Source organism: Filimonas lacunae (assembly GCF_002355595.1).
Classification (GTDB): domain Bacteria; phylum Bacteroidota; class Bacteroidia; order Chitinophagales; family Chitinophagaceae; genus Filimonas; species Filimonas lacunae.
In genome coordinates this window covers 4,383,029-4,844,401 of record NZ_AP017422.1, presented here as the reverse complement: position 1 = coordinate 4,844,401, position 461,373 = coordinate 4,383,029, and the positions used below count along the sequence as shown (strand labels likewise).

323 protein-coding genes, 2 tRNA genes and 3 rRNA genes (2 of these 328 only partly in view) are annotated in these 461,373 nt (G+C 44.0%); 204 read left to right on the top strand and 124 right to left on the bottom strand.

What is annotated here, in order from left to right:
• The 6 genes from FLA_RS19050 to FLA_RS19025 form a co-directional block, all read left to right on the top strand.
• Positions 1-16,297 carry the 3' portion of a discoidin domain-containing protein gene (locus FLA_RS19050; RefSeq protein ID WP_096511172.1) on the top strand. The gene continues 4,373 nt to the left of window position 1, outside the view, so 16,297 of the gene's 20,670 nt are visible here — the last part of the coding sequence; the start codon falls outside the window, past its left edge; its stop codon occupies positions 16,295-16,297.
• Between the two features lie 20 nt (positions 16,298-16,317).
• Positions 16,318-17,325 (top strand): PorP/SprF family type IX secretion system membrane protein, encoded by a 1,008-nt coding sequence (locus FLA_RS19045; protein ID WP_076379027.1) that lies wholly within the window; start codon positions 16,318-16,320, stop codon positions 17,323-17,325.
• A gap of 64 nt (positions 17,326-17,389) precedes the next feature.
• Positions 17,390-18,091, top strand: a complete 702-nt coding sequence (gene pepE, locus FLA_RS19040; protein WP_076379025.1) for a dipeptidase PepE — start codon at positions 17,390-17,392, stop codon at positions 18,089-18,091.
• A 63-nt stretch (positions 18,092-18,154) separates the two neighbouring features.
• A complete protein-coding gene (gene fabV, locus FLA_RS19035) occupies positions 18,155-19,345 on the top strand; it encodes an enoyl-ACP reductase FabV (protein WP_076379023.1) in 1,191 nt (396 codons plus the stop codon).
• Positions 19,346-19,575: 230 nt separating this feature from the next.
• Positions 19,576-21,213: a sensor histidine kinase gene (locus FLA_RS19030; protein ID WP_159445098.1), complete on the top strand. Its 1,638-nt coding sequence runs from the start codon at positions 19,576-19,578 to the stop codon at positions 21,211-21,213.
• Positions 21,214-21,221: 8 nt separating this feature from the next.
• Positions 21,222-21,629: a response regulator gene (locus FLA_RS19025; RefSeq protein ID WP_076379019.1), complete on the top strand. Its 408-nt coding sequence runs from the start codon at positions 21,222-21,224 to the stop codon at positions 21,627-21,629.
• Here the strand turns inward: FLA_RS19025 and FLA_RS19020 are convergent.
• Positions 21,626-21,898 carry a histidine kinase dimerization/phospho-acceptor domain-containing protein gene (locus FLA_RS19020; RefSeq protein WP_076379017.1) on the bottom strand — a complete coding sequence of 91 codons (273 nt, stop codon included), beginning with the start codon at positions 21,896-21,898 and terminating at the stop codon, positions 21,626-21,628. The two genes, FLA_RS19025 and FLA_RS19020, sit on opposite strands and share 4 nt — an antisense overlap.
• A gap of 170 nt (positions 21,899-22,068) precedes the next feature.
• Here FLA_RS19020 and FLA_RS19015 point away from each other — a divergent pair, with 170 nt between their 5' ends.
• Genes FLA_RS19015 through FLA_RS18995 form a run of 5 tightly spaced genes read left to right on the top strand, consistent with a single transcriptional unit; the run spans position 22,069 to position 29,454 of the window.
• Positions 22,069-22,446: a response regulator transcription factor gene (locus tag FLA_RS19015; protein ID WP_076379015.1), complete on the top strand. Its 378-nt coding sequence runs from the start codon at positions 22,069-22,071 to the stop codon at positions 22,444-22,446.
• Between the two features lie 6 nt (positions 22,447-22,452).
• Positions 22,453-23,565 carry a HEAT repeat domain-containing protein gene (locus FLA_RS19010; RefSeq protein WP_076379013.1) on the top strand — a complete coding sequence of 371 codons (1,113 nt, stop codon included), beginning with the start codon at positions 22,453-22,455 and terminating at the stop codon, positions 23,563-23,565.
• The gene (locus tag FLA_RS19005; RefSeq protein WP_084206207.1) at positions 23,565-25,013 is read left to right on the top strand and encodes a glycosyltransferase family 2 protein; all 1,449 of its coding nucleotides are present in this window, start codon (positions 23,565-23,567) and stop codon (positions 25,011-25,013) included. Before FLA_RS19010 ends, FLA_RS19005 begins: the two co-directional genes overlap by 1 nt.
• 20 nt (positions 25,014-25,033) lie before the next feature.
• Positions 25,034-27,199, top strand: a complete 2,166-nt coding sequence (locus FLA_RS19000; protein WP_084206206.1) for a YaiO family outer membrane beta-barrel protein — start codon at positions 25,034-25,036, stop codon at positions 27,197-27,199.
• 8 nt (positions 27,200-27,207) lie between these two features.
• The gene (locus tag FLA_RS18995; protein WP_076379009.1) at positions 27,208-29,454 is read left to right on the top strand and encodes a DUF4838 domain-containing protein; all 2,247 of its coding nucleotides are present in this window, start codon (positions 27,208-27,210) and stop codon (positions 29,452-29,454) included.
• A 10-nt stretch (positions 29,455-29,464) separates the two neighbouring features.
• Here the strand turns inward: FLA_RS18995 and FLA_RS18990 are convergent, their stop codons facing one another.
• Positions 29,465-30,094 carry a response regulator transcription factor gene (locus tag FLA_RS18990; RefSeq protein WP_076379007.1) on the bottom strand — a complete coding sequence of 210 codons (630 nt, stop codon included), beginning with the start codon at positions 30,092-30,094 and terminating at the stop codon, positions 29,465-29,467.
• Positions 30,095-30,480: 386 nt separating this feature from the next.
• On the opposite strand from FLA_RS18990, the gene FLA_RS18985 reads away from it, so the two are divergent.
• On the top strand, positions 30,481-31,731 hold the full coding sequence (locus tag FLA_RS18985) for a chloride channel protein (RefSeq protein ID WP_076379005.1): 1,251 nt from the start codon (positions 30,481-30,483) through the stop codon (positions 31,729-31,731).
• 20 nt (positions 31,732-31,751) lie between these two features.
• On the opposite strand, the gene FLA_RS18980 is transcribed toward FLA_RS18985, so the two are convergent.
• The 5 genes from FLA_RS18980 to FLA_RS31225 are packed head-to-tail and all read right to left on the bottom strand — an operon-like array spanning position 31,752 to position 36,162.
• Positions 31,752-32,210, bottom strand: coding sequence for a hypothetical protein (locus FLA_RS18980; protein WP_076379003.1), 459 nt, complete (start codon positions 32,208-32,210; stop codon positions 31,752-31,754).
• On the bottom strand, positions 32,198-32,362 hold the full coding sequence (locus FLA_RS31525) for a hypothetical protein (protein WP_170022681.1): 165 nt from the start codon (positions 32,360-32,362) through the stop codon (positions 32,198-32,200). The genes FLA_RS18980 and FLA_RS31525 overlap by 13 nt, the downstream gene beginning before the upstream one ends.
• A 12-nt stretch (positions 32,363-32,374) precedes the next feature.
• Positions 32,375-34,732, bottom strand: coding sequence for a phosphoketolase family protein (locus FLA_RS18975; protein ID WP_076379001.1), 2,358 nt, complete (start codon positions 34,730-34,732; stop codon positions 32,375-32,377).
• Positions 34,733-34,762: 30 nt separating this feature from the next.
• On the bottom strand, positions 34,763-35,926 hold the full coding sequence (locus FLA_RS18970; protein ID WP_076378999.1) for an acetate/propionate family kinase: 1,164 nt from the start codon (positions 35,924-35,926) through the stop codon (positions 34,763-34,765).
• 17 nt (positions 35,927-35,943) lie between these two features.
• Complete coding sequence (locus FLA_RS31225; RefSeq protein ID WP_076378997.1) at positions 35,944-36,162, bottom strand: hypothetical protein; 219 nt, start codon at positions 36,160-36,162, stop codon at positions 35,944-35,946.
• Positions 36,163-36,449: 287 nt separating this feature from the next.
• Here FLA_RS31225 and FLA_RS18960 point away from each other — a divergent pair, with 287 nt between their 5' ends.
• From FLA_RS18960 to FLA_RS18945, 4 genes are all read left to right on the top strand, one after another.
• Positions 36,450-37,421 carry an acetyl-CoA carboxylase carboxyltransferase subunit alpha gene (locus FLA_RS18960; protein WP_076378995.1) on the top strand — a complete coding sequence of 324 codons (972 nt, stop codon included), beginning with the start codon at positions 36,450-36,452 and terminating at the stop codon, positions 37,419-37,421.
• A gap of 47 nt (positions 37,422-37,468) precedes the next feature.
• Positions 37,469-38,353: a 4-hydroxy-tetrahydrodipicolinate synthase gene (dapA, locus tag FLA_RS18955; protein ID WP_076378993.1), complete on the top strand. Its 885-nt coding sequence runs from the start codon at positions 37,469-37,471 to the stop codon at positions 38,351-38,353.
• Between the two features lie 84 nt (positions 38,354-38,437).
• Positions 38,438-39,571 carry an alpha/beta hydrolase-fold protein gene (locus FLA_RS18950; RefSeq protein WP_076378991.1) on the top strand — a complete coding sequence of 378 codons (1,134 nt, stop codon included), beginning with the start codon at positions 38,438-38,440 and terminating at the stop codon, positions 39,569-39,571.
• A 24-nt stretch (positions 39,572-39,595) separates the two neighbouring features.
• A complete protein-coding gene (locus tag FLA_RS18945) occupies positions 39,596-40,756 on the top strand; it encodes a M28 family metallopeptidase (RefSeq protein ID WP_076378989.1) in 1,161 nt (386 codons plus the stop codon).
• 24 nt (positions 40,757-40,780) lie between these two features.
• On the opposite strand, the gene FLA_RS18940 is transcribed toward FLA_RS18945, so the two are convergent.
• A complete protein-coding gene (locus FLA_RS18940) occupies positions 40,781-41,686 on the bottom strand; it encodes a ribonuclease Z (protein WP_076378987.1) in 906 nt (301 codons plus the stop codon).
• A gap of 129 nt (positions 41,687-41,815) precedes the next feature.
• Here FLA_RS18940 and FLA_RS18935 point away from each other — a divergent pair, with 129 nt between their 5' ends.
• From FLA_RS18935 to cmk, 3 genes are all read left to right on the top strand, one after another.
• A complete protein-coding gene (locus FLA_RS18935) occupies positions 41,816-44,488 on the top strand; it encodes an FtsK/SpoIIIE family DNA translocase (protein WP_076378985.1) in 2,673 nt (890 codons plus the stop codon).
• A 92-nt stretch (positions 44,489-44,580) separates the two neighbouring features.
• Entirely contained in the window at positions 44,581-45,210 is a 630-nt protein-coding gene (locus FLA_RS18930) for a LolA family protein (protein ID WP_084206205.1), read from the top strand.
• 98 nt (positions 45,211-45,308) lie between these two features.
• On the top strand, positions 45,309-45,992 hold the full coding sequence (gene cmk / locus FLA_RS18925) for a (d)CMP kinase (protein WP_076379343.1): 684 nt from the start codon (positions 45,309-45,311) through the stop codon (positions 45,990-45,992).
• Between the two features lie 4 nt (positions 45,993-45,996).
• Here the strand turns inward: cmk and FLA_RS18920 are convergent, their stop codons facing one another.
• The 4 genes from FLA_RS18920 to FLA_RS18905 all read right to left on the bottom strand — a co-directional run bounded on the left by FLA_RS18920 (position 45,997) and on the right by FLA_RS18905 (position 49,957).
• The gene (locus FLA_RS18920; protein ID WP_076378981.1) at positions 45,997-47,223 is read right to left on the bottom strand and encodes a 4-hydroxy-3-methylbut-2-enyl diphosphate reductase; all 1,227 of its coding nucleotides are present in this window, start codon (positions 47,221-47,223) and stop codon (positions 45,997-45,999) included.
• 19 nt (positions 47,224-47,242) lie between these two features.
• A complete protein-coding gene (locus tag FLA_RS18915; protein WP_076378979.1) occupies positions 47,243-48,736 on the bottom strand; it encodes a hypothetical protein in 1,494 nt (497 codons plus the stop codon).
• Positions 48,737-48,785: 49 nt separating this feature from the next.
• Positions 48,786-49,436, bottom strand: coding sequence for an NAD(P)-dependent oxidoreductase (locus tag FLA_RS18910; protein WP_076378977.1), 651 nt, complete (start codon positions 49,434-49,436; stop codon positions 48,786-48,788).
• A gap of 164 nt (positions 49,437-49,600) precedes the next feature.
• Positions 49,601-49,957 (bottom strand): Rrf2 family transcriptional regulator, encoded by a 357-nt coding sequence (locus FLA_RS18905; protein ID WP_231940283.1) that lies wholly within the window; start codon positions 49,955-49,957, stop codon positions 49,601-49,603.
• Between the two features lie 154 nt (positions 49,958-50,111).
• Here FLA_RS18905 and FLA_RS18900 point away from each other — a divergent pair, with 154 nt between their 5' ends.
• Positions 50,112-52,007 carry an ABC-F family ATP-binding cassette domain-containing protein gene (locus tag FLA_RS18900; protein WP_076378973.1) on the top strand — a complete coding sequence of 632 codons (1,896 nt, stop codon included), beginning with the start codon at positions 50,112-50,114 and terminating at the stop codon, positions 52,005-52,007.
• Between the two features lie 18 nt (positions 52,008-52,025).
• Positions 52,026-53,978 (top strand): 1,4-alpha-glucan branching protein GlgB, encoded by a 1,953-nt coding sequence (gene glgB / locus FLA_RS18895; protein ID WP_076378971.1) that lies wholly within the window; start codon positions 52,026-52,028, stop codon positions 53,976-53,978.
• Between the two features lie 83 nt (positions 53,979-54,061).
• On the opposite strand, the gene FLA_RS18890 is transcribed toward glgB, so the two are convergent.
• The 10 genes from FLA_RS18890 to FLA_RS18845 form a co-directional block, all read right to left on the bottom strand.
• Entirely contained in the window at positions 54,062-55,435 is a 1,374-nt protein-coding gene (locus tag FLA_RS18890; protein WP_076378969.1) for a DUF4302 domain-containing protein, read from the bottom strand.
• A gap of 25 nt (positions 55,436-55,460) precedes the next feature.
• Positions 55,461-56,342, bottom strand: a complete 882-nt coding sequence (locus FLA_RS18885; protein ID WP_076378967.1) for a putative zinc-binding metallopeptidase — start codon at positions 56,340-56,342, stop codon at positions 55,461-55,463.
• Positions 56,343-56,360: 18 nt separating this feature from the next.
• Positions 56,361-57,926, bottom strand: coding sequence for a RagB/SusD family nutrient uptake outer membrane protein (locus FLA_RS18880; protein WP_076378965.1), 1,566 nt, complete (start codon positions 57,924-57,926; stop codon positions 56,361-56,363).
• A gap of 17 nt (positions 57,927-57,943) precedes the next feature.
• Positions 57,944-61,621 (bottom strand): SusC/RagA family TonB-linked outer membrane protein, encoded by a 3,678-nt coding sequence (locus FLA_RS18875; protein WP_076378963.1) that lies wholly within the window; start codon positions 61,619-61,621, stop codon positions 57,944-57,946.
• A 189-nt stretch (positions 61,622-61,810) separates the two neighbouring features.
• A complete protein-coding gene (locus FLA_RS18870; protein WP_076378961.1) occupies positions 61,811-63,010 on the bottom strand; it encodes a FecR family protein in 1,200 nt (399 codons plus the stop codon).
• A 70-nt stretch (positions 63,011-63,080) separates the two neighbouring features.
• Positions 63,081-63,671: an RNA polymerase sigma factor gene (locus FLA_RS18865; RefSeq protein WP_076378959.1), complete on the bottom strand. Its 591-nt coding sequence runs from the start codon at positions 63,669-63,671 to the stop codon at positions 63,081-63,083.
• A gap of 93 nt (positions 63,672-63,764) precedes the next feature.
• Entirely contained in the window at positions 63,765-65,051 is a 1,287-nt protein-coding gene (locus FLA_RS18860; RefSeq protein ID WP_076378957.1) for a bifunctional folylpolyglutamate synthase/dihydrofolate synthase, read from the bottom strand.
• On the bottom strand, positions 65,052-65,933 hold the full coding sequence (locus FLA_RS18855; RefSeq protein ID WP_076378955.1) for a hypothetical protein: 882 nt from the start codon (positions 65,931-65,933) through the stop codon (positions 65,052-65,054).
• Between the two features lie 110 nt (positions 65,934-66,043).
• Complete coding sequence (locus FLA_RS18850; protein ID WP_076378953.1) at positions 66,044-66,826, bottom strand: sulfite exporter TauE/SafE family protein; 783 nt, start codon at positions 66,824-66,826, stop codon at positions 66,044-66,046.
• A gap of 75 nt (positions 66,827-66,901) precedes the next feature.
• Entirely contained in the window at positions 66,902-68,197 is a 1,296-nt protein-coding gene (locus tag FLA_RS18845) for a radical SAM protein (protein ID WP_076378951.1), read from the bottom strand.
• A gap of 187 nt (positions 68,198-68,384) precedes the next feature.
• Here FLA_RS18845 and FLA_RS18840 point away from each other — a divergent pair, with 187 nt between their 5' ends.
• The 8 genes from FLA_RS18840 to FLA_RS18805 all read left to right on the top strand — a co-directional run bounded on the left by FLA_RS18840 (position 68,385) and on the right by FLA_RS18805 (position 79,097).
• Positions 68,385-68,585, top strand: coding sequence for a hypothetical protein (locus tag FLA_RS18840; RefSeq protein WP_144264026.1), 201 nt, complete (start codon positions 68,385-68,387; stop codon positions 68,583-68,585).
• Positions 68,586-68,621: 36 nt separating this feature from the next.
• Positions 68,622-69,050 carry a DUF433 domain-containing protein gene (locus FLA_RS18835; RefSeq protein ID WP_076378947.1) on the top strand — a complete coding sequence of 143 codons (429 nt, stop codon included), beginning with the start codon at positions 68,622-68,624 and terminating at the stop codon, positions 69,048-69,050.
• A gap of 171 nt (positions 69,051-69,221) precedes the next feature.
• Entirely contained in the window at positions 69,222-69,842 is a 621-nt protein-coding gene (locus FLA_RS18830) for an RNA polymerase sigma factor (protein WP_076378945.1), read from the top strand.
• Between the two features lie 81 nt (positions 69,843-69,923).
• The gene (locus FLA_RS18825; protein WP_076378943.1) at positions 69,924-70,919 is read left to right on the top strand and encodes a FecR family protein; all 996 of its coding nucleotides are present in this window, start codon (positions 69,924-69,926) and stop codon (positions 70,917-70,919) included.
• Positions 70,920-70,954: 35 nt separating this feature from the next.
• Positions 70,955-74,431 carry a SusC/RagA family TonB-linked outer membrane protein gene (locus tag FLA_RS18820; protein WP_096511162.1) on the top strand — a complete coding sequence of 1,159 codons (3,477 nt, stop codon included), beginning with the start codon at positions 70,955-70,957 and terminating at the stop codon, positions 74,429-74,431.
• A gap of 19 nt (positions 74,432-74,450) precedes the next feature.
• Entirely contained in the window at positions 74,451-75,920 is a 1,470-nt protein-coding gene (locus FLA_RS18815; protein WP_076378941.1) for a SusD/RagB family nutrient-binding outer membrane lipoprotein, read from the top strand.
• 5 nt (positions 75,921-75,925) lie between these two features.
• Positions 75,926-77,512 (top strand): glycerophosphodiester phosphodiesterase family protein, encoded by a 1,587-nt coding sequence (locus FLA_RS18810; RefSeq protein ID WP_084206204.1) that lies wholly within the window; start codon positions 75,926-75,928, stop codon positions 77,510-77,512.
• 19 nt (positions 77,513-77,531) lie between these two features.
• The gene (locus FLA_RS18805) at positions 77,532-79,097 is read left to right on the top strand and encodes a purple acid phosphatase family protein (protein WP_076378937.1); all 1,566 of its coding nucleotides are present in this window, start codon (positions 77,532-77,534) and stop codon (positions 79,095-79,097) included.
• A gap of 119 nt (positions 79,098-79,216) precedes the next feature.
• Here FLA_RS18805 and FLA_RS18800 read toward each other — a convergent pair whose 3' ends face one another.
• Together FLA_RS18800 and FLA_RS18795 are read right to left on the bottom strand one after the other, a co-directional pair.
• Positions 79,217-80,023, bottom strand: coding sequence for an SDR family oxidoreductase (locus FLA_RS18800; protein WP_076378935.1), 807 nt, complete (start codon positions 80,021-80,023; stop codon positions 79,217-79,219).
• A gap of 9 nt (positions 80,024-80,032) precedes the next feature.
• On the bottom strand, positions 80,033-80,569 hold the full coding sequence (locus FLA_RS18795; protein WP_076379341.1) for a carboxymuconolactone decarboxylase family protein: 537 nt from the start codon (positions 80,567-80,569) through the stop codon (positions 80,033-80,035).
• A gap of 196 nt (positions 80,570-80,765) precedes the next feature.
• Here FLA_RS18795 and FLA_RS18790 point away from each other — a divergent pair, with 196 nt between their 5' ends.
• Together FLA_RS18790 and FLA_RS18785 are read left to right on the top strand one after the other, a co-directional pair.
• A complete protein-coding gene (locus FLA_RS18790) occupies positions 80,766-81,233 on the top strand; it encodes a DUF1572 domain-containing protein (protein WP_076378933.1) in 468 nt (155 codons plus the stop codon).
• The gene (locus FLA_RS18785; protein ID WP_076378931.1) at positions 81,230-81,505 is read left to right on the top strand and encodes a hypothetical protein; all 276 of its coding nucleotides are present in this window, start codon (positions 81,230-81,232) and stop codon (positions 81,503-81,505) included. The genes FLA_RS18790 and FLA_RS18785 overlap by 4 nt, the downstream gene beginning before the upstream one ends.
• Positions 81,506-81,512: 7 nt before the next feature.
• Here the strand turns inward: FLA_RS18785 and FLA_RS18780 are convergent, their stop codons facing one another.
• Both FLA_RS18780 and FLA_RS18775 read right to left on the bottom strand, forming a co-directional pair.
• Positions 81,513-82,064 (bottom strand): hypothetical protein, encoded by a 552-nt coding sequence (locus tag FLA_RS18780; protein ID WP_076378929.1) that lies wholly within the window; start codon positions 82,062-82,064, stop codon positions 81,513-81,515.
• Positions 82,064-83,110: an arginase family protein gene (locus FLA_RS18775; RefSeq protein ID WP_076378927.1), complete on the bottom strand. Its 1,047-nt coding sequence runs from the start codon at positions 83,108-83,110 to the stop codon at positions 82,064-82,066. The genes FLA_RS18780 and FLA_RS18775 overlap by 1 nt, the downstream gene beginning before the upstream one ends.
• A 193-nt stretch (positions 83,111-83,303) precedes the next feature.
• Here FLA_RS18775 and FLA_RS18770 point away from each other — a divergent pair, with 193 nt between their 5' ends.
• The 14 genes from FLA_RS18770 to FLA_RS18705 all read left to right on the top strand — a co-directional run bounded on the left by FLA_RS18770 (position 83,304) and on the right by FLA_RS18705 (position 98,743).
• On the top strand, positions 83,304-83,768 hold the full coding sequence (locus tag FLA_RS18770) for a cytochrome c maturation protein CcmE domain-containing protein (RefSeq protein ID WP_076378925.1): 465 nt from the start codon (positions 83,304-83,306) through the stop codon (positions 83,766-83,768).
• Between the two features lie 36 nt (positions 83,769-83,804).
• Complete coding sequence (gene ccsA / locus FLA_RS18765) at positions 83,805-86,231, top strand: cytochrome c biogenesis protein CcsA (RefSeq protein WP_076378922.1); 2,427 nt, start codon at positions 83,805-83,807, stop codon at positions 86,229-86,231.
• Between the two features lie 123 nt (positions 86,232-86,354).
• The gene (locus FLA_RS18760; protein ID WP_076378920.1) at positions 86,355-86,972 is read left to right on the top strand and encodes a DUF4294 domain-containing protein; all 618 of its coding nucleotides are present in this window, start codon (positions 86,355-86,357) and stop codon (positions 86,970-86,972) included.
• A gap of 31 nt (positions 86,973-87,003) precedes the next feature.
• Positions 87,004-87,741, top strand: coding sequence for a bacillithiol biosynthesis deacetylase BshB1 (gene bshB1, locus FLA_RS18755; protein ID WP_076378918.1), 738 nt, complete (start codon positions 87,004-87,006; stop codon positions 87,739-87,741).
• Positions 87,742-87,832: 91 nt separating this feature from the next.
• Positions 87,833-88,897, top strand: coding sequence for a fatty acid desaturase family protein (locus FLA_RS18750; RefSeq protein ID WP_076378916.1), 1,065 nt, complete (start codon positions 87,833-87,835; stop codon positions 88,895-88,897).
• A 105-nt stretch (positions 88,898-89,002) separates the two neighbouring features.
• On the top strand, positions 89,003-89,878 hold the full coding sequence (locus FLA_RS18745; protein ID WP_076378914.1) for a carbon-nitrogen hydrolase: 876 nt from the start codon (positions 89,003-89,005) through the stop codon (positions 89,876-89,878).
• Positions 89,868-90,923: an agmatine deiminase family protein gene (locus FLA_RS18740; protein WP_076378912.1), complete on the top strand. Its 1,056-nt coding sequence runs from the start codon at positions 89,868-89,870 to the stop codon at positions 90,921-90,923. The genes FLA_RS18745 and FLA_RS18740 overlap by 11 nt, the downstream gene beginning before the upstream one ends.
• 200 nt (positions 90,924-91,123) lie before the next feature.
• Complete coding sequence (locus FLA_RS18735) at positions 91,124-91,618, top strand: hypothetical protein (RefSeq protein ID WP_076378910.1); 495 nt, start codon at positions 91,124-91,126, stop codon at positions 91,616-91,618.
• Positions 91,619-91,816: 198 nt separating this feature from the next.
• Positions 91,817-92,329 carry a hypothetical protein gene (locus tag FLA_RS18730; RefSeq protein ID WP_076378908.1) on the top strand — a complete coding sequence of 171 codons (513 nt, stop codon included), beginning with the start codon at positions 91,817-91,819 and terminating at the stop codon, positions 92,327-92,329.
• 451 nt (positions 92,330-92,780) lie between these two features.
• Positions 92,781-93,935 (top strand): acyl-CoA dehydrogenase family protein, encoded by a 1,155-nt coding sequence (locus FLA_RS18725; protein ID WP_076379340.1) that lies wholly within the window; start codon positions 92,781-92,783, stop codon positions 93,933-93,935.
• Positions 93,936-93,970: 35 nt separating this feature from the next.
• A complete protein-coding gene (locus FLA_RS18720; protein WP_144264025.1) occupies positions 93,971-95,131 on the top strand; it encodes a hypothetical protein in 1,161 nt (386 codons plus the stop codon).
• 43 nt (positions 95,132-95,174) lie between these two features.
• Positions 95,175-95,858, top strand: a complete 684-nt coding sequence (locus tag FLA_RS18715; RefSeq protein WP_076378904.1) for a YggS family pyridoxal phosphate-dependent enzyme — start codon at positions 95,175-95,177, stop codon at positions 95,856-95,858.
• Between the two features lie 919 nt (positions 95,859-96,777).
• A complete protein-coding gene (locus FLA_RS18710; protein WP_096511160.1) occupies positions 96,778-97,773 on the top strand; it encodes a hypothetical protein in 996 nt (331 codons plus the stop codon).
• 34 nt (positions 97,774-97,807) lie between these two features.
• Positions 97,808-98,743: a hypothetical protein gene (locus FLA_RS18705; RefSeq protein WP_076378900.1), complete on the top strand. Its 936-nt coding sequence runs from the start codon at positions 97,808-97,810 to the stop codon at positions 98,741-98,743.
• A 79-nt stretch (positions 98,744-98,822) separates the two neighbouring features.
• Here FLA_RS18705 and FLA_RS18700 read toward each other — a convergent pair whose 3' ends face one another.
• Positions 98,823-100,733: a S9 family peptidase gene (locus FLA_RS18700; RefSeq protein WP_076378898.1), complete on the bottom strand. Its 1,911-nt coding sequence runs from the start codon at positions 100,731-100,733 to the stop codon at positions 98,823-98,825.
• Positions 100,734-100,901: 168 nt separating this feature from the next.
• Between FLA_RS18700 and FLA_RS18695 the strand changes: the two genes are divergently transcribed.
• The 4 genes from FLA_RS18695 (at position 100,902) to FLA_RS18680 (ending at position 107,759) form a co-directional block, all read left to right on the top strand.
• Entirely contained in the window at positions 100,902-101,531 is a 630-nt protein-coding gene (locus tag FLA_RS18695) for a TetR/AcrR family transcriptional regulator (RefSeq protein WP_076378896.1), read from the top strand.
• 355 nt (positions 101,532-101,886) lie between these two features.
• The gene (locus tag FLA_RS18690) at positions 101,887-103,065 is read left to right on the top strand and encodes an efflux RND transporter periplasmic adaptor subunit (protein WP_076378894.1); all 1,179 of its coding nucleotides are present in this window, start codon (positions 101,887-101,889) and stop codon (positions 103,063-103,065) included.
• A 63-nt stretch (positions 103,066-103,128) separates the two neighbouring features.
• The gene (locus FLA_RS18685) at positions 103,129-106,305 is read left to right on the top strand and encodes an efflux RND transporter permease subunit (RefSeq protein ID WP_076378892.1); all 3,177 of its coding nucleotides are present in this window, start codon (positions 103,129-103,131) and stop codon (positions 106,303-106,305) included.
• A gap of 20 nt (positions 106,306-106,325) precedes the next feature.
• Complete coding sequence (locus tag FLA_RS18680) at positions 106,326-107,759, top strand: efflux transporter outer membrane subunit (protein WP_076378890.1); 1,434 nt, start codon at positions 106,326-106,328, stop codon at positions 107,757-107,759.
• Between the two features lie 412 nt (positions 107,760-108,171).
• Here the strand turns inward: FLA_RS18680 and cysM are convergent, their stop codons facing one another.
• Together cysM and FLA_RS18670 are read right to left on the bottom strand one after the other, a co-directional pair.
• Positions 108,172-109,053: a cysteine synthase CysM gene (gene cysM / locus FLA_RS18675; RefSeq protein ID WP_076378888.1), complete on the bottom strand. Its 882-nt coding sequence runs from the start codon at positions 109,051-109,053 to the stop codon at positions 108,172-108,174.
• Between the two features lie 78 nt (positions 109,054-109,131).
• Positions 109,132-109,515 (bottom strand): diacylglycerol kinase, encoded by a 384-nt coding sequence (locus FLA_RS18670; RefSeq protein WP_076378886.1) that lies wholly within the window; start codon positions 109,513-109,515, stop codon positions 109,132-109,134.
• 181 nt (positions 109,516-109,696) lie between these two features.
• Here FLA_RS18670 and FLA_RS18665 point away from each other — a divergent pair, with 181 nt between their 5' ends.
• From FLA_RS18665 to FLA_RS18655, 3 genes are all read left to right on the top strand, one after another.
• Positions 109,697-111,070 (top strand): jacalin-like lectin, encoded by a 1,374-nt coding sequence (locus FLA_RS18665; RefSeq protein ID WP_084206203.1) that lies wholly within the window; start codon positions 109,697-109,699, stop codon positions 111,068-111,070.
• Between the two features lie 113 nt (positions 111,071-111,183).
• The gene (locus FLA_RS18660; protein ID WP_197705807.1) at positions 111,184-111,858 is read left to right on the top strand and encodes an MgtC/SapB family protein; all 675 of its coding nucleotides are present in this window, start codon (positions 111,184-111,186) and stop codon (positions 111,856-111,858) included.
• Positions 111,858-112,580 (top strand): DUF92 domain-containing protein, encoded by a 723-nt coding sequence (locus tag FLA_RS18655; RefSeq protein ID WP_076378880.1) that lies wholly within the window; start codon positions 111,858-111,860, stop codon positions 112,578-112,580. The genes FLA_RS18660 and FLA_RS18655 overlap by 1 nt, the downstream gene beginning before the upstream one ends.
• A 27-nt stretch (positions 112,581-112,607) precedes the next feature.
• On the opposite strand, the gene FLA_RS18650 is transcribed toward FLA_RS18655, so the two are convergent.
• The 15 genes from FLA_RS18650 to FLA_RS18580 form a co-directional block, all read right to left on the bottom strand.
• Entirely contained in the window at positions 112,608-113,612 is a 1,005-nt protein-coding gene (locus FLA_RS18650) for a purple acid phosphatase family protein (protein ID WP_076378878.1), read from the bottom strand.
• An 80-nt stretch (positions 113,613-113,692) separates the two neighbouring features.
• The gene (locus tag FLA_RS18645; RefSeq protein WP_076378876.1) at positions 113,693-115,204 is read right to left on the bottom strand and encodes a RagB/SusD family nutrient uptake outer membrane protein; all 1,512 of its coding nucleotides are present in this window, start codon (positions 115,202-115,204) and stop codon (positions 113,693-113,695) included.
• A 33-nt stretch (positions 115,205-115,237) separates the two neighbouring features.
• Positions 115,238-118,246 carry a SusC/RagA family TonB-linked outer membrane protein gene (locus FLA_RS18640; RefSeq protein ID WP_076378874.1) on the bottom strand — a complete coding sequence of 1,003 codons (3,009 nt, stop codon included), beginning with the start codon at positions 118,244-118,246 and terminating at the stop codon, positions 115,238-115,240.
• Between the two features lie 96 nt (positions 118,247-118,342).
• Entirely contained in the window at positions 118,343-119,377 is a 1,035-nt protein-coding gene (locus FLA_RS18635) for a FecR family protein (RefSeq protein ID WP_076378872.1), read from the bottom strand.
• Positions 119,378-119,453: 76 nt separating this feature from the next.
• A complete protein-coding gene (locus FLA_RS18630) occupies positions 119,454-119,993 on the bottom strand; it encodes a sigma-70 family RNA polymerase sigma factor (RefSeq protein ID WP_159445096.1) in 540 nt (179 codons plus the stop codon).
• A gap of 107 nt (positions 119,994-120,100) precedes the next feature.
• Positions 120,101-120,787 (bottom strand): SGNH/GDSL hydrolase family protein, encoded by a 687-nt coding sequence (locus FLA_RS18625; protein WP_084206233.1) that lies wholly within the window; start codon positions 120,785-120,787, stop codon positions 120,101-120,103.
• A gap of 151 nt (positions 120,788-120,938) precedes the next feature.
• The gene (locus tag FLA_RS18620; protein ID WP_076378868.1) at positions 120,939-122,114 is read right to left on the bottom strand and encodes an MFS transporter; all 1,176 of its coding nucleotides are present in this window, start codon (positions 122,112-122,114) and stop codon (positions 120,939-120,941) included.
• Between the two features lie 21 nt (positions 122,115-122,135).
• Complete coding sequence (locus FLA_RS18615; RefSeq protein ID WP_076378866.1) at positions 122,136-123,185, bottom strand: NAD(P)-dependent alcohol dehydrogenase; 1,050 nt, start codon at positions 123,183-123,185, stop codon at positions 122,136-122,138.
• A gap of 13 nt (positions 123,186-123,198) precedes the next feature.
• Positions 123,199-124,155, bottom strand: a complete 957-nt coding sequence (locus FLA_RS18610) for an aldo/keto reductase (RefSeq protein WP_076378864.1) — start codon at positions 124,153-124,155, stop codon at positions 123,199-123,201.
• A 1-nt stretch (position 124,156) separates the two neighbouring features.
• Positions 124,157-125,293, bottom strand: coding sequence for an efflux RND transporter periplasmic adaptor subunit (locus FLA_RS18605; protein ID WP_076378862.1), 1,137 nt, complete (start codon positions 125,291-125,293; stop codon positions 124,157-124,159).
• Positions 125,280-128,561, bottom strand: coding sequence for an efflux RND transporter permease subunit (locus FLA_RS18600; RefSeq protein WP_076378859.1), 3,282 nt, complete (start codon positions 128,559-128,561; stop codon positions 125,280-125,282). The genes FLA_RS18605 and FLA_RS18600 overlap by 14 nt, the downstream gene beginning before the upstream one ends.
• A 17-nt stretch (positions 128,562-128,578) precedes the next feature.
• The gene (locus FLA_RS18595) at positions 128,579-129,979 is read right to left on the bottom strand and encodes a TolC family protein (protein ID WP_084206201.1); all 1,401 of its coding nucleotides are present in this window, start codon (positions 129,977-129,979) and stop codon (positions 128,579-128,581) included.
• Between the two features lie 157 nt (positions 129,980-130,136).
• Positions 130,137-131,054 (bottom strand): helix-turn-helix domain-containing protein, encoded by a 918-nt coding sequence (locus tag FLA_RS18590; RefSeq protein ID WP_076378857.1) that lies wholly within the window; start codon positions 131,052-131,054, stop codon positions 130,137-130,139.
• Positions 131,055-131,072: 18 nt separating this feature from the next.
• Positions 131,073-132,437, bottom strand: coding sequence for an acyl-CoA dehydrogenase family protein (locus FLA_RS18585; protein ID WP_076378855.1), 1,365 nt, complete (start codon positions 132,435-132,437; stop codon positions 131,073-131,075).
• 35 nt (positions 132,438-132,472) lie between these two features.
• On the bottom strand, positions 132,473-133,255 hold the full coding sequence (locus FLA_RS18580) for a hypothetical protein (RefSeq protein ID WP_076378853.1): 783 nt from the start codon (positions 133,253-133,255) through the stop codon (positions 132,473-132,475).
• Between the two features lie 355 nt (positions 133,256-133,610).
• On the opposite strand from FLA_RS18580, the gene FLA_RS18575 reads away from it, so the two are divergent.
• The 6 genes from FLA_RS18575 (at position 133,611) to FLA_RS18550 (ending at position 144,941) form a co-directional block, all read left to right on the top strand.
• Entirely contained in the window at positions 133,611-134,183 is a 573-nt protein-coding gene (locus FLA_RS18575; protein WP_159445095.1) for a sigma-70 family RNA polymerase sigma factor, read from the top strand.
• 75 nt (positions 134,184-134,258) lie between these two features.
• The gene (locus FLA_RS18570) at positions 134,259-135,341 is read left to right on the top strand and encodes a FecR family protein (protein ID WP_076378849.1); all 1,083 of its coding nucleotides are present in this window, start codon (positions 134,259-134,261) and stop codon (positions 135,339-135,341) included.
• Between the two features lie 126 nt (positions 135,342-135,467).
• Entirely contained in the window at positions 135,468-138,881 is a 3,414-nt protein-coding gene (locus FLA_RS18565; RefSeq protein WP_084206200.1) for a TonB-dependent receptor, read from the top strand.
• Positions 138,882-138,899: 18 nt separating this feature from the next.
• Entirely contained in the window at positions 138,900-140,561 is a 1,662-nt protein-coding gene (locus FLA_RS18560; protein WP_084206199.1) for a RagB/SusD family nutrient uptake outer membrane protein, read from the top strand.
• 33 nt (positions 140,562-140,594) lie between these two features.
• On the top strand, positions 140,595-142,787 hold the full coding sequence (locus FLA_RS18555) for a redoxin domain-containing protein (protein WP_076378847.1): 2,193 nt from the start codon (positions 140,595-140,597) through the stop codon (positions 142,785-142,787).
• 6 nt (positions 142,788-142,793) lie between these two features.
• On the top strand, positions 142,794-144,941 hold the full coding sequence (locus FLA_RS18550; RefSeq protein ID WP_076378845.1) for a S9 family peptidase: 2,148 nt from the start codon (positions 142,794-142,796) through the stop codon (positions 144,939-144,941).
• 77 nt (positions 144,942-145,018) lie between these two features.
• Here the strand turns inward: FLA_RS18550 and FLA_RS18545 are convergent, their stop codons facing one another.
• The 3 genes from FLA_RS18545 to FLA_RS18535 all read right to left on the bottom strand — a co-directional run bounded on the left by FLA_RS18545 (position 145,019) and on the right by FLA_RS18535 (position 147,130).
• Complete coding sequence (locus FLA_RS18545; protein ID WP_076378843.1) at positions 145,019-146,065, bottom strand: sensor histidine kinase; 1,047 nt, start codon at positions 146,063-146,065, stop codon at positions 145,019-145,021.
• A gap of 147 nt (positions 146,066-146,212) precedes the next feature.
• Complete coding sequence (locus FLA_RS18540; RefSeq protein WP_076378841.1) at positions 146,213-146,545, bottom strand: methylmalonyl-CoA mutase family protein; 333 nt, start codon at positions 146,543-146,545, stop codon at positions 146,213-146,215.
• Between the two features lie 84 nt (positions 146,546-146,629).
• A complete protein-coding gene (locus FLA_RS18535) occupies positions 146,630-147,130 on the bottom strand; it encodes a DUF7935 family protein (RefSeq protein WP_076378839.1) in 501 nt (166 codons plus the stop codon).
• A gap of 116 nt (positions 147,131-147,246) precedes the next feature.
• Here FLA_RS18535 and FLA_RS18530 point away from each other — a divergent pair, with 116 nt between their 5' ends.
• Entirely contained in the window at positions 147,247-147,591 is a 345-nt protein-coding gene (locus FLA_RS18530; protein ID WP_076378837.1) for a HesB/IscA family protein, read from the top strand.
• Positions 147,592-147,798: 207 nt separating this feature from the next.
• Here FLA_RS18530 and FLA_RS18525 read toward each other — a convergent pair whose 3' ends face one another.
• On the bottom strand, positions 147,799-149,484 hold the full coding sequence (locus tag FLA_RS18525) for a DUF6600 domain-containing protein (protein ID WP_076378835.1): 1,686 nt from the start codon (positions 149,482-149,484) through the stop codon (positions 147,799-147,801).
• Between the two features lie 401 nt (positions 149,485-149,885).
• Here FLA_RS18525 and FLA_RS18520 point away from each other — a divergent pair, with 401 nt between their 5' ends.
• The gene (locus FLA_RS18520) at positions 149,886-150,767 is read left to right on the top strand and encodes an ROK family protein (RefSeq protein WP_076378833.1); all 882 of its coding nucleotides are present in this window, start codon (positions 149,886-149,888) and stop codon (positions 150,765-150,767) included.
• A gap of 169 nt (positions 150,768-150,936) precedes the next feature.
• On the opposite strand, the gene FLA_RS18515 is transcribed toward FLA_RS18520, so the two are convergent.
• From FLA_RS18515 to FLA_RS18490, 6 genes are read right to left on the bottom strand one after another with little or no spacing between them, the layout of a single operon-like run.
• Entirely contained in the window at positions 150,937-153,489 is a 2,553-nt protein-coding gene (locus FLA_RS18515; RefSeq protein ID WP_231940282.1) for a BamA/TamA family outer membrane protein, read from the bottom strand.
• 47 nt (positions 153,490-153,536) lie between these two features.
• Positions 153,537-155,915, bottom strand: a complete 2,379-nt coding sequence (locus FLA_RS18510) for a GAF domain-containing protein (protein ID WP_076378829.1) — start codon at positions 155,913-155,915, stop codon at positions 153,537-153,539.
• A gap of 37 nt (positions 155,916-155,952) precedes the next feature.
• Entirely contained in the window at positions 155,953-159,564 is a 3,612-nt protein-coding gene (locus FLA_RS18505; RefSeq protein WP_076378827.1) for a BamA/TamA family outer membrane protein, read from the bottom strand.
• A gap of 11 nt (positions 159,565-159,575) precedes the next feature.
• Positions 159,576-160,442, bottom strand: a complete 867-nt coding sequence (locus FLA_RS18500) for an SdiA-regulated family protein (protein ID WP_076378825.1) — start codon at positions 160,440-160,442, stop codon at positions 159,576-159,578.
• Positions 160,439-162,463, bottom strand: a complete 2,025-nt coding sequence (gene ppk1 / locus FLA_RS18495; protein WP_076378823.1) for a polyphosphate kinase 1 — start codon at positions 162,461-162,463, stop codon at positions 160,439-160,441. Before ppk1 ends, FLA_RS18500 begins: the two co-directional genes overlap by 4 nt.
• Positions 162,464-162,478: 15 nt before the next feature.
• Entirely contained in the window at positions 162,479-163,684 is a 1,206-nt protein-coding gene (locus FLA_RS18490; protein WP_076378821.1) for a Pycsar system effector family protein, read from the bottom strand.
• A 219-nt stretch (positions 163,685-163,903) separates the two neighbouring features.
• Between FLA_RS18490 and FLA_RS18485 the strand changes: the two genes are divergently transcribed.
• The 5 genes from FLA_RS18485 (at position 163,904) to FLA_RS18465 (ending at position 177,990) form a co-directional block, all read left to right on the top strand.
• On the top strand, positions 163,904-170,131 hold the full coding sequence (locus FLA_RS18485; protein ID WP_076378819.1) for an alpha-2-macroglobulin family protein: 6,228 nt from the start codon (positions 163,904-163,906) through the stop codon (positions 170,129-170,131).
• 151 nt (positions 170,132-170,282) lie between these two features.
• A complete protein-coding gene (locus FLA_RS18480) occupies positions 170,283-172,808 on the top strand; it encodes an XrtN system VIT domain-containing protein (protein ID WP_076378817.1) in 2,526 nt (841 codons plus the stop codon).
• A complete protein-coding gene (gene xrtN / locus FLA_RS18475) occupies positions 172,809-174,131 on the top strand; it encodes an exosortase N (RefSeq protein ID WP_076378814.1) in 1,323 nt (440 codons plus the stop codon).
• Positions 174,132-174,205: 74 nt separating this feature from the next.
• The gene (locus FLA_RS18470) at positions 174,206-175,531 is read left to right on the top strand and encodes a sensor histidine kinase (protein WP_159445094.1); all 1,326 of its coding nucleotides are present in this window, start codon (positions 174,206-174,208) and stop codon (positions 175,529-175,531) included.
• 89 nt (positions 175,532-175,620) lie between these two features.
• Complete coding sequence (locus tag FLA_RS18465) at positions 175,621-177,990, top strand: phosphocholine-specific phospholipase C (protein WP_076378810.1); 2,370 nt, start codon at positions 175,621-175,623, stop codon at positions 177,988-177,990.
• On the opposite strand, the gene FLA_RS18460 is transcribed toward FLA_RS18465, so the two are convergent.
• Positions 177,983-179,224, bottom strand: coding sequence for an OmpA family protein (locus tag FLA_RS18460; RefSeq protein WP_076378808.1), 1,242 nt, complete (start codon positions 179,222-179,224; stop codon positions 177,983-177,985). The genes FLA_RS18465 and FLA_RS18460 overlap by 8 nt on opposite strands.
• A gap of 265 nt (positions 179,225-179,489) precedes the next feature.
• Here FLA_RS18460 and FLA_RS18455 point away from each other — a divergent pair, with 265 nt between their 5' ends.
• On the top strand, positions 179,490-180,476 hold the full coding sequence (locus tag FLA_RS18455; protein ID WP_076378806.1) for a zinc metalloprotease: 987 nt from the start codon (positions 179,490-179,492) through the stop codon (positions 180,474-180,476).
• Positions 180,477-180,501: 25 nt separating this feature from the next.
• On the opposite strand, the gene FLA_RS18450 is transcribed toward FLA_RS18455, so the two are convergent.
• The gene (locus FLA_RS18450; RefSeq protein ID WP_159445093.1) at positions 180,502-181,059 is read right to left on the bottom strand and encodes an RNA polymerase sigma factor; all 558 of its coding nucleotides are present in this window, start codon (positions 181,057-181,059) and stop codon (positions 180,502-180,504) included.
• Between the two features lie 102 nt (positions 181,060-181,161).
• Between FLA_RS18450 and FLA_RS18445 the strand changes: the two genes are divergently transcribed.
• From FLA_RS18445 to FLA_RS18425, 5 genes are all read left to right on the top strand, one after another.
• On the top strand, positions 181,162-181,704 hold the full coding sequence (locus tag FLA_RS18445) for an RNA polymerase sigma factor (RefSeq protein ID WP_076378802.1): 543 nt from the start codon (positions 181,162-181,164) through the stop codon (positions 181,702-181,704).
• A 46-nt stretch (positions 181,705-181,750) separates the two neighbouring features.
• Entirely contained in the window at positions 181,751-182,692 is a 942-nt protein-coding gene (locus FLA_RS18440) for a FecR family protein (RefSeq protein WP_076378801.1), read from the top strand.
• Between the two features lie 22 nt (positions 182,693-182,714).
• Positions 182,715-186,143, top strand: a complete 3,429-nt coding sequence (locus FLA_RS18435; protein WP_144264023.1) for a TonB-dependent receptor — start codon at positions 182,715-182,717, stop codon at positions 186,141-186,143.
• 11 nt (positions 186,144-186,154) lie between these two features.
• Positions 186,155-187,702: a RagB/SusD family nutrient uptake outer membrane protein gene (locus FLA_RS18430; protein WP_076378799.1), complete on the top strand. Its 1,548-nt coding sequence runs from the start codon at positions 186,155-186,157 to the stop codon at positions 187,700-187,702.
• 86 nt (positions 187,703-187,788) lie between these two features.
• On the top strand, positions 187,789-189,573 hold the full coding sequence (locus FLA_RS18425) for an alkaline phosphatase (protein WP_076378797.1): 1,785 nt from the start codon (positions 187,789-187,791) through the stop codon (positions 189,571-189,573).
• A gap of 127 nt (positions 189,574-189,700) precedes the next feature.
• Here FLA_RS18425 and FLA_RS18420 read toward each other — a convergent pair whose 3' ends face one another.
• Positions 189,701-190,615, bottom strand: coding sequence for a bestrophin family protein (locus tag FLA_RS18420; protein WP_076378795.1), 915 nt, complete (start codon positions 190,613-190,615; stop codon positions 189,701-189,703).
• Between the two features lie 121 nt (positions 190,616-190,736).
• On the opposite strand from FLA_RS18420, the gene FLA_RS18415 reads away from it, so the two are divergent.
• The 18 genes from FLA_RS18415 (at position 190,737) to FLA_RS18325 (ending at position 216,639) form a co-directional block, all read left to right on the top strand.
• Positions 190,737-192,212 (top strand): SWIM zinc finger family protein, encoded by a 1,476-nt coding sequence (locus tag FLA_RS18415; RefSeq protein ID WP_231940281.1) that lies wholly within the window; start codon positions 190,737-190,739, stop codon positions 192,210-192,212.
• Positions 192,213-192,221: 9 nt separating this feature from the next.
• On the top strand, positions 192,222-193,703 hold the full coding sequence (locus FLA_RS18410; RefSeq protein ID WP_076378793.1) for a DUF5691 domain-containing protein: 1,482 nt from the start codon (positions 192,222-192,224) through the stop codon (positions 193,701-193,703).
• A 26-nt stretch (positions 193,704-193,729) separates the two neighbouring features.
• A complete protein-coding gene (locus FLA_RS18405; protein WP_076378791.1) occupies positions 193,730-194,803 on the top strand; it encodes an ATP-binding protein in 1,074 nt (357 codons plus the stop codon).
• Positions 194,804-194,846: 43 nt separating this feature from the next.
• Positions 194,847-197,219: a DUF5682 family protein gene (locus FLA_RS18400; protein ID WP_076378789.1), complete on the top strand. Its 2,373-nt coding sequence runs from the start codon at positions 194,847-194,849 to the stop codon at positions 197,217-197,219.
• A 19-nt stretch (positions 197,220-197,238) separates the two neighbouring features.
• A complete protein-coding gene (locus tag FLA_RS18395; RefSeq protein ID WP_076378787.1) occupies positions 197,239-198,381 on the top strand; it encodes a vWA domain-containing protein in 1,143 nt (380 codons plus the stop codon).
• A gap of 124 nt (positions 198,382-198,505) precedes the next feature.
• Positions 198,506-199,141, top strand: a complete 636-nt coding sequence (locus FLA_RS18390) for a FadR/GntR family transcriptional regulator (protein ID WP_076378785.1) — start codon at positions 198,506-198,508, stop codon at positions 199,139-199,141.
• A gap of 84 nt (positions 199,142-199,225) precedes the next feature.
• Complete coding sequence (locus tag FLA_RS18385; protein WP_076378783.1) at positions 199,226-200,407, top strand: MFS transporter; 1,182 nt, start codon at positions 199,226-199,228, stop codon at positions 200,405-200,407.
• Positions 200,408-200,517: 110 nt separating this feature from the next.
• Complete coding sequence (locus FLA_RS18380) at positions 200,518-201,294, top strand: RMD1 family protein (RefSeq protein ID WP_076379333.1); 777 nt, start codon at positions 200,518-200,520, stop codon at positions 201,292-201,294.
• Between the two features lie 69 nt (positions 201,295-201,363).
• Positions 201,364-201,759 carry a hypothetical protein gene (locus FLA_RS18375; RefSeq protein ID WP_076378781.1) on the top strand — a complete coding sequence of 132 codons (396 nt, stop codon included), beginning with the start codon at positions 201,364-201,366 and terminating at the stop codon, positions 201,757-201,759.
• 16 nt (positions 201,760-201,775) lie between these two features.
• Positions 201,776-202,312 carry a hypothetical protein gene (locus FLA_RS18370; protein WP_076378779.1) on the top strand — a complete coding sequence of 179 codons (537 nt, stop codon included), beginning with the start codon at positions 201,776-201,778 and terminating at the stop codon, positions 202,310-202,312.
• 53 nt (positions 202,313-202,365) lie between these two features.
• Complete coding sequence (locus FLA_RS18365) at positions 202,366-203,418, top strand: hypothetical protein (protein ID WP_076378777.1); 1,053 nt, start codon at positions 202,366-202,368, stop codon at positions 203,416-203,418.
• 212 nt (positions 203,419-203,630) lie between these two features.
• Positions 203,631-208,154 carry a DUF6443 domain-containing protein gene (locus tag FLA_RS18360; RefSeq protein WP_144264022.1) on the top strand — a complete coding sequence of 1,508 codons (4,524 nt, stop codon included), beginning with the start codon at positions 203,631-203,633 and terminating at the stop codon, positions 208,152-208,154.
• Between the two features lie 9 nt (positions 208,155-208,163).
• Complete coding sequence (locus FLA_RS18355; RefSeq protein WP_076378773.1) at positions 208,164-208,838, top strand: hypothetical protein; 675 nt, start codon at positions 208,164-208,166, stop codon at positions 208,836-208,838.
• 366 nt (positions 208,839-209,204) lie between these two features.
• Positions 209,205-212,942, top strand: a complete 3,738-nt coding sequence (locus tag FLA_RS18345; RefSeq protein ID WP_076378769.1) for a hypothetical protein — start codon at positions 209,205-209,207, stop codon at positions 212,940-212,942.
• Between the two features lie 13 nt (positions 212,943-212,955).
• Positions 212,956-213,318 (top strand): hypothetical protein, encoded by a 363-nt coding sequence (locus tag FLA_RS18340; RefSeq protein WP_076378767.1) that lies wholly within the window; start codon positions 212,956-212,958, stop codon positions 213,316-213,318.
• Positions 213,319-213,503: 185 nt separating this feature from the next.
• Entirely contained in the window at positions 213,504-214,961 is a 1,458-nt protein-coding gene (locus FLA_RS18335; RefSeq protein WP_096511148.1) for an AAA family ATPase, read from the top strand.
• Between the two features lie 322 nt (positions 214,962-215,283).
• On the top strand, positions 215,284-215,955 hold the full coding sequence (locus FLA_RS31220; protein ID WP_076378763.1) for a hypothetical protein: 672 nt from the start codon (positions 215,284-215,286) through the stop codon (positions 215,953-215,955).
• A gap of 42 nt (positions 215,956-215,997) precedes the next feature.
• Complete coding sequence (locus FLA_RS18325; protein ID WP_076378761.1) at positions 215,998-216,639, top strand: hypothetical protein; 642 nt, start codon at positions 215,998-216,000, stop codon at positions 216,637-216,639.
• Between the two features lie 35 nt (positions 216,640-216,674).
• On the opposite strand, the gene FLA_RS18320 is transcribed toward FLA_RS18325, so the two are convergent.
• On the bottom strand, positions 216,675-216,965 hold the full coding sequence (locus tag FLA_RS18320) for a hypothetical protein (RefSeq protein WP_076378759.1): 291 nt from the start codon (positions 216,963-216,965) through the stop codon (positions 216,675-216,677).
• Positions 216,966-216,967: 2 nt separating this feature from the next.
• Positions 216,968-218,407 (bottom strand): M6 family metalloprotease domain-containing protein, encoded by a 1,440-nt coding sequence (locus tag FLA_RS18315; protein WP_076378757.1) that lies wholly within the window; start codon positions 218,405-218,407, stop codon positions 216,968-216,970.
• Between the two features lie 100 nt (positions 218,408-218,507).
• Here FLA_RS18315 and FLA_RS18310 point away from each other — a divergent pair, with 100 nt between their 5' ends.
• On the top strand, positions 218,508-219,035 hold the full coding sequence (locus tag FLA_RS18310) for a hypothetical protein (protein WP_076378755.1): 528 nt from the start codon (positions 218,508-218,510) through the stop codon (positions 219,033-219,035).
• A 47-nt stretch (positions 219,036-219,082) separates the two neighbouring features.
• On the opposite strand, the gene FLA_RS18305 is transcribed toward FLA_RS18310, so the two are convergent.
• Positions 219,083-219,424 (bottom strand): hypothetical protein, encoded by a 342-nt coding sequence (locus tag FLA_RS18305; RefSeq protein WP_076378753.1) that lies wholly within the window; start codon positions 219,422-219,424, stop codon positions 219,083-219,085.
• Positions 219,425-219,702: 278 nt separating this feature from the next.
• Here FLA_RS18305 and FLA_RS18300 point away from each other — a divergent pair, with 278 nt between their 5' ends.
• From FLA_RS18300 to FLA_RS18280, 5 genes are all read left to right on the top strand, one after another.
• Entirely contained in the window at positions 219,703-220,170 is a 468-nt protein-coding gene (locus tag FLA_RS18300; RefSeq protein WP_144264021.1) for a hypothetical protein, read from the top strand.
• A gap of 304 nt (positions 220,171-220,474) precedes the next feature.
• Complete coding sequence (locus tag FLA_RS18295) at positions 220,475-221,032, top strand: RNA polymerase sigma factor (protein ID WP_076378749.1); 558 nt, start codon at positions 220,475-220,477, stop codon at positions 221,030-221,032.
• A gap of 32 nt (positions 221,033-221,064) precedes the next feature.
• Positions 221,065-222,051 (top strand): FecR family protein, encoded by a 987-nt coding sequence (locus FLA_RS18290; protein ID WP_076378747.1) that lies wholly within the window; start codon positions 221,065-221,067, stop codon positions 222,049-222,051.
• A 384-nt stretch (positions 222,052-222,435) separates the two neighbouring features.
• Positions 222,436-225,846, top strand: a complete 3,411-nt coding sequence (locus FLA_RS18285) for a TonB-dependent receptor plug domain-containing protein (RefSeq protein WP_159445092.1) — start codon at positions 222,436-222,438, stop codon at positions 225,844-225,846.
• A gap of 2 nt (positions 225,847-225,848) precedes the next feature.
• Positions 225,849-227,213 carry a RagB/SusD family nutrient uptake outer membrane protein gene (locus tag FLA_RS18280; protein ID WP_076378743.1) on the top strand — a complete coding sequence of 455 codons (1,365 nt, stop codon included), beginning with the start codon at positions 225,849-225,851 and terminating at the stop codon, positions 227,211-227,213.
• Here the strand turns inward: FLA_RS18280 and FLA_RS18275 are convergent.
• From FLA_RS18275 to FLA_RS18245, 5 genes are all read right to left on the bottom strand, one after another.
• The gene (locus FLA_RS18275; protein WP_076378741.1) at positions 227,210-227,521 is read right to left on the bottom strand and encodes a hypothetical protein; all 312 of its coding nucleotides are present in this window, start codon (positions 227,519-227,521) and stop codon (positions 227,210-227,212) included. The genes FLA_RS18280 and FLA_RS18275 overlap by 4 nt on opposite strands.
• 117 nt (positions 227,522-227,638) lie before the next feature.
• The gene (locus FLA_RS18270; RefSeq protein ID WP_076378739.1) at positions 227,639-227,890 is read right to left on the bottom strand and encodes a hypothetical protein; all 252 of its coding nucleotides are present in this window, start codon (positions 227,888-227,890) and stop codon (positions 227,639-227,641) included.
• A gap of 45 nt (positions 227,891-227,935) precedes the next feature.
• Positions 227,936-228,337, bottom strand: coding sequence for a DUF5675 family protein (locus tag FLA_RS18265; protein WP_076378737.1), 402 nt, complete (start codon positions 228,335-228,337; stop codon positions 227,936-227,938).
• 4 nt (positions 228,338-228,341) lie between these two features.
• Positions 228,342-228,974 carry a hypothetical protein gene (locus tag FLA_RS18260; protein ID WP_076378735.1) on the bottom strand — a complete coding sequence of 211 codons (633 nt, stop codon included), beginning with the start codon at positions 228,972-228,974 and terminating at the stop codon, positions 228,342-228,344.
• 930 nt (positions 228,975-229,904) lie between these two features.
• On the bottom strand, positions 229,905-231,023 hold the full coding sequence (locus FLA_RS18245) for a hypothetical protein (RefSeq protein ID WP_144264020.1): 1,119 nt from the start codon (positions 231,021-231,023) through the stop codon (positions 229,905-229,907).
• A 400-nt stretch (positions 231,024-231,423) separates the two neighbouring features.
• Between FLA_RS18245 and FLA_RS18240 the strand changes: the two genes are divergently transcribed.
• A complete protein-coding gene (locus FLA_RS18240) occupies positions 231,424-233,067 on the top strand; it encodes an NAD(P)/FAD-dependent oxidoreductase (RefSeq protein ID WP_076378727.1) in 1,644 nt (547 codons plus the stop codon).
• A gap of 62 nt (positions 233,068-233,129) precedes the next feature.
• Here the strand turns inward: FLA_RS18240 and FLA_RS18235 are convergent, their stop codons facing one another.
• Positions 233,130-233,399 carry a hypothetical protein gene (locus FLA_RS18235; protein ID WP_076378725.1) on the bottom strand — a complete coding sequence of 90 codons (270 nt, stop codon included), beginning with the start codon at positions 233,397-233,399 and terminating at the stop codon, positions 233,130-233,132.
• 575 nt (positions 233,400-233,974) lie between these two features.
• Between FLA_RS18235 and FLA_RS18230 the strand changes: the two genes are divergently transcribed.
• A complete protein-coding gene (locus tag FLA_RS18230; RefSeq protein WP_076378723.1) occupies positions 233,975-234,607 on the top strand; it encodes an RNA polymerase sigma factor in 633 nt (210 codons plus the stop codon).
• Here FLA_RS18230 and FLA_RS18225 read toward each other — a convergent pair.
• Both FLA_RS18225 and FLA_RS18220 read right to left on the bottom strand, forming a co-directional pair.
• Entirely contained in the window at positions 234,601-234,987 is a 387-nt protein-coding gene (locus FLA_RS18225) for a hypothetical protein (protein ID WP_076378721.1), read from the bottom strand. The genes FLA_RS18230 and FLA_RS18225 overlap by 7 nt on opposite strands.
• A 9-nt stretch (positions 234,988-234,996) precedes the next feature.
• Complete coding sequence (locus tag FLA_RS18220) at positions 234,997-235,200, bottom strand: hypothetical protein (protein WP_076378719.1); 204 nt, start codon at positions 235,198-235,200, stop codon at positions 234,997-234,999.
• Between the two features lie 96 nt (positions 235,201-235,296).
• On the opposite strand from FLA_RS18220, the gene FLA_RS18215 reads away from it, so the two are divergent.
• From FLA_RS18215 to FLA_RS18175, 9 genes are all read left to right on the top strand, one after another.
• Complete coding sequence (locus FLA_RS18215) at positions 235,297-236,466, top strand: FecR family protein (RefSeq protein WP_084206195.1); 1,170 nt, start codon at positions 235,297-235,299, stop codon at positions 236,464-236,466.
• Positions 236,467-236,517: 51 nt separating this feature from the next.
• Positions 236,518-237,090 carry an RNA polymerase sigma factor gene (locus FLA_RS18210; protein WP_084206194.1) on the top strand — a complete coding sequence of 191 codons (573 nt, stop codon included), beginning with the start codon at positions 236,518-236,520 and terminating at the stop codon, positions 237,088-237,090.
• A 98-nt stretch (positions 237,091-237,188) separates the two neighbouring features.
• The gene (locus FLA_RS18205; protein WP_076378713.1) at positions 237,189-237,428 is read left to right on the top strand and encodes a hypothetical protein; all 240 of its coding nucleotides are present in this window, start codon (positions 237,189-237,191) and stop codon (positions 237,426-237,428) included.
• Between the two features lie 92 nt (positions 237,429-237,520).
• Positions 237,521-239,017, top strand: coding sequence for a hypothetical protein (locus FLA_RS18200; RefSeq protein ID WP_076378711.1), 1,497 nt, complete (start codon positions 237,521-237,523; stop codon positions 239,015-239,017).
• A complete protein-coding gene (locus tag FLA_RS18195; protein WP_076378709.1) occupies positions 238,986-240,503 on the top strand; it encodes a hypothetical protein in 1,518 nt (505 codons plus the stop codon). Before FLA_RS18200 ends, FLA_RS18195 begins: the two co-directional genes overlap by 32 nt.
• A gap of 35 nt (positions 240,504-240,538) precedes the next feature.
• Complete coding sequence (locus FLA_RS18190; RefSeq protein WP_076378707.1) at positions 240,539-242,149, top strand: NAD(P)/FAD-dependent oxidoreductase; 1,611 nt, start codon at positions 240,539-240,541, stop codon at positions 242,147-242,149.
• A gap of 13 nt (positions 242,150-242,162) precedes the next feature.
• Complete coding sequence (locus FLA_RS18185) at positions 242,163-243,677, top strand: hypothetical protein (RefSeq protein WP_144264019.1); 1,515 nt, start codon at positions 242,163-242,165, stop codon at positions 243,675-243,677.
• Positions 243,674-246,202 carry a lanthionine synthetase LanC family protein gene (locus tag FLA_RS18180; RefSeq protein WP_084206193.1) on the top strand — a complete coding sequence of 843 codons (2,529 nt, stop codon included), beginning with the start codon at positions 243,674-243,676 and terminating at the stop codon, positions 246,200-246,202. Before FLA_RS18185 ends, FLA_RS18180 begins: the two co-directional genes overlap by 4 nt.
• 63 nt (positions 246,203-246,265) lie before the next feature.
• On the top strand, positions 246,266-248,914 hold the full coding sequence (locus FLA_RS18175; protein WP_076378701.1) for an alpha/beta hydrolase family protein: 2,649 nt from the start codon (positions 246,266-246,268) through the stop codon (positions 248,912-248,914).
• 50 nt (positions 248,915-248,964) lie between these two features.
• Here FLA_RS18175 and FLA_RS18170 read toward each other — a convergent pair whose 3' ends face one another.
• Together FLA_RS18170 and FLA_RS18165 are read right to left on the bottom strand one after the other, a co-directional pair.
• Entirely contained in the window at positions 248,965-249,234 is a 270-nt protein-coding gene (locus FLA_RS18170; protein WP_076378699.1) for a hypothetical protein, read from the bottom strand.
• Positions 249,235-249,338: 104 nt separating this feature from the next.
• The gene (locus tag FLA_RS18165; protein WP_144264018.1) at positions 249,339-249,686 is read right to left on the bottom strand and encodes a DUF6520 family protein; all 348 of its coding nucleotides are present in this window, start codon (positions 249,684-249,686) and stop codon (positions 249,339-249,341) included.
• A 650-nt stretch (positions 249,687-250,336) separates the two neighbouring features.
• Between FLA_RS18165 and FLA_RS18155 the strand changes: the two genes are divergently transcribed.
• From FLA_RS18155 to FLA_RS18125, 7 genes are all read left to right on the top strand, one after another.
• Complete coding sequence (locus FLA_RS18155; protein WP_076378695.1) at positions 250,337-253,663, top strand: SusC/RagA family TonB-linked outer membrane protein; 3,327 nt, start codon at positions 250,337-250,339, stop codon at positions 253,661-253,663.
• A 20-nt stretch (positions 253,664-253,683) separates the two neighbouring features.
• Positions 253,684-255,177 carry a RagB/SusD family nutrient uptake outer membrane protein gene (locus tag FLA_RS18150; protein WP_076378693.1) on the top strand — a complete coding sequence of 498 codons (1,494 nt, stop codon included), beginning with the start codon at positions 253,684-253,686 and terminating at the stop codon, positions 255,175-255,177.
• Between the two features lie 537 nt (positions 255,178-255,714).
• The gene (ltrA, locus tag FLA_RS18145; protein ID WP_076378691.1) at positions 255,715-256,791 is read left to right on the top strand and encodes a group II intron reverse transcriptase/maturase; all 1,077 of its coding nucleotides are present in this window, start codon (positions 255,715-255,717) and stop codon (positions 256,789-256,791) included.
• A gap of 410 nt (positions 256,792-257,201) precedes the next feature.
• Positions 257,202-258,671, top strand: a complete 1,470-nt coding sequence (locus tag FLA_RS18140) for a hypothetical protein (RefSeq protein WP_144264017.1) — start codon at positions 257,202-257,204, stop codon at positions 258,669-258,671.
• Between the two features lie 73 nt (positions 258,672-258,744).
• Complete coding sequence (locus FLA_RS18135; protein WP_076378687.1) at positions 258,745-260,304, top strand: hypothetical protein; 1,560 nt, start codon at positions 258,745-258,747, stop codon at positions 260,302-260,304.
• A gap of 456 nt (positions 260,305-260,760) precedes the next feature.
• Positions 260,761-261,870 (top strand): hypothetical protein, encoded by a 1,110-nt coding sequence (locus tag FLA_RS18130; RefSeq protein WP_144264016.1) that lies wholly within the window; start codon positions 260,761-260,763, stop codon positions 261,868-261,870.
• 22 nt (positions 261,871-261,892) lie between these two features.
• The gene (locus FLA_RS18125; RefSeq protein ID WP_084206192.1) at positions 261,893-262,729 is read left to right on the top strand and encodes a glycosyltransferase family 2 protein; all 837 of its coding nucleotides are present in this window, start codon (positions 261,893-261,895) and stop codon (positions 262,727-262,729) included.
• A gap of 60 nt (positions 262,730-262,789) precedes the next feature.
• On the opposite strand, the gene FLA_RS18120 is transcribed toward FLA_RS18125, so the two are convergent.
• The 3 genes from FLA_RS18120 to FLA_RS18110 form a co-directional block, all read right to left on the bottom strand.
• On the bottom strand, positions 262,790-264,571 hold the full coding sequence (locus FLA_RS18120) for a lanthionine synthetase LanC family protein (RefSeq protein WP_076378683.1): 1,782 nt from the start codon (positions 264,569-264,571) through the stop codon (positions 262,790-262,792).
• 735 nt (positions 264,572-265,306) lie between these two features.
• A complete protein-coding gene (locus FLA_RS18115; RefSeq protein WP_076378681.1) occupies positions 265,307-265,987 on the bottom strand; it encodes a DUF4397 domain-containing protein in 681 nt (226 codons plus the stop codon).
• A gap of 13 nt (positions 265,988-266,000) precedes the next feature.
• Positions 266,001-267,314, bottom strand: coding sequence for a thioredoxin family protein (locus tag FLA_RS18110; protein WP_076378678.1), 1,314 nt, complete (start codon positions 267,312-267,314; stop codon positions 266,001-266,003).
• Positions 267,315-268,295: 981 nt separating this feature from the next.
• Between FLA_RS18110 and FLA_RS18105 the strand changes: the two genes are divergently transcribed.
• The 23 genes from FLA_RS18105 to FLA_RS17990 all read left to right on the top strand — a co-directional run bounded on the left by FLA_RS18105 (position 268,296) and on the right by FLA_RS17990 (position 299,648).
• A complete protein-coding gene (locus tag FLA_RS18105) occupies positions 268,296-268,496 on the top strand; it encodes a helix-turn-helix transcriptional regulator (protein ID WP_076378676.1) in 201 nt (66 codons plus the stop codon).
• Positions 268,497-268,529: 33 nt separating this feature from the next.
• Positions 268,530-269,414, top strand: a complete 885-nt coding sequence (locus FLA_RS18100; protein WP_076378674.1) for a DUF4007 family protein — start codon at positions 268,530-268,532, stop codon at positions 269,412-269,414.
• Entirely contained in the window at positions 269,404-272,625 is a 3,222-nt protein-coding gene (locus tag FLA_RS18095; protein ID WP_076378672.1) for a hypothetical protein, read from the top strand. The genes FLA_RS18100 and FLA_RS18095 overlap by 11 nt, the downstream gene beginning before the upstream one ends.
• The gene (locus FLA_RS18090) at positions 272,622-273,728 is read left to right on the top strand and encodes a phosphoadenosine phosphosulfate reductase family protein (protein WP_076378670.1); all 1,107 of its coding nucleotides are present in this window, start codon (positions 272,622-272,624) and stop codon (positions 273,726-273,728) included. Before FLA_RS18095 ends, FLA_RS18090 begins: the two co-directional genes overlap by 4 nt.
• The gene (locus tag FLA_RS18085) at positions 273,729-275,354 is read left to right on the top strand and encodes a hypothetical protein (protein WP_076378668.1); all 1,626 of its coding nucleotides are present in this window, start codon (positions 273,729-273,731) and stop codon (positions 275,352-275,354) included.
• A 2-nt stretch (positions 275,355-275,356) separates the two neighbouring features.
• On the top strand, positions 275,357-276,472 hold the full coding sequence (locus FLA_RS18080) for a hypothetical protein (RefSeq protein WP_076378666.1): 1,116 nt from the start codon (positions 275,357-275,359) through the stop codon (positions 276,470-276,472).
• A gap of 171 nt (positions 276,473-276,643) precedes the next feature.
• Positions 276,644-277,390 (top strand): hypothetical protein, encoded by a 747-nt coding sequence (locus tag FLA_RS18075; RefSeq protein WP_231940280.1) that lies wholly within the window; start codon positions 276,644-276,646, stop codon positions 277,388-277,390.
• A gap of 91 nt (positions 277,391-277,481) precedes the next feature.
• Positions 277,482-279,716, top strand: a complete 2,235-nt coding sequence (locus FLA_RS18070) for a DEAD/DEAH box helicase family protein (RefSeq protein WP_076378662.1) — start codon at positions 277,482-277,484, stop codon at positions 279,714-279,716.
• Positions 279,713-279,937 carry a hypothetical protein gene (locus tag FLA_RS18065; RefSeq protein WP_076378660.1) on the top strand — a complete coding sequence of 75 codons (225 nt, stop codon included), beginning with the start codon at positions 279,713-279,715 and terminating at the stop codon, positions 279,935-279,937. The genes FLA_RS18070 and FLA_RS18065 overlap by 4 nt, the downstream gene beginning before the upstream one ends.
• Complete coding sequence (locus FLA_RS18060; RefSeq protein ID WP_076378658.1) at positions 279,934-282,117, top strand: coiled-coil domain-containing protein; 2,184 nt, start codon at positions 279,934-279,936, stop codon at positions 282,115-282,117. Before FLA_RS18065 ends, FLA_RS18060 begins: the two co-directional genes overlap by 4 nt.
• 1 nt (position 282,118) lies before the next feature.
• Positions 282,119-282,616, top strand: coding sequence for a hypothetical protein (locus tag FLA_RS18055; protein ID WP_076378656.1), 498 nt, complete (start codon positions 282,119-282,121; stop codon positions 282,614-282,616).
• Between the two features lie 202 nt (positions 282,617-282,818).
• A complete protein-coding gene (locus FLA_RS18050; protein WP_076378654.1) occupies positions 282,819-283,223 on the top strand; it encodes a hypothetical protein in 405 nt (134 codons plus the stop codon).
• Positions 283,210-284,037, top strand: coding sequence for a hypothetical protein (locus FLA_RS18045; protein ID WP_076378652.1), 828 nt, complete (start codon positions 283,210-283,212; stop codon positions 284,035-284,037). Before FLA_RS18050 ends, FLA_RS18045 begins: the two co-directional genes overlap by 14 nt.
• Before the next feature lie 407 nt (positions 284,038-284,444).
• Positions 284,445-284,828 (top strand): hypothetical protein, encoded by a 384-nt coding sequence (locus FLA_RS18035; RefSeq protein WP_076378648.1) that lies wholly within the window; start codon positions 284,445-284,447, stop codon positions 284,826-284,828.
• Positions 284,829-284,831: 3 nt separating this feature from the next.
• Positions 284,832-285,398: a hypothetical protein gene (locus FLA_RS18030; RefSeq protein ID WP_144264015.1), complete on the top strand. Its 567-nt coding sequence runs from the start codon at positions 284,832-284,834 to the stop codon at positions 285,396-285,398.
• Positions 285,399-285,439: 41 nt separating this feature from the next.
• Positions 285,440-286,555, top strand: a complete 1,116-nt coding sequence (locus FLA_RS18025) for a glycoside hydrolase family 25 protein (protein ID WP_076378644.1) — start codon at positions 285,440-285,442, stop codon at positions 286,553-286,555.
• Positions 286,537-288,438, top strand: coding sequence for a caspase family protein (locus tag FLA_RS18020; protein WP_159445091.1), 1,902 nt, complete (start codon positions 286,537-286,539; stop codon positions 288,436-288,438). The genes FLA_RS18025 and FLA_RS18020 overlap by 19 nt, the downstream gene beginning before the upstream one ends.
• A gap of 25 nt (positions 288,439-288,463) precedes the next feature.
• On the top strand, positions 288,464-292,297 hold the full coding sequence (locus FLA_RS18015) for a caspase family protein (protein ID WP_076378640.1): 3,834 nt from the start codon (positions 288,464-288,466) through the stop codon (positions 292,295-292,297).
• A gap of 272 nt (positions 292,298-292,569) precedes the next feature.
• A complete protein-coding gene (locus tag FLA_RS18010; RefSeq protein ID WP_076378638.1) occupies positions 292,570-293,841 on the top strand; it encodes a hypothetical protein in 1,272 nt (423 codons plus the stop codon).
• Positions 293,842-294,025: 184 nt separating this feature from the next.
• Positions 294,026-294,337 (top strand): hypothetical protein, encoded by a 312-nt coding sequence (locus tag FLA_RS18005; protein WP_076378636.1) that lies wholly within the window; start codon positions 294,026-294,028, stop codon positions 294,335-294,337.
• A gap of 68 nt (positions 294,338-294,405) precedes the next feature.
• Entirely contained in the window at positions 294,406-295,287 is an 882-nt protein-coding gene (locus tag FLA_RS18000) for a hypothetical protein (RefSeq protein WP_076378634.1), read from the top strand.
• A 291-nt stretch (positions 295,288-295,578) separates the two neighbouring features.
• Positions 295,579-297,279: a DUF262 domain-containing protein gene (locus tag FLA_RS17995; RefSeq protein ID WP_076378632.1), complete on the top strand. Its 1,701-nt coding sequence runs from the start codon at positions 295,579-295,581 to the stop codon at positions 297,277-297,279.
• A gap of 86 nt (positions 297,280-297,365) precedes the next feature.
• Positions 297,366-299,648, top strand: a complete 2,283-nt coding sequence (locus FLA_RS17990; protein ID WP_076378630.1) for a glycoside hydrolase family 78 protein — start codon at positions 297,366-297,368, stop codon at positions 299,646-299,648.
• Here FLA_RS17990 and FLA_RS31520 read toward each other — a convergent pair.
• Complete coding sequence (locus tag FLA_RS31520) at positions 299,645-300,601, bottom strand: MauE/DoxX family redox-associated membrane protein (protein ID WP_076378628.1); 957 nt, start codon at positions 300,599-300,601, stop codon at positions 299,645-299,647. The two genes, FLA_RS17990 and FLA_RS31520, sit on opposite strands and share 4 nt — an antisense overlap.
• 132 nt (positions 300,602-300,733) lie before the next feature.
• Between FLA_RS31520 and FLA_RS17980 the strand changes: the two genes are divergently transcribed.
• The 11 genes from FLA_RS17980 (at position 300,734) to FLA_RS17930 (ending at position 316,060) form a co-directional block, all read left to right on the top strand.
• Positions 300,734-300,967, top strand: a complete 234-nt coding sequence (locus FLA_RS17980) for a hypothetical protein (protein WP_144264014.1) — start codon at positions 300,734-300,736, stop codon at positions 300,965-300,967.
• 10 nt (positions 300,968-300,977) lie between these two features.
• On the top strand, positions 300,978-302,201 hold the full coding sequence (locus FLA_RS17975; RefSeq protein ID WP_076378624.1) for a FecR family protein: 1,224 nt from the start codon (positions 300,978-300,980) through the stop codon (positions 302,199-302,201).
• A 136-nt stretch (positions 302,202-302,337) separates the two neighbouring features.
• Entirely contained in the window at positions 302,338-302,892 is a 555-nt protein-coding gene (locus FLA_RS17970; protein WP_076378622.1) for an RNA polymerase sigma factor, read from the top strand.
• 48 nt (positions 302,893-302,940) lie between these two features.
• Positions 302,941-303,492, top strand: coding sequence for an RNA polymerase sigma factor (locus tag FLA_RS17965; protein WP_084206190.1), 552 nt, complete (start codon positions 302,941-302,943; stop codon positions 303,490-303,492).
• Between the two features lie 54 nt (positions 303,493-303,546).
• Positions 303,547-304,677, top strand: coding sequence for a FecR family protein (locus tag FLA_RS17960; protein ID WP_076378618.1), 1,131 nt, complete (start codon positions 303,547-303,549; stop codon positions 304,675-304,677).
• Positions 304,678-304,869: 192 nt separating this feature from the next.
• The gene (locus FLA_RS17955; protein ID WP_159445090.1) at positions 304,870-308,121 is read left to right on the top strand and encodes a SusC/RagA family TonB-linked outer membrane protein; all 3,252 of its coding nucleotides are present in this window, start codon (positions 304,870-304,872) and stop codon (positions 308,119-308,121) included.
• 32 nt (positions 308,122-308,153) lie between these two features.
• Positions 308,154-309,572 carry a RagB/SusD family nutrient uptake outer membrane protein gene (locus tag FLA_RS17950; protein WP_076378616.1) on the top strand — a complete coding sequence of 473 codons (1,419 nt, stop codon included), beginning with the start codon at positions 308,154-308,156 and terminating at the stop codon, positions 309,570-309,572.
• Positions 309,573-309,583: 11 nt separating this feature from the next.
• Complete coding sequence (locus FLA_RS17945; protein ID WP_076378614.1) at positions 309,584-310,888, top strand: hypothetical protein; 1,305 nt, start codon at positions 309,584-309,586, stop codon at positions 310,886-310,888.
• A gap of 40 nt (positions 310,889-310,928) precedes the next feature.
• Positions 310,929-312,716: a glycoside hydrolase family 2 protein gene (locus FLA_RS17940; protein ID WP_076378611.1), complete on the top strand. Its 1,788-nt coding sequence runs from the start codon at positions 310,929-310,931 to the stop codon at positions 312,714-312,716.
• On the top strand, positions 312,713-313,423 hold the full coding sequence (locus FLA_RS17935) for a DUF4397 domain-containing protein (RefSeq protein ID WP_076378609.1): 711 nt from the start codon (positions 312,713-312,715) through the stop codon (positions 313,421-313,423). Before FLA_RS17940 ends, FLA_RS17935 begins: the two co-directional genes overlap by 4 nt.
• Positions 313,424-313,462: 39 nt before the next feature.
• Complete coding sequence (locus FLA_RS17930) at positions 313,463-316,060, top strand: alpha/beta hydrolase family protein (RefSeq protein ID WP_076378607.1); 2,598 nt, start codon at positions 313,463-313,465, stop codon at positions 316,058-316,060.
• 72 nt (positions 316,061-316,132) lie between these two features.
• Here the strand turns inward: FLA_RS17930 and FLA_RS17925 are convergent, their stop codons facing one another.
• The 4 genes from FLA_RS17925 to FLA_RS17910 form a co-directional block, all read right to left on the bottom strand.
• Positions 316,133-316,381 (bottom strand): hypothetical protein, encoded by a 249-nt coding sequence (locus FLA_RS17925; protein WP_076378605.1) that lies wholly within the window; start codon positions 316,379-316,381, stop codon positions 316,133-316,135.
• Positions 316,382-316,541: 160 nt separating this feature from the next.
• A complete protein-coding gene (locus tag FLA_RS17920; protein WP_076378603.1) occupies positions 316,542-319,709 on the bottom strand; it encodes an NAD(P)/FAD-dependent oxidoreductase in 3,168 nt (1,055 codons plus the stop codon).
• A gap of 322 nt (positions 319,710-320,031) precedes the next feature.
• Positions 320,032-321,003 (bottom strand): helix-turn-helix domain-containing protein, encoded by a 972-nt coding sequence (locus tag FLA_RS17915; RefSeq protein WP_076378601.1) that lies wholly within the window; start codon positions 321,001-321,003, stop codon positions 320,032-320,034.
• A 280-nt stretch (positions 321,004-321,283) separates the two neighbouring features.
• Positions 321,284-321,925 (bottom strand): response regulator transcription factor, encoded by a 642-nt coding sequence (locus tag FLA_RS17910; protein ID WP_076378599.1) that lies wholly within the window; start codon positions 321,923-321,925, stop codon positions 321,284-321,286.
• 396 nt (positions 321,926-322,321) lie between these two features.
• On the opposite strand from FLA_RS17910, the gene FLA_RS17905 reads away from it, so the two are divergent.
• Genes FLA_RS17905 through FLA_RS17895 form a run of 3 tightly spaced genes read left to right on the top strand, consistent with a single transcriptional unit; the run spans position 322,322 to position 323,817 of the window.
• Positions 322,322-322,525, top strand: a complete 204-nt coding sequence (locus tag FLA_RS17905) for a hypothetical protein (RefSeq protein WP_096511125.1) — start codon at positions 322,322-322,324, stop codon at positions 322,523-322,525.
• A 57-nt stretch (positions 322,526-322,582) separates the two neighbouring features.
• On the top strand, positions 322,583-323,377 hold the full coding sequence (locus FLA_RS17900; RefSeq protein ID WP_076378597.1) for a hypothetical protein: 795 nt from the start codon (positions 322,583-322,585) through the stop codon (positions 323,375-323,377).
• A 47-nt stretch (positions 323,378-323,424) separates the two neighbouring features.
• Positions 323,425-323,817: an acyl-CoA thioesterase gene (locus FLA_RS17895; protein WP_076378595.1), complete on the top strand. Its 393-nt coding sequence runs from the start codon at positions 323,425-323,427 to the stop codon at positions 323,815-323,817.
• A 206-nt stretch (positions 323,818-324,023) separates the two neighbouring features.
• Here FLA_RS17895 and FLA_RS17890 read toward each other — a convergent pair whose 3' ends face one another.
• From FLA_RS17890 to FLA_RS17870, 5 genes are all read right to left on the bottom strand, one after another.
• Entirely contained in the window at positions 324,024-327,161 is a 3,138-nt protein-coding gene (locus FLA_RS17890) for an efflux RND transporter permease subunit (protein WP_076378593.1), read from the bottom strand.
• A 12-nt stretch (positions 327,162-327,173) separates the two neighbouring features.
• Positions 327,174-328,283: an efflux RND transporter periplasmic adaptor subunit gene (locus tag FLA_RS17885; protein WP_076378591.1), complete on the bottom strand. Its 1,110-nt coding sequence runs from the start codon at positions 328,281-328,283 to the stop codon at positions 327,174-327,176.
• Positions 328,284-328,333: 50 nt separating this feature from the next.
• Positions 328,334-329,650, bottom strand: a complete 1,317-nt coding sequence (locus FLA_RS17880) for a TolC family protein (RefSeq protein WP_076378589.1) — start codon at positions 329,648-329,650, stop codon at positions 328,334-328,336.
• Between the two features lie 361 nt (positions 329,651-330,011).
• Positions 330,012-330,350, bottom strand: coding sequence for a hypothetical protein (locus tag FLA_RS17875; RefSeq protein ID WP_144264013.1), 339 nt, complete (start codon positions 330,348-330,350; stop codon positions 330,012-330,014).
• A 176-nt stretch (positions 330,351-330,526) separates the two neighbouring features.
• The gene (locus FLA_RS17870; RefSeq protein WP_144264012.1) at positions 330,527-331,522 is read right to left on the bottom strand and encodes a helix-turn-helix domain-containing protein; all 996 of its coding nucleotides are present in this window, start codon (positions 331,520-331,522) and stop codon (positions 330,527-330,529) included.
• A gap of 952 nt (positions 331,523-332,474) precedes the next feature.
• On the opposite strand from FLA_RS17870, the gene FLA_RS17865 reads away from it, so the two are divergent.
• From FLA_RS17865 to FLA_RS31515, 4 genes are all read left to right on the top strand, one after another.
• Entirely contained in the window at positions 332,475-333,542 is a 1,068-nt protein-coding gene (locus FLA_RS17865) for an Omp28-related outer membrane protein (protein ID WP_159445089.1), read from the top strand.
• 141 nt (positions 333,543-333,683) lie between these two features.
• Positions 333,684-334,169 (top strand): TlpA family protein disulfide reductase, encoded by a 486-nt coding sequence (locus tag FLA_RS17860; RefSeq protein ID WP_076378581.1) that lies wholly within the window; start codon positions 333,684-333,686, stop codon positions 334,167-334,169.
• 10 nt (positions 334,170-334,179) lie between these two features.
• The gene (locus FLA_RS17855; protein WP_076378579.1) at positions 334,180-335,751 is read left to right on the top strand and encodes a DUF6029 family protein; all 1,572 of its coding nucleotides are present in this window, start codon (positions 334,180-334,182) and stop codon (positions 335,749-335,751) included.
• Between the two features lie 153 nt (positions 335,752-335,904).
• The gene (locus FLA_RS31515) at positions 335,905-336,048 is read left to right on the top strand and encodes a hypothetical protein (protein ID WP_159445088.1); all 144 of its coding nucleotides are present in this window, start codon (positions 335,905-335,907) and stop codon (positions 336,046-336,048) included.
• A 122-nt stretch (positions 336,049-336,170) separates the two neighbouring features.
• On the opposite strand, the gene secDF is transcribed toward FLA_RS31515, so the two are convergent.
• From secDF to FLA_RS17840, 3 genes are read right to left on the bottom strand one after another with little or no spacing between them, the layout of a single operon-like run.
• Entirely contained in the window at positions 336,171-339,245 is a 3,075-nt protein-coding gene (secDF, locus tag FLA_RS17850; protein ID WP_076378577.1) for a protein translocase subunit SecDF, read from the bottom strand.
• A 56-nt stretch (positions 339,246-339,301) separates the two neighbouring features.
• Complete coding sequence (locus tag FLA_RS17845) at positions 339,302-339,772, bottom strand: FKBP-type peptidyl-prolyl cis-trans isomerase (protein ID WP_076378575.1); 471 nt, start codon at positions 339,770-339,772, stop codon at positions 339,302-339,304.
• A gap of 28 nt (positions 339,773-339,800) precedes the next feature.
• Positions 339,801-340,148 (bottom strand): hypothetical protein, encoded by a 348-nt coding sequence (locus tag FLA_RS17840; protein ID WP_076378573.1) that lies wholly within the window; start codon positions 340,146-340,148, stop codon positions 339,801-339,803.
• An 80-nt stretch (positions 340,149-340,228) separates the two neighbouring features.
• Here FLA_RS17840 and FLA_RS17835 point away from each other — a divergent pair, with 80 nt between their 5' ends.
• On the top strand, positions 340,229-341,152 hold the full coding sequence (locus FLA_RS17835; RefSeq protein ID WP_096511123.1) for a hypothetical protein: 924 nt from the start codon (positions 340,229-340,231) through the stop codon (positions 341,150-341,152).
• A gap of 226 nt (positions 341,153-341,378) precedes the next feature.
• On the opposite strand, the gene groL is transcribed toward FLA_RS17835, so the two are convergent.
• A complete protein-coding gene (gene groL, locus FLA_RS17830) occupies positions 341,379-343,013 on the bottom strand; it encodes a chaperonin GroEL (RefSeq protein WP_076378569.1) in 1,635 nt (544 codons plus the stop codon).
• Positions 343,014-343,074: 61 nt separating this feature from the next.
• Complete coding sequence (locus FLA_RS17825; protein WP_076378567.1) at positions 343,075-343,359, bottom strand: co-chaperone GroES; 285 nt, start codon at positions 343,357-343,359, stop codon at positions 343,075-343,077.
• Positions 343,360-344,066: 707 nt separating this feature from the next.
• Here FLA_RS17825 and nusB point away from each other — a divergent pair.
• The 6 genes from nusB (at position 344,067) to coaE (ending at position 349,976) form a co-directional block, all read left to right on the top strand.
• The gene (gene nusB / locus FLA_RS17820; RefSeq protein WP_076378565.1) at positions 344,067-344,993 is read left to right on the top strand and encodes a transcription antitermination factor NusB; all 927 of its coding nucleotides are present in this window, start codon (positions 344,067-344,069) and stop codon (positions 344,991-344,993) included.
• A gap of 20 nt (positions 344,994-345,013) precedes the next feature.
• Entirely contained in the window at positions 345,014-345,454 is a 441-nt protein-coding gene (locus FLA_RS17815) for a DUF1573 domain-containing protein (protein WP_076378563.1), read from the top strand.
• 69 nt (positions 345,455-345,523) lie between these two features.
• Positions 345,524-345,874 carry a preprotein translocase subunit YajC gene (gene yajC, locus FLA_RS17810; RefSeq protein ID WP_076378561.1) on the top strand — a complete coding sequence of 117 codons (351 nt, stop codon included), beginning with the start codon at positions 345,524-345,526 and terminating at the stop codon, positions 345,872-345,874.
• 159 nt (positions 345,875-346,033) lie between these two features.
• A complete protein-coding gene (locus tag FLA_RS17805; RefSeq protein ID WP_076378559.1) occupies positions 346,034-347,632 on the top strand; it encodes a hypothetical protein in 1,599 nt (532 codons plus the stop codon).
• 55 nt (positions 347,633-347,687) lie between these two features.
• On the top strand, positions 347,688-349,277 hold the full coding sequence (locus FLA_RS17800) for a hypothetical protein (protein ID WP_076378557.1): 1,590 nt from the start codon (positions 347,688-347,690) through the stop codon (positions 349,275-349,277).
• Between the two features lie 87 nt (positions 349,278-349,364).
• Positions 349,365-349,976 carry a dephospho-CoA kinase gene (gene coaE, locus FLA_RS17795; protein ID WP_076379331.1) on the top strand — a complete coding sequence of 204 codons (612 nt, stop codon included), beginning with the start codon at positions 349,365-349,367 and terminating at the stop codon, positions 349,974-349,976.
• Here coaE and FLA_RS17790 read toward each other — a convergent pair whose 3' ends face one another.
• On the bottom strand, positions 349,977-350,939 hold the full coding sequence (locus tag FLA_RS17790) for a class I SAM-dependent methyltransferase (protein WP_076378555.1): 963 nt from the start codon (positions 350,937-350,939) through the stop codon (positions 349,977-349,979).
• Between the two features lie 237 nt (positions 350,940-351,176).
• Between FLA_RS17790 and FLA_RS17785 the strand changes: the two genes are divergently transcribed.
• The 8 genes from FLA_RS17785 (at position 351,177) to rrf (ending at position 361,327) form a co-directional block, all read left to right on the top strand.
• Positions 351,177-351,383, top strand: coding sequence for a hypothetical protein (locus tag FLA_RS17785; protein WP_076378550.1), 207 nt, complete (start codon positions 351,177-351,179; stop codon positions 351,381-351,383).
• Positions 351,384-351,479: 96 nt separating this feature from the next.
• Positions 351,480-353,093 carry an alpha-amylase family glycosyl hydrolase gene (locus FLA_RS17780; protein WP_076379330.1) on the top strand — a complete coding sequence of 538 codons (1,614 nt, stop codon included), beginning with the start codon at positions 351,480-351,482 and terminating at the stop codon, positions 353,091-353,093.
• 18 nt (positions 353,094-353,111) lie between these two features.
• The gene (gene treZ, locus FLA_RS17775) at positions 353,112-354,944 is read left to right on the top strand and encodes a malto-oligosyltrehalose trehalohydrolase (RefSeq protein ID WP_076378548.1); all 1,833 of its coding nucleotides are present in this window, start codon (positions 353,112-353,114) and stop codon (positions 354,942-354,944) included.
• 1,247 nt (positions 354,945-356,191) lie between these two features.
• A 16S ribosomal RNA gene (locus FLA_RS17770) occupies positions 356,192-357,720 on the top strand.
• Between the two features lie 128 nt (positions 357,721-357,848).
• Positions 357,849-357,922, top strand: a tRNA-Ile gene (locus FLA_RS17765).
• A gap of 14 nt (positions 357,923-357,936) precedes the next feature.
• Positions 357,937-358,010 (top strand) — tRNA-Ala (locus tag FLA_RS17760).
• Positions 358,011-358,257: 247 nt separating this feature from the next.
• Positions 358,258-361,058 (top strand): 23S ribosomal RNA (locus tag FLA_RS17755).
• Between the two features lie 157 nt (positions 361,059-361,215).
• Positions 361,216-361,327, top strand: a 5S ribosomal RNA gene (rrf, locus tag FLA_RS17750).
• Together the 16S, 23S and 5S rRNA genes with 2 tRNA genes alongside form the textbook arrangement of a ribosomal RNA operon.
• A gap of 226 nt (positions 361,328-361,553) precedes the next feature.
• Here the strand turns inward: rrf and FLA_RS17745 are convergent.
• Together FLA_RS17745 and FLA_RS17740 are read right to left on the bottom strand one after the other, a co-directional pair.
• Positions 361,554-362,744: a pyridoxal phosphate-dependent aminotransferase gene (locus tag FLA_RS17745; RefSeq protein ID WP_076381339.1), complete on the bottom strand. Its 1,191-nt coding sequence runs from the start codon at positions 362,742-362,744 to the stop codon at positions 361,554-361,556.
• A 134-nt stretch (positions 362,745-362,878) separates the two neighbouring features.
• Positions 362,879-363,829: a fasciclin domain-containing protein gene (locus FLA_RS17740; RefSeq protein ID WP_076381340.1), complete on the bottom strand. Its 951-nt coding sequence runs from the start codon at positions 363,827-363,829 to the stop codon at positions 362,879-362,881.
• A 699-nt stretch (positions 363,830-364,528) separates the two neighbouring features.
• Here FLA_RS17740 and FLA_RS17735 point away from each other — a divergent pair.
• A complete protein-coding gene (locus tag FLA_RS17735) occupies positions 364,529-365,956 on the top strand; it encodes an L-serine ammonia-lyase (protein ID WP_076381341.1) in 1,428 nt (475 codons plus the stop codon).
• Positions 365,957-365,974: 18 nt separating this feature from the next.
• On the opposite strand, the gene FLA_RS17730 is transcribed toward FLA_RS17735, so the two are convergent.
• From FLA_RS17730 to mqnE, 4 genes are all read right to left on the bottom strand, one after another.
• Positions 365,975-367,273: a hypothetical protein gene (locus FLA_RS17730; RefSeq protein ID WP_076381342.1), complete on the bottom strand. Its 1,299-nt coding sequence runs from the start codon at positions 367,271-367,273 to the stop codon at positions 365,975-365,977.
• The gene (locus FLA_RS17725; RefSeq protein ID WP_096511118.1) at positions 367,266-367,772 is read right to left on the bottom strand and encodes an RNA polymerase sigma factor; all 507 of its coding nucleotides are present in this window, start codon (positions 367,770-367,772) and stop codon (positions 367,266-367,268) included. Before FLA_RS17725 ends, FLA_RS17730 begins: the two co-directional genes overlap by 8 nt.
• 82 nt (positions 367,773-367,854) lie before the next feature.
• Positions 367,855-368,361, bottom strand: a complete 507-nt coding sequence (locus FLA_RS17720) for a hypothetical protein (RefSeq protein ID WP_076381344.1) — start codon at positions 368,359-368,361, stop codon at positions 367,855-367,857.
• Positions 368,362-368,495: 134 nt separating this feature from the next.
• On the bottom strand, positions 368,496-369,674 hold the full coding sequence (gene mqnE / locus FLA_RS17715; RefSeq protein ID WP_076381345.1) for an aminofutalosine synthase MqnE: 1,179 nt from the start codon (positions 369,672-369,674) through the stop codon (positions 368,496-368,498).
• 119 nt (positions 369,675-369,793) lie between these two features.
• On the opposite strand from mqnE, the gene FLA_RS17710 reads away from it, so the two are divergent.
• Positions 369,794-370,996: a carboxypeptidase-like regulatory domain-containing protein gene (locus FLA_RS17710; RefSeq protein WP_084206429.1), complete on the top strand. Its 1,203-nt coding sequence runs from the start codon at positions 369,794-369,796 to the stop codon at positions 370,994-370,996.
• Positions 370,997-371,171: 175 nt separating this feature from the next.
• Here the strand turns inward: FLA_RS17710 and FLA_RS17705 are convergent, their stop codons facing one another.
• Positions 371,172-374,285: a M43 family zinc metalloprotease gene (locus FLA_RS17705; protein ID WP_076381347.1), complete on the bottom strand. Its 3,114-nt coding sequence runs from the start codon at positions 374,283-374,285 to the stop codon at positions 371,172-371,174.
• Positions 374,286-374,412: 127 nt separating this feature from the next.
• Entirely contained in the window at positions 374,413-375,675 is a 1,263-nt protein-coding gene (locus tag FLA_RS17700; protein WP_076381348.1) for a NupC/NupG family nucleoside CNT transporter, read from the bottom strand.
• A 101-nt stretch (positions 375,676-375,776) separates the two neighbouring features.
• Here FLA_RS17700 and FLA_RS17695 point away from each other — a divergent pair, with 101 nt between their 5' ends.
• The 10 genes from FLA_RS17695 (at position 375,777) to FLA_RS17650 (ending at position 406,066) form a co-directional block, all read left to right on the top strand.
• Positions 375,777-377,405 (top strand): DUF6377 domain-containing protein, encoded by a 1,629-nt coding sequence (locus FLA_RS17695; protein WP_076381349.1) that lies wholly within the window; start codon positions 375,777-375,779, stop codon positions 377,403-377,405.
• 195 nt (positions 377,406-377,600) lie between these two features.
• The gene (locus FLA_RS17690) at positions 377,601-380,747 is read left to right on the top strand and encodes a SusC/RagA family TonB-linked outer membrane protein (protein WP_084206430.1); all 3,147 of its coding nucleotides are present in this window, start codon (positions 377,601-377,603) and stop codon (positions 380,745-380,747) included.
• Positions 380,748-380,770: 23 nt separating this feature from the next.
• Positions 380,771-382,582, top strand: a complete 1,812-nt coding sequence (locus FLA_RS17685; RefSeq protein ID WP_076381573.1) for a RagB/SusD family nutrient uptake outer membrane protein — start codon at positions 380,771-380,773, stop codon at positions 382,580-382,582.
• An 18-nt stretch (positions 382,583-382,600) separates the two neighbouring features.
• Complete coding sequence (locus FLA_RS17680; RefSeq protein ID WP_076381351.1) at positions 382,601-384,718, top strand: glycoside hydrolase family 97 protein; 2,118 nt, start codon at positions 382,601-382,603, stop codon at positions 384,716-384,718.
• A gap of 508 nt (positions 384,719-385,226) precedes the next feature.
• Positions 385,227-387,569 (top strand): hypothetical protein, encoded by a 2,343-nt coding sequence (locus FLA_RS17675; protein WP_076381352.1) that lies wholly within the window; start codon positions 385,227-385,229, stop codon positions 387,567-387,569.
• Between the two features lie 9 nt (positions 387,570-387,578).
• On the top strand, positions 387,579-388,691 hold the full coding sequence (locus FLA_RS17670; protein WP_144264117.1) for a hypothetical protein: 1,113 nt from the start codon (positions 387,579-387,581) through the stop codon (positions 388,689-388,691).
• A 44-nt stretch (positions 388,692-388,735) separates the two neighbouring features.
• Complete coding sequence (locus tag FLA_RS17665; RefSeq protein WP_076381354.1) at positions 388,736-396,196, top strand: PA14 domain-containing protein; 7,461 nt, start codon at positions 388,736-388,738, stop codon at positions 396,194-396,196.
• A 10-nt stretch (positions 396,197-396,206) separates the two neighbouring features.
• Positions 396,207-396,968 carry a hypothetical protein gene (locus tag FLA_RS17660; RefSeq protein WP_144264118.1) on the top strand — a complete coding sequence of 254 codons (762 nt, stop codon included), beginning with the start codon at positions 396,207-396,209 and terminating at the stop codon, positions 396,966-396,968.
• 10 nt (positions 396,969-396,978) lie between these two features.
• The gene (locus FLA_RS17655; protein ID WP_076381356.1) at positions 396,979-405,561 is read left to right on the top strand and encodes an RHS repeat-associated core domain-containing protein; all 8,583 of its coding nucleotides are present in this window, start codon (positions 396,979-396,981) and stop codon (positions 405,559-405,561) included.
• On the top strand, positions 405,497-406,066 hold the full coding sequence (locus tag FLA_RS17650) for a hypothetical protein (protein WP_144264119.1): 570 nt from the start codon (positions 405,497-405,499) through the stop codon (positions 406,064-406,066). Before FLA_RS17655 ends, FLA_RS17650 begins: the two co-directional genes overlap by 65 nt.
• 47 nt (positions 406,067-406,113) lie before the next feature.
• Here the strand turns inward: FLA_RS17650 and FLA_RS17645 are convergent, their stop codons facing one another.
• Both FLA_RS17645 and FLA_RS17640 read right to left on the bottom strand, forming a co-directional pair.
• Entirely contained in the window at positions 406,114-407,742 is a 1,629-nt protein-coding gene (locus tag FLA_RS17645; protein ID WP_076381358.1) for a SusD/RagB family nutrient-binding outer membrane lipoprotein, read from the bottom strand.
• Between the two features lie 36 nt (positions 407,743-407,778).
• On the bottom strand, positions 407,779-410,871 hold the full coding sequence (locus FLA_RS17640) for a SusC/RagA family TonB-linked outer membrane protein (protein ID WP_084206431.1): 3,093 nt from the start codon (positions 410,869-410,871) through the stop codon (positions 407,779-407,781).
• Between the two features lie 332 nt (positions 410,872-411,203).
• On the opposite strand from FLA_RS17640, the gene FLA_RS17635 reads away from it, so the two are divergent.
• From FLA_RS17635 to FLA_RS17625, 3 genes are read left to right on the top strand one after another with little or no spacing between them, the layout of a single operon-like run.
• Positions 411,204-411,656, top strand: a complete 453-nt coding sequence (locus FLA_RS17635; RefSeq protein ID WP_076381360.1) for an SRPBCC family protein — start codon at positions 411,204-411,206, stop codon at positions 411,654-411,656.
• Between the two features lie 10 nt (positions 411,657-411,666).
• Positions 411,667-412,473 carry a lysozyme inhibitor LprI family protein gene (locus tag FLA_RS17630; protein WP_076381361.1) on the top strand — a complete coding sequence of 269 codons (807 nt, stop codon included), beginning with the start codon at positions 411,667-411,669 and terminating at the stop codon, positions 412,471-412,473.
• A 13-nt stretch (positions 412,474-412,486) separates the two neighbouring features.
• The gene (locus tag FLA_RS17625) at positions 412,487-412,990 is read left to right on the top strand and encodes a cupin domain-containing protein (protein WP_076381362.1); all 504 of its coding nucleotides are present in this window, start codon (positions 412,487-412,489) and stop codon (positions 412,988-412,990) included.
• Positions 412,991-412,994: 4 nt separating this feature from the next.
• Here the strand turns inward: FLA_RS17625 and FLA_RS17620 are convergent, their stop codons facing one another.
• Together FLA_RS17620 and FLA_RS31210 are read right to left on the bottom strand one after the other, a co-directional pair.
• Entirely contained in the window at positions 412,995-413,636 is a 642-nt protein-coding gene (locus FLA_RS17620; RefSeq protein ID WP_076381363.1) for a hypothetical protein, read from the bottom strand.
• Positions 413,637-413,744: 108 nt separating this feature from the next.
• Positions 413,745-414,098: a hypothetical protein gene (locus tag FLA_RS31210; RefSeq protein WP_148666373.1), complete on the bottom strand. Its 354-nt coding sequence runs from the start codon at positions 414,096-414,098 to the stop codon at positions 413,745-413,747.
• 106 nt (positions 414,099-414,204) lie between these two features.
• Between FLA_RS31210 and FLA_RS31510 the strand changes: the two genes are divergently transcribed.
• The 3 genes from FLA_RS31510 (at position 414,205) to FLA_RS17605 (ending at position 416,338) form a co-directional block, all read left to right on the top strand.
• The gene (locus FLA_RS31510) at positions 414,205-414,537 is read left to right on the top strand and encodes a hypothetical protein (RefSeq protein ID WP_144264122.1); all 333 of its coding nucleotides are present in this window, start codon (positions 414,205-414,207) and stop codon (positions 414,535-414,537) included.
• Between the two features lie 119 nt (positions 414,538-414,656).
• Positions 414,657-415,262: a methyltransferase domain-containing protein gene (locus FLA_RS17610; protein ID WP_159445162.1), complete on the top strand. Its 606-nt coding sequence runs from the start codon at positions 414,657-414,659 to the stop codon at positions 415,260-415,262.
• 167 nt (positions 415,263-415,429) lie between these two features.
• Positions 415,430-416,338: a DJ-1/PfpI family protein gene (locus tag FLA_RS17605; protein ID WP_159445163.1), complete on the top strand. Its 909-nt coding sequence runs from the start codon at positions 415,430-415,432 to the stop codon at positions 416,336-416,338.
• A gap of 90 nt (positions 416,339-416,428) precedes the next feature.
• Here the strand turns inward: FLA_RS17605 and FLA_RS17600 are convergent, their stop codons facing one another.
• The 10 genes from FLA_RS17600 to cobA all read right to left on the bottom strand — a co-directional run bounded on the left by FLA_RS17600 (position 416,429) and on the right by cobA (position 429,003).
• Positions 416,429-416,899 (bottom strand): hypothetical protein, encoded by a 471-nt coding sequence (locus FLA_RS17600; protein ID WP_076381367.1) that lies wholly within the window; start codon positions 416,897-416,899, stop codon positions 416,429-416,431.
• 105 nt (positions 416,900-417,004) lie between these two features.
• A complete protein-coding gene (locus tag FLA_RS17595) occupies positions 417,005-419,572 on the bottom strand; it encodes a zinc-dependent metalloprotease (protein WP_076381368.1) in 2,568 nt (855 codons plus the stop codon).
• Between the two features lie 109 nt (positions 419,573-419,681).
• Positions 419,682-420,077, bottom strand: coding sequence for an ATP-binding cassette domain-containing protein (locus FLA_RS17590; protein WP_197705805.1), 396 nt, complete (start codon positions 420,075-420,077; stop codon positions 419,682-419,684).
• 83 nt (positions 420,078-420,160) lie between these two features.
• Positions 420,161-421,534 (bottom strand): RagB/SusD family nutrient uptake outer membrane protein, encoded by a 1,374-nt coding sequence (locus FLA_RS17585; protein WP_076381369.1) that lies wholly within the window; start codon positions 421,532-421,534, stop codon positions 420,161-420,163.
• 10 nt (positions 421,535-421,544) lie between these two features.
• Positions 421,545-425,267 (bottom strand): SusC/RagA family TonB-linked outer membrane protein, encoded by a 3,723-nt coding sequence (locus FLA_RS17580; RefSeq protein WP_084206434.1) that lies wholly within the window; start codon positions 425,265-425,267, stop codon positions 421,545-421,547.
• A 193-nt stretch (positions 425,268-425,460) separates the two neighbouring features.
• Positions 425,461-426,636: a FecR family protein gene (locus FLA_RS17575; protein WP_076381370.1), complete on the bottom strand. Its 1,176-nt coding sequence runs from the start codon at positions 426,634-426,636 to the stop codon at positions 425,461-425,463.
• Between the two features lie 59 nt (positions 426,637-426,695).
• Positions 426,696-427,292, bottom strand: a complete 597-nt coding sequence (locus tag FLA_RS17570) for an RNA polymerase sigma factor (protein WP_076381371.1) — start codon at positions 427,290-427,292, stop codon at positions 426,696-426,698.
• Between the two features lie 64 nt (positions 427,293-427,356).
• Positions 427,357-427,491, bottom strand: coding sequence for a hypothetical protein (locus FLA_RS31960; RefSeq protein WP_262495998.1), 135 nt, complete (start codon positions 427,489-427,491; stop codon positions 427,357-427,359).
• The gene (locus FLA_RS17565; protein WP_076381372.1) at positions 427,481-428,170 is read right to left on the bottom strand and encodes a Crp/Fnr family transcriptional regulator; all 690 of its coding nucleotides are present in this window, start codon (positions 428,168-428,170) and stop codon (positions 427,481-427,483) included. Before FLA_RS17565 ends, FLA_RS31960 begins: the two co-directional genes overlap by 11 nt.
• Positions 428,171-428,211: 41 nt before the next feature.
• On the bottom strand, positions 428,212-429,003 hold the full coding sequence (cobA, locus tag FLA_RS17560) for a uroporphyrinogen-III C-methyltransferase (RefSeq protein WP_076381373.1): 792 nt from the start codon (positions 429,001-429,003) through the stop codon (positions 428,212-428,214).
• Positions 429,004-429,202: 199 nt separating this feature from the next.
• Here cobA and nirB point away from each other — a divergent pair, with 199 nt between their 5' ends.
• From nirB to FLA_RS17540, 4 genes are all read left to right on the top strand, one after another.
• A complete protein-coding gene (nirB, locus tag FLA_RS17555) occupies positions 429,203-431,701 on the top strand; it encodes a nitrite reductase large subunit NirB (protein WP_076381374.1) in 2,499 nt (832 codons plus the stop codon).
• 33 nt (positions 431,702-431,734) lie between these two features.
• Positions 431,735-432,118, top strand: coding sequence for a nitrite reductase small subunit NirD (gene nirD / locus FLA_RS17550; protein ID WP_076381375.1), 384 nt, complete (start codon positions 431,735-431,737; stop codon positions 432,116-432,118).
• A 78-nt stretch (positions 432,119-432,196) separates the two neighbouring features.
• Complete coding sequence (locus FLA_RS17545) at positions 432,197-433,558, top strand: alginate export family protein (RefSeq protein ID WP_076381376.1); 1,362 nt, start codon at positions 432,197-432,199, stop codon at positions 433,556-433,558.
• Between the two features lie 8 nt (positions 433,559-433,566).
• Positions 433,567-434,382: a formate/nitrite transporter family protein gene (locus tag FLA_RS17540; RefSeq protein WP_076381377.1), complete on the top strand. Its 816-nt coding sequence runs from the start codon at positions 433,567-433,569 to the stop codon at positions 434,380-434,382.
• Positions 434,383-434,462: 80 nt separating this feature from the next.
• On the opposite strand, the gene trxA is transcribed toward FLA_RS17540, so the two are convergent.
• Positions 434,463-434,780, bottom strand: coding sequence for a thioredoxin (gene trxA, locus FLA_RS17535; protein WP_076381378.1), 318 nt, complete (start codon positions 434,778-434,780; stop codon positions 434,463-434,465).
• Between the two features lie 216 nt (positions 434,781-434,996).
• The gene (locus FLA_RS17530) at positions 434,997-435,395 is read right to left on the bottom strand and encodes a DoxX family protein (RefSeq protein ID WP_076381379.1); all 399 of its coding nucleotides are present in this window, start codon (positions 435,393-435,395) and stop codon (positions 434,997-434,999) included.
• Between the two features lie 53 nt (positions 435,396-435,448).
• Between FLA_RS17530 and FLA_RS17525 the strand changes: the two genes are divergently transcribed.
• Complete coding sequence (locus FLA_RS17525) at positions 435,449-436,054, top strand: TrmH family RNA methyltransferase (RefSeq protein WP_076381380.1); 606 nt, start codon at positions 435,449-435,451, stop codon at positions 436,052-436,054.
• Positions 436,055-436,276: 222 nt separating this feature from the next.
• On the opposite strand, the gene FLA_RS17520 is transcribed toward FLA_RS17525, so the two are convergent.
• Positions 436,277-437,464: an MFS transporter gene (locus FLA_RS17520; protein ID WP_076381381.1), complete on the bottom strand. Its 1,188-nt coding sequence runs from the start codon at positions 437,462-437,464 to the stop codon at positions 436,277-436,279.
• Positions 437,465-437,754: 290 nt separating this feature from the next.
• Between FLA_RS17520 and FLA_RS17515 the strand changes: the two genes are divergently transcribed.
• Positions 437,755-438,240, top strand: a complete 486-nt coding sequence (locus FLA_RS17515; RefSeq protein WP_076381382.1) for a TlpA disulfide reductase family protein — start codon at positions 437,755-437,757, stop codon at positions 438,238-438,240.
• A gap of 87 nt (positions 438,241-438,327) precedes the next feature.
• Here FLA_RS17515 and FLA_RS17510 read toward each other — a convergent pair whose 3' ends face one another.
• From FLA_RS17510 to miaB, 8 genes are all read right to left on the bottom strand, one after another.
• On the bottom strand, positions 438,328-438,936 hold the full coding sequence (locus FLA_RS17510) for a thioredoxin family protein (protein WP_076381383.1): 609 nt from the start codon (positions 438,934-438,936) through the stop codon (positions 438,328-438,330).
• 19 nt (positions 438,937-438,955) lie between these two features.
• Positions 438,956-439,909, bottom strand: a complete 954-nt coding sequence (locus tag FLA_RS17505) for a YihY/virulence factor BrkB family protein (RefSeq protein WP_076381384.1) — start codon at positions 439,907-439,909, stop codon at positions 438,956-438,958.
• A complete protein-coding gene (gene mltG / locus FLA_RS17500; protein WP_076381385.1) occupies positions 439,906-440,925 on the bottom strand; it encodes an endolytic transglycosylase MltG in 1,020 nt (339 codons plus the stop codon). The genes FLA_RS17505 and mltG overlap by 4 nt, the downstream gene beginning before the upstream one ends.
• A gap of 103 nt (positions 440,926-441,028) precedes the next feature.
• Positions 441,029-441,382, bottom strand: coding sequence for a preprotein translocase subunit SecG (secG, locus tag FLA_RS17495; protein WP_076381386.1), 354 nt, complete (start codon positions 441,380-441,382; stop codon positions 441,029-441,031).
• Between the two features lie 15 nt (positions 441,383-441,397).
• Complete coding sequence (locus tag FLA_RS17490) at positions 441,398-443,773, bottom strand: hypothetical protein (RefSeq protein ID WP_076381387.1); 2,376 nt, start codon at positions 443,771-443,773, stop codon at positions 441,398-441,400.
• 61 nt (positions 443,774-443,834) lie between these two features.
• Positions 443,835-444,377 carry an LPS assembly lipoprotein LptE gene (gene lptE, locus FLA_RS17485; RefSeq protein ID WP_084206435.1) on the bottom strand — a complete coding sequence of 181 codons (543 nt, stop codon included), beginning with the start codon at positions 444,375-444,377 and terminating at the stop codon, positions 443,835-443,837.
• A gap of 113 nt (positions 444,378-444,490) precedes the next feature.
• Entirely contained in the window at positions 444,491-445,792 is a 1,302-nt protein-coding gene (locus FLA_RS17480) for a sigma-54 interaction domain-containing protein (RefSeq protein ID WP_076381388.1), read from the bottom strand.
• A gap of 45 nt (positions 445,793-445,837) precedes the next feature.
• Positions 445,838-447,280 carry a tRNA (N6-isopentenyl adenosine(37)-C2)-methylthiotransferase MiaB gene (miaB, locus tag FLA_RS17475; RefSeq protein ID WP_076381576.1) on the bottom strand — a complete coding sequence of 481 codons (1,443 nt, stop codon included), beginning with the start codon at positions 447,278-447,280 and terminating at the stop codon, positions 445,838-445,840.
• 130 nt (positions 447,281-447,410) lie between these two features.
• On the opposite strand from miaB, the gene FLA_RS17470 reads away from it, so the two are divergent.
• Both FLA_RS17470 and FLA_RS17465 read left to right on the top strand, forming a co-directional pair.
• The gene (locus FLA_RS17470; RefSeq protein ID WP_096511108.1) at positions 447,411-448,367 is read left to right on the top strand and encodes a DUF3078 domain-containing protein; all 957 of its coding nucleotides are present in this window, start codon (positions 447,411-447,413) and stop codon (positions 448,365-448,367) included.
• A 50-nt stretch (positions 448,368-448,417) separates the two neighbouring features.
• Positions 448,418-450,877, top strand: coding sequence for a TonB-dependent receptor domain-containing protein (locus tag FLA_RS17465; protein ID WP_084206436.1), 2,460 nt, complete (start codon positions 448,418-448,420; stop codon positions 450,875-450,877).
• On the opposite strand, the gene FLA_RS17460 is transcribed toward FLA_RS17465, so the two are convergent.
• Complete coding sequence (locus FLA_RS17460; RefSeq protein WP_076381390.1) at positions 450,874-452,520, bottom strand: M23 family metallopeptidase; 1,647 nt, start codon at positions 452,518-452,520, stop codon at positions 450,874-450,876. The genes FLA_RS17465 and FLA_RS17460 overlap by 4 nt on opposite strands.
• 127 nt (positions 452,521-452,647) lie before the next feature.
• On the opposite strand from FLA_RS17460, the gene FLA_RS17455 reads away from it, so the two are divergent.
• The 7 genes from FLA_RS17455 to FLA_RS17425 all read left to right on the top strand — a co-directional run bounded on the left by FLA_RS17455 (position 452,648) and on the right by FLA_RS17425 (position 458,970).
• A complete protein-coding gene (locus FLA_RS17455) occupies positions 452,648-453,658 on the top strand; it encodes a sensor histidine kinase (protein ID WP_076381391.1) in 1,011 nt (336 codons plus the stop codon).
• The gene (locus tag FLA_RS17450) at positions 453,651-454,352 is read left to right on the top strand and encodes a LytR/AlgR family response regulator transcription factor (RefSeq protein ID WP_076381392.1); all 702 of its coding nucleotides are present in this window, start codon (positions 453,651-453,653) and stop codon (positions 454,350-454,352) included. The genes FLA_RS17455 and FLA_RS17450 overlap by 8 nt, the downstream gene beginning before the upstream one ends.
• A 121-nt stretch (positions 454,353-454,473) precedes the next feature.
• Positions 454,474-455,088 carry an RNA polymerase sigma factor gene (locus tag FLA_RS17445; RefSeq protein WP_076381393.1) on the top strand — a complete coding sequence of 205 codons (615 nt, stop codon included), beginning with the start codon at positions 454,474-454,476 and terminating at the stop codon, positions 455,086-455,088.
• Complete coding sequence (locus tag FLA_RS17440; RefSeq protein ID WP_076381394.1) at positions 455,085-455,555, top strand: hypothetical protein; 471 nt, start codon at positions 455,085-455,087, stop codon at positions 455,553-455,555. Before FLA_RS17445 ends, FLA_RS17440 begins: the two co-directional genes overlap by 4 nt.
• Before the next feature lie 65 nt (positions 455,556-455,620).
• Positions 455,621-456,049: a hypothetical protein gene (locus FLA_RS17435; RefSeq protein ID WP_144264123.1), complete on the top strand. Its 429-nt coding sequence runs from the start codon at positions 455,621-455,623 to the stop codon at positions 456,047-456,049.
• A 41-nt stretch (positions 456,050-456,090) separates the two neighbouring features.
• Positions 456,091-456,483 (top strand): hypothetical protein, encoded by a 393-nt coding sequence (locus FLA_RS17430; protein ID WP_076381396.1) that lies wholly within the window; start codon positions 456,091-456,093, stop codon positions 456,481-456,483.
• Between the two features lie 33 nt (positions 456,484-456,516).
• Positions 456,517-458,970: a TonB-dependent receptor gene (locus FLA_RS17425; RefSeq protein ID WP_076381397.1), complete on the top strand. Its 2,454-nt coding sequence runs from the start codon at positions 456,517-456,519 to the stop codon at positions 458,968-458,970.
• Here the strand turns inward: FLA_RS17425 and FLA_RS17420 are convergent, their stop codons facing one another.
• Positions 458,971-459,369, bottom strand: coding sequence for a VOC family protein (locus FLA_RS17420; protein WP_076381578.1), 399 nt, complete (start codon positions 459,367-459,369; stop codon positions 458,971-458,973).
• A 224-nt stretch (positions 459,370-459,593) separates the two neighbouring features.
• On the opposite strand from FLA_RS17420, the gene FLA_RS17415 reads away from it, so the two are divergent.
• Positions 459,594-460,376, top strand: coding sequence for an alpha/beta hydrolase (locus FLA_RS17415; RefSeq protein ID WP_076381398.1), 783 nt, complete (start codon positions 459,594-459,596; stop codon positions 460,374-460,376).
• 109 nt (positions 460,377-460,485) lie between these two features.
• Positions 460,486-461,373 carry the 5' portion of an alpha/beta fold hydrolase gene (locus FLA_RS17410; RefSeq protein ID WP_231940279.1) on the top strand. 48 nt of this gene lie beyond the right edge of the window, so the window shows 888 of its 936 coding nt (coding positions 1-888); the start codon lies at positions 460,486-460,488; its stop codon lies beyond the right edge, outside the window.

The following is a 461,373-nucleotide window of genomic DNA, read 5'->3' as shown; positions in this document are numbered from 1 at the left end:
TTATACAAATGGAGCAGGCTGTAGCGATACTACCGGTTTTACGGTGATCGTAAAAGAGATTCCTGCTGTAAGCATTACCAAAGGAGCAGATGCATCTGAGCCTTCTACCAATGGATCGTTTATTATCAGCCTGCCTTCCGGTAAAACTTTTGATCAGGACATTACTGTTACCTACACAGTTAGTGGCCGGGCTACCAATGGAACGGACTATACTACTTTAAGTGGTACAGCGGTAATTCCTGCCGGGCAAAACAGTGTTACGGTGAGTGTGGTGGTGATTGATGATAAAATTATCGAGGGTACTGAAACGGTGGTTGCCACTATCAGTGGCGCATCTTCGTCCAGTGTGTCGTCGTTGCCTGTAAATAGTGCTGCTGCCAGTGCTACTGTTAATATCGGGGATGATGAAAGCAGAAACATCAGTATTACTAAAACGGCGGATGCTTCGGAAGATGGCACCTGGGGTAGCTTTTTAGTTAGTCTGCCTACCGGTTTAACCGCTGGTTCGGCTGTTACTGTTACTTATTCTATAGGTGGCACTGCTACTAATGGCACAGATTATTCTACCCTGTCGGGCTCTGTGGTTATTCCTGCAGGCAGCAACAATGTTACAATCAATGTGGTGCCACTGCCGGATGCGCTTACAGAAGGTACAGAAACTGTGATTGCTACTATCACAGCAGGGGCTGCCAGTTCACTTACTTATACTATTGGTACCAGCAACAGTGCTACAGTGAATATTGCAGATGTAGTACCTAAGGGGTATGTGTATGTGCATTTACGTGCATTGAATGAAGAATCTTGTCCTGATGTTGCCTTAACGCTTACAGGCGGACCTACTACAGTTACCGGATTTACGTTAAACGATCAGCCCGCTACAATCAGCGCAATGTATGATGTGGGCGTAGGACATGGTGTAACTACTGATGGTACAGGAGATGGTGAGCTATGGGCTTCGCTTTCCAACGGTGCTATTTATAAACGTTTAGCCAGCGGCAGCACCTGGGTGCGTGTAACGGGGCAAACAGGTACGTCTATTGACGGTGCTGGTCCCGGACAATGTGTGTATGTAAACTCAACAGGTAATGCTTATTTCTATAATAATGGAACGGCAACACAGATCTTTTTCCCTGCTGCCCATAGCGCTGTAAAAGCGGTGGATATTACTTATGGTAATGGTCGTATAGCTATTGCCTGTTCGGATGGCAGCATTTTAGTAAATAATACTACCAGCGGTACTACTTATACCGATTCGTGGACTACCCTGGTGGCCAGTGGGGCAGGTGTAACCAGACTGGATATGTTGCCTTCTACCGGTACCATCCTGTACCTGAGTGGTACTACTGCCTATACCATCCCATTCGCCGGCGGTACTGCCACCAGCGTAGGTGCACCCAATGGAACCGATGTGGCGTATGATGATTATGGCAACATGTATTCCAGCGGATATAGAAGAACCGGTACTACCACCTGGACTGCTGATGCTACCAGGGGGTCTTCGTTTTCAAAAACCACTGCCGGTGCGGGTAGTCAGGTGTGGTGTATATCTGCAGCAAGCGATACGCCCAATACGCTGTTTACACGTACCACCAGTAACGGATCGTGGCTGGATGACGAAAGGGTGAGGATTACTTATAATGATAACTCTATCCTGATACCGGTAATGGCCGGTACTTATACGCTTGGTATTACCAATCCTGCCTCATGGGATCTGGGTGCTATTGATATATATGACCCTACTTCCAATTCAACAGGTAATATACCGGTAAACCAGGCCAGCATTAACGTGGCGGCAGGAGAGGTGGTGCATGTAGTGATGCATGAAAAATTGCTGATGCCACTGAATATCTCACAAACCTGTAGCGTGTCGCCGGTAGAAGATTTTGGTACCGGGACCACTGCGCCAAGTGTGGTAACTTCTTATCACTATACCAGTATTAATAAACCGAATGATGGCTATTACTCTATTCAGAAAGGTTCAACCGGATGGACGAACAATGCAAATCTGAAGGATCATACCACAGGTGATGGCACTGGTAATTATATGATTATAAATGCCAGTTACCAGGCAGATGAGTTTTATAGAAAACGTATTACCAACCTGGTGGTTGGTTTGCAATACCAGATGAGCTTCTGGGTAGCCAACCTGAGCCCTACCAATACCATCAAACCCAATATTACTGCAGGAGTTGCCAGTACAGATGGGGTAGTGTTATCTTCTGTAAGTACTGGAACTTTTACCAATACGGCCTGGGTTCAATATACATTTACTTTTACCGCCCAGGGAACTACGGCGGATGTGTATCTGAAAAACAATGCTAATGGTGGCAGCGGTAATGATGTGGCGCTAGATGATATAGCCATTAACCCATTGTCGGGAACGCTGGCCAATAATACCGTAAGTGGTGGCAGTACTACACTTTGCCTGGGATCGAATTATACTTTTTCGAATACGGCACCAGGTGGTGTATGGACAGTGTATGATGCATCGAAGGCGCAGATTAATTCCGGCACAGGTATACTGAATACGTTGGCTGTGGGTATAGATACGGTTATTTATACTGTGTCGAATGCAGTAGGTTGTGTGGCTACTAAAAAAACAGCGGTAGAGATAGTGAGTATTCCTGTGGTTACAGCAACACCGGGAAGTGGTGCTATTTGTATTGGTAGTACTGTGGCTTTAAATGCTGCTGCTACTTCCGGCAAAACACCTTACGCTTCTTATGCATGGTCGGCCAGTCCTGCGGCCAGTGCGGGTATTGTAAATGCAGCCATTCAAAATACTTCAGCCAAACCTACTGTGGCGGATACTTATGTATTTACTGCTGCTGTAAAAGATGCCAACGGTTGTGTGGGAGCGGGAAATGCTACAGTAGTGGTGAATGCCTTGCCTACAGCCACTATTGCTTATGGCACAGGTAAATATTGCTATAGCAGGGTTGTGACAGATTCGGCAAAAGTGACTGTAACGGGTACTGCCGGTGGTACTTTTGCGGCTTTGACTACAGGGTTGTCAATGAATGCCGGCACCGGAAGCATTAGCCTGAAAAACAGTACGCCAGGTACTTACCATATCAGGTATACATTTACCAATTCTACTACTGGTTGTGGTGACACTACCGGTACCAATATTACCATCAATGCCCTGCCGGTGGCGGGTATTTCTTATAGTCCATTAAGTTATTGCCGTGCGTTGAATGCAGATAGCGCGCGGGTTACCCGTACGGGTGTTGCAGGCGGTGTTTATTCTGCTGCTACTGGTTTGGCGCTGAACGCTACAACCGGTGCGGTGGATGTAAAAAGCAGTACTGCCGGCACCTATCGTGTGTTGTATACATTTAATGATGCTACAACCGGTTGTAGTGATACTACCGGAGCGGGTATTGTTATTAAGGCATTGCCAGTAGCCCATATTGCTTACAGTGCACTTAACTTCTGCCGCAAAACTGATGCAGATAGTGCCAGGATCACTGTAACGGGTACTACGGGCGGTGTTTATTCTACTGTGAGCGGTTTGTCATTGAATACAGTTACCGGCGCGGTGGATGTAAAAAGCAGTACCCTGGGTACTTATCGTGTGCTGTATACTTTCAGTGATGGAAGTTGCAGTGATACTACCAGTACTTATATTATCATTAAGCCGCTGCCTGTTGCTCAGGTCTCTTATAGTGCTTTAAGTTTCTGCCGTAAGCTGGATGCGGATAGTGCGAAGATTACCCAAACTGGTGTAGCTGGTGGCGTATATTCTTCAACTACCGGATTAACATTAAATACTGTATCGGGTTCTGTGGATATAAAAAGTAGCACAGCCGGCACTTATCGTGTGCTGTATACTTTCAGTGATGGAAGTTGCAGTGATACCACCAGCACCTATATTGTTATTAAGCCGCTTCCTGTGGCTCATATTGCCTATAGTTCGTTGAATTTCTGCCGTACGCTGAATGCGGATAGTGCCAGGGTTACAGCAACGGGTACTACCGGTGGTGTTTATTCTTCTGTGAGCGGTTTATCGTTGAATACGGTTACCGGTGCGGTGGATGTAAAAAGCAGTACCGTTGGCACTTATCGTGTGCTGTATACTTTCAGTGATGGAAGTTGCAGTGATACCACCAGCACCTATATCGTGATTAAGCCGCTTCCTGTGGCACATATTACTTATAGTGCGCTGAACTTCTGCCGTAAGCTGGATGCGGATAGTGCGAAGGTGACACAAACAGGTGTAGCTGGTGGCGTATATGCTTCTGCTGCCGGATTGACATTGAATACAGCTTCGGGTTCTGTGGATGTGAGAAGCAGTACAGCCGGTACTTACCAGGTGCTGTATACTTTCAGTGACGGAAGCTGTAGCGATACCACCAGTACTTATATTGTAATTAAGCCATTGCCTGTGGCTGGCTTCTCTTATAGTGCATTGAACTTCTGCCGTACTTTGAACGCGGATAGTGCAAAAATTACTTTAACCGGTACAGCGGGCGGAACGTTTACCTCTACTGCCGGATTAACATTGAATGGAGTTTCGGGTTCTGTGGATGTAAAAAGCAGTACAGCCGGTACTTACCGTGTGCTGTATACTTTCAGTGATGGCAGCTGTAGCGATACCACCAGCACTTATATTATCATTAAGCCGCTTCCTGTAGCTCATATTGCTTATAGTGCCTTGAACTTCTGCCGTACGTTGAATGCAGATAGTGCGAAAATTACGCAAACCGGTGTGGCTGGCGGTGTATATACTTCTACTGCCGGCCTGGCGTTGAATGCAGCTTCAGGCGCTGTAGATGTGAAGAGCAGTGCGGTTGGTACCTACCGTGTGCTGTATACTTTCAGCGATGGAAGCTGTAGTGATACCACCAGTACTTATATTGTAATTAAGCCATTGCCTGTGGCTGGCTTTTCTTATAGTGCATTAAATTTCTGCCGTGCACTAAGTGCGGATAGCGCCAAAGTAACTTTAACCGGTACTACGGGCGGAACGTTTACGTCAGATGCGGGCTTGTCGTTGAATGCTGCTTCGGGTTCTGTGGATGTAAAAAGCAGCACAGCCGGTACTTACCGTGTGCTGTATACTTTCAGTGATGGCAGCTGTAGCGATACTACCAGCAGCTATATTGTAATTAAGCCGCTACCAGTGGCTCATATTACTTATAGTGTGTTGAATTTCTGCCATACGCTGAACGCGGATAGTGCAAAAATAACTTTAACCGGTACTACAGGCGGAACATTTACATCTGCTGCCGGACTAGCATTGAATGCTGCTTCGGGTTCAGTGGATGTAAAAAGCAGTACCGTGGGTACTTACCGTGTGCTGTATACTTTTAGTGATGGCAGCTGTAGCGATACCATCAGCACTTACATTGTGATTAAGCCACTGCCTGTGGCGGGTATTGCTTATAATACATTGAATTTCTGCCGTACGCTGAATGCGGATAGCGCGAAGATTACACAAACCGGTGTTGCGGGTGGGGTTTATGCTTCTGCCGCAGGATTGTCGTTGAACGTTGTTTCTGGTTCTGTGGATGTGAAGAGTAGTACAGCTGGTACTTACCAGGTGATGTATACTTTTAGTGATGGAAGCTGTAGTGATACCACCAGTACTTATATTGTAATTAAACCATTGCCTGTAGCCGGCTTCTCTTATAGTGCGTTAAACTTCTGCCGTACGCTAAATGCGGATAGTGCCAAAGTAACTTTAACTGGCACTACAGGTGGAACATTTACTTCCGCTGCCGGATTAACATTGAATGCCGCTTCGGGGTCTGTGGATGTGAAAAGCAGCACAGCCGGTACTTATCGTGTGCTGTATACTTTCAGCGATGGCAGCTGTAGCGATACTACCAGTACTTATATTGTAATTAGGCTATTGCCTGTGGCCAGCTTCTCTTATAGTGCTCTTGATTTTTGCCGTAAACTGGATGCAGATAGTGCGAAAGCTATATTAACCGGCACTACAGGCGGAACATTTACGTCTTCGGCCGGATTGGTATTAAATGCTGCTTCGGGTTCTGTGGATGTGAAGAACAGCGCAGCTGGTACTTACCGTGTGTTGTATACTTTCAGTGATGGAAATTGTAGTGATACTACCAGCACTTATATTGTAATTCAACCATTGCCTGTTGCTGGTATTTCTTATAGCGGACTGAATTTCTGCCGTGAACTGAATGCAGATAGCGCTAAGATTACTCAGACTGGTGTGGCTGGTGGCGTGTACACTTCTGCATCCGGCTTGTCGTTGAATGCAGCGAGTGGTTCTGTGGATGTGAAGAGCAGCGCTGCAGGTACTTATCGTGTGTTGTATACTTTCAGTGATGGCAGCTGTAGCGATACCACCAGCACCTATATTGTAATTAAACCATTGCCTGTTGCGAGTATCTCTTACAGTTCGTTAGATTTCTGCCGCAAACTGGATGCGGATAGCGCGAAGATTACTCAGACTGGTGTAGCTGGTGGCGTGTACACTTCTACTGCCGGCCTTTCGTTGAATGCGGCCAGTGGTTCAATAGATGTGAAGAGCAGTACAGCTGGCACTTACCAGGTGCTGTATTCTTTCAGTGATGGCAGCTGCAGCGATACTACCAGCACGTATATCGTAATTAAACCGTTGCCTGTGGCTCATATAGCTTACAGTGCGTTAGATTTCTGCCGTAAGCTGGATGCGGATAGTGCGAAGCTTACTCAAACCGGTGTGACTGGTGGTGTGTACGCTTCTGCTGCTAGCCTGTCGTTGAATGCAGCAAGCGGTTCAGTAGATGTGAAGAGCAGTACTGCGGGCACTTATCGTGTGTTGTATACTTTCAGTGATGGTAGCTGTAGCGATACCACCAGCACTTACATTGTAATTAAACCATTGCCTGTTGCGAGTATCTCTTACAGTGCATTAGATTTCTGCCGTAAGCTGGATGCGGATAGTGCGAAGATTACACAAACCGGTGTTTCTGGTGGCTTGTACACTTCTGCTGCCGGATTATCATTGAATACCGTGAGTGGTTCTGTGGATGTGAAGAGCAGCACTTCCGGAACTTATCGTGTGTTGTATACCTTCAGTGATGGCAGCTGTAGCGATACTATCAGCACTTATATAGTAATTAAGCCATTGCCTGTGGCTGGTATTTCTTATAGTGCGTTGAATTTTTGTCGTAAGCTGGATGCGGATAGTGCACATGTTACGGTGACGGGTACCACTGGAGGGACGTTTAGTTCATTAGCTGGTCTTTCGTTGAATGCGGCGAGTGGTTCAATAGATGTGAAGAGTAGCACAGCAGGTACTTATCGTGTGCTGTATACTTTCAGTGATGGAAGTTGTAGTGATACTACCAGTACTTATATAGTAATTAAGCCATTGCCTGTTGCAGGTATTTATTATAGCGCGTTGAATTTTTGCCGTACCCTGGATGCTGATAGCGCGAGGATTACTCAAACCGGTGTAGCTGGTGGGGTATATTCTTCTGCTACTGGCCTGTCGTTGAATGCGGCAAGTGGTTCAATAGATGTGAAGAGCAGCACAGCCGGTACTTACCGTGTGCTGTATGCTTTCAGCGATGGAAGTTGTAGCGATACTACCAGCACTTATATTGTAATTCAACCATTACCTGTTGCAGGTATTTCTTATAGTGCGTTGAATTTTTGTCGTAAGCTGGATGCGGATAGTGCACACGTTACGGTGACGGGCATCACTGGAGGAACGTTTAGTTCAGTAGCTGGCCTGTCGTTGAATGCGGCGAGTGGTTCAGTAGATGTGAAGGGTAGTACTGCTGGCACTTATCGTGTGTTGTATACTTTCAGTGATGGCAGCTGCAGCGATACCACCAGCACCTATATTGTAATTAAGCCATTGCCTGTGGCTCATATAGCTTACAGTGCATTAGATTTCTGCCGTAAGCTGGATGCAGATAGTGCGAAGCTTACTCAAACCGGTGTGACTGGGGGCGTGTATACTTCTGCTGCTGGCTTGTCGTTGAATGCAGCAAGCGGTTCAGTAGACGTGAAAAGTAGTTCCGTTGGTACTTACCGTGTGTTGTATACATTTAGTGATGGAGATTGTAGTGATACTATCAGTACTTATATTGTGATTAAGCCATTGCCTGTGGCTGGTATTTCTTATAGTGCATTGAATTTCTGCCGTACGCTGAATGCAGATAGCGCGAAGATTACTCAGACTGGTGTAGCTGGTGGCGTGTACACTTCTACTGCCGGCCTTTCGTTGAATGCGGCCAGTGGTTCAATAGATGTGAAGAGCAGTGCAGCTGGCACTTACCAGGTGCTGTATACTTTCAGTGATGGAAGTTGTAGCGATACTGCCAGTACTTATATTGTAATTAAGCCATTGCCCGTAGCTGGTATCTCTTATAGTACGTTGAATTTCTGTCGTACACTGGATGCGGATAGTGCGAAGCTTACTCAAACCGGTGTGACTGGTGGCGTGTACGCTTCTGCTACCGGCCTGTCGTTGAATGCGGCAAGCGGTTCAGTAGATGTGAAGAGCAGTACTGCGGGCACTTATCGTGTGTTGTATACTTTCAGTGATGGTAGCTGTAGCGATACCACCAGCACCTACATTGTAATTAAATCATTGCCTGTTGCGAGTATCTCTTACAGTGCATTAGATTTCTGCCGTAAGCTGGATGCGGATAGTGCGAAGATTACACAAACCGGTGTTTCTGGTGGCTTGTACACTTCTGCTGCCGGATTATCATTGAATACGGTGAGTGGTTCTGTGGATGTGAAGAGCAGCACTTCCGGAACTTATCGTGTGTTGTATACCTTTAGTGATGGCAGCTGTAGCGATACTATCAGCACTTATATAGTAATTAAGCCATTGCCTGTGGCTGGTATTTCTTATAGTGCGTTGAATTTTTGTCGTAAGCTGGATGCGGATAGTGCACAGGTTACGGTGACGGGTACCACTGGAGGGACGTTTAGTTCATTAGCTGGTCTTTCGTTGAATGCGGCGAGTGGTTCAATAGATGTGAAGAGTAGCACAGCAGGTACTTATCGTGTGCTGTATACTTTCAGTGATGGAAGTTGTAGTGATACTACCAGTACTTATATAGTAATTAAGCCATTGCCTGTTGCAGGTATTTCTTATAGCGCGTTGAATTTTTGCCGTACCCTGGATGCTGATAGCGCGAAGATTACTCAAACCGGTGTAGCTGGTGGGGTATATTCTTCTGCTACTGGCCTGTCGTTGAATGCGGCAAGTGGTTCAATAGATGTGAAGAGCAGCACAGCAGGCGCTTATCGTGTGCTGTATACTTTCAGTGATGGAAGTTGTAGTGATACCACCAGCACTTATATTGTAATTCAACCATTACCTGTTGCAGGTATTTCTTATAGCGCGTTGAATTTCTGCCGTACACTGGATGCAGATAGTTCGAAAATTACCCAAACCGGTGTAGCTGGTGGGGTATATTCTTCTACTACTGGCCTGTCGTTGAATGCGGCGAGTGGTTCAGTAGATGTGAAGGGTAGTACTGCCGGTACTTACCGTGTGTTGTATACTTTCAGTGATGGCAGCTGCAGCGATACTACCAGCACTTATATAGTAATTAAGCCATTGCCTGTGGCGCATATAGCTTACAGTGCGTTAGATTTCTGCCGTAAGCTGGATGCAGATAGTGCGAAGCTTACTCAAACCGGTGTGACTGGGGGCGTGTATACTTCTGCTGCTGGCTTGTCGTTAAATGCAGCAAGCGGTTCAGTAGACGTGAAAAGTAGTTCCGTTGGTACTTACCGTGTGTTGTATACATTTAGTGATGGAGATTGTAGTGATACTATCAGTACTTATATTGTGATTAAGCCATTGCCTGTGGCTGGTATTTCTTATAGTGCATTGAATTTCTGCCGTACGCTGAATGCAGATAGCGCGAAGATTACTCAGACTGGTGTAGCTGGTGGCGTGTACACTTCTACTGCCGGCCTTTCGTTGAATGCGGCCAGTGGTTCAATAGATGTGAAGAGCAGCACAGCTGGCACTTACCAGGTGCTGTATACTTTCAGTGATGGAAGTTGTAGCGATACTACCAGCACTTATATTGTAATTAAGCCATTGCCCGTAGCTGGTATCTCTTATAGCACGTTGAATTTCTGTCGTACACTGGATGCGGATAGTGCGAAGCTTACTCAAACCGGTGTGACTGGTGGCGTGTACGCTTCTGCTACCGGCCTGTCGTTGAATGCAGCAAGCGGTTCAGTAGATGTGAAGAGCAGTACTGCGGGCACTTATCGTGTGTTGTATACTTTCAGTGATGGCAGCTGTAGTGATACTACCAGTACCTATATTGTAATTAAGCCATTGCCTGTGGCTGGCGTTTCTTATAGCGCATTGAATTTCTGCCGTACGCTTGATGCGGATAGTGCGAAGATTACTCAAACCGGTGTAACTGGTGGCGTGTACGCTTCTGTAGCTGGTCTGTCGTTGAATGCGGCGAGTGGTTCAATAGATGTGAAGAGCAGCACAGCTGGCACTTACCAGGTGCTGTATACTTTCAACGATGGAAGTTGTAGTGATACTACCAGTACTTATATAGTGATTAAGTCGCTACCTGTTGCAGGTATCTCTTACAGTGCACCGAACTTCTGCCGTACACTGGATGCTGATAGTGCGAAGATCACTCAAACGGGTGTTGCTGGCGGGGTATATACTTCCACTGCCGGGTTGTCGTTGAATGGAGCCAGTGGTTCAGTAGACGTGAAAAGTAGCACCGCTGGTACTTACCGTGTGTTGTATACATTCAGTGATGGAGATTGTAGTGACACTATCAGTACTTATATTGTAATTAAGCCATTACCTGTGGCAGGTATTTCTTATAGCGCGTTGAATTTCTGCCGTACGCTGGATGCTGATAGCGCGAAGATTACTCAAACCGGTGTAGCTGGTGGGGTATATTCTTCTGCTACTGGCCTGTCGTTGAATGCGGCAAGTGGTTCAATAGATGTGAAGAGTAGTACAGCCGGTACTTACCGTGTGCTGTATACTTTCAGTGATGGAAGTTGTAGCGATACCACCAGCACTTATATAGTAATTAAGCCATTACCTGTAGCTGGTATTTCTTATAGTGCGTTGAATTTCTGTCGTAAGCTTGATGCGGATAGTGCACATGTTACGGTGACGGGCATCACTGGAGGAACGTTTAGTTCAGTAGCTGGCCTGTCGTTGAATGCAGCGAGTGGTTCAGTAGATGTGAAGGGCAGTACCGCCGGTACTTACCGTGTGTTGTATACTTTCAACGATGGAAGTTGTAGCGATACTACCAGCACTTATATAGTAATTAAGCCATTACCTGTAGCTAGTATTTCTTATAGTGCGTTGAATTTCTGTCGTAAGCTTGATGCGGATAGTGCGAAGCTTACTCAAACCGGTGTGACTGGGGGCGTGTATACTTCTGCTGCTGGCTTGTCGTTGAATGCAGCAAGCGGTTCAGTAGACGTGAAAAGTAGTTCCGTTGGTACTTACCGTGTGTTGTATACATTTAGTGATGGAGATTGTAGTGATACTATCAGTACTTATATTGTGATTAAGCCATTGCCTGTGGCTGGTATTTCTTATAGTGCATTGAATTTCTGCCGTACGCTGAATGCAGATAGCGCGAAGATTACTCAGACTGGTGTAGCTGGTGGCGTGTACACTTCTACTGCCGGCCTTTCGTTGAATGCGGCCAGTGGTTCAATAGATGTGAAGAGCAGTACAGCTGGCACTTACCAGGTGCTGTATACTTTCAGTGATGGAAGTTGTAGCGATACTACCAGCACTTATATTGTAATTAAGCCATTGCCCGTAGCTGGTATCTCTTATAGCACGTTGAATTTCTGTCGTACACTGGATGCGGATAGTGCGAAGCTTACTCAAACCGGTGTGACTGGTGGCGTGTACGCTTCTGCTACCGGCCTATCGTTGAATGCAGCAAGCGGTTCAGTAGATGTGAAGAGCAGTATTGCGGGCACTTATCGTGTGTTGTATACTTTCAGTGATGGCAGCTGTAGCGATACCACCAGCACCTACATTGTAATTAAATCATTGCCTGTTGCGAGTATCTCTTACAGTGCGTTAGATTTCTGCCGTAAGCTGGATGCGGATAGTGCGAGGATCACCCAAGTTGGTGTTGCTGGTGGAGTATATTCTTCAGCTACCGGCCTGTTGTTGAATGCCGCGAGTGGTTCTGTAGATGTGAAAAGTAGTACTGCTGGTACTTACCGTGTGTTATATACCTTCAGTGATGGAAGTTGTAGTGATACTACCAGTACTTATATAGTAATTAAGCCATTGCCTGTGGCTGGTATTTCTTATAGTGCGTTGAATTTTTGTCGTAAGCTGGATGCGGATAGTGCACAGGTTACGGTGACGGGTACCACTGGAGGGACGTTTAGTTCATTAGCTGGTCTTTCGTTGAATGCGGCGAGTGGTTCAATAGATGTGAAGAGTAGCACAGCAGGTACTTATCGTGTGCTGTATACTTTCAGTGATGGAAGTTGTAGCGATACTACCAGTACTTATATAGTAATTAAGCCATTGCCTGTTGCAGGTATTTCTTATAGCGCGTTGAATTTCTGCCGTACCCTGGATGCTGATAGCGCGAAGATTACTCAAACCGGTGTAGCTGGTGGGGTATATTCTTCTGCTACTGGCCTGTCGTTGAATGCGGCAAGTGGTTCAATAGATGTGAAGAGTAGTACAGCCGGTACTTACCGTGTGCTGTATACTTTCAGTGATGGAAGTTGTAGCGATACCACCAGCACTTATATAGTAATTAAGCCATTACCTGTAGCTGGTATTTCTTATAGTGCGTTGAATTTCTGTCGTAAGCTTGATGCGGATAGTGCACATGTTACGGTGACGGGCATCACTGGAGGAACGTTTAGTTCAGTAGCTGGCCTGTCGTTGAATGCAGCGAGTGGTTCAGTAGATGTGAAGGGCAGTACCGCCGGTACTTACCGTGTGTTGTATACTTTCAACGATGGAAGTTGTAGCGATACTACCAGCACTTATATAGTAATTAAGCCATTACCTGTAGCTAGTATTTCTTATAGTGCGTTGAATTTCTGTCGTAAGCTTGATGCGGATAGTGCGAAGCTTACTCAAACCGGTGTGACTGGGGGCGTGTATACTTCTGCTGCTGGCTTGTCGTTGAATGCAGCAAGCGGTTCAGTAGACGTGAAAAGTAGTTCCGTTGGTACTTACCGTGTGTTGTATACATTTAGTGATGGAGATTGTAGTGATACTATCAGTACTTATATTGTGATTAAGCCATTGCCTGTGGCTGGTATTTCTTATAGTGCATTGAATTTCTGCCGTACGCTGAATGCAGATAGCGCGAAGATTACTCAGACTGGTGTAGCTGGTGGCGTGTACACTTCTACTGCCGGCCTTTCGTTGAATGCGGCCAGTGGTTCAATAGATGTGAAGAGCAGCACAGCTGGCACTTACCAGGTGCTGTATACTTTCAGTGATGGAAGTTGTAGCGATACTACCAGCACTTATATTGTAATTAAGCCATTGCCCGTAGCTGGTATCTCTTATAGTACGTTGAATTTCTGTCGTACACTGGATGCGGATAGTGCGAAGCTTACTCAAACCGGTGTGACTGGTGGCGTGTACGCTTCTGCTACCGGCCTGTCGTTGAATGCAGCAAGCGGTTCAGTAGATGTGAAGAGCAGTACTGCGGGCACTTATCGTGTGTTGTATACTTTCAGTGATGGTAGCTGTAGCGATACCACCAGCACTTACATTGTAATTAAACCATTGCCTGTTGCGAGTATCTCTTACAGTGCATTAGATTTCTGCCGTAAGCTGGATGCGGATAGTGCGAGGATCACCCAAGTTGGTGTTGCTGGTGGAGTATATTCTTCAGCTACCGGCCTGTTGTTGAATGCCGCGAGTGGTTCTGTAGATGTGAAAAGTAGTACTGCTGGTACTTACCGTGTGTTATATACCTTCAGTGATGGAAGTTGTAGTGATACTACCAGTACTTATATAGTAATTAAGCCATTGCCTGTGGCTGGTATTTCTTATAGTGCGTTGAATTTTTGTCGTAAGCTGGATGCGGATAGTGCGAAGATTACCCAAACCGGTGTTGCCGGTGGGATATATACTTCTACTACCGGATTATCATTGAATGCAGCGAGTGGTGCTGTGGATATAAAAAGCAGCACCGCTGGAACTTACGGTGTGTTGTATACATTCAGTGACGGAAGCTGTAGCGATACCACCAGCACTTATATAGTAATTAAGCCATTACCTGTGGCCAGTTTCTCTTATAGCAACCTGAGCTACTGCCACAAGCTCGATGCAGATAGTGCGAAGGTGATATTAACGGGGGCTACCGGCGGAACATTTACTTCCTCTACCGGTTTAGCACTGAATGCGAACAGCGGTTCAGTAGATGTGAAGAGTAGCGTAGCAGGTACTTACCAGGTGTTATATACCTTTAATGATGCCAATGGCGGTTGCAGCGACACCACCAGTTCTTATATTATCATTAAATCGTTGCCGGTAGCACACATTGCTTACACTTCTGCCGGATATTGCGGCAGTAAATATGCTGATTCGGCCAGGGTAACACAAACGGGTACTACAGGCGGAACGTACGCATCTGCTACCGGTTTAAGCCTTCATGCTGTTAGCGGTGCGGTGGATGTAAAAAGCAGTACGCCGGGTACTTACCGTGTGATATATACTTTCAGTGATGCAAATACGTGCGGCGATACTACCAGCACTTATGTTACCATCTATGCTTTACCGGTTGTGCCAGCTATAAGCGGTGCAGCTGATATATGTAAAAACAGTTCCACTGTATTCACCAACAGCATGCCTGGTGGTGTGTGGAGCAGCAGAAACCCTGGAATTGCTGCCATACTGGCCAGTGGAACCGTGAACGGCGTAAGTGAAGGAACAGCTATTATTGATTATGCTGTTACCAATACCGCCGGATGTACAGATAGCGCACAATTCACCATCCGTATAGCCGTTGCCCCTGTGTTTACTTTGTCTGATACGTCGCTTACCTGTAATGGCAGCAATAATGGCAAAATAGCTGTTGTTACTGCAGAAACAGGGTTGAGCTACTCGCTCAATGCCGGAACGTATCAGCAAAGTAATGTGTTTAGCGGGCTGGCAGCCGGTACTTACACGGTTACTGCTAAAAATGCAGGAGGTTGTACTACCGCCATGCAGGTAACTGTGAAGCAGCCGGATGTATTAAGCGTTAGTGAAACGCATACAAACGTAGTATGTCATTCAGAGTCTACCGGTGCTGTTGATGTAACAGTTACGGGTGGTACTGCCCCTTATACTTATAGCTGGACTTCGGGTGCTGTAAGCCAGGATATTTCCGGTTTACCGGCAGGCACCTATAAGGTTACGGTAAAAGATGCCAATGGTTGTAGCAGCGGCGTATCTGCCACTATTACCGAGGTGATTGGTGTGTTTACGGTAAACGCACCTGTTAAACAGAAGTATGGAATAGTGGTGATTACCGGTACTACGGTAGGTAAAGCTACTGTAACGGTTACTTACCCGGATGGCACTACCAGCTCAGCAGTGGCTGCCAATAACGGAAACTTCAGCACTACTTCACCTGGAGATGTGAACACCGGTGATATTATAGTGAAGGTTACGGATGTGGCTACGGGAGCCGTTTGTACAAAAGTGATTCACTATATCAAAGTGCCATCGGCCGACCTGGAAATAACCAAAACACTGGTAACGGAAGGCACGATATATATGAACGCTTATGCTACCTTCCAGATAACGGTAACTAATAATGGTCCGGACAATGCTACACAGGTAATTGTGAATGATGCGTTGGCTTCTAATATAGACAGAGCCGATTCTATAGTGGCATCGAAGGGTACGGTAACGTATAATGCAGTAACCGGCCAGCTGGTGTGGACAATAGATGCAGTGAACACCGATGAAACAGTGCTGCTTACTTTCAGGGTGCATGTTTCGGGCAAAGGAAAGCTTACCAACACCGCTACTGTAACGGCGAAAGAAAGTGATCCGGATATGAGTAATAACATAGCATCAAGCACACCGGCCACTATTGTAACGCAATTCCTCATTCCAAACGTAATTACTCCCAACGGAGATGGTAAAAACGATACGTTCTATATCGGCGGTTCCGAGCTGTATACCGGCACAGATCTGATCATCTTTAACCGTTGGGGTAATGAAGTGTATCATTCCCGTAACTACGATAACTCGTGGGCGGGTATAGGTTTGAGTGGTGGTGTATACTACTATGTGATGAAGATTAACATGCCGCAAGGGCAGCAGGTGTTTAAAGGATATATACAATTATTAAAATAAAAAAAAGACATTCAATACCGATGAAAAGAGCAGTGTGGTTAGGTATAGGTATGTTGCTGGCGGTTACCGGAAAGGTAGCCGCGCAGCAGGATGTACAGTTTAGTCAGTACATATTTAACGGGTTGAGTGTAAACCCTGCCTATGCCGGCTACCAGGAAAATTTGCATTTGCATGCGGCTTACCGCCAGCAGTGGGCAGGTTTTCCGGGAGCGCCTAAAACAGGACTTGTATCGCTGGATGGTTTAACCAATGCCCGTGAAGACAGGGTGGGGATAGGCGGGCAAATAACCTGGGATAAACTGGGGCCACAGGAATCTACTTCGTTGTACGGTTCATATGCCTATCGTATTCCTATGAACGAGGAGGGCGATCGCAGGCTTTCGCTGGGTATTGGTTTTGGCTTTACACAATACTCTTTAAATGGCAGTGAGTATGAATATCGGGATGCCAATGATCCTTTTGTGCCGTTGGGTAAAGTATCCACTTTTGTTCCTGATGCGCGGTTTGGGGTGTTTTATACAACGCCTTTATCTTTTATAGGGGTGAGTGTGCTGGATTTGTTTTCGGTGGCGCGTGACCGCAAACTGTATTACGGCAATGGGGTAACCTATACTACGCTGAATAAAACAAGGCACTTATATGTGAGTGCCGGCACCGTGCTGGAACTGTCGGAAAATGTGAAGCTGAAACCTTCCTTTATGTTGAAAGAAGACTTTAATGGACCCGCCAATTTAGATATCAACACCTTTGTTTTACTGGCCGACAGGTTGTGGCTGGGCGGATCGTACCGTACAGGTATAAAGGCATTGGGTAAAAGCAACCTGCAAACAAACCTGAGCAGCAATGATGCTGTGAGCGTGATGCTGGAAGTGTTTGCCAATGATAATGTACGGATAGGGTATTCGTACGATTTTATGACCAATGGCTTATCCGGCTACCAGAAAGGATCGCATGAATTGTCTATCGGTATCCTGTTTACCAAAGAGAATCCCGAATTGTCGAAGGTGCGATGCTATAAATACTTTTAGGGAGAATTTACTACCTTTCGCGCCATACATGTAACAGCGGCCTTATGCCGTATAAAGCAAGGATATGAAAAATGTAGTACTTGCCAGCACTTCCACCTTATATGGTGGAACTTACCTGGATTACCTGCTGCCGGTGGTAACTGAATTGTTTGCAGGAGCAGACGAAATTATATTTATTCCTTATGCGCGTCCTGGCGGTATCTCGCACGACGATTATACTGCCAATGCGGCTGCCTTTTTTGCCAATGCCGGCATTTATGTTCGGGGGCTGCACACGTTTGATAACCCCGCCGAAGCCATAGCGCAAGGTAAAGGCTTTTTTACCGGTGGGGGCAATACCTTTTTGCTGGTGAAGCAACTACACGAGCTGCAGTTGATGCATGTGCTGGAACAGGCGGTAAAAAAAGGTGCCCCTTATTTAGGCACCAGTGCGGGCAGTAATATTGGTGGGGTGAATATGCAAACTACTAACGATATGCCTATTGTGTACCCGCCTTCTTTTGCAACTATGGGGCTGGTACCGTTTAATCTGAATCCGCATTACCTGGACCCGATTCCAGGGCTGCCACATATGGGCGAAACGCGGGAAACCCGCATCAAAGAGTTTCATACTCAAAACGATATACCTGTGGTAGGCCTGCGGGAAGGAGGCTGGATAAGGGTGAAGGGGGAGCATATTACCCTGGAAGGCACGCCGGATGCCCGCATTTTTTTGCCGGGTAAAGCGGCTTATGAGACGAAAACAGGTGCCGATTTGGTTTTTTAGCTATTTTGCGGCCCCGTTGTAATGTATATGAACAGAAGTTAGAGCGGTAAAAAGACATTCAATATGATTATTGTACCTAAAGTACGCGGATTTATCTGCTTAACATCCCACCCCGTTGGATGTGCGCAAAATGTAGTAAACCAGATTAACTACGTAAAATCAAAAGGAGCTATCAACGGTCCTAAAAAAGTATTGGTAATAGGTGCTTCTACCGGTTTTGGTTTGGCATCGCGCATTACCAGCGCCTTTGGAGCCAATGCTTCTACTATAGGTGTTTATTTTGAAAAACCGGCAGCAGAAGGCAAGCCTGGCAGTCCGGGTTGGTATAACACCGCTGCTTTTGAAGCGGAAGCGCAAAGTGCGGGATTATATGCCAAAAGCATTAACGGTGATGCGTTTTCTAAAGAGATCAAGCAAAAGACCATAGAGCTGATCAAGGCCGATCTGGGCCAGATAGACCTGGTTATTTACAGCCTGGCTTCTCCACGCAGAACACATCCTGTTACCGGTGTTGTACATAACAGTGTATTAAAACCTATTGGCGAAACTTTCCGTAACAAAACGGTAGATTTTCATACCGGTGTTGTTTCTGAAGTGTCAATTGAACCTTGCACAGAAGAAGATATTGCCAATACCATTGCCGTAATGGGTGGGGAAGATTGGGAAATGTGGATGGATGAGTTAAAAGCGGCTGGTGTGCTGGCTAATGGTGCTACTACCGTTGCTTACTCTTATATCGGGCCAAAATTAACCGAGCCGGTATACCGTAAGGGCACCATCGGTATGGCTAAAGATCACCTGGAAAAGACTGCATTTGTTATTGATGAAAAGCTGAAAGACCTTAACGGTCATGCTTACGTATCGGTAAACAAGGCATTGGTTACCCAGGCAAGCTCTGCTATTCCTGTTATTCCTTTGTATATTTCTTTGCTGTATAAAGTAATGAAGGCAAAAGGTCTGCATGAAGGTTGTATTGAGCAGATGCAGCGTTTATTTGCAACCCGTTTATTCAACGGCAGCAAAGTGCCTGTAGATGAGAAAGGCCGTATTCGTGTAGACGACTGGGAAATGCGCGAAGATGTGCAGGCAGAAGTGGCTGCACTGTGGGCAGAAGCTACTACCGAAAGCCTGCCAAACATTGGCGACCTGGCTGGTTATAGAAATGACTTCTTTAACCTGTTTGGTTTTGAATTTCCTGGCATCAACTACGAAGCGGATGTAAATGAAATGGTAGCAGTTCCTGGTTTAGTATAACGCTATACCCGGTAATACATAACAGGCGGTTATCTGAAAAGATGGCCGCCTTTTTTATTGTTTTTATCGTTAAAACTGCAGCGAAAAGCTATTCCTGTTCATATATAGATTTTAAAGTTTTTTAAAGGTGATTTTAAACAGGGCTTAATTGCCTGGCCTGTTATGCCAGAGAGGTTATGTGTATCTTTAAAGGCAATCCATTTATCCGTTCAACTGCTAAATATCTAGGTATGGGAATGAATGGCCAAAACTCCTTACAAAAGGCCAGCTTGTTTAAGCTGATAGTGCCCGGAAATGATGCTGATGATACCATTAAACTTAATAAGCTGGAAGAATGCTCTATGGAGGCTGATAATAACGATTTGCAAAGATTGCAGGACTATAAGGAAGAACTGGAAGCTAGTAAGCGGTTGCTGGCTGAAACCTGCGCCATAGCAAAAGTAGGCGGGTGGCATTATCAGTTACTGAACCGTAAGTTAACCTGGACACCTGCCGCTTACGAAATTTACGAAAAAGATACCTCTTATATTCCTCATCCCGATACCGTTGCTGAACTGTTTCGGCCTGATTATAGTAAACAGGCGATCGCTAAAATTAAAGAAGCTGTTGCAGCAGGGCTTTCTTGGGAACATGATGGGTTATTGCTGTTTGAGGGGGGAAGAAGTAAATGGGTGAAGGTAAAAGGAGAGCCTATACGGGATGAGCATGATCAGTTGGTAGCCTATAAGGGCTTTGTGATGGATATTAATGATACTATGCTGGAAAGGATAGAAAACGATAAATACCGCGAAGCGCTGGAGGTACGTGATCATTTGCTGAATGAAGTGGGGGCTATGGCCAGGGTAGGTGGCTGGAAAGTGAATTTGCAGCAAAGAGTGATGTACTGGACCAGGGAAGTATATCGCATTCACGAACTACCCGAGGGTACGCCACTTTCGCTGGAAGAAGCTTTTTCGTATTATACCCCTAAATCGCAACTGCTGCTGCGGGATGCTGTTAAACGGGCCACGGATTACCTGATACCTTACGATATGGAGTTAGAGTTGACAACTGTTACCGGTAAGAAGATATGGGTACGCTCCATTGGTAAGGCCATACTGGATGAGAACGGAAAGGCTAAAGCTTTAATAGGTACTTTACAGAATATACAGGATCATAAGGTGCGGGAAGCGCAGTTACAGCAACAGCATAATATTATTAAAGAACAGAAAGAACGGCTGGAAAACTTTGCGCATATTGTATCGCATAACCTGCGTTCGCATGCCGCTTCCATCACTGTTTCGCTGGAAGTATTGCCACTGGCCACGGAGGAAGAAAAGCAGGAAATTATACAGAATATAGAACGCATCAGCACCAATTTACACGAAACGTTGTACCACCTGAACGAGGTGATTAAAATAAAAAATGATTCCCGGGATGCTATACAAACGTTGTATTTCAAAGATGTGTTTGAGCAGGTGATGCATGTGCTGGATTTGCAGATGAAAAAGAACAAAGCCCGCATTACAGCTGACTTTTCGGGCTGTGACCAGGTGCAGCATATTCCCGCTTATATGGAAAGTATTTTACTGAACCTGGTGTCGAATGCTATTAAATACCGTAGTCCCGACCGGTTGCCGGAAATAAAAATCTGCACTACTCGCCATAATGGTAAAGTGCGGCTGACAATTACGGATAATGGTTTGGGAATTGATTTACACAAGAACGGGCACAAGATCTTTGGCATGTATAAAACCTTTCATGAACATCCCGATGCAAAAGGGATAGGCCTGTTTATTACCAAAAACCAGATTGAAACACTAGGGGGGACTATAGAGGTAGAAAGCCAGGTGGACGAAGGAACCACATTTGTCATTACAATGTTATAATATAAATTATGAATACCGCCACACTAACCTTTTTAGTAGACGATGATGCTGCCTATTTATATGGAATAAGGAAGCTGATTGAATATCACCATTTGTGCGATAAGGTGGTGCCATTTGAAAACGGACAACAGGCAATGGACTATATCAGAACGCATATGGATGATGCTTCGATGTTACCGGACTATATATTGCTGGATCTGGAAATGCCTGTAATGGACGGGTGGCAGTTTATGGAAGAGTTTATGCTTATTGAGCCGTTGATGGCGAGGAAAGTAACTGTGTATATTGTAAGCTCGTCTATTGATGAAAGGGATAAGCAGAAAGCGAAATCGATAAGTGCCATCACTGATTATTTAGTAAAACCCATGAACACGCAAAGTTTGAGAGAAGTGTTTCAATTTGTAGAGGAAGGCTAAAGTGCTATATCATGCATAGGCGAATGTTCCAGCTGTGTGTTGATTTGCTGGCAGCATTCAATAATGATAGCCAGCTTTTCTTTGTGATCGTTAATGTCATCTGAAGAATTATTGATAATAAATTCTGCTATCAGTTGAATACTTGTGACAGGTGTTCTTAAATCGTGCTTTAGTTGTGTAATTTCTTTTTCCCTGCTGTGCAATAGTTGCTGCAAAGCAATGAAGTTTTTTTTGGAGGTATAGTCGCTTTTGTTGGATAAGGCACACATGGCATGGTATTAATGGGGTACAAAATGTGTTTTAGTAAATTTAACTACTAATATAATACCATACAATACCCCTAATATGGGGGAGGAGATAAGGTGAAAAGTGGGGGTGTTAGTGAAGTGTTAAATGAAGGTACTTTGTGTTAGAAAACTTACCATTAATTTATTTCCCTATGGCAACAATTCTAACGATTGACGACGATGCAACCATGCAACATGTTATAGCCATGGTGCTGAAACGGGAGGGGTACGATGTGTATGCTGCTTCCAATGCCAAAGAGGCTTTTGAATGCCTTGACAAAGTTAAATGCGATATGGTGCTGGTAGATATGATGCTTCCAAATACCAGTGGCCTGGAAATTATCAGCCAGATTAAACAACAATGGCCCTTTGATACGCCCGCCATTATAGTGGTGTCGGCCCTGGGGCATGAAAAGAATGTTCAGGACAGCTTTGACCTGGGCGCTGATGATTTCCTGCGCAAACCTTTCTCCACCAGCGAGCTGGTATGCCGTGTAGCACGTCTGTTGCAACGCGTAGCTCATAAATAGTATTTTATGTTTACAATAGCGGGTTATCCCACTTTTATAAAAGTGGCTTTGATAATTATTGCCATAGCTTTTGCAGGCGTGCTATGTTGCTTTATTACTATAGTGGTTTTGCGCCTGCGCACGCGTATTACTGACAGGCGCACTAAATGGCATTTGCATTTAATTGACCACCTGCTTACCCAGGAGATTGTAATGAACGAGCAGCTGCACAAAGGCTTTGCACCGGATGAAATTGAACTGGCACTGGAACCTTTTAATGTGTTGCCTTTGCATAAACAATGGTGCCGTAACCTGCTGGTACAGCGTATTATTTATTATCGACGGGGGCTATCAGGCAATACTACCAGGCTGTTGCGAAAATTGTATATGAGCCTGCATCTGTATCGTAAGCCTGAGTATCAGATTACATCATTCACTCCGAAGGAGATAGTGCAGGGGCTAAGTGAATTATGCAGCATGGATGTTGCTATAGATAAGGATTACCTGATGTCTTTAGCCCGGCATCATAACCGCAATGTAATGGAAATGGCCCGGTGTGCCAGTGTGCGTTTGTTGCGGAAACCTTTCTGCTTTTTTAAAGAAGTGAAGCAGCCCATTTTACCCTGGGAGAGACTGGAGTTGCTGCGTTTGTTATCCCTGCGAACAGATATTACCATTCCCTCTTTTGCTCATTGGATAAGCCGACGCTATCATCCCAGTGTGGTATCGTTTTGCATCAGGGCAGCTGCCTGTTATCAACAGTTTGAAGCTATACCCCTATTGGTGGCTTTGCTGGATTCGGAAGATTTGCAGCTTAGGGCAGATGCGGTGAATGCATTGGGAAAACTAATGGCAGAGAATGCAGAAGAGCACCTGGTGAACATGTATGCCCAACAACCGGAAGCTATAAAATTGGAAATATTAAAAGCACTGGGCAGAATAGGTAGCGGACATTGCCTGTACTTTCTGGAACGGGAGTTTTTGCAGTCGGAAGATTTTGATGTGCGTAAAAACTCGGCACGTTCTATCGTTAACCACAAAGCGTTTGCTATGAACCTGGTGAAACGCCTTACCATCAATACCCTGGGTCTGCCGCATCAGATAATGCTGCATAGTCTTAACCCATTAAACCGTAACTAATGCTACACAAAATACTGGATTATATTACGCTCTTCTACGAAAGCGTAATCTTCTTCTATTGCATGGTTATATTCAGTTGTTATTCCATGCTGGCGATATTGTCGTTTGTTTCTATACGCCGCCACCTGTGGCGCAACAGTTTACGAAACAGCGCTACACTGGTTGAGTCGCCCTTAATGCCGGGTATTTCAGTGATTGCACCGGCTTATAATGAAGAAGCTACGATAGCCTGTAATGCCCGTTCACTGCTGTCATTGAATTATTCCCGGTTTGAAGTGATTATTGTAAATGATGGAAGCACTGATAATACTTTGCAATTGTTGATTGATCAGTTTAGTCTGGTAGAAGTATCGTTTGCCTATCATGCGCAATTGCCTTCGATGCCGGTAAAAGGCTTTTACAAGTCGGTGAATGCTGCCTATGCACGCCTGCTGGTGCTGGATAAAGAGAATGGTAAATGCAAGGCCGATGCGGTGAACGCGGGCATTAATGTTGCCTCCTACACCCATTTTCTGAACACAGATGTGGATTGCATTTTACATGATGATACTTTGTTAAAGCTGGCTCAGCCCTTTGTAGATGAAGATAAACGGGTCATTGCCACAGGGGCTACTTTACGCATGGCCAACTCGTGCCGGGTAAACCAGGGGCAAATGGTGGAAATGCGTGCGCCAACAGAAGTGTTGCCCCGGTTCCAGGAAATTGAATACACCCGTTCCTACCTGTTAGGTAAGATGGGGTGGTCGTTAATGAATGCAGTGAATAATGTGTCGGGAGGGCTGGGGTTGTTTGATAAGGAAATTGCGATTAAGGCAGGTGGGTACGACAGCCACTCTTTTGCGGAGGATATGGATATTGTGGTGCGCATGTCGAAATATATGCATGAGCATAAGCTGCCTTTTGCCATCAGGTACATCCCGGAAACCCTTTGTTGGACAGAAGGCCCTGCTACATTGAAGGTATTTGGCAGGCAGCGTACCCGTTGGGGCAGGGGTATTTTGCAGATATTTACCACGCACAGAGGGGTACTGTTTAACCCGCGTTTTGGCAAGATGGGGTTGTTTACTTTTCCTTATGTTTTCTTTTTTGAAATGCTGGCGCCGGTCATTGAGTTCAGTGGCATTGTATACTTCCTGTACCATGTGTTTTTTAGTACGGTGAACTGGGAGTTTGCTGCGATATTGCTGGTGTTTGTGTATATCTTCTCTGTGTTCATCACCAATGTTGCCCTGCTGTGGGATCAGCTTACTTTCCGGCATTACCGGGGCTGGCGAAGTATTATAGGGCTTTGCATTACAGCGTTTGCCGAGCCTTTTATATATCATCCGCTTTCCTTGTTCTTTACTTTAAAAGGATACTTATCTCATATTACCGGTCGCAAGCACACCTGGGGCAATATGCAACGGCGTGGGTTTCAGCAACAGGCGCCTGTAACATTCAGCCATTAAAACATTACGGAGGATTTTGTATGAACAGCTATATGAAACTATTCCGGCTAATGATAAGCCGGATGCTGGTAATGCTATGTGTGATGGCTGCTACTTCGCTGGCAGCACAGAACGTACAAACCACCCTTTCGTCGGATGAGTTGCTGAAACTGGCATTGCAGGAAACCCGGCAACAGCATTATAGTAAGGCCATAGATTATTGCCGTGAGGGAATGCGCAAAGCCCCCGCTGATAATGATATACATACCTTACTCGGGCGGCTGTATTTTATTACGCATAAGGTAGATGATGCGCGGCAGGAATGGACAGGCGTACTGCGCAGGCAGCCTAAAAATAAAGAGGTACTGCAATACCTGGTAAATATGGAAGCCAGTGCCGGTAATTACGAACAGGCATTACAGTATGCTAACACGGCGCTGGGGTATTATGCAGGTGATACAGTGCTGCTGCTGAAAAAGCTAGGCTTGTTGGAGCAGCAGGGACATTACAATGGCGCTGCAACTATGGCAGATGAATTGCTGAGCCGCAAAAGAGACCAGGCTTTTGCCAACGAGTATGCTGCTATTTATATAGCAGCAGTGAATGGTTATTTACGAAATAATAATACCACAGCTGCCGAGCAGTTGCTGAACCGGGCGCTGGGAAAATTGCCCGGCAATGAGATGCTATTGAATGGGCTACAGAACATACAGTTTAAAAAAGCTGCTTTGCTGGAACAAGGTGGGGATTATAAAGCAGCTGCGGACATTACAGAAAACTTATTACAGGCGCATCCCGCTGGAACGGGATACAGGCAGGCATATATAGATCAGGCTTTGGCAGCAGCGCGCACTGCACTGAAGCAGAACAGCTTGTCTGAAGCCAGGTTATATGTGAGCAAGGTGCTCACTGCTTATCCCGGCCAGCACGATGCGCTTTTATATGCTATTACTATAGCTTATTTGAAGGATGGTTACGCTGCTGCCATAGCAGGTTGCGACAGTTTGCTGCATTACTACCCGGCCGATTCGCTGGTGCTGGCTAAGAAGGCCGGCATGCTGGCAGAAGATAAAAGGTATGCTGCTGCTGTGGCGGTAAGCGGGCCTTTACAGCAGCGTTATCCGGCCGATGGCAGGCTGGCTGCTATGTGTGCAGAGCAATGGTTGGCACTGGGCAGGCAATGGCAGGAAAAAGGCGCAACAGATAGCGCTACCATGGCTTTTAAACAAGTATTGATATATGCGCCGGACGATACCATCGCATTCACCAGGCTGGTAAGCAGTTTTGCTATGCAGTACAAGCCTGACTCCGTGCTGGTGTATGCCGGCAGGGGCTTACAGTTGCAACCGGGTAATATTGCACTGTTGCGTGAGAAGGCTGTGGCGCTGGAAGCCAAAGGCAGATACACAGAAGCGGTAGCTGCCATTGAAGCCTGGAAGCTGCAGGAGCCGGGTAATAAAAGACTGGATGACTACTTATTGTATATGAAAAACCGTACGTACCGCAACCAGCTGGGTGTGCTGCACCTTCAATCGTTTTACGATAATGGAACCCGCACAGCGCTGATAAGCTCGTTACAATACCTGCGCCGATTTAACAAGGGTATTGTACTTGGGCGTGTCAATTATGGCGACAGGCAATCGGGCAATGGCGTTCAGCTGGAAGCGGAAATGTACTATAATCACACGAAACAAGACTACTCCTGGTTATGGCTGGGATGGAGCAATAGCCTGGTGTTTCCAAAGTACCGGGCCAGCTACTCGTTCTTTCATAATTTTCCTAAAGGCTGGGAAGGGGAACTGGGGTTTCGTTACCTGCGGGCAGATACTATCAATACGTATACACCCTTATTGTCAGTGGCTAAATATATAGGTAGCTACTGGGTAAATGCAAGGGGATATTTTACAAAAGATACAGACAAGTGGTACCAGGCTTATACGCTTACCAACCGCTGGTATGTAAATGAACAAAGAGACTTTCTGGCTCTTATATTATCTACGGGGGTAAGCCCGGATGACAGAAGCCGCAGCTTTCAGTTGAATAACCTGCTGGGGGTAACCACTAATTCTGTAGCCGTAGGTTACCAGAAATACTTTCGCTACAATACCATACTGTCGTTATATGCCGCATGGTTGCACCAGTCGTTGAGTGGTCGTGCTGATATTAATCAGTATGATATTTATTTATCTTTTTATAAAAACTTTTAACCAGGCGCATGAAGTGGACATACCTGTTAGTGCTATGTTTTTGTGCGCCTGTGGTAGTACCCGTGCATGGGCAGGACGTGCTGCTGGCCGCTAATGGAACTTCGGTCTGGAAAATACTGCTACCCTTATGCTTTAGTGAAGAAGAGCAGCAGGCGGCAGCTATTGTGCAACGATATTTTACAGCAGTAACCGGAGTGCAGTTGCCTGTGTTAGTAGAGGAGCCAGGCATTGCGCCGCAGCAGGTAATTAGTGTGGGGGCTACCCGCTATGCCGCCACCTATGCTGCTGCGTTAACACCGGAAGCTTTTGTTGTTGCGGGTGGAAAGGAGGTGATAGTGCTTGGGGGTAAGGATAAAGGAATAGTATACGCTGCCTATACTTTTGTGGAACAGGTGCTGGGTTGCCGTAAGTGGAATGCGGGGCCTGCTTATACACCTTATACGCCTGTGCTTGCCATGCCGCTGAAAATGCTGATAAAGGAAGCGCCGGCATTTAATTACAGGGAAGCGTATTTTCCGGCTTCTGCAGATGATGAATATCTGAACTGGCACCACTTACACCGCTTTGAAGACAAATGGGGGCTGTGGGGGCATAGCTTTTTTAAGCTGCTGCCACCGGATGTATATTTTAAAAAACATCCGAAGTATTATTCGTTGATAGATGGAGAACGAAAAGCGGTGCAGCTGTGTTTAAGCAATAAAAAAGTATTGAAGATAGTAGTAGCTACTTTGCAGCAAAGGATGGCTGCGCATCCGGAAGCCACTTACTGGTCTATAAGCCCCAACGATGATGGGGGTTATTGTGAGTGTAGCAGATGCAGGCGGGTAGATGAGCGGGAAGGTGGGCCACAGGGGGCTTTACTGCGTTTTGTAAATGCGGTAGCTGCCCGTTTTCCGGATAAAAAGTTTACCATGCTGGCATATGGTTACAGTGTCAGGCCAACACTGGTTACCCGGCCTGCTACGAATGTGTATATACAACTTAGCAATATAGATGCGGGTAGGTCACAGGCGCTGGAGCAGGATAAGGCGGCAGCGGCTTTCAGAAAGAATTTAAAGGGCTGGCGGGATAAAACGGATCGTATTTTATTGTGGGATTATTGCACGCAGTTTACAGCCTATGTAGCCCCTTTTCCTTCCACGGCTACATTTGAAGCGAATGCCCGCTGGTGTAAGCAGCAAGGCATAACCGGCATATTTGAACAGGGGAGTGGTGACACCTATAGTGATATGGCTGATTATAAAGCTTATATGCTGGCTGCTGTGTTATGGAATCCTTTTGTTAATACAGATTCGTTAACGCAGGTGTTTATGAATGGTTATTATGGCAAGGCGGCCCCGTATATGCTGCAATACCTGCAACTGTTGCAGCAACAGGTAGCGCAACAGCATGTGCCATTGGATATTTATGGCAATCCTGTAAATGCGCATAGTGGCTATTTATCGGCAATGGCTTTAGATGCTTATAGTAGTTGTATGGATAAAGCGGTGGCGGTTACGGAAGGTAATACATTGTACCAACAACGTGTTACCCAGGTGCGGCTGGCCCATGAATACACGGTATTGCAGCAGGCGCGTTTTTATGGTTTAGAGCCTAACGGCGTTTTTGTACAGGATGCGCATGGCGGATGGAGTATGAAAAAAGGTATGATGCAACGGGTACAAGCGTTTGTAAACAATTGTAAGATGGCGGGCGTGAAGGAACTAAGTGAAGGTGGTTTGAGTCCGGATGCTTATTACAGTGAATGGAAACAGATAGAAGCCAATGGGGTAACGTCTACTATAGCGTTGCATGCTCCTGTAAAGGTGCAATATGCTTTTATGCCCGAATATCCTGCCAAGGGTAGCGTAACGTTAACGGATGGCACGCCTGGTTATAGTGATTACAGCTACAACTGGCTGTGTTTTTATAACACACCCATGGTGGCTACAGTAGATTTAGGCGCTTTAAAAGCAGTGCACGTAGTGACCGTACACTTTTTACAGGATGCCCGTCATTGGTTTTTTGCGCCAGGGAGTGTAATGTGTGGCTTTTCGGAAGATGGCCTGCACACAACGCAACAGATGGAAAAAGTATTGACCGCACCACAGGAAGATTATACAGTACAACCTTATGCAATAACATTCAGGTATGCACAGCCGGTAGTAACCCGCTACATTACTATTACTGCCGCGCAATTGCCCGGGCTGCCGTTGTGGAGAAAGAGTAAATACAAACATCCTGCTATTGCCTGCGATGAAATATGGGTGCAGTAAACATTGCTGATTAAGAAGTGGTTGGGCTGTATAATCCCTTTTGCATGGCAAACACAATAAGGTCGGCTGTACGGTTTACTTTAAACTTCTTCATAATGCTTTTATGATAGCTGTGTACAGTGTGGGCGCTGAGGTTGAGCTTATAAGCTGCTTCTTTTACGGTATGCCCCGAACAGATTAATTCCAGCACATCCTTCTCGCGCGGAGATAAATGAAACACCACCTGTTCTTCTGTAAACACGGTGTTTAATAAACTGTTCCTGAGCTTGTTGGATATGTATTGCTCGCAATTGTGAATGGCTGCAATGGCGGCTGTTAATTCTTCCAGGCTGGTGTTTTTAGACAGGTAGCCTGCAGCGCCTGAACGAATGGCTTGCTTAATAGTTTGCACATCGGTGATGCCAGATAAAATTAACACCTTACTGGTATAATTTTTTTCTTTCACTATTTCCAGCAATTCCATGCCCGACAGTCCGGGCATTAATATATCGGTAACTATAATATCCGGTTGCCAGCCGGTATGTAAAAAATCTTCTGCTTTATTAAAGGTGCGCATCTCTGTGATAGAAGCATCCGAAGTAAGAATGCTTTGTAACAGATCTGTTAGCATTCTATGGTCATCGATTAAAGCTATTTTCATTTGTAAGCACGCTTAATATCAACAATTTAATGTATTTGAAGCGCAACTCAAAAAATAACTAACTAACTGCTGTTCATTTTGTTCAGGTGGGTAATAGTGTTGTTTATAAAGAAATTGGCTATTATATTTGCATTTCCAATCCAATCTCCTTCATATATCCGTACCGGGTTATTGTTCTGCAAAGGATTTAACATTTTCCTTATCAGTATTATTTTATCCTGTGTATGTTGATGTGTATCAATGCTATAAAGTACATTGTTATTGAGTATCTGGGGGGATGCTCAAACTATTATAACAATAGACAGTCACGTTTTTACGTGGCTGTTTTTTATTACATGCAGTACCTTTGCACTCCCGTAAGGCAAGAACTTAACAAAATCGTTAGCATGCGTAAAAGAATAGTAAGGTTAAGTTTTCTGAAGCTGGTACTGATTTCTGCATTAGTGGGTTTGTTATCGGCAACGTTAGCTGTTACCCTAAAGCGCATTACCGCTCATTATGAAGACAAGATGTTAGAGGCCATTCTACCACATCGTTTATTACTGGTTATATTTCCCGCTATTGGTTTATTACTGATTTTCTTATTGCGTACCTGGTTATTTAAAAAGAAAAAGAACCTCGGTATTAAGGAAATTTATAAAACGTTAGATACCCGGCATGATCAGTTGCCGGCGTATAAAATTCCTTCTCATTACATCAATGGATTTTTAACGGTGATATTTGGCGGCTCTACCGGGGTGGAAGTGTCTACGGTGGTGGCCACCGCTACAGTGGGGGCTGTTACCGGACAAAAAGTGAACATGCCCCGTAAGTATAAAGCTGAATTGATTTGTGCAGGCGTGGCCGCAGGGGTAACTGCTTTATTCGGCAGTCCTTTAACGGGTTTGCTGTTTGCATTGGAAGTGATAGCACGCAAGGTAACACGTACCGTGGCATTGAGTGTTGTTACGGCCATCACTGCTGCGCAGGTATTACTTTCTGTATTACACGAAAAGCCGTTGTTTGTGTTTCATACCACTGGCTGGCAATGGCGTGCATTGCCTTACATATTATTGCTGAGTGTGCTGGCAGGTTTAATTGCTGTGTTGTTTACCCGTAGTGTTATTTATATTAAATATCGTTTTGCCAGTGTGAGTAATGATTATGTACGCATTGGAATTGGTGCAGCTATCATTGGTGTGCTGGTTTGCCTGCTGCCGCAATTGTTTGGTGATGGCTATTTTGCTATTACAGATATGTTGAACAAAGCAATGGTTCAGCCTTTTACTTTACCCTTTGCATTTACTTTGCTGGCAGTGGTGCTGATTAAGCCTTTTATTAGTTCGGTTACCCTGGGTGCAGGTGGTGATGGAGGCGTGTTTGCTCCCAGCATTGTAATTGGTTCGTTGCTGGGTTTATTAATAGCAGTATTGTTTAATCAATACCTGGGCACAGAATTGATCATTGTCAACTTTATGGTAATAGGTATTGCAGCAGTATTAAGTGCCAGCATACATGCGCCTTTAACGGCAACGGCTTTAGGCTGCTGCTTTACGGGCGGGTATGTAATTGCTATACCGGTATTTTTAGCCTGCGTAATAAGCAGGTATGTGGCATCTTCCCTGTATAAGGATACAGTGTATACCTACAAAGCTTAGTTTCTTTTTATAATAGCAGTTTACCTGTTTGCCCAAAAGGCCCAGCAGGCTAAAGCCAATGATACCAGCGCTATGCCCAGGCATACGCGGGCAAAGGTTTTAGCCTGTTTTAGTTGATTGTTAGGCGCAACGCCTTCATCAGGCGTAATCACTACTGTGAAACGGCTGCGTGGTGTAACGGCGGGAATTTTTTTGATGGCGGCTTCCAGCTCCAGGAATACTTTGATACCGCCTTTATCCAATACTTCTATACCTTTTTCGCTTACTATGTAAGTACTCAGCGCTTTATCGTGATGCTTATGTATATAAGTGATCAGATGATGCTTTTCGAGTAGTTCAACAGCAGCGGGACCGCTGCCTTTGATGTCATGAACATAAAAAGGAAATCCTGCACCGGAGGTTTCAAGGGCTTTATCTACCAGGGCATATACCTCTTCCAGGTTAATATGTTTTTTGTTGTAATTCTTTAGCGCTTGCATGACAAAGCTTTTTTAAGGTTCAGGCCAATAACTATTACTTCCATGTTGGTAATAAAATACTTCAATGGCTGTTCATGCGGATGTTGGATGGGCGGATATTCGTAAGATATTGGATGTGATAAAGCCTGTAAGGCTGATACAAATCTAGTCATTTTTATTATACGTTAGGCTTTCCAGTTCCAGTTTTCAATTTCGGGCATGTCGCGTAAATGCGTTCTTATATAGGCATGGTGTTGTGTGAGTTTACTTTCGAAATGCTCAATGGCCTTTTGCGCATCTTCTTGTGCAGGAATGCTGCGTTTTAAAGCTTCAATTGCCAGGTGATAACGGCTTACATTATTTAATACTACCATGTCAAATGGGGTAGTGGTGGTTCCCTCTTCCATAAAACCGCGTACATGAAAACGCGCAGGATGGGGGCGGCCGTGGATAAGATCGTGAATAACACGTACATATCCATGAAAAGCAAATATTACAGGTGTGCCAGTGGTGAACATATCATTGAAATCATTATCGGGCAAACCATGCGGATGGTAGGGGCGGGGCGACAAAGCCATCAGATCTACTACATTAATGAAGCGCACTTTTAAGTGCGGTACTTCTTTGGCCAGCAACCATGCGGCGGCAACGGCTTCCATAGTGGGTACATCGCCTGCACAGGCCAGTATAATATCCGGTTGTCCGTCGTCGTTATGGCCAGCCCAATGCCAGATGCCTGCTCCCTTTTTGCAGTGAGGTATAGCTTCTTCCATAGTAAGGTATTGCAGTTCAGACTGTTTGCCGGCTACAATTACGTTTACATAATTTTTACTGCGAAGGCAGTGATCAGTAACCGAAAGCAGGGTGTTGGCATCGGGAGGAAAGTATAACCGGATAACCGTACTTTTTTTATTAACAACAGTATCAATAAATCCAGGGCCCTGATGGCTGTAACCATTATGATCCTGCCGCCAGGCATGGCTGGTGAGTAAATAGTTTAAAGAAGCTATGGGCTTGCGCCAGGGTAGCTCGTTGCAGGTTTTCAACCATTTAGCGTGCTGGTTAAACATAGAGTCTATAATAGTGATAAAAGCTTCGTAGCAAGGAAAAAAGCCATGACGGCCTGTGAGCAGGTAACCTTCCAGCCATCCCTGGCAAAGATGTTCGCTTAACACTTCCATTACCCGCCCATCGGGAGATAAATGATCGTCGGTATTGATAATGGTGCTACTGCTGCATCTGTTGGTGGCTTCAAAAACAGCGTCCAGTTTATTGCTGGCGGTTTCATCGGGACAAAAAAGCCGGAAGTTTTTGTGTTGCTGGTTAAGAGCAAATACATCGCGCAAGTACTGGCCCAGTTGCCTGGTAGCCATGCCTACGCTCACTGCGGGGGAAGATATTGGCAGGGCATATTGGGTAAAGTCAGGCAATTGGAGGTCCTGCAACAACCGGCCTCCATTGGCATGGGCTACCGCACTCATGCGTTTATCTCCTGGCGGAGCCAGGGCCGCCAGTTCAGGTAGCAAGGCGCCTTTTTCATCAAATAAGTTTTCGGGATGGTAGCTCCGCATCCATTCTTCCAGCAATGCCAGCTGATCTGCATTTTCGGTAACCTTGTCTAATGGAACCTGGTGTGAGCGAAAGGAGCCTTCAAGCGGTTTATCATTCCATTGTTTAGGACACGTCCAGCCTTTGGGCGTGCGCAGCACAATCATAGGCCAGCGTGGTGGTTGCTGAATCTCCTGTTGCCGGGCCTGTTGCTGTATTTTATGTATGCGTGTATATATGGTTTCCAGTGTTTGCGCGAATTGTTCGTGTACCAGCAGCGGATCATCTCCTTCTACAAAAAACACTTCATAGCCGTGTCCTTCCATCAATGCCTTTATGGTATCATCTGATTGGCGGGCTAGTACGGTAGGGCCTGCTATTTTATAGCCGTTAAGGTGTAATATGGGAAGTACGGCGCCATCGCGTACAGGATTTAAAAAGTGAATGCTTTTCCAGCTGCCTTCCAATGGTCCTGTTTCGGCTTCCCCATCGCCTACCACACAGGCTACCAGCAAATCGGGATTGTCGAATGCGGCGCCGAATGCGTGTGCCAGAGAATAGCCAAGCTCGCCACCTTCGTGTATAGAACCAGGAGTGTGGGGGCTTACATGGCTGGGTATACCGCCAGGCGTGGAAAACTGGCGGAAAAAGGCTTCCAGACCCGAAAGATCTTTAGTGACAGAAGGGTATACTTCAGAGTAAGTGCCTTCGAGATAGGTGTTGGCTAATATGGCAGGTGCCCCATGGCCAGGCCCACATATATATAGTATAGTAGTATTGTGCCGGCGGATAAGCCGGTTAAGGTGTACATATATAAGATTCAATCCCGGAGAAGTGCCCCAATGGCCCAATAGCCTGGGTTTAATATGCTGTTTTTGCAAAGGCTGGCGCAGTAGTACATTGTCTAATAAATAGATCTGTCCTACAGCAAGGTAGTTGGCTGCCTGCCAGTAACGGTGCAGCAGCTGCAATTCAGCGGGAGATAGTGTGGCCATACGTTAGACTTTAAAAGCAAAAAAAAAGGATTACCCTTTCAGCAGGTGTGCAGTGTACGTCGCAATCATATATTCTTCATCGGTAGGTATCACCCTTACTGTTACAGAAGAAGCCAGGTGCGAAATAACAGGGGCGTTTTCGGTATTGCGGTTTTTATCCAGCACAAGGCCCAGGTAGGCCATGTTTTGGCAAATGCGTTCACGAATGGCCGGGTGGTGTTCACCAATGCCACCTGTGAAAATAAGCGTTTGCAAACCGCCTAATGCTGCTGCCAATGCGCCCAGGTTTTTTTTAGCCTGGTAGCAGAACAAGGTAATAGCTGCATCAGCTTGTTTGTTATCTGCAGCGTCTTCCAGCAATTGTTCCATATCGGAACTCAGGCCCGAAACGCCTTTTAAACCAGACTCTTTATTAATAAGTGTGCTTAGTTGCTCGGCTGTATAATGTTTTTCCTGCAACAGGTATAATAACACGCCAGGATCGATATCGCCACAACGGGTTCCCATCATCAATCCGCCGGCAGGTGTAAAGCCCATGGTAGTATCTATATTTTTTCCTTCATCCATTGCTGCCATACTGGCGCCGTTACCCAAATGAGCTATAATGGTTTTGCCGGCAGGGTGCAGGTGCTGCATAATATAATCGTACGAAAGGCCGTGAAAGCCGTAGCGTTTAATGCCATCGGCCGTAACTGCTTCCGGTAATGCATATTGTTGTGCATACCACGGCATTGCCTGGTGAAAAGCCGTATCAAAACAACACACCTGTATCAGGCGTGGATACCGTTTTTCAAAAAAATGAATGGCAAGCAATTCAAGTGGTAAATGAAGCGGCGCTAAAGGAATCAACTGCTCCAGGTCGGTTTTTAGTTGTTGTGTATATCGTTGCGGAGCGGTATGATGTAATCCTCCCTGCACAATCCGGTGGCCTACGGCCAGCAACTGGTGTTCGTAACCCACTTGTTGCAACCAGCCTACCAGGTGCAATAGCGCCGCCTCATGATTTTGTAAAGTGATATGTTCATCGGCTATCGCCTTATCGTGCTGCCCGGTAACTGAAAAATGGCTTTTGTGTCCAATGCCTTTGATAACGCCTTTTACACGAAGTGTTATCTGTTTATAATCATATAATCCGAATTTGATACTGGACGATCCGCAATTGATTACCAGTATCCATTTAAGGGTGTTGGACATAAAACAATTTATAAGTTTTAGTGGTGAGCAGAATCGGAGAATGGCCTTGGCGTGGTATCTCTGTGAAATGAATCGAGATTTTGTCCGCCTATGGTGTCCGGAGCCTGCGAATTATTTTCGGGCATAGGAGCATTAATAGATGTATCTGTACCATTTTTCTTCTCCTCATTATTGCCACAGCTGGTAACACTGATAAAGGCAGCAGCTACTACACATAGTACAAAAAAGCGTTTCATAGATGTTGGTTTAAATGAAATAATAATATGTTCTCTGTGCGTGTTCAATTATCCTGCCGGTTTTAAGAATGAGGGAATAGTGGCGGTGAAAGGAGCAGGCAGGGGATATTTGTAGAAGTGAATACCCGCATTATTGTGCAGAATGGCTCTTTTTGGGGCCTTAAACTAACGGTTATAAGCGTAAAATGCCACGGAAAGACCGAAAAAATAGCAGAAAAACAGAATTAAGCATTGAAAATCTGTTTCAAACTGTAATTTTACCGCCCAACAGTTAGATAGTAAAGCGTATGCCTCAATACCCCAATAGACAGTTTTTAGATTTTGAGCAGCCAATCAAAACTTTATATGAAGAGATTGACAAGCTAAAACAAACGGCAGAGAAGAGTAAGATTGATATGTCTGACAGTGTTCAAAAGCTGGAAGATGCTATCGAGGATAAAAGGAAAGATATTACCGCACATCTTACTCCATGGCAGCGTGTACAACTGAGTCGTCATCCCGACCGTCCATATACTTTAAAATATATTGACAAAATGACCACCGATTTCCTGGAGCTGCATGGCGACAGGAACATCAAAGATGATAAAGCGATGGTGGGCGGTTTTGGTCAGCTGGATGGAGAAACGGTGATGTTTATTGGTCAGCAAAAAGGTATTAATACCAAACTGCGTCAACTGCGCAATTTTGGTATGGCCAACCCTGAAGGCTACCGTAAAGCTTTGCGTTTAATGCGTCTGGCTGAAAAATTCAACAAGCCTGTTGTTACTTTAATTGATACTCCCGGTGCTTTTCCTGGTTTAGAAGCCGAAGAGCGCGGACAAGGGGAGGCCATTGCCCGTAATATTTACGAGATGATGCGTCTGAAAGTGCCTGTAATTTGTGTAATTATTGGTGAAGGTGCCAGTGGTGGCGCATTAGGCATTGGTGTGGGCGACAAAATTCTGATGATGGAAAACGCCTGGTACACTGTTATTTCTCCCGAAAACTGTAGCGCTATCTTATGGCGTAGCTGGGAGAAGAAAGAAGTAGCAGCCGAACAATTGAAATTAACCGCAATAGATATGCATGGTTTTGGCCTGGTAGATGAAATTGTACCAGAACCGGCAGGTGGCGCCCATTGGGATTATGATGAGGCTGCCAACATATTGAAGACACATATTCTGAAGGCTCTCAGGGAAATAAAACAGGTGGCGCCCGAAAAGCGCATCAACGACCGTATCGAGAAATTCAATAAAATGGGCTTTTTCGATATCAGATAAACCTGAGTAGCCATTAGTTATAGTTCAATTTAACATCTAAAATAGATATGTCTCTTCGTCAGCAATTAAAAGGCACGGGTGTGGCGTTAATCACCCCGTTTACTGACACCCTTACCGTTGATTTTGAAGCGCTGGGCCGCGTAATTGACAGTGTAATAGCAGGTGGTGTAGAATATGTAGTAACGCTGGGTACCACCGGTGAAACGCCTACCCTGAGCAAGAAGGAAAAGCTGGACATTGTACAATATACTTTTGATAAGGTAGCCGATCGTGTTCCTGTAGTAGTGGGTATTGGTGGTAACAACACCCAGGAGTTGATAGAAGAATTAAAGAGCTTTCCGCTGGATAAGGCTGTTGCTGTGTTAAGCGCTGCTCCTTATTATAGCAAACCTTCACAGGAAGGTATTTTTCAACATTATAAAGCATTGGCAGAAGCATCGCCTAAGCCTATATTATTATATAATGTTCCCGGCCGTACCGGTAGGAACATGAGTGCCGAAACCACCATTCGCCTGGCGAAGGAGGTAAAGAACATTGGCGGTATTAAAGAAGCCAGTGGGGATATGATGCAGTGCATGCAGATTTTGAAAGAGGTGCCGGAAGACTTTTTGGTAGTGAGTGGTGATGATGGCCTGGCTATGTCGCAGATTGCCTGTGGTATGGATGGTGTAATCAGTGTAATTGGTAACACTTTCCCAGGTCAGTTCTCTGAGCTGGTGCGCCTGAGTTTGAAAAACGATTTTGTGGCAGCCCGTGCTATCAACAATAGTTTGCTCACGGCTTACGACCTGTTGTTTGCAGAAAACAACCCGGCTGGTGTAAAAGCGTTTATGACCCAGCAAGGTTCTATTGGTAACCATCTGCGTTTGCCGGTTACCCCGGTGAGCGATGGCTTATACCAGAAAATAGCCAGCTATCTGAAAACGATATAAGGAACTAAGTTAAAATAGACTAAGCGGCTATCGAAAGATGGCCGCTTTTTTTATGTATGCCCTGTTTTTTCCTATTTTCAACCCATGAAAAGAATTCTTTTACTTGTTTGTTTTTGCTGTGCATTCACCCTGGCACAGGCCCAGTATAGTTTGCGGTTAGTGGTAACAGAAGTGGGCGCAAAAAAGCTGGATGACATTTATGTAACCGGCAGTTTTAATAACTGGAATCCCGGTGAAGACAAGTATAAGCTGAAACCTTTTGGCCCAACACGCCGGGCTATTGTGTTGAAAGACCTGCCTGCCGGTAAATATGAATTTAAGTTTACCCGCGGTAGCCTGGATAAGGTAGAAACCACTGCTAAAGGGGAAGATATTTCTAATCGTACCATTGAACTGAATAACGACGAATCGGTAAACGTTACCATTCCCGGCTGGAAAGATGATTATCCCGATAAGCCACGTCCGTTTACTGCTACTCCGCAGGTGCATTTGCTGGACTCGGCCTTTAACATGCCACAGTTAAACCGCACCCGCCGTATCTGGATTTACCTGCCTAAAAGTTATGAAGGATTAAAAGGCAAATCGTACCCGGTATTATATATGCACGATGGGCAGAAGCTGTTTAACGAAAACACGGGCAACAGTGATGAGTGGGGGATTGATGAATACCTGGATTCTGTGCAAAAAGCAGGCGGCAAGGAATGTATAGTAGTGGGTATTGATAATGGGGGCGATAAAAGGAATGTGGAATACAACCCTTACAATAACCAGAAGTATGGTGCAGGAGAAGGTAAGCAGTATGTTGATTTTATAGCACAAACGCTGAAACCTTATATTGACAGCAAGTACAGAACCCAGAAAGATGCTGCACATACCTGGATAGCGGGTAGCAGCCTGGGTGGTTTAATAAGTTTGTATGCTGTGATGCAGTATCCTACGGTGTTTGGTGCAGTAGGTGTGTTTTCTCCTGCTTTTTGGATAGCTCCGGATTTGACTACCGATCTTACCAATACCAAATGGCAGGTGCAACCCCGTTTTTATTTTTATGCAGGTGGTAAAGAGAGTGATGAAATGGTGCCGGATATGGACAAGGTCATTGGTGTTATTGAAAAGAAGAGCCAGTATGATTTGCGCAGAAGCTATTTTCCGCTGGGGCAACATAATGAAAAATACTGGCGCAAAGAGTTTGGTGATTTTTACAAGTGGCTGGCTAAATAACAACGCAACCCCGCACTATTCTATATGAAAAACAAAATCGTTGCACTACTGCTGGCCATGAGCCTGGGCGGTTGTGCCTTTGCACAGCAAGACAGCATTTTTATACGCCAGGTGGTGGACACGCTTACCAGCAAATGGTTTTTAGGGCGTGGCTACCTGGATAATGGCATGGGCAAAGCAGCTGACTACCTGCAACAACAGTTTAAAAGCTTTGGTCTGCAGCCTTTGAAAGGAGATTCATATGCACAGCCATTCAGCTACCCGGTGAATACATTTCCCGGCAATGTATCGCTTACCATTAATGGTCGCCAGCTAAAGCCGGGTATAGATTATATTCCGGCACCCGAAAGCCGGGGTATAAAAGGGAAAGGCGAGCTGCAGCAGAAAGATGGTAAAACTTTTATTGATGCCGCCAACCGTGTAATAGTGGTATTAGAGAAAAAACTTACCTGGAGCGTAGCGCCCGAAGCGGCTGATTATACCGTTATGCAGGTAGACAGCAGTTTATTTGTTAACGAAGTGCCTGCCAGCATTGCTATAGATCTTGACAATAAACTCGTTTCTAAATTTAAAACGGCCAACATTGCTGGTATGGTAAAGGGGACGCAGTATCCTGATTCCATTTTGTTTATCACTGCTCACTACGATCACCTGGGTGGCCTGGGACGTGACACTTATTTTCCCGGGGCCAACGATAATGCCAGTGGTGTAGGCCTGTTACTAAACCTGGCGCGTTATTATGCTACGCATCCACAGCCTTACAGTATCGGTTTCATTTGCTTTGCCGGCGAAGAAATTGGCCTGATGGGTAGCAAATACTATACAGAACACCCGCTGCTACCTTTAAACAGGATTAGCTTTTTACTGAACCTGGACCTTACCGGAACAGGGGAGGAAGGAGTTACTATAGTGAATGCCACGGAATACAAAGAAGCTTTTGCCAAACTCAAAAGTATTAATGCCGAAAAGCATTACCTGGCGGCGGTGAATGAAAGAGGGAAGGCTGCGAATAGCGATCATTATTTCTTTTCTGAAAAAGGAGTGCCTGCATTTTTCCTGTATACGATGGGAGGCATCAAAGCTTATCACGATGTGTTTGACAAAGCAGCTACATTACCATTGAATGAGGTAAATGATTTGAGTAGCCTTATTAAAGACTTCTTTGAACAATTACAAAAGAAGTAAGCAATGGAAGTAGACGAGTGTTACCTACGGAACCAGGTAGGTAACACCTTCCAATGCCAGATCGGTATTGGGAAATACGGCGCTGGCTTCTGCCAGAAACTCGTCAAGTACTTCGTATTTGCTGCTGAAGTGTCCTATCAGTAATTTTTGCGTTTGTGCCAGGGTAGCTATTTCGGCTGCCTGCTCGGTAGTGCTGTGGAAACGTTCAAAAGCCCGCTCGGGCAGGTTTTTAAGATAAGTGGTTTCGTGATAAAGCATACTTACTCCTTTTACTCTTGCTGCTATAGAAGCGTCAAACTTGGTATCGGCGCAGTAGGCATAGCTTTTTCCGGGGGTGTTAGGGGTGGTTACCCATTCATTCTTCACTACTTCACCACTACGGGTTTCGTAATCGTCGCCGTTTTTAAGGCGTTCGTAATAAGCCAGCGGCACCTCGTGGGCAATGGCTTTGTCTTTATCTATACGTCTGGGCTTCTTCTTTTCTTTTATAAGAAAGCCCCAGCAGTCTATCCGGTGAAAAACCCGGAAGCTTTCAATGGTATATTTAGTGTTGTCTACCAGTATGGCATCATCTCCCAGTATGTGAAAATGTAAACGAAAAGGCAGGGCAGTTCCTGATACGTCCAGCTGTAGCTGAATAATCTCTTCCAGCTTGGCTGGGGCATATATATGCAGCTCATTATCCCGGCCCATTAATCCCATACTGGTAATTAAACCGGGCAGGCCAAAGTAATGATCGCCGTGCAAATGCGAAATGAATATATGATTAATGCGGCCCCGGCGTACTTTAAACCTGCTTAATTGCATTTGTGTACCCTCTCCACAATCAATCAAAAATATCTGCTCGTTCAACGTTATTACCTGGGCGGTGGGGTGCCGGTCGTAAGCAGGAAGAGCAGAGTTGTTACCTAAAATCGTTACACCAAACATTCGGGTACAGTATTATGTGTTTTTCTGTTGATTGAATAAACAATATTAAATGAAAAAATGATCCGCTGCTTATTCACACTATACGAAATTCATCATATTCACCGTTATATTTGCCTGTTAACGTTATACATGGCCAACAGACTTAAAAAGAAAACACCGCCACCACCTCCTCCGCCCGATCCGGATGAGTTAAAGCCTGAAAAAGAGGTTGAGGTGACGGTTAAAGAAGTAGTGAAAGATGAGCGAACCTCTAAAATTGCAGGTGCTGTTAGCTTGTTGTTCTCCATTTTCCTGTTCATCGCTTTAACTTCCTATCTCTTTACCTGGCAGGAAGACCAGGATAAGGTGATGCAGTTTGGCGCCAAAATATTCAGCACCGACGATATTAAAGTAAGCAACCTGCTGGGCGCCCTGGGGGCTTATACTGCCCATTGCTTTATATATAAGGGCTTTGGTCTTTCGGCTTACCTGTTTTGTACTTTCTTTTTTGTATTAGGCGTAAACCTGTTGTTTGGCAAAAAGGTGTTTAGCCTGATGCGCAATCTGAAATATATGATTGTGGGCCTGCTGGTGATAAGCGTAACGTTTAGCTTTTTTACCAGTGGCAGCGAGTTTTCGTGGGGTGGAGCTATGGGCGAACTGATAGAAGCCTGGCTGGTAAAATGGATTGGCAAAGTGGGTACCGGTTTTTTGCTGGCCACTGCTGCATTTGCTTATGTGATCTGGCGTTTTAATCCGAAGTTTACCTGGCCCGAAAGCAAGCCTAAGCCTGCGGTTGCCAAAACGGAGGATAGTATGGCTGCTGCCATGGCCGCCGTAGCAGCAGAAGAAAATCTGAAAGAAGAGCCTGGTAACGACGATACCAGTGCTTTACCAAATACGATTCCTAACAAAAACAAGCTGAAGAATAATAAGGGGATTGTAACTCCTACACCCGAGCTGGAGGTAACTGCTAACCCTATGACCGAACTACAGATAATAGAAAAGGAAATGCCGGAAGTGGAAGCTATTGAAGGCGGAACCCTTTTTATTGATGAGTCGGTGATGTATGAAGAGGAAGAAGTGGGAGATGAGGAACCTGTAGAAGAAGCATACGTAGAAGAGCCTTTTGCGGAAGAAGAAGAGGTGATAGAAGAAGAAGTGGAAGAAGAGTCGGAGCCAGAACCGGAATTGCCTGTGAAAGGCCGCAATAAGCAGCCGGTGTTGGAAGACATGGAGCTGGAAATTAAAAACCTGCCCGAAGAAGGAGAAGAGGAAGACCTGGAAGAAAACCCGATCATGATTCGCCATACGGTGGCAGAGGTGTACGAGCCAACGCTGGACCTGCGCGATTATAAACACCCGAGCCTGGATTTGCTGGAAGCACATGGCACGGATAAAATTGTACACGACCCCAACGAGCTGGAAGCGAATAAAAACCAGATCATTGCCACACTGAAAAACTACGATATTGCTATTCAGCGTATCAGTGCAACGGTGGGGCCTACGGTAACTTTATATGAAATAGTACCTGCACCGGGGGTACGTATCAGCCGTATTAAAAACCTGGAAGATGATATTGCATTAAGTCTGGCGGCCCTGGGTATTCGTATTATTGCGCCTATTCCGGGTAAAGGCACAATTGGTATTGAGGTGCCGAATGTGCGCAAAAGCATAGTTAGCATGCGCACCCTGCTGGCTTCCGACAAATTCCAGAACACGCAGTTTTCACTACCGGTGGCTATTGGTAAAAGCATTGACAATGAAAACTTTATTGTAGATCTGGCGGCTATGCCGCACTTGCTGATGGCGGGTGCCACCGGCCAGGGTAAATCGGTAGGTATTAACACCCTGCTGGTATCGCTGTTATATAAAAAGCACCCATCACAATTGAAGTTTGTGTTGGTTGATCCTAAAAAGGTGGAGTTGAGCCTGTACCGTGTTATTGAAAAACACTTTCTGGCCAAACTGCCTGGTGAAGAGGAGAGTATCATCACCGATACTAAAAAGGTAGTGTACACGCTAAATGCGTTGTGTATTGAAATGGACAACCGGTACGATCTGTTAAAAGAAGCAGGCTGCCGTAACATCAGAGAATATAATGAGAAGTTTATCAAACGCAAGCTGAACCCGCAAAAAGGGCATCAATACCTGCCGTTTATCGTGCTGGTAGTGGATGAGTTTGCCGATTTAATTATGACGGCGGGTAAAGAGGTGGAAATGCCGATAGCCCGTTTGGCCCAGCTGGCCCGTGCCATTGGTATTCACCTGATCATTGCCACCCAGCGCCCGTCGGTAAACATCATTACCGGTACTATCAAGGCTAACTTCCCGGCACGTATTGCCTTTAAAGTATCTTCCAAAATAGATAGCCGCACGATCTTGGATGCCGGCGGTGCAGAGCAATTGATTGGTAAAGGGGACATGCTGATTAGCTATAATGGCGAAATCACACGTTTACAGTGTGCCTTTGTTGACACTCCGGAGGTAGAAAGCGTGTGTGAGTTTATTGGCGACCAGCGTGGTTACCCGCAGGCATTTTTACTGCCTGAATATGTGGATGAAAAGGACATGAGCGACAAAGAGCTGGATTTAAGCGACCGCGACCCGCTGTTTGAAGATGCGGCCCGATTGGTGGTACAAAACCAGATGGGGAGTACTTCTTTAATTCAGCGCCGGATGAAACTGGGCTACAACCGTGCAGGCAGGCTGATGGATCAGCTTGAAGCAGCTGGCATTGTAGGACCTAATCAGGGTAGTAAGGCCAGGGAAGTGAATGTTAAAACAGACAGTGACCTGGAAGAAATTTTGTCGATGTTGTAACGTGTTGGCATGATTTTAACTTTAACCTTTTAACTTTTGCCATCCAATTGGCATGTCCTTTGGACTTATCTTTGCGACCGAAAATTTTAAGAATGAAAAAGTTTTACGTTTTATTGATGATGTTGGCGGGTGTAACAACCCTGGTAAATGCTCAGAACGACCCCAATGCAAAAAAAATACTGGACAACGTTAGCACCAAGCTGAAAACATATAAAGGAGTAACAGCCAACTTTACTTATACTACTACTGATAAAAAGAATGTAAAGAGAGGTTCTGTTGCCGGCGCCATCAGCATTAAAGGTGATCAGTATTATATTAAGCAGGGCAGCACCGAAATCTTCTGCAACGGTAAACAAACCTGGAACTTCAATGGCGACAGCGAAGTGACCGTAGCACCTGTAGATAATGATGCTAAAACCTTATCTCCTCAGAAATTCCTGAGCGATTTCTACGACAAAGATTTCTCTTATAAATTAATTTCCTCTGCTGGCCAGTTTCACCAGATTCAGTTGCAGCCTAACGACAAACGCAAGAACTTTAAGCAAGTGACTGTGTTTATCGACAAAGCTAAAAACATGGTTACAAAAGCGCAGGTGATTGATAAAAGTGACAACACTGTTGAGTTTAAGTTATCTAACGTAAACACCAGTGCAGCACTGGCCGACAGCAAGTTTGTTTTCGATGCCAAACAGCACCCGGGCGTAGAAGTTATTAATAACTAGTAGCAAAAAAGTCATTTAAAAAAGTCGTCCTTACAGGGGCGACTTTTTTATTGCCGCAATTTGACGAAGCCAGTAAATTGGTGCAATTTTACGGTGGCATGAAAAAGATAATCATTACCATCGACGGTTTCTCTTCCTGTGGCAAAAGCACATTGGCCAAGCAAATGGCTAATGAGTTAAACTACGTGTTTGTTGACAGTGGAGCCATGTACAGAGCTATTACGCTTTACTTTTTGCGCAATCACATCAACTGGGAAAAAACAGAAGATGTAGTGGACGCACTAAAAGAAATTAACCTGGAGTTTCAATATAACGATCATTCAGGAAAGAGTGATATGGTGTTGAACGATGAGAATGTAGAAGTGCTGATACGTGATATGCTGGTGAGTGAACACGTGAGCGAAGTTGCCGCTATTAAAGAGGTACGTGAGTTCGCTGTAGACCAGCAACAGAGAATGGGGAAAAGAAAAGGGCTGGTGATGGATGGCCGTGATATAGGCACCACGGTGTTTCCGCGCGCGGAGTTAAAGATATTTGTTACAGCTGACCCCGCCGTAAGAGTGGAGCGTCGCTTTAAAGAGATGTACGAGAAAAACCCTTCTATCACTATTGAAGAAGTAAAGAATAACCTGGAAATGCGCGATTACATTGATAGTAACCGCGAATTCAGCCCACTGCGCCAGGCTGATGACGCCATTGTGTTAGACAATAGCAATCTTACCCGCGATGAGCAGCTGGAACTGGCTTTGGAATGGGCGCAGTCGAAAATTTCCTGTAGCTAAATAATTATGTGAAAGAAGCAGCAAGGCTTTCTACTGTTTGTTCTGCACTATACAATCCTGCCAGTTTTCTGATTACCTGCTCTACTAATGCATCGGGGCAACTGGCTCCACTGGTGATCAGAATACGCGCAGGATTTCCTTTTGGTAAGAAATCAGTGACTACGGTTTCTTCTTTTGTTTTCCAGTTGCATTGAATAATCTCATACTGGCTAATGATTTTGTCAGCACTATCAATGAAATAAGTGGGGAGTTTTTGCTCGCATAGTTCTACCAGGTGCGAGGTGTTAGAAGAGTTGTAACCGCCAACCACTATAGCAATATCGGCTTCTGTGCTTAACATACCTGCTACCGCAGTCTGGTTATCGTTGGTAGCATAACATAATGTATCACGTGTATCGGCAAAACGTTCACCAATAGTGGTATCATTCAGGTTGTAATGTTGTGTCATCACCTTTTTCAGGTAATCGGCAATGCTTTGCGTGTCGGTAGCCAGTTGAGTGGTTTGGTTTACCACACCAATCTTTTGCAGATCCTGTTCTACGTTAAATCCTTCACTGTACCTGCCTTTGAATGCTGTATAAAAGGCATCGGCCGGTTTTTCACCGGTTATGTATTTAGCCAGTTCAATGGTTTCCTCCATATCATTTACCACTATGGTAGGGGTGTGGTAAGAAGCATGGGAGAAAGTGGCTCTTGTTTCTTCGTGTTTAGGCTTGCCGTGTACTACAATGCTATAGCCTTTCTGGGCAATTTGCTCGCTGCGGTTCCATACCTTTTCAACAAACGGGCAGGTGGTATCGTATTTAGTAGCCGGAATGCCTTTCGATTCCAGTAAAGATTCAATTTCCAATGTAGTGCCAAATGCAGGGATAATTACCACATCTTCCGGTGTGATATCCGAAAAGGGAATCAGCTGTTTGCCATAGGTATCCTGTAAAAACTCCACCCCTTTGGCTTTCAAATCAGCATTCACCTGTGGGTTATGAATCATTTCACTTAACAGGAAAATGCGTTTGCCCTGGTTTTCGTCAATGGTTTTAAAAGCAATGTCAATAGCGTTTTCTACACCGTAACAAAAGCCGAAATGACGGGCCAGGTAAATATGCACCGGGCCAAAGTCGAGCAGGGTAGGCGTAAAATCTTTCTTCATTTTATCCTTCTGCCTGCGGTTTTGTTTAATAGCACTGATTAAATCGCTACGGTATATATTCGGAACATTGAATTGCTTCATAACACAAAGATAAACAAACTCATTTTTTATTGGTGCACCAGTAGACTGCGCCATCGGCAGTGGTAAACACGGGCTGCATTTGTTTGCGGGCCTTTATATATTCCTGGCTTACCAGGTCGGTATCGTTTACATTTTCAAACCAGATAAGGTAATGAGCGCCGGTGCTGTCGAAGGTTTCCACATCTTCTTTGTCCACTACATGGGGCAGCGATTCCGATGCAATACCGGTGTTGAAATAAGCGGCTTCATGTGCGTTGGAATAAACAGGTTGTCCGGGCGTAAAGCTATTGCGGTGCTGTTGCAGGTATTGTACAATGGGGGAGGTTTTCCAGCCATCATCCGTATAGCCGGGTATTCCCCAGTTATTGTATTCGCGGTACATAGCATAGCTTTCCATGGCCTGGCTGCAAATAAATATCAGGAACAGGGAAGAGAGTAATACGATGGTAAATGTTTTACGCACAAACATCAACTTAAAGCTTAAACGGCCTGTTAAGTATACCACTACCAGCAGCCAGGGGGCGTAGGCAGGTGAAAGCAGGCGGTTGTTGATAGGTTCGTAGCGCGAAATAGAGGCGGATAGTACAATAAACAGGATGTAAACCGTACCAAACACCATGGCAATGTTCTGGTAACTATCGTGGTTGTAATTGGTGCGTATACGCCATACCAGCACAAAAATGGTGAGTACCAGTGAAGCAAACGCCAGGAAGGTGGCAGGTGTTTCGTGGCCTTTTAAAAAAGGTAGCCAGTAACACAGCACCTCGCCATACAAATGCATATTGGCCCAGAACGAGGTAAGGCTTTTTTCGCGGTTACCGGTTAGTGTGCCGGTAATAAGCGCATTGCGTACCAGGTTGGCTATTAAAAAGCTGGTGCTAACCAGCCCGAAGATGATACTGTGGGGAAGTTTCTTTTTCATCCGGTACACCGGGTGAAAAAATATCAATAAGCAGCCGGTGCCGATTAAAGTAACCCCGGCATAACGGGTAATACAGCTAAGGCCGGCACAAATAGCCATACATAATAAAGGAAACAAGGCCGGACGCTTAAAATACCAGGCGGTTAACAGGAAAAATACAAACGTAAGTACTATAAACAGCGTTTCGCTCCATAACATGGTGTAAATATCCAGTAAAGCCGGGCTGATGAGCAGGCCGCAAAATAGCGCCCATTTTACCATGCGGGAGCGCATGATCTGCTTCATAATGTGACCGCACATGTAAATAAGCAGGCCAAACAGAATACCGTTGATAACGCCACCGGAAACCACGGGGTCAAGGTGCGAAAGGAACATCGTAAAAGACAGGAAAATGGGGTAGAACACCGGAAAATCAACCAGGGGCATATGGTTATAGGCCTCCAGCACGTGGTGGTAGTAAATGTTGCGCGCTACACTGGTGTAAACTACAGAATCCGGAGAAACCCCAATACTGCTGTGGTGTGTAAACAGGTAAACAACAAAAAAGCCGATAATAGCGGCAATAAAAGAATCCAGATCAATTTTCTTCATAAAGAGAATGGGGCTACATCCGGCGAATATAGCCCCATTCTTTAAAAACTTAATAAGCTGCTGTAAAACGCTGCTTAATAAATTGTTTTTTTTCAACTTCGTCTAATATTACTACTGCCAGGTCCTGTACAGATAAAACACTGCGGCCACTTTCGGCAAAAACGGGGCTTTCGGTACCTAAGCGGTACTGGCCGGTACGACCGTTGCTAATGCCCGGGTGCATTTCAATAGCAGGGCTAAAAAAGGTCCAGTCCAGCACTTTATTCTCTTTAATAATGTTCAGGTAGTCGCGGGCTGCGGTGGCACCAGCTTTGTACTCAGCAGGAAACTGCGGAGAATCTACCAGCTGATGACCATCAATGAACAGGCTGCCTGCACCACCAATGGTAATCAATCTTTTAACTCCTGATTTCTCTACTGCTGCTTCAATATCCTTGCTGCCGGCTAAAAAATCGTCGTAAATATTGGGGTTGTCCCAACCCGGATTAAACGCACTCACCACCACATCAGCACCGCTTACCAGTTTAGCCAGTTCGGCTACATTCTTAATATTGCCCTGCACCACCGTCAGTTTATCGTTAGGCTGGGTTAATTTAGCCGGGTCACGTACAATAGCGGTTACTTCATGTCCACGTTGTAAAGCTTCTTCCAGTAAATGTGCGCCTACAAAACCTGTAGCGCCAATCAATGCTATTTTCATAATTGTTGATTTTTTATGTGTAAACCTATAAGCGGAATGCAAAAAATATTCCTGGCCAGTAAACAGATTTTGTTCTTCGCGGTGATTTACTTTTTATTATTGTAATAAATATTGTTACAGTTTTTGTGCTTAAAAAAGGAAAATTTCTTTTCCCGGTTAACTGCCTAATCAAACTTTTTGCAAAAATCTGCCAGGCTTACCTGTTGTAACTTTTCCAGCAAGGCCTGGTCAACCTCTTCGTATAATCCGTTCAAATGATCGTTAATCTGGCGGCCCACCGGGCATTCGGGGTTAGGTGTGTTTTTAGCAACACCTAAAACAGGACTTTGTTTAACAGCCATATATACTTCTGACAGTAAAATGCTGTTAGCCGGTTTTGCGAGTTGTGCACCCCCATTTTTTCCTTCTTTGCTGTTCACCAGCCCATGTTCGCGCAAATTGCTCAGTTCTTTCCTCACCAGCACCGGATTAATATTAATGCTACCTGCCAGCCATTCCGAAGAAACGAGTTCTTCTTTCATGGTTGCCAGAAGGGTTAATATGTGTACTGATATGGAGAATCTGCCGTTGTTCATTCTGTAATGAAAAATATTACAGTACAAAAGTACGGCACGGGAACATACAATGCTACGTTTTTAAAATATTTTTTGAATTTGTTAACCCTATTTTTGCGCCATGCATTATGTTTCAGCCGAAGGCTTAACCAAGAGTTTTGGTATTACTCCGTTGTTCAGCAACATTACATTTCACATTAACGAAGGGGATAAAATAGGGTTAATTGCACGCAATGGTGTGGGAAAAAGTACCATGCTGCGTATTTTAACCGGGAAGGAAACGGCCGATAAGGGCAAGTTGTGGATTAATAAAGATGTAACTGTTGCTTTATTTGAGCAGGAGCCTGGTTTTAAAGAAGATAAGAACGTACTGGAAAATATATTCGATGCCGGTAACCCGGTAATGAACGTGATTCGCCAATACGAAGCTGCTACCGAAAGCGGCGATGCGGATGCTTTGGGCGAGGTGTTTGTTAAAATGGACGAGCTGGGCGCCTGGGATTTTGAAGCCAAGGTGCAGCAGATATTGGCCAAGTTGAACATTACCTACCTGCAAAGCAAAGTGGGCGATTTAAGCGGTGGACAACGTAAAAGGGTGGCATTGGCCAAAACCCTGATTGATATAGGCTTTGACCACAAGCACACCCTGTTGTTGATGGATGAACCTACCAACCACCTGGATGTGGAAATGATTGAGTGGCTGGAGCATTACCTGAACGGCGAAAACGTAACCTTATTATTAGTAACGCACGACCGTTATTTTCTCGATGCGGTGTGTGATGAAATATGGGAGCTGGAGCGCGAGAACATGTACACCTACAAAGGTGATTACGAAAACTACATGGAGAAGAAGGCAGCCCGCCTGGAAAGTGAGAATGCCAGTATTGACAAAGCTAAAAATACGTACAGGAAGGAACTGGAATGGATGCGTAAGCAGCCTAAAGCCCGTACTACCAAAAGTAAAAGCAGGCAGGATAATTTTTATGAAGTAGAAAGCAAAGCCAAACAAAAAATTGAAGATGCCCAGGTGCAGCTGCAAATGAAAATGAGCAGGCTGGGGGGGAAAATTATTGAAGCCAAAAAGGTGTACAAAAGTTATGGCGAGAAACCTATTCTCAAAGGCTTTGATTACACATTCAGCAAAGGGGAGCGCATTGGTGTTATTGGTAAAAACGGGGTTGGTAAATCTACCTTTCTGAATATATTACAAGGTCTTGAACCGGCAGACAGTGGTAAAATCAATGTAGGTGATACTATTGTGTTTGGTAACTTTTCGCAGCAGGGCCTGGTGATAAAGGATAACCTGCGTGTGATTGAGTATGTAAAAACTTTTGCGGAGAGCTTTCCACTGGCCAAAGGCGGATCGTTAAGTGCTGCGCAGTTTTTAGAATTGTTCCTTTTTCCACCCGAAAAGCAATATACCTATCTCACTGCTTTGAGTGGTGGGGAAAAAAAGCGACTGCAACTGTTAACCATCTTATTCAGAAACCCCAACTTTCTGATATTGGATGAACCTACCAACGACCTGGATTTGCCTACCCTGGCAGTACTGGAAAGTTTCTTAACTGATTTTCAAGGATGTGTGATGATAGTATCGCACGACCGTTATTTTATGGACAGACTGGTAGATCACCTGTTTGTGTTTGAGGGAGATGGTGAGGTGCGTGATTTCCCGGGTAACTATACCCAGTATCGTTTGTGGCAGAAAGAGCAGGAGAAAAAGGGCTTAAGTACCTTACTGGCTGCGCCGGCTAAAGCTGCTGAACCTGTAGTGTCTGCTGCACAGCCGGAAACTGTTGCTAAAAAGAAACCTTCGTTTAAAGAGAAGCGGGAATTTGATGAATTGCAGGCAGATATAGCGAAGCTGGAAGCAGAAAGAGAAAAAATAGGAGAGCAAATGAGTGAAGCTGGCCTTGCTTTTGAACAGATGAGCAAACTCAGCGCACGTGCTTCTGAAATAACCACTTTATTAGAAGAAAAAGAAATGCGCTGGTTGGAATTAAGTGAGTTAATATAATGTAACTTAACAACCATCATGACAGCCCAACAACAATATGAAGAACGTCACTTTGTAGATAGTACGCGTACGGTATGGAACTACTCGTTGTTTACGGATGAAGACATCCGCAATTTTCAGCAGGGTACACACTATACTTTGTATAAAGTGTTTGGCAACAAACAGTTGACTGTACTAAATGTACCCGGAACCTATTTTGCAGTGTGGGCGCCCAATGCCACAAGGGTTACGGTAATGGGCAATTTCAATCATTGGAATAAAGAAGAACATCCGCTGTTTGTGCGGCTGGATAATTCGGGTATATGGGAAGGGTTTATCCCGCATATAACAGCAGGCGAATCCTATAAATATCATATTCACGGTTATGAGGGTGTGCAGATAGATAAAGGTGATCCCTTTGCACATTTCTGGGAAAAGCGTCCGTTAACAGCTTCTATAGCCTGGGGACTGGATTATGAGTGGGAAGATAATGAGTGGATGCAAAACCGTAAAAAGAACAATGCTTTAGATGCGCCCTGGTCGGTATATGAAATGCACCTGGCCAGCTGGATGCGTCCGGATAAACACAATGAAGAAAGCTATAACAGCTACGCACAAATAACCGAACGGTTGGTGCCTTACCTGAAAGAAATGGGCTTTACGCATGTGGAGCTAATGCCGGTAATGGAACATCCTTTCGACGGAAGCTGGGGCTACCAGGGTACCGGGTTTTATGCCGCCACTTCACGCTTTGGCAACCCGCAGGATTTTATGGCCATGGTAGACGCCCTGCATCAGGCAGGCATTGGCGTAATTCTCGATTGGGTGCCTTCGCATTTTCCATATGATAGTCATGGACTGTTTAAGTTTGATGGTACCCATACCTACGAGTATGCCGATATGCGCAAGGGGTATCATCCAGACTGGAACTCTTATATATTCAACTATGCACGGGGTGAAGTAAAAAGCTTTTTAATCAGCAACGCCCGTTTCTGGTGCGAACATTTTCATGCAGATGGCTTGCGGGTAGATGCGGTGTCGTCTATGCTGCGTCTCGATTACAGTCGTAAGGAAGGAGAGTGGGAGCCGAATGTGTATGGTGGCAATGGCAATATAGAAGCCATTCATTTTATTAAAAATCTCAACGAAACATTATACCGCGATTTCCCGGATGTGCAAACCATTGCGGAAGAAGCCAGCGATTGGCCGGGCATTAGCAAGCCTACTTTTATGGATGGCCTGGGCTTTGGCATGAAGTGGATGATGGGCTGGATGCACGATACCCTGAACTACTTTAAAACCGACCCTTACGGCCGGCAGTTTAAACAGGATCAGTTATCGTTTAGCATGATGTATTTCTTTGACGAAAACTTTATGCTGCCCCTGAGCCACGATGAAGTGGTGCATGGTAAAAGTCCTATGCTGTACAAAATGCCGGGAGATGACTGGCAGAAATTCGCCAACCTGCGGTTGTTATATACCTATATGTTTACCCATCCTGGCGCCAAGCTGTTGTTTATGGGCAACGAGTTTGGAGCTACCAGCGAATGGAACTACAAGTCGGAACTGCAATGGGAATTACTACAACACCCAAGCCACTCAGGCCTGAAATATTGCATTCAAAAGCTGAATGAGCTATATCGCAATACACCTGCTTTATATACGAAGCAGTTTGAAGAGGGCGGTTTTGAATGGGTAGATCTTAATCACCGTGCAGAATCGGTTGTTGTATATAAACGCAAAGGCAACAAGGCCGATGAAGATGTGCTGGTGCTGTTGAATATGACGCCTGTAGTGAGACAAGACTGGCAGGTGTATGTGAAAGGTAAGAAGCACCAATGGAAAGAGATATTCAATAGCAACGAAATCTCCTTCTGGGGTACGGGGGATGTATATAACCCGCAAGTAAAGTCTGAACTGGTAGATGAAGCTACGGATACGTACCGCTTAACGGTACATTTGCCTGCGTTAGGCGGGGTAGTGCTTGCATAATCGTTTATAAAATAATTGATATAAAGTAAAAGGCTGTACCTGGTAAAGGATACAGCCTTTGATATTTAAAGGAAAAGGGGGCACTATGGGTGCCAGCGTATCCAGGCCTTGGCATCCGGATAGCGTACCATATCATAAATATTTTTTTCTACATCTATTGGAACCAGGTACCATTCCCGGAAGCTGCTGTTGTTGGTAGTGCCCCCATAAAGCATGGTAGCGCCCGCCACTATAGCTGCATTGGTGCCGCTTATAGATTTGCGCATAAAACGGATACGTCCTGTATTGGCCGGGAAAGTGGTGGTAGAAAAACTATAAGTGCCTACCAGAGCATTATTAGCCAATACACAGGTGCCTTCTGAGCCGGTACCAAACACGCCTGCACCTGCATACCAGTAGGCCTGGTAGCTGGCAATAGCAGTGATTTTGCACGAATCGTCAATGCCGGTAGCATGATATGCTTTATCGGATGCCCATTTACCATTGAAATTAATATTCATCTGGTTGTACCATGCTTTGGGTGCTGCACTGTCCAGTTTTATTGCCGAAGTGGCAGGAGTAATGGCGGTGGCCTGGTTAATGCCCCCGATTGTTACATTGGCATTGGTGCCATCGTAGCTTACATTGTTGAAGCCGGTGATAGTAGTGCTGCCATTGGTAAATGCCTGCACTAAAGATGCGCTGCCATCCAGGTTATACAGGTAAGGTATTGCCTGTGTATGCAGGGTATCGTCAAACCATTTAAAAGTAAAAGTACGGCCTGCTTCGTCCAGTATTACTTCATAAGTGATACCATTTACGGTTAGCCTTTTCCAATAGGTAAGGATTTTGTTAATAGAAGCAAAATTACTTTTAGAACGTGCCCAGGCGCCCGCAAATGCAGAATCGTGCTGGGCTTTGGTGGCTTTGATTAACACTGCCGGACTTTTGTTAAAGATGCCCTTGAGATTTATGGTATCTCCCAGTTTATCAGCATCTATGTTGTCGGCAAATGCAAATTCAAAATCCGACCCCCATGCGTAACCACCACCTTCAGAAGCGTATACAGGACCGTTGGCATCGCCTGGATCGCTGGCTTTGGCTACATAACTGTAGTTATCAAACGAAAGGGTGGGACGTTGATATAAACGAATACTATAGGTAGATTGCTGAGGTGTTTTTACAGAGGTAGTGTCCCAGTCGGCCAGTTGAGTGCAGGCAGAGGAATCTGTAAAAAGCACATAATAAGAGAAGGGGGAGATGGAAAGGCCGAACTGGTCTTTTAAGCCGGCAGGCGTAACCTGTAAAACCCAGCCATCTGTGCCACTGAGTAATTTAGCCTTGTATTTTGCCAGTGCAGCAGACAGCCGCTGATCGGTAGGGATACCGTTGATATTGTCATCTTTCGATTTTTTACAACCGGATGCTATCGCCACCGTCAGTAGAAATAGCGTATATATGTTAATGAGTTTCTTCATACGTAACGTTTTAGAGTGAATGATGCTATTGCAGGAATCCTACAAATGCTGCCCTGGTTTTGGTTTGCAGCGCATAGAAATCAATGCCCCAGATAGTTTTAAAGTAATTAACCACTTTAGCTTCTTTGGCTTTTATCGCTAAGTAGCCTACACTGGTTGCAGCACCTGCATCTTTTAACATAGTGGCATAACCACCAGGGCCTTCTGTTAACAGTACTGCTATCATTTCTACAAAGTCTTCATCCGGACCAGCCATAGAGTAAGCGGTAATAAAGCCGAGCTTACGGGCGGCCGCATCAGTGGTGTTAAACCAGGTGGCAGTGTAACCGCCGGTAATGCTTTTGTAATCGGCAGGGTACATTACATTCTGATGAAGAATGTGAGCAAACTCGTGGTGTATGGTATGTACGCCCTGCTTTACAATGGCAGAATCTTTTTTCAGTCTGCTAAAAAAGTTTAGACCGAATAAAGAAATTTTACTGCCACCTTCTGCTTGGCCTAATGTAATGGTTCCGTTGTAATCGTACTGCCAGCTGCCTACCAGCACAAAGTTCTTAGGCGAGTACTTTGCTACAAAGGTTTTGCTACCGGTTTGGTCGGTGTAAGGTTGCCAGCAGATGTTGTTGATAGCAGACAGTTGCGGGATAATTTTGCTGGTGTCTGGCGGTATCAGTGTACGGTCAATGGCTACTTCCCAGGGTTCAAACTTATACTTTACAGATATGTTGTAAGGCACGGTAAGGCTATCGTAAATCCATTTGTCAATAGGATTGTTTACAATATCTACCGGATCGCCACCCAAGCCCGGAGGGGGAGTGGTTAAGTTCAATGGCTTTTCTTTTTTGCACGATACCATGGCTACAGTAGCAAAAAGAACGCTGAGTATGATTGAATTCAATGCTTTCATTTGTAATTGTTTTATCAGTTAACGTGGGTTTAAAGCCAGGCCTGCTTGCTGTACTTCCTGTGGTAGCTGCAATAATCTTCTTTTATCATCCGGTACCAGCACTGTAGTAAAGCCATCATTGGTTTTATGGGTAACAGGAATATTCAGGCGTTTAATATCAAACCAGCGTAAGCCTTCAAACAAGTAAGAAGCACGTTTAAAATACAGGCAGGTGTTCAACATAAGATTGAGCGAATCGGTAACAGGTACAGCTGCACTGCCATCGGCCGGAACTAAGTTGCATTGTGCATTAGCCATATTAGCAGCCGTTAACCGGTTGGTAGTGGCGCTGTAGCTTATTACATTTTTACTGGTCCAGGTTTGTAAATCGTTTAATGCCGGTACCAGCTGGCCCAGCCTGGTTAAAGCTTCTGCCCTGTTAAGCAATACTTCTTCCATGCTTAACAGCGGAATTACATTGTAGTAAGTACCTACAGAAGAGTTAAGTCCATTGGGTATAAAGTTGTCCCAGAACTTAGGCTGATTATATACCTGCGGATCAGAACCATACATCCAGTAACCTACGCTTAAAGGCGAAGAGGTAGAAGTGTTGGCTGGCGTGGGTAGTGTTCCGCTGAATAAGGCATATACAGTAATGCCCAGTCCAAAACGGTAGGCAGGGAATTTGGTGCCCCAGTTGCTTTCGGTTTCCTGCAACAGTAAGTTGGAAGGTTCGGATGCCTGGGTATACAATGCCTGCAACCCGTAATAGCCTAATGTGCTGGCGCTGTAGCCGGGAGGTATTGTAGTGGTGGAAGTGCCGTTCCAGTTACGCAGCATGTTTGCTACGGTAGTGTTTACGGTATTGGCTGTAATGGTAACAGGACCCAGTATGGCTGTAGTATAATCCACCACCTTTGCGTAATCCCGTTTAAACAGATAAAACCGTGCAGCAAAAGCATTGGCCGCTACCTGTGTAAAATGAAACTTAGGAGCATCGCCATATATTTTGTCTTGCAGCAATGGTATGCCAGCCACCAGGTCCCGTTCAATCATATCATAATCTTTCTGGACAGTGCCACGGCTATAATTGACCCATACATTTTTTTCTACTGTAGTAACATAGGGTACACCAGGATCGCCGGAGGCAGTGGAAGGATCGTAGTTTTTAGCAAACAGTAGCGTAAGCATAAAGTGTGCATAAGCCCTGCATACCAGTGCTTCTCCTTTTTGTGCGCGGTAGCTGAGCGAATCGGGTCCATTACAATATTCCAGTGCCTGGTTAGCAGCAGCGATAGCTGTGTAGCAGGCATGGAAATAAAACTCCGGCGAATCGGTAAAAGTAGACTGTACGTCCTGGTACTTATACGGCTGCATGTTCTGCAGGTCGGAAGTGGGACTTTTTTTGTCTTCTGCATTATCCGTCATCGCTTCACAAAAAGTAATATAATTGGCACGCGGATAAGCGGTAGTGAGTAATTGTGTTACCTGTTCGGGGGTGGCAATCACGGTTCTGTTATCCGGTAGTTTATCTAAATACCGGTTACATCCCGTAGTTGCTGCAACCAGTAAACCCATAGTTATATAAAAGGATATTTTTTTCATTGATACATCATTTAACGTTAGAGTCCTACTTTTAAAGAAAATGTTACCTGCTTGTTGATAGGCATAGCCACACCACCTGAATTGAAAAACTCCGGGTCCTGACCGCGGAGGTCTTTATCGGAATAAATCAACCACAGGTTATTGCCTACTGCTGACAGCGACATTGTTTTTAAGCCCATGCGTGTTACCAATCTGGCGGGCAGTGCATACGACAGCGATATTGCTTTCATGCGTATAAAACCTCCGTCTACCACTCTTGCCGAAGAGTAGTTGTAATTATTATAAGGATAAGCACTGGCATTACTGAGGGCTGATGCCGTATACGGATCGGCAATAGAAGGCACGTTGGTAAGCAGGTCGTCGCCTGGTAATGACCATCTTCCTTTAAACTGGTTGCTCATAGCATCTAGGTCGCTGTATTTGGTTTTGAAAGCAGGCGTTAAACGTATTTTATTACCGGCCTGATAGGTAAGCAGCACGTTCAGCGAAAGTTGTTTGTAACGAAAGGTGTTGCTGAAACCGCCTGTTATAGTAGGATCTATAGAGCCTTCGTATTTCAGGTATTGGGTATTCTGGCTTTGTAAATACACGCCGTTGCTTACAGTACCGGAATCGTTAAAGAATAAAGGCGTACCGTTATAAGGATCTAAGCCGGCGTTTTTAATAGAAAACAGGCCGCGGGCCGCATAACCTTCTTTGGCGCCGCCTTCCGGCACTACCAGGTCAAAGATCATAGGGGTGTTTTTGGCGTTGGTAATGCGGGTGGTGTTATATCCGAAAATGAATGTACTGTTCCAGCTAACGGTTTTGCCGGTAAGTATTTTACCGCTGACAGAGAATTCAAAACCGTGCGATTTCATATCGGCGTAATTGGCTGCTTTAAAGGTTTCACCACCAATACCTGCTGTTTTTACCAGGGCTATCAGATCAAAGCTGCGCCTGTTATAAAAATCAAACACAACGCCCAGCCTTTCTTTAAACAATCCAATGTCTGTACCTATATTAAACTCATATTTCTTTTCCCAGGTAAGATCACTGTTTTGCAGGTTTTTGATGGCGATAGCAGTTTGCTGATCGCTGAGGTAATTACGTTTGGTAATTTCAGTGGTAAGAATAGCGGTAGTGTTAGTGGCCTCACCGATGTTGGCGTTAAGACCATAACTACTTTTCAGCATCAGGTGACTGATGGTGATTTTATTCCTGATGAAATCTTCCTGGTCCACATTCCATACGCCTGAAACAGTCCAGGTGGGCAGCCAGCGTGCTTGTGGCGAATTACCCAATCTGTTCGATCCGTCTTCCCGTACGGTACCAGCCACTGTATACCTGTTTTTGAAAGTGTATGTGGCATTGGCAAAGAAGGCAGCAAAGCGGTCGTAGCTATTGCTCATACCATAATACGACTGATTGCCTTCCAGCATCTTTTTCAGAAACTGATACTGGATATAAGGCACGCCACCATTTTGCCATTGGTAACCTACACCTACGTTGTTGCTGGTTTGCCTGTCGGCCGATTTAATTTCCTGTCCTGCCAGCGCTACCAGCTGGTGCTCTTTATTGGCGGTAGACATGTTATAGGTAATCATATTGCGGATAGTATAGTTTAGCAACTGACGTTCTGTTCTGTTGTAAAAACCACCATAAGGCAATACAGAAATAGGATATGCAGTAGGGTTATTAGGGTCTGTATATAAAAAACGGTTGGCCTGTTGAATAATAGAGTTAGGTATGGGTGACACGCCGGCACGATAGGCCTGGGCCTGGTTGGATGATTCCAGTACATTATGCTCTTCAGATGTTTTGGCATAGCGTACGGCGCCTACAAAATCATACTTAAAGTTCTTGCTGATTTTAACACTGAAATCGCCTTGCAGTTTGGCTTCGTACACCCCCAGCTTAATGTTGTTGGTACGTGTTTCATTAATGATATTAAAAGGAGCGTAGTCACGTGTGAAATAATCCAGGTTGCCCTTGTCGTCAAAGGCAGTTAACACCCGGCTGGTATTTAATGCGTAGCTGAACGGGTTAATATCAAAGTTACGGTCGTACGAGCCTTCTACCGGGTTGGCTACCCGGCTTTCTGTACCCGGTGCCGTTTGCTGGCGGGCAGAACCAGAGGCAATAAAGCCGAAGGTTATTCTGTCTGATGCCACATAAGTATTACGTGAGTTAAAGGTGTAACGCTTTACATTATCTGCCAGTGTCCAGCCATTGTCTTTATAAAAGCTGGCCGAGAAATAGCTCTGTGCTTTATCGGTACCGCTGGATACAGTTAAGGTGTGTTCCTGCGTTAACGAATTGCGAAAAAGAATATCAAACCAGTTAGTATTAGCATTGGCATACTTCATCAGAAAGGCTTGTCTTTGTGGCTGATAGTTAATGGCTTTAAAACCTGTGGTGGTATCGTAAGTAGCCATCCATTGTGCCAGCCTGCCAAATACACCGGTGTTGGCTGCATTTTTAAGCTCAGAATAATTCATGCTGCCTTTACGTTCCATTTCTGCATATACCGACATCTGGTCGGCAGAGTTCATGATATCGTAGTTAGCATAAGAGGGTTTCAGCTGCACGCCAAAGTTGCCTGTGTAGGCGATTGCGGGCTTACCTGCCTTACCACGTTTAGTGGTAATTACAATTACCCCATTCATGGCCCTTGCACCATATAAGGCAGCGGCAGCGGCATCTTTCAATATGTCAAAGGTTTCAATATCATTGGCGTTGAGGCCTGCCACTGCCGAACCTAGCATGGTGCTGGGGTCGCCGGTGGATAGCTGATCGTTAGAGATATTTACGATATCTTCCAGTACCACTCCATCCACTACCCATAGTGGTTTGTTATCACCGGTAATAGAAGTAGCGCCTCTTACACGCACTTTGGGCGCGGCTCCAAATGTTCCCGAAACGTTTTGTACAGATACGCCGGCAGCGCGGCCTTCCAGCATACGGCTTACATCTATAACTCCATCTATTTTTACATCTTCTGCTTTAATAGTTACGGCTGCACCGGTAAACTTTTTACGGTCAATTTTCTGAAAACCGGTTACTACTACATCGGTGAGATTGGCCTGATCTTCCAACAGCATTATTTCCAGGTAGGTTTTAGCAGGCGATAGCTTTATTTCCTGCTGCTTAAAGCCTGCCATAGAAAACTCCAGTGTGGCATCACTCTCTATTTCTGTAAGCACAAATTCGCCTTTTTCATTAGTAACGAGGGTGCGTTTGGTGCCTTTTACCACGATAGTAACGCCCTGTATAGGTGATTGCTTATCATTGGTTACCCGCCCTTTCACTGTTATGGGAGGCGCTACTGTGGTGCCTGCCTCCGGCTTTAAAAAAGAAGCGGCCCGGGTAATAACTACCACGTTGCTTTTAATAGTATAGGTAAGGCCCTGCGTTGCAAGACAGGTTTGCAACACTTCTGTTACCTCGGCATTTTTTACATTCACAGAAATGTTTTTTGTGCTTTCTGCAATAGCATTGTCAAATACAAACGCCAGTCCTGTTTGCGCTTTTACCTTTTCTACAAATTGCTTCAATGTCAGGGCATTGCCCGAAATGGTTACTTTTTGTGAAAAGGTTTCAGCATGTACCTGCAGGCAGGCTACAAAAAGAAGAATGGCTGTTAACCTCATAATGTTAAGCAGTTTAGTAAGCAACGGTTTGGGCAAACCATTGCCTGGTACGCGTAAAATCATACTTTTGTTTAGTTTTTTGTTTTGCGACTTAGTTTCGATACCTGACCAGCAAGACATAAACGCAGACAATCAGCGGATTTCGACGGCCATCGAAATCCGTTTTGCCTTTGTTAGTCATTGGCACTTCTCATGTTGTTTACATACTTAGTTTAGTTTTGGTGTTGCGGAATTATAGTTAAGCAGTTTTGATTATGAATGATTCTTTCCCGGCTGTACTGTAATCGTATTCCCTTCCATAGTAAGCTGTATATTGCTAATGAGTACCAACGCTTCCAGTACTTCTTTTACACTGTTTTTGCGGGGGAACACACCATATAATTTATTGTTGGGTAAGTTGCCTTTGTATACTACTTCTACATTGTACCAACGGGCTACCTGCCGCATTACACCCTTAATATCCAGCCCGTCAAACCTGAATTCCCCGCTTTTCCATGCCAGTACCGCATCCAGGTCGGCTGTAGACACTGCAAAGTGATGCTTTCCGTTTTGCAGCACTGCCTGTTGCCCCGGTTTGATAATAACAGCATCTGCGGCGCTTACTTTTACCGAACCGTTTACCAGGGTGGTTACTACTTTTTGTTCATCTTTATAGGCCATCATATTAAAGGCAGTTCCTAACACGTCTACATGTACCTCGTTTGCATTTACAGAAAAAGGAGCAGTAGGATTGTTTTTGATTTCAAAATAGGCTTCGCCGGATAAGGTTACCTGGCGGCGGTTGTTTGTAAAGGCCGACTGATAACGCAAAGAAGATTGGGCATTCAACCATACACCTGAACCATCGGGCAGCACTACATGGTATTGTTTGCCACGGGGAACTGTTATCTGGTGGAAATGAGCAGCAGAGGTGCTTTTGCTATCAGGTGAATAGGTTAAGCTGCCATGATGAACAGATATCATTTCGCCAGTAGCTTCGTCCCGAATCAGCCCTTCCATCATACTGTCCAGTACTACAATTTGTCCATAAGATAAGGTGAGTTCTATTTTAGAGCCGGTAGATAGGGGAGTACTATGTGCTACCGGTTTTGCAGGTATTATTTCCTTATTATTATTACGCAACAATAACCAGGCGCTTGCAGCCATTACAGCTATCATAGCTGCCGCTGCTGAATAACGCCGGATGCGTTTATATATAGAAATGGTTGTAACAGCAGGCGCTTCCAGGCTATTACGTTGCAGTAGTATTTTCTGATACAAATGGTCCCAGTCAACACCAAAGGCTTCCGGCGTAGCGGCAGCTTCATCCAGTAACAGTCTGATATGATCCAGTACAAGCTCGTGATTATCAGTATTGTTGAGCCAGTCCAGCAATTCTTTTTCTTCTGCTATGGAAGCGGTTTGGGAAGAAAAAGCTTTGAGCAGGAAGGTAATTCTCTCAGAATTTGCCATGCAGATAGTTAGTTATATCAAGGCAGAGAAGAAAATAGTGGAAATGTACTAGTGAAAACCCCGGTTTTTTTTAACTTTTTTGGCGACACAGTAAAAAGATCAATAAAGGCATGGCTCTTTCCAGGTAGGAGCGGAGAAATTTAACTGCTTCCTGTAAATGGTTTTTTACGGTATTAGGCGAAATCTGCAACCTGGCTGCTACCTCTTCCCGACTCAGTTTTTCCTGTCTGATGAGTTTGTATACCAGTTTTTGCTGTGGGGGTAATTGTTCTATGGCACGTAAAAGCAGGTGTTCGTTCTCTTTGTTTTGCAACAGCACTTCCAGGGGGCTTTCCAAGTCTGTAGCCTGCTCGGTCAGTGCCTGTTCTATTTTCTTTTCCTGGGCCAGTTTCTTAAAATGCGCGTATACGCTATTATATACAATAGTAAAAAGATAGGTAGCAGGCTTTTCTATAGCGGGTAATTGGTCACGCTTCACCCAAAGTGTTACAAATACTTCCTGTACAATTTCCTCGGCTACGTATTCCGAGCGGGTCATTTTTAAAGCAACAGCATAAAAACGGCTTTTATAGCTATCGAATAACATGCGGAAAGCAGTTTCATCGCCACTGGCCAGCCGTGTAAATAATTGTTTCTGTTCGTATAATGAAGGGTCCTGCAAACGATAGCTTTGTATTATAAATTTAAGTACTATTTAGTGTTACTCACCTTCCTTTTAGGTAAAAGTACCGGTTTTATAAGCTATCATTTAGTGTTAAGCCACCTCGCCCACTAAAAACACACTACCGCAAACTATTATTAAATCTTTTTCGTGTGCTTTTTGCTTCGCCTGGGCCAATGCAGTGTTTACATCAGGATACGTGTGCCCTTGTAAACCATGTATGGCAGCTTTGGCTGCCAGTTCGTTTTCAGGTAAGGCACGTTCTATCTGTGCGCGGGTGAAATAGTAATGGGCGGTAGTAGGTAGCAAGGCCAGCACTTTTTCAATATCCTTATCTTTTACCATGCCCATAACAATATGTAGTTCGTTATAGGTGGTTAATTCCAGTTGCTGCACCAGTTGCTGAATGCCATCTTCGTTGTGGCATACATCCAGTATTACAGTAGGGTGTTGTTGTATCAGTTCCCAGCGGCCATGCAGGCCTGTTTGTTTTTTTACATGCTGTAAGCCATGCGCCAGCTGCTCTTCGCTGATATTCCAGTTTTTTCTTCGCAATTCTTCCACGGCAGTGATTACACTCAGCACGTTTTTTCTTTGATACAAACCGGGAAGGTCCAGCGCGTAGGTTTTACGTTCGCCGGAATGTACATGTTCTATGGTAACCTGTAAATGATGGTGCTGGTATTGCCAGTCGGTAACAGTGTGCAGTTGTTGTGCCCACAGTATAGGGGCTTTTATAGCAGCAGCTGTTTGCTCAAATACGGGCGTGGTTTCTGTATGTGTTTCGCCAATCACTACGGATACCCCTTGTTTAATAATACCCGCTTTTTCACCGGCAATTAAAGGAAGGGTATCGCCCAACATATTCATGTGATCGTAACCAATGTTGGTAATAATGCTGAGGGTAGGGGTGATAATGTTGGTGCTATCCAAACGCCCCCCCAGGCCGGTTTCAATAATGGCTATGTCCACCTTTTGCTGTGCAAACCAGTCGAAAGCCATGGCCACGGTTATTTCAAAGAAAGAAGGTTCTAAGGCTTCTATCTGAGGTTGTATCTTTTGGGTAAAGTCAATGACAAACTGCTCGGTGCACAGTTCGCCGTTTACTTTAATGCGCTCCCGGAAATCTTTCAGATGGGGCGAGGTGTATAAGCCGGTTTTGTAGCCAGCACTTTGCAGCACTGATGCCAGCATATGACTTACAGAGCCCTTTCCGTTAGTGCCTGCTATATGAATGGAAATGAAATGCTGCTGCGGATTATCCAGCGCATCACATAAGGCTATAGTATTAGTAAGGTCTTTTTTAAATGCGGCTGCTCCTATTCTGCTAAACATGGGCAGTTTATGGAACAGGTAATCGAGTGTTTCCTGGTAGTTCACTTAACCTTTCAATTTAAAATCAAATACAATAGTGCCTGTCTGATCTTCTGTGCCTGTGTTGAATTTAAGCTGTTTAGCCTTGTTGATGGCAATAGCTTTAATACCGCTGTTGGTGGTGGTAGTGCCTTTAGGGTTAATGCTGGCTGCTATTACAGCGCCGGCTGCATTAACGGTAATGTCTACAGCTACTTTAGCGTTTTCGTTAAAATCATCTTCGTAAGTAGGAAAGCGTACGGCTTTTCTGCCAGATAAACCACTTCTTACTGTAAAGCCACTTTTACCGCTGCCACCATTGCCGCTATAGCTATCGGAGTTAGGGGTACCATTGGCTTTGCCCTGATCGCCATGACCACCGGCTATGCCCTGGTTAGTAACGCCATTATAGCTGTCTGCTCCGTTACCGCCTGTGCCGCCTGGCTTACCGCCACCATATAGGGCTTTTGCCACAGGTGGTTTAGGGGTAGGAGGTACGGTTGGTTTAGGAGTAGTTCTTTTAGGCGTTTTTACGGTTTGGGTTTGTGTTGGCTTCGGCTTTACACTCGTTTTCTCCGGAGAGTTAACAGGTGTTGCATCTGCATCATTATTATCCTCGGCTACTTTGGTATCAGTTACTGCTTCGGCAGGTGCTGCTGTTTGTGGCGGAGGAGGAGTAGCTTCCGGAACTGCTTCCTCGGCAGGATCGCCGGGTACGGCAGGCGGAATATCTCCCAAACCTTCATCGCTGTTGCCCAGGTTCACTTCAATGCCCTGATCTACCTGGGGTGGTTGCACCTGTGGCAACGTCCAGCTTACCAGGAATAACAATAAAGCCAATAAAGCGCTTACACCCAGTGTAATGCCTAATGCTTTCATGTTCTTTTGCGATTCGAAGTTTGCATCCATACAACGACAATATTAATAATAACAAATATAGTGTTTATTGCACTATCCTGTTCCGGCGCATTATTGTTGATAACGAGCAATTTAACGTATCCTTTATGGCTGGTAACCGGCTAGTGGTTTAACAGATTATATACATCCCATCCAAAGCGGATAATAGTGCCGGTAACCACCAGCAAAAAGAAGATACGTATAAACCGGTTTCCTTTTAACAGGGCCAGCCTTGTGCCAAAGAAAGAACCTGCAAGGTTGCATATGGCCATGGGAATAGCATATTGATACAGTATGTGGCCGGTACTGCTGAAATATAAAATAGAAGCGAGGTTGGTGGCCAGGTTCACCATTTTGGCATGAGCGCTGGCATGGAGGAAATCCTGTCCTATTACACTAATGAAAATCAGTATCAGGAAGCTGCCTGTACCGGGCCCGATAAATCCATCATAAAAGCCTATTACCAGTCCAAACAAAGCGCCATAGGCAATGGCATTGGCGGGCATCTTTTCGTTATGCTCCTGCAAACCAAACTTTTTGTTGCTATAGGTGTAAATGCCCACTATTACCAGTAGCACCAGCATCACTGGTTTTAACACCTGGTTGCTTAACAGGCTGGCCATTTTAGAACCGCCTAATGCTGCCACAAAGGCCACACTGGCTACAGCAGCCAGTAAACGGGTATTCAATTGCACCCTGCGCGAATATTGCCAGGCTGCTAAACTGGTGCCTGCAAAAGAGGGTATTTTGGTAGTGCCCAGCAACGTGGCTACGGGGTATTGGGGCAGAATAATCAGGGTGGCAGGTGTTTGCACCAGGCCGCCACCGCCTACAATGGCATCAATAAAGCCTGCTATAAAAGCAGCAGTACAAAGCAACAGAAGGGTTGACACAATAGGTTCCATATCTATTGAAAAAGCCACCGGTAAAAATACAGATGTGTTTTACCGGTGGCTTTGATTTATTACTATAAACAAAAATTAGTGTGCAAAATCCAGTTCGTAATCGCCTTTGATACGCTCGATAGGAGGATTAAAGTAACCAAACCTTACTTTCGGAAACTCCTCATGAATCAGGTCCATCATTTGTTTCACGCCCATACATTCACCGGTATCTACCACGTTAATCTGGCCCAGGTACCAATCAGGATCGATGTTAAAATTACGCCACTGTATCATGGTTAAATCCGTGTCTATGATCAGCTTGCGTAATGCTTCATATTCTTCAATACTATCCGTCATACCAGGAAACACAAAGTAGTTGATGCTGGCCCAGCCACCATAGCTGCGTACCACTTTCAGGCTTTCTACAATATCTTCAAACTGGTAGTTGTTAGGGCGGTAGTACGGTGTGTAAATATGTTTACGGGCCGAGTTGGTACTTACACGAATACTGTTTAAGCCTACTTCGCACAGTGCTTTTACTGCCTGCGGGTTACTGCCGTTGGTATTAATGTTAATGCTGCCCTTGCTGGTATGCTTGCGCATTTCAATAATAGACTCGCGAATGGTTTGCCACATCAATAATGGTTCGCCTTCGCAACCTTGTCCAAAACTTACAATCGGGAAAGGAGCAGTTTCCAGGTGTGGTACGGTAAACTCTACAATTTCTTCGGGACTAGGCTTGAAAGTAAGCCTGTCCTGCGTAGATACAATAGATTCCTCTTCCGGCTGGAACGAAATACAACCAATACAGTTGGCATTACAGGCCGGTGAAGCAGGTACCGGACACTCCCAGCGTCCCAGCGCAAAGTTGCGGGCGGCAGGACAATGGTAGGTTTGGCAGCAGGTTTCCATCAGGTGCTTGATCAACCGGTTGTGCGGATAGGCTTCCAGCAGGCTTTTAGTACCTTCCTGTATCAGGCCATCATCGTAACCGGCGCATTCCTGGCGGATATCGCGCTCAATTCTTACTGCGGTAACGTAAAATTTATCATCGTGCCATCCGGAAGCGGTATAGCAGAATAAAGGTAAAGTAGGTGCATCGGGCATGGTTTCGTAAGCCGACATATACAATCCGGTGTGCGCAGGTGGAATAAACGCAGCCACAGCCCATCCTTTTTCGCAAAGACGCATTTCCCCGGTTTTTACATCAATACCCACGCCCCGGCGGCCAGGCAACTCGTATAAATTACCTCCCTCGGGCAATTCAATCCACTCTTCAGCAGGTATAGGATACACATCCCAACCGCTGCGGCCAGTGGCATACAAGCTGGTATCTTCAAAAATATTACCCAATCCGTCGGAGTACAAAATGTACGGAGATTCAGTCATCATCTGCAATTGAAACGGCAAAGGTCGTAAAATAATACGCAAAAAGGGCAAAAAACTGATTCTGGCTCCGTTAAAAGCCCTGAAAGGCTTGCCTGATGGGATGGAATGCCTTTATTGCCATGTCTGGCTTTTTGAAGGAATGGAAATAGATTTGCGCGATGGGAATGTACTTAAATGGCTGATAGTGACTATGAAGGAAGTAACAAAGAAATGGATACAGGCGGGGAAAGTATTAGGGGAAGACGCCGATGCAAAGGTAAATTGCCCTGATTGTGAGAAAGGTATTTTGACGGTAACGGATGTTGTTATCGGGTTTGCAGGTAAGACGGACAGGATATTATGTTGCCCTTGTTGCTCAAAGGAGAATGTAATTACTATGGGGCAGGCATAATAGATCAGTATTGTTAATACAGTTAATAAGGATATAATGATTGAATATAACACCGGTCGTTGCGGTGGAGCTCCTGTGTTACAGGGTCGAAGATTGACGATATATGACATTGTAACGAAAATAGAGGTGGAGGGAAACCTGGAAGTGGCAGTGTGTGATTATGAAATAACCATGGAGGAAGCAAGAGAGTCCGTGCATTATTGTGTCAACAGAATTTGTGAGCAAGAGCCGGAGTTAATGAACTTTTGCCATGGATGTGTTTTACGTACGCAGGCAGATGGTGAGGAGTTTTGTGCAGAGGATTATGAAGAGGTGACTGTAACAGGCGGCGCTTATTGGAAGTCGAAAAAGGATGACAGTGTTTTTATGGGAACATGGAGTGAGCTGGAAGTAAAAATCAAGGGAGAAGAAACCTGGCTGATAGCTGGCAGAATGATGATGCAGTATATAGAGCTGCATCCCTGAAACAGTGATAATGCCGGATAGATAAATATAGCTGTAGTGTAATAACATAAAGATAATACAGGCAGCAGGGGGAAGCGGCTTTTAACCAATAGTTTTGGGGCGTGTAATACTGTTTTCAGTATTGCAAATGATGATGGTTAGTAATACAGTAGATTTAGTTTCCCCATTTTTATGAATACCAGATCCTTACACCCTGAAGATGAAAACCGGCTATGGAGCAGGTTTTGTAAAGGGGAGCGGGATGCCTTCGACACGCTTTACGCCACCTACTTTCCGGTGCTGTTTCAATATTGTATCCGGTTTACTTCTGACAGAAGTCTGATTAAAGATGTGCTGCAGGATTTCTTTATTACCCTCTTTTTAAAACCTCCGAAGTCTTCTGCGGTAAAGCAGGTAAAAAGTTATTTATTAGTGTCTGTTCGCAGGCAGTTGTTAAAAGCGTTGCAAAAAGAAGCTGCTGGTTTTCAAACACTGGATGATGAAGCAGGCTACGATTTTGAACTGGAGCTGGCAGCCGATAACAGCTTTATTGAAAAACAGGAAGCCGGCGGGGTAACACAGGCCTTACAGCAAATGATCCGCCAGCTTACCCCACGCCAGCGCGAAGCTGTTTACCTCTACTTTTTTGAAAACATCGGCTACGAGCAAATTGCCGATATGCTGGACATGAAAGAAATAAAATACGCCCGTACATTGATTTACCGCGCGCTGGAAGATATGCGTGACCTGCTTGCTCAAAACCAGGTAATGACGGACATTTTGCGTAATGCCGCCTTTGCAAAACAGCCCTGAAAAAATATTTTTAAAAAAATGTGAAAACCGTGAGGGTTTTTCTTCCCTCTGTTTCCTCTTATTAATAGCGCACAAATAGTAATGGATTACAGTAAACATACCGCCACCGACCTGATGATGACAGATTCTTTCCGTGCCTGGGTAAACCAGTCAGATAAAGAATCCTGTGCATTTTGGGACACGCTGTTGCAACAGCAGCCACAATTGCTGCCTGTAGCAAAGGAGGCCAGTTTTGTACTGTTGCAGTTACAGCATATAAAAACAGTGGATAGTGCACCGGAAATGGAAACAGTGAAAGCAAATATTGATCTGTTACTGGATAGCCGAAGCAGGGTAATGCGCCGAACAGGTAGAGTGCGATTATTGCGGATGACAGCGGCGGCGGCTATACTGGTATTAATGGCTGGGTTTGCATTGTTCTATTATACGCAGGAAGAAACCATTACCGCCGGCTTTGCACGTACCAGTGAAGTGGTGTTACCGGACGGGTCGAAAGTGATATTAAATGCCAACTCTGCGGTATCTTTTAAAAAGCACTGGTTAGGGTGGAAGCATCGGGAAGTGTGGTTACAAGGGGAAGCTTTTTTTAAAGTAACCAGCAAACCACAAGGCTATCATCCCAAGTTTGTAGTGCACGCCAGTGCGTTGGATGTGGCGGTAGTGGGTACACAGTTTAACGTATACAACCGCCGCAATAACGTAAATGTGGTGCTGAAAGAAGGAAAGGTAATAGCAAGCGGAACAGGCGCAGCAGCCAATGCAGGCCAGCTGAAAATGCACCCGGGACAAATGGTTGCTTTACAAAACAATAGCATGCAGTTAACAGAGGTGGATGCAGCCGCTTATATCTCGTGGATGAGCAACCGGCTGGTGTTTGCCAATATGCCTTTGCATAAAGTAGCACAGGTGCTGGAAGATAACTACGGTTACACCGTAATATGGAAGAATAAAAGCATGATGGATAGCACCTTCACAGGTTCATGCCCATCAGACAACATACAAATATTGACTGCTGCCATCAGCGCAGTGTATAACAGAAAAGTATCTATAACAGGTAACTCAGTCACATTTGAATAGAGCGCTCACTATACAATAAAAGCAACAACATTTTTATGGACATCCGATTTAACAGGTATTTATTCCTGGCTGCCTTTTTATTGCCTCAACTGAAGGCGATAACAGCCGATGCCCGCGCCCCTAAACATTTTGCCCCTCCATCGCAAAAGATGGTAGCATTGGCCGAGGCCTTGCATCAGATACAGGGAACTTTTCATGTAAATTTTAACTACAGCAGTGCTACCATAGCCAACAAGTTTGTGCCTGCTGAAAAAATACCGGTAAAAGGTGGCTTTACCGAAGACAAGCTGAGTGCTTTGCTGCAGCCGTTAGGCCTTGTGGCAGAAAAGCTGGATGCTACCGATTATGCTATCAAACCGGCAGTAACTACACAAAAACAAAGCTATACGTTTAACGTAGCGGCCAGCCGTGCCAGTCATGTGGTAAAAGGAGTTGTTACCAACGATAAAGAAGAATTGCTGGCAGGTGTGGCTGTTACAGCGCGTCCGGGTGGTAAAACTGTGCTTACCAACGCAACCGGGGCATTTAGTATAGAAGTGGAAGGGGATGATGTGGTGCTGGTATTCAGTTCGGCCGGATATCTTACCCAGGAACTGAAAGCAGGTAATAATGCTACTTTGAATGTGCAGCTGCAAGCAGATATTAAAAACCTGGACAATGTGGTAGTAACTGCACTGGGTATCAAGCGTCAGGAAAAAGCATTGGGTTATTCTATTGCAACGATAGATGGCTCTAAAGTGAACACGGTAAAAGAAGTGAATGTTGTAAATGCGTTAAGTGGTAAAGTGGCGGGCGTGGATATCAGGGCAGTTAGTTCTGATCCGGGATCCTCTGTATTAATTACCATACGTGGCTCTTCTTCCATCTCCAGTGGCAGTCAGCCGCTATTTGTAGTAGATGGTGTGCCTATTTCTTCCGGTAACAGAACACCTGCTACTCCGGTAGGTCAGGTAACCGTAGATTATGGTAGCCCTATATCGGATATTAACCCCGATGATATTGCTTCTATCAGCGTATTAAAAGGCGCCAGTGCGGCGGCTTTATATGGTAGCAGGGCCGGTAATGGCGTAGTGCTTATTACTACTAAAAGCGGTAGCGGAAAAAGCAAAAAAGGACTGAATGTGCAGGCCAATTTTAATGCGATGTACGATAAGGCCTGGCAGTTTCCGGAGTTTCAGAATGAGTTTGGCGCCGGCGACGTAACGTCGTCTACTGATCCTACCAATACATTGTCTACAGCTTCGTGGGGCCCGCGCTTAGATCAGGGTACCAAATATGTACAATGGAACAGTCCTACCGATGTAAACGGTAACCTGGTGCCTACTGATTGGGTCTCTTATCCTAACCGTGTCAAAGATTTCTTTGAAACCGGCAGCACGTATACTACCAATGTGGCTGTTTCGGGTAACAACTTCCGTTTGTCTTATACCAACCTGCAAAACAAGGGTATTTCTCCCAATACCGATTTGCAGCGTAATACTGTTAACCTGGCGGCAGGTTACGAGTTAAGCCCTAAAATAAAAGTAACTACCAATGTGGCGTATGCCAACAATCACAGTAAAAACCGTCCTACTTTTAACAGAGGCAGTGCCAGCTATATTATATACACCATGCCAGGCAATATCAACCCGGCGTTGTTGAAAAACTACTGGCAGAAAGACAAAGAAGGACTGGCGCAGTTTTCGCAGGACCAGGGTAGTACTGATAACCCTTATTTTGTGGCTTATGAGCTTACTAATGGCTATAACCGCAATAGGCTTACAGGTAACATCCAGTTAAATATAGACCTGTTGAAAAACCTGAGCCTGATGGTGCGTTCGGGTGTTGATTTCTACTCCGAAACAGACGAAAGCAAAAGAGCATTCAGTGCAGTGCAAAACCCCAATGGTGGTTATTCCATAGGCAGCCTGTTTCAGATGGAGCGTAACACAGACTTCCTGTTAACATATAAGAAGAACCTGAAAAAAGACTGGTCTTTCTTTGTATCAGCTGGTGGCAACCGTATGGACGCTAATAACAATAGCCAGTCGCAAGCTGCCGGAACATTGGTAATGCCAGGCGTATATAATATTGCCAATGCAGCTGCAGGTGTCGTTACCAACAATTCTTCCCGGTCAACCAGGCGTATTAATAGCATATATGGTATGGGCGAATTGTCGTACAGTAACTATGCTTTCCTGAACCTTACTGCCCGTAATGACTGGTCCAGTACTTTGCCTTCTAACCACAATTCCTATTTCTATCCTTCTGCATCCTTAAGCTTTATTGTCTCAGATATGTTGCATTTGAACAGCAAGACAGTGTCTTTTGCTAAAGTGCGGATGAACTGGTCAAAAGTAGGTAAGGATACAGATCCTTATAATCTGTATAACAACTTTACTTTTGCTTCGCCTGATTGGGGAAGTGTGAAGATGGCTACTTTTAGCGCCACTTTAAAGAACAATAACCTGAAACCCGAAATAGCTACTTCTTACGAAGCGGGCACCGATTTGAAGTTTTTTAACAATCGCCTGGGTATTGAAGCTACTTACTACAGCACTTCCAGCCGTAACCAGATTGTACCAATTCCTACTTCTATGAGCTCGGGTTACAGTACTAAAATTATCAATACGGGAGAAATACGTAACAGTGGCTGGGAAATAGGTGTAAATGGTACGCCTGTAACCGGTGCTTTTACCTGGAACATCAGCGCCAACTTTACACGCAACCGCAATAAGGTAGTGAGTTTATCAAAAGACCTTTCCAGCTATTCCATGGGTAGTGCCGAAGGGGTACAGTACCAGATAATGGAAGGTACACAAATGGGTGATATGTATGGCAATACCTGGAAAACGGTACCTGATGGTCCACATAAAGGCGAAGAGCTGTTAGATAATACCGGCCATTCGCAAGCAGCTACCGGCCTGGTAAAAATAGGCAACTACAACCCGGACTTCATGGCGGGCTTTACCAACGCCTTTACTTATAAGCAGTTTTCTTTAAACACCCTGCTGGACTGGCGCCAGGGCGGTCAGTTCTTTTCTTACGTGTTCATGAACCTTTTAAGTGATGGACGTACTGTAAATACCTTATATGGCAGAGATGCAGCGCATGGTGGTGTGAGCTGGAACGATAACGGCGTTGAACGTAATGATGGAATGATAGAGAATGGATATATATCAGATGGTAATGGTGGTTATGTAAAGAATACCAATGTTACTGATCCGGAAAGCTACTATGGCGATTACTATTGGAAAATGCACCAGCGTAACACGTTCAGCGCTACTTATGTAAAACTGCGTGAAGCAAGCCTTACCTATACATTTACTAAAAAGCAACTGAGCCGTTTACCATTTACCAACCTGTCGGTAGCATTGATTGGCCGCAACCTGTTCAGCTACACAGCAGCAGGCAAAGGTTACGATCCGGAAACTGCTATGACTATTAAAAGTGGCAGTATAGTGCCTGGCACTGCCAGCTGGTCGTTGCCCTATACCCGTTCTTATGGCGTAAAACTGAGTGTAAACTTTTAATCACCACCTGCACATTATTATGAAACCGATATTCAAGTATATTCCTGTGGCAATGATGGCGCTGTTATCCGGTGCCTGCACCAAGGATTTCACGGCCATTAATACCGATCCTAATACCTCCGGTACCATCAGCTCGCAGTACCTGTTGTCAACCGTACTGGTAAGAACGGCTTATCAATACCAGAAAGATAATTTTACGGGTAAGCCGGCAGAAGCTGCACGTTATATTACCAAGATTAAGAATGAAAACGATGATTTATTTAGTTGGTCGGCAGTAAGCTGGGATGGCTATTACCAATATCTTTCTTATAACCATGAGTTATATAATCTGGCCAAAAGTGCAGGTCAGAAACAGTATATGGCGGTGTCGCAGGTAATGAGGGTATTTAACTTTTCTTATATTACCGATTGCTATGGCGATTGTCCTTATAGCCAGGCGCTGCTTTCTAAAGACAGCAGTGTAGCGCATCCAAAGTATGACAAGCAGGAAGATATTTATCCCAACCTGTTAAATATGCTGGCTGCTACTAATGACGATCTGGCTGCTGTAACGCAGGAGTTAAGCAGTAGCTACGATGTGTTGTACAAAGGCGATCTGAAGAAGTGGCGTAAATTTAACAATGCCTTGCGGTTACGGTTGTTAATGCGTATCTCCTCTAAAGATGCTTCTGCCTATACTGCTATGCAAACAATGTTGAGCAACCCGGACAAATATCCTTTGTTCGAGAGCAACGACGACAATGCGGAGATACCCTTTTTAGGAAAAACTGCGGGCGACAGCTGGCAGGGAGGTAATTTAAACTATACCAGCACGGAGATAGATAAGTATAGGCCCAGTAAAGAACTGGTAGATCAGTTGCTGGCTTTAAACGACCCACGTTTGCCTATATGGGCTGCGCAGGTAACAAGCACTACTGATTATACCGTAGACCCCAATGTATATGTAGGCGTGCCTAACGCTATCTCTTCTCCCTATGGCTATAATGGAGGTGATGCGCATATTTCCAAGTTGGCCGGTATCCTTTACAGCAATGCCAACAGCCTGTTGCCTGCTTCGCTGATGACTTATGCCGAACAATGTTTTATACTGGCAGAAGCCATGCAGAAAGGAAAAGTGACCATGAGAGGTGAAACGGCGGCATCTATGTATTACAAAGGCATTAAAGCATCACTTTCTTTTTATGGTATTTCTACGCAGGCGCAGAACGATTATGTAGGTCAGGAAGCAGTAAGTTATAATGGTACGTTGGAACAGGTGATAACACAAAAATGGCTGTCCCTGTTTTTGAAAAGCTCTGAAGGTTGGTTTGATAACCGCCGTACGGGTTTGCCGGTATTAAAACCAGGTCCATTGGCGGCTATTACTTCAATTCCTTCACGCTATCTCTATCCGTTAACCGAGCAATCTGTAAACCTGGATCAATATAAGGCGGGTGTAGCGCAGCAGGGTGAAGACCTGATCACAACCAAAATGTGGTACCTCAAATAATACATATGCAACGATTTTTTATGTACCTGCTCGCCTGCATTCCCCCGGCAGGCGCTGCAGGTCAAACATATCAATTGCCCGTAAGCAGGCATACACCGGTAGTGATCGCCCATAGGGGCGATCACACTGTATTTCCGGACAACTCATTAACAGCCTTTCAAAAAGCCATTGAGCTTGGAGTAGATTATGTGGAAGTAGATGTGCGCACTACTAAAGACGATAGTCTGATAGCGGTGCATAATTCGGTGCTCACGCTTGCTGATGGCAGTAGAAAAGAGGTGCGGGAAATGACCTATGCCGAAGTACAAATGCAGGCCCCGCATATCCCCACGTTCCGGCAGGTGTTAAGCCTGTGTCGCAACAAAGTGAATATTTACCTTGATTTTAAAGATGCGGACGTGCTTACAACCTGGCAACTGGTTCAATGGGCTGGTATGCAAAAGCAAATGGTAGTGTATGTTAATACGATGTCACAATACTATCAATGGCATACAGCAGTTCCTGTTATGCCATTGATGGGCAGTGTTCCGGATAGCATTACTACGGCAGATGCATTGCGTGTTTTTTTACAACAGCATGCACTGGCGGCGGTGGACGGCTCTGTGGGCGGGTATAGCAAGCCTATGTTGCAATTGCTGGCAAAGCAAAAAGTGGAGGTGTGGTTAGATGTGCAGCAAAAGAGGGAAACGCCTGACAGTTGGAATAAGGCACTGCAGGAGGCCCCCGGTGGTTTACAAACCGATCATCCTGCTGCCTTATTGCGTTACCTGCAACAACAACAGCCACATGCATTGAAAACAAGGGTGGATAGCATTCTTTGGAATTTTAATCATCATCCCGAACAAATGCTGGTGGTGGCGCACAGGGCTGACCATAACAATTATCCCGAAAATTCTTTACCGGCTATTCAGAAAGCTATTGATGCAGGTATTGACATTGTTGAGCTGGATGTGCGGGAAACCAAAGACAAGGTGCTGGTGGTAATGCATGATAAAGATATTCAACGTACTACCAATGGCAAAGGCCTGGTAAGTGATGTTACTTATGCCGAGTTGCAGCGTTTTCATCTGTTACATGATGGAAAGGTAACCAATGCGGTAATACCTAGGGTAGAAGAAGCCTTGCGGTTAACGAAAGGGAAGATAATGGTAGACCTGGATTTTAAAGCAGGCACTGCCAGCGCGCGGGAAGCAACTTTTGCACTGGTGAAAAAACTGCATATGCAGCAGGAGGTATTATTCTTTGCCTATGACGAAGAAGATGCAGTGGCCGCAAGGCAGCTGGACTTTGAAGTGCCGGTGATGCTACGTGTGCATAATCCTGCCGAAGTACATAAAGCCTTGCAGGTAGGAGGTTACCCGGTATTGCATATAGATGATTCTTTTTATTCCGATACACTTATCCAACAGGTAAGGCTGGCGGGTTTGCGTGTATGGTCTAATGCATTGGGCGATTACGACGATAAAGAAGAAGTGCAGCCGGGCACAGGCTTTACCGAATTGTTTACTACACAGCCATTGCTGAATGTGGTGCAAACCAACTATCCGGAGCAACTGCTTGCTTTTTTGCGTAAGAAAGGATGGCATAAATAACTGTTAAACAGAAAGAGTGATGAACAAACAAGTAGCATGGCTGGCAGCGGTATTGCTGGCTTTGAATGTACAGGCTTATGCGCAGCAGGAAGATAATCCGGATGCGGTGCCTGCAGTAGTGAGAGGTCCTTATTTACAGGTAGCTACTGCCAATAGCATTACTATACGGTGGCGTACAGATGTAGCTACGCGCAGCAGGGTGCAATACGGTGTGCAGGAAGGCAAAACAAAGTGGGCGAAGGACGACAGTGTTTTAACGGCTGAGCATGTGGTAACTATTAACGGCCTGCAGCCACATACCCGGTATTACTATACCATTGGCGATTTTAAAAGAACCATGCAGGGCGATGCGGCCAACTATTTTTGCACATTGCCCGAAACCGGTAAAGAAGGAATATATCGTATTGGCGCTTTTGGCGATTGTGGCAACAACTCGGTAAATCAACGTAAGGTAAAGCAGTCGGTATTAAACTACCTGGGCAATAACTATATGGATGCCTGGATATTGCTGGGGGATAATGCTTATGGAAGCGGTACGGATGCGGAGTTTCAGGCAAAGTTTTTCAATATTTATAAAGATGACCTTTTAAAGAAATATCCTTTGTTTCCCTGTCCGGGCAACCATGATTATAACGATAAGGACTTTCCTGGTGCGGTGGAAACCGCTATCCGCACCCATCAAACCGCCTATTATAACAACTTTTCTATGCCTTTGCAGGGCGAAAGCGGGGGAGTTCCTTCTCATACACAGGCGTTCTATTCTTTTGACATTGGCAATGTGCATTTTTTGTCGCTGGATTCGGAAGGGCTGGAAGATGGTGAATCGCATATCTATGATACCCTGGGTGCTCAGGCACAGTGGGTAAAGCGAGATCTGGCTGCCAACAGGCATAAGCAATGGGTAGTAGCCTACTGGCATCATCCGCCTTATACTATGGGCTCGCATAACTCTGATAAAGCAGAAGAGTTGATATTAATCCGGAAAAACTTCCTGGCCATACTGGAACGTTATGGTGTTGACCTGGTATTATGTGGCCACAGTCACGATTACGAACGCTCCCGTTTACTAAAAGGGCATTACGGTATGTCTGCTACCTTTCGTGCAGCAGAGCATAATGTAAGCGGCTCTACCGGCTTGTACGATGGTAGTCGCAATTCCTGTCCTTATGTAAAAGATACTGCCAATACCGGAACGGTATATGTGGTCGCTGGTTCCGCAGGTCAGCTGGGGGGCAGGCAGGCTACTTATCCGCATAAAGCCATGTTATATGCCAATGACTCGGTAGGCGGGGCGGGCATGATAGAAGTGCAGGGCAACCGGCTGGATTTTAAATGGATCTGCGCTGATGGTGTTATCCGCGATCAGTTTACGATGATGAAGGAAGTGAATAAACAGGTTACGATGCAGGCGAAAGCCGGCAGAAAAGTTACGCTTACTGCTTCCTTCTCCGGCAATTATCAGTGGAGTGAAAAAGGGTTAACCAGCCGCTCTATTACTATCGAAGCACCTAAAGGTACTACGGTATATACAGTACAGGATAAAGAAAGCTGTATTAAAGATACGTTTACTGTTATAGGGGAATGAGCCACCTGAACTAACTGATGCAACAACAGCCATCCGCTATAGGATGGCTTTGTTTTTTTGTACCTCTTGGGCGATGAATCATCCGGTTACGGTATCGCCGTTAGCATGCTCGCTTTTATTTACCGGGTTAGTAGTCCGGCATCCAGCACAAAAGAAGAACCGGTTATATAGCGTGCTTTATCAGAAGCCAGAAACACAACTGCATTGGCTACGTCTTCCGGCTCAATCCAGGGAACAGGTAGCAGGTTACCGGCAGAACGTTCGGCTATTTCCTGTGGGGTAGCTCCTTCCAAAGCGGCAAGCCCATCATTCATAGGGGTATTTACGCCTGTGGGATGTATAGAAACAGCTCTGATGTTATAAGGCGCTAATTCTATGGCCCAGGATTTTGTTAGCCCGGTAAGTCCCCATTTGGAGGCTGCATAATGGCTTAGCCTGTTCATGCCCCGCAGGCCGGCAATAGAGGAATTATTGATGATAACGCCTGATTTTTGCTGCATCATTAATGGTATTATCCTGCGGCCCACTAGCCAGGCACCTTTCAGGTTAATGTCTATCATAGCATCCCATTCCTCTTCCGGCATTTCATGGGCTATGCCATAGGCACAAATACCTGCATTATTAAACAGAATATCTACCCGGCCCAGTTTTTCCTGTACATCATTTACGGCAGAAGTGATGGCATTGTCATCACGTACATCACCCGCGTAAGTAAAACATTGTACGCCTGCTTTTACACAGGCTTCCTGTAAAGATTGCAGTTCGGGTGCATTGCCCAGGGAGTAACCAGGATAATCCAGTGCTTTGGCAATATCAAAGGCCGCAATATGCACGCCTTCCGCAGCCAGCGCTATCGCAGCCGCCCTGCCTTGTCCGTGCGCAGCGCCGGTAATAAACGCCACTTTTCCGGTAAGTTCGTTAGTCATTAGAATGATTTATTTTGGTGTAGAGGGGATATAGGCCTGCAGATATTCATCAATATCGGTTTCTGTTACATTGCTGAAAACATTAGTGGCAATCATTTGCCCTGCAAAGGCTATCAGCTCTACCAGTTGCTCCTGGTTATAAATACTGCTTATCTTTTCAAATAATTCCTCTTCCACTTTACCCCGTTGCTGTGCTATCTGGCTGCCAAAGTCTATCAGTAATTGTTCGTGCTGGTTAAAATGAATATGCTCCGGTTGTTCGCCGTTATCGATAATGATCTTTCTGAAAAAGGTGGTACATAATGGACAACCGCTTCCGCTGGAAATGCTGTAAGCAAACAAATAGGCCAGCCTTGGCCCCAGAATTTCCTGTACGCGTTGGTAAAGGCGATACCATTCCATATATATGTCAAAAGCCGGTAAAGAATGTGCCAGGGTAGCTTTCATGTTGGTAATGCGTGCCTGGTAGCGGGTACGATGTTCTTCAAAGGCTGCCTTTACGGGTGCAGGTGCATCCTGTTCTGGCAGCGGGTTAATTCTTGCCATACGCGTAAACTGATTATCCATCAATATACCGGAAATTATATTTATTTCCGAATGTTGTCCATTAAATTAATAGGTTGTTTTTGTTGTTAACTATCAGGGCGTTGATATTCAGTTGTTATACAGTTTTATACCTTGAAATAAAATAAGTTGAAATGAATAATAAGTTTTTTATATTTAACCTTGCAACCCAGGCTATATGACTATCATCCAACAAATTGCCAAACATTTCAGAGACGTTCATTTTGGGGGTAACTGGACCACGGTGAATGTAAAAGACACTTTAACTACTGTAAACTGGCAGCAGGCAACTACCAAAGTATACGAGTTAAATACGATTGCAGCACTGGTATATCATATCAACTATTACGTAAATCCTGTTTTAAAAGTATTGCAGGGAGAGGTATTGGTGGCAAGTGATAAATTCAGCTTTGATGTGCCGCCCATCACTTCGGAAGAGGAATGGTTAAGCCTGGTTACTAAAGCATTAACCGAGGCAGAGCTGTTTGCGCAACAGCTGGAAAAACTGGATGAAACGAAGTTGTTTGAAGACTTTACTGATGTAAAATATGGAAACTATTGCCGCAATTTAATGGGCATTATTGAACACACGCATTATCACCTGGGTCAAATAGTGGTAATAAAAAAAATATTGAGTTTGCAATGAAATGGACAGATATAGCGCTGAGAATATTGAAAGGAGAAAGGAATATTTCCTCCCCATTTGATGAGACTAGTATTATTGAATACAGGTTTATCATCCATGATACCCAAAGCCGGCTTGGCTATTTACAGTTGTGGTGCCCAACTGCTAAAAAGGGTTATATTTTTACAGGCAGGTTAGCCGCGCCAGATAATGAACCGAATGTAGTGCTGACGACTGATATTGATCAATTGCCGGATGATATCGCCTGGCAATCCAGTATATTTTGTAAATAGTTGTAAGCTATGCTTTCTCTAACTGCCTGGCACAAAACGCATTAAATACTGCTTCATTTACCTCAGTAATCACTTCGGTTTGAAGCAGCTTATTGTTCTTGTAATCCAGCGTTAGCAGCGTGTCTTTCAGTACTACGTTGCTTAACAGGTTCCAGGCTATCTTTTTTTCCGGTAAACCACCAAAAATAATGGCATCAGGTGAAAAAGTAACCGTTTGCGGGGTTTTGGCCTTTTTTTCCAGCAGGCCGGCAGCGATATACAATAATGCTACAAACACATTGCCGGTATTGGGAAGCAGCCAGCCCGGGGCGGCTATAAAAAAGGCATAGCGGATAAAGTAATGGGGCGATTTTTTAACCTGGGACTGTAAATACAGGCGATAGCCGATAATGCCTGCTACCAGCAGGCCGTATATAGCAGCAACATACAATTGCTGATAATGGTAGATGATGAGAATAAACTCAATTACCGAAAAAAGCAGCATGAGGTCTGCCACTATATTATAACTGCGTAAACGCTTTAGTGGAAGCGTAACCACAAAGCTGTTTGTATCACTCATTAATTCAGGTTGCTTTTAACTAACAGGTTACACATGCGCCAGATAATATGTGCGCCTACGTTGGCGTCCCAGTTGCTTTCGCCTACGCCTACTTCTACAAGGTCAAAGCCTATCAGTTTCCGGCCGCTGTTAATAATGCATTTAAAAAGATACAGTACCTGCTCCAGTTCGTAACCACCGTGTACAGGGGCGGCGGCGTTAGGGCATAGTTTGGGATCCAGCCCGTCTACGTCAAAGCTGATATGTACTTTGTCAGGTAATTGTGCTACTATTTCATTTACCACCTCACGCCATGTTTTACCCTCGTATAAATCTTCTTTTATTTTGCGGTCAAAGAAGGTGGTTACACGGCCGGTGTTGGCCTGCAGGTAGCTCCATTCTTCTTCGCTAAAATCCCTTACGCCTAACTGAACCACTTTTTTCAGCTCAGGAATTTCGTTGAGGGCATTATACATGACAGAAGAGTGGGAGTAGTTGAAACTGCAATATTTGGGGCGTAAATCGCAGTGTGCGTCTAATTGAAGAATACCAAAGTCACCGTGTTTTTCCGCCTGGGCTTTCCAGTAACCGAGCGCGGTGCTGTGGTCGCCACCAATCAACCCTACCAGTTTATCTTTCTCCAGGAGGTCGCGTGTTTGCTCGTACACCCACTTGTTCATCAGCTCACTGCCTTCGTTTATTTCCCGCAGGCTTTTGCACATGAACTTGTTCTTATCTACATCATCACCTTTCGAAACATAATCCAGGTACAGTTCGGCTTCTTTACGCAGGTAGTCACTTTTTAATAGCACTTTCCTGTTGATATCGCGCATGTATATACCCTTACGCCATGCATCCGACACATCTGCGTCGAACAAGTCAACATGCATGCTGGCTTTAAAAATATGATCTGCACAGCGTGCAGTACCTGCGGAACAACTGATAGTCACTTCCCAGGGTACCGGTAACAATACCAGGGCCGCGTCTTCTTCAGTAAATGGTAGGCCGAATATATTATTGTGCGGATTGCCTGCAACGTTGGGATTGAATCCCGATATATCTTCCATGTCGCGATTTTACAAACGGGATGCAAGTTAGGCCAATTTTTAAATTCGAACAGTTAAAAAAAGCTTTCGGTGTTTTTTAACTATTAACAACTGTTTGCTTTGGTGGGCTTTTAACAAAAAGCCTGATGTGTATCAGCATTTAACATAGCATTTTGGGCTAATTTCGCCGCTGAAATCAAATAAAGTCCTCCAGATGAAGAAAACCCACATTATAGCATTAGTGCTGATAGCAGTGGCCATGGCAGTACTCATCAGTTATATTGGTGATACGTCTACTTACGATACCATCGCTTCTGCCCGGAAGAAAGAAGGGAAATTTGTTCACCTGATTGCTAAAATGGACTTACAACAACCACTGGAATACGATCCTGTTAAAAATCCCAATTACCTCGCCTTTTCTGTGATAGACACACTGGGTAATAAAATAAAAGTAATCTACCACAATACGAAGCCCACCGATATGGAAAAAAGTGAGCGTATTGTATTGGCTGGCAGGGTACAGGCAGGGGTGTTTGAGTGTAAAGACATTATTTTAAAGTGTCCATCCAAATACAAAGATGATGTAAACCAGGCGCAGAAAAACCTGAGTGCTTCAGCCCCAACATCCGAAACTGTACCTGCTGCTGCTCAAAAGACGGCAGCGAAAGTCAACTATTAACCGGAATTTTCCGGTTCCACTTTATTGATCAAGCACATGAACTACATAGGTGAGCATTTATTACCCGGTAAGCTAGGACATTTTTTTGCAGTATTGTCGCTGGTAGCCAGCCTGGTAGCTACTATTGCTTATTACAAAGCAAGTAAATCAGCATTGCCACAGCCCGATCAACAAAGCTGGTTGCGTTTGGCACGACTGTCTTTCCTGGTTGAAACAGTGTCGGTATTGGGCATGTTCATCACCATTTACTTCATTGTATCCCATCACTATAACGAATATTATTTTGCCTGGAACCACTCGTCCCGCTCGTTACAGCCAGAATACCTGTTGTCCTGTATATGGGAAGATCAGTCGGGAAGTTTCCTTTTATGGAGTATCTGGCATTGTGTGCTGGGCTGGGTGTTTATCTGGCGCAATAAAAAATGGGAAGCACCGGTATTGACGGTGATTAACGTAGCGCAGTTTTGCATTGCTACCATGTTATTAGGTATTTACGTGTTGGGTTATAAAATAGGCAACAACCCGTTTATCCTGTTCCGGGAGCAAATGCCTAACCTGCCTTTATTTGCCAACCCTCATTATTTAAGTCTGCCCCGTGTGCATGAGGGCAACGATTTAAATACTTTATTACAGAATTACTGGATGGTGATTCACCCGCCGGTATTGTTTTTAGGTTTTGCTTCCACTATTATTCCTTTTGGTTTCGCTTATGCCGGTATGGTAAAACGTGATGCCAGCTGGACCAGCGATGCACTTTCGTGGTCGTCTTTTTCGGCAGCGATATTAGGTACGGGAATTATGATGGGGGCGGCCTGGGCTTATGAAAGCTTATCTTTTGGTGGCTATTGGGCATGGGACCCGGTAGAGAATGCTTCATTGGTTCCCTGGTTAACACTGGTGGCCGGTATTCACACCAACCTGGTATTTAAAAGCAGCGGCTATTCTTTAAAAAGTACTTACCTGTTTTATATTATCACCTGGGTGCTGGTGTTGTACTCCAGTTTTTTAACCAAAAGTGGTGTATTGGGCGATACTTCCGTCCATGCCTTTACCGATTCGGGAACAGGGACACAGCTGGTGTTGTTTGTGTTGCTGTTTTTTATACCGGGTATGGTGTTGTTTTTTAAAGAATACAAGCACATGCCCACCATCCAGAAAGAAGAGAACACCTATAGTCGTGAGTTCTGGATGTTTATTGGAGCACTGGTGCTTTTTCTGTCCAGCATTGTGATTATTGCCAAAACATCGGTGCCGCTGGTTAATAAAATATTCCATACACAGATAGCGCCGCCGGAAGATCCGGAGTTTGCCCATAACCAGATACAGGTGTTCATTGCCTTTATCATTGGCATTCTTACCGCTGTTACCCAATATTTTAAATACAAAGACACTTCCAAACAATACTTTGGCAAAAAGATCTGGTTACCTACATTGATAGCGTTGATTATCAGCGTAGCTATCAGCCTGTTTGGCGAAGTGCATTACGATAAAAAAGGCCCAGGCTTTTTAATAGCAATACACTTGTCCATTTTTGCCGCTGTGTATGCAGTGGTGGCTAATGCCAGCTATATATTCCAGGTGTTGAAAGGGAATGTAAAAGCGGCTGGTGCATCAGTGGCACACGTGGGTTTTGGGCTGGTGCTGGTAGGGGTGTTAATCTCTTCCAGTAAAAAAACAATCCTAAGCTGGAATACTACTGGTGTATCTACCTTGCAGGGAGATGGCAAAGAAAACCCGGCAGAAAATATTACGTTGTTTAAGGGCGTGAAAACCGACATGGGCAAGTATCATGTTACATATGTAACAGATTCTCTGAACCCGTACGATCGCAAGAAGTATTTCGAGCTGCAATTTGAAAATAAGAAAACAGGGGAAACCTTTAACCTGTATCCGGATGTGTTGAAAAACAACAAGGGTATGGAAGGGTACTCGCCCAACCCGGATTCCAAACACTACTGGAATAAAGATATTTTTGTTTATATCTCTTCCTGGCTGGAGGGCAAGCAGCAGGATACCGCTGCTTTTACGGCTAAAGCGGTGAAAGCGGGTGATACGTTGTTTTATTCCAATGGTGTATACATCCTCAACAAAGTAGAAGTAAACCCCAGCTGGAACAAACGCACTATACAACCGGGCGAAACTGCTATGATGCTGGATTTTACGGTTATCACCAAAGATGGCCGTCATTATGGCGCCACACCCGGCATTGCCATCAATGGCGATAATGTTCGTAACCTGCCTGATACAGTAGGTTCACAGGGGCTTATTCTGCAGTTTAATAAGGTGCTGGATGGTGGTAAGGGAAGGCTTGAAATTGGTATGAAGGAAGATAAAACCATGAACGACCTGCTTACCCTGAAAGTATACGAGTTTCCGTTCATCAATATTTTATGGATAGGGGTGTTGGTTATGGTGATAGGTTTTTTAATGAGTGTAGGGCAGCGGCTGCGGTTAAAAAACTAAGATTATCAATTTTTGCTTTTTCCTAACATTTCCATAGGGTTATTTTTCGAGGTATCTGGCATTAATAAGTAGGGTAATGTCTATATTTACCTTAGTTAAAAATAACATATCCTTGGTAAAGCCATGTATGGTCGTTTCGTAATATCTTTTTTTACAGTAGCCCTTGCATATCTGCCCTTTCAGGCACATGCACAAAACGGAAAGGGAGCTAATGACACCATCCGGGTAGACGCTTGCATTGAAGCCAACGGAGATACTATTCCCTGTTCTTTCCTTCCACCGCTTTATTTATATACGCATCTTACCCCTAAGTGGCGTAAGTTTCATGCGGAGTGGACGCGTCTGCGTAATGCCGTATATGTCACCTATCCTTATGCCAAAGCAGCTTCGTCTGTCATGAACGAAATTAACACCAAACTGGTAGGGGTCACGGATAAAAAGCAACGCAAAGCCATTATACATTCCCGCGAAAAGCAATTGAAAAAAGAGTTTGCCGATAAGTTAACCCAGCTATCTGTTTACCAGGGCAAGGTGTTAATGAAACTCATTTACCGGCAAACGGGTAATAACTGTTACGAAATCATAGATGAATACAAAGGCAGCTTCACTGCCGCATTTTACCAGACCGTAGCAGTGATATTCGGTTCCAGCCTGAAACAGGATTACGATCCGGTAGGTAAAGACCGCGCAATGGAGGGTATTGTGCAGGATGTGGAACGGATGTACGGTATAAGAAGATAAGTTACTTTTGCAGCCTAATTAAGGAACGAGTATGACAAAGGTGGATATTTTGGCGTTTGGAGTGCATCCGGACGATGTAGAATTAGGATGCAGCGGAACCATCATTGCTTCTGTACAGCAAGGTAAAAAAGTAGCCATTGTAGATTTAACACAAGGAGAATTAGGCACCCGCGGCACCGTAGAAACCCGTTATAAAGAAGCGGCCGATGCAGCACGCATTATGGGAGTGGATTGGAGAGAGAACCTGAAAATGGAAGACGGTTTTTTTCAGATCAACGAAGCCAACATTCGTAAGGTAATTACTGCGATTCGTAAATATCAGCCCGAAATTATATTATGTAATGCCCTGGAAGACCGTCACCCCGATCACGGCCGTAGCTCGCAGCTGGTAGAAGAAGCCGCATTTATGTCAGGTTTGCGTAAAATTGAAACTTCTCTCGATGGGGTTGCACAGGATGCCTGGCGCCCTAAATATGTATTCCATTATATCCAGGATCGTTACCTGAAACCCGATTTTGTGTTTGATATCTCGGCCCACATGCAGCAGAAAATTGCAGCGGTGCAGGCATATACCACGCAGTTTTATACTACACAAACCGCTGATGATGAACCACAAACGTATATTTCTACCCCCGATTTCCTGGAAACCGTTAAAGCGCGTGCGCTGATGCTGGGTAAAAGAATAGGAGTGAGGTATGCGGAGGGGTATCTGACCAAAAAAATGGTGGGAGTCACCGACTTTAATTCTTTTGTTCAGGAAACTACCTGATGAATATTATACGTTAATATTTTTCTCGTCAGGGGTTTTACGCTTTCATTTAGCGATATTTGCGAAATTATTTAATACTTATACGTTTAACATGCTCACACCTAAGTTTGCTCATGTAAAACAGTCTTTTCATGTGGAATTGAAAAAGCGGATCAACGAGTATTTTACCACTACCGGTAAAAGCACTACGGGGGGGATCAGACTGTTTTCCAAGGCCTTGTTTTTAATTCTGGCCATTACTTACACTTACATTCAGTTAGTGTTTTTCACGCCGGGTGTGTTAGCGTCAGTAGGGTTATGCATTCTGATGGGCCTGTTAGTTGCGTCGATAGGATTTAATGTAATGCATGATGGTGGTCATGGAAGTTTCAGCAGGTCTACTGCAGTGAATAAAGTAGCCGCTGTTACAGCAGAGATATTAGGTGCCAGCCACTTTATGTGGAATATGAAGCACAACGTTATTCATCATGCCTTCACCAACATTGATGGTATTGATGATGATATTGATGCCAAACCATTCTTACGCATGACTTCTACGCAGAAGTATTACAAAATGCACCGTTTTCAGCATGTTTACTTTATAGTGTTATATGCCATCTTCCATTTGTACTGGGTGTTGTTCAGCGACTATAAAAAATATTTCAGCGGTAAAATAGGCGAAATGCCTATTAAAAAAATGAAACCCGTTGATCACCTTACTTTCTGGGGTTTTAAACTGGTGCACTATGCGCTGTTCTTTGTTATCCCTATTGTAGTGTTGGGTTTTTCTACATGGATTATCGGTTTCAGCATTGTATCATTAATAACCGGTTTTACTTTAAGTATTGTTTTCCAGCTGGCACACACGGTTGAGCATACTGAATTTCCGATGCCGGATGAAGGTGGTCGTTTACAGGATGAGTGGGCTGTTCACCAGTTAAAAACCACTGCCAACTTTGCTACCCGTAGCAAACTGGTATCCTGGTATGTAGGTGGTTTAAACTTCCAGGTAGAGCATCACCTGTTTCCTAAAATTTCGCACATACATTATCCTGCCATTAATAAGATTGTGAAACAGGCATGTGCAGAGTATAATGTGGTATATGTAGAATATCCAAGAATGTCCAGTGCTGTTATTTCTCATGTGAACTTTTTAAGACAGATGGGGAAAGCATAAGCCGGGATACATCCAACATATCAGCATAGCCCGGCCTTTTACATGGCGGGCTATTTGCTTATTATTTAAATCCGTAATTGTAATCATTATTCTTATAAGCTAATTATGTCAAAGGTGAAAGTAGGATTGGTGCAAACGACCTGCACCGCCAACAAACAGGAGAACCTGGATAAGGCGATCGTTAAAATACGCGAAGCAGCCGCTAAAGGCGCACAGATAGTGTGTTTGCAGGAACTGTTTACATCGTTGTATTTCTGCGATGTGGAAGATTATGATAACTTCAAACTGGCAGAAGCCATCCCTGGCGAAAGCACGGATGCATTAAGCAAAGTAGCTGCCGAGCTGGGTGTAGTGATTATTGCTTCTCTGTTTGAGAAAAGAGCACAGGGCCTGTATCACAATACTACTGCCGTGCTGGATGCCGATGGCAAATATCTCGGTAAATACCGTAAAATGCACATCCCCGATGACCCGGCTTATTACGAGAAGTTTTACTTCACGCCTGGCGATCTGGGGTATAAAGTATTCAAAACCAAATTTGCTACCATAGGAGTTCTTATTTGCTGGGATCAGTGGTATCCGGAAGCTTCCCGTATCACTGCCCTGATGGGAGCCGAAATTCTGTTTTATCCTACTGCTATTGGCTGGGCTACTTCGCAAGACGAAGCCACCAATGTGGAGCAATACAACGCCTGGCAAACTATTCAGCGCAGTCATGCTGTAGCCAATGGCGTACACGTAGTAAGCGTAAACAGGGTAGGGTTTGAGCAGGATGGTTTGATGAAGTTCTGGGGTGGTTCGTTTGTAGCCAATCCGTTTGGCAGCATTATGTATCAGGCTTCGCACGATCAGGAAGAAGTGGTGGTGCAGGAAGTGGATATTGCACAAACTGACCGCTACCGTACACACTGGCCGTTTATGCGCGACAGACGTATAGACTCGTACCAGCCTATTACCAAACGTTTTATTGATGAAGACTAATATGCAGCAAACTCCTAAAGAACTCGGGTACTATTTCCCGGCAGAATTTGCACCTCATAAAGCCACCTGGTTAAGCTGGCCACACAAAGAAGCCAGCTGGCCCGGTAAACTGGATAGCATTTATCCTAACTACAGCCGTTTTGTATATTACCTGGCATTAAGCGAGATGGTATGCATTAACGTAGCCAACGCTGCCATGCAGCAAAGTGCTACAGAGCATTTGGAGAAAGCAGGTGTGGACATGAATAAGGTGCAGTTTTTCCTGCATCCTACCAATGACGCCTGGTGTCGCGATCATGGTCCGGCTTTCCTCATCAATCCTACAGCGGAGCAAAAAAAGGTAATTGTAGATTGGGGTTATAATGCCTGGGGTGGCAAATACCCTCCCTTCGATCTGGATGATGTAATTCCTACTTCTATTGCCAACGCTTACAATATCCCGGTATTTCATCCCGGTATTGTAATGGAAGGCGGTTCTGTAGAGTTTAATGGCAAAGGCACGGTATTAACTTCTACCTGCTGCCTGTTAAATCCTAACAGAAACCCGCATCTGAATCAGCAACAGATTGAAGAATACCTGTATAATTATTACGGTCAGGAGCAGGTATTGTGGGTGCCGGAAGGTATTGTAGGTGATGATACCGACGGGCATATTGATGATACTATCCGTTTTGTAAATGAAGACACGGTATTGACCGTAGTGGAAGACAAAAAGGAAGATGAAAACTACGAACTGCTGCAGCAAAACCTGGTTGCCTTAAACAGCATGCGTTTACTCAATGGCAAGCAATTGAACATTATCGAATTGCCCATGCCGGATGCAGTAGAGTACGACGGCCAGCGTTTACCAGCTTCTTATGCTAATTTCTACATTAGTAATAAGCACGTAATTGTGCCTACTTACCGTTGCAATAAAGATGATAAAGCATTGGAAATCATTGCCGGCTGCTTCCCGGGCCGGGAAACGGTGGGTATCGATTCCACAGATATTATCTGGGGACTGGGCAGCTTTCATTGCTTAAGTCAGCAGGAGCCATTGGTATAAACAATTTATCGATTTGATATTCAGCGTGTGTGCCTAAAACGTACACACGCTTTTTTATGCAAGGAATAGATAGTCATGCTATTATATTGGCAAAGGCATTATTATATGTTATAATTATCCTTATTTAAGGGAGGGTGCGCTGTTTTCACTAATTCTATTTTCGCCCCTGACTAATTATTATATAAGTTAAACACTTAACAATGAAAAACCTTAAAACCTTAGCGCTGATTGCGTTTTCTGTTATCACTTTCGCTTCTTGCAGTAAAAAAGACGACGCTCCTGCTCCGGCTGGTTCGTTTACCTATGATTCTCAAACCTATAGCCTTACTAATGGTTATTATTTTGAAAACAACGGCCATGGCGAATTAGGGTTTATTAATGCCGACTTTACATCGCCGTCTTTTGACACTAGTGCTAAATACACTGCTGTGGATTTTGACTTTGATTTTGCAGAGCCGCCAATCGGAACATATGAGTACAAGATATACTCAGACGCCAATTATGACAAAACAAAGAACTTTTCTTACGGTGATGCTTTTATCAATATCAAGATAAGTGAATCACCTATTCAAGTTAAAAGCGGAACGGTAATACTTTCTAAAAGTGGCAGCACTTACACGGTTACTTTTGATGTAGTAATGGAAAATGATAAACCATTGAAAGGCTCCTTCACAGGCCCGGTTACTATTCTGTAAATAAGCAGGTTGTTTTAATATAATCCCAATAACGTCGCAGCGAAATCAGCGACGTTATCTTTTACCGGATCGTCATAGGATTAGATATGTTTGGTAAAATTATATAATTAATAATCCTTATTTAAGGGAGAAGACGTTATTATGGGTAATTCTATTTTCGCACCCGAACTAATTCTTATATAAGTAAAACACTTAACAATGAAAAGCCTTAAATCCTTAGCGCTGATTGCGCTTTCTGTTTTCACATTTGCAGCTTGTAGTAAAAAAGATGATGCTCCTGCCAACAGTGGTTCGTTTACTTACGATTCTAAGTCTTACGGTCTGACCAATGGTTATTTCCTTAACTGGGGTACTGATGGTGGTGAGCTGGAATTAATTTCTGCCAGTTATGAAACTCTTATATCTAATCCTACTGGTACTTACAACGCTATTGATGTCGATTTTGTTGATTCAACTATCCAGGTAGGTACATTTACTTACAAGTACAAGTACGACGAAACTTTCGACAAAACTAAAAACTTCACAAGCGGTACTGCTTATATCAACGTTTCAGCTAACGGAAGTTCTGGTGGTGTTAATTTTGTTGAAGGCTCAACGGTTATCGTTACTAAAAATGGTGATGGCTACTCTGTATCCATTGATGCTAAATTAGAAGATGGCAAAACCCTTACAGGTACCTACTCTGGTTCTGTGGGCGTGCTGAACGACTAATTTTACCGGTAAGTATTTATAAAAGCATGGGCTTTACAGTAATGTAAGGCCCATGCTTTTTTATGTCTGTTGCTTAGGGATTTGTTCAATAAACAAAAAAGCCACCGGAATACCGGTGGCCAAAAAAGGATTAAGGTTTCAACTCTCATGTGCATTGTTTCCAATTGCATTCCAATTTTCCTAATGCTGCAGGGCTAAAAACAGGGGTATGTATACTATTGCTATTGATCCAGTTACTAATTGTTAGTGCAAGTAAACAAGAAAAAACCATTTGTAAATCAGCTTCTAATCATTTTAAGCCCTACTTAGTGCACCTTTAAGCGCGCTTTAAAAAGGACGTACTTATTTTAATTGTTTTTAATGTATTTCGGCGGCTGGAAAAATAGTTAGCAATGCAACTAACAGTTGTTCGGAGTTGCTGTATATTTATAAAAGTAAAAACTACAGCAATATGGATTTTCAATTCAATGAAGAGCATTTGATGATTCAGAAAGCAGCGCGGGATTTTGCGCAAAACGAATGCTTGCCAGGTGTTATAGAACGGGACGAAAAACAACAGTTTCCTAAAGAACAGATTCTAAAACTGGCCGATTTAGGCTTTATGGGTATGATGGTGAGCCCCGATTATGGCGGGGCGGGTATGGATACCATCAGTTATGTGCTGGCTATGGAAGAAATCAGTAAGGTGGATGCCAGCGTAAGTGTATGTATGAGTGTGAATAACAGCCTGGTATGCTGGGGGCTGGAAGCCTATGGCAATGAAGAGCAGAAACAACAATATTTAACGCACCTGGCGCGTGGCAAAAAAGATGGCGAATTGCATATCGGGGCTTTTTTGCTCAGCGAGCCGGAAGCGGGAAGCGATGCTACCTCGCAACGTACCACAGCAGAAGACAAAGGCGATTACTACCTGCTGAATGGAACCAAAAACTGGATTACCAATGGCTCTTCTGCCAGTGTTTACCTGGTAATTGCGCAAACCGATGTTGCTAAAGGTTCACATGGCATTAATGCGTTTATTGTAGAAAAAAGCTGGCCAGGGGTAACGGTAGCCGGAAAAGAAAATAAAATGGGTATTCGCGGTAGTGACACCCACAGCATATTATTTAATGATGTAAAAGTGCCTAAATCCAATCGCATAGGCGAGGATGGTTTCGGGTTCAAATTTGCCATGAAAACCCTGGCGGGTGGACGTATAGGTATTGCTTCACAGGCGTTAGGCATTGCCAGCGGCGCTTATGAGCTATCTGTAAAATATGCCAAAGAGCGTAAGGCTTTTGGTAAAGAAATTATGCAGCACCAGGCTATACAGTTTAAACTGGCCGATATGGCTACCCGTATAGAAGCGGCCCGGCTGTTATGCCTGAAAGCAGCTTACGAAAAAGACCAGCATGTTGATTATACTTTAAGCGGGTCTATGGCCAAGGTATTTGCTTCTGAAGCAGCTATGTGGGTGGCTACAGAAGCGGTGCAGGTGCATGGCGGCTATGGTTTTGTAAAAGAATACCATGTAGAGCGTATGATGCGGGATGCTAAAATTACCCAGATTTACGAAGGCACAAGTGAGGTACAACGTATTGTAATCAGCAGAAGTATATTGAAGTAAGCTGCATGTGGCATTTTGTTTGCTGCAAAGAGCCTGTGCAAAAAATAACATCCCTTTTCCTGTCAGTATGGCTTATCTCCACCGCTTGTGCGGCAGATAGCTTACAGTTAAGCCAGGTATTACAACGCATCCGGAAACTACAGATACAACATACTACCAACGATTTTCCTGCCGGCATATTTCCTTCCTACAGGGAGTATAATGGCAGGAATATCATGCGTAGCGATGATAATGCCTTTTTTACAGGGCTGGTGGTGCTTACCCTTCAAAACCTGCGCAGCTATCTTTCTCCTGCCGATCTGCTTGTTTGTGATTCTATCAGTAGCGAAGCGGCTGCCATCTATCCATTATTTCGCAACAAAACCGGCCGTAGCACTTACAATTTCTGGCGTACCAACCCACCGGTGGTGTTTCCCAATGGCGGTTGGCTAAACTGGATGAACCGATCGCATGCCCTACCGGATGATATAGATGATACGGCTATCTTGTTAATGGTGATGAATGCACCAGACTCTACGGTTGCCGGGATACATGCGCTGATGCAGCACCATACCAACACCGGTAAAAAAAGAAAGAAAACCCGCTATAAAGATTACCGGGATATACCGGCTTACTCCACCTGGTTTGGTAAACGTTTTCCTACCGATTTGGATATGTGCGTATTGTCGAACGCATTATACATGTTACAGCGTTATCACCAACCATTCACTGCTGCCGATTCTGCATCGTTGCGGTTTATTACCACCGCCATTGATAACGGCCATTATATGGATAAGCCATCGTATGTGTCACCACACTATGCACGCACACCTATTATATTATATCATCTGTCGCGTTTAATGCAGGCAGGTACGTTATCTGCACTGGAGCAGCGCAGGCCTGCTTTAATAGCCGAAACTCAAAAGCAGTTTGCAGCAGCTGCAAACCCCATGGATAAAATATTACTGGCTATTTCTCTGTTGCGCTGGAAGCAACCGGTACCTGCTTTGGAATGGCATACAGATACCGATGTATTCAGCTACCTGGAGCAGAACGATTTTTCCTTTTTTATAGCCAACATGGCTTCTATTCTCACCGATCCTATTCGCCAGTGGGTAAGTGATACAGGGTTGGGCCGTTTTTATTATTACTGTCCTGCCTACAACAATGCATTATTGCTGGAATACCTGGCGCTGCAACAGCAGGCAGGAAAGTAAAGCGGTTTATCCCATCATTAATTACTTTTGCATAAAATGGAATATGGCTGTTAACGAAGAAGTGTATAAGGAGATTACAGATGAATTGTATGCCAGCAAGGTGACATTGGTAGCGGTGAGCAAAACCAAACCGGCCGAAGATATTCAGGCTTTATACAATCTGGGACAGCGCGATTTTGGCGAAAACTATGTACAGGAAATTACCGAAAAGCAACCAGAGTTGCCGGCAGATATCCGCTGGCATTTTATTGGTCATCTGCAATCAAATAAAGTAAAATACATAGCTCCGTTTGTGTATCTGATTCATGGCGTAGACAGCGAAAAACTGCTACAGGAAATAAACAAACAGGCGGCTAAAAACAATAGGGTGATACATTGTTTGCTACAGATACATATAGCTCAGGAAGAAACTAAATTTGGCCTGGATGCGGAGGAATTGCAACAATTGCTTACCAGCATTGTTTCCTATCCGGAACAATGGTCGCATATTCATATAGATGGCCTGATGGGGATGGCTTCTTTTAGCTATGATGCTCAAAAAGTAAGAGGGGAGTTTCAATACATACATCAACTCTTTCAGCAGCATCAAGCGCTTTCAACTTCCAATTGCCAGCTCCAGACTTTATCTATGGGCATGAGTGGTGATTATAAAATGGCAGTAGAGGAAGGCAGCACGATGGTGCGTATAGGTAGCTTACTGTTTGGCAAAAGAGAATATAATAAGTGACGGTACCTGTGGGATTGTATTACCAGCTTTTGAAAACAGTTGTATAGTCTTTCCATCCGGGCGGGAAGCTTTACGCTTTGGTTGAAAAGCTTTTCAGGTTCATTGAGAACCTTCACTACCTAATGGAGAACCTTACCGGTTCTTATGAGAACGTTCTCTACTTTGCCGTGAATGTTCTCCAATAAATCGGGAATATTCACGTTAGAATTGAAAACCTTCTCCATTCAACCGTGAAAGTTCACCGTTTTTCTGAGAAGCTTCACAGTTATACTGGGAATCTTCTCCATTGATTTGAAAACCTTCTCAGTTATTTCGAAAACATTTACGCTTCAGCCGGGAAGCTTCTCCACTCAACCGGTAAACTTCACGAATCAATGGAGAAACTTCACGGATCATCCGGGAAGTTTCACGGTTCGGCTGGGAAGACTGCAAAATGATGTGTACAGTCGTACAAGTTGCCCGGCATACTCTCCCAATCTTATTGCAGTTGTTACCGGGAGCCCGTCAGCTATTACGCATCTTCCGTAGTAACTACCCCTTATTCCGGTATTGTGTACAGGTAATAATGCAGTACTTCCCGGGAATAAATAAGAACTGTCGGGTATTGCGTCAGCATTGACAGAGCGTGCGTTTGTACTTACCATTTTTTCGTTAGTTCTGCACCGGCTTCCGGCAATAAGTATGCGTTTTCCTGCACTAATTACAGAAGACGTAGAAGTCTTGTCCGTTGTTGTGTCATTACTGCCGGGCTGTCCATTACAACTTGCGGGTATCGTCAAAGGAGAATTGATTCCTTTGTAAGTATGGTGCAAAGACCGCGCACAAACCTGTTATAAATTAGGAAGTATTATTAACGGCGGTGAAAGCATTTCCGGGTTTCGATCCATTGGTTATTTTTGATCCGGCAAGCTGTAGTATTATGAAGAAGAAAAAAGAGGTGGGAGTGCATGAGTATCTGGCGATGCTTAAAAAGGATGGCGTCTCTGATGCAAATGCCTTACAAGAGTTGGCTGCTATTTACCCGCTCTCTGAGGATGAATTAGCCTACCTACAGTATATAATGGAAGGCCGGCCGGTAAATACCAGTGCTGTTGACAATGAGATTGGAAAGGCGGTTTGTTTGATAATAATAATGCTGGGGCTAGCTGCTATGGCAATATTTATAGCTTATGCAGGTAATGTGGTTTTGTATCTGTACAATATATTAGCTATTAGCTTTTGCTTATTTGCTGCAAGCATTGTTGGATTAATCATTCTGCTAAAGCGCAAAAGAAAGCATACGCGACGCCTGGTGAATCGTTTTGCAACTACAAGGTCGTTTAGAAATAACAAGTCGGATAAAGGTAGAGTTAGCCTGGAATCAGATAGCGATACAGGTTTGTTTCATTGGGAAAAGGTAGGCATAAGTCCTTTTGCCTTTTTTCTTGTTCTTGTGCCGTTGCTGATATTATTTACGTTTAGCGACGTGCGCAGATATGTGAACAAAACCTATTTGTTACACAATAGTGACTGGGTAAAACTGTCCGGAAAACAGCTCAAAGCAGATTGTAGAGAAAGGGCCGAAGGAAGGGGGAGGGGGAGTAAAAGGTATGAATATTACGAGCTTCAATGCGAGAATGACAACGAAGTATATCGCTGGTATTCTTCTGACCATTTATCGTGCTTTGCGATTGGACGTTTGCCAATGAGAGATTGTAAGGCTTCTGAGTATATTGATATATGGCTGGACGCTGAAGGTGGCCATGTAATGGATATTGCTACAAAAGAGGGGCATATGCTTATGCTGGATGAAAGAAATGATGTGGCTACTTACACAATACATAATAAACTCAATATGTATGCGATATGCTACCTGGCAGGGCTTATGGCCATGGTGCCATTTTGCGTAAGAAGTTATAGAAATTCCATGCTTTAATGAATACCCTCATTGTTCAATACCCTTATAAACCATGTCATTAACAAACATAGAAAAGGCATTACAGTATCTTGATCTTCTTAAAAAAGAGGGGTGGAAGTATGAAGATGCTTTAACAAGTATCTTAGAGACTTACTCACTTTCGCAGGAAGAATATAGCGAGCTTATGCAGTTAATTGAAGAACTACAAAAGCATGAAACAGATGCGGACTTTAGGGTGGAATTTGGAGCCTCTCTTTTTCTGATAGTTGCTACAATGTCTATACTATGGCAGGCTATTATTAATGTAAACCGGCTTTGGGAGAATATAGCCTGTATTTTATTAGTGGGGGCGATTTTACTTTTTATAAAAGAACGGGGATCTGTTCTTTCCAAAGCGGGTCGCATATACGAACGCTGTGCCAATGCCTTCAACGGAAAATATTCGTTAAGCAAAAACAAAGTGGTTTGGGTAGTGGTTTTTGTATTTGTTTTTGGAGTAGTACCCTATGTTTATAATAAGAGTAGTCAAGCTTACCTGCTAACACGTGATAACTGGCAGTTGGTTCCGGATGTAATATTGAAAAGCGATTGCCGGGTGGTAGTTGACAAATCCACTAAACATACAGTAACCTATTATGCCTTTGAATGTGAAAATGAAGATGTATATCGATGGAATGAAGAAGTGCATATGCTTTGCTTTAAAGAAGGGTATCCCGAAGTGATGTATTTAAAAGGAGATACGCTGAGCTTATGGATTGAACCGGGTACACATCATGTGTATGACGTAGAAAAGAATGGAGAAAAAAGCCTGGATTTAGCACGAAGGAATAAAAAAGCAGAAGTAAGTACAGAACGAGGATTGAAAGGTGTGGCCATTTTCTGGCTTATAATATCATTTGTATGGTTGTTTACTTCTCATAAAAAGGTGCAGGCTTTCATTTTTGAGAGGCCCGATGAAGCAGTAGCTGTGGAAGAAGAGGAAGAATAGTCTACAACACTGCTTTATAAAAAATGCCTGTACACCAATGATGTACAGGCATTTCTATTATAGAAAAATCATTATCCGGTTACAATGTTTCCTTCAACCACTTGTAAAACTCGCGTTGCCATACAATGGCGTTCTGCATATTTAATACCCAATGGTTTTCGTCAGGGAAATACAGGAAACGGCTTTTAATGCCTTTCAGCTGTGCAGCCTGGAATGCCTGCTGACCTTGTTCAATAGATACACGATAGTCTTTGCCACCCTGGATAATCATAATAGGTGTATTCCATTTATTCACAAAGTTGCTGGGGCTTTGGCTGAACGAGCGTAGTGCCACAGCGTTGGTGCTATCCCAGTAAGGGCCACCTTTTTCCCAGTTTTCAAAGAACATTTCATCAGTAGTACCGTACATGCTTCTGAAATCGAATACGCCATCGTGGCTGATGAAGGTTTTGAAACGGTTGTTGTGCATACCTGCTAAACGGAATACAGAAAAGCCACCAAAGCTGGCGCCTACACAACCTAAACGGCTTTTGTCAACAAACGGCTCTTTGGCTACGTCGTCAATAGCGCTCAGGTAGTCGAACATTACCTGTCCACCCCAGTCTTTACTCACTTGCTCGTTCCATTTGGTACCATGGCCTGGCATGCCTCTGCGGTTAGGAGCTACTACAATGTAACCCTGTGATGCCATCAGCTGAAAGTTCCAGCGGAAAGAGTAGAATTGGGTTAAAGCCGATTGAGGGCCACCCTGACAATACAATAAAGTAGGATATTTTTTAGCCGGATCGAAATTAGGAGGATATACTACCCATACCAGCATTTTCTCGTTATCGGTAGTGGTAACAAACCTTCTTTCCGTTTTGCACATGCCTAATTTGCTGTAAGCTTCGTCATTTACATGGCTTAACTGGGTTTGCTTGCCGTTGGTAATATCTACTACATACAGTTCAGCTGCATGGTTAATATCGGTGCGGGTTACAATCAATTTATTACCCACCTGTGCCACAATGCTGCTGATATCAAAATCGCCGCTGGTGATTTGCTTAATATCAGGCATTTTCATCAGCATGCCCGGGTTGTCTACTACAAATAGTTGCAGGGTGCCGTTGATAGGGGCAATGAAAAACAGGTTTCTGTTATCCGTGCTCCATTGAAAGCTTTCTACATGAATATCATCCCGCTGTGCAGTAAGATTGGTACGGCTGCCATTGTTCAGTACTACCAGGTCTTGCTTATCGCTTTCGTAACCATCACGCTTCATGCTTAACCAGGCTAAGGTGCCGGCGGTATTGAAGGCAGGGTTTACATCGTAACCCAGGTTGCTTTCAGTCAGGTTTTTAGTAGTACCGGTGGCCAGATCGTATTCAAATAAATCGGTGTTGGTGCTTACTGCGTAGGCTGTACCAACCTGCTTTTTGGTAACATAAATAATCTTTTTGCTGTCAGGGCTCCAGATAAAATCTTCGTCGCCGCCAAAAGGTTTCTGAGGGCAATCAAACAGCTCACCAGCCATAATATCTTTTGCTTCACCAGCAGCTTTGCCATTGGCAGCATTCGCTACAAACACGTGGTCAAACTTTCCGTCTTCCCAGGTATCCCAATGGCGGTAGTTCAGTCCATCATATACCTGCACTTTGCTTTGGGCTAATTCAGGATATAAATCACTGCCATAGACCTTTTCCAGCTTTACGCCATCACTGCTGATGATGTGGCCACCATCAGGAGAAACACGGTTGTTTTCCAATAACGAATCGGCATTGGTAATTGCAACGGCTGTGCCACCGTTAACAGGTATTTTATATGTTTTTCTGTTGGTTTTGTTGGCCAGCACATCAGGCGTACCAACACTATATACTATGTATTTTTTGTCTTTCGTTAACCCCTGTGCATTCACACGCCCCAACTTCCACAACAACTCCGGTGTTAACTTATCCTGTGCCAGGCCCGCCAGGGACGACAATAACAGCCCTGTAATAAGAACATATTTCATATTAAATCCTGTTTTATAAGGTGCGCAAGATAATAAATAAGTAAGCGGGGGATGGAGCTTTATGCACATTGGTGGAACAGGGGTGGAATAAAATTTTATCAAAAAAGTTTGTGGGAATTGGAAAAGGTGTAGTTTTGCTAACGGTGTTAACTTATTTAATGGCGTAATATGGGAGTCAAAGAAAGAAAACTCAGGCAGAAGGAAGAGGTGCGGTGTCAGATAGTCTCTGCGGCCTGGGGTATTGTGAAGGATGAAGGATGGAATTCCCTGAGTATGCGTAAGATAGCTGACAAAATAGAGTATTCCGCCCCCATTATTTACGGGCATTTTGAAAATAAGGAGGCGCTTTTACTGGAATTTACGCGTCAGGGACATATAAGATTGCTGGAACTGGTAAAGGAATCCAAAGAAAAACATACCGATCCGGCCTTACAGCTGGAAGCGATGTGGATGGCCTACTGGGATTTTGCTTTTAGTAACCTGGAATATTACCAGTTGATGTTTGGAGTGGAAATGGGATGTTGTGAATGGCAGAACAATGAAATTCCGGAAGTTGGTGAGGGGAGGTTACTAATCAATGAAGTGCTGGAAACTCTCATCAAAAGCAGTAAACATCCCGAAGCAGATCCTTGTTTGAAGTTCTATAGTTTATGGTCAATCGTACACGGGCTTATTTCTATCAACATCACCCGTAAAATGTATGATGAAGATTCTTACCGGGAAGGAGGACATGGCGATTTAAACCAGGCAGTTTTAAAAGATGCCATCAGCGGCATTATCAGCCGGATTAAAGAATAACCTGGACAGTATAGTATAAAAAAGGAAGAATTAAAGGAGAGAAATTTTTTTTGTTCAACAGGTTAACAGTGATAAAAATGATTACAGTATTAATATTATCTCGTCACCAAAATGTGTCAATCATGTACAGGGTAGCAGGTTAATATTTTTTTTGGCCCTATTCATTAACAGTGTTAGGTTTTGTAAGGTTGTTATAAAATACAACACTGTATGAGGGAAAGCAGAAATATATTAACGTCAACAGAAGAATTACATCAGATAGAAAAGTCACTTTCAGGGAATCACTTTAGAGAATTAGAGAAGAAAACAACACGAACTACTTAGGTTTCATTTCAACAATCAAAATAAACACAATATGGACACTCTATTAAAAGCTCGTCTTTATAGGCAGGCCTGGCCGGTTATTGCAGTAATGGCTGCTATATCCTTGTCTGGCTGCAGCTCTGGTACTGCCAATACCAATTACGCACCACCACCACAGGAATTACCTGTATTACCTATCAGCAACACATCTGCCACAACTTTCCAGGAATTTTCTGCCACTATCGAAGGCACAGTGAATGTAGAGTTAAGACCACAGGTAGATGGTTACCTGGAAAAGATTTATGTAGATGAAGGGGCGTATGTAACCAAAGGCGCTCCGCTGTTTAAAATTAACGACAGAAGCTATAACGAAAACGTTAATAATTCACAAGCTACTATACAGGCTGCAAAAGCCAATGTAGATAAGGCTTTGATTGAAGTAAACCGTTTACAGCCACTGGTACAGAATAATGTAATTTCTGATGTACAGCTGAAAGCGGCACAGGCTGCTTACGATGCTGCTAAGGCCAACCTGGCACAGGCTCAGGCGGGTGCTAACAGCGCTGGCATTAACCTGGGATACACTCTGATCACTGCACCGGTAAGTGGTTACATTGGTCGAATTCCATTTAAAACAGGAAGTCTGGTAGGCAGGGGCGAAGCGCAACCGCTTACTGTAATCTCTGAGATCAAAAATGTATATGCTTACTTCTCTATGAGTGAGAACGATTTTTTACAGTTTACCACTCAGGCTACCGGTAAAACAGTAACAGAGAAAATTCATGCACTGCCTGCTGTGGAGCTGGAGCTGGCTGATAAAAGCATATATGCTGCTAAAGGTAAGATTGAGTTGATGGAAGGCCAGTTTGATAAAAACATGGGTACCATTACTTTCCGTGCCGTGTTCCCTAACGAAGCAGGTATACTGCGTTCTGGTAACACCGGTAAAATACGCATACCACATAACAACAGCAATATTATGGCTGTGCCGCAACAGGCTACTTACGAACTACAGGATAAAGTATATGTATTTGCATTAGCTGATTCCAACAAAGTAGTAAGCAAGCTGATCAATGTCACCGGAAGAACTTCTGCCTATTACCTGGTAGACAAAGGCATACAGCCAGGTGAGAAAATTGTGTTTACAGGCCTGGATCGTTTACGTGATGGTGCTGTGATTGTACCGCATGTATTACCGGCAGACAGCGTGCTGAAGGCGATGCCTTTATAGTATGCGTGCCTGTTGATTTGCATCACTAAACGAATCGATTTGATTTAATAAAGACATTATTATATGTTCAAGAAGTTTATTGAAAGACCGGTGTTATCAACGGTCATATCAGTCCTATTGCTATTACTTGGGGGATTGTCGGTATTTAACCTGCCAATTACCCTGTTTCCAGACATTGCACCCCCCAGTGTTCTGGTAACCGCTAACTACCCCGGCGCCAACGCCGAAGTAGTGGCGCGTTCAGTGGCCACCCCACTGGAAGAAGCCATTAACGGCGTGGAAAACATGACGTATATGACTTCCAATTCCAGTAACGATGGCAGTATGTCACTTACCGTATATTTTAAGCAGGGTACCAACCCGGATATTGCTGCGGTAAACGTGCAGAACAGGGTGTCTAAAGCTACCAGCCAGATTCCCCAGGAAGTAGTGCAGGCGGGTATTTCCACCCAAAAGCAGCAGAACAGTATCATCATGTTCGTTGGTCTGAATTCAAAAGACAGTGCTTATGATGAAACGTTTTTGCAGAACTATATCAAAATTAACCTGATACCTAAGTTACAGCGTATACCTGGTGTAGGTGATGCACAACCTTTTGGTACCAAGGATTACTCTATGCGTATATGGCTGAAGCCCGATCGTTTGATGGCTTATAACCTGTCGCCACTGGATGTAACCAACGCTATTAAAGATCAGAGCCTGGAAGCTGCTCCCGGTCGTTTTGGACAAAGCAGCACACAGGTGTTTGAATATGTATTGAAGTATAAGGGTAAGCTGAATAAGAATGAAGAGTATGAGAATGTAATTATTAAATCCAACACCGATGGTTCGGTAGTGCGTTTAAAAGATGTGGCCCGTGTGGAATTTGGTTCTTACACTTATTCTTCTAATACCAAGCTGAATGGTTATGCTGCTTCTGGTGTGGCTATTTTCCAGACAGCTGGTTCTAACGCCAATGATATCCTTACCGAGGCAGAGCACCTGGTAAATAAATTTACCAAAGAATTGCCTAAGGGATTAAGCACCGTTATCATGTATAACTCTAAAGAGTTTTTGGATAGCTCTATAGAACAGGTAAAACATACACTGATAGAAGCGTTTATCCTGGTGTTTATTGTGGTGTTCATCTTCCTGCAGGATTTCCGTTCTACCTTAATCCCGGCTATTGCAGTACCGGTGGCTATTATTGGTACGTTCTTCTTCCTTAACCTGTTTGGCTTTACCATTAACCTGTTAACGCTGTTTGCGTTGGTGCTGGCTATTGGTATTGTGGTGGATGATGCTATTGTGGTGGTGGAAGCGGTACACTCTAAAATGGAGCACACGCACCTTCCGGCGCGGGCGGCTACTATCACTTCCATGAACGAGATATCGGGCGCTATCATCTCTATTACATTGGTAATGGCTGCGGTGTTTGTACCGGTAGGCTTTATGCAGGGGCCCGCTGGTGTGTTCTATCGCCAGTTTGCCTTTACACTCGCTGTGGCTATCCTTATTTCGGCTTTGAACGCGTTAACATTAAGCCCGGCTTTATGTGCGTTGTTCCTGAAAAGCCCCTCTGGTGAGCCTGGTGCGCATCATGGTAAAAAAACAGGTTTCGGCAGCCGCTTCTTCAATGCATTTAACGCAGGCTTTAGCGGTATGACCAACAAGTATATCAAGAGTCTGGAATTCCTGTTTAAGCGCAAATGGGTAGCTATCAGCGGCCTGGTGCTGATTACGGTAGCTACTGTGTTTATGATGCAGCGTACGCCATCTGGCTTTATACCTACGGAAGATCAGGGCTTTTTACTGTATGCGGTAAACACCCCTCCGGGTAGCTCGCTGGACAGAACGCATAAGGCAATGGCTAAAATAGACAGTATTATTAAAGCCGATCCTATCACAGCCAACCGTTATAACGTAGAAGGCTTAAACTTTATCTCTAACGCAAACGCTTCTCCTTACGGCGCTGGTTTTGTGCGCATGAAGCCTGTGGATGAAAGAGGGCCGGTAAAAGATCTGAACGTTATTACGGCAATGATGACGCAGAAAATTGCTACAGAAGTAAAAGACGCCAATGCCTTCTTCTTTACTTTCCCTACCATTCAAGGGTTTGGTAACGTGGCTGGTTTCGAGTTTATGTTACAGGATCAAACCAACGGTTCGCTGGATAAGCTGGGTGCTACTGCAGGTGCGTTCATAGGTGCTTTAATGCAGCGTAAAGAAATTGCGTATGCCTTTACCACTTTTGCATCGGGCAACCCACAATACCAGATTGAAATTGATGATAACAAAGCCAAGCAGCTGAATGTATCTATCAGCGATCTGCTACGTACACTGCAGATTTACTATGGTAGTAGCTTTGTAAGCGATTTCAACCGCTTTGGTAAATATTACCGTGTAATGGCGCAGGCAGATATGCCATACCGTGCCGATCCGGCTTCTTTAAATAACATCTATGTAAAAAATACCGCAGGCCAGATGGTGCCGGCAAACCAGCTGGTGAGCCTGCATCGTGTATATGGTCCGGAAACAGTAACGCGTAACAACCTGTATAACGCCGTTACTATTAACGGGGTGCCTAAGCCAGGATACAGTACCGGTGATGCTATTAAAGCGATAGAAGAAACTGCTGAGCAGGTGTTACCAAGAGGTTATGCTTATGAGTGGACAGGTATGACGAGGGAAGAGAAAAAAGCAGGTTCTCAAATCATATTCATCTTTGCATTGAGCCTGATATTCGTATACTTCCTGCTGGCAGCCCAGTACGAAAGTTATATCCTTCCGTTAGCGATTATCTTATCTGTTCCGGTAGGTATATTCGGGGTATTTGCCTTTATTAAATCGGTAGGGGTAGATAACAACATCTATGTGCAGGTGTGTTTGATTATGCTGGTGGGCTTGCTGGCTAAAAACGCCATCCTGATTGTGGAGTACGCGGTACAGCGTCGCCAGCAAGGTATGGAGCTGGTAGCTGCTGCACTGGAAGCATCCCGCTTACGTTTACGTCCTATCCTGATGACATCGTTTGCCTTTATCGTGGGTTTAATTCCATTGCTGCGCGCCAAAGGTGCATCAGCCTTAGGTAACCACTCTATTGGTGCGGGTGCTATCGGTGGTATGTTAAGCGGTGTAATACTGGGTGTGTTTATTGTACCTGTACTCTTTATCATATTCCAGTATTTACAGGAAAAGGTGAAGAAGAACAAAGTGGTAGAGCCTGTTGAACCTCCGGCAAACACACTGTCATTAGATTAATAAGAGAGAAAAATATTGATATGCAACACAGAAGATTTTTTAAAATATTACCCTTGCTAACTATGGCAGGTGGTCTTTACTGGACGGCTTGTTCGTCTGGTAAAGCCACCCAGACCAACCCGGTAGCATTGCCCGCTGTGTTTGACAGCAGCGCTGCAGCAGGTGTGCAGTACGATACCGCTGGTATTGCGGCTATTCCCTGGCAAAGCTTTTTTGCCGATGCCACACTGCGCGAACTGATTAGCAAGGCTATTGCCGGCAACTTTGATTTGCAAACAGCTTATAAAAGAACAGAAGCCGCCCAGCAACAAGTGTTGCTGGCGCGTGCTGCCTTTGGCCCTTCGGCTACGGTACAGGCTGGTGCGCAAATTAGCCGCCCGTCTGATAACAGCTTAAATGGATTGAGTCTTAGCAATTTCTTAGGTAAAAGCTATATAGAAGATTACACACTGGGTTTGAACCTGGGATGGGAAGCGGATATATGGGGCAAACTGAAAGGACAGAAAGAAGCGGCACTGGCTTCTTACCTGCAAACCTATGAAGGTTCCCGCGCGGTGCAAACCCGTTTAATTGTTACTGTAGCAGAAGGTTATTATAACCTGCTGATGCTGGAAGATCAATTGAACATTGCCCGTAAAAACCTGGAGCTGGCTAACCAGGTGTTAAAGATCACCCGTTTACAGCGCGATGCAGGCGAAGCCACAACACTGGCTATTGAGCAGGCAGAAGTGCAGCAGCAAACTACAGCTTTATTAATTCCGCAATTAGAGCAGGCGAAAGGCTTACAGGAAAATGCGCTGCGTTTATTAACCGGCGAACTACCAGGCAGCGTAGCACACGCCGGCAGCCTGAACACTATTGCCGTAAGTGATACCTTATCTACCGGCTTACCGGCCCGTATGGTAAAAGTAAGGCCCGATGTGCGTGCAGCCGAAATGGCTTTGCAGGCTGCTAATGCCCGTGTGGGTGTGGCTAAAGCCAGCATGTATCCTGCTTTAAACATCACCGCTTCCGGTGGCTTAAACTCATTCAAAGCCAGCAACTGGTTTTCTATACCCAGCTCTTTATTTGGTTTGGTAGGTGGTTCTCTTGCACAGCCGTTGCTACAAAAACGCCAGTTAAAAACCCAGCTGGCCACCGCTAAAATCAACCGCGAAACAGCCGTGATAGAATTCAGACAAGCAGTGGTTACTGCGGTGAGTGAAGTATCAGATGCTATGATTAAAATAAAGCAGCTGAAACAACAACAGGTAATTGCCCAGGCTAAAATAGATACCCTGCAAAAGGCTATGACCAACGCGGATATGTTATTTAAAGCAGGCATGGCTAACTACCTGGAAGTAATTAATGTGCAATCCAACAAACTGCAGGCCGAGCTGGCTATGGCGGATATTACCCGTCAGCGTCTTACCGCAGTAGCTGCTTTGTACCGTGCGTTGGGTGGTGGTAACTAGGTATTAAACAGCATGCGCCAAATAGTCAATTGGTTACTACGAAAAAGGATGCAGCAGACAGGAATAATTGTGAAGAAGGAATATCCGTTTGAGGATAGGAGCGAGTATAAGGATAAGCCGGTGAAGAGGGGTTTGTATTTGGGGAAATGCAGTTGAGGGGATAGGTGAAAAAGAACGGCGGTGCAGATGGATATAATGAGCGATAGAAAGAAAGGAGATAAGCTACAGACGGGTGAGGAACAGGAAGAGGGATAGAAGCCTTTTTAGGAACAGCCGGTTGACTATTTGACGCTGTGACTTTAGATACGGAACGTGGGCCGGGTTTATCCCGCGTCCACGTTTTCTTTATAAAAAAAACGTGAGCACAGTATTACCGGCTCACGTGGATGTTGTAAAAACTATAGAGAGTGGATTAGTCGAACAGGTTGGAAGAAAGATAGCGATCGCCACGGTCGCAAATGATACATACAATTACACCGGAGGTCAGTGTTTGCGCTAATGTTACTGCTGCATGCACGGCACCGCCACTGCTCATGCCACAGAAAATAGCTTCTTCTTTGGCTAAACGTTTAGTCATAGTGCGGGCATCTGCTTCGGCCACTTCAATGACATTGTCAATGCGGGAACGATCGAATATTTTAGGTAAATAGGCTTCAGGCCATTTACGTATGCCAGGTATAGAAGAGCCGTCGGAAGGCTGGCAGCCGTTAATCTGTATGTCGGGGTTTTGTTGTTTCAGGTATTTGGAAACGCCCATGATGGTGCCGGTGGTACCCATGGCCGACACAAAATGCGTTACTTTCCCTTCCGTATCGCGCCATATTTCAGGGCCGGTGGTTTTGTAGTGCATTTCATAATTATCGGGGTTGGCAAACTGGTTCAGCATCAGGTAGCCGCCTTTTGCCACCTGCTCATTGGCATAATCAATAGAACCTTCCATGGATCTTTCTTTGGGCGTTAAAATTACTCTGGCCCCAAAAGCTTCCATGGTCAGCACCCTTTCACGGGTAGCATCGGCAGGCATAACCAGTTCAATTTCAACATTGAATAAAGAGGCTATCATGGCAAGCGCTATGCCGGTGTTGCCACTGGTGGCCTCAATCAGCTTAATGCCAGGTTTTATTTCGCCGCGGTCTAATGCACCTTTAATCATACCATAGGCTGCACGGTCTTTTACGCTGCCACCAGGGTTATTGCCTTCCAGCTTGGCATAAATAGTGACATCTTTATTAATAGTAACGTTCTTCAGTTCAACTAAGGGAGTATTTCCAACAAGGTCTAATATGCCAGCCATAGTGTGATTTCGGTTTACTCAGTAAAGTATGGAGCAAAGGTAGGGTTTGCCGGGCAGTAAAATTGGGCTTAATTACTACTAATTGAAGGGGTAGTGATGGAGAATGTAGGGAATAAATAAGATACAGCCGGTAATGGCCGCGAAGATGGCTGCTACCAGCACTGCGCCGGCAGCAATGTCTTTAATCTGTTTTACATTTTCGTGGTGTTCGGGACTTAAATGGTTCATGATTTTTTCAATACAGGTGTTCACCATCTCCGCTACTATTACCAGGGTAATGCATCCGGCAACACATATCCATTCTTTAGGGGTAATGTCATAGTAAAAGCCGAGCGTAATGGCTGCTACGGTGGCTGCCAGGTGTAGCCAGGCATTGTGTTCGCTGGCAAAGAAAGTGCGAATGCCTTGTGCGGCGTATACAAAACTTTTCAAGCGGGCTTTCCAGGAAAATGCGGTTGCCATGAACGGTTGTTTTTTCAGGGTAAATATAATTCATGTTTGTGGTGCAGGGCAGGCGGTTAACAAATTGTTACCCATAAGGGTATTTTGTTTTTGAAACGAATTATTCAGGTATCGCTAAATGGCCGGCTTTTAACGATGATCAGCGCTTGTTTTTACTAATTAAATAATCACAATGAAAAGTATGACCACAATTTCACGATTGCTGGCACTAGCCATGGCTATGCCCTTTGCTTTCACCAGCTGCAGCAAACAACAACAACCTGCCCAACAGGAAGCGGCAGCTGTTACAGCCGGTTTATCTGCTGCACGAACCATTAACGCTACCAATGGTAATTTTAATGTGCTTACTTATAACGTAGCCGGGTTACCACAAATTTTATCCAGCGCCAGCACACCACGGGATTCCAGCACATCGCAAATCGGCCGTCTTATTAACAACTACGATATAGTACATGTTCAGGAAGATTTTAACTACCATGCTTACCTGTACGATAAAGGGAATGCACATCCTTACCGTTCTACTACCAGTGGCGGAGCTGGTATTGGCGATGGTTTAAATTCGCTTTCTTATTTTCCGATGACTGATTTTACCCGTGTTACCTGGAACACGCGTATTAATGAAAATGCCCTTACGCCTAAAGGGTTTACGTATTGCCGGTACCGCATTGCGGAAGGCGTGTATGTTGATGTATATAACATGCACACCAATGCAGAGTCGGACGATGCATCTATTGCAGCGCGTGCAGATAACCTTTTGCAGTTGAGCAATTTTATTGCAGCCAACTCTAAAGGGAATGCGGTGATTGTAATGGGCGATTCTAATGGTCGCTATACACGCGATAACAACCTGCGTTTGCTGCTGAATGTAAACGGTATGACCGATCCGTGGATTGAGTTAGTACGAAGCGGCAGCATCCCTGCATTGGGCAGTGATGCTATTGTGTGTGATTTTCCTGCTATCACCAATAACTGCGAAATAGTAGATAAGATCTATTACAGGGGTAGCAAGTTTATTCAGTTGTCAGCCGCCGATTACAACGTGGTTACTTCTTTTGTAAACGCAGCAGGCCAACAGCTGAGCGATCATATTCCACTTACCTGCAATTTCAATTACACGTTATCCGCTGCTTTTCGCATGAGCGATTTATGGGGTGGTCCGCATGGAACACCGTTTAATGATATGGAAACACTTATTGGCAGCAGCAATGCTACCTCATTTACCATCAGGGGTGGTAGCCGTGTAGACCAGGTGCAGGTAACTTTAGCTAATGGCACTGTGCTGGCACATGGCGGTACCGGTGGCACTGCACAAACGCTTACTTTACAAAGCGGCGAAACTGTTAATGCGGTTACTATCTGTTCTGGAAAGTATAACAACACCACGCGCATATTTTATCTGAAGCTTACCACCAGCACCGGGCGCACGCTTGCTGCCGGAACACAAACTACAGATGTGGTAACCTATACTGCGCCAACAGGTTATAAAATTACCGGGTTCTTTGGTAACGGTGGTGATGAAGTAGATAAGCTGGGTGTTATTTACAACCTGAAATAGTCAAAAGGTTTCACCCTCATTTATGACACGGCCCTGCAATGTTTTGCAGGGCCTTTTGTTTGGCAGGTATTGCGTAAATTTACTGTTATTGTTCACTCTTAAATGCAGTGCCTATGATGATTGTGTGGACGGAAGTAGCATTACGCCTGGGACTGGCAGCAATGCTGGGCGGGGCCATTGGGCTGGAACGTGAGCGGAAGGACTGGGCCGCCGGCCTGCGCACCCATATGATGGTTTGTGTAGGGGCTTCGTTAACCATGATAGTAAGCGCTTACGGTTTTGCTGATATATTGGGAACACCGCATGTGGAGTTAGATCCTTCCCGTATAGCTGCCCAGGTGATAAGCGGCATTGGCTTTATCGGCGCCGGCACCATTCTCTTTTTAAAACAAGGTATTATTCGTGGGCTCACCACGGCCTCGGGTTTGTGGACGGTTGCTGCTATTGGGCTGGCCACCGGTGGGGGAATGTATTTTGCCGCCCTGCTCACTACGGTGCTGGCACTGATTATATTATGGGTGTTGCAGCCGTTTGAAAAGCGTATTTCGGCACGCTTTATTCAAAAGGGTATTAATATTGTAGCTGCGAAACAGGAGTATGCCGCTGCTATTGTAAAAGAGATTATGCAACGGAAAGACGTGGATATTGCTAATTGTACTATTACCAATACAGAAGAAGGGCACCTGGTTTCCTTTAAATTTAAACATATTTCAAAAGAAGAACTGAGCACCCTTATCAGCGAGTTTCAAAGCGCAGAAGGGGTGAAGGAAATTAACTGGAATAACTAATGATACATTGGATAGCGGTAAGTGTGTTGCTGGTATTGGGGATGGTGGTGAGTGTCATAAAAAGAAAGCTGACCTTAAGGGCAGCCCTTACCGGCGGATGTGTGGGCATGCTGGTGTTTGCCGGCGGTGGTTACACTGGTTTAGTAATGCTGGTGGTGTTTTTTGTACTGGGCACACTGGCTACCTCGTGGAAGAAAGAAAAGAAACTGGTGGTGGTAGAAGGCGTGTTGCCTGCCGAAAGGCGTAACACCGGTCAGGTGCTGGCTAATGGCGGTGTAGCTGCTTTATGCGGCCTGCTGGCATTGCTGGATGCAAAGCATGCGGCAATGTACCAGTTTATGATGGCGGGTAGCCTGGCTTCGGCCACTGCCGATACTTTATCTTCTGAACTGGGCATGGTATATGGCCGGCGTTTTTATAATATCATTACCTGGCAGCCGGATATAAAAGGGCTGGATGGAGTAGTAAGCAGGGAAGGCACTGTTATTGGAATTGCCGGCGCTTTATTCATGGGGTTGCTATTTGTGTTGCCCGGTGGCGCAGCCGAAAGAGCGTGGTTTGTGGCTTTGGCAGGTGTGGCTGGTAACCTGGCTGATTCGGTTGTGGGGGCTGTATGGGAACGTAAACATATTATTGGCAATAACCTGGTGAATTTTATCAATACCCTGTTTGCTGCCCTGGTAGCCTGGACCTTGTGGTTTTTGTGGATGGCGCTGCAATAACATGCTGCTATCACAGCGCCTGGGGAGTTATCTGGTTATAATGGTCTGGTAAATAACAGTACCCTCATGGTTCACCGTTTGAACCTGTAATGCGGTATTGTTAACAGAAAAATACATAAATCCATAATCGGCTGCCTGAAACCTGCTATAGGGTAATCCTGTTTTTACAGGTGTTACTTCTGATCCCGCACCGGAAATAAAATGATGGGTATAGCCACTTGTTTTTAAATGCTGTAACGAATGATCATGTCCGGATAAATACACATCTACCTTGTGCTTTTCTAAAATATTTTCCAGCACTTTTCTAATGCCCAGTGTATCGTAGTTGGTGGTACGTGGCCCGGCTGTATACATGGGGTGATGTCCCACTACTATTTTCCATTTCACTGCCGGGGATGCGGATTGTAGTGTTTGTTCTATCCACACCAGTTGTTTCTCTGGTTGCTGTCCTGCTACATGTGGACCATATTCGCTATTGGAATAAAACTCCGGTATCATGGGGTTGGTATCAATAAACAACAGCAATACTTTATCGCCGTTATTACCCAGTGCTATTTCTTTGGAATAATATCTTGCCGGCATTTTCCAGCGGCGGCTTATCTGGCTGTAACGTACCTGTGCATCCGGATCTGATTTATAATCGTGGTTGCCCAGGATAGGATACCAGTCCCACTGCAAAGCAAAATCGGTATAAATGTTTTCAAACGAATAATGCCAAAGCGGATCATGCTCACTGACTATGCCACTTGGATAAAAGTTATCACCGGTGGAGATAATGAAATTGTTCGGATGTGCTGTTGCCCATTGGCCCATTTGTTTGGCCACATGTAACTGATGATCGGCTCCATTACGCCCCCAGTCGCCAATGGCCAGGAAGTTGAGCGGAAAGTTATTGTCTAATGCTGCGCGTGGCGATACCTGTTCACTTTCCAGGAAGGTAGTAAGGCTTTCGCTGCGTGCGTGCAAAGGCGGTAGTAAGGTGGTGCCTAATGCGGTTAAGGCTGTGTTTCTGAAAAAATCTCTGCGCTTCATGATAACTGCATTTAAAAGAGCTGGTCCATAGCTGTTACACTATGGACCAGGTTATGTATTTGATGGAAACCTAAAAACTATTAGTTGTAACCAGGATTTTGAACCAGGTTAGGGTTTAATACCATTTCAGTTGCTGGTATCGGGAAAATACGCAGGTTGATAGATTCATTACCTGTTTTAAAACCCCATGCGCCTTCCCATTTTCCAAAACGGATCAGATCGTTACGGCGCCAGCATTCCCATGCCAGTTCCCTACCACGTTCATCCAGGATATCGTTCAGTGTAATACTGTTAACCTGTGGCGCTTTGGCTCTTGCACGTACTTTGTTGAAGAAAGAAACGGCTGTGGCTGCATCCCCATTGCTTCTTAAAATAGCTTCTGCCTGCATCAGGTACACATCTGCTAAACGCAGGATGGGAATATCATTATTCTGGTTACGGTTTACTGCGTTAGGATCGGGATAGAACTTAACAGAACGCGCACCACAGGATACTCCGTTTATTTCTGGTCCTACGTTCATGCTGGAAGCATCTGTGAGTACAATTTCGCGGGTCAGCTTCAATTGATTGGTATTGTCTGCCATAATTGCCTTACCTGCAAAATCATATTGTAAGCCAGAAACCCAGGTGGTATCTCTTGCATCACCGGAAAGGTTAAACAGGTCCAGGAATTCAGGAGTAGTACACATGGCGTTACTAGGCGCAAAGTTAAGACCGTATTTGGCCTGTAGCTTGCCGTGAAGGGTATAGCGGGTTAACATGTTGCCTTGTCCTCTGTTGGCGTCAAATACGGCAGCCAGGATGGTTTCGCTGTTCGCAGTATTGGTAGGAGAGAACAGGCTCATGTAACTGCCTGCCAGTGACAGACCTGATTCGTTTACAATTTTGTTGCCATAAGTGATGGCATCTGTATATCTAGCCGTACCAGTATAGTATTCAGCATTCAGATATATTTTTTGCAACAAGGCGTATGCTGCCCATTTGGTGGGGCGACCATAATATTGAATAGTTACAGTAGCAGGAGAAGCCAGATCGGGAACTGCCTTCAGTAACTCGCTTTCAATAAAGTTAAATACCTCTGTGCGGGTAGATTGTTTGGGATTTTCAGTAGTTCCAAATTTGGTGATAGGCACGCTTCCATATAAATCCATCATGTAGAAATAGTACAGGGCGCGCATAGTACGTACTTCGGCTATAGAAGTGGTGGTAAGTGCACTGGTTGCCTGCGCTTCCAATACGTTCAATATGCGATTGGCTTCTGAAATAGCGCTATATGCCCATGTCCAGGCAGCTGCAACATCTGAAGAAGTCCAGGTGTGTTTGTGTAATTTAATATAAGCTCCATTGTCGTAATAGCTACCATTACGGTTAGGGATGATAGCTTCATCGGTAGAAAGTTCCTGCATCCTCCATACATCCACGCCAAAAGAAGAGCTGCTTAGTTTCTGGTAAACAGAACCTGTTGCTGCCACATATGCCTCTGCTGTATTAGGAATGACAGTGGTTTGCGATTGTAACGGTACATCCAGTTTGGTGCAGGCACCTGCTGCAAACAAGGCCAAACCGGTTACGAACATATATTTCTTATTCATTGTATTTTTTTTATGGTTCAACATTTTTACAGATTAAAACACTACGTTTACTCCTAACTGGAAAGAGCGTGTTTTAGGATAAAAATTACGGTAATCGATACCTGGTGTTTGTCCTGCCATGTTTACTTCCGGATCAACGCCTTTGTATTTAGTGATAATGAACAGGTTGTTGCCCGATACAAATAAGCGCAGGTTGTAGTTCTGACGTGTTGTGAACGTATACCCTAATGTGGCATTATCTAATCTTAAGAAAGAACCACTTTCAATATAACGGTCAGATATAAAGTGTGCAGTGGCATCTTTATAATTTTCTTCTGTAGTAGTGCTGGCCAATACATTGGTCAGTTTCGCGTAAATAGGTGCGTTCATATCTGCCCTGGTGGCATTTAATATTTTGTTACCCATTACTCCGCGTAAGAAGAAATTTAAATCGAAATGGCCATAGCGAAAGGTGTTATTCCAGCCATACAGTAATTTAGGCTGTGCCGATCCGTGCTGATACACAGCAAAGTTTCCGTTGAGGGTGCTGTCTTTAGAAGCGGTGCCATCGTTACCATAAAAGGTAGATTGTCCGTTAGCGTCTTTACCGGCATATTGCAGCGTATAAAAGGTTCCCAGTGCCTGACCCGGTACAATAATCTGGTAACCGCTGGCGCCTGTTTGTCCACGTCCTGCTACGTTGTTGGCCGTGTAAATCTGGGCCTGGTGTAATTGATCGTTAGAGATAGCTTGTATCACGTTAACGTTGTGGGCAAGGGTTACAGAAGTTGTCCAGCTGAATTTGCCATTTTTTATAGGGGTGGCATTCAATGCTAATTCAATACCTCTGTTCCTCATTTTGCCTACGTTGGCAGTAAGATAACCCGAAGGGTAAATGCTGGTAGGTACCGCATAAGTTCCAATCAGGTCAGATGTTTCTTTCTGGTATACATCTAATGAACCAGAAATTTTATTATTCAGAATGCTAAAATCTATACCGGCGTTATAGGTTGCTGTGCGCTCCCATTTTAAATCGGGGTTCTGGCTTTGGATTTGAGTAAGGTTGTTAATCCATTGGCCGCCATAATAGAAGTAGCTGGTGCCTGAGCCATATAAAGATTTAGCGGTGAAGGCATTAAATCCGCTTGAGTTACCGGATACACCATAACCTACACGTAATTTAAGCGCGTTGATAAAGTGAACATCCCGCATAAAATCTTCCCTGTGAATATTCCAGCCGGCAGAAACTGCAGGGAAATAGCCCCATTGCTGGTTGGTGCCAAAAGCAGAAGAACCATCTCTACGCAGGGTTGCCTGGAAAAGATACTTACCATCGAAATCATATCCGGCTCTGCCATAGAAGGATATCAGGCGTAATACAGACATGGCTGTGTTGCTATAGGTAGCCAGGTTACCTGTTCCCAGGCCCAGGTTATACCATAAGTAATCGTCTGAGGCAAAGTTATAATTTGAGTTGTAAAAGCCATCTCCATCACGGTCTTCCTGCCAGGAATAACCGCCTAACAATTTAATGTTATGCCTGTTAAAGCTGGTGTTATAAGTGGCGTAAGATTCCCATATTTTTTTAGAAGAACTGGTAGTAGATCTTGAAGCGAATCCGGTATGAATCTGGTCCAGCATTGAATACCGGTTATAATACTGGTTAGTATCCTGTTGCTGGTTCTGGAATGCAATAGAGGTAGTGAAATCAAGACCTGGCAATATGTTGGCATTGATAACACCATTAATAATGCTGAGGTTGATTTTATTTTGAATGGTATTATTGGCAATTAGCGCTACCGGGTTGTAATAGCCGCCGGTGCCCACCGTTCTGCTGCGGTCTTCTGTATAGCTACCGTCGGCCTGTTTTACTGCTACCGTTGGCAGGTAGGTCATCATATTATTATATACCTGTGAAGGGATCAGATCGCCATTGGTACGGCTGTTGGTAACGTTCAGGCTTAGTCTTAAACGGTCATTAAAAGCCCTGTGCTCCACATTAGCGCGTACTACAAAACGGTTCATAGAAGATCCTTTAATAATGCCTTCGTTGTTCAGGTAGTTTACACTTACACCATAAGAGGAATGCTGGTTGCTTCCGTTAAAGCTAACGTTATGGTTGTGTGATAAGCCGGTACGGGAAATTTCTTTCTGCCAGTTGGTATTGCTTACGCTGTCGTTGTTTACTGCGTCAAACTTGTCTCCATTGCTTTCTACATAATTGCGCAATTGGTTAGCATCGGCCATTTTTAACGTGTGGGAAATTTTTTCAATGCCAATATAACTGCTGTAAGAAAGTCGGGACTGGCCTTTGCGTACTTTACGGGAAGTAATGATGATAACACCATTGGCTGCACGGGCACCATAGATAGAAGTAGAAGAGGCGTCTTTTAAAACGTCAATGCTTTCTATATCATCAGGAGCTATTGTGTTAATGTTGGCACCGGGTACACCATCAATTACATAAAAAGGTTCGTAGGCGTCATTGCCCGGACGAAAGCTGGAAGGGCCGCGTAGCACTACAGTAGGGTTTTCGTTTGGGTTACCGCTTTTAGTAATGTTTAAGCCGGCTACTTTACCTTGTAATAACTGTAAAGGCGAGCTATATACACCCTGGTTAAAATCTTCTCTTTTAACAGAAGTGATAGAGCCGGTAATTTCACTTTTGCTTCTGCTACCGTAACCTACAATTACTATTTCATTTAAAGCGCCGTTGTTTTCTTTCATCTTAATCGACACAGCTACAGGCTCGCCTTCCTTCAAAGTGTAGTTAGGCAAAGTTTGAGTAGCATAACCAATATGCGATACTTCAATAGTATAACCACTACCGGCAGGCACTTGCGCAAAACGGAACATACCAGTGGAATCGGTAGTAACTCTTTGTTTAAACTTAGTAGCAGCATTGGTTAGTGAAACGTTGGCAGATGCAATAGGGTCGCCTTTTTCGTTCCGGATAAGCCCTTTCAGTGATCCTGACTGGGCAAAAACGTTCAGTTGCAGCATTAGCAGCAGGCATATAAATAACGCCTGTCGTAAAAATGACTGTTTTCCTGTTGTTGTCATTGTGAGTGATATTTAAAAAGTTTAGGCAAAGGGTTCCCTGTCTGCTTGTAAAGGCAGTTTTACAGGGCTTCTGTACCTGATGTTATAAATGAATAATTATGGGTTTATACTGTAACCGGTAGTAGTTTTTTCCAGGTGTAACTCGTTTAATAAAGCAATGGTATGTAAGATGTCATCGATGTCGTCTTGCTCTGAATAAGAGCCTGAAAATTTCATCTTCGCCAATGCTGCTTCATCAAACTGTATGGTTATATTATATTTCGCCTGCAGTTCTTTCAATACCTCCGAAAGCGGGCGTTGATTAAAGTTGAGATTGTCAACGGTCTTTTTAGCTTTAGCAGGCGCTGTACCGGTTGCTGTAGCTGTACGTTCGCTGCTGCTGTTGTTTACCGTGCTTTGGTTGTTTACTTTGTCAAACACCAGCTCTTCGCCTGGTGTAAGATATACAGGTGCAAATGCCTGTGCATTGCCTTTATCTTTTTGAATCACCACTTTACCGGTAACCAGCTTAATGTTCACTTTGCTTTTTCCGTTAAACGATTCTATCCAGAAGGAAGTGCCCAGCGCGGTAGTGGTTAAGCCGCCTGCTGTTACTGCAAAAGGGCTTACTGCGTTTTTGGCTACGTTAAAAAAAGCCTTCCCTTCTAATGTAACCGAACGGTTTTGTATAAAGGGTTTAGGGTGCTGTAAGGTACTGTGTGCGGCCAGGGTAACTTCTGAACCGTCTTCCAGAATAAAGTCTTTATTATGTGTGGTGTTGTTTACAATGGTATTGATTTGTAAACCGTCTTTTGCTGTTTGTGTTTGGGCCAGCTGTTGGTTGTTACTTTGTTTACTCAGCCATACTGCACCGCCTGCCAGTAAGCATAATACGGCAGCTGCTGCAGAGTAGCGGAATATTCTTCTGTGTATAGCGGTAAAGCCGGCATCTTCTTTTATGCCTTTCCATATATACCTGTCCGTTTCGGCAGGCAGGGTTTGTTGTGGCGCAAACTGACTCCATTCCGCTTCCCCCATGTATTTTTCCAACTCCTCTGGATGCGCATCAAAGTAAGCAGTCAAAAAATCTGCTTCTTCTTTGCTACAGCTATTGCTTAAAAACCTTGCTACCAGTTCCGGTGATATGTTCATTTACCTAAGTTCTGCCTACTATTCGTTTGAAAAAGAAAATACCCTGGTGGTTAACAATTTGGTAATACAGGGTGCATTAGAAGCGGAAGAAAATGGCAAAAACAGGAGCGAGGGTTTTGCGCAACTGGCTTAAAGTACGGGAAATATGGTATTCTACGGTTTTGGGAGAGATAGAAAGTTCTTTGGCTATTTCGTTATAAGTAAGGCCATAATCACGGCTCAGGCGAAACACCTGCTGGCCCACTTCGGGAAGGGTATTAATAACCTTATCTATTTCCTGGCGGGTTTCTTTGGCCTGATATTGTTGAAGAGCGGCCTCTTCTGTGGTGATAACCGGCGCATTCACGGCCAGTTTTCTTTCGTTGGCCAGCTTGCGTAACTGGTCAATCATCAGGGAACGGGCTATTCTAAAAAGCTGAATATCAATTTCAATATCTTCCGACAGGTTTTCGCGGCTTATCCAGCATTTTACAAAGGTTTGCTGTACCAGCTCCTGCGCCCAGTATTCCGATTTCATTTTGCCCAACAGCCAAAAATATAACTTGTCTTTATACTGGTTGTATATAGACTCAAATGCTTTGGAGCTGCCTTGTTTTATGTGCAGTGTAGTGTACAACGGAAACAAGCTTTTGGGATACTGAATAGATTATGGCAAAAATATAGCAGGAAATGGTAGCTATATATTACCGTAATATTATCAAATGGGGATGGTATAGAAAATATTTATAATGCTTTGGACAGGAGGGGGGCTAGTTGGCCGGCCCATTTTTTATATTCTGCTCCGGAAGGGTGAAGTCCGTCTGATGCTACCAGGGAAGGCTGGGTGGCAGCTTCCCGGGTAGAGGGCGTAATATCAATATACTGACAATGATAGCCAAGCGTTATCTGTTTGTTGATGGCATTAAACGCATCTATCTCTTTACTGATCTGTGCGGTGTTGCTACCTTGCGCAAATGGAGTAACACTGTAGTCGGGTATGCTTAACACAAATACGTGCGAAGCTTTATTACCAGCCAGTTGTATACTTTTCTGTAGCAGTTGGGTAAAACGGATACGATAGCCACCAGTATCCATATGCTGATATTGATCGTTCACACCTATTAATAAGCTTACTATGTTATACGGGCCCTGTGGTTGCTGGCTTTGGATAGCGGAAAGCAGGTTAGCTGTAGTCCATCCGGTAGTGGCGATATATTGGGGTGTGATATGAATACCCTTTGATAACAATTGGCTGGCTGTTTGCGCCGGATAACGTTCATTCGTTTCTACCGATTGTCCGATGGTGTAGGAGTCGCCCAGTGCCAGCCATGATTTGTAGGAAATATTATTACTGCCTGCGGTTATATTGGAGGGGGCAGTATTAGCTGCCGGAATAGCATCTTTTGAACAGCTTAGTAAGGAATGTAGCATACCGGTACTACTTACAAGCAAGGAGAATAATACAAATGTTTTCATTAAATATTTACGTAATGGCCTGTGCTGTGGTTTGCTGTTTTAATATGCAAAAGGCCACAGGAATTGCTCCCTGCGGCCTTTTTATCACTGTTCAAGGTGTTTGTATTTAACTGACAGCTACCTGATTGCTATCCTTTTGTTTTTTGTGGAGAACAAACATAGGAATACAAAACAGGAAACCACCCAAAGCCAATGCCGCACCTACCCATTGAGGGGAAGTGTAACCTAAACCGGCTGCTATGGGTAATCCGCCAAGGAAGGCACCAATAGCATTGCCAATATTAAAACTGGCCTGACTTACAGAAGCGGCCAGCATTTCGGCGCCGGTAGCTGCTTTAATCATCAGCATTTGCACGGGGGCTACCATGGCAAATGCCACAGCACCTGTAACAAAGGTCATAATAATAGCGGCTGCTTTGTATTGGCTGATAGCAGATACTGTTAACAGGCTGGCTACCATCACCAGTAGTAATAGGGCAGTGGCATTGATGGCAGAAAAACGATCGGCCATTTTACCGCCTATTACATTACCTACAGCCATGCCTGCACCTGCCAGTACTAAAATAAAAGAGATACTGTTTTCTGAAAATCCGGCTACTTCGGTCATGAGTTTGGAAATGTAACTGAACCAGGCAAACAAGCCACCGGTGCCAATAGCGGTGATACCCACTATTAACCAGGGTTCTGACCGGGTAAACACCTGCAGGTTACTTTTCAAACTGCTGTTTTCGGGAGCTGGTATCACGGGCATCCACATCTTCACACTCCATACTGCCAGCATGCCTACGCCTGCTATAATTACAAAGGTGTAACGCCAGTCGAGGTTGTGGCCTATCCAGGTGCCCAATGGTACGCCTATAATATTAGCCAGTGTTAAACCGGCAAACATAATAGAAATAGCCCTTGCTTCGCGACCAGGCTCAGCCAAACGGCTGGCTACCACCGCACCTACGCCAAAAAAGGCGCCGTGTGGCAGACCGGAAAAAAGGCGTGCAATAAACAATAATTCGTAAGTAGGGGCCAGTGCCGAAATGCCGTTAAACAAAGTGAACAGCAGCATCAGGCCCATCAGTATTTTCTTGGGGGGGTACTTGCCGGCTATACCCACCAGCAGTGGTGCACCCAATACCACGCCTAAAGCATAGGCCGATATCAGGTGACCCGCTACGGGAATGGATATATCCATTGTACGGGACAAGTCCGGCAATATTCCCATCATCACAAACTCTGTCATCCCTATGCCGAACCCGCCTATACTAAGCGATAATAAACTTTTTTTCATGTACGATAGAAAGCCCTGTGCTTACTTTTTAAGTGAGTTGATGTCAATGACAAAACGATATTTCACATCACTCTTTAATACGCGCTCGTAAGCTTCATTGATATAGTTGATGTCAATGACTTCTACATCGGAAACAATGTTGTGCTCTGCACAGAAATCCAGCATTTCCTGGGTTTCGGCAATACCACCAATCATAGAGCCGAGTATACTTTTGCGGCCACCTACTAAATCAAACGCTGGTATTTCAGCTGGTTTAGAAGGAATGCCTACGATAATCATGCTACCGTTTGTTTTTAACAGGTTCAGGTAAGTGCTGTAGCTGTGTTGTGCAGAAACGGTATTCAGGATAAAGTCAAACTGGCCTACCAGTGATTTCATGGTGGCTTCGTCGGATGTTAAGGCGAAGTGATGTGCGCCCAGTTTTTTAGCATCTGCTTCTTTAGAAGGAGAACCGCTTAACATGGTTACTTCGGCGCCAAAAGCTGCTGCAAACTTAACAGCCATGTGACCTAAACCACCTAAGCCCAGTACGGCTACTTTGTGGCCTTTTTTCACACCTGCAAAACGCAGGGGAGAATAGGTAGTGATACCTGCACATAATAAAGGAGCTACACCTGCCAGGTCTAATTTGTCGCTTACTTTCAGCGTGTAGTTTTCGTCTACTACAATCTGTGTAGAGTAACCGCCGTAAGTTGGTGCACCCGTAAGGCGTTCGCGGCTGTTGTAGGTGCCGGTCATCCCTTCAGTACAGTATTGCTCCAAACCATCTTTACAGTTAACGCATTCGCGGCAGCTGTCTACAAAACATCCGATACCAGCCAGGTCGCCCACTTTAAACTTCTTCACGTGGTCGCCTACTTTCACAATTCTTCCCACAATCTCATGACCAGGAACCATGGGGTAAATAGAGCCACCCCATTCGTCTCTTACCTGGTGAATGTCGGAGTGGCAAACTCCGCAGTAAAGTATTTCAATTTGTACGTCGTGTGCACCTACATCTCTTCTTTCAAAGTTGAAAGGAGTAAGAGGAGATGTGGTGCTTTGTGCTGCATATGAATTTGTTGCTATCATAACGGGGTAATGGTTATTGCCAGTTGCTTGCTTTGTTAAGCAGTGCAATGGCTTCGTCATTTAATTTTAAAGAAACTGCTTTGGTTAATGAGTCCAGTTGTGTTAAGCTGGTGGCGCTGGCTATAGGTGCTGTAACAGAAGGGCGGGCCATTAACCATGCGAGGGCCACGGTGGCCGGCGTGGTTTGGTGCTGCGCTGCTACCGTGTCTAAAGCATCCAGTATTTCCAATCCTCTTGGATTGAGGTATTTATTCATGCCGCCGCCACGCACACTTTTGCCAAGATCGCTTTCGCTGCGGTATTTACCGGTAAGAAAGCCGGCTGCCAGTGAAAAATAGCTGATAACGCCCAGCCTGTTTTCCAGGCAGATGCCTTCCATTTCTTTTTCAAACCCTTCACGGGCATACAGGTTGTATTCCGGCTGAAAGGTCTGGTAGGCGGGGTAACCGTGTTTTTTACTTGCTTCTAAGGAAGCCAGCAGCCTTTCTGTAGAAAGGTTGCTGGCACCAATCCATCGTACTTTTCCTTCCTTCACCAGCTGTTGGTATGCTTCCAGCGTTTCTTCCACAGGAAGATGGGTGTCGTCATCCCAGTGCGTCTGGTATAAATCTATATAGTCTGTCTGTAAGCGTTGTAAAGAGGCTTCCACTGCTTTCAGTATATAGGCTTTGCTCAGGTCTTTTTTACCCTGGCCCATATCAGCGCCTACTTTGGTGGCCACTATCACTTTGCTGCGGTTGCCACGTTGCTTTAACCAGTTGCCAATAATGGTTTCCGATTCGCCCCCGGTGTTACCGGGCTTCCAGCGGGAATATACATCGGCTGTGTCCAGCAGGTTACAACCTGCTGCAACAAAGCCGTCCAGAATTTCAAAAGACTGTTGTTCGTTGATCGTCCATCCGAAAACGTTGCAGCCTAAGGTTAAGGGCGCTACGTACAGATCGCTTGCGCCTAACTGTCTTTTTTCCATATTAATTTTTCTTTGGTGTGGTTTTTATGGTAGAACCGTCACGTACTTCTTCTGTAGCGTTGGCTATCAGGTTATCGCCGGGTGTAAGCTTGCCAAAGATTTCTACTTTACCATCTGCTTCACGACCTTTCTGTACAGTAACCCATTCTGCTTTATTATTGTTCACACGAATGACAAATACACCGGTAGTGCTGTTGAGCACAGTGGATTTAGGTACCACCAGTGAGCTATCCTGTGCAGGCATAGGAATGTGCACTTCGGCAATCATACCTGGTAGTAGCTTTTTGTTATCGTTGATCACATCCACCTCAATGCGTTCTGCGCGCAGGCGGGTGTCTAATGCGCCGGATAAACGTTTTACTGAACCTTTAAACGTTTGATTGGCCAGTGATTTAACACTAAACTCTACCTCGTTTTTATGGCTCAGGTAGCTGGTATATAATTCCGGTACTGAAATTACCAGCCTTAAATGTTTCTGCTCCTGCAGGGTGAACAGAGGTAACTCAGAGCCTTTGCCAGAGGGACCTACGTACGCGCCTGTGTTTACATTACGGGCACTGATTACGCCGCTGAAGGGAGCGCGTATTTCCAGGTAGTCGCGTATGATGGTTACTTCTTTGTTGGCGGCTTTGGCTGCTTCCAGTTGCGCTTCATCTGCTTTCATACGGGCCAGTGCCTGGTCCAGGTCGTTGGGAGAAACGGTGCCCGGGGTGAGACTGGTTTTATACAAACGGTCGTAATTGGCTTTACTGGCCAGGTAAATGGCTTCCTGCGATTTCAGCCTGCTTTCGGCAGCTGCTATGCGCGAAGTGAGTTCCGGCGCTTCCAGCTGGGTTAATAACTGGCCGGCCGATACTTCTGTACCTACATCTACATTCATCTTTTTTACAAAGGCGGCTTCTTTAGCGTAGATATCCACTTGCTGGTAAGCGATTAGCTCAGCAGGGGAAGTAAATATAGAAGACAGTTTGTCTTTGCTCAGCGAAATGGTTTCCAGTGCAGGAGCAACCGCTTCTGTGGTTTCTTTTTTCGCTTCTGTTTTGCCTTCCGATGATCCGCATCCGGTAATGGTGGCAGTACCCAGCAGGGCCGCAAAGCCTGCAAATAATATGGTTGTGTTATGTTTAAGCTTGTTCATATATATCAGGTATGTAGTGTTTACTTTCTTTGTCTTCAGGATCCAGCGATACAGAAACAATAGATGTTTTCTTCTGTACAGAGGCAAATAATAAGGGCAATATAAATAATGCGGCAAAGGTACTGGCAATCAGGCCACCAATTACGGCCCGTCCTAACGGAGAGCTTTGGTCGCCGGCTTCACCCAGGCCGCTGGCCATAGGAATCATACCCACCACCATGGCTACTGCTGTCATCACAATAGGGCGTAACCGCAGTGCTGCTGCTTCTTTGGCGGCAGTAATGGAGTTGCCGCTATGCAGGCGCAATTGCTCGGCATTGGTAATAAGCAGTACCGCATTGGATATGGATACACCCACCGACATAATCATACCCATGTAAGACTGCAGGTTTAAGGTAGATCCGGCTATCATTAACAGGCCCAGTGAACCTAACAACACCGCAGGCACCGTACCCAATACTACCGCTGATACTTTAAACGACTGGAAGTTGGCTGCCAGCATCAGGAATATCACCACAATAGCTACTATCAAACCATTTTGCAGGCTGTCCAGTGTATCGGTAAGGGTATCGCTCAAGCCAATGATATCTACATTCAAACCACGTGGCAATTCGCCCAGTGAGGCAATAGCCTTTTTCACTTCGCCGGATGCTTTCCCTAAGTCTACATTGTTTAGGTTAGCGGTAACGGTTAAAGTAGGCATAGCCCCCAGGTTATCGGCTTCGCCAAAGGTGGTGCCTTTGGTAATAGTGGCCACATCTCCTAATACGGGGCGGGAGGAGTTTCTCAGTAACGGAATTTCTGAGATATCCGCTTCGCTCGCCATCTTGTTTTCCGGAACCAGCACCTGTACGTTATAGCTGTAGTTCGATTTTTCATCCACCCATATGTTCTTCTCTGTAAAACGGGAAGAAGAAGTAGAAGCGATGATAGAACGTGATACGTCGCTCATATCCACACCCAGCTGCGCTGCGCGCACCCTGTCTACATTAATGTTCAGCGAAGGGTAATGTGTAGCCTGTCCCAATTGCACATCGCGCAGGAAAGGTATGTTCTGTAAACGGCCTATCAGTCTTTGTGCATACTCTTCGCTCTGCTTTTTGTTACGACCGGAAAAGCGTATTTCTACAGGCGTAGGAGAACCCTGGCTTAATATTTTATCTGTTAACTCAATAGGCTCGAAAGATAATTTCATTTCAGGGGCAATTTTCTGTGCCTGTGCCCTTATTTTATCTTTCAGCTCGTCCAGGTTGGTTTTATATTCTTCTTTTAAAGCTACCTGTAACACGGCTTCGTGCGGGCCGGCCATCCACAGGAAGATAGGGTTGATAGAAAACTGTTGCGGGTGCATACCTACATAAGCCGAGGTAATGGCTACGTTTTCTTTTCCTACAATACCGTTGATAGCATCTACCAGGGCAATGGTTTTCTTTTCTGTATTCTCCATACGTGTACCATCCGGTTCACGCAAACGTACCTGAAACTGGCTGCCGTTTACCTTCGGTAATACATCGCGGCCAATGCTGGACAACAGTAAGGCGGTAAGGCCACATACTGCCAGGATATACACGATAACAATAGGAACGCGGAAAGGCATCATCCTGTCAATAAAGCGCAGGTAACGGTTCCTGATTTTATCGAAGGTGGTTATTTTGCCATCGTTGTTGGTGTCTTCTCTTTCTGCCATACCGTGCTTCTGGTTCCAGGTATCCTGCTCGCTTTCCACAGGCAGGCCGGTAGCCGCAAACTCTTCTGAATCGGTAAAGCGCTTGCCGTCTGGTTTGTGATGGTGTTTTACCTTCATAATCCAGTTGGCCATTACCGGTACAAATGTTTGTGCCAGGAAGTAAGAGATGATCATGCTAAAGCCGATGGCCAGTGCCAGCGGTAGGAACAGGGAACCTGGGATACCACCCATGGTAAACGCTGGTGCAAACACCGCCAGGATACAAAACAGGATCAACAGTTTGGGGAAGGCAATTTCTTTACACGCATCCCATATGGCCAGCGCTTTAGGCTTGCCCATATCCAGGTGCTGGTGTATGTTTTCTATCGTTACCGTACTCTCATCCACCAATATACCAATAGCCAGTGCCAGACCGCTCAACGTCATAATGTTAATGGTTTGGCCAAACAGGTTCAGGAATAATACGGCAGAGATAATAGAAGTAGGAATGGTTAAAATTACAATCAACGCACCGCGTGCATCGCCCAGGAACATCAATACCATTAAACCGGTAAGGATGGCGCCGATAGCACCTTCCGTTAACAGGCTTTTTACGGAGTTGATCACGTAAGTGCTCTGGTCAAATTCATAGCTCAGTTTTACATCTTCCGGTAACTGCGCCTGCATTTTGGGAATGCTCTTTTTCAGGTTCTGCACCACTTCCCAGGTACTGGCATCGGCACTTTTGGCAATGCTTAAGTATACGCTGCGTTTACCATTTACCAGTGCATAACCCTGCGAAATATCTGCCCCGTCTTCTACGGTAGCCACATCGCGCAGATACAGGTTTTGTACACCATTCTTGAACAAAGGAATGTTTTCAAAATCCTTTACTTCTTTAATGGTGGTGTTAATGGGGGTGATGTAGTTTTTATCTTCTATACGCACGTTACCCGATGGATTGGTCTGGTTGTTTAAGCGCATGGCTTCTACCAGCTGATCGGGTGTCATGTTATGGGCGCGCAGTAATTCCGGATCGGCTTTAATAATTACAGTACGCACGTTACCACCAAAGGGTGGTGATGACACCAGGCCGGGGATGGTGGTAAAGGAAGAACGAACATACACGTTGGCCATATCCAGCAACTCGTTGTTCGTGCGTTTGTCGCTGCTCAATACCAGCTGGCCTACAGGCAGGGTAGAGGCATCGAAACGGATAATGAACGGCGGGTTACTGCCCGGGGGAAAGGAGGCTTGTATACGGTTACTGAAAGCACTTACTTCTGCTGCCGCCTGCGCCATGTTGGTGCCGGGGTAGAAGTTGATTTTCATCAGGGTAAGGCCTTGAATGTTTTTGGTTTCGATGGATTTTACGCCATTTACGAATAGGAAGATGTTGATATACTGCTTCGCAAAGAACGCTTCCATTTGAGAAGGCGTATAACCACCGAAGGGGTGCGAAACATATATCACGGGCATATCCAGCTTGGGAAAGATGTCAATTTTAATAGTAGTGACAGCTTTAATGCCGAAGAAGAATAACCCGGCCACTAATACCAATATGGTAATAGGCTTGCGTAAGGCTAATTTAATCAGGTTCATATCTTGGTTTGCTTCGGTTAAAATTCATTGAGGAACAGGTCGAAATTGCCACTGGCCGCTGCTTTCAGCAACAATGCCTGCCATACATTGGTATAGGCGATGTCGCGGTCTGTTTCGCTGCGGTTAACCAGGTATAATGCCTGTGTAACCTCTACTATATTGCTGAGTCCGTTTGTGTATAAAACCTCTTTCTGATGATAAGCGTCAGATGCAGATTTTACCTGTATAGGAGCTTCGGCGTAGTTGGATAAAGCATTCTTCATTTTATTGCCCGCCAGTGCCAGCTGTGCTTTCAGCTGTTGGTCGGCCAGGGTGTATTCGGCTTGTAAACCCAGTGAAGTGGCTTTTTGTGCACTTACCTGCTGCTTAATACGCAGGGGAGTGGTAAGGTTCCATATCATGCCCAGGCCTACCAGGTAGTTGCCGCGCATGCTTTGTACGCCATCCCAGTAATTGGATGTATAGTGGTCGAGGTTAGAACCTAACTGGCCATAGTTCCAGTCAAAGCCCGATCCGCGACCCTGAATTAAACCAAATGCAGAGAAGGTGGGGTAATTGAATTTGTGATAGTACTTAGCCTGCTGGTTGCTTAATGCAATGCGGCTTTGATAGTACTGCAGCAAAGGGTGTTGCTGCACACTGCTTGCTGTGTCGTAAGCGCCGGTAGGTACTTTGTTAATGAACACTGTGTCCAGTGCAAACTCCTGCGAAGGCACGCCCATTAACACCGCCAGCTGATTGCTTTGCTCCTGCTCGGCATCTCTGGCTTTGGTAAGGGTAATGCGGGCGCTGGATAGTTCGGCATTTGCCTGCGACGAATCCACGCCGGCAATTAAGCCATTCAACGCGCGGGCAACTACTACTTCACGCAGCCGGGTAGCCCTGTCCAGGTTGTTTTGCCACGAGCGCACCAGACGCTGTGTGGCCAGCAGGTTCAGGTAAGCAGCCGCCACCTTTACTTCGTGCTGGAACATTTCCTGGTTCAAGTCGCTTTTGTCACGTGCCAGGGTGGATTTAGCCACGTTGATCTTTTCTTTGGCCTTGCCAAAAGAATAGAAATCCCAACTGATGTTGGCCAGGTACAAGGCACCAAAGGCCGCATTCCAGTTTTGTGAGGGTAGGGAGGGACCCGATGCTGCAGTGCTTAAACCTCTGTAGCCATACGATGGGCCATTTAAACCATTCACGGTTCCGTAATCCTGCTGTGCGGAAAGGTTGAGGTCTGGCAAGTACTCCCGCTTACTTTGCGTTACCGAAGCTTCCGAAGCACGGGCATACGCTTGCTTTGCCTTGATGGAGCCGTAATTGGCCAGCGCTGTTTCAACAGCCTGCTTTAACGTAAGCGCCTGTTGTGCATGCACACTGCCATGTAAAACACCTCCTGTGATAAGCAGGGTGAGTGCTGTTTTTTTAAACATGATTTGGTTCTTTCTTCTGTTAATCTATCTATAGTGTCTGTTCTTTCCTTATGGCAGAGAATCGTGCAATTCTACTCAGCAGGCAGTGTTGAGACTGTAAAAATAGACAGGTTAGCAGAAGCGGCGCTTTCACTTTTCAAACAATTACTTGTATTTTTCAAACATCTGATGTTCGGAAAGCGCCGGGGGTAGAACTGGTATGTTTTTTAAAGAAATTGTTAAAATAGGCAGGATACTCAAATCCTAAGCTGTACGCTATTTCTGCCACGCTCCAGTTGGCATGTTTCAGCAGTGCGCGGGCTTCTACGGTAATACGTTCAGAAATATGCTCGGTAGTGGTTTTACCGGTTACTTCTTTTACCGCCCTGTTCAGGTGGTTGGCGTGTACATTCAGGCGGGAAGCAAAATCCTGGGCGGTGCGTAGTTGCAGTATATGTTCCGGGGAGTCAATAGGAAACTGGCGTTCCAGTAATTCAATAAACAGGGCTGTTAAACGGGCGTTGCCGCTGGAGTGTTTTACCCAGGTTTCGGCACTGCGCATTTTCATGGTTTCGTGTACCATCACATATAAATAATGACGCAACAGGTCGTATTTATAAGGGTATTCCGAATCCATCTCGCTCAGCATCAGTTTAAACAGGTAATGCAGTCTTTCCTGTTGCTGCTCATTCACAAAGAATAAGGGATCAAGGATAGGAGAGCATAAAGGCGATTCGTGCAGGATGTCTTTACGGTTATGATTGTTATGGTTGTCGAGAAAGGCATCGTTGAACAGGCAGAAATAACCCTCCTGTATCTCTGAGCTTTTTTCCCAGGAATAGGGCAGGTTAGGAGAGGATAAAATGATCACCGGTTTATCTATTTCTACCGTTCTGTCGGTGAAATGAAAACGTCCTTCCCCTATGACGAAAGATATTTTATAAAAATCGCGACGGTTTAAAGGTGCAGCGCTACGACATATACCGGCGCGGGGGTATACATTGAAGTGACCAGCCTCCTTACCATACCGGGTGGAAGGAGGCGGTTTGAGGTCTAATCTTTTATAAAAATCGTCAAGTGTTTCTATTACTGCCATACCCCGAAGTTATGAAAATCAAACAAAAGCGCTATGCCCTGTTATGGCCCTGCCCACAATCAGCGAATTGATCTCTTTGGTGCCTTCGTAAGAGTAGATGGCTTCCGAATCGGCTACAAAACGGGCCACATTGTATTGCAGCAGTATGCCGTTGCCGCCCATCACTTCCCGGGCGCGGCTTACAATGTCGCGGGTGCGCAGGGTACAAAACACTTTTGCCAGGGAAGCGTGCTCATCGGTAAGGCGGTTTTCGTCCTGTAACTCGCTCAGCCTGAACACCATCGTTTGCATGGCGGTAAGGTTGCTCAGCATTTCTACCAGGTGGTTTTGAATCAGTTGAAAGGAGGCTATAGGTTTGCCAAACTGTTTGCGTTGGGTAGTATAGGCCAGTGCGTTTTCGTAAGCGCCACGTGCACAGCCCACCGCTTCCCAGGCTACACCGGCACGGGTCATACGCAGCACTTCCGAAGTATCTTTAAAGGTGTTGGCGTTTTGCAGGCGGTCTTCTTCCTGTACAGTGCAGTTGGTAAGTGTGATGAGCCCGTTCTGCACTATGCGCAACGCCATTTTATCCATCATTTTCTCCACATGCAGGCCAGGGGTATCTTTCTTTACTAAAAAGCCTTTTACGTTATTATCATCTACATCCCGCGCCCATATCACAATTACATCGGCAAAAGTGGCGTTGCCTATCCATTTCTTTTGTCCGTTCAGCACCCAGGTATCACCGGTGCGTTTGGCGGTAGTGGTTAAGCCACCTGCTGCGCCGGAACCTACTTCGGGCTCGGTAAGGCCAAAAGCGCCAATCAGCTTCATTTGCTGCATACCGGGCAACCATTGTTGCTTTTGCGCCTCACTCCCCAGCTTATAAATACTGCCCATTGCCAGGCCGTTTTGCACGCCAAAGAAAGTAGCAACAGAAGCATCTACCCGCGCCATTTCCATGGCCAGTATGCCTTCGGTAAGATTGCTAAGGCCGGGGCAGCCGTAGCCCTGGTAAGTAACACCGCAAATATTCAGCTGCGCCATTTTGGGTATCAGTTCAAAAGGAAACTCGGCGCGTAGCCAATAATCATTTACCAAAGGCTGCACTTCTGTTTCCATAAAGCTGCGCACCTTAAGTTGCAGCTCCCTTTGCTCGGGCGTAAGCATGCCTGCTATATCATAAAAATCACCATCTACAGGTGGCGTAGGCTTTTTCTTTTTACCGCCGCCACTGCTCAGCATTTTCATCAAACCCTGTAACTGTGCATCGTCCAGCTTGCTTACGTTTTGCATAACAGCGCCCAGGTCTACTTTGGAAGCTAAATGATTCAAAGCATCCAGGTCAATGTTCTTATACAAATGCCAGGCTTGCTTTAGTTTTTGGTACAGGCTACTCATGGTTCAATCGTTATTTACAGGTGGTATAATACAGGCTATTGTGCATGCACAAATCCGCCGCTATCATCTTTTTCCAACAGTATAAAATGGTTGTTGTAATCGAAATATAATTCTTTTACGGTAGCCGCTGTGCCTGCTGTACTGATAGTGATAGTATAAGGATAATCTTCTTTATCATTCTCCCGTGTGATAGTATATTCCATTTCTGTACCAGAATTTTGTAAGGCCTGTTTTACAGTGGCATCGTTGGTATTGGCCAGATAGTTCCACACCGTGTGGTGTACCATATCAGTGAGATAGGATGTGATGTTTTTTTCTGATGCAGATGCCAGCAATTGTAGTTTTACTTTCTTTTTTAATTGCGAGGTTTTACCTTCTTTTACCAACTGATACTTTTTTAAAAAAGGTACTGCATAGCTGTAACTGTCATCGCCGGCGGGTACATACGTATTCATTTGCCATTCCACGCGAACCTGGTCGCCTCTTTCCAGGGCTATATCTCTGCATTCATTACAGATCAGGTATGCCGTGTCGTTGTTGCGGGTTACTTCAAATGAAAAATCATCCCCGTTATCATCAAAGGCCAGATACGATACCGTATCTACATAAGTGGTATTCATGAGTAAGATGGCACCTTTGCGTAACTCACATTTAATAACGCTATCTGCCAGAGGTGGGGTACCAGGCTCAGAAACGGCAGGTGTTGGGTTTACCACACCTATCACGCTATCTTTTTTAGCGGGAGCTTGTTGGGTGGTTGTGGATTGACAGGACAATAACAGTAAGAGGGCAGCAGTAGCTGCATAGGTTGATTTCATAACTAACATGAGATAACTAATCGATGTTTATATGGTTAAAATCAGGTTTTCTCCCCTTACAGGGGTGTAAGGGAGTGTATTAAAGGTAAAGCTGTTTTTTTGTTACAGGCAATTAAAAGATCACATCGAAAGTAATAGAGTAAACAGGCTACCTGGCCGGTTAATATTAGGGGGATAGTAACAGTAATATCAGGGGGAGGAATAAAAGTCCTTTATTATTGTGGACTACTCCCTATATTTGCCCCGAAGTAAAAACTAATTGCATACTGCCAATGGAATTACTTATCGTAAGATAAGTGGCATGGCAGGCATAGAATAGCAAGCCGGGCTCCATTGGTTGCTAAAAATGTTGAGGTTGAATTACCCATTACCATCTGACGAATCAAAGGTTACTGTTTTACAACTGGCAACAGCTGTAAACCGTGATGAGTATGCCTACCGGCAGCTGTTCCTGCTTTTTTATAAGCCGGCACTGCTGTTTGTAAGCAACATACTGCATTCAGAAGAGCTGGCTGAAGAAATATATTCAGATGTATTGCTGAAGATATGGCAAATGGAAAGCCGCCTGCAACAGGTAAGTAATTATAAACAATATTTATTCACTGCTTTACGCAACGCGTCTTTTAACGAGCTGAAAAAGCAGAAAAAGTTTCAGATCATAGCGCTGGAAGAAAATGCTACGGATCATTTACCCGTTACCTCGCCGGAAGAAACTTTATTGAATGGCGAGTTTAGCAGTAAAATAAAATCAGCCATAGCGGCGCTGCCTTTGCAGTGTCAGCTGGTATACCGTCTTATTAAAGAAGAAGGATTTAATTATAAACAAACCGCTGATATTATGGATTTGTCGGTAAATACCATAGAGCGGCATATGAACAATGCGCTTAAAAAGATAGTAGTGGCACTAAAGCCTTACCTGAGCGTATAATTTTTTCCATTTTTTTTACACTCCGTTGGGGGTAGTTGTTTTTTTTGTTGTCTGATAGTATACAAGCAACTGCTCATGTCTTTGCAACAATTTATATATCTGTTAAGCAGGCAAATGGCTAATGAAGCCAGTGCCAGCGAGTTGCAGCAACTGAAACAATTTACAGAACAGCATCCGGAATGGCTGCAGGCAATGGATGCATTGCAGCAGAAAACGGATAAGGCATTGAATGAAGAGGAGATGCTGAAAGCCGAGCAGGCTTATGCCCTGCATTCGGTAAAGGTGCAGTTTGATAGTTTGCCGCCTGTAGTTGCCCGGGAAATGGTTGCTGGCAGGAATAATAAAAAATGGAAACGATGGCTGGCAGGCGGAAGTGTGGTGGCAGTGCTTTGTGCAGGTGTGGCTATTTATCAAAAGGTATATACTATCAGAGACGTGTCAGGACTGATACACGTAGATCAGATTATAGCTAAAAGGGGCGACAGGAAAAAAGTCGTATTACCTGATAGTTCCCAGGTATGGGTGAACGCCGACAGCCGTTTATCCTACAACGGTAAACAGTTTGGCAGCGCTAATCGGGAAGTGTGGCTCGAGGGCGAAGCTTTTTTTGATGTAACACAGAAGGCAGCGCAGCCTTTTATTATTCATACCGGTGATTTAACTATTAAAGTGCTGGGTACTGCGTTTAATGTAAAAAATTATCCCGGCGATGCCACTACCGAAACTTCGCTGATCAGCGGTAAAGTGCAAATTAGTTTTAAAGACAGACCTGACGAGCAGATTATTCTTCGCCCCAATGAAAAACTAATTGTAAGCAACGATCAATCCTTAAACAAAAATAATCATGCAGTTACCGGCACTGAGCCGAGAATAACTGTAAACACCCTGAGTGCAGCCAATGTCGCCGGCGGTCAGCTACCTGAAACCGCCTGGTTACAAAACGAAATTGCTTTTTCCAATACTTCGCTGGCCGAAATAGGGGCTATGCTGGAAAGGCATTTTGATGTAACAGTGGCATTCACCAACCAGGATGTAATGAACTATCGTTATACCGGCATTTTTAAAGGAGAAGACCTGGAAAAAGTGCTGGCAGTAATGAAATTGTCTAAACCCTTTAATTATAATATCAATGGAAAAAAAGTAACTATTACGAATTGATGTTGGAGGGGAGTTAAAAAGAAAACGGGAAATGTTGGAGCATTCCCCGTTAGTATAATTAACTCCTAATATCCTCCTGTTTCTGACACCTGATTCTACTATTCATTAACTATTGAAAACAAATGTATGAAGAAACTGACATTCTTCAGCCGGAAGCTTATTGCCGGTAAGTACCCTTTATTTCTGCTTAAGATGAAACTACTTTTTTTATTGTTGGTATTAAATCTACAGGTTAGCGCAGCTGCTTTTTCGCAGGTGAAGGTGAGTGTGGAGTTGAAAAAAACAACACTGGGCAACGCTATTAAAGTGTTGGAGCAAAAAACGGGTTATCGTTTTGTTTACAATAATGAGGTGGTGCCGGTAAACAAAATCATTAATCTTTCGGTGAGCAATGCAGATATTACCCGTGTAATGGAGTTGCTGCTGGATAAACTGCCGCTTACTTATAAGATGGTAGATGAAAAAATGATTGTGATAGTAGAAAAGCAGGATTACCTGTTTACGCCCGAAGCGGGCCAGAAGGTTACCGTAACGGGTAAGGTGGTAGACGAGCAGGATCAGCCATTATCGGGTGTTACCGTAGTGGAAACCGGTGCTGGTGGTGGCGCTAAAACAGTAACAGATGCCGGTGGTAAATTTTCGCTGGAAGTAAGCGCCCCCGGTGCTACCTTATCTTTTAGCTATGTGGGGTTTATTTCTAAAGCCGTAGCGGCCGAGCGTGGACAGGATATGGTGGTAAAGCTGGCACCTGAAAATAATAAACTAAACGAAGTGGTGGTAGTGGGGTATGGTTCGCAACGTTCTACTTCTGTTACAGGTTCTGTAGCTAAAGTAGATGCCGGCGATATTGCTAAATTATCTACTACCAGTGTAGATCAGCAATTGGCAGGTCGCGCTGCAGGTGTGCAGGTAACGGTGAACAGTGGTAGCACCAACGATGCCCCACGCATTCGTATAAGAGGGATCAATTCTATTAATAATGGTAGCTCGCCCTTGATAGTGATTGATGGGGTGCCTGTTAACACCGGCGACCTGGGCGGCTTTACGGCCACTAACCCGCTGGCGGATATTAACCCGAATGATATTGTTTCTTTCGATGTGCTGAAAGATGGTGCAGCCAGCGCGATTTATGGTTCACGCGCAGCGAACGGGGTAATATTAATTACCACCCGCCATGGAGCCAGAGGAAATACCAAAGTAAACTACGATGCCTACATGGGTATAGCCAATCCGGTTAAAAAGAATAAGCTGCTGAATGCAACGCAGTTTGTGGAAATTACCAACGAAAAGTATGCGAACAACAATGAAAGCAGCCCTGCGGTAATGGATGCCAGTAATACCAACACCGACTGGCAATCGCTGGTGTACAATAAAAATGCTTTTTCGCATAGCCATAACGTAGGTGTTAGTGGTGCGAACGAAAAAACAAATTTCTTTTTCTCAGCCAACTATCTCGATCAGCAGGGAGCTATTCAACGTAACACTACTTCCCGTTATGGTGTACGGGCGAATGTTGATCACCAGGTGAACAGGTTTATCAAAATAGGCACCAATACCAGCATTACCCGTTTAAAAAACGTGGGGGTAAACAACAGCTCAGGTTTGTCTTCTGTTGTTATCAACTCTTTAATTGCGCTGCCTAACGTGAGTCCTTATGACGCGGCAGGCGTAGCTGGTTACAACGTGTCGGGCGATGGCAAATCGCTGGGGGCAGGCGCTAACCTTATTACTATTGATGATGCATATCCTAACGTATTGTTCTCCTTAAACAACGACCAGTACAATATTGAGAAGTACCGTATTTTAAGCAATGCTTATGTAGAGCTGAGTTTGTTGCCAGGCTTAAAATTCCGTTCACAGGGCAATGTGGATCTGGAACAGGCGGCTGATTTTTATTCACTGGACGCAAGGCATGGCGATGGCTATAGCTACAACGGCCTGGTAAAAAATACCAGCTTTAGCAGAACGGTATATAACCTGCAAAACTACTTTACCTATAACCAGCGCTATGGTAAGCATGGTGTTACCGTAACGGCAGGTAACGAAATACAAAAGAATGTAGCTAAAAGCTCCATGGCTGGCGGTCAGGGTTTTTCCAGCTATTTCTTTCAAACCAAAAACCTGATCACTGGGTCTTATACCACGCAATTATCAGGCGGCACCTATGCCGAAGGAAGTTTTCTTAGCTATTTTGGCCGTGTCAACTACGACTATGCAGGCAAATACCTGCTGGCGTTCACTATCAGAAGGGATGGCCTTTCTGCTTTAAGTCAGGCCAACCGTTTTGGTGTGTTCCCGGGCGTATCGGCTGGCTGGCGTATTTCGGATGAGTCTTTCTGGAAAAACAACAACATTGATAATGTAGCTTCTTCTTTAAAACTACGTGCCAGCTATGGTAAAGTAGGTAATGCCTTATCCGGCTTTCCTTATCTGAGCACTTACGGTGCTGCTACCTATGGCAGTGAAAATGGTTTGGCGCTTACCAATTTAGGTAACAGCTCTTTATCGTGGGAAACCAGTAAAAAGCTGGACGTGGGTTTTGATGCAGGCTTTTTACATAACCGCATTACCGTAGGTTTCGACTGGTTTAAAAATGATGTTGACAACCTGGTAATGAATGTTACTTATCCTAACTCATTCGGTATACCGGATAACACAGTGGCCCGTAACATCGGCGCTATGCAGAACAATGGTTTTGAGGTAAGCGTTACAGCTGATGCTATTAAGAAGAAGGATTTTAACTGGAACATCAGCGCCAATTTTACCCGGGTGAAAAATAAGGTGAACACCTTGTATAATGGTCAGTCTATTACCAGCACCAGCTATGTAATTAAAGAAGGCCTGCCTTTATATGCTATGATTGGTTACCGCTACGCAGGAGTAAACAAGGCGAATGGTAACCCGCTGTATTATAAGGGGGATGGCCGTTTGATACAGGGCGATATTGCCAGCCAGAAGTATTACTACGCCAACTCTAAAGAAGATGTTACTCTTACCGATGTAACTACTTTAACAGATGCAGATAAGGTGGTACTGGGCAATCCTACACCTACCTGGTATGGTGGTTTAAACAACACATTTACTTATAAGAATTTTAGCCTGGAAACCTTTATCCGTTTTTCGGGAGGTAACAGCATTGACAACAGCCAGAGAAGAACCTTGTTAAACCAGAAGTTTAAAAACAACGGAGTAGAAATTCTGGACAGGTGGACGCCTACACATACCGATACCGATGTGCCTAAGCTGTGGTATGGTAAAGAATCGTTCATTAACCTTTCGCCCAGCAGCCGTTGGGTAGAAAAGGGCGATTATGTAAGGTTACAGAATGTGACTTTCGCTTATGCATTGTCTAAAGAAACATTAACCCGTTTTGCACGTGGCTATGTTTCCAGCCTGCGTGTATATGTGCAGGGGCAGAACTTGTTTACCAAAACCAGTTTCAAAGGCCTGGATCCTGATTTAATCAGCGAAACCGGTACTTCGGGCAATTCCATTCCTGTTATCCGTTCTTTTTCTGTGGGTGTAAATGTTGGTTTCTAACTTCTTAAAAGCGTAATCATGAAAAAAAGATATATATCCTGTTTTATATTATTTACAATGATGGCATCGGCATCCTGTAAAAAGGTGCTGGATGTTACGCCTTATACGGCTTTTACAGATGCTACGGTGTATACCGATGCTGCCCGTGTGGAGCTGGCAATGGTAGGGGTGTATGATGCGGCACAGTCGGGCTTTTACCCGGAAGGACTGGCTGCAAGGGGCTATCCTTTTGGTGCTGCCAACCTGCAGCAGGACGATTTGCGTGGCGAGGATATGATCAATATGGAATCGTTTTACCAGATCACTTATAACAGCACGTATGTAAGTACTTCGCCCAACTGTTATAATATCTGGAACAACTGTTATGCTTTAATCAATAAAGCCAATATTGTGATAGAAGGCGTTGCCGCGGCCATTGCCAATGGTGTGATTACGGAAGCGGCGGGAAAAGCCTACCAGGCCGAGTGTCGCTTTTTAAGAGCTATGGCCATGCACCAGTTATTAATAGAATTCGCCCGCCCGTATGCCGATCAATCTGGCGCTACATTGGGTGTGGTAATTCGTGATTTTGCTATTAACAGTGATGCTTCTATTGCCAAAGCAGCAGCGATTGGCAGAAGCTCAGTAGTAAATTGTTATACGTTTATAGAAAAAGACCTGGCTTTTGCGGCCGAAAACCTGCCCGATACCCGTTCTTCCTATGTAAACTTTCGCGCTACCAAAGCGGCCGCTATTGCCTTGCAGATGCGTGTGTTTTTACATGAAGGTAAATGGAGTGATGTGTTAACCGCAGGCGCTAAAATAGTAAGCGGCAGCGGTGGCAGCTACAGTAGTCCTATTGGTGGATGGAAGCTGACAGCAGCGCCGGATGGTCCGTTTGCAGATAATACTTCTGCCGAGAATATATTCTCTATCGAAAACACCAGCACCGACAATGGTGCGGTAAGTGGTGCGCTGCAAAGCATGTATGGCAGCAACAGCACCGATATTGGTGCACGGGGTTTGATTGGTATCAGTCCTATTCTATGGAATTTAAGCTACTGGCAGGCATCTGATGTAAGAAGGAACCTTACGGTGGCCAACTTTTCTAACGGAAACCCATCTACTGCACCTTCCGGTAAAAAGCCGATGTATTTCACCTATAAGTATCGTGAAACCGGCTGGGGCGATGATGCGCCACAGATACGCTATGCCGAAGTATTGTTAATAATGGCAGAAGCTTATGCAAGGCAAAACAACACGGTAGATGCTACCGGCTTAGGTTATTTAAATGCTGTACGCAACCGTGCGGTAACCACGGCTGGTTTACAGTACACTACCAGCAGCTTTGCGGCTACCCAGGACTTTATCAAAGCAGTGCTGGCAGAACGTCGTATTGAATTTTTAGGGGAAGGCAAGCGTTGGGGCGATTTACACCGTCTGGCACTGGACCCTTTATATAACGCATCCAGGCTGGCATGGAATGGCACGGCTACCTCTTCTGGTATTCCGGGTAAGGTGCTGGCTTCTGCTATTACTGCCACCAATTTTGCTACTTTATACAGTGGTTCTACTCCTTACAGCAGCATTGCTAAGGGGCTGGATTCACTTCCTTACGACAACTACCGTTTTGTATGGGGTATACCTGCTACAGAGGTCACCAATTCAAACGGGGTTATTAAGCAGAATGATTTATATTAAACGGTATTTTCTTTCAATGTAAAATAATAAGCTATGATGCGCAGAGGTAACATAATGGCATTACTGCTTTCTTCTTTCACTGCTTTGCAGGCACAAACAAAGCAGGCGGTGGAGTTGAGCGGCAAGGTGGCCAATATGCAAACGGGAAAAGTGTTTTTGCAGAAGTTTGATAACAAGCTGTTTACAACAGTGGATGTGGCAGACATTACAAACGGAAAGTTTGCTTTTCATACACCGCTGGTGTTACCGGAGTTGTACGGTATTAGCCTGGATACTTCGCGAACACCTATGTATGTGTTCCTCGAAAAAGGGCCCATTACCGTGCAGTTAGATTCTGCGCGTTATTATGCCAATACAGTAGTAACAGGTTCTGCATCGCAGGACCTGTTCGCTGCTTTTAAGAAACAGGAGAATGTAAACATCAGTGACTTTATTAAAGCACATCCTGCTTCGCTGGTGTCGGCCTATGTACTGTACCGCAATTATAGCTATAAGCTTACGCCGGAGCAGATACAGGAGAATATTGCTTTGCTGGATCCCTCTTTACACAGCACACCCTATGTTACTTTTTTAAAGGAGCTGACTGGGGTAATGGCCAATGTGGCCATTGGCAAAAAAGCCCCTGATTTCACTGCCAATGACCCTGAAGGCAAACCGGTAAAATTTTCCGATCACTGGAAGGGCTATGTATTGCTCGATTTCTGGGCCAGCTGGTGTGCGCCCTGCCGTAAAGAAAACCCGAATGTGGTAGCCGCTTTTCAAAAGTATAAAGACAAAGGTTTTTCGGTATACGGCGTATCGCTGGATAAAGCCAAAGAGGGATGGGTAAAAGCCATTGCCAATGATCATCTGGACTGGACACAGGTTTCAGAGTTAAACTACTGGCAAAGCGAGATTGCCAAACAATATGGGGTAAGGGCTATACCCGCCAATTTCTTAATTGACAGTAACGGCATTATTGTAGGCAAAAACCTGCGTGGCGAGCAATTACAGCAAAAGCTGGAAGAGTTGCTGGGCAAAAGCGGGGGCACTGCTACTAAAAAAGTATTTAAAGGTCAAGGCCCTATACAGGCCGTGAACACAGAAAGCCGCCCGGTGCAAAGGCAATGGAAAGGTATATTCAACGAGCCGGGAGATTATGTGTTTTTCAGGAATGATTTTGACTGCGCCCGTTTAAATGGCCTGGTAAAAACCAATGATAGCATTTACACGGCGTTGATCACTTCCGAAAACACGCCTATCAACGGAAGCCCCTGGTATGCTTTTAAAGTATGGAGCAAAAAGCCGAAGCGTATTACTATTACCCTCACTTACCAGCAGGGAGCTAAGCATCGTTATACACCCAAGTTTAGCAAAGACGGTAAAACATGGACATTGCCCACCGATGCCAGTGTAGATGTAGAACCGGATTCGTTACCGGATAAATATTCTTTTGCGGTAAATGCTGGTCCCGATACGGTATGGGTAGCAGGGCAGGAGTTGTATACCTATCAGCAGGTGCTGGGCTGGATTGCCGATTTGGGTAAACAAACAAAATTGACCACGCTTACCATTGGTAAAACCAGGGCTGGCCGCCCGTTAACGTTGGTGAAGATGGGTAACCTCCATAGCAAAAAACGCATCCTGATATTGGGTCGTCAGCATCCGCCGGAAGTAACGGGACAATTCGCTTTAAATGCTTTTGTAGAAGCGCTGGCGGCTAATACCGTGCAGGCCAAAGCCTTTAAAGAACAGTTTTTAATTTATGTGATCCCTTTTATGAACCCCGATGGTGTAGCAGATGGTAACTGGCGCCATAACGAAGGTGGCATTGATTTAAACAGGGACTGGCAGGATTTTCATCAGCCGGAATCGCAGGCTGTACGTGACTTCCTGAAAAAAGAACTGGCAGATAATGAGAATAAATTGTTGTTCAGCATTGACTTCCATTCTACCTGGGATGATATTTATTATATTGTTGATCCTAAGTTAAAAGGCAATATGCCGGGCTTTGTAACAGACTGGTTACAGCAGTTAAAAGAGCGTATTCCCGGTTATGTACCTAATGTCAAGCCTTTATACAGTGCGCCACCTACCTCTACTGCTTTCAGCTATTTGTTTCAGCAGTACGGAACAGAAGCTCTGGTGTATGAGATAGGAGATAAAACGCCACGTGATTTTATTAAACATAAAGGCCAGGTTGCCGCCGAGGCATTGATGGAGATGTTAAGCAGCCGCGCTAAATAAAGCAGCATGAAAAAAGTATTATTAATAGCAGGTTGTATAGCTGTTGTATTTACCAGTTATAGCCAGCAGAAGCAACCTATACTGGTTACTGATTTGCTGCGTATAAAGGAAGCGGACAATATCACTATCAGTCCGGATGGTAAAACAGTGGTATACACCGTAAAAAGTATTGTACCTGATACCGCTAAAAAAGACGATTATGTATATAATACCCGCCTTTGGCAAAGTAAACTGTCTGGCGGAGAAGCAAAGCCTTTAACAAAGGAAGGGGAGAACGCCACCCAGCCCGCTTTTAGCCCCGATGGCAAAACGCTGGTATATGTAAAAAATGTAAAAGGAAAACCGCAGTTATTTATTCACGCTTTCCAGGCCGATTCTGCCTGGCAGCTTACCAGTTATGTATATGGTGCGGGCAACCCGCAGTTTAGCCCTGATGGCAAACGGTTATTATTTACGGCTTCTGTTTCGCTGGCAGCTTATGTAAGTGATAGCGTGTTAAATGCCGGCAAACAATTACCGGTATGGAATGATGAGAAGCCGGGTTTTGTACACAACGAAGATTTGCTGGTAACCAAAGCGGCACCCGATGCAGATGGTGATATTGCTGCTATACGGTCGTATCTGTTAAAAAACGAAAAAGACAAGAAAGCGAAAGTCATTACCCGCGTACAATTCCAGGGCGAAAGCACTACCTCCGGCGAAGTGAATTTTTCGCACGTGTTTATGATAGAGGTGGCAAAAGGCGCTACCCCCAGGGCTATTACATCGGGCTATTATTCTTTCCGGAATGCCCGTTTTGTAAACAACGACCTGGTGGTGCTGAATGGTAAGATAGATGACACGCAGCACCCGGATAATGTAATGGAAGAACAGATATATACTGTTCGCACTAATGGAACGGGTCTCACTAAAATAGTAAGCGAGCCCGGAATGGCATTTTCGGTGCAAGCTGTTTCTGCTTCCGGTAAATGGCTGGCTTATCAACGCAATGTGCCGGGCACGGTGCATGTGCCTGCGTTATACCTGCTCAACCTGTTGCAACCCAATAGCAAACCCATAGCTATGGGTGTTGACCGAAGCGTGAGTGCAGTAAGGTTTACAGAAGATGAGAAGCAGGTATATTTTACCGTACAAACCAACGGTGGCGAGGTTTTGTATACTACGCTGCTGAACGCTATAAAGCCCGTTGCGTTAACGCCTGTTGATAAAGGTGTTACCGATTTTGATGTATGGGGCAAACGGCTGGTGTGGGCGCAATCGGGTGTAGACAATCCTTCCGAAGTATATGTAGCAGATGCCACAGCGCAACATGCTGTTTTGCTTTCTTCCTTAAACACGGGTTGGCTGGCTAATAAAGAAATCAGTTATCCTACACTGTATACTTTCACTAACAGCCAGGGTATGCAGGTGGAGTATTGGGTAATGAAGCCAGCTTCGTTCGGGAATAATAAAAAATATCCTTTGCTGCTGGAAATGCATGGTGGTCCTGCTTCAATGTGGGGGCCTTCTGTTGCATCCATGTGGCATGAGTATCAATATTACTGCGCTAAAGGTATCGGAGTGGTATATAGCAATCCCCGTGGTTCCAGCGGATATGGTACCGCGTTTTTGCAGGCTAATGTTAAAGACTGGGGCGAGGGACCGGCTTCGGATGTGCTTACTGCGTTGGATAAAACGGTGGCATTGGGATGGGCGGATACATCAAAGCTGCTGATAAGCGGGGGATCGTATGCCGGCTACCTTACTACCTGGATCATCAGTCACGATCATCGTTTTCGTGCTGCCAGCAGTCAGCGTGGTGTATATCATTTTAATACTTTCTTTGGCGAAGCCAATGTATGGCGTATGGTGCCGCGCTATTTTGGCAACTATCCCTGGAACGATTCTACCCGGGCTATACTGGAGCGCCAATCGCCTTTGAATTATGCCACCAATATCACTACGCCGTTTTTAATATTTCATGGTGAAAGTGATTTGCGCACAGGGGTAACACAAAGTGAAATGCTATATAAAACTTTAAAAGTACTGGGAAGGCCGGTGGAGTATGTACGTCATCCCGGTGCCAATCATGAATTGGTGCGTAGTGGTGATAACAGGCAGCGGATAGATCAGATGCTGCGTACCTACGAGTTCTTTTACCGGTTTATTCAATAGCTGGCTATAACCTGTATATAAAAAAGAGCAGGTGGCTGTTATTGCCTTACCTGCTCTTTTTGCTTGTAATGTATGGCCTACACGGGCATGGTTATTTCAAAACTGGCCCCTGTGTTAACCCCATTGCTATGTGCGGTTATCACGCCATTGTGCTGTTCTACTATTTTGCGCACCAGGTACAGGCCCAAACCTGTGCTGGCTTCTCCGGCGGTTCCTTCCTTACGGACATCAGTATAACGGTTAAATAAAATGGTAGCATGTTCTGGTGCAAAGCCCATACCTTCATCTGTTATGGTAATCACCAACTGGTTATTACGCTTAATGCCGTTCAGATAAATGGTACTGTTGGGGTTAGAAAACTTGATAGCGTTGGTTAACAGGTTTTGAAACACCTGTGTAAACGCTTCGGGGTTTACGGTAAACGTAAGGTTTTGATTCCATTGTTGTTTAATGTCAATGTGTTTGTCGGCTGCCTGTTGCGCCACATTGGTGATGGCATCGGCAGCAACTTTGGTTACGGATACGCCGGGAGTAAAGTTGCGGCCTCTTTCCAGGTCGTTATGGCTGAGCACTTCTAATATGCCATTTAAAAAGCCAAGCTGTTGTTCTCCAATCTGTATCATCATATCACCAATCTCCTGCAGTTGCAAACCGGCGTCCTCGCGTTTAATCAGGCGCCCCAGGCCTATAAACTGGGTAAGGGGGGTGCGCAAGTCGTGCGATAGCATGGCAGCTATATCCCTTTTTTCTTCCATTAAGGTATTGAGGGTGGTAAGGGTAAGCTGAATCTCTTTCATTAAAATACCGGCTTCATCGTTATAATGAACAGGCAGGGTGGGTAATTGTCTTTTTCCTATATAATCTTCCAACGCCTGCTTGGAACGATGCAGGGGCGCCAGTAGCTGGTAAAAAGTAAATAAGGCAATAACAGTAGCTAAAAGGGTAGCACCCAGCACCACCAGCACTGCACTGCCTTTGGTGAAGTTAAAAGCATCAAAGATGAGGCAAATACTAAGGATGATTAAAGGGATGTGAATGCCGATGAAGGCAATGACCATAAATTTGGCCGGATAGCTTTTTTTTATCCAGGGCCAGTTTGAAAGACCGCTGTAAATGGTATTCATGTATTTGTTGTTTTCCTTGAATGATGAGATAGCAGCCTTCCATTTGTTAAAATGGGGCTGCAAAATACAGTTACATAGGTTTTCAAAAAAGGAATGGATTAGTTCAAACTTACTTATATTCTCCAAATTGTTGCCGTAAACAACCGGCTATTTCACCAAGGTGCAGTAATTGCTTACCGCTTCTACCAGGGACATCAGGTTGGTGCCATCAGTGGCAACGGCTGCTATTTTTTGCAGGCTGTTGCTGGCCAGGGTGTTATCCCTGGTTTGACGCAGTTGCTGTAAACGGGCAGTTTGAATGTCAAATATGCTGTCGTAGCCTATCTGGGTAGGCAGGTCAAAGGCCACACGCAGGCCACGGGTAAATGGATATTCACCGGGCTGCTCTGAGGAAATATTGTCGTTGGCAATATCATTAGCGGTATATAGTTCTTTAATCTCTATTCCGCTGTCGGTGTATATTCTTTGTTGTTGTGGCATGGCAATCGCGTAAAGTTGGGTGTTGTTAGCTGAGTGGGGTGAAAGCAGGAAGGATGTTTTCCTGCTTTCACCCCTTCATCCTAACTACAATAATTTCTTGGCTTCGTAGCTCAGCACTTCGCTTACTACTTCGTGTAAAGCGCCTTTGGTATCAGTCATCAGGTATTCCAGTAACACCTTGTTTAAGTCTAAACCACTGGCATTGGCTGGCAGGGCATTGGCAAACTGGTTAATAACCAGCATGTTCTGTTCTTTCAGGTTTTTAATGGCTTTCCAGGATTCTGCGCTTACATATATCTGTTGGGTGATATTATAATCGTATTCCTCTTTCAGCGACCGGGTTAACAGCATTTGCATTTCTTTAGCCGAAATGCCCGACTGGTTAACGCGGGTAATTAAATTAGGGAGCGAAATCCTGTCTACCAGTAGAGTCAATCTTTCGTACGCCTGTAATTGCAGGTGTTGTCCACCCTGCACTTTCTGTTTTTCCAGAATATCGCCTTTGCGTTGCAGATAAAAAAGGTATCCTGCAAAACCTGCAATCATTACGCCTATCAAAACCGTAAGGGCCATGGTTGTGTCCATCTAATTATCCGTTTTGCAGCAAAAATAGGGATTAAGGGAGGTTTTCCGTAATCCGAAAATAGGGGAGCCGTAACACTGGCAGATATCACGTATTTTTGTACTCTTAAAAGGCTTATATGGAAACAATAGTTCAAACTCCTGTATCATTTACAGCCGGTGCAGTAGAAGAAATAAAGAAATTAATGTTGGCAGATGGTTTTGACGCCACCCAAAACCTGCGTGTGGGTGTTAAGGGCGGTGGTTGCAGCGGTTTAAGCTATGTGCTGGGTTTTGATCATAAACAGGATGGAGACGAAATTTTTGAATTTGAAGGCGTACCCTGTATCATAAATTCAGGCCATCAGTTATACCTGTATGGTATGGAAATCGATTATCAGAACAATCTGAATAACCGCGGTTTTGTATTTAACAATCCCAATGCCAGCAAAACATGTGGTTGCGGTACTTCTTTCTCGGCATAGAAGACGCATCCATCATTTGTTATCAGATATTAAAAGGGTGTCCCGTATATTTTACAGGACACCCTTTTTGTTTTCCGTTGTACTTTGTAGCTATCCACGCCAAACGCAACAAACTGCTATAAAAGCAAAAGCCTTCTCTATAACGGAGAAGGCTTTTGCTTTTATAACCGAACCTGAATGGCTTTTGTTATGTGTTAAACGATGTTACTAGTTTCTTCCACTACGTTGCGGCTGCGTTTGTTGTTGCGCAGGGGCTGGTGAGGGGGAAGGTCTGCTTACAGGCGCTCTGGATGGCTGTGCGGCCGGGGCAGGGCGCTGTACAGGTGTTGTAACGGGCCTTTGAATAGGAGCCTGTCTTTGCGGCTGTTGTGCAGGGACAGATTGTACAGGTCGTGAAGGAGACTGTACAGGCTGTTGCTGCTGAATAGGCCGTGGATTAGACGGTTGGTAACCAGGACGACTATTGTTTTGTTGTGGCTGTGATGGTTGTGGCTGCGGTTGCTGCTGAACTGGCGTTGGACGGCTGTTATTGTTCTGCGGCTGTTCTGCTGGTCTTGATGGAATGAATGTACCACGTCCACCGTTATTGTTATTATCCGTAACCGGTTGCGTTACAGGGCGTCCGTTATTATTGTTATCACGTCCTCCATTGTTATTGTTCTGCGGCTGCTCTATTGGTCGTGATGGAATGAATGTACCACGTCCACCATTATTGTTGTTATCTGTAACCGGTTGTGTTACAGGGCGTCCGTTATTATTGTCACGTCCTCCGTTGTTATTGTTCTGCGGCTGTTCTGTTGGTCGTGATGGAGTAAACGTACCACGTCCGCCATTATCATTCAATGGTTGTTGAGTAGAAGGGGCTGCATTATCACGACCTCCGCGTCCTCCGTTATTATTGTTTCCAGGTTGTGTAACAGGTCTTGAGGGAGTAACAGTACCCCGGCCACCATTGTTAGGCTGCAAAGGTTGTGGCGCGCCATTATTGGCTGGAGGAGTAACTATTCTTCCTGAATTGTTAGGTCTGTTATTATTGTTATTATTATTAACAGGAGTAAGTTCCCGGCCGCTACCGCCACGACCTATAGGACGATACATCTCAATTCTGCTACCATTGTTCACCGTGCGGCCTGGCTGGCGTGAATTGCCTAATTGTGCAGGAACAATGCGATTGTTGGTTCTGCGTTCAACATCTGCCCTGCGTGGGCCCATGTCGTAACGTGCATCACGGTATCTGCCGCCGTTGTTGATGATGGTGGTATTGTTAATAATAGTAACGTTACGTCCTCTGTCTACGCAATAGCTACCTACGTTAGGGTTATTAATATACCTGCTTTCTACGAATACCCAGTTATTGGCAGGGATGCCGGTAGATACACCATATCCCATACCAGGGCCTAAAGGAGCCCAACCGTAATAATCGTTGCTGCTTCTCCAGCTAACCCAGGCCGGTGCCCAGTCATAACCAGGAACCCACATCCAGCCATAAGGAGAGCTTACCCATCTGCCATAGTGAAAAGGTGCCCAACCCCAGTTGTAATCACTTACCCATGTCCAGCCATAGTTGGTATATTCCCAACGGCCGCCTGTTTGGTAGGGGGTAAACCCTGGCTGATTGTATATCCATACCTGGCCATAGCTGGGGTCTGTTGTCCAGGTGCCATAAGGACTTAACTCCTGGTAAAAAGTATTATAATCTATATTATTCTGAGGATCGGCGTAATAATCTTCATCCGTTACTGCAGCAGTGGTGTTGCCGTAAGCAGGGGAAGGTGAAGAAACCGTAGTATAATTCGTATGTGAACACGAGGTTCCCACAAATACCAAAGCAGTCAGTACCGCCAGGTATTTAAAGGAAGTAAGCATGTTAAAGTTGTGTAGCTCGGGTTTCATATTGTCTGTTTTAAGTTGAAATCAATGTTTGTATCTACGGATACTGAACTTTTATAGAAGTAATGCAAGGTTGGTACCATTCGTACTTAAATACTGCCAAACGTTTGTTAATGGGTGGGAGTCGGATCATTACGTCGGCGAAAATCGGCTATTCGGAGGAAAAATAGCCAATAGCCTGTGTTTAAGGGATAATTTAATGAGTTTTTTATGGCAAAATGTCTTTATATATTAGAATGAGATCTATATTTATTGCCAGGCGCGAAAGATGTTGTAGCGATTGCTTTTTATCATTTATTTATTAACTGCCATTTCATTTACAAACAAATACGAAGGTAACTTGGCGCCTGGTATACATTGCCTGCCATTGATTCCTGTACACAAAGAAGAATAAACAAAAACTTATGACGGAGGTAAAAGCATCAGATGATGTTGTAATGGGCATTGATATTGGAGGATCGCATATCACGGCAGGATTAATTCATTTATCCACAGGAACAATTGCTAACCATGTTATTATTCGTAAGCATGTAAACAGGCATGCATCAGCAGAAGAAATACTCTCTAACTGGTGCGATGTCATCTGGGAATTGTGGGGTGAGTTTGATTTGAGTGGTGGCAAACTGGGCTTTGCCATGCCAGGCCCTTTTGATTATCAGGCTGGCGTTAGCCTTATAAAAGGCTTTGACAAATACGATGCTTTATACGGCATGAATATTCGCGAAGAGTTATCACAGCGTTTAGGAATAGATGGTGCCGATATCCGTTTTAGAAACGATGCGGTGGCTTTCCTGGAAGGAGAGGTGCGCTACGGTGCTGCTAAAGGTTACAAGCATGCTATCGGCCTAACACTCGGTACTGGCCTGGGATCAGCTATCAGTCACAATGGCGTTACCACAGATGCCGAGTTAAGTGTTACGCCTTATAAAGATGAGCGGATTGAAGATTCCGTTTCTACCCGCGGATTGGTAAGAAACTACCAGCAACTGACAGGCGAAACATTAGCCAATGCTCAACTGATAGCAGAACGTTTTTACACAGATGCCAATGCCGCTGCTGCCTTTCAGCAGTTTAGCAACGACTTAACCTGGTTTCTGCAATATTTTATCCAGCAACAAAAGCCGGAAATTGTAGTGATAGGAGGCAACATTGCCCACTCCTGGAAACTGTTTGCCGATGATTTAATGAGCCAGCTGGCCGCAACAGTTACTACCATGCCCGAAATTGCCATGGCAGCCTTAGGTGAGCATGCCGCACTACTGGGCGGAGCCTGCTGCTTTGAATAAATTAAGTATTACACCATAGTTGTATCCGGCCGGCGCATTCCTCTGCAGGTAAGCGCCGGTTAATATGCATCAGCTGCCTTAAAAACTGGCAGGCCTGTGCGGCAATTAAAATAGTGTGGCATACTAATTCGTCAAATGGCTTTAGTATGCCACATACGTTTTCAAGCACTTAAAACCTGAATCCTGCAGTAATATACGGCAATGCCCCCTCGTTGGAAAAGCCCACAGCTGCCTGGATAATAAACAAATCGGCAGGTATAATATATAATCCACCACCATAGCCATCATGCCATTGGTGAGATGATTCGCCGGGCAACCATACGCGGCCTATATCGTTAAAAGCCACCAGGCCCGCGGTGCCGGGCAGCAGGTAAGAAGCAAAGTTGAACAGTTTTAAGCGCAGCTCCAGGTTATGGTATACGGCTGTTTTGCCGGTAAAGCGGTTGGTATGAAAGCCGCGCAGCATTTGTGCGCCGCCCAGTTGCATCATTTGAAAATAAGCAGGGTTGCCAAAGGTGGTGCCGCCAGCCACCCGGTTAGCCATCACCAGGGTAGAATCGCCCAGTAACGGAACATAAAAGCTGAAATCGGTAGTTACTTTACCATAGCTCAGATGGTCGCCATTGGTTTGTGTCATTCCGGTGATTTCTGCATTCCAGTGTATGCCCCTTACCGGCATAAAATTACTGTTGCGGGTGTCCGCTTCGGCACCGGCTACCAGGCCGGCAAACAAACGGTCGTCAAACACTTTCTCTGCGGGATAAACGGCATTATAAGCATTTAAAAAGCGATGGGTGTTATTGCGCTCACGGCTGGTGTAAAACTGACTCGCAACACCTGCATTAAAAGTGAGGTGCCTGCCCGCAGGATGATACAATCGAACATCTCCATTGATCACATCATAACGGTTGCGATAGTAATTGATGGTTTTATCCCCCTCATTCACAAACACACTTTCGTTGCCCAATCCAAAAAAGTTGCTGAGGTTATTGGGGCCGCGTGAAAAGATGTTTACCCGTAAATCATTATTACCAATGGCTTTTTTAAAATCGGCCAGGTATTGTAATATAAACGATTGCCGGCCGGTGATATAGCTTACTATCAGTTGATGCTGCTGTGCATAAGGCGTTTTACGAAAGCCTTGTTTTTCCAGCATCATATTCACGCGGGCCATCAACCCCTGGTCGGGGTTATATTGAGCGCTAAACAAAGGACCTAACCTGTCAAATAAAAAGCTCCGGCGGTTATAGCTGTTCACGGCACTGTCGGTAGAAGTGCGAATGCGCGCCTGCGAGCGGGAAGGCAGTGCATTAGGTTCATCAGAGCGATCGTAAATAAATAGCTTGCCTGTGTTGCGTACCTCTGGTGCTATATAAAAACTGTCGCGGTCGTCACCGCCTATCATACGTATTTTAATAGAGGAAGTAGCATCCCCTTTCACAGAGAAAATATCGTGTCCGCCCAAACCATATAACCTTATTTCACGGGTTACATCCGGGTGAAAGTACTTACTGTAAATAAGGTCCTCTACGGTACCATCTTTCTTTACTTTATAAATATTCACCGCCACTTGTCCGCCGGCTTGTTTGGTAATATCAAACAGCTCCTGCTTATCCGAAGCGGGTACATCTGCGTTTTTAGTAATAAAGCCATAGTAGGCCATGGCTTCTTTACGCAGGTTGTTACGGCGTGCAATCAGTGTGTTGATGATATGCTCTCCTGATAAGGCGTAAATAGTATCTGGCATCAGGCGAACCGCTGCACGAAGCAAACTATCCGTAAGGGTAGTTTGCAGATAGGAGATCTGTTCCTGCCAGTCCTGCTCGTTCAGGCCATTGAGAAAGTAGCGGTCAAAATAACGGGCGTTGAAGTTAAAGCCGTTAATGTCACGTATGTTGTTGTGAAAGCCCTGGAATTTCGATTTCAGCCATTGGTGGGAGAGTATCCAGGGAAATACACCGGTAGTGTTATAATACACCTGGTCGCGGTCGCGTGGTACAGGCGTGTAGGTCACCTTCTTTTTCTCTTTCACCCTTTCCCAGCGCCATTGGTCTTCGTGGCGGTCCCAATCGCCCAGCAACATATCCAGCAGGCGGGCACGTAATACAATCTGCTGGTTTACGCGGGTGTCATTGTCTTCTTCCAGCTTGCGCTGTGTTTTATCGGTGTTATCGGTGCGGTCTGCATCTATGGGTTCTCTTTCTTCAAATAAAAACACGGCATTGGCAAAGTCTTGCCGGTAAGCGCCCAGGGCGGTATCATCCGGCACATATACTATCTGCGGGTTGGCGTGTGGTATGCCCAGGGCTGCAGCCATAGGCGGTACGGTTAACGAAGAAAAAGGATGGGCAGTCACCACCTGGTCCTGCAAAATGTCTTTGGCAATGGTGGCGCGCAGGTTAGGCGGCAGGCCACGCTCGGGATATTTTTGTAGGGTACGCAATACCCATTCCTTGCCAGTAGCGTCTTTCAGCCGTAGCGACCGGGTTTGCAAACCTCCTCCTCTTTGTTCTATGGTAAGGCCGCCTTTTTCTTTAGCCAGGTAAAACACCTTCAGCTTTACGGGAGCAGCCCATAGCTTGCGGTAGCTTTCACCAAACCAGAAGCGGTGCACACCGCTAACACTGTCGTAAGCAGGAGAGATGGCTACAGTAATGCTGTCTGCAACAGGGGCAGTGCTTTGGGCACCGGCATAGCAGGTTGCAAGCAGGAGCAGTGCCATGCACAGAATGGATCGGTACAATGTCATGGTTTTTATTCAGACAACAATTATGCTAATGTAGCGCCACCCATCACCTGCACACGAATAGCTTTCATCCCCGTTAATCCTTGCAGCTCTTCCAGCTCCAGCCATTCTATATCAGGCCCCAGTGTGCCTTCTTCCTGCAATATCTGAATGCTTTGCAGGTAATCGGCTATTTCGTTCTTGCCTGAGTATACAATAGCAATGGTGCCGGGCTGTGTAAGCCTTTGCGCAGTGTCTTTGATATAAGCTTTGTCAATGCGTTTCTTCACTACCTGGTAGCGTATGTTATAGCTGCCTTCTACATCAAACCTTTTTTCATCGGCACGAAAAGCAATATCTATATGTGTACCGTGCACAAAAATCAGCTGCGTGGTTTGCAGTGCTTTGGGCATTAAAGGCAACAAAGCTTTGGTTTGTTGTGCCAGCAATGCCATCACTTTCAGTTGGCGGTGCCTTATTTTTACCAGGCTCAACGCATCAAAATGGCGGGTGGGGTCAATGCTCTGGCCCGCGTAAATATCATATTCCACCCCGTCTGTTCTGAACTTCTCAAAATAACAGGGGTATTTCAGTTGCAGTTTTTCGTTAAACACATCCAGTGTTTTACCTACTGTGGCGTTAATCAGCTGCATAGAGGTTTCCAGCTCGCGGCGTTGCTGAAACGTAATGCCATCTTTAGGATTGATCGCCTGCATATAGGCATCAATAACAGAAGCCGGACCTGAATGACTGGCTTTAAGACTTTTCAGAAAAGCAGGTATTTCGCGGTGCAGGTAGTCTTCCAGCTTCATAGCATGGTAGGGCGAAAGGTTGGTACTTACTTTCACCTTATGCTGCCACTCTTCACACTTCTTCTTCGTTTCGCTGCTGATAAGGCAGGTATCGCACTGCTGTATGGCCTGCAATGTGCTGTCCAGCAAACGCAGGTGGGTTTCCAGATCGGTTTTCAGTGCCTGGTTCCGTTCTTCCGTGCTGTTGCGTATATCTACCGCGCCGTATAGCGGGTACACATCTTCAAAGGCAATACGGGGTATTTGCGGTGTGGTGTTTTCCTGCTCCTGTTGCAGGTAGTTCCAGGCAGCTTCGTTAAACTTCCATTGCACAGCGGGCTGTAAGGGCGTAAACTTATCGTTGATAATACGGGTAATATCGTTCTTTAAATCTTCCCTCGATTGTTGCAATAACTGCGATAGCGTTAACGATGCGGCGTTCAGCTGACTCAGCATGCGCTCGTTAATCATGTTCTCTTTATCCGAAAACACTTCCAGCACACCTGCCAGGCTGCCCTGGTAGTAAAGCGGAACAATGACAAAAGAAAATATATTATGATCGGCCAGTATTTTCAATGCCGGCGACAAATCCTGGTGTAGCGGGGTGATAGAACGCAAAAACACAATACGCGGCGATGCCACATAACTTTGCACAAAGCCCTGGAACATATCTTCTCCAAAGCCATGCTGGCGGGCCAGTTCTATCAGGGTACTTTGCAAGCCTACCCCGTTTTTAAACACATATTTATTGTTGATCTTTAACAGCGGCAACAGGCCAAACCCTATATCGGGGCTACCTATCATGCTTTTTAAAGCCAGCTCTATGCGTGCAAAGTTTTCGTTGCTGGCGGTTTGCGCGTGCTCTACTACAATATCCCGCAGCGTGGTAATGGCGTGTTCGGCTGTAACATCGGTTAAAGAAATGATAGACAGCCCTTCAAAATGGAACATATCCAGCGGCAGTTTCTTTTCCAGCACCGTAAGCGGATGGTTGGTGGCAGGCAGTTGATCCTGCAACGATTCCATGGTTAACTCCGGTAAAGGCCCTTTGGTATGTATCTGTAAAAAGCGGTCGTCAAAGTCAAGGCGGTAATAACGTTCCAGCCCGGTACATTCATCTATGGTTTTATGAATCATGTCCGTATGGCCAAACGATATATTATAGAGTTTATGCAATATCAGGGCGTAAATGCGCATGAGCTTATTCACGCGCCATTCTTCCTCGCTCTGTTGAATCATGTTGGGTTTCAGGTTGCAGATATTGGTATTATCCGGCCTGTCTACCGTAAGCATGTCGTAAAAAGCATGAGTGGCATAAAACACCACCGGCGATACGGGCGTACACACTGCCCATAAAAAGTTCTGTTCCGATATTAACGGGGGAGTCGCTATCGCATAAATCTGCTCCAGCACCTCTTTATATTGTGCAGCCTTTTCAGGCGCAACAGGTTCCTGTAATTCGGGATATTTGGCAAAAGCGTCAAGAGCCACCCGGTAATGGGTGGCCTTGGCGGTATGTTCTTCCTGTAATTTATTTTCTAGAAACTGGATAAAGGGTTTAAAGGACAATACGGCTTCCAGCTTATACGGGCTGCTGGTTCCTTCTGCCAGGTTTAACAACGTTGTCTTCATGTTCTCCTCTCTTTTAACTGCCTTTCTTCAAACTTTATCAGAAACGGAAACCCATCGTAAAATAGGGATACCATCCTTCTGATGAATTTCCTACCACAAAGCTAAATGCAACCATCGAAACGGGGGCAAAATAAATACCGCCGCCTACACCATTGTGCCATTTACCTGAATCTTCACTCTGCTCCCAAACGCGGCCAATATCCCAGAACCCGGTGATTCCCAATTGTCCGGGTAAAATATAGTTGGCCACATCGGCCAGTTTAATGCGCATTTCCAGGTTGTTATACAAACTGTGCTGACCCGAAAAACGATATTGGCGGTAACCCAGCAGGTTTTCGTGTCCGCCCAGGAAAGCCGATTGATAAAAGGCTGATTTTCCTACGGTTATAGTACCTCCCAGGCGTTCAGCCAGTACAATAGACGCTTTGGCGTTCAAATTTTTGTACAGCGCCACTTCCGGAATAATCTGGGCAAAACTTTTGGCGTAGCTGCTCACTCCCTGGTAAGCTTTTACTTTAATGTTCACATAACTGCCCCATTGGGGTATTACTTTGTTATTGCGGTTGTCAAATATATAGGTAACCGTTGCGCCCGCATGTAACTTGCTTTGCGTAATAGAGGAACTATCGTACGAACCAATTTTGCCACCACTGGTAATATAGCGGCCGGCATTATCGTCCTGGTCAAATTCGTAATATTCCAGCGCAGGACCAATGCTAACGCTCGATTTGTTGCCCTGGCTTCTCCAGCGCAGTTCCGGATTTACATCGTAAATGCTGAAACGGGTGCGGTAAAAACGAACAAAATCGCCGGTTTTATTAAACTCCGATTCGTTGCCACGGCCATAAAAGTTAATGGTGTTGTTAGGAGCTTTGGCAGTGGCGCTTAATATAAAGTCTGGTCTGCCGGGGCTGCCAATCCATTCGCCACGGTATTTTACATAAAACGCATCGGTGCTAAAGGAATGGCCTGCCAGCACCTGCTGCATTACCGAGTAAGGGTAACGGCGAAAACCTTCCTGCTTAATATGACGGAAGCCAGCGCCCAGTATAAAACCATCATCCCTGTTTAAACCCACCAGTGCCAGGGGCATCCAGCTGTTATACAGGTTTACAGGTGTAAAAGCAGTGTTCAGGCTATCGTCAGATATACGTTTTCTGAAACGGGAGAAATCGCCGTTAAAACTACTTTGATTAGCCCGGTCGTACAACAACACTTTACGGTTGGCAGCTACTACGTTATACGATTTGGCATCGTGCCCGCCTATAATGCGCAGTTTAATATCGGTGGTTTTGTTGTCAATGATCACACTATCCTCACCATTGCCAATGAATAAACGAACCTCTTTGGTAAGACCAGCTTCGTAGGTTTTGTTCATCAGCTCTTCCTTCACTTCTTTATTCTTATTTAAACGGGATATACGCACCTGTAAACCTCCATTGGCACCATCGGTAATTTGTACCAGTTCGTTTTTATTACTGGTTTGTATGTCCGCTATCTTCTGCGTAAAGCAATAGTATTTGTCCATGGCGGCCGGCAGGCTGCTGCGGCGTTCCTGCATCGTGCTCATCAATTGCTGATGTCTTAACTGGTAAGCAGGAGCGGGCAGCTGGCGCAATGCCGCTTCCAGTACCGAATCGGTCAAACTTTCCTGGAATTTCTTCGCTTCTTCCTGCCACTGGGCGCGGGTAAACTGGAAAGAAGGATAGGCATTTACAAAACGGGTTTTAAACAGCAGCCACTGAATATGCCCCATTTTGTTGTCGAAGTTGCGCAGGGTAGGCAATACATAATCCTGCGAAGCCAGCCAGGGCAGCACACCCTGGGTAACGTGAAACACCTGGTCGCGGTCGCGTGGCACGGCTACATACAGTTTGTCCTTGCCTTTGCCTTCGTTACGCCAGCGCCATTGGTCTTCGTGACGGTCCCAGTCGCCTAAAAACGCATCCAGCATACGCGCGCGCAGCATTTCTTTGGCTTTAATATCGTTTTCGTTATCCTTCCACAGGGCCTTTTTCATTTTCTCGGAGTTGTCCGATTCGCCACCGGGTTCCCGCTCTTCCAGCAACACTACCATGTTGGCAAAAATGTTCTCATACAGTCCCAGCTTTTTATCAGGGGCCATCACACCTATAATAGGATGGGCATGCGGCACCTTTACGGCATTGGCAATAGGCGGTACACTCAGGGCCGAAAACGGATGCTGGGCGCTGGTAACATCATCCAGCCAGTCGCGGGCAAACGCATCCTGCAAACCGGCAGGCAACAGGGCGTCCGGCGTTTTCTCCACACTGCGTATCACCCATTCCTTACCCTCTTTATCCTGCAGGCGCAGCGATTTACTTTGCATGCCGCCACCCAATTGCAGGGGCGTCAGGCCGCCATGTATTTCCGACAGGCGAATCACCGGCAACGTTACAGGCATTGCCCATTCCTTGCGGTAGTTCTCGCCAAATATCCAGCGGTGAAAGCCACCGGGCTTATCGTACGAGGGGTGCACGGCTACGGTAACACTGTCTTTATATTGTGCTATCAGGCTGGTATCACTTTTTTCTATCACAGGGGTATAGGCCTGCTCGTAGGTAAAAGCATTGCGTATGGTATCGCTCTCGTATACATAATAGGTAAAACGCATGTGGCCGTTCAGCAACAAATCGGCCGTTACATAGCCTTGTGTGGCTTCTGCAAACTGCGAGTACTTTCCTTTTTTGGCATTGGTGTGTTTAGCGCCTGCACCGCTTACTACCTGTACCTGCTTTTTGTCTTTGATAAACTGCAAACCATGTTCGTGACCGGCAACATGTATCATGTTAGGGTTGGTAGCAAACACGGCATCTATGCGCTTTTTCATATCCTTATACAAAGGATGCTTCAAATCTTCGGGGTTAGTGAAGGTAGAACGCAGGAAAGGATATAACGAGCCTATCACCGGTAAAGGGATATACAGGTTGTGGTTAACGGCTGTTAAGGGAAACAGGTGATCTTTGAAGGTAAATACACCACCATGCACACCATAGCTTTGAAAAGGGTGGTGCGATGCCAGCAGTACAATCTTGTTCCTGTTTTTATATTGCAATTCAGCCAGTCGTATCAGCACATCCTTTTTGGTTTTACAGGCGCATTCTCCATCCGGGTTGTTTTTACTAAAAGGAAACAACCACCACTCACTATCATAAGCGATAATAGTGAGGCTATCGGTTAAAGGAATTTCTACCGGATCAGGACAACCATTGGCAGGTATCAGTTGCAGCAACGAATCGCCGCGTTCATCCAGGTATTGCCACTGGCGTTTTATTTTAGCCAGCCCTTTCGGTCCCATCTTGTCCCAGTCGTGGTTGCCGGGTACAAAATATACCGGCGCCCCTTTGGCGCGCATGGGCAGGTATTGCGATTGTAATATTTGTTGCGAGGTAGTTTCTTCTTTGCTGCCAGGCAGGCCCATGCCATGCGGGTAAACGTTATCACCCAGGTATAATACCGTGGTTTTGCCCGTAATAATATGATTGGCGGCGTGTTGCAGCGATTTTTGCTGTTCTGCATTCATTTCACCGGCGTCACCTATAAAAATAACGCGGTATTGCACGCTGTCCTGTGCATGCACACGGTTGCCTAAAAAGGCAAACAGTAGTAGGGGTAGCAGTTTGTTCATCGGATGGTTGATTATCGGGTTAGTCTTTTAAATTTCAAAATATTGCCACTGCTCAGGTCCGAGCCTTCATTAGAAATATACAGGTCGCCATTCTTGTCAAAAGCAATGCCTTCCGGCTGGTTAAACGTGTTGCCGTTTAAAGGATACACTTCTTTTACCGTAAACCGGCTATCGGCTATCACTATCATTTTGTTGACGGCCGAAATAATAAACCATTCTCCTGTGAGTGGGTTTTTAGCCAGTGCCGAAGGGCGAAAGCCTCTTTTCACTTTGCCTGCTATATCCTTGATCTGGCCTACATCTATGCTAAAGTTGCCCTGGGCAAACAGCGAGTCGCCCTGTAGCTGAAAGATGAAGCCGGATGCTACTTTCTTGTTATTATCCTGGTCGCAGTTTTTGCACAGTACATATACCAGCCCGGTGCTGTCGTCGCCATAAATACTTTCATATTCGCCTTTGGGTAGCAGGTGCTTCCATTCTTTGGCGTGATCAATTTCGGGATAAGTGGCGCTGGTAAAAGGAAACTGAAACAAACTGCCATTGCTTTTTAAAATAATCACCTGGTCTTTTACAATGCTTACATCTTCATAATCGCCGGTTTTGCCAAAATGAGCATGTGCTTGCTTGCCCTGTTGCCAGGCCATACGAAACAGCTTGCCGTTTTCGTCCTGTATAGAATAAATGCTGTCGGGACGGCCTTTGTAAAACGAAATGCCCGATATCTCCAGCAGGCTTTCAGGCATGCTGAATTTTTCCGGTTTGTTCAGGTTATAGGCCGCGGGGGTAGGATCCTGCTTTTTGGTCATGTTGCAGCCTGCCAGTATAGGAAAGGCACAAATACCGGAAAAAGCGATGGTAATGAAGGTACGACGTATCATAAGGTAGTAGTGTTAAGTAATAATTGATAGATCGCTTCCTGCGAACGTATCAGCGGCTCTTCTGCGGTAACAGGTACGTTCTGTAACTGACTGTTGATCCATACGGCCTGCACATTGTCGGAAGTTTGCAGGGCGATGATCTGCTGCAGCTGCTGCTGAATGGCGGCATCATATACCGGGAAGCATACTTCTATGCGGCGGTATATATTGCGGTTCATCCAGTCAGCCGAACCCATATACACTTCAGGCGTTCCGTTGTTATGAAAAATAAACACGCGTCCATGCTCCAGGTAGCGGTCTACAATTCTTTTAATAGTAATGTTTTCGCTCATACCAGGAATGCCCGGCACCAGGCGGCAAATGCTGCGTACTATTAAAGTGATTTTCACCCCTGCGTTCGAAGCCTCGTATAATTTTTTAATGAGCACGGCTTCTTCCAGGTTGTTCATCTTAATAGTAATAGCTGCCGGCAATTGCTGCTGCGCGTTGGCTATTTCCCGGTCAATCAGTGCTAAAAACTGTCGTTGCAGGTTAAACTGCGCAACCAGCAAATGGGTAAAGTTAATCGCATCTTCCTGCTCCGGCTTTTTGCGTTTGGTTAAAAAGGTAAAAAGCTGCTTCATCTCCGCCAGCATCGCCTGGTGGGCGGTGAGTAAAATATGATCGGTATAAAAACGGGCGGTTGTTTCGTTGAGGTTGCCGGTTGCCAGCAGGCCCAGGTAGGGCAGGGTAGCATGCTTTCTTTTTACCAGCGCTATTTTGGCGTGTACTTTTAAGGCATTGCTGCTGTAGAGTATTTTAACGCCTGCCGCCTTCATCTTTTTAGCCCAGCGTATGTTATTGGCTTCGTCAAAACGGGCTTTCAGTTCCACCAGCACCGATACCTTTTTACCGTTGCGGGCAGCGCTGATCAGCGCCTGGGCTATGCGGGAGTTGCTGGCCACCCGGTATAAGGTAGTGTATACTTCCTCCACATCAGGGTTCATGGCCGCCTCGTTAAAAAAGCGCAGAATGCTGTCGTAGCTCTGATAGGGGGCATGTATCACCCGGTCGCGCTCGCTAATGGCTTCCAGCAAAGTAGTGTTCTGCAAGTGCATACCATCAGGGGCGGGTGCCCACGATGGGTAGGTAAGCTGTTTATCGCTCACCGGCAGGGCGTCCAGGTCTCTCAGGTTATGATGCCTGCCGCCTTCTACAATAGAAGCTTTGTTCAGGTTAAACAATTGCACCAGGTATTGTAGATGGCGCAGGGGCATGTCTGGCGGGTATAAAAAGCGGGTGGCAAAACCATAGTCGCGTTTTACCAGTTGCTTCTCCATTTTATCTGCCAGGTCTTCACCATACTCATCCTGCAGGTCTAACTCCGCATCACGGGTAATCTTAATGTTCCAGGCGCCATGTATAGTAGCTCCGGGAAACACATGGGGCAGGTGATGACGTATAATGTCTTCCACAAAAATGATATACACACCTTCGCCATTAGAAGCTTTGTAAAAACGTCCTACGTTGGCCACGGGTATGTTTACCAGGTATAGCTGTTCAGCAGCATTTTCATACTGCACCACCACTAACTGGTATAACTGGTTGTTCTCCGGAAAAAAGTCGTTCCTGCCCATTTGCAACAGCACCGGCTGTAAAAAGCCGGCCACCTGGTTATAAAACCACTGGGTACTGTTTTGTGCAACGCTTTCGGGCAGGGCGTCATTATTAATAAAAGTATAGCCGTATTGCTGTAAAGCGGGAATAATGCTATTGTTCAATATATCGCCATATTGCTGTTGCTGCCGGTTAATAAGGGCGGCAGCTTCTTCATAAGGCAGTGTGTTTTTTTCTTTGGTCACTTTTTCCAATGCCCGCAAGGCAGGCATACGCACCCGGTAAAATTCATCCAGGTTGCTGGAATAGATAGAAAGGAATTTAACCCTTTCCAGCAGGGGCACTGTTTCTGAAGCCGCTTCGTTCAAAACCCTTTCGTTAAAATATAGCCAGCTGATATCACGGTTAAAGAAATACTCTTCCATGCTGTTGTATCAATATTAATGTCCAAAGATGATGGTGGCAAAGGCAAAGGCTACTACCGATAAAACAATACCAAACATGAAAATATCGTAGGCTTTGCGCAGTAAACGGTATTTACGGCTCAACACCACCCCCTGCGAATACACGTCTTTGGTAAGGCTGCCGTATAAAAAGTCGCGGTCGTTCATCATCGCGTTCATACCGTTGGCATATTCGTCATAGCTCATGCGGTAAAAGTTGCCAAAAAACAACAGGTTCACTTTTTTATTATCAATGTCCTGCTGGGTAAAAGTGCCGTCCGATAAGTTAGGACGGGTAGCCAGTATAGCAAATACCATGGTGGTAACGCACACTACCAGCAACAGCATGGTGGGGATAATCAGGTGCGGGTTATCTTCCAGCTTGCGCAACAGCACACTCAATATCACCGACAGGATAATGGAAGTGGTAGAGATCATGATATGGGCTTTGTTATCTGCCATATCACTCAAACGCTGATTGTTGCCCGAGCTGATGCGAAACATGGTTTCCACGCCTTTTTCGGGGCGGTCTTTCGTTTTTTTACTGGTAACCGCTTCGGGTAACGATACCGGTTTGGTGCTGATATTAATAGGTGTGGCCTCCTCTTCAAACTTCATCCGCAGCTTTTCCAGGTTCTTTTGCTTTTTAGGCTCCAGTATCTGCTGGCCGTAGGTGGTTTTAAAATGATGGCTGCTCAGCAGTTTAATGGTACCACGCTGCCAGTCTTCTTTGGAGATCTTTTTATTTAAACGGGCTTCCGCTTCTTTCCGCATCAGTTTATTGCGCTCGGCAAAATCGTCGGTACCCCAGTGGAACAAATCGGCATCGGTTACAATCTGGGCTTTCAGGCCGGCAGGTGTTTGGCCGTTCATACAGGTGGCCATAATACATTGCTGTACTTCGGTAATATCGGCTTCGTCTACGCCATGCTGACGTAAAAACACGGCTGCCAGGTCGGCGGCATTCTTTTCATGCCCTTCTGCCGGACCGGTATAATAGCCCATGTCGTGAAACCAGGCTGCGGTAAGCACTATAAAAACGTCGCGATCGTTCAACTGGTAATAACTGGCCATTTGGGTGGCTGCTTTCACCACCTGCTCGGTATGGTCCTGGTTGTGGTAGAGAAACGGGTTTTCCTCATGCGATTTAAAGAAATGAAGGGCGTATTGCTTCACTTCTTCCAGAAGCGTTGTATAATTCATATATTCTTTTGTCTAATTGATAACAAAGACCGGAACTGCCTTTTTACCTTGTCATGCTAAGGTATTTATCTTTCAGATGCCAGCGATGTCCCTTGCTGAATTTGGGCATTTTTATCATGCAAAAAGGAATAATTATACCAATAAAAGTCCCGAATGGAAAAATCAGGAGAAAATATGTGTAATTACAGGTTCGCTTGCATCATTTCTAAAACCATTCCAATGAAAGTTTGGGCAACCCTTTTACTACTGATTGGCTTATGCTTGCCATTCACTGCTTTTTTACAGGAGAAAAAGCCTTTTACCTGGGAACGGGCAGAGGAAGATATCCGCCACAAAAATCATTTACAGGTGCTGGACAGTGATTTACAATTACACCAGCAGCAAGCCGCCCGGCTGGGCAACTGGGCGGTGGTGGGCAGGTGTATGTATTACCACATGCAGGTAAAAGACCTTACTACCGAAGACACGCTGTTTTTTAAGAATATGGGTTTTGCTGATAGCGTTCTGCAAAATGCCGGGTCGCCGGCCATGCTTAAAATGATTATGCACGTGCTAAAGGCCCAACGCATCTATACTTTTAAGCAACAGTTTTTTCACCGCCACAATAAAATACTGTTTAGGGGTTCGGGCGATGGTATCCGGTATGGAATGCTGGAGCAAAATCAGTTAGACAGTCTTGCACAGTGGCACCTGGATAGCGCCCTGGTGCTGAGTAAGCGTTTTGGTGCTGTCACCGCTGCGTCGTTGGTATGGTTGATACGTACCCCGCTGATACTATTGTTTCCGCCTTCTACGGCTGATATTATGTATGTGGCGGTACTGGAAGGGCAGCAACAGGCCGGGTATCCCAATTTTCAGGTGCTACAGCCCAACTGGCTTACCCTTTCGCCGGATGCTTTTGTGGCTTTACCGGATAGTGAGCTGGCTCAGGAGGCCAATGCAAAAGCGATACTGCATACCTATAAAGAATGGATGCTATGGCATAAAGAAGATAAAGAGGTGTATTATTATATAGAGTCGTTGCTCAGGAAATATGTAAGTCAGCACGCATATAGCGATTCTGCCACCAGGGTACAATATAAACAATACCTGCAAACGCTGGTGCAATCATCCAACCCCCTTGTAAAAGTGCATGGCGTGTATCAGCAAACTGCTATGCTGTATGCCTCGGCGGCACAGTATAATCCCCTTTACAAAGCCAGCAGCCGGGTAGGCTGGGGCGGATATGCTTATTATGGACAATTTGATACAGCATACCGTTGGAACCTGGTAATAGCAAAGCAGTTGTACCAGCAGCACCAGTTGCTAATAGACAGTTTTCCTTATATCAGGCAGCAGCTGTTGCAGCAGCAGCAACAGGCTGCTGTCAATGGATTTTCGCTGGATATGCACGATACGTATAAAACCGGGGAGGATATTCCTGTTTTCTGCAATTTTCGCAATGCCCCCCGTTTGTATGTAAAAATAGTGAACATCTATGCCAATCCTTACCCGTTGTATCCCGGGAATAAAGATGCAGAGCGGCAATGGGCACAGGCAAAACCGGTATGGGACACACTGTTTTCATTGCCTGCCCAAAACGATTACCAGTGGCATAATATGTTACTGAAGTTTCCGGCATTGCCTGCGGGGCATTACGCGGTGATGTATTCCGATTCTCTTTTATCGCAGGTAGATTCCGACTATATTGGGTTTGCCTATATTACGGTCACCAATCTTATCCTGCTGGATCATTCGCCGCGATGGTTTGTGTTTAACCGTACCACCACTGCGCCACAAACCAATGCAGTCATCACTTACCAGGATAAAACCTACCCGGTTAACAAAGATGGCAGTGTTACGCTTACCTATGCAAAAGAAGGGGATGCCTATATCAGCATACCGGGCGATACCTTGGTAAAAGCGATAAGATATGCCACGCCTGTGATCCCCGATAAAGTATATGATAAAGAAGCGTTTGACAACCCGGTAGATTATCATAAAGACCAGATGCATTTGATGATGTATACCGACAGGGCTATTTATCGCCCCGGACAAAAGGTATATTTTAAAGGGCTGGTAACAACACGCAATCCGCAAACTGGTGAGGTCATCGTTTTTAGCAGGCAAAACGTCGGAGCCGGCCTTTACAAAAAAATCTTTCGGGAGCTTTCGGAGAAAACAGATAGCGCCCGGTTGTTGCTGTTGCTGAATGATGCTTTCAGTAAGCAGGCAGACTCTGTGTACGTTTCGTTGAATGAGTTTGGTTCTTTTGCAGGCTCCTTTCAGCTGCCTGCCAAAGCCGCTACCGGCGAGTGGCAGTTTGATGTGGAGGAAAGTATAGAAATAGAGGGTGAAAATTTTAAAGTAGAAGAATACAAGCGTCCCGATTTTACCCTGTCTATTGAAAAGCCGAAACAGTTTTTACAACTCAAAGATAGTTTTGCGGTAACGGTGAAAGTAAGGTCGTTTGCCGGCGCAGCGTTAGCCAATGTGCCTGTAAATTATAAGGTAACACGATACCTGTGGAACGGCGACCAGAGAAGGAATGATAAGGTAGCTGCGGGCGATGTTACCACCAATGAAAAGGGGGAGTATGTAATAAAAATTATCGATACTGCTATACAAACACTCACTATTACAGAGAAGGAAGAAGTTTCGGCCCGGTACAGTATAGAGGCCGAAGCAGTGGATGTAACCGGCGAAAGCCATGAAGAAAACAGTGAGGTTACTTTATCCAGCCGTCCGGTAAAGCTTTCGTTTACCAACCTCAGCGGGCCTTTTAATAAGGCAGCCTTTCCAAAGCTTGCTATTAAGGCATCATCCGATTTTGCAGGTTCATTGCAAAGGAATATACAGGTAAGGATATACCGGCAGCAGATCATAAAAGAGCCTGCTTACGACTGGGTAGTGCCTGTAGATGTATGGATATATCCGCAGGTGCAATGGCAGCAGTGGTTTCCCCAAATCAGCACTGCTGCTGTCAGCAAAACGGTAAAGGAGCCGGAAGAGCAGTTGTTACTGGATACGGTATGGGAAACGGGTTCCAAAACACCATTAGCGGTACCGCAGCATTTATTACAAACCGGTAAATACAGGATAGAAGCTGTTTGCATAGAAAAAGGTCATACAGCCGGCACCACCAGCCGCCTGGTGGAGGTATATGACCAGCAAGCCGGCACTTTTGTGAATAACAATGACGACTTGTTTTATCATTTACCTAAAACGGCTGTTGTGCCGGGCGAGCAGTTGCATTTGCTTACAGGGCATGCAGATAGTGTATTGCATGCTGTTTACCATCTTGCCTGGTTGCAGAAAAGCAACAAAGGCACCAGGCAGCAGAATGCGTATTATGTGCGTAAAGGAGGAAATGGCATACAGGTGTTCAACTTTACCATGCCCCAAAATAGTACGGGCAGGTTGCAGGTAACGCTTTTGTATTTAACCCGTAACGGATGGCACAAAAAGTCATCTGCTGTATTCACTCCAATGGATGTGGAGGCGCCTGAAATAATAGTAGAACAATACCGCAGCCGCATGGCTCCCGGCAGTAAACAAACATTTACCCTGTCTGTTGTTTCGCGGCAGCTACACACACAAGCAGAGCTGTTGACTACTATGTACGATGCGGCCTTGGATCAGCTGGCTAAACACAACTGGTTATCGCCTTACGAAGACAGGATACAATATGCCAGAAGTGATTGGAATTATGATGTACGGCGCGTTATCAACGGCGCGCTGTTTATGCATAAGGCAATAACGGTACGGCCGGATAGCACTGGTAAGCCTTTGCGCTGGATGCAGCCTGTATCTGCATCTGACGAAATGGAAGCAGGAGATCTCTCTAATGCCCTTCAGGGGCGTATACCAGGACTGGCTATTGAACAGGGGGCATTGGATGAGGTAGTGGCAGTAGGATATGGTGCAACAAAAAAGAGCAATCTAACGGGTAGTGTCAGCGTTGTTCAGGTCAGGGGCCTTAATTCATTTGCGGGTGCTTATGTGCCATTGATTATTGTAGACGGTCTGATCTATGAAAAAGGGTTAGATGGTTTAGACCCTGGCATCATTGCCGATGCAGTGGTTTTAAAAGGTGCCGATGCCACCGCCATCTACGGCAGTCGTGCTGCCAATGGGGTAGTGGTCATCAGCACACAAGGTAAAGTGCAATTTCCGGCTGCTCCCGAGCAGGCTCCACCCGCCGTAATACGTAAAAATTTTTCCGAAACCGCTTTCTTCTTCCCACAGGTACATGCTGGTAAAGATGGCTTGTTCCGCATCAGCTTTACCATGCCCGAAAGTGTAACCGAATGGAACTGGAAAATGATGGTAACCACCCTGGGCAATAAAATAGCGATGGCAGAGAAAAAAGTAGTAACCCAGTTGCCATTAATGATCCAACCTGCTATGCCACGCTTCCTGTACCAGGGCGATAAAACCTTTTTCAAAAGCAGGATCACCAACCTCGACACCCTGGTGGCTACGGGTAAGGTTACCTGTGTAATTGAAGATATGGTCACCGGTGAAGAAGTAACCGCACAGGTGTTGCAGGGCAAGGCTTTGCAGCCATTCCAGGTGGCGGCTCAATCCAATGGCAGCAGTGCCTTTGCTATACAGGTGCCTGAGGGCTGGCTGCATCCGTTGAAAGTGCGTATTGCAGCAGTAACACCCGCTTTCACCGATGGGGAAGAACATGTGATACCCATACTGGCTAAAAAAGTGCTGGCCACCACACAAGTGCCTTTTGTATTAAAGCAAGCGAATGATACCACTATTGTATTGCCTGCGCTGCCGGCCGATGCAACACCGTATGGGGTAGGGCTTTCTATCACCCCTAAACCACAGGCCGCTTTGCTACATGCACTGCCTTACCTGGCCCAGTATCCGTATGGCTGTGCGGAGCAAACGTTTAATAAAATGCTGGCACATGCCGTGGCTTTGCGCCTGGTGCAAAAAGATACGGCACTACAGGTAATAGCAGGTACTGATAAAGCTGCTTTGGCGGATATGCCCGATGCGCCGGACGAAGCGCTGATGCCCTGGTTGCGTTTATCCAATGCCAATCGCCTGCACCAGCAACAGCTGGTGAAACTGTTAGACACGGTAAAAGCACACGAAAAAATAAGCGAATATATCCATGTATTGCAGGGCATGCTTTGCAGCAACGGAGGCATCAGCTGGTTTAAAGGCGGTGAAAGCAGTGAGTATATTTCCTGCTATTTACTGGCAGGTCTGGGACAGTTAAAGGCCAATGGCGTTTGGCCGGCCTATGATGTGGTGGCAGAGGGCAGCTTCTGGCAGATAGTGGCGTCGCTGGTAAAGTATTGCGATGAAGTGATGTATCAGGGCGGCGACTATTGGTTTAACTGGCAATCTTATCTCTATGCGCGTAGCTGGTGGTTGCAGCAATACCCGGTACCCGCTGCTATTCAACACAGGCTGGAAAGCAGCCTGGCAACATTTGTAAAAGAACCACATCACTATGGTGCAGGTGAGCAGGCACATATATTATCAGCTATGCTACGCTATAGCCGGGGAAATGCAAAGCTGCGTGCAGAGGCACTGGATGTATTGTCGTCTTTACGCGAACGTGCTATTGCCGATCCGGTGTATGGTGTACGCTGGAAAGAACTGGCCGATGCAGATGATCTCACCAACTGCTCGGAAGAGTGGATGGTAAAACTGGCCGAAGCATTTGAAGCATCCGGTGAATACGCTACTACGGTGGATGGCATTATACAATGGTTGTTACAGGCGAAGTACGATCATCAGTGGAGTACTACCAAAGCTACCGGCGATGCGGTTTCCCTGTTAGTAAAGCAACGCCAGGGGGTGGTAGCAGCGCCGGTGCAGTTGCAGGCGCAAGCGGCCAATGGCTATGCTTTACAGGTAACGGATAATGTGGTAAGCGGTCAGTTATATGCTTTCGACAGCAGCCAGGGCAAGGCATTGCCGGCTACGGTTACTATCCGCAAAACCACAGGCGAAGCTGCCGGCGTGTGGCAGTATTATTACTTTACCGCACAACCGCCGGTAAGCACCGCAGAAGGGGCGTTAAGTATTACACGCAGCCTGCAACGGTTCCATAAAACAACCGGCACCTGGCAAACCATCACCAACGATACGGTGCTGCACATTGCCGATAAAATACGCGTTACGCTTACCATTCAAACCAGCAGGCAATTGAAATATGCTTTTGTAGAAGATTACCGTGCTGCCTGTATGGAGCCATCAGCAGTGGAAAGCGGTTATCAATATGGTAACGGTTTTGGGTATTACCTCAGTGTACGTGATGCCAGCATGCAGTTTTTTGCAGAAAAAATACCTGCGGGCTTGTCCGCGCTCAGCTACGAATGTGTGATAAACCGTGATGGTAATTTTCACACGGCGCCTGCTACTTTGCAGTGTATGTATCAGCCACAAATGAAAGCGTATAGCAATAACCTGCAGTATAAAGTGGTGGAATAGAAATATTTGGAAATTTGAAAATAGAATACTTGCTTTGTATTTCAAAGTGAAGATAAAATAGAAACCAGGCCTGATAATCTGGTTTTTATTTTCAATTTAAACTTTGTATTTCAAAGTTCTTTAGTATAAAATCTATTAAAATCATCCCTGAATGCGCAGTTTACCTCCCCAACAACAGAAGCATGGCTTTTGGCTAGCCGGAATAATAGTGTTGCTGTTTGAGCTGGTTATGTTTAGTATACCCACCTATACAAACGCCCTTGAATCCTTTGGCTTCTTTATTATCAATATGCTTGCCGCCAGCATTTACTTTTTCTGTTTGCTCATCACTGGCGAGCTTCGAAGAACCCAACAAGGGCTCCACTTGTTTTTGGTATATCTTGTTATAGCCCTGGTATGTTGCTATACGTTGAACAGGGATATCAATATGTTCGATAGTTCTACCACCTGGTTATCGGTGTTGTTGGTAATAGTGAGTATCAATTACCTGCTATTCCCGTTTTTCGAAAACTGGCCGGTGTGGATTCGTTACCTGCAATGTTTTGTGTTAGGCGTGGCGTTGGTGTTGTTTTTATACCTGGCGTTATACCTGCTGCCTATGTATGTGTTTAGTGCAGTGGCTGCTTTTGCACTGGGCATTTCGCTGCACACCTTTGTGCCTTTGCTGTTTGTTATTTTTACTATTAAGCTGCTGCGCAGGCTGGCCAAAACATCGCACAAATACCTGCTGCCTTTTTTCTCCGGCATTGGCGCTGCGTTAACCATCATCTTTGTGTTTGTGATCGTATGGCAATCACAGATAAAGCAAATGAACCAGGAGTATCGCCAATGGGAGGCTCATTCCTCTAACGAATTGAAGCCTTATTGGGTTCGGGTGGCCAGTAGCTTGCCTACGAACATGCTTACCGAACGAGTGTTGAAATCCGACCTGGTATACCGCATGCCTGATGGCGAAAATCTGGCTTTGTGGCACACGCCTTCCCGGAATTTTGACGAAGCCGTGATACACGATCCGCTGGTGGTAGTGGCTAACTGGTTCAGCGAAACAATATTGATGCCGCAGGAAGATCGTATTAAGGTGCTGGAAGTGATGTACAAGGCCCGCCACCAGGCTATTGAAAGGTTATGGTCGGGCAGTCATCTGCAAACCACTAAAGTACAAACACAGGTACAGGTGTGGCCACAACAGCGTATAGCTTATACACACCTGCATGTAACAGTGGCTAACACTTCCCGCAGCCATAGCTGGGGCAGAGAGCAGCAGGAAGCTATTTATTCTTTCCAGTTACCTGAAGGCGGGGTGGTTACTGCTTTGTCGCTATGGATAGAAGGTAAAGAGTCCAAAGGAGTGCTTACCACGCGCGCCAAAGCAGATAGTGCTTATAAACAAATTGTAGGCGTAGAGCAACGCGATCCTTCGGTAGTGCATTGGCGCGAAGGCAATAAGGTTACGGTGCGTGTGTTTCCGGTAATTGCAGGCGAAAGCCGCGAGTTTTCTATAGGGGTAACCGCACCTTTAAGCAGTAAGGGAAGTGAATTGGTGTATCAGTCTGTGTCTTTTGATGGGCCGCCATGTAGTGGAACAGACGAAGAAGTGGTGGTGCATTTTGAGCAAAAGCCAGCTATGTGCCAGATGCCAGGCAGGTTTACCCATCATAAGGATGCATCCTGGTGGGCAAAAGGTAGTTACCACCCGGAATGGAGCTTCCGCTTTCAGCAACCAGCCCTGGCACAAACGGCGTTAACTTTCGATGGTAAAAGCTATGTACTGAACGAAGCGCTACAAAAAGCAGAAGCGCTGACGCTGAACACCGTATACCTGGATGTGAACAAGGCCTGGACGGCTGATGAGTTTGCTAAAATATATGAAGCAGTAAAGTTTAAGAAAGTGTACGTGGCCGATGAGGAGGGGGCTTTAGTGCAGCTGACTGAAGATAATAAAGAACAATGGTATCGCCAGCTGAGTGCGCACCGGTTCAGTTGCTTTCCTTTCTACGAGGTTACTGATGCGGCCACCTCGCTCGTAGTGACAAAAGGCACGAATATATCTCCTACATTAAAGGATATGGCTGCCTGTGATTTTATGCAGCGGTTACAACAATACTTTGCCAATGGCACACGCATAAAACTGTATAATATCGGGGAAGAGCAATCGCCTTACCTGCAGTCATTAAAACAATTCGGTGCTTTCCATTACCAGCAGGGTACTGTGCTGGCCTTGCGCGATCTGTTGCTCAGCCGGCAGTTTCCGGTGTATGAAGTAGCGGATAGCAGTGTGGTGATGGATAATGCCGGCATTACTATTACACAAACAGACAGTGCTGCCGCATCCGCTTCCGGCAATGCGCCCGATCACCTGATGCGTTTGTATGCCTATCAGCATATCATGCAACAATCGGGCAGCGCCTTGCTGCAAAACAAAGCAGTACCCAATGCTGTGATACAGGAAGCAGCACAGGCGAATGTAGTATCACCGGCGTCCAGCCTGGTGGTGCTGGAATCACAAAAAGATTATGACCAATTCGATATTGCCAAAAGTAAAAACAGCCTGGATAACGCGGCCATTCATGGCAAAGGTGCCGTGCCCGAGCCAGGTGTGTGGGTGTTGATAGCCGTGGTGCTGTTGTTACTGGGTTTTACCAAATATCGTTTTTACAAAAAAGCTATACATCTATAAATGACAGCAGCCGGGAAATACAGTGGGGTATGGGTGGCAGCGTATGTATTGCTGGCCATATTGGCGCTAAGCAGTTATCTGCCGTGGAATAGCATTAACCTGCCATTAGGGATAGTAGCGTTGGTGGTTACCGCCCGGGTAAACACGGGTAAAAAGGGTAGCAGGCGTTTTGCATGGGCGGCGGCCCTGCTGCTGTGTTTATTATATATGCAACCTGCTTATACGCTGTTATATGCCGCACTGGTGTGCGGGGCTTTGTTTGCAATAGAAAGCTACAGGGGGCGGGTGCAGTGGCTTACCCTGCTGGTGTTGGCTTTAATAAGCCCGGTGTTTGATTATGTAGTAAATATATTCAGCTTTCCTGTGCGTTTGTGGTTAAGTAAGATGGCTGGCAGTATCATGATGATTGCAGGCAAAGCAGCAACGGTAGAAGGGAATGTGATCATCTATAATGGAACAGAGTTTTCGGTCGATCCGGCGTGTATGGGATTGCATATGCTGGCGGCTTCTTTGCTGGCAGGTATTATGTTGCTGGCTATGTATCAAAAGCACCTGCAGCGGCGGTTGCCGGCAGGCTGGGTAATGCTGCTGCTGGCAGTGCTGGTAGGCTTAAATGTAGTGGCTAATCTTTTCCGTATGGTAATACTCCTGTATTTTCAGCTATTGCCACAGTCGGTATGGCATTACGTAGCAGGCGTGGTTTGCATCATCGTGTATGTATTGCTTCCCTGCGTGGCCCTGGTGTGTTGGGGGGTAAAAGCCAAAGGCAAAGCCATGCCGGAGGGGGCGGTTACGCAGGTTACACTGGCTACGGCCAGGCTGCTGAGCCGCCGGCAGCTGGCAGGCAATGGGCTGTTGTGGCTGGCCATGCTGGTAACGGTGCTGGTTTTCCCAAAAATCAATCAGCAACACAGTCACACAGCCGTAGTAACCGCTTTGCCCGGTTACCAGGTAAAACAGTTGTCCGGCCAGGTTACGCAGCTGTATGCACCACAGGCGCTGATTTATGTAAAAGCCTTGCGTAGTTTTTTCGCTACCGAACACCACCCTATGATCTGTTGGCAGGGTAGTGGTTTTCAGTTTACCAAAGTGCAGTTGACCCACCTGGCAGGGCGGGAGGTATATATAGGGGAGCTGGAAAAAGGCAACGAACACTTATATTCTGCCTGGTGGTATTATAACGGCCACCAAAGCACTACCAGCCAGTTGAGCTGGCGCTGGCAAATGGCCAAAGGGGGCCAGCCTTTTTCCCTGGTAAACATTACTACCATTACAAAAGAAGGCCTGGAACAAGAAATTAAACGTTTAGCTACCTTGTTTTAGCAATTATTAAAAACGAAACCCCTATTTTTAGGGCGGTAGTTTTTAATCCTCCTTTAAAGGCAGTATGAATGGGTATGCGGAAGGTATACAGGCCCTGGTTGTTAAAAAGCTGGACGTTTCTTACAGGCGAACCAGCAGCGTTTACGGTGGAAGAGCAATCTTTCAATGCAGTTTGTGCAGTGTCGCTGGCTATCCTTACCATACTATTGCCTTTTAATGCTATTATCGGCCTGTGGGATGTAAGCCTGATGATGTTCATTCTCATCGTATTGCTGGTGTTCTTTTATTACCAGGCCCGGTTTAAGCACCGTTTCACCCTGGGTATTATCGCCTATGCATCGGCATCCTATATTACACTTATACTCAACTTCTTCTTTAATTCCGGCACACTGGGGCCAACCTTGTTCCTGTTTTTTCTTACGTTTCAGCTGTTGATTGCTTTTAGTAAAAGGCACTTGCATGTGATCTGGTTTGCCTGTCATTTATTAATAGCCGCTACCCTGGTGATTGTAGAAATACTGCATCCCACCTGGATTCCTTATACTTATTCCAGCAACCGCAATCGCTTTGTAGATATTATTTCCAGTTACCTGGTTATACTGGTATGTATGTACGTCATCACCATTTACCTGCGCAACAGTTTCACGCGCGAACGTAAAACCGTAGAAGCGCATGCCGCTAAAATCAGCAGGCAAAACCAGCAGCTGGAATATGTGAATGCGCAAAAGAACAAGCTGTTTTCGGTGCTGGCACACGATCTGCAATCGCCTTTCAACAGCATCAAACAAATTGTAGAACTACTCACCACCACGCAGCTGAACGAGCAGGATAAGGCTTTGTTTATGGGGCATTTAAAAGAAGCCACTACCAACACCTCCGAAATGCTCAGCAACCTGCTGTCGTGGAGTTATAGCCAGCTGCAGGGCACCCAGCTGCATATCCAAAGCGTATCGGTATACAGCGTGGTTGAAGCGGTGCTGCGCGTGCAGCAAAGCCTGGCGCAGAAAAAAGACATTCGTATAGCAGTAGAACTGCCACCACAGCACACCGTACTGGCCGATTACAATATGCTGGAAATAGTACTGCGCAACCTGGTCAACAACGCCATCAAGTTCACACCCTCCGGCGGCGTTATCACCATCGGCTCTCAAATGCAGCAGGATATTTGTTGTATCACCGTGCAGGATACCGGCATGGGCATACCGGCAGATACGGCTGCACAGTTGTTCACTTTTAACCTTACCTCTACCCGTGGCACAGGCAATGAAAAGGGGATAGGGTTAGGCTTAACGTTATGCCGTGAGTTTGTAGAGTTGCAAAACGGGCGCATTGAAGCCGAAAGTGCTATGAACGAAGGCAGCGCCTTCCGGGTGTTTTTACCAGCTGGTTCCAACGCGTAATTTTTCTATAGTCATAACATAATCATAATAGTGTACTGCATTCGCCACATGTAGTTAATCTGCTATATTCACCACCGATACTATGATATATGGATAACAGAAGGGAGTTTTTAAAAAAGGCGGCTCTATTATCGGGCAGTGCCGCGCTGGCAGGTTTGTTGCCGGCCAGTATTCAAAAAGCATTGGCTATTGAACCCGACAAGGGCAGCACCTGGCTCGATGCAGAGCATGTGGTCATACTAATGCAGGAAAACCGCTCGTTCGATCATTGTTTTGGCGCTTTACAGGGCGTGCGCGGCTTTAACGATCCCCGGGCCATTCAGCTGCCCAACGATCAGCCGGTATGGATGCAGTCGAATAAAAAAGGGGATACCTATGCGCCCTTCCGTTTAAACATACATGATACCAAAGCTACCTGGATGCACTCGCTGCCCCACTCGTGGGATAACCAGGTAAATGCCCGCAATAATGGCAAATACGATGGCTGGCTGGAAGCCAAACGTTCCGGTACCCGTCAGTATAAAGAGATGCCGCTCACGCTCGGCTATCATACCCGGGAAGATCTGCCTTTCTATTATGCACTGGCCGATGCCTTCACCGTGTGCGATCAGCATTTCTGTTCTTCCTTAACCGGCACCACACCCAACCGTTTGTATTTATGGAGCGGCACCATTCGCGAAAAACTAAAGGAATCTTCTAAAGCCTGCGTGCTCAACCAGGATGCAGACTTTGGAACGCTGCAATGGCACACCTTTCCCGAGTTGCTGCAAAAGCACGACGTGTCGTGGAAAGTATATCAGAATGAATTAAGTGTTGATACGGGTTTTAAAGGAGAGGAAGAAGATTGGCTGGCCAACTATACCGATAACCCGCTGGAGTTTTTTGCACAATACCATGTGCACATGCACCCGCCACATCTCAAAACTTTACATAAAGAGAGAAGCGCCCAGCTCAGCGCCCAGTGGGAAGCTTTATCGCCCCTGGCAAAAGACCTGCACCGCAAGGCTTTCACCACCAACGCAGCTGATCCCAATTACCGCCAGTTAACCGGATTAACGTACGACGATGCCGGCGAAAAAAGAGGGCTTAATATTCCTAAAGGCGATATCCTGCACCAGTTTAGGCAGGATGTAGGCAGCAACACGCTGCCCACGGTTTCCTGGCTGGTGGCGCCGCAAAAGTTTTCCGATCATCCCAGTGCCCCGTGGTACGGTGCCTGGTATGTAAGCGAGGTAATGGATATTCTTACGCAAAATCCCGAGGTGTGGAAGAAAACCATATTTATTGTCACCTACGATGAAAACGATGGCTATTTCGATCATGTGCCGCCCTTTGTACCGCCACATCCGCATAAAGAAGGAACAGGTAAGGTATCCGGGGGAATAGATGTGGCAGCCGATTATGTTACCAAAGAGCAGGCGGCCGAAGTGCGGAAGGAAGAGGAAGGTGTGGGCACCGAAAGCCCAATTGGTTTGGGTTACCGCGTGCCATTAATTATAGCATCACCCTGGAGCCGTGGGGGCTGGGTCAACAGCCAGGTATGCGATCACACCTCCAGCCTGCAAATGCTGGAACAGTTCCTGAGCCATAAAACCGGTAAAAAAATCAGGGAGAATAATATCAGCGAATGGCGTCGCACGGTATGTGGCAACCTTTCCTCTGTGTTCCGTGCCTATAACGGCGAACCCATTGCCACACCACAGCCGGTGGCCAAAGAAGCGTTCCTGGAATCTATACACCAGGCACAGTTCAAGCCGTTGCCAGGGTTTGAGAAAAATCCGGCTACGTTTGTGTCGCCACAGGAAAAAGGTATTCGTCCCGCCTGTGCACTGCCTTACGAATTGTATGCCGATGGGGGATTAGCGGGTGATAAAAAAGAAGTAAAGCTGCGTTTGGCAGCAGGCGATAAGTTGTTTGGCAAGCAGGCAGCAGGCTCGCCCTTTACAGTATATGCACCGGGTAATTACCTGGCTGCAGCGCAAACCGGCGTTACGCCGGTGTTTGAAAAAGTAAGGGTATGGTCGTATGCAGCAGGTGCGGGCGATGAAGTAGAAGATACCTGGCCTTTATCCGCTTTTGAAAAAGAACAATACCATTTGCGCGTATATGCCCCTAACGGCTTTTACCGCGAGTTCAAAGGCAATGCCACCGATCCGGCTATTCAGGTGGAGTGCCGGTATAAAGCTCCCGGCGCACAGCTGGAATTGCATATACATAACCATGGTAAAGAAGCGCAATCGTTTCGCTTACTGCACCATGCTTACCAAACCAATAATAAAGTGTTGATCCTGCAACCACATGAGCATACCACCTTGCTCATCAAAAGCGATCAAAGTCACGGCTGGTACGATTTCAGTGTGTATGTGGATGGCTTCGCTGCTTTTGAAAAGCGGTATGCCGGCCGCATAGAAACAGGGGCTGCCAGCTTTACCGATCCGTTAATGGGAGGGGTTATTTAGCCTTCACATTCACCGCAATACGCCGGTTCATGGCCCGGCCCTCAGGGGTGGTATTATCTCCTGCGGGATACAACGGACCATAACCGGTTACGCCGGTTATCTGGGGTGGCTCTACACCTGCCTTTAATAATTGCATGGTAACGGTTTCGGCCCTGTCCTGCGATAATAACACGTTTTTGGCCGAGTCGCCCGTGTTATCGGTGTAGCCGCCTATTTTAAAACGTGCGTGCGAAAAGGCTTTCATAATCATAGCCAGGTTGTTCAGTTGCACGCGCGAAGAGTCGGTGATCTGTTTCCCTCCTTTAGCAAAGCGTACTCCGGTAAAATTAAACCAGTTGCCATGGGCGCTGTCCAGTGGCTGGCTACTGTCCTGCAAAAAGCGGCACAGCGCTGCTTCGGTGCTGTTTTCCCCGGCGGTAATAGTGCCGCCATCATTGGGTAGTGAAATGGTAATAAGTTTTCCTGTATTGTACACATATTCCCCGGTGGCAGAATCCAGCGCGCCGCTAAGCACAGGCGCAGCGGGTAACACGGTTTTGGTGCTGTCGGCAGGCGGCGGCGTTACTACCTGGGGCGCTGGTTTCTTACTGTTTAAAAAATACCAGGCCAGGCCCACCACTATCACCAGCAGGGTCACGGGCACCCACACGGCTATCTTCTTCTTAGGTTCTTCTTCTTCATAAACGGTTTCTTCGATGGCTTCTGTACTGCTTCCTGTTTCATCAGTAACGGTTACCGGCTTCACAGGGGGTATGTACGGCACGGGCTCTGGCGGGGCCATTATGCGTAGTTCGGCGGGCAAAGCCTGTAAAGCCCCCGCTTTTTCCTGGGTCAGCCACGAGGTAATGCCGGTAGCGTCTAAACGTTGGGCTGTCGCATAATCGTGCGCGGCGGTTACGGCAGCGGTGGAGGCGGCTGTCAGCACCTGGGTAGCAGCCGGTTGGCTAATGCCCGCATAGCCTGCCAGGGTTTGGCTGGCGGTCGATAACCGGTGTCCAAACAGCTCGCCCAGCAAAGTTGGAGGGTTGTAATTGCCGGCCCCTTCTTTAATAATATGTATAAAATTACCCGGGCCCGCCTGCACCCCGGTAATCAGGTTTACCAATGCCATCGGTATCGCCATATTCAAGGCCATGCCCACACCGCTCACTTTTTCATTCAACTGGGCCGCCTGCTGAAGAATAAATTCGTTATTAAAATAGTTTTTTGCCGTTTCTACTAAGTTATACGACATATAAATCAATTTTTTATAGTATTAATAATAAAGAGTATATAGAGGATAAGTAAATGAAGGATAATTGGTTAACATCTGTCAGGCGGAAAAGTTCACCGCAGGCGGTTGGCGCAGGGCGGAAATGACTTCCATTACAGGCTAAAACGTTGCATTTATTATGTAAAATATTTGTTATATTGATAGAGAGAAAACTACATCTATCCGGCTCCCTCCCGGAACGTTAACCTGTGGATAGATCTATGAATGAAACCAAAAAGAATAATTTATGAAGAAACTAAGCATGCTGTTATGCATGGTAGCGCTACTGCTTACCTCCTGCACCAGAAATGAGAAACAAGCCGATGCTACCGCGGTTCAACCAAAAGTAACCGAAGACGAACCACAAGGCCGCCGCTGTGCTGCTATGGATGTATTGAACGAACAATTAAAGGCCGATCCGGCATTGGCCGGTCGTATGGCGGCTATTGAAAACCTCACCGCCCGCGTACAAAAAGACAAGTCTTTACTGCGCCTGCAAGCCGATGGCAGTATACTCATCCCCGTAGTGGTGAATGTGTTATACCGCACCACGGCGCAGAATGTGTCTGCTGCGCAAATTCAATCGCAGATTGATGTGCTCAATGCCGATTACAATGCTTTAAACTCCGACTATAGCTCAGTGCCTGCACTGTTCTCCCCGGTAAAAGCTTCGGTAGGAGTGCATTTTGTATTAAAAAGCGTGGTACGCCAGTCTACCACCAAAACCTCCTGGAGCACCAACGATGCGATGAAAAAAAGCGCGCAAGGGGGCATTAATCCCACCACACCCGATTCCGTGTTGAATATCTGGGTGGTAGGCGCTATGTCTGGCGGGGTAATTGGCTATGCCCAGTTTCCCGGCGGTGCCAGCGCTACCGATGGGGTAGTGATCGCTTATAACTGCTTTGGTAACACCGGTGCTGCCGCATCACCTTTTAACCTGGGCCGCACCGCTACACACGAAGTAGGTCACTGGTTAAACCTGCGTCATATCTGGGGCGATGCTACCTGTGGTACTGATTATGTGGATGATACGCCTTTTCACAATGCAGCCAACTACGGCTGTCCTTCTTATCCGCATTACAGCACCTGCTCCGGCACACCTGTGGAGCAAACCATGAATTATATGGATTATACAGATGATGCCTGTATGTACATGTTCACTGCGGGACAAAAAACAAGAATGCTGGCCACTTTTGTAAGTGGTGGCGGACGTACGCTGTTTGCGCAATAAATAAGAATTCCCCGGGAGGGAGTTTTTATTTGCGGCTAAACCAGCCCAGAAACCCGCCTTTATGCTTCTCCGGTGCTTTAATGTCCCCTTCTTCTAATAATTGTTCCGTTAACCGGTCCCAGATAGTGTCGGGCATAAAACCCGTAGCCAGGTGGCGGTTCCAGTAGGGAAGTAATAAGTCGGGCAGTGGATGCGAAAGTGCCGGATCGTGCAGGTGCGCTATAAAAGCAGCCCGGTCTTCGGCGGTGCCGGTATTGTCAAAACTTTGGCTGGCTAACCACGATAGTTTTTCGGCGCTTACCGTAGTGGAGGTGCGGGTGGCCTTTTTGTGCGCCGGCAATAATTGCTGCACGGTAACGGTAAACAAATAATTGTCAAACTCTTCCACGGCGGCCAGCTGTTCCCGCTGGTGCCACAGGGTGGCTATTATCTGTTGAATGGCCAGCTCCGCTTCGGTATCAGAATCCGTTATATGCCGCACAAAACTGTATAGCTTGTGTTTATGCATCTGCAACAGCCGGGTAAATGCCTGTTCCTCACCTTGTGAAGACAGGGATAGTAGTTCCGGTTCATCATATGACAAGTGCGTGTACATATATTGCTTAACCCAAAGGTAATATGGATTGTTTAACAAACGGGCAGGTTGTTTGGTAATATTGCACCGTAACCAGTTACCTACCCCCACTTGAAAAATAACGACCAGATATTATGGCTAAAAGTACGGGAGGGCGATCAACGCGCCTTCACGCAACTATTTGATACCTGGTGGGAAGAGTTGTTTCAATACGCTTATAAAACCACCGCCAGCCGCATGACGGCCGAAGAACTGGTACAGGATCTTTTCATCTATATCTGGAGCAAACAACAACAGTTACCCGAGGTGCAATCTGTTCGCGCCTACCTGTTCACCGCACTCAAAAACCGCATCCTCAATTACTTCGCTTCCCGCAAAATGACCGTGGTGGAAATTGAAGCTGCTGTGCAATTGCAGGCCAGCTCATCGGCTACGGCTATTATTGATAGCAAAGAAACCGAGCAGCAGCTGCATGCCATGGCGCACCACCTGCCCGATAAAATGCGGCAGGTATACGAAATGCATTTTATACACGGCATCAGCGTGAACGAAATAGCCCATGCTACCGGCAACTCCGCACAAACCGTTCGCAACCAGTTAAACACGGCGCGTAAAAAGGCCATTGTTAACTTAATATTAAGCATCCTTCCTTAATAGTTACTTCCGCTTTCTATCCTGTCTTATCTATAAAAGGTAGTCATTGAGCATACAAAAGGATATACAGCAACTTTTACAGAAGTATGAAGAAGGCACTTGCACACCCGAAGAGTCGCTGCAATTACAGCAGTGGTTAGATGGGTTGGCAACCCGTGGAAAAGAGTATGTGTTTACGGCTGATGAAAGGCGTTCTTCCCGCAGGCGTATGCTTAAAAATGTGCAGGCCGGTAAGCGGGCTGGTGTGATAATAAACATCCGGCAATGGGCCATCAAAACAGCCGCTGCCGCAGCGGTCGTGGTCATGTTAACCGCAGGCGGGTGGTGGTATCAGCGCGCGCAGTTTATTACTATCTCTTCCAATGCGGCCCTGGCAGTTACCAGGGTGGTGCTGCCCGATAGCAGTGTGGTATGGTTGAACAGGAACACGGCTATAACATATCATAAAGGGTTTGCGCTCAACAGGCGGGTGCAGTTGTTACAGGGCGAGGTGTTTTTTGATGTAAAGAAAGATGCGCAACATCCTTTCGTTATCCAGTCCGGCGATATCTATACCACGGTAAAAGGCACTTCCTTTTCTGTGGCTAAAAACCACTATACCAACGATGTAAAAGTAACGGTGGTTACCGGCAGGGTAGCCATCAGCAAAGGATCCGATACATTGGCCGTGCTTACCCCCGGCAAGCGCCTGCGTTATGTAGAAGAGAAAGAAAAAGCAGGGGTAGACGAAGCGTCGCCTGCCGAAGCCAATGCCTGGGTAAAGGGAGATGCGCTTTTGCAACATGCAGGTATTATGGAGGTAGCCAGCTGGCTGCACCAGCAATACAATATACCCGTTGAAAATTTACACAGAGGAAACGATATCGATTTTTATTTATCCTTTTCAAAAGGGATAACGCTACAGGATGCTATAAAAATCATTAACCTGGTAGGCGCTAAGCACCAGGTGACATTTTTTGTAGAACAAAACAAAGTAGTTATTAAGTAAGCACACAACCAATATCAATCATATGAATTATTGTCTCTTTCCGGGATTAAAAGCACGACGCATGCTTTTAAGGGCCGGTGTATTATCCGGACTTTGCGTAGGTAATATGCTGTATGCACAGCAACCTGTTGCTGATGTATTAAAAACGGCTGTTCATGTGAAAGCAAAAACTCAAACACTCGAAACCCTGCTCACACAGCTGGCTGCCAATACCAGGGTAAAGTTTGCATACAACGCCGATGATATGAAGCGTCAGCAAATCACCCTGCGCGAGCAAAAAGAAGTTACGCTGGAAGAAATACTCTCGCGTATGCTGGCGCAAACCGATTTAACCTACGAGCTGCATGCCAACACCATCGTCATCTATCCCAAGGAGGAAGCAGGCACACCCGCTGCCGGCAATGTACGGATGGTGAACTATGTAGCGCCTGTTAAAAAAGAATCCATCAAGGGTAAAGTAACAGATGCCAATGGCCCGTTACAAAATGCAAGCGTATATATTAAAGGAACCAACATAGGCACTACTACAGATGCCGATGGTAATTTTGAACTGGCAACAGATAGCCAGGAAGTACGCCTGGTAATAGCCATGGTAGGCTACCAGGGAAAAGAGATACTGGTAAAACCAGGCGCTTTCAGCACCATACAACTGGAAAGGGTAAAAGACAACCTCGATAGCATTGTAGTGGTGGGGTATGGTACCCAAAAGCGCAGTAAGGTTACCGGTGCGGTGGCAGAGGTAAAAACCGACGCATTAACTTCCCGCTCTTTCAACTCTGTTGCCGAGGCTATGCAGGGTAAAGCGCCCGGCGTAATGGTGCAAAACGAAGGGGGCGATCCGGCTGCTTCTGCAACAGTTACTATCCGGGGCTTTGGTGGCATCAACACCGCAGCGCCTTTATATGTTATTGATGGTACAATCTATCCCACCAATGGCGATGGTAAAACTTTCCCGGGTTTAGCACCGGTGTTAAACCCTAACGAAATTGAATCTATTACGGTGTTAAAAGATGCCTCTGCTGCTATCTATGGCGCACAGGCGTCTGGTGGGGTTATCTTAATCACCACTAAAAAAGGCCGTAAGGGCGAGATGGCGGTAACGATGGATGCCAAGTATGGCAAACAGGCGGCCTGGCGTAAACTGCAAACTACCAATGCCAAAGAGTTTGCCGATGTGATGAACCTGGCGGCTGATGTGGCCGGTAACAAAAGGCTCGATGCGTATGACGCTACCAAATATCCCGATGGGCAAATTACCCGCACCAACTGGCTCAACGAAATTTTCCGCAGCGGAACCCTGCAGGATTATAACCTCAGCGCAGAAGGCGGCAGCGATAAAAGCAAGTATTTCCTGGGCATGGGTTATCGTAAAAACGAAGGCATCCTGTTAAATACCTACAACCAGCGTTACACGGTACGTTTTAACTCCGAGCACCAGGTAAAACGCTGGTTAAAGCTGGGCGAAAACTTCTCGTATTCTACTATCGATGGCAATGGAGCCAACACAGCCAGTGGTTACACCGGTGCTATCTTATCTGCTATCTATTACCCTACCAACGTGCCGGTATATGATGCCAATGGCAATTTCTCTGGTTTGCCTAAAGATTATGCAGGCGCTTATGGGGATGTAATTAACCCGGTAGCTTACCTGAAAAGGCTGGATGTAAGAAATCCTTATACTACTATTGTTATCAACCCTTATGCAGAAGTAACCTTCCTGCCGGGCTTAACCTACCGCTCTAACTTTGCCTATACACAGGTTTCACAGTTTTCAAAAGAGTTCACCACCCGTGTGCCCGAAATTGGCCGCATCTCTACCAGCAATTCTTTAAGGCAAAGCTCCGATGATGCTTCACATATATTGGCCGAGCAAACCCTTAGCTATACCAAAAACATAGGTAAGCACAGTCTTTCTGCATTGGCAGGGTATACCTACAAAAGCGATAAAGACCGTCAAACCGCTGCAACGGCTATTAATTTTGCAGATGAAAACCCTATTTATCGCTACCTGCAAAATGGTACGGTAGATCCTTCTAACCTGCCTTCCAGCCAGTATAGCCGCGAAGTGTTGATCTCTTATATTGGTCGTGTCAACTACGATTACAATGGTAAATATATGTTCAGTGGTTTAGTGCGTCGCGATGGCACTTCCCTGGTAAGCACCAACCGTTTTAAAAACTATTATTCTTTATCAGCAGGCTGGATGGTAAGCAGGGAAAGCTTTATGCAAAATATTACCTGGTTGAATTCGTTAAAGCTGCGTGGTAGCTACGGTTTCATCGGTAACCTGCCCAGCATACGCCGCGATGCCATTAACCCACCTTTATCGCAAACGCAAATATACCTGGGCTTAAAACCAGCACCTTCTACCGGTTATTCAGCGGTGCAGTTGCCGGCGAATCTTACCTGGTCCGATTCCAGGCAAACCGACTTCGGTATCGATGTGTCTGTGTTAAACAGCAGGCTTTCTTTAACGGCCGATTACTTTATCAAAAAAACCATTAACATGTTGATGAAGTATACACCTACCGTAACCCTGGGTGCTGACAGCAAATGGGTGAATGGGGGTAATGCTGTTGATAAAGGCATTGAACTGGGTATTAACTGGAACGATAAAGTGGGTAAAGACTTTACTTATGGCGTAGGTGCAACCATCACTACCGTTAAAAACAAAGTAGAATCGTTACCGAACGATGCCGTACAAATGACCTTTGCCGATGCGAATGTAAGAAGCACGTTAAACCCGATTATTGTACAGGTGGGTAGTCCGTTGTATTCTTACTATGTTATTCCTGCAGCAGGCATTTTTCAAACCCAGGCCGAAATTGACAGCTATATAAATAAAGACGGAAATAAAATTCAGAAGGATGCGAAGCCCGGCGATCTGAAGTTTATCGATGCCAATGGCGATGGAAAAATTTCCAACGACGACAGAAGAACCATGGGTAGCGGTATGCCTACTTTCTCCTACGGTTTTAGCTTTAACGCTTCTTATAAAGGATTCGATGTCAATTTATTTGCACAGGGTGTACAGGGTGTGAAAATATTTAACGCCCTCAAGTATACTTCTTTAAACGCAGCTATTGGTCAAAACTACAACATGTTGCACGATGTGCTGAATGCGTGGAGCGAAACCAACAGGGGCAGCAACATCCCGCGCATTACTGCCAAAGACGCCAATGGTAACTTTGGTAACACCTCTTCCTGGTACCTGGAAAATGGTTCTTACCTGCGCATTAAAAACATCACCCTGGGCTATACTTTGCCTTCGGCTGTTACCAAAAAAATGCGCATCAGTGGCTTACGCGTGTATGCTACTGCCAATAACCTGTTCACCATTACTCCCTATAAAGGTTTCGATCCCGAAGTGGGCATGAACCAGTATGGTATTGATGTAGGCCGTTATCCGCAGGCCCGCAGTTTTATAGCAGGTGTTAACGTAAACTTTTAAACGAACCAGTAATGAAAATTTATTTTAAATCAATAGGTACGGCATTGTGCAGTCTGGCAATCGTAGCAGGGTTGCAAAGCTGTAATAAACAGCTGAACATTACCCAGGAAGGAACACCCTCTGCAGTGGGCTTCTGGACCAAAGAAAGTGATGCCGATGCAGGCGTGAATTCCATGTATGAATATTTTGACGATGAAAATTTTTATGGCAGGGGTTTCTGGTGGTTTATCAATGCCTGCGATGATATGGTTACCGGCCGTGTAAAAGCCGAAGGGGACAATATCAAAAACTTCAACGCTACTTTCATTGGCGGTGGCTATACCGAAACGCAGTGGAGCATGCGCTACAAAACCATTAAAAGGGCCAACGAGGTCATTAATAATGTGCCGGGTATTGCTATGAGCGATGCGAAGAAAAGCCGCATGCTGGGCGAAGCTTATTTCTTAAGCGGCCTGATGTATTTTCAGCTGGCAGCCAACTATGGCAATGCACAATCGGGCGTGCCCATCGCCAACCGTGCCAATCCGTCCGATCTGGAAGTGATTCCCTGTGCGGCCAATGTCAACGAAAACTATCATTACCTCATTAATGATCTCAAAAAAGCTGCGGCTTTATTGCCTTACTTCGATAGCTATACTACCGATATGTATGGCCGTGCGCACAAAACTGCCGCCTGGGCTTTTATAGCCAAATCCTACCTGTACATGAAGCAGTACGATAGTGCGGCCATGTATTGCGATTCTGTGATCCTCAGCGGTAAACACCAGCTGCTCACTAATTTTGAAGAGGTGTTCACTACCGCCAACAACTGGAGCAAAGAATATATCTGGAGCGCCTACAGCACGCCTTCGGGCAAAAATGGCTGGGGTAGCATTCTGCCAGGAGTAATGATGGAAAACAAAGGCTGGGGCAAATACAATGGCTGGGGCTATTATATGCCTACGCAGGAATTGTATAATGAATATGAAAGTGGCGACAAAAGAAGAGAAGCTACTATCCTGAAACCAGGCGACACCCTGCAATTCTTTGGCGAAACCATTACGTATAAGTCAGATAACAGCTTAAGCGGTTACCAGTTTAACAAGTATTCCGAGCCTTTCCGTTATGCCAACCCGGTGGGGGTGTATTTAAGTCCTAACGGCGATCATCCTACTACTTCCTTGTGTTTACCCTTGTTACGGTATGCCGAGATTATTTTAATCAAAGCAGAAGCAAAGATCATGATGGGACAAAATGCCGATGCCGAGTTAAACATGCTGCGTAAAAGAGCCTGGAAAAGCGCGGATGAAAACGGTTATCCTAAAGTATCCGGCGCTACCATGGTAAACCTGAAGCACGAAAGAAGGGTGGAACTGGCAGGAGAGTGGGCCGATCGTCACCGCGACCTGGTACGCTGGGGCGATGCCAAAGAGGCCTATGCCAAACCTTTGCATGGCTATAGTGGCAAAGAAGTATGGCCGGCCAGAAGTTTCGATCCGGCTACACAGGGCATATGGCCTATTCCACAAACCGCTATTGACAATAGCGAAGGCGTTATTAAGCAGCGTAGTGGCTGGTAACCTGGCTTCCCCTTACACAGTCATAATAATTACTTAACAGCAACCGGCCGCCTAAAACGGCCGGTTGTGTTTTACTTTACAGGCGCATGAAAAAAATACTCTTCTTATCACTGGCACTCCGTGCATGGGGTGCTTTGGCACAACCCGCAGCGTATACCACTGCCAATCTCCATTCGCATAACGATTACGAGCAGCCCATTCCTTTCTATGCGGCGTATCATGCCGGTTTTGGTTCTATCGAAGCCGACATCTTCCTGCACAACGGCCAGCTGCTGGTAGCCCATACCGATAAGGAGTTGTCTGCCGGGCGTACGCTGGAAAAGCTATACCTGCAACCTTTGCAGGCCCTGGGCAGCAAAGTGCATCCGGTGCAGATGATGATTGATATTAAAACCGATTCGGTACAAACGCTCAATAAGCTGGTAGAAGTATTGCAGCAATATCCTTCGTTGATACAAAACAAGGATATCACCTGGGTTATCAGCGGCAACCGCCCGGCCGTCTCCGCTTATAACAATTACCCGTCTTTCATCAGCTTCGATGGCGAACTGCATAAAACGTATCCGGCCGAAGTATTACCTAAAATAGCCATGCTCAGCGGCCCCTTGCAGGCGGTTACCAAATGGAATGGCAAAGGTGTGCTGGAAGAGATGGATAAAAACAAAGTACAGCAACTCATTGATAAAGGCCACCAGCTGCATAAAACCGTACGTTTCTGGGCTGCACCCGATGTGGTAAACGCCTGGTATCAGCTCATGCACCTGGGGGTAGATTTTATCAATACCGATAATATTGAAGGCGCTGCTTCCTTTTTGCAACACCTGCCTGCCAGCAGCTACACAGCCACGCAACAGCATGCAGCGTATACGCCTGCCTTCACTACCGATGGCAGCCATAAAAAAGCAAAGAACATCATTCTCATCATTGGCGATGGCACCGGCCTGGCACAATGGTACACCGGCTACACGGCCAATAAAGGACAACTGAGCGTGTTTAATATCCGCAACACCGGTTTGTCTAAAACTTCTTCGCACGATTCTTATATCACCGATTCTGCACCCGGCTCCACCGCCTTTGCATCCGGTGTAAAAACCAATAACCGTTTTGTAGGGGTCGATCATACCGGGCAGGCTTTAACACTGCTGCCTGCTATTATCAGCCGCAAAAAAATGCTTACCGGCATTGTTACCTCCGGTGATATTACCGATGCCACACCGGCCGATTTTTACGCGCACCGCAACGAGCGCGAAAATTCCAACGGTATTTTGCAGGATCTGGCTACGGCTCCTGTGCAGTTGTTAATGGGCGCGGGTAATAAGCAACTGGCCGCTAACGCTGCCAACCTGCAACAGCATGGTTATCATATTACACGCTCACTGGATAGCCTGCCTGCACAAACTTCGCAACGTTACATCGTGGCCGATAGCATAGCCGGTTTGTCTATCTTAAAAGGCAGGGGCAACTGGTTAAGCAATGCTTTTGACAAAGCCACCACATTATTAAAGCAACAGAACAATGGCTACCTGCTGGTGCTGGAAGGCGCACAGGTCGATTATGGTGGCCATGCCAATCATATTGGGTATATAGCGGAAGAAGTGATGGATCTGGATAAGGTCATCACCAAAGCCCTGCAACTGGCCGATGCCGATAAAGAAACCTTGGTGATTATCACGGCCGATCACGAAACCGGCGGCCTGTCGCTACTGGATGGGGATATCAGCAAAGGCTATATCAGCGGCCATTTTTCTACCAACGATCACACCGCTATCCCGGTGCCGGTATACGCCTACGGTCCACAGTCGCAACTGTTCACCGGCGTATACGAAAACACGGAAGTATTCCGTAAAATCCTCCAGTCTCTTGGTTTTTAATTTAGTGATAAAACGACCCTTTGCTCGAAACTAAAAGCCGCTTTGGTATTTCCAAGGCGGCTTTCTTTTATAATAGGCTGTAGAGATGAGCAGCTGTTTGTATATTCCGGCAGCCACTGATAAGTGTCTATAGCTGTATATATTCCTGCGACAGCTTATTGGCCAAAGGTTCGCCATTCAATTCAAGCAGTGTGTTCTCTATCATCTTACACATGCCATCCAGTGCCAGGTCGTTCGGCTCGGTGCCAAAGGGTTCTTCAATTTCATCGGCAATGGCTTCCCAGGCAGTAAAAGTGTAGGCAATAAACACCACCACTATGGGCGTCATCCAGCCCAGGCTGTCTACAAACGCAAAGGGCAGCAAAAAACAATATACATATACCGTACGATGCAATAACACTTTATAGGTATAAGGTATTAAGGTGTTGGCCAGCCGCTCACAGCCGCCCACTATATCACTGAGTTTGTTGAGGTTGGTTTCCATGGCGCTCTGTAAAATAGAGTCGGTGCGCCTTTCTGCTTTGGCCTGGTCAATCCATAAGCCCATCTCTTTCAGCAGCATAATAGGTTTGTATTGTGCGGCCATCATACGGCGGGCAGTATCGGCGGGTAATAAACGTTCCAGGTCGGCACGGGCATCGGTGTGCCGCAGCTGATGCTTCAGTGCATAGGTAAAAGCCACCAGGTAGCGGATAAACAGGGCCTGCTGTTTAGCGCCGGTTTCGTAACGGCAAAGGGTAGTGGCCTGCCGTGCCAGCGAACGGGTATCGTTCAGCAAAGCGCCCCATAACTTACGGCCTTCCCAGAAACGGTCGTAGCTGGCGCTGTTCCGGAATCCTAAAAACAGGGCAAGCGCCAAACCAAACAGGGTAAAAGGGGCGGGGTTTAAGGGAATTTTGTATGCTCCAAAAGTGCCCCTTACATACACTACTGCTACCGAAAATACCAGCAATAATAACAAACGGGGCAGCAGTTGTGGTAGTACGGAGCCTTTCCAAACAAACAGCATCGCAAACCAATGTTGCTTCTTCTGATGAATCATACTGCAAACTACAACAATTACCCCTGTAGCGTTTACTTACACCGATGAACTCCCTATTTTATCCCCCCGTTGTACCTGGCATCCCCCTTATTTCAGCAAGCCATAGTTCACTTACCGGCTCATGCCCTTACTTCCCGCTCCCAACTCCTCACTCCAGGCAAAAACACTACTAAAAGCACGTGCAACTGTAAATAAGTCATTCAGGCATACCCAATTACCACATTTGTGCATACCTGGCTTTCTCTACCGGCAACTGCGGGAGGAAACGCTTATCTTCATTCCCAAATTAATATCCTTGCAACTGACCGAAGAACAAGCGCTGGCCCTTGCACCCGACGAATCGTCGCGCAAGGCTGGTAAAGACCTCAGTAATCCCGCCAAATGGGTTACCCGGGGCGCGAACGAACAGGCGCTGTGGGGCGAATGCCAGGGCAGCGGCAGCAAACCTTATCAAACCCAGGTAGATATAGCGGGCATGGCTTTTAAGTGCAGTTGCCCCAGCCGCAAATTTCCTTGTAAACATGGTATCGGGTTGTTATTGCAGTATGCACGTAACGCAGATAGCTTTACCGTAGGCGATGCGCCCACCTGGGTAAGCGAATGGCTGGACAAACGCCAGCAGCGCGATGAAAAAAAGGCCGACAAAAAAGACAAACCGGTAGATGAAGCCGCACAGGCCAAACGCCAGCAGGCGCGTGAGCAAAGTGTGGAAGATGGTATGGCCGAACTGTTGTTGTGGATCAAGGATATCATTCGCAATGGTATCATTGGCATTCCCGAAAAAGACACTACCTTCTTTACCAACATGCAGCGCCGCATGGTAGATGCCAAAGCGCCGGGATTGGCCAACCTTATTCAAAGCGCCTGCGATGTCAATTTTTATAAAGAAGGCTGGCAGAACGAGTGGATGAACCTGTTGCTGCAAATGTACCTGGTAATAGCCGGCTTTACCAACAGGCAACAACTGTCACCCGCCTTGCAGGAAGATGTACGCAGCTGGATAGGCTTTACACAAAGCCAGGAAGAACTCAAACAACAAACCGGCATCAACGATACCTGGCTGCTGCTGGGTAAACAAACCACCGAAGAGGATAATATCACCGTAGAACGTAACTGGCTATACGGCACCACCACTGGCCACTATGCGCTGGTGTTGCAGTTTAGTGTAATGGGGCAGGGCTTTACCTATAACCTGCTGCCAGGTGCGCTGCTGCAGGCCGGGCTGGTGTATTATCCCTCTGCATGGCCCTTACGCGCGGTGATCAAAACCCAGGCTACTGCCAAAGGCGCCCCCAAGGTGCAGCCTATAGCCGGCTGGCAACAGGTGGCCGAAGCGGCAGCCGCAGGCTATAGCGCCATGCCGTTAGCTACCGAACGGCCTTTTATTGTACAGCAACTTACTCCCGTGCCTTACCAGGGACGTTGGTGGCTGGCAGATGCTACGCAACACCTGGTGCCGTTGAAAGAAGACTTTGCCGGGTTGTATGCCCTGCTGTCGGTCAGTGGCGGGCAGCCATTAGATATGGCCGTGCTGGGCAAAGAAAATGAATATGTGCCTTTAGGGGTGTTTAGTCAGGGACAATATTGGTTACTATAAAGCAAGTGTATGGAATTCTGGAACCAGGTAATACAAACCGCTATGTTGGGCACCGGTAAGCAAACCCTTACAGGGGCGCAGTTACCGGCTGCATTGGCTAAACCGGTGGAAGTGATCACTGCCAATACAGCCATCGATAAAGAAGAACAGTTTTTACAACTGGCCGCTATGGCATTAAACTATCGCCAGAGTGGTTATATGCCGCTGCAAACACAGGAAGCAACTATTACCATAGCCGCCGCAGAAGAAAAGCCCTATTGCAGCAACGCCGCTGCGGTGGTGTTGAAAGCGCTGCTGGAAGAAGATAATACCGAGCTGCTGCTGCTATGGCTGCAAAGCTGTGTACAGGCCGGTCAGCTGGTGCCGCCTTCGTTATTGCCGGCCTTACTGCAACAGGCTACGCAACATAAAGCGTTGCGGGGCGTGCTGGAAAACTGCATGGGCAAACGCGGTCAATGGTTGTGCGGCTTTAACACCAACTGGCATATAAGCGTTGCCGAATCGGAAGAAGAACGCTGGCAAACCGGCACACCCGAACAACGTTTCCGGGCTTTGCAACAGGTGCGTAGCACGCAGCCCGATGTGGCCCGCGAATGGCTGCAACAAACCTGGCCGCAGGAAAGCGCCGCCACCCGTGCCGAATTGCTCAAAGCGTTATATGCCAACCTCGGTGCAGCCGATATCGAATGGTTACAAAGCCTCATCACCGATAAAAGCAAAAAGGTAAAAGAAGAAGCCTGGAAAATGCTTACCCGCATTCCGCAATCGCCCATTGTACAGCAATACCAGCAGGTGTTGCAACGGGCGGTTACCCTGGGCATAGGAAAGGCGTTATTAGGACTGTCGTCCAAACCCCTGCTGCAGGTGCAGCCACCGGTAGCCGTGCCGGCTGTGTTGCTGGAGTCGGGCATTGCCGGTAAAACCGCTTTCACCGAGTATACCAACGAAGAATATATTATTTATCAATTGATAGAAACCGTGCCGCCCGATACGTTTACGCAATGGTGGCAGGTAACAGAAGATAAGGTGCTGGAATATTTTCAAAAAGGCGACAACACCAGCCGCTTTATTCCTGCGCTGGCCACGGCCACCCGCCGTTTCCGTAGTAAGGAATGGGCTATGGCTTTTACCCGCCAGGTACCGGAGTTTTATAAAGATTTTATTCACCTGTTACCCGCCGCGCAGCAGGAAGCCTATTGCTACAAGCATTTCCAGGGCAATGAAGAAGCCGTGCTGGAGGTGTTGCTGCAGGCGCACGAAACATGGAGTGTGGCCATTGCCAAAGAAATATGTGCTTACACGGCCAGGCACACCTATCAATACAACCGCAGCTTTTACAGCAAGCATATCCGTTTGTTGCCCATGGCACTGGCTACCGAACTGGAAGCCTGTACGCCGTCCGATGTGTATCAGCGCAACGTATGGGGCAACACCAGCGAGCATATACGCCACCTGCTGCAACTCAAACAAAAAACTACCCAATCATTTTAATACATCCACTATAAACGAACTCTTATATGTCACAGGTACTACGTGGTCACGCAGAAGACTTATACGCATTGGAACTGGAAGAACTGAAAAAGCAGGATAGTGGCAAACTGCCCGCTAACTGGACATTATCACCGCAATCGGTGGTTACCTACCTGGTAGGCGGTAAGCTTAAAAATGGTTTTGAAGTAACGCCTAAATACATCGGCAACCGCCGTTTAATGGAAATAGCCGTGGCTACGCTTACTACCGACAGGGCCCTGCTGCTGTACGGTTTGCCCGGTACTGCCAAAAGCTGGGTAAGCGAACACCTGGCTGCTGCCATCAGTGGTAACAGCGGCCTGATTATACAAGGCACCGCCGGCACCAGCGAAGAATCTATCCGCTATGGATGGAACTACGCCCGTTTATTAGCCGAAGGTCCCAGCGAAAAAGCATTGGTAGAAACACCGGTAATGCGCGCCATGAAAGAAGGGAAAATTGTACGTATTGAAGAGCTCACCCGTATTGGTGCCGATGTGCAGGATACACTCATTACCATCCTCTCCGAAAAATCATTACCGGTTCCCGAACTCAATATAGAAGTGCAGGCCGTGCGCGGCTTTAATGTCATTGCCACTGCCAACAACCGCGATAAAGGAGTGAACGATTTGTCCAGCGCCTTGAAGCGCCGTTTCAACACGGTGATATTACCGGTGCCGGATAATATTGACGAAGAAATTGATATTGTACGCCGCCGCGTAGAAAGCTTTGAAAAAGTAATGGAAGTGCCGGCCGAAAAACCAGCCCTGCAAGAGATACGCCGTATTGTTACCATCTTCCGCGAACTGCGTAGTGGCCTTACACTGGATGGTAAAACCAAAATAAAATCACCGTCCGGTACTTTAAGCACTGCCGAAGCTATCTCTGTAGTCAACAACGGTATGGCTATGGCCGGTTACTTTGGCGATGGACGTTTAACAGCCGAAGACCTGGCAGCAGGTATTACCGGCGCTATTATCAAAGACCCGGTGCAAGACCAGGTGATATGGCAGGAATACCTGGAAACCGTAGTGAAAACAAGGGAAGATTGGAAGGATATTTACAGGGCTTGTAAGCAGTAAATCTTTCCCAACTTACCACTCACACTTTCAACTGTTTTCAAAAATGGTTCATGTATTAGGAATACGACACCACGGCCCCGGTAGCGCCAGCAATGTAAAAGCATTCCTGGAAGCTACGAAGCCCGATATAGTGTTGGTAGAAGGTCCGCCCGAAGCCGATGACATACTCAGCTGGGTGGGTAACGAAGCGTTTCAGCCACCGGTAGCCATATTGGTATATCAAAGCGATAACCTGCAACGGTCGGTGTTCTATCCCTTTGCTACGTTCTCGCCCGAATGGCAGGCCATACAATATGCACGGCAAAACAATATCCCCGTCAGGTTTATGGATATGCCGGTGTACCATGTGTTTGCCTTGCAGCAACAGGTAGAAGATAAAGCAAAACTGGTAGGAGCAGAACCGCCATTGGATGCGGTACCAGGCGCCCGACCCGATCCGGCGGATGTACAGGCGCTACAGCCACAACCCGAAGGGGGCGTGTCGCCTGTACAGGCCAATGAACCTGTTACGGTGAATGAACAGGCGCCAGCTGCTGCACCCATACCGGCAGTGGCCGAAACCCCGGAAGAAGCCCTGATGGCCCTGCATCCTTTGATGGAACTCAGTGCAGTGGCCGGTTACAATAACTCCGATCGCTGGTGGGAGCATATGTTTGAATACCGCACCAATAACGAGCAGGTATTTGAAGCTGTAAGCGAAGCCATGCACGCCGCACGCGAAGCAGCACCGCCCGAACGTGATACCAACGAGCTTTTGCGCGAAGCCTGGATGCGCAAGATCATCCGTCAGGCGCAAAAAGAAATGTATACAGAGGTGGCAGTGATATGTGGCGCCTGGCACGTGCCTGCGTTAACCAGCATGCCTGCTGCCAAAGAAGATAATGAATTACTCAAAGGCCTGCCTAAAGTAAAAACAGAATGCACCTGGATTCCGTGGACCTACAGCCGCCTGAGCTACTACAGTGGTTATGGGGCGGGTATTGAAAGCCCCGGCTGGTACCAGCATATCTGGCAATACCCCCACGATGATGGCAGCCGCTGGATGGCCAAAGTGGCGCAGCTGTTTCGTCAAAAGCAGATGGATACTTCGGTAGCGCATATCATCGAATCGGTGCGCCTGGCACAAAGCCTGGCCGCCCTGCGCGAATTACCCAGGCCCGGACTGGAAGAGCTGAACGAAGCCACGTTAAGTGTCGTATGCAATGGCGATGCCATGCTGATGCAGCTGATACACGACGAGCTGATTGTAAGCAATGTGCTGGGCGCTGTGCCTGCTGCTATTCCCAAACCACCTTTGCAGGCGGATATAGAAAAATGGCAGAAGAAACTACGCCTGCCCGCCGGGGCCGACTGGAAAGACTATACGCTCGACCTGCGTAAAGAAAACGACCTGGAGCGGAGCATATTCCTGCATCGCCTGCAGGTGCTGGATATTCAGTGGGGCAAGCGTTCCGAAGTCAGTGGCAAGGGTACGTTTAAAGAACAATGGCGTTTGCAATGGAACCCTTCTTTTGCCATTGAAATTATTGATAAAGGGGTATGGGGCAACACAGTAGAAGCGGCCGCAGCTGCCTACGTGCAGCACCTGGCGGCCGATGCCGGCTCTTTGCGGGAGTTGTGTAACCTGCTGGAAGATGCCCTGCCGGCAGAATTGCCACAGGCCGTAGAAAAGCTCATACACCGGGTAAGCAATCTTTCTGCGGCCACAGCCGATGTCATGCAGCTGATGCAGGTGCTAACACCACTGGTATCGGTAAGTCGCTATGGCAACGTACGCAAAACAGATGCGGCATTGGTAGCCGGTATTGTTACCGAAATGATCACGCGTATCTGCATCAGCTTACCCGGCGCCTGCACCGGCATTGCCGATGATGCAGCACAGCAGTTGCTGAACCTGTTCCTTGAAATGAACAATGCCATCAACATCCTGCAGCAGGGCGATAGCACACAGCAATGGCAGCAAACCTTACAACGCATTGCCGGCAGCTATAGCAGCAGCCCGGTACTGGCCGGTTACAGCACGCGCCTGCTGGCCGATTACAAACTACTCGAAGGGGAGGAACTGGTAAAAGCTTTTTACAGCGCTGTGTCTCCGTCGTTATCACCCGGTTTAGCGGCCGCCTGGCTCGAAGGCTTTTTAAAAGGCAGCGGCACCTTGTTGCTGGTAGATGCCACTTTATGGCAGGTGGTTAACAACTGGGTACAGCAGCTCAACGAAGAAGCTTTTGTACAGGTGCTGCCCTTATTGCGCCGCACCTTTTCGGGCTTCACAGCCCCGGAAAGAAGAAAGCTGGGCGAAAAGGTAAAACAGGGCGATGCAGGCGTTACGGCCAGGCAAGGTCCGCAGTTGATTCACGAACAACGCGCTGCACAAGGGCTGCCGGTAATAGGGCAGTTATTGGGCTATACGCAGTAACAGTAAAATCAGGCAAGCAATGACACCGGAAGAACAACATATACGCAAATGGCGCTTAATACTGGGCGGGGGCGATAACGATGGCACCTCTCAGCAGCTGGGTAAACAAGACCAGCAGATAGATGACGCGCTGTCTGCTTTATACGATAGTGAAAAGAAGGGCGGACTGGGCGCTTCCTCGCCCAACGTAAGCCGCTGGCTGGGCGATATCCGCAGCTTTTTTCCCAACACCGTAGTGCAGGTAATGCAGCAGGATGCTCTGCAACGGCTTAACCTTACGCAAATGTTGCTGGAAAAAGAAATGCTGGAACAGGTAGAAGCCGATGTGCACCTGGTAGCCACCTTAATGAGCCTGCGCGGCGTTATCCCCGATAAAACCAAAGACACTGCCCGCCAGGTGGTGCGTAAGGTGGTGGATGAGCTGTTGCGCAAACTGGCGCAGCCCATGCAGCAGGCCGTAACAGGTAGCTTAAACCGCAGCGTGCGCAACACTCGCCCGCGTCACAACGAAATCAACTGGCACACTACCATCCTTAAAAACCTCAAACATTACCAGCCCGCTTATAAAACCATCATCCCCGAAACCCGCATTGGCTATGGCCGCCGGCGCACCGCATTAAAAGATGTAGTGCTGTGTTTAGATCAAAGCGGCTCTATGGGTACCTCGGTGGTGTACTCCGGCATCTTTGGCAGTGTTATGGCCAGCATTCCCGCTGTCAACACCAAAATGATCGTGTTTGATACCATGGTGGCAGACCTTACCGAAGAGCTCACCGATCCGGTAGAACTGCTGTTTGGCGTACAGCTGGGTGGAGGCACGGATATACAGCTGGCATTAACGTATTGCCAGCAGGTGATCACCCGTCCGTTGGATACGGTGTTGATCTTGATCACTGACCTGTACGAAGGAGGCAATCCCGCGCACCTGCGCAAACGCGCGCAGGAACTCACCGATGCCGGTGTGCAACTCATCGTGCTGCTGGCATTGAACGATGAAGGCGCCCCTTCTTACGACCATGATAATGCGCAATTCCTTACCAACCTGGGCGTGCCGGTGTTTGCCTGCACACCCGATCTGTTTCCCGATCTCATGGCCGCTGCGTTAAGCAAGCAGGATATTGCCGGTTGGGCATCCAGGCAGGATATTGTGTTAAAGAAATAAGCAAAGTGGGGCTTCCGGGTGTGCAACCAGGGGAGGTCCCCCTTAAAAAAGTTTTGGCGGCTATAGGCCGCCATTTTACTTTTGTAATTCATCTGATGATATGATGAAGTAATTTTTTGAGAGAATGATCACCCGGAAATCACTGGCAGACGAAGTAGCAGAAAGCCTGCAACAGCAAATAGCAGCTGGTAAGTTTAAGGTAAACGAACAGTTGCCTATCGAGCCCGAGCTGATGAAAACATTTGGCGTGGGCCGTTCTTCCATCCGCGAGGCCATCAAGCTGCTGGTCAACTCCGGCTATTTACGGGTGCAGCAGGGGGTAGGCACTTTTGTAGCCGATGCCTCCGGGGTAAAAGAACCTTTATCCCAGCGCCTCAAACGCTCCAGCAAAGAAGATATCAGTGAGGTAAGGCAACTGCTGGAATTAAAGATTGTAGAAAAGGCAGCACTGAAACGCACCGAAGCCGATATTAAAAAAATGACCCGCCACCTCCACAAGCGGTTACAAATGGCTGAAGCCGGCTTGTTAGCCGAAAGCGTGGAAGCCGATATTCAATTTCACATCGCTGTAGCCGAAGCCTGTAAAAATGATATCCTGGCCGATTTGTATAAGTCTTTCACCAGCCATATGCAGCAGCAATTCTTATCCTATAAGGATGCCGAAATTTTTATCACCACCAATCCTATACACGAGCACTTGCTGCAATGTATCATAGATAAAGACCCCAAAAAAGCCGTACACTGGGCGTCTAAATTATAACCGTCAACCAGGCAACGCAAGTTGCTTTTTTATAGATAGCAATCATCTGATGATCTGATTAATTTCTTTTTTAAACATCTCTTAATGAAACAAACCCAAACAGTCTTCGCCATTCTATTCACTATTAGCTTTGGTCATTTGCTCAACGATATGATGCAGGCCGTTATCCCTGCTGTATATCCGCTATTGAAAACCAATTTTCATCTCAACTTTACACAAATCGGGTTAATCACCTTCACCTTCCAGTTAACCGCTTCTTTATTGCAGCCGTTTGTGGGAATATATACCGATAAGCATCCCAAACCCTATTCACTGGCTATAGGCATGGCCTTTACACTGGCAGGATTGCTGTGTTTATCGCAGGCAGGCAGCTTTACCGCCATCCTGTTATCGGTAAGTTTAATCGGTACCGGTTCGTCTATTTTCCATCCCGAGTCGTCCCGCGTGGCACACCTGGCTTCGGGGGGTAAAAAAGGACTGGCGCAATCTATCTTCCAGCTGGGCGGTAATGCCGGTTCGGCTATCGGTCCCTTGCTGGCTGCGTTAATTGTTATTCCACACGGGCAAACTTATATCAGCTGGTTTGCGGTATCGGCTGTACTGGGCATGATCATCCTGTGGCGCATTGGCGTATGGTACAAAGCGCATTTGCAGGAGAAAGTGAACAAAGCAGCTTCCACGGTAGTGCTCAATCCCAACCTCACTAAAAACAGGGTGATCGCATCGCTGGGCATCCTGCTGGTATTGATCTTTTCCAAGTATTTCTACATGGCCAGTATGACCAGCTACTTCACTTTCTACCTCATCGATAAATTCCATTTAACCGTGCAACAGTCGCAAATGTACCTGTTCGTGTTCCTGGCTTCTGTAGCCGCAGGCACTTTACTGGGCGGACCACTGGGCGATCGTTTTGGCCGTAAATACATTATCTGGATCTCTATCCTGGGCGCTGCGCCGTTTACCCTCCTGCTGCCTTATGCCAACCTGTTCTGGACTGGTGCGCTGTCGGTAATTATCGGTATCATTATTTCTTCTGCTTTCTCCGCCATCCTGGTATATGCTACCGAACTGGTGCCGGGTAAAGTAGGTATGATAGCCGGATTGTTCTTCGGTTTTGCTTTTGGTATGGGAGGCTTAGGCAGCGCCTTGCTGGGCAGATTAGCCGATCACACCAATATGTTCTACGTGTTTAAGATCTGTGCGTTTTTGCCGTTGATTGGTATTATTACAGGCTTTTTGCCGGATATTGAGGGTAAGAAGAAGTAGGGATATATAACCTTGGACTGACTATTTTAAGAAGGATCAATAAGTTAACATAAAAAGGGCGGGGCATATGCTTCGCCCTTTTCGTATATTTAGCCCATAGAATGGGTTATATGCACAAAGTATCCTCCTTTCAGATAGCTGACAGTATAGATATTAAAGCCTTCAAAACTGTTTTCACCCCCGAACTCCTGTACTCCGATTCGGATGAACTGTTTTACAAAACCGATGCGGATGCGTTTATTTACGTGTTCAAATTCGGCATCGTTAGCTTTTTTAATTACAACGAGCTACAGATCGCTCATTTTATTGAAGTGATCAACCCCTACTGCAAAAACAAACTGGCAGATCGTTTGACCGAAGATTTTGAAATAGACGTTACCGCCAGTCGCTATAAACTGGGGTACAATAAAATAGAACTGCCGGGTATCGACGCCAATGTACTGCGCCTTATCATGCTCAACGTATCGCAATCAGTAGCTCTGGATCACTATTCGCAGCTTACCAATATCCTGCTCGAAGAAACCAACTACCACACGCAAATTCTGGAGCAAAAGGGCAGCTTGGGCTTATCCGGCGGCAACCTCAAAAAATACATCGGCCGCACGCTTAACATCAAAAACCGCATCACCGCCAACCTGTATATCTTCGACTCGCCCGACGAAACCTGGGAAGATGAAGACCTCAACAAGCTGGATGTGGGTCTCAAACGCACCTTCGATTTAAAGGATCGTTTCCGAACCATCCTGGAAGGCCTGGCCATCGTAAAAGAAAACCTCGATCTGTTTAAAGACATCTTACAGCACCGCAACAGCACCCGGCTGGAATGGGTGATCATTATATTGATTATGGTGGAGGTGTTGAATTTGTTTATTGAAAAACTGTTTTAGTAAATCCTTATCCTTACACCCGATAGTCTGCGCATTTAGCTTCTGTTTCTTATAAACAACCCGCACTCCATGAATAAAAAGACCCTGTTCCGGTACATTCCGTTTGTTATTATTGTTATCATTCATTTATATGCCTGGGTGGTAATTGCCACTACTGATAAAGAGCCTGCCATAGGGCAATGGGCAGCGTTACTACTGATTGGTGTTAACCTGTTATTATATATTAAGAAGATGGCTTATGGTCTGTTGGCTACTGCTATTATTCTGGTACTTTCTTCATTGAGCATCATTGAAATATACGCCCATACAATAACAGGTTCCTTTTTTGTAAGAATAGGGCAGTTGGAATTAGCTACACCCCACATTCAGTGGCGATCTGTAGGGTTGTTAGTGCTGTATTGCATATTGAATTTCAATTATTGGATAGAGCTTTATGCTGATTATAAGTACGGAGAAAATAAGTAATAATAGAGGCTGAATTTTGAAAAAGCTGATTTTGTTGTTGCTGGTGGTGTTTGTTTCCTGTGGCGCGCGTAAGAATACGAGCAGTTGCTATTATTTCATTGAGCCATTTAAAGAGCAGGAAGTAAAATTCCAGCTTATCAACGATTCTTGTTTTAGCATCAGTGATGAAACCGGTTGTTATCGTTTCCTCTATGAAGGACGATACAAATTGCAAAAACAAAAGCGATCTTCTTACCTCTTGCTGGATACCGTTATCAAAAGCGAAATGCCTTCCTGGCAATATCCACCGGAACGAGTCTTCCCCATGAATGATAAGGATACGGTACGGATAGTAAGCAAAAAAAGAATCCTTATCAGTAAACAGGTTTTCCGGCCAACTGATAACCCGCTTCTGGATTTACAAAAAATAAGGGTGGATATGTTGGTGGATTATTTTGTCAGGAAATTAGGGAAAGCAGCAGTAGTGCAGGTAATGGGTGATGGCAAGAGTATAGAGCTGGTAAGAAAAAGGTTAATGGAGTGCTTTCTGTCTGATTTGAATGTAGAACTTTGATGTAGAAAATAGAAAGTAACCAGATAAGGTATTGTAATCATTAATCTGTAAATATGATAAATATACTGCTATCACTATTGATAGGTTATGTGCCGGTAGCTTCTCCGGGTAAGCAGCTTGTTGATGCTGTTTATAGCAGTGACAGTGCCAATGTGAACCTGGTGGTGCCAGTTTGGATAGATAAAAAGCCAGAGAGGTTGCTTATCACTAAAACTGTATTTTCAGGTTATATGACGCGGATAAACCGTAAATATGAAAATACGGATTCAATAAAAAAGGAATTAAGTGATATCCTGTCTGGTAAAAAGAAATGCTTTTTCTCTACAGCTACAGCATATGTATTGGGTGTAAGCGACTACCGTTTGTTACATTGGGATAATCCTTACTTATTAAAGCAGGATACAGCAACCAAAAGTCGCTTTTTGCACGAGATGCTATTGGAGTACAGTGATGCTGGTTCTTTTTTTATACTCAATAAGCAATATGAAAATGATGATTATGTGGTGGAAGCATTGTTTAAGTATCATTTTCTGGTATACACTAAAAATGGAAGAAAGTTAGTGAAAAGAGCGGGTAATAGTGGTATTGTTGAAAAGGTCCCCCTTGTTGCCAATGCTGATTCTATAGAATTGATGGCGAAAGCTGTATATAACAACAGTTATAGAATCCATAACTGTTACCTGGCTATACCGGCCATTATCCAGGGAGAACCGGTAAGGTTAGTGATAACAAAGATTGACTTTGAAGATCATATACACGCTTTTAACCCGGCTTTTACAAGCAGGGATTCCTTGCAAAAAGAGTTGGCAGACTTGCTTTCTGGCAGAAAGAAGTGGGTGTTGGATGATTCAAAGGAGGCGTTGAATTTAATTACTCATTCATTTGTATTAAGGGGTAAAAACACTTATCTGGCAAATGGCTCAAATCTTACAAACATTCTTAAAAGAATTGCGTTGGACTATAATGAGGTAGATAGAGGTTTTACTATGAGAGGTGATTTTAATATTAATGCAGATCTAACGGAAATGCTTTTTCTAAATCATTTTTTGGTATCATTCTATGATGGAGGGGTTTCGTTAATACGGGCTAAGTCGATGATAAAGTAAACCATATTAGAAACTCTGTGTGAAATTCAATTGTAAGCTTCCTGAAAAACTGTTAAATTGCTTTTCAAACCCGGTCCTCTTAAAATAACATGCCATGTCGAAATTTCTTTTAGCCCGTAAAACCATGTATCACCATATGAGATTGGTGATGTTTTTACTTATCTGCTTTACTCCAAATATAGCTGACCAATAATCAACCTGTAGTTACGAACATGAAAATTATCTCTTTATTGATAATGACAGTGGCTGCAACGAATATAGTTGCACAGCAGGTGAATAAACCCAAGGTGGCAACCGCCCCGGAACAGGGTAGTGCTACATTGGCTGCTTTGCCAGCAGCTTACCCGGCAGCTACACCAGTAAATTATGTGCGCACCTGGCAACCGTTAAAGCCTTTTGCTTCTGAAACGGAAGTGGTGGGCAATTCCCTTGTAAAAGAGGTGAACAGGGTAACACAATATGTGGATGGTTTGGGCCGTCACATACAAACTGTGAGCTGGAAGGCGGCACCGGGCGAACTCGACCTGGTAACCCCGGTAGTATATGATGAATTGGGGCGGGAGAAATATAAATACATGCCTTATGCCAGCGGCAGCGATGGTAATTTTAAGCCAGACCCTTTTCCGGCAAGCATCTATTCCGGCACCGGTGTACTACAGCAATTGTATCCTGGTGAAAAATATTTTTACACGCAGGTGAATTACGAGGCCTCTCCTTTAAGCCGGGTTGAAAAAACAATGTCTCCTGGTAACAATTGGGTGGGTAGCAGCCGTGGTATCCAAACACAATACCTGGTAAATACTACAGATGACAGTGTACGCCTATGGTCTATATGTTTTAATGCTTTACCGGATGATGCAGATGCCAATCCTGTATTCAATATCCCGCAATCTGCCGGCGTGTATGCAGTCGGGGAATTGTCAAAAACAGTAACAACAGACGAAAATAACCACCAGGTAATAGAATATAAAGACAAAGAAGGTCATATCGTATTGAAGAAAGTACAGGAAAAAGAAACCCCCTCTTCCAGCGCATACAACGATTGGTTGTGTACTTATTATGTATATGACGATATGGGGCAGCTTCGTTTTGTGATGTCTCCTAAAGCCGTACAGCAGGTGCGGGGTAATAACTGGAGTTTTAATAATAAACAAACAGTGGCAGATGAATTGTGTTTCCACTACGAATACGATAAACGGCAGCGTATCATAGCTAAAAAAATTCCTGGCGCTGGTTGGGTATATATGGTGTATGATCAAAGAGACCGTTTGGTATATACTCAGGATGCAGGTTTGCGCGCGGGTAAAAAATGGTGGATGGCTACTTTTTATGATGCCTTGAATCGCCCTGCCCAAACGGCTATGTTAACGGGCTACCAGGGCACACGGGCAACCCTGCAAACGTTTGTAGAGGGGATTGCGGATGGTGTAACCACTGTTCCGGGTACAGGAAGCTATACCAGTTCTACCCAGGCCAATTTACAGGTAAACAGCTGGACAGTAGGTGTGGATTACGAAGCCACCAACAGTGTGCTGTTTTTGCCTGAATTTGTAAGTGGTGATGCAGCAGAATTTACAGCAGAAATTGTAACTGATACTATCAAAACTTTTGGAAGTAGTCAGGAATTAAGCGCCTATGCAGTGCCTGCTAACGGAACCTTTATTCCGCTCACGTATTCATTTTATGATGATTACAGCTGGACGCCTGCACATGCCTATACTGCTGTTGATAATAGTAAGCTGGGCATAGGGGCCAATGTGTATGGAGAGCTATTGCCTGCGATCAATAGTGTGGCTACTAAAGGAATCGCAACGGGGTCCCGTGTTCGTGTAATAGAAAATGCAGCAGATTTAACCCAGGGTAGTTGGCTGGAAACGGCGCATTATTATGATGATAAAGGTCGTATGGTGCAGGTGAACAGCGATAACTATAAAGGTGGTCAGGAGGTGGTTACCAGCAGGTTCGACTTTGCGGGTAAGGTAATTAGTACTTACCAGGTGCATACTGTTTCTTCAGCTGATATTAGCACCAACCGGATGTATACCGAAATGGATTATGATCAGGCCGGACGTATAACACAGATTCGCAAAACATTGAACGACGATGCCAGCACTACTCAGGTAATAGCCAGCAGTACTTACAACAATCAGGGGCAATTACAACAAAAAGTACTGGGTCCTGAAACCCAGGAGTTCAGTTATAATGTGCGTGGCTGGTTAAAAGGTATTAACTGGGCAACAATTCATAACAATCCTTGGTTTGCCATGGACCTTAGCTACGATTGGGGCTACGACCAAAATCAATACAACGGCAATATCGCCGGTATGCGCTGGTATACGCGTGGATCTGGTAAAAGCCGTAGTTATGGTTATGGATATGATGCGGTGAACAGGCTGTTGTATGGCTGCTTTACACAACAAAGCGGAAGTGATAGCTGGACCAATGAGAACGGTTTGGATTTCAGTATGCAGATGGGGAATGGTATTGCATCAGATTCCACTTATGATGCCAATGGTAATATTCTGTCGATGAAGCACATGGGCTGGAAGGGCGGAGGTAGTACTGTTATTGACAATCTGAAATATACTTATCTGAATAGCGGTAATAGCAATAAGCTTCAAAACGTAGTGGATCGTGCTAATGAGGAAGGCACTAAGCTGGGCGATTTTCGTACTTCCAAAAACAGCCCGAATAAAAGCCTCAAAGCCAATGCTACCAGTTATGATGCTATCACAGATTATTACTACGATGTTAATGGTAACCTGGTAAAAGACTATAATAAAGATATTGGCACCTCAGATAGTGCGGGTATAGAATACAATTATCTCAATTTGCCCTATAAGATTAAAGTGTATGCTCCTGAATATGCCAATGGGGTAAAAGGTGTCATCACCTACATTTATGATGCAACAGGCAATAAACTGGAAAAGCGTGTGGCTGAAAATGCCGATACTGCCGGCAAAGGTAATAAAACAGCCATTACTTCTTATGCAGGAGGCTTTGTTTATGAAAATAATGTGTTGCAATACGCTGCTCACGAAGAAGGGCGTATTCGTCCTTTGCGCAACCCTGATGACAGCACACTTACCGGCTACACATTCGATTGGTTTTTAAAAGATCATCTGGGCAATGTGCGGGTGGTGTTAACGGAGGAAAAGAAAACAGATATATATCCCGCTGCAACCCTGGAGGGAGAAGCGAATAGCGATGGGCTTAAGCTGGAAAGTACTTATTATGATATTGATACGGCCAACATTAAGCCAACACCGTTCGCTTTAAAAAGTACTTATGGTACTGTTCCATCAAATGAGTATGCAAACAATAATGGCATTCCTAATCCTAATAAGTATATCAATACCGATGCCATCAGTACCAAAATGTATAAATTGAATGGTGCTAATGGGGTTAAAACGGGCCTGGGTATTACTTTAAAAGTAATGGCAGGTGATACTGTGAATGTGTTTGGCCGTTCTTTCTGGAAAGATGCCAGCTGGAGTAACAGTAACGATGGAAGTTCACAGTTAGATCCGTTGGTCATCTTCACAGGCTTGCTGGGTGGCCCGGCCGGTGTAGGCGGTGCACATGGTGTAACCGCCAGCCAGGTAAACGGTGTTAATGCCAATGTAGCAGGTATGCGGGATCTGGTAAGTGATCAAAACAGTGGTACCGCAGCACCTAAAGCATTTATTAACTATATGTTTTTCGATGAGCAGTTCCGGTATGTATCAGGCGGTTATTCACAGGTACAGGATACCGGAGGGTTAAAAAATCATTTTAATGTTGCTGCCATGCAAAATATACCCGTTGATACCAGTGGCTATATTTATGTATATTGTAGCAATGGCAGCGCAGTAGATGTGTATTTTGATAACCTGCAGGTAATGTTGCAGCACGGGTCTCTGGTGGAAGAAACGCATTATTATCCTTTTGGTTTAACAATGAAGGGGATCAGTGCTAAAGCAGCCGGTATATTGCTTAATCGTTATGGCATTACCGGGAAAGAAAAACAGGATCAGGAGTTTAGCGATGGTAGTGGATTAGAAATATATGATTTTGGGGCCAGGATGCTTGATCAGCAGACCGGAAGATGGTCGGTTATCGATTCTAAATCAGATAAATATGTAGCTTGGACGCCCTATAACTATGTTGCCAATAACCCTGTTAAAATGGTTGACATAAATGGAAAAGAGTGGCTTGATGCTAACGGGAATAAAATTTATGAAAATGGCGCTTACACTGAATATGCGACTGGTAATGATAAAAGGCTGGGCGAACAACTAAGATCTACTAAAACCGGAGCTGAGCAATTTGAAAAGTTGGTAAATTCAACTCAGAAGATCACAGTTTTATTAGATAAAAAATCAGAAACCCAGGTGGATGATGAGGGGAATATTGTTATGGGATTAACGGTGCCAAAATTTTTTAAAAGCTCAGATGGTAAAAGTGCCGAAGTGGCAACAGCTACATTAACGTTATATGCCAATTCAGTAGATGCTACATTGAAAAAAGTTGGAGAAAAAGGAAGTGAGCAGATCGGAAATAGAAAAATTAATAAAGACATTACTTTTATAGAACTATTGGCTATTGTGTTTGGCCATGAAATTGAACATACTACCAATAAAAATGTGAATGCGTCATTACAGAAAGGAAATGCTCAGGCTGGTGAAGAGGAAGCCTATAAAATATCAGATGCTTTAATTGATGAAACCAAGGAGGCCAAAAAGCCTGCTCAATAAACGAGAAACATGAAATTAAAACTACTTTTTTTTTACAGTTTTGTTTTATTCACTTCATTGACGCAGGCGCAAAGAAGTTTGAGTAAAGAAGAGATTCTGAAAGAAATGATAAAAAACGGTGACGTAAAAAATACGTCAGGGGATAGTGCTATTTCAGCTTTGTATCATCTAAAGGTTGTAAACCTTAAAGCGGGACTTGAGAAATTGAGAGAGAGAGGGGTCGATACCTTTGCCTGTTGGGTAGAAACTTATCCTGGCATTGTTGCAAGGGATAGTTGTGGGGCTCCGTTTGTAAAAAAAGCTTATATCTTATGGGCGTATGGAGGCTCTTTTTTTGCAAAGCGCTTGATTAATAATTGTGAGTTTGAAGAAACCACAACTGCTTTTGCTTCAGAACTGTTCGATTATTATAAACAAAACTCCAGGATAATTAATCAGGAGTATGTGATGCCGCTTGTTTACAGTGGTGAGATAAGAAAAGACAGCTCATTTCGTTATGAAGGTGCAATCGTTTTTCATGAAACCCAGTATTATTTATATCTACAATCAGGAAGTGTTTCTAAGTTGATTAATGTTGCTAAGAGCTTTTTTACTGATGAAAAAAGTATATTCTATAAGGATAATCTAAATGCGAAATGGTTCCGGTTATTTAATAAAGCAAAAGAGGTTTTGAAGTCATTATAGTTATAAATGTTTCTCAAGAAAAGGATGTTTTTATTTTGTAAGTTATATGAAAAAAAATATTGCTTGTGTCGTATATATAATTTGTTTGCTGTTGGGTGCCTTGTTTTCATATATAGTAATAAAAGGGGCAGTACTTTTGGGTTGGGAGATTATTCTTCCTTACCCGGATTTTTTAGATAGAAGGGGTGAGTCATTCTTCGCTACTTTGTTTCTGTTTCCAATAATTATCATTGTTCTTTATAAAATGAATAGGTGTCGATTCGATAGGATCATTGCATTGGTGTTTCTATGCTTATGGCTTGTATATATTGGCTTGATTCGTTATGCATTTACGTAAAAAATTCACAACCCTTTTATCCTTTATGTATGTTAAGGAAAGATTGTATTGTTCTATTGTTATGCTGCATTGCAAGTGTTTTTCAAAGGGTAAATAGCCAACCCACCTTTCAAAACCCGGAAGTGGCCGCCATTACCAAATTTATTGATGTTCCGGTTGATAAAGCCACAGGTATTCCTGGTGTGCAAATTCCATTGTATTCCATGAAGGCGGACGGGGTAACCGTTCCTGTATTATTATCTTATCATGCAGGCGGAATTAAAGTGGGAGAAGCGGCAGGTTCTGTTGGTCTTGGATGGAGCCTTCAGGCTGATGGTTTTATCGCAAGGGCGGTAAGAGGGGGAGGGGCAGATGAATATGGTTACTATTATAATAAAGGTTTTGCACCTATTGTTCCACAGTTCGATAGGCAGCTAAATACGGCAGGTGTAGATCTGGAGCCTGACATTTACTCTTTCAGTTTTAATGGCTATTCTGGTAAGTTTTTATTTGACAAGCAACGGCGTGTTCAATTAATCCCGGAACAGGATCTTTTAGTGGAAAGTGGTAATATCGGGGAGGGATTTACAATTACTACGCCTGATGGTGCTAAGTATTTTTTTGGAAATGGTTTGAAAGATTACTCCAGAACTTATGGTGATGGAAGCAATGTGGATTTAATACCTGTTGCCTGGCACTTATATAAAATTATCACACCTAATAATAGAGTGATTACTTTTGAGTATACCGCAACTTCCTTGTTCCAAAACAGTAATCTAACGCCTACCAGTAAAGCAGTAATATTAGCCGGAGGGGCAACTTGTGCAGAATGCTCGATACCAGGAAGCTACACCAATTTTGATGGATATGTAATAAAGAAAATAGCTTCTGATCTTTGTGAAATTAATTTTAATTACCAAACTGCGTTAAGGGAGGATTGTCCATCGGGTAGTTTACATGCCAGCGCATTGGATAACATCTCCATTACAGATAAAACAGTGAACTCGGTCATTAAGTCTTTCCGGTTCACTACCAGTTATTTTATCAGCACAGATAACTATAGCTCACTGAATGGTAGTGCATATGTAGTGGCATCTTATCTGCAAAAAAGGTTAAGACTGGATGAGTTGCAGGAGGTGGGGGCCGACGGCACAACACTGCCTCCTTATAAATTTTACTATAATAAGCATAATTCAGTTAGCCAGTTACCTAACAAGTTGTCTACGGGTCAGGATCATTGGGGCTTTTACAATGGGCAGAGCAGCAATAAATGCCTGATTGGCAACTATAGCATTTACGGTAACAATTGTAATAATTTGGCTAAACGGGAAGTAAATACAGAATTAAAGAAGGCTTATGCGCTGGATGAAGTAATGTTTCCGGCCGGCGGCTATACGATATTTGAATTCGATAATAATACAGGTCCTGGATTACGAATTAAAAGATTAATTACGCGGGCACAACGTTTTGAGGAAGCTGTATTGAAGGAATATACTTATACCCAGGAGCATATAATAGGTGGTGAACCTTTATACGCACAGTCGTATGACTTACCGATTAACCAAAACTCATATGCTTGGGAAGGCACTTTTTATTATGACTCCGATGATTTTTTCTTTCAGAGATATATAGCCTTTTCTAATCCTACTAATTATGGGGGTGAGTTGTCTGGGAATTATTCTATTTATGAAAAAGTGACAGAACAGCTGGCAGATGGTAGCAGGGTAGAATCGTATTATGCCACTGATAATGCTACGGCAGTGATTGATCAGTCCAATCTGTATCCTCTTATTTACCGTTATACATTACTGGATATAGGAAAGCCTTACACTGAAAAATATCTTGATAAAAACGATTTTCTCGTTAAGCAGGTGGATTATACCTATAATGCCTATTACAGGACGATTATTAACTTAGGGGATGCAGCCAGAGATTACAAAATAGGTAACAGCGAGTATTTGCGTTATTACTATTTCTATACCGGCTATTTATTCCCAGTAGAAAAAAAGGAGACTACTTATTCGCATGATTTAATTCCGGGAACAGACGAATACAGGTCGCAGGTTATGTCTTCTAAATATGAATATGATGGCATTCCTGCCTCTTATAAAGGATTTAATGGGTTATTAAACTCTGCCACTTATTATCCGGCACCTACGCATCTGCTGCAAACCGGTGAAATAACAAATGTAAGTGATGGACAAGTGTTAACTAAACGCGCCCGCTTTGTGCCGGATTATGCTGCTTCTTTTGCAGGAGCTGCCGGTACGGATGTATTTGACGAGGCCTCTCTGGCTATTAAGCGGATGTACGAAAAACACCGTTATAATGCTCCGGTGGAAGCTTACTCTATAAAAACAAAGGATGGAACTGATAAAATCATTGCCGCATCGCTTACCAGGTATGCCGATTTGCATGCAGAAGATCCCGGTAAAGAAATAGTGGTTCCTGTGAAAAAGCAACGGTTAAGCATTGCATCTCCTATATCGTATACGGCTTCTTTACTGGCGGGTATTAGTAAAAGCGGGAATAATTATCAGTTTTCTGCAATGAATGCTTATGAAGAGGAAGCTGTTTTCTCTAAATATGGAGAGAATGCACAGTTGCTGGAATATACCGGAAAGGACAAGGTAACTCACGCCTTCTTATGGGGGTATAGTAATTATTTTCCTGTAGCTGATGTTGTGAATAGTAGCTATGGTAACATATTCTATACCGGGTTTGAAGAGCTGCAGGAGGGGTATTCTACCACGGCAAGAACCGGAAAGAAAAGTAAACTGAATGGTTTTCAGCAGTCGCTGACAGGTCTTTCCAATGGCAAATATGTACTTTCCTACTGGTTGTATGTGTCAGGAAACTGGCAGTTAAGTTCTCAAAATATAACAGTAAGCAACGGTGCCTATACCATATCTCTGAGTGGTCAGGTGGATGATGTACGCTTTGCCCCACAGCAATCCATGATGAAAACCTACACTTACGATCCTTTAGTAAATATGAGTTCTGAAACGAATGAAAATAACCAGGTGAAGTTGTTTGAACATGATGGGATGGGAAGGCTTCATATGATTAAAGATGATAAGAATAATATAGAAAAGGTGTTCGCTTATAACTATGGATCGGTGGATAATTCCAATGCCAATTACCAGGCAACAGGTGTGGTAAGGTGCCGGCCTTGTGTATATAATACCGCTTTAAATTCTTATATACAGGAACGGGAGCTGAAAGATATAAATGCGGCCAGCTCAACCTATAATCAAACCTATTGGGAATATATCGGATACTCTGCTACTGCCTGTGCTTCAGCCAGCGACTGGGCAGTTACATCTACTCCTTTACGATGTAAGAAAGATGCGAATAACAACAACAACGGACTTCGCGAGCGGGAATACCAAAATATTAATAAATGTTCCGATGAATATGGGAATAAAAAATGGGAGGTAGTGGATGAGAATGTTACAGCTTGCCCGCTTCCGGTGGTGTATGCCAAAATATATATTGAAAATGAAGAGTATTACGATTATCAGCAAACCACAACAGGGGAGATCATTATACGGTTTTATTCAGATGCCGCCTGCACCCAGCCATATGCTGTTAACGGGCTCACTGTTTCTTTCAGAAGTGAAAACTCTTGTACAGGTACAGTAAACTATACAAGAGAGTGTAACAATGAAATGGACTATCTGTTTGATGGATATACAAATTATCTGAGTTATCTGAATAGTAGCAATGTTTTTTGTAATGTGAAATATTACCTCAATGCCAATGCGGCTTATGTTATCGTAAACTAATCAATAGTATTTCATGAAACAGATTATACCGGTATTGTTTTTCTTGTTAATAATAAATGAGGGCAGATCGCAAAATGTACCTTCTATGCCCGTTGATAGCATAGCCCATGGTGAGGGTGTGGCATTGACTGCTTTATTAAAACTGAATAATCAGCAGGCATTAGCAGTAGAGGCGTTTACCAAAAAACATCTCAACTTTACAGATAGTGTAAAACATGTAGTTCCCAATGCGGCATCACGCATTCAGCTGATTAAAGAATCACGGGCTGCTTACGAAGCCACGTTGCAGCTGATTTTTACAACAGACCAATATCAGGGATATCTGGCTGAAACAGAGAGAAGGAAAGCGGCTTTTAAACAAAAAAGAGCTGGCTGACCGTAGACTAACATTTTTCTGACGTTAGCAAGGGTAGGCCCAGGTAGGAAGGATGGCATTTTACACCATTGTGGTAAAAGCCCATTTTCTATTTTTCAAAGAAGCGCTATCTTGCAGCTCAATCCATTCCCCAAAAGAACAATACCATGTCGCAAAGTATCACTGCTTTCCAATCTTTTTGTTGCATGATGGCAATAGTCCTGGCATGGGTGTTTTGTTCTGTATCTCCAGTAGCTGCTCAATCCGATTCTTCGTTACAGCAAATCAGCCAGTCTTACGATAAACTGAGCCTTTCTCAATTAAATAAGTTAGAGTCTAAATACGCCAGCCTGGGCAAAAAGCTCCAACAACAAAATACGGGTATCCTGACCCGGATGAAGAAAAAGGAAGCAAAACTGCAAAAGGAGTTATCAGGAAAGGATAGCGTGGCTGCAAAACAAATGCTGCAGCAGTCGCAGGAAAAATACAAGAAACTGGAAGCCAAACTACAGGCTACTGCCAATTCTGCTAATAAGAATCCGTTGAAGGAATACATTCCGGGGTTGGACACTATGCAAAACTCTATGCGTTTTTTAGAGCAGGCAAAGGATCAAATACCTGGTTTACCAGCCGACAAGGTGGCGCAGGTAAAGGAAGTGAGTGAAAAACTGAAAAACCTGCAAAGCCAATTACAACAAGCCAACGATATAAAAGCCTTCGTAAAAGAACGCCAGCAGCAGTTAACCAACCAGTTGCCTAAATTCAATATGGGCAGTCAGCTTACAGGAATTAATAAAGAAGCGTATTACTACCAGCAGCAGCTGCAGGAGTATAAATCATTAGTCAATAACAAAGAGAAACTGGAAGAAAAAGCCCTGGCCACTTTACGCGAGCTACCTGCTTTCAAAAGCTTTATTAAGCAAAACAGTTACCTGGCGCGCATGTTTCCCTCCGGCTCATCCGGTAGTACTATGGAAGGGGCACTGGCCGGTTTACAAACCCGTTCTCAAATTTCCCAGCAAATCAGCGATCGTTTAGGCACGGCAGCATCCGGCACAGCGGGTGGCGGCAACCCGTTACAGTCACAAATTACCCAGGCGCAGGGCCAGCTGGACGACCTGAAAGCAAAAATCAACAAAGCAGGCGGCAGCAGCAGCGATGCAGCTATGCCGGAAGGATTTAAGCCTAACGGACAAAAAACAAAAAGCTTTTTACAGCGCCTGGAATATGGCATCAATATCCAAACGCAAAAAAGCAGCAACCTGCTGCCTTCCATTAGTGATATTGGCTTATCGCTGGGATATAAATTAACCGATAACAAAGTAATAGGGGTAGGCGCCAGCTATAAACTGGGATGGGGTAAGCCTATCAACAACATTAAATTCACCAGCGAAGGGGTAAGCCTTCGTTCTTATATAGACATTAAAGCCAAAGGGAGTTTTTGGCTAACAGGTGGTTACGAGCTCAACTACCTGCAAAGCTTTGGCAAAATAGAAGAATTGAACAATCTCGATGCCTGGCAAAAAAGCGGGTTACTGGGACTTACCAAAAAGTATAAGGTTGGTAAAAAACAGGGTAACATGCAATTGCTATGGGATTTCTTAAGCTATAGCCAAAAGCCGCAACCGCAGGCTATTAAGTTCAGGCTGGGGTATACCTTATAATATCACCTTTCTTTCCTTCTCCAATCTGGTTTGAACAGGCGAACAGGTACTCCTGAATCTTAGAGCGAAATGCGTAAGGATTTGAATGAATGTTGATTTAATCTGAATTTAATGCTACAGCAGGTACCGGAACAGTTGCTGTGCTGGGCTTTGGTGGTGCAAAGGTGGGGCATATGTGAATGATCTGGTAGCAGGTGTGAATACGCCGCTGGTTCCATTGGCTTCTTCCGGAAAATTAGCTACTAATTTTTGACAATCCAGCGTTGTGTATAATTGGTAAGAGAGGCTGAAATAACAACTACCAGTTCAAAAATGCACTGACATGCGTTTAGTATTCATAGTGTTGTTTAGTATTTGGGGGGCGATAGTATGGTCCTGCTCACCGTATCAACCGGAAGCGGTAAGGTGCTGTACTGTTAACGCTGATTATATTCCTAAAGATTCCGTCACACTGTATTTTCCGGCAAAGGTATTTGTATCTGATACAGGTGCCTGGGCCGTACGTGCTGCGGAATATCAGAATGCCTGGTACTCAACAGTGCTGTTTACTTTGCACGAGCCTGTTCTTTTCGCATATCCGGATAGTATAGAGGTATTTCGGTTTACATGGTTACGATCTTTTCATCCGCTCGTTTCTATAAGACTCATGAAGAATAAAGTATGTGTTACTCTGGCATATAAAGTATTCAGTGGTCCGGTAGAAGATCCTTCTGCAAGGCTGTTAACAGATACCTGTTTCACACTGGATCACAAGGAATGGAACCAATTTACACAGCTGGTAGATGCAATGGGAGGCCGAAGCCTGAAGGTTGCTGTTAAAGACGATAGTGGAAAGGACGGAGCCGAATGGATATTAGAGGGAAAGACAAACGGGCAGTACTATGTAGTATCCCGCTGGTCGCCGGAAAGTGCGAAAGACCAGGATTTTAAAAACTGTTGCCTGAAGCTGATTGCACTTGCTGGTATTCAGTTAAAAGAGGAAGAGGTGTATTAATCGCTACCTGGCCATGTGCTTCCTTTTTAATAGATTTATTTTATGGAAATTGAATTTTTACGGCTGAACTCTTTGGTAGATAATAGTATAGGGATACCATATAGCTATTATGTTGGTTATATTTATACTTATTATTTACAAAAGTTACAGCTTGAATATTATTCGTTTATCGTTATCAACCACATTGATGATGATTTAAATGAGGGTCTTTTTCTGGATACAGGTATCAAGGGGGAAATTGGAATGAATGTTCGCATGCCGTTTCAAAAACCTTTTGATAGTTTGGAAGAGGTGGAAAGAAGTATTTTTCGCCTGAATGTGATACATGAGGCAATGCTTAAGCTGGCTAACAATGATAGTCGTTTCAGTGTTGAAGTATTAGAGCAGATTAAATCAGAGATTCTCCGGGCAAACTTCATTGTGGATATCCCTTATTGGGTTTCTTCTAATAAGAAAAAGAAAGAAATAATTGGCGCTGTAATAGTAAATCCTAAAGAGAGAGAGTATACATTCTATTTTGTAATCGCAGAAAACGGAATTGAAAAGCAGCGAACTTATTTACAATCAATGGAGGTTAACGATTTTTATATCGATACCATCCATTTTGATGGTGCGTGGCAAAAAAATGGATCTTTTTTCCTTGTAAATACCAGAACTGGTCAGGAGTTTAATTTGGGCCTGTAAGTAGTCACGAGGAATATAATGCCGCTTCCAGTTCTTCACTCCACCTCAATAGAATCCGGAATCACAAACAACTTGCCAGGCGCTTTACGCACCTGGCAAGCTATTTTCATACCAGCCTGTAAATGATATTGTTCCTGTACCTGCCGGGCTATCTGAATGTGCAATAAACCGGGCTCCTGCCCGTCCAGTAAATTCACAAAGCTGTCTACGGCATCTAACGAAGAGGGTATCAGTTCCAGCACGCAAAAATCCGCTTTGTCCTCGCTGGGCCATAGCGCTTGTATGTTCCCTGTTACCAGGGTGCGGTTGGGAATAATACTGATCATATTTAACAGTCTGGTGCAATTTCGTTGTCCGAAGTTACACTCAAATCGGCAGTTATATGGCCATTTTCCTGTTGAATATGGGTTACCTGTACATACGTGTCCAGGTTGCCGTACGATACGGAGGAAGGCGTGGTAGTGCTGCTAAAATCACTATTGCCCGAACTGCCTGGCCAGCAGTCTCCTGCGTCGCCTTCGTTGTTGCCGCTTTCCAGGTCGTTCTTGCCATCCGCCTGCATCAAGGCTACCTTATAATGCCGATAATTGTCGTTATCGGCTATATCATCGTCTATATGCCATATCAGCAAGCCGCTGGCGGGCAGGTACTGGTCATATTTCTCCTGTTGACGGTTTTCCAGCAGAAAGTATTCATTACCAGGGCCACCGTCTTTCCACAGGCGGTATATCTTCCGGTCTTCCGCCACGGGGGCGATGTACACACCGGTTTGGTTCACAGTCTGGTTCTCCACGGTCACCCAGTCCTGCTGCATCTTACACCAGGCGCAGGGATGGGCGGGGGTATCGCCGCGGTTGTTCCAACTGCCGGCAGCCATCAGGCACCAGTTGCCAATGCCGCTGCTATCATAATCGCTGTCGTATAAATCGGGGAAGCCAAACAGCAGGTGTCCCAGCTCATGGGCGCACACACCCAGTTTGCAATCCTCGGGCACGGTGAGGTAGCCGTATATTTTGGTGTCATCGGCATTGTATTCATCGGGTAATACCCATTTATGGCTCCAGATATCGCCCTTGCTGGTGGTTTCTTCTGCGCCGGAGCCGGCATGTATCACCACAAAGGCATCTACATAACCATCATGGTCATTATCGTATAATGAAAAGTCTACACTATTATTGGCGGCTTTAGCCGCATCCTGCGCCATGGTGCGGGCATTGGGCTCGTTGTCGCTTAAACCGCTGGCATTGTTGGCATACGCTCTTAGCGGCTGGGGCAGGGTATAGGGGCCTTCCACCGCGCCTTCAATGGAAATAATGCCGCCGCTCACTTCCTGGTAATATTCGTTTACGCTGCCGGTAGGCACCACGCCGGTGCTAAAAAACAGGTCTTCATAATGTTGTTTATCGTAGCTCAGCTTTTTATCACTAAACTCTACCAGCACTACCACCACACGCAAGGCGCCGCGTAACAGCTGTCGTTGCACCGCATTTTTACGCACAGCCTCGGCCGAGGTACCTAAAGGGAACACTTTGCCGGGCATAATCAGTCCGTCGTTTAAACCTACGCGCTTTTTCTGGCGGGGACTTAGCAAATTGCTAAGCGTTTGATTGGCAGAAAGATCTTTCAATCGTTTCAGTTCTTTTTTCAGTTGCAGTTTTACTTCGGGGCTGGGGGCTATCATGCAGCGTTGCCCATCGTTACTGGCGGCTGCGGCGGTGTAAATAGCATGGAGATTACTCCATACAGGGGTGGTGTTTTTCTTTTTCATAGTATTGGTTTTTCTACTATGAATGTAAGAAATTTGTAATCTTAATGATTAGGTAATTTGCTGTTACTTTCTGTCTATCGGTAAAAATGCCCCCAAAACCATGATGCGTATATTATTAGCGGCAGTGATATCCACTTTATTTGCCTGCAGGTCAGAGCAGAAAGTGGAAAGTGAAACATATCCCCATGAGGTGGATAGTTTACAATGCAGAGATTTGTATGATAGTGCAAAGTGGTATTTGTATGCGTGGCATTGCGATGTGCTTTATAAACCCACCAGTGATAGTTTGGTCAGTAAGCCCTTTTCGGAGTTGGAGTTACGATATAGCCGTTTTTTGATGAGGCACGATGCCCTGATTTTATCGTTTAATTTTATAGATAATGGGGAGGTGATATTACCGGGCATGACAAGAGACAACGTTCCCTTTGCCACAGCAGTCGGTTTTGATACTCGTACAAGAGAGAAAATTTTTAAGGCGTCAGCTAACGTTTATTTTTCTTGTAAAGGAGATTCGCTGAATAGATATGTGAACCCCTTACAGCCGGAAGTAATTGATTTTATAAAGAAAAACGGGGATAAGCTGGATCCCTGGTTCAGGAAAGAAGCCAAGCGTAGAAAAATATTGTAGAGGGTGCTATTATACGTGGAAGCGTGTGTTGAAAGGCTTGTCGGCAGCTATCTCCCAGCAAGCTTCCCCAGTATCTTTCGCGCCGGAAACCGGTAATACCCTTTCACATGAATAAACACCATAAACCCAACACTGAACAAACAGGCCAGCCCGCACATCACATCCAGTATGCTTTTATAGCGATCCCAATACCAGATAAGGCTATTGATGCGGGTTTCGTCTTCATGCACAATACTGGTAATACACTGGGCAGTGAATTCATCAAACACAAATCCAATCAGCGAAAAAACAAATATCAGCATGCTTAGCAGGTATAGTTCGCGTGCACTTCGCTTCAGCAGGGTGAGGTAGTGAACGTCTTTTTGCGGCAGGGTAGTTTTGTGTAGCATGCACTATAATAGTGCGTAAATGCAAGAGCGCATAACGAAAAGGATATTAAATTTTGCTTAATGTTCCTTGGAGGCTATACCTGTTCTGTTCATGTGCATGTTGTGTAAGTAGCTATGGATACCTGATTATAGGTATTACGGCAAAATAGGGTTATCATAAGCAAAGGCTACTAAATGACTCAGGCTCAGCACCCCAAAACGTTTAAACAAAGGAAATATCCTTTATTTGTAGTATTATTGGTGATAATTTCTACCAGGTGAAAACAAAAACACTGCTTTTGAGCGCTGCGCTCTTTGCTTGCTGCTGCAGTTGCGGCGATATTATGGACCGCGACAAAAACATGCAGATCATCATCAAATATGGACATAAAGCCCGGTTCGATTTTAAACAGGATACCTACACCGTGTATTACCAGAATGGCGACGCCAAAGAGGTGCCCCTGCAATTAAACCAGGATGAACGGAACGACCTGGTAAACAAGTACTACGAGCAAAAGCTGAGCAAGATGGACTCCGTTACCGTTTTTGAAGATACCTGCGGCGGGTTGGCCACCCACCCCATAGAAGTGTTTTTCACCACCCACAAACGCAAACACCAGGTAACCATTGGCGATTCCTGCGATGTGTTTAAAGCGCCCGGCGATGTGCAGGGCTACCGTATGCATAAATACCTGTGGGTGATTATGAGCATGTTGGAAGACCGCCGTATTGTGCGGGAATTACCACCTTCAGATATTGTAGATTAAAGGAGATAATTACCAGTGTTGGTTTTAAAAAGAATTTATCGTCTCTATAAGTGTCTGATTGCTCTTTCATAACAGGAAAACGACAGAATATTTATTCATAATTACACCTGGTCCTGTGAAAAAATTTATATAGAAAAAAAGATGCTTTATTTTTTCTGTATCTGTGTTGTTTAATTATTTTGCATTCGTTCCACTCCACAAATACTTCGTACACATCCCTTGCGGGATGTTTTTCTGTAAGGCATAACACGCGGCCTTTGCTGCACTGGTGTGTTATGTAATTTATTAAGTTAAAAATATAGCAATGTTCACTGCTGAAACTGCAAGGCTTTTAATGGCTTTGGCTGATGGAGAGGAGCGTGCGCTTCATCGACTGGAAGTGCGACTCCATAAACAAGTATTTGACCTCTGTTTGGGAATTGTAAAAAGAGCTGATCTGGCCGAAGATGCCAGGCAGGAGTGCTTTATTTTATTATTAGGCGATCAGCAACATTATAAAGAAGTCAAATTTCCGGGCCGTTACTTCCAGCAATGTTGCATAAATAAGGCTTATGATTTATTGGAAGAGGAAGCAAAAAATTCCACCGAAAACATCGAACTGATAGTGAATAAAGTGGATATGGATAGTTATGAAAGGGGTAGTCCGTTCAAACACCGGTTGATGGATGTAATGGAAATGGGTATTGAGCGGCTGCCCATGCGCCGCCGTATGATTATGGGGATAAAACGCTCTCAGGGTATTACCAATGCACAGATTGCAGACAAGCTGGGTATTGCAAAGCTGACAGTAGACAAAACCATTCAAAATGCCATCCGTGATATCAGGGAATATGCACAGCAGCATATGAACCCTGATATGTAACCTTATTTAATGGAAGATATCTAGTTATAAAAATGGACATATATAACGAGGAAGATTACCAGGAATATTTATGCATGCGCTATTTCTACTGCCGGTCTACGGAGGAAGAGCTGAAGGCATTTTTTGTGATCATGAAAAATGGGGAAGGGAGAGGGGCAATGGCCCGTTTTCTGGAAAAGGAACAGCTGAGCGGGCAGTTGGAAGCGCGCATGCGCCATGCCGACAGAATTGTTATAGACTCACGCAGGGCATTGGGGCAGCAACGCGTAAAGCCCTGGATGATAGATACGGGTTTAGCAACTATCGCGGTGGCGCTGTTGCTGGTGATAGGTATTCCGTTGTACAACAGGCTGCCTGCCCGTAATCAGCAGCAACCGGTGGCAGAGATGGTAAGCAGGCCTGATAAGGAAGCGCCTGTTACTTGTATCAGGCTGCAGGATGGTAGCAGACTGTATCTGACACAAAAATCGCGATACAGGCCGGCGCCCGGTTTTGGCATCACTAACCGGGATATTACTTTATATGGAGAAGCTGTTTTTGATGTGGCTGCTAATGCCCGGCTGCCTTTTAAGGTGCATACGGGTTTGCTGCAAACGCAGGTGTTAGGCACTGTGTTTAAAGTGCAGGCTTATGCTCATGAACCCGTGCGTATTTGTGTAAAAGAAGGCAAAGTGCAGGTGGCGCAGCAAGGGCAGCAACCTGTTTTGTTACAGGCAAACCAGGCGCTGAGTTATCAGCCCTTGTCCGGCACTATCGACCGGTTTCAGATGGCTGGCGGGGAAGCAGCAGCATGGATGGCGCATGGGATAGCGTTTAATCAGTTGCCTGCCCGTGATATTGCCGCGTCTTTATCTATGTGTTTTGGGGTGCCTATACGGGTGAAGAGCAGCGTGCCTGCACAGGAATCTGTCAGCTTGTATTTACAAGGTACGGAACAACTCAACGAGGTGCTGGGCGAGTTTGCCCGAACGCTGGAAGCAACCTATGTGATAGGTAAGTCGGAAGTAGTGATTCAATAACGTGTCTGGATAAATTCTTTTAACCACTATAAAAAAATAGCAATTGTGAATAAAATAGCTGTTTTTCCGATACCTACTTTTTGCCATTTAGCACTCTATATAAGTGTACAGTTTTGTGGAGTAGTCCGGAGCCAGGAACAACATCCGGCAATGGTAGCAACAACGCGTGGTCCCTTGGGGGTATAATACGCTATCGTTTGCCTGGATGCGGCTCCGGAGCAAATTGTACTTAGGTATCAAAGCCGGCGCCTTTCCAGGCGCCAGCCGCTTTTTTATTCCCCGCAACGATTTCTTTAATGCCCTTTTATGAAACTAAATCATCTTAAAAAATATTGTAGTCTGCCAGGAATATTCCTCTTATTTTTTTGGGGAACATCAAATGCAGTGAAGGCGCAACAGGTGCCGCTAATAGAAATAGGTTTTGGCAAAACCCGTCTGGTAGCTGCATTGCAGCAACTAACGAAGCAGGGTTATTTTTTTACCTGTAATTACCAGTTGTTGGAGCGTTTTACCATTGAAGCGGTACCGATAGCTAAGCGCAGCCCGGCGGAGTTGCTGGATCTGTTGCTTAAAAACACAGGCTATACCTATGAAGTAAAAGGCTATAACATTGTTATTTATCGCCACCCTGAAAAAACACCAACAGTAGCACCGGTGGTAAAAGAGCTGTGTTGGAAAGGCAGGGTTACCGATGCAGCTAATCATCCTTTACAAGGGGCTACCATCCGGTTAAACAACCATGTTTGCAGCATCAGTAATGAACAGGGGGAATTTGTGGCGGCCCATGGTAACCCGGGCGATTGCTTGCAGGTAGAGTGGGTGGGATTGTTACCTTTTATCAGCAAGCCTTTGTACAGGGATACGGTGTTGCAGGTGGTGCTGCGAATGGATCCGGACAGTAATTTAGAAGAAGTAGAAGTGCAAACGGGTTTTCAGTCATTGCCCAAAAACAAACCGCCCGGAGCTACTGCTGCTGTCACCGGTTCTTTGCTCAGGAAGCCGCAGAACGGGGGACTGTTGAATCGCCTGGAGGGCAATGTGCCGGGATTGATGGTGATTCGCAATATCCAGGAAGGCAGCCTGCGCAACGAAGGCGTACTGAGCCTTGATGGAAGAACCACTATTCATTCCAACCCCAACCTGCTGGTGGTGTTAAACAACTTTAAATTTACAGGTGCTATCAGCGATATTAATCCCCTGGACATAGCCTCCATTACCGTGCTTAAAGATGCGGCAGCAGCGGCCATGTGGGGGGAATTGGCTGGTAACGGGGTTATTGTAATTACCACAAGAAGTGGATATATTCATTACAAGCCTTCTGTCACTGTTGCCGGTGCACTTACCCTGGGGCAACGGCCCAACCTGTATGCTACGCCTTATCTCAACAGCCGTTCTTACCTGGAAGTAGAAAGCTTTGTGGCGGCACAGCAAAAAAACAGTCTGGGAGGTGTTTACACAATCGTAAGCCCTGCTGCGCAAATCCTTTGGGAGCGGTCTCAGAACAAACTCACTGCGGCCGATTCGGCACAGCAATGGAACAGCCTGGCCCAAAGGGATATATGGCGCGATGTGTCCAGGCTGTACTACCGGCCTTCTGTGTTACAGCAATATGCCGTAAATGTGTCCGGAGGGGGTAAGTGCAGCCATTACTATTATGGGGTAGGGTATAGCGCCAACAGGCTCACGAAAATAAGTAACACACACCGGCAGCTCACGCTTACGGGTAATCATACCTGGTGCTGGTGGCAGGGACGTGTGGAAATGAATCATACTTTCCTGTTCCGGCAACTGCATACCCAAACCGATGATGGCGGCCAGTTGCCTGCCTGGCCTTACCTGCAGCTGGCCGATCCGGACGGAAAGGCCTTAGCGGTTCCTTTTTCCTATGCCCAGGGTTTTAAAGACAGTGCCGGGCTGAAGCAGGTGCTTGACTGGAACTACCGGCCTTTGGAGGATATTCGTTTAAGCGATCATCGCAAAACGGGGGGCCTGTTCCTGGCAAGTACTGCTATAAAGCTGGCTGTTACCAAAGAGCTGTCGGCCAGTATCAGTTACCAGCTTACCGCGGAAACCAGTGAAGATAAAAATTATCTTTCCCCCGAAAAGTATTTCGTCCGCAACCTGGTGAATGTATTTTCAGTGCCCGACTACGCCAGCGGGCGGCTGTTGCGGCAGGTGCCGGAGGGGGCTATACTCAACCAGGCCAATATACAGAACAAGGTCAATGATATACGGGTGCTATTGCAGTTTGCCCGCAAAACGGCACGTGGCGATAGCATCAGTGTGCTGGCGGGCTGGGATGAGCATGCGGCCACTTCCTGGGAAGGGGCTACCCGGTGGTATCACTATCAGCACGATCAGGGCACAGGAATTATTATGGATAATGCCATGGCATTACCTACGTTGTTGCCTGGTGTGGTTATGCGCATTCCTTCCGGTTTGTATGCCTTAAAAACGATCAATAACGCCCGGGCTTACTATGGTCAGTTCAGTTATTCGCTGCGGGATAAATACACCGCTAAGGTGAATATACGCAGGGATGCATCCAACCTGTACAAAGGCAATGAAAGCTTCCGGGGCAGGCCATTATGGGCAATAGGGCTGGGGTGGAATATCTGTAAAGAAGCTTTTTACCATTACCCGGCCTGGCCGCGCCTTACCTGGCGGGCCTCCTATGGCTTTTTAGGCAACGCTAATAACACGGTATCCAATGCTACCACCATGAATGTGTCGGGAGCAGTGAACCGCTATGGCGAGGCTTCAGGCACGGTGCTTAATCCTGCCAACAGCAACCTCCGGTGGGAAAAAGTAAGTATTCTCAACACCGGGCTGGAGTTTACCTCCGGCAACAAGCGCTGGTGGGGCAGTGTGGAGTGGTACGAAAAACAGGGCCGGGATTTGATAGGAGAAGGTAAAATGAATCCTACATTGGGAGTACAAACCTATACCGGCAATACAGCCCGTATGAAAACCTGGGGCTGGGACATATCCCTGGGAGCACAGCTATGGAATACCAGACGGTGGAAATGGCAGGTGTTGTGCTGGATGAGCCTGAATAAAGACAAGGTTACTTACTACTGGTCGCCGGACAAAAAATTACCTATCTCTGCTTTTCTGCGCAATGCGGCTTTAACGCCCCGGAACGGGTTTCCATTATACGGTGGATATGGTTATGTGTATTATGGCCTTAATAGCGAAGGCGAAACGGTGGGCAGGTTAAACGGTAACCGCAGTACTGCCTATAATCTGATTGCTGCTTCCAGTGATTTTGATAATCTGCGTTTTATGGGTTCGCTGCAGCCCACCCGGTTTGGCAGCTGCACACAAAGGCTGGAGTATAAAGACTTTGGCTTGCAGATACAATGCTTATACAAAGGGGGATATGTTTTCAGGCGTACAGGAGTGGATTATACCGATTTGTTTGCCGGCGGGCATGGACATACGGATGTAAACCTGCGCTGGCAAAAGCCGGGAGACGAGTTGCACACTATTGTGCCGCGTATGGTATACCCGGCCAACCAGCAACGCGATGATCTTTACCTGTATTCTGATGCCCAGATGCAAAAAGGCGATCACCTGCGGGTGAAAGAGGTGCAGCTGAGCTGGGACCTCCGCAAAGAAAAGTATCACTGGCTGCCATTCAATCAGCTTGGCCTGTATACCACCGTAAGCAATGTGGGCATCCTGTGGAGGGCTAATCATTATGGCATTGACCCCGATGCTTATCCGTATGCGAACGAACAGGTATGGCCCGAGCCCCGCAATTACACCATTGGTTTTACTGTCAATTTATAAATATGAAAAAAAATACCTGTTACCTGTTGCTGGCAGGTTGCCTGCTGGGCGCTTGCCGTAAAGATTTCCTGGATCAGAACGCTGTAAGCAGTAATAAAATACCGGCCACCGTGGCCGATGGCTGGTTGTTGTTAAACAACGAAACAGATATGGATAAAGCGCCTGTGTTGCAGATAGCCAGCGGCGATGATTATTATTTTACCGGCGATTACTGGAACATGTTGCCACCCTTACAGCAGCGCACCTACATCTGGCAAAGCAACCTGCTGGAGGGTGAGGAAAATGTATACGACTGGAGCATGCCTTACCGGCAGGTGATGGTGTGCAATGTGGTGCTGGCTACACTGGCCAGGTTACCCGAACAGGCTGCCGATACCAGCTGGCGCAATGCAAAGGCTACGGCTTTGTTTAAACGGGCCTTTGCTTTCTTTAACCTGGCGCAGTTGTTTGCGCCTCCCTTTCACCCGCAGCTGGCTAACACCTTGCCAGGTATTCCTTTGCTGCTGCTGGGCGATGTCAATGAACCTGTGGTGCGTGCCACTCAGTACGAAACCTATCAGCAAATACTGTCCGATTTACAGGAGGCTGCCCGCGTTTGTGTGCAGTCTGTGCCCGATAGCATTCGCAATCATGCCAACAAGGCGGCCATTGATGCCCTGCTGTCGCGTGTATACCTGAACATGCACGACTATGCGGCTGCCGGTAATTATGCCGATAGTTGTTTGCAGCTATGGGATAAGCTGATCGATTATAACACGGTGAATAGTAAAGCGGATATCCTGTTTCCGGTAAGGAACGATGAAAACCTGTATAATGCCCGGGTACCCAACTCGCAGTTTCAATCGTTGATGCCGTTGATTGGGGCTGCTTATATCGATACCCTGTTGTTGCAGCAATACAGCAGGCAGGACCTGCGCAAAACTATTTTCTTTACATCAGCCGAGCGCCCGCGCAGAAGAAATTTTTACGACGGCATGCAGGCTACTTTATACGCTGGCCTGGCAGTGGACGAAGTGTATCTGAACTATGCAGAATCCCTGGCCCGCAACGGGAACAGGGATGCTGCTATGGAATGGTTAAACCGGTTGTTGAAGAAACGCTATTCCACGGGCCAGTTGCCGGTGCTTACCGCCGTTGACGCCGGCGAGGCATTGACATGGGTGCTTACAGAAAGAAGGAAGGAGCTGGTGATGCGTGGATTGCGCTGGCTGGACCTCCGGCGGTTAAACCAGGAGGGGGATAGCATTACGGTTACCCGCTATCTCAACGGAACACTACACGCACTTTTGCCCCGCAGCAATCTGTACACCCTGCCTATACCCGACGACGCACTTGCCGGCACCCAAATGGTGCAGAATAGCCGTTAGTGTTTTCGGTGGTTGGCAGCCAGCCTGCCTTGCTGGGTGATGGTGATGCCGGATAAATCCAGGTATTGACCCCAGGTGCAAATGGTATAGGTAAGGGGGTTGAGGTTGCTGACATAATAGGTGCAGGGAGTAATGGTGGAGTTTTGCAGGCAGACAAAGTCGGAGGAAGCGGTCGTGTATACACCATTCAGGCGGATGTATTGTTGCTCATTCTCGCAAATGGACTGGCGGGTAGTTCCGGCGGCCATGGCCATGGCAAAAGAGCCTGCCATAGCGATGGCATACATGGTAATGTGTACAATTTTCATAATTATGCGGCATTTAATGTGGGATAATGGAGTAAATACGAGCTTGACGGGGTGTTAGGTTGTTGCCGGTATATTACAACCAAAGCCGCCCATGGGCGGCTTTGGTATATTTATTCTTTAGGAATCGGTTTCCCGGTCTTCCGGAATTTTCCACCAGTCTTCCACGGTGGTTTGACTTACCCCACTGATGGTGCAACCGGTAGTGACCAGGTAACCACCTATACGGGTTGCTATATCCGGCAGGGTAGAATGAATGCCTAATAAAATAAAACCCATGGCTATCAGTGCCAGGCCTATTAATCTCACCTTTTTAAAGAAGGCAGGCGTTGGCGCCTTTATTCTTGCTATAATACTGGATAATTTTTCCATGTTTATTTTGTTTTTGAATGAATAATAGAAGAGGGGGCGAAGCGTTTATTCTTCGCTGATAATCCGCAGGCGCACTTCTTCTTTTTTGTCTAAGGCGGCATAGACCAGTTTTACCAATGGCTCAAACACAGCACGGGAACTATTGCCGCAGCCGGGAGCAGTAAGGGAACTGACGGGAGAGATACACCCTTGCAGTTCTTGTAAAGCATTGTTGGCCGGGTGAATCAGTATCAGGCTGCGGTCAGGTACTGCTCTCAGTATCAGGTGATATCCCCGGTCTTCGCTGTGCCGCTTCGCTAACTGGTAACTGCCTTCGGGTATGCACGATATATGCCGTTGGTTTTGCAGCCAGGGGAGTTCTATGGTAAAGCAAAAGAGCTTACCATTTACCGCCAGCTGGCCATTCGTGCCTTTGTGGTGATACCGCCGGGTAAGTAGTAGTTCCATAGGCTTACTGTCCTTTGAAGGTGGTGGAAATGATATCACTTTCCTGGCCTATCTCTGTACCGTTGTTCCAGAAGCGGCCCATGTATTCCCGGTTTTCAGGAATGCCAGCCTGTGTTAATGGGCGTGTATCCTGGAAAGGACTGGTAGTGGCGCCATGAATTAATGCTTCCCAACCCATAGAGCCTTTGATGCGTGTAAAAATAGTAACGCCTTTCTGGCCTTTTTTGGTGAACCGGATGCTGATATGGTCAGGATAAGTAGCCAGCTTTATCACTGGGCGCATTACTACCTTATCTAATGCTGTAGTAACATACCCTACAATGCCTAGTTCTTTACCTATGTTTTCGGTATAGTTGGGATGACGTTTCATGCGGATGGCAAAATCTGCCAGTTGCTGCAGCTCATTTTTCGCCAGCAGGTTTTTCTTTTCTACTGCCTCATTTTGTTCTTTTTTCTTCACTGTTACGTTACCAATGGTGCTTTTTACAATAGTAGCCAGGTCTGAAATAGTTGTTAACTCTATAGCTGTTAGCCCCAGGTTGGGTCCGTGTATCTGGGCTTTTTCGTTGTAGTTACCGGTCCACATAGCTTTTTCAGCATCGTTTCGAGGTATAAAATGGGAATAGTTTGTAGCCATGATGTAATTTTTTTAAATGATCAATGCTTTTTTCTGTGTCTGTTGGCACATTTGCTATGCTATAGTGTAATGGTCATGCATAGTATGGCATGTTTAACGTGTGTCACTGCAGGTTTGCCTCATCCTGGCGCTTGTTTACATGCTGCTTATTCATTATGGCGGTGCAAACAGGCAGTAATGGTAGTTGAGGCTGTAATGTTTGACGGTGTACTTACACGTATCATGTATAACCATGCACATGTTGCTGCTACTATAGCACTAGTTGCCAGGGACTGGGAAATGTTTACAGGTTGCAATGCACTATGCTTGCTTAGGAAAGCACACCTCCCTTTTGCCGCTTTAACTATCCGGCGTTTCATGTGCATATTGCACCTGCCGGTTGCATATGTTTTGTAAACAGCTGTAAATAGCCCCCGCTGCCTGCGAACAGTGCACTAGTCAGCTGTAATAATGCACTGTTACCTGTTACTCCTCCTGTATAATGCTACAGGTGTGCAGGCGGGAAAGCCAGTGTTGCAGTGCCTTACTGCAACTGTATGCTGCCTGTTTCCTTATAGCCATTAATACCGTAACACATTGTACTAAACCCGGACAGCTTTGCTTTCTTCTGCGCAGTAACCGGTAAAAAAGCGTAGAGCTGTTACCGGGCGAACGGCCGTTCTGTACGTGTTGCCCGCAACTGTGATGTAAAATTGCAAAGCCCTGCAATTATTTCCTGAGCGGAATTCTCCCGAATATTGTCAAATGCAGTAGGGACGCGGGAAAATTGCAAAAAAGTTGTGCATAAAATGCAGTATGAAAATGTGTAATGTTTTTTAAATGGTTAGTAATGAGAGGTTAATAGATTGTATTCTGCTATATCCATTCGCATTTATTCCGATGAAAGTATGAAGAAGCCCGAAAACACTGCGTTTCCGGGCGTGGGGGAGTTTATTTCTTTCTTAGTTCCTTTATCAGTAAACTGGTTTTGTGAATGTCATTCATAGCCAGCGTTTGTGTGTCTTCCAGGAAATTGATCTTCTGGTGCCGGCGTTGTGTGTAGGCAACAAGAGAGGAGGGGTCGATGGTTGGATTATGAATTACTGTAATGTGCGCGCAGAAAAACTCACAGATCTCCAGGAAGGTATGTTTTTTCAACAGACCTGCTCTTTCTGCAAATTGCTTCAGGTAAAAAGAAAGTTCCATAGGTGTTTTGTCTGTTTGTAATCGGGTAGTAGGTTGAGGAGAGGCTACAGTATGTGGACTGTCTGTTTCTATAGATATAATTTCATATTTGAAATAAGGCTCCAGTAATTCTTTAAGTGTGGGTTTGAACGGACACGCGATATGATAAGGGGAACGGCGATATAACCCCAGGGTAGCGTTGCTGACTTCAAAGCTGCGTGTGCATATATAATTAGTGCGTTGATGTATGTTGGTGAGCTGCTGCTGTTGCCGGGTGTGATATTGCATGTAGTATTGAACAAAATAGGAAGTGTTAAACTCCAGTTGCACCAACAGAAACAGCAGTTTGGCGGTATCCATTTTCTTTTCACACAATGACAGCAGGGCTTCCTGCACCACATCGCAGTATTTCACCACCTTATACAACAAGGGGGTGCCAGGTGTTACATGCGTCAGCTGTTTAAAATAATCCTGCAATACTTCTGCTAAAACGGTGTCTGTGGCAGCCTGTAAGGCGGGCAGCCACAGGGCTGTTTTTTGGTGCCATTTTTCTTGCTGTGTGAGCAGCCAGCTATAAGGCACCACGCTGTTAGGGGGAATGTAAACAGATAAAGGGCCCTGGTAAAACTGATCGTATAGCTGCAGGCAGGTGGCATGCAACGGTTGCCATTTTTGCTTGTCGGGCGATTGAAGGCTGAGTGCATATAGGGTTTCTAAGGTGGATACAAAATCAGGAAATAACAGATCCAGTACTTTTTCTGTATCCGGTTCGTATACATAATCGGTAATAGCAGCTTGCAACTGCGCACTGCTGGTGATAATACTGTCCAGGTTTGCATGGGGATGCTGAAACTGTTGCTGGCAGTCATCGAGAAAAGTTTTCATGGCACAAGGCAAAGTGTTCATGGTTGTAGCGTTGGCTACCATATTAGTATTATTTATTTGATGATGATAAATAGCAGGCTATTAAAAGCCGCTACTATAATAGAGTGGAGAAGTGCTAAAAATAGGTATCGCAAAAGTGAAAAATATTTTTTTTCTTTTTCCTGTTATACACTTTTTGTTCCGCCCTTCTGTATATATAGATGGATACTTAAAAATGGTGTGAACTTTTTATCACTGTAGGGTACAGTGGTTTGTTTGGGTCTTGTCAGATACGGGCTGCTCTTTTGGGCGGCCTTCTCTTTTTTATAGGCGCGCTCTGTCAAGTGTACCTCGCTCTTGTATGCTGTATTCCTTTTTATTATTTGTATTCAACGGTACTTTAATAAAAACAGCATAGTATATGGGCGAAACTGCAATTATTATAGGTGCCGGTCCGGCCGGTCTTACAGCGGCTTACGAGCTGCTTACCCGTTCGGGCATTACACCCGTGATATTAGAAAAAAGCGGCGATATAGGCGGTATATCCAAAACTGTTAATTATAAAGGCAACCGTATGGATATGGGGCCGCACCGCTTTTTTAGCAAAAGCGACCGTGTGATGAACTGGTGGCTGGATATGTTTCCGCTGGATACGAGTACCGGTGGCGCGGCTACTATCAGCTATCAGAACAAAAAGCGCGATATACAATCCAAGCCAGGTGCTGCGCAGCCGCGGGAGAAAGACAAAGTGATGCTGGTGATTCCCCGCTTAACACGTATCTATTTCCTGCGCCGTTTTTTTGCCTATCCTATACAGCTGTCTATCGATACCCTCAAAACGTTAGGACCTGTTCGTACTGTGAAGATTGTTTTCAGTTATCTCTACGCCCGTTTTTTTCCGCGTAAACCCGAAAAAAGCCTGGAAGATTTTATCACCAACAAATTTGGCAAACAGCTGTACCTGCTATTTTTTAAAGACTATACCGAAAAGGTATGGGGCATACCCTGTAACGAAATCTCCGCCGAATGGGGCGCGCAACGTATCAAAGGCGTATCACTCAGCAAAGCCATTTCGCATGCTATTAAAACCATGGTAAAAAAGCCACAGGGCGATCTGGGGCAGAAGGGTACCGAAACCAGTTTGATTGAACAGTTCCTGTATCCCAAGCTGGGAGCAGGGCAGTTGTGGGAGCATGTGGCCGATGCGGTGCAGGCCATGGGTGGCACTATTATCCGCCATCAGGATGTAAAGGAAATTGTTACGTATAACAATAAAGTTACCGGTATCAGCACGGTGAATACGCTCACCGGTGAAACCAATCATTACTCCGGGGAATACTTCATCAGCACCATGCCCGTGCAGGAATTAATTGCCGGTATAGCCGCTGCACCGGAAGAAATAAAACATATTGCGGCGGGCTTGCAGTACCGCGATTTTGTAAACGTAGGGGTATTGCTGAAACGCTTAAGTGCCAAGGATAAAAAAACAGGCGTGTACAAAGAAATAACCCTGGATGATAGCTGGGTGTATATCCAGGAAAGGGAAGTGAAACTGGGCCGCCTGCAGGTGTATAACAACTGGGGTCCGGGCATGGTTAAAGATCCGAACACCACCTGGCTGGGGCTGGAATATTTCTGTAACAAAACAGATGCGTTCTGGGCACAAACAGATGAACAGATTAAAAAGATTGCCATTGATGAACTCATTTCTATTGAGCTGATTCATCCCAATGATGTACTGGATATCACGGTGCAACGTATGGAGAAAACATACCCTGCTTACTTTGGTACCTACGAGCAGTTCGACCAGGTGAAAGATTTCCTGGAGCATTATCCCAACCTGTTTTTAGTAGGCCGCAATGGCATGCATAAATATAATAACACCGATCACAGCATGCTTACCGCAATGGTAGCCGTAGATAATATACTGGATGGGGTGAAAAGTAAAGACAATTTGTGGAGCATTAACACAGAGCAGGAATATCACGAAGAAAAGAAAGAAACCGAAGAGCCAAAGGTGAAAGTGGTGCATCCGAATGCCCATAAGCCCAGCCTGGTAAAATAAAATATATTGTACTATAAAAAATCCGGTGCGCGGTTGTCCTGGCCGTTCACCGGATTTGTTGGTTAAGGCCGCTTCGTTAGCACAAAAATAGTGTCGCAACGACCCTTGCCATCAAAGTTGCCCAGGTTGCCCCGTATGGGCATGCTGCCCGGCGTGTCGCGGGCCACAGGTGTGTACAGGCGGTTGGTGTCTGGGATAGTGCACGAGCCTGTTTCCAGGTCTTCGAGGTACACATACACGGGGCTGGCCGCTTTGCGGCTGAAGGCCATAGCGCTGCCGGCTACCGCCAGCAAAACAATCAGTCCCACGCTGAAATGGGCTTTCGTTGTCATAGTTGTCGATTTTATTGGTTTACAAAGTACTGAGAACACACCGGTAGGCAGGATCAGTTGCCGGTGCCCGTAGGTACACGGTTTTTCATATGACGTCTGCCGTTTTTACTATTGGTCCGAAAAAAAGAAGCCCAATGTAGAAACAAAGGGCTCTTAACAAAACTAACTGCTAAAAGAACATCTTTATAGCCTTTACTATTGTGCATTGCATGTCAATGTAGCGGTAATTGGTGAGGCGCTGCACCGTACCCTGCGCTGCTATATAATAGAAGGAATATTGAATTACCGCTAAAGTAAAATAGTCCCTTGAATTAACCGCTGTTCATTTTGTTCAGTTTCAGTGGGTTGTTCAGAAAATGAAAAATATTTTACATTTTTATTATTTGTTTTCAAAATTAAATCTACTTTTAAGTCACCGGTTTACTTGTGTTTCTGGTCTTCGCTATATCTTAGTATTATTATCGTCCAATATTTCTTCCTGTAAAAAACTGCACAACCTTTGTATATGCTTTTGCGTATTATAGGATGTGGTGCTTTTATGTTCATCAGCGAAAAGTTCTAACGAAACGGACAATATGGATAGCGAGGATAATATACTATTGAATAAACAATTGCTGCTCAATATCTCCGAAAACGATATTGAATCATTCAACCGGTTTTTTCAGCTGCAAAAAGAACGGGTGTATGATGTGGCATTGAAAATGACCCGCAGCCACGAGATAGCGCAGGAGCTGTCGCAGGATTTCTTTTTAAAATTATGGGACAGAAGGGAAGATCTTACCTCTGTGCAAAACCCGGCAGCCTATGTATATATGAGTGTGTATTACATGGCCATCAACTACCTCAAGCGCCGCGGCAATGAAGCCCGCATACTGGAACTGCGCCGCATGGCATCTCCCCATTATAGTAACGATACACAGGAACGTATTGACGAAAGGCAGCTGCGTGGCTATATTGATAAAGCAGCATTGTTGTTACCCCGCCTGCAGCAGCAGGTGTTTCAACTGCGTTATATTCACCAGGAAAGCTACGAAGCTATTGGCGAGTTGCTGGGTATTACCCGGGGCACGGCGCAAAGCTATTTCCATTTAGCGCTTAAATTTATACGGGAATATATTGATAAGCAGTTTTTGCCGCCGTCTAAAATGGGCAATACAGGCAATGCAGGTATGCTGGTGCTGGTAATGCTGTTACAGCAGTATCATTGATGAAAGGCCAGGCTGAATAATAATATAATTACAAATATTACTTCCAGGTAAATGGCCAGCGCCAGTAAAATATCGGATATATCTATATGATCATATCTTTTCAGTGCTGCAACTGTATACACTTCCGTAGGGGCGCCTTGCTTCTGTCTTTCCGTTACAATCAGTTCTAACACGCGGGGATAAGTGGGCCGGTCTTTTTTTACCAGGTCGGTAAAGGGCCTTTCTTTCGCTTCTTTGTTCAGGTGCTGCTTATGCCGGCGCGTAATACTTTTTAAACCATATACACGGCCCATAAAATCGGCATAGGCGGCCAGGTCTTTGTAGTCGTCATTGGCTCTGTGGGGGAGGGTGTCCAGGTAAAACAGCTCCTGAGTTTTCATAGCAAACAGTTAATGTTGGGGTGAGGTATATACAATGGTCACCTGCTTTTGCAGCATCTCTGTTCTGGCCATTAAATAGCCGCAGTATAACAGCAGCAGCTTAATCATCACACACAGCATCAGGAAGGCAGTGCGCCAGCTTTTATGAATACGGATGGTCGGTGTGCTGATGATAGCGGCAACGGAATCGTCTTTATATCGTAGCGTTTTCATACACTTAAAACTACAGTTTTACCGGCAGCAAAAAAAACTTTACTTTTTTTTCATTTTTTCATTGAGGTTTCTGTTTCCCGGTTGTCGTATTAGTATATGACCTTTCAACAACTATACAGGGAAGCGGGAAATGACCGTTTGATAGATCTGCTGATGATGCGGGATGCGGATGTATTAAGCCCCGCAGAAGCACAGGAACTGGCGGATCTCATCACCAGCCGTCCCGAAATGCAGGGTATAGTGTTGATGTACGAACTGGAGAAGGAATCACTGGAACATGAAACTATTATTATACAACCTGTTGTAAAACGCCGTATGCTATTGGGTATGCCGGTGCGCAGGGCAGTGGCAGTAGCTGCTGCCAGCCTGCTGGCCGTGGCGGGCACTTATATACTGGTGAAGCAATTGCATGCACCTGCCACTACCAGCAGCACAGCTGCCATTACCCCTGCTGTAAAGCAGGATGTGCAGCCCGGTAAAAACCGCGCCGTACTTACGCTGGCCAACGGGCAGCAGATTGTGCTGGACGATGCCGGTAAGGGCAATGTAGCGGCACAGGGCAATACACAGATTATTAAACTGGATGATGGCAAACTGGCCTATAACGCAGATAAGAAACTACCAGGCGGCAATTCAGGGTTTAATACCATTACCACTCCCCGGGGAGGCGTATATATCATACAGCTGCCCGATAAAAGCATGGTATACCTGAATTCCGCTAGTAGCCTGCGTTTTCCGGTGGCTTTCACTGGTAAGGAACGAATAGTGGAGATGACAGGTGAAGCTTATTTTGAGGTAGCGAAGAACAGCAGCCAGCCTTTTCAAGTAAAGGCAGGGTTGCATACGGTACAGGTATTAGGAACGAATTTCAATATCAGCGCTTATCCTGAAGAATTGGTAAGCACAACGCTGCTACAGGGACTGGTGAGGGTTACAAACGGGGACGTAACTCAACAGCTGGTCCCAGGTACGCAGGCACAAAGTAATGGCCCGGGCATAACGCTGGTAAAGCATCCCGATCTGGCCGATGTAATGGCATGGAAGGAAGGAGTGTTTCGTTTTAACGAAACAACCATTGATGATATCATGAAACAGTTGGCTCGCTGGTATGACATTGAGGTGGTATATGCCGCCAACAGGAAACCATCCGAGCATTTCATGGGTACTATTCAGCGCAACGTACCCTTGTCACAGGTCCTTCATCTTTTGGAACTAACGGGCAGTATTCACTTCACCATTCAGGGTAAAACAGTAATGGTGCATTAACAAACGATGTTGACAACGTAACTACCGGGAAAACTTACAAACCGTACCACTATGCAAACAACTGCCCCAATCCAGGCTCTGGAGATGGAAGAGCTTCTTATGCGCTTTAAAGAAGGCCACCGAGATGCACTTGACAAAGTGTACAATTTATTCGCCGCTAATTTGCTGTATACTGCACAGGGTATACTCAAAGACCAGCTGGAAGCGGAAGACATTGTAATTGATGCGTTTCACAAATGCTGGCTGAAACGCGAATGTTTCGATTCTTTACAAAAAGTAAAATCTTATTTGTATGTCGTTATTAAACATGCTTGTTTTCACGCATTGGACAAGGCAAAAGCGCGTAATACAAGCATTAAGGAAATTACGTATCTCACGGAAGACGAAAGGGAAGAGTACATGCTCCAGCGCATGCTGAAAGCAGAATTGTTAAAAACGGTATACGACGAAATAGCAAAACTGCCCACCAAGGCTAAAGATCTGCTCACGCTGATTTATGTTAATGGCCTTAGCACCAACCAGATATCCGACTATATGCAAATACCCGCACAACACGTGCGCGTAAATAAAAGCAGGGCATTACACCTGTTAAAGCAGTCGCTGGTAGGCCGCTACGCTTTTTAATAAAAAGGTATGTGTTGATTTTCAGCTGCTTTTAAGGTGGTTTTTGTTATACAAGAATGTAATAACACCTTCTTTATAATATAAATAATTCAAGCGGCATGAAAAAACACTCACAGCGCCTGGCTTACCTGTTAGGAACCTATTTAGGCAGCAGTTTAGACATATATGAAGAAATTGAGTTAAAAACCACGGCACTGGACGATGCAGATGTGGAAGAGATGGTAGAAGAGTTTCTGGTGCCTTTGGAACACGTGAAAGATCCATTGGAAGTGTATCCGGACCGGAAACGGATGGCCGCGATGCACTGGAAATTGATAACGGCCATTAATGAAGACTGATAGAGGTCAGGTTCCTTTGTTTACTTGTGTTTGTTCCCCTAATTTGTTACAAATCAACGGTAATTTATAGCAATTAACCATTGCTATAAATTATGCAACAAACGCTTACCGTGGGGCGGATGGGGTTCCGTCAGTTTGTTTTTGGGTTACATAAGGATATGCTTGTCATTACCCTGCTGGGCATGACGAGCATGTTTTTCTTGTATAAAGTGATATACCCTTACCCTGATTTTTATTTCGATTCTTACCATTACATTAACCTGGCTTTGGATTCGGAGTTTAAAACCGTATGGCCAATTGGTTATAGTCTGTTTTTAAGAGCGGTGCATGCTATTGCAGCTTCGGGCTATTTGCTGGTGGTGGTACAGTATCTATTGCTACAATTTTCTAGTTTGTGGTTGGCTTTTACGGTGTTTTACTATTTCAATCCACCTAAATGGATAAAGGTAACCCTACTTACCTTTATGGCGGTAAACCCACTTTATCTCTATTTGGCTAACCTGGTTTCCAGCGATATATTATTCACTGCTTTAAGCCTGGCGTGGTTAACCATTCTTATACAGATGGTGTTTGATGCTAAAATGTGGCATGCGTTGTTGCAGGGGCCTTTGCTGGCTTATCTATTCCTGATCAGATACCAGGCGTTATACTATCCTTTGGTGATGCTGGCTGCCTTGTGGTTGGCTGAGTTTAATGTGCTGTGGAAGGTGATTTCTGCATTAATTGCTTTTGGGTTGATGGGATGGATAATACATACTACTAAAGTTAATAATCAGCGGCGGTATGCTATGAGTGATTTTTCAGGGCAGAGTGGTTGGATACTGGCCAATAATGCGATGTATATGATTCCTCATATCAACAAAACAAAAAGTGATTTTACTTCAGAATATTCCCTGAAACTTGACCGGTTTATAGATAGTTTTTTTCGGGTGCGAGCTTTGGCTAAGCGTGATATTACTCCCTGGGATGGGCCGAAGTTTATGTTGCAGGATGGAGGAATGTGGAATTATTTGTGGACTACCAGCGAGCGATGGATTGGGCATCGAGGGGAAGCTTTTTGGGGCTATAATAGACTGGGGCCTCAGTGGAAAAACTATGGTAAAGATTTGATACTAAGCCATCCATTGGCGCATGTACGTTATTACCTGCTTCCTAATGCGGGGGTGTATTTGCTTCCATTACAGGAACAATTTAAAGAGTACAATATGGGGTCTGATATGGTTACCAAAGAACAACTGGGATGGTTTCAGTTTCCTTATAACAGGGTAGGTGCACACTGGGTAAAAGGTTCTTTTTACCTTACCTGGATATTTCGCCCACTTTTTTTGCTACTGAACCTGTATTTGTTGATAGGAGGTGTCATACTGATAAGGCAGAAAAAGCATTTTCTGCTAGCGCCGGTGCATAAGAATCTACTGATACTAATGGCAGTGTTTTTTGTACTCAACGCTGCCTTCTTAATTGTAGCTGCTCCTGTAATGATGCGCTATATGGTGTTTGGATTAGTGTTAGGTGTTGTCCTGGCGTTATTAATCACTCCACTGTTATTTATACGTTATGCAAATACTGAACAGCCCAGCGCCCAGTAGTGATGCTGGTAAAACAGAAACAAAAGATCTGTTTACTGTTGCTATATTAGCTATGGTGGTAGTGTTTGTAGTGTATAAAATAATTTACCCGTTCCCTGATTTTATGCCGGATTCCTATTTCTACATGGGAATGGCCAAAGACAAATATCAATTAGTACCTCATATATGGCCGGTAGGGTACGCCTGGTTTTTGCGTACCCTGCATTTTTTTTCTAGCGGGCATTATGTATATGTAGTAGTGCAATACCTTTTTTTGCAACTATTCAGTCTGCACTTTTTAGCTACGCTTTTTAAGGTGTTTAATCCCCCTAGAAGGATAAAGATAACTATGTTGGCCTTCCTGGTTTTTAATCCTATGTATTTATACCTGGCTAATTTAATAGCTAGCGATGCGGTGTTTATAGCCTTAACTGTTGCCTGGTTGCATATATTGGTGTTAATGGTTACAAAGCCCCAATGGTGGCATTTTTTAGCACAGGTACTTTTGTTAACCTATTTAATGATATTACGGCTTCAGGCTTTATACTATCCGGTATTACTGCTAATAGCATTGTTTTTTACCCGGTATACGTTTATTGCAAAAGCAGCTACTGTTGTAGGAGTTGCTTTTTTAATGGGTTGGTTTGTAACTGCAACCAAACAGGCGAATGAAAAAGCGTTGGGCATTAGAATATTCAATGGATTCAGTGGTTATCAGTTGGCGAATAATGCTATGTACATGTATCCTTATATTCAGCATGATACGAATGTATTTGCGCATACCCCACAGGCAGAGATTGACAGGCATGTAAGGGAGTACAACGATACCGCGTATAGAAATCGTGCTTATATCACTCCTTTTGACGGCCCGGGGTTAATACTCACTTTCGACGGGCCTTTGAAATATCATGAAAAGGTAACGCTGCATCTTCGCAATCCTGACAAGAGCGGCTTATGGTGTTATCATAAAGCAGGCGAGGATATGGCTTTATATGGTCGAAAATTGATTGTTGAGCATCCCATTGCTTACGCCCGCTATTACTTGCTACCAAACGTAATCAATTACTTACTACCTATGGAAGAGCAATTCTGGAAATACAATGAAGGGCACGACTATGTATGGCTAGTAGCGCAGCAATGGTTTGGTTTGCAAAACGGTGTGTATTGTTACTGGCTGTTTGGATCGCACTATGTTGCGCAGGTATTTAAATGCTTTTTTCTCTGGTTAAATGGGATGTTGCTGGGTTTAGGCATTGTGGTGTTGAGTAGCAGGGCGTACAAAAGATTACAAGTCTGTCAGGGAAAGGTATTGTTAGTATTGAGTGTTGCATTTGTCTTGAATGCCTTATTTAGCATACTGGCTTCGCCGGTCATGTTTCGTTACCAAGTATATGCGATGTTTATGGGCTGGATTATTTTATGGCTATTCCTGCCTCTTACAGGTTTGGTGGCTTCCGGTCAGATGTTCCGTGCTAAAAACTCCGTTGTTCCTGATAAGGGCTTGTAATAAAGGAAATTGTTACCGATAAAAAGATGTAACTGATGAAGAAAACTGCCATTATCATCGGGGCTGGCCCTGCTGGCTTAACAGCTGCCTATGAATTGTTGACACGCACAGATATAGTACCAGTAATATTAGAAAAAAGCGGTGATATTGGTGGCATATCCAAAACGGTAAATTACAAAGGCAATAGAATTGACATAGGAGGGCACCGGTTCTTTTCCAAAAGTGACCGTGTAATGAATTGGTGGTTGCAATTTATGCCGGTACAGGATGATACAGGTGCTTTAGAAATTAGCTACCAGAATAAAACCCGCCAGCTAAACAGTAGGGGTGAGATAAAGCAGGGGCAGGAGGATAAAGTGATGTTGGTACGTAACAGGCTATCCCGGATTTATTTTCTGCGCAAATTTTTCTCTTATCCTATCAAGTTATCAGTAGATACGTTACGGAAGCTGGGACTGGTAACTACTTTCCAAATTATGTATTCCTACTTGCATGCGCGGTTAAGGCCTTTAAAAGAAGAAAAAAGCCTGGAAGACTTTTTTATCAACCGTTTTGGCAAAAAGCTATACCACCTGTTTTTTAAAGATTATACAGAAAAAGTATGGGGCGTGCCCTGTAAAAATATATCTGCCGAGTGGGGTGCGCAGCGTATTAAAGGGGTAAGCATCAGTGCCGCCTTAGCTCATGCGGTGAAATCTGCTTTATATAAAGAAGGCAAGAAAAAAGGTGACATCCATCAAAAGGATGTAGAAACTAGCCTGATTGAAAAATTTCTGTATCCCAAATTCGGCCCCGGCCAGCTATGGGAAGAAGTAGCCCGGCAGATACAGGAAATGGGGGGCACTATCCTGATGCACGAAAATGTGCAGGGTATAGAAGGGCATAAAGGGAAAATTGCCTCGATTACTACCCAAAATGCCTACACGAACGAATGCACTTCCTGGGAGGGGGATTATTATTTCAGTACTATGCCAGTGCAGGAGCTAATTGCGGGCCTAGATGATGTGGTGCCTTCTGCGGTGCAGCAAATAGCGGCTGGCTTGCAATATCGTGACTTTATTACCGTAGGAGTGCTGCTGAAAAAACTTTCCAGCAAGCTGGAAGATACCTGGATTTATATACAGGAGAAGGATGTAAAAGTTGGCCGCTTGCAGTTGTTTAATAATTGGAGTCCGTTTATGGTAAACGACCCTGACACTGTGTGGGTAGGTATGGAGTATTTCTGTAACACCACCGATGATTTCTGGAAGCAGCCTGATGAAGCTATTAAACAAACGGGTATAGCGGAATTGAAAAAAATGGGGTTAGCCTTGCCGGAAGATGTGCTGGATGCAACCGTGTTACGGATGGAAAAAACATATCCTGCTTATTTTGGCACCTATGAGCGATTCGATGAATTGCGCCGGTTTACTGATCAATACACCAACCTGTTTTTAGTGGGCCGTAATGGCATGCATAAATACAATAATGCCGATCATAGCATGCTTACGGCTATGGTTGCTGTGGATAATATTGTGGCCGGCTATAGCAATAAAGATAATATCTGGAGTATTAATACCGAGCAGGAATACCACGAAGAGAAGAAAGAAGAAGTGGCCAGGGTTACGGTGGTAAATGCAACACCGGCACCTAACCTGGTTAAATAATAACATACCCACCATGCAGCATAGTAATTTTACGCATCCTTTATTCTACATTCGGCAACACCGTGTAGCCATGTGGATAATCGCTTTTGTTTTGTTTTTGCAGTTTGTAGTGTTTAAATGGCTGTATCCGCACCCTAATTTTATGCCAGATAGTTATGGATACCTTACAGCTGCTAAGGATAATTCGCCTATTAGTTTCTGGCCTGTAGGTTATTCGATGTTCCTGCGGTTGGAAAGCATTTTTACACGTAACGATATCGTATTGGTATTGGTACAGTACCTCATTTTGCAAGGGTGTATATTGTATTTTTTATTCGGCATGGCACATTTGTTACAAATGCCACGAAAATGGCTGTATATATTGTCTGGTATTTTTATTTTGAATCCTGCGGTAATACTCATTAGTAATTATGTAGCATCGGATGCGTTATTTACCAGTTTAAGTTTATTGTGGTTTTGTTTGTTGCTGCAGCTGCTGGTGCAGCCGACTGCCCGTTTGGTATGGTGGCATGCAATTCTCATTTTTATATTATTCACTATCCGTTACAATGCATTGTTTTACCCGGCAATTTCTGTGTTGGTGTTGCTGGTGGCCAGAGTGTCCTGGGGTGTGCGTATAAAGGGGGTATTGTTGATGGTTTTATTAATGGGGGTGTTTGTATGGCATAACAACCAGGAATATAAAGCCTTTACAGGTAAGGCACAGTTCAGCCCTTTCGGAGGCTGGATGCTTGGAGGGGACGCTTTATTTATGTATAGTCGGTTGCCGAGGGATAAAGAGGCCCCACCTGCTAAGTTTGCCGCATTGCAGGCGGTAGTAAACAGGCATATGGATTCGCTGGATACGGTGAAAAGCAGACCTGATTCTTCCATGGGTGCCTATTATATATGGAATGGCCCATTACTCAAATTCCTGCTGTTAACATTTAAAAACAGCAAAGACAGTGCGGCAGATTATTTTAAAAAATGGGCCACTATGGCCCCCTTGTATCATGAATATGGGGCATACCTGATAAAGAAACACCCGGTAGCTTATACTCAACATTTTTGGCTGCCCAATGCCTGGAATTATTTTGCCCCACCTGGTGAGTTTTTAAAAATGTATAACCAGGGTAGTGATAGTGTGGGAATTGAGGCTGTAAGATGGTTTGGATATAAAAATGGCTATGTAAAAGCTTATAACAAAAAGCTTGCCTGGGCAGAATATATATCTGTAGTGAATACCTTGTTCAATGTTATTTTCCTCGCCGCCTTATTGGGGATTGTTCTATTAAATGGCTTTGCTTTTATGTCGTCGCATTTTAAACAGTCATTATTGCTTGCGCTTGCCTTTGTACTGCTCAATTTTATGTTCAGTGTGTCGCTGGCCCCTTTGGTGTTGCGGTATCAGTTGTTCTCTTTTGTTTTAAACGGTATTTTTTCCGTGTTATTAATAAAGCAGATATATCAGATTGGCAAGTTACAGGATGCTAAGGTGGAGGTAGGCAATGAACCTATATTATCTACATCTTTAAATGCAGGAGAATGACAATGATCAATGAAAGTGCTTTGGGGCTTACTCCTGAATATATTAGTGCAATACCTGACCTAAGTGTATTGTTAAGTGAAAGGCAGATATCCTTTCGTCGTTTAGGAGCTTATATACAGGTGGGAGATTTACCGTATGAGGAAAGATGGTTGTTGGAGTTGTCGGTTATTCCACAGCAGTTAACTCATTTTTTAGCAGTTATATTACCTGAATTGTTTAACGGGGGCTATGTGTATCGTATCCCTTTTAATTTGCAGGAAGCTGAAGATATTATCATGGGTAGGTATGGATACGCACAATTTAGCAAAGTTGTAATTGTTGGCGCTGTTTCTGATGCTCAATTACTTCAACTAGCGGAACATTTAACATCTATTACTACACAATTTCGTGGGGCAGATATTCCTGGTTCAAGTTTATTAGGGGGGACAGTATATGCAAGATTTGCAGATTTTAGCATTACAGATAACATACATCCTTTTAGTTTGCCATGCGATGTAAGATGGCCTTTCGGGCATATAGCTGTACCTGTATTGCCTGTGAAAGAAAATGTTTTGAACAAGTCTTATCGTCCAATAGGATTAATTAAGGCAAATTTTAAAGGAAATGTGATAAAGGCTGTTTTTTTTAAAAATATTTTTAAAATGGGAATGTGTGTGATTAAACAGGGGCGTAAGAATGTTTTTGTAGATGATGAAGGAAGGGACGCGAGGGATAGGCTGATGTGGCAGTTTAAGTTGCACAAGGCATTAGAAAGACACATCAAAATACCTAAGGCAATAGATTTGTTTACGATTAATGAAGATGTGTATTTTGCTATGCAGCTGATAAAGGGACGCCCGTTGGACGAAGTGGTTGCTGATTTGCAGAATTTTAGTGCCTGGTGGCAGTTGCCTATTCATAATAAAAAGAGGTTGATAGATTTGTTATTGCAGATTGTTTTTTGTGTAAAAACTATGCATCAATTAGGCTATTTACATCGCGACCTTTCTCCTGAAAACTTTATGGTGGTTGGTGAAAATGTATTTGTCATAGATATGGAACTGGCTTATGACTTTAGGAACAATGAGCCACAGCCACCATATAAGTGGGGGACATATGGATTTAGACCTCCTACTGATAGGGTAAATGATAGTCATCCTACAGAAGCGTACGATGTGTTTGGTTTAGGGGGATTAATGCAAGTTTTTTTTACCGGTTTTTCTCCTGTGCGGTTGGATTTTGAACAGACTGATTATTTGTATGACAAGCTGGTCTATTTTATTAAGGAAGAAGCGGTGGCTTCTTTGATAGCCGCCTGTGTCAGGGGGGAGGCAGATGCGCGGCCAGTTGTAGATAATATATATACTTTTTTATTGCAGTATAGAAAAAAAATAGATAAGATATTTTATATTAATGAAGGGAAAGCGAATGTAGATTTGAGTAGTTTACTTAAAAAGGGAATGGGGTATTTTAACCGGTTTGATACTCTGACTACAGAATTGATATGGGTAAGTAAGTATAAAAAGGAGTTACAGGCAGATCCTGTTATTGGAGTTTCTCCAGGTTTTTTTGATGGGGTTTCAGGAGGTGTGTTTTTGCTGGCTCAATTAAGACATGTCGGAATAGATACTGAAGGTAATAAAGCGGTTTTGGCAGCAAATTTAGATTATTTACAGCGAGTGTGTTTGTATAAGTTAGACTCTTTAGTGTGCGGATTAAACGGAGTGGGGGGAGTTATACTTGCTATTTCTGCAAGTATAGAAGCAGGAATTATAGACAATACTGATGACTGGGAGGGGGTATTGACTCAGCTGCTTCAACATCCTCTTCAAAGTACGAATGTTCATAATGGAGTAGCAGGTTATGGTTTGGCAGTTTTACATGGCAGATGTATTTTGGGAGAAACCAGAACTCGAGAGGTGATAGAAAGATGTGTGTTTTATCTGATTCAGCAACAAAAAGCAGATGGTAGCTGGGAAGTGGATGTTCCGTCTGATGGAAAGTATAGAAGGATGATTGAGTATTTGTATGGTGTTACGGGTATTGTATATGCTCTTTGGCGATTGGCTGAGGTATTTGGAGATGAAAATGTAATCAATGCTGCTAAAAAAGGAACCAATTGGCTCGTTAGTAATTTGACGGCTAATAATCGTGTGGGAGGTATTGATATGTTATTTTGTTTATTAACGGGCTATAAAGTTTGTGGAGATGTCAGGTACAGATATTTATTGGAACAAGGGTTGAATACTTTGCCTGATTATATTCATGCAGTAGATACCTGCTATGAATCCGGTGTAGCCGGGTTGGGGGATTTATTACTGGAAGCTGGAAAAGTACTAAACGATAGTAGGTGCCAAAAGGGTGCTGAACATATTTTAACACAAATAAGCAACCTTGAAATAAGATTGGATCCCATGGTTAGTTGCTGGCGAATGGATGAGTATTCCTTACCTTCTATAGAATTATTTACCGGAACCGGGGGCATACTTTATTTCTTACTGCGATGCTATAAGGTAGGCTCAGAATTGCCTCCTTTACTTTTGTAAATACACTTGAAATTTTGTTATATTTTTCTACTTAAGTACTTCTTTCATTCTAAAAGTGAAATAATGAAATTTTTGCTGCTTGTTCTATCATTCTGCCCTATAGTCATATGTATTTCGCAAAAACCTATAATAAATTTGAATGCATGTGAAAACTGGCAATCTATTAGTAATAGGTCTGAGATAGCGGATGATGGACGGTATGTGGTTTATTCTGTTAGGGAAGGAGAAACTACAATTTTGCATATTCAGGCAACCGATAAAAGTTGGAGTACTGCTGTTGAAGGAGGGAAGATTGGTGATAAGTGCATCTATAGCGAGGTTGGTAAAGTTGTTTTTATGAAAGGTAAGGATAGTCTGGGGATTTTTACATTTAAAAATAAAGGGATTAATTATATTAGTGATGTTATTTACTATGAAATTATACAAAGTAAAGAAAAGACTATTCTTTTGTACAGGTTGAAAAATCGGGAAAATAAATTGTTTTTGAAAAAACTTAGTAATAGTGATAATATAGATGAATTAATGGGGGAAGTTTCCCAGTCTTTTTATAATAAAGAAAGTGGGGAGATTGTCTTTGTTAAAGATTCGGTTAAAAGTAATAAAGTAAAAAGCAATTGGGTGTGGTGGGAGAAAATTGGAGCGAATAAAAAAAGTAAAAGTGTTTTGTTACAGCTAGAAGTTGAGAACGTGATTTGGGGAAAAGGTAATGGATGTATTGCTTTTCTTTGTAGAGATAAAGTAAATAGAAAAAGCGTTTGGAGCTTTAATACTGTAACAGGTGAAGCAAAGAGTGTTGTGTCGGAAGGAAATAAAAGTATGGAGAGAGGCATGTTGTTAAATGAGATAATTGCCTTCAATGGAAATACATTATTATTGAAACTTGTAAAGGAAGATGAGTATAGGTATTATGAAAAATACCAGAGAGAGTCTTCCATTCCTTTGGTAATAGTAAATAACTATAAGGATCCATTTTGGAAAACAGACGTAAATTATAAAAGGCATTATTCTAATAGCGTCTGGAGTTTAAATTTGATAGATGGGTCGAGTATACGTGTAGATAGTGTCATATTTACACGGTTTTGGAATGATGATGAAAAGAAGGTTTGGATTGGTGTTGATAATGATGGGAATAAGTATTACAATATGTTAGATGTTAGGAGATGGGTAAAGTTTGCATCTAAAGATGTAGATGAGGGGAATGTTTTTGTCTCTCCAGGAGACAACTATTTGTTTTATTTTGATTCTAGTAAATCCTCTTGGTTAAGTCTAAATATGCAAACTGGTAAGCTAATCATTGCAGCAACTGGCACATGGGATAGTTGGAAGAGAAGGAATAGGGTAGATAATGGTTATATTGGAATTCATTCTCCGCTTACATGGCTGAAAGGCAGCGGTAAGGTAATCGTTCAGGATGGTTATTCTGATATCTGGTTGGTTGATTTTAAGCAGCAAAAGCCAATGATAAGTTTGACACAGGAAATAGCAAAAAAAGAGGACATTTCTTTTCATTGGATTGATGCCAAGAAAGTAACTGATGGGTTAGGTAGTGGGATAAGTATGTTTTTAAAAGGGTTTAATAATTTGGACAAATCTATTAATTATTATAGACTCAAGATAGAGAGGAAAGTAACTTTTTCCCGCTTGAGTAATTTTGTAGGAGTACTGGATGAAATGCCGATAAAAGCATTAGGTAAGGATTGCTTTATAGTGATGAGGATGAGCGCTGCCGTGTCTCCCAATTTGTATTTTACAAACGATCTTGTTAATTTCACCTGTTTGACAGATATAAGACCTGAGCTAAAATACAACTGGATTACATCAGAACTATTAACATGGAAAATGAATAATTTAGTTGGAGATTGTGAAAACGGGATCAGGATGGCTGTTTTATATAAGCCGGAGAATTTCAATCCTACAAAGAAGTATCCTGTTATTTTGCACTATTATGAGCGAAAAACGGATGATTTAAATAGATATTTTCCTCCTGCTCTTTCTTATGCTAATATAAACATTCCTTGGTTTGTTAGTCATGGATATCTGGTTTGTTGTGTGGATATGCATTTTCAATTTGGGCAATTTACTCAAAGTGTATTAAAGGATATTACTTTGGCAACAGATTCTCTTGTTCGATTAAATTTCATTGATAGCAATAAGATTGGATTGCAGGGGCATAGTTTGGGTGGGTATGAAACTAATTTAATTATAACTCACTCATCTAGATATAAAGCCGCTATTTCTGCATCAGGACTTTCTGATTTAATTGGCATGGCTACTTCCGTTTGGGGATGGAGCGGTTTTCCTATGAAGGATTTTGTTGAGAACGGACAGCCACGATTGGGTGTAAATTTATGGGAGAATAGAGAGGCTTATTTAGATAATTCCCCTATCTTTTTTGCGGATAAAGTAGAAACTCCTATTTTGTTGATGGGAAATCGAGGCGATTTCAATGCGCCTTTTTCTATGATTCAGGGATTTTATATTGCTTTAAAAAGTATGCATAAGAAAGCATGGTTATTACAATATAAAGATCAGGGGCATATACTTGCGTCAAAGGCTTCATGTCAGGATTATACCTTAAGGATGGAGCAGTTCTTTGATTATTATTTAAAAGATAAGCAGGCTCCTTTGTGGATGGTAGAACCGATTTCTGTAAGCAAGCAATTTGAAATTGATCATTATTTAGGTTACGATACTAGCGGTGAAAAACCTTAATAATTATTTAGATAAGATGTTTTCCAGAAAACATCTTATCTAAATAATTATTAAAACGCATGATTAAAGAAATATCCTTGATGTGTGCAATTTGCTTGGTTAAATGCTGTTGCGTAGCTAGTTAAAACATAATTAGTTGGTGTGCCGCCTGGTACATTAAGGGGAGCTAAATAGCCTTGTAATGGCAGTGTGCAACGTGTTCTTAAAGTAGTGTAGAAGTAAATTATTTTATCACCTGTTGCAACTTTTTTAAATGCCAAAGCACCGCCAACTGCAGCAATCATTGTAATTGCAGATAATACATATTTTATCTTATTCATATATGTTAATAATAATTTATTAGTTATTGAAAATTAATCTAATAGTAAGGTTTGGAAATGAGAAAAAGGTTGCAAAAATGCAACCTTTTTCCTCTAGAAAGATACTAAAAGCTATTATTTTGGAAATATCCTTGAGCTTGACAAGATGCTCTGTTAATAGCTGTTGCGTAGCTTGTTAGAACGTAGCCAGTTGGTATACCTCCAGGTGTGTTAAGTGGGGCTAAATAACCCTGAACTGGAAGTGTGCAACGTGTTTTTAAAGAAGTGTAGAGGTAAATTAATTTATCTCCTGTAGCGGCTTTTTTAAAAGCAAAAGCGCCACCTACTGCAGCAATCATTGTAATTGCAGATAATACATATTTTACCTTGTTCATAGTTATTTTGCTTTTTTTATAAAAAAAGCTAAATTTTTGGGTGATAAAATCGCCTACTTTTTGAATGTAGTTAGGCATGTGTATATCCATCTCTTGTGATGCATCATTTTTGAAATGGTATAATGTAAATTTATATTGAATGATACCTTTTTGATGGAATTATTTTGGAATATCTGGGGGCATTTTGTTATTTAAACGGTTTTAAGTGAATATTCTAATAGAAGGTTTGATAATAATTTGTTTAGAACAGGGCTTGGGCCAATTTCAACGAGAATTGAATTATATAAACAGGGAGACGGTAATTTTAGTCTGGAATATTCTTGTGTTTTGCTTGCGTAATAAGCTGGAAGTGATCGATATTGGGTTGGATGTTTTAAAGGAATAAAGGAAGTGTTGCTTTGAGCGAAATAAAGTGATCAGGAGGGATCAGGAATATATATTAAGTATTCCTGTAAGTTGGCCCCATAAGATTTTCCTTATATCAAACTTTCTAATAGGTCCCCGTAAAAGATCATTTATCTGAAATACAGTTTTACCCTGTTTAAAATTATTCTCTTTATCCAAATTATAAGCTTTTAATTAGTAATAACATTACTTGTTTTTTGAATACAGTTGCAAGTTTCTATTAGTTTTGATTACTGATATTTAAAATTGAAATGTTTTTGAATACAATGCTTCATTTTGTTATGAAATAATCTTTGGATGACTTCTTAATAAAATGATCTTCAATGAATCTTATAACTGCTCAATTAAAAAACTGGAGAAAGCTATTTGCTATATCCATCTTTCTTTTTTTTGTTCATTTGCATGTATTTGCCAATGCGCAATATTCTTTACATTTAAAGGGGGTGTCGTTAGAAAAAGCATTTCAAGAGATTGAAAGGGCCACTGGATATTCTTTTTTGTACACCAAGGAAGTAATAAAGAACGTTTTAAATAGCGTTAATATCTCTGTAGAAAATTCTTCTATTGAGAATATTCTGCAACAATGCTTTTCAAAGCAGCAATTAATTTACCGAATAGAAGGGAGTAAGATTATAGTCCAGAGAAAAGATCAATTAAATTCAATCAAGGCATTTGAACAAAAGAATTTTGAAGAGATTATTGGGCGTGTTTTAAATGACAAAGGGAATCCTTTGCAAGGTGCTTCTGTTCTTATCGTTGGCACTACCAATGGAGCAAATACTAATGCTGATGGGAGATTTAGAATTCCTAATGTTTCCAAAAAAGAGGTAAAACTATATGTTTCTTTTGTAGGATATGAATCTGTAGAGATTTCTTATGTAGCTGGTGTTGATATTGAAGTGAGATTAAAGCTATCTAATAGCCAGCTTGATGATGTACAGACAATTGCTTATGGGAAGGTTAGTAAGCGCTTGCAAACAGGAAATGTAACTACTATAAAAGCTGAAGATATAGAGAAACAACCAGTCAATAACCCGTTATTAGCTTTACAAGGTAGGGTGCCAGGGTTAGATATTGTCCAAGCTAATGGCTTGCCCGGAAGTGGGGTTACAGTGAAAATACAAGGGCAGAACACTTTTGATGGAGGACAAGATCCTTTATATGTGATTGATGGAGTACCTTACTCATCCCAAATTCTTTCTAGCGTAGGGCTTTATTCTCCTTTGGGAGGGTCGGGAAATTATGCTTTTGGACAAGGGGGGCCTGGAAATCCTTTAAGTTACCTAAACCCAGCAGATATTGAAAGTATTGATGTTCTTAAAGATGCAGATGCCACTGCTATATATGGTTCGAGAGCAGCTAATGGAGCAATTTTAATCACTACTAAAAAGGGAAAAACTGGGGTGGGAAGTTTGGGATTAAATTTTCAAGGTGGATGGGGGAAAGCAACGAAAAGGGTTAAAATGCTTAATTCTAGTGAGTATGTCATGATGCGTAAAGAAGCTTTGAGGAATGATAATATATTGGCTAATAAAGGAAATGCATATGATATATTAAATTTATATAGTTGGGACACTTCCAGAACTATGGATTGGCAAAAAGAGTTTTTAGGGGGGACTTCCCGATATGCAAACGTATCTCTCAATGTCTCAGGAGGCACTCCTCTGAGTCAATATCTAATTAGTGGTACTTATTATAAGGAAAGTACTATTTCGCCGGGAGATTTTGCTGATGTAAAAGGGTCTGCTCATTTTAATTTTAACACTTCCTCTCAGAACCAAAGATTAAAATTTCAAATGTCTGCTTCTTATATGTCTGATTTTAATAAATTGCAACAACTTGACCTTGCTGATTTGGCTTTAAACTTAGCACCTGTTGCCCCTGATCTTTATAAAAGTGATGGTACTTTAAATTGGGCGATTGATGATAATGGCAGGTCTACATGGGCTAATCCCCTAGCTCGTTTAAATTCTACTTATGAAATTAAGACAAATAATCTTGTCAGTTCCGGTGACCTTAGTTATAGAGTTTCTTCAAAAATAACAGCCAGGGTAAATGGAGGATATACTATAACGCAGACTCGTGATAAATCAATAAGTCCCAACAGTGCTTATGCTCCTGAATTGAGGAGTCCAATGAATGGACAGTCTGTTTTTGGAGATCATATCATTACATCTTCAATTGTAGAGCCACAAATAACTTATTCTTCAGTTGTCGGTCCTGGAAAATTAGAGTGCATGTTGGGCGGAACTTATTTACAGACTGCGTCTGATGGTAAGTTTGTGGTTACAGCAGGGTATAGTGCTGATCAATTACGAGAGAATCCGGGTGCTGCTACGGCTTTCTCAGTATCTTCGGCCGTACAAAGCGTATACCGTTATTCTGCCATTTTTGGGAAAATTAATTATAATATTAAAGATAAGTACTTATTAAATTTTACAATGAGGCGTGATGGGAGTAGTCGTTTTGGCCCTTTGGACAGATTTCATATGTTTGGTGCTGCTGGTTTAGGCTGGATTTTTTCGGAGGAAAAATTTATAAAGAGAACTACTGGAGCCTTATTTAGTTTTGGAAAGCTGCGATTAAGTTATGGATCAACCGGAAGTGATCAATTGGGTGATTATTCTTTTTACGATTTATATTCAGGTTTTACTGTCACCGTTCCTTATCAACAAGTAGGCGCATTAGATGCTTATCAGTTATATAATCCATATAGACATTGGGAAGAAACTAGGAAGCTTAATTTAGGGGCAGATATAGGATTTTTGAAGGATCGTATTTTATTGAATTTTAATTATGCACGAAATAGGACAAGCAGTGTTTTGGCTACTACTGTATTGCCTGCGACAGCGGGATTTCCTACCCTACCAACTAATCTAGATGTTACTATACAGAATACAAGTGCTGAATTTGTGTTAAATACAGAAAATATTATCTCTAAAAAATTTAAATGGTCTTCTAATATAATTTTTACTATTCCCAGTACAAAATTAATATCCTACAAGGATTTTGCTAAATCTAATGGGCAGTTTGTAATAGGTCAACCTTTGGATTACTCTTCTTCTTTCGTTTTCCGTTATGCTGGAGCGAATCCTGCAAATGGCAACTTTGCCTTTTATACAAGTGGAGGAGGCATTACATCTTCACCAACGCCTGGAAGAGATCAGGTTCCCGTTTCAAGGCGGCCTGTTTTTATGGGAGGATTTAATAATACTTTTACTTTTAGATCACTGCAGTTTAGCTTTTTTGTCCAGTTTGTTAAAAAGAAAATGAATGGTTATTTCGGAGGTACTGTTCCTGCTGGGTATATAGGTGCAAATAAACCTATTTTTGTATTGAATCGATGGCAAAAAACGGGAGATGTTGCTATGTATAGTAAGTTCACTAGTTTAATTGCCAATCGAACATATGACTTTAATAATAGTGATGCAGCAATTGTTGATGGGACTTTTGCCAGATTAAAATCGTTATCATTGTCTTGGAACATGCCAGATAAGATAAAAAAGAAATTAAAAATTAATGATGCCAAGGTTTTTTGTAATGCACAGAATATTGTCACTTTTACAAAGTACCAAGGGCTTGATCCTGAAACAGGCATAGGAGTTCCACCATTGCGTGTAATTATGGTAGGCTTTCAATTAAATTTATAATCCAATCAGCTACTATATATATGAAAACTAAAATACTTAATAACAGATTACTTTTTCTAGCATGTGCTTTTGCTATGACTACATCTTGCTCTAAGCTTGTAGAGGTTGGTGTGCCTATTACTAGTCTTACTAGGGATAATGTATTTACCACTGATCCGACGGCAATCTCAGTTTCAACTGGATTGTATGCGTCCATGATGAATGTAACAGTTGCTACTCAGGGATTCAATTCGTTAAATTTTACCTTGGGACTGTCTGCAGATGAATTAAATATATTGCCTGATCAGACAAATGTTGATTTAAAATCTTTTTATTATAACAGTTTAGCTTTGTCACCTGCAATTGCTTTAGATACAGATCCATGGAAGTTTTTATATGCACTAGTATATAAAGCAAATAATCTGGTATCAGGATACCAAAATAACATTTCAATAACTCCTTCTGTGCAAAAACAGCTGCTGGGAGAAGCTAGATTTATGCGAGCTTTATTCTATTTTTATTTAGTAAACTTGTATGGAGATGTACCGCTTGTTTTAAGTACCAATTTTGCCACAAATTCTAATGCTCCCCGATCTCCTAAAGATAAAGTTTATGAAGCCATTGTGTCTGATTTGAAAGCTGCAATTGAATTATTATCAGATAGTTTTTTGAATGGTTCTTTGAGCTCGGTACAAGGAGCGGAAAGGGTACGTCCAACAAAATGGGCCGCTATTGCCCTTTTAGCAAGAACTTATTTGTATGCGGGCGACTATATAAATGCAGAAACACAGGCCAGTTTAGTGATAGGAAATAGTACGTTGTTTGGATTGCAAACATTAGATGGTGCTTTTTTAAATAGCAATATGGAGGCAATCTGGCAGCTACAGCCAGTTGCTGCTACTTCTAGAAACACTCCAGAAGGATTGAATTTTAATTTGCCAGCTTCTGGTCCTGCTTCTACTAATACCATATGGCCAGTTTTTCTTTCTCCTGCATTTTTGAATAATTTTGAAAAAGGGGACTTAAGAAGAAATAAATGGGTTTCCAGTGTAAAAACATCAGCGGGTATTACTTATTACTTTCCATACAAATATAAATTAGGAATTGGTAGCACTTACGGAAAGGAGTATTCTAATATATTGCGTCTTGCAGAGCAATATTTAATACGATCAGAAGCTCGCATAAGACAGGGGGGAGGGAAGTTGCAGTCTGGAATAGAAGATTTAAATATCATCAGGAGGAGAGCTCGTGCTGCAATTAGTGACTCGGTTCCTAACCCTTTACCAGATATTGTGCCATCTATTTCACAGGCTGATGCAATAACTGCACTAATGCATGAAAGACAAATCGAGCTATTTACTGAATTTGGTCATAGATGGCTTGATATTAAGAGAACAGGATTAGTTGATCAGGTGATGCAAAAAGCTGCTCTAGATAAAGGGATTGTTTGGAACTCCTACCAACAACTTTACCCTATTCCATATTTGGATTTTCAGTATAATCCTGTATTAGGTAATCAGAATCCAGGTTATTGAGTGTCCTGAATGAACAGCGAGTTCAAAATAGTTCTTTGAATGAGCATTCAATGCTCGGCAAATAATGATGGTAGGCCCATCGGCGGCGGTTTTCAGGAACAGCCGTCAAACCACCTTTAGCTGCTGCAATTAAGAGTTGTGGTAGTGAGCATGAAAGGAAAAGGCATGTTAAACGTGTCAGGTATGTGTTAAGAAGACGAACGAAGTGAACTGTCGCTAGAGGCGTCCAAAGGGTCAGACGATGTCAAAACCAATGTCCAGTATCGTCATTGGGATAAGCAGTAAGGCCACCTGATTACTGTTGCTGCGGTATCCGGCGTATAGACAGCGCGATCTTAACATGGGCAATTGCCGGGAACAGGAGAATTTGTCGTCGGAATGATAAGAGAAAATATCAAGCTGCCAGGACAGCAAGATAGAAAGTATCGATGTCCGGCACAGGGACAGAAGCCTTCGTAGTAGTGCTGAAATTCTTGTAATGAGAATGGAGCGAAGAGAGGCTGTTATCACGCTTTTAATCATGGACGAAAACTGATTATGTCAGGTGGTTCGAAAATGAGTGGAGCAAAATCGTTTAGTATTAGTCGGCGACTGGTGAGTATGGCCTATCAGAAGGTACACTCGAATAAAAGAGCTGGTGGTGTTGATGGAGTAAGTCTGGATGTATTCCATGAAAGGTATAGGGATCACTTGTACAAGCTATGGAATCAGATGAGCTCAGGTAGTTATATACCACCGACGGTGAGATTACACGAGATCCCAAAGAAAGGAGGTGGACTAAGACCTCTGGGTATACCCACCATAGCTGATCGGATTGCCCAGACAGTAGTAAGAGGTATGTTAGAACCATCACTGGAGCTTATTTTTCACCGAGATAGCTATGGCTACCGACCTGGAAAATTTGCGATCGATGCTTTATCTAAAGCGCGCGAAAGATGCTGGCGTCTGAACTGGGTAGTGGATGTGGATATCAAGGGTTACTTCGACAATATCCCCCACGACTTACTGATGAAAGCGCTACAGCGTCATTGTCAGGTAAGATGGATGCTTTTGTACATAGAGCGTTGGTTGAAAGCCCCGTATCAAAAGCAAAATGGATCGATAGTGTCAAGAACCAAAGGTGTACCGCAAGGCTCAATCATTGGTCCTGTACTGGCGAACTTATACCTCCATTACGTGATGGATAAGTGGCTGGATCGGGAATATAGTGGATGTCGGTTCGAGCGATATGCTGATGATGCGATCATTCATTGTCGTAACATGAAGGAAGCAGAATCGCTGAAAGCTGCGCTGTATGAGCGGTTGAAAGCGTGTGGTCTGGAATTGCATCCTGAAAAGACGCAGGTTGTTTATTGCAAAGACAGTAACAGGCGGCAGAAAGGAATGAAACAAATGTCCTTTGACTTCCTTGGTTATACGTTCAAACCGCGACTAGCTAGAAATAGTCAGCGTGGAGAATGGTTCACCAACTGGCTGCCTGGGGTAAGTAATAAGTCAATGCGATCAATGAACGAAAAGATGCGGAAGTGGCATGTGTTGAGACAGACCACTAACAATCTACAGGATGTAGCTACAGAGCTCAATCCAGTACTGACGGGCTGGATCAATTACTAAGGTAAATTTTATAAAGCAAAACTTGTGAATTATATGCACATAGTAAATGTGAAACTTGCGAGCTGGGCAAGACGAAAATACAAGACTCTAAGATCCAGCGAAATGAAGGCGATTAGATGGATGCACCGCGTGTCGGTTTGCCAGCCAAAGCTTTTTGCCCACTGGGAGCTCTTAGGATCGAAACCAACGATTGATAACCGGAGCCGTGTAACGGGAGACTGTTACATGTTACGCACGGTTCTTACAGAATCCCGGTGCTGAGATGCCCGGGTTTACTTACTAATAGAATTTAAACAATTTTGTTGTACTTATAGAGACCCATATGTAGAAACATATGGGTCTTTTGCATGCTCCTTTATCCAGTTTCAGCTGTTCCTCTCCATCCTACTGTAAAAAATGATTTTACAAGCATGAAATCAGATAGTCTACTTAAATCCATTTTTACAAATAAGACCTATAGGAATTATTTATGGATAACGTTGATAGGCTCTATTATTCAGCTCACCCTGTTTAAGCATTTCTATCCATTTCCTGATTTTATATCAGATTCGTATAATTACATCGAAACTGCACAAAAAGGACTTACGGTTAATTTATGGCCAATAGGCTATGCCAGGTTCCTGGCTTTTATGCATTGGATATTCCCTTCGCACCAGTTGTTGGTGGTGGCTCAGCATTTTATTTTAGTAGCCGGCCTTCTCTACTTCTTTTATACGGTCTGCTACCTGTTTACCCTGCCTAAAGCAGCTATTGTTTTGCTATATATATTTTTGTTTTTCAATCCCATATTCTTGTATCTCTCTAATTGTGTATTAAGTGATGCCATTTTTACTGCGATTAGCATTGTATTATTTGCGCAGTACTTATGGATGTTGCGTCAAGCTAAAAACAGACACCTCATAATTCAGGCTGTACTAATAGGGGTGGCTTTTACAATCAGGTATACTGCTATTTATTATCCTATAGTGAGCATCGCTGCTATATTGTTTGCTAGGCTTAAATGGACTAATCGGCTCGCAGGCATCATAGCTCCCTGGCTGCTAATATTACCTTTTATTGTGTATACGCAGCAGGAAACAAAAAAGCAGACAGGCGTTGCAGAGTTTTCTGTATTTGGGGGCTGGCAGATTGCTTGTAATGCTTTATATATGTATCAGCATATTACGGTAGACAGTAATATGCTGCCACCCGAAACCAGGTTATTGGATAAATATACTCAATATTATTTTAAGCACATTCATGAGAAGAATCCTCCATTTGAAGCAATCCAAGGTACTTATTTTATAAAAGTGCCGAACGCTATCTTAAAGCCATATTTGTTCGATAATGGACTGCGGCAACCTAATGGTTCAGGTTTTCAATTCTGGGGATCTGTATCGCCGGTGTATAAAACTTATGGCAACTGGCTTATCCGGCATTACCCTTTAGCTTTCGTGCAGTATTATATATGGCTGAATACGAGAAATTATTTTATTCCTTATCCTGAAAAATTCGAAATCTATAATATTGGGAGTACAGAAGTATGGGATGGAGCACGGGAATGGTTCAGGTTGCCGTCCAATAAGATTAGCCTTATACCTTCTATCCATTTTCAAGGTTATCTTTTTTATATAGCTCCCTGGTGCTTTTTCCTGCTCAATATCTACTTTCTCACGCAGTTTGCCTTTTTTTTATTCAGCAAACCGTTTAAAAATAATCATCGGTTTTTAAACATATCCATATTGCTCGCTACTTTTTTTTTATTAGTGAATTTTGCGTTTAGTGTGTTTGCGACCCCAGTGGTTTTGCGTTACCAGGTTATTCCTATGATTATAATGGTGGCTTTTGCAATGCTTCTAACACATTATTCTAATAATCAAATAGAACGGTCTCCTCAATAACTGATAATCTGTTCCTTTGTAAGTAGGAGCTTCTCCCTTAATAACATCTGTCAAAAAACTATCTTTAAGACCTATGGAAAAGAACGCTTTGTTTTTCATAAGCTTTATATGGCACAACAAGCTTAATCGTATTTATTTACTTAGCGTGCTGCTATTTACTACTATAGGTTGGGTTGTGTTTAAATATTTATACCCCAATCCGAATGTGATATTCGATTCGTATTACTATATAACTGCTGCCGTTGCTGATGCTGATGTAAACGCCTGGCCTATTGGTTATTCGCGTTTTTTGCGCTTGGTAGGGCTTATTTCTCATTCTGTTAACTGGTTGCTTACTCTTCAGCATTTGTTGCTTAATCTTGCCTTACTATATTTTTTTTTTACGCTTCGGTACCTTTTCCTTTTAGGCAAAAAAAGCTCCATTGTTTTACTGATATTACTATTTGCGAACCCTATTTTTCCATATGTTAGCAACTTGGTGTTATCAGATTCTCTGTTTACAGCTCTCAGTCTTACCTGGCTGAGTCAGCTGCTTTGGATTATTTACCGGCCCCGACCTTATATGTTAGTAACCCATGCTCTGCTTTTGTTATTCACTTTTACTGTACGGTATAATGCCTTGTATTATCCTTTTATAGCCGCCCTAGCTTTTATACTTAGTCGACAAGCTTTACAATATAAGCTAGGCGGCATTGTCCTACAGTTCCTGCTTTTAGGTATATTTATTACCTATACTACTCATCGGATGAAGCAACAATATAAAGTTGCTCAGTTTTCTCCCTTTGGTGGCTGGAAATTGGCCAATGATGCCCTATACATATACGAGCATGTATATCAGGCTAATCATGATACTGTTCCTGATCGGTTTAAAGCGTTGGACGACAGAGTCCGAGAGTATTTTAGCAAAAGGCATTACCAGGTAGGGGTTGGGGTGAACGATCCTACCTGGGGCAGTTTTTATATGTATATCCATCCCTCGCCGCTTATTCAACATATGTTTAGCATCTATGGGAAGGACGCTCCTAACATAAATCTTAATTTTCAAAAATTTGCTCTGATGGGGCCTTTATACCAGGATTACGGAGTTTTCATTATCAAAAAATATCCCATTGCTTTTGTTCAGCATTTTGTATTACCCAATGTTGGCCGGTATTTTTATCCGCCTCAAGAAGTTCTAGTAGATTCATACAATCCGTTTGCTCTCCGGAAAGATTACTTGGGGAAATCCTCTATAGAATGGTTTGGACTGCAAACACTTGAGGCTTCCGGAGTTTTAATACAATTTCGAACAATTCTATTTTCTTTATATCCTGTATTCACAATGATTATCCATTTACTATTTTTATTCACTGCTTTTAATTTCTTATTTTATAAAGTATACCGGAGAACGGCGCGACTTACGAATTATGTTTTACTAACCATTGGTGGTTTGTGGTTGTTTGATTTCGGATTCAGTATAGTGGCGGCAGCTATAGTGTTGCGTTACCAATTGTTTATAATGGTCGTGGAACTAGGCTTCAGTCTTGTTTTTTCGGAATTGTATTTCTGGGCTTTACCGCAACAGGCAATAGGACGGCATAGTAGAAACACGATTGAGATTCCTGCTAAAGAACAAAAAGTTCCTTTCCTATAATTGTTCGTGCTTTATTTTATTGTTGTCACAGCTAAAATAGTGTACATGTCTACCGGAAATAATTTAGGTTTACTGTCGTTTATACTAAAAGATAGTAGTAACAGGTATCTGTTATGGCTGATTGGGATTATCGTCATGCTGATATGGCCTCTGTTTAAAATGATATATCCTTATCCTAATCTCTCTCTGGATTCCTACTTTTATATTCATGCGGCTGCATACAAACTCACCGTTCATATATGGCCTATAGGATATTCCTGGTTTATACGTTTGTCAGGATTTCTTTCACATTCCCACTTATTTTTTGTAACACTGCAATATCTATTGCTACAGTTTTCCTTTGTCGTCTTCTTTTTCACCATCCAGTACTTTTACCGACCTGGTAAAATGAGTACTATCATTCTTTTTGTTTTTCTATTTCTGAACCCTCTATTTTTCTACACCTGCAATGTAATTATGGCAGATGCTGCATTTACTGCCATTAGCCTGCTGTGGATAACACAACTCATTTGGATAATACAGCAACCCAAAACATCTATGTTGATTTCTCAGGCTTTATTATTACTGGTAGCTTTTACTATACGTTATCATGCCATGTATTATCCTATACTGGCAATCCTAGCTATTGCTATTAGTAAGCAGAAAATTTGGCTAAAATTAGCTGGCATTGCTATTCAGATTTGCCTGGTAGGACTTTTTGTTATATATACTAGCAATGAAAATAAAAAAGCATCTGGCCAAATGCAATTTTCTGCATTTGGTGGATGGAAACTTGCGAATAATGCCCTTTATCTGGGGGATTATATCGATCAGGCTGATACCTTAATGTCTGCAAATCTTCTACCCTTACAGCAGATGGTAAAGCAATATTTTTTAGCGCGCCATCCACCTATAGATTTATTAAGCCATGACGACCTTAACGGAGGTTATTATATGTTTAAAAGGACTTCGCCGTTAAAACAATATATGTATCTGATCTATAGGCATGATTATTTTAGTAAAGACGGTTATCAATATTTTGCAGGAGTAGCCCCTGTATTAAATGAATATGGTTCTTACATAATAAAAAAACATCCTGCTGCATTTGTCAATCACTTTGTAGTACCTAATCTATACCGATATTTATATCCTCCGGCTGAAAATTATGTTTTAGCGAGCATGTTCGATCTTGATTATTTTCTTACTGATTTTTCTACCAACTGGTTTTATTTATCTGCTTTCTCTACTTCTCCTAAAAGTATTCGGATAAAGCATCAGCTTTTAAAGCTATGGCCGACAATAGCGTTAATTATTCATTTTGTTTATCTGTTTAGTACAGTTATATTTCTTTTATACAGAACAAAAATACTTGCAAATAGAAATGTTTTGTATCCCGCTTTACTTATACTATGTCTTTGGTTGATGGATGCTGCATTCAATTGTATCACATCTGCTCCCGTGCTTCGATACCAGCTTCTGGTGCTCATTGTAGCTGGCACTTTTACTTTAATTGTTGTAGAGTACATGCTTAAAAATGCCCCATCAAATAATACTTCTGTTCCGAACATAGCCACCACTGTAGAATAAATTCAGTAATTAAACTGATTATATGCTCAATGGAAAAAAGATAGCGGCCGTATTACCTGCATACAATGCAGCTCAAACGCTTCCTGTTACCTACCGCGAAATAGACCGATCGTTAGTGGATTTTATAATCCTGGTAGATGATGCCAGTAAAGATAATACGGTAGCGGTAGCAAAAGAATTAGGAATAGTGAATATTGTTTGCCATGAGGAAAATAAAGGTTATGGTGGCAATCAGAAAAGCTGTTATAATAAAGCCCTGGAGTTAGGAGCAGATATTGTTGTTATGTTACATCCAGATTATCAGTATACACCGGCGTTAATTGCACCAATGGTTTCCTTAATTGCCAATAATGTATACCCTGTTGTACTGGGTTCCAGAATATTAGGTCGCGGTGCTTTAAAAGGTGGAATGCCTTTATACAAGTATTTTTTCAATCGTATGCTCACTATGACACAGAATCTGCTGATGACGCAGAAGCTTTCTGAGTATCATACTGGGTATCGCGCATTTAGTAAAGAAGTTTTGCAGGCAATACCTTATCTGCAAAACTCTGATGATTTTGTGTTTGATAATGAGATGCTGGCCCAAATATTTTATAAGGGCTTTGAAATTGCAGAAGTGACATGTCCTACGAAATATTTCAAAGAGGCATCCTCCATCAATTTTAAAAGAAGTTCCATATATGGGTTAGGCGTATTAAGGGTAAGTCTTCAGTATTTTCTGCAAAAAATTCACCTGGGATCATTCCGTATATTTAAAAACATGGCTTATCACAGTGTTCCCAAAAGAGAAACTGTTTCTATCATTCCATTAAGGGATACCCAAAAAGTAATAATGCGAGAACCATTATCTGATTGATATAGAAGCGGGAAGCATGATTATTCAAACTTTCCGCTTCTAGTAGCGCAACAAAGTATATTATTCAGGCATAAATAAATGAGGAATCCTGCCATCTGAAACAAACCGGTATAGAAAGTAAAAAATACCTAGGTTGCCATCTAAGAGGCCTGATCTTAACTTCTGTTCATTTTCTACCACCCAATAATAGCCCGATTCGTTTCTGCATCGTAGATGAGATAACTGATTAAAAATAAAAGACGCTCTGGATTTCCATATTGGATTTTTAAAAGTGTAAAAGGCTTCCAGATAAGTATCGCCTATACCGGCTAATCCATTAAGATAGCATAAGTGGTTTGAATGGTAATCGGCTGGAATGCCTGACAGCACATCTTCTGCCATTTTTTTGTAAAGATCATTCATTGTTGCTTTATAAGCAACAATGAATGCCAATGCTATGCCAGTAGCGCCATCATCAAACCATGGAGTAACTACATTCTTATCGATCCTTACAGGCCAGTTAATACTTCCATTATTGTCATGGGAATGCATTATCAAATAGTCCATAGTTCTGATAGCTGCTTCTTTTATACGTTCCTCAGGAAAGTGCAAATAAAACAACCACAGAAATGATGCAACACCAGCTACTCCATGTGTAAATCCGAAGATTCCTTTTCTGGAATTAAATCTCCAGGAACCATCTTCCGTTTGATATTCTAATAAATAATCGGCATACCTTACTGAATTGGAGAAAGTAACTTTTGGATTCAATGTTTTCAGTTTAAGCAAAGCTGCTAAACCTTGGCCAGCGGCCCCTTCTTCAATATTAAAGGCTATCGGGGCTGGGAAATATTCTTTCATATGCCATTCTGCAGTTTCCGTATCTCCTAAAAAAAAACCTGCTGTCCCTCTAAATAAACCGCTTTCGACAGAAGGTGAATTTATTGATGTAAATGTGTGTTCAACGTGTTTTATTGTACTAATCAACATGTTCATACAATAATAATACCCCGCTTTGCCATTACTCCAGCTATCATTGTCCGGAATAATAGACATAAGATCTAAATTAATCCAAGAGTTGTCTTTTACTCCTTCAGTTCCTCTGAAGAAAGAAACTGTATTTTCGGATGTGCTATTACGTGTTTTACGAAAAAAAGTATCTAAAGCTAGAGAAATAGTATCCCAATCAGGCTGTTCTTCTTCTGACAGACACTTTAACACAAGATCAATAATGGCATAATCAGGGATAAAATATGATAAATTTGATTTCATTAAATCTTTGTTAGATAAATCAAATTTAACAGGGTAGTAGCCAGAAATAAAATGAATAATCATCCAACCTAGCATACGGATGCTGGGTGAAGAATTGCTTTGGTTTTCGGTGCCAGGATGTAGCATTCTTATATTTCTTAAATACATCTTTCCATCTCTGATGAGAAAGGAGTCTGGAGTAAAAAAATTGTCAACTGTACAAATTTTATAGGCTGTTTTAATAATGTTTGCAACATTAATAAGTGTGCTTATAATATAAAGCTTTACATTTTTAGAAAGAAACCCCCAGCCTTGGTGACGACTTTCTTTAGGTATCGAAATGTCTATTGTTTGTTCACTGTAATCAATTATGAAATAACCTTTTTCGATATCAACATATTTGTGGAAAATATCTGTAATAGGCAAATGCTCCTTTAAATAGAGTATAAACTGAAGTCTTTGTTCCACTTCATCATGTGTGCCATAATGTATTAAAACAAGTTTCTTTCTGTCGTCATGTCCTATATAGGATAGAAGATCGTCATTTTTAGTAAAGTCAAGTCCTGCCAAAATATCTTCTAATCCGTACAGGTTATTTATTGCATTTTCCATAAATGGGGTATTCTTGTTATTTTCAATATAGAATAACTTCTATCAATAAACAGTTCATTAGCAATTTTAAAAGGAACATGGCATAATCTACAAAATAAGTGTTCCATAAATCGATAGATGTATGCCGAGAGGATATTTCTAAATAAAGTAACTTAAACGCTTAGTATCTGCTTCTGCTAGCGTTTTCTACATTTCTTTAATAATGGCTGGATATTTAAATAGTATAGAAGATAACAATTGGATTAGCGACATAATTCTAATAGGCTATGCTACAGTGGTAAATTAGGGCTTGTGTTGTAAAAGAATGCCTAGATCTTAATGAGTTATGACAGAGCAGAAATGCCATATTTGTTGAACAAAAGGCAAACAAATTAATTTAAAAAATGCAGATTATGAATAAAGTAAAATACATTTTATCGATAATTTCTATAATATCAATGGTAAGCTGTGTTTTTGCTTTTAAAAAATAATAACATGGGATAAGAGTATTTTTGTCTACACTGTTCTTAAGACTAGATGTACAGTGCCATTTCAAATATATCTTTTTCCTGTTGGAACTCCTTTTCCACGCGGTGCAGTCCTCACAGATTATTTTACGGACCCTAGGCAAAAATGCTGTGCTAGAGGATATTTATATGGTCATGCATTATAATGTATAAAGTCATATATGCAACAAAAAAATAAAATATAAGTTGCTGCATATATGATATGCAGCAACTTATATTTTATAAGTAATTAGTTATTATCTACTTTAAGCAATCCATAAGAAGTCGTAGCTGGAGTAGATCCTTTCATACCTCTAAAGACGAGGGTTATACTTTTAAATCTTGAAGTTGAAAGTCTCAATGTAGTTAATATTGTTGTAGTTGTTGCATCACGAACCTGAAAAACGTATTGCGAAATATTGTAAGGTCCTGGATAGGTTTTAAAAGATGTAATTGATTTGTAGGCTACAGAAGAGAATTCATTTATGGCAGGGGATGTATCCAAAGTGACATTGACTGCCGATGAATTGTAACAAAGGTTAATAAATCTGACGCCGAACACGCTGTCTGCATAATAAGGAAGGTTTTCCTTCTGCCAGATTGTATCTATTGCATTAACTGTACCAAACAAGAACAAGGAATAAACTTCGCCGTTATTCAATGTCTTGATTTGATTATAGTATGGATTTAATGAATCTTTCAGTGGATATAGGTACAGTTTTTGGACTCCAGAAGGAATAGCAAATTGCTTAAAGTCATTGGTAGGAGCACTGTCACGAAGGTTGTTAATCAATTTTATACCCTTCCCGTCATTAATTACATTAGTAATAGTGATGGAAGTAATAGGACTGGTAGGAATAGAATCTATCTTTTTACATGAAATAGATAGTAACATTAATAATCCACAGAATAAGCGAATGTCTTTTTTCATAAAAAAGTTGTTATTATTTTGAATTTTTCCAGGTAGGAATACCAGATTTCATTTTATTTAAGTTTTCAATATAGCTTTCTTTGTTTTGAGCTATTGATACGGCTTTCTCCTGCATAACCAATGCCTGTTGTTGCTTTCCCACCTTATACAGTAAATTAGCATAAGTGTCAATAAATTCAGGAACGTCAGGTTGAGCTTTAAGCACCTGAGCCATCCATTCAGTGGACTTATTTAAAACCCCTACATCATTTACGTGTTTAAATATAACATCCCAGCAAACAGTATTCACCCCCATACTTAAAATAAGAGAAGAGGTGTTTACGCCATATCTATTGAAATATTCCACGTACACCTTTCCTAAATTTTCCCAAAGCGCCTGTTCTCTATACCAATCAATTTTAGCAAATAGAATATTCCAATTGGTATAACTGGTGTCGTATTGTTTTCTAATTTTTTTATACATCAGTTCCCAATCTGGAGTAGACGATTTAAATACTCTTTTGTCTGAACCCAAGAAGGGGGTGATATATAATTCAGGTAATATGTATTCCTCATTGATAATTCTATTATATACTGATCTTACATAGCCTGAATCTCTCATGGCTGTATTGATAGTATTATGTTTTTTTCTGAAGAAGGAGTAAGCTTTCTTATTAGAAGAGTTAATATAATCACCCATAAAAGCGATGTTGGAAGGATGTAATATTATACTATCCGGCTGCTTCATCAACCAATTGTCAATATAATCGTAGGCTATAATTTTTGATTTTTTACTCAAGTGAAGCCGGGTAGCCATTTTAGAAAGTTGCATCATTTCACGCGGATCCAGCTTCCGGTTGTCGTATCGTTTTAAAAGTGTATAGAACTGCTTACTTGAATCTGAAGCTTCGGATAACAAGGATTTAAATCCGTTTGGCTCTCTTCCTCCGATATCTTTATGCAGCAATTCCCCTTTAGGAGAAAAGAATAGGAAGGTGGGATAGGCAGCAATTATGTATTTTCGATTGATTTCCTCGGCTAAACTGTACATCGCACGTACAGATTCGTCGTCATTGGTAGTGCTATCAAATTGTAATTTGATAGCGATATACCTTTCATTCACATAATCCGATATCTTGCAGTCAGTGTACACAAATTTGTCCATTCTCTTGCATGGTCCGCACCAACTGGCTACACAATCGATAAATATATTTTTATTCTCCTCTTTAGCCTTCTTAAGAATTTGTTCCCATCTCGACTCTTTTACAAAATTAACATTGCATGAGCCCTGACTAAAACCGTAAAAGAATAAACCAAAGCATAGTATAAGCACTCCTGTAAACTTCATCACTATCGTTTTAATGAGTATTAATAAGTAAATCTCAATGTTACAATCTGAAAATTTAGTAAGACAGAATTCGCAAAACCAATCTACACGACGTTTGTGATTGATGCAGTCAGGGCTGTTACGTTTCAAATCAAGGCGGAGTTTTCTGTCTACACTTTCGCTTCGTATAATATAATAGGAGTTGAAGGCATTGTATAACGGAGAAATGCTCTTTTTTTTACTTGAAATGAAATTATATTCAGCTTCTTGTTAATAGAGACAAGCTCAATTCAGGAAAAATGCATATACATATAGGCTTTTCATCGTCTCGGACAAGACGAGAGCACTCAGATGATTTCACTAAAATAAGTGGAATGGTAGTCGATTAAGAAGAACAGGATAAAGTTGAATGGGAAAAACACTCGTTCATTTTGTTCAGAACGTTTATTTTTTCTGCCGAACGATATTTTTAATACTTCATAAGAAGTTAAATTTTGGTTTAGGATTTATCCTTGTGTTTCTACATAGGGAGCTTTATAAAAAACTCTGCGCAAAATAGCCACCATAGGGGCAATTGACAGCGGAAACTGTACTATAACTAATATAAAAAGCTTCAGATGGCATGGGTCTCCCCGGTGCATACAGGTAGCCCACCGCTTGGATGGTACATACGCCCTAGGCGCTTCTTATGAAATAATACTTTGAAGAAGCAGCCTTCTTGAAGGAGAAAACACTAGTGATAGAAGTGAATGCAATGAGCACTGCGAGGAAGTAATGTTCTTTTTTCACAAGAAGTGGTATTGAAAGGTATAGTTATAACAAGTTATAGCTTTCTTTTACGTTTTTTAAGGTTTATTGGATAATCATAGGGAGCATTCTAACCATTTAGCAATAGCTCTGCAATGGAATGTATTAGGTTTTCCCCACGTGTTGATAAGTTAACATGTTTACCTTTTTCTGGTATAAATTTGCCTAAAACGCAAACTTTTGACTATTAAAGAGATGAATAGGATTAGAGTAGTATTGGCAGAGCTAAATGTAAAAAACAAGTGGCTGGCTGATAAACTTGGCAAAAACCAGGCAACGGTCTCCCAATGGTGCAATAATGCGCGGCAACCATCGGTAGAAACCTTGTTTGACATTGCGGAGGTGTTGGAGGTAGACGTAAGAATGCTATTGGTTTCCTCCAAAGAGAATGGGTAAATTTCTAATTAACTAAGTAAGACATCAAATAGAATGAGCGAATTAACGATAGATACCATCAAGCATACTTTTTCTGGACACGACTCCTTTCCCTGTAGGCAGCTTTGGCTGAAAAAAGGCTATGATTATGTGCAGGAACAGCGTTCTTTTAACGACGAAGAGGCCGTGGTAAAGTTAGGAGTGGGTAAAAACATGGTGTCGGCTATCCGGTATTGGATGAAAGCATTTAACATCATTGACAACAAGGATGTGCCTACTGAATTTGGAACAAGGCTGTTTGACAATGAAACCGGCTATGACCCTTACTTGGAAGATGAGGCTAGCTTATGGTTATTGCATTACCAGCTAGTAAAAGGGGGCATGGCTTCTATCTACAGTATCATGTTTAATGAATTTAGAAGGGAAAAGCTGTTTTTTACCAGGGAAACGTTTTTGAACTACTTAAGAAGAACACAAGAAATTACCCCTATCCTCAATTTTAATGAAAATACGATAGCGAAGGACTTTAATGTTTTTATTAACATGTATAAAGGGGACGCGCAAAATGGTGATATTGAGGATAGTTATTCTGGAATATTGTCGGAAATTGGCTTGCTGAAAACGGTGGGAAGGGGCAAAGACGAGCAGTTTCAGATTGAAAATAATGAGCGGTACAGTTTGCCGGAGGCAGTAGTGCTGTATGCAATATTGGATAATGGCAACTATGGAAATGCGATAAGCCTGGATACATTGGAACATACTAAAAACAGTCCGGGTGTCATTTTCGCTTTAAACCGCTCGGGCTTGATGAATAAGATAGAAGGGATAGCGAGTGGGCATAAAAACATCACGTTTACCGATCACGCAGGTATTAAGGAATTGCAATTGAAGAACAAACTGAACGCTTACTCAATTTTAGACAAATATTATGGCAAATAATTTCACTACATCGGTCAATATCCTCAGAGATACTGAAAGGGATTTTCACTATATCCCTACACCAAATGCAGCGCAAGTTGTAAGCCAGATTGTAAATGATTTTAAGACAGGCATCAAGGCTTTTAACATCATCGGTACTTATGGAACAGGGAAATCGTCTTTCCTGTTGGCATTTGAACAAAGTATCAAAGGCAAGAAGCGTTACTTTAATCCTAATTTTATTGCCAATCCGAAGGTGGATTTTATAAAGGTAGTGGGTTCTTACACCTCTATGGTGGAGTATTTCGCGGATATGTTTGACATCACTACTACTAAAAATAAACAGGAGAACATTTTATCGGAGATATACAACCGGTACCATGCCTTAGGTAAAACCAACGGGTTGTTGTTTTTGCTGATTGATGAGTTTGGTAAGTTTCTAGAGTACGCCAGCGCCCATAACCCCGAAAATGAGCTGTACTTTGTGCAGCAGTTAGCGGAGTTTTGTAATAATCCCCAATACAATATTGTACTCATCACCACCGTTCACCAGGCCTTTGATTCCTACGCTTACTCGTTAAGCAGCACACAAAAGCAAGAATGGACGAAAGTAAGAGGCCGTTTTCAGGGAATTACCTTTAACGAGCCTGTGGAGCAGCTATTGTTTCTGGCCTCGGAATTTGTGGCCGGTAGCAACAAGGGCAATTTTCCCAAAAGTGCCGTAGACAAATGCCTGAAACTAACGGTAGCCACTAAGGCCTTTAACTTAAACAAAGACTTTGTAAACAGTATAGCCGAAAACCTGTATCCGTTGGATTTGCTGGCGGCTAACGTGCTTACCTCGTCGTTACAGAAATACGGGCAAAATGAGCGCTCGTTGTTTACGTTTTTGGAATCGACAGACCATACCGGTTTAGCCAGGCTGAATAAAAAGGACAACCCGTTTTATAACCTGAGTTGTGTATATGACTACCTGAATTTTAATTTTTACTCCTTCCTTACTTCCCGGTATAACCCCGATTTTTCGGCTTGGAGCTCTATCCGGGCGGCCATTGAAAACGTAGAAAGAACTTTTGACACGGACATCAACGGGTATATCAAAGTGCTGAAGACGATTGGCATGTTGAACGTGTTTCCTGCCGTTGGCGCTGTTTTAGATGAGCGTTTTTTAAGCAGTTACCTGGAAATAGCTTGTGGGGTGGCAAATGGCAAAGCCATTATCAGCGACCTGGAAAGCAAGAAAATTATCCGGTATCGCAAATACAACCATCGTTACGTTTTATTCGGTGGAACCGATTTAGACATAGAGCAAGCATTGCGTGAGGCCGCCAATAAGATTTCTGAGGTGGGGGACGTGTCGGCTTTCCTGCATAAATATTTTCAGTTCACGCCGGTGTTTGCCAAGTTGTATTCGTACGAAAAGGGCACCCCGCGTTTTTTTGAGTTCAAAATTTCGGAATATCCTATCACCAAAGAAATTCCCGAAGGGGAGATTGATGGGATTGTGAACCTGGTGTTTAACAACAAAATAAAGATTGCCGACGTACAGGAAGCCTCCCTGGCACAGAAAGAAGCGATTATCTATTGCTTTTTCAAAAATTCCGGTGAAATCAAGAACCTGCTGTTTGAAATTGAAAAAAGCCAGAAGGTAATTGAAGAAAACCCGGAAGACAAAGTAGCTAAAAGGGAGTTGGAAAATATTGTGGAGTCGCAGATTCGTTTGCTGAATCATTACATCTCCGACAATATGTATTCGGGCAGCAAGGATGTGAAATGGTTTTTTAAAGGGGAAGAAAAGAAGATTGCGGATAAGAAGGACTTCAACAAATTACTGTCGCAAGTGTGCAGCATGGTATATGATGCCACCCCCATATTTAAAAACGAGTTGCTGAATAAGCATAAGATATCATCCTCTATTCACACGGCAAAAAAGAACTATTTCAAAGCGTTGGTGAATAATTGGGGGGACGAGAACCTGGGTTTTGAAGAATCTAAATTTCCACCGGAGAAAACCATTTATCTCACCCTGTTGAAGGAAAACGGGATATCACCGGTACGGGATAATTCTTTTGAGGTAGTAACCATTCACAAGCAGAGTTCCTTTAACAAACTGTGGAAAGCTTCTGAAAAGTTTTTGGAAAGCGCCAAAACTGAGCAGAAAAGACTTTCGGAATTGGTGCAGGTGTTGTCGAAACGTCCTTTCAAACTCAAACAAGGGTTAATCGATTTTTGGCTGCCTACGTTTTTATTCCTGAAGCGGGAAGACTATGCGCTATTCAAAGACGGTGCTTATATCCCCGGTTTATCGGAAGAAAACCTGGAGCTGGTGTCTAAATTTCCGGCCGATTATACCATCAAGGCTTTTGATATTGGCGGTGTGAAACTGGATATATTCAACAGCTATCGCACCTTCTTAAACCAGTCTACCGAACTGAAGTTTGACAATAAATCGTTTATTGAAACCATCAAGCCTTTCATTTCGTTTTACAAGCAGTTACCGGAATATTCCAAACAAACCATGCGTTTGTCGTCCGCCGCGTTAAAAATCAGGCAGGCCATTGTAAAAAGTAAAGACCCGGAACAAACATTTTTCGAGGCTTTCCCCGAGGCGCTGGGCGTATCGCTCGATAGCTTACAGCGGGATAAAAATGGTTTACAATCGTACGCTGCGCTGTTACAAAATGCTGTACGGGAGTTGCGGGTATCGTACGATGAACTGGTGAAACGATTTGAGGAATTTATCTGCAGCGAATTTGTAGGCAAACCGGTGGCCTTTGAAGAATATAAGCAGCACCTGCAGGAGCGTTTTTCCAAGTTGAAAAAGCACCTGCTATTAGCCAATCAGAAGACGTTTGTACAGCGTGTAGACTCTGCTTTAGACGATAAAAAATCGTGGCTGAATTCACTCGCGCAGGCAGTGAGCGGTAAAACAATGGAGCTGTTTACCGATGAAGATGAAATATGGCTATACGACAAGTTCAAAACGATGATTTTGGAACTGGATAGCTTGACCAATATTTCTAAAGTGGATATTGATGAGAAGAATGAAGAAGTGATTGGCGTAAAGATAGACACCTTTTTCAGCACCATCAATCCGAAGATTGTAAGGATGCCCAAAAACAAGGCGCAGGAAGTAGAACAACTGAAAGCCATTTTGAAAAAGAAACTGGGAACGGACAAAACTGCTAATATCGCAGCTGTGTTAAACCTATTAAAAGAATTGTTGCAATGAGTAGAGTGAGGCATGTATTAGGGATTTCAGGCGGCAAAGACAGTGCAGCGCTGGCAGTGTATATCAAAAGCAAATACCCTGCGTTGGATATAGAATTCTATTCTTGCGATACGGGTAAAGAATTAGAAGAAACCTACCAGCTGATTAATAATTTAGAGGTATACCTGGGTATTAAAATAAAACTATTACAGGCTGCTGGAAACAGCTCGGAAGATCCGTTTGATCATTTTCTAAAAATGTATGGCGGCTTTTTACCCTCTTCCAACTCCCGCTGGTGCACCAAGAAACTAAAGCTAGAGCCTTTTGAAAAGTATGTAGGCACTGATCCCGTGGTTTCGTATGTAGGTATTCGCGGCGATGAAGACAGGGAAGGTTATATCTCTACCAAGAAGAATATCCAGTCGATTTTTCCTTTTAGGAAGAACATCTGGAGTGAAGATGTGATAGCCAAGGTATTGTCGAACCAAAACATAGAGCAGGTACAGTCCTTTGCCAGGGAGATAGATTTTGGCAGAAGCCAGGATAAGGTATCGCAACTACTGGTAAAAAAAGTAGAGCCTGCTTTCACCCAGGTGCAAAAGTTGGAAGCGCTACTGGAAGCAGACGTAAAAGGCTTTAATCATTTAGTGTTCGCCTTTTTGAAAACCACAGAATACCCATTGGCTACGGAAGCGCATTTTCCTTTACTGGATAATGAAGATGTGCTGGTAAGAGATGACATCTTCCGGATTTTACGGGAAAGCGGTGTAGGGGTACCAGCTTACTATAACAAAATTGATTTTGGCATCAATGGCAAAACGGGCCAATATGCCCGCAGCCGCTCCGGATGCTACTTCTGCTTTTTCCAACAAAAGATAGAATGGATTTGGCTATACGAGCAGCACCCAGAGATGTATAAAAAAGCCATGGAATATGAAAAAGATGGCTATACCTGGTGCCAAAGCGAAAGCCTGGCGGAGCTGATAGAACCCGCCCGTATGGAAAAGATTAAAATGGAATACCTCAAAAGAATGGAGCGCGCTTCCTCCAAAGTGCAATCGCCCTACCTGATTGACATTTTAGAAGAAGCCGAAGGCGTAGGTTGCGCTAGTTGTTTTATATAAATGAGAGACATATTTGAATATTATTTGAAGGCATGCAATAGGGCATCTATTGACCAAACCGATTTGATATTCGAGTTTGGTGATTATTACATTGTATTTTCTTTCGAAAAAATTAAGGATGATGACATTAATAGCGAAAAAAGTTTTTCCCCTTTAAGAAAAAATGATATTTCTGTTATTGAAGCTCTTTTAATAAAAGTTGAAAAATTTTTCTCCTTTGCAATAAAAGGAAGTGAATTTCTGGGGTCAAGAGAAGATGAGGAGGAAGGGAGATCGATTACAAATGAGATGTACATTTTAGCGAAATATATCAACTCATATAAGCAAGAGGGGGTACAGAATTTATATGTTTCCGTGGAGTATGGAGATCCCCTATGCGATGTAGATGGTGATTATATATTCACTGTTGAAATTGTTAAAGAACTGTGGTGGGATATTGAATTTGCTAAGAAAGTTATTAGTTTTTTTGATGTTATAAGCAATGTCGATGTGCCGAGTTTTTATATGCCCTTATTTAGTAGTAATGATTCATTAAAGGATAGTAAGCTAGTTCCGATTTTATCTACTAATACAAAAACAAGGCGAATTGGGTATTTTAAGATTTTATCTCTTTTTTTAGAGGAGTATAAAAAAGTGCCAGTATCATCGGTAAATAAAAAATTTGAAAATTACTGTCTCCCTTATAGGGAGGTTTTACAAGATAGCGATTTTAAAAAAGGATTAGTTAGTGAAACAAAAACGGGTATCTCCGCAAAGCCATACATAGATGTAGCAAGCGAACTAGAATTTTTGAATAGGATTAATAATGTTTTTCATACAGGAAAATCTTTTAAAGTTTACCAAGTATTACAGAAGGAGCTTTCTGCATCTGAGAAGGTATTCGAATTGACGCCTTTTGATAAAATGTTTTTTTTAGAGTGCATGTTGAAAGCTGACTATTTCTACTTTACAAACCTTCTGGAGTTGATTTTTATTGCTGAGGAGGTCGAATATTCTTATCTGATACTCAAATTTCAGAATCAATTAATAAGATGTCTAGAAGATTATAAGAGGCTGAATCTTTTTGAAAGTAGAACAGCCCTACAAGACATTGATGCTATTACGAATAGAATAAAAAAATGGGAAAACCCTGAAAAATATTTAGAACACTTAGTTATGCCTCGTCTAAATTGGATGTTGGATTTAGGGATTATTCAGGAAAATGGGAAAAATGTATTTCGAATGACTGAAATAGGCAATAGGTTGTTTAAAAATTTGGCTATTTGGAATGATATAAATAGAGGGAAAGTGATTGCCCCAAATTCTTTTATTGAAGTGTTTATGACACATATTTATGACGATTGTTATAACAATAGCTTCTTAAATAATCCAACAGACGTAAACCTGATATGGGACAAAATGTATGATTATATAAAAGATAGTTTCGGGTTGTTTAAAACGCTCGCCCCCAATAGGGTGACAGCATCACAAGCTGCTAATTATGCCAGGTATAAATTGTACTTTAATGATGGAATTAAAGTTGGATATCAGGCTGTGTTAAACAGATTGTCAGAAAAGAATCAAGATAAATTTATTTTTAAATATCAAGAACAATATCAAGACGGATATGTTCAAATAAAAAATTGATTATGGCAGATTTTCAATCGACATACAAGCTAAAAACTAACCCCTTTAGATTGACTCCCGCTAATGAGCCTAGTGAATTGGTTTGGGCGGGCTTCAAAGACGTTAAAGAAAAGTTTGCACGAAGGGTGGAAAGGAGTGTTAGGATCCCCAATTCAACGTTAGTTCTAAATTGGGGAGAATACGGGAGTGGTAAAACACATGCGGCGCGATACTTTAATAAGAAAGATGTACTACTGGCAATTGCAAATAAAGCAGGTAAGTCAATCCCTTATTCGACTATCATTTCTTTGCCTAAAGGAAAAGAACCTGTTTACAGTATTTATGTGGCAATAATTGACAAATTAAATATTGAAAAATTGAGGGAAGATTTTGGGCAGCACACCCAACAACTAATTACTCATATCGAATCCATTGGTTCAAATATTCATATTCAAAATGTACTCAAGGCGATTTTTAATACCGAAGTACCTCATTTAGAAATAAAAAAATATCTATATGGGAATGCATCTGTTGCCGAATTAAGAACTTTAAACGAATTAGGTATTCTGCGCCCGGTAAAAGATGATACGGACTATACGTCTATTTTGGCAGGGCTATTCTCATGTCTTACATTCCAAAAAGAAGTATATTCTTGTGTAATTATATGGATAGATGAATTTGAAGATATTGCTGTTTTGAATAACTCTAATATTGATAAGACTAATAATTTTATTAGAGAAATTCTGGATAATGTACCTGATAATTTGCTGCTGTTTCTTAATTTGACCCAATCCGCTTTAATATCGGCAGAAGATTTAGGCCAATATGTTTATGATAGTGTTAGATCAAGAATTAAAGAGCGTATTAGTTTTGACTTACCCAGTCCTCAAATCTTTAAAGAATACCTTAAAGAGCTATTAACACTTTTTAGAAATGATGCTGAGGAAATAGATCCTTATTTTCCATTTAATGAAACTGTAATTACTACGCTGATTCAAGAACAAGGTAATGTTTCGCTAAGACAGTTCAATGAATCTTTGTCATTGCTACTTGAACTTTCCGATATGGACGAAAAATGTCCGATAGATATGGATGTGTTTAATAATTATAAGTCTGAAATTATTTGGCATAAAGACTAATCTATGAGTCATATTTGTTGCTTGTTGGATGCTTGCGTAATAATCAATTTAATTCATGTTAGTGATGACGATTTCATTTTAAAAAAAATGAAGGGTCTTGACATACACATCAATGATATTGTGTTTAAGGAGGTTCGGGATAACGTATATCACCGTTTGGAATATAGGTCTATGTCGAAGTATGAAAACAAAGAGAGCATTGATGCTGCGAGAAAAGGTATTGACCAGAAATTGACTTTTTTTAGAGGTAAATCTGATAATAATGAAGAGGTCTTAAAGGATCCTGAAGGTGAGTTTTTTGAGAAGATTAAAGGCGCTACTGGTTATTCAAAAAGGACAAATGGAGAGTTGTGCTCAACTGGTCACGCTTTATTTGTAAGCAGATATGAGCAAAAGAAAGTGTTCTTTTATACTGATGATTATCCTGCGAAAGATTTTTTCTCACCATTTTTTGATTATCAGCAAATTGGCCAGATTAAAGATTCTGCGGACTTGATAGTATTGCTTTTTTGGATGGATGAGAGTTTTACAACCCATCAACTAGATAGCACTTTAAGCGCTCTTTATTCTCAATATGTGACTGATGTAACCCTTTTAAAAGAGAGGTTACAAAGCTATCTTAAAAACAATGTGGATGCTTCCTTTATAAGGACCAAAAAACAAATAGCTGAAAGGTTAAGGGAATTAATTGCTAAGCTTGATAAACTCGATTTTACAAAAATCACTGAGCTATGGACTTTTTTTGAAGAAAATAAAGCCAAAAGCAAGGAGGTGTATGAAATGCTTAAACAGTTTGATTCTATTTTAGAGTTGGAGTTGAAGGAGGGGGCAGATACTTTGCTCGCAAAGATTACACGTTTGAGAAATGAGATTAAGACTAATAAAATTTATAGATTTGATGATTTTTTTAGTAATTAAATGAACAATGTGAATTAACGAATTGCTTGAATTTCTATAAACTGAGTTGTGGGAATTGTTATTATGAATTAGTCAAACTAACTAATGAGATATGCTTAAAACCTGTGACTGGTCATTAGATAGGGATTATAAAACCGGAACCGAAAACGAACCGCTGCAGTTTTACCTGGAGGGTTTAGCTAACAGTTCTGAATTTCATTTGTTGCTGGGCTATTTCAGCTCGGCCGCTATTCATTTATTATCTATTGGATTTGCCACTTTCATCAGCAAGGGCGGGAAGATGAGAATGGTGATTAATCACTTCCTTTCTGAAAAAGACAAAGAGGTGGTGGAGAAAGGGCTGCATAACGATGTGGCTAATAAAGTATTTGACCTAACGGATGTGGTATCGCTGGGGCAGGTATTCGATGCATATGATAGCCATTTTTTTGAATGTGTAGCCTACCTGATAGCTGCTAAGCGAATAGAGATTAAAATTATCCGGCCTAAGAATAGCAAAGGAATAGCCCACTACAAATCGGGTGTGTTTAGTGATGGTGTCAACAGCGTGGGTTACATCGCTTCTTGCAATTTTACCATGTTTGGCTTGTCGGAAAACCTGGAAGAATTAGAAGCTTTTTTAAGTTGGGAGGATGTTAGGTCTAACACACTCATCAATAAGCAGTTAAAGGTGATTGATGACTTTTTCACAGAGAAAGACATGGATGTTGACTATCTGGCGGTGAAAGACATTGAAGTGGCCATCCGTAACCAATTTGGAAATAAGAGCCTGGATGAATTAATTGTTCAGGAAGAGGAGTTGGTGAAAAAGAAAACCGGCCTGGCTGCTAACAAAAAACTGAAACAAACGATTGGTAAGCTGCGCAGTGATATAGACAGGATAAAGAAAAGTCCGCGGTTTCCGGGTACGGAAGGCCCCCGGGACTACCAGGTACAGGCTTATGAGAATTGGTTGAACAATAGCCGCCAAGGCATCTTTGCCATGGCTACCGGTACTGGTAAAACCATTACCTCGTTGAACTGCTTGCTACAGGAATACCGGAAAAGCGAAAACCAAATTTATCATGCTCTCATTTTAGTGCCTACCATTACGTTGGTGGAGCAATGGGAAAAAGAGGTGCGCGCTTTGAACTTTCAGGAGGTGTATAAGATCTCTTCGAAGGTGGATTGGCAAACTACTGTAAGCACCTTGCTGTCTTCTGCAAAAAGAATTCCGCTTTCTTTTGTTATAATTTGCACATATTCCTCTTTTGTAAAGGAAAAGTTTCAAAGCATGGTGCCATACCTGCCTGACGATACTTTATTTATTGCAGACGAAGGACATAACCTGGCCTCACCTCTGGTGAAAGAAAAGCTGCGTGGGTTTCCTTTGGTAAAAAGGATTGGCCTATCCGCTACCCCTAAACGCATTTATGATGTAGAGGGTACGGCTGAAATGGAGCAGTTTTTTTCGGATGAGGAGCCTTATACCTTTGCTTTTTCGATGGAAAAAGCCATACGGGATGGGGTATTGTGCCAATACTACTATTACCCGCATATCATTTCATTGACAGCGGATGAGATGACGGAGTATAAAGAGATTAGTGAGCAACTGGCAAAATTGTCAGGTTTTAGCCAGGGCAACACAGACAAGCAAGGCATTATTGAGCGTTTATTATTGAAAAGGAAGCGCATTATTCATAAGGCGGAGAATAAGTTGCCAGCCACCACTCGCATTTTACGTGACCAATTTGAAGAGAAGGGGCATTTAAAATACACGTTTGTGTATGTGCCGGAAGGGGAAACGTTGGAGATTACGGAGGCGGGAGAGGAATCTGTGCAAGAGAATATCAAGCTTATTAACCAGTACACCCGGGAAATAGCCAAAATTGATGATAGCATTTTAGTGAATCAGTTTGTGAGTGGCATGCAAGACAGAGGGGAGATGCTGGCACAATTTCAAAAAGGCGATATAGACGTAATAGCCTCGATGAAGTGCTTGGATGAAGGCGTGGACATTCCCCGGGCAGAAACGGCCGTTTTTTGCAGTAGCACGGGCAATCCGAGGCAGTTTATTCAACGAAGGGGACGGATTTTAAGAAAACACCCGGATAAAACAGACGCCATCATACATGACCTGGTAGTGGTGCCGGATTATGAACAAGAGCGGGAGGGCTCAGACACCTATAAGCTGGAAAGAAGCCTGGTGCGAAAGGAGCTAGAACGGGTGATGTATTTTGCTTCACTATCGAAAAATCCCTATGATACCGAGGATGTATTTAATGATGTGTGCGCTTACTACAACTTAAATATTTACACCATACAAACTGAACTAGCCACCGTATGACCAAAGACGAATTCTATAAGAACTATTTGGAAGACCCGCTGCTGATAGAGAAAAACTACATTACCCCAGAAAAAATACAGCAGCTAAAGTTCCATCAATCTACAGGCGTAAAACTGCTGGAAATTATAAAAATAGCAGTGGACGGCTGTATTGACGGCGAGAGTGAAGCTATTATTGCCAGAAAGATGAATCAAAATCTTAATAAAGAAAGCGGATTATGATTATCAAAAAAATAGAGTTGGACAACTTTATGTGCTATGCCGGAAACGGTAATTGTATTGAATTTTCCGAAGGCATAAACGTAATTATTGGAGACAATGGCTACGGGAAGTCTAAGTTGTACGATGCTTTCTATTGGGTGATGCATGACCAGGTTTTTTCGCCTGAAAAGAAAGCGTTTGAAACCACCAAAAGTGCGAAAGCCAATTTGATATCAGATAAGGCGAAGGCCGAGATAGAAAATGGTAGACTTTCGGCAGCTGTAAAAATTACCTTTCACAATCTAGAGAAGGATAGTGTGTATATTTTGGAAAGGCGTTATTCTATTACTGTTACTGATGGAAAGATACAGGAGGATAATGATGGTGAGTTTACGATTATGGAAAAGGAGTTGTCTTACCTGAATGCGCGCATGGTAACCGATGTTGATAGGAAGCGGATGATTGTGAATAGCATATTGCCTCCGCAGATTAAAGATTATCTCTGGTTTCAGGGGGAGCAAGTAGAGTCTATTATAGATTTTAATCAAAAAGACACCTTAACAAAGGCGGTGAATGTACTCTCTAACATCTCTCGTTACGATAGCATGATTGAGATTGCTGAAGCTGCAGCCAAAGCTGCCGCTAAGGAGTATGACACTGATTTGAGAAGATTGAGTAAAGACTCTGCAAAGAGCGCTGTTTTAGAAACGCGCAGATTAGAGCTGGAAAAAAAGATATATAGACAAAAGGAAGAAGAACGGGAGGTGAGCGACAATCTGGCGAGAGCAGAAGCTCGTTGTGAAGAACTGCTGAATAAACAAGCGGATGCCAAAAAGGTAAGTGTGTTGCAAGAGCGTAAAAGAGGTGTTGTAGGACGGTTGGAATTGCTGAACAAGGAGTTGAAAAAAGAACAGGTGAACTTTCACCGTAAAATGTTTCATAGTCATTGGGTGCTGAAGGGCACTGAGGATATGCTAAAGCTGTATGCGAATAAATTTTCTGAGTATGAAAAGAAAAAGCTGCTGCAGGAAGCGGAAGAAAAAGTAAGAAAAGAAATGGAAGACGAAGTGGATGCCAAGCTGCAAACACGACTACCGATAAATGTGCCGGAGCCTAACTATGTGGAGTGGATGCTGGAAAAAGAGCGTTGTTTGGTGTGTGACCGGGAAGCAAAAAAAGAAACAGAAGCCTGGCTGAAGATTAAAGAATTGCTGGATAGGCCTAAAGAAAAGAAAAAGGCTAGCAAAGAGGTGGCGGTGGTGCCACTTGATTTTTCGGGTGATTTGAAAAGCTTGTACCAGAATGGGGTGGCTTTAGAAAGCCGGATTGAGGATATTGATAGTGACATTAATGATGCGTTACAACAGCGTAGCAATTTGCAGGGAAATGTGCGAGAGGTGAACAAAGAGATGGGAGCCATTGAGTTGGATATTCAGAGACTATTGGCAGATACAGCGCTTACGAGTGAAGGGGCAGAGAATATCTTAAATGAGTACTCCATACAGAACAAAAAGGCAAAAGACTTTAAAGATGATTGGAGCCGGATAACCCACGATATTGCAGAATCGGAGCGGTTGCTGAAAGAAGTGAATGACGAACGCAGGGATTTGGTTACGGGAGCTTTACCTGCCTGGTTGGTGGAGAAAAAAGAGGTGACCAGCGATTTTGAAATAATAGCGAAAACTACCAGGGACAGGGTGTTTAATAATTTGATTACACAGCTGGAGCAGGAAGCGAATAAGCACTACCAGGACATGACTCTGGGTAATAAATCGGCCAGGGGTATCATTAAGTTAAGAAAGCAGACGAACGGAAATTATATGCCTGAAATTATTGACAGTAATGGTAATCCACTCCTCGGGTTAAATACCAGCAATATTATTCTGGTGAAACTTTCTGCTATTATGGCCATTATTTCTGCAAAAGGGAATTCTGGAGATTTATATACGCTAATCACCGATGCCCCTACCTCGGTATTTGGGGAAGACTATACTATAGGGTTTTGTAAAACCATTAGTAAGGTGTACCAACAAAGCATTATTATGAGCAAGGAGTTTTACAAGAACCAGGAGCTTAAAAATGAATTACTAAAAAATCCTGATATTAAGATAGGCAGGGTATACACCATTACGCCATCTATTGTGGAGGGAGAAAGAGCGGATCGCAGCAACCTATCTACTAAAATTGAAGCACTCAATTAATATGGATTTATTAAAGCGTATTAAAGACAGGGCTCCCGAGTATGATGCCATTCATGAGAGCTTAATTACAAAATTCACGTTGGTGCAAGGGGGACGTGCAGGGACTTCTACGGATGAGAGTGCCTGGGAGCAAGGCAAGTATTTCTCCACCAAGTATGAAATATATATGTATGCGGCGTTACTTGGTTTAAAGAATGATTACCGGGTACCGTTCAGCAAAGATGCTAAGAAGGAGAAATTCATGGAAATTAGATCGTGGCAGCCGCCTAAACTAGTTGATTATGTAATGATGTGCTTACTGGCTAAGTCGGATATAGATTTTAATGAATTGGAGAAGATGGAAGAAGCAGAGGTGGAGAAACAAATATTGGCCTATAGAAAGCTGTTGGAAGAATATGCTAACGGCGGATTTGATAAAATTAGAGCCAAAATGGAAGCAGAGCCTGGCTTCTTTGATAGTAATGATAACTGTTTTATTGATTTGCTCGATTTGAAATAACCCAAGTTGCATACTTTTTGCCGCATACAAAATACAGTTGTATGCGGCATTTTTATTAAGTCTCTTAAAAAATAGGAGAGAAAGTTATGTTATGAGTTTTAAAGCCTTCTTTTTAAAAACCGATATGGAAGAACTATATCTGATAATGTAATGTCAACCTTATTTGCTGGATTATATTTTTAATCTAAAGATGATTTAATCTATGGAAATAGATGGTATAAAAGCTGTTGCAGAAAGTTCTGACAAATTGTTGACATGGAGCCTGGCTGTTATTGGTGGTACTATCGGAACAATTCTTGGAACAAATTACAAACACCCTAACGGAATAGGCAAATGGATGTACCTGTTATTTTTACCGGGATGGATATGCTTAGGTGTAAGTTTTTACAATGGTACACAGGTTGAAGATATTCTTAACGCAAGCATGGCGTATACAAATAGTATCGATTCCACTGGAGAACGGCTTATGGCAATTGTTGACGTCTATGAACATCAAAGGTTATTCTTCTATTATTCCCTGCTTTTCTTTGGAATTTGGCTCGCCTTTTATGTTGTCTGGTGGATTATAAGTAGTGATACAAAAACTAAAACAAATGACACCCTTTAAATCTATTATTTACTGCCTGGCTATTGTGATAGCTACATTGCCCACCCGGTTATTTAGTCAATCCAATTGTAAGTGTCTTACGATAAAAAAGGAATGCATTAAATATTGCTTAGGTTTAGCGAATGCTTCTTCTTATGCACAGAACATTCTAAAACTTGATGTAAAAACAGCCAATGAAATTAGCAAGGTACCTAATCGGGATAAGTTAAAGAGTGTTGCTGATTATCAGAGTCAGATAAGTCGAGATGCATATAAGAAATTGGATAGTTTGTATAAATCTATTCCAGGTAGTGGAACAACTGTTGAAAACAATGGTCAGGTACATAATCAAGCTATCGGCGACAATAATACTATTATACAAGGGGATTATATTGTAACAACACCAATCGCTTCTTCTAAGCCTGAAGTAAGGAATGAAAATAAACCGGAAAACACTAAATCGCTAAATAGATTGCCGTTAACCGATTATTTCGAGGGAATAAAAACTACGGTAACTAGCTGTGTATTAAGGAATAATAAATTGACCTGCCATTTAACCTTTGAATATGTTGGGCAGTATGACAAAATTAATATTGAGGTGAAAAAGGGGGATACAAAAGTAAGTGTTGATGGAGGAAACATATTCACTAATACAGGCTGGACAATTGCTAATAAATCTATTCAGGGTTTTTGGATGAATTACCAGCTTCTGCGAATGGTTCCCGTGGAGGCAAGTATTGAATTTAATAATGTAGGCATACCTGTAACCACTATCAATTTTTTGCCAATCGTAAAAGATGCTGGATTTAGCAATATTCCTGTATCAATGCAGTAAGATGCGCCTCATGTAGTATGGGGCGCATTTTATGTGAAGGAAATAATAGATCTCACAAACTATTTTGTATAAAATAGCCTCTGATGGGGCAGCTTACCGATCCGTTTACGGTATTAAAACGGGTAAGAACGGCGCCGGCTGGAATATTGGTGTTAACCCTTTTTTTACGGAAAGAAGGGGCAGGTGGGGGTGCAAAAGGAACATGTCTGTGATCGATGATCTGTTGCAGCATTGATTTATATATTAAATATTTTAGTTTTTTTAATAAAAAATGAACACACCACTCCTGTTGTTTGCTCTGTAATAAGCGTTTGTGTGTAGAATAATTATATTCTAGTAATTCATAAATGTTTCATTGTTTCCTTATATTGTATTCCATATTGTTATTTAAATACAATTAATTAAGTATGGAAAGGTCTATAAAGATTATCCTTTTTATTATAATTGGCATAGTCGTGATCAATTTTATTGCCACTATTGTGGGAAATAGTGGTATCAAAGAAATACGCCAGGATTTGCTAAAAGCCCGGCGTTCAGCCGATTCGGCGCTAACGGAGCTGCAGTATTCAAAAAATAGATTGGACTCTATCAAATCGGATTTAGTGATTTTCCGGTCTTATGTGGGGCGTACACAAAAGACAGTGGAATTGGCCGATTTAGAAAAAAGGCTTGCCGAAGAGCGGGATCAGGCGAAGTTGGCGGAGATAAGGCAACGAATTCATGAATTAAGAGCAGGCCTGGATACTACCCAATTACCCGATATTGAAACAGTCTATAAAACCGATCACTAACACATGCTTACATTCACATTACGCCTGCTAGCATTGATGGCAGCCGCATGGGGGCTTATGGGAGATGCGGCTTTTGCACAAACGCCTACTGTAATAAAAGATTCTATCTCGCTGCAAGCCCGGTTGTTTACGCGAGGAGACACCGTGGTGGTGGGAATGGATTCTGCTTACATCGCCAATAAGAAAACGTATAAACTGCTATTAGATACCTACAAACGCATGCAGAACCAGCAGCCCGCTTATATACAGGCTTTTAAGGAATATGAAAATTTAACCGCTTTGCAGGATAGTATGCTGAAGGCAAAAGAGGGATATTATAAGCAGCTGAAGGCTGCTTTCGACTCCTTGAATATCCATACCAACAGTTTTATCAACAGAACGGATGTAAACGTTAACAAGATTGACCAGTCGCTGGATAAGGCAACGGAAAACTTGAATAACATTAAACTGGCCATTGACAGTTCGCTTGTGAAGTTAAAAGACCAAAATAAACACAAGGTTAAACTAGCGGTAGGCGGGTTTGTAATTGGCGTGGGAGTGACCGCATTAATATTCTTGATTGCCAAATAGGTAACACCGATAAGTATACATTAACCATCAAATCTATTCTTATGCTGAAAAAGCATTTTTTTCTATTATCGTTTATTTCGTTGACTATTTATGCCGGTGCCCAGGGGCAGAAGAAGCCCGTAAAAGGTGCAAAGCCGTTGGCTAAGGATACTAGTGCGAAGGCTTTTCTGTATTATGCCTTAGTAGATGTTAAGAAAATGTCTAGCGATACTTTGTTTTTAGAGGATGATATCTATTTGTATATAGACAAAGAGGATGGCGCTTTATACTTTAAGAAGTATGAACAACCTGCTTTTCCGGTGCCTAAGAGCAGTTACGACGACCTTTCTTCTTTTGTGTTTAAAAACTTTCTGGCCAGTGATAAATACAAAGTGCTGGAGAGAATGGCCCAGATGAATGGCCTATTGAAAAATGCTAAAATAGGGGTGGATATAGCTAACCACCAGTCGCCCAAGCCTATTGACTGGAAAAAGGTAAAGGCAGATACCGCTAATGCGGGGGTTTCGTATGTGTTTATACGTTCTATTCGTGGCTACGATAATTCGTATGACCCTAAGTTTAGTGCACATTATAAAGAGGCGATTGCTAATGGTTTTCCGGTGGGGCTGTATCATAATTTTGTACTGAATAAAACCAACCGTGCAGATTTTAAGCAGCATGCCTTAGAGCAGGCGAAGAAGTTTGTGGAATCTTTTCAAGGAAAACAGATTGCATTCAAACCCATACTGGATATAGAAGTGCATGCGAAGTTTGCCGTGGTAGAAAGCCAGTTTACAACAGCGGAAATTATAGAGGCTACTAAAACCTTTATCGATTACGTGGAAAAGGAGTTAAAAACAGATGTTATCATCTATACGTTTGAAAGTTTTTACACCAAATACCTTAAGAAAGACTTTGATAATAAGTATATCTGGATAGCCCGTTATCCGCATAGCCAAGATTTTGATACACAGCGTACTTATCCCGGGGCTAAGAATCCATTTTTAGGTATCTCGTACGATTTTAGTAAGAAGCAGTTTAATTATACGCTGAAAAGCAATACAATAGGCTGGCAGTTTTCGGAAGATGGTATCGTGGACGGTATTTACAATCATGTGGATATGAATATCATTCTGAATAAAGACTACGATAAATGGTTATGGAAGCAAGGCAACTAATGATGGTGCTTTTTTGCTGGTTGGGCTGGCTGCAAACAGGACAGTGCCAACAGCAAAACCATGCGCTGGTGATTGGATTAGATCATTATCAGTTAGAAGATGTGTGGGAGTCGAGGCCTGAATTGCGGGAGAATATAGATTCTGTACTGCTTTTTTTCAGAACAGATCGTATTCGCAAATTTCAGGTGGATTCGTTGCGTAATGAAAATGCAACACTGGACAAGATTGTTGCCAAGTTTCAGAACCTGAAGGTGAAACAGGGAGACCGGGTAATGATTTACTTAACCGGCCATGGTAGCCAGGTGCCCGATTTGGATGATGATGAAAAAGATGGCACCGATGAGGTGTTTGTTTGTTACGACTCCCCATCGCCAGATGATGTGGCAGGGTTGCGGAAAAAATCACTGGTAGATGATAAGCTGCATGAATTACTGGTGAATTTGAGAACTAAATTAGGTAGCCAGGGGCAGGTGTTTTTGCTAGTAGAATCCTGCCATTCGGGTTCGATTGAAAAGAATGGTGTGAAGAAAAGCTTTAATGCCTATAGCAGGGATTGGCAAACGGCATTTATGAGTGAGCATAGCGAGAATGGTGGTACAGAAAAGTTGGCGCCGCTGATTACTTTTTCTTCTTCCCGGGCATACAATCCTACAGGTGTTGTGTATAGATACACTTTGTGTTTTTTAGCGGAATTCCAAAACTTTATAACGGGTAGTTATTATGACCTGTTTCGTAGTTTTTACCTGGCACAGCGGCAGAAGCAATTTAATAAGGCCGACATTCAGCTCACCGTGAATATGAGCGCGGATGATCCCTATTATCTGCGACTGGGTGTATTGGAAGATACTGTTTATGAAGAGAAGAAGATGGCACGGATTATCAATACAGATTATACTAATCCGGCCCGGCCACAATATGAAATTGACCTGGGCCTTTACCAAGGCCTTACAACAGGTTCTGCAGTGAAACTCACTGCAACAAATGGCCATGTATATCCCGCCCAGGTTTCTTTTGTAAAAAGTGGCTCGTCTATGATTAGTCTTACCGATGGCACTAAAGCGCCATCTATAGAAGAGGCGTGGGGACTGTCTGTGGAGGTGACCCAGTATAATTTTGAGGATACTTTACATCTGGCTATAGATGCTTCGGTACCAGCGGATAAAAGAAAGGACATCGTGACAGGTTTACAAGACCTGGAATTTGTATTGTTGGCACAAGACAGTATAAAAGGGTATAGCCTGGCATATATTGACAAGCGAGGCTATTTTATTAAAAGAAACAAAGATAATAAGGCCCTTTTTGTGGTAAAAGATAGGGATGTTAGCTCCATTAGGGCCACTGTGCTGAAGTTGCAGATAAACCGGTTTATTATTCAATTAAACACTACCCAGGATACTACGGTGACCCTGGTATTGCAACAAAACGGTCAACCCCTGAAACTGGCTCAACTGAGCAGGCTTTCCCCAGGCCAGAAACTACAGCTGTATGTGCAACCCGGCAAGCTTGCCAAAAGCCAATTTTATTGCATTCTTCAGCTAGAAGATGAAATAATACGCCAGTTAGTGCCTGTGAATGTGAGGATAAACGAAAGTGATTGTAAACTGGCGAAAGGGCAATCGCAGCCAGTTTTTATCGGTGACATTATTGTGGGAAAGCGCAATGGAAGCTTTTTACTGATTACCAGTGAAAGCCCTATTGATTTACGGGAAGTAATGTTAGAGCCGCTATCTGTTAAAACAAAAGGGATAGGAGAGTTTAACGCGCTGGAAAAATTGGTGAATCAGCTATTTCTTAACAAGGGAAACCACCCACCCTTATATAATTCCAATAACATTTTTACCCAGCAACTGAGCTACCGCATTCAATCGCTATCCCTCAATTAATTGGCCACAGTAGAAACCTATTGCCATGTTAAAAGGAATTGCCGTTATAGCCTGCTTTATGCTACTGACCTTGCCTGGCAGCAGCCAACACACATCCTATTTTGTGGGAGGAATATCCCCCTCTCAAAATGCTAATATATGGGACATTAGTGAGGATGAAAGATATGCCTTAATGACTATGCCTGGATTTGACGGAATAATAGTTTGTGATTTGTACGATATGTCTTACAAGGCGATTAGTTTTAGGGATTCCAAAGCGGCACAAGGCCAGGTGAGGGATGTGCGTTTTTATTCGGACAATAATAAAGTGTTGCTTTGTATAGAGAATAATTATGGTCAAAGCTGGTTTGAGCTAGAGCTGCGTTATGAGGAGAACAAAATTATTACCCAGCCACTGCTTCTTCCTTCGGCTAAGCTTTATTACCGGTTGAAAGTGTTTAAAGATGTATTAATTTTTGATGTGCATGAGAGAGAGGATGCTGTAAGGGTAATAGGATTGTGGGTGATAGATAAGCAAAATTTTCAACCCGTAAAAGCTATTAGCCGGGCGGTAAAACGAATCATAAGCCATAGTGAAAGGGTTGACTACCTGGTGGATGAAACTGATAATGTGGTATATGTTCTCGGACAAAATAGGGGAAGTGATCAGGCCATCACTACTGTTGCTGGTATACAAAAACGCGGTAAGAAATGGTCGGTTACGACAAAAAATGAAATGCGTTTTTTTCATTCCGCTACGTTTAACAATTGGCTGCAATATACCTATCCCGGTGAGCCTGAATATTACCTAACCAACGACAGGAAAAAGATTTTGGCCATTAGTTACGCTAGCTTGATAAGCCGGTCTACATCGCAAGCAATTGATACAGTTGGGGCATTGGCTTCACTGGATTTGGTCAGTAATAAGGCAGCAATCAATTATTATAGTAACGGTAAAGCTCATGAAAAGGTAGAAGAGCAGGTAAGTGATTTGGGAGGAATACAGCTCAATGTGATTAGGCAGGGGTATTCTCCTGGCAATGGCTATTATTATCGAAGAAGTTTAGAAAATTACTTATTGAAAGATACTTTTAATACGGTTGTTGCTAATAGGAAGGAAGTGATCAGCAAGCCGAAGGCTAGCTTTTCTGATTCTCACGCACGACTTGTAGATTATGTAAATAATGGCAATACTATATTATTTAAAACGAGGGATAATAAGGATGTAGACAGTATGTTTTTACTGGATTGTCGAACGGGTACAGAGTTTTATCTTGATTTTGCCAAATACACGCCTAATAATAGTTATTTCTCTGGAAGCGATTTTAGTAAATACGATTCTTATAAGGCTATAAAAGGATCTGCTTTTGATATCATTCCCCAAAAGAAAGAAATGTTTACGAGCCGGTTGCGTGCTAATTTATGTGATCAAAAAATACAGTGGGGATATGATACCAGTTTGGTAGTAAGTAGCGACGACTTAGCTATAGATAGTATGCGAGTAGATTGCCGGAGCAATAACTTGATCTTCTCGGCACGAAAGAAGTTTTATACCATTAGTTTAGACTCTCTTTTTTACCAGATGGGAGATCAAATGGTAAAGCAGGCAGGTAGGTTTTCTATTTACCCTAGGGAGCAGCTTGAAATACGGGCTTTTCAATTTCCATTGGTGCACTTCGTTTATTATTCTAAGAAGAGCCGTTGTGCATTTCTCACATGGGATGTTTCCAGGAATATGATAACAGCGTTGTACGCCTTTAAAAACAGTGGGTATCCTATTACTTTAAATAAGAATCGCCAGGATAGTGTTGCTTTTTATTATGACATTGCCCAGGAGTTTAAGGTAATACCAACATGGAATGATACTATTATTACCAATGTTGTGGAGTTATATAAATACACGTTAGATAATGGGAAGTTAACACTACTGGACACCTTACATTTTAAGGACCAGCTATCGGAAGGCTTGTGTTATAGGGGAGGTGCTGAATATTACGCAGATGCTGGTCTTGCTGTTGCATGGATACCTGAATTGAACAAGAGAAACGTGATAGTATATGATATGCAGCTACAAAAGAGGGGAGGAATAATTGAGTCTGATGGAGATTTGAGTTATCATCGCAAAGAGCCTATAAAGGCCGTGTATTCCTTTATTGATTACTGGCGGAAAAATCGGCAGCATTCAACGGTTTCTACTATTAATCCAGCTCTATTATCAAGGATTTTCAAAAATGAATATGGTAATACAGCATTTCAAGTAAACTTTGGGGAGGGGACAATTAATGTAGTAACGAAAACGGATATTTTCAACCTCGGGTTTTCGCCAGATACAGTTTTGATGGTAAACGAGCTTTCACATTCTGGCGCTAATGAGATTGATTTAGGCAAAAATAGATTAGTGACAGCGGGTAGTTTAGACCAGACATTTTATGTTTATAAGATCAATCCGGCCAGCTTATTGTTCACTGTGAAGTTTGAAGAAGAGAAAATACGCTTCGAGACAACTCAGGATGAGTATGCCGAGTTTTACACCCGGCAGAACCAGGAAAAATCGGCGGCAGATTATTATTTAAATAGGCCTGATGTCATCTATGCTATGCTCAATAACAATGAAAATACAACCAATGATTTATATGCCAGGATGGTGGCATTAAGGCGCTCGAAAGCGGAAAAACAAAATATTTCGATGGGGCAGGGAGAGGATAAGGTAAGGACTACTGTACGTATTTTAACAGATAAAAAATTACAGAAAGTGTATAGAAACCAGCATTCTTTATCAATGTCCTTTACGCTGAAAGATACTACGTGGCCTGTAAAAGGCTATGGAATTTGGGTGAATGGCGTATCCATAACTGGTAGTGCTTTTCTCCCTTTTACAGGCGGTAAACCTTCTTTTCCGGTAAAAACACCAGAGATTCCGTTGTCGGTAGGATTCAATAATATTGAGATAGCCGCTTGTAACGGGGCAAACCAGTGGAGTGCTAAAACAAAGTATACCTGTTATTATATACCTGAAGAAAAGCCTGCATCAAAGCTTTATTTTATTGGCGTTGCGATGAGCCAGTATAAGGATACCAGCAAGTACCTGTATGCCAGTGATAAAGATATCCGCAATATAGCCACTAAGCTGAGTTCGGGGGCTACAGAAGTGGTGCAGGTAGATACGCTTATCAACACGAGAACGGGCTTGAAAAGCGCATTTCGCCAATTGAAGGAAAAGTTACTTACTACCGGGATAAACGATAAAGTGATACTGATGATGAGTGGTCACGGGTTGTTGGCGGATAATAAACTCACGTGGAATTTTGCCAGCTACGAAACTGATTTTGCGCAACCTGATACCAGCACTTCTATTACTTATGATGATATTAACTGGCTGTTTGATGCTATACCGGCGCGTAATCGCTTGATTATGATTGATGCCTGCCATGCGGGGCAGTCTTATTTTGAATATGCCACGGACAGTAGTTTTGAAAGCAGGCTGTTTCAACCGGGTGATGCCTTATCCAAAGGCGGTGGAAATAATGAGAATGATAGTTTGGGCATAGATCTGCTGGATGGGTTCTCTGAGTTTATTCCGGCAGAGAACTTTCTTCCCATAGACTATGAGGCTTTTAAATGGATGACGGAGGCTTTGCCAGATTACATTGAAAATGGATCCACCATCATCACGGCGTCGCGCGGAGAACAGACTGCGAAAGAGGATAAAAATCAAGGTGTGTTTACAGGCGCACTACTTTCGGTATTGAACAGCCACCCGAGGGGCACTGTAACGGTGAATGCCCTTATCTCTGCCGTGAACAGGCTGTTTATAGAAAGTGAAGGCCAGAAGCCATCGGTAAAAGCATTTAATCCTACAACAGATTGGCTGGTGTGGTAAAACTACCAGATGACCCAATTGGCGGAAGGATGGAAAGCTTTCACTGATGGCTTTTGGTCCTCTATGTATAAAGCGGGTTCTGGCGGTGTTTGTACCTCCTTTTTGTGTGCGCCTTTTTGTAAGATAAGCCGATAACAGGAACGTTGTACCTCACTTTTATCTGTTCCATGATCGCCCCGGTTTCCTGCTGAATCCAGGGCTTGCTTTTTAATTACTTGAGTGGGATGGGAATATTCTTTTTACATTTGCTGGCACTAACTGCTATCTGTTGTATGAAAATAAAACAACCAGCTGCTACCCAATCGCATACACCATCTCCACAAGGAGTGTATGCAGCTGATCCTACTCAGCTTTTACTTCACCATAAGCCGGTTAGTAATCCTTTACAATTATTGAAAAACAGGCAGTATCCGGCGAACGGCACAAACGTGCCTGTGCAACGGATGTTGATTGAGTCGCCTCCATTACCGGAGTATGATGAAGATGATGCACTTACGATAGATACTACCGGTATGCAAACACAGCATATTCCGGATGAGCCTTATCATACTGTTGATTACATGCTTAAAAAATTGTCTGCTGCGTGGACCGCCAACTATGGAGCTAATTTATTTGCACAGGATGAGATTACCAGGCTGAAAGCGCATCTGAGACGGACCAATGCTATAAGGGGGTATGGCGAGGTTCAGGAGGAGCAAAGAATTGCTATTATAGATCTTTATAATAATCTTACCCGGTTACCCAACAACCAGCGAGCACCTTCTTTTCAGGGAATGATTGTGCGCAAATTTGCTGGCCTGATAACAGAGTTGCAAAACAGGGATGCCTTGTATTCTGCCCAGATCAGGAACCTGTTAAGGGATTTGACGGATGTAGATAGAGAGAAAACGGAAAACGACGCGAATAATCCTGCGGCTAAAAGCAATTTCTACAACAGGTTAAGGTATGAAAGAGTGGCCCCGCATAATGTACCGGAACAGAACCGGTATGTTTCAGAAGCGGGCAAAGCGCATGCTGGTTATACGGTGGGTGCGTCTAAAGAAGTGTGGGTGTCGGTACATGGCGCTACAGCGGGGCAGGATGTGATGAGCTGGCCATCCAGTGCTGACTTAAACTATAAATACAACCTGGTGCATGCGAAACAACGCAAGCTGGTGGCGGGCCACTTGTTGCCGGCGTGGCTGGGTGGCTTGCGGGTAGATGAAAACCTGACACCTATTCCCAATGAAGCCAATGGGTGGTTAGCAGCCAACCCCGAGCTGGTAGCCAAACAGATGGTGTTTTCGGATGGTGACTGTGTTAAATATGAAGTGCAGTTTACTTTTGCCCGCGCGGTGCCGCATGGCATAGGGGATGATGTGGCAGGGCTGGTGCCTTCCGGTATTGTGATTACCCTTACACGCCTGGCCTGGAATAATACAGGAGATGCCACCGACTGGGCTAATTACGTGCCTGCCGGAGCATCTGTGCCTTATCACGTGCCGGCAGACAGATTGCTGCTGGATCATGACAGGATGCTGACGAAGGCAGATTATATAAAATAGAAGAACAGGTATAACTTTAAAACCTACGAATTATTTCCGGAAAAGTTATGAACAGCTTTTGGCGTTCGCCGCTTTTTTGGTTGTATAAGGTGTTGTAAATTTGTATTCTTATGACACCACGCTAATCTATACGTATAGACGCTTTCCCGGTTATAATATTTACTACATAAAATCAAAAAAAACAATGAAGCTTTTTTATCCTAAAGCAGGGGTATGGGCATGCCTTCCCGTGTGTGCACTGCTGGTACTCACTGCCAGCTGCAAAAAAAACAGTAACCCCGAAACAGCTGTGGTTGCTCCGCAGCAATTCCTGAAGACAGACACGCTGCGACAGTTTTTATCGGTAACACTGGGAGTGGCTAAAGACCGTATCCTGTATAATCCTGATCAAAAAGAATTCTCCGTTACCAACACGAGCATTCATTTTAATGCACAAAGTATTGAAGCGCGTTATGATAACGCGAATGAATACAAGATGAAGTATGAGCATAAATAAGATGCTGATACTTGTTTGTATGCGCCTGTGATAAACATTCAACAACAATGAAACCTTACAAAACGAAAATGAAAAACACAACAAAAATGGCCTTGCTGGCCGCTTTTACTATGCTAACCTGCTTTGCGAAAGCGGTGCCTATGGTAATTAATGTAGGTATGGGACAGAATCATACCCTGTATTCTGCTATTAATAATACTTATGGCATTTACGTGCCGCCTGGAAAAGATCTTACCCTTGCGCCGCATTTATATGTTACCCGTGGATTGAAAGCAGATGGTACTTATGAAGCGGTGAATATGGAAATTCACCTGGTTGCTTCAACTGCTGTGGATGCAATTGAGACGGACTTGATGCCCGCCCGGTATTTGACAACAGATGCTTTTGAAGGGACGGACATTGCATATCCTACTTATTTAGCTTCCATTTTTGGTGGCGTGGGTAGTGGCTCCTTAACACCGCCGCCCTATCTTATCCGTGTGAAATATTATTATACAGATCCGGCTACCGGCGTAAGGAATGGTCCATTTTATTCATCCGTTACTTATTCTAGCAATAATTATGTAAATGCATTACAGATGACGAGTGAGGAAGGTAAACTTACACGTTATACAGGTAACGGCAAGATATATATAAGGATGGATGGCGTAATGAGACATATACAAACCCAGGCAACCATGAATGGTGTGTGGAAGGCGGGCGTTTCGTACACAGATATCATTACCGATTGGGATAGAGCCATTATTGGCGCACCTTTTACCCCCAGCACATGGATTATTCGCTTTATGCCCTCACAGAGATGTTATTTAAAGGAGGGCAATGTGATCCGGCATATTGCTGACCCCGCTACGGCTGATTTTTATCAGCTGAAGCTGGCCGGCGCGCAGGAGGTAACTACACTGGCCGGTTTGACGGAAGAACCGGAGTTACAAACCTGGCCGTGGTTGTAAGAGATACTATTACCATCATAATTACCGGCAGATCTACGGGCTGAAAAGTTGATGGTTGCTGGTGATGAATGTTAAACATGCGCCCCATGGATAATGGGGCGCATGTTTGTTTGTAGTGCGCCCGGATAAATAGAATTAATTATCGTTTATTGTTATGAACGGGCGGATTTGTTGCTTCTTTCAGCGTGCTTTTTAAAAGCTTTTATCATGATCAGGAAAACCCTGGTTGTTTTTGTTGGTAATGAACGATGCTATTGAAAACGCAAGTGTGAATTTTTTCAAAAATAAAATATGGCAGAATTATACGTAAGTAAAAAGACCGTAGGGAAATTGTTTAGCGAAATGCAAAACAGGAAATTTGTTATTCCGGATTATCAACGACCGTATAAATGGAATATTGAAAAATGCGAAACATTATGGAGCGATATTGAAAATTTTGCCCAAACAGACGCTACATCGGGTGCTGACTACTTTTTAGGAACAATAGTTTCTTATACAAACGACGATAAAAACCAGGAAATAATTGATGGGCAACAACGTATTACTTCTTTTATGTTGTTATTACGTGCGTTTTACAGGAAACTGGAAGATATGACAGAAGATGCCCGGGTTATGGGCTTAAAGAACCAACTTGCGCCTTGTATCTGGGATGTAGATAAAGTATCACAGGTAGTTACTGATAAAACAAAAATCCACATTGTATCAGAAGTGGCGACAGAAGAGGATAATGAAACATTTCACCGGATTTTGGAAACAGGAGATGTGAGTGAAACGTTAGAAGACAACTACTCAAAAAATTACCGTTTTTTTAAAAAAAGATGTGATGAATACGCAATGGTGAATCCTATGCAATGGCAGGAGCTTTGTGTGACCATCCTTTCTCAATGTATTATTCTTCCCATTGAATGTGATGCGCAGGATACGGCTTTGACCATTTTTTCAACACTGAACGATAGGGGGATGCCTTTGGCTGACTCCGATATTTTTAAGGCACAAATTTATCGTAACTGCCCAACACAGGACAAGAGAAAAGAGTTTACAGAAACATGGAAAGAACTTACGCAAATATGCAAGCGGGGGCATCTTTCCATTGATGACATTTTTCGTTATTATTCTCATGCTTTAAGGGCAAGAGTTGGTGACAAATCAAAAGAGGTAGGGCTACGTAAGTTTTATGCAGAAAATAAATACGAACGTTTAAAGAATGCAGACTTAATGAGTGAAATTATGACTTTAGCGTTTTTCTGGCGTTTTGTAAACGCGGAAATTGAACCCGAAAACGAATATCAATATTCGATTTCAACCAAAGCCAGAATTCATTTGCATTGTTTAAGTTGTTATCCCAACGAATTTTGGAAATATGCCACAAGTGTGTTTTTTCTGAAGCATAAGGATAGTGAAACTTTTGAACAAGACTTTGAACAAATGCTGCAAAAGTTAATAGCATTTTTGTTTGCTAAGTTTATTGAGCAACCTTCTGTAAACGCTATTAAAGATGATATTTACAATGCCTGCATTTCGCTAAACGTAAGCAAAGAGCATCCATACAAATTCAATTTAAATGAAGAATTGTTGAGTCAGCAAATTGACGGGCATTCTTCTTCAAGGATTTCAAGAGCTTTACTTTTGTTATATGCTTACCTGAACCCCAACCAAACGCAATTAATTCCAGGTACGTTTGATATTGAACATATTTTTCCGAAGAAATGGCAGGAAGCCAACTACAATGGTTGGTCTAACAGTGATGCGGCATTATACTTAGATAGATTTGGTAATAAAACTGTGTTTGAGAAAAAGCTAAATATACAAGCAGGTAATGGCTATTTTGGAGTGAAAAAACAGAAATATAAAGTTTCAGGTATTGCGACAGTTTTGGAACTATCGAATTATTCAAAAAGCGATTGGGTTAAAATGGACATTGAAGAACGGGAAAAAAATTTTAAAATAGCATTATTAAATTATTTTAAAACAAACCTGGCAGTCAACAACTGACGAATGGGAAATGAATAAATTGATGAGACGGGTCTGTTATACATTCAACAATATCTCCTTCTTGATTAAACGATGCTCTAACTGATATGAAAATGATAAAGCCGTTGCTACTGGTGTTTTGTTGTTTGGTTGTGTGTGCAGCAAAGGCACAATTATTACAGCAAGGAGCCTGGATAACCAACACCGAAGACACTGCTGCCCGTGGAACACCTTATTTCAGAAAAGTATTCTCTGCCGGGAAACCTGTGGCTAAAGCTACGCTGGAGGTTTGCGGTGTGGGTTATCATATGACTTATGTAAACGGTAAACCGGTAACCAGCGCCGTGCTGGAACAGGGCTATACCCGTTACGACAAGCGTTTGTTATATACGACCTATGACATCACTGCCTTATTACAAAAGGGAGAAAACTGCCTGGCTGCAGAGCTGGGAAACGGATGGTATAACGCACAAAGTTATACCATCTGGTTTTTTCACATGATAGGCTGGCGTAAAACGCCACGTTTGCTGGCGGCATTGCAGCTGGAATATGCGGACGGCAGCAAAGAAACAATTGTTACAGACAACAGCTGGAAATGCACGGTTGGTCCCGGACGTTTTAACAGCATGCATGCCGGTGAGATATATGATGCCCGCAAAGAAATTCCGGGTTGGAATGCCCCGGGATTGAATGATGCCAGCTGGCAGAAAGTGATGGTGACAAGTGCCCCGGGTGGCATGCTGGAAAAGCAGGATATGCCATCAGCGGTGATTATTAATCGTATTACACCGGTTTCCGTTACAGCTTTGGGCAGTAAGCGCTGGCTATATGATATGGGCCAGAACTTTGCGGGTGTGGTTACGTTGCAGGTACAGGGCAAGGCGGGGGATACCATTACGTTACATTACGGCGAGGTATTGAATGCAGATGGCAGTATTAATCTTGCGCACAATGCCGGGCAAATGATGGTGCCGCCTGGTGATTTAACGTTTCAAACAGATAAGTATATAGTAAAAGGGGATGGCGTGGAAACCTATACTCCGCGGTTTACGTATCATGGGTTTCAATACGTACAGGTAGAAACAGACGGGGCTGCCACCTTTGATAAAAAGGCCCTCACAGGGTTGTTTTACAGTACCGATTTTACACCTACAGGTAGCTTCAGCAGTTCGGATACGATGCTGAATAAGTTATATAAGGCGGCTATACAAAGCTATCGCAGCAATTTCATCAGTATACCTACAGATTGCCCGCAAAGGGAGAAAATGGGCTGGACAGCAGACGCGCATATTGCTGCGGAGCTGGGCCTGTGGAACTTTGACGCAGCCAGCGGTTACCGCAAATGGTTGCGCGACCTGCGCGATGTGCAGCTGGCAGATGGTAACCTGCCGGGGGTAGCGCCTACTTTAGGCAGAGGCTATCACTGGACTGACAGAAATGACGATGGCTTTGGGCCCGCCTGGGGAAGTGCCTTGCCGCTGGTAACCTGGTATTTGTATATGTATGGTGGTGATACGGCAGTAGTGCGTGAAAATTACGCTGCCATTAAATTATTTACGGAGCGGATGCGACGGAGAGCGAATGGGTTTATCTATAACACTGGTTTTGGTGATTGGGTAAGCTTGCAGCAAACACCTGTGCCATTTATTTCTACGGCCTATTTTTATTCCGACACCAGGCTGCTTTCGAAAATGGCTGCTATAGTAGGGGAAAAAGACGATGCGCGACAGTATGCCCTGCTGGCAGATAGTATTGGTAAAGCCTTTAATGATACCTTTTTACACGATAAAAACGGGTTGTATGGCGATACCGCTTTAACTGCCCTAAGTGGTGCTTTGTTTCACGGATTATGTCCGCCAGCCTTGCAAAAAAAGGTGGCGGAGCGCCTGGCCGCAGGTGTACAAAAACGGAATTACCATGCCGACTTTGGCGTGCTGGGGACGAAATATGTGTTACCGGCATTGAGTGATAATGGCTACGCAGATATTGCTTATCGTTTGCTTACTGATACCGGTTATGCCGGCTGGGGGCATTGGATTGCCAATGGTGCTACTACCCTTTATGAAGACTGGCCCGGAGCTGAATCGCACAACCACGTGTTCTTTGGAGATTACGGCGCCTGGTTTTTTAAGAGCCTGGCAGGTATTCGCCCGGACGAAAGTGCACCAGGTTTTCAGCGATTTACTATTCAACCAGTGTTTCCGGAAAAACTGGAATGGATAAAAGCAGCACATACTACCAGGTATGGTGTTATTGAAGTGGAATGGAGGCGCGTGAAAAAACAAATTAAACTGGGTATACAGGTGCCGCCCGGAACCACCGCAGTGGTGAAGTTGCCTGGACGGCCTGATAAAACATACCGGGCCGGAAAGTATCTGCTTGCTTTCTAGGATTTATTATTGTTATTGGCTACACCTACTAAGGTTTCTACGCTCGATTCTCCGGGAATGATAAAGTGTAGCTTTTTCTCTTTATTATAAATGACCTGGTAAGGGGTGCCTGTTGGTTTAAAGCTTTTGTAGAAATACCGGGCAGTGTCTACACCCAGGGTAATATTGTCGAAGCGGGACAGTTGTAAGGTATCATGCAATACTTTCACTTTCTTAAAATCAGAGCTGCTGATAAAATAAAACCGCATGTCTTTAATCGCTTCTTTTTTCTGCGTTAACTCAATCAGTTCATCCTGGCAATGGCCACAGGTAGGAGAGAAATAGACCAGCACTACAGGTTTGCCATCGGGTATGTCGGAAGTGCTCATACTGGACTTGCCATCCATCAGCTGAAAGCTGAAATTGGGCATGGGAGCGCCTGGTTTAATAGGCGGCGGCGTATGCAGGCCGATGGCAGATACCGATACTGCACCAACAATCAGCGCCAGCACGATAGCTGACATAGTGCCATATAATAGCTTCGTGCGAAATTGCAGCAGCTGGTCGCTTTCACGGGAGCGTCGTAATAATACGATACCTATCAGCGACAACAGGGTAAAAACAATATTAAATACCAGGTGCTGCGTCCAGTTCATGGTTTCCAGCAATCCGCCACAGCTACAGGGAACATCAGGACTAAACTTCAACAGGTATATAATATACACAGTAAAACCCATCATCAATAAAAACGAACCGTACAATGCCAGCCTGCGGGTTTTAGGGAGCAGTAGCAACACCGCCAGCACTATTTCGGAGGTGGGGGTTAGCCAGGCTATGGTATTAGCAAAACGTTTTAGCGGAGATTCCTGTAGCTGTGTGATAAACTGCTGGTAGTCTACCAGTTTGCTGATGGCGGCATAACCGAACAGCACCACAAACAACAGGCAAATAATTTCAATTACCCATTTTTTCATAGCAGAAAGTTCATGGAAATACAGAGGGTAAAAAGGAACATTAAAGGTGGGAAAAAGGGGGCAAAAAAATATTTTTATTTTTTATTCACTTTTGGAAAGCTGGCGGTACAGGTATTATATACACTCTATACTATGATTAATTATTTATACAATTGTATTCAGAACGACCGGATGGTTGACTTGTTGTTGCTACAGCAGAATGGTATGATTACCGTAGATGAGCAGATAGAGCTGGATGCTTATCTGATGCAGCCTGACGGCACTGCGGCGTCTGTATTATTTATGCTTTGGCAGGATGATAAATTAAGAATGTCTATACTACAACAACAATTGATAGCGAGTCAGTTTAATTTATATCATACCTAAACTGGTATATATGTATGATAGTCTGTATCTGTGCTTTGAAAACGACCGGCTGGTAGATTTGCTCATCCTGTACAAAGAAGGCCTGATTAATGGTGAGGAACAGGGCGAGTTGGAGTATTTATTACAACAACCCGGAGCAGAAGAAGCCTATGCCTTGTTTAACACCTGGGAAGAGGAGGTGGATTTAACCGCAGAAGAGGAGGAACAATTGCTACAACAGTTGCACCACCGGCTGGGGCTAACCAACACCCCTGTTGCTATAGAAGCTTATGAAACACCAGTAAAGAAATTACCGCCTGATGACTGGGTGAAGTATGCGAGCGCAGCAGCTGTGCTGGCTGCGGTAGTTATAGGGCTGGTATTTTTAAAAAGCACTTTCAATAAACAACCCGTTGCTGTTGTTGTGCAACAGCAGCCGTTACATATAAACGAACAACCCGGATTAAATACGGCCGTTCTAACCTTGCTAGATGGAAAACAACTGGTGATGAGTGCAGACCGCGATGTAGTGGTGACCATTGGGGGAAATACCCGGGTAATCAGCGACCACGGAGTGTTATCCCTTCAATCATCAGTCGCGGGAAAGGCGGGAGGTAAGTTTGTGCTCACTACCCGCCGTGCCAGCACCTATTCCGTGCAGTTGCCTGATGGCAGCATGGTACGGCTCAACGCCAACAGCAGTATCCGCTTTCCCGCTGCTTTTGCCAGTGGCAGTAGGGAGGTGGAGATGCTGAACGGCGAGGCTTTTTTCACCGTTCAGACAAATGCCACAGCGCCTTTTACTGTAAAGTCGATGGAACAGACCATCACAGTTTTAGGTACAGCTTTTAATGTGCAGGCTTTTGCCGGCAGTGGTAAGATTGTAACCGCTTTGTTGCAAGGAAAAATTGCAGTGGCAGCAGGAAAAAATACCCTGCAACTGCAGCCGGGGCAACAAACCCTGTTATTAAACAAGGAGTTAACCGTGCAAAACATTGCTGACACCAGTGCAGTGAACCAATGGACAAAGGATGACGACTGGTTTGAATTCAACAACACTCCGTTGAGCACAGTAATAACCCAGCTGGAAAACTGGTATGGGGTACCTTTTGAGGTATTGGATAACAATCACTTAGCGATTCGGGTAAATGCCCGGTTGTATAAAAGGAAATCGTTACAGGGGATATTGGCATCACTGGGGCAGTTGGTAACGGTGCGCTTTATTCAAAATAAAGATAAAATTGTTATTAAATAAAATAATAAACCAACCAATCTTTCCGTACTTTAAAAGTGGACAATGAAACCAACTATGTTTTTTTTTTCAGCACACTTAGCAGCGTCTTTTTTATGAATTGTACTTGTGTTTGTGTTGTATAATAAGACCTGCTATCATGAATGAAGATGTTTACATACTGAAGCGTTTATTTCAGGGGATTTCCAATGGGGAGCAGCCTGCTTTTAACGAGTTTTTCAGACAGTACAATCCCATGGTATGCAAACTGTTGTATAAGCTAACCGGATGTTGGGACACTTCTAAAGATCTGGCCCAGCATTTTTATGAAGATCTATGGGAGAAACGGGCTAAATTACCTGAAATAGCGAATCCGGGTGGGTATATGTACTCCACCCTTGTATTTATGTACCGTAAATATAACCGTGATAAGAAAACAGCTACCACGGCTATACAACGATTGCCACAGCCGAACTTTACCAACGAAACACAGGAGCGGCTGGATGAACGTGAAATGCAGTTGCGGATAGACAAAGCCGCCGCACAGCTGCCCGATTTGCAACGGAAGGTGTATGAACGCCGCCGTTATGTAAAACGGGAGTATGATGTTATTGCAGCAGAACTGAATATTACCCCGCAAACCGCCAAAGCTTATTACTATCAGGCTGTTAAGTTTTTGCGCGCACAGATTGAAGGAACAGCAAAGGATAAATAATTTTCTTTGCTGTTATATTTTATTCATTTACTGCTTATTAAGGTATAGATGTATACCAACCTTAGTGACAGTGAATTGTTGCAGTGCATGCGTAAAGATGATGAACTGGCTTTTTCGGAAATGTATTCCCGTTTTTCTGAAAAAATGCTGCGTTATGCCTATAACCGCACGGGTGAGCTAACTGCCAGCGAAGAGGTAGTGCAGGATGCCTTTATGGGTCTCTGGCGAAATAGAGCTTCTACTGACATTCTCAATGCCGAAGCTTACCTGGCTACCGCTGTTAAATACCACGCTATTAATTATTTACACAAACATCGCCGCTTACCACTTGCCTGCGCCCAGGTGCCGGACAACACCGCTGCCGGAAGCCTGGAAGAGCATCTGGAATTTAAATACCTGATGCAGCGCATGATGCAGGAAGCGAACCGCCTGCCCGCTAAAAGCCGTTTTATCTTCTGGAGTCATAACAGGAACATGAGTGTGATAGACATTGCCCGCAAGCTGAACATGAAGCCCGAGGCAGTGAAGAAAAATCTGTATCGCACCATCATGCGTTTAAAAGAAGTTGTGCGCAGTGTTATGATATCATTATTTTTTTGAGAAAAAATGTCCCTTCCGGTTGTTAGCACTTGTCTGTTTAGATAAGAACCAGCTATGAACCATATTCCTGAGCACATACAAATAGCGTTACTGCATTATATAGAGCAAACGGCTACGCCGGAAGAAGTGCGGCTGGTAGAAGAATGGAATGCCAGCTTTGATGATGAGAGAATGTATGATGAGGCTACCGAAGAAGACATAAAGACATCCTGTATTCGTGTACACGACAAGTTAATGCATAAAGTTATGCAGGAAAAACGCCGGCGGGTGATACGGCTTTGGAGTTGTGCTGCAGCAGCTGCCTGTATCCTCTTCGTGTTGCTGGCGGGTGGCTATTGGTATAGCCACAATAATCGCGATAACAGGATGATGCAACAGGATATTAATCCAGGGGGCAACCGCGCTTTACTGGAAATGGCCAATGGGGTGCATCTTGATTTGGATAAGCTGGCAACTGGTAATGTAACCACCCGCAATGGCCTGGTGATTCAGAAAAAAGAAAACGGACAAATAGATTATATAGTAAGCAAGAGAACGGGAACTGCCGTTGTTAACCCGGAATATCATACACTCAGCACCCCAAGAGGCGGCGAGTTTTCTGTTACCTTATCTGATGGAACCAGGGTACATATGAATGCTGCCAGCCGTCTTCGTTTTCCTTCCGTGTTTACTGGTGCTAACAGAAAGGTAGAGCTGTTGTATGGCGAAGCCTACTTTGAAGTGGCTGCTCAAGCCCACAGTCCTTTTTGGGTGCAGGTAAATAACCAGGATTCCTTACCCGTGAACATACAGGTGCTGGGCACCAGCTTTAATGTAAATGCCTATGCATCACAACAAATAACTACTACGTTGGTGAGTGGTAAAATAAAAGTGAACACGAGGTTGCTAAAGCCTGGTGAGCAAGCCAAAAGCACAGGTAGTAATACCAAAGTAATGGAAGGTGATAGTGAAGCCGCCATAGCCTGGAAAAACGGCCGTTTTGAGTTTAATGGTTCTATGGAAGAGATTATGGAACAGGTGGCGCTGTGGTATAACGTAGAGGTGATATACAAAACAAAAATTCCTTATCATTTTGTAGCTTCTGTTTCGCGGCATGAGCCGGTATCACGCCTTTTACACATTCTCGAAGAAACAGGGAAAGTACATTTTTCTATAGCCAGCAACCAGGTGATAGTGTTGCCGTAAAGTCCAATATCATATGAAGAACAGCATGGGGTATGATGCTGATAATCTGTGTTATCTACACCGGTAGACGATTTTATTGCTGTACAAAAAAAATAATTTATGCGATGTTCTGCTTATGTTCAACGGGCGGTGTTATGCCTGTGTCTCTTCCTTGTGTGCATACGTGTTCAGGCAAATGGCCAACTGTATTCTTTGCAACTTCAAAACGCAAGCCTGGAACAGGCTTTCAAAACCATTAAGAAAATTACAGGTTATTCGTTCAGCTACACTACTGATATGCTGTACCGTACCAGGCCGGTTACGGTGAATGTTTCTAACGGAACCCTGGAGGTTTTATTGCAGCAATGTTTTGCTAACCAGTCACTTACTTACATTATAGACGGGCAGTATGTTATTGTAAAAGAAAAACCGCATATACCTCCTTTACCCACCCCGCAAACTCCTGTAACAGAAAAGGACGCTGACTTCGGCAACAGTGACGCTGTGGTGGTGGATATCACTGGCCATGTATATGATGAAAAAGGTAATCCCTTAACTGGCGCCACTGTAAAGGTAATGGGCACGATGAACAGTGTTGTTACAGATAAGGAGGGGAAGTTTGTTATTACAGGGGCCCCCAACAAAGCTATACTGGAGGTTTCTTTTGTGGGATACTATGGTAAGCAGGTAAAAGTGGTAGCGGGTGCTGAGCTGAAAGTGTTTATGGAACTATATTCTTCAGAGCTGGACGATGTGTTGATACTGGCTTATTCCACTACTACAAAACGCCTGGCAACCGGTAATGTAACTACTATAGCAGGGAGTGATTTAGAAAAGCAACCGGTAAGTAATCCTTTGTTGGGATTACAGGGGCGCGTACCTGGTTTGATTATTACGCAGGCTACAGGCTTACCTAATTCGGCGGTTACGGTGCGTATCCAGGGGTATAATAGTTTGTCCAGTGGTAATGAGCCTTTTTATGTGGTAGATGGTGTGCCTTATGCTTCGCAATTGATTCCCGGACTGAACACCAATGTGCTGGGAGGCAATGGAGGAAACCCGCTTAACTTTATTAACCCGGCAGATATAGAAAGCATTTCGGTGTTGAAGGATGCAGATGCCACTTCTATTTATGGAAGCAGGGCAGCTAACGGTGCTATTATTATCACTACTAAAAAAGGGAAAATAGGTCCGCTGAAAACATCTTTCAATGTACAAAGCGGGTGGAGTAAAGTGGCTTACAGGCAAAAGCTTTTAAATACACAACAATACCTGGAAATGCGAAGAGAGGCATTTAAAAATGATAACCTGCCTGTACCGAGTATTACGGCTACTCCTACTAATACCGATTATGATGTCAATGGTTTATGGGACACTGCACGTTATACTGATTGGCAAAAAGAATTGATTGGGCATACAGCCCGTTACACTACCGTAAATGCCAATGTTTCGGGAGGGGGTGTTACCACGCAATACCTGGTGGGGGCTGGCTATCAGCGGCAAACCACTGTTTTTCCGGGTGATTTATCAGATAACAAAGCTTCATTGCACTTTAACTTAAACAGCTCTTCGCTTAATCAGCGGTTTTCTATGCAGCTGACCAATAATTTTTTATATGATGTAAACAGGATCATTAATACAGATTTAACCAAGGCTGCCTATTCACTGGCGCCCAATGCACCTGCTGTTTATAAAGCAGATGGTACTTTAAACTGGATGCCTAATCCTGCCGGTTCTTCTACGTTCGATAACCCATTTGCCATGTTTGAACGTAAGTTTCAGGTAACCACTTATAATTTCATCAGCAATTTGCAGCTGCGTTATCGCTTATGTAAACAGCTGACTATTAAAAGTAGTTTTGGGTATACTTATCTTCAGAACAATGACTTTTTAACACAGCCATTAACTGCATTGGCGCCTGAATTGCGAACGAATTCGCAACGGGCTTCTGCTTTTTCCAACTCTAACATCAGCTCGTGGATTATTGAGCCACAACTCAACTGGAACAAAGGTTTTGGCAGAAGTAGGGTAGAGGCGCTGGTAGGTTCTACTATTCAGAAAAATATCAGCAAGGCGCAACAGTTTCAGGCAGTTGGATTTACCAGTGATAAGATTATAGAGGATATAAAGTCGGCTACCACCGTTTCTGTACAGGGCTCTACAGCAGCGGTGTATCGCTATAATGCTTTATTTGGAAGTGTTAATTATAATTATGACAATAAATATGTTGTAAACCTGAACCTGCGGCGGGATGGGAGTTCACGTTTTGGATCGGAAAACCTGTTTCATAACTTTGGTTCTATAGCGGGTGCCTGGCTATTTTCCAATGAGGAGTGGATGAAAAGCCTGGTGCCGGGCCTGACCTTTGGTAAACTAAAAGCGAGCTATGGTAGCACGGGGAACGACCAGATTGGCGATTACCAGTTTTTGAGCTTGTTCACTTCTACTTCGGGAGGAGTGGGATACCAGTCAACAACGGGGCTGGCAGCTACGGGGCATACGAATCCTTATTTACAATGGGAGGAAACAAAGAAGTTACAGTTTGGATTGGACCTGGGATTTGTAAAAGACCGGATTTTATTCAATGTTAACTATTTTTATAACAGTTCGTCTAATCTGTTGCAGCCTTATGCATTACCTGCGATCACTGGTTTTGGTACGGTTACCCGCAACTTTCCGGCACTGGTGAGAAATTATGGTTGGGAAATGAGCCTGAGTACGGTGAACGTAAAAAATGCGGATTTTGCCTGGTCATCTTCCCTGAACATTTCCATTCCCAGGAACAAACTGGTATCATTTCCCGGCCTCGATAAATCGTCTTATGCAAGCCGTTATGTAATAGGGCAACCTACTACCATTTCCCAGGTATATCATTTTTTGGGTGTTGATCCTGCTACGGGTATGTATCAGATGGCAGACAGCAAAGGTTTGCCCACAACTAATCCCAGTGTGCTCACAGATAGAACAGTGGTGTTGAATATAGCCCCTAAATATTACGGAGGGTTTCAAAACCAGTTTTCATATAAATCAATACAACTGGATTTTTTATTCCAGTTTGTAAAACAGCTGGGATATAATACTGCGGCATTAGGCAATACCAACTCCGGAAGATTTAACCTGAATCAGCCGGTAGATATTTTGCAGCGTTGGCAAAAGCCAGGGGATATCACTTCTATTCAAAAATATAGCACCGGCATTACAGCCTTACTTTCTACCGTAAATGCTGCTTCCAGTGATGTGTATGTAGCAGATGCCTCTTTTATACGCTTAAAAAATGTTTCCTGTTCGTGGAGTGTGCCTGAACGTTGGCTGAAGCGAGCCAGGCTGCAAACACTTCGGCTATATGCACAGGGGCAAAACCTGTTTACCATTACCCGCTTTAAAGGGCTGGACCCCGAAAGCCAGGCAGTGGCTTCGTTGCCTCCTTTAAGAACGATGACGCTGGGGTTGCAGCTGGGATTTTAATTACTGTATAGATTATTACTTAATGAAAGATTATGAGAAATCAATTAATGATAGCTGGTGCAATATTGTTCCTGTTTACAGGCTGCAGGAAACTGGTGGAGGTGCAGGCGCCTGTTACCGGTATTACTGCTGGTAATGTTTATGAAACGGATGCCACTGCCATTGCGGTGATGACAGGCATGTATACGCAAATGAGCCTTTCTTCCTTACCGGATGGTGCTAATTTATCTTTATGCCTGGGCATGTCGGCCGATGAGTTTACTTTATACGCGGGTGTTACCAATACGGGATATCAGCGGTATTATCAAAACGCACATTCTGCCCTATTAGGATTAACACCAGATTTCTGGACCGGCTTTTATAACATGATCTATACCACCAATTCCGTATTGGAAGGGGTGGAGAATAGTCCGGCGCTGACCCCTGCTGTAAAACAGCAGTTGCAGGGAGAGGCTAAATTTATGCGTGCTTTTAGTTATTACTACCTGGTGAACCTGTTTGGTGGTGTGCCTGTTGTCACCTCTACCAATTATAACACTAATGGGGGTTTGGCCAGGTCGGCAGCCGCTGATGTATGGAAGCGCATTATTGTTGATTTAACTGATGCCAAAGCTTTACTCAGTGGAACTTACCTGGATGCTACCTTGTTGAAGGCATCGGCGGAGAGAGTACGCCCTACACGTTGGGCGGCTATTGGGTTATTATCAAGGGCCTATTTATATTCCGGCGATTATGTGAATGCGGCTGCCATGGCAGATACGCTGATTGCCAATGCCACCAGCTTTAGTATTGTGGGGTTAAACAGTGCTTTTTTGAAAGCTTCTGCTGGCAACAACGAAGCTATCTGGCAATTGCAGGCAGTGGCCACTGGTTTTAATACGCAGGAAGCCAGGTTGTTTATCATACCTTCTACAGGTCCGGCAGCTTCCTTCCCAGTATACCTCAGAGACAGCTTGCTGAACAGCTTTGAAAAGAATGATAAAAGAAAAACCAGTTGGATTAATAGTGTTACTACAGGAGGTACTACTTATAGTTTCCCTTATAAGTACAAAGTGAATACAGTCAATGCTGCTGTAACGGAGTTTTCAACCGTATTAAGGCTTGGTGAACAGTATTTGATAAGAGCGGAGGCGCGTGCTAAACTACATAATACTACGGATGCCAGGACTGATATGAATGTGATTAGAAAGCGGGCGGGGCTGGATACTTTAACGTTGACAGATGAAACTGCTTTGCTGGATACCCTACAACATGAGAGAAGAGTGGAGTTGTTTTCGGAATGGGGACACCGCTGGCTGGACCTGAAGCGCACCGGGAAGGCTGATGCGGTAATGCCGGCCGTTACTGCTGCTAAAGGAGGTACCTGGAGTACTAACTGGCAATTATATCCTATTGCATTTAAAGAGCTGCAGGCCGACCCCGCTTTGAAACAGAATGAAGGTTACAATTAAAATGTAAATATATGATGATGCGATGTTGGTTAGTGTTGTTTTGCTGGCCTATGATGTTATTGGCAAAAGAGCCGGATATTCAATTTGTTAGCAATGTAACCTGGAAGGAGGTGATGACAAAGGCCCGGGTAGAGCATAAATTGATATTTATTTATTACTATGCCGAGGGCAACCGGGATGCCGGTAAGATGAACCGGGAAGTGTTAAGCAAAGTGCAGGTGAGTAATGAGTGCAATGAACAGTTTGTGAATGTGAAAATAACTGTTGATTCGGCTGGGAATAAAGAAGAAGCTTCTGCCTCGCTGATTCAGTCAATTGCCGGCTATTTGCAATTAGTGGATGTAAGGGCCAGGCCTGGTTTCCTGTTCTTTTCTCCGGATGGAAAAATATTGCATAGAGAGGAGGGGTTTAGAGATGAGCCGGGTTTTTTATCTGTAATAAAAAATGCTGTAAATTCAGAAAGGCAATATTACAGCCTGTTAAAAAGGTACAGGGAGGGAACAAAAGAATATAGCACTTATCCATATCTGGCCACTACTGCCCGTGTATTGCATGATAGTGCTGTAGCAGAAGAGGTGTCGTCTGTTTATACTGCTTATGTACTGGGAAAATATGTTGCAGAACAACGAATGAGCCGAAAAGATATAGAATTTTTGTCTGCCTTTATGCGTAAGCCTTCAGATGCAGGTATGCGCTTTTTCCTGGATCACGGTGCTTGGGTGGATACAATAATGGGAGTACGCCATTATGCCCGGTCGCATATAGATGCAATGGTATATTCAACTGTTATAGATTCATTACTAATCAGTAGAAATCGTTCGTTAACACCAGCAACAGAGCCTGATTGGGGATTACTGGAAAAGCATATTAGCCAGCTATTTAACGAGGAAACGGCTGAGCGGAATGTGAACTGGGCTAAAATCCGTTGGTATGAAGATCAGAAGCGTTGGAAGGAATATTGCAGTTGCGTAGTGGAGAAAGTGGAGAAGTATGGTCCCTATGAGAAGCATTTCCCCAATAACTATTATTTAGAATCGGCCATCCGGTATAATGCTGCTGCATGGGAGGTGTTTAGCTATTGCACAGACAATGTACAGTTGAATAAGGCATTGTTGTGGAGTGAAAAGGCTATGCAGCAAATAGCTGAACCCAATGCAGAATTTTATGATACGTATGCCAATTTGCTGTATAAAATGGGGCGTGTAAAAGAGGCTTTACAGTATGAAGAAAAAGCGTTGTTGATGGACCCTAGGGACAAGTATATACAGGTGAACCTGGATAAGATGAAAAAAGGGGATAGAACCTGGAAGAATTAATTGTTGCTGTATCTCATTTTAAATATAAATAGCATATTGAATGAAAAGGATTGTTTTGTCATTGACCTGTTTGTTACATGCTTATTATGGTATGACACAGGAACAGTGGAAGTTGCAACCGGTATCTGTTACCACCAGGTGGGCAAAACAGGTAACACCACAAAATGTATTGCCGGAATATCCCAGGCCTCAGCTGGTAAGAAGTAAATGGACCAATTTAAATGGCTTATGGGAGTATGCTATTACCGATTCTACTGTGGCTTCCGTTACAAAATATGATGGTCAGATTTTAGTGCCTTACCCGTTGGAAAGTGCTTTATCTGGTGTTAAGCGGTCTTTACAGCCTGATCAGAAGTTGTGGTACAGGCGCGAAGTGACCATAGCTGATAAAAAGCCGGGAATGCGTTACCTTTTACATTTTGGCGCTGTAGACTATAGTACAGTAGTAATCTGTAATGGTAAAGAAGCGGGCAGGCACAAAGGTGGTTTTCAGGAGTTTACAGTGGAAGTAACCGCTTTATTACAAAAGGGTAACAATACGATAGGGGTAGCTGTATTGGACCCTACAGATAAAGGGAATAATCCTAAGGGTAAGCAGGTATTGAATCCACGTGGTATCATGTATACACCCACCAGCGGTATATGGCAAACCGTGTGGTTAGAAGAAGTGCCGGAAGTGTTTGTGAGTAAGCTGAAGATATTGCCTGACGTAGATAAGCAGTTATTACAGGTGTGGGTTACCGCCGATGGAAAAATGGACAAATACCAGGCAGAAGTAAGTGTGTGGGCAGATGGTAAGGAGGTAAGTAAGCAAACCGGAAATGGTGATGCAGCTTTTCTGCTGCCTATTGCTAATCCGCATTTATGGAGCCCGCAGAATCCGTTTTTGTATGATGTGCAGGTTCGTTTATTGAAAAATGGTAAGCCGGTAGATGAGGTGAAAAGCTACGCTGGTATGCGAAAAGTGGAAATAAAGAAAGATGCGGAAGGGCAGGAACGAATTTTTTTGAACAATCAGTATGTTTTTCAGCTGGGCGTGCTGGACCAGGGATTTTGGCCGGACGGATTGTTTACAGCACCTACAGATGAGGCTTTGGCCTGGGATGTGGTTACTATTAAAAGCATGGGTTTTAACACTATTCGTAAGCATATTAAAATAGAGCCGGCCCGCTGGTACTATCACTGTGATAAGCTGGGAATGTTAGTGTGGCAGGATATGCCTTATCCGGCTAATGTGAGTGACGAAGCAAAAAATGAATTTGAGCGAGAAAACAATGAGAATATAGCTCAGTTATACAACTATCCGTGTATAGTAAGCTGGGTGTTGTTTAACGAAGGCTGGAACCGTTATGATCAGGAGAGACTTACCGGCTGGATGAAAAGAAAGGACCCTTCGCGTATCATTAACGGGCATAGTGGTGAAAACTACGATAAGAATTCGCCAGCGAACCCCGATGAAAAATGGATTAACAGCGATCTTACCGATGTGCATGTATACCCGGGGCCTGGTCAGGCTCCGCAACTGCCAGGTAAGGCCAGGGTGTTAGGTGAGTGGGGGGGAGTTCGAGTGGCTACACCAGGGCATCAATGGAATGGCGAGAAAAGCTGGGGGTATATAGAAACCACAGCGGCTTCCTTTGCTACCAAATATAGTTTTATGATGCGGCATCTTAAGTTGTTTGAAGAGGAAGGGCTTTCTGCCGCTATTTATACCCAGCCGTTTGATGTAGAGATTGAAGAAAATGGCCTGGTTACTTACGACAGGGAAGTAATAAAGATTCCTGTAGATAAAATGAAAGAAATTAACTCAATTCTGTTTAAAAAATGAAAGCAGTTATAATCACCTCCACAGTGGTAATGCTCGCAATAACAGCCTGCCATAAAAACGAAATTAAAGTTACTGCACTGGCCTCTTTAAACATTGTAAACGCTGCCGCTTCGAGTGGAGCAGTAAAAGTGAAGTTTGAAGGAGGAACTCCTAATTATTATTCGCAGGTAACTACTGCTATCAACTATGCCAGTAACGCTGCTTACAGCGTGCTGGCCAATAGTAGAACAACGCTACAGATTGCAGCTACTTCTGATACCACTACGCCCGTTGTGCAAACACAGGTGCAGTTACCGGTAGGTAGCATGTATTCTTTATTACTTTGTGGCAAAAGTAAATCAATAGATACGTTATGGATAAAGGAGAATTTTGCCGCTTACGCGGACAGTGTTTACGGTGTAAGATTTATGAATTTATCAGTTAACAGCAAACCGGTAAGCATTAAACGTAAAAGCACAGGGGCTACCGTTGCTTCATCCATTGCTTATAAAGGGTATTCCTCTTTTTATACCTTCCCTTGTACGGTACAGGCTTTGAGCGAGGTGTTTGAGGTAAGAGATGCCGCCAGCGATAGCTTATTAGGTTCCTATGAATTTAAATCAACCGTTCCGCCGCCACGATTGAATAATTGTAGTATTGCCTGGGTTGGAGAAACCGGAACTACTGGTGCTACCGCTCCTAAAACTCAGCGTATTAATCATTATTAATGTTGGTATAATAACGGACAATTTATGAAAACACGATTTATGCTACTAGCTCCAGCTTTGCTGGCATGCCTGTTATCTTTGGCTCAAAAACCGGTATTGGATTCAGCTGTATGGGAAAAATGGCCGGACTTAAATTATGTAAATATTAATGATAACGGCAGCTTTATATCCTATACGGTGAGCGAGCCTATGTTGCAAAAAACAACATGGGTGTTGCAGAGTACAGAAGCAAACTGGAAAAGAGTTTTTGAGACAGAAAAGCCTATAGGTAGCGGCTTTGCAGGAAATAATAAATTAGTGTTTTTTAATAGTAGCCGGGAATCTATTGGGGTAATGGATTTGGATAGTAAAAATATTACCTATATACCGGGAGCTGTCTCTTTTGCTGATATTACTTTGACAAAAAATGGCACGTTGTTGCTGCTGAATAAGCAGCAACACTTGTTGCAAGTGAAGGACTTAGTCTCGGGTAAGGAGTTTTCAAAGGGGCATGTTGAGACGTATCAATTGAGTGAAGATGGAAAAAACATATTGGTTAAATATGATTCCCTGATGTCTGAAGTGGCGCTTTTTCCATTAGCATTGATACGATTAGCAGATGCACATACCTGGCCAATATCCAGTGGGGATTATTCTTCAGCTATACTAGGGCGTTTTATATGGAATGCTACGGAGCAAAAGCTCGCTTTTATTGCCAGGGCAACAAATGGGATGTACACTGTTGTGTATGCTGACCTGCTTAGTAACAAGCTGACATACCTGAAAGCCGGAGCAAGTGTTATTCCGGACGGGTATGTAGTGGATGAATTAAGGCAGTGGAACGCATCTGGTAGTGGGCTGCTAGTAACATTACAAAAAAAAGAAGGGAAGAGTAGCGAGAAGAAAGGAGTGGCTGTAGATATATGGAGTTTTGCTGATGCTAAGCTGCAATCAAGATTACAAAGCGAGCCGACTGCAAAAGAGAGATACGCAGCTATCTGGTGGATGGATAGCAACAAGGTAATGCAGTTGGAGAATGCCAATACCAGGTTATGGGAGGTAAAGGGAGATTATGCATTAATGATTTATTCGGAAAGAGGAGTGGATGTAAGTGAAATATATTGGAACCCTTATCGGTTGAAAGACATCTATGTAATTAATCTGAATACTGGCAACCAAACGGTGATACAGCGTAAAACAGAGTCGCGTTTTAAATTGTCGGCTGGAGGGAAATATGTGATTTCTTATGATGCTGCTGTGGGACATTTTTTCTGCTATACCACTCATACAGGTGGCCGGGTGAATGTAACCACTGCTATTAAAACCAACTGGAATCAGTATGGGGATGAAGAGCCTGGAAGCAAAATGCGTACGTTGGATGCGGTAGCCTGGTTAGATAATGATAGCGGTGTTTTGTTATATGACCAGTGTGATATTTGGCAGGTGGACCCTGCTGGTAAAAAAGCACCCGTTAATGTTACCAATTATTATGGCAAAAAACACAATATGTGTTTTAGGTTTATGACTAAACAGGAGGATGGGGTTGTGTTAAGGGCAGACACGAGTCTGATACTTTGTGCTTTTAACAGGAATAATAAAGAGAATGGTTTTTTCAGGAAAAAGCTCAGTGAGTTAGGAGACCCGGCATTGCTGACTATGCAGCCAAAAATGTTTTGTGTAATAGACAATCCTACTTTTATAGTAACTTACCCGATGCGGGCAGCCAGGGCTGATGCTTTTGTTGTAACGCGTCAGAGTGCTACTGAATATCCTAACCTGTATTTTACCCGTGATTTTATTACTTTCCGCCAACTAACTACACTAGAGCCTGAGAAAGCATTTAACTGGATGACGGCTGAACTGCTTACTGTTAAAGGAGTGGATGGCGCAAATGGCCAGGCGGTAATGTATAAGCCAGAAAACTTTGATTCATCGAAAAAATATCCGGTAATTTTCTTTTACTATGAAAAGAAATCGAACGAGTTGCATTTATATCATAGAGTAGACAAGTGTACAGGAGATATCAATATTCCCATATTTGTGAGCAATGGGTATGTGGTGGTAACTCCTGACATTCATTATAAAATAGGAGAAGTGAGTAAAAGTGCAGTGGACTGGGTTACGTCTTGTGCAAAAATGGTGTCGGGCTATTCATGGATTGATAAAACGCGCATGGGGATTACCGGACATAGTTTCGGTGGCTATGAAACTAATTGCCTGGTAACGCATTCTAATATGTTCAGGGCAGCTTGTGCTGCTGCGGGAATGTGCGATTTAATGATGGAATATGGAGGATTGTGGTTTAACGGATCTTCTAAACAAGAGTATTACGATCTTAGAAGAGGGGGATTAGGCAAGCCTTTTTGGGAGGATAAGCAGGCTTTTATACAAAACTCCCCTATATATGAAGTGAAGAATGTGGCTACGCCTATGTTGTTAGTGCATAATAAAAACGACAAAGCGGTGCCTTTTGCACAAAGTGTATCATTTTTTACGGCTTTGCGCCGGTTGGGGAAACCTGTTTGGATGTTGCAATATGATGGAGAAGGGCATTCTATTTTAGGGAAACCTGCTATGGATTTTACTATACGGCTTTTTCAGTTTTTTGATCACTATTTAAAAGAAAAGCCTGCACCCTTATGGATGACAATGAAGTAAATGCAAGAAGAGGTTCAGCAAACTGAACCTCTTCTGAAATAATTGGCCGGTCTACTTAGACAGACAATAGAACTATGGTTGAACGGTAGTCCACTCGTAAGCGTAAGCAGGAGTGTTAGGCTGTAAAGTAAAATATACTTTAGCTTCTTCACCTGGCTGGATTGCAGTAGTGGTAACATCAACAGCAGCAGCACCAACTTGGCCATATACTGCTGTTGTGAAGATTAAAGAACCCAGTTTCTTTTGAGACTGATAAGCGAAGCTAGCGCCAGCGATAGCTAAAACGGCAATTGCTGTTAATGCAATACGTGCTTTTTTCATAATTATAGTTGCCTTTTTAATCAAAAGGCTAAACTTTGGTTTTTACGAATGTTGCCTACTCTCTTGAATGGTTTTCGGCTTGCCCATGTGTCCTTTTCTCCTGTGCACGTGGATTTTGCAGGACCAATATTGTGTGATCGGCACAATACTGTTGTTATTTTCAGGCGGCTAAAAAGGATTGCCGGTTTTGAGCAGGCAAAGACTGAATAGCCTTCTTTGAAGCGGATTTAAATAAGTATTCCAGGTACAGACATAAAAACGTGATATTGAGAATGAAAGGGAAAAGCTGGAACCGTAACGCTACGGGGGAAGCAAATACACTAAATCCAAAATTCGTTAGCCAGAATAGTAACATAAGTTGCGTGGCTTTTTTGATAAACGGATGGTGTGTATGTCCCTTTAATACTATAAATGCTACCAATGTGCCAAGGAACAATAAGTTCAGGCTACCGGAAATAACCGGTAAATAATTGAGTATTTCCACTTTCATGTCTTTAGTTCGGGTAGTGACTTTTCTGCTGGTGTAATTGAACCAGCTTTGTGCAATGTTATTTACACTGTCTTGTCCCGTATTATAGGATGCCAGAAATTCCACAGGTGGTGTATAAAATTTAAGTGCGTTGATGTATAGATAGTGTTGTAAAAACTCAGCGGGATATTGTTTGATGAGAAAGGAGCCATAACTGGCATATAGTGGGCCAACGGTAGCCCATTGTTTCAATGGTCCTGTAAAATACTTGTCGGAAGTACTGTCTTTTGTTTGTGCGTACATATACGCCTGTAAAGGAGACAGTTTATTCCACATATACACGGTGCTTGCCTGTAATAGCTCCCAGGGGTATTTATTGGTGTTTTGGGTGGTGTCAAAATAAGTTCTTACCGACTGGTCTAGCTTTTTGAACTTTTCAGGCACAGGTTTGAGATGTGCATTGTCAACATATCTATACCCATACATGGCATTATTGGCGAGTTGCCAGCCACTAAATGGGCTAAATTGCCTTTGTCCGGTTAGTTGGTAATATTTGTTACTGATGTAAGTTATGAACATTCCAATGAGCAGCAGGCTTAATACCAGGCCGCCCAGCTTGTACAGGAGTTTTTCCCGGGCAATAAGAATGGCTATGAATGCAATAATCGGATAGTAAAGTGCATTGTATCGTACCGTAAATGCAAGGAATAAGAACAGTGCTTGTAGCAAAATAGTTTGTGTGGTTGGCTTCTGCAAATTCCATAGTAATAAAGTGAACCAGGTGATACTGAGTGAGATGAATAAAGTATCGCTGGATACATAATTAGAGAGGTAAAAAAATACAGGGTTGATGATCATGATGCCTGATAATAGCCTTTGATTGAACTTGCTGATTGGGTAGAAGTAAAACAAGGTGTATAACAGGAATAGTATACTGGCATATAGCATAAAATATTGTATAGCTACCAGAGCAGTGTCTGATGTGGTAAAAACACTTATCAGGCGTAGAAATTTAGAATATCCGACAGGGTAGGTGTTGATTGCTGAATTGTTTACAGCTGCTTGCAGGTACACATAAGAGTCACCATTAATAAAGCCTGCAAATGGATAAAAGTATTTGAAAATAGAAAACTGTAATAGTAATATCAGGCCTATGAATAGCAATGTTTTTTTGTTGGTGGTATTGCCCCAAAGGAATTGTTTAAAAGTTTTGTTAGTGGAATGCGTTGCCTGTGGCGATTGTGGAGTGGAAGTAGCTTTCGTTTCCTGTGCTTCCTGTTTTACCTCATGATATTCCTGTTCGGTATTAATTTCCCAGATGTTTTCTTTGTAGGTAATGCCCGCTCTGATATTGTCTACCGCTACCATGGCTGTTAGCATGGAGTGATCGGAGTTATTGTATTTGTGCATGCCATTACGGCCTACCAAGAACAGGTTGGTGAAGGTGTTGATATAATGTTTGATTTCATCAAATCGCTCGTAGGTGCCGAAATAAGCGGGATAGGTTTTTTCTACCCGTAGCACGGTAGTGTCCAGTACATCTTCTGCTGTAATCAGCCTCATTTTTACTAATTCTGCAATGCCTCTTTCTTTGATGTTTTCGTTGGTGTTGTTCCAGAAGGCATCGCCCTTATTACAGAAGTATTCCATGCCTAACCATACGTTATCGGGGTTTTTAACCATGTCAGGGCTCCAATTATTGAATATCTGCAGCCTGCCTACTTTTACATCTTTTTCCTGTATATAAATCCAGGTATCTGGTAAAAGATTGTTGTTGGTGTTGACACTGTCTTTGGTAGGTTGTAGCTTTTTTAATAATACACCTACGGTGATAAAATCACGGTATTGCAATCCGGCAGCTACTTCTTTTACCGCGGCTGGCACAGGGGCCTGTAAGCCAGCTATTAGTTCCTGTACCGGCATAGTGGAAAAGAAATAATCCCCTTCGTAATAATTTTTAGCACCAGTAATGGAATCGGTAGTGCTTACGCCGGTTACGTTTTGTTGATGTGTATATAGCTTTTCTACATCCTGATGCAGATGCAGCTCGCCTCCCATTTCCTGGATTTGCCTGGCCACTTCTTCCCATAGCTGACCAGGTCCATATTGTGGATATAGAAACTGCTCAATTAAGCTGGTTTCAGTATCCTTTTGTGCAATGTCGGTAGTGGTTTTCTTCTTTTTTACAGCGGTAGTAATGGCATGTTGTATGGCTTTGCTGATAGATACACCTTTAATGCGCTGGGCGCCCCATTCGGCTGAAATGGCATGACAGGGAACGCCCCATACTTTTTCAGTATAATCTTTAAAGAAGAGATGGTATAGTTTGACGCCAAAGCGGTTGATAAGAAAGTCTTCCAGGCTGGTTTCCTTTCTCTTGAATAGTTGTGCTTTGCTATAGGAAAGGATGATGTTAATGGTAGTAAGGATGCCTAATTTTTGTAGGGTGTCTAACGACAACTGTATAGGATAGTTGAAAAACTTTCTTAAGAAATAGATGCGGGATAAGCGTTTACGCAGCAGCATGGTTTTAGGTTGCTGAGCAGTAGTATCATCCGGAGTATTGGTATGTGTATAGCTATGTGTTTGGTTGTGGTATTGAACGGTAAACTGTTTAGGGGTGCTGGTTGACAGTGGCATTATATTCAGCCACCATTTCATTACCCGGTCACTTTTAGAGAAGAAGCGGTGCCCGCCAATATCTATACGATTGCCTTTATAGTTGACTGTCTTAGAAATGCCACCAATATCTCCGGATTTTTCCAGTATAACAGGGGTAATGTTGGTATGTGTTAACAATTCCCATGCTGCTGTTAATCCTGCAGGGCCGGCTCCTATAATGATGGCTTTTTTAGACATATGTTCTTTCTTGTATTGTGAATGTTTTTATGGGTAACACGCCTGTAATATTTGCTTTCCCTGGAAAAAGAAGGCACTGTACAAGCATTTGCACGGAAAGGAAAACCGTACAGGGACTATGAACAAAGTATAATAAGTATGTCTGCGATAGCGAGCTCAATCTGTGTTTGTAGAAGCAATGTGGTGTTGAGTCGTTCGGTATTTCCTTCCTGGTGTTACTTGTTATTTGCTGTTTGTTTCACAAAGATGAGAAGAGATTTTTTGTGTTTAGCAATGAGAAGTGATCAAAAATCTATTAAAGTCTATCAAAATTATAGACTGTTTATGTTCCTTTCCTATAAATTGAAGGAGGATGCCCGAAATAGTCGCGGAATGCTTTGGTGAAGTTAGCTGGATCGGAGTAGCCTAATGTATCAGAGATATTTCCTATGCTTTCTCCTGTATATAGCAGCTCTTTGGCCTTGAGCATACAATGCTTATGACGATAGGCTGCCAGGGTGGTGCCCAAAGTTAACTTAAAGTATCGTTGCATAGTAACTTCACCAATCACATATTTTTTTGCGAAATATTTTTCTGTTTGCAAAAGCCTGTTGGGATTGGTTTCTATTTCCTGCTTTATTTCGTTGATGATGTGGTAATATTTGTTGAGCGGTACTGCTGTTATTTTATCTGATGCCAGTTGCCATTCGTAATGGCCTATTAAATGAAAAACGGATGTTTTAATGCGCGCATGTAACAGTCGGTTTGTTATGTTGGTGAATAGCTCTTTTTGAATAATGCTTTCTATATAAGCATCTATAGGCAATAGCGGAATAGTAGTGATGTTGTCAGAGGGCAGGCCAGGCGATAACAACTGTTGTATATGGTCAAAGTTGCTGAGTAGCGTCTGCATGTTTTGTGTGTTAGTTGCAATCATTACTGATTCTGTTATGCCAGCTTGCAGAGTTACTGACAGGTTGCCTGGCATAATAGGATAGGCTGTGTAATGATTACTGTTGAGCCAGAGCAGCTCAGCATGTTTTACATACAGGCTGTTTTTGCCCTTGAGCTGATAGTGGAAGGCGATGGCTTCATAGGGAATAGTGTAGGCTATATTGATGGGATAAGTGGTTTCGGAAACGCAATAACATATATGGTGATGAGCGGAGAAATATTGTTGTATGAATACTATACCGGAGGAGTAGCGGCGACATTCTGCATGCGTCATCCAGATGATCTGGTGCTTTTTAAAACTATTGGGAACGGCGACTGGTTCCCAGATGTACTCGTTGTGTGTGGCAATCAAAGGCATCATAATCTACATTTGTTTTGTTAAACAACTTGCTTCTATTCTCTGCCTGTGTGCTTGGTGTGTGTCTGGATAGCTCTTTCCTAAATGAAGGTATTTAGAAAAGGAAATGTAATATTACTGAAAATAATAAGATAATAATTATATATAAATAATTTAATTTCATTGTATGATGTTCCGGGAAGCGGATAGTAATGTTCCGGCTTTATTGATAGTAGGAGCTTACCTATAGTTGAGTAGATGAAGCTATAGGCAAGTGTATGCTGATGTGTTGCAGAATAGAAAGCTATGTGGTAATAAGGTTGTTGCGTATGGCCTCCATGGTAAGCCCCACACGGCTACGTACTCTGAATTTTTGAAATAAACTGTCCCGGTATGCATCGATGACTTTTTCGGGCAGCGACATTTTTTTTGCAATTTCGTTATAGGTAAGATCGCTACTGGCCAGTTGTAAAAACTGCAACTCACGTTCGTTCATTACAGGTTGTTTGCGGCGGTTTTTCATGCGTAGCAGCTGGCGATAATCATGGTCGATGCCATCGGCATTGTAGTAACCTTTTTCTTCAATTTGCCGTAATGCGTTTTCCAATTCTACAGGGTTCATGCTTTTTAACACATATGTAGAACAGCCCGCTTGCAGCATGTCGGATATAATATCTTCATTGTATGCTTCCAGTAAGGCTACTGTTTTGATTAAAGGGAATTCTTCTGCTATACAAGCTACGGCTTCCTGCACATTGATGCCGGGAAGACGGGGGCTTATCAGTAATACATCGGGTGTTTCGCTGGTGCGATGCAACATGGAAAGCAGCTCGGTGCCGTTTAATGCGTTGAAGGTGACTACAAAATGTTCAAAAGTGTTAATAAGCAGGCTTACAGAGGTTATAAACAGTTGTTGTTCATCGGCTATGCCAATAGTAGCTTTCATATGTAGGGTGTTTGAGTGAAACGGCAGACTGCGAATAAAATACAAATTATTAACTCATGCAAGCAGGCTAACAGATATTTGTTTTAGTAATTAGTTATAGATTTGGTATGATGCTATTGACAAAAAAGGATAACCGGCTTTTTGCGGCTGGTGGCTATCATTTTGGTATTGGGAGGATGGTTGCCTGGGCTTGTTTTTAGTGCGGTAAGTAAATGGGGATTACCCTTTGCGCGGCAGGCTGTGTATGATTTAAGTATGTTATGGATGTTAGGTATGTGCTTGCTGGTTGTGAAAAAAAAACTGCTGTAAGTGAATGTGAATGAACGGTTTATAAGTGTGACTTCGTTCGGGTAGTGAAGTGTCGTTTTTTGCTGGAAAAATGGATATATTTGTTATATGACAAACGTCAATATTTCGGCTAAAGGGAAAGCGTTGTTGCGCAATAAAAAGCTATCGCAGATGGTGTTAAAAGCCATCGGTGCCAATAGTGACGGCCTGTATTCTGCCAGTGGGGTAAAAGTGCCTGTTGGTGGTAAATCACTTACTATCAGAAGTGTATCTTCTTTAAGCAAGCAGGAGATTGACAAAAATCAGCACTAGCCGCCTGTTTATTCCACGCTCACCATCTTCCAACTACACCACACCGCGATCTGACTTATGAACGTTGCGTTAAGCGCCATTATACTGTTTATTCTGCTGATTCCGGGCATAGCGCTCTATGCCGGATTATTTACCGGTAATTTTTCCAAGCCGGGCCCCAAATTATCGCTACTGGAAGGGTTGTTTTCTACAGGACTTTTTTCGCTGCTGGTGCATTGTATTGCTTTGCTGCTAATACGGGACACTATTCGTTTTGATATACTGATTAAGCTGATTGGCGGGGATATTAAAGACCTGGATAAAATGGTGCCCAATCATGAGTTTAAACGCCTGATTCTTTGGTTTGCCCTGTATAATCTTATCCTGGATGTGATTTGTTTTATCATAGGTAAGTTGTTGCGCATATTGATTCAGCACCTGCAATGGGATGTAAAAGTGCCTTTGCTGCGCGTGCACAATCGCTGGTGGTATTTGCTGAATGGGTATTACCTGGACGAGCTGGGCCGTCCTGGGGATAGAAAGGTGTATGACCTGGTGCTGGTAGATGCCCTGGTGAACACGGGGGCGGGAGCGATGTTGTATACTGGCTACCTGGTAGATTTTGTGTGTGACGGGGAAGACCTGCAGCGTATTTATTTACAAACACCCCTGCGCAGAACCCTGGTGGCGAAAGACACGGATAGTCGTGCTGGAACGGCTGCGCCCGGTGATGCTTATAGTTTAAAGGGCGATTTATTATGCCTGTTTTATAAAGATATCCAGAACATTTCGGTGCATTTTATCATTGCCCCGGAAGAAGATGTGGCCTCGCTGGAGCAGGCTGGTGAAATGGCATCGGAAGGAGATGTGTGAGGTTGTGAGTTTTTATGTTCCTTTGCACTCTTAAAAGGAACAACCTGATGAATTTTTATACGCGTAAATGGGTAAAGCCGGAAGACCTGAATGCACATGGTACTTTGTTTGGCGGTAGTTTATTAAGATGGATTGATGAAGAAGCCGCTATCTATTCTATTATCCAGCTGGGCACCAACCGCTGTGTTACCAAGTACATGAGTGAGATTAACTTTGTGAGCAGCGCCAGCCAGGGTGATATTATTGAGCTGGGCATTAAAGCCACTAATTTTGGCCGTACTTCTTTAACACTGGCCTGTGAGGTACGTAATAAAATAACCCGCAAAAGTATTTTAACGATTGAAAAGATTGTGTTTGTAAGTGTGGATGAACATGGTACGCCTGTGCCACATGGCAAAACGGAAATCACTTATACGGATGAGCGCTTGCGTGAAGATTAGCAAAAAAGCGCTGGCTGCGTGCCATTCGCCTGTTTAACAGAACTGTTGAATACAAGCTGTTGGTTTCTGAATACATGTCAGAGATGAACAGCTTTTTTATTGGTGGCATATTAAAAAAATGGCGGGCTATGAGAACAAAGCCCGCGTGTGTTTGGACATGACTGCGGGGCATAAACCGAAAGACCCCGCAACGAGTTGCCGAAAACTTAAGATTGTATCAATCCTGTTTTCTTTAATAATTTCCTGTTTTTGCTATTGTGTATCAGCTGGTGAACCATGGTGTACAGAATAGGTAATATTAACAGGGTTAATATGGTAGAGGTAACTAAACCGCCTATTACCACAATAGCCAGTGGCTTTTGTGTTTCGCTGCCGATGCCATGGCTGGTGGCGGCAGGTAACAGCCCGATAGCTGCCATTAATGCAGTCATTACTACCGGGCGCACACGGCTGATTACGCCATCACGTATGGCCTGATGCAGTGGCATTTTGGCGGTGAGGTTTTTACGGAATACACTTATCAGGATTACCCCGTTTTGTATACACACCCCAAACAGTGCAATGAAGCCGATACCGGCGCTGATGCTAAAGTTCATACCGGTAATATGCAGTGCCAGGATACCACCTATTAATGCGAAGGGTACGTTGAGGATGGTAAGTATGGAATCTTTGGCATTACCGAAGGTGATGAACAGGATCAGGAAAATGCCCAGTAAACAGATAGGCACTACGGTGCTTAATGTTTTAGTGGCACGTTGCTGGTTTTCAAATACTCCGTTCCAGGTCATGGTATAACCATCAGGCAGGTGAACGGCGTCCTTTACCTTTTGCTGCGCTTCGGCAATGGTGCTGCCGAGGTCGCGTCCGCGGACACTGAATTTCACTGGTATATAGCGCATATTGTTATCGCGGTATACAAAGGCCGGTCCTGTTAAGGTTTTGATATTGGCTATTTCACTTAACGGAATTTTGGCATCATCCTGTGTAGGAATCATCAATTGCTCAATTTCTTCCTGTGTGGCGCGGAACTCTTTCAGGTAGCGGATACGGATATCGAACTTGCGTTCGCCTTCGTACAGCTGTGTAGCGGCTTTACCACCCAGGGCCATTTCAATCACACTTTGTGCATCGGCAGTACTCACGCCATACAGCGCCATCTTTTGCTGATCCAGTTCAATGCGGAATTCCGGCTGGCCCAGGTTGCGTAATATACCCAGGTCTTCCACACCTTCAATTTTACCTAAAACGCCTTGTACACGGGTGGCCAAAGAGTCCATAGTATTGAAGTCGCGGCCGAATATTTTTACGGCTAAGGAGGCAGGGATGCCTGCTACGGCTTCATCTACGTTATCGCGAATAGGCTGACTGTAGTTTAACAGCAGGCCAGGTATTTTACTTAACTGCTGGTTGAGGCTGTCAATTAACATTTCGGTGCTGACGCCTTTACGCCATTCGTCGTGTGATTTTAAATCTACCCCGATTTCCACGTTGAAAAATCCTTTAGGATCGGTACCATCATTCGTACGGCCTATCTGTGCGAGCGTGTGTCGTACTTCGGGATATTGGCGTATGATGGCACTCATCTTATCGGATATTTCCTTGCTCTGGCTTAAGGAAGCACTCATAGGCATTTGTGCTTTCACCCACAGGGCGCCTTCATCCAGGTCGGGCAGAAACTCAGATCCCAGGAAGCGGAAGCTAAAGAAGGAAACTGCCATAAAGCTGACGGCCACTATCAGGCTTATCTTCGGGTATTTATATGTTCGATCGAACAGGGTGCGGATACCATTCTCAAAGAACAATACTATCGGGTTGTGCTTTTCGCGTACGTTTTTGCGTAACAGTATGCTACTTAAAGCCGGTACTAATGTTAAGGTGAACAGTAAGGCGCCCAGTAATGCGAAGCTTAACGTGTAAGCTAGCGGGCTGAACATTTTACCTTCTACTTTCTGGAAGGCGAAAATGGGTATTAAACAGGTGATGATAATCAGTTTGCTGAAAAAGATGGCTTTACCCATTTCGGTGCCTACCTGTTTAAACAGGCCCAGCTTAGCCAGCTTGTTGAACTTTTCCATCCCTACTTCGCGTGCACGATGGTCCAATGCCACAAACAGCCCTTCCACCATTACCACGGCCCCATCTATGATGATCCCGAAGTCGATAGCGCCCATAGAAAGCAGGTTGGCGTTCATGCCTTTTAAGCGCATACACATAAAGGCAAACAACAAGCTTAGCGGGATAATAATGCTTACAGTTATTGTTGTGCGCCAGTCGGCCATAAACAGTAATACTATTACAGTTACCAGTATAATGCCTTCTACCAGGTTGTGTAATACTGTATGGGTGGCAAACTCCATGAGGTTGGTGCGATCGTAGAACGGAACGATTTTTACATCCTTAGGCAGGATATTATTGTTGAGATCTTCTACCTTGGCATGAATGCGATCCAGCACTTCGGCTGTGTTTTCGCCTTTGGTCATTACCACAATACCTTCAATAACATCTTCCTTTTTATCCAGCGATACCTGTCCTAAACGTGGTTTGCCGGCTTCTTTTACAGAGGCAACATTGCGCACGAGGATAGGAACGCCGTTTTGCTTGGTGATGATGATGTTTTCAATTTCGCTGATGTTGTTTAATAAACCAATGCCACGCACTACATAGGCCTGGCCGTTGCGTTCAATAACATCGCCACCTACGTTGATATTGCTTTTGGCAACGGCATTGTATACGTCCAGCGAGCTAAGACCGTATTTGGTAAGGTAGTTGGGATTTACGCCTATTTCAAAGCTTCTTTCTTCACCGCCAAAACAGTTTACATCGGCAATGCCGGGAACGGACTTAAACTGCCTGTCGAGTACCCAGTCCTGCAGGGTGTACAGTTCGCGAATGTTACGGGTGCTGCTTTTGAGCGTGTAACGGTAAATTTCACCGGTAGGACCGTAGGGGGGCTGCACTTCGGGCTTAATGCCATCGGGCAGGTCTACGTTCATAATACGCGCCATTATCTGCTGACGGGCAAATGCATCTTCTACATTGTCGTCGAAAATGATACGCACATAGGATAAACCAAAAGAAGAGGTAGTACGGAGGTTACTTTTCTTTTGTACGCTGTTTAGCACAGTTTCCAAAGGAATGGTCACAAATTTTTCTACCTCTTCTGCGCTGCGCCCGGGCCACTGGGTAATAATAATGATCTGTGTATTGGTTACATCGGGGAAGGTATCGATGGGCGTATTTTTATAGCTGATAAAGCCTATAACGCCAAGTACAGCCGTTAGAAAAAACACCAGGTACCGGTGGCGCAACGAAAAATGTATAATATTCTTGATTAACTTATTCATGGGTAGCGGGGTTTAATCGTTTTGTAATTGTTCGAACAGTAATAACTGGTTTTTTACTACCAGCAACTGGCCCGGCGTAACTCCTGAATTCAGATAGGTTTTGTCGCCCAGCGTTTTCATGATTTCCACGGGGGCAATCTGCATATCACTGGGGCTGTTGTATACTACCACAAAGTCTTTTCCGTTTTGAGATACCAATGCTTTGGTAGGGATACAGATAGCGGAATCTTTTTCAATATTAGATACCTGCACTTTGGCAAACATTTCCGGTTTTAACAGCAATCCTTCGTTTTGCAGGGTAATGCGCACGCGTAAAGCTTTATTGGTAGGATCCAGTACCTCGCTCAGCTTTTCAATTTTTCCGTTGAACACTTTTCCTGGATAGGCTAATGTGCTTACCTGTACGGGTGCGCCCTCTTTTACTTTAGGTATGTCTGTTTCAAACACGTTGGCCCATACCCATACTTCTTTTAAATCGGAGATGGTGAACAGGTTGTCGCCCATATCGGGACGGATAAAGCTGCCTGCATTTACTTTCTTTTCTACAATATAACCGCTGATAGGCGCTATTACGCTGTATACGCCACCGGGCTGGCTGTTACCACCGTTGATGCTTAACAGGGATTGTATTTTTTGTTTAGCGGCTTCGGCCTTCAGATAATTCTGTTTGGCTTCGGTGTAATCTTTTTCGCTGGAGATGCCGCTTTTGTATAAAGACTCTGCATTGTCCAGTTGTCTTTTAGCGATAGCTACGTCGGCATCGGCACCGGATAAATCGGCATAGCTGCCGGCTACATCCGCGCTTTTGATAACGGCAATCACCTGGCCACGTTCTACTCTGTCGCCCAGTGATACTTTGGTTTCTGTTACCTGTCCGCTGCTGTGTGGGAATATTTTTACTACACTGTTTTCGTTGAAGCTGATTTCACCACTTAATGTGAGGGCGTCATCAATGCGTGCGCGGCGAACCGTATCCATCAGTATCATTTTAGCCATGGTATCGCTGAGTACGAATTTCTTGTCTTCCTGCTTCACTTCCTGTTTTTCGTGGCATCCTGCCAGGCTTGCTGCAGCAACGAAGAAGGAGGTGGCGTATGTGATATATAAAGATGCTTTTTGCATATTGTGTCTATTGAATAAATATTGGTAATGGGTTATAATCAGCTAATGGGTTATGGTACTACATCGGTGCCTACTGCATAATTCAGTTCTTCTTTGGCCAGTGCCAGGTTCATTTGCTGCTGTACCAGGCGTTGCTGTACTGCCGTGAAATCGGTAAAGAAATCAATGAATTCCGGCAGGCTTACCTGCTTGGATGAATAGCTTTTTACCATGTTCTGCTGCATTTGCTGATAGGTGGTATAAAACTCCTGCTGTGTAGCGCTGTTTTGCTGTAACACCAGGCTGAGCTTATGATAGGCCGTGCGTACATTGTTTTGCAGGTCGGTGGCTGCATCCATTGTAAGGGCCTGTTGCTGTTTGATGTTGCTTTCGGCACTTTTAATATTACCCTGGTTTCGGTTGAACAAAGGCAATGGTACGGAAATGCCCACTCCCCAATAGTTAGGGGCTACACTACTGTTTTTATCAAAATTGCTTTGTACGGTGATGTCGGGAACGCGCAATGCTTTTTGATAAGCCAGGTTCTGTTGTTGAAACAGGGTTTGTGTTTCCTGTAACTGGTAATAAGGATTGTGTTGCTGCGCGGTAGCTATTAACGCCTCTACGTTTTCCGGTAAGGTGGCGGCTATACGCTGGAAGATAGTTTCTGATTCGGCTGGTTTAACAAAGCTGCCATCTTTTACCTGCAACAGTGTGCGGATATCGGATTGGGTATCGGCCAGTTGTTTTTCCAGGTCAGTCATATCCTGTGTGAGTGTAATTACTAATGCCTGTATACGCAGGTAATCTTTCTGTGCAATGTTGCCCAGTGCCAATTGCGCTTTCATGCCTTCGGACAGCTTGTTGAGCTGTTCCAGCTGGCTTTTGTAAATGGCTTTATAGGCAAACTGCTGAGCAATGGTATAATAATCATTGTGCAGCTGGTAACGCAGGTTGCGCAGCAGGTCCTGTAACTGTAACTCACTTACTTTTCCATTGGTCACTGCCATATCTATTTGTTTACCGCGTTTGCGGGCAGTATAGATGAGCTGCTGTAACTGAATGGAGTATTGTCCCATAGTACTGCCATCTTCCAGGCGTTTGTTATAGGGCAGTAGTTTGCCATTGGCGGCCACTACCTGGTCGGTACTGAGCACCGGATTGTCCCATAATTTGGCTTGTTGTACCAGTGCTTTCTGGGCATCCACGTTATAATGTGCTGCCAGTAATTGTAAGTTGCTGTCGATAAAACGCTTTTCGGCGTCGGCCATACTAAGTCGCAGTGTGTCTGGTTTGCTCTGTTGCTGTGCCCGAACGGGTGCGCTAACCAGGCTACCGTAAAAGATAGCCAGCAATGTCCAGGCAACGGGGTTGAACCTGTTGTTCATTATTGTAAATGTTGGGTTTACGAATTTGTCGGGAAGCAGCTATGCACTAGAGCATCAGCATGGGCTTACCGGCACATGTCCTTTTTCTTTTCCTGTTGGTTGTTGGTAGTGGGGAGTGATAAGGCTGCCCTGGTATCAGTTGTGAGTGATAAGCCGGATTTGTCAGTTCGTGTGTTGGGTTATCAGAAGTATAGAGCCGCGCATCTGCCGGCTTAGGCCTTTCTACCTGTTAGGGTATGGCCACTCTGATAAACACCCAGCTGTTACGTATTGTACTGGTAATAACTGGCTGTACTTACAACTGACTATTGTCAACTTACTACTGGCGCAACGGGCGCCACTGAACACTTACAACTAACCACTACGCTTTGGGTGGTGGAGGGTTGATTTCCTTAAAGAAAAGGAAATAGTAGGCTTCGTTCAAAGGATGGATGTAATTGCGTGTTGCCACGTAAAACGCTCTTTTAGGTTGCAGATCATCAAAGGTGATCATTTTAATGGGAGCGTGTTTGTGCATTTGCATGGCGGAGTGGTCGTTATTCTGCTGGTGGTATTCCGGCAGGGCTCCTTTGTGATGCAGCACTATTTCGGCCACATATTCTACGATGGAGTTGATTTCGTTAAACTCGCCAATAGTGTGTTTGTGTGTTTTGATGGGCTCAAAATCCTGCATGTAAATACTCAAATTGAGTATTTGCATAGCTATCAGAAGGATAAGAAGACGTGATATGTGTAACTTGATACCTGTCATGTCATTGCAAACACGGCACAAGTTTACTGCGGAAAAATCAAAAGATAATGTTAACGGGGAAGTATTTCATGGATTTAATTCCATTTTAATACGTTCCCCGTTGTATTAGGTAGGGTTATCAAAAATTATCCGAAGTTTCTGTTTTCCCGGTACTCTTTACGGATGCAACTGGGCGTTTTGCCTGTTTTGCGGGTAACGGCGCGGGTAAAACAGTGTCGGTCGGCATAGCCTAATTCGTCGCTGATGTCTTCAAATGTTTGTTCACTGGTTTTAATCAGGAAAACGGCGTACTTCATTAATTGATCGCGAATTTCCTTTTCCAGTGAAACTCCGTACAGCGAATAATACAACTTGGTTAAGTTTTTTCCAGGGATGGAATACTTGCTGGAAATGTACTTAATAGTGTGTACGTGCGCATTAGGTTGTGTTCGTAACTGCCATCTTAATTCCTGTAGCTTGGCATACTCATCTGGTGGTTGCACCGGATGTAACTTTGCGTCGGCCAGGTATTGTCTGAACAGTTTTTCCAGCAGGGTTCTTATATCAAGGGTTGCGTAATGGGGGTGGGGGTTGAGGTCGAGTAACTGATCAATGACATGCTGTGCTTCATAACCAATAGAGGCACTGTTGAGTTGATGACTTTGGTTACTGGCGTTTTGCAGTCTTTCCATTACTTCCCGTGGATGTGTGTTGTTTTCGGCAAAATCTTCCAGGAAAGCAGGGGTGGCGGCAATAAACAGCCATTGATGGGTGCCTGGGGGCAGGTTGAACTCACTATCGCCTTTGGGATAAAAAGCTTGCTGATAGCTTTTTTCTTTAAGCGTTAGTTTGTTGCCATTTTGTAACAGGGCTTCGGAATTACCTTCCAGTACGCAATGTAATAAGGCAGAAGGTTGTTCCACGCTGATACGGATGGAAGCAGGTTGTTGCACTAAAAACACATAGTGATACACTGTGAATTTTTTCGCTGCAAACTGTTGTGATAAAACGGTGCCACTGTTGAACTTGTGGCTTTCCATAGACGCTGTCCATGGTAGTTTGTGTTTGGTGCTAAGATGGCGGGAGGGGTCCGTTTTTTTTCCTTCCTCCGGCAAACCAAATCGGTAGAATGTTACTTTCATAGATATTGAGAACTGGGTTTTAGCCTTGCCGATTTTCACGCTGATATGAAATTTCGACGGCTGGTTAATAGAAAGAAAACTGTAAAAAAAGTTCTGATTTATAGTAGTATAGCCGCCCTTCACGGTAAGGGAGTAGTCATTTCCTTTTCTACTATTAAAATAGAAAATATTTTAAACTATACAAATTAAAAATAATACAACTAAATATGTGCTATATGTAACTGTGCAGAAGGTGCTGCATAACTCTTTCAATAGCTTGAAGTTACCCGTTCTTACCTGTTAAAGTGTGATTTTGTAAATCCCTATTTTTAGGTATTTTTTTTTGAATTGTTGCTCCTGTATTATAAATAGTTTGTTCCCGCTTTTCCCATTGCATTTTTGCAATTTTAATACGTTGCAGGTCTATAAACGTACTCCTTCATATAAAAACGGGCTTCGGCCCGTGTGCAGTGTGCTGCTATACCTGTGGCTCACGGTGTCATGGGTAAGCAGCCCTGTTTAACTTTTTTCATCCTTTGTCCGTAGGATGCTTTCACTGCCTGTTTGTGCCAATATTACATTGCTGAGGTATATTGGTACAGCAGGTTTCTTGTTTTCTCCCGCCTGTTAGTCTGCTAGGGTATTGTGGCAAATAAAAAAAATATCATTTCCTTTTTTTATAAAAATGAGTAATAGTAACTGGTTTTTGCTCCGGTTTTACCATGGTTTTTACTGTATTGTTTATAGGTATTTATACCTATAAATTGAGTAAGTATACTTATGGAAACATGAGTAATTGTACCTATAAAGTGCTGTTTTATAAAGGTTTCTGATTTTTATTTTCAGGTGTAAAATGTTTTAAGAAAAATAATATTTGTTTAAAGATGCTTTAGGGGATACCATGAGGAAAAGACACTATGAGTTCGGGCAGATAAATGTATCTGCTTTCATTAAAACTAAAAAACTGATACTTATGGGAAAAAGAGTAGGCTATCCCTTACTGGCTGCATTCATCCTGGCAGGTTTTTGTGGTGTAACGTCTTGTAGCAAAAAAGACGCAACTCCTTCTATTTCAATCTCATTATCTAAAGATACTGCACTGGCTACTGGTTTTGATGCTGTTAAAGTTGTAGCGGTGGATGAAAAAGGTAATGACATCAGCAGCAGCGTACAGGTGTATGTAAATGGCGCTACTATCACTGGTAGCACTTATTATCCTGCAAAGGCGGGTACCAATGTGTTTACTGCTAAAAAAGGTACATTAACTTCTAATGAAGCTAAATTAGTAGTAGCAGGTAAGCCCACTTCCGATTTTACACAAAAGATATTACTGGAAGATTTTACCGGTACCTGGTGCGGCTATTGCCCTCGCGTACCTTATATCCTGAAAGACTTTTTACCTGCTTATCCTAATACCATTTTTGTAGGTGTGCACGGTGGTGGTGTAGATCCATTCTACTATCTGTATGCCAACAAGCTGGTTAACAGCTTTAAGGTGACCGGCTTTCCTTATGGTTTATTAAACCGTGCTTCTAAATGGGATGAAGGTGATGCTACTTTAACTGATGCTATGGATGCATGGGCTCCCGTGGGTTTAGCTATTGAAAGCGCAGTGGGATCGAATGCTATTACCGGTAAAGTAAAAGTGAAGTTTGGTGTTAACACTGATTTGCCTTTACGTGTTGTTGTTATGATGGTGGAAAATAACCTGATAGCGAATCAGCATAACTATTACAGCGATTTAGGTGGCGATTCTTTATATGGTTACTCACATATCAATGTATTAAGACAAACTTCATCCAGCGATGTGGTAAATGGTGATACTATCGCTGTGGCCAGCCAGGTAAAGGGCGGCGTGTTTGAAAAAACATTCAGCTTTGCTTTGACTGGTACAACCGGCATGGGCACCAGCTATACCGTGGTACCTGCCAATGTAAAAATCGTTGCCTTTGTACAATACGACGCCACTAACGTAGCGGGCCGTAAAGGTTTGTTGAACGCCCAGGTAACCACTGCCGGCGCTAATAAGGATTTTGATTAGTGTGATGGGGTGTTAGAAGAAGGAGTATGAATGACAGAGGTCAGTTGGTCAGCAGTAGCGCGTCACTGTTTATGGTGGATGGGTGCTTGCTGACTAGCTGGCTTATTTTCTTTTTTATAGATGCTTAAAGCAATTTCAAACATGAAAAAAATGTATGCGTGGCTGCTGGGCAGCTTTTTGTGTGTGGCTTCTTACGCACAGGAAAATTTTCCCTCTGTGTCTGTTAAAACCCTGGGAGGGCAAAGTGTAGATTTCTCTAAACTGGTTTCTGGTAGTGGCGATACGGCAGTGGTAGTAAGCTTTTGGGCTACCTGGTGTGTGCCTTGTGTTACTGAACTGGATAATATCAATGATGTGTTTGCCGACTGGCAGAAGGAGAAGCCTTTTAAACTGCTGGCCATCTCTATTGATGATGCACGTACCAGCCAACGGGTAAAGACTTTTGTAAAAGGAAAGGGCTGGGGATTTGATGTACTTACGGATGTGAACAACGACCTGAAGCGTGCTTTGAATATTAATGATGTACCGCATGTGCTTATTATTAAGAACAACAAAGTGGTATATCAGCATACAGGGTATGTGGCCGGAAATGAAGATGAACTGTTTACCAAAATAAAAACTTTGTAATTTTTTACAGATGAAGAAAGCGTTGTTTACACTGGGGTTAGGCCTGGGAGCTTCTGTTGCGCAGGCACAGCTGGAACAGCTGGCGCAGGGGCATTTGAGCGGAAGCTTTGATAGCTATACACAGTATTATCGTAAGGATGATAAAATATTGGCGGTTCCTCCGCAGGATAAAATTGGCTCTAACAACTTTTTTAAACTGGATTATACCTATAAGCAATTCAGTGCAGGGATACAATACGAAGCTTATTTGCCGGCTGTGCAGGGGTTTCCTTTCCTGGGCACTAAGCAGGGGCGTAATGAAGGTAAACTGGTAAACCGTTATTTCCGTTATAGCGGGGACAAGGTGAGTTTGCAGGTGGGCGATTTTTATGAGCAGTTTGGTAGCGGTCTGGTTTTTCGTTCGTGGGAAAACAGACAGATTGGTATTAATAACGCCCTGGAAGGAGTGAATGTGCAGATACAGCCAACCGACTTTTTAAAACTGAAAGTGGTATATGGTCGTCCGCGTGAGTATTTTGACTATGCAGATGCTACTGTGCGTGGTGCAGATGCGGATATCAATTTAAGCCGCATGTTTGTAAAAAGGCCAACTGCTGTGAATGTAACCGGTGGACTTAGCTATGTAAGCCGTTACCAGGAGTATACAGGGGCAGACGACAAGTTCCCGGCTACTGTAAATGCTTACGCGGCCCGTTTAGCCATAGAAGGCGCTAATGCTTCGCTTGGTGTGGAGTATGTGCACAAAGGCCAGGATCCACACGTAGCCAATGTGTTTAGCGATGATAATGGCAAGGCTTTATTGATCAATGGTGCGTACACTGCCGGTAAATTTGGCGTAAACCTTACTTATCGTGGCATCAGTAATATGGACTGGCGCTCGGACAGAAATGCCGAGGGGACTGTGTTGCCCATGAACTATGTGCCTGCTTTAACCAAACAGCACGATTATTTAACCACCAACATCTACGTGTATAACGCGCAAGTGGCTGGTGAAACAGGCGGACAGCTGGATGTGTTTGTAAACCTGGGAAGTTCTAAATTATCGGTGAACTACTCGCAGTATAATGCTTTAAAAACGCCTGGCTCTATCTTCAGTCCTGATTCTTCTTTCTTCAAAGATGGCAGCATCGAATGGAAAAAGAAATGGAACAGCAAATGGCAAAGCATTCTTTCTTATCATTATGTGTTTTATAATAAGCATGTTATTGAGGGCGGAAATGACAAAAGCATTACCAGTCATATTGGCCTGGCTAATATATTATACAAATATGCACCGCGGAAGAGCGCACGCCTGGAATTACAGCATTTATACACGAAGGAAGACAGAGGTAACTGGGCGGCCGCTGTTACCGAGTTCACTTTCGCTCCTATGCTAAGTGTATATGCGAGCGACCTGTATAACTATGGTACCACTAAAGTACATTATTACAATATTGGTGGCAGTATTATGAAAGATGCTACCCGTTTTAGCCTGGCTTATGGCCGCCAACGTGCCGGTTTATTCTGTGTGGGTGGTGTTTGCCGTTACGTGCCGGCTGCGAGTGGTTTAACTGCTACTTTAACCATCACGTTCAACAACTAAGCTATTTTGTTTGATCCCGTCGTTTCATGGTTTACGCCCGGCTCTTATCTAAATAGAAGGTGAACACTGTTTCACCACTTTGAAGCCTGCTTCTGTTATGGAGGCGGGCTTTTTAGTTAGTATTGGTACCTAACCCTAATCACATTGGTGAGCATGAAACTGAATGTTCGAAAATTCATGATGGCCGTTGCTGCCTGGGCCATATCTCACAAGATGTATGCACCATCTTCAGAAGATACTGTGTTATTATCTGTACAGGTAAGTATTGTGGGTAAGGGTACCAATGAAGTGAGATAGAATGGGAGCATACTGCGTGAATGGGCGGTATGGCTGTAAATAAAAAGTCCCGGTTATATTGCTATAACCGGGACTTTTATATAGTAACCGTCCGTTATGGACGATTGAATAATAAACCCGAATTACTTCTTCTCTTCCTGCTTGCCCAGTGGCTTGCTTTTAGCCAGATCCAATAAGATAGGAGCGGCTACGAAGATTGAAGAGTAAGTACCGGTGATTACACCGATTAACATTGCGAAAGAGAAACCTCTTGTTGCTTCGCCACCGAAGATAAACAGGATTAAGATGGTCAGGAACACGGTTAATGAAGTCATTAACGTACGGCTTAACGTTTGGTTAATAGCGCGGTTAATCACAACATCTTTAGGTTCGTTACCCATCAGTTTCACGTCTTCACGAATACGGTCATATACGATAACGGTATCGTTCATCGAGAAACCGATTACGGTTAAGATAGCCGCAATGAAGTGCTGATCAATTTCCAGTGGGAACGGTACTACTTTACGCAGGAAGCTGAATACTGCCAGTGTTACAAACACGTCGTGCAGCAAGGCAACAATGGTACCCACAGAGAAACGCCAGTCGCGGAAACGGATAAAGATGTATAAACAGATAGCCAGGATAGCAAAAATGGTTGCTTTAGTGGCGCCTGATTTTAAGTCATCAGAAATGGTTGGTAATACTGTTTGAGAGCTTTGCTTGTATTTGGTTGCAAACTCTTTGTAAGTAGTACCGGCAGGTAAGTGCTTGGATAAACCGTTGAACAGGGTTTGTTCTACAGTAGAATCAACGTTGTTACCAGTTTCATGAATTTTGTAAGCGGTAGTGATGTTCAGCTGGTTGGCCTTGTCTACTGTTTTAATAACAGGGTACTCGCCAAATACTTCTTTTAAGTCATTACCCACTTGCTCCTGGTTAGGAATGTGGTTGAAGGCAACGGTATAGCTACGGCCACCCACAAATTCAACACCATAATCGAAACCAAAGAAGAAGGAACCAACACCTAAGAACAGTACAATAACAGAGATACCGTAAGCTACTTTTCTATACTCTACAAATTTGTAAGCAGCATGCTTGAACACTTTTTGAGAGAAACCGGTAAAGTACTTGAAGTGACGCTGTCTGGTAGTGTAGATGTCAGATATTAATCTTGATACCATGATACCACAGAACAGGGATAACAGGATACCGATGATTTGAGTAGTTGCAAAACCTAACACTGGTCCTAAACCGAAGTAGAACAGGATAATAGCGGTTAATAAGGTAGTAACGTGCGCATCCAGAACAGGAGCATAAGAGCGTTTGTAACCGTCAGTTACCGCCAATTGATAGCTTTTACCTTTGGTTAACTCTTCTTTAATCCTTTCAAAAATGATTACGTTGGTATCTACCGCCAGACCAATGGTTAATACTAAACCTGCGATACCAGGAGCAGTAAGCGTAAAGCCTAATGCACTTAAGATACCGATGGTGAACACCAGGTTTAAGATAAGGGCGATGTTAGCTACCCAACCTGCAGTGTTATAGTATAAGATCATCAGAATGAAGATCACCAGGAAGGAGATGGCAAATGACATGGTGCCACCTTTTACTGCTGCTTGACCCAAGGTTGGTCCTACAACCTGCTCCTGAACAATTTTAGCAGGGGCTGGTAATTTACCAGACTGCAGAATGTCGGCCATATCCTGTGCTTCTGTTAAAGAGTAGCTACCAGAAATTTCTGACTGACCGTTAGGGATGGCAGTGTTTACGAAAGGAGCGCTGTATACGATATTGTCTAACACAATAGCGATAGGCTTGCCTATGTTTTTAGAGGTCATATCAGCCCAGATTTTGGTGCCGATAGGATCCATGCTCATTTTGATAGCTACGCGTGATTTGTCGTCGTAATCCTGACGGGCATCACTTACGTTTTCGCCTTCCAGTTTGGCACCACCGTTATCCAGTGTTTTTACAGCATACAGGGGAATGATGTTCCTGAACTTAGGATCATCGTTTTCCACTTTACCGTACATGAATACCAGGTTAGAAGGGAATTTGTTTTTCACAATATCCATGCGCAGGTACTGGCCAACAGTGGCAGTATCTTTCAGCATTACATAACCAATGTAAGAAGGATATTGTACAGCACCGGTTTGCTGGTTACGCTGACCTTGTGCAAAACCGATGATGCTGGTTAAAGGCGCATCTTCTGGTTTTACTTTAGAGGTATCGTTAGCAGCAGTTGCTTTATTGTCGATAGAAGAAAGAGTACCTGTAGAAGTGGTATCTCCTTTAGCAGTGGCTGTAGTAGCGGTACTGTCTTTTACTGAAACAGCAGAATCTACGGTTTTGCTGCCTTTCAGGTATTCAGATAACGCTTTTTCTGCAGTCATTACACCTTCACCGATTTCGGCAATGTTGTACATTTCAAAGAACTGCAGGTTGGCAGTAGATTGCAGGTAGTGACGTACACGCTCTGCATCGTTAATGCCGGCCAGTTCAATGGTAATGATACCTTTGTTGGGATCGGGGTTAATGGTAGGAGAAGCTACACCAAAACGGTCAATCCTGGTGCGTAAAATACGATAAGTGTTATTGAATGCAGTAATGGCTTCTGTACGCAGGTAGCTGATTACAGTGGCATCTGTTGCATCGTATTTAATCTTATTGTTGCTACGTGCTGAAAAGAAAGGAGCCAGCTTAACGCCTGGAGCCGCTTTCTGAAATTCTTGACTAAACAGGGTGATTAAATCCTGTCCACTGTTTGCTTTTGTAGCTACGGCAGCACTTAACGCCTTGTTAAATGCAGGATCTTTGGTGTTATTAGCCAGTGAGTGGATTAATCCATCCAGTCCCACTTCCATAGTAACACTCATACCTCCCTGCAAATCAAGACCCATCATCAGTTCCTTGTCTTTAGCACCACGATAGGTGGTAAGGCTAAAAGGACCAATCTTGGTGTCTTTTGTGCTGTCGAGTAAACGCTGCAGATAGTTTTTTTCCAACTCTTTTAATGAATCGGCATAAGCAGTGCGCATGGCAGAGTCAGAAGGATATTTCGCTTCTGGCTTCGGATAGGCTTTGTTCAGCCACTTTTCCGCTTTTTCTTCCATGCTGCTTTCATGGCTTCTTACAATCCATGTAAAAGACAGTTGGTAAAGACAAATCAAAATCAGCGCAATCGTAAAGAAACGCACCAAACCTTTCAGTTGCATACTTATAAGGGTTTTCTTCTAAATTTTAATGGCGGCAAAGATAGGGGAATTCAATGTTATTGCACATCTGTGAGCTTTATATCAAAATACAGTGCTGAATTTGCCGGTATTCCGGTTAATTCGGCGCAACCATAACCCAGGTAGGATGGAATAATTAATTTGATATGGCCACCCCTTTTTATAAGGGGCAAACCAACTTTCCAGCCTTCTATCAAATTGGAGAGATTCATTTTTACAGCTGTGTTTGTTTGGTCAAACACGGTTCCATTGAGCAGGGTGCCTTTGTAAATTACATATATAACTGACTGATTTGCAGGAGCGGTTCCGGATCCGCTGTCTACAACCTGGTACAGCAGGCCGTTACTTAACTGGGTGTATTCGATGTTGTTAGCGGTGCAAAAAGCTTTCATTTGCGGCAGCTCGGTTTCCGGGGCCATAGACTGACAGGAGTTGTCTTTACTTTTTAAACAGGACCACGCACAAAAGAGAATAGTACAGGTTATAATGCCGATGCTTAGTTTCTTCATGATAGTTTTGGTTGGAAAAAAAAGTTTTTTATAGGGACTGTTCCTGCGGCCTTTGTGCTGCTTTTTCTGCTGCGTGTTTTTTTGCCATCAGCTCGCGATACTGCTGTTCATACATATCCCACTTGTATTTCTTGTAAAAAATGGCAATAAAAACACCGATGGCTGCAACGGCAATAGTAAGTACATTGGGATTCACCTGGCTATTAGCTACCATTGTGGCTCTTTCAAACCAACCAGAGCCTAGCAATGCAAGGATGGCTATGCCAAACCCCAGTCCTACAGGAAGGCCAATATATAGTTGACGCATGGTTTTCCGCTCTTTTTCGCGGTTTTGCTCCCACCATTCGATAAATTTCTCCTCGCGTTTGCTTAGCATGGCGCAAAGATAGCAGATTAATCAGGCTTGCTTTGTGAAGTGTTGAGATTTAAGTACTTTGCTCTCTAAACCTGTTTACCTTGAATAAATACGACAACATTATCCATGACTTTCTACTGCAGCATAAGCAACTGACACTGGGGAAAATGGGCACTTTTACCATTATCACTGAGCCTAAAGAAGGCGAAACATCCGGTGACGTGAAATTTGTAGCAGACAAAAAAGCAGAAACCAGTGGGGTGTTATTGGATTTAATTGCAGAAAAATCGGGGAAAGGGCGTGTGCTGGTAGCTTCTGACCTGGAATCTTACCTGGAGCAGGTTCGCCAGTTTGTAAACATTGGTAAGCCTTATATCATTAATGATGTAGGTGTTGTTTCCCTGAATAAATATGGTGATTATGTTTTCACCCGCAATACAGGAGGGGCTGAGCTTGCTAATAATAACGTACAGGTAGAACAGCATTTTTTACCCGAAAATACTAGCCTGGTAGCCCGTATGGGTAAGCGTAATGGTATTATGGGGATTGGGCTTATTATCTTTTTACTGGTGATTGCCGGTGTAGGGTATGGTGTATATACCATGTTCAATCACAAAAGTAACACGGACACTGGGGTAACTACAGCAGCGGATACGCAAACAGCAGCACCTGTAACACCGCCCCCGGTTATGCCGGATACCACTGCTGTTGCAAAAGATTCAACAGGCACTGCTAACAAACCTGACAGTGTTGCTGTTGCAGCCATTGTTCCAATAGTTTCTAAAGACAGCAGCCGTTATAAATTTATTTTTGAAACCACTACCAGCGGCGACCGTGCACGCACCCGTATTGCACAATTACGTTCGTTTGGTGATCCTGCTTCTTTTGACAGCAGTAAACAGGCAGATGGATCCTTTTCTTACCGGTTGTTTCTACGCAAAAAAATAGCCATAGCAGATTCTGCCAAGGCTAAAGATTCTATTCAGTTGTATTTGAGTAAATCTGTTACTGTAGTACGGGAGTAGTTTAAAATAACCTGCTCCGTCTATGATATTTATTGGAGAAAGGTCCCTCTTTTGATCCGGCAGAAAATATGGCGGTCAGGTACAATGACAGTAGCAGCAAAACTGGAACTCATTGTTGGCTTTAATAAATAAGGCAAAGATATTAAGATAAACAAAAGCCCCTTGCTTGCGCAAGAGGCTTTTGTTTTTATAGGATCGATGCAAACCGGCCGTTGCCAGCTTACTACTAGTAATCCATACCGCCCATACCAGGAGCTGGAGCGTGGCTGTGAGCAGCTTCAGGCTTTGGTTTGTCTGCCACTACACACTCAGTAGTTAACAGCATACCAGCGATAGAAGCAGCGTTTTCCAGCGCTACACGGCTAACTTTGGTAGGATCGATTACACCTGCTTTGAACAGGTATTCGAATGTTTCGGTACGTGCGTTGAAACCATAATCAGCTTCCCCTTCACGAATACCTTGTATAATGATAGAACCTTCTAAACCGCAGTTGGCTACGATTTGACGTAATGGCTCTTCTACAGCGCGACGAACGATGCTGATACCGGTAGTTTCGTCAGCGTTTGCGCCTTTTACTTTATCCAGTGATTCTACAGCACGGATGTAAGCAACACCACCACCAGGAACAATACCTTCTTCAACAGCCGCTCTTGTAGCGTGTAAAGCGTCGTCTACGCGGTCTTTTTTCTCTTTCATTTCTACTTCGGTAGCAGCACCTACGTACAGAACAGCTACACCACCACCTAACTTAGCCAGGCGCTCTTGTAATTTTTCTTTATCGTAGTCAGAAGTAGTGTTTTCAATTTGCGCTTTAATCTGGTTAACGCGTGCAGTGATGTCTGCTTTTTTACCCTTACCACCAACGATGATCGTGTTGTCTTTGTTGATAGTGATAGAAGCAGCCTGACCTAAAGAAGTGATGTCAGCAGCTTCCAGTTTGAAACCAGTTTCTTCGCTGATTACAGTACCGGCAGTCAGCACTGCGATATCCTGTAACATTTCTTTACGACGATCGCCGAAACCAGGAGCTTTAACAGCTGCTACTTTCAGGGTACCACGTAATTTGTTTACTACCAGGGTAGCCAGTGCTTCACCTTCCAGGTCTTCAGAGATGATAACCAGAGGACGGCCGCTTTGAGCTACTTTCTCCAGAATGTGCAGAATGTCTTTCATAGCGCTGATCTTCTTATCGTAGATCAGGATATAAGGGCTTTGCAGGTCTACTTCCATTTTCTCGCTGTTGGTAACGAAATAAGGAGAGATATAGCCACGGTCGAATTGCATACCTTCTACTACGTCAACGGTAGTATCGGTACCTTTTGCTTCTTCAACAGTGATAACGCCTTCTTTACCCACTTTGCCCATTGCTTCGGCAATCAGTTTGCCAATAGTGTTGTCGTTGTTGGCAGAGATAGTAGCTACCTGCTCAATCATTTTGTTGTTGTTACCAACATCTTTTTTCTGAGTAGCCAGGTTTGCTACGATAGCCTGAACAGCTTTATCGATACCGCGTTTCAAATCCATTGGGTTTGCACCGGCGGCTACCATTTTCAGGCCTTCGCTGATAATAGCTTGTGCCAGAACGGTTGCAGTAGTAGTACCATCACCAGCTATATCAGCGGTTTTAGAAGCTACTTCTTTTACCATTTGAGCGCCCATGTTCTCGATAGCGTCTTCCAGTTCAATTTCTTTAGCAACGGTAACACCGTCTTTAGTAACAGCAGGTGCACCAAATTTTTTCTCAATAACCACGTTACGGCCTTTAGGACCTAAGGTTACTTTCACCGCGTTAGCCAGGGTATCAACACCCTTCTTCATTTTATTTCTTGCTTCGATGTCGAAGTAGATTTGTTTTGCCATGATGTATGGGAATTAAAAATTCTAAAGTTTACAATGCATTTTCACTATCAATCGCAGGCTATTAAACGATAGCCAGGATATCGCTTTCACGCATAATCAGGTATTCAAGACCTTCAATGGTGATTTCAGTTCCGGCGTACTTGCCATATAAAACTGTATCGCCCGCTTTAACGGTTACAGGCTCATCTTTTTTACCGGTACCGGCTGCTACTACAGTACCACGTTGTGGTTTTTCTTTAGCGGTGTCGGGAATGATGATACCACCCGCAGTTTTTTCTTCGGCAGGAGCTGGTTTTACGATCACCCTGTCATGAAGAGGGGTAACATTGAGTTTTTTGGTAGCCATAATTATATCTGTTTTTGATTTTTTGTCAATCACATGTCAACGATTTTTGTGCCATAGCCTAAAAGGGTCTTGCAAACAGGTCAAAATTACATTTTTGACCTGTTGTACACCGGTAATTTTGACCAATACTGACAGGTTGAGTGTTTTTTTTTGCTTTCTTACTGCCAAATCTGTCAGAGCGACAGGGTGTTTGACTGATGCTTATTCATACCGTAATGTTCATAAGTGATACACCTACCAGGTTTTCACTGTTGCTGAAAAATTTGTTTGGACGGTTGGATCTATGAGCCCACTTTGTTGGTATTGTTTGGCCACGGATTCGTCAGCTTCATATTTCAATGTATTGGCTGAAATCAGCAGGGCACTGTTTTGTTTATGTAAACAATAAAATTGCAGTTATACCAGGCTTTAGCTTTTTATCACTTTTGTGAGCATTGCCTAAATCTGCTTCATCCACATTAGTCTGTACCTGCATTTTTGTAGTGTTTTTGGCAATAATAATAAACAAGGTAGATGTCTTAAAGCTGGCTGCCACTGACTGTTTACGTTCACACTCCTGCTAAGCACTACACTAGCAACAGCACCAGGAATTTCCGGTTTATCAGCTTCATGGGGATGGTTGTAAATTAAATAACCCTTTGCAAGCCCAATTGTTTTACCGGAAGGGCATAAACTATTATATTTGCAGCCTTTAAAGTTCTTTTTTCATGATTAGCAGAAGAAATATACGGGTGAAAGTAATGCAGGTTATCTATGCATTAGAGGCCATGGACGATGTGAAAGCCAAAAACAACCCGGTACAGGCTTTGTCAAAAAAGCTGGAAGAGTCCCGTGAATTATTTGTTTACCTGCTACATTTTATTACTCAGGTGGCGCAGTACGCCGAAATTGATGCCAAACACAGAGCATCTAAACACATTACCACAAAAGAAGATTTGAACGTAAATACCAAAATTGCCGGTAACGAGCAGTTGTGGAAGATACTGGAAAGTGCTTCTTACAGGAAAGCGATAGAAGTAACTGTGCCTAAAAGCATTGATAGTCAGGATTGGATTAAGAAAATTTATCAGCGCCTGGTAGACACTGACATTTACCAGGAGTACATTAAGGTGGAAAATCGTGACGATAAGCAACAGGAGAAAGAAATTCTGCGCTATATTTTTACAGACCTGATGCTACCAGATGAAGACTTTTTATCGTTTGTAGAAGAGCATTTTACTAACTGGGATGACGATGCGGAGATGATGAACCAGTTAATGCCTGCTTATTTGCAAAAGCCTGCTGCATACGATTTGTATGATATGACAGGCACTGAAAAGTGGCAGTTTGCCCGCGATCTGCTGAACACCACAATGGAGAAAACAGAACATTTATCAGATCTGATTAAACCTAAGCTGAAGAACTGGGATGCGGATCGTATTGCACAGCTGGATATGATTCTGATGCAAATGGGCGTGGCCGAATTCCTGTATTTTGATACTATTCCGCCAAAGGTTACTATTAATGAATACATTGACATTGCCAAAGAATACAGCACCCCGCAAAGCGGTCAGTTTGTAAATGGCATACTGGATGGTATTCATAAAGAACTGGTTGCTACAGAAAAGATGCATAAGACCGACTTTAAGAAATAAGTCTTAAATAGTGTAACTATATGAAAATAATTGTGGCCGGTTGTGCCATTTTGCTGGCAGGTATTATGGGGGCCTGTAATGGAAACAACAAGGTTTCTGTGAAAGAAGAGGTAAGTAAAACCCAGTTGGATACAGCCCATTACACCGATATTGCCTGGAAAGACAGTGTGGTAAATGTGGGGAATCTTACCATGGGCGATACCACGCTGATCACTTTTCATTTTAATAATGTGGGGCAACATCCGCTGGTAATTGCTAAAGTAAGGCCCGGATGTGGTTGTACCACAGCAGGTTATACTAAAGAGCCTGTATTACCGGGTGGCGAAGGGGTAGTAACTGCGGCATTTGATACCAAACGGGCACATGTGGGCACTTTTAGAAAGTATATGATAGTTACTGCCAACACGCATGAAAGACAGCAGTTTGAGCTGATTTTCACCGGAGAAATTAAAGAAAAGTAAAAATTAAGCGTGCTATTGTGCTAAAGCAATAGATTTGCACGAATTTTCTCATTAATACAACTACAAATCATGTATTCAGTACTTTTAGCAGCACCTGCCGGAGGAGCACAAGGACAAAGTCCTATGTTTTCTTTTTTTATGATGGGTGCTATTATCCTGGTGTTCTATTTCTTCATGATTCGCCCTCAGGCTAAAAAAGCAAAAGATCAAAAGAAATATATCGACAACCTGCAAAAGGGTGACAAAGTGGTTACCATTGCCGGTATACACGGTAAAATCAATAAAATTAACGAAGATGGCACTACCCTGGAGCTGGAAGTAAGCCCTGGTAGCTACATCAAAATTGAAAAACAAGCTTTAAGCATGGAGTGGACTGCTGCTTTAAACAAAGCAAACGGTGTAGTTCCTGCTGGGAAGTAGTTTGTAAAACAAATTGACAAAACGGCTGATTCACTAAAATGAATCAGCCGTTTTTATTTAAAAAATACACAAAGGTGCTTAATCTGATTAATTGTAAGAAAGAGGCTTTGTTTTTTTAAACAGTGATTGTAGCTTGCGGCATATTTCAACCCTTATAATATGCTAAATAAACTAACCGTACTCTGCGGATTTGTCCTGGTTTTTTTAAATTATTCCTATGCGCAAACAGATACCACCAGTCGTAATGCCGGTTTACCTAATTACGGAAGAACCATTATCCTGGCAGATAGTGTTGCGCGTGCAAGAATTGGCGATAGTGCTGTAGTTACGCTAAACACGGTGCAAACCATTACTGCTGCAAAAAACTTTGCCCCGGCTATAACAGGCAACGGTGCTGCTGTAACCATTACTCCTTCTTTTACTGCCACTGCCAATTCCAATCAATTGTATGGTTTGGATATAGCAGATCCTACTGTTATTAATACCGGGGGGTATACGAATATCTCTTCTATGTCGGCCAGGTTTAGAGGCTCAGTTTTAGTGGGAGGAACCATTGATGCCAAGTATTTTAGAACAAATGAACTCATGCGGAGTAACAATGATAATACTTTGGGTATCTCTAAATCATCCGCTAACCTGTTAAACGGGCTGGTATTCAAAAGCGTTTCTGCTGTTACGGCCACTTCCAACATACAGAACAGCACCTTATTTACTGATACAGTATATTTTAATTCCAATACACCTTCGGCAACAGGGTATAGCCAGGTAAGGTTAACTCCGGCTTTAACGCAAACCGGGTATAGTGGCATTACCAGGGGTTTATACGTATCTCCCATTTTAAAAGACGTTACGGACTTCAGAGCTATAGAAACCAATGTGCCTTTTGGAAACGGCTACCAACTGTATCTGGGAGGAGGAGCCCGCAATTATATGAGTGGAAGAACAACTGTAGATAGTATCTGGAACTTTAATGATTTAGTGTACTATCAGGCTACTGCTTCTTATTTACAGGTGCGCACGAATGGTTTTACTTATAAGGATCTGGCCAGCGTTAATTTCCTGAAAGCAGCCAATCCTACTACATTAACGGGCACCAGGGATTTGCTGAGATATTATGTAATTGGTAAAAGCAATATTACCAACGCAAACTGGAATGGGATAGGTATGTACGATTCATTGCAGATAACGCAAGATATCAGTACAGGAAGGGTTAGCGCCTTGCGCGTAAGCCCGGTTGTTATGCAAACGGGGTATACAGGAACCGTACGTGGTTTGCTGATTGATCCTGTTTTAACAGGTACCTCTGATTTCCGGGCTATTGAAACGCTGGTAAATGATGGAGCTGGTTTTCAACTGTATGCCGGTGGATCGGCGCCTTCTTATTTTAAAGGAAGAGTGGGTATCAATACCGATAAGCCACAGTCAGAGCTGGCTGTAAATGGAACTATTACTGCAGTAAGGGTGAAAGTTACTACTCAAGGTTGGGCTGATTATGTATTTGACTCTGCTTATCAGTTGCCTGCGTTACCTGAAGTAGAAAAATTTATTCAACAAAACAAACACCTGCCGGACGTACCCTCTGCGGCTACTGTAAGCCAGGAAGGAATTGATGTGGGAGATAACCAGGTGCTGTTATTGAAAAAGATAGAAGAGCTTACTTTATATATTATCGAACAAAATAAAAAACTGGAAGCGAGGAGCAAAAAACTGGAACAGCAAGGAGTTGAAATAGAACTGCTGAAACAAAAAGTGAAGTAGTCAGTAATCACACCACTTCATAAATAGTTAACCGGACCATTTGAACCCTTACAGTATGAACAATAAATATTTATTACTTTTCCTTGCTTTGCTTTCGGCTACTTATTCCTATTCTCAGCTGGATACCACCAGTCGCAATACTGGTATTCCTAATTACGGCAGGGCTATTATATTGGCAGATAGTATTACCCGTGCAAGAATTTCTGATAGTGCTGTTGTTACCTTAAAAACAACACAATCCATTGCCGCTGTAAAAAACATAGCTCCATCAATGACAGGAAATGGAGCTGCTGTAAGCATAGCTCCCACCTATACTGTCACGGGTAATTCCACTGAATTGTATAGCCTGGATGTGGCCGATCCTACCATTATTAACAACGGTGGCTATACAGGTATCACCTCCCTGTCTGCCAGGTTCAGGGGCTCTGTTTTAGTGGGGGGTACAGTCTCTGCCAACGTTTTCAAAACCAATGATCTGATGAGGGGGGGAGATGTTGTTTATAATATCTATAAACCATCTGGCAATCTGGTAAACGCATTGTTATTAAAAGGAGCTGCACCTGCTACGGCTACTTCCAGTATGCAAAATGGAACCCTGTTCCTTGATTCTTTATATTTTAACGCGAATATTTCTTCACAAGGTTATACCCAGGTAAGGCTAATGCCAGCTTTAACACAAACAGGTTATAGTGGCATTACCAGGGGGCTTTATATCACGCCCGCTTTAACCAATGTAACAAACTTCAGAGCTATAGAAACCAATGTACCCTATGGAAAGGGGTACCAGTTATACCTGGGTGGTACTGCCGGCAATTATCTGAAAAGCAGAACTGTAATAGATAGCGTATGGCAGTTTAATGATAGTGTGAATCATAAAACGACGGGTTTTTTAAAAGAAGTGAGTACCAATTCCTTTATTTATAGTACAAATGGTAGCATCAGCCTGGTGAAACCGGGGAATATTACTTCATTAACAAATACAGGAGATGTACTCAGATTTTATGTAAATGCTAAAAGCAATATTATCAACGCAGACTGGAATGGGATAGGAATGTATGATTCATTGCAGATAGCACAAAACATTAATACAGGAAGGGTGAGTGCATTGCGTTTGAGTCCTGTTGTAATTCAAACAGGTTATTCCGGGCCTGTGCGTGGCTTGCTGATAGATCCGGATTTAACGGCCACTACCGATTTCAGGACTATTGAAACGAGTGTGAATGAAGGGGCGGGTTTTCAGCTGTATGCTATTGGGACAGCGCCTTCTTATTTTAAAGGAAGAGTAGGTGTCAACACCAACAAGCCACAGTCAGAGCTGGCTGTAAATGGAACTATTACTGCTATAAAGTTGAAAGTAACGAGCAAAAACTGGGCTGATTATGTGTTTGATTCCACTTATCAGTTGCCCGCCTTATCAATAGTAGAAAAGCAGATCCTGCAAAATAAACACCTGCCTGAAGTCCCTTCGGCTGCAACTGTAAGTAAAGAAGGGGTGAATGTGGGGGATAACCAGGTGTTGTTATTGAAAAAAATAGAAGAACTGACCTTATATATTATTGAACAGAATAAAAAAATGGAGATTCAGGACAAACTGGCGGCACAGCAGGATGCTGAAATAGAACTGCTGAAACGAAGGATAAAATAGTCCCACTTGTTGGTTTACCGGAAGTTTGGCGTAGAAAAATGAGCGGCATTGTTTTTTTCGCTAATTTTTCTGCGCCAATTTTTTATTATGCTATTAAAAGTGGGGTTAACGGGTGGGATAGGCTCGGGCAAAAGCACAGTAGCCAAAGTTTTTAAGGTGCTGGGTATTCCCATATTTGATGCAGATGTGGTGGCTAAAAACATCATGGCTACCGACACGGCTTTGCAGCAGGCCATTATGCAAACCTTTGGTGCGGATATTTTTGAGAACGGAGAGCTGAATCGCAAAAAGCTGGCGGGCATTGTGTTTAATGACGCATTTAGGCTGGAACAGCTAAATGCCCTGGTACACCCGGCAGCCATTAAGGCGGCAGACTACTGGATGCAACAGCAACTTACACGATATGCTATAAAAGAAGCTGCGTTATTGTTTGAAGCGGGCAGCGCCAGTGATCTGGATTATGTAGTAGGCGTATATGCGCCCAAAGCATTGCGTGTGCAAAGGGTAATGCAGCGGGATAGCACTACCCGGGAAGAGGTGCTGGCACGAATGAGCCGGCAAATTGACGAAGAAATTAAAATGCGCCTGTGCGATTTTGTAGTAGTGAATAACGACCAGGAATTGTTAATACCACAGGTGCTGAAAATACACGGGATGCTTATGGAAAAAGCCGCCGTTAAAGATGCCACAGTTGTATAACTACGCCTGTGGCTTTATTATTTTATAGCACCATCTTTTTAGTTTGCCTTCAAAATCGAATGGAGTAGTAGCCCTGGTAATATCCTTAATGTCTGTAGCATGTATGTTCTCTGCGTCAATTATAAATTTGGTGTAGTTGGTGCTGAAATACAAAACTCCGCCGGATGTTAAAGTGGCTAATACATCATTAATCAGTTCCACATGATCACGCTGAATATCCAGTATGTCCTTCATGCGTTTGCTATTACTGAAAGTTGGTGGGTCCATCACCACCAGGTCAAACTGGTTAGGCTGTAATGTTTTCAGGTATTGCTTTACATCCGCATGTATAAAGTGATACTTAGCAGGGTTGCTTAACTGGTTGGCTGCAAAATTGTCTTCGCCCCAGCCCAGGTATGTTTTAGATAAGTCAACAGAGGTAACTGAAGCGGCCTTGCCGGCAGCAGCATATACCGAAAAAGAACCAGTGTAGCAAAACAGGTTTAACACCCTTTTCCCTTCACATTGTTCCTGCACCATTTTACGGGTAGTACGGTGGTCCAGGAACAAGCCTGTATCCAGATAGTCGGTAAGGTTTACCAAAAACCTGAGGTTGTTTTCTTCTACAGTAAAGAATTCTTTTTCTACTCCTAGTTTTTCGTACTGATCTTGTTGTCCGCGATGGCTCATGCGCTTACGCTGTCGCACATAAATATGATCTTCAGGCACATTTAGTAATCGGCTAATCAATGCCAGGCATTCATCCAGCCATGCTTCGTGTTCTTCATCTTCCATACCATGCCTGCGAAGGTACTCGGCCAGGTATATTTTATCATCGTACAATTCTATACAAAAAGGAAATTCAGGCAGATCGTGATCGTACACCCGGTAGCAGGTAATTTGCTGGCGTTTGGCAAGTTTGCTTTTGTGTTTATACACTTTTACCAACCGGTTTTCAAACATTGACAATTTAGAAGACTCCATCCCGCAAAGCTAAATATATTACGTTTAACGTCATAACTGAATATAATATCAACTTAAAACCCTTATGCCTCTGCACTTGATCAGGCATAGCATGGCTATGACGGCTATTCTTCCCGCATAAAAGGAAGTGGGCTTCTTTGTTTATATATATCATAGGTTCGGTTATTGATTTTTTCATAACAAGGGTTCTTTCAGATAACTTTTATTGCTCATATAATTTATATAAAAGAAAGGTATATGGATCGCAGAAGCTTATTAAAGAAAGGTGTATTAGGCACTTTAGCCGGTGGGTTGCTGGGAGTGCCTGCTGTATCTTCCGCAACGAAGGGCGATAAACGAAAACGGTTATTGCGTTTTGCGCATCTTACAGATGTACATATATACGCTGTTTTGTATACCTATGGCCGGCTATCATCAGCCGGCCATAGGTATTTTATGATGTAGATGAAATTACCCATTCAATGGTGACAACAGCAGGGCAACAGTCTGGGTTATGAACTGGTATATGATTTGGCTGTAATTAAGATAGAAACCAATGATATGGCACAACCGGAAAATACCAGCCTGTGGTGGCAAAAAGGCATAATCTACCAGGTATATCCCCGTTCATTTCAGGATAGTAATGGGGATGGAGTAGGAGATATAGAAGGTATTATACAGCGACTGGAATACTTGAAATGGCTGGGAGTAAATGCTGTCTGGCTTTCGCCGGTTTATCCTTCTCCTATGGCTGATTTTGGATATGACATAGCTGATTATATTGGAATACATCCTTTATTTGGTACTATGGCCGGATTTGACAGACTAGTACAGGAAGTGCATGCATACGGTATGAAACTGATATTGGATCTGGTTCCTAATCATACTTCCCATCTGCATCCCTGGTTTCTGGAATCCCGCTCATCGCTCCATAATTCCAAAAGGGATTGGTATATATGGAAGGATGCTAAAAAAGATGGTTCGCCACCCAATAACTGGCTAAGCATGTTTGGAGGTGGTGCCTGGGAATGGGATGAGCCCACACAGCAGTATTATTATCATGCCTTTTTAAAAGAACAGCCCGATTTAAATTGGCGCAATCCGGCTGTGCAGGGGGCCATGCTGGATGTAATGCGTTTTTGGTTACAAAAAGGGGTAGATGGGTTTAGGGTTGATGTGATGTGGCATATGGTAAAAGACGCGCAGTGGCGTGATAACCCGCCTAATGTAGCTTACGAACCACACATGGCTACCTATGAGCAATTGCTTCCTGTGTATTCGACCGACCAGCCTGAAGTACATGATATTGTAAAGCGTATGCGTGGTTTATTGAATGAATTTCCGGAAAGAATGATGATAGGAGAGATTTATCTGCCTGTGAATAAGCTGGTAACCTATTATGGTACCAACAACGATGGCGCTCATTTACCTTTTAATTTCCTGTTGCTGAACATGCCGTGGAATGCACGGCAAATTGCTGCTGCTATTGATCAGTATGAAGGGGCATTGCCTGTAAATGCCTGGCCAAATTGGGTACTGGGTAATCACGATCAACCCCGCATTACCAGCAGGGTAGGACAGCAGCAAGCGCGTGTTGCTGCTATTTTGTTACTTACTTTAAGAGGCACACCTACTATTTATTATGGAGATGAAATAGGAATGCGCGATGTTCCTATTCCTTTTAATGAAGTACAGGACCCACAGGGATTAAACATGCCGGATAAGAACCTGAGCCGCGATCCCGGCCGCACGCCTATGCAATGGGATAATACGGCCAACGCTGGTTTTACAACGGGTAAGCCCTGGTTGCGCCTGGATGCAGTGTATGGCAGAACCAATGTACAGCTGCAACAAAGGGATGCTTATTCCATGCTGGCATTGTATCATCGTTTAATAATTCTGCGCCAGTCAGAGCCTTCATTACATGCCGGTGATTATACTCCTGTATATGCAGATACTCAAATGATTGCTTATATAAGGCATCAGGAAGGGCATAACCGTTTTTTAATAGTGTTGAACCTGAGTCATAAACCTTGCTATTTTACAACACCGGCGCTTGCATTTAAAGGTATAGTGATAATGGCAACCACGCCAGAACTAGAGGGAGTAGTTATTGACAACCGGGTTAACCTGGCAGGAGATGATGGGGTGATTATTCAATTACAAAATGAGTAAAAGGTTGGTAAGCTTGCAATGAAAAACAATCAATCATATACATTTCGCGTTTGGGCTCCGTTAAAGCAAGCCATGATATTACACCTGATACAGCCAGAAGAAAAGAAGCTTGCTATGAACAGAGAGAGCGATGGCTATTTTAGTCTTACCATTGAAAACGTGCCGGTGGGGACCCGTTATTTTTATATGCCTGATGGAGAGAAGGATTTTCCTGATCCTATGTCGCACTATCAGCCGGAAGGGGTACATGGCGCTTCGCAGGTTGTATTTCATCATGAATTTACCTGGACAGATGCTGACTGGTGCGGTTTGCCTTTTGAGCAGCTGGTTATGTATGAACTGCATCCGGGTACTTTTACCCCGGAGGGAAATCTGGAAGCGATCATTGCTTATCTAGACGATCTGGTTACATTGGGAGTGAATGCTATTGAGTTAATGCCCGTGGCGCAGTTTCCAGGCAATCGTAACTGGGGTTATGATGGAGTATACCCTTATGCTGTGCACAACAGTTATGGCGGGCCGGATGGTTTAAAAATGTTGGTAGATGCTTGTCATAGTAAAGGGATTGCCGTTTTTCTGGATATTATATACAATCACCTGGGGCCCGAGGGGAATTACCTGGCAGCTTTTGGTCCTTACTTTTCCGGAAAGTACCATACGCCCTGGGGAGATGCATTGAATTTTGACGACGCCTGGTGCGATGGTGTACGGGATTACTTTGCCAATAACATGCTGCACTGGTTTACGCATTATCATATAGACGGGCTACGGGCTGACGCAGTGCATGAAGTGTACGATCGGGGGGCGGTGCCTTTTTGGGAATACTGTTACCATAAGGTACAGGAGTTGCAGCAACAGGCCGGGCGGCCCTTATACCTGGTGGCAGAAAGTGACTTAAACAGCCCACATGTAATTAAACATCCGGAAGCCGGAGGATGGGGATTTACTGCACAATGGCTGGACGATTTTCATCACGCCTTATATGTGCTGGTGGATAAAAAAGGAATAGAACATTATGGCGATTTTGGTCGTATGCAGCAGTTGGTAAAGGCTTTTAAAGAGGGTTTTGTGCACAGCGGTGAATATGTACAGTTTCGTAAACGCAGGCATGGCGCTTCTTCAGCGGGCATTCATGGCAACAGGTTTGTAGTGTTTAGTCAAAATCATGATATAGTAGGTAATCGTCCCACAGGCGAACGTTTATCAGTGTTAACCAGCTTTGCACAACTAAAACTGGCAGCAGCAGCTGTTTTACTTTCACCCTACGTTCCTATGCTGTTTATGGGAGAGGAGTATGCAGCAGAAACACCCTTTTGTTTTTTTGCAGATTATAGCGAACAGCAACTGCGGGATAGTTTAATAGAGGGACGCAAGAAAGAATTTGCAGCTTTTAATTGGGAGGTAGATCCGCCAGATGCTTTGAGTGAACAAGTATATCATAACTGTAAACTGCAATGGCAGCAACGCAACACGGGCAGGCATCAAGTAATGCTCCGTTGGTACACACAGCTGATAGTTTTGCGTAAAAAACAGGCCTTATTAAGCAATCTGAACAAGAACAATATATATATAACGGCAATAGGGGAAGATGGTTGTGTGGTACACAGGCAGGATGATAGGGGGACTCAGCATTTATTTTGTGGTTTTAATTTTTCAGAAAAGTCTCTTAGCTATCCTTTGCCCTTAGCTGGTAAAACATGGCAAAAATTATTGGATTCTACAGAACAGCAATGGCAGGTAGAAGAGGAGAGGGCATTTGTTCAGGAGATGCCGCAAAGGCCAATTTTAATAACAGACACGGATGAAATGGTATTGCCTCCTTATGGTGTAGTGGTATATCTGGCTGTATAACTTCTTATGCATAGATAAATTGTTGTACAAACTCATCCGCACTGGTAAGTTTTTATCTGTTATTCCGGGAGAAATAGGGTGTATTGCTGGCTTTCAAAGGAGTTGTAGTGGATGAGACGAGAGTCCTGTATGTTCTGTAAGGGGGTAATGTGAAAGAATCTGGATAATTAAGTATACTTTTTATGTAAAAACGCATGGAAAAGATCAGTCTACTGAATTTTATAAGAGTTGTGGTGAAAGAAGGAGGAGGGGTGTGCCTTCTTTTTAGATAATATACGTAATAAAAATAGAGTTTCCATTTTCCTTACCCGGTACTGGCCGGGAAGTCCGGAGTCCTCCTGGAACTTCCGCCAGTATTGCTGAGGAGATCCGGAGTGCTGATTATTTTTTCTGGTTGGGCATTGCAAGAATCAGAAGTGCTCTGGACTTTTTCAGCAGCTCTATAGTCGAATTCCGGAGTACTGCACTCATTTAACTCAGTGCTATGTAAGAGACCAGCACGACTCCAGATTCTTTGTTCAAATGTCCGTGGAAATCTCAGCGTTCTCCAGTGTATTTCCGCAGCATTATTGAAAAACTTAGCAGAACGCTGGATTGTTTCAATAGTACCAGATAAAAAGTCTTTACCGTGGTTATATTATCTTGGTGTCTACAATTCAGATAATATTTCATACCTCCTTATCCCATTTCAAAGGCCAAATGGCTGCTGATCAGCCTTGTTTCCTTGAAAATATTTGCAAAAAGGGGTAATTATATTTGGTAGCGTAACAAAGGTTCTTATCTTTGCCGCCCACTACACAAATAGCGGGCAGTTCTTTAAACAGCAAGTGGTAAAAAAGGTTGAGAAATAACTAAAAATAAATTTGGTGAATGTTTCGAAACTGTTACCTTTGCACTCCCAATAAAACGGGAACAGTTCATTGAAAATCAGCGGTTTATAAAGAATTAACTTCAAAAATAATTCAAAAATAAATTTGCTAATTTGAAATAAAAACTGCTACCTTTGCAACCCGAATGAAACGAAAGTGACGGACGGGAAAACAAAAAAAAGCTCTTCTACTTTGAAAATGATGACCGGCTCTAAGGCCTACGGGATCGAAACCTGACCATCAGCAATTTTTAAGTTCTTTGAAAGAATGGAAGCAACAGTACTACTTTAAATAGTAGGTAAGTGTAAGCAACGTAACAAAATTAAAATTCACAGACGCAATTTCGAGAGAAATTAAGTTAGTGATCAAAACTCATTTACAATGGAGAGTTTGATCCTGGCTCAGGATGAACGCTAGCGGCAGGCTTAATACATGCAAGTCGAGGGGTAGCACAGTATAGCAATATATGGGTGACGACCGGCAAACGGGTGCGGAACACGTACACAACCTTCCTTCAAGCGGGGAATAGCCCAGAGAAATTTGGATTAATGCCCCATAGAATAACGGCTCGGCATCGTGTTGTTATTAAAGATTTATCACTTGAAGATGGGTGTGCGTTCGATTAGGTAGTTGGCGGGGTAACGGCCCACCAAGCCTACGATCGATAGCTGATGTGAGAGCATGATCAGCCACACGGGCACTGAGACACGGGCCCGACTCCTACGGGAGGCAGCAGTAAGGAATATTGGTCAATGGACGCAAGTCTGAACCAGCCATGCCGCGTGGAGGATGAAGGTCCTCTGGATTGTAAACTTCTTTTATCTGGGACGAAACAACGTTTTTCTAAATGTCTTGACGGTACCAGATGAATAAGCACCGGCTAACTCCGTGCCAGCAGCCGCGGTAATACGGAGGGTGCAAGCGTTATCCGGATTCACTGGGTTTAAAGGGTGCGTAGGCGGGCATGTAAGTCAGTGGTGAAATCTCAAAGCTTAACTTTGAAACTGCCATTGATACTATGTGTCTTGAATTTCCTGGAGGTTAGCGGAATATGTCATGTAGCGGTGAAATGCTTAGATATGACATAGAACACCGATTGCGAAGGCAGCTGACTATAGGTGAATTGACGCTGATGCACGAAAGCGTGGGGATCAAACAGGATTAGATACCCTGGTAGTCCACGCCCTAAACGATGGATACTCGACATACGCGATACACAGTGTGTGTCTGAGCGAAAGCATTAAGTATCCCACCTGGGAAGTACGACCGCAAGGTTGAAACTCAAAGGAATTGGCGGGGGTCCGCACAAGCGGTGGAGCATGTGGTTTAATTCGATGATACGCGAGGAACCTTACCTGGGCTAGAATGCAGTTTGACCGTGGATGAAAGTTCATTTTGTAGCAATACACAGATTGTAAGGTGCTGCATGGCTGTCGTCAGCTCGTGCCGTGAGGTGTTGGGTTAAGTCCCGCAACGAGCGCAACCCCTATCTTTAGTTGCCATCAGGTTAAGCTGGGAACTCTAAAGAAACTGCCGTCGTAAGACGCGAGGAAGGAGGGGATGATGTCAAGTCATCATGGCCTTTATGCCCAGGGCTACACACGTGCTACAATGGTAACTACAAAGAGCTGCTACTTGGCGACAAGATGCTAATCTCAAAAAAGTTATCTCAGTTCGGATCGCAGTCTGCAACTCGACTGCGTGAAGCTGGAATCGCTAGTAATCGTATATCAGCAATGATACGGTGAATACGTTCCCGGACCTTGCACACACCGCCCGTCAAGCCATGAAAGCCGGGGGGACCTGAAGTCGGTAACCGCAAGGAACTGCCTAGGGTAAAACTGGTAATTGGGGCTAAGTCGTAACAAGGTAGCCGTACCGGAAGGTGCGGCTGGAATACCTCCTTTTTAGAGCGACGCTCACTTTTTAATTGTTGTTTCCTTCTTCTTTCAATTTTTATTTGTCTGATTAGATAAATAAAAAACGTAACTAAAAAATAAAGATCTTTCAGATACTGAATAGTATGACTCGAAACAGACCCGTAGCTCAGTTGGTTAGAGCGCTACACTGATAATGTAGAGGTCACCAGTTCAACTCTGGTCGGGTCTACTTAATGTTTTACTGGGGGGTTAGCTCAGTTGGCTAGAGCATCTGCCTTGCACGCAGAGGGTCATCGGTTCGACTCCGATATCCTCCACTTTAAAAGCTGTAAGCAGGATGCAAACAGCAATAACACAAGTTCTTTTGAAATTAATGAGATACGGCATAATGGCCTAAAGGTTCATAACCTTACTATCTACTAAAGTTCTTCCATTCGATCGCAAGAAAGAAAGGAATGAATAGAGTTCTTTGACATATTGGGAAAGCAAAATTACTAAAGAGAGATTTTATATAGTGGAGTTCATTTTAGGATGAACAAATGCTGAATAAAAACATGTAAGTTTTTTAAAGCGAAATAAGGGCGCATGGTGGATGCCTAGGGTCTGAGAGGCGATGAAGGACGTGGTAAGCTGCGATAAGGCAGGGGGAGCTGCACACGAGCGTAATATCCCTGCATTTCCGAATGGGACAACCTAATTACTTGAAGAGTAATTACTCGAAAGAGAGCCAACCCGGAGAACTGAAACATCTAAGTACCCGGAGGAAAAGAAAATAAGAATGATTCCCAGAGTAGTGGCGAGCGAAAAGGGAAGAGCCCAAACCGAAATAGCGTGCTGTTTCGGGGTTGTAGGACTACGTTTAGAAAGTGTTATCAAATCGAACCATCTGGAAAGTTGGGCCATAGCAGGTGATAGCCCTGTAGATAGAAATTAACATGGACGAGTAGTATCCTGAGTAGCGCGGGACCGGAGGAATCCTGCGTGAATCTGCCAGCACCATCTGGTAAGGCTAAATACTCCTCAGACACCGATAGTGAACCAGTACCGTAAGGGAAAGGTGAAAAGCACCCTGAACAAGGGAGTGAAATAGTACCTGAAACCGTGCGCCTACAAGCGGTCGGAGCAACTTAGGTTGTGACGGCGTGCCTTTTGCATAATGAGCCTACGAGTTGCTCCTCACTGGCGAGGTTAAATTCGTGAACGAATGGAGCCGTAGCGAAAGCGAGTCCGAATAGGGCGATTAGTCAGTGGGGGCAGACGCGAAACTTTGTGATCTATCCATGGGCAGGTTGAAGTTCTGGTAACACAGAATGGAGGACCGAACCCGTTGACGTTGAAAAGTCTTGGGATGACCTGTGGATAGGGGTGAAAGGCCAATCAAACTGAGAGATAGCTCGTTCTCCCCGAAATGTTTTTAGGAACAGCCTTGTATATAGAAGTTTAACAGAGGTAGAGCTACTGATTGGGCTAGGGGGCTTCACCGCCTACCAAACCCTGACAAACTCCGAATGCTGTTAAATATCTACAGGAGTGAGGCTGCGGGCGCTAAGGTCCGTGGCCGAGAGGGAAATAACCCAGACTAGCAACTAAGGTCCCTAATACGTAGTTAAGTTGATCAAACGAGGTGGGATTTCAATAACAGCCAGGATGTTGGCTTGGAAGCAGCCATTCATTTAAAGAGTGCGTAACAGCTCACTGGTCGAGAGATCCTGCACGGAAAATAATCGGGCATCAAACTACGAACCGAAGTTCTAGATTCAGATAATATCTGAGTGGTAGGGGAGCATTGAAATTGCATCGAAGCTGTTAGGCGACTAATGGTGGAGCGATTTCAAAAGAAAATGTAGGCATAAGTAACGATAAAAGAAGTGAAAAACTTCTTCGCCGAAAGTCTAAGGGTTCCTGATCAACGTTAATCGGATCAGGGTTAGTCTGGTCCTTAGGAAAACCCGAAAGGGGCATCTGATGGAAAGAAGGTTAATATTCCTTCACCTGCTATGCATTAAAAGTGACGCATCGACGTGGTGGTTACGTACTGACAGAATAGTGCGTAGAGATGAATCTTCGGAGGAGTCGAAATCATAAAATTGGTGCCGAGAAAAGCGAGTATAGCAGCCAGTACCGCAAACCGACACAGGTAGACGGGATGAGTATTCTAAGGCGCTCGGGTGAGCCGTGGAGAAGGAACTAGGCAAATTGACGCTGTAACTTCGGGACAAGGCGTACCGTAGCGATACGGTCTCAGTAAAATGATTCAACCAACTGTTTAACAAAAACACAGGGCCCTGCAAAATCGAAAGATGACGTATAGAGCCTGAAACCTGCCCGGTGCTGGAAGGTTAAGGAAGGATGTTCGGCGCAAGCCAAAGCTTCTGACTGAAGCCCCAGTAAACGGCGGCCGTAACTATAACGGTCCTAAGGTAGCGAAATTCCTTGTCGGGTAAGTTCCGACCTGCACGAATGGTCTAATGAGTTGAATACTGTCTCCTCCACGAGCCCGGTGAAATTGTAGTATCGGTGAAGATGCCGGTTACCCGCCACGGGACGGAAAGACCCCGTGAACCTTCACTACAACTTTGCATTGATCTTGAGTAACAAATGTGTAGGATAGTTGGGAGACTGTGAAGTAGCTTCGCCAGGAGTTATGGAGTCAACGTTGAAATACCAACCTTTTGTTACTTAGGACCTAATCCAGAAAATGGAGACATTGCATGGTGGGTAGTTTGACTGGGGTGGTCGCCTCCTAAAAAGTAACGGAGGCTTGCAAAGGTACCCTCAGTACGGTTGGTAATCGTACGTAGAGCGCATTAGTATAAGGGTGCTTGACTGTGAGACAAACAAGTCGATCAGGAGCGAAAGCTGGCTAAAGTGATCCGGCGGTTCTGTATGGAAGGGCCGTCGCTCAAAGGATAAAAGGTACTCCGGGGATAACAGGCTGATCTTACCCAAGAGCTCATATCGACGGTAAGGTTTGGCACCTCGATGTCGGTTCGTCACATCCTGGGGCTGGAGAAGGTCCCAAGGGTTCGGCTGTTCGCCGATTAAAGTGGCACGTGAACTGGGTTCAGAACGTCGCAAGACAGTTCGGTCCCTATCTGTGGTGGGCGTTAGGAAATTGCGGGGACGTGACCTTAGTACGAGAGGACCGGGTCGCATGTACCGCTGGTGAATCTGTTATGCCGCTCGGTGTATTGCAGAGTAGCTATGTACAGTCAGGATAAACGCTGAAAGCATCTAAGCGTGAAACCTACCTCAAGATGAGTTTCCTTTTAAGGGTTGTCAAAGACTATGACGTTGATAGGCTATAGATGTAAAGTTGGTAACAACAAAGTCGAGTAGTACTAATTACCCGTAAGCTTTAATTTTTTTAATATCGCTCGAAAGCAATGGAGAGTAAGTAGATATTAAAACTCTTTAGTTGAGCTTCCCAATATGTATCTTATTACGGTTGAGAGATTGTAGTGCAAGTCAGTGAATAGAGTAACTGATAAGAAACGACTACGAACTAACAATTTAAGATCTTATGGTGATTATGCCGAGGGTGTTCACCTCTTCCCTTACCGAACAGAGAAGTTAAGCCCCTCATGGCCGATGGTACTGCAAAGAAATGCGGGAGAGTAGGTAGTTGCCATATTTATTAAAAGCGCCTCACTGGAAACAGTTGAGGCGTTTTTGTTTTGTATATATCCCAATATACATACCACCTGCCTGGCGTTGATTATTACCTTCTCCAATCATGTACTTTACCAATTATACCAGGTTGACTATTATAAATAAAAATCCCGGTCACCTAAAAGATAACCGGGATTTTTATTTATAATAGTCAATCTACGCCAGGATAATTCCCAGCAGAGTTGTTCTTATTTCAGTTTAGCCAATGCTTCTTTAATACGTGCCCATGCCTTTTCAATGTTAGGCAGGCTATTGGCGAAAGAGAAGCGAACACAATTAGGTTCGCCAAAAGCATCACCCATTACAGAAGATACGTTGGCAGTATTTAGTAAATACATGCTGAAGTCTGCTGAATTGGTGATAGTGGTAGTTCCATCAGATTTTCCGAAATAGTAAGAAATATCAGGGAAGATATAGAATGCACCTTCGGGTTGGAAGGTTTTGAAGCCTGGAATGTCTTTTACCAGTTCCAATACTCTTGCTCTTCTGCGGGTAAATTCTTCCGTCATTTCGAAAGAAGGTTTCAGATCGGTTGTTAAAGCTACTACCGCTGCTTTTTGAGTAATAGAGCAAGTAGCGCTTGTCATCTGGCCCTGAATTTTTTCCATCGCTTTGGCTATCTCTGTATTAGAAGCAGTATAGCCTAAACGCCAGCCAGTCATCGCAAAGCCTTTACTTAAGCCGTTGATAACTACAGTACGGTCTTTCAGTTCACCAAACTGCGCAATGCTTTCGTGCTTGCTTACGAAGTTGATGTATTCGTATATCTCGTCAGAAATGATGTAAATGTTAGGATGTTTAGCAAACACAGCTGCTAACGCTTCCAGTTCTGCTTTGCTGTACACTGCACCAGAAGGATTGCAGGGACTGGAGAACAGAAATAATTTGGTTTTAGATGTGATGGCTGCTTCCAGTTGAGCAGGGGTGATTTTAAAGCCGCTTTCCAGTGTAGTTTTTGCTTCTACGACTTTACCGCGTGCTATTTTCACCAGCTCGGAGTAGGTAACCCAGTAAGGAGTTGGAATAATTACTTCATCGCCATCGTCTACTAATGCCAGGATGGCGTTGGCCAAACTTTGTTTAGCACCGGTAGAAGTAATAATATGCTCTGGCTTATAATCGAGGTTATTGTCGCGTTTTAACTTAGTGCAGGCTGCTTCACGCAAGTCTAAAAAACCAGCTACAGGAGTGTAATGGCTCCAGTTGTCGTTGATGGCTTTAATAGCTGCTTCTTTAATGTGTGCAGGAGTATCAAAATCCGGTTCACCCAGGCTTAGATCAATTACGTCTACGCCTTTTGCCCTCAATTCGCGGCCCAGTTTGGCCATTTTTAATGTTTCAGGCTCGTTAAAACGTTGCAGTAACGAAGATAGTTGCATAGCTTATTTCCAATTTGGCACCAAAAGTAAGTAATAAGCTACGGTTTTCTTTTAAAATTTCTTAAACCCTGGCAAGCTTTGTTGGAAAATATTGAATGTTATTATGTTTTTGTTGAATAAAGTTTTCTGTGCAATTATCTGTTAGGCCAGAAGAGTGTATCTACTTTATGAATGATACCATTGGTTGCAAAAGAATCTTTGGTTAAGAAAGGCACAAAGAACAAGGCCGGGCGGTTTCGTACATATACACCCAATTGCTTATTACTGCTATTTTCTTCCGTGTTAAGAATAATTAAACTATCCGATGCAGTTGTCACCTGGGTATTATATATAAAATCACCTGTTTGCCATAAAGTGGCACTGATATAATGATGGTTTACCAGTTTAAGTATGCTATCAGTGGTTAATGCTGCTGATAAGGCTGTTACAGTACCTAAACCAGCTTGCCGGAAAGCGTTATTTACCGGAGCAAACAAAGTATGATAGCTGACAGTAGTATTAAAAACGGTAATGGTATCGGTAGCCATGTTCAAAGCTGCTCTGTATAAGCTCAGTGTGGTATCTGCTTCTAAAAATTGCTGTAATGTTTTGGTGGGTGATACCAGCAGTTGCGAAATAGCATGTATAATACCATTGGATGCGGCTATATAGCTGTTTTCAATAGGTAAGCCATTTACGCGCGATCCGTATATAGCCGTGTGGCTGGTATAAATGTATTGCCCATTGAGGGTTTGCAATCTGCTTTGTGCTTTTATGTTACCTGGTGTAAGGGCTTCCCCTATCAGGTGGTAGCCAATTAATTTATTTAGCCTGGCGGTATCCATTGTTTTAATGGAGTCTAAAGTATAGCCGGCGGCAGCAAAAGCGGCATTGTTAGGCGCAAATAGGGTTAGGCTGGGCGAAGTGCTTAATATGCTTTTATAACCTGTTCTTACCAACGCGGAGTCAAGGATAGAATAATCAGAATTGGCGTCTATCAGTTGAGCAATAGATTCATTGGGTGGTGTAGCAAATTTGTTTTTACAACTGCTGATACAGGCTATGCCTGCTATCATCACCAATAAGGTATATAAAAACTGTTTCATTGCCACGAATGTAAATCAAAACCATCTGCTGTGCTGCAAAATATGGTTAAGAAAAAAGCCCCGCTGTAGAAACAGCGGGGGGAGCGCATACCCCTCCCCAGGGTAAATACGATACAATATTTATCCTGCGCACAGCCACACGACTGCATGCAATACATTTTACAATCAGGTATATATAGATAATTACAGAATGGTTAATTCACGCAGATATTGGATGATTATAATTCAGGTTTCCGGTAGCCTGATTAGCAAGAATGGGCACTCACAAAAACGAAAGTGTGCAGACCAATTCTTACACGTAACATGTTCATGGAGGCACTAGGAAGAGCCTTCGGCACACGTAGGTAAGATGGCCCACACACTTTCATTACAAAAATATGCATGGGCGCTTAACTTAACCCCTCGTGCCGATGTAAAATTTCCTAGTTTTCCAATGACGAGATTGTAAGCGATCACTTTGTCAGTTGCCTGCAAAGTGTAAGCGCGAAATATGTTTTTTAACAATCAGGAACATCTAACGTGTTCGTTGATAATACAAATATATGTGTACTTATTCTTTTTTAGAATTAAAATTTGCAATTGAAGTAGAAAAATATGTTGGTGCTGTTGTGTGGAGGGGATGTAATTTTTCGTTATTAAGTAAGATGTGTCACAACATCATTACACTAAAGAACGTACGTTTGTATTCTAAATATATATATGTCCCACGAAGCTATTTCGGTTTTTGATATGTTTAAAATAGGAGTTGGCCCTTCCAGCTCCCACACCCTTGGACCCTGGCGCGCAGCACAACGTTTTATCAATGCTATACAAACCCGTTTTCCTTTAGCCTCGCCTGTTCATGTGCAGGTGTTATTGTATGGCTCATTAGCTAAAACCGGAAAAGGCCACGGTACGGATGTGGCCGTGTTGATGGGATTAAGTGGGGAAGATCCTGTTACTATTGATGTAAATTCTATTAATGATAAAATAGCAGCTATTAACGAGTTATGTCAGCTGCATTGGGGAGGTGTTAAATGGCTTGCTTTTAATACCGAAACTGATATGCAGTTTTTATATAACGATTCATTGCCTTTCCATCCCAATGGCCTTAGTTTTCTGGCTACGCTGGATAATGGCGAAGCTATTAGCGAAACCTATTATTCGGTAGGTGGTGGATTTGTGGTGCAGGAAGGGGAAACTGCTTCAAAAGCGGCCAGCGTGGATTTGCCTTTTCCGGTGAATACTTCTGAAGATTTGCTGCATTGGTGTATGAAAACCGGCCTTACCATTAATGAGGTGGTGATGGAAAATGAAAGCGCCTGGCGTAGTGATGCAGCAACACGTAAAGGTGTGCTACAGATATGGAATACGATGCGCGAATGCATCTATCGAGGCATTCATAGCCAGGGCATTTTACCTGGTGGGTTGAATGTACGCCGCCGTGCAGCTGATTTAAACAAGCGGTTGACCGGTGCTACCGGTTATACTGATTTTGATAGCTGGCTGCAGGTGATTAAACGTGGAGGTTCTAGTTTCCAGTACATACTGGATTGTGTAAGTTGCTTTGCATTGGCGGTAAACGAAGAAAATGCTTCTTTCGGGCGTGTGGTAACAGCGCCTACTAATGGTGCGGCAGGGGTAATACCAGCTGTGTTATTGTATTACATTGCATTTTGCGATGGTAATGATGAAGAGAAAATTATACGCTTTTTATTAACGGCCAGTGAAATAGGCAGCATCTTCAAAAAAGGAGCTACCATATCGGCGGCTATGGGTGGTTGCCAGGCTGAGATAGGAGTGTCCAGTGCCATGGCAGCTGCTGCGCTCACAGAAAGCCTGGGTGGCACACAGCGCCAGGCAATTATGGCAGCTGAAATTGCTATGGAGCATCACCTGGGGCTTACCTGCGATCCTATTGGCGGGTTAGTGCAGGTGCCTTGTATCGAACGTAACACTATGGGGGCTGTAAAAGCTATTACGGCCGCTCAGCTGGGCTTACAAAGCACTCCTGATTATGCGAAAGTATCGTTGGATAAAGTAATTAAAACCATGTGGGATACTGCGCTGGATATGAGCAGTAAGTATAAAGAAACTGCAGATGGCGGATTGGCTGTGCACATCCCCATTAGTCTTAGCGAATGCTGATCAACAGCATTCGCCATTTTACCTGAATAACCTGATTCCCAGTGAAAGATTAACCGATTGGTTTCTATACTGGGGCTGACCTATTATGTTTCCGGAGGGTGTGAAGGCGCGGGAATATTGTAGTCCCAGTGTATACTTGTTAAACTGGTATTGTACATGAAACAGAAACCGTCTTTCAGAATTTCTGATATTATATAACTGGTTGGTATTGGCGTCAGGTGCAGTAGTAGTTGCTGATTCTGGCTTATTAGTGGTGGCAACGGTAGCCGCATGTACTAACGATGGATTGATAAACTCCGTTATAGCAGGGCGTGTCAGCGTTCTGTTGGCAAACACGCTATTCCAATTAGGCACTACCGACGTTATTTGCCGTGCATCCCCTCTTGTATTTGCCTGTGCCTGGCTGGTAGTGTTCTCATTATCCGGTTTCATATAAGACTGCACTCCTGGTATAAAGGATGTTTTGGCTGCTGCCATGGCGGTTACAGACAAATCAGGTGTAGCATTGGCATTGGGAGGTAAGGCGGCAGCTACAGTATTATTAGCAACTACATTATTGTAATTACTTACCAAAGGCTGCCCGAAGTTGCCAGGTACCAGTGACGACATGCCTGAAGAAAAACGCAGGTTCTTACCTATTTGTACAGAAGTGCCCACAGAAGGATAAGATGGTAAGCTGTATAATTGATAGTCGGATAGCATTACGCCTTTAACACTGATACGTACTTGTTGATTGGTCATACGCAATAATGTTTGCTTATCTGGCTGGGTTGTGGCAGTTGTTAACGGTAATTGTAACTGTAGCTGTCGGGTATTATTGTTAGCGGGGAAAAATATCAATGGTAATCTAATAGGAACACGTTCCACATTTTTTGCCTGCTTACTGGTTAAGTCCGGAGCTGTAATGGTCCAGGCCAGCAATTGTGAATCGGCTTGTTGGCTATAAGGCAGGGGGCTGGCGTTGCCTGTTAATGCAGATTGAAGGGATGCCAGTGGTTTGGTAGGAGCAGTGCTTGTTGGCTTTATGGCAACATTATGGGATGAGATATCATTATCATGTAAAACAGCAGATGGTTGTGGCAGAGAGGATGTTGTTCGCTCGCCATCAGCGTTATAAGTTATAGTACGGTGATAGTTATAAGAAGTGTCTGAAAGCAGGGCAGGAATACAAAACAGAACCAGCAAGCAGGCGGCGGCCAGCAATAACGTTAGAAAACGAACAGGTTTAGCCACAGTTTTTTGCTGTGGCATGTGCAGATGGAGCAATTCCTGCATTTGCTCCCATCCCTGGTTTTCTAAAAATTGCAGATCATGCATACTTCTTCTTTAAAAGGTCCTGCAATCGTTTTTTTCCTTCCATCAGGTGCCAGCGTGATGTAGTTTCGCTGATGCCCAATTCTTTGCCTATTTCTTTATGCGTGAAACCCTGCATAAAGAACATTCTGCATACTTTGCCGGTAATGGAAGGCAATTGGTTGAAATAATAATCCATGTCACGATTGTGGCCGTGTATCGGTACTGAATATTCTAAATTTTCAATGTCTATATCTGATATGTCGGTTAATTCTACCTGGTTTTTGTTTTTACGATAATGGTCAATACATACATTACGTACAATGGTTTTGCCCCAGGTTTCAAAAGAAGCCTTTTTGCTGTCAAAATCTTTTAAATGGGTGAAAATTTTTAGAAAGGCTTCATTTACAATTGATAACAGGGTTTGGTTATCTTTAGAAAAATCCTTCGCCACCGTATAGAACAGGCCAAAGAACTGCCGGTACAGCTGTTCCTGTGCGGTGCGGTCGTTTTGACAACACATTTCTATAATATGTGACAGGTTCGGTGCTCCCACTTTGGTGATGGAAACCGGTAATCGAACTGGTATACCGGCTTCCAGACAGTTATTGTTTAATAAACGTTATGGTTTTTACAATATGAGGCACGCTGGCTGAATCGGCATAGTTTACCAGTAATGAATCCTTACTAATGCTTACCAACCGCATAGAACGATATTCTGTTTTTTTACCCTTGAACACCAGTGAATCCTTCGCAAGCCTTAATCCCCAATAGCCATAGTCGTAAGGGAATATAGTACTGTCGCAACTACCGGCAGTGCTATCGGCAAACGAAAACACGCCATCTGTACCACTTAACCCAAACTTGATCACTGCACCGGTGGTATGGCATTGTTTACTGATAATGCTATCTGTATTGGGCATATTCACAGAAGGCACTTTTATATCTTTAATTTTCCAATTGTGACTAATGATCAATGCTACAGTTGGGTCGTTGGTGTACACATCGTCTTCCGCTGTTTTACTACAGGCCAAACTGAGTCCCAAGCAGGTAATAAGGGCGAAAATTCCAGGTTTTGCCAACCTGTTTTTTCTGGTTGAATAGTTCGTCATATTTGTTATATAGTGTTTTACGAATATAAAGTTGAAAACGTTGGGTGGAAGGCAAAAAAAATGAGAATAACGGGAAAGGGCATAAAAAAAGCCGGACTGTCAGGTCCGGCTTTAGCTTGAAATACATCGATTTATTAGTTGTAAAGCGGGTTTACTTCCAGCTCTGTTACGTCAATATCGGCGTAGTTTTTAATCTCGTTGTATAAAGTATCCCTTTCTACCGGCTCTCTTTTAGCTTGTTTAATCAGCGACACCAGTTGGGCAGTGCTTAAAGCAGGAGTTTGCTCTTCGCTACCAGCCATAGAGTAAATTTTAGTGGTATCGTCAATGGTACCATCCAGGTCGTTTACACCAAAGCTTAAAGTTAACTGCGCATTCTGGCGTCCCAGCATAGGCCAGTAAGCTTTCAGGTGTGGGAAGTTATCCATATATAAACGAGCAATGGCATACAGGCGCATATCTTCTATTACAGAAATTTCCGGGATGTTGCTCATGTCGTTATCTCCATTGCGAAATTTCAGCGGGATAAATGTGTTGAAGCCACCTGTTTCGTCCTGCAGTTTTCTCAGGCGTTCCATATGGTCTACACGATGCCAGTATTGTTCCAGGTGACCATATAACATAGTGGCATTGCTGTGCATGCCCAGGTTATGCGCAGCACGGTGTATGTTTAACCAGCCGTCGGCGTCTACCTTGTCCGGACAAATCTGGTCACGTATTTCGGAATGGAATATTTCAGCGCCACCACCTGGTAGTGATTGCAGGCCGGCATCGTGCAGCACTTTCATGCCTTCTTCTATGCTTAATTTAGCCTTGCGTATCATATAGTCCAGTTCTACAGCGGTAAAACCTTTAATATGCAGGTCGGGCCTATGGGCTTTTATCTTTTGCAGTAGTTCTACAAAGTAATACAGGTTCATTTTGGGGTGTACGCCACCTACAATATGTACCTCAGTAACCGGTTTGCCATCGTACTTTTTCACAATGTCCATCATCTGCTCAATGCTCAGCTCCCAGCCATCTTCGCGGTGGGCATATAATTTAGAGTAAGAACAGAAGTTGCAGGTAAAAATGCAAACGTTGGTGGGCTCTATATGAAAGTTGCGGTTAAAGTAGGTTTTATGACCATGCTTTTGCTCCCTTACCCAGTTAGCCAGGGCACCTGCAAAAGGCAGGGATGCTTTTTCAAACAAAATCACTCCCTCATCATAAGAAATCCTGTTGCCTGCCAGAATCTTTTCACCTATCTGTTGTAATTCCTTGTCTGTTACAGATGCTACCACCTGCCTCGGATCCGCGCTTGTAGAAAACATAATCTGCTGGTTTGAGAGGGTAAAATTAGGCAAAAAGCAAATAGTAGAGGTGTTAATTGAAAAGGTGCTCTTTCATATACATCAAATATTGAATAAATTTCGGGTATAAACTGGTGCTTATGCTATCTATGCGCATTGCCTTACTCACTACACTGCTATTGTGCCGGCAACTGCCGGCTTTTTCCCAGGTGGTTTACCAGGGAAAAATAACCGACCTCGAAACCCATAAACCGCTGGAAGGAGCCAGTGTGTTTTTGAGTAATACTTCTTATGGCACGCTTACAGATGTGAATGGAAATTTTTTGTTGAAAGTGCCTGTTGCCGGTACGTATGATATGGTAGTGGCTATGGTAGGATATGAGACTTATGTGCGTAACATTTCTTCCACGGATACGAATTTGCTGTTGCAGATTGAAGTTACACCTGAGGTGAAAGAACTGGAAGCTGTAGTGTTGCAGACCTATGAAAAGAATGGATGGGAAAAATGGGGCGGACTTTTTTTCCGCAACTTTATTGGCACCTCCGATTTTTCAGTGGATTGCAGCATTGTGAACTATAAGGATATCCGGTTTTTGAATAATAAGGAAGATCATGAATTAGTGGTTACCTGCCGCAAACCTTTGCTTATCGAAAACAGGGCGCTGGGCTATACTATCCGTTACCAGCTGGCACAGTTCAAATATAATTTTCAGAGCCATTACCTGTTATATACCGGGTTTCCTTTGTTTGAAGAAATGAAGGGAAGTGAACGAAAACAAAAGATATGGGAAAGCAGGAGGGAGGAAGCCTTCCAGGGAAGTGTGATGCATTTTATGCGTGCTTTGTATCGCAATAAATTACAAGAAAATCATTTCCTGGTATATCGCTTATTGGTCAGGCCTAACCTGGAGAAAAAAAGAGTAAGAAGTATTTACCGTACTGTAAAAGATATATCTGTATATCCTCCGGATTCAGTAAGCTATTTTGAAAAGATAAGTATGCAGGCCGATAATATGAATGCCCTGAACCCCCATGCTATTACGGGAGATTCTATTGCTTATGCTATAGACAGTGTAACGGCGGGCCTGGATTTCCCCAATCACTTGTGGGTGGTATATACCGAAAAGAAAGAGCCATCAGCTTATTGTGGCATTGGCAATAACAAACCTCCCGCACCGGTTTCTTCGGGTATACACATTGTAAATGAAGGAGAGATTTTGAAAGTAATGAGTAATGGTGCGTATTTCGATCCTACCAATCTGATCATGTCTGATTTCTGGGCCTGGAGCGAAAAAATGGCCTGTATGCTACCACTTGACTATAAAAGCAAAACGATGCCCTGAATTACAGAGGGGGGGCTTAATATTCAAATGTTCGCTTCGCAATATATCAACGAATATGAATTCTAGGGGAGGGGGGAGCTATTTTAGCACGGGGCAGGTATCTGCAAAAAAAGGGTGTATCAAAATCTGATACACCCTTTTCTATTCAAGAAGATTCAAGCAGGTGAAAAACCTGTTATTGTTTTAATATTTTGGTGGAATAGCTATGATCGGTGTAAAACAGTTTTACCACATACATACCTACGGGAACACCTGCAATGTTCATGGGTAAATAAGCCGGCGCATTACCTGTTGTATAGGTTTTGCTGGTAATTAACCTGCCTGCCATATCATACACACCTATTGCTTTTAAGGTAGTAGGTGTTTTGTAATGTTGAATTACAAAAGTGCCATTGATAGTAGGGTTAGGAGTAATTAAAAAGCCTTTTTCCTTTAAAGCTTCCAGCACTACTTTGGTTTTTATATTGATGTTATCAATATAAGTATTGTTCCGGCCATTGGAAATGTTACGGAACACCACCTGGAACGAGCCGCTGGATGGTAAGGTACCGGTAAGGTTTATAGAATCTGTGCGGTAAGCGCCTGCAGCAGCAGGAGAATAAGATACACCCGCTGTACTGTTGGTTACGGTTTGTAAATCTGTGCCATACTTTTTGTAAATGCTGGTATAGCTGGCCCCGCAATCACTGGTAAGTAATACTTCCAGTGTATCTGGTGTACCGTCTGTGCTGTTATAGGCAGCCGCAACATCAAACGTCAGGAATATACTATCCACCGTACCATATTTGATAACCGGTGTTCTTAATTCGTCTTTGGCATTGGTGTAAGCATAACCAAAGTTGGCCATTACGGCGGCAGCGGTATCGCTGCTGCTGGTTAAAGAGGTGGCCTTGCGCACTTTTTGCCAGGTGGTTTTGTTATCCGGATTATACACTCCCCAGCTTTCAGGAGGGAAGCTGCCTTCAAAACCTTCTGTTACCGGTGCGTTGATAATATTGAAAATAGAAATGCCTTTGTATAGGGTATCGTTAATAGTTTTCTCGTCTGTGCCACCGTTAGGATTGGTTACCCATACCGTTAATTTATGCTGGCCGGTAGATGCAGCTGTTAACTCAGGCAAAGCAATATAGGTAGTATCACTGGTGGATAGGCTACCTGTCCAGGCTATGGAAGTGGCCGTGCCATCGTTTAATTGGTAATGGATAGTAGCGCTGGTTAATGTATTCTTACCTCTGTTTAACAGGGTAGCGGCAGGATGAATGCTATAGCTGCTGCACAGGAAATCTTCAGCATACACATTTTGTATAGCCGCATCTACATTGGCCACAGACACTTTGGATACATTAATGCTGTCTATGTATAAGTTGGCTCCCTGCCCGCTCAGGTTTCTGAAACGGATAATCATGTTCTGGCCTTTTACCATATACGAAGTCAGGTCTATCGATTCCCGTCTCCACTGAGAAGTAGTAGGGGTAAAGCTGTTAGAATTGCCTGTAACGGTAGACAGGTTTGGAGGAGACTTCATGTACACTGCGGTAAAGTTGTTACCACAGTCTGTAGAAACCCATACCTGTAAGCCATCGTAGGAGCCGGCACTTCTGGCGCGATAAGCTACACTGAAAGAAAGGAAAGAACTATCGGTATCGGTACTGAAATCAATAGGCGGGGTAACCAGGTCGTCCCAGGCACCAGCCGTATTGGAGGAATTGGCTACCAGGGCAGAGTAAGTGCCGCTGACAGCTGCAGTCCCCAGCTTCCAGGTAATGCTGTTATCAGGATTGGAGATATACCAGCCTGCCGGTGGAAAGGTGGTTGATTCAAAGTTTTGTGTGTAAGGTGCGGTTACAGGCGAGCTGTTTACATATACTACCCGGGTAAGTGTGTCGTTATTGGTATATACATCGGTAGTGTTATTAGGCTTGCTTGTGTAAATGGTTATGTTATGGGTGCCGGCTGAGGCGGTAACTGCACCCAGATTTACCTCTACATCACCGCCGGAAGCCAGACTACCTGTCCAGGTAACAGTATTAGCCGTAACGCCATCATATTGTATGGTAAATGTAGTGCTGGTTAATATGCTGCTACCCAGGTTACGTAACCGGGCAGTGATAGTGGCATTACTGCATACTACCGGTACGTTGGTGCCGCTACGTGCGCCGGGAGTAAAGTTGGTTAACGCAGCATCGATAACACCAGAGGGCGGTAAATCGGTTTGTGAGCTGGCCAGTGCGCTGCGGTAAAGCGTTAAGGCATTTTGCATACGGCATACCTGCGCGGTGGTAAACATAGCATAGCTTACATCGTAGGTATAATCCATATAGTTCTGATAATTGATACCTGGTGTAGTGGTGGCGCAATTATCTGTAACATAACCACCTAATACCCCTGCTGACTGATCTCCCTGGTTAGGAGTATCATCAGAACAAGAGCTGGGTAAGCTATAGCCCGATTGTATGTCAAAGTCACTGCCAGAGCATGCGCCATTGTCATCCCCCCATATGTGATACAGGTAAAAGAAATGGCCTGTTTCGTGCACCAGTGTGCGACCCATATTATAGCCGGCGAAAACATAAGCCGGGTTGTTGCCAAAAGCTTTATAGTTTACAACAGTGCCCTGTACATCGTTGGCATCGGAATCGTAAGGGAAAGTAGAAACACCTAGTATGCCATCTGAAAAACCTACTACCCATACATTGTAATATTTGGCTGTGTTCCAGGCAGCTACGCCACCTGAACTGGCTTTTTTTGCATTGGTATAGGTATTCTGGGTGTATAAAGTAGTGGTTTTTTTACGCTCAATGCCGGTGGTGTATTTGCCGGCAGTATCTGTACGGGCCAGTGCAAAGCGAATGCTGCTGCTGCCAAAGCGGGCTTTAAATTCAGCAGGTAAAGATGTTTTGTCTGCGTTTAAGCCGGCATAATCGATATTCAATCTTTCTATTTGCTCGTATATGTCGCGGTCGGTAACCAGGGTAGTATCACTCATCTGAATATGAACTACCACCGGAATAACGGTTTCATTGCCAAGAGTAGAGAAGGGGGAGCTGCCTGTTGTGGTTCTGGCGGCAGCTGTGTTGCTGCTTCTCAGTAAATAATCCTGGTATTTTTTTTCCCCTTCCTTACGCCATACATCCTGCAGGCCAGGATTTTTTTTCAGTTTTTCCTGTAATACCTCCATGGTAATACAGCGTTTAGGGGTGCCGTCAGTAGTGTTGGTTGTTTGAGCGTTTGCAGTTACGGTAAGTATGGCTGTTGCTATCAGCAACAGCGCATGTTTGTATAAGGACATAAGAGCGTTTAAGAGTTCAAAATTAGAAAGTTGACTACCATATAGATACCATCTTTCGGCTTTATGAATAGCATTTTAGGGTTGTCCCCCCTCAAATGTCTACGAACGCAAATATATCCATGATTATTTAGATTAATATGCCGGCGATTGTAGCAGAAAGGTACGACGCCAAAGTGCCGCAAAGCAGGGCTTTAAGGCCTAATTTGGCTAAATCGGTTCTTCTGCCGGGTGCCAGCTCTCCAATTCCACCTATTTGCATGCCCACGCTGCTGAAGTTGGCAAAGCCGCAAATGGCAATACTTACTATCAATAATCCTTTTTCAGAGATCACCGGAACGGATTTATCGGTCAGATGCTGGAAGGCAACAAACTCATTAATACTCAGTTTCTGGCCCAGCAAGGTAGCTACACTGCTTACATCACCCTGTGGCACACCCATAGCCCAGGCTACCGGGTAAAAGAATTTGCCAAAGACCCAGTTAAGGGTAAGGTTAAAATTGGGATTGAACAGGTGACCTACCCAGGTAAGCACAGAGTCCAGCACGGCAATCACTGCAATAAAGCCAATCAACATGGCAATTACGTTCATTGCAATTTTAAAACCATCGCTGGCGCCATGGCTCACTGCATCAATAACGTTGGTATAGTTGCTTTTTACTTCCAGTTTTACTTTGCCCAGTGTTTGACTTTCCTCTGTTTCGGGAAACACAATTTTCGCTATCACCAGCGCACCAGGAGCAGCCATTAAGCTGGCGGTGATCAGTTTAGGCGCTAAATCCAGCCCGGCAGCAGCGCCCATGTTGGCATATACCACCAATATACCGCCTGCAATACAAGCCAGGCTTCCGCTCATAGATGCCAGCAATTCACTTTTGGTCATGCCCTGTAAATAGGGGCGAATCATTACCTGCGCTTCTACCTGGCCCACAAAGGCGCTGGCTACGTTGCTTAATGCTTCGGCACCGCTTACGCGCATAATAAAGTTCATGGCGCGGGCAATAACAGCCACCACACGCTGCATAATACCAAAATGGTAAAAAATGGCCACCAGGGCACATACTAATATAATAGTAGCAGTTACGTTAAAGGCAAACACAAAGCCGCCGCCTATGTAATTGCCAACAGTTCCATCGGGTTGTGTGGTAACAATACCACCATATACAAACGAAGCACCCTCACGGGCAAAATGTTCTATTTTCTGCATACCGTGACCCAGTTTCTGGAAAAACCAGGCTACCGGTGGCACTTTAAAAACCAGTAATGCAATAATTACCTGTAAACCAATGCCGCTAAGCACCAGGCGATAATTGATCTTTTTTTTGTTGTTGGAGAAGAGATAGGCAACGCCGAGAATTAGAATAACGCCAAAGATGCCTTGTAGTCGTCCCATATGCGAAAAATATGTGTTGAATGCGTGTAATGCGAATGAAGGTAGGTATTTTGTAGGGAAATCGAATATCTTAGCCCTTATTTGCTTGTTTCTGCATTCATATGAAGTCAATTGTTATCACTCTTATCTGCTTGTTTTCCGGTGTATGCCTGTTTGCCCAAAGTAACAATAAAGTGTTGTTGCAGCGTCTTACCCAGGTGATTGCCCAGGCACCGGAATACGACAGCCAGCAAATGAAAACCATTACTGCTTTAAAACAGCTATTGCAGCAATCCGGTAATCAAACCCCTGCGGCAAAATTTGCCCTGTACGCCCGTTTGTTCCAGGCTTATAAAATATTTCATTACGATTCGGCCTACCATTATGCCCGCCTGTTACAGCAAACCGCCCATGAACTCAACGATAAAACCAGCATTACCTACGCACGCATTCAACTGGGATTTACATTTTTAAGTGCCGGCATGTATAAAGAAGCCGAGGATTCCTTATCCTCCCTGCAGGTGGCTACTGAACCGGATAGCATTAAGGCGGCATACTATTCTTTAATGTCCAGGTATTATTACGACCTGGGCGATTTTGACAACGATGCTTATCACAAACCTATTTACATCCGTAAAGGCAATATTTATATCGATTCGGCCACCCGTGTGTTACCCGATACCTCTTTTGAGCATCAGTATCTACTGGGTTTACGTCATATAAAAGCGGGTAACAAACCGGAAGCCTTAGCCTGCTTTAACCAGATCATCCGGCGAAAGGCTTTGTCTAACCACGAACTGGCGCTGGCCACTTCTACCATCAGTGACATTTATATACGCAGCAACCAGCCCGATTCGGCTATTCAATTACTGGCCCAGGCGGCTATTGCCGATATACAAACGGCTACTAAAGAAACCTCGGCCACTTTTATACTGGCACAGCTATTATATAAGCAAGGGGATGTAAAAAATGCTTCTATCTGCATTAACAGCGCCATTGCCGACGCCGTGTTTTACAATGCCCGTCAGCGCAAGGTGCAGGTGAGTTCTATTTTGCCTTTGATAGAAGCTGAAAAGCTGGGTTTGGTAGAAAAACAGCGCAAGAGCCTGTTTACCTACGCTGTAATTGTAACCCTGCTGTTTGTGGCGGTGATAGTGCTGGTGGTGGTGGTGTTACGGCAGGTGCAAAAAATTAAAGCAGCCCAGCAGGCCATAGTGGAAGCCCGGGATAAAGAACACGCCATCAATGGCCGTTTGGCAGATGCCAATGAAAAGCTGGCCGATGCTAATAAGATTAAAGAGGAATATATAGGCTACTTTTTTAACGTGAATGCCGAGTTCTTTAATAAGATGGAAAAGTTGAAGCAGTCGCTGGAGCAGAAGATCAACGACCGCCGCCTGGACGATATCCGGTATATCGTGCAAAACAACATCAACCTGAAAAAAGAGAAGCAGGAGTTATTGCGTCATTTTGATGAAGCCTTCCTGAAACTGTTCCCGCAATTTATCTCCGAGTTTAACGAGCTGTTTCGCCCCGAAGATCATATTGTATTGAAGGAGGAGGAACTGCTGAACACTGACCTGCGGATATTTGCCCTTCTGCGCATGGGCATTCACGACAGTGAGAAAGTAGCCCATATTTTACAGTACTCCGTAAACACGATCAACACCTATAAAACCCGGATTAAAAACAAATCCATCGTACCTAACGAGCAGTTTGACAAGCGGATTATGGATATAAAAACGGTATAAATCTGTTATATATGCAAAAATTTAATCTGATTGTAAGTGTTTGATATGTATTTAGTTATTCTATCAATAAGGCCACTTTTTGCCAATATTTCTTATATACCCACCATATAATTTGCTAACGGCTGTACGCCTTGCTTTCTTTGGTTTCAGAAACAACCTTTTTCACTTATTCTAACAGTTAAAACCTACTGTTTTATGACGAATCGATTGCTTGTAAGGCTGCTATGCTGCCTGCATATGCTGTTGCTTATGCCAATGGGCTTTGCCCAGCAACCATCCCTCACGGGTACGGTTACCAATGCCAGCGGGATGCCACTGGAGGGCGCTACTATCTCCGTTCCGGGCAAAAAAGTCAGCGCTGTTACCAATGCTTCCGGAAAGTTTACTTTATCACTGCCTGCCGGCGCTACGCAGGTGCAGGTGTATTATGTGGGTTTTGAAACCAAACTGGTAAGCGTAAAGGCAGGTGAAAGCCTTGCTATACAGCTGGAGCAAACCAATAATGCCCTGGATGCGGTAGTGGTGGTAGGTTATGGCACCCAAAAAAGGCGCGATTTAACCGGAAGTGTATCCTCGGTAAAAGGCGAGAGCATTAAAAACCAGCCCGTAACCAATGTAACCGAAGCGCTGCAGGGCCGTACTGCCGGTGTGGAAATCATTAAAAACTCTGGTCAGCCAGATGCGCAGCCTACTATTATTATCCGTGGGCTGGCTTCTTTGCACCAGCCGGGTCCATTATATATAGTAGATGGGGTGCGTGTGCCAGGCGATAATATCAACATCCAGGACATTGCTTCTATTGACGTATTAAAAGATGCCAGCGCTGCAGCTATTTATGGTTCGGCAGCGGCGGGTGGTGTTATTGTAATCACCACTAAAAAAGGATCGGGCAGCAAACCGGTAGTTAACTTCAACGCGCGTTATGGCATTACTACACCTAAGCTGGTGCATTTGCTGGATAAAAGCGGTTACATCCGTTTAATGAATATTATACAGCCTAAGTATTTTGCCAATGCCACGCAAACCGATACGCTGGCCAATACCGATTGGGTAAAAGAACTGTATGGCAATGCTTACGAGCAAAACTATAACCTGTCTGTATCCGGTGCATCTCCTTCGGTGAACTACCTGTTTTCCGGTTTTTACAACAAGCAAAAAGGTATTTATCTGAAAAACTATTCTAACATAGCAGGAGCTCGTGTCAATACCGATTTTAAACTGGGCAACTATATTAAAATAGGCGAGCAGCTGGCTGTTTCGCAACGAAAAACGGCACCACCGGTGGGTAGCGAAGCGCAGATTCACAATGCGCCCTTCCGTACCTTACCTATTATTCCCGTGCGCCGCAGCGATGGTAGCTGGGGTGTGGTACCGCCCGGTTATAATGGTTTAAACTTCAGTGGTCCTAACCCGGTAGGTGCTGTAGAATCGGCCGATGCTATTAACTATAAAAATAATTTCCAGGGTAACGTATATGCCGAAGTAAAGCTGCCCTTGCACCTGAGCTTCCGTACCAACCTGGGCTATAACTATTATAACGAAACGCAGGACTATTACCAGAGCGCTTACAATTTTGGTGCGGTGGTAAGTAATATTAACTCATTAAATAAATCGTCTATCGCCAGCAGCCAGGTAGTAACCAACTATGTACTTACCTACGATCAGAATATAGGCAACCACCATATCAACGCTATTGCCGGTTACGAGCAAATCACCAACAAGTACAACAACATCAACGCAGCACAAAGCTATGTAGGCCTGCCTGGTTACTCTTTTATCCAAACCTCCCAATCGTCTAACACCCTTAGTGGTAAAAGCGATAACAACGGTTTGGTAAAGAGTGTGTTTGGCCGCCTGAGCTATAACTATCTCAACCGGTATTATGTAACGGGTAGTTTGCGTAACGATGCCAACTTTACCGTGTTTGGGCCTGATAAGCAGCGTGGTACTTTTGGCGCTGCATCTCTGGGCTGGAACATCAGCGAAGAAGCTTTCTTTAGCCCGCTTAAAAACGCCGTGAACCAGTTAAAGCTGAGAGGTAGTTATGGTACGTTGGGCAACAGTGCTATTAACCCTTACACGTATGCTGCTTATTACGGGCCGTTTGTGGGGCCTAATGGACAGGGCTCTCTTTCCGGCGCCAACTTTTCGCCCGGCGGTTCTTTAAACATTGGCAATACCATCAATGCTATTGCTAACCCCAACCTGCATTGGGAAACCATTTACGAAACCAACATTGGTGTAGATGGGGAAGCTTTAAAAGGCAAACTGTACTTTACTATTGATTGGTATAAGAAAACAACCAAAGACATGCTGTATGCGCTGCCGCTGGCTTTAAGCTCTGGTTTTACCCAGCCTTATTTTACCAACATTGGCGAGGTGAGCAGCAAAGGGGTAGATGTGTTAGTGGGGTATAGAAGTAATGCCGGTAAACTGAATTATGATGTAAGTGTTACCGCCGGCTTTAACTCCAATAAAGTAGATAACCTCAGCGGCATTACTACCGATGCGCTGTTTGATGGTTATAACTATTATAACAATGGCGATGCGGCTTTTGGTGTAAACCCGAATATACCGCTTACCATTACCAAAGCAGGGTTACCTTTTGGTTCGTTTTACGGATACAAAGTGGTGGGTATGTTTAAAACAGATGCAGAAGCTGCAGCCAGCGCGCAGCCTAGTGCCAAAGCCGGTGATTTGATTTTTGCACATGATGCTAAAAACGGCACTACTTTATCCGATGCCGACAGGCAGGTGATCGGCAACCCTAACCCTAAGCTGGTGTATGGCGCTACTGTTCGCTTAAACTATAAAGGTTTTGACCTGGCTATGTTGTTCAATGGTGTTGCCGGTGTACAATTATACAATGGTGTAAAGGCGTACGAAATGTATCCTTTCTCTGATGGTAATACCACTTCCAAAGTGTTCAATGCTTCTTTCCTGGGCAGCAATGGTTTAACCGATCAGCCAAGGCTGGGTGTAGTAAATACAGATGGCAGCTTTACGCTCGACCCCAATGCCAACTACCGTTCGGTGAACAGCTACTTTGTAGAAAATGGTAGTTATGTAAAACTGAAAAACCTGCAACTGGGCTATACGTTTGCCAGTGGTATACTGCAAAAAGTAAGTATTCAGTCGGCCCGTGTGTTTGTAATGGCCAACAACCTGTTTACCATTACCAGCTTTACCGGTGTTGATCCCGAACTGGGCAGCAGTTATTCCGATGCCGCTAATAAAGGCTACACCGGCGGTAGTGTAGGTGTTACTACCCGTGGTGTAAACGCCGTATCGCAATACCCGCAAACACGTATGTATTCTATTGGTGTAGATGTTACTTTTTAATGTTTACCTGTAAAATGAAAAATATGTATAACAAAATATATACTTTACTGCTGATGGTGCTATTGCTGGCAGGTTGCCGCAAAGACCCGTCACTGGTAAGTCCTACGGATAATTATGCAGTGAACCTGTATCCCAAAACCTTAAATGATGTCAACAGTGTGCTGGCTCCTTGTTATGGCAACCTGCGCGATCCTAACCTGTATGGCTTCCATTTGTGGCCCAAGGCATTGGCCAACAGCACGCATACCATCAACAGCATTTATAATGGCGATGCTTCGTGGAACGAAATGGCCAACACCAATCTTTCCATTACCAATCAGTATGCACAGGAAGCCTGGGTGTCTTTTTTTGTAGGTGTTAAAAACTGTAATGCTTTATTATATGCTGCTGATTTTTATGAGCACAACTTTAGCAGGGCAGAAGATAAAACAGCCATAGACTGGGCCCGTGGCCAGGCTTATTTCCTGCGCGCCTTTTATTACTTTAACCTGGAGTGTTTGTTTGGCGAAAGCTATATTACCACTGCCGGCGGTGGTGATAAAATGGGTGTACCTTTGTTTGACAGATTAGCTATTACGGTAGACAGCACGCAAAAGGCACGCAGCACTGCACGCGCTACCTGGGATTTAATTATCAGCGACCTGCAACAGGCAGCTACTTTGCTGAAGGGCAAAAGCTGGACGGGTGAAGACCAGGGCCGTGTGAGTGAATGGGCGGCCAAAGCATTGCTGGGCAAGGCGTATGTGTTTACACAGGATTGGGCTAAAGCCAGGCCGTTGCTGCTGGATGTAATTAATAACAGCGGTAAAACCTTAATGCCTTATGCCAAATACCGCGATGCTTTTATAGGTATTACTGCCAATGAGTTTAACGAAGAATCGTTGTTTGAACTGAACGTGGATCAGGATTCTAAAGGTAATTATGGCGTATATGGCAACACGCCTAATGCTACAACCATTAATGGCTTAATATGGCCGCCATGGGCTTTGGGTAACGATGGTACAGAAGGCAATGCCCAGCCGCTGGGTTATGGCAACGCTTTCCTGCACGATCAAAATGTGCTGCGCTTTGGATACAAGGCAGGAACTTACGACCTGGTAGATAACCCCAGCTTTAACAGTGCCAAAGATCCCAGCTATACCAACCCGCGTAAAATTATGGATCCTGCCTACAAGGTAAACGCTTTGCTGGTAAGAACAGCGCAAACTGCCGATCCGCGTTTATACGTAAATGCCCTGCAACCCTGGGTGGACTCAGTAAAATATGATGGCACCAATTGGTACCCTGTTTCCAAACCTAATTACTATGCGGGCGATAAAAGCAAATATGGATGGAGTGTGCGCAAGTATTCACCCATCTTCAACAATATCAATAACACTGGTCCGGCCGATGCCTGGAACCTGTATTTCCTTCGTTTGGCAGATGTGTACCTGCTATATGCAGAGGCTTCCAAAGCTTCCGGCGAAACAGGGGTAGCTTTAGAATACCTGAACAAGGTAAAGCGCCGGGCATATGGTTATAATATCAATGCCGCATCGCCGGTAGACTATGCCAGTTTAACGGCTACTACCAGCGCTGGCGCGGCCGATCCGGTATTAGGTAACAACCCTTTGTATTACGAACGCTGGGCCGAGCTGTTTAACGAAGGGCATTGGTGGTTTGATGTATGCCGCTGGCGCATTGGTAAAACTGAGGCTACTTATTATGGCACTGCTATTAATGTAAGTGGTCCGTTCCAGTGGGATGATACTAAATCTTACACCTGGCCTATTCCTTTGGCAGAGTTAAACTCTAATGCTAAAATAGCAGGTCAGCAAAACCCTGGTTATAATTAGTAAATAGTAGTAAAGCATATGACGAAACTGAAACAGGTACTTTACCTGTTGGCGGGGCTGGCGTTATGGCAACATGCCATAGCGCAGCCTGCAGCCAGGGTAAAGGCAGCAATGGGCAAAGTGCAGTTGCAATTTGATTTAGATAAAGAGGGGGCACCGCAATATGCGGTATGGTTGGGCAACCAGAAAGCTATATTGCCATCGGCCCTGGGATTGGTGCTGCAACAAGGGGCATTGAACAAAGGCTTTACGTTGTTATCTTCTACCACCACCACCACTGATACTACCTGGCAACCGGTATGGGGCGAGCAGGCCAATATTACCGACAAGCACACACAGGTGGTAGTGCATTTGCAACACCAGTCTACGGGTTATTTGCTCGACATTGTGTTTCGGGTGTTTGCCGATGGTGTGGGCTTTCGTTACCAGATGCCACAGCAAAAGAACCTATTGCATTGTGTGGTAACAGATGAGTCTACCGCCTTTCGTTTGCCCGGTAACTATAAAGCCTTCTGGATACCCGGCGATTACGATACCAACGAGTATGAGTATACCACCAGCCGCCTGACAGAAATAGATAATACTGCCCTGGTAAAGAACAGCACAGATATTGCCGTAAGGGTAACACCTGATAACAGGTCGGTACAAACACCTTTGATGTTGAAGGGGGATGATGGTTTATATATCAATATTCACGAAGCCGCTTTGATCAACTACCCGGCTATGCAATTGCATGTATCGGCCGATTCGCTGTTGCTGCGGGCCAGCCTTGTTCCCGATGCCTATGGCAACAAAGCCTATGTGCAGGCTCCTTTTCACACCCCTTGGCGTACTATTATCATAAGCGACAAAGCCACCGATATACTGGCTTCTAAAATGATCTTAAACCTGAACGAGCCTTCTAAAGCAGGTGCTAACACCAGCTGGATACAGCCCATGAAGTTTGCAGGGGTTTGGTGGGAAATGCAAACTGGATTGAGTACCTGGAGTTATGCTACCGCACCCGACAATACCGATGCGCAGGGGCATTTAATACCCAGTGGTAAGCATGGAGCTAACACTGCCAATGTAAAACGGTACATCGATTTTGCAGCAGAAAGTGGCATACCCGGCGTGCTGGTAGAAGGCTGGAATGTGGGTTGGGAAGACTGGTTTGGTAACTGGAAAGAGAATGTGTTTGACTTTGTAACGCCTTATCCCGATTTTGATGTGACTGCGCTACAGCAATATGCAGCAGCCAAAGGAGTACACCTGATCATGCACAATGAAACATCGGGCAGCGCTACTAATTACGAAAGGAATATGGATACCGCTTTCCGGTTTATGAAGCAGTTTGGATATCCGGCGGTAAAAACCGGTTATGTAGGCAAAATAATACCCCGTGGCGAGCATCACGATGGACAGTGGATGGTAAACCATTATGAGCGTGTGGCACAAAAAGCATTGCAATACCAGGTAATGCTGGATGCACACGAAGCGGTAAGGCCCACCGGCCTGCAGCGTACTTATCCTAACTGGATGGCCTGCGAAGCGGGTCGAGGCAATGAGTACAATGCCTTTACCAACAATGGGAACGCCCCGGAGCACGAAACCATACTACCCTTTACCCGGTTAATGGGTGGCCCCATGGATTATACACCCGGCATCTTTAAACTGAAAGGATATGCTGCCGGTGCGCCGGACAGGCAGTTGCATACCACCCTGGCTAAACAGCTGGCGTTATATGTAACCATATATAGTCCGCTGCAAATGGTAAGTGATCTGCCGGAGAATTACCGTGCGCACCCCGATGCCTTCCGGTTTATTAAAGAGGTGGCAGTAGATTGGGACGATACTAAAATACTGGAAGCTGAACCGGGCGATTATGTAACCATAGCCCGTAAGGCTAAAGGCAAGCCCGATTGGTTTATAGGAGGTATTACAGACGAGAACAGCCGGGTTGCTACCGTCAATTGTTCCTTTTTGGAAAAAGGAAAGCAATACCAGGCCACTATTTACGAAGATGCGGCCAACGCCCATTGGAAAAATAACCCGGAAGCTTATCATATTCGTACCGTGCCGGTAAACAGTGAAAGTAAATTAAGTCTGCCGCTGTCGGCCGGTGGGGGGGTAGCTGTGCATATTGCATTAAAATAAAAAAAATTGCCTGCGCAGTTCCAATGCGTTGGTGACCATACACCTTTGTAATGTAAACAAGAAGTAACAATAGCTGATTCCGGTGTCGTAGAAAAGAGATACTTCTGGGTCGCGGGTTCGAGTCCTGCCTGCTGTTTCAATACATCTGTAGCTCAGTCTGGTAGAGCAAGACAATCGCTCTTTTCGATTATTTACCCGGAGATATATCGTAGCAAATCGGTAGTTGCCTTGTTTTTAAAGAAATGGAAGCCCTCTGTAGTTGATGCAGGGGGCTTTTTGTGTGTTATTTAAATGGTTGATTGCACTATTGTGTTCGGAGGTTTGACCTTTTAGGAAAAATTGCAATGCAATAACACGGTTGTGTTAAATAGAGGGTTGGTTCTTATTTGTATATCAAAAAAAATATTTATTTTTATTTTGATATATTTAGTAACCCTACAACCGGAACTAAGTGCGACAAGCACCATTACTCATAACAGTACTTATGTTGTTATGTACATGCGTATGCGTGTATTCGCAACAAGCAAACCCACCCCGCAAGGTACATGTTGTTCCGTTGCCTTATTATTTACCCGTTATTCATACAAGTGAGGTGTATCAGGATACAAGTGTGGGTAGTAGTGCCGCATCCAGTAAAGGAAGTTTATTGCCTTATAGTAGTCAGCTGGGTAAAAAAGGATATAGTTCTTTTGTAAGAGTGCCGGAGAATCAACCAGTTGTGGAAGCTTCCTCACGGCCTTTGCCTGCACAAAAAATACCGGATTGGAACGTGCATGGTAATATATTATATAATGTAGATTATCGCTCTTATATAGATACTCCTTATGCCGAAAAGGATGTGTATTATCATACCATTCAAACTTGCCTGGATGTGGTGTATAAAAACAGGTATCCGATGCGGGTGTACCTGACTAACCGTTTCAGCAATTCCGCTTTCACACGTCAATTTTCAGATATTAGTATGCAGTTTAATACTGCTGATTTTAAAAACAGGATTGTTCAGGCGGCTAATCTGTATATAAATAGTCATGCACCTAAAGATTCATTGGCTTACTGGCAGCAACTGCTGGATGGTAAAAGAAACCAGGCAGGGCAGTTGCAGGCCTGGGTTAATGATCCTGCTACTATGCAGCAACTCATAGAAGCAAAAGAAAAGGCATTGTACCCGGGTAATGGTCATCAAAAAACATTGGATAGCAGTGCGTTAAACTGGAACGAACTAAGTGGTCAGTTAAACAATAAACCGCATATGCCAGGCGCTAAAGAGGTGCCGGCTTATTTGCAGGGATTCTGGCGTGCAAGAAGAAATGCAGGTACTGATACGGTACCTTCGCATGATAGCAGCTTTACAGTAAAGTATGAAGCACAGAAAAAACGTGCCGATTCATTACAACAGGAACTGGCTGTATGGGAAGGGAAATACAGAAAATATAAAACCAGGCTGGCCCGGTTGCAGCAGCAACGCGGCAAACTGGATATGGCAGGAAGCACCAATGACCTGGAAGTAGAACTGAAATCGAACAATGTACCGGATACCACTTTGCCTGCTCATTACAAAACGTTATTGGCCATAAAGAGTTTTGGTATCGGTCGGACATTGGTAGATTACTCTGAACTGTCTGCCAAAAATGTAAGTATCAATGGAATACAGGTAGAGTATAACCCTTCTTATTATGTGGCTATTGCGGCAGGAGGTATTGATTACCGGTTTCGCGATTTTATTGTAAAAAATGCAACCGCTCCGGGTCAGTTCCTTACCATGGTGCGGGTAGGTAAGGGGATAAAGAACAACAATACTATTATACTTACCTGGTACACAGGTAAGAAGCAGGTGTATAATGGCAGTGGCGCTACAAATGTTACTCAGCCCGACTATCATCTGATGGGCTTTACGCTGGAAGGCAACTACCGGGTGAACACTAACACCACCATTACGGCAGAGGTGGCAAAATCGTCTATGCCTTATTATAACAGGCCCGGTAATGATAAAAGCCTGCTGTCGGGAACGTTACGTTTTAATGAGCATTCTAATGAAGCCTATGCAGTAAAAGCGCAATCCCTTATTAAAGCAACGGACACGAGGCTAGCCGGCTTTTACAAACACTATGGAGCTAATTTTCAATCCTTCAGTTTAATTTCTACAGGAGTGCAGCAACGGGCATGGATGTTAAAGGCCGATCAGCCTTTTTTCCGGAAGAAGCTTACGGTATCGGCTTCTCTGAAAGAAAATGATTATAACAATCCATCTGTGAATGTGGCTTACAGCAGCAACGTAGTATTTAAAAGTCTGCAGGCTACCGTGCGTGTGCCCCATTGGCCGGTATTGATGGTGGGCTATTACCCCAGTGCACAACTTACCAAACTGAGTAACGATGAATATACCGAAACCATGTTCTATTCATTGGTGGCGAATATGAATTATTACTACCAGGTGCATGATATAGGTATGAATTCATCGGCTATGTATACCCGGTTTTATAACAAGCAAACGGATAGTGCTTTTTTATATGCCAACACTACTAATTATATGTTTAGTCAGTCGTTTTTCCTCCGCAGGCTTACCGGGCAAAGCACGGTATCTGTAGCGCTAAGCAGCGACTATCATTTATATACAGCAGGCAATGAAGCGCAGTATACATTATTGCAATGGCTGAGTGCAGGGGCGGGGATAACCTATAATTACCAGACCGGTTATAACATAGAACAGGTGGGGTATAAAGGAACTGCCATTATCAAAATTCCCAAACTGGGCGAAATACAGCTCACTATGGAAAAGGGATTTATTCCGGGGGCCAACAGGCAACTGGTAGAAAACCGGACAGGTCGCTTTAGCTTTTTCAAAATATTTTAAAAAACAGGTATGATGTCGTTTAAAAAGCAACTGTTGTTGATCATGCTTTCTGCTGTTGTTGGCGGGGTAAAGGCTCAGGTGAGCGTAGCGCTGCAGGTGCCGCCAACAGGTGTTGTTCAGAAAAACCAGCTCTGGAATATGGTGCTGGTGAATGGAAGTAGTGCGGAGTGTAATGTGGAGGTAACACTTACCTTGTCCAGCACTACGGATAACAACCCTGTATTAACGGCTACAGGCAGGGTGGTTACATTGGCCAAAGGAGCGCACCAGTGTAAGTACTCCGATTTTGCACCCGTTAATTACAGGTATCTGTCTGCCATATTTAATGCAGATATGCGTCCTGAAGGCTTTTTGCCGGTAGGTAATTACACGGCTTGTTATACGGTAAGCCGTTGGATTGGCGATTTGCCTGAGCCATTGGCAGAGGAATGTGTAAGTCTGGAAGTGCAGCCCTTAATGCCACCTGTATTGAATTTGCCGGCAGATGGCAGTGTTGTGGAATCGCGTAGTCCGCAGTTTACCTGGTTGCCGCCTGCGCCGCTTCAGTTGATGGGCGATCTTAACTATGATGTGGTGATAGCGAAAGTAACCACGGGGCAAAACGCGTTAACAGCCGTACAACAAAATATTCCTGTATACAACGAAGCGCACAGGCGTAACACCTTTTTAAACTATCCTGCTTCGGCCAGCTTACTGGATACGGGCATTACTTATGCCTGGTGTGTAATAGCGCGTAACAGCGACCGGTTTGTGGCTCAAAGTGATGTGTTTACGTTTACAGTAAGTGGCAAACAGGCAGAAGTGATTGTGCAGGAAGGGGCTTCTTATATCCGGTTAAAGCGCGATGCCGAAACTGCTTTGGCCATCAGTGCTGGCGATGTGGCTATAGAATATACGCACGACGCTACTGATAAGGTGGTGAGTTATACGATATATCCATTGGATAACAGCAGCAGGCAACTGGCTTCCGGAACGCTGAAGGTAGTGCAGGGACAAAATTTTATCACACTGCCTTCTTCGGTCACCCGCAAACTACAGGAGCATACAAGTTATCGCCTGGAACTTACCAATACTCGTAACGAAAAGTGGGGTGCCCGCTTTACTTATCGTACTAAAAAATAACCTGTGTTTATCATCAACGCATTCAACTTTTAAACCCAACCTTCATGATACTGGCAATTATAGAAAGGCGTAGAAAAATTATTGCACTCAGTTTTTTGTTTATGATGTATGCCCAGGGCCTGCTGGGTGCCTATACTTATACAGTGGCAGCAGTACCGGCTAACTATATAAAACTGCCTGCTCATACCTATCGGCCCCTGAACAGGCAGAGCGCACAGGCGCTTACAGAAAATAGTGTTTACCGGCAAACTGCAACCCCTTTGCAACAACCTTCTGCTGTATGGGATGATGTGGTGTATTATGATGGAGGTCCATCGCAGCCCGAAATGCAGCAATTTGCTTCTGTAAACACTTCCAATATGGTAGATCTGTTTACGGGCGATTTCTCTTATAATATTCCTTTACTGGATGTAGGTGGCTACCCGGTGAATATATCTTACCGCAGTGGTGTTAGCATGGATGAAGAAGCCAGCTGGGTGGGCCTGGGTTGGAATATTAACCCGGGTACTATTGCCCGTAACATGCGTGGAGTACCCGACGATTTTAACGGAGGAGCAGATACTATCCGCAAAACGGCTGTTACCAAAGAAAATAAAACTATAGGCGTTACTGCCGGAGCAGGTTTTGAAATGCTAGGACTGCCTTTAGGCCTGGGGGCTTCGCTGGGGATGTTTCACAATACCTATAAAGGGTGGGGGCTGGAAACAGGCTTGAATGTAAGTATCAATTCCGGCGAAAAAGCTTCGGGGCCTTTAACCGGTGGCTTGTCTGTATCTAACAACTCACAGGAAGGGCTTACGTTCAGTCCTAACATGGGGGTGAAAATAGGCATGTTTGAAACCGAGAATAAAAACGGATATGGTACTTTATCCTTAGGTACTTCTTATAATTCCCGGGCTGGTTTGAGTGGTTTACAGCTTTCCGGCGGTATCCGGTTATCCGAAAAAATAGAGAAGAATGGCAGGGGAGGAAATGCCAGTTATAATATGAACCATACGGCGGGTATTTCGTTCGGCTACCCTTCTTTCACGCCTACTATTAATATGCCTTATACCGGCAGGCAGTTTTCCTTTACGGCCAAGGTGGGGTTTGCGAACTGGACAGCCGATCCCAACTTTTCTATCAGTGGCTATGTGTCCAAGCAAGTGATTGCTGAGGGCGACCGTACATTGGTATTACCTGCGTATGGGTATCTCAACTATCAGAACAGCCTTGCAGATAGTCGCAGCCTGATAGATTTTAACCGCGAAAAAGATATTCCTTTCCGGGATAAACCGGCAGTGCCACATATTGCTATTCCTTCCTACACCTATGATGTGTTCTCTGTATCTGGTGAAGGGGTAGGTGGTTCATTCCGTGCTTACCGTGGAGATATCGGATACATACACGACCACTACATGAAAACCAATGATGCATCTGACCGTGTTTCGGTGGATGTGGGCGTGGGTACCCTCTTTCATGGTGGGGTGGATGTAAACTCCAACCGTTCTTATACCGAAACCGGCGCGTGGGTAACCGATAACCCTATTACACAAACAGCTGCTTTTCGTAAATCGTCTGGCAAGTTTGAAGCAGCCTATTTCCGTAACCCGGGCGAAAAAACAGTGAACTCAAAAGCTTTTTATAATACCATTGGTGGCGATGAAGTGGTAGTGCCACAGTTGTATCAGCCTTCGCAGGGTAGCTCTTATATAGGAGGCACAAATAGCCTGAATATATATAAGAATAAAAGACTGGCCGGAAGTGTTACGCTTACTGCACAAAATGCAGTAAAGCCACAGCGCGACAAACGCAGCCAGGTGATCAACTATTTAACGGCAGAAGAAGCAGATAAAGCTGGTTTAAGTAAATATATAGAAACGCATACCATTAATTCTTTTAAGCTGGGTGGTGATTGTGATCAAACCTTTAATGATGAATATGATTATGGCGTGGGAAATGGTATGATTGGTAAGTATTATAATAACCGTAACCTGAAGGGAGATCCTTCGGGCATAAGGATTGATACTTTTTTCTGGTTGCTGGATAATCCCAAAGGTTCCCGCTGGCCCGGTGTCATCAATAATGATAACTATTCCATACAATGGACGGCCCGCTTTAAAGCGCCGGAAACAGGCACCTATTACTTTAGAACCTATGCTGATGATGGCACCCGCTTATGGATTAATGATTCATTAGTGCTGGACGACTGGAGTGTTCACGCTGAAAGATACTTTGAAGGAAAGCCTGTAAACCTGGTAGCAGGGGAAATATATAATTTACGATTGGAGTATTTTGAAGCTACCGGGCGTGCCGTAATGTCGTTTGAAATGAAGCGTCCTTCTGCCAGTGCATATGAAATTATGCCGGGGTATCTGATGTATAACACGCCTTTAAAAGACAGCTTCGTGGTAGGCTCTTCTTTAACAAAAGAAAAGCGGGTAAGTGGCTTTCGTAAAAAGAACCATATTTCTGAGATAAGCGTATTAAATGCCGATGGCAGAAAATATGTCTACGGCATACCAGTATATAATTTAGGACAGAAGGAAGTTACTTTTTCTGTAGATAAAAGCAGGGGCAACAGCACCACTGGTTTAGCATCTTATACACCTAATGTAGATAATACAGTAAACAACACGCGTGGACGTGATAACTATTTTTCGGCAGAAGAGATGCCGGCCTATGCACACAGCTACCTGCTTACCGGTATTGTATCGCCGGATTATGTGGATGTAACCAATAATGGTATCAGCGATGATGACCTGGGCGATGCTATTAAATTCAATTATACCAAAACGGCAGGTATTGCGAACCCCTACAGATGGCGCGCACCCTATGTACAGGATAGCGCTACTGCTACCTATAACGAAGGGTTACGCACTGATAGCCGGGATGATAAAGCTAACTATGTGTCCGGCACCAAAGAGATATGGTATTTGCAAACCATTGAATCTAAAAATATGGTGGCAGCTTTTTTCCTGGATGGCGAAACGCGCAAGGACGGTATCGATATCTCTGAAAATGGTAGAAAGGCTTATAGTGGTAAAATAAGGCGCTTACGCAAAATTGCCTTATATAATAAGCCGGAGTTCTTACAAAAGGACACCCTGGCTACACCGGTGAAAACTGTGTATTTTGAGTACACCTATGAATTGTGTAAAGGATATAATAAGCCATTGAATGATAGCGGTAAACTCACGTTGAAAAAGATATGGTTTACCTACAATGGCAACGAAAAAGGTAAAAAAACACCTTATGTGTTTACCTATCACAGTAATAACCCCGATTATAACATTAAATCTTACGACAGGTGGGGTAATTATAAATCACCTGCCGATAACCCTACTACCAGTGGCGAGGTGGCTAATGCCGATTATCCTTATGCTTTACAGGATAGCACTAAAGCATCGGTTAACGTAGCTGCCTGGACGCTAAGTGAAATTAAACTGCCATCAGGTGGTGTTATTAAGGCTACCTACGAGAGTGATGATTATGCCTATGTACAAAACAAGCGTAGCATGCAAATGTGTAAACTGGCGGGACTTTCTTACACCAGCAATGCCAATGATATCAGTAATAACCTGTATGGTGGATCGGGCGATAACCTGTATGCCTTTATCAAAGTACCTGTGCCTGTTACTTCTGTCAGTGAAGTGAAAAGTCGTTACCTGGATGGTATTGATAAAATGTATTTCCGTTTATATGTGTCCATGCCCGGTGATAAATGGGGCAATGGTTATGAATATGTGCCATGTTATGCAGATATACAGGAAGGGCAATATGGTTTTTCCAACGATATGATTTGGGTGAAACTAAAAGGCATGGGGGCTAGCTCTGTTTCCCCGCTGGCCAAAACAGCTATCCAGTTTTTACGCTTAAACCTGCCTTCTAAAGCTTACCCGGGTTCAGATGTGGGAGATAATATTGATCTGGGTGATGGTGTACGGATTTTGTTAACCATGGCCGATAATATTTTACAAACCGTATTGTCTTTTAATGATGTGGCCAGGCTTAAAAACTGGGCTAAAAAAATTGATCTCAACAGGTCGTTTGCCCGCGTAACCTGTCCTACCTATAAGCGCCTGGGCGGTGGCCTGCGTGTAAAGCGTGTTACCATTTATGATAACTGGAACGCGATGACCCAACAGCAGGAAAGCACCTATGGTCAGGAATATACCTATACTACCACCAAAGAGGTGAACGGAGTGAAAACGGAAATCAGTAGTGGGGTGGCTTTATACGAACCCGGCATTGGTGGAGAAGAAAATCCTTTCCATCTGCCTATAGAATACAGCGAACAGGCTTCTGCACTGGCCCCGGTAACCATGGGGTATACCGAAGAGCCTTTGGGTGAATCTTTTTATCCCGGAGCTTCTATAGGGTATAGTAAAGTGCGTGTGCGTTCTATCCATACGCAAAACAGGCGTTCTGCTATGGGGTTTGAAGAATCTTGTTTTTATACTGCTTATGATTTCCCCACCATGGTAGATAGAAGTGTATTGGATGATGATACTAAGAAGAGATATAAACCTGGTCTGGCTAATTTCCTGCGTATCGATGCTAAACATTACGTAACGGCATCACAGGGATTTAAGATAGAGCTGAACGATATGCATGGTAAACCACGTTCACAAGCTACCTATTCTGCTACCGACCCGGATAACTATATCACTTATTCCGAGAATTTTTATAAGGTAGAAAACCAGTCTGCCGCTCAAAAGCAACTGTCTAATACCGTAATGGCAATGAATGCGGATAGTTCTATTGATAGTGAAGCGTTTATTGGTAAGGATGCCGAGTTGTTGCTGGATATGCGTGAGCAAAAAACGGTAGTGAATGGTTTGAATGTAAGTGTTAATGCGGATGTGATACCGTTTTTTTTACCACCTGTGCTGGTGATACCTACAGCCTACGGATTAACGCAACGCGAAGAAACCCGTTTCAGAAGTTCAGCTGCTGTAAAAGTGATACAGCGTTTTGGTATACTGGACAGCCTGCTGGTAGTAGATAAAGGAAGTAAGGTAACCACTAAAAACCTGTTGTACGACAGTGAAACGGGTGACGTATTGCTTACCCGCACACAAAATGAGTTTGACGATCCGGTGTATAATTTCACCTACCCCTCACATTGGGCGTATGAGGGCATGGCCATGGCCTACAAAAACATCGATGTTACCCTCAGTGGTATCTTTATAAAAGATGGCAAGCTCACGAAAGGGTTACCAACACGTACAACCGTTGATAGCTTTTTTACCAGTGGCGATGAAATGCTGGTGGCTTCTAAAATGGGCATAGCGAAGGATACCGGTTGTAAAGATATTTACACCACATTCCCTGTGTTCTCAAAAGTGTGGGCAGTAGATGCCAATACTATCAAAGGTGGCGCACCGGATATTTACTTTGTAGACAAAGAGGGACATGCGTTTTCGGGAAATGATATTACGTTGAAAATTGTACGCTCTGGCCGTAGGAATATTGCGGGTACTGTAGGCTCGGTTACTTGTTTAAATAACCCGGTAGTATATACTAATGGCAAGTATTCGTTGCAGCTGAATACAGCTTCGCAGGTATTGAATGCATCAGTAGCCCATTATGCGCAGGTGTGGAAAGTGGGAGATAAGAAGGCGGTAAAAAAGGTGCCTGGCATAACCTGTCAGACGTGTTGTATACGACCAATAATGGACTATTTATTCAGTAGCGCTGGCAGCGTTGATTTGAGAAGAGTTTATAGTAATCCTATTACAGTTGCAGTATTAGCGCAGCATGCCAGTAATAATGGATTTGGAGTAGATATTAGTTGTCCGTTGTTGTATAAAAATAAAGATAAAAAGTTCTATCATTACGCTAAAGATTCTAGTTGTTCTAATGGAACATGTACATATAACTTTCCTGCTATTGCTGCCGGGAAGGAATTCTATCGTTTTCAGCTGGGAGATATAATAGTAAAGGTTACTGCCGCCCGTTATTTTCCTGCTGATGCCTATCTGAACGCATTTCATGTCAGAAGGTGTCCATCGGGTAATGTAGCAGAGTTTATAAGTGCTTATCCGGTTGACTCTGTGTATACCTACCAGGTGCCAATTGATACATCCTATATGAGAGTTTATGGGGCTAATGGTTTCCGGATTATGTATTATTCCTGTGATGGAACGGTAGATCTGCAACATCCCACTCCTATATTGCCTATGGTGACGGTTCATCAGGTTTCCCAGGTGGGAATACGCAAGGGGGAGGTGACGGTGATTTATTACAAAGATGGTGCATTGTTGTTTGGGAACACGTTAACCCTGAATCCTACGTCCGTTCAGGCTTGCACCATCACTGATGCCAATGAAACCTACGCAACTATTGAGGTGGTAGGGAATACTTGTGATACTATCATGAATCCTGTATGTTACAGCCCTATTACCGATACTGTGTTGAATCCTTATAGTTATGGTGTGCTCGGTAATTTTAAAGCTGATTCCGTGTATACCTATTACGGACAACGTAATAATGCCACCCTTACTCCACTGGTCAATACGAATATCAGGGCAGATGGGGCTTTTGCTGAGTTTGTTCCGTTCTGGAAATTCGCCAATGGTAAACTAAAGGCGAACCCGGATACCAGCAAATGGGTGTGGACAAGCATTTCTACCTTATTTAATGTAAAAGGATTTGAGCTGGAAAATAAAGATCCTTTAAACAGGTATAATGCCGGCTTATATGGTTACAATCAAACATTGCCAGTAGCAGTAGTACAAAATAGCCGGTACAGAGAATCTGGGTATGAAGGCTTTGAAGATTATTTTTATGGCACAGACAGTTGCAGCACACTTTGTCCTGTTGGTCGTCATTTCGATTTTAGCAGCCTTAAAAGTTATATCTCCACCGAGCAACAGCATACCGGTAAATACAGCTTAAAAATAGCATCAGGAACTTCTTTAGGTTTTGCCGCTATGATTAGTAATGCAGAGTTAAAGCAGCCGGCTATTACATTTTCCAGGCTTACTGATAATTGTTCAGGTACCTATTTGCAAAGTGTTAAAGCCGATAGCACCTCCCTGTTGCCAGTGTTTACACCAGCCGGTGGTAAGAAAATTCTGATCAGTACCTGGGTAAAAGAAATGCGTGATTGTAAGTGTGAAAGCTATACCGGAAATAAAATAGATGTGTATGTGAAAACGGCTGCTGGTTATACTACGTTAACGCTGTTGCCTATGGGAGATATTATTGAAGGATGGCAGCGATATGAAAGTGTAGTTACGCTTGCGGCAGATGCCACGCAGTTAAGCGTCAATTTCACCGCCAGTGGCAGCAGTGATGTGTATTTTGATGATATCCGTATACATCCTTACAACGCCAATATGAAATCGTTTGTATATAACTCTACCAACCTGCGACTGATGGCAGAGCTGGATGAAAATAATTATGCTACTTTTTATGAGTACGACGATGATGGTACTTTAATCCGGGTGAAAAAAGAAACCCAGCGTGGTGTTAAAACCATCAAAGAAACCCGTAGCGCTTTAAGAGTAATTGAATAAACGTATGGTTATGAATAGCAGAATAATTAAGAATACCTGTTTGGTTTTTATCCTGTTAATGCTGGCGCCACTATTACTGTGCGCACAACAAGCCAAAGGAACCGGTGAAGTACTCGGGCTGCTGGATAAAATAAAAGAAAAATACATGCAGTTGCATCAAGTGAGTGTGGATATGCGCTATTACTATAGCAATGAAAATACAGTGGGTCAATACATCGATTCTTTATCGGGCTGGCTGGTAATGAATGGTGATGAATACCTGCTGAAAATGCAAAACGTAGAAACGATGGTGAATAAACGCTATAATGTTACGTTGTTTTATGAAGATCAGCTGATGTATCTCTCTCATCCTGTTGTTGCACGGTCCTATAGTCCTGCGGCAGCTTTAGATACCCTGTTTCAACATTCAGATGGGGTACAGTGCCAGGTGCAGTACAACGGCAATAGGGCAGAAGCAGAAGTGCGTTTTCCGGAGGGTGGTAATTATAAAGCCATGAAGTTTGTAATAGATACTGCCAATGGCTATATGTTACAAAGTAAGGTGGTGTTGAAAACTACTTTGCTTACGCAAGGTGCAGAAGAGGCGGAGTTGTTGAAACAAGGATATGATAGGTATGCTGTAGTGGATGTGTACTTTAACAACTACCGGAAAGAACAGTTGTCTGACGACTTTTTTAGCGAAAGCCGCTTCTTCACCAGGAAGGACAAGGAGTTCCAGGTAACAGATAAGTATAGCAATTATAAAATTTTTGTAGCTACCCCTAACCTTTAAACTAACGGTAATGCAATTATTAAAAAATATTCAGGCCCGGGTAACAGGGTGTATAGCGTTTTTGTTTTCTGTAACTATGGCTACAGCACAGGTGACTGCGCCGGTTACGGAATTTGTAAAACCCTTAACGGCCACTACATTGGTAACGAATGCTACTGCAACGGTACAAAATGATCTTTTTTTCAATAGTGCTTATAGTGTTAATATAGATACCCCTTACCCGGTTAAAAATATCATCACCTTAAAGCTTAATGAGTCGTACACAGGTTACCTGGCCAGCCCTTTTACGGCAACCATATCTGTGGCTATCACCTATACGAACAGCGCATTAGCGGTTGATTCTGTGATCCGTGATTTTGTGGTGCGCTATGATACAGGGGCAGCCTATAAAAGCCAGGATATATTTTCATTCAATGGAGCGCAGCGTGTTGCATTAAGAGTGCGGAGCATGCAGATTAAGAACGCTGGCGGGCAAAATATGGTGAGTACCAGCCAGCCTTATCTTATTCTGGAAAATAAAATGCGGGTACAACCGGCATATAAATTCAGTTGTACCACGTTAGTGGGCAACCTGTTGGCTACAGATTCTGCAAAAGTGAACCCGGATGAGTTATATGTATCATGGGGGGCGGTTACGGGAGCTTATGAGTATGATATGGAATGGGCTTATGTGGATAGCAATGCTTTTGTAAACGTGTATCATAATGCTATTGGTGCTGCCTTTTTTAAGAACAATGCTACTAGGGTGAGTGTAAAGGGAAACCTGTATGCTATTCCGCTGATGTATAACGATGCGGGGTATCTCTGTTTCAGAGTAAGACCTGTACAATACAAGAAACAACAAAGATTCGAAGGTGCCTGGACAGCTGTTACACCATTTACGTCGGGCATATATGCGTTTGCGGGGCATCAGCGTGCACTTAACTGGCAGTCTGATATCAGCTTTGCCGAGGATGGAAAAAGAAAAGTAGTGGTGCAGTATTTTGATGGCAGTCTCAGAGGAAGACAAACAGTATCAAAAGACAATACCAGCAATACTACCATAGTAGGGGAAGACTTGTATGATTACCAGGGGCGACCGGTAATAAAAGTATTACCCGTACCTACACTGAACAGCATTATCGGGTATACGCGAAACTTTACAGTAGGCATTAATGGTAGTGAATATACCAAGGCCAACTATGATACTTTACCTAACCCTTCTGCATACTGTGGTGCTGCTGCGGCAGCCATGGGCACCGCCAGTGGTGCATCGAGGTATTATTCGCCGGCCAATCCTGATAAAACAGGCATCAATGCTTATATACCCGATGCCGAAGGTTATCCTTTTACCGAAACACAATATACGCAGGATGGAACCGGACGCATCAGTAAGCAAAGCGGTGTAGGCCTTAACTATAAATTAGGCAGCGGGCATGAAACCCGGTATTACTATGGCACGCCTTCCCAGGGTGAATTGGATGCTTTGTTTGGCACAGAAGTAGGCGATAAATCGCATTATTTCAAAAATGCTATTCAGGATGCCAATGGGCAATATTCTGTCAGCTACCTGGATATGCATGGGCGTACTATTGCTACTGCGCTGGCAGGTGGTGCTCCTGCAGGTATGGAAGCGCTTAGTTCTAATACAGGAGGCAAACAAACAGTAGAGCAATTGGCTGATTCTGGTAGCGTGGTGATAAAAGACAGGATTCTGGAACATAAAAAAAGCCTGGTGGTAGATACCCAGGGCGATCATGTGTTTTCCTACAAGCTTGACCCGGAAAGCCTGGTAAAAGAAGGCTGTCAGAAAGAGAGTATCTGTTATAACTGTTTATACGATCTGAGAATTACTATCACAGATGATTGTAATAACCAGAAGCTGCCGGGAAAGAAAGCATTTGATACCACCATTCGTAACTTTACCATAGGGCGGATAGACAGCACTTGCAAAGCCCCGGGCTTTAATGTGTCATTTACGCTCAATTTACCGGCTGGTAACTATGATATCACCAAACGCCTGAGCGTGAGTGATTATGCTACAGACTACTACAGGAATAGTATGTTTATTCCTCATAACAGCTGTTCTACGCTACAAACGCTGATTAATGAACAAAGAACAGTAGTGCAAAAGAAAATATCGTGTACCCCTGTTTGTGATTCCTGTAAAGAAACAAATGCGGGTGATGATTACCGCACTGCTTTGTTACTGGATGTAACACCGCCTTCGGGACAGTATGCTAATCCAATCGATACCGCCAGGGCTTTCTCTATCTTCTATGTACAGGAAGATAAGCCAGCACGTTTCCAGGATAGTACCCTGGTATATAAAGATGACGCCGGAAATGTAGATTATGTACTGGACGATGCATCGGGAGTAATGGTTACACCTAATAAGCTGGATAAAACGCAGTTTGCTGCCAAGTTCAAAGCTTCCTGGGCTAATACACTGATAGCAATACATCCAGAGTACTGTAAGCTCACAGCTTATGAAAGCTATAAAAGCAGTAATGTATGGGATAAGATGTTTGAGAAAACGGAAACCTACCAGGCAGCCTATACAGCAGGATACCTGAACCCTACAGGTAAAACTACTACGCCTTTCAGTAAATTTCCTACTGTTGCGGCCAGTAAAGATCCTTTTTACAGCAATGCGGCGGTAACAGCATTGGAAAACAAAATGCAGAATTATTCAGCCGTTACTTTGAATGTAAATAAGGTTTCCACGTCTGTAAACCTGAGTATATGGTCCATGGCGACCATGACGGTAAAAATGAGTGAAAAGGATACTTTTGGCGTATATAGCATTTATAACAATCCTTTTAATACGGCTAATACCTGTGAAGGTGATTTAAATATGGCCTGGAGAAATTTCCGTTCCATGTATCTGCAAGCCAAAAGAGATATTATTAATGGCCTTGTAAATACTACCTGTACGGGAAGTTCTTCGTCTGCCCAATTGATAACTGCCGGTTTTGTGCCTAACTTTAATGTAGTAAGTGATGCTATCAGTGCAAATGGACTTGGGTTTACACAAACTACCACCAGTCAAACCGCATACACTGATTCTGCTTCAAAATCAATGACAGCATTATATGATACCAATTGTAAGGCGTATGTTTCTTTATGGACTCAACAACTATCTTGTTATACACAGGTTCAGTTAGATTCGATCATTCCTAAGTTGCTTGCTGTTTGTAAAGAGGGGGCCGATGCCAACCATCCTAATGGCTCGAGTACAGTAAAGCCATCAAGCACCTATCAGTACAGAAGCTTTGCAGATGTAATCAATGCTTTCAATACTAAAATTGGCAAAAAGCCAGATGTTACCTGTAATGCGGAGCTGATTACGGCACCTAAGCCTTATGAAAGTCCTGTTGCTTATAGCAATGTTACATTATATACAAAGCCGGATGATTGCCAATGTAGTACGATAAAGTCGTTGTACGATACTTATCAATTGAATAACAGGGGCACTACCAGTTTTTCCGCTTATGTAAAGTTGGTACGCAATACTGATATGACGGAAACTGAGCTAACTACCCTGGTGGCTTTATGTACACAACCGGCATCCGGATGTAACTATTTGCCTACTCCTATACAAATTCCGCCGGCCCTGCAATGTGGTATGCAAAATGTATGTGCTTCCTGTGTGCAGGTAAAGGCATATTATCAAAGTTATATTGCTACTTACCCAACCATATTGCCGTCTTCAGTAGATACTGCTGAAGCACAACAACAGCGAAATACTGTTTTTGCCAACTACATGAATAATCGTTTGGGTTTTGCAAAAACAGCAGCAGAATATCTTTCCTTTATTAATACCTGTAATCAAAATAGTGCGCAGGATTATCAAACGGTTTGTAGAAGCGAGCCTTACGGTGTTAAATGGACACTTAGTAAGAATAGTCCATTTATGACTAATTATGGATGTTCAGCTAATATAGTCGCTACCGATATTAAGGCAACGAGTGACAATGGCTTTATTATTGTTGCAAACCAGAATGCTGCTTTTCCATGCAAGCTGTCCTATTTAATTAAAATAGACTCCTTAAATAGAGTACAATGGGCTAAACTCATTGGTAATACAGGTGATACTGTAATATACCAAAAAGTGTTAGTTACGAAAGATAATGGGTATGTGCTTGGAGGCTATTACCGCTCTGGGTTTGATCTGGTAACTAAACTGGATTCTGCCGGAAATTTTATCAGCCATAATGGAAACAATAAAAGCCCGAGAACTTATCGTTGTCTTGATTTAAAAGAAACAAAAACAGGTAAGATATTGGCAAGTTTTTATAGCGAAGCAGTGCATGAATATCGTGTGGTGGTATATAACGCAGATTTGTCGGTACTCCATATAAAAAGAGTTTCCAGTGAAATAGGACTTGACGATTCCGGAACCGCCGGTAAAATGGCGTTGGATGGGAATTTGGTTTGGATCACTGTAAACACGAAGTCCGATTGGGATCACGATGGGGATTACTATGCGCAAAATGGAATTTTTGCATTTAATTGGGTAACTGGTTATTTTGAAGGGGTTCCGGAAGCACTGGTCACAGAAGAGCCTTCTTATGCTTCAGGATACATGAGGTATATTGATGGTGAAGAGTATGATGGTAACTTTCCTTGCAGGAATACGATTGAAGAGATATTTGTAGTGGGAGATATTTTAAAGGTGAAATTGTCTACTCATACATATCCTAAATACGATTTTGATATTCCTGATTATAACAATCCTGTTGGTAATCTCATTGTTGTAGATAAAGTGAGGTTAGTAGATATCGATAAAAATACAGGTTCGGTTATTGCTTCAAAAACAGTTAGCACTGATATGCTGTATTTTATTAACGGTCAATCTGAAGTGAATCTAAATAAAACTGTTGTTGCTTATTATGTAGATTCTGTTGGGAATAGCGTGGTAACTGAATACAAGCCTCAAATGGCTTCCCTGACTGTTAGAAAGTTAAATAGTTCCTGGAATACTACTTACGCTCGTATTTTTAGGAATGCCAAAGAAGAGTCAATCATAGATAAGGCCAGGTCTGGCAGATTTGTGGGAGTGGGAGCGAAAGACAGTACGCTTGTTTTTAACACTCTTGATCTTGATAGTGCCAATCAGTGTAGCACTATAAGTTCACTTCCTGAATTGCAGGATGCCTATGTATTGCAACAATATAACACCGAGTGGTATCAGTATGATTATCGGATAGGAGAAACAGATGGCAGGTTTGGCACAGGCCCTCTGCAAGCATCCATGTTTTTTAAGAATTATACTAATAGTATAATAAAGTCGGCATTGTGCACATATACACGTTGCTCTAAAGAATATGCAGGAGCTTATATGTGCGGTAGTACAAAAGCGGTGTTTTCGCCTATTTCTGCTGTAGAAGAAGTGAACAGTTGCTCGGATACCAGCTTCTTTATCGAAACCAAAGCCACTGAGCTTCTTAATGTATATAAGGATTCACTAAAAGGCGCTTTTGATAAGGACTATACAGCTAAATGTCTCAACGCCTATAAATACGAATCTTTTACAGTAACGAAGTATACCAACGAGTATCATTATACACTCTATTATTACGATCAATCCGGCAACCTGGTAAAAACTATACCACCAGCTGGCGTTCGTATGAATAAAGATACAGTTTGGTTAAAGCAGGTGGTGAGTGCCAGAAAGGCCAGAACTTCGCTGGTGCCAGTGCATGAAATGGCAACATTGTACCGGTATAATACCTTAAATCAGGTTGCTGAACAAAAGACGCCGGATGCAGGAATAAGCCGTTTCTGGTATGACAGATTGGGACGCTTGGTGGTTTCTCAAAATGCGAAGCAAATAATGGCTAAGCAATATAGCTACACATTGTATGATCAGATTGGACGTATTACTCAATTGGGGCAATTGGTGAGTTCTGCCAGTATCAGTGATCGAATTAGTCGCAATAGTGATTCGTTGCAAATATGGTTGGCAGGCGCAGCAGCAAGCAGAGAGCAAATTACGGTTACAGTGTATGATGAAGCGTATGTAGCAACTGATATAGCAATGAATGCTGCTAATTTGCGTAATCGGGTTTCATACAATGCTATTTACAATACAGCCACAGATTTAACCGGTGCAGGCAATCCTTTTGCAAATGCCACCTTTTATAGCTACGATATTCACGGTAATGTAGATACCTTGCTTCAATACTATAAAGAGGGAGCTATGAAGTTGAATGCGGGTAATAGCATAAAGAAAATGGTATATCAATATGATCTGGTAAGCGGTAAAGTAAACCATGTAGCTTACCAGCCAGGTAGACGGGATGCTTTTTATCACCGGTATATTTATGATGCTGAAAACCGCTTAACAAATGTTGAAACAAGTCATGATAGTCTTAGTTGGGAAAATGAAGCTTGGTATACTTACTATAAGCATGGGCCATTAGCAAGAACTGTGTTAGGGCAACAACAGGTGCAGGGACTTGATTATATTTATACGTTGCAGGGATGGATTAAAGGGGTTAATGCAGGTGTCGAAACAGATGGGACTTCGGCTGCAACTCCAGCTGCGAATGCTTATAGTTATGTTTTAAACTATAACGAGAATGATTATAAGGGCATTAATTCTGTAAGCCCCGACGCTTCAGCGCTTATTCGGTTAGGCGCTGAATATAAGCCGCTATATAATGGAAATATTGCAGGGATGGGGATTAATATTAACAAATTAGGAAGGGGGCAATGGTATAATTATCAATTCGATCAACTGGCCAGATTTGTGAAAATGGATACCTGGAAGGGAGATAGTTATACATGGAATGGATTGCAAAAGAGTCCTGATTACCATGAAGCTATAGGTTATGATGCAAATGGGAATATTTTACGCTATTTGCGTAATGGGACTACTACTGCTGGAACTCCTTTGGCAATGGATAGTCTTACTTACCATTACGAAAGTGGAAAGAATCGTTTAACCTATATTTCTGATTCCGTAGCTTATGGTAATTATTCTGTAGATATTGATAAGCAATCAGCTGGTAATTATGGGTATGATTCCATAGGCAATCTGGTTAAGGATGATTCAGCGAAAATTGATAAAATAGAATGGACGGTTTATGGTAAAATAAAGAGTGTAAAGAAAAAAGATGGTAGTACGATTTATTACACTTACGATGCAACCGGAAACAGGGTGAGTAAAATCTTTGGAACCGATACAACTTGTTACGTACATGATGCACAAGGTAAGGTGGTAAGTGTTTATCAATCAGGTAATATGGCTATTAATAATGGTCATTTAACTCAGTCTGAAATTGCAATATTAGGCAATAGTAGATTTGGGCTTTTTAAAGCTCTTAGAGATATGACTATTGCAGCAAATATGGGAAATTTAGGTGGTATAACGGGAGTTACATGGGATAGTGTTTATAGAGGAAAGAAGTTTTTTGAATTAAACAATCATCTGAGAAGCGTATTAGTTACAATCTCTGACAGGAAATTGCAGTATAGCGCTTTGGGGGGGACTGTCGATTTTTATACAGCTGATGTAGTTTCGGCACAGGATTATTATTCGTTTGGGATGTTACAGCCTGCCAGAAGTTTTAATGTGGAAGGATACAGATATGGTTTTAATGGAAAGGAGAATGATAATGAAATGAAAGGAGATGGAAATTCTATTGATTTTGAAGGAAGGGTTTATGATTCCAGGATTGGTATTTGGTTAAGTGTAGATCCATTGCAGCAAAAATATCCTTTTATGAGTCCTTATAATTTTGGGATGAATAATCCTATCATTTTTCAGGATATCGATGGCCAGGATATTGTTTATTTTAATAGAGAAGGGCATGAGGTCAAAAGGATAATTTCAAATACTGTATTCGAAACTTATGTACAATGTAAAGCAAAGTCTAATGCAATTCATACGCTTCCTGATTACAAAGAGCTATTTAAAGCTCCTGTTGCTTCTGTGGGTGTGGTTCCTTTACAAGGGCAGTTTGTTAAAGTGACGATGCCTGATATCGTTACTGAAATGCATGGAACCAATACCACAGTGCCTATGTTTCAAAAATATGATTATCAGATTGCAGCTAGTGTATATTTGTTTAATGAAGCTAAAAATGATGGGACTTTAGAATTGGTGACGGATGGAAAACCGAGCTTTAGTATTCCCTCAGATCTTGCAAAAAAGCAAATCCCGGACTTAACTCCCACTTATGTTAAAGCCGTTGCTTTAGATGAATCTATGGCGGGAACAGGCAGAGACTATAACGAGCAAATGGATATTCTGCAAATTAATAATGGATTGTCTCATAGCGCAGATTTTGATGCGCATATGCGTAAATATGGTTTTGAAAAGGGGGTAATGCCTACTCCCGAAATTTCAATTAATGGGGGAGTGAAAGAGTTAGCGACTAAAGGTTATCATAATCAGACAAAGAATAAATTGAATTTTCAAGGGTGGAATATTGCTGCCAAAAATCATAATGGTGGTGGTGCTGCAAAGTACGGACAGGATTATGTAAAAAATATTACAGATGCGATAAATGGTGCGCAAAAACCTAAAGCTTCAAATTATGTATCAGAGAATAAGCCGGCGAACAAAACGCAAAAGCAAACTAAAACACGTACTAAAAGATAGCTTGGTGCTAGTTGCATTTATGTGTTTATGTTTAACTGATAATATTGCACAAACTACAAGTAATGATCGTATTCAATATTGCATTTATGTAATAAAAAAGAATATTAAAAACAAAGTGTTTGAAAAAGCTAGAATTGATGCAGAGTATGGAAAAATTGAGACAAATGTTTGTTATTTAGGGTTGATCGGAAAGGGCTTTGACACATTTAAGATATTAAATGTGTCCGTGATCTCAGGTATGTCTCACCGCGCGACTAATGAAATATATGTTTTTAATAAAGGAAATAAGTATTTAGGTCGTTATAAAGGTTTTTTCGAAAAAGAATTACCTCTAAGAATATCAGAGAATAAGCTGGTCTTTAAGAATATTGTAACATCTGGTTGTAAGCTGACACAAAGTGTCTTTGTCGGTTTTGAGAATGGCCCTCCAAAGCAGATTTTATTTGGTTGTAACACTTTTGATGATCGGGTATACTCTTTTTTCTCTGTTGAAACTGATAAATAATGTTTTTATAATGGAAGGGGCCATCATTAATGATGACCCCTCTTTTCTTACGGCTTCTTATCCCACCACAACTTCGTTCCACCCACATCGGGTCCACCTAGCGTAGCCGCTGCTCTTCCATATCCAGCTGGGTCGCTATCCCTAAACTTGTTACAAATAGGCAACCTGCGAATAAAATCCGTAGTAGAAATAGTTCCACCACTCTGGTTTATCACTACCGGAAAAAGCTTAGGATAGCCTGTTCTTCTAAATTCACTCCAGGCTTCTTGTCCATCCGGATACAGGGCAATCCACTTTTGCGTGATAATCTTTTCCAGTTTCCCCTCTATGGAATTGGCTTCATCCCAGCGGATGGTTACTTTACTCAGATAGCGGCTGGTGTCTTTGATATCGTTTTCGCCCGGCACCACCGATTTTGGATCGATATAAGGTTGCGCAGTTAAAGTGCTGTTAGTGATATAGGTAGCAGAAGGGCCGGCGCTCCATTCCTGGAACGATTTGTCAATACCGGTTTCGTAGTTGGTTTGGGCGTCGCCTGCGTTGGTCCAGCCTTCCAGGGCGGCTTCTGCTTTTAAAAACCAGGTTTCTGCGGCGGTAACCAGTTTGGCCATGCCGTTGTTGGCATCGAAATAATCGCCTACGGCCGCTTTAGCGGTGGGTTGTGAGTAGCTTCTGTAGCGGTCGTTGTTCAGCAGGTTAATGCCATTGCGAATGCCTATGTATTGGCCTTGTACGGCGGCATCGGTGGCGGGCAGCATGTAGTGGGTTAAACGGGGGTCGTTATAGCCATTGAGTATAGAACACAGTGGAGCACCGGAGCGGCAGTCGCCCCAGGAATAAATAATAATATTGATAGGGTGGCCTGCGCCGTAGTTGATAAGCGCATTGTCGGCATTGTCTTCTATCAGCCCACCGTTGGCAGGGTCAAGGGCTTTTTCACCTTCCAGTTTGGCTTTGGCACCGTCGGCATATTTAATACGGATGGCCAGGCGCAGGCGAAGGGTGTTGGCGAGTTTCTTCCATTTGGTAATATCCCCTTTGTATACCATGTCAGCGGTGCGTAGTGCTTTCAGGTCGCTGGTATCGGTTTTAGATAAATAGAGCTGAGCAGAGTCCAGCGTTTTGAAAAGGGCGGTATAGGCATCCTGTTGCGAGTCGTAGTCCACACTCAGGTCGGCGTTGGGTTTGCCATAATGCGTGTAAATCACCGGGCCGTGTACGTCAGATACTTTATGTACAATAATTACCTTGAGTATGTTTAAAATACCGCGGCAATGGTTAAAGGCTACTTCTGGGTAGATGAGGGTGCCTGCTTCAAAGTTTACAATTTTTTGTATGCCATCGTCCAGCTGGTTTACCATCACGCGTTCGTTCCAACCGTCTTTCATGTAGTAGTTGGTGTTGTTGTCGCCGCCATAGGTAGTGGGCGACATAAAGTAGCCGCTGTAAATATCGGCGTTCAGGTTTTGCTGTAACTGGTATATCCAGCTGGTTTGGTTAATCAGGTTCTTTTGCACTTCCCGCATAGGGCCTACCACCCGGGTAAAATCGGCATTCAAAATTTCGTCGGAAAGGCCGGATAGCCCGGTGTTGTATTCCTCAAATTTTTTAGTGCAACTGGCAAACAGCAATGTTGTTGCTATCAGTATTACCGGTATATATACGTTGTTTCTCATTGTACTTTGTTTTAACTGAAATAATAAGCCACCTTGTTAAAAGCCACATTTAACACTGATGCCAATGCTTCTGTAAGCAGGCGATCCAAACACGTCAATACCTACACCGCCAGGGTATACGCCGGATACCTGCTCCGGATCGAATGGTGCGCTTTTTTTGAAGAAGAACAGGTTGCTGCCTATTACGCCAATGGAAAGATCTTTGATGGTTTTGCTGGTAAAAGAAGTGCGGTACGATAAGGAGAATTCTCTGAAACGTATAGCTGTAGCACTATACATGTATGCTTCATGAATTACGTTTTTGCCACCACCACTTACTGCGGTATAATACTTTTGCGCGTCTACAGGAGCTTTCAATACATCTCCATTCGGCTTCACAGCATTAGCAACCACTACGCCGCCTGCATCGCGGGCATCAGCACTTCTTTTGCTTACGCCGGCTGCATCATAATAGGGTTCGGATAAGCTTAACGCACGACCGCCAAACTTGCCATCGATCAACACATTCAATGTAAACTTCCGGTAAGTGAAACTGTTGTTCCATCCCAATATCCATTTCGGGTTGGGGTTGCCCAGATAGGTAGTGGTTTCGTCGCGTTGTGGTGCGCCGGAAGTGTCTACAGCCAGTTGTCCTGTAGCGGTGCGTTTAAATATACTGCCGTAAATGTCTCCGAATGAACCGCCTTTTTTCAGGTAGTTGAGCGCAGAGCCGGTAAGGGGATACATGGCTCCTTCCACCGCATTGGTGCCGGGAGGAAACAGTTCTATGATCTTGTTTTTGTTGGCTGTGAAGTTAACGCCCGTGGTCCAGGTGAAGGTTTTCTGTGCTATTACTTTATAAGATGCAATGATTTCCACGCCTGTGTTTTGAATATTACCGGCACTGATATCACCTTTGGTACCTGTGGCTATACCGCCAATCAACGTAACATCTTTGATAAACTGGTTTTTGATATTCGATTTATACCAGGTGGCATCTATGGATAACCGGTTGTTTAACAAGCGCCATTCGGTGCCAATTTCTATGGACTTGTTCAGCTCCGGGCGCAGATACAATATGTCAGATTTAGCAGGCGAGCCTTCCGGGCTTATATACGAGCCGGCATCTATGTTCGGCTGTGGATTGGTACGATTGTCTTCAATACCATTACCCACCGTGGCATACGAAGCCCTTAGCTTGGCAAAGTTGATAAAGGCCGGCAGTTTAAACACATCTGTTAATACGGCGTTGGCTCCTACGGAATAGTAGTTATAGGTTTGTTTAGGCGTAAAGGTTAAGGTAGATGACCATTCCTGCCGGTCGGTCAAGTCCAGGAACAGTTTGTTTTGAAAGCCCAGTTGTGCACTGGCAAATACAGACTGTGTTTGCCAGCGGTGATTTTCAATTTTATAGTGCCGGCCATTATCGCTATAACCGGGGAATATGAGGTTAGAGAATGAAAAAATATTGGGATATTGCAGAAAGGCATTTTCCAACGTAGTTACAATCTTCTTTACATCCTGTATAGATGCACCGGCAGTAAAACCCAGGTTCCAGTTTTTATCCAGGGCTTTATTGGCAATCAGTAAGGCATCGCCGTACAGTGTTCTGGTGTCCAGCTTGTTGTTATACACTTTGCCATTGGTGCCACTGATCACAGAAAGGGTGGTGGCATATACATCCCGCTGCGCTTCTGAGTAATAGTAATTATAGTTACCCCTGGTTTGCACACTTAGCCAGTCGTTCACCTTATAGTTGAGTGATACGGCTGCATACGCATTTTTATTATTAGTAGTGATAGGGTTCCGGTTGAGTATCCAGTAGGGATTTTGCTGATCGTCAGTGCCTGTGAATTTTTTATCCAGGTTCAGGTTCCACCAGTTTTGTGAAGGCAGGTAGCGCTGTGCGGTAAAGTATTCATAATTATTGGCATAGTCGGCAAAGTTCAATCCGCGTGGAAACAGGTACAAGCCGGTAAGCGGACTAAAATAGGTACCGGGTGTAATCCTGTTCTTTACTTTTTGCAGCGAGCCCATAAAGTTGGCATCTACTGTTAACCGGTTGTCCAGCAGTTTAGTGCTGCTGCGGTAGTTGATGTTGTTTTGTTCAAACCTGCTGGTAGGTATAATGCCTTTGTTGTCGGTGTTGGAGTAGGAGAAAAAGCTGCTGCCTTTTTCACTGCCCGAGGTAAAGCCTATACTGTTTATCCAGGTGCTGCCCGTTTGATAAAAGTCTTTCACATGATCGGGCGAGCTGCCTTTGTTGCCCCAGCTATCCCAGCTGCCTGCATAGTTGGTGCCAGGCGCTTCTCTTTGCAGGTAGCGGTATTGCAGTTGGGGCAATACATACGCTTTATCCAATGTAAGGCTGCTGGAAAAGTCCAGCTTACTGGTGCCGCTTTTGCCTTTGCGGGTAGAGATCAATATTACCCCGTTACTACCGGCGCTGCCATACAAGGCAGAAGCGGAAGCTCCTTTTAAAAAGTTGATGCTTTCTATATCATCGGGGTTAATGGTGCTAAGGATATCGCCGTTATCGGGCATTGAAGCATAGATATCTGTTTTAGCTCCTTCCGAAGGATTGGTTACGGGCAAGCCGTCAATTACAAACAGCGGCTGGCTGCTACGCGTGCTTTTATCGCCTCGTAAGGTAATGCGCGCCGCGCCGCCTATACCGCCTGAGGTGCGGTTAATTTGCACACCGGCCACCTTACCGTTTAAGCTGTTGATAAGGTTAGGTGTTTTTACGGTGGAGATGTCTTCGGATTTTACCGATTGGGTAGAGTAGGTTAAGGTGCGCGCCTGTTTTGAAATGCCCAGTGCGGTAACTACAACGTTAGTCAAATCAGTATTGTCCCTGCTTAAACCAATTGATACAGTAGAGGCACCTGTGCTTACCGGAACTTCCTTTACTATAAAGCCCACAAAAGATACTTCCAGTATAAAGGAGCCATCTGGTCCCTTTATCGTAAACCTGCCCTGTTCATCCGTAACGGTTTTAATAGCCGTTCCTTTTACGGCAACGGTAGCGCCGGCTAAAGGAACATTACCGGGGTCTTCCGTAACAAGTCCCGAAACGGGCCTGCTTTGTGCTTTTGGGCACACTGCTGCTAATAGCAGCATACTTAATAAAATAAGCGATCTTCTCATATACTGTTATTTTAGGTAACAAAGCGGAGGATGCTTGTACAATAGCTATGAGATGCAGGCTGCTGATTGTATGGCAACAATGCATGCAGGGATAAGATGTAAGGCAATCGCAGGAATATTTTCTCATAGTAAGCAGCCGCCGGCCCCTGAAATGACCAGCGCTATATTTAGTTTCCCATGTACAATAATCTAATATAAATAGAATTAATAATATACGCCGCCGTTTTTGGCTTTTATTTTTGAGAATAAATGCTTATATGTAGCTGGTAGATCTTAACACGATGCAGGGAAGATAAAGGGCATATGCTGTATTTTTACCGGAAATGTACACTATGAGCCAGCCATTAGAAATTAAAACCGGTATACAGGTGCAAAAGCCTGTGACCGCTGTGTTTGAAGCGATTGTTGATCCTGCTCAGATGAGCCACTACTTTATCTCAAAATCATCCGGACGAATAGAAGCGGGTAAAACCCTTACCTGGAATTTTCCCGAGTTTGAAGCGGGGTTTCCGGTGCGGATAGAGCAGGTGGAACAGGATAAGTATGTATCTTTTTACTGGGATGTGAACAATAAGCCTATGCTGGTAGAAATTACGCTTACACCGGAAGAAAACGATTCCACGGTGGTAACGGTAACAGAAAAAAGCCAGGGAAATGATGAAGCGGGTATACAATGGTTAAAAAGTAATACAGAAGGTTGGGCTTATTTTCTGGCTTGTATGAAAGCTTATCTGGAATATGGCATTAATTTGCGCAAAGGTGCTTTTACTTACCGCTTTAAATAATAAAAGCTATATGCATACCGTTAAACCCTTGCTGCTTTGTTTAGCAGTGTTGTTATTTACAAGTGCATTGAAAGGCCAGCAGGTAGTGGATTCGCTGGATAAGGTGTACCAAGCCAGATTGGACGAAGGTGTAAACATGGTAGGTACTGCCCACTGGTATTATAACCAGATGGATAGTTTACTCAATGTGTATTACAAAAAGTTACGTGCCGGGTGCGACAGTGTACAAAAAGAAAACCTGAAAGATGAGCAGGTGGTTTGGCTAAGCAAGCGGGATACCTACTTTAAAAAAACAGAACAGAACCGGGGAAAGAACGGCGGCGGCCGGGATGGCGAAATGATAATGATGGATGAAAAGGCTTCTTTTGTACAGGAAAGAGTAGTGCAATTGTCGCATGCCCAATACAGCCAATACACACCAGTTAATTATAAAGTGGAGTTTACGGGTAATTATTCCATCAAAGGAACGGTGTTTAAAAATGGAGAACAACAGGGGAAATCAGGCTCATTGGCCGTAAAGAAAATAGGCGCGGATAAAGTGATGTTTCATTTATCGCTGGGAACCGGAGCGCCACGTTACCATACCGGAACATGTTATGGAACTATTTCTGTCAAGGATAATAAAGCATTATATAATATTATTGAGGATGATGGTTATGTTATTTGCAGAATCCGTTTTTATTTTTTCAGGCAAGGGATAAAAGTAGTGCAGGAAACGGAAGAGTGTGATTTTGGCACTGGCGTGTTCGCAAATGGGTACTACTTTAAAACCTCTGATAAAACACCCACCCAGGAAGAATTAACCAGCGAAATGTAAATACCATATTACTATGTCATATATACAGGAACTCATTACTGCTTATGGTTTATTACCGCACCCCGAGGGTGGCTATTACAAAGAAACTTACAGAAGCAACGAGCATGTACAGCAGGAAGCTTTACCGGCCAGATTTGGCGGTTACCGGGCTTTTTCCACCGCTATTTATTTCTTATTGGATAAAGGCAACTTCTCCGCTTTCCATCGCATTAAAAGTGATGAGTGCTGGCATTTTTATGCAGGGCAAACCTTATTGGTACACATCATTCATTTTGATGGCATGCTGGAAACCGTAAGGTTGGGCAGCAACACTGAAGCAGGAGAGGTGTTTCAATATGTAGTGCCGGCTAACTGCTGGTTTGCCAGTGAGCCGGCTCCGGGCACCGATTTTGCCTTTACCGGGTGCACGGTTGCGCCAGGGTTTGATTTTGAAGATTTTGAGCTGGCTGCTGCGGAAACGCTGCTAACATTGTTTCCGCAACACCAGGAAGTTATTACCCGGCTTTGCAGGCAGTAAGATTTTATGGAGCGCCCCCGCCAAATACCACGCTTACAATACTGCTTTCCAGGCCTATTGTTTCTTTTAAATCGTGGTAACGGGCTTTGTATTCCCGTTTTTCCGGCTGCCCTATAATGACTGGCTGGCGTTTATCAATGAAAGGAGAAGTGATTTCATTACCAATATGTTGCCACTCACCATCGGGTAGCCTGCAATAAAAGGAGATGTTTAGTGTATGATGTTTATGGAAGTGTAGTTGCACTTCCGAACCATACACTTTTGCCTTTATTGTGGGGCGTACCTCGCTCAGGTCAATAGTAGCAGAACTACACTTAATACCCATCAATGCATTCACAGCTTCCGATGCTGTAAAACTCGACTTCATCATTGATGCAATGCGACGAATGTTTTTCACCGTGTTTTTTTCCAGATCATCTTTATGTTTTACGGCTGCTGACAGCTCGTTTTTTAAACGATGTACAGCCAGCAGTGCTTCGTTGTATGCTGTAATTTCAGTACGCAACTCCGTTTTTTCTGCTTCTGTGAAATAAGGTATGGTAGCCGTGCAGGCTTTATCCAGGTGGTTCAGAAAATTTTGATTCCACAACAGTTTTTCATAATCCCCTTTAGGGATAAAGTCTTTGTATTTTTTTCTTGTAGTCATAAAATAAACAAATTAGATATGTTAGCAAGTTTTAAGTGTGTTTGGCGTTTAAAAAAATACTGCTTTGTATAATGGTGCAGCATTTTAATAGATCCATTCACTTTCTTCTTAGAGCAGGGGTGTAAAAGTGGCGAATGCCACAGCTTCCCCGTTGCGTGAGGAAGTAGTGGTGAAGACCGCCATTACTTCCCCGTTGCGTGAGGAAGTAGTGGTGAAGACCGCCATTACTTCCCCGTTGCGTGAGGAAGTAGTGGTGAAGACCGCCATTACTTCCCCGTTGCGTGAGGAAGTAGCGGTGAAGACCGCCATTACTTCCCCGTTGCGTGAGGAAGTAGCGGTGAAGACCGCCATTACTTCCCCGTTGCGTGAGGAAGTAGTGGTGAAGGCCGCCATTACTTCCTCACGCAACGGGGAAGCAGTAGATTCGAGTTTTATAACTTCCTCGTTAGATGTGGAAGTCATAGGAATGCTCGCTATAACTATGTTGATTATCGCGACTACTTTTGGGGCGAGCTCGGTATCTATAAGGAAGATTATTTCTGCTTTCTCAAGGGCTACAGCTTCCTTTATGGAAAAGGCTACAGTAGTTAGTTGCCAGGTTGTTTCTATGCCGTTTCTGACGGGAGTATGGCCAACGTTTTTCCTGGCTGTTGCTATTAGTAACCTGCATGTAAATTATTCCTGTAGAGAAAAAGAAGATTGTGGTATGATAATACCCGGTAATGCATTAGTCAAAGAACTACTGGTTTTACCGGAATATTGGATCGAAAGTGATGGCTTTAGCGGCGTATGTAAACTGAATATAGAGGAAAATCAGCCGCCAAACAAATATTGGCCCTTTTTTGTAATATGTTGTTTCTTTGCAAAAAATCAAGTCCAATGTCCCTTTCCCTTAAGCTAAAGGTATTTAGCAGATATATTAGAAAGAAAAAGAAACGTCCACTTATACTCGAAGGTTTAAAATTTAAGGGACAAAAAGGGATAGAAATTGGCGGTCCAAGCTTCTTTTTCCAGAAAAATATGCCACTGTATTTGTTTGCCAAACAGGTAGATGGCGTCAACTTCAGCACCCAAACCGTTTGGGAAGGCAGTATTGCTGAGGGTAATAATTACCAATACGTAAAAGGTAAAACAGGCTATCAATATATAGCAGAAGCTTCCAATTTATCTCATATACCTAAAAACGAGTATGATTTTCTGCTGTCGTGCCATAGTCTGGAGCATGTGGCCAACCCTATACAAGCCGTAAAAGGTTGGGCAGAGTTGTTGAAGCAGAAGGGAAAGCTGGTGCTGGTGTTACCGGATAAAAGGTTCATTTTCGATCACAAAAGGCCTTATACAACCTTTGAACATCTGGTAGAAGATTATAAGAACAAGGTGGATGAGCATGATACCACCTGTTTTGAAGAACTGATAGCATTACACGATGTTTCTATGGACCCCGGGGTGAAAAGCCTGGAAGAGTTTACGGAGCGCTTGAAAGACAATTTCAATAATCGTTGTGCACACCACCACGTGTTTAGCCAGGAGGTGGTAAAACAAATGCTGGAATATTGCGGTTTCACCGTTAATAGTCAGCACGAGCTGGATAATTTTAACCTCATTACCATTGCCGAAAAGAATTAATAGTGTGCAATAGAGATACAAACAGCCGGTAGTATTCACTGCCGGCTGTTTTTTTATATTTGATAATCAAACGCTTTGGGGTTATGCACAGGGCTGGTGATAAAAACCAGTTACACCATTTCTGTAATGGCACGATTTTATACCTACTGTTGAGCAAAATCCTATATATGCCTAAAACACCTGTACCCAACAAAACTATTGCTAAGAAAACCACCCTGAAAAAAAGAAACGTCAGCACCATCTACAAAACTGTGATTGTTGCGTCTTTACCAGAGGAAACGGAAACTGAAAACGTAGTACTTCCCCTGATCACCCGGTTACTGGATACCAATAATAGTTATGAAGAAAAAACACAGCTGGTAGATGCCATTTGTATGCAGCTTCGTAACCTGCCAACAGGTGGGGTAAGAGAAAGCCTGGTGCGCAAAATAGCAGAGCGTAATAAAACCCTGGCGGCTGAAATAGCTTATGCTATCAGGCTGCATACTTTAAAAGAGGATAAGTTACAGGAAAGCATCGACGCAGATGAAGCAGCGAGGGGCTGGTACACTATAGCAGGGGTAACAGAAAGGAAGACTCCTTTAAGTACTATCTACCATCATAAAACGAATATACGTTTACGCAGGGTGGCTATACTGGCAGCAGATGGCGTACATAACGCATCGTTGCAGATAATGAAAAATACATTGTTACAGCAAGGGGCAGAAGTGGAGATTGTTGCTCCCGAACAAGGACTGATAGTAGCGGAAGACAACTCCCTGATATTGGTAGGGCATAGCCTGGAACGGGCTACTCCGTTATACTATGATGCGGTATATGTTGCCGGAGGTAAAACATGTGTTGCAGCGTTGCTGAAAGAGGTGGCTGCTATCCGTTTCCTCAACGAAACTTACCGTCATGGCAAAGCTATCGCATTGAATAATGATGCATTACCGTTAATTGCCTATACTAGTTTTGGGGCGTCTACCTCCTGTATGGACGGAGTGGTTACTGATAGTGATATTCAGCTTTTATGCGGGCAGTTTATAGAAGCGATAGGGCAGCACCGTTTTTGGAATCGATTCACACATTCCTAAAGTATCGTCCTTTTTTGTACACAAATAATAGCAACATCTGGTACATGGGAAGAATGTAAAAGCCGTGCATGATGGATACTCGCCAGCCTTTTATTTTATCCGGAAGGATTGCAGTGATTTCAGCATCAACGGCTTCATATGCTCCCAGCGGTCGGCATGGCAGTTGGTAGAAACCAGGTACAGTGTTTCCTGTTGATGAAAAGCTTTTACCTGCCATTTGATGTTTCTGCTGGTGTATTCAAAGTAATACTCTGTAACATCATTTTTGGTATTGGTAATAATAACAGGAGCATTATTAATAATACCGTTCATTTCCAGTAATAAAGCCCGTATCTCATCCTGCGACAACTGCACCTGCTGATGTGCAACAATGGTAATGCCAGCGAAATTATCTGTAGGAAACAGGTTTACAATGCCCTCTTCTTCACTGCTTTCCCACGACGAAGGGTAAATAATGCTAAAGCCTTTTCCATTGTATACTTTTTCTTTCAATTGTTTGGCAAAAGCGGGTATTACAAGAATGGCGATAAATATAAAAAGCAGTACCAGGCGTTCGTCCATGTATGTTGTTAAGAAAGGAAAAATACAACTATTCTGCCTAAAAAAAGACGCCCTCCGAAGAAGGCGTCCGTTGACAATGCAAACACAGGAAAGGGTTCAAGTCTATTATTTCACTGTTTGCGATTCCATTTTAAAGCCTGCGTCAATTCTTTGAATCAGGTCTTGTAAATGGTATTTGGTTGGTTTATCCAGGGAAGGATTCAATAACGCTTTTTTACATAATTGCTGCTGTTGCTTCATGGCATCTTTTAACAGGAACATTAAGTCTGTTTGTGTAAGATGGTAAGTGAAGCTGCCGGTGATAGTAGAAAGCGGATCGCCTGCTATAAACACCTGCTGAATTAAACGGCCAACATATATCTTCTGCATATTGCGTCTGTAGCTGTCTACATTCTTGCCTTCATACAGTTCTTTAAAAATGCCTTTGTTTAAATCGTTCAGCAAATCAGTAACGGTGTATACTTTTTTACCATCGGCATTTTGTTCTTCCCACCATAAACGGCTGATGCGGTTGCGGGTAAGTACATTATTAATGACATCTTCCTGTATTTTATTCAGCTCAATGCCAAACGATACCGAAGCGTGCAGTTGCTGTAATCTTAACAGGATAGAATCGTTCTTTAACCATAATGGCGTAGTAAACACCTGATCGTTTAAAAACTGAACGGCATTTTTATTTACCTGGTAAGGAGCTACCTCAAACAAAGGGCCGGGCTGGCTGGCTATTTTCTCGGTTCTGTATTCGCAACCAATGTTAGCCAACACATGGCCTACATAACGGCTATACTGGCTCAATAACACACCATAATGCTCAAACAGCGATGCATATCCTTCTTCCGGGCGGGTAGTCCACTCAATCAGGTGTGGTAATATTCTTTTCAGGTTTTTGATACCATAGTTACCTGCGGCTACTGCGTCGTTACCCAGGTCTTCACTCTGGCTGCGTGCATCAGTTGGTTCCATTTCGCTGCCAAACCATAAACGATGGTTTTTAGCCAGGCTGTCAGATACGATGTGAGCTAACACCTTTTTCTCGTCTTCGGCTGTTTTAAATTCCGGACGGTAAGTGTAACCCCACTGAATAGCCCACTGATCGTAGTCGCCTATGCGTGGGAACAAACCTTTATCGCCAATATTATCTTCGGGCTGTGCTACGTAGTTAAAGCGTGCATAGTCCATAATAGAAGGGGTGTGGCCATGTTCTTCTACCCATGCTTTATTGCGCAGGTTTTCTACCGGCACGGTAGAGCTGGAACCGAAGTTGTGACGTAAACCCAGAGTATGGCCTACTTCGTGAGAAGATACAAAGCGGATTAAAGTACCCATCACCGAATCGTCAAACTCCAGTTTACGGGCGCGTGGATCAACAGCAGCACACTGCATCATATACCAGCTGTGTAACAGCGACATTACGTTGTGATACCAGAAAATATGGCTTTCCAGTATTTCACCACTGCGTGGATCGGCTACGCTGGGGCCCATAGCATTGGCAATGGCAGATGGACGGTAAATAATAGCCGAGTGGGTGGCGTCGTCAATGCTCCATGTGCTGTCTTCTTCCCGGCTGGGGGCTTCTTTAGCTATAATAGCATTTTTGAAACCTGCTTTTTCAAAAGCTTTCTGCCAGTCGTTCACGCCCTGCATCAGGTAAGGTACCCATTTTTTAGGTGTTACCGGATCAATGTAAAACACAATAGGTTTAGCAGGTTCTACCAGTTCGCCACGTTTGTATTTTTCCATGTCTTCCGGCTTAGGCTCTAAGCGCCAGCGGTTGGCATAGATGGTGTTTTTTACACCTTGTGGGTCGGCATCAAAATCCCGGAAACCAGTGGCAAAATAACCTACGCGCTCATCCAGTAAACGCGGACGCATCGGGTTTAAAGGCAACAATAACATAGAAGCATTTAACTCTATGGTGTAGTTGGAAGAAGTAGGGTTCAGGCCCGCACTGTAGGTTTTTACCGCATGTACTTCTATATTGGAGGGGAAGGTGTGCACGTATTCGATGTAGCTTCTGTCGTTCTGCTGTGAGCCCATACCAGCCCTGTCTTTCAGCTTTTTGTTCTCGAAATACAGAATGTCGTTGTCGCTGTTTAACAGGTCGGTAGCATCAATCACTACACCGGAAGAATCTGGTGAAATAGCGGCAATAGGGAAGGCCATGGCAATGGCCTGCACGTTGTTTTTGCTAACGCTGGCAAACATGGCTTTGCTGCTGTCGCCTGCATATTCCGAAAAAGAAATACGGCGCAGGAACATTTTGTTAGAAGGGCCTTTTTCAAAACGGTACACGGTTTCAGCAATCTGATCGCCTGCATAACCGTTACTGCCGTTGCGCATGTCGGCAGAAGCTTTAGAAACCCGGCTCACGATCAGAATGTCTCTGTGTAAAATGTTATTGGGAATTTCAAAGTAGTACTTATCATCTTTCTGATGTACTGTAAAATACCCCTTGCTGGTTTTCATGCCGGCAGTAATAACATCTTTGTAAGGCTTTATGGCAGTGGGTGCCAAAGGGCCTTTGCGTGCAGAATCAGCACTTTTACGGGTAGTGTCTGCCCCCTTGTTTTTATTGTCTGCCGGTGCGTTTTTCTTTTGAGCACCTGCGGTGGCAGCCACCAGCAGGGCAATGGCAATAGCGCCCGAAACCCTGTTACGTCTTCTTGTAAACATAATTGGTAGTATACTTAATTAAAACTGTTGTTCTTTGTTTGTAAGGATGCGGGTTTATAAAAGAATATCTAATATTTTTTCGTTTTCAATAATCATCATGCCGTGCCGGTCACTTGCTGAAATGACTGATACCACATTTGCCCATTACTTCTGTAACAGCCGCTTTTACCTTAGCGGAATCCATTAACCGGATATTAGCGCTATAGGTTAAAAATTCTTCTACGGTAAGATCTGCTTGCAGCGGTGGTTGCTGTGGCAGAAAGCCTATATGACGTTTGGCTTTTTCGGGCTGTGTGCCCAGGTTTACGCCTTTTATAAATACATCGCCCTGGCTTTGTTTAATAACGCCACACATTACGTTCATAATGGTGGACTTGCCAGCCCCATTGGCTCCCAGCAAACCGTAAATGCCATTTTTAGTAAGTTCAAAGCTGATATCTTTTACAGCCCATTGAACACTGTAACGGTGAGAGAGATTCTGAACACTTACAATAGGTTCGTTCATATTGCTTTCGTTTAAGACAAACCATTAACAGCCGGCATGTGAACACAGCCGTTAATGGTTTGTAATGTGCAGTAAGGAAGAAATTACCTTGGGTTTTGCTCTATTTCGGGGTTCTGTAAAATATACTTGTCGGCAATAGGAAATACATACCGGTTGCTTCCAGGTTCCAGGGTATAGGTGGTACCCCTGAATAGTCTTGTGATAGTAGGTGTTAACCCGTCTTTAGCCAGGCGCCGCTGATCAAACCAGCGGCGGCCGGTACACATCAGTTCTATTTTTCTTTCACGTATTACCAGTTGCAATGCTTCTGCTGGTGTAGCAGCGGTAAGATCCTGGTATTGTGCTGGTGTAAAGCGTGATTTGCGCAGTGCATTTAATTGTGCCACAGCGTTGCCGGCACTACCTGCTCTTGCTTCGCACTCCGCTTTTATCAGCATCATTTCCGGTACCGTAGGGCCTGAAATAAAGCTCTGTCCTGAAATCCTTCTTGTTCTCGCATAAATACGTGTGAGGTAAGTTACAGACACGTCGCTTCCTTTCGCGGTGAACAGTCTGAAGCGGAGATCGCTGGTATCGGCAAAAAGCGCCAGTTGCGCAGGGCTCAGCGGGAAGTTGTTTACATTGGTGGCCGCTTTAGAAAAAATCAGCTCCGGATCAACGTGTTTTTGTGGGTAAGTAAGCAAACTGGTCACATAGTTGTTCAGGTTGTTCACCGTGCTTTGCAGTTGTAATGCATTGTTAGCAGCTTCTTCTGCTTTCGGAAAATTACGCATATCCAGGTAGGTGCGTGCTAACATAGCGTAAGCAGCTGTTTTAGAGGCATTGTTGGTGAAGTCCGGCAAATTGGGCAGTTCTGCTGTAGCTACTGCACTGTTCAGGTCGGCCAGAATCTGGTTGTACACCGCTTGTACAGAAACCCTTTTCAGTGAACCGGTAATCAGATCGTCCAGTCGCAGGGGTAAACCCAAATCGGTGTTGGCGGTAGCGGAGTCGTATTGCTTGGCATACATGTTTACCAGCGTGTGATAATAGAATGCACGGTGTACCTGTGCGGCTGCCAGTACTTTACGTTTTTGTGCATCTGTTCCTCCTTTGCTGTTCATCACGTTTACAATAATCAGGTTGGTCTGGTAAATGCTGAAATACATATTGTACCAGTCGTTATCGTCAGCGGTGCTGAGTGCTATCAGTTTCTCGGCCCAGGTGTAAGCAAAACCGTTGGTGTTGCCGTTAAGGCCGTTTTGCCAGGTAGCCGTATCAGCGCCTGCATCATCCTCGGCATACAGGGGATAGGTATAGGTGCGGTCCATATACGTACTATTGTTTAGCAGTGCCTCGTAATCGGCCGTATATTCCAATACCCTTTGCTGTACAGGAGCAATCTCAACATATTTGCGGCAGGCGGTAGTAAATACCACGGCAGCAAGGCTTATATATAAGAGAAGTTTATGCTTCATGATGTTTGAATTAGAAAGTGAGGTTAAGATTGATTACATAGTTAACGGTTGGTGGCAGGTTGTTGTAATCGCTGGTTGCCACATAATCAGGGTCAATGCCATCTTTGTTCTTTCTCCAGATAATGCCCAGGTTGCTGGCGGTAGCGTTGATAGTTACAGCCTTAAATACCGGTACTTTTCTAAGAATAGATTGTGGCATAGTGTAACCCAATGTAATCTGCTGTAAACGAATATTGCCCGCGTCTCTTACATTCAGGTCAGAACCGGTATACCAGTTAATGCTGTTGCTGTTGGCATTGAGTATACCAGGTACATTGGTAATGGCTTCATCGCCTGGTTTACGCCAGCGGCTTGCCAATGTTTGGCTGCTGCTTAAGCGACCACTGAAAGAGGTGCCTGTAGGGTAATGATTGCTGGTAAGATCCTGCTTCAGAAACTTATGGCCCAGGTAGTATACCATACGTGCACTTAAGGTCCAGTTTTTATATTGTAGGGTGTTGGTAAAACCGCCAAAATAAGGAGGGGTAGTACGGCCCACATATACCTGGTCGGCTGTTGTTACCGTAGGGAAACCGGTGCTTTGTATTATTTCACCTTTTGAATTGTATATCTGTGCCTGTCCCAGGTTGCTTAAACCAGCCCAACGGTAGGCAAACAGGTTGTCCACCGGTAAACCAACAGTAAGGTGGTTTGTGGTAGCTGTTTGTGTATTGGAAATAAAACGGTTATCGGTAATCTTATTGGTATTGTAAGACAAGTTGAAATTAGAACTCCATGTCAGATTTTTGGTACGGATAATCTGCCCGTTCAATGTTATTTCCAGGCCGTGATTACTCATGTTGGCCGTATTATAACCCACCTGGTTAAAGCCATAGGTGGCATTGTAAGGAAATTGATAATAGATGTTATAGGAGTGTTTGTTATAAATTTCAATGGTTGCAGAAAGCCTGTTGTTAAACATAGTGGCATCTACTCCACCATTAATAGTTTTGGTGGTTTGCCAGGTAATAGTGGGGTTGGCATAGCTGAAAATAGAAGCGGTTGGCTGCTGTGTGTAGCTATCTACGCCGCTAGAGATAACGGTATAGTAAGATGTTCCTGTTGGAATAACACCTTGTGTGCCATAAGAACCCCTCAGTGACAGATTATTTAACCATGTTATATTTTTCATGAAATCTTCCTTCCTGATATCCCATTTTGCACCAATACTCCATAAAGGATTGCCTCTGTCCTGACGTCTTACACCCACCATGCTATAATCATCAAAACGTGCGCTGGCGGTAACATAATATTTGTTGCGGTAAGAGTAACTGGCGTCTGAAAAATAAGACAGGTATCTTTTTCTGTCCATGAAAACAGTGCCATCACTGTACCCTATTTGTTTAGTAGTAAAAGGGTAAATAGTGGCGTAGGAAACTGTTGGATTAACTACTACTGAGGTAGACAATATGGGGTCGTATCCATAGCGGGTTTGTTTATAACCATTGCTGCTTGTTTGCCTGATATCGGCACCGCCCAGTAACTGGAACTGATGATCTACGTTAAAGGTTTTATTGATGTTGAACTGACCTCTTAAACCATAATCTTCTCCATTAGTGTTGCTGGTTTTATATATCCCACCTTTAGGAAAATTATAGGTGGCTTTGCCATTGGTGTAAATGGTGGCTTCATTCACCAGTACCCGGGTGTCATAAGCCATCAGGTCCTGCAGGTTGGTTTGCTGGTCAAAGTTGCGTTGTAGCTGGCCGGAAACCTGCACATTTAACCAGCTGGTAATTTTACCGGTTAAGGATAGATTTACTCTTAAAGCATTTTTAGTATAAATAGTGTTGTTATAATTCAGTTCATCCAGTGGATTATAGGTCCAGGGTAAGTAACCCATTTTCAACATACTGTCTGATACTCTTTTGGTAAAAATGAGCCCTCTTTCAATAGGATTGCCGCTGGCATCGGTAACCATGTCATAAGGGGCCAGACCTAAGTTGCCGGAGGATATCGCATTCATTGCAGCTGAATTCATAAAGCTTTTTGAATACGTATAGTTTAAGCCTGTATTGAATGTAACTCTTTTGTTCAACAAATCGGTGCTGGTATTGGAGGTGAAAAAATAGCTCTCTGCATAGTTTTTCTTATACACCGGATTGTTGCGGGTATAGTTACCTGACATATGATAAGAGGTGTTTTCGCCACCACCTGATACAGAAAGGTTATACTGTTGAGATACTACCTGCTGTAAAAAGTTGCGTTGCAGTTGATCTATGTTAGATCTGCCAGAAAGAACACTTAAAGCTGAATCGCGCTGGGCAGTAGAAATCTGTCCACGTTTTGCCATAAACATCCAGTTTACCGCTTCGCTTATCTCCGGGTTTCTGAAACTACTGTTAGGGTCGGAGTAATAGTTGTTGTCGAACAGTTCTTTTTCCAGATCTACATAATCTTTACTGTTCATCTGTTTAACGCTGGACAGCTTTGCTGCTTTGGAAGTGCTAAGTGTAGTGCTAAGACTAACTACCGGAGCCGCATTTTTTCTGCCCCTTTTAGTTTCGATGACAATAACACCATTGGCTGCCTGGGCGCCCCAGATAGCACCGGCTGCTGCATCCTTTAAAAAGGTAATGCTTTCAATATCGTTCGGGTTAAAAGAACTTAATATAGAGTTACCTGCATAAGCGGGTTGGTTTTGCAGAGTAGGGTTGAGGCTGCCTGAGTTGCCGGGAGCGTTAAAATTGGTAGCCTTGATATTGGTCAGTTGCTGATCGATATAAGGAAAACCATCTACCACAATCAGTGGAGCCACTGGCGAATTGTTGCCAAAGCCGGCAACACCTCTGATCTGAATTTTATTGTTTCGTACATCAAATTGTACACCTGCCACTTTACCTTCCAGGCGTTCCATCAGGTTTACGGCGGGCGTTTGCTCAATATCTTTAGCAGTAACCACTGCATAAGAACCTGTAGCAGAAGCCTTAGTAAGTTTTTTATAACCGGTGCTTAATACCACTTCTTCCTGTACACTTATTTCCGGGCGCAGGGTGAGGGTTTCTCTGTAGTCTTTCTCTATAGTAAGGCTTCTTACGATTTTAGTATAACCCACATAAGAGATTTCCAGGCGATAATGTCCTTCCGGAACATCAGTAAAGATAAATTCACCTTTAGCATCGGTGCTTCTTCTCCAGTTCAATGCTTCGAGCAACACGGTTGCCCCTTGCAGTGGTTTGCCATTTTCATCGAGTACTACACCGGAAATAGTATGAGTTGCTGCCGGAGGAGGGAAAAACGCATTTACGGTAGCGGCGTCTGTAAAATGCTGCGTCTTCTTAGGGGTGATTAACACAATCTTTCCTTTGATTTCGTAAGAAAGATCCAGGCCTTTCAGGCAATTATCCAATGCTACATCAATAGGAGCGTCCTTTACCGAAATATTAATTAACGGGGCTTTGTCCAGCAATTGCTGGTCCCAGAAAAAAGAATAGCCCGTTTGCTGCTTAATGCTGTTAAAAGCTTGCGTAAGCGGTATTTGCTTGGCCGAAATAGTTACTTTTTGAGCGTAGGTATGCGCACTTACGTGCTGCAAACACACAAAAAGCAATACAATACTCATTCTCATAACCAGTAAAATTTTCCTCCGGAATACTGTCTGCTGCGCAGTAGGTACGGATAACCGGAAATAATTGTTTGTTTCAGACAAACGCATGCTTAATAACACGCGTTTGTATAACGCTGCCAGTTTCATAGCTTTGTTGTTAGTTGAGGTAATTAAATAAACAGTCTTTTTCGCAAATGCCTGGTTTAGCCTAATGCCGCAATGTATAGCCGGGAGCAGGTCAGAGCGCTTCCGGTTTTTTTATGCGTATCAAGCTAGTCTCTTGATTAATTTTCTTTCATGTACAGTGTCAATTAGTATGCTTTGGGGGTTAATGAATAATTTATTTAGCCGAAACATGTAGCTCTTTTCCGTCCAGCCGGGTGTGAATTCCCTGGGTTTCCAGCACTTCTATGATATTGGATAAGTATACTTTCTGATCTATTAATCCTCCATAATGTCCCTGTGGTAAAGTGCCGTCAAACACAATGTCCACATCATACCACCTGGAAATCTGGCGCATCAGCGCTTTTACGTCCAGGTTGTTCATATTCAACTGGCCATTCTTCCAGGCAATTACCTGCTGCACGTCCACTTGTTTATTCATTCGTACACCGGATGGCTGTACCTCCAGCTGTTGTCCGGGTGTTAATACATAGCTCTGGGGCGAGCCGGGTGTGTTTATTTTAATACTGCCGTCGATCAAAGTGGTTTTGGCTGCCGCTTCATCGTTGTAGGCGTTGATGTTAAAGTTGGTGCCCAGCACATCTATGTTTTGCTGTGCGGTAAGCACTTTAAAAGGAGCGGCAGCATTACGGGCCACCTCCAGGTATGCCTCACCGGATATTTCCACACTGCGTTCATTGGCCGCAAAAGCCACGGGATAGCGGATGCTGCTGGCTGCGTTCAGCCATACTTTAGTGCCATCGGGCAATACCACCTGAAACTGTCCGCCTTTAGGCGTACGCAGTGTATTGTATTGCATGGCGCCACTGGTAGCTTTGCTTCCGGTATAGCTCAATGCATTATCTCCTGTTTTTACCACGTTTACATTACCCTGTTTGGCCAGTGTGCCGGCAGCGGCATTGTCCAGCGTTACCGTGCTGCCATCGGCCAGTGTTAACACTGCTTTGTTGCCTACAGGGGCAATATCGTTTTTAGCAAGTATACCCTGAGCAGACTGCTTACTGGCTGTGTGCTGGTAATAGATATAAGCTCCGGTGCCTATAGCAAAAACAACGGCAGCGGCCGCCACCATACGGGCGAAAACGGGGATACGCCGTACTTTGGCCGGTGCTGCCTTATATTGAATAATGTTCTGTATCACGGGTTCCCATTCGGCCGGGTTGTAACCGGGGGCGGCTGGCTGGCTGGTAAATACCGGCATCACCATCTCTTCCCACTCTTTATAGTCTGGTGCTTTAGCAAGGGCAGCAAACAGCTCGTGCAGCTCCTTTTCCGAAGCTGTATTTGCCAGGTATTTGCCCAGCAACTGCTGTATATATTCTTTATTTTCCACTAATTATTAGGTTCCTCTGTACATAAAAACGCAGAGGGGCTCCTGAGGGACCGCTCTTGCTAAAAATATTTTTTCATCAACAGCAAAAACAGGGGAAGGTAGGTGCCGGCATGCTTTTGAATATAGTTTTCCACAAACTTACTGGCCAGTACAATCTGGTTTTTGACCGTGTTTTGCGACATATTCAGTTGCGCTGCTATTTCGGCATGGCTTAATTCTTCCTGTCTGCTTAGCTGAAAAATCAATTTGCGTTTAGGGGGAAGGGCTTCAATGGCCTGGTGTAGTAGCTGGCGTGCTTCGCGAAAGGAAATGGTTTCCAGCACATCGTTAGTAGTGGTGTTGTCAAAAGGCTGGCTATGCATCCATTTGTGCTCGGTAGCTTGTTTGCGCAACTGGCTGATAGCCAGGTTGCTGGCAACCCTATACAACCATCCGGAAGGATTGTCCATATAGGCCAATGCTTCGCGATTCAGCCATACTTTTAAAAAGGTTTCCTGTACTATTTCCCGGGCAGTTTCTTCCTGCTTTACCACTTGCAGGGCCGATGCATATAAAGAGGGAGTGTAAGCATGAAACAAACTGCGAAATGCGTCCTCATCACCTGTTGCCAGCTGACGCCATAGTGCTGGTCCGTTATGTAAAAGCTCTGAGGACAATGTTTGTTACACCAAAGGTTTTATGGGACAGATAATAGTGCAAGTTACTTGAATTCAATGAAATTTAAGTGTAAGCTATCCTTAAATGCGGTGGTAAAGCTGCCAGTGTTTTTACCTGCATTTGCGACAGCACAGCAGTAGTACTTATCACTGCCAGCATCAACAGATATATCTGCTTACCTATATTATTATGATACATGGGTGAGGGTTTCCAGCTTATCTTTCTCCAGCAGTGCTATACTTTTCCCATCCGTTTTAATCAGGTTCTCCTGTGTAAACTCGGTTAACAAACGAAACACGGTTTCGTAAGTGGTGCCGGTATAGGAAGCAATATCCTGACGGCTGATGTTTATATTGATAAAGCCTTCTTCTGTAAGGCCAAATAAATGCTCCAGTTTTAAAAGCGCATTGGCTAAACGGCCTTTCACGGGCATATGGGCCAGGTTGCGCATGTTCTTTTCCGATTCCTGTAGTTCTTCGGCATAAAAAAGCATGAGTTGAAACAGGTAGTTGGTATTGGTTTTTAAGGTAGAATAAAAAAAGTCCTGTTCCATATAGCAAACGGTTAGTGGTTCCATTGCCGTGGCTGAGATAGGGTAGTGTTTATCAGCGCCAAAACCCCTATGTCCGAAGATGTCGCCCTTTTTGGCAAAGCGTACAATCAGTTCTTTGTCTTCGCCCCAGTGTTTGTGAATTTTTACGGAGCCTTCGTGTACAAAATAAATTCCCTGTACTTCCTGTCCTTCACTAAAAATAACTTCTCCTTTTCTATAGTGGATGTTTTTGCGGTGTGCTTCAACGGCGGGTAACCAATCTTTCAAACATAACCTGCATAACTGGCAGCTATCCAGCGAACAACTGTCTTTGCTTTTCTTCATACCTAATGTCTTGACAGTGAAATTAGGTTTTTACCCTTACATCAGCAATTGCCTTTCGCGGTGGCGAAAGCATGCGCCATAGCAGGTAATTGTGCGGGTAAAAAGGAGGGATGTAGCCTTACTACTTCTCCTATCATAATAATAGCGGGGTTGGCCAGGCCCGCATGCTGGGCTTTAAACAGGATGTCTTTGACCGTGCCGATGACCATTTTTTCTTTAGGGGTAGTGCCATCCTGTATAATTGCTACCGGTGTTTGCGCTTTGCCGTTGACGGTGAATATGTCCACAATCTGTTCCAGCTTGCTCATGGCCATTAATAACACCACGGTAGCGCTTGATTGCGCTGCCAGCGCTACATCGGCCGAAATATCGCCACTACGCGTGGTGCCGGTAGTTACCCAAAAGCTTTCGTTTAGCCCGCGGCAGGTTACGGGTATCATTTGCATGGCAGGTACAGCAATAGCGCTGGTGATGCCAGGCACTACTTCCACCGTAATACCCGCTGCCCGGGCGCAATCAATCTCTTCCTGAGCGCGGCCAAATACAAACGGATCGCCCCCTTTCAGGCGTACTACCCGGCCATGTTTCCAGGCGTTTTCTACAATCAATTCATTAATAGCGGCTTGTGATAAAGCGTGACAGCCAAAACGTTTTCCTACAAAGGTGGTAATGGCGTCAGGAGCGGCATATTCCAGCAACTGGTCATTGGCCAAGGCATCATATAATATTACCCGGGCGGTTTGCAGGGCCTTGATGGCTTTTAAGGTAATCAACTCCGGATCGCCCGGGCCAGCTCCTACTAAAGTAAGATGTGGAGTATTTGGAATATTCATATGTAGGAAATATAAATTTATTGTTTTGGTCGTATTTGTTTTGTGAATTTAAAATATTTGTGCCTAAATTTATGATATAGATCATGTTTTTATTTTGTTTTCGATTGTTTGGTTCTTTTTAAGTGTTATATAGTAATAATGTTTATGTGACGATTGCTGCCATCTGAAATGCATATTTTCTATAACCAAAACTGTTTATATGCGTATCGTCATTATTGGTAATGGAATGGTGGGCTTTAAGTTTTGTGAGAAGTTTTTAGCCAAAGCGCCCGCTGGCACCGCCGAACTGATTGTATTTGGAGAGGAGAATTACCCCGCTTACGACCGTGTTCACCTGAGTGAGTTTTTTGCTGGTAAAAATGCAGATGACCTGTCTATGGCCCCTGTGGGCTGGTACCAGGAGAATGGTATTACACTGCATTTGGGCGATCCGGTGCAACGTATTGACCTGGAAAACAAAGTAGTACACTCTTTTAAAGGTAAGGCGGTGGTGTTCGATTACCTGGTAATGGCCACTGGTTCGGCCGCTTTTGTGCCGCCGGTGCCGGGTGTGGAAAAGGAAGGTGTGTTTTTATACCGCACCATTGAAGACCTGGAAATGATGAAAGCCTATGCCCCCAAAGCACGCAAAGCGGCGGTAATAGGAGGTGGCCTGCTGGGGCTGGAAGCTGCGAAAGCCTTGCTGGACCTGGGTATTACTGATACGCATGTAATTGAATTTGCTCCCCGCCTGATGCCCCGGCAAATTGATGATGCCGGTTCTGATATATTAAAAGGTTTATTACAATCATTAGGATTAACTATTCACACCAACAAAAACACCGTAGCTATTACCGGCGAAAAAGCCATTGATGGAATGCGGTTTGCCGATCATACCACACTGGATGTAGATATGCTGGTAATATCGGCTGGTATTAAACCGCGCGACGAGCTGGCTGCGCATGCAGGCCTGCAAACGGGGCCGCGTGGTGGTATTGTGGTGAATGATAAGCTGCAAACCTCCCACCCATCGGTGTTTGCTATTGGTGAATGTGCTTTATATAATGATTTTATATACGGATTGGTAGCTCCTGGTTATGAAATGGCAGAGGTTGTGGCCACGCATTTAACAGGTGGTGATAAGGCTTTTACCGGCTTTGATATGAGTACTAAGTTAAAGCTGATAGGCATTGATGTGGCCAGCTTTGGCGAGCCGTTTATTGCTGCAGATAAAGGCCGCACCATTGTGTTGCAGGATACCGTAAAAGGGGTATATAAAAGAATTAATACTTCATTAGATGGTAAATACCTGCTCGGCGGTGTGCTGGTAGGAGACGCAGCGGAGTATAATATGCTGCTGCAAACCACTAAAAACAAGGTGGTGCTGCCACCAGACCCTACCGAGGTGATATTAGGTGCACGCGGTGGAAGTGCTGAAAAAGGCAGCGGGGTAGCTGCTTTGCCGGGCGATGCATTAATATGTAGCTGTGAAGGTATTACTAAGGATGATATCATGCAGCAGGTACAGCATGGATGCGAAACGTTGGATGCTATAAAGAAATCCTGTAAGGCTGCTACAGGTTGTGGTGGCTGCGCCCCCATGGTAAAAGATATTATGGAACATACGTTGAAAGCGCAGGGTAAGTATGTGCGTAAAGTAGTGTGTGAGCACTTTGAATATTCCCGCCAGGAGTTGTACGACCTGGTAAAGTTGAAACAACTGCAAACCTACGATGAGGTATTGAATGAGTTGGGCAAAGGAGATGGTTGTGAAGTATGTAAACCGCTGATCAGTTCTGTGCTGGCCAGCTTATGGAACGACCTGGTATTGGCCAAAGGCAACGATACGGCACAGGATAGCAACGACCGCTTCCTGGCTAACATTCAAAAAGGGGGCACCTATTCTGTAGTGCCGCGTATACCAGGCGGTGAAATCACCCCTGATAAATTAATAGTAATAGGTAACGTAGCTAAAAAGTATAACCTCTACACTAAAATCACCGGTGGCCAGCGTATTGATTTGTTTGGTGCGCATGTAAGCGATTTGCCGTTGATATGGGAAGAGCTGATTGCAGCAGGCTTTGAAAGCGGGCATGCTTACGGCAAGGCGCTGCGCACGGTAAAAAGCTGTGTGGGCAGCACCTGGTGCCGTTTTGGATTGCAGGATAGTGTAAGTTTTGCCATACAGGTAGAAGAGCGTTACAGGGGCTTGCGTGCACCGCATAAATTTAAAAGCGCTGTATCAGGTTGTATACGCGAATGTGCCGAAGCGCAATCGAAAGACTTTGGTATCATCGCTACGGAAAAAGGCTGGAACCTGTATGTGTGTGGCAATGGCGGTTCTAAACCACAGCACGCGCTATTGCTGGCTACTGACATTGATAGCGACACCTGTATCCGCTATCTGGATCGCTTCCTGATGTTTTATATTAAAACTGCCGATCCGCTCACCCGCACCGCTACCTGGCTTAACAAAATGGAAGGGGGTATCGATTACCTGCGTAATGTGGTAGTGAACGACAGCCTGGGTATGGCCGAAACATTTGAGGCTGAGATGCAGCAGCTGGTAAATAATTACAAATGCGAGTGGAGGGAGGTGGTGGAAACACCTGAGCTACGCAAACGCTTTGTACACTTTATCAATGCGCCGCAGGAAAAAGATCCGGAAGTAAAGTTTGAAATACTACGCGATCAGAAAAAAGCCAAAGAGTGGAAGTAATCCCCTGTTCTTCATTTACCTAAAAATAGTACTATGTCTGTCAACAGCACACAAAACATTACCTGGTTTAAAGCATGTGAGAAAGAAGAGGTTCCCGATAATGGCGGCGTATGTGTAAAGTATGGAGAGGAGCAGATTGCCCTGTTTCATTTTACCCGCCGTAACGAGTGGTTTGCATCACAAAACCTTTGTCCGCATAGGCAGCAAATGGCCATCAGTCGCGGTATGATCGGCTCGCAGGGTGGTGAGCCTAAAGTGGCGTGTCCTTTTCATAAAAAAACATTTTCATTAATAGACGGGCGTTGTTTAACAGGCGACGATACCTGCGGACTGAAGATCTATCCGGTAAAATTGGAGGGAAGCCAGGTGTATATTGGCATTCATAACGATGAGGCATTGGTAGAAGCACTGGCTTAAGTGAAGCCCGGCAGGAGGCACCTTGTCCGGGCTTTTGTTTTAAACAAGCGCTATCATTTAAAACACAATCAAAAGTACATGAAATCAAAACTACTGTTAACAGTGTCACTGGCACTGGCGGGAGTGTTATGCCATAACCTGTTGCATGCACAACTGAACATTAATGCACAACTACGCACCCGCACCGAATTCAGAAATGGCCAGGGCGCTCCTCTTGCGCACGGCGCCGATCCGGCTTTCTTTACTTCCCAACGTACCCGGCTGGGCTTGTTATACAATGCCTATCGTATAAAGCTGGGCCTTACCGTGCAGGATGCACGTGTGTGGGGGCAGGATGCCAGTACTATTAACCGAACCACCACAGCCGATAACAATGGCCTGTTACTGCACGAAGCCTGGGCCGAAATACAACTGACAGATACTGTAGTGAAAAATCAGGCAGTATACCTGAAAATTGGCCGGCAGGAACTGGTGTACGACGATCAGCGTTTGCTGGGTAACCTGGATTGGCTGCAGCAGGCCAGAAGGCATGATGCGGCCGTGCTGAAATATGAAACCGCTGCCTGGAAACTGCATGCAGGCTTTGCCTTTAACCAGAATAAAGAAAATGCTGCCGGAACTATTTATAACAGCACGCCTGCCGGTAATAATGCGGGTGGCACCAATGGCGGCACTATTTATAAAAGCCTGCAGTACCTATATGCAGGCAGACAATGGAAAACAGGCAGCGCTTCCTTTTTGTTCCTGGCCGATCAGTTCAATAAATTCCATTACGATACAGTGGCCACCACCGTTTCTAAAGTATATGACAATGGGGCCTGGAACCGTATGACTACGGGTGTATATTTTTTGAATAGCTTCCGGCACCTCACAGTAAGCGCAGGTGCTTATTATCAGCTGGGCAGAAATGCATCGGGGCAAAAGCTGGAAGGCGGTATGGCCAACCTGTTGGCCACATACGAAGTAAGCAAGCCTTTTACTATAGGGGCTGGTTTTGATTACACCAGTGGTGGCACTACCAGCTCGGGTAAAAGCAAGGCGTTTGATCCTTTATATGGCACCCCGCATAAATTCTGGGGGCTGATGGATTACTTCTATGCCGCCAGTGCTTTTGGTAATACCGGCTTGCTGGACTATTACCTGAAACTAAAATGGAAACCCAATGCGAAAAGCGTGATGACTGCCGATGTGCACCAGTTTGCCAGTGCATCAGCCATTAATAACCCTGCCAAGCCCAACGGTTCCGGTAAAAGCTATGGGCAGGAGGTGGACCTGGTGTATAACTATGCCATTACGCAGCAGGTAACCTTGGAAGCTGGCTACAGTCATTTTTTTACTACCCCCTCATTGGCCTATGTAAAAAACGTGAGCAATGCCAAAAGCGGTGCTGACTGGGCTTACGTGATGATTAATATTAAACCTTCCTTTCTTTTTAAATAACTGTGATTATGGATTATAAGAAACCAGCCGAAGTAGTGAGCCTGATGATACAGTCAGGAGTAGATAAAGTAAAACTCTCGCCTTCCGATTTGTTGATACGCGGCATGTTGTCAGGAGCCATTTTAGGCTTTGGCACCACGCTGGCTATCACTGCCACTACGCAAACCGGGTTGGCTATTGTAGGTGCTGCCATTTTTCCGGCTTGCTTTGTAATAGTAGTATTAATGGGTTTTGAGCTGGTAACCGGAAGTTTTGCGCTGCTGCCGGCTGCTTTTGCCGATGGGCGCATTCGCTTTGGTGAAATGCTGAAAAACCTGTTGCTGGTGTTCACCGCCAACCTGCTGGGCGGGCTGCTATATGCCTGCCTGTTCTGGGTGTCTGTTACCAGTGCCGGCCATGCCAGTGCCAATGCTGTTACCGCAGCTATTATTAAAATAGCAGAATCTAAAACCACCGGCTATATGCAGTACGGAGCTGCGGGTATAGTAACCGCTTTTGTAAAAGGAGTACTGTGCAACTGGATGGTAACGATGGGCGTGGTAATGTCGCTTACTTCTACTGCTACCTTAGGTAAAATACTGGCGGCCTGGTTGCCGGTGTTTATCTTTTTTGCGCAGGGCTTTGAGCATGCTGTGGTAAATATGTTTGTAATACCGGCCGGCATGTTTTTGGGCGCTAAGGTAACTCTGGCCGATTGGTGGTTAAGTAACCAGCTGCCTGTAACCCTGGGCAATATTGCCGGCGGGGTAATTTTTACCGGTTTAGCCCTGTATATGACGCATGGTAAAAAAGCAGGGGAGCTGCCGGCATCCAACGCATCCTGATGTAATTTATACTATCTATACCCACTAAAAAAAGCCCCCTGCCAATTGGCAGAGGGCTTTAACCCATCATAATATGATTATTACAGGTGAGCCTGTATTTTTTTCTCCAGTACAGACTTAGGTACAGCACCAATTTGCTTGTCTACTACTTTACCACCTTTAATGAAAAGGATAGCAGGAATAGAAGTGATACCGTAGTTAACACTAACGTTAGGGTTATTGTCAACGTTCAGTTTGCCTATGTTTGCTTTGCCGTCGTATTCTTTAGCTAATTCTTCAATAACTGGTCCGATGGCACGACAAGGTCCACACCACTCTGCCCAGAAATCTACTACTGTGAGTTTGTCACTGTCCAGCACCGTTGTCTGGAAGTTGGCATCTGTAAGTTCTAAAGCCATATAATTGTGTTTTAAATGTTCAACCAATAACAATCGAATTGTCAAATTTAACTCCAAAAGCCCAAAAGTGCATTTTTGACTTTTCCACTTATGTTTATTAATGTCAATAAGTCATCCTTATAAGCTAACACGTCATTTCCGCAATTGTTGCGGTTTGCCTGTGATAGATAGCCTTGCCTGAAAGTTATGCTGGCAAAACAGCTGATTATCATGGTATTAGTACGATTTGGTAACAGGTGTGCCGGGCATATTATCCGGATGGTCGTTCTGAAATATCCATGCCCAGCGAATAAGTAATAGCTGCAGCGGTAACCGTATGATTGCTAATACAATATAAGGATTGTGCTCCCGGATAAAGTTGATCAGCATTTGAATGTTGGCCGGAAAAATGGCTATTAATAAAAGAATAATGGCCCTGGCTGCCCATTTGCGGGTGCGGATGGGCAAAAGCAGCAGTCCTGTTATTATTTCCAGCGCGCCGCTGATATTTACCAGTGTTAGGTGCCAGGGAAGCCAGGGGGGCATAATGGCCAGGTACATTTCGGGGTTGGTAAAGTGGTTAATGCCGGCAAGCGCATAAAATACAGCCTGTGTATACAGCAATATCTTTCTCATTTTATTTTAACGGCAAACGACAGGCCATACCTTTGCCGCCAATTCATTAAATTATGACTCCGGAGAGGAAGGGCAAACTATTAGGTGCATTAAACAAGCGTCAGCCAGGTTTAGCAGTAGTGCTGGAAAACGTGGAAGACCCCCGAAATGTTACCGCGGTAATGCGTAGCTGCGATGCGGTGGGCATACAGGATATTTACATTATCACCACCGAAGGCCCCCGCCCGGAGAAATACAAATTTGTAAGCGGCCGCAGTGCCGAAAAATGGGTTACCCTGCACCATTTTGATAACCTGGAAGCATGTGTAGCGGTATTACGTAGCCGTTATCAACGCATACTCACCACCAGCTTAACCGGCGATTCGGTAAGCATTTACGATGTGGATTTTACCCAAAGTACCGCCCTGGTACTGGGCAATGAGCGCCGGGGTGTAAGCGAAGCTTTTTGTGCGCTGGCAGATGGTAACATTAATATCCCGATGGCAGGCATGCTGCAAAGCCTGAATATTTCCGTTGCCTGTGCCGTATGTATTTACGAAGCTTACCGCCAGAAAAAAGCAGCCGGCCATTACGATGCGCCTGCTTTACCGGAAGCAAGAATGGCAGAACTGAAAGTGCAGTGGAGTGAAGGGTATAAAGAAGGGTTGACGGATAATTAGTTACATCCTATTGTTCTATTCCGTTGTTTCAGCCTGCTGCTAACAGGGGAGAATGACTATGCAGCAGCATTACTTATACTATTAACTGTCATTTCATAATCAGACGATAAGAAAACTTAGATACCAAAAGCCCTCCTGCGTAGCTACGCAGGAGGGCTTTTGGTAGAATATTGTTGAGGTATCGGTTTTGCTTCAGGTAAGTTAGTTCTTGTTTCTTATAGTTTATGAAGAGGTTAATGCTAATCTTCTTTGTTTTACAATACCACCAATCACCAACACTAAAGCCAACACGCTCCAGATGATCAGCTGCCAGGTAACTGTTTGCCAGCCACCTGCCTGCCAGCATTGCAAACCGGTGAAAGTGCCGGCAGCGCCACCCATAAAGTAAATGGTCATATACACCGTGTTAATACGGCTGTGCGATGCAGCATCGAGTGTGTAAATAGAAGTGGCATTCGTTACCAGGGTTGCCTGCACGCCAATATCCAGCACTACAATAGCTATCGCCAGCGATCCGGCTGAGTAGGGAAATAATTTCATTGCTACTACACTGGCAATGATCAATCCCAGGCTGCATGCCTGTGATAAAGCAGGGCTTTTTTTATCCGCCAGTTTGCCAAACACGGGGGCCAGTAAAGCGCCGCCAGCAGCCAGTAAGCCAAACAGGCCTATGGTGTCGGGTTTGTATTGAAAAGGAGCGCTGCTCAGGTGAAAGGTTAGCGTGGTCCAGAATGAGCAGAATAAGCCAAACACCAGCGCGCCTAACAACGCTGCCCGTTGCAGCATAGAGAAGCGTTTTAACTGGTAAGCGGTCGATTGTAGCAAACTGCCATAAGTGCCCTGGAAAGCCGGAGGGGCGTCGGGGAAAGTATATTTGGTAATGAGGGCCACACCAGAAACCATCACGGCCGAAATGCCATATACATAACGCCAGCTCAGCCATTGTGCAATAAAGCCGCTGAACACACGGGCCAGTAATACCCCGGTTAAAATGCCGGTGAATACAATGCCCAGGTTACGTCCGCGGTTGGCAGGATCAATTCCTGCCGCCATGGGCAATATTACTTGCGCAGCTACTCCCAGCAAGCCCAGTAAGGCACAGCAGGTATACAGCATATATAAATTAGGACTTAACGCAATGCCGGTAAGCAATACGATTAAACAGCCCTGTAAAAACAGGATCAGTTTTTTCTTATTGATCTTATCGCCCAGCGGAACAAGAAAAAATAAGCCAAAGCCATAGCCTACTTGTGTAAGCACCGCCGAAAGGCCAATGTGTTTTTCATCGGTATGAAAAGTAGTGGCCATTGCCTTTAACAATGGCTGGTTGTAATAGATATTAGCTACACATACACCGGCAGCTATAGCCATTAAAATAATTCTGGAACGTGAAATTCCGGGAGCCTGCATATATTGGATTTTAAACGTAAACAACAAACAAATAGGGCCATAGCACCAAGTGCCAGGTATGCAAGCAATCGACAATAAAAAGAGAGGTAACTATAAAACGGAGCTATCCATTGCCAGGGCGGCAATCAGCGCTATATAACAATTGCGCTGGTCGGGAAAATGTTTATTTGGATAATCGGGTCGCATGAACGGCGCAAATATAGCGTAAAATTATATGTTGGGGCGGGGCAAAAAAGGCATTCTAACCTATCTTCATGGCATTAAGTGACCAAGTGAATTAATCAGTAGCTATGAAAAAATGGTTTTTAGCCGCCGTGATCGTATGGGCAACAGCCGGGGCATATGCGCAGCAACAGCCTGTTAAAAGGGTAAAGATGGATGATGTGTTGAAGATAGCAGCCGAAAGCGATGTGCCTGTTATTGTAAACTTCTGGGCTACCTGGTGCGCCCCCTGCGTGCATGAAATTCCCTGGTTTGAAAGGAATGTATACGACAGCGCTCACGGCCCGGTAAAACTGTTACTGGTAAGCCTTGATTTTAAAGAAGACTTTCCCGCAGGCATTGCCGCTTTTGCTAAAAAGAGCAATTATCGCTCGCAGATTGTATGGCTGGAAGAAACCAATGCCGATAGCTTTTGCCCTAAGGTAGATTCTACCTGGGAGGGTGCCATACCTGCCAGTCTGTTTATTAATAAAGCCAAAGGCTACCGCAAATTTGTGGGAAGGCAACTGACCGAGCCACAGTTTAAACTGGAGCTGGAAGCATTGTTGAAGTAAGATATTTCCGGTAATGCGGGTAATGAATATATAAAAAAAGCGGTGCTGATCAGCACCGCTTTTTTTATATAGAACCAGTTGTTTGACTTACGACTGTCTTTTAATGGTGCAGCCTACTGATTTGCTTTCTTTCACCGAAATGGCTTTACCACCTACTACTTCATCAATTGCAGCATGCAGGTGCTGACGGGTTACTGCAGAAGCATCAGATGGGTTGTCGTCAATAGCGCCTTTGTATTCCAGGGTGCCTTTGCTGTTGAACAGGAAAACCTCCGGAGTGCGGGTGGCGCCAAAAGCGTTGGCTACTTTAGAATCGGTATCTACGGTATAATACCAGTTGTAACCTTGTGCAGTAGCGTAGGTTTTCATAGCATCATACGAATCGGCATCGCTTCTTTGTGCTTCATTGCTGTTGATCACAATCACGCCAATATTGTTTTTTAAAGCGTAAGCAGCTATCTCTTTAGTGCGCTGCTGGTTTTTGATTACGTAAGGGCAGGTATTGCAGGAGAACATTACCAATAAGCCATTTTTCTTTTTGGCATCATTCAGCGATACTTCTTTACCTGATATATCTTTCATTTTAGCAGTGGCTAAAGGAAGGGCAGTGCCCAGGCTTAAAGAAGTGATATTCTGTGCCAGCACCGATGTAGCTAACATGGCTGCTGCTGCCAGTAAAGTGAATGTTTTTTTCATTGCTATAGTTTTAAAATAATTATGGAGTGAATGTTTGTGTGCTGCCGGTTCGTTCTTCTTTCAGCAAGGTAATGCTCACGTTCAGTTCAAAACCTATCAGCAATATAAACGAGTTTAAAAACACCAGTAGCATAATCACCAGCACGGTACCAATAGATCCATATATCTTATTGTAATTGGAAAAATTCTGTACCCACACCGAGAAGCCATAGGTGACTAAAATGGTTAAAAAGGTAGCAAAAAACGCACCCGGAGACAATATTTTCCACCTTTTTTTTACAGAAGGGGCATACTTGTATATTACACCGATAGAATACAGGAAAAGGAAGACGATTACAATCCAGCGCAAACTGCGTATCAGGTATTTTACCCTTGCGTCTGTAATGCCCAGGCTGTGCATGATATACCGGAACAGGGTGCCTTGCCCTAATGAAATAAGCGTGGTGCCCAGTATCAGGAAAATTACAATAGTGGTCAGCTTCATGGCACGTAATCTTTTGTGTATGAAGTTGCTTTTGTATTTCTGTGGCAGGCTGCGGTCGAACGTGCGTATAATGCCCATTACTGCGTTGGACGAGTAAAAGATGGCCAGTATAAAACCCACTGACAACAGGCCGGTTTTGGGTTTGTTAAAGAAGTCGTCGAGGAAGTTGATTACCAGTGTACGTGTTTCCTTATTAGGTGTAAGGTCACGCACAAAGCGAAACAGCTCCTGGGATATCAGCCGGGACACAGGCAGGTAGGGGAGCAGGGTGAACAAAAAGATACAGGCGGCCGGAATGGCCATGATAAAGTTATAAGAAATAGCAGCTGCTCTTTCATTCATGTGCATTTTGCCTACCTGTTTAAAAAAGAAACGGGTTACATCGTACAGGGGCAATCCTTCCATGCCCGGCAGTACTACGCGTTTGCTTTTTTCACGGATAAAAACAAAGGGTTTGGTATTGAATAGTATGCGCTGAATTTTAATCATTTATTGATACCTCTTTTATTAAGCTCTTCCTGGTAGGTTTTGGCATATTGCTGGTGTTCGGCATAAGTGCTGCTGAAATGGTGTGTGCCGTTGAGTTCAGCGCTGGCCACAAAGAACAGGTAGTCGGTACGTGGTGCATCCAGTACTGCATCAATGGTTATTTTAGAAGGGGTACAAATAGGTCCCGGAGGAAGCCCCTTGTTGCGGTATGTGTTATACGGACTGGCCACCTGTAAATCGCCAAAATGAATACGGCGTAACGCAAAGTTCTTTAAAGCAAATTTGATGGTGGGGTCAGCGCCTAAGGCCATGCCTTTGCTAATGCGGTTCATATATACGCTGGCTATATTCCCTTTTTCCTGGTTGGCATTGGTTTCTTCTTCCACAATCGAAGCTAAAGCGTATACCTGTTCGGGAGTAAGCCCCAGGTTAATGGCTTTTTGCTTACGCTCAGCGGTCCAGAAATCTTCCTGTTCGCTTTTCAGGCGGGAGAGTATTTTAAAGGTAGAAGTGTTCCAGTTCATGATATAAGTGTCGGGAATAACCAGGGTTAGCCAGCTATCACTATCTACACCCAGCTTTTGCAGGGAATCTTTATTGGTTAAAAACTGCATGGCAGTGGCTGAATCAGTACGGAAATTTCTACCTATCAGTTTAGCCAGGTCTTCCGGTACTCTTAATTTGTTGATCACCAGCTTGGAAGGCACCTGCTTGTTGTTACGCAGCATACGCACAATGCTCATCAGGCTTTGTCCTTTGGTAATTTCAAAACGGCCGGGTTTGATGCGCTTCCATACATTCAGCCGGGAAGCTACAAAGCGGAAAAGGCCTGTATTATTTACCAGCGACGAACCGGATAACTGCTCCATCATCTCCGATTCAGCGGTGTTTTGCTCATATACATGTACGTATTTGCTTTTTTCGTCAAAACGGGTAGCGGAGGTAAATAACAACCAATACAGCACACCCGCCAGCAACAGAATCACTATAAACAGCAGGCGCAATATCTTTTTCATAATAGAATGGTTAAATGGGGAATTTTAGGGATGCCAATATAAATAAAAACCCCGTCTGTGTTAGCAGACAGGGTTTAAAAAATATGATCGATACTCGATTTTCTTATGGTTTGGCGTTGCTGTCAGCTGCTGTAGGAGCACTTACCGGAGCGGGGCCTTGCTGGGTTGCAGCAGGAGCGCTGGTATTTGTGTTTACTTTCTGCAGGATAGAAGTGTCAGGACCACCGGCGTTACCTCTGAAAAATAAAGTAGAAACCAGGCATAAAACGGCAATGATGCCAGAAAACAGCCAGGTTCCTTTTTCCAAAACGTCAGTAGTTTGCTTTACACCCATAAACTGGTTGCTAAAACCAGCAATGTTACCTGATAAACCACCACCTTTAGGGTTTTGTACTAATACAATAAAACCTAAGATTACAGAAGCCAGTACAATAAGAATGAAAAAAAGAAGTGTCATAAAAATAAGGTTGTTTTAAGCAGAAGCGCCTTTGCCTCCCATCTTGCTTGTTTCTATTATTTTAGCGGCAAAGTACGCAGTTTTGGCTGGATTCAAAAAACTTAATTTTGAATATAGCTGAATGGCTTTATCTATTTTACCCTGTTTCACCAGCACATCGGCCATTGACTCAGTTAAAATCTCCCTCGCTTCGATAGAAAGGGCGGCAATTCCCTGTACTTCCTGTTCCTGGGCTTTATCTGTTCCCAAATCGGCAGGGTGTGGGTTAATGCGTCTCATCTGTTTTAACCAGTCAGTGAACTTCCTTACTTTTTTGCCCAGGCTGTCGTCAGCGCTGGCTTCCAGCACTTCTTCCAGGTTAATACCCTGAGAGGCAAAATAGTCAATCATGTATGGTTCCAGGCCAAACGGTAAAGTAGAGGCTTTTTTGTCCAGCGGCTTATTAAATGCAGCAGCCTGTGACGACAGCATTTCGGATAAGCGGAAGGTATCTTTACTATCAGGTTCGGAAGTGATAATTTCTGGTCCGTCGGTATTGTCATCCAGTGGCGGCAATACATCTGCCGGGTTATTTCCTTCAGAAGTTACCTCTACTATGCCGGAATCTGTAAAGCTTTGTTGTATAGCCAGCACCTCTTCTTTTGCCTGTTCTTCGGCAGTTTTGCCGGAATAAACATCAGTAGGCACAAACTGGTCGTCTGGTGTAGCGGCTGTTTCTGCTATCTCTTCTACGCTCACGGGAGCTTCTGCAGGTGTGGTTTCCGCAGCTGGTGTGGCCTGAACAGAAGTGTCTTCTGTCACTTCTATCACTGGTGGGCGGGATAAGCGGTAAGAACTGCTGGTTGTATTCGTTTCTGGTTGTGCAACCGTTGCAGCCGTAGTTTCGGCAGCAGGGCTGATCACTTCCGGTGAAGCTTCTTCTACCGGCTCGGAAGCCAGGGATACTACAGCTGCTTCCTCTGTTACAACTGGCGCAGTGATTTCCACCGCAGCTTCCGGTTGTGCAGCTGGCTGTTCTGTTTCAGGAGAGATTGCTTCTGGTGTAGTGGCAGCTTCCTGTGCCTGTGCCAGCAAGTTCTGGAAGGCAGCTTCGTTGTTTACTACCACAGGCTCTTCTACAGTAGCGGTAGTGGCTGGAGTTTCTTCTACCGCTACAGGTGTTTCTGCTGCGGCTTCTGCTCCTGTAATATTTTCAGCCGGAACATAATTGTCGGCAGGTGTATAATTGTCTGCCGGGGTATATTCTGTTGACGGAGTGTATTCTGTTGTAGGCGTAAATTCAGCCGATGGCGTGTTTTCTGCTACCGGTGCAACTTCTGTAGCAGGCGCTTGCTCTGCTGCCGGAGTGAATTCTGCAGAGGGGGTATATTCTGTTGGAGGAGTATATGCTTCTGCAGGCGCATAAGCCATTGCTGTTGGATAATCAGAAAGATCTACCACATGCTGTGGACGTTCCTGTTGTGCTTTTTCTTCCACTACAGGTGTTGGTTCTGTAGCAGTAGCAGTTTCTGAAGTTGCTGTTATTTCAGCTGCAGGCACAAATTCCGCAGCAGGGGTAAATTCCACTGCCGGTGTATATTCCTGTGCTACCGGTGTAGTTTCCTCAACCGGAGCGGTAACTGTATCATGAATAGTAGCAACGGGTTCCTCTGGTGCTACTATGGCTGGCTCCTGCTCTGCAGGGCCAAAGTTTTGCTGCGGCATGTAGGCAGAGTAGCTGTCGTTTACACTGGGCGTTGCTTTTATTTCCTGAGCAGGTTCGTACGACTGTGGCGCCGATTCCTGAACAGGGGTAGTAGTGTCTTGTGGTTGCTGGAAAGCCGGGTTGGTATACCAGGGCTCATATACTTTAGGTTCTTCTGCTGCCGGTGGGGTAGTAGAAGAAAGTGTGTCGTTGATGGAAGAAGGATAAGCCGGTGTGTTGGCTGGCTCAGTAGTGGTATTAGAAGCTGCTGCATAATCTTGCTGTGGCAGATAAGATGCGTAGCTGTCATTTACTGATAAAGCCGGTTGGGCTGATTCCTGAACCGGAACTGGTTCTGAAACCGGCGCGCGTTCTGGCTCGGCCGCAGGTGTATAAACCGGATTGTTCACCACCGGTTCTGCTGGCGGTGTAAATGTGTTTTGGGGTGCAAACTGGTTGGCACTGGCGGGCTGGGCCTGCAAATGCTGGTCTAACCAGAATGTGTTGGGGAAAAACAGGGCCGTTTTTTGCAATTGATGGGTAAAACCAGGATGGTTTACCTGCTTCATCTTTTGAGTAAGCAGCAATTGAGCTACTGAAAAGAAGGGCTGCTCATCGGTAATGGCCAGTAATTCATCCACCGTAACCTGACTCAGGTTAGGTTTGCCCGTAAGCAAGTGCACTATTTTATCTTCTACCAGATTCATCCGCAATAATAATTGTTTTTAAGAGGCCCCAGGTTTCAAGCCATGAAAATACTATTTCCTGCTACCAGTTTGAAAAAATCCGGTTGAAAATTTCGTCCGACAGGTTTTTCACAATATCATCCATCAGTCTTCCCTCTGCTTCCTGCAAGGTTAAATTAGCAGCAAAATCAAAATCACGGCTTACGTCAAACTCCTGTGTTTTATTTTCTACCGTGTTTTTGAATACAATATGTGCGCCAACTGTTAAACGGTTGGTGGCCGCCTGTTTGGCCGCAATGGCCGAGGTAGTTACATTATAATTATTAATATAACCACTGATCTGGTAATGCGCATCGTCGTTAGTAGTGCGCGTTAATTTTGTATAGCTGGCTATTTTTTGTTGTAAGCCGTCGGTTACACGCGGGCTCAGCTGCGCATTCACATAACGGGCCTTATTTTCAATATAGCTTATTTTAATGGTTTTGATTTTGCTGTAGTCGATAGATACGTCTCTGAAAGTGTACACACCACAGGAAAGCAGCGTGAAAAAGGAAAAAGCAAAAAGGAAAAGAACAGGAGTGCGTAACAACCTGTTAGTTTTTCTATGGGGGATAAAGTTATTCATCTGCTCCGTTTTCTTTTTTAGTTGGCCTTATCGGGTCAAAAGTATAAAGTACCGGCACATAAAGCGCCTGATAATCATTTTTTTACTTTTTATTTTTTGTCTTATAGAGGGGCTTATAAATCCTCTATATTGTATTCTTTCAGTTTCCGGTACAGGGTTCTTTCGCTAATGCCCAAATCCAGCGCGGCATCTTTTCTTTTGCCTTTATGCTTTTTCAAGGCCTTGATTATCAGTTCTTTTTCTTTGTCCAGGATATTCAGTGATTCCTCTACTTCTTCATGATGATGAATCTCATCGTCGTGATGATCGTGAGGCAATATTACGGCATGCCCCGCTGTATTGGGCAAAATTGTGTTTTGAGGTACTGTGTTTTGAATAGCGGGCGTTTGTAAAACAGTAGTGGGCTGCTCGTTCATATGTGAATGCCCCGCCGCATAATCGTTCATCAGCGATTCTTTGGTGTAGGTGGCCATGTTGCCCGCCATACTGGGGTTTTGCAGAATTTCCAGGAACATTTTTTTCAATTCTGTTACATCCTTCTTCATGTCAAAGAAGAGTTTGTACAAAATTTCCCTTTCGTTAGAAAATTCAGCGCCGCCGGCAACCGAAGCCAGCACGGGTAAGCGGTTGGGCATTTTATCTGGTAAAAAGCGCCTTAATTCAGTGGCATTTAAAACGGGTTGCTTGCTTAATACTGAAATTTGCTCGGCAATGTTTTTCAGTTCGCGCACGTTACCCGGCCAGGGATAGTTCAGCAACATATTGCGTGCTTCATCATCCAGCTGCACAGGATTGGTTTTATAACGCTCAGCAAAGTCTACCACAAATTTCCGGAACAACAGCGGTACATCTTCCTTCCTGTCTTTTAAAGCAGGTACCCGGATAGGCACGGTGCTTAAACGGTAATACAAATCTTCCCTGAATCGGCCGTTTTGGGTAAACTCCAGCAGTTCGCGGTTGGTGGCAGCTATTACACGCACATCTGTTTTTTGCACTTTTGACGAACCCACCCGGATAAATTCACCGGTTTCCAGCACGCGCAGCAGGCGTGCCTGGGTGCCTAAAGGCATTTCACCAATCTCATCCAGGAAAATGGTACCGCCGTTCACGGTTTCAAAATAGCCTTTACGGCTATCTACTGCACCGGTAAAAGCGCCTTTTTCATGTCCGAACAATTCCGAATCAATCGTGCCTTCGGGAATAGCGCCGCAGTTCACTGCAATAAACGAATTGTGTTTACGGGCAGATAACGCATGTATAATCTGGGAAAAAACTTCTTTACCAACACCACTTTCACCTACAATCAGCACACTTAAATCGGTAACAGCTACCTGCGTAGCTACATTTAAAGCGTGGTTTAGTGCCGGTGAATTACCTATTATTCCAAACCTGTTCTTGATACTTTGTACATCCATTCTGTTAAATTAAAAGTCACAAACAAGAAGTCGAAGCTGCTGGTACTACTGTTGCAAATACCCCAGTAAGGTACCCTGTGTGCAATCGGTAATAGTTACATACACATAATCGCCTTTTTTGTAATTGGAGTTGCCTTTGGCAAACACCACTGCCTTGTTTCTGCTGTTGCGGCCCATCCAGTCCTGATCACTTCTTTTACTTTCTCCCTCAATCAGCACCTTATAGGTTTGGCCAATATCCAGTTTGTTGCTTTCTACCGACAGGCGGTTTTGCATGGTGATAATCTCTTGCAGTCTGCGTTTTTTCACCTCTTCCGGTATATCATCTTTATAACGGCGGGCAGCCAGAGTGCCGGGGCGTTCGCTGTAGAAGAACATAAAGCTGTAATCATACTTGCTGTACTCCATAATGCTCAGGGTTTCCTGGTGCTCTTCCTCTGTTTCGGTACAAAAACCGGTAATGATGTCCGCGCTAATACCACAATCGGGCATAATTCTCTTTATCTGGTCTACCTTAGCCATATACCATTCGCGGGTATAGGTGCGGTTCATCAATTGCAGAATGCGGGAGTTGCCACTTTGCACGGGCAGGTGTATATATTTACAGATGTTTTCGTACTTAGCCATAGTGAGCAATACCTCCTCTGTAATGTCTTTAGGATGGGAAGTACTGAAACGTACACGTAAATCGGGGCTTACCAGTGCCACCATTTCCAGCAGTTTGGCAAAGGTTACGGCTTCGCCGGCAGCGTTTTGTACGGTAGCGGCCGCTTCTTCATTTACCCAATAGTAGCTGTCTACGTTCTGGCCCAGCAGAGTTACTTCTCTAAAGCCCCTGTCAAACAAATCCTGGGCTTCTGCTACAATAGAAAAAGCATCCCGGCTACGCTCCCGGCCGCGGGTAAAAGGCACCACGCAAAAGCTGCACATGTTGTTGCAGCCGCGCATAATGGAAACAAAGGCGGTAACGCCATTGCTTTCCAGGCGAACGGGAGAGATGTCGGCGTAGGTTTCGTCGCGGCTCAGCAACACGTTCACCGTTTTCTGGCCGGTTTCGGCTTCTTCTATCAACCCGGGCAGGCTACGGTAAGCATCGGGGCCTACCACCATATCCACCAGTTTCTCTTCTTCTAAGAATTTAGCTTTTAAACGTTCGGCCATACAGCCCAGCACACCCACCAGTAATCCTGGTTTGCTCTCTTTGGCTTTTCTGAACTCTGTTAAACGTTTACGAACCGTTTGCTCTGCCTTTTCACGGATAGAACAGGTATTTAATAGTACCAGATCGGCTTCTTCCGCATTGCGGGTGGCGCCATATCCTTCTTTATTTAATATAGACGCAACTATCTCACTGTCGCTAAAGTTCATCTGGCAACCGTAGCTTTCTATGTAAAATTTTTTCCTGTAAACTGTAGGGTCATTAACAAAAGGAGCATAGGCTTCACCCTGGCGGCTTTCGTCATGAACTTTTGCAGTTAAATCCAACATTTCCATTCTTTTACATTTAATTGAACAGCAAAAGTAATGAAAAGAAGGGAAGTGTCAGTTTGGCAGATCGTTAACAGTTTTTTTTAATATCCCCAGATTATATTTGCTTGCTTTTTACCCCGTCCGGAACATGATGAAATTATTTACTTTAGCCTTTTTGGGTGTTTTTTGTGTATTAGTGGCCTTTGGTCAGGATATGATAGTGCGGACTTTACCTACGGAAGTGTTCAGAACCATTACAAAAGATGCAAAAGACACTTCTACCTGGAAATGGAAAAGGGGTGGGGCCATTAATCTAAACCTGGCGCAGGGCTCGCTCAGCAACTGGGCCGCCGGTGGCGATAATTTCTCCATGTCGCTCAACGCCTACACCAATTATTTCCTGTATTATAAAAAAGGAAAGCATACCTGGGACAATAACCTGGATATGTATTTCGGATATGTGCAAACCACCAGTTTGGGCAGCCGGAAAAACGATGACCGGATTGACTTTCTTTCTAAATACGGTTTACAGATAGATAGTGCTAAAAAGTTCTATTTATCCGGACTATTCAGCTTCCGTTCGCAGTTTTTTGATGGTTACACCTATAATGGAACGGAGGGTACTTTGTCGTCTACTTTGCTTTCTCCGGCCTATGTTACATTTTCTTTGGGTATGGACTATAAACCTGTGACCAATTTTTCAGTCTTTCTATCACCATTGACTTCCCGTGCAACGATAGTTGCCAGCAAACGACTGGCCGCTCAGGGGTTATATGGTGTGCCGGCAGGACAGAGGATCTCTAACGCGGTGGGTGCGTTCACATCTATCAACTACAGTAAAGTGATAGGCAAAAACGTTACTTACAAAGGGAGGATGGACTTGTTCTCGGATTATTCGCATAATCCGTGGAACATAGATCTGTACTTTACCAACCAGTTAGGATTTAAAATAAACAGGTATTTGACGGCCACCTATAATTTGGACATGATTTATGATGATGATGTAAAGCTGTTTGGTAAAGACCACAACAGTCCGGGCCTGCAGGTGAAAAGCTTGCTGGGTATCGGTTTCCAGTGCAAACTGGCGCAGGTTGCTCATCAATAGTAGCTCTGTCATCTGAAGTGCGGGATATCCCAACCTTTAAATGATATTGCGTGAAACTATTGCTTTTGTCCTTTTTGATTGTTTGCCTGTTACCTGCCGCTGCCCAGCAGCAGGATACCACCCTTGTTTCCGGTAAAAAAAATCCCGGCCTTATTATAGGCAACCTGGTAGATACGGCCAGTAAAGCGCCCGTTACCTACGCTACGGTGCGCCTGCAGTTGTTATCAGATACCTTGCAGCAGAAAAGTGTGGTAAGTGACCGGAACGGAGCGTTTCAGCTGGAAAAGGTGGCTTTTGGCTATTACCGGCTGCGTGTGTCGGCCGTAGGCTATCAAACACTTACCCTCGACAGCATACATTTAAGAGAAGAACGCTACGATTTTAACCTGGGAGACGTAAAACTGGGCACCACCAGCTCGCCCTTATCGGAAGTGATTGTATATGCCGAAAAGCCGCTGATAGAAAACACAGATGGCAAAATTACCTACAATGTAGGCGAAAGCGCCCTGAGCAATGGCTCCTCCACCGCAGAAATTTTAAAGAACATGCCATTGGTAAGCAACGACCCCAATGGAAAAATATTGCTGCGTGGTAAAGAACCTAAAATATTGATTGACGATAAACCGGTAGAACTCAGTACGGAACAATTACAGGATCTGTTGGAAAGCCTGCCCGGCGGTTCTATTGAAAAAGTAGAGCTGATGCTGAACCCGCCGCCTGAATATGCTACTGAACAAGGTGGTGTAATTAATATCATCACTAAAAAAGGCCGTATAGGCTGGGTGGGCAAAACTACCCTGGCCATAGGCAGCCGTAACGAAGGCAACCTTTCCGGAAATGTATCTTACCGCAATAAAGCGTTTTCTTTTACCGGCATTGCAGGCATCGCCGGCAGCCGTATGAATGGCACCAGTTATTCCCGCCGGGAAAACCGGTATACCGATTCCAGCAATTATCTTAACACCGATGGCGATTATGTGAACAAGGCTTTACGGCCCAACCTGCGCCTGCAGGTAGATATGGAAATGAACAAGCAAAACCTGCTGAATGCCGTATACCAGGGCAACCTCAGTGATGCCGATAATAACAGTAATACGCAATACATAAACCTGAACGATAAGCAGGAGGTTTCAAAAGCCAGCACGCGCAACAACGTAAGCGCCAGCAACAATTACACGCATGCGCTCACTTTCAGCTATACCCATAAAGGCACTAACCCGGCTGAGAAGCTGCGCATTATAGCAGGCGGCAATATCAGCAACAGTACTAATAACCGCACGTTTTACCAGCAGTATCTCAACGCCGATTTAACGCCTTCGGGCAACGATTCTATGCAATTGCAGGATTCCCGTAATAACAACAATGGCTACAATGCCCGGATAGATTATAGTAAGCCTGTATTCAACGCCGGCTCTTCTTTTACCACGGGTGCCACTTTTAATCATAGCCGGTATCATACCCAACTGGATACCCGTTTTCTGAACGAAACAGACAGTGCTTTTGTTACCAATGAAGCGCTGAGCAACAACTTTATATTTGCACAGGACATCTTCACTATTCGTGCAGGGGTAACTATAGCATTGCCCGCCGAGGTGAAACTGATAGGCGGTTTGCAGGCAGAGCATACCCGCTTTAATTTTGATTTTATCAGGGGCAATACACGCCCGGTAGACAACGCTTACTGGAATTATCTGCCCAACATTACCCTGCGTAAAGATTTTGATAAAACACTGAATGCTTCTTTTGTATACCGCGGCTCTATTCGCAGGCCGGGCATGGGCGAGTTGAATCCGAGCGTGGATTATGGCGATCCGTATAATATCCGTTATGGTAATCCCTACCTGGATGCTTCATTGGCCGACAACTTTGATTGGAACGTGAGCTGGATCAAAGGCAAGTATTACATCAATGGCTCGCTGGGGTACAATAATGTAAAAGATGTGTTCAACAGCATTCGCACGCTGGTAGAAGATGGCAAAACGGAAACCACTTATAAAAACATCAGCTCCCGCAAAGAATATGAATCGGGTATATGGGGCGGGCTAACCATCAGCCGCGCACTACGTATTAACGCCAGCGTAGGATATAACTATAACGTATACGACGAAGCCGGCAAACAATTATATAATTACCGCGATGGAGGTTCCTTTATTTCTTCCTTCAACTATAGTTACACGCCAACCTCTGTGTTACGCTTTGAAGGCAATGCCCGTTATAACAGTTATGCCGATCCGCAGGGACGTTCTAAAAGCAATATCTCGTTAAACCTGGGTGTGCAGCAGAAGTTTTTTGAAAAGCGTTTAATTGTACAGCTGAATGTAATAGATCCTTTTTCCACACAAAAGAACACTACCTATACCTACGGCAGCAACTTTTACCAGGAAAGCTATCGTTCTACCGTATCTCGCAATTTCCGGGTATCGTTTACTTACCAGTTAAACCGGATGGTGCAAAAGAAAATAAGTGATAAGGAAATGAAAGCGGCTATAGACAGGATAAAAGGCAGTTAGAGTGTATATTTCCGGGTAGTAACGTTGCCCGCCACATCTGTAACCATAATGGAGAGAATACGTGCGTGAGGGGGATAATGTTCTTCTTTCTGATAACGGAAAGTATTATTCTTTTGATCCAGCGCCAGCCATTGCCCGTTTACTGTTGCCTGCACAGAAGCCAGTGCCCCCAGGTTATCTGTGCAGGTAAATTGAATATAGGAGCCCTCTAGTTGCAGGTGGGTGATAACGGGCGCTATGGTATCTGCCACCAGTTGTAAAGTGCCGGTATCTGTAAAAAGTCCTTCCATTTTGTTTTGTATCCACTTGCCTTTCAGTATGGTGACACCTTTTTTGCCGCTCAATAACATTACGGTTCGTTGGCGCAGGGCGTGGCGTTCAGGTAAGGAAGTTTGCAAACGCACCGTAAAACCATTATGTACGGGAGCGGCGGGCATTTTCATGGTTAGCGCCGTAGAAACTGCTCCCGGTATCTTCGCGGGTGTTTCTACCAGCAGCAGGGGAATGGCATCGTAAAAAGTATGTTCAGGGAAACGCACCGTTGCATGGGCGCTTTGCATTTGATAGGTATGTTGTGGATACAACAGGTGGGTAGTGCCGGAAGGCGACAGGCAGGGCTTACTGCCATTGTATTGCATGCGGCACCGTTTTTCGCACCGGTTACCGGCAACGTCATCTACCACTATTTTTATTTCATGTTGTTTGCGGTCGCTTAAATCAATAGTGCCGCCCGATGCAAATTTGCGGGTATAGGGCAGGCTGTTGCCGGGTAAAGAAAACAGGAATTGTATTACCGGGCCTTTATCCACAGCGCGCGCGTAGTCAATGCAGGCATTTACATACCGGGTGTCGGCAGCAGAAAGTTGTTGTAAAGAAAATTCATACTGTAAAACATTGTCTTTATACAGCCAGGCCTTGTTGATGCCGGTAACAAAGCGGCCGGTCGCAAACTGATCAGAAGCGGTAATGCCAATGCCTATGAAAGGAGAGGAGCAGCGGGTATTATTTTTGTCCATGGCATGGGCTTCGTCTTCATAAATGCTGTTACAGCGGTCGTACCAATACAAGGCTTTAATCACCGGGCTCACCGTATCGTTCACTTGTAACACCGTAGCAAGCGGGTTCAGGCTTTTGCCGGTGGCGGTGTTGCGCACTTCAAAATGCAGGTGCGGTCCTTCCGATGTGCCGGTATTGCCACTATAACCAATGCATTCTCCCTTTTTCACCGGGAAGGCAGCAGGCGAAACATCCGTTTCCTGCTGCCAGCTTTGTTGCTGGTATTGCCGGTTGCTGACCCATTGGGCTGCTTTGCCGGTAAAGGCCGAAAGATGTGCATACAGCGTAGTGGTGCCATCGGGGTGGGTGATCCATAATGCTTTTCCATATTTTTCCTTTTGTATACTTACATGGCTGATATATCCTTCTTTAACAGCATACACGGGCAGGCCTTCCCGGCCATCAGTGCGCATGTCGGCCCCTAAATGAAAATGATCGGGCCGTATTTCGCCAAAGCCTGCCGCTAATTCAATAGGGCGGTGCAGGGGATTATTACGATACCGCCCGCAACGGATAGCGGGAATGCTGATAAGGGCGATGGCACCAATAGCCACAACAGGCAGGCTGCGGGTGAAAGTACTTTTCATAACAGGTAATTTTTATACCTGCCAAACTATTATGGTGTGTTCGGGTGGTCAACTGCACTCTGCAAACAGGCTACTCACCTCTGCAAACGCCGGGTAGGGAATGAAGGCTAAATAGTACATTTGATACATGAAGAAAAAGCTGCTGCTTTTGCTGTTTCGGGTAATTATTATTTATTACCTCATACATATTGCTTACGATTTGCCCAATATTGCCAATGGCAGATTTTACTTTAAATGGATTCCATTACATGCTTCAGAGGCACTGTTGCGGGTGATGGATCTGGCCTGTTCTTCCCTGTTTGCGCTGCTGCCTTTCTGGATATTACACCGGTTATACCCTGCACGCCGCATTGTGCGGATAGTGTTACTGATTACTGTATCGGTTGCAGTATTGTTTTTTATGCATTATGGAGTGGCACGCCTGCAATATGGTGCTACGCTGCGCCTGCGCTATTATTTCCTGAACACTCTTTTTTATATAGGCGTATACCTGTTTTATGGCATCCTCTTTTACTTTACCGGCTATGCCCATGATAAAGAGATGGAACAGAAAGACCTGTTGCTGCAAAACCGGCAATCAGAATTGTCTTTTCTGCGCTCGCAGGTAAACCCTCATTTTCTATTCAACAGCCTGAATAATATCTATTCGCTGGTGTATGAAAATTCTCCTAAAGCCTTGCCTGCCATTGCCGGGTTATCGCAACTGATGCGTTATATGTTATATGATGGTAACGACCGGGTGCCGCTGCAAAAAGAACTGGATTATATTAAACAGTATATTGAATTACAAGGCATACGCTTTGAACATGCCATTACCACCCGTGTGCATGTAAGCGGCGAAACCGGCCAGGTGCATATACCCGCCCTGCTGCTGATTGCCTTTGTAGAAAATGCTTTTAAACATGGCGACTTTGCAGAGGGGAGCGAAGGGTTGGTGATTACAGTATACAGCTCGTTACAGAAAACCCAGTTCTATTGCCGCAATCAAAAGGGGCATGGCCCTAAAGATGCGGGCGGCGGCATTGGGCTGGTGAACGTTAAGCGCAGGCTGGAATTACTATACCCCGGTAAGCATTTGCTGGAAATAGAAGACATACCCGATTCATTCACTATTCACCTGGAACTCACACATGGCTAATTCCATAAAATGTATGGTTATTGACGATGAGCCGCTGGCGGTAAAGCTGCTGGCAGATTACATTCGTAAAACGCCGGGACTGGAACTGGTATATTCTACTACAAAAGTGCTGGAAGCCCTGCCGGTATTGGAGGATGGGGGAATTGACCTGTTATTCCTGGATATACAAATGCCTGAGCTAACCGGCCTGCAGCTGATAAAGGTGTTAGGCCCGCGCTGTAAGGTAGTGCTTACTACTGCTTACCAGGAATATGCTTTGCAGAGCTATGAATATGATGTGGCTGATTACCTGCTAAAGCCGGTTACCTTCGATCGCTTTGCCCTGTGCATACAAAAAGTACGGAGTCGTTTACAGGAAACAACCCCGCAGCCTGTTGCTTCTGCGGCTTACATTTTTGTAAAAACAGAGTACCGGGTACAGAAAGTAACGCTTGATTCCCTGTTATATATAGAAGCTTTAAGAGACTATATCGCTTTTCATACTACAGAAGAAAAGATATTATCACTGGAAAGTATGCGGCATATGGAAGAAGTATTGCCGGCACAACAATTTATCCGCATTCATAAATCGTACATCATTAACAAGGATAATATCGATTTCCTGGAGCGTGGCAAAGTGGTGATCCGGGGGCAATACCTGCCTATAGGCGATACCTATAAAGAAATAGTGCAGCAGAAGATAAAGCCTGTGTAAACAGGTGTGGAAGCGTTATATTCAGATAAGAATAACCTGCTGCTCAACCACTTAAAATAAATAAGATTGTTTTTGAGTTCTTTTTGCAACTTTATCCGCACTAACCGGTCTGGTATCATCAATGTCTGTTCATCATAAACATAGTTCTACAGATCAATACCTTGTTGACCAGGTGCTTGCCGGCAATCAACAGGCCTTTGCCAGTATTGTGCGCCAGACAGAGCGGCTGGTAGTGCAGATTGTGTTTAAAATGATACCTGCCCCCGGCGACAGGCAGGATATGATACAGGATATTTACCTGAAAGCATTCAGCCACCTTGCTACCTTTCAATTTCAGGCAAAATTGAGCACCTGGCTGGGAAAAATCAGCTATAATACCTGCCTGCATTACCTGGAAAAAAAGAAACTGGCGTTTTTGCCCGAAACCAGCGGGCCGGAAGGAGAACCCATAGATGCCCTGGATCAATTGAACCAGCAACAAAGTTTGCTGCAAAACAATGTAGAAGCAGCGCTTTCTCAAAAACAACTGGCTGCTATCCTGGATACGGCTGTTAAAGGTCTTTCTCCTCCCATTTACCAAACGCTCATCACCTTGTATCACCAGGAGGAATTGAGCTATGCGGAAATAGGGGAGATCACCTCCCTGCCGGAAGGAACCGTGAAGAGTTACCTGTTCCGGGCCAGGAAATTGTTAAAGGAAAATCTGTTGTCAAGATATAAAAAGGAGGAATTATGAAACAGGAACATCTCACGGACAAAGAATTGCAGGAATGGGCATTGGGGCAGGCAGCAATGCATGGGCAACAGGCTGCGCATGTGCAGGCGTGTGCCAGGTGTACAGCTGCTGTAGCCAATTACCAGGCTTTGTTTTCAGCGATCCATGCTATGGAAAAACCTGCACTTGAGGTAGACATGGCAGCCCTGGTGATGGCCCACCTTCCTGTTGCCACTTCGCAGCAGTCGGTAGAAGCTGCTGCAAAAAGAGCTTTTCCGCGCTTGCAGCTGTTGCTGGCTGTAGCTGCCATCACTGTTGTAATCGTTACCTTATTAGTGATGAGTAGTTATTTTAAAGGGCTGTTGCAGGGAGTGGATCATATGCTTTTTTCGTTGTTGGTAGTTACCGTGCTTACCATTACCCTTTTTCAATGCAGGGAACTGTGGGTTTTGCACCGGAAAAAAATGAACCAATTGAAATTTTATTAAAGAAAACTGCAACAGAACATTCGCTCACCGGTCTAAACATCATATCGGCAACAAAACAAAACGAAATGAAACGTACTATCACCATCATAGCATTACTCTTCTTTTATATAGCAGCAAACGCGCAAACCATCTACGTGCTTTCCCGCGACAGGGGCATCACCACCGAATTGATGAGAAGCACAGTGGCTACCATTGTACTGTGTATCATCTGTGGCTTTTTGCTGGCATTAACCCGGATTATTTTAAATGATCAGCTGAAAAGGAAAATGCTGGAAAAAGGCGTACCTGTAGAAGTAATAGCCAATATGCTACCGCAGAAAAATGAACTGGTAATAGCCATCAAATGGTTTTCGGTGTTGATGTCTATTTCAGTAGGCTTGCTGATTATTTGTTTTACCCCTCCGTTGGGCATTCATTCTATTTTGATCATGACGGTTTGTGTCGCATTAGGTTTCCTGGGATTTTACGCGTGGGCGAAACGGTTAAAAGGGTAAGCTCCGGCCGTATTATATACACTACTTACAAGCATAACAATATGAAAAAAATATATTTATTATTAGCGGTTGCTTTATTGTGCTTAGTTATCTCTGCTGCTACTTTCGTGCATTTCAGCGCATCCTATTCCAGTACTTCCTCTAGTTATACCGCCAACGCTACTGCTGTTACTATAAAAGCTACCTATAATCCCGAACAAGCTCCATTAGTAGAAAAGTATGTAGATAGCTGCCTGCAACCCGTGGTAGTTTTTGGTACAGCACATAAAGTAAATAAAGATATAGCGATCAACGAAAGCCAGCTATTGTATCATGTGAAAGCATCACCCGGAACGCTTACTATCACAGCCAGCCCAAAAGAGAACGATCGTCATTCACTGGATAAGCTCAGGAATATATTAGACGGCCTGGGAAGCGTGATTAAACCTTACTAAGCCCGGATTTTTCCATCTCCTAAATTATTGTAAATGAAAACCTTTTTCATGGCTGTAATGGCCATAGGGCATTGTGTTGCCTGTACTGTAGCTTATGCGCAAAACGTAGCAGGTAACATCACCGGAAAAATTACTGATAGCATACACCAGCCCTTAAGCGCAGCTACCGTCGTCTTACGGAAAGGGAATAAGCCTGATGGTATTAAATATGCCCTGTCAGCTGCTGATGGTTCTTTCTCCATGCCATGTGCTCAAACAGGAACCTATACGGTACATGTTACAGCAGTAGGCTTTGGTATTTATGAAAGCGCTTCATTCGTTATCGACTCGCTGCACCCGCAGGTAACATTGCCGGTATGTATCATGAAGCAAACAACTACGGTTTTGCAGCAGGTGACTGTTACAGCCAGCAAACCTTTTGTGGAGCAAAAGGTAGATCGCACAGTGGTAAATGTAGATGCCCTGATAAACAGTGCAGGCGTAACAGCGTTGGATGTGCTGGAAACTGCGCCGGGCGTGCGTGTTGATGCCAATGGAAGCATTAGCTTAAAAGGTGTGCAGGGCGTTGCTGTTTATATAGATGACAGACCTTGCTATTTATCTGGCCAGCAATTGCAAAGTTATTTACAGTCGCTGCCGGCTACCGTGTTGTCGCAAATAGAGATCATGTCCAATCCGCCTGCCAGGTATGATGCTGCCGGAAATGGGGGGATCATCAATATCAAAACCGTAAAACAAAAGATGAAGGGGTATAATGTTGGATTAAGTAGTGGCATACGGTATGCAAAGTATGTTGCCACCAACAATAATATGGATTTTAATTACCGCAGCAACCGGTTTAATCTGTTTGGTACATTTAGCTATGGTTCCCGTAATAGTTATAACGATATTGATATTTACAGAAGATACCTGGATGATAAAGGCAGCGCTACAGGAACCTTTCAGCAAAATTCTTATATGCGCAGGATGGGCAGTGGTTACCGGTCAACACTGGGAGTGGATTACTTTCTATCGCAGCTAACAACGCTAGGGGTGGTAGTAAGCAGACTTGCCAGGTATCCTAAAAGCAGCAATACCAGTTGGGGTTCTGTATATGATGAATATGAGCAGCCAGATTCTTCGCTCAGATCGCAGAATGTGGAAGCGGGAAGTTTTAAGAACAACCGCGTCAATCTTAGCATAAAGCATGATTTTGCTAAAAATGGTCCATTACTGCAAACTAATTTTGATTACCTGGAATACAGCACCGGCAACAACCAGGTGTTAACTACCGGTAATTATTCAGCTGCCGGTGTATTACAATCAGCAGAGCAATTGGTGGGCGATTTACCCTCCAATATAAAGATCTATTCGGCCAAGGCTGATTATGAACAAACACTGGCGAATAAATGGAAGCTGGAAGCCGGTGCAAAAATCAGTTATACCAACACCTCCAATATAGCCAACTATTACAATGTGGTGGCGGGTATTGCGGAGCCCGACTACGATAAAACCAATCATTTTCAATACAAGGAAAATATGAATGCCGCTTATATCAACCTCAACAAAACGCTGCACCAGCTTACCGTGCAACTGGGGTTGCGATATGAAGGAACTTTGTCAAAAGGGCATCAGCTGGGAAATGCCATTAAACCAGACTCTTCGTTCCATCGCCGCTATCACAATGTTTTTCCTACCCTGTTCCTGTTGTATAAACTGGACACGCTTGGCAGGCATCAGCTAAAATTCAACTATGGACGCAGAATAGGCAGGCCGTATTACCAGGATCTGAACCCATTTATATCGCCACTGGATAAGCTCACTTTTTATGTAGGCAATCCCTATCTGAAACCATCCTTTTCCTCAAAATACGAACTGGGCTATATTTTCAACAACCAGGTTACTGCTACTGTTAATTATACAGATACAAAAGACCTGGTGAATGAAACCATTACCATCAATGATCAGAAATATTATAGCCGTCCGGGTAATATAGGTAAAGCCACCTCTTTGAGCATTGGAGTAGATGCCAGTATTCGCCCCCAACCCTGGCTAAATTTGCAGTTAAGTGCGCAAATGAACTTTGCTTATTTCAAAAGTGATTTTTATACAGGTTCACTGGAAGTTAAAAACCAGTATGTATATACCCAGGTGCTTGTGCAGTGGAAGTTGAAAAAGAGCTGGGCAATGCAACTGGATGGCAACTATACCAGCCGGTCGAAAAATGCACAGTTTGTTCTTGCTAATAGGGGCAAGGTGAACTATGCGGTATCGAAAGTGGTATCGCCGGCAGTAACAGTCAAAGCCAATGTTACGGACATCTTCTCTACCGGTGTAAACAAAGGTCAGATCACTAACCTGGCTGCCACCTATGCCACCTTCCAAACCCTGTCAGATACCCGTTCATTTTTACTCACCGTAAGCATCCGGGTAGGGAAAAGGGTAGAAGGGCAGCGGAAACAAATAGAGTCCGGCGCTGAAACGGAGCAGAACAGGGTAAAGGATTAATTACACTACAGGAATGTTAGCATAGTTGCTCACCTCTATTAAGTTGTTATCGGGGTCGCGAAAATAAACCGACCTGATTTTACCTGTAGCTCCTGTTCTGTCTACAATACCTCCTTCCAGTATGGTTATCTTTTTACTTTCCAGTTCTTGCAATACTTCTTCTACCGGAGTGTCGGCTATAAAACATAGATCACCCGATCCGCAGGTAGGAAAAGCCGCTTTCGGGTCAATTTCTTTTCCTTTCTGGTGCAGGTTTATTTTCTGGTTTCCAAATAATAAGGCTTTTCGGTTATTACCAAAGGTGATCACTTCCATTCCTAATAGCTCCTGGTAAAACGCACAGGCGCTTTCCACATCGGCAACGGTTAACACAAGATGGTCTAATCTGTTTATTTTCATATTCCTGGTATCGGCTTTATTATGGTCGGGAAAAATGCTATACAAAGGTCACAGAAGAAACCAGGTTATCCAAACGTTTTTTGTACCGCGATATTTCGCGGTACTTATAAGTAAACCCTCAAATCTCGCGGTTTTTTTGCTGTAGAAATATTGTAATGTGTTTATTTACAGTTGTTTATTAAACAGGTACGCCAATTGGCTCTTTGCTGCCATAATTATCAGTTATGGCAAAAAGCCAATCAAAAAACATTGTGTTTATTACCGGTGCCTTTGTGCATCATAGTTGCTGGGATGACTGGAAAGCTTTCTTTGAAAGCAGGGGATACAGCACTATTGCACCGCCCTGGCCGCATAAGAATGTAGCACCTGAAACACTACGCAACAGCTTGCCTAATACAGCCATCGCCGGCAACAGGTTGGAAGCATTAACTGCTTACTACGATAATATAGTAAGGAAGCTACCCGAAAAACCCATATTAATTGGTCATTCCATTGGTGGATTGATTGTACAGCTTTTGTTGCAAAGGGGCTTAGGTGCAGCAGGCGTGGCCATTCATTCGGTGCCGCCACAGGGTATTGTAACCTTTCAGTTTTCTTTTTTAAAAGCAGGCTGGGGGCCACTTGGCTTTTTTACTTCGGTGAAAAAATCATTCCTTATGTCTTTTCGTCAATGGCAATATGCTTTTACCAATGGAATGGATGACAATGCCCAGAAAGAAGCTTATTATAAATATGCCATTCCTGAATCAAAATTGATTGTAAGGGATACCATTACCAAAGCAGCGAGGGTAAATTTTGAAAACCCGCATGCACCACTGCTATTGACATCGGGCAGTGATGACCATACTATTCCTGCTTCGCTGAACTATACCAATTATCTCCGGTATAAAAACAATGATTCCATTATTGAGTATAAAGAGTTTAAAGGCAGAAACCACTTCGTTTTGGGGCAGTCTACCTGGAAAGAAGATGCGGAGTTCATTCTGCAATGGATAAGCCGTCAATAGCTTTTCACGGCATACCTGTTTACTATTACAAACACTATTCAAACAATAATATATGTTTATGTACACACTTCTGACAAGAAAGAGTTTTTACGCGTCCATGCTATCGGTTATGATGCTGTTGATGACCGGTTGCCAAAGTAACCCCGATAAAGAATTAGCGTCCGACGCGAGTGATAGCACTTCTGCTACAGTGAAGCCAGCGGCACCGCCAGCAAATTTTAAACATGCATCGGCCACTATAAACGGCATTGCCATTCATTATGTAGTGGGTGGCACAGGTGAGCCGCTGGTGTTATTGCATGGCTTTGGGCAAAACTGGTATATGTGGAATCGCCTGTTACCTGAGTTGTCTAAACATTTTACCGTAATAGCGCCTGATTTGCCGGGCCTGGGTGAATCGGGAAAACCAGACAGTGGCTATGATAAAAAATCCTTAGCGGTTTATATACATGGGCTGGTTAAGCAGTTGGGCTATACTAACATTAACCTGGCCGGCCATGATATAGGCCTGATGGTAGCCTACGCTTATGCTGCACAATTTTCGGGTGAGGTAAAGAAACTGGCCCTGATGGATGCGTTGCTGCCGGGTGTTGAACCTGTATGGAGCCAGGTGAAAGGTGCTGCGTGGTGGTTTGGTTTCTTTTCTTTTCCTGCATCGGGCGAACTGGTGGCAGGTAGAGAGCGCTTATTCCTTACCAATTTCTGGCCGGTAGTAGGTCATGTAAAAAATGCATTTACCACAGAAGAAACAAATGAATTTGTAAGGGCATACTCCACCAAAGGATCAACAGCAGGCGCTTTTCATTGGTTTGGTGCTTTTGAGCAGGATGCAAAAGACAATCAGGTGTTTATGCAAACGAAATTAAAAATGCCTTTACTGGCTATGGGTGGTGAATATTTTGGAGCAGCCTTCCTGGCCGATCATTGCAAACTGGTGGCAGAGAATGTGAAAGGTTCTAATATCAAGGGCGCCGGCCATTGGGTGGTTCAGGAAAAT

Excerpts from the sequence above, each read along its gene's own strand:
- FLA_RS19045 (WP_076379027.1), top strand. The coding sequence starts at position 16,318 with ATGAAAAGAGCAGTGTGGTTAGGTATAGGTATGTTGCTGGCGGTTACC.
- pepE (WP_076379025.1), top strand. The coding sequence starts at position 17,390 with ATGAAAAATGTAGTACTTGCCAGCACTTCCACCTTATATGGTGGAACT.
- fabV (WP_076379023.1), top strand. The coding sequence starts at position 18,155 with ATGATTATTGTACCTAAAGTACGCGGATTTATCTGCTTAACATCCCAC.
- FLA_RS19030 (WP_159445098.1), top strand. The coding sequence starts at position 19,576 with ATGGGAATGAATGGCCAAAACTCCTTACAAAAGGCCAGCTTGTTTAAG.
- FLA_RS19025 (WP_076379019.1), top strand. The coding sequence starts at position 21,222 with ATGAATACCGCCACACTAACCTTTTTAGTAGACGATGATGCTGCCTAT.
- FLA_RS19020 (WP_076379017.1), bottom strand. The coding sequence starts at position 21,898 with ATGTGTGCCTTATCCAACAAAAGCGACTATACCTCCAAAAAAAACTTC.
- FLA_RS19015 (WP_076379015.1), top strand. The coding sequence starts at position 22,069 with ATGGCAACAATTCTAACGATTGACGACGATGCAACCATGCAACATGTT.
- FLA_RS19010 (WP_076379013.1), top strand. The coding sequence starts at position 22,453 with ATGTTTACAATAGCGGGTTATCCCACTTTTATAAAAGTGGCTTTGATA.
- FLA_RS19005 (WP_084206207.1), top strand. The coding sequence starts at position 23,565 with ATGCTACACAAAATACTGGATTATATTACGCTCTTCTACGAAAGCGTA.
- FLA_RS19000 (WP_084206206.1), top strand. The coding sequence starts at position 25,034 with ATGAACAGCTATATGAAACTATTCCGGCTAATGATAAGCCGGATGCTG.
- FLA_RS18995 (WP_076379009.1), top strand. The coding sequence starts at position 27,208 with ATGAAGTGGACATACCTGTTAGTGCTATGTTTTTGTGCGCCTGTGGTA.
- FLA_RS18990 (WP_076379007.1), bottom strand. The coding sequence starts at position 30,094 with ATGAAAATAGCTTTAATCGATGACCATAGAATGCTAACAGATCTGTTA.
- FLA_RS18985 (WP_076379005.1), top strand. The coding sequence starts at position 30,481 with ATGCGTAAAAGAATAGTAAGGTTAAGTTTTCTGAAGCTGGTACTGATT.
- FLA_RS18980 (WP_076379003.1), bottom strand. The coding sequence starts at position 32,210 with ATGCAAGCGCTAAAGAATTACAACAAAAAACATATTAACCTGGAAGAG.
- FLA_RS31525 (WP_170022681.1), bottom strand. The coding sequence starts at position 32,362 with ATGACTAGATTTGTATCAGCCTTACAGGCTTTATCACATCCAATATCT.
- FLA_RS18975 (WP_076379001.1), bottom strand. The coding sequence starts at position 34,732 with ATGGCCACACTATCTCCCGCTGAATTGCAGCTGCTGCACCGTTACTGG.
- FLA_RS18970 (WP_076378999.1), bottom strand. The coding sequence starts at position 35,926 with ATGTCCAACACCCTTAAATGGATACTGGTAATCAATTGCGGATCGTCC.
- FLA_RS31225 (WP_076378997.1), bottom strand. The coding sequence starts at position 36,162 with ATGAAACGCTTTTTTGTACTATGTGTAGTAGCTGCTGCCTTTATCAGT.
- FLA_RS18960 (WP_076378995.1), top strand. The coding sequence starts at position 36,450 with ATGCCTCAATACCCCAATAGACAGTTTTTAGATTTTGAGCAGCCAATC.
- dapA (WP_076378993.1), top strand. The coding sequence starts at position 37,469 with ATGTCTCTTCGTCAGCAATTAAAAGGCACGGGTGTGGCGTTAATCACC.
- FLA_RS18950 (WP_076378991.1), top strand. The coding sequence starts at position 38,438 with ATGAAAAGAATTCTTTTACTTGTTTGTTTTTGCTGTGCATTCACCCTG.
- FLA_RS18945 (WP_076378989.1), top strand. The coding sequence starts at position 39,596 with ATGAAAAACAAAATCGTTGCACTACTGCTGGCCATGAGCCTGGGCGGT.
- FLA_RS18940 (WP_076378987.1), bottom strand. The coding sequence starts at position 41,686 with ATGTTTGGTGTAACGATTTTAGGTAACAACTCTGCTCTTCCTGCTTAC.
- FLA_RS18935 (WP_076378985.1), top strand. The coding sequence starts at position 41,816 with ATGGCCAACAGACTTAAAAAGAAAACACCGCCACCACCTCCTCCGCCC.
- FLA_RS18930 (WP_084206205.1), top strand. The coding sequence starts at position 44,581 with ATGAAAAAGTTTTACGTTTTATTGATGATGTTGGCGGGTGTAACAACC.
- cmk (WP_076379343.1), top strand. The coding sequence starts at position 45,309 with ATGAAAAAGATAATCATTACCATCGACGGTTTCTCTTCCTGTGGCAAA.
- FLA_RS18920 (WP_076378981.1), bottom strand. The coding sequence starts at position 47,223 with ATGAAGCAATTCAATGTTCCGAATATATACCGTAGCGATTTAATCAGT.
- FLA_RS18915 (WP_076378979.1), bottom strand. The coding sequence starts at position 48,736 with ATGAAGAAAATTGATCTGGATTCTTTTATTGCCGCTATTATCGGCTTT.
- FLA_RS18910 (WP_076378977.1), bottom strand. The coding sequence starts at position 49,436 with ATGAAAATAGCATTGATTGGCGCTACAGGTTTTGTAGGCGCACATTTA.
- FLA_RS18905 (WP_231940283.1), bottom strand. The coding sequence starts at position 49,957 with ATGAAAGAAGAACTCGTTTCTTCGGAATGGCTGGCAGGTAGCATTAAT.
- FLA_RS18900 (WP_076378973.1), top strand. The coding sequence starts at position 50,112 with ATGCATTATGTTTCAGCCGAAGGCTTAACCAAGAGTTTTGGTATTACT.
- glgB (WP_076378971.1), top strand. The coding sequence starts at position 52,026 with ATGACAGCCCAACAACAATATGAAGAACGTCACTTTGTAGATAGTACG.
- FLA_RS18890 (WP_076378969.1), bottom strand. The coding sequence starts at position 55,435 with ATGAAGAAACTCATTAACATATATACGCTATTTCTACTGACGGTGGCG.
- FLA_RS18885 (WP_076378967.1), bottom strand. The coding sequence starts at position 56,342 with ATGAAAGCATTGAATTCAATCATACTCAGCGTTCTTTTTGCTACTGTA.
- FLA_RS18880 (WP_076378965.1), bottom strand. The coding sequence starts at position 57,926 with ATGAAAAAAATATCCTTTTATATAACTATGGGTTTACTGGTTGCAGCA.
- FLA_RS18875 (WP_076378963.1), bottom strand. The coding sequence starts at position 61,621 with ATGATTTTACGCGTACCAGGCAATGGTTTGCCCAAACCGTTGCTTACT.
- FLA_RS18870 (WP_076378961.1), bottom strand. The coding sequence starts at position 63,010 with ATGGCAAATTCTGAGAGAATTACCTTCCTGCTCAAAGCTTTTTCTTCC.
- FLA_RS18855 (WP_076378955.1), bottom strand. The coding sequence starts at position 65,933 with ATGGATGCAAACTTCGAATCGCAAAAGAACATGAAAGCATTAGGCATT.
- FLA_RS18850 (WP_076378953.1), bottom strand. The coding sequence starts at position 66,826 with ATGGAACCTATTGTGTCAACCCTTCTGTTGCTTTGTACTGCTGCTTTT.
- FLA_RS18845 (WP_076378951.1), bottom strand. The coding sequence starts at position 68,197 with ATGATGACTGAATCTCCGTACATTTTGTACTCCGACGGATTGGGTAAT.
- FLA_RS18840 (WP_144264026.1), top strand. The coding sequence starts at position 68,385 with ATGAAGGAAGTAACAAAGAAATGGATACAGGCGGGGAAAGTATTAGGG.
- FLA_RS18835 (WP_076378947.1), top strand. The coding sequence starts at position 68,622 with ATGATTGAATATAACACCGGTCGTTGCGGTGGAGCTCCTGTGTTACAG.
- FLA_RS18830 (WP_076378945.1), top strand. The coding sequence starts at position 69,222 with ATGAATACCAGATCCTTACACCCTGAAGATGAAAACCGGCTATGGAGC.
- FLA_RS18825 (WP_076378943.1), top strand. The coding sequence starts at position 69,924 with ATGGATTACAGTAAACATACCGCCACCGACCTGATGATGACAGATTCT.
- FLA_RS18820 (WP_096511162.1), top strand. The coding sequence starts at position 70,955 with ATGGACATCCGATTTAACAGGTATTTATTCCTGGCTGCCTTTTTATTG.
- FLA_RS18815 (WP_076378941.1), top strand. The coding sequence starts at position 74,451 with ATGAAACCGATATTCAAGTATATTCCTGTGGCAATGATGGCGCTGTTA.
- FLA_RS18810 (WP_084206204.1), top strand. The coding sequence starts at position 75,926 with ATGCAACGATTTTTTATGTACCTGCTCGCCTGCATTCCCCCGGCAGGC.
- FLA_RS18805 (WP_076378937.1), top strand. The coding sequence starts at position 77,532 with ATGAACAAACAAGTAGCATGGCTGGCAGCGGTATTGCTGGCTTTGAAT.
- FLA_RS18800 (WP_076378935.1), bottom strand. The coding sequence starts at position 80,023 with ATGACTAACGAACTTACCGGAAAAGTGGCGTTTATTACCGGCGCTGCG.
- FLA_RS18795 (WP_076379341.1), bottom strand. The coding sequence starts at position 80,569 with ATGGCAAGAATTAACCCGCTGCCAGAACAGGATGCACCTGCACCCGTA.
- FLA_RS18790 (WP_076378933.1), top strand. The coding sequence starts at position 80,766 with ATGACTATCATCCAACAAATTGCCAAACATTTCAGAGACGTTCATTTT.
- FLA_RS18785 (WP_076378931.1), top strand. The coding sequence starts at position 81,230 with ATGAAATGGACAGATATAGCGCTGAGAATATTGAAAGGAGAAAGGAAT.
- FLA_RS18780 (WP_076378929.1), bottom strand. The coding sequence starts at position 82,064 with ATGAGTGATACAAACAGCTTTGTGGTTACGCTTCCACTAAAGCGTTTA.
- FLA_RS18775 (WP_076378927.1), bottom strand. The coding sequence starts at position 83,110 with ATGGAAGATATATCGGGATTCAATCCCAACGTTGCAGGCAATCCGCAC.
- FLA_RS18770 (WP_076378925.1), top strand. The coding sequence starts at position 83,304 with ATGAAGAAAACCCACATTATAGCATTAGTGCTGATAGCAGTGGCCATG.
- ccsA (WP_076378922.1), top strand. The coding sequence starts at position 83,805 with ATGAACTACATAGGTGAGCATTTATTACCCGGTAAGCTAGGACATTTT.
- FLA_RS18760 (WP_076378920.1), top strand. The coding sequence starts at position 86,355 with ATGTATGGTCGTTTCGTAATATCTTTTTTTACAGTAGCCCTTGCATAT.
- bshB1 (WP_076378918.1), top strand. The coding sequence starts at position 87,004 with ATGACAAAGGTGGATATTTTGGCGTTTGGAGTGCATCCGGACGATGTA.
- FLA_RS18750 (WP_076378916.1), top strand. The coding sequence starts at position 87,833 with ATGCTCACACCTAAGTTTGCTCATGTAAAACAGTCTTTTCATGTGGAA.
- FLA_RS18745 (WP_076378914.1), top strand. The coding sequence starts at position 89,003 with ATGTCAAAGGTGAAAGTAGGATTGGTGCAAACGACCTGCACCGCCAAC.
- FLA_RS18740 (WP_076378912.1), top strand. The coding sequence starts at position 89,868 with ATGAAGACTAATATGCAGCAAACTCCTAAAGAACTCGGGTACTATTTC.
- FLA_RS18735 (WP_076378910.1), top strand. The coding sequence starts at position 91,124 with ATGAAAAACCTTAAAACCTTAGCGCTGATTGCGTTTTCTGTTATCACT.
- FLA_RS18730 (WP_076378908.1), top strand. The coding sequence starts at position 91,817 with ATGAAAAGCCTTAAATCCTTAGCGCTGATTGCGCTTTCTGTTTTCACA.
- FLA_RS18725 (WP_076379340.1), top strand. The coding sequence starts at position 92,781 with ATGGATTTTCAATTCAATGAAGAGCATTTGATGATTCAGAAAGCAGCG.
- FLA_RS18715 (WP_076378904.1), top strand. The coding sequence starts at position 95,175 with ATGGCTGTTAACGAAGAAGTGTATAAGGAGATTACAGATGAATTGTAT.
- FLA_RS18710 (WP_096511160.1), top strand. The coding sequence starts at position 96,778 with ATGAAGAAGAAAAAAGAGGTGGGAGTGCATGAGTATCTGGCGATGCTT.
- FLA_RS18705 (WP_076378900.1), top strand. The coding sequence starts at position 97,808 with ATGTCATTAACAAACATAGAAAAGGCATTACAGTATCTTGATCTTCTT.
- FLA_RS18700 (WP_076378898.1), bottom strand. The coding sequence starts at position 100,733 with ATGAAATATGTTCTTATTACAGGGCTGTTATTGTCGTCCCTGGCGGGC.
- FLA_RS18695 (WP_076378896.1), top strand. The coding sequence starts at position 100,902 with ATGGGAGTCAAAGAAAGAAAACTCAGGCAGAAGGAAGAGGTGCGGTGT.
- FLA_RS18690 (WP_076378894.1), top strand. The coding sequence starts at position 101,887 with ATGGACACTCTATTAAAAGCTCGTCTTTATAGGCAGGCCTGGCCGGTT.
- FLA_RS18685 (WP_076378892.1), top strand. The coding sequence starts at position 103,129 with ATGTTCAAGAAGTTTATTGAAAGACCGGTGTTATCAACGGTCATATCA.
- FLA_RS18680 (WP_076378890.1), top strand. The coding sequence starts at position 106,326 with ATGCAACACAGAAGATTTTTTAAAATATTACCCTTGCTAACTATGGCA.
- cysM (WP_076378888.1), bottom strand. The coding sequence starts at position 109,053 with ATGGCTGGCATATTAGACCTTGTTGGAAATACTCCCTTAGTTGAACTG.
- FLA_RS18670 (WP_076378886.1), bottom strand. The coding sequence starts at position 109,515 with ATGGCAACCGCATTTTCCTGGAAAGCCCGCTTGAAAAGTTTTGTATAC.
- FLA_RS18665 (WP_084206203.1), top strand. The coding sequence starts at position 109,697 with ATGACCACAATTTCACGATTGCTGGCACTAGCCATGGCTATGCCCTTT.
- FLA_RS18660 (WP_197705807.1), top strand. The coding sequence starts at position 111,184 with ATGATGATTGTGTGGACGGAAGTAGCATTACGCCTGGGACTGGCAGCA.
- FLA_RS18655 (WP_076378880.1), top strand. The coding sequence starts at position 111,858 with ATGATACATTGGATAGCGGTAAGTGTGTTGCTGGTATTGGGGATGGTG.
- FLA_RS18650 (WP_076378878.1), bottom strand. The coding sequence starts at position 113,612 with ATGAAGCGCAGAGATTTTTTCAGAAACACAGCCTTAACCGCATTAGGC.
- FLA_RS18645 (WP_076378876.1), bottom strand. The coding sequence starts at position 115,204 with ATGAATAAGAAATATATGTTCGTAACCGGTTTGGCCTTGTTTGCAGCA.
- FLA_RS18640 (WP_076378874.1), bottom strand. The coding sequence starts at position 118,246 with ATGACAACAACAGGAAAACAGTCATTTTTACGACAGGCGTTATTTATA.
- FLA_RS18635 (WP_076378872.1), bottom strand. The coding sequence starts at position 119,377 with ATGAACATATCACCGGAACTGGTAGCAAGGTTTTTAAGCAATAGCTGT.
- FLA_RS18625 (WP_084206233.1), bottom strand. The coding sequence starts at position 120,787 with ATGCTACATTCCTTACTAAGCTGTTCAAAAGATGCTATTCCGGCAGCT.
- FLA_RS18620 (WP_076378868.1), bottom strand. The coding sequence starts at position 122,114 with ATGAAAAAAAGTTTATTATCGCTTAGTATAGGCGGGTTCGGCATAGGG.
- FLA_RS18615 (WP_076378866.1), bottom strand. The coding sequence starts at position 123,185 with ATGATAGCAACAAATTCATATGCAGCACAAAGCACCACATCTCCTCTT.
- FLA_RS18610 (WP_076378864.1), bottom strand. The coding sequence starts at position 124,155 with ATGGAAAAAAGACAGTTAGGCGCAAGCGATCTGTACGTAGCGCCCTTA.
- FLA_RS18605 (WP_076378862.1), bottom strand. The coding sequence starts at position 125,293 with ATGAACAAGCTTAAACATAACACAACCATATTATTTGCAGGCTTTGCG.
- FLA_RS18600 (WP_076378859.1), bottom strand. The coding sequence starts at position 128,561 with ATGAACCTGATTAAATTAGCCTTACGCAAGCCTATTACCATATTGGTA.
- FLA_RS18595 (WP_084206201.1), bottom strand. The coding sequence starts at position 129,979 with ATGTTTAAAAAAACAGCACTCACCCTGCTTATCACAGGAGGTGTTTTA.
- FLA_RS18590 (WP_076378857.1), bottom strand. The coding sequence starts at position 131,054 with ATGGCAGTAATAGAAACACTTGACGATTTTTATAAAAGATTAGACCTC.
- FLA_RS18585 (WP_076378855.1), bottom strand. The coding sequence starts at position 132,437 with ATGAGTAGCCTGTACCAAAAACTAAAGCAAGCCTGGCATTTGTATAAG.
- FLA_RS18580 (WP_076378853.1), bottom strand. The coding sequence starts at position 133,255 with ATGAAATCAACCTATGCAGCTACTGCTGCCCTCTTACTGTTATTGTCC.
- FLA_RS18570 (WP_076378849.1), top strand. The coding sequence starts at position 134,259 with ATGTCTTTGCAACAATTTATATATCTGTTAAGCAGGCAAATGGCTAAT.
- FLA_RS18565 (WP_084206200.1), top strand. The coding sequence starts at position 135,468 with ATGAAGAAACTGACATTCTTCAGCCGGAAGCTTATTGCCGGTAAGTAC.
- FLA_RS18560 (WP_084206199.1), top strand. The coding sequence starts at position 138,900 with ATGAAAAAAAGATATATATCCTGTTTTATATTATTTACAATGATGGCA.
- FLA_RS18555 (WP_076378847.1), top strand. The coding sequence starts at position 140,595 with ATGATGCGCAGAGGTAACATAATGGCATTACTGCTTTCTTCTTTCACT.
- FLA_RS18550 (WP_076378845.1), top strand. The coding sequence starts at position 142,794 with ATGAAAAAAGTATTATTAATAGCAGGTTGTATAGCTGTTGTATTTACC.
- FLA_RS18545 (WP_076378843.1), bottom strand. The coding sequence starts at position 146,065 with ATGAATACCATTTACAGCGGTCTTTCAAACTGGCCCTGGATAAAAAAA.
- FLA_RS18540 (WP_076378841.1), bottom strand. The coding sequence starts at position 146,545 with ATGCCACAACAACAAAGAATATACACCGACAGCGGAATAGAGATTAAA.
- FLA_RS18535 (WP_076378839.1), bottom strand. The coding sequence starts at position 147,130 with ATGGACACAACCATGGCCCTTACGGTTTTGATAGGCGTAATGATTGCA.
- FLA_RS18530 (WP_076378837.1), top strand. The coding sequence starts at position 147,247 with ATGGAAACAATAGTTCAAACTCCTGTATCATTTACAGCCGGTGCAGTA.
- FLA_RS18525 (WP_076378835.1), bottom strand. The coding sequence starts at position 149,484 with ATGAAACCCGAGCTACACAACTTTAACATGCTTACTTCCTTTAAATAC.
- FLA_RS18520 (WP_076378833.1), top strand. The coding sequence starts at position 149,886 with ATGACGGAGGTAAAAGCATCAGATGATGTTGTAATGGGCATTGATATT.
- FLA_RS18515 (WP_231940282.1), bottom strand. The coding sequence starts at position 153,489 with ATGGCACTGCTCCTGCTTGCAACCTGCTATGCCGGTGCCCAAAGCACT.
- FLA_RS18510 (WP_076378829.1), bottom strand. The coding sequence starts at position 155,915 with ATGAAGACAACGTTGTTAAACCTGGCAGAAGGAACCAGCAGCCCGTAT.
- FLA_RS18505 (WP_076378827.1), bottom strand. The coding sequence starts at position 159,564 with ATGAACAAACTGCTACCCCTACTACTGTTTGCCTTTTTAGGCAACCGT.
- FLA_RS18500 (WP_076378825.1), bottom strand. The coding sequence starts at position 160,442 with ATGATACGTCGTACCTTCATTACCATCGCTTTTTCCGGTATTTGTGCC.
- ppk1 (WP_076378823.1), bottom strand. The coding sequence starts at position 162,463 with ATGGAAGAGTATTTCTTTAACCGTGATATCAGCTGGCTATATTTTAAC.
- FLA_RS18490 (WP_076378821.1), bottom strand. The coding sequence starts at position 163,684 with ATGAATTATACAACGCTTCTGGAAGAAGTGAAGCAATACGCCCTTCAT.
- FLA_RS18485 (WP_076378819.1), top strand. The coding sequence starts at position 163,904 with ATGAAAGTTTGGGCAACCCTTTTACTACTGATTGGCTTATGCTTGCCA.
- FLA_RS18480 (WP_076378817.1), top strand. The coding sequence starts at position 170,283 with ATGCGCAGTTTACCTCCCCAACAACAGAAGCATGGCTTTTGGCTAGCC.
- xrtN (WP_076378814.1), top strand. The coding sequence starts at position 172,809 with ATGACAGCAGCCGGGAAATACAGTGGGGTATGGGTGGCAGCGTATGTA.
- FLA_RS18470 (WP_159445094.1), top strand. The coding sequence starts at position 174,206 with ATGCGGAAGGTATACAGGCCCTGGTTGTTAAAAAGCTGGACGTTTCTT.
- FLA_RS18465 (WP_076378810.1), top strand. The coding sequence starts at position 175,621 with ATGGATAACAGAAGGGAGTTTTTAAAAAAGGCGGCTCTATTATCGGGC.
- FLA_RS18460 (WP_076378808.1), bottom strand. The coding sequence starts at position 179,224 with ATGTCGTATAACTTAGTAGAAACGGCAAAAAACTATTTTAATAACGAA.
- FLA_RS18455 (WP_076378806.1), top strand. The coding sequence starts at position 179,490 with ATGAAGAAACTAAGCATGCTGTTATGCATGGTAGCGCTACTGCTTACC.
- FLA_RS18435 (WP_144264023.1), top strand. The coding sequence starts at position 182,715 with ATGAATTATTGTCTCTTTCCGGGATTAAAAGCACGACGCATGCTTTTA.
- FLA_RS18430 (WP_076378799.1), top strand. The coding sequence starts at position 186,155 with ATGAAAATTTATTTTAAATCAATAGGTACGGCATTGTGCAGTCTGGCA.
- FLA_RS18425 (WP_076378797.1), top strand. The coding sequence starts at position 187,789 with ATGAAAAAAATACTCTTCTTATCACTGGCACTCCGTGCATGGGGTGCT.
- FLA_RS18420 (WP_076378795.1), bottom strand. The coding sequence starts at position 190,615 with ATGATTCATCAGAAGAAGCAACATTGGTTTGCGATGCTGTTTGTTTGG.
- FLA_RS18415 (WP_231940281.1), top strand. The coding sequence starts at position 190,737 with ATGCCCTTACTTCCCGCTCCCAACTCCTCACTCCAGGCAAAAACACTA.
- FLA_RS18410 (WP_076378793.1), top strand. The coding sequence starts at position 192,222 with ATGGAATTCTGGAACCAGGTAATACAAACCGCTATGTTGGGCACCGGT.
- FLA_RS18405 (WP_076378791.1), top strand. The coding sequence starts at position 193,730 with ATGTCACAGGTACTACGTGGTCACGCAGAAGACTTATACGCATTGGAA.
- FLA_RS18400 (WP_076378789.1), top strand. The coding sequence starts at position 194,847 with ATGGTTCATGTATTAGGAATACGACACCACGGCCCCGGTAGCGCCAGC.
- FLA_RS18395 (WP_076378787.1), top strand. The coding sequence starts at position 197,239 with ATGACACCGGAAGAACAACATATACGCAAATGGCGCTTAATACTGGGC.
- FLA_RS18390 (WP_076378785.1), top strand. The coding sequence starts at position 198,506 with ATGATCACCCGGAAATCACTGGCAGACGAAGTAGCAGAAAGCCTGCAA.
- FLA_RS18385 (WP_076378783.1), top strand. The coding sequence starts at position 199,226 with ATGAAACAAACCCAAACAGTCTTCGCCATTCTATTCACTATTAGCTTT.
- FLA_RS18380 (WP_076379333.1), top strand. The coding sequence starts at position 200,518 with ATGCACAAAGTATCCTCCTTTCAGATAGCTGACAGTATAGATATTAAA.
- FLA_RS18375 (WP_076378781.1), top strand. The coding sequence starts at position 201,364 with ATGAATAAAAAGACCCTGTTCCGGTACATTCCGTTTGTTATTATTGTT.
- FLA_RS18365 (WP_076378777.1), top strand. The coding sequence starts at position 202,366 with ATGATAAATATACTGCTATCACTATTGATAGGTTATGTGCCGGTAGCT.
- FLA_RS18360 (WP_144264022.1), top strand. The coding sequence starts at position 203,631 with ATGAAAATTATCTCTTTATTGATAATGACAGTGGCTGCAACGAATATA.
- FLA_RS18355 (WP_076378773.1), top strand. The coding sequence starts at position 208,164 with ATGAAATTAAAACTACTTTTTTTTTACAGTTTTGTTTTATTCACTTCA.
- FLA_RS18345 (WP_076378769.1), top strand. The coding sequence starts at position 209,205 with ATGTTAAGGAAAGATTGTATTGTTCTATTGTTATGCTGCATTGCAAGT.
- FLA_RS18340 (WP_076378767.1), top strand. The coding sequence starts at position 212,956 with ATGAAACAGATTATACCGGTATTGTTTTTCTTGTTAATAATAAATGAG.
- FLA_RS18335 (WP_096511148.1), top strand. The coding sequence starts at position 213,504 with ATGATGGCAATAGTCCTGGCATGGGTGTTTTGTTCTGTATCTCCAGTA.
- FLA_RS31220 (WP_076378763.1), top strand. The coding sequence starts at position 215,284 with ATGCGTTTAGTATTCATAGTGTTGTTTAGTATTTGGGGGGCGATAGTA.
- FLA_RS18325 (WP_076378761.1), top strand. The coding sequence starts at position 215,998 with ATGGAAATTGAATTTTTACGGCTGAACTCTTTGGTAGATAATAGTATA.
- FLA_RS18320 (WP_076378759.1), bottom strand. The coding sequence starts at position 216,965 with ATGATCAGTATTATTCCCAACCGCACCCTGGTAACAGGGAACATACAA.
- FLA_RS18315 (WP_076378757.1), bottom strand. The coding sequence starts at position 218,407 with ATGAAAAAGAAAAACACCACCCCTGTATGGAGTAATCTCCATGCTATT.
- FLA_RS18310 (WP_076378755.1), top strand. The coding sequence starts at position 218,508 with ATGATGCGTATATTATTAGCGGCAGTGATATCCACTTTATTTGCCTGC.
- FLA_RS18305 (WP_076378753.1), bottom strand. The coding sequence starts at position 219,424 with ATGCTACACAAAACTACCCTGCCGCAAAAAGACGTTCACTACCTCACC.
- FLA_RS18295 (WP_076378749.1), top strand. The coding sequence starts at position 220,475 with ATGTTCACTGCTGAAACTGCAAGGCTTTTAATGGCTTTGGCTGATGGA.
- FLA_RS18290 (WP_076378747.1), top strand. The coding sequence starts at position 221,065 with ATGGACATATATAACGAGGAAGATTACCAGGAATATTTATGCATGCGC.
- FLA_RS18280 (WP_076378743.1), top strand. The coding sequence starts at position 225,849 with ATGAAAAAAAATACCTGTTACCTGTTGCTGGCAGGTTGCCTGCTGGGC.
- FLA_RS18275 (WP_076378741.1), bottom strand. The coding sequence starts at position 227,521 with ATGAAAATTGTACACATTACCATGTATGCCATCGCTATGGCAGGCTCT.
- FLA_RS18270 (WP_076378739.1), bottom strand. The coding sequence starts at position 227,890 with ATGGAAAAATTATCCAGTATTATAGCAAGAATAAAGGCGCCAACGCCT.
- FLA_RS18265 (WP_076378737.1), bottom strand. The coding sequence starts at position 228,337 with ATGGAACTACTACTTACCCGGCGGTATCACCACAAAGGCACGAATGGC.
- FLA_RS18260 (WP_076378735.1), bottom strand. The coding sequence starts at position 228,974 with ATGGCTACAAACTATTCCCATTTTATACCTCGAAACGATGCTGAAAAA.
- FLA_RS18245 (WP_144264020.1), bottom strand. The coding sequence starts at position 231,023 with ATGAAAACTTTTCTCGATGACTGCCAGCAACAGTTTCAGCATCCCCAT.
- FLA_RS18240 (WP_076378727.1), top strand. The coding sequence starts at position 231,424 with ATGGGCGAAACTGCAATTATTATAGGTGCCGGTCCGGCCGGTCTTACA.
- FLA_RS18235 (WP_076378725.1), bottom strand. The coding sequence starts at position 233,399 with ATGACAACGAAAGCCCATTTCAGCGTGGGACTGATTGTTTTGCTGGCG.
- FLA_RS18230 (WP_076378723.1), top strand. The coding sequence starts at position 233,975 with ATGGATAGCGAGGATAATATACTATTGAATAAACAATTGCTGCTCAAT.
- FLA_RS18225 (WP_076378721.1), bottom strand. The coding sequence starts at position 234,987 with ATGAAAACTCAGGAGCTGTTTTACCTGGACACCCTCCCCCACAGAGCC.
- FLA_RS18220 (WP_076378719.1), bottom strand. The coding sequence starts at position 235,200 with ATGAAAACGCTACGATATAAAGACGATTCCGTTGCCGCTATCATCAGC.
- FLA_RS18215 (WP_084206195.1), top strand. The coding sequence starts at position 235,297 with ATGACCTTTCAACAACTATACAGGGAAGCGGGAAATGACCGTTTGATA.
- FLA_RS18210 (WP_084206194.1), top strand. The coding sequence starts at position 236,518 with ATGCAAACAACTGCCCCAATCCAGGCTCTGGAGATGGAAGAGCTTCTT.
- FLA_RS18205 (WP_076378713.1), top strand. The coding sequence starts at position 237,189 with ATGAAAAAACACTCACAGCGCCTGGCTTACCTGTTAGGAACCTATTTA.
- FLA_RS18200 (WP_076378711.1), top strand. The coding sequence starts at position 237,521 with ATGCAACAAACGCTTACCGTGGGGCGGATGGGGTTCCGTCAGTTTGTT.
- FLA_RS18195 (WP_076378709.1), top strand. The coding sequence starts at position 238,986 with ATGCAAATACTGAACAGCCCAGCGCCCAGTAGTGATGCTGGTAAAACA.
- FLA_RS18190 (WP_076378707.1), top strand. The coding sequence starts at position 240,539 with ATGAAGAAAACTGCCATTATCATCGGGGCTGGCCCTGCTGGCTTAACA.
- FLA_RS18185 (WP_144264019.1), top strand. The coding sequence starts at position 242,163 with ATGCAGCATAGTAATTTTACGCATCCTTTATTCTACATTCGGCAACAC.
- FLA_RS18180 (WP_084206193.1), top strand. The coding sequence starts at position 243,674 with ATGACAATGATCAATGAAAGTGCTTTGGGGCTTACTCCTGAATATATT.
- FLA_RS18175 (WP_076378701.1), top strand. The coding sequence starts at position 246,266 with ATGAAATTTTTGCTGCTTGTTCTATCATTCTGCCCTATAGTCATATGT.
- FLA_RS18170 (WP_076378699.1), bottom strand. The coding sequence starts at position 249,234 with ATGAATAAGATAAAATATGTATTATCTGCAATTACAATGATTGCTGCA.
- FLA_RS18165 (WP_144264018.1), bottom strand. The coding sequence starts at position 249,686 with ATGCCTAACTACATTCAAAAAGTAGGCGATTTTATCACCCAAAAATTT.
- FLA_RS18155 (WP_076378695.1), top strand. The coding sequence starts at position 250,337 with ATGAATCTTATAACTGCTCAATTAAAAAACTGGAGAAAGCTATTTGCT.
- FLA_RS18150 (WP_076378693.1), top strand. The coding sequence starts at position 253,684 with ATGAAAACTAAAATACTTAATAACAGATTACTTTTTCTAGCATGTGCT.
- ltrA (WP_076378691.1), top strand. The coding sequence starts at position 255,715 with ATGTCAGGTGGTTCGAAAATGAGTGGAGCAAAATCGTTTAGTATTAGT.
- FLA_RS18140 (WP_144264017.1), top strand. The coding sequence starts at position 257,202 with ATGAAATCAGATAGTCTACTTAAATCCATTTTTACAAATAAGACCTAT.
- FLA_RS18135 (WP_076378687.1), top strand. The coding sequence starts at position 258,745 with ATGGAAAAGAACGCTTTGTTTTTCATAAGCTTTATATGGCACAACAAG.
- FLA_RS18130 (WP_144264016.1), top strand. The coding sequence starts at position 260,761 with ATGGCAGATGCTGCATTTACTGCCATTAGCCTGCTGTGGATAACACAA.
- FLA_RS18125 (WP_084206192.1), top strand. The coding sequence starts at position 261,893 with ATGCTCAATGGAAAAAAGATAGCGGCCGTATTACCTGCATACAATGCA.
- FLA_RS18120 (WP_076378683.1), bottom strand. The coding sequence starts at position 264,571 with ATGGAAAATGCAATAAATAACCTGTACGGATTAGAAGATATTTTGGCA.
- FLA_RS18115 (WP_076378681.1), bottom strand. The coding sequence starts at position 265,987 with ATGAAAAAAGACATTCGCTTATTCTGTGGATTATTAATGTTACTATCT.
- FLA_RS18110 (WP_076378678.1), bottom strand. The coding sequence starts at position 267,314 with ATGAAGTTTACAGGAGTGCTTATACTATGCTTTGGTTTATTCTTTTAC.
- FLA_RS18105 (WP_076378676.1), top strand. The coding sequence starts at position 268,296 with ATGAATAGGATTAGAGTAGTATTGGCAGAGCTAAATGTAAAAAACAAG.
- FLA_RS18100 (WP_076378674.1), top strand. The coding sequence starts at position 268,530 with ATGAGCGAATTAACGATAGATACCATCAAGCATACTTTTTCTGGACAC.
- FLA_RS18095 (WP_076378672.1), top strand. The coding sequence starts at position 269,404 with ATGGCAAATAATTTCACTACATCGGTCAATATCCTCAGAGATACTGAA.
- FLA_RS18090 (WP_076378670.1), top strand. The coding sequence starts at position 272,622 with ATGAGTAGAGTGAGGCATGTATTAGGGATTTCAGGCGGCAAAGACAGT.
- FLA_RS18085 (WP_076378668.1), top strand. The coding sequence starts at position 273,729 with ATGAGAGACATATTTGAATATTATTTGAAGGCATGCAATAGGGCATCT.
- FLA_RS18080 (WP_076378666.1), top strand. The coding sequence starts at position 275,357 with ATGGCAGATTTTCAATCGACATACAAGCTAAAAACTAACCCCTTTAGA.
- FLA_RS18075 (WP_231940280.1), top strand. The coding sequence starts at position 276,644 with ATGTCGAAGTATGAAAACAAAGAGAGCATTGATGCTGCGAGAAAAGGT.
- FLA_RS18070 (WP_076378662.1), top strand. The coding sequence starts at position 277,482 with ATGCTTAAAACCTGTGACTGGTCATTAGATAGGGATTATAAAACCGGA.
- FLA_RS18065 (WP_076378660.1), top strand. The coding sequence starts at position 279,713 with ATGACCAAAGACGAATTCTATAAGAACTATTTGGAAGACCCGCTGCTG.
- FLA_RS18060 (WP_076378658.1), top strand. The coding sequence starts at position 279,934 with ATGATTATCAAAAAAATAGAGTTGGACAACTTTATGTGCTATGCCGGA.
- FLA_RS18055 (WP_076378656.1), top strand. The coding sequence starts at position 282,119 with ATGGATTTATTAAAGCGTATTAAAGACAGGGCTCCCGAGTATGATGCC.
- FLA_RS18050 (WP_076378654.1), top strand. The coding sequence starts at position 282,819 with ATGGAAATAGATGGTATAAAAGCTGTTGCAGAAAGTTCTGACAAATTG.
- FLA_RS18045 (WP_076378652.1), top strand. The coding sequence starts at position 283,210 with ATGACACCCTTTAAATCTATTATTTACTGCCTGGCTATTGTGATAGCT.
- FLA_RS18035 (WP_076378648.1), top strand. The coding sequence starts at position 284,445 with ATGGAAAGGTCTATAAAGATTATCCTTTTTATTATAATTGGCATAGTC.
- FLA_RS18030 (WP_144264015.1), top strand. The coding sequence starts at position 284,832 with ATGCTTACATTCACATTACGCCTGCTAGCATTGATGGCAGCCGCATGG.
- FLA_RS18025 (WP_076378644.1), top strand. The coding sequence starts at position 285,440 with ATGCTGAAAAAGCATTTTTTTCTATTATCGTTTATTTCGTTGACTATT.
- FLA_RS18020 (WP_159445091.1), top strand. The coding sequence starts at position 286,537 with ATGGAAGCAAGGCAACTAATGATGGTGCTTTTTTGCTGGTTGGGCTGG.
- FLA_RS18015 (WP_076378640.1), top strand. The coding sequence starts at position 288,464 with ATGTTAAAAGGAATTGCCGTTATAGCCTGCTTTATGCTACTGACCTTG.
- FLA_RS18010 (WP_076378638.1), top strand. The coding sequence starts at position 292,570 with ATGAAAATAAAACAACCAGCTGCTACCCAATCGCATACACCATCTCCA.
- FLA_RS18005 (WP_076378636.1), top strand. The coding sequence starts at position 294,026 with ATGAAGCTTTTTTATCCTAAAGCAGGGGTATGGGCATGCCTTCCCGTG.
- FLA_RS18000 (WP_076378634.1), top strand. The coding sequence starts at position 294,406 with ATGAAAAACACAACAAAAATGGCCTTGCTGGCCGCTTTTACTATGCTA.
- FLA_RS17995 (WP_076378632.1), top strand. The coding sequence starts at position 295,579 with ATGGCAGAATTATACGTAAGTAAAAAGACCGTAGGGAAATTGTTTAGC.
- FLA_RS17990 (WP_076378630.1), top strand. The coding sequence starts at position 297,366 with ATGAAAATGATAAAGCCGTTGCTACTGGTGTTTTGTTGTTTGGTTGTG.
- FLA_RS31520 (WP_076378628.1), bottom strand. The coding sequence starts at position 300,601 with ATGAAAAAATGGGTAATTGAAATTATTTGCCTGTTGTTTGTGGTGCTG.
- FLA_RS17980 (WP_144264014.1), top strand. The coding sequence starts at position 300,734 with ATGATTAATTATTTATACAATTGTATTCAGAACGACCGGATGGTTGAC.
- FLA_RS17975 (WP_076378624.1), top strand. The coding sequence starts at position 300,978 with ATGTATGATAGTCTGTATCTGTGCTTTGAAAACGACCGGCTGGTAGAT.
- FLA_RS17970 (WP_076378622.1), top strand. The coding sequence starts at position 302,338 with ATGAATGAAGATGTTTACATACTGAAGCGTTTATTTCAGGGGATTTCC.
- FLA_RS17965 (WP_084206190.1), top strand. The coding sequence starts at position 302,941 with ATGTATACCAACCTTAGTGACAGTGAATTGTTGCAGTGCATGCGTAAA.
- FLA_RS17960 (WP_076378618.1), top strand. The coding sequence starts at position 303,547 with ATGAACCATATTCCTGAGCACATACAAATAGCGTTACTGCATTATATA.
- FLA_RS17950 (WP_076378616.1), top strand. The coding sequence starts at position 308,154 with ATGAGAAATCAATTAATGATAGCTGGTGCAATATTGTTCCTGTTTACA.
- FLA_RS17945 (WP_076378614.1), top strand. The coding sequence starts at position 309,584 with ATGATGATGCGATGTTGGTTAGTGTTGTTTTGCTGGCCTATGATGTTA.
- FLA_RS17940 (WP_076378611.1), top strand. The coding sequence starts at position 310,929 with ATGAAAAGGATTGTTTTGTCATTGACCTGTTTGTTACATGCTTATTAT.
- FLA_RS17935 (WP_076378609.1), top strand. The coding sequence starts at position 312,713 with ATGAAAGCAGTTATAATCACCTCCACAGTGGTAATGCTCGCAATAACA.
- FLA_RS17930 (WP_076378607.1), top strand. The coding sequence starts at position 313,463 with ATGCTACTAGCTCCAGCTTTGCTGGCATGCCTGTTATCTTTGGCTCAA.
- FLA_RS17925 (WP_076378605.1), bottom strand. The coding sequence starts at position 316,381 with ATGAAAAAAGCACGTATTGCATTAACAGCAATTGCCGTTTTAGCTATC.
- FLA_RS17920 (WP_076378603.1), bottom strand. The coding sequence starts at position 319,709 with ATGTCTAAAAAAGCCATCATTATAGGAGCCGGCCCTGCAGGATTAACA.
- FLA_RS17915 (WP_076378601.1), bottom strand. The coding sequence starts at position 321,003 with ATGATGCCTTTGATTGCCACACACAACGAGTACATCTGGGAACCAGTC.
- FLA_RS17910 (WP_076378599.1), bottom strand. The coding sequence starts at position 321,925 with ATGAAAGCTACTATTGGCATAGCCGATGAACAACAACTGTTTATAACC.
- FLA_RS17905 (WP_096511125.1), top strand. The coding sequence starts at position 322,322 with ATGACAAACGTCAATATTTCGGCTAAAGGGAAAGCGTTGTTGCGCAAT.
- FLA_RS17900 (WP_076378597.1), top strand. The coding sequence starts at position 322,583 with ATGAACGTTGCGTTAAGCGCCATTATACTGTTTATTCTGCTGATTCCG.
- FLA_RS17895 (WP_076378595.1), top strand. The coding sequence starts at position 323,425 with ATGAATTTTTATACGCGTAAATGGGTAAAGCCGGAAGACCTGAATGCA.
- FLA_RS17890 (WP_076378593.1), bottom strand. The coding sequence starts at position 327,161 with ATGAATAAGTTAATCAAGAATATTATACATTTTTCGTTGCGCCACCGG.
- FLA_RS17885 (WP_076378591.1), bottom strand. The coding sequence starts at position 328,283 with ATGCAAAAAGCATCTTTATATATCACATACGCCACCTCCTTCTTCGTT.
- FLA_RS17880 (WP_076378589.1), bottom strand. The coding sequence starts at position 329,650 with ATGAACAACAGGTTCAACCCCGTTGCCTGGACATTGCTGGCTATCTTT.
- FLA_RS17875 (WP_144264013.1), bottom strand. The coding sequence starts at position 330,350 with ATGCAAATACTCAATTTGAGTATTTACATGCAGGATTTTGAGCCCATC.
- FLA_RS17870 (WP_144264012.1), bottom strand. The coding sequence starts at position 331,522 with ATGAAAGTAACATTCTACCGATTTGGTTTGCCGGAGGAAGGAAAAAAA.
- FLA_RS17865 (WP_159445089.1), top strand. The coding sequence starts at position 332,475 with ATGGGAAAAAGAGTAGGCTATCCCTTACTGGCTGCATTCATCCTGGCA.
- FLA_RS17860 (WP_076378581.1), top strand. The coding sequence starts at position 333,684 with ATGAAAAAAATGTATGCGTGGCTGCTGGGCAGCTTTTTGTGTGTGGCT.
- FLA_RS17855 (WP_076378579.1), top strand. The coding sequence starts at position 334,180 with ATGAAGAAAGCGTTGTTTACACTGGGGTTAGGCCTGGGAGCTTCTGTT.
- FLA_RS31515 (WP_159445088.1), top strand. The coding sequence starts at position 335,905 with ATGAAACTGAATGTTCGAAAATTCATGATGGCCGTTGCTGCCTGGGCC.
- secDF (WP_076378577.1), bottom strand. The coding sequence starts at position 339,245 with ATGCAACTGAAAGGTTTGGTGCGTTTCTTTACGATTGCGCTGATTTTG.
- FLA_RS17845 (WP_076378575.1), bottom strand. The coding sequence starts at position 339,772 with ATGAAGAAACTAAGCATCGGCATTATAACCTGTACTATTCTCTTTTGT.
- FLA_RS17840 (WP_076378573.1), bottom strand. The coding sequence starts at position 340,148 with ATGCTAAGCAAACGCGAGGAGAAATTTATCGAATGGTGGGAGCAAAAC.
- groL (WP_076378569.1), bottom strand. The coding sequence starts at position 343,013 with ATGGCAAAACAAATCTACTTCGACATCGAAGCAAGAAATAAAATGAAG.
- FLA_RS17825 (WP_076378567.1), bottom strand. The coding sequence starts at position 343,359 with ATGGCTACCAAAAAACTCAATGTTACCCCTCTTCATGACAGGGTGATC.
- nusB (WP_076378565.1), top strand. The coding sequence starts at position 344,067 with ATGATTAGCAGAAGAAATATACGGGTGAAAGTAATGCAGGTTATCTAT.
- FLA_RS17815 (WP_076378563.1), top strand. The coding sequence starts at position 345,014 with ATGAAAATAATTGTGGCCGGTTGTGCCATTTTGCTGGCAGGTATTATG.
- yajC (WP_076378561.1), top strand. The coding sequence starts at position 345,524 with ATGTATTCAGTACTTTTAGCAGCACCTGCCGGAGGAGCACAAGGACAA.
- FLA_RS17805 (WP_076378559.1), top strand. The coding sequence starts at position 346,034 with ATGCTAAATAAACTAACCGTACTCTGCGGATTTGTCCTGGTTTTTTTA.
- FLA_RS17800 (WP_076378557.1), top strand. The coding sequence starts at position 347,688 with ATGAACAATAAATATTTATTACTTTTCCTTGCTTTGCTTTCGGCTACT.
- coaE (WP_076379331.1), top strand. The coding sequence starts at position 349,365 with ATGCTATTAAAAGTGGGGTTAACGGGTGGGATAGGCTCGGGCAAAAGC.
- FLA_RS17790 (WP_076378555.1), bottom strand. The coding sequence starts at position 350,939 with ATGGAGTCTTCTAAATTGTCAATGTTTGAAAACCGGTTGGTAAAAGTG.
- FLA_RS17785 (WP_076378550.1), top strand. The coding sequence starts at position 351,177 with ATGGATCGCAGAAGCTTATTAAAGAAAGGTGTATTAGGCACTTTAGCC.
- FLA_RS17780 (WP_076379330.1), top strand. The coding sequence starts at position 351,480 with ATGGCACAACCGGAAAATACCAGCCTGTGGTGGCAAAAAGGCATAATC.
- treZ (WP_076378548.1), top strand. The coding sequence starts at position 353,112 with ATGAAAAACAATCAATCATATACATTTCGCGTTTGGGCTCCGTTAAAG.
- FLA_RS17745 (WP_076381339.1), bottom strand. The coding sequence starts at position 362,744 with ATGCAACTATCTTCGTTACTGCAACGTTTTAACGAGCCTGAAACATTA.
- FLA_RS17740 (WP_076381340.1), bottom strand. The coding sequence starts at position 363,829 with ATGAAACAGTTTTTATATACCTTATTGGTGATGATAGCAGGCATAGCC.
- FLA_RS17735 (WP_076381341.1), top strand. The coding sequence starts at position 364,529 with ATGTCCCACGAAGCTATTTCGGTTTTTGATATGTTTAAAATAGGAGTT.
- FLA_RS17730 (WP_076381342.1), bottom strand. The coding sequence starts at position 367,273 with ATGCATGATCTGCAATTTTTAGAAAACCAGGGATGGGAGCAAATGCAG.
- FLA_RS17725 (WP_096511118.1), bottom strand. The coding sequence starts at position 367,772 with ATGTGTTGTCAAAACGACCGCACCGCACAGGAACAGCTGTACCGGCAG.
- FLA_RS17720 (WP_076381344.1), bottom strand. The coding sequence starts at position 368,361 with ATGACGAACTATTCAACCAGAAAAAACAGGTTGGCAAAACCTGGAATT.
- mqnE (WP_076381345.1), bottom strand. The coding sequence starts at position 369,674 with ATGTTTTCTACAAGCGCGGATCCGAGGCAGGTGGTAGCATCTGTAACA.
- FLA_RS17710 (WP_084206429.1), top strand. The coding sequence starts at position 369,794 with ATGCTATCTATGCGCATTGCCTTACTCACTACACTGCTATTGTGCCGG.
- FLA_RS17705 (WP_076381347.1), bottom strand. The coding sequence starts at position 374,285 with ATGTCCTTATACAAACATGCGCTGTTGCTGATAGCAACAGCCATACTT.
- FLA_RS17700 (WP_076381348.1), bottom strand. The coding sequence starts at position 375,675 with ATGGGACGACTACAAGGCATCTTTGGCGTTATTCTAATTCTCGGCGTT.
- FLA_RS17695 (WP_076381349.1), top strand. The coding sequence starts at position 375,777 with ATGAAGTCAATTGTTATCACTCTTATCTGCTTGTTTTCCGGTGTATGC.
- FLA_RS17690 (WP_084206430.1), top strand. The coding sequence starts at position 377,601 with ATGACGAATCGATTGCTTGTAAGGCTGCTATGCTGCCTGCATATGCTG.
- FLA_RS17685 (WP_076381573.1), top strand. The coding sequence starts at position 380,771 with ATGTATAACAAAATATATACTTTACTGCTGATGGTGCTATTGCTGGCA.
- FLA_RS17680 (WP_076381351.1), top strand. The coding sequence starts at position 382,601 with ATGACGAAACTGAAACAGGTACTTTACCTGTTGGCGGGGCTGGCGTTA.
- FLA_RS17670 (WP_144264117.1), top strand. The coding sequence starts at position 387,579 with ATGATGTCGTTTAAAAAGCAACTGTTGTTGATCATGCTTTCTGCTGTT.
- FLA_RS17665 (WP_076381354.1), top strand. The coding sequence starts at position 388,736 with ATGATACTGGCAATTATAGAAAGGCGTAGAAAAATTATTGCACTCAGT.
- FLA_RS17660 (WP_144264118.1), top strand. The coding sequence starts at position 396,207 with ATGAATAGCAGAATAATTAAGAATACCTGTTTGGTTTTTATCCTGTTA.
- FLA_RS17655 (WP_076381356.1), top strand. The coding sequence starts at position 396,979 with ATGCAATTATTAAAAAATATTCAGGCCCGGGTAACAGGGTGTATAGCG.
- FLA_RS17650 (WP_144264119.1), top strand. The coding sequence starts at position 405,497 with ATGTATCAGAGAATAAGCCGGCGAACAAAACGCAAAAGCAAACTAAAA.
- FLA_RS17645 (WP_076381358.1), bottom strand. The coding sequence starts at position 407,742 with ATGAGAAACAACGTATATATACCGGTAATACTGATAGCAACAACATTG.
- FLA_RS17640 (WP_084206431.1), bottom strand. The coding sequence starts at position 410,871 with ATGAGAAGATCGCTTATTTTATTAAGTATGCTGCTATTAGCAGCAGTG.
- FLA_RS17635 (WP_076381360.1), top strand. The coding sequence starts at position 411,204 with ATGAGCCAGCCATTAGAAATTAAAACCGGTATACAGGTGCAAAAGCCT.
- FLA_RS17630 (WP_076381361.1), top strand. The coding sequence starts at position 411,667 with ATGCATACCGTTAAACCCTTGCTGCTTTGTTTAGCAGTGTTGTTATTT.
- FLA_RS17625 (WP_076381362.1), top strand. The coding sequence starts at position 412,487 with ATGTCATATATACAGGAACTCATTACTGCTTATGGTTTATTACCGCAC.
- FLA_RS17620 (WP_076381363.1), bottom strand. The coding sequence starts at position 413,636 with ATGACTACAAGAAAAAAATACAAAGACTTTATCCCTAAAGGGGATTAT.
- FLA_RS31210 (WP_148666373.1), bottom strand. The coding sequence starts at position 414,098 with ATGACTTCCACATCTAACGAGGAAGTTATAAAACTCGAATCTACTGCT.
- FLA_RS31510 (WP_144264122.1), top strand. The coding sequence starts at position 414,205 with ATGGAAAAGGCTACAGTAGTTAGTTGCCAGGTTGTTTCTATGCCGTTT.
- FLA_RS17610 (WP_159445162.1), top strand. The coding sequence starts at position 414,657 with ATGCCACTGTATTTGTTTGCCAAACAGGTAGATGGCGTCAACTTCAGC.
- FLA_RS17605 (WP_159445163.1), top strand. The coding sequence starts at position 415,430 with ATGCCTAAAACACCTGTACCCAACAAAACTATTGCTAAGAAAACCACC.
- FLA_RS17600 (WP_076381367.1), bottom strand. The coding sequence starts at position 416,899 with ATGGACGAACGCCTGGTACTGCTTTTTATATTTATCGCCATTCTTGTA.
- FLA_RS17595 (WP_076381368.1), bottom strand. The coding sequence starts at position 419,572 with ATGTTTACAAGAAGACGTAACAGGGTTTCGGGCGCTATTGCCATTGCC.
- FLA_RS17590 (WP_197705805.1), bottom strand. The coding sequence starts at position 420,077 with ATGAACGAACCTATTGTAAGTGTTCAGAATCTCTCTCACCGTTACAGT.
- FLA_RS17585 (WP_076381369.1), bottom strand. The coding sequence starts at position 421,534 with ATGAAGCATAAACTTCTCTTATATATAAGCCTTGCTGCCGTGGTATTT.
- FLA_RS17580 (WP_084206434.1), bottom strand. The coding sequence starts at position 425,267 with ATGAAACTGGCAGCGTTATACAAACGCGTGTTATTAAGCATGCGTTTG.
- FLA_RS31960 (WP_262495998.1), bottom strand. The coding sequence starts at position 427,491 with ATGTATCATAATAATATAGGTAAGCAGATATATCTGTTGATGCTGGCA.
- FLA_RS17565 (WP_076381372.1), bottom strand. The coding sequence starts at position 428,170 with ATGAAGAAAAGCAAAGACAGTTGTTCGCTGGATAGCTGCCAGTTATGC.
- cobA (WP_076381373.1), bottom strand. The coding sequence starts at position 429,003 with ATGAATATTCCAAATACTCCACATCTTACTTTAGTAGGAGCTGGCCCG.
- nirB (WP_076381374.1), top strand. The coding sequence starts at position 429,203 with ATGCGTATCGTCATTATTGGTAATGGAATGGTGGGCTTTAAGTTTTGT.
- nirD (WP_076381375.1), top strand. The coding sequence starts at position 431,735 with ATGTCTGTCAACAGCACACAAAACATTACCTGGTTTAAAGCATGTGAG.
- FLA_RS17545 (WP_076381376.1), top strand. The coding sequence starts at position 432,197 with ATGAAATCAAAACTACTGTTAACAGTGTCACTGGCACTGGCGGGAGTG.
- FLA_RS17540 (WP_076381377.1), top strand. The coding sequence starts at position 433,567 with ATGGATTATAAGAAACCAGCCGAAGTAGTGAGCCTGATGATACAGTCA.
- trxA (WP_076381378.1), bottom strand. The coding sequence starts at position 434,780 with ATGGCTTTAGAACTTACAGATGCCAACTTCCAGACAACGGTGCTGGAC.
- FLA_RS17530 (WP_076381379.1), bottom strand. The coding sequence starts at position 435,395 with ATGAGAAAGATATTGCTGTATACACAGGCTGTATTTTATGCGCTTGCC.
- FLA_RS17525 (WP_076381380.1), top strand. The coding sequence starts at position 435,449 with ATGACTCCGGAGAGGAAGGGCAAACTATTAGGTGCATTAAACAAGCGT.
- FLA_RS17520 (WP_076381381.1), bottom strand. The coding sequence starts at position 437,464 with ATGCAGGCTCCCGGAATTTCACGTTCCAGAATTATTTTAATGGCTATA.
- FLA_RS17515 (WP_076381382.1), top strand. The coding sequence starts at position 437,755 with ATGAAAAAATGGTTTTTAGCCGCCGTGATCGTATGGGCAACAGCCGGG.
- FLA_RS17510 (WP_076381383.1), bottom strand. The coding sequence starts at position 438,936 with ATGAAAAAAACATTCACTTTACTGGCAGCAGCAGCCATGTTAGCTACA.
- FLA_RS17505 (WP_076381384.1), bottom strand. The coding sequence starts at position 439,909 with ATGATTAAAATTCAGCGCATACTATTCAATACCAAACCCTTTGTTTTT.
- mltG (WP_076381385.1), bottom strand. The coding sequence starts at position 440,925 with ATGAAAAAGATATTGCGCCTGCTGTTTATAGTGATTCTGTTGCTGGCG.
- secG (WP_076381386.1), bottom strand. The coding sequence starts at position 441,382 with ATGACACTTCTTTTTTTCATTCTTATTGTACTGGCTTCTGTAATCTTA.
- FLA_RS17490 (WP_076381387.1), bottom strand. The coding sequence starts at position 443,773 with ATGAATCTGGTAGAAGATAAAATAGTGCACTTGCTTACGGGCAAACCT.
- lptE (WP_084206435.1), bottom strand. The coding sequence starts at position 444,377 with ATGAATAACTTTATCCCCCATAGAAAAACTAACAGGTTGTTACGCACT.
- FLA_RS17480 (WP_076381388.1), bottom strand. The coding sequence starts at position 445,792 with ATGGATGTACAAAGTATCAAGAACAGGTTTGGAATAATAGGTAATTCA.
- miaB (WP_076381576.1), bottom strand. The coding sequence starts at position 447,280 with ATGTTGGATTTAACTGCAAAAGTTCATGACGAAAGCCGCCAGGGTGAA.
- FLA_RS17470 (WP_096511108.1), top strand. The coding sequence starts at position 447,411 with ATGATGAAATTATTTACTTTAGCCTTTTTGGGTGTTTTTTGTGTATTA.
- FLA_RS17460 (WP_076381390.1), bottom strand. The coding sequence starts at position 452,520 with ATGAAAAGTACTTTCACCCGCAGCCTGCCTGTTGTGGCTATTGGTGCC.
- FLA_RS17455 (WP_076381391.1), top strand. The coding sequence starts at position 452,648 with ATGAAGAAAAAGCTGCTGCTTTTGCTGTTTCGGGTAATTATTATTTAT.
- FLA_RS17450 (WP_076381392.1), top strand. The coding sequence starts at position 453,651 with ATGGCTAATTCCATAAAATGTATGGTTATTGACGATGAGCCGCTGGCG.
- FLA_RS17445 (WP_076381393.1), top strand. The coding sequence starts at position 454,474 with ATGTCTGTTCATCATAAACATAGTTCTACAGATCAATACCTTGTTGAC.
- FLA_RS17440 (WP_076381394.1), top strand. The coding sequence starts at position 455,085 with ATGAAACAGGAACATCTCACGGACAAAGAATTGCAGGAATGGGCATTG.
- FLA_RS17435 (WP_144264123.1), top strand. The coding sequence starts at position 455,621 with ATGAAACGTACTATCACCATCATAGCATTACTCTTCTTTTATATAGCA.
- FLA_RS17430 (WP_076381396.1), top strand. The coding sequence starts at position 456,091 with ATGAAAAAAATATATTTATTATTAGCGGTTGCTTTATTGTGCTTAGTT.
- FLA_RS17425 (WP_076381397.1), top strand. The coding sequence starts at position 456,517 with ATGAAAACCTTTTTCATGGCTGTAATGGCCATAGGGCATTGTGTTGCC.
- FLA_RS17420 (WP_076381578.1), bottom strand. The coding sequence starts at position 459,369 with ATGAAAATAAACAGATTAGACCATCTTGTGTTAACCGTTGCCGATGTG.
- FLA_RS17415 (WP_076381398.1), top strand. The coding sequence starts at position 459,594 with ATGGCAAAAAGCCAATCAAAAAACATTGTGTTTATTACCGGTGCCTTT.